At 69.9% G+C, this 417,360-nt stretch carries 397 protein-coding genes, 4 tRNA genes, 2 rRNA genes, 2 other RNA genes, 4 pseudogenes and 1 riboswitch (2 of these 410 only partly in view); of the genes and pseudogenes, 206 read left to right on the plus strand and 203 right to left on the minus strand.

Going from position 1 to position 417,360, the window contains the following annotated elements:
* Positions 1-185, plus strand: the 3' portion of a protein-coding gene (locus ACAZ03_RS14515) for a DUF1127 domain-containing protein (protein ID WP_373354699.1). It extends 25 nt beyond the left edge of the window; 185 of the gene's 210 nt are visible here — the last part of the coding sequence; its start codon lies off the left edge, out of view; it ends in the stop codon at positions 183-185.
* A gap of 234 nt (positions 186-419) precedes the next feature.
* Positions 420-1,085, plus strand: a complete 666-nt coding sequence (locus ACAZ03_RS14520; protein ID WP_373357088.1) for a Bax inhibitor-1 family protein — start codon at positions 420-422, stop codon at positions 1,083-1,085.
* 356 nt (positions 1,086-1,441) lie between these two features.
* Here ACAZ03_RS14520 and ACAZ03_RS14525 read toward each other — a convergent pair whose 3' ends face one another.
* The 8 genes from ACAZ03_RS14525 to ACAZ03_RS14560 all read right to left on the minus strand — a co-directional run bounded on the left by ACAZ03_RS14525 (position 1,442) and on the right by ACAZ03_RS14560 (position 6,754).
* Entirely contained in the window at positions 1,442-1,957 is a 516-nt protein-coding gene (locus ACAZ03_RS14525; protein WP_373354701.1) for a GNAT family N-acetyltransferase, read from the minus strand.
* 133 nt (positions 1,958-2,090) lie between these two features.
* Positions 2,091-2,258: a 50S ribosomal protein L33 gene (gene rpmG / locus ACAZ03_RS14530; protein ID WP_373354703.1), complete on the minus strand. Its 168-nt coding sequence runs from the start codon at positions 2,256-2,258 to the stop codon at positions 2,091-2,093.
* A gap of 150 nt (positions 2,259-2,408) precedes the next feature.
* An RNA gene (gene rnpB / locus ACAZ03_RS14535) (RNase P RNA component class A) lies at positions 2,409-2,786 on the minus strand.
* A 12-nt stretch (positions 2,787-2,798) separates the two neighbouring features.
* Positions 2,799-3,518, minus strand: a complete 720-nt coding sequence (locus tag ACAZ03_RS14540) for an N-acetylmuramoyl-L-alanine amidase (protein WP_373354705.1) — start codon at positions 3,516-3,518, stop codon at positions 2,799-2,801.
* Positions 3,476-4,258, minus strand: a complete 783-nt coding sequence (locus ACAZ03_RS14545; protein ID WP_373354706.1) for a hypothetical protein — start codon at positions 4,256-4,258, stop codon at positions 3,476-3,478. The genes ACAZ03_RS14540 and ACAZ03_RS14545 overlap by 43 nt, the downstream gene beginning before the upstream one ends.
* Before the next feature lie 34 nt (positions 4,259-4,292).
* Positions 4,293-5,774 (minus strand): Asp-tRNA(Asn)/Glu-tRNA(Gln) amidotransferase subunit GatA, encoded by a 1,482-nt coding sequence (gene gatA, locus ACAZ03_RS14550; RefSeq protein ID WP_373354708.1) that lies wholly within the window; start codon positions 5,772-5,774, stop codon positions 4,293-4,295.
* Positions 5,771-6,058: an Asp-tRNA(Asn)/Glu-tRNA(Gln) amidotransferase subunit GatC gene (gatC, locus tag ACAZ03_RS14555; RefSeq protein WP_373354710.1), complete on the minus strand. Its 288-nt coding sequence runs from the start codon at positions 6,056-6,058 to the stop codon at positions 5,771-5,773. Before gatC ends, gatA begins: the two co-directional genes overlap by 4 nt.
* A 30-nt stretch (positions 6,059-6,088) precedes the next feature.
* A complete protein-coding gene (locus ACAZ03_RS14560) occupies positions 6,089-6,754 on the minus strand; it encodes a ceramidase domain-containing protein (RefSeq protein ID WP_373354712.1) in 666 nt (221 codons plus the stop codon).
* A gap of 70 nt (positions 6,755-6,824) precedes the next feature.
* Between ACAZ03_RS14560 and ACAZ03_RS14565 the strand changes: the two genes are divergently transcribed.
* Complete coding sequence (locus ACAZ03_RS14565; RefSeq protein ID WP_373354713.1) at positions 6,825-7,517, plus strand: metal-dependent hydrolase; 693 nt, start codon at positions 6,825-6,827, stop codon at positions 7,515-7,517.
* Positions 7,518-7,711: 194 nt separating this feature from the next.
* Here the strand turns inward: ACAZ03_RS14565 and dacB are convergent, their stop codons facing one another.
* The 6 genes from dacB to ACAZ03_RS14595 form a co-directional block, all read right to left on the minus strand.
* Positions 7,712-9,286 carry a D-alanyl-D-alanine carboxypeptidase/D-alanyl-D-alanine-endopeptidase gene (dacB, locus tag ACAZ03_RS14570; protein WP_373354714.1) on the minus strand — a complete coding sequence of 525 codons (1,575 nt, stop codon included), beginning with the start codon at positions 9,284-9,286 and terminating at the stop codon, positions 7,712-7,714.
* A 138-nt stretch (positions 9,287-9,424) separates the two neighbouring features.
* Entirely contained in the window at positions 9,425-10,051 is a 627-nt protein-coding gene (locus ACAZ03_RS14575) for a nicotinate-nucleotide adenylyltransferase (RefSeq protein WP_373354715.1), read from the minus strand.
* Positions 10,052-10,441: 390 nt separating this feature from the next.
* Complete coding sequence (locus ACAZ03_RS14580; protein ID WP_373354717.1) at positions 10,442-12,049, minus strand: glycoside hydrolase family 43 protein; 1,608 nt, start codon at positions 12,047-12,049, stop codon at positions 10,442-10,444.
* Positions 12,050-12,193: 144 nt separating this feature from the next.
* Positions 12,194-12,766, minus strand: a complete 573-nt coding sequence (locus ACAZ03_RS14585) for a GNAT family N-acetyltransferase (RefSeq protein ID WP_373354719.1) — start codon at positions 12,764-12,766, stop codon at positions 12,194-12,196.
* Between the two features lie 4 nt (positions 12,767-12,770).
* Positions 12,771-13,802: an L-glyceraldehyde 3-phosphate reductase gene (gene mgrA / locus ACAZ03_RS14590; protein ID WP_373354721.1), complete on the minus strand. Its 1,032-nt coding sequence runs from the start codon at positions 13,800-13,802 to the stop codon at positions 12,771-12,773.
* A gap of 123 nt (positions 13,803-13,925) precedes the next feature.
* Positions 13,926-15,077, minus strand: coding sequence for a cobalamin-independent methionine synthase II family protein (locus ACAZ03_RS14595; RefSeq protein ID WP_373354723.1), 1,152 nt, complete (start codon positions 15,075-15,077; stop codon positions 13,926-13,928).
* Between the two features lie 108 nt (positions 15,078-15,185).
* Between ACAZ03_RS14595 and ACAZ03_RS14600 the strand changes: the two genes are divergently transcribed.
* A complete protein-coding gene (locus ACAZ03_RS14600) occupies positions 15,186-16,418 on the plus strand; it encodes a mandelate racemase/muconate lactonizing enzyme family protein (protein ID WP_373354724.1) in 1,233 nt (410 codons plus the stop codon).
* A 187-nt stretch (positions 16,419-16,605) separates the two neighbouring features.
* On the opposite strand, the gene ACAZ03_RS14605 is transcribed toward ACAZ03_RS14600, so the two are convergent.
* From ACAZ03_RS14605 to ACAZ03_RS14625, 5 genes are all read right to left on the minus strand, one after another.
* A complete protein-coding gene (locus tag ACAZ03_RS14605; protein ID WP_373354726.1) occupies positions 16,606-17,397 on the minus strand; it encodes an ATP-binding cassette domain-containing protein in 792 nt (263 codons plus the stop codon).
* 11 nt (positions 17,398-17,408) lie between these two features.
* Positions 17,409-18,404: an ABC transporter permease subunit gene (locus tag ACAZ03_RS14610; protein WP_373354728.1), complete on the minus strand. Its 996-nt coding sequence runs from the start codon at positions 18,402-18,404 to the stop codon at positions 17,409-17,411.
* 65 nt (positions 18,405-18,469) lie between these two features.
* Positions 18,470-19,948 carry an L-fuculokinase gene (locus ACAZ03_RS14615; protein WP_373354729.1) on the minus strand — a complete coding sequence of 493 codons (1,479 nt, stop codon included), beginning with the start codon at positions 19,946-19,948 and terminating at the stop codon, positions 18,470-18,472.
* A 4-nt stretch (positions 19,949-19,952) separates the two neighbouring features.
* Entirely contained in the window at positions 19,953-20,837 is an 885-nt protein-coding gene (locus tag ACAZ03_RS14620; protein WP_373354731.1) for a class II fructose-bisphosphate aldolase, read from the minus strand.
* Between the two features lie 164 nt (positions 20,838-21,001).
* A complete protein-coding gene (locus ACAZ03_RS14625) occupies positions 21,002-21,946 on the minus strand; it encodes an ABC transporter substrate-binding protein (protein WP_373354733.1) in 945 nt (314 codons plus the stop codon).
* 131 nt (positions 21,947-22,077) lie between these two features.
* Here ACAZ03_RS14625 and ACAZ03_RS14630 point away from each other — a divergent pair, with 131 nt between their 5' ends.
* Positions 22,078-22,962, plus strand: coding sequence for a MurR/RpiR family transcriptional regulator (locus ACAZ03_RS14630; protein WP_373354735.1), 885 nt, complete (start codon positions 22,078-22,080; stop codon positions 22,960-22,962).
* A gap of 231 nt (positions 22,963-23,193) precedes the next feature.
* On the opposite strand, the gene ACAZ03_RS14635 is transcribed toward ACAZ03_RS14630, so the two are convergent.
* From ACAZ03_RS14635 to ACAZ03_RS14655, 5 genes are all read right to left on the minus strand, one after another.
* A tRNA-Arg gene (locus ACAZ03_RS14635) sits at positions 23,194-23,270 on the minus strand.
* A 65-nt stretch (positions 23,271-23,335) separates the two neighbouring features.
* A complete protein-coding gene (locus ACAZ03_RS14640; protein ID WP_373354737.1) occupies positions 23,336-23,542 on the minus strand; it encodes a hypothetical protein in 207 nt (68 codons plus the stop codon).
* A 216-nt stretch (positions 23,543-23,758) separates the two neighbouring features.
* Positions 23,759-24,070 carry an ETC complex I subunit gene (locus tag ACAZ03_RS14645; RefSeq protein ID WP_373354739.1) on the minus strand — a complete coding sequence of 104 codons (312 nt, stop codon included), beginning with the start codon at positions 24,068-24,070 and terminating at the stop codon, positions 23,759-23,761.
* 102 nt (positions 24,071-24,172) lie between these two features.
* Complete coding sequence (locus ACAZ03_RS14650; RefSeq protein ID WP_373354741.1) at positions 24,173-24,646, minus strand: SRPBCC domain-containing protein; 474 nt, start codon at positions 24,644-24,646, stop codon at positions 24,173-24,175.
* Positions 24,643-24,990, minus strand: a complete 348-nt coding sequence (locus tag ACAZ03_RS14655; protein WP_373354743.1) for an ArsR/SmtB family transcription factor — start codon at positions 24,988-24,990, stop codon at positions 24,643-24,645. The genes ACAZ03_RS14650 and ACAZ03_RS14655 overlap by 4 nt, the downstream gene beginning before the upstream one ends.
* Before the next feature lie 119 nt (positions 24,991-25,109).
* On the opposite strand from ACAZ03_RS14655, the gene ACAZ03_RS14660 reads away from it, so the two are divergent.
* A complete protein-coding gene (locus tag ACAZ03_RS14660; protein WP_373354745.1) occupies positions 25,110-25,931 on the plus strand; it encodes a TolB family protein in 822 nt (273 codons plus the stop codon).
* Between the two features lie 155 nt (positions 25,932-26,086).
* Here ACAZ03_RS14660 and ACAZ03_RS14665 read toward each other — a convergent pair whose 3' ends face one another.
* The 8 genes from ACAZ03_RS14665 to ACAZ03_RS14700 all read right to left on the minus strand — a co-directional run bounded on the left by ACAZ03_RS14665 (position 26,087) and on the right by ACAZ03_RS14700 (position 35,110).
* The gene (locus ACAZ03_RS14665; protein WP_373354747.1) at positions 26,087-27,271 is read right to left on the minus strand and encodes an MFS transporter; all 1,185 of its coding nucleotides are present in this window, start codon (positions 27,269-27,271) and stop codon (positions 26,087-26,089) included.
* A gap of 16 nt (positions 27,272-27,287) precedes the next feature.
* Positions 27,288-28,319, minus strand: a complete 1,032-nt coding sequence (locus ACAZ03_RS14670) for an NAD(P)-dependent alcohol dehydrogenase (protein ID WP_373357089.1) — start codon at positions 28,317-28,319, stop codon at positions 27,288-27,290.
* An 11-nt stretch (positions 28,320-28,330) separates the two neighbouring features.
* Entirely contained in the window at positions 28,331-29,836 is a 1,506-nt protein-coding gene (locus tag ACAZ03_RS14675) for a UxaA family hydrolase (RefSeq protein WP_373354748.1), read from the minus strand.
* Between the two features lie 229 nt (positions 29,837-30,065).
* The gene (locus ACAZ03_RS14680) at positions 30,066-30,824 is read right to left on the minus strand and encodes a sugar phosphate isomerase/epimerase family protein (RefSeq protein WP_373354749.1); all 759 of its coding nucleotides are present in this window, start codon (positions 30,822-30,824) and stop codon (positions 30,066-30,068) included.
* 25 nt (positions 30,825-30,849) lie between these two features.
* Positions 30,850-31,665, minus strand: coding sequence for an aldo/keto reductase (locus tag ACAZ03_RS14685; RefSeq protein WP_373354751.1), 816 nt, complete (start codon positions 31,663-31,665; stop codon positions 30,850-30,852).
* A gap of 111 nt (positions 31,666-31,776) precedes the next feature.
* Positions 31,777-33,672, minus strand: coding sequence for a pyrroloquinoline quinone-dependent dehydrogenase (locus tag ACAZ03_RS14690; protein WP_373354753.1), 1,896 nt, complete (start codon positions 33,670-33,672; stop codon positions 31,777-31,779).
* Positions 33,669-34,022, minus strand: coding sequence for a hypothetical protein (locus tag ACAZ03_RS14695; RefSeq protein WP_373354754.1), 354 nt, complete (start codon positions 34,020-34,022; stop codon positions 33,669-33,671). The genes ACAZ03_RS14690 and ACAZ03_RS14695 overlap by 4 nt, the downstream gene beginning before the upstream one ends.
* Positions 34,023-34,141: 119 nt before the next feature.
* Entirely contained in the window at positions 34,142-35,110 is a 969-nt protein-coding gene (locus ACAZ03_RS14700; protein ID WP_373354756.1) for a DNA topoisomerase IB, read from the minus strand.
* 374 nt (positions 35,111-35,484) lie between these two features.
* Between ACAZ03_RS14700 and ACAZ03_RS14705 the strand changes: the two genes are divergently transcribed.
* The 3 genes from ACAZ03_RS14705 (at position 35,485) to ACAZ03_RS14715 (ending at position 39,652) form a co-directional block, all read left to right on the plus strand.
* Positions 35,485-36,888 (plus strand): hypothetical protein, encoded by a 1,404-nt coding sequence (locus ACAZ03_RS14705; protein ID WP_373354758.1) that lies wholly within the window; start codon positions 35,485-35,487, stop codon positions 36,886-36,888.
* A gap of 179 nt (positions 36,889-37,067) precedes the next feature.
* A complete protein-coding gene (locus ACAZ03_RS14710) occupies positions 37,068-38,426 on the plus strand; it encodes a hypothetical protein (protein WP_373354760.1) in 1,359 nt (452 codons plus the stop codon).
* Positions 38,427-38,602: 176 nt separating this feature from the next.
* A complete protein-coding gene (locus ACAZ03_RS14715) occupies positions 38,603-39,652 on the plus strand; it encodes an alpha/beta fold hydrolase (RefSeq protein ID WP_373354762.1) in 1,050 nt (349 codons plus the stop codon).
* Between the two features lie 380 nt (positions 39,653-40,032).
* On the opposite strand, the gene ACAZ03_RS14720 is transcribed toward ACAZ03_RS14715, so the two are convergent.
* Positions 40,033-40,980, minus strand: coding sequence for a LysR family transcriptional regulator (locus ACAZ03_RS14720; protein ID WP_373354764.1), 948 nt, complete (start codon positions 40,978-40,980; stop codon positions 40,033-40,035).
* 181 nt (positions 40,981-41,161) lie between these two features.
* On the opposite strand from ACAZ03_RS14720, the gene ACAZ03_RS14725 reads away from it, so the two are divergent.
* From ACAZ03_RS14725 to ACAZ03_RS14745, 5 genes are all read left to right on the plus strand, one after another.
* Positions 41,162-42,049 carry a dioxygenase gene (locus ACAZ03_RS14725; RefSeq protein ID WP_373354766.1) on the plus strand — a complete coding sequence of 296 codons (888 nt, stop codon included), beginning with the start codon at positions 41,162-41,164 and terminating at the stop codon, positions 42,047-42,049.
* On the plus strand, positions 42,046-43,008 hold the full coding sequence (locus ACAZ03_RS14730; protein WP_373354767.1) for a glyoxalase: 963 nt from the start codon (positions 42,046-42,048) through the stop codon (positions 43,006-43,008). The genes ACAZ03_RS14725 and ACAZ03_RS14730 overlap by 4 nt, the downstream gene beginning before the upstream one ends.
* Positions 43,009-43,018: 10 nt before the next feature.
* Complete coding sequence (locus tag ACAZ03_RS14735; protein ID WP_373354769.1) at positions 43,019-43,666, plus strand: alpha/beta hydrolase; 648 nt, start codon at positions 43,019-43,021, stop codon at positions 43,664-43,666.
* Positions 43,663-44,712 carry a maleylacetate reductase gene (locus tag ACAZ03_RS14740; protein WP_373354771.1) on the plus strand — a complete coding sequence of 350 codons (1,050 nt, stop codon included), beginning with the start codon at positions 43,663-43,665 and terminating at the stop codon, positions 44,710-44,712. Before ACAZ03_RS14735 ends, ACAZ03_RS14740 begins: the two co-directional genes overlap by 4 nt.
* Positions 44,713-44,984: 272 nt before the next feature.
* The gene (locus ACAZ03_RS14745; protein ID WP_373354773.1) at positions 44,985-46,463 is read left to right on the plus strand and encodes an NAD-dependent succinate-semialdehyde dehydrogenase; all 1,479 of its coding nucleotides are present in this window, start codon (positions 44,985-44,987) and stop codon (positions 46,461-46,463) included.
* 417 nt (positions 46,464-46,880) lie between these two features.
* Here ACAZ03_RS14745 and urtE read toward each other — a convergent pair whose 3' ends face one another.
* The 5 genes from urtE to urtA all read right to left on the minus strand — a co-directional run bounded on the left by urtE (position 46,881) and on the right by urtA (position 52,936).
* Positions 46,881-47,576 (minus strand): urea ABC transporter ATP-binding subunit UrtE, encoded by a 696-nt coding sequence (gene urtE, locus ACAZ03_RS14750; RefSeq protein WP_373354775.1) that lies wholly within the window; start codon positions 47,574-47,576, stop codon positions 46,881-46,883.
* 8 nt (positions 47,577-47,584) lie between these two features.
* Positions 47,585-48,325: an urea ABC transporter ATP-binding protein UrtD gene (gene urtD / locus ACAZ03_RS14755; RefSeq protein ID WP_373354776.1), complete on the minus strand. Its 741-nt coding sequence runs from the start codon at positions 48,323-48,325 to the stop codon at positions 47,585-47,587.
* Positions 48,322-49,572 carry an urea ABC transporter permease subunit UrtC gene (urtC, locus tag ACAZ03_RS14760; protein ID WP_373354777.1) on the minus strand — a complete coding sequence of 417 codons (1,251 nt, stop codon included), beginning with the start codon at positions 49,570-49,572 and terminating at the stop codon, positions 48,322-48,324. Before urtC ends, urtD begins: the two co-directional genes overlap by 4 nt.
* 75 nt (positions 49,573-49,647) lie before the next feature.
* On the minus strand, positions 49,648-51,573 hold the full coding sequence (gene urtB / locus ACAZ03_RS14765) for an urea ABC transporter permease subunit UrtB (RefSeq protein ID WP_373354779.1): 1,926 nt from the start codon (positions 51,571-51,573) through the stop codon (positions 49,648-49,650).
* A gap of 79 nt (positions 51,574-51,652) precedes the next feature.
* Positions 51,653-52,936 carry an urea ABC transporter substrate-binding protein gene (gene urtA, locus ACAZ03_RS14770; protein ID WP_373354781.1) on the minus strand — a complete coding sequence of 428 codons (1,284 nt, stop codon included), beginning with the start codon at positions 52,934-52,936 and terminating at the stop codon, positions 51,653-51,655.
* A 713-nt stretch (positions 52,937-53,649) separates the two neighbouring features.
* Here urtA and ACAZ03_RS14775 point away from each other — a divergent pair.
* Entirely contained in the window at positions 53,650-55,800 is a 2,151-nt protein-coding gene (locus ACAZ03_RS14775; RefSeq protein WP_373354783.1) for an esterase-like activity of phytase family protein, read from the plus strand.
* Positions 55,801-55,901: 101 nt separating this feature from the next.
* Here the strand turns inward: ACAZ03_RS14775 and ACAZ03_RS14780 are convergent, their stop codons facing one another.
* Positions 55,902-57,185 carry an EAL domain-containing protein gene (locus ACAZ03_RS14780; RefSeq protein WP_373354784.1) on the minus strand — a complete coding sequence of 428 codons (1,284 nt, stop codon included), beginning with the start codon at positions 57,183-57,185 and terminating at the stop codon, positions 55,902-55,904.
* 375 nt (positions 57,186-57,560) lie between these two features.
* Here ACAZ03_RS14780 and ACAZ03_RS14785 point away from each other — a divergent pair, with 375 nt between their 5' ends.
* The 3 genes from ACAZ03_RS14785 to ACAZ03_RS14795 all read left to right on the plus strand — a co-directional run bounded on the left by ACAZ03_RS14785 (position 57,561) and on the right by ACAZ03_RS14795 (position 61,266).
* Positions 57,561-58,547, plus strand: a complete 987-nt coding sequence (locus tag ACAZ03_RS14785; RefSeq protein WP_373354786.1) for a DMT family transporter — start codon at positions 57,561-57,563, stop codon at positions 58,545-58,547.
* A gap of 95 nt (positions 58,548-58,642) precedes the next feature.
* Positions 58,643-59,179 carry an RNA polymerase sigma factor gene (locus ACAZ03_RS14790; RefSeq protein ID WP_373354788.1) on the plus strand — a complete coding sequence of 179 codons (537 nt, stop codon included), beginning with the start codon at positions 58,643-58,645 and terminating at the stop codon, positions 59,177-59,179.
* A complete protein-coding gene (locus ACAZ03_RS14795) occupies positions 59,176-61,266 on the plus strand; it encodes a von Willebrand factor type A domain-containing protein (protein ID WP_373354789.1) in 2,091 nt (696 codons plus the stop codon). Before ACAZ03_RS14790 ends, ACAZ03_RS14795 begins: the two co-directional genes overlap by 4 nt.
* A gap of 279 nt (positions 61,267-61,545) precedes the next feature.
* Here the strand turns inward: ACAZ03_RS14795 and ACAZ03_RS14800 are convergent, their stop codons facing one another.
* A complete protein-coding gene (locus tag ACAZ03_RS14800) occupies positions 61,546-62,106 on the minus strand; it encodes a hemerythrin domain-containing protein (protein WP_373354791.1) in 561 nt (186 codons plus the stop codon).
* Positions 62,107-62,219: 113 nt separating this feature from the next.
* Between ACAZ03_RS14800 and ACAZ03_RS14805 the strand changes: the two genes are divergently transcribed.
* The 9 genes from ACAZ03_RS14805 (at position 62,220) to ACAZ03_RS14845 (ending at position 70,642) form a co-directional block, all read left to right on the plus strand.
* Positions 62,220-63,593 (plus strand): aspartate aminotransferase family protein, encoded by a 1,374-nt coding sequence (locus ACAZ03_RS14805; RefSeq protein ID WP_373354792.1) that lies wholly within the window; start codon positions 62,220-62,222, stop codon positions 63,591-63,593.
* A 38-nt stretch (positions 63,594-63,631) separates the two neighbouring features.
* Complete coding sequence (locus tag ACAZ03_RS14810; protein WP_373354794.1) at positions 63,632-63,787, plus strand: hypothetical protein; 156 nt, start codon at positions 63,632-63,634, stop codon at positions 63,785-63,787.
* A gap of 505 nt (positions 63,788-64,292) precedes the next feature.
* Positions 64,293-65,033 (plus strand): sulfite exporter TauE/SafE family protein, encoded by a 741-nt coding sequence (locus ACAZ03_RS14815; protein WP_373354795.1) that lies wholly within the window; start codon positions 64,293-64,295, stop codon positions 65,031-65,033.
* A 68-nt stretch (positions 65,034-65,101) separates the two neighbouring features.
* The gene (locus ACAZ03_RS14820) at positions 65,102-66,028 is read left to right on the plus strand and encodes a phosphate acyltransferase (protein ID WP_373354797.1); all 927 of its coding nucleotides are present in this window, start codon (positions 65,102-65,104) and stop codon (positions 66,026-66,028) included.
* Positions 66,025-67,074 carry an acetate/propionate family kinase gene (locus ACAZ03_RS14825; protein ID WP_373354799.1) on the plus strand — a complete coding sequence of 350 codons (1,050 nt, stop codon included), beginning with the start codon at positions 66,025-66,027 and terminating at the stop codon, positions 67,072-67,074. The genes ACAZ03_RS14820 and ACAZ03_RS14825 overlap by 4 nt, the downstream gene beginning before the upstream one ends.
* 96 nt (positions 67,075-67,170) lie before the next feature.
* The gene (locus ACAZ03_RS14830; protein ID WP_373354801.1) at positions 67,171-67,935 is read left to right on the plus strand and encodes an SDR family NAD(P)-dependent oxidoreductase; all 765 of its coding nucleotides are present in this window, start codon (positions 67,171-67,173) and stop codon (positions 67,933-67,935) included.
* A gap of 73 nt (positions 67,936-68,008) precedes the next feature.
* The gene (locus ACAZ03_RS14835) at positions 68,009-68,914 is read left to right on the plus strand and encodes a 2-dehydro-3-deoxygalactonokinase (protein ID WP_373354802.1); all 906 of its coding nucleotides are present in this window, start codon (positions 68,009-68,011) and stop codon (positions 68,912-68,914) included.
* Between the two features lie 289 nt (positions 68,915-69,203).
* Entirely contained in the window at positions 69,204-69,806 is a 603-nt protein-coding gene (locus tag ACAZ03_RS14840; protein WP_373354804.1) for a 2-dehydro-3-deoxy-6-phosphogalactonate aldolase, read from the plus strand.
* A complete protein-coding gene (locus ACAZ03_RS14845) occupies positions 69,803-70,642 on the plus strand; it encodes an SMP-30/gluconolactonase/LRE family protein (RefSeq protein WP_373354806.1) in 840 nt (279 codons plus the stop codon). The genes ACAZ03_RS14840 and ACAZ03_RS14845 overlap by 4 nt, the downstream gene beginning before the upstream one ends.
* Positions 70,643-70,709: 67 nt before the next feature.
* Here ACAZ03_RS14845 and ACAZ03_RS14850 read toward each other — a convergent pair whose 3' ends face one another.
* Positions 70,710-71,954 (minus strand): urate hydroxylase PuuD, encoded by a 1,245-nt coding sequence (locus tag ACAZ03_RS14850; RefSeq protein ID WP_373354808.1) that lies wholly within the window; start codon positions 71,952-71,954, stop codon positions 70,710-70,712.
* Positions 71,955-72,153: 199 nt separating this feature from the next.
* Entirely contained in the window at positions 72,154-72,795 is a 642-nt protein-coding gene (locus ACAZ03_RS14855; RefSeq protein ID WP_373354810.1) for a class I SAM-dependent methyltransferase, read from the minus strand.
* Between the two features lie 89 nt (positions 72,796-72,884).
* Here ACAZ03_RS14855 and ACAZ03_RS14860 point away from each other — a divergent pair, with 89 nt between their 5' ends.
* The gene (locus ACAZ03_RS14860) at positions 72,885-73,346 is read left to right on the plus strand and encodes an Rrf2 family transcriptional regulator (protein WP_373354812.1); all 462 of its coding nucleotides are present in this window, start codon (positions 72,885-72,887) and stop codon (positions 73,344-73,346) included.
* Between the two features lie 133 nt (positions 73,347-73,479).
* Here ACAZ03_RS14860 and uraH read toward each other — a convergent pair whose 3' ends face one another.
* On the minus strand, positions 73,480-73,833 hold the full coding sequence (gene uraH / locus ACAZ03_RS14865) for a hydroxyisourate hydrolase (protein ID WP_373354814.1): 354 nt from the start codon (positions 73,831-73,833) through the stop codon (positions 73,480-73,482).
* 100 nt (positions 73,834-73,933) lie between these two features.
* Between uraH and puuE the strand changes: the two genes are divergently transcribed.
* The 4 genes and pseudogenes from puuE to ACAZ03_RS14885 all read left to right on the plus strand — a co-directional run.
* Positions 73,934-75,349 (plus strand): allantoinase PuuE, encoded by a 1,416-nt coding sequence (gene puuE, locus ACAZ03_RS14870; RefSeq protein ID WP_373354816.1) that lies wholly within the window; start codon positions 73,934-73,936, stop codon positions 75,347-75,349.
* Positions 75,346-76,167: a bifunctional allantoicase/(S)-ureidoglycine aminohydrolase gene (locus tag ACAZ03_RS14875; RefSeq protein WP_373354818.1), complete on the plus strand. Its 822-nt coding sequence runs from the start codon at positions 75,346-75,348 to the stop codon at positions 76,165-76,167. Before puuE ends, ACAZ03_RS14875 begins: the two co-directional genes overlap by 4 nt.
* Complete coding sequence (locus ACAZ03_RS14880) at positions 76,164-76,643, plus strand: ureidoglycolate lyase (RefSeq protein WP_373354819.1); 480 nt, start codon at positions 76,164-76,166, stop codon at positions 76,641-76,643. Before ACAZ03_RS14875 ends, ACAZ03_RS14880 begins: the two co-directional genes overlap by 4 nt.
* 159 nt (positions 76,644-76,802) lie before the next feature.
* A pseudogene (locus ACAZ03_RS14885) lies at positions 76,803-77,096 on the plus strand (dihydrofolate reductase family protein); the annotation flags it as partial.
* A 140-nt stretch (positions 77,097-77,236) separates the two neighbouring features.
* Here the strand turns inward: ACAZ03_RS14885 and ACAZ03_RS14890 are convergent.
* Together ACAZ03_RS14890 and ACAZ03_RS14895 are read right to left on the minus strand one after the other, a co-directional pair.
* Positions 77,237-77,896, minus strand: coding sequence for an OmpA family protein (locus ACAZ03_RS14890; RefSeq protein ID WP_373354821.1), 660 nt, complete (start codon positions 77,894-77,896; stop codon positions 77,237-77,239).
* Positions 77,897-78,085: 189 nt separating this feature from the next.
* A complete protein-coding gene (locus ACAZ03_RS14895) occupies positions 78,086-78,937 on the minus strand; it encodes a methylated-DNA--[protein]-cysteine S-methyltransferase (protein ID WP_373354822.1) in 852 nt (283 codons plus the stop codon).
* 243 nt (positions 78,938-79,180) lie between these two features.
* Between ACAZ03_RS14895 and nth the strand changes: the two genes are divergently transcribed.
* Complete coding sequence (gene nth / locus ACAZ03_RS14900; protein WP_373354823.1) at positions 79,181-79,825, plus strand: endonuclease III; 645 nt, start codon at positions 79,181-79,183, stop codon at positions 79,823-79,825.
* Entirely contained in the window at positions 79,822-80,805 is a 984-nt protein-coding gene (locus ACAZ03_RS14905) for an adenosine kinase (protein ID WP_373354825.1), read from the plus strand. The genes nth and ACAZ03_RS14905 overlap by 4 nt, the downstream gene beginning before the upstream one ends.
* 50 nt (positions 80,806-80,855) lie before the next feature.
* Here the strand turns inward: ACAZ03_RS14905 and ACAZ03_RS14910 are convergent, their stop codons facing one another.
* Complete coding sequence (locus ACAZ03_RS14910; RefSeq protein ID WP_373354826.1) at positions 80,856-81,674, minus strand: sulfotransferase family protein; 819 nt, start codon at positions 81,672-81,674, stop codon at positions 80,856-80,858.
* Between the two features lie 103 nt (positions 81,675-81,777).
* On the opposite strand from ACAZ03_RS14910, the gene ACAZ03_RS14915 reads away from it, so the two are divergent.
* The 5 genes from ACAZ03_RS14915 (at position 81,778) to ACAZ03_RS14935 (ending at position 88,460) form a co-directional block, all read left to right on the plus strand.
* Complete coding sequence (locus ACAZ03_RS14915; RefSeq protein ID WP_373354827.1) at positions 81,778-83,352, plus strand: DUF5928 domain-containing protein; 1,575 nt, start codon at positions 81,778-81,780, stop codon at positions 83,350-83,352.
* Between the two features lie 24 nt (positions 83,353-83,376).
* Positions 83,377-83,745 carry an HIT domain-containing protein gene (locus ACAZ03_RS14920; protein ID WP_373354828.1) on the plus strand — a complete coding sequence of 123 codons (369 nt, stop codon included), beginning with the start codon at positions 83,377-83,379 and terminating at the stop codon, positions 83,743-83,745.
* 5 nt (positions 83,746-83,750) lie between these two features.
* Positions 83,751-83,948: a zinc-finger domain-containing protein gene (locus ACAZ03_RS14925; protein WP_373354829.1), complete on the plus strand. Its 198-nt coding sequence runs from the start codon at positions 83,751-83,753 to the stop codon at positions 83,946-83,948.
* Between the two features lie 503 nt (positions 83,949-84,451).
* Entirely contained in the window at positions 84,452-87,271 is a 2,820-nt protein-coding gene (gene polA / locus ACAZ03_RS14930; protein ID WP_373354831.1) for a DNA polymerase I, read from the plus strand.
* Between the two features lie 424 nt (positions 87,272-87,695).
* On the plus strand, positions 87,696-88,460 hold the full coding sequence (locus tag ACAZ03_RS14935) for a phytanoyl-CoA dioxygenase family protein (protein ID WP_373354833.1): 765 nt from the start codon (positions 87,696-87,698) through the stop codon (positions 88,458-88,460).
* 54 nt (positions 88,461-88,514) lie between these two features.
* Here ACAZ03_RS14935 and ACAZ03_RS14940 read toward each other — a convergent pair whose 3' ends face one another.
* From ACAZ03_RS14940 to ACAZ03_RS14950, 3 genes are all read right to left on the minus strand, one after another.
* Positions 88,515-88,973, minus strand: coding sequence for an Hsp20 family protein (locus tag ACAZ03_RS14940; protein WP_373354835.1), 459 nt, complete (start codon positions 88,971-88,973; stop codon positions 88,515-88,517).
* 135 nt (positions 88,974-89,108) lie between these two features.
* Positions 89,109-89,903: a serine protease gene (locus ACAZ03_RS14945; RefSeq protein ID WP_373354837.1), complete on the minus strand. Its 795-nt coding sequence runs from the start codon at positions 89,901-89,903 to the stop codon at positions 89,109-89,111.
* A 268-nt stretch (positions 89,904-90,171) separates the two neighbouring features.
* Positions 90,172-91,053: a glycosyltransferase family 2 protein gene (locus ACAZ03_RS14950; RefSeq protein WP_373354839.1), complete on the minus strand. Its 882-nt coding sequence runs from the start codon at positions 91,051-91,053 to the stop codon at positions 90,172-90,174.
* A gap of 158 nt (positions 91,054-91,211) precedes the next feature.
* On the opposite strand from ACAZ03_RS14950, the gene miaB reads away from it, so the two are divergent.
* The 3 genes from miaB (at position 91,212) to ACAZ03_RS14965 (ending at position 93,618) form a co-directional block, all read left to right on the plus strand.
* Positions 91,212-92,519 (plus strand): tRNA (N6-isopentenyl adenosine(37)-C2)-methylthiotransferase MiaB, encoded by a 1,308-nt coding sequence (gene miaB / locus ACAZ03_RS14955; protein ID WP_373354840.1) that lies wholly within the window; start codon positions 91,212-91,214, stop codon positions 92,517-92,519.
* Positions 92,520-92,745: 226 nt separating this feature from the next.
* On the plus strand, positions 92,746-93,300 hold the full coding sequence (locus ACAZ03_RS14960; RefSeq protein WP_373354842.1) for an OmpA family protein: 555 nt from the start codon (positions 92,746-92,748) through the stop codon (positions 93,298-93,300).
* A 21-nt stretch (positions 93,301-93,321) separates the two neighbouring features.
* Positions 93,322-93,618, plus strand: a complete 297-nt coding sequence (locus ACAZ03_RS14965; protein WP_373354844.1) for a hypothetical protein — start codon at positions 93,322-93,324, stop codon at positions 93,616-93,618.
* Positions 93,619-93,861: 243 nt separating this feature from the next.
* Here the strand turns inward: ACAZ03_RS14965 and ACAZ03_RS14970 are convergent, their stop codons facing one another.
* Positions 93,862-95,919, minus strand: a complete 2,058-nt coding sequence (locus ACAZ03_RS14970) for a transglycosylase SLT domain-containing protein (protein ID WP_373354845.1) — start codon at positions 95,917-95,919, stop codon at positions 93,862-93,864.
* Between the two features lie 150 nt (positions 95,920-96,069).
* On the opposite strand from ACAZ03_RS14970, the gene dapA reads away from it, so the two are divergent.
* On the plus strand, positions 96,070-96,942 hold the full coding sequence (gene dapA, locus ACAZ03_RS14975; RefSeq protein WP_373354847.1) for a 4-hydroxy-tetrahydrodipicolinate synthase: 873 nt from the start codon (positions 96,070-96,072) through the stop codon (positions 96,940-96,942).
* 332 nt (positions 96,943-97,274) lie between these two features.
* Here the strand turns inward: dapA and ACAZ03_RS14980 are convergent, their stop codons facing one another.
* Complete coding sequence (locus ACAZ03_RS14980; protein ID WP_373354848.1) at positions 97,275-98,522, minus strand: winged helix-turn-helix domain-containing protein; 1,248 nt, start codon at positions 98,520-98,522, stop codon at positions 97,275-97,277.
* Between the two features lie 238 nt (positions 98,523-98,760).
* Between ACAZ03_RS14980 and ACAZ03_RS14985 the strand changes: the two genes are divergently transcribed.
* From ACAZ03_RS14985 to ACAZ03_RS15010, 6 genes are all read left to right on the plus strand, one after another.
* Positions 98,761-99,711 (plus strand): fatty acid desaturase family protein, encoded by a 951-nt coding sequence (locus ACAZ03_RS14985; RefSeq protein WP_373354850.1) that lies wholly within the window; start codon positions 98,761-98,763, stop codon positions 99,709-99,711.
* A gap of 101 nt (positions 99,712-99,812) precedes the next feature.
* Positions 99,813-101,201: a matrixin family metalloprotease gene (locus ACAZ03_RS14990; RefSeq protein ID WP_373354852.1), complete on the plus strand. Its 1,389-nt coding sequence runs from the start codon at positions 99,813-99,815 to the stop codon at positions 101,199-101,201.
* 115 nt (positions 101,202-101,316) lie between these two features.
* Entirely contained in the window at positions 101,317-102,219 is a 903-nt protein-coding gene (locus ACAZ03_RS14995; RefSeq protein ID WP_373354854.1) for a CPBP family intramembrane glutamic endopeptidase, read from the plus strand.
* Positions 102,220-102,286: 67 nt separating this feature from the next.
* A complete protein-coding gene (gene accD, locus ACAZ03_RS15000; protein WP_373354856.1) occupies positions 102,287-103,240 on the plus strand; it encodes an acetyl-CoA carboxylase, carboxyltransferase subunit beta in 954 nt (317 codons plus the stop codon).
* On the plus strand, positions 103,237-104,532 hold the full coding sequence (locus tag ACAZ03_RS15005; protein ID WP_373354857.1) for a folylpolyglutamate synthase/dihydrofolate synthase family protein: 1,296 nt from the start codon (positions 103,237-103,239) through the stop codon (positions 104,530-104,532). The genes accD and ACAZ03_RS15005 overlap by 4 nt, the downstream gene beginning before the upstream one ends.
* 137 nt (positions 104,533-104,669) lie before the next feature.
* Positions 104,670-105,098 carry a hypothetical protein gene (locus ACAZ03_RS15010; protein ID WP_373354858.1) on the plus strand — a complete coding sequence of 143 codons (429 nt, stop codon included), beginning with the start codon at positions 104,670-104,672 and terminating at the stop codon, positions 105,096-105,098.
* 174 nt (positions 105,099-105,272) lie between these two features.
* Here ACAZ03_RS15010 and zapE read toward each other — a convergent pair whose 3' ends face one another.
* The gene (gene zapE / locus ACAZ03_RS15015; protein ID WP_373354860.1) at positions 105,273-106,355 is read right to left on the minus strand and encodes a cell division protein ZapE; all 1,083 of its coding nucleotides are present in this window, start codon (positions 106,353-106,355) and stop codon (positions 105,273-105,275) included.
* Between the two features lie 172 nt (positions 106,356-106,527).
* On the opposite strand from zapE, the gene ACAZ03_RS15020 reads away from it, so the two are divergent.
* The 7 genes from ACAZ03_RS15020 (at position 106,528) to ACAZ03_RS15050 (ending at position 115,444) form a co-directional block, all read left to right on the plus strand.
* On the plus strand, positions 106,528-107,772 hold the full coding sequence (locus ACAZ03_RS15020; protein ID WP_373354861.1) for an MFS transporter: 1,245 nt from the start codon (positions 106,528-106,530) through the stop codon (positions 107,770-107,772).
* Between the two features lie 44 nt (positions 107,773-107,816).
* A complete protein-coding gene (locus ACAZ03_RS15025; protein WP_373354863.1) occupies positions 107,817-109,316 on the plus strand; it encodes an AMP-binding protein in 1,500 nt (499 codons plus the stop codon).
* A 245-nt stretch (positions 109,317-109,561) separates the two neighbouring features.
* Positions 109,562-110,158: a ribosome maturation factor RimP gene (rimP, locus tag ACAZ03_RS15030; RefSeq protein WP_373354865.1), complete on the plus strand. Its 597-nt coding sequence runs from the start codon at positions 109,562-109,564 to the stop codon at positions 110,156-110,158.
* A gap of 6 nt (positions 110,159-110,164) precedes the next feature.
* Complete coding sequence (gene nusA, locus ACAZ03_RS15035) at positions 110,165-111,793, plus strand: transcription termination factor NusA (RefSeq protein WP_373354866.1); 1,629 nt, start codon at positions 110,165-110,167, stop codon at positions 111,791-111,793.
* An 8-nt stretch (positions 111,794-111,801) separates the two neighbouring features.
* Positions 111,802-112,428, plus strand: a complete 627-nt coding sequence (locus tag ACAZ03_RS15040; RefSeq protein ID WP_373354868.1) for an RNA-binding protein — start codon at positions 111,802-111,804, stop codon at positions 112,426-112,428.
* The gene (infB, locus tag ACAZ03_RS15045; RefSeq protein WP_373354869.1) at positions 112,428-114,968 is read left to right on the plus strand and encodes a translation initiation factor IF-2; all 2,541 of its coding nucleotides are present in this window, start codon (positions 112,428-112,430) and stop codon (positions 114,966-114,968) included. The genes ACAZ03_RS15040 and infB overlap by 1 nt, the downstream gene beginning before the upstream one ends.
* Positions 114,969-115,024: 56 nt before the next feature.
* Positions 115,025-115,444: a hypothetical protein gene (locus ACAZ03_RS15050; protein ID WP_373354871.1), complete on the plus strand. Its 420-nt coding sequence runs from the start codon at positions 115,025-115,027 to the stop codon at positions 115,442-115,444.
* Positions 115,445-115,528: 84 nt separating this feature from the next.
* Here ACAZ03_RS15050 and ACAZ03_RS15055 read toward each other — a convergent pair whose 3' ends face one another.
* The 4 genes from ACAZ03_RS15055 to ACAZ03_RS15070 all read right to left on the minus strand — a co-directional run bounded on the left by ACAZ03_RS15055 (position 115,529) and on the right by ACAZ03_RS15070 (position 118,382).
* Positions 115,529-115,678 (minus strand): hypothetical protein, encoded by a 150-nt coding sequence (locus tag ACAZ03_RS15055; RefSeq protein WP_373354873.1) that lies wholly within the window; start codon positions 115,676-115,678, stop codon positions 115,529-115,531.
* A gap of 103 nt (positions 115,679-115,781) precedes the next feature.
* On the minus strand, positions 115,782-116,180 hold the full coding sequence (locus ACAZ03_RS15060) for a (deoxy)nucleoside triphosphate pyrophosphohydrolase (protein ID WP_373354874.1): 399 nt from the start codon (positions 116,178-116,180) through the stop codon (positions 115,782-115,784).
* A gap of 70 nt (positions 116,181-116,250) precedes the next feature.
* On the minus strand, positions 116,251-117,471 hold the full coding sequence (argJ, locus tag ACAZ03_RS15065; protein ID WP_373354876.1) for a bifunctional glutamate N-acetyltransferase/amino-acid acetyltransferase ArgJ: 1,221 nt from the start codon (positions 117,469-117,471) through the stop codon (positions 116,251-116,253).
* Entirely contained in the window at positions 117,471-118,382 is a 912-nt protein-coding gene (locus ACAZ03_RS15070; protein WP_373354878.1) for a peptidylprolyl isomerase, read from the minus strand. The genes argJ and ACAZ03_RS15070 overlap by 1 nt, the downstream gene beginning before the upstream one ends.
* A 163-nt stretch (positions 118,383-118,545) precedes the next feature.
* On the opposite strand from ACAZ03_RS15070, the gene secA reads away from it, so the two are divergent.
* The 3 genes from secA to ACAZ03_RS15085 all read left to right on the plus strand — a co-directional run bounded on the left by secA (position 118,546) and on the right by ACAZ03_RS15085 (position 124,103).
* Positions 118,546-121,302, plus strand: a complete 2,757-nt coding sequence (gene secA / locus ACAZ03_RS15075) for a preprotein translocase subunit SecA (RefSeq protein WP_373354881.1) — start codon at positions 118,546-118,548, stop codon at positions 121,300-121,302.
* 141 nt (positions 121,303-121,443) lie between these two features.
* A complete protein-coding gene (locus ACAZ03_RS15080; protein WP_373354882.1) occupies positions 121,444-122,550 on the plus strand; it encodes a translocase in 1,107 nt (368 codons plus the stop codon).
* A complete protein-coding gene (locus ACAZ03_RS15085; protein WP_373354884.1) occupies positions 122,547-124,103 on the plus strand; it encodes a substrate-binding domain-containing protein in 1,557 nt (518 codons plus the stop codon). Before ACAZ03_RS15080 ends, ACAZ03_RS15085 begins: the two co-directional genes overlap by 4 nt.
* Here the strand turns inward: ACAZ03_RS15085 and ACAZ03_RS15090 are convergent.
* The 6 genes from ACAZ03_RS15090 to ACAZ03_RS15115 all read right to left on the minus strand — a co-directional run bounded on the left by ACAZ03_RS15090 (position 124,089) and on the right by ACAZ03_RS15115 (position 131,022).
* On the minus strand, positions 124,089-124,949 hold the full coding sequence (locus ACAZ03_RS15090) for an SDR family oxidoreductase (RefSeq protein WP_373354886.1): 861 nt from the start codon (positions 124,947-124,949) through the stop codon (positions 124,089-124,091). The genes ACAZ03_RS15085 and ACAZ03_RS15090 overlap by 15 nt on opposite strands.
* Before the next feature lie 206 nt (positions 124,950-125,155).
* Positions 125,156-125,656: a DUF3035 domain-containing protein gene (locus ACAZ03_RS15095; RefSeq protein ID WP_373354888.1), complete on the minus strand. Its 501-nt coding sequence runs from the start codon at positions 125,654-125,656 to the stop codon at positions 125,156-125,158.
* Positions 125,657-125,710: 54 nt separating this feature from the next.
* Positions 125,711-126,187: a signal peptidase II gene (gene lspA, locus ACAZ03_RS15100; protein WP_373354889.1), complete on the minus strand. Its 477-nt coding sequence runs from the start codon at positions 126,185-126,187 to the stop codon at positions 125,711-125,713.
* A 1-nt stretch (position 126,188) separates the two neighbouring features.
* Positions 126,189-127,769 carry a bifunctional phosphoribosylaminoimidazolecarboxamide formyltransferase/IMP cyclohydrolase gene (purH, locus tag ACAZ03_RS15105; RefSeq protein ID WP_373354891.1) on the minus strand — a complete coding sequence of 527 codons (1,581 nt, stop codon included), beginning with the start codon at positions 127,767-127,769 and terminating at the stop codon, positions 126,189-126,191.
* Between the two features lie 20 nt (positions 127,770-127,789).
* A complete protein-coding gene (locus ACAZ03_RS15110) occupies positions 127,790-129,538 on the minus strand; it encodes a heparinase II/III family protein (protein WP_373354893.1) in 1,749 nt (582 codons plus the stop codon).
* 134 nt (positions 129,539-129,672) lie between these two features.
* Complete coding sequence (locus ACAZ03_RS15115; RefSeq protein ID WP_373354895.1) at positions 129,673-131,022, minus strand: RsmB/NOP family class I SAM-dependent RNA methyltransferase; 1,350 nt, start codon at positions 131,020-131,022, stop codon at positions 129,673-129,675.
* A gap of 47 nt (positions 131,023-131,069) precedes the next feature.
* Between ACAZ03_RS15115 and ACAZ03_RS15120 the strand changes: the two genes are divergently transcribed.
* Positions 131,070-131,252, plus strand: a complete 183-nt coding sequence (locus ACAZ03_RS15120) for a DUF1674 domain-containing protein (RefSeq protein ID WP_373354897.1) — start codon at positions 131,070-131,072, stop codon at positions 131,250-131,252.
* Between the two features lie 104 nt (positions 131,253-131,356).
* Here the strand turns inward: ACAZ03_RS15120 and ACAZ03_RS15125 are convergent, their stop codons facing one another.
* The 7 genes from ACAZ03_RS15125 to ACAZ03_RS15155 all read right to left on the minus strand — a co-directional run bounded on the left by ACAZ03_RS15125 (position 131,357) and on the right by ACAZ03_RS15155 (position 138,780).
* Positions 131,357-132,727 carry an aminomethyl transferase family protein gene (locus ACAZ03_RS15125; protein WP_373354899.1) on the minus strand — a complete coding sequence of 457 codons (1,371 nt, stop codon included), beginning with the start codon at positions 132,725-132,727 and terminating at the stop codon, positions 131,357-131,359.
* On the minus strand, positions 132,724-133,557 hold the full coding sequence (locus ACAZ03_RS15130; RefSeq protein WP_373354900.1) for a DUF1932 domain-containing protein: 834 nt from the start codon (positions 133,555-133,557) through the stop codon (positions 132,724-132,726). The genes ACAZ03_RS15125 and ACAZ03_RS15130 overlap by 4 nt, the downstream gene beginning before the upstream one ends.
* Positions 133,554-134,858, minus strand: a complete 1,305-nt coding sequence (locus tag ACAZ03_RS15135; RefSeq protein ID WP_373354901.1) for a TRAP transporter large permease — start codon at positions 134,856-134,858, stop codon at positions 133,554-133,556. The genes ACAZ03_RS15130 and ACAZ03_RS15135 overlap by 4 nt, the downstream gene beginning before the upstream one ends.
* Complete coding sequence (locus ACAZ03_RS15140) at positions 134,855-135,406, minus strand: TRAP transporter small permease (protein ID WP_373354903.1); 552 nt, start codon at positions 135,404-135,406, stop codon at positions 134,855-134,857. Before ACAZ03_RS15140 ends, ACAZ03_RS15135 begins: the two co-directional genes overlap by 4 nt.
* Positions 135,407-135,413: 7 nt before the next feature.
* On the minus strand, positions 135,414-136,394 hold the full coding sequence (locus tag ACAZ03_RS15145) for a TRAP transporter substrate-binding protein (protein WP_373354905.1): 981 nt from the start codon (positions 136,392-136,394) through the stop codon (positions 135,414-135,416).
* Between the two features lie 103 nt (positions 136,395-136,497).
* Positions 136,498-137,934, minus strand: a complete 1,437-nt coding sequence (locus ACAZ03_RS15150) for an aminomethyl transferase family protein (protein WP_373354907.1) — start codon at positions 137,932-137,934, stop codon at positions 136,498-136,500.
* Between the two features lie 81 nt (positions 137,935-138,015).
* Positions 138,016-138,780 (minus strand): GntR family transcriptional regulator, encoded by a 765-nt coding sequence (locus ACAZ03_RS15155; protein WP_373354908.1) that lies wholly within the window; start codon positions 138,778-138,780, stop codon positions 138,016-138,018.
* A 396-nt stretch (positions 138,781-139,176) separates the two neighbouring features.
* Here ACAZ03_RS15155 and ACAZ03_RS15160 point away from each other — a divergent pair, with 396 nt between their 5' ends.
* From ACAZ03_RS15160 to ACAZ03_RS15185, 6 genes are all read left to right on the plus strand, one after another.
* A complete protein-coding gene (locus ACAZ03_RS15160) occupies positions 139,177-139,788 on the plus strand; it encodes a ribonuclease D (protein ID WP_373354909.1) in 612 nt (203 codons plus the stop codon).
* A 3-nt stretch (positions 139,789-139,791) separates the two neighbouring features.
* Complete coding sequence (locus ACAZ03_RS15165) at positions 139,792-140,415, plus strand: hypothetical protein (protein WP_373354910.1); 624 nt, start codon at positions 139,792-139,794, stop codon at positions 140,413-140,415.
* Positions 140,412-140,885: an LptA/OstA family protein gene (locus tag ACAZ03_RS15170; protein ID WP_373354911.1), complete on the plus strand. Its 474-nt coding sequence runs from the start codon at positions 140,412-140,414 to the stop codon at positions 140,883-140,885. The genes ACAZ03_RS15165 and ACAZ03_RS15170 overlap by 4 nt, the downstream gene beginning before the upstream one ends.
* On the plus strand, positions 140,885-141,637 hold the full coding sequence (lptB, locus tag ACAZ03_RS15175) for an LPS export ABC transporter ATP-binding protein (protein ID WP_373354913.1): 753 nt from the start codon (positions 140,885-140,887) through the stop codon (positions 141,635-141,637). The genes ACAZ03_RS15170 and lptB overlap by 1 nt, the downstream gene beginning before the upstream one ends.
* A gap of 223 nt (positions 141,638-141,860) precedes the next feature.
* Entirely contained in the window at positions 141,861-142,448 is a 588-nt protein-coding gene (gene hpf, locus ACAZ03_RS15180) for a ribosome hibernation-promoting factor, HPF/YfiA family (RefSeq protein ID WP_373354914.1), read from the plus strand.
* Positions 142,449-142,493: 45 nt separating this feature from the next.
* Positions 142,494-142,958 carry a PTS sugar transporter subunit IIA gene (locus ACAZ03_RS15185; protein WP_373354916.1) on the plus strand — a complete coding sequence of 155 codons (465 nt, stop codon included), beginning with the start codon at positions 142,494-142,496 and terminating at the stop codon, positions 142,956-142,958.
* A 2-nt stretch (positions 142,959-142,960) separates the two neighbouring features.
* Here ACAZ03_RS15185 and ACAZ03_RS15190 read toward each other — a convergent pair whose 3' ends face one another.
* The 7 genes from ACAZ03_RS15190 to cysQ all read right to left on the minus strand — a co-directional run bounded on the left by ACAZ03_RS15190 (position 142,961) and on the right by cysQ (position 151,309).
* Positions 142,961-144,367: a nodulation protein NodH gene (locus tag ACAZ03_RS15190; RefSeq protein WP_373354918.1), complete on the minus strand. Its 1,407-nt coding sequence runs from the start codon at positions 144,365-144,367 to the stop codon at positions 142,961-142,963.
* Positions 144,367-146,070, minus strand: coding sequence for a beta-1,6-N-acetylglucosaminyltransferase (locus tag ACAZ03_RS15195; protein WP_373354920.1), 1,704 nt, complete (start codon positions 146,068-146,070; stop codon positions 144,367-144,369). The genes ACAZ03_RS15190 and ACAZ03_RS15195 overlap by 1 nt, the downstream gene beginning before the upstream one ends.
* A gap of 10 nt (positions 146,071-146,080) precedes the next feature.
* The gene (locus ACAZ03_RS15200; protein ID WP_373354921.1) at positions 146,081-147,085 is read right to left on the minus strand and encodes a glycosyltransferase family 2 protein; all 1,005 of its coding nucleotides are present in this window, start codon (positions 147,083-147,085) and stop codon (positions 146,081-146,083) included.
* A gap of 39 nt (positions 147,086-147,124) precedes the next feature.
* Positions 147,125-148,291, minus strand: coding sequence for a glycosyltransferase family 4 protein (locus tag ACAZ03_RS15205; RefSeq protein WP_373354922.1), 1,167 nt, complete (start codon positions 148,289-148,291; stop codon positions 147,125-147,127).
* A gap of 7 nt (positions 148,292-148,298) precedes the next feature.
* Complete coding sequence (gene galU / locus ACAZ03_RS15210; RefSeq protein ID WP_373354923.1) at positions 148,299-149,192, minus strand: UTP--glucose-1-phosphate uridylyltransferase GalU; 894 nt, start codon at positions 149,190-149,192, stop codon at positions 148,299-148,301.
* A gap of 123 nt (positions 149,193-149,315) precedes the next feature.
* Positions 149,316-150,512, minus strand: coding sequence for a glycosyltransferase family 2 protein (locus tag ACAZ03_RS15215; RefSeq protein WP_373354925.1), 1,197 nt, complete (start codon positions 150,510-150,512; stop codon positions 149,316-149,318).
* Complete coding sequence (gene cysQ / locus ACAZ03_RS15220; protein WP_373354927.1) at positions 150,512-151,309, minus strand: 3'(2'),5'-bisphosphate nucleotidase CysQ; 798 nt, start codon at positions 151,307-151,309, stop codon at positions 150,512-150,514. The genes ACAZ03_RS15215 and cysQ overlap by 1 nt, the downstream gene beginning before the upstream one ends.
* Before the next feature lie 114 nt (positions 151,310-151,423).
* On the opposite strand from cysQ, the gene ACAZ03_RS15225 reads away from it, so the two are divergent.
* Entirely contained in the window at positions 151,424-152,254 is an 831-nt protein-coding gene (locus tag ACAZ03_RS15225) for an ABC transporter permease (RefSeq protein WP_373354929.1), read from the plus strand.
* Positions 152,251-152,859, plus strand: a complete 609-nt coding sequence (locus ACAZ03_RS15230; RefSeq protein ID WP_373354930.1) for an SH3 domain-containing protein — start codon at positions 152,251-152,253, stop codon at positions 152,857-152,859. The genes ACAZ03_RS15225 and ACAZ03_RS15230 overlap by 4 nt, the downstream gene beginning before the upstream one ends.
* 121 nt (positions 152,860-152,980) lie before the next feature.
* Here ACAZ03_RS15230 and ACAZ03_RS15235 read toward each other — a convergent pair whose 3' ends face one another.
* The gene (locus ACAZ03_RS15235) at positions 152,981-153,514 is read right to left on the minus strand and encodes an acyl-CoA thioesterase (protein WP_373354932.1); all 534 of its coding nucleotides are present in this window, start codon (positions 153,512-153,514) and stop codon (positions 152,981-152,983) included.
* A gap of 148 nt (positions 153,515-153,662) precedes the next feature.
* On the opposite strand from ACAZ03_RS15235, the gene ACAZ03_RS15240 reads away from it, so the two are divergent.
* From ACAZ03_RS15240 to mnmH, 3 genes are all read left to right on the plus strand, one after another.
* Positions 153,663-153,950: a YggT family protein gene (locus tag ACAZ03_RS15240; protein WP_373354933.1), complete on the plus strand. Its 288-nt coding sequence runs from the start codon at positions 153,663-153,665 to the stop codon at positions 153,948-153,950.
* Positions 153,951-154,047: 97 nt separating this feature from the next.
* The gene (gene recQ, locus ACAZ03_RS15245) at positions 154,048-156,105 is read left to right on the plus strand and encodes a DNA helicase RecQ (protein ID WP_373354935.1); all 2,058 of its coding nucleotides are present in this window, start codon (positions 154,048-154,050) and stop codon (positions 156,103-156,105) included.
* Positions 156,106-156,200: 95 nt separating this feature from the next.
* Positions 156,201-157,259 (plus strand): tRNA 2-selenouridine(34) synthase MnmH, encoded by a 1,059-nt coding sequence (gene mnmH / locus ACAZ03_RS15250; protein WP_373354936.1) that lies wholly within the window; start codon positions 156,201-156,203, stop codon positions 157,257-157,259.
* A gap of 61 nt (positions 157,260-157,320) precedes the next feature.
* Here the strand turns inward: mnmH and ACAZ03_RS15255 are convergent, their stop codons facing one another.
* Positions 157,321-157,773, minus strand: a complete 453-nt coding sequence (locus ACAZ03_RS15255; RefSeq protein ID WP_373354938.1) for a GNAT family N-acetyltransferase — start codon at positions 157,771-157,773, stop codon at positions 157,321-157,323.
* 201 nt (positions 157,774-157,974) lie between these two features.
* On the opposite strand from ACAZ03_RS15255, the gene ACAZ03_RS15260 reads away from it, so the two are divergent.
* Positions 157,975-158,523: an N-acetyltransferase family protein gene (locus tag ACAZ03_RS15260; protein WP_373354940.1), complete on the plus strand. Its 549-nt coding sequence runs from the start codon at positions 157,975-157,977 to the stop codon at positions 158,521-158,523.
* Between the two features lie 45 nt (positions 158,524-158,568).
* Here the strand turns inward: ACAZ03_RS15260 and selD are convergent, their stop codons facing one another.
* The 12 genes and pseudogenes from selD to ACAZ03_RS15320 all read right to left on the minus strand — a co-directional run bounded on the left by selD (position 158,569) and on the right by ACAZ03_RS15320 (position 172,078).
* Positions 158,569-160,713 (minus strand): selenide, water dikinase SelD, encoded by a 2,145-nt coding sequence (gene selD, locus ACAZ03_RS15265; RefSeq protein WP_373354941.1) that lies wholly within the window; start codon positions 160,711-160,713, stop codon positions 158,569-158,571.
* The gene (locus ACAZ03_RS15270) at positions 160,698-161,297 is read right to left on the minus strand and encodes a pyridoxamine 5'-phosphate oxidase family protein (RefSeq protein WP_373354943.1); all 600 of its coding nucleotides are present in this window, start codon (positions 161,295-161,297) and stop codon (positions 160,698-160,700) included. The genes selD and ACAZ03_RS15270 overlap by 16 nt, the downstream gene beginning before the upstream one ends.
* Before the next feature lie 37 nt (positions 161,298-161,334).
* Positions 161,335-162,351 (minus strand): annotated as a pseudogene (locus ACAZ03_RS15275) (lipocalin-like domain-containing protein).
* Complete coding sequence (locus ACAZ03_RS15280; RefSeq protein ID WP_373357090.1) at positions 162,341-164,647, minus strand: FtsX-like permease family protein; 2,307 nt, start codon at positions 164,645-164,647, stop codon at positions 162,341-162,343. The pseudogene ACAZ03_RS15275 and the gene ACAZ03_RS15280 overlap by 11 nt, the downstream one beginning before the upstream one ends.
* Before the next feature lie 158 nt (positions 164,648-164,805).
* Entirely contained in the window at positions 164,806-165,450 is a 645-nt protein-coding gene (locus tag ACAZ03_RS15285; protein ID WP_373354944.1) for an ABC transporter ATP-binding protein, read from the minus strand.
* Positions 165,437-165,703, minus strand: coding sequence for a hypothetical protein (locus ACAZ03_RS15290; RefSeq protein ID WP_373354945.1), 267 nt, complete (start codon positions 165,701-165,703; stop codon positions 165,437-165,439). The genes ACAZ03_RS15285 and ACAZ03_RS15290 overlap by 14 nt, the downstream gene beginning before the upstream one ends.
* Before the next feature lie 39 nt (positions 165,704-165,742).
* Entirely contained in the window at positions 165,743-166,327 is a 585-nt protein-coding gene (locus ACAZ03_RS15295) for a thermonuclease family protein (RefSeq protein WP_373354947.1), read from the minus strand.
* Between the two features lie 93 nt (positions 166,328-166,420).
* Positions 166,421-167,386, minus strand: coding sequence for a PLP-dependent cysteine synthase family protein (locus ACAZ03_RS15300; RefSeq protein WP_373354948.1), 966 nt, complete (start codon positions 167,384-167,386; stop codon positions 166,421-166,423).
* Between the two features lie 12 nt (positions 167,387-167,398).
* Entirely contained in the window at positions 167,399-168,532 is a 1,134-nt protein-coding gene (locus ACAZ03_RS15305; RefSeq protein ID WP_373354949.1) for a hypothetical protein, read from the minus strand.
* Between the two features lie 90 nt (positions 168,533-168,622).
* On the minus strand, positions 168,623-169,387 hold the full coding sequence (locus ACAZ03_RS15310; protein WP_373354950.1) for a sulfite exporter TauE/SafE family protein: 765 nt from the start codon (positions 169,385-169,387) through the stop codon (positions 168,623-168,625).
* Between the two features lie 317 nt (positions 169,388-169,704).
* Complete coding sequence (locus tag ACAZ03_RS15315) at positions 169,705-171,111, minus strand: mannitol dehydrogenase family protein (protein ID WP_373354951.1); 1,407 nt, start codon at positions 171,109-171,111, stop codon at positions 169,705-169,707.
* A 64-nt stretch (positions 171,112-171,175) separates the two neighbouring features.
* Positions 171,176-172,078, minus strand: a complete 903-nt coding sequence (locus ACAZ03_RS15320; protein ID WP_373354953.1) for a sugar kinase — start codon at positions 172,076-172,078, stop codon at positions 171,176-171,178.
* Positions 172,079-172,614: 536 nt separating this feature from the next.
* Here ACAZ03_RS15320 and ACAZ03_RS15325 point away from each other — a divergent pair.
* The 4 genes from ACAZ03_RS15325 to ACAZ03_RS15340 all read left to right on the plus strand — a co-directional run bounded on the left by ACAZ03_RS15325 (position 172,615) and on the right by ACAZ03_RS15340 (position 176,966).
* On the plus strand, positions 172,615-173,388 hold the full coding sequence (locus ACAZ03_RS15325) for a sulfite exporter TauE/SafE family protein (RefSeq protein WP_373354954.1): 774 nt from the start codon (positions 172,615-172,617) through the stop codon (positions 173,386-173,388).
* 85 nt (positions 173,389-173,473) lie between these two features.
* Positions 173,474-174,259, plus strand: a complete 786-nt coding sequence (locus ACAZ03_RS15330; RefSeq protein ID WP_373354955.1) for a ThuA domain-containing protein — start codon at positions 173,474-173,476, stop codon at positions 174,257-174,259.
* On the plus strand, positions 174,256-175,314 hold the full coding sequence (locus tag ACAZ03_RS15335; RefSeq protein WP_373354956.1) for a Gfo/Idh/MocA family protein: 1,059 nt from the start codon (positions 174,256-174,258) through the stop codon (positions 175,312-175,314). The genes ACAZ03_RS15330 and ACAZ03_RS15335 overlap by 4 nt, the downstream gene beginning before the upstream one ends.
* Positions 175,314-176,966, plus strand: a complete 1,653-nt coding sequence (locus tag ACAZ03_RS15340) for a glycosyltransferase family 4 protein (protein WP_373354957.1) — start codon at positions 175,314-175,316, stop codon at positions 176,964-176,966. Before ACAZ03_RS15335 ends, ACAZ03_RS15340 begins: the two co-directional genes overlap by 1 nt.
* A gap of 34 nt (positions 176,967-177,000) precedes the next feature.
* Here the strand turns inward: ACAZ03_RS15340 and ACAZ03_RS15345 are convergent, their stop codons facing one another.
* From ACAZ03_RS15345 to fliL, 5 genes are all read right to left on the minus strand, one after another.
* On the minus strand, positions 177,001-179,271 hold the full coding sequence (locus ACAZ03_RS15345; RefSeq protein ID WP_373354959.1) for a hypothetical protein: 2,271 nt from the start codon (positions 179,269-179,271) through the stop codon (positions 177,001-177,003).
* The gene (gene motA, locus ACAZ03_RS15350; protein ID WP_373354960.1) at positions 179,268-180,134 is read right to left on the minus strand and encodes a flagellar motor stator protein MotA; all 867 of its coding nucleotides are present in this window, start codon (positions 180,132-180,134) and stop codon (positions 179,268-179,270) included. The genes ACAZ03_RS15345 and motA overlap by 4 nt, the downstream gene beginning before the upstream one ends.
* Before the next feature lie 202 nt (positions 180,135-180,336).
* The gene (locus ACAZ03_RS15355) at positions 180,337-180,981 is read right to left on the minus strand and encodes a MotE family protein (RefSeq protein WP_373354962.1); all 645 of its coding nucleotides are present in this window, start codon (positions 180,979-180,981) and stop codon (positions 180,337-180,339) included.
* Positions 180,978-181,358 carry a hypothetical protein gene (locus ACAZ03_RS15360; RefSeq protein ID WP_373354963.1) on the minus strand — a complete coding sequence of 127 codons (381 nt, stop codon included), beginning with the start codon at positions 181,356-181,358 and terminating at the stop codon, positions 180,978-180,980. The genes ACAZ03_RS15355 and ACAZ03_RS15360 overlap by 4 nt, the downstream gene beginning before the upstream one ends.
* A gap of 21 nt (positions 181,359-181,379) precedes the next feature.
* Positions 181,380-181,892, minus strand: a complete 513-nt coding sequence (gene fliL / locus ACAZ03_RS15365; RefSeq protein WP_373354965.1) for a flagellar basal body-associated protein FliL — start codon at positions 181,890-181,892, stop codon at positions 181,380-181,382.
* 125 nt (positions 181,893-182,017) lie between these two features.
* On the opposite strand from fliL, the gene fliF reads away from it, so the two are divergent.
* From fliF to fliP, 4 genes are all read left to right on the plus strand, one after another.
* Positions 182,018-183,694, plus strand: coding sequence for a flagellar basal-body MS-ring/collar protein FliF (gene fliF / locus ACAZ03_RS15370; protein ID WP_373354967.1), 1,677 nt, complete (start codon positions 182,018-182,020; stop codon positions 183,692-183,694).
* A gap of 3 nt (positions 183,695-183,697) precedes the next feature.
* On the plus strand, positions 183,698-184,285 hold the full coding sequence (locus tag ACAZ03_RS15375) for a hypothetical protein (RefSeq protein WP_373354969.1): 588 nt from the start codon (positions 183,698-183,700) through the stop codon (positions 184,283-184,285).
* On the plus strand, positions 184,278-184,547 hold the full coding sequence (locus tag ACAZ03_RS15380) for a FliM/FliN family flagellar motor switch protein (protein ID WP_373357091.1): 270 nt from the start codon (positions 184,278-184,280) through the stop codon (positions 184,545-184,547). Before ACAZ03_RS15375 ends, ACAZ03_RS15380 begins: the two co-directional genes overlap by 8 nt.
* A 212-nt stretch (positions 184,548-184,759) precedes the next feature.
* Positions 184,760-185,548, plus strand: a complete 789-nt coding sequence (gene fliP / locus ACAZ03_RS15385) for a flagellar type III secretion system pore protein FliP (protein WP_373354971.1) — start codon at positions 184,760-184,762, stop codon at positions 185,546-185,548.
* A 173-nt stretch (positions 185,549-185,721) separates the two neighbouring features.
* Here the strand turns inward: fliP and ACAZ03_RS15390 are convergent, their stop codons facing one another.
* From ACAZ03_RS15390 to ACAZ03_RS15460, 15 genes and pseudogenes are all read right to left on the minus strand, one after another.
* Positions 185,722-186,849: a flagellar basal body P-ring protein FlgI gene (locus tag ACAZ03_RS15390; protein ID WP_373354973.1), complete on the minus strand. Its 1,128-nt coding sequence runs from the start codon at positions 186,847-186,849 to the stop codon at positions 185,722-185,724.
* A complete protein-coding gene (locus ACAZ03_RS15395; RefSeq protein ID WP_373354974.1) occupies positions 186,849-187,856 on the minus strand; it encodes a flagellin in 1,008 nt (335 codons plus the stop codon). Before ACAZ03_RS15395 ends, ACAZ03_RS15390 begins: the two co-directional genes overlap by 1 nt.
* Before the next feature lie 2 nt (positions 187,857-187,858).
* Positions 187,859-189,307, minus strand: coding sequence for a flagellar hook-associated protein FlgK (gene flgK / locus ACAZ03_RS15400; protein WP_373354976.1), 1,449 nt, complete (start codon positions 189,305-189,307; stop codon positions 187,859-187,861).
* Between the two features lie 30 nt (positions 189,308-189,337).
* Positions 189,338-190,648 carry a flagellar hook protein FlgE gene (locus ACAZ03_RS15405; RefSeq protein ID WP_373354978.1) on the minus strand — a complete coding sequence of 437 codons (1,311 nt, stop codon included), beginning with the start codon at positions 190,646-190,648 and terminating at the stop codon, positions 189,338-189,340.
* 107 nt (positions 190,649-190,755) lie between these two features.
* The gene (locus ACAZ03_RS15410) at positions 190,756-191,616 is read right to left on the minus strand and encodes a flagellar motor protein MotB (protein ID WP_373354980.1); all 861 of its coding nucleotides are present in this window, start codon (positions 191,614-191,616) and stop codon (positions 190,756-190,758) included.
* A gap of 76 nt (positions 191,617-191,692) precedes the next feature.
* Positions 191,693-192,460: an FkbM family methyltransferase gene (locus ACAZ03_RS15415; RefSeq protein WP_373354982.1), complete on the minus strand. Its 768-nt coding sequence runs from the start codon at positions 192,458-192,460 to the stop codon at positions 191,693-191,695.
* The gene (locus ACAZ03_RS15420; RefSeq protein WP_373354983.1) at positions 192,457-192,852 is read right to left on the minus strand and encodes a DUF6165 family protein; all 396 of its coding nucleotides are present in this window, start codon (positions 192,850-192,852) and stop codon (positions 192,457-192,459) included. The genes ACAZ03_RS15415 and ACAZ03_RS15420 overlap by 4 nt, the downstream gene beginning before the upstream one ends.
* A complete protein-coding gene (locus ACAZ03_RS15425; RefSeq protein WP_373354985.1) occupies positions 192,852-194,210 on the minus strand; it encodes a tetratricopeptide repeat protein in 1,359 nt (452 codons plus the stop codon). Before ACAZ03_RS15425 ends, ACAZ03_RS15420 begins: the two co-directional genes overlap by 1 nt.
* Positions 194,210-194,995: a hypothetical protein gene (locus tag ACAZ03_RS15430; RefSeq protein WP_373354987.1), complete on the minus strand. Its 786-nt coding sequence runs from the start codon at positions 194,993-194,995 to the stop codon at positions 194,210-194,212. Before ACAZ03_RS15430 ends, ACAZ03_RS15425 begins: the two co-directional genes overlap by 1 nt.
* Positions 194,996-195,254: 259 nt before the next feature.
* Positions 195,255-196,058, minus strand: coding sequence for a DUF1217 domain-containing protein (locus ACAZ03_RS15435; RefSeq protein ID WP_373354988.1), 804 nt, complete (start codon positions 196,056-196,058; stop codon positions 195,255-195,257).
* A gap of 83 nt (positions 196,059-196,141) precedes the next feature.
* Positions 196,142-196,537, minus strand: a pseudogene (flbT, locus tag ACAZ03_RS15440) (flagellar biosynthesis repressor FlbT); the annotation flags it as partial.
* Complete coding sequence (flaF, locus tag ACAZ03_RS15445) at positions 196,534-196,959, minus strand: flagellar biosynthesis regulator FlaF (RefSeq protein WP_373354990.1); 426 nt, start codon at positions 196,957-196,959, stop codon at positions 196,534-196,536. The gene flaF and the pseudogene flbT, both read right to left, overlap by 4 nt.
* 83 nt (positions 196,960-197,042) lie before the next feature.
* Positions 197,043-198,518, minus strand: a complete 1,476-nt coding sequence (locus ACAZ03_RS15450) for a flagellin (protein ID WP_373354992.1) — start codon at positions 198,516-198,518, stop codon at positions 197,043-197,045.
* 605 nt (positions 198,519-199,123) lie between these two features.
* A complete protein-coding gene (locus tag ACAZ03_RS15455) occupies positions 199,124-199,462 on the minus strand; it encodes a hypothetical protein (protein ID WP_373354993.1) in 339 nt (112 codons plus the stop codon).
* On the minus strand, positions 199,455-199,775 hold the full coding sequence (locus ACAZ03_RS15460; RefSeq protein WP_373354995.1) for a rod-binding protein: 321 nt from the start codon (positions 199,773-199,775) through the stop codon (positions 199,455-199,457). Before ACAZ03_RS15460 ends, ACAZ03_RS15455 begins: the two co-directional genes overlap by 8 nt.
* Before the next feature lie 112 nt (positions 199,776-199,887).
* Here ACAZ03_RS15460 and ACAZ03_RS15465 point away from each other — a divergent pair, with 112 nt between their 5' ends.
* Together ACAZ03_RS15465 and ACAZ03_RS15470 are read left to right on the plus strand one after the other, a co-directional pair.
* Entirely contained in the window at positions 199,888-201,522 is a 1,635-nt protein-coding gene (locus ACAZ03_RS15465; RefSeq protein WP_373354996.1) for a flagellar hook-length control protein FliK, read from the plus strand.
* A gap of 9 nt (positions 201,523-201,531) precedes the next feature.
* The gene (locus ACAZ03_RS15470; RefSeq protein ID WP_373354997.1) at positions 201,532-202,230 is read left to right on the plus strand and encodes a flagellar hook capping FlgD N-terminal domain-containing protein; all 699 of its coding nucleotides are present in this window, start codon (positions 201,532-201,534) and stop codon (positions 202,228-202,230) included.
* Positions 202,231-202,791: 561 nt separating this feature from the next.
* Here the strand turns inward: ACAZ03_RS15470 and ubiB are convergent.
* Both ubiB and ubiE read right to left on the minus strand, forming a co-directional pair.
* Entirely contained in the window at positions 202,792-204,321 is a 1,530-nt protein-coding gene (gene ubiB, locus ACAZ03_RS15475) for a 2-polyprenylphenol 6-hydroxylase (RefSeq protein ID WP_373354999.1), read from the minus strand.
* A gap of 2 nt (positions 204,322-204,323) precedes the next feature.
* Complete coding sequence (ubiE, locus tag ACAZ03_RS15480; RefSeq protein ID WP_373355001.1) at positions 204,324-205,067, minus strand: bifunctional demethylmenaquinone methyltransferase/2-methoxy-6-polyprenyl-1,4-benzoquinol methylase UbiE; 744 nt, start codon at positions 205,065-205,067, stop codon at positions 204,324-204,326.
* A gap of 61 nt (positions 205,068-205,128) precedes the next feature.
* Between ubiE and mutM the strand changes: the two genes are divergently transcribed.
* The 5 genes from mutM (at position 205,129) to dnaN (ending at position 210,509) form a co-directional block, all read left to right on the plus strand.
* Positions 205,129-205,986, plus strand: coding sequence for a bifunctional DNA-formamidopyrimidine glycosylase/DNA-(apurinic or apyrimidinic site) lyase (gene mutM, locus ACAZ03_RS15485; RefSeq protein WP_373355002.1), 858 nt, complete (start codon positions 205,129-205,131; stop codon positions 205,984-205,986).
* Positions 205,987-206,039: 53 nt separating this feature from the next.
* Positions 206,040-206,816 carry an enoyl-CoA hydratase-related protein gene (locus ACAZ03_RS15490; RefSeq protein ID WP_373355003.1) on the plus strand — a complete coding sequence of 259 codons (777 nt, stop codon included), beginning with the start codon at positions 206,040-206,042 and terminating at the stop codon, positions 206,814-206,816.
* 149 nt (positions 206,817-206,965) lie between these two features.
* Positions 206,966-207,229 carry a 30S ribosomal protein S20 gene (rpsT, locus tag ACAZ03_RS15495; RefSeq protein ID WP_373355004.1) on the plus strand — a complete coding sequence of 88 codons (264 nt, stop codon included), beginning with the start codon at positions 206,966-206,968 and terminating at the stop codon, positions 207,227-207,229.
* 685 nt (positions 207,230-207,914) lie between these two features.
* Entirely contained in the window at positions 207,915-209,279 is a 1,365-nt protein-coding gene (gene dnaA, locus ACAZ03_RS15500) for a chromosomal replication initiator protein DnaA (RefSeq protein WP_373355006.1), read from the plus strand.
* 111 nt (positions 209,280-209,390) lie between these two features.
* The gene (dnaN, locus tag ACAZ03_RS15505) at positions 209,391-210,509 is read left to right on the plus strand and encodes a DNA polymerase III subunit beta (RefSeq protein WP_373355007.1); all 1,119 of its coding nucleotides are present in this window, start codon (positions 209,391-209,393) and stop codon (positions 210,507-210,509) included.
* Here the strand turns inward: dnaN and ACAZ03_RS15510 are convergent.
* On the minus strand, positions 210,490-210,789 hold the full coding sequence (locus ACAZ03_RS15510) for a HigA family addiction module antitoxin (RefSeq protein ID WP_373355009.1): 300 nt from the start codon (positions 210,787-210,789) through the stop codon (positions 210,490-210,492). The two genes, dnaN and ACAZ03_RS15510, sit on opposite strands and share 20 nt — an antisense overlap.
* A 78-nt stretch (positions 210,790-210,867) precedes the next feature.
* Complete coding sequence (locus ACAZ03_RS15515) at positions 210,868-211,083, minus strand: type II toxin-antitoxin system RelE/ParE family toxin (RefSeq protein WP_373355011.1); 216 nt, start codon at positions 211,081-211,083, stop codon at positions 210,868-210,870.
* A 94-nt stretch (positions 211,084-211,177) separates the two neighbouring features.
* On the opposite strand from ACAZ03_RS15515, the gene recF reads away from it, so the two are divergent.
* The 8 genes from recF to ACAZ03_RS15555 all read left to right on the plus strand — a co-directional run bounded on the left by recF (position 211,178) and on the right by ACAZ03_RS15555 (position 219,407).
* A complete protein-coding gene (recF, locus tag ACAZ03_RS15520) occupies positions 211,178-212,263 on the plus strand; it encodes a DNA replication/repair protein RecF (RefSeq protein WP_373355013.1) in 1,086 nt (361 codons plus the stop codon).
* Complete coding sequence (locus ACAZ03_RS15525; protein WP_373355014.1) at positions 212,247-212,780, plus strand: GNAT family N-acetyltransferase; 534 nt, start codon at positions 212,247-212,249, stop codon at positions 212,778-212,780. The genes recF and ACAZ03_RS15525 overlap by 17 nt, the downstream gene beginning before the upstream one ends.
* A 182-nt stretch (positions 212,781-212,962) precedes the next feature.
* On the plus strand, positions 212,963-213,400 hold the full coding sequence (locus ACAZ03_RS15530) for a VOC family protein (RefSeq protein WP_373355015.1): 438 nt from the start codon (positions 212,963-212,965) through the stop codon (positions 213,398-213,400).
* Positions 213,401-213,418: 18 nt separating this feature from the next.
* The gene (locus tag ACAZ03_RS15535) at positions 213,419-214,039 is read left to right on the plus strand and encodes a LysE family translocator (RefSeq protein ID WP_373355017.1); all 621 of its coding nucleotides are present in this window, start codon (positions 213,419-213,421) and stop codon (positions 214,037-214,039) included.
* Positions 214,040-214,131: 92 nt separating this feature from the next.
* Positions 214,132-216,549: a DNA topoisomerase (ATP-hydrolyzing) subunit B gene (gene gyrB / locus ACAZ03_RS15540; protein ID WP_373355018.1), complete on the plus strand. Its 2,418-nt coding sequence runs from the start codon at positions 214,132-214,134 to the stop codon at positions 216,547-216,549.
* Positions 216,550-216,719: 170 nt separating this feature from the next.
* On the plus strand, positions 216,720-217,832 hold the full coding sequence (locus ACAZ03_RS15545; RefSeq protein WP_373355020.1) for a 12-oxophytodienoate reductase: 1,113 nt from the start codon (positions 216,720-216,722) through the stop codon (positions 217,830-217,832).
* 62 nt (positions 217,833-217,894) lie between these two features.
* Positions 217,895-218,605, plus strand: a complete 711-nt coding sequence (gene arsH, locus ACAZ03_RS15550) for an arsenical resistance protein ArsH (protein ID WP_373355021.1) — start codon at positions 217,895-217,897, stop codon at positions 218,603-218,605.
* Positions 218,606-218,789: 184 nt separating this feature from the next.
* On the plus strand, positions 218,790-219,407 hold the full coding sequence (locus ACAZ03_RS15555; protein WP_373355023.1) for an outer membrane lipoprotein carrier protein LolA: 618 nt from the start codon (positions 218,790-218,792) through the stop codon (positions 219,405-219,407).
* A gap of 96 nt (positions 219,408-219,503) precedes the next feature.
* On the opposite strand, the gene ACAZ03_RS15560 is transcribed toward ACAZ03_RS15555, so the two are convergent.
* Entirely contained in the window at positions 219,504-220,088 is a 585-nt protein-coding gene (locus ACAZ03_RS15560; protein WP_373355025.1) for a transglycosylase SLT domain-containing protein, read from the minus strand.
* A gap of 252 nt (positions 220,089-220,340) precedes the next feature.
* Between ACAZ03_RS15560 and hspQ the strand changes: the two genes are divergently transcribed.
* Entirely contained in the window at positions 220,341-220,667 is a 327-nt protein-coding gene (hspQ, locus tag ACAZ03_RS15565) for a heat shock protein HspQ (protein WP_373355027.1), read from the plus strand.
* A gap of 182 nt (positions 220,668-220,849) precedes the next feature.
* Here the strand turns inward: hspQ and ACAZ03_RS15570 are convergent, their stop codons facing one another.
* The gene (locus ACAZ03_RS15570) at positions 220,850-222,424 is read right to left on the minus strand and encodes a gamma-glutamyltransferase family protein (protein WP_373355028.1); all 1,575 of its coding nucleotides are present in this window, start codon (positions 222,422-222,424) and stop codon (positions 220,850-220,852) included.
* A 252-nt stretch (positions 222,425-222,676) separates the two neighbouring features.
* On the opposite strand from ACAZ03_RS15570, the gene ACAZ03_RS15575 reads away from it, so the two are divergent.
* Positions 222,677-223,153, plus strand: coding sequence for a GAF domain-containing protein (locus tag ACAZ03_RS15575; RefSeq protein WP_373355029.1), 477 nt, complete (start codon positions 222,677-222,679; stop codon positions 223,151-223,153).
* A gap of 284 nt (positions 223,154-223,437) precedes the next feature.
* Here ACAZ03_RS15575 and ACAZ03_RS15580 read toward each other — a convergent pair whose 3' ends face one another.
* Together ACAZ03_RS15580 and ACAZ03_RS15585 are read right to left on the minus strand one after the other, a co-directional pair.
* Positions 223,438-223,815, minus strand: a complete 378-nt coding sequence (locus tag ACAZ03_RS15580) for a GFA family protein (protein WP_373355031.1) — start codon at positions 223,813-223,815, stop codon at positions 223,438-223,440.
* Positions 223,812-224,168 carry a GFA family protein gene (locus tag ACAZ03_RS15585; RefSeq protein WP_373355032.1) on the minus strand — a complete coding sequence of 119 codons (357 nt, stop codon included), beginning with the start codon at positions 224,166-224,168 and terminating at the stop codon, positions 223,812-223,814. The genes ACAZ03_RS15580 and ACAZ03_RS15585 overlap by 4 nt, the downstream gene beginning before the upstream one ends.
* 130 nt (positions 224,169-224,298) lie before the next feature.
* Between ACAZ03_RS15585 and ACAZ03_RS15590 the strand changes: the two genes are divergently transcribed.
* From ACAZ03_RS15590 to metK, 7 genes are all read left to right on the plus strand, one after another.
* The gene (locus ACAZ03_RS15590) at positions 224,299-225,483 is read left to right on the plus strand and encodes a glycine C-acetyltransferase (protein WP_373355033.1); all 1,185 of its coding nucleotides are present in this window, start codon (positions 224,299-224,301) and stop codon (positions 225,481-225,483) included.
* Positions 225,484-225,491: 8 nt separating this feature from the next.
* On the plus strand, positions 225,492-226,517 hold the full coding sequence (gene tdh / locus ACAZ03_RS15595; protein ID WP_373357092.1) for an L-threonine 3-dehydrogenase: 1,026 nt from the start codon (positions 225,492-225,494) through the stop codon (positions 226,515-226,517).
* A 342-nt stretch (positions 226,518-226,859) separates the two neighbouring features.
* A complete protein-coding gene (locus tag ACAZ03_RS15600) occupies positions 226,860-227,897 on the plus strand; it encodes a PhoH family protein (RefSeq protein ID WP_373355034.1) in 1,038 nt (345 codons plus the stop codon).
* A gap of 153 nt (positions 227,898-228,050) precedes the next feature.
* The gene (gene ybeY / locus ACAZ03_RS15605; RefSeq protein WP_373355036.1) at positions 228,051-228,542 is read left to right on the plus strand and encodes an rRNA maturation RNase YbeY; all 492 of its coding nucleotides are present in this window, start codon (positions 228,051-228,053) and stop codon (positions 228,540-228,542) included.
* Positions 228,543-228,569: 27 nt separating this feature from the next.
* Positions 228,570-229,451: a transporter associated domain-containing protein gene (locus ACAZ03_RS15610; RefSeq protein WP_373355038.1), complete on the plus strand. Its 882-nt coding sequence runs from the start codon at positions 228,570-228,572 to the stop codon at positions 229,449-229,451.
* Positions 229,452-229,554: 103 nt separating this feature from the next.
* Positions 229,555-231,057, plus strand: coding sequence for an apolipoprotein N-acyltransferase (gene lnt, locus ACAZ03_RS15615; RefSeq protein ID WP_373357093.1), 1,503 nt, complete (start codon positions 229,555-229,557; stop codon positions 231,055-231,057).
* Between the two features lie 32 nt (positions 231,058-231,089).
* Positions 231,090-231,138: riboswitch (SAM-SAH riboswitch) on the plus strand.
* A gap of 7 nt (positions 231,139-231,145) precedes the next feature.
* On the plus strand, positions 231,146-232,327 hold the full coding sequence (gene metK, locus ACAZ03_RS15620) for a methionine adenosyltransferase (protein ID WP_373355040.1): 1,182 nt from the start codon (positions 231,146-231,148) through the stop codon (positions 232,325-232,327).
* Between the two features lie 312 nt (positions 232,328-232,639).
* Here the strand turns inward: metK and dapE are convergent, their stop codons facing one another.
* Positions 232,640-233,794 (minus strand): succinyl-diaminopimelate desuccinylase, encoded by a 1,155-nt coding sequence (gene dapE / locus ACAZ03_RS15625; protein ID WP_373355042.1) that lies wholly within the window; start codon positions 233,792-233,794, stop codon positions 232,640-232,642.
* On the minus strand, positions 233,787-234,134 hold the full coding sequence (locus ACAZ03_RS15630; protein WP_373355043.1) for a hypothetical protein: 348 nt from the start codon (positions 234,132-234,134) through the stop codon (positions 233,787-233,789). The genes dapE and ACAZ03_RS15630 overlap by 8 nt, the downstream gene beginning before the upstream one ends.
* A 95-nt stretch (positions 234,135-234,229) precedes the next feature.
* Between ACAZ03_RS15630 and ACAZ03_RS15635 the strand changes: the two genes are divergently transcribed.
* From ACAZ03_RS15635 to ACAZ03_RS15680, 10 genes are all read left to right on the plus strand, one after another.
* Positions 234,230-234,622: a rhodanese-like domain-containing protein gene (locus ACAZ03_RS15635; protein ID WP_373355044.1), complete on the plus strand. Its 393-nt coding sequence runs from the start codon at positions 234,230-234,232 to the stop codon at positions 234,620-234,622.
* Between the two features lie 86 nt (positions 234,623-234,708).
* Positions 234,709-234,963: a GlsB/YeaQ/YmgE family stress response membrane protein gene (locus ACAZ03_RS15640; RefSeq protein ID WP_373355045.1), complete on the plus strand. Its 255-nt coding sequence runs from the start codon at positions 234,709-234,711 to the stop codon at positions 234,961-234,963.
* Positions 234,964-235,134: 171 nt separating this feature from the next.
* On the plus strand, positions 235,135-236,307 hold the full coding sequence (locus ACAZ03_RS15645) for an NAD(P)/FAD-dependent oxidoreductase (RefSeq protein ID WP_373355046.1): 1,173 nt from the start codon (positions 235,135-235,137) through the stop codon (positions 236,305-236,307).
* Between the two features lie 16 nt (positions 236,308-236,323).
* The gene (locus ACAZ03_RS15650) at positions 236,324-237,160 is read left to right on the plus strand and encodes an NAD-dependent epimerase/dehydratase family protein (RefSeq protein WP_373355047.1); all 837 of its coding nucleotides are present in this window, start codon (positions 236,324-236,326) and stop codon (positions 237,158-237,160) included.
* 53 nt (positions 237,161-237,213) lie between these two features.
* On the plus strand, positions 237,214-238,080 hold the full coding sequence (locus ACAZ03_RS15655; RefSeq protein WP_373355048.1) for a uracil-DNA glycosylase family protein: 867 nt from the start codon (positions 237,214-237,216) through the stop codon (positions 238,078-238,080).
* The gene (locus ACAZ03_RS15660; RefSeq protein ID WP_373355049.1) at positions 238,077-238,661 is read left to right on the plus strand and encodes a metallophosphoesterase; all 585 of its coding nucleotides are present in this window, start codon (positions 238,077-238,079) and stop codon (positions 238,659-238,661) included. The genes ACAZ03_RS15655 and ACAZ03_RS15660 overlap by 4 nt, the downstream gene beginning before the upstream one ends.
* On the plus strand, positions 238,658-239,278 hold the full coding sequence (locus ACAZ03_RS15665; protein ID WP_373357094.1) for a LysE family translocator: 621 nt from the start codon (positions 238,658-238,660) through the stop codon (positions 239,276-239,278). Before ACAZ03_RS15660 ends, ACAZ03_RS15665 begins: the two co-directional genes overlap by 4 nt.
* The gene (gene moaB, locus ACAZ03_RS15670; protein ID WP_373355050.1) at positions 239,275-239,820 is read left to right on the plus strand and encodes a molybdenum cofactor biosynthesis protein B; all 546 of its coding nucleotides are present in this window, start codon (positions 239,275-239,277) and stop codon (positions 239,818-239,820) included. Before ACAZ03_RS15665 ends, moaB begins: the two co-directional genes overlap by 4 nt.
* A gap of 135 nt (positions 239,821-239,955) precedes the next feature.
* Positions 239,956-241,575 (plus strand): efflux RND transporter periplasmic adaptor subunit, encoded by a 1,620-nt coding sequence (locus ACAZ03_RS15675; protein ID WP_373355051.1) that lies wholly within the window; start codon positions 239,956-239,958, stop codon positions 241,573-241,575.
* A gap of 158 nt (positions 241,576-241,733) precedes the next feature.
* Positions 241,734-245,072, plus strand: a complete 3,339-nt coding sequence (locus tag ACAZ03_RS15680) for an efflux RND transporter permease subunit (protein ID WP_373355052.1) — start codon at positions 241,734-241,736, stop codon at positions 245,070-245,072.
* Position 245,073: 1 nt separating this feature from the next.
* Here ACAZ03_RS15680 and ACAZ03_RS15685 read toward each other — a convergent pair whose 3' ends face one another.
* Positions 245,074-245,865: a protein-disulfide reductase DsbD domain-containing protein gene (locus ACAZ03_RS15685; RefSeq protein ID WP_373355053.1), complete on the minus strand. Its 792-nt coding sequence runs from the start codon at positions 245,863-245,865 to the stop codon at positions 245,074-245,076.
* Between the two features lie 105 nt (positions 245,866-245,970).
* On the opposite strand from ACAZ03_RS15685, the gene ACAZ03_RS15690 reads away from it, so the two are divergent.
* The 3 genes from ACAZ03_RS15690 to ACAZ03_RS15700 all read left to right on the plus strand — a co-directional run bounded on the left by ACAZ03_RS15690 (position 245,971) and on the right by ACAZ03_RS15700 (position 248,611).
* The gene (locus ACAZ03_RS15690) at positions 245,971-246,540 is read left to right on the plus strand and encodes a YqgE/AlgH family protein (protein WP_373355054.1); all 570 of its coding nucleotides are present in this window, start codon (positions 245,971-245,973) and stop codon (positions 246,538-246,540) included.
* Positions 246,541-246,653: 113 nt separating this feature from the next.
* Positions 246,654-247,127 carry an NUDIX hydrolase gene (locus tag ACAZ03_RS15695; protein WP_373355055.1) on the plus strand — a complete coding sequence of 158 codons (474 nt, stop codon included), beginning with the start codon at positions 246,654-246,656 and terminating at the stop codon, positions 247,125-247,127.
* Complete coding sequence (locus ACAZ03_RS15700; RefSeq protein ID WP_373355056.1) at positions 247,124-248,611, plus strand: inorganic phosphate transporter; 1,488 nt, start codon at positions 247,124-247,126, stop codon at positions 248,609-248,611. The genes ACAZ03_RS15695 and ACAZ03_RS15700 overlap by 4 nt, the downstream gene beginning before the upstream one ends.
* Before the next feature lie 180 nt (positions 248,612-248,791).
* On the opposite strand, the gene ACAZ03_RS15705 is transcribed toward ACAZ03_RS15700, so the two are convergent.
* The gene (locus ACAZ03_RS15705; RefSeq protein ID WP_373355057.1) at positions 248,792-249,337 is read right to left on the minus strand and encodes a TlpA family protein disulfide reductase; all 546 of its coding nucleotides are present in this window, start codon (positions 249,335-249,337) and stop codon (positions 248,792-248,794) included.
* Positions 249,338-249,377: 40 nt separating this feature from the next.
* On the opposite strand from ACAZ03_RS15705, the gene argH reads away from it, so the two are divergent.
* The 9 genes from argH (at position 249,378) to uvrC (ending at position 258,352) form a co-directional block, all read left to right on the plus strand.
* On the plus strand, positions 249,378-250,769 hold the full coding sequence (gene argH, locus ACAZ03_RS15710; RefSeq protein WP_373355058.1) for an argininosuccinate lyase: 1,392 nt from the start codon (positions 249,378-249,380) through the stop codon (positions 250,767-250,769).
* Positions 250,770-250,991: 222 nt separating this feature from the next.
* Positions 250,992-251,201 (plus strand): hypothetical protein, encoded by a 210-nt coding sequence (locus tag ACAZ03_RS15715; RefSeq protein ID WP_373355059.1) that lies wholly within the window; start codon positions 250,992-250,994, stop codon positions 251,199-251,201.
* Between the two features lie 239 nt (positions 251,202-251,440).
* A complete protein-coding gene (locus ACAZ03_RS15720) occupies positions 251,441-252,385 on the plus strand; it encodes an ABC transporter ATP-binding protein (protein ID WP_373355060.1) in 945 nt (314 codons plus the stop codon).
* Complete coding sequence (locus tag ACAZ03_RS15725) at positions 252,382-253,143, plus strand: ABC transporter permease (RefSeq protein ID WP_373355061.1); 762 nt, start codon at positions 252,382-252,384, stop codon at positions 253,141-253,143. Before ACAZ03_RS15720 ends, ACAZ03_RS15725 begins: the two co-directional genes overlap by 4 nt.
* Positions 253,144-253,463: 320 nt before the next feature.
* The gene (locus tag ACAZ03_RS15730) at positions 253,464-254,258 is read left to right on the plus strand and encodes a S49 family peptidase (RefSeq protein ID WP_373355062.1); all 795 of its coding nucleotides are present in this window, start codon (positions 253,464-253,466) and stop codon (positions 254,256-254,258) included.
* A 7-nt stretch (positions 254,259-254,265) separates the two neighbouring features.
* Positions 254,266-254,439 carry a hypothetical protein gene (locus tag ACAZ03_RS15735; protein ID WP_373355063.1) on the plus strand — a complete coding sequence of 58 codons (174 nt, stop codon included), beginning with the start codon at positions 254,266-254,268 and terminating at the stop codon, positions 254,437-254,439.
* Positions 254,436-255,410, plus strand: a complete 975-nt coding sequence (locus ACAZ03_RS15740) for a calcium/sodium antiporter (protein ID WP_373355064.1) — start codon at positions 254,436-254,438, stop codon at positions 255,408-255,410. Before ACAZ03_RS15735 ends, ACAZ03_RS15740 begins: the two co-directional genes overlap by 4 nt.
* Before the next feature lie 2 nt (positions 255,411-255,412).
* Positions 255,413-256,195, plus strand: coding sequence for an SDR family oxidoreductase (locus ACAZ03_RS15745; protein WP_373357095.1), 783 nt, complete (start codon positions 255,413-255,415; stop codon positions 256,193-256,195).
* A gap of 276 nt (positions 256,196-256,471) precedes the next feature.
* Positions 256,472-258,352, plus strand: coding sequence for an excinuclease ABC subunit UvrC (gene uvrC, locus ACAZ03_RS15750; protein WP_373355065.1), 1,881 nt, complete (start codon positions 256,472-256,474; stop codon positions 258,350-258,352).
* A gap of 391 nt (positions 258,353-258,743) precedes the next feature.
* Here the strand turns inward: uvrC and ACAZ03_RS15755 are convergent.
* Positions 258,744-258,820 (minus strand) — tRNA-Met (locus ACAZ03_RS15755).
* Between the two features lie 94 nt (positions 258,821-258,914).
* Here ACAZ03_RS15755 and ACAZ03_RS15760 point away from each other — a divergent pair.
* The 14 genes from ACAZ03_RS15760 (at position 258,915) to ACAZ03_RS15825 (ending at position 275,707) form a co-directional block, all read left to right on the plus strand.
* Positions 258,915-260,324, plus strand: a complete 1,410-nt coding sequence (locus ACAZ03_RS15760; RefSeq protein WP_373355066.1) for an FAD-binding oxidoreductase — start codon at positions 258,915-258,917, stop codon at positions 260,322-260,324.
* 35 nt (positions 260,325-260,359) lie between these two features.
* Positions 260,360-261,094 carry a TVP38/TMEM64 family protein gene (locus ACAZ03_RS15765; RefSeq protein WP_373355067.1) on the plus strand — a complete coding sequence of 245 codons (735 nt, stop codon included), beginning with the start codon at positions 260,360-260,362 and terminating at the stop codon, positions 261,092-261,094.
* The gene (locus tag ACAZ03_RS15770) at positions 261,082-262,476 is read left to right on the plus strand and encodes an NAD(P)/FAD-dependent oxidoreductase (protein ID WP_373355068.1); all 1,395 of its coding nucleotides are present in this window, start codon (positions 261,082-261,084) and stop codon (positions 262,474-262,476) included. Before ACAZ03_RS15765 ends, ACAZ03_RS15770 begins: the two co-directional genes overlap by 13 nt.
* A gap of 12 nt (positions 262,477-262,488) precedes the next feature.
* Positions 262,489-263,886: a sensor histidine kinase gene (locus ACAZ03_RS15775; RefSeq protein ID WP_373355069.1), complete on the plus strand. Its 1,398-nt coding sequence runs from the start codon at positions 262,489-262,491 to the stop codon at positions 263,884-263,886.
* 78 nt (positions 263,887-263,964) lie between these two features.
* Positions 263,965-264,041 (plus strand) — tRNA-Arg (locus ACAZ03_RS15780).
* 815 nt (positions 264,042-264,856) lie between these two features.
* On the plus strand, positions 264,857-265,591 hold the full coding sequence (locus tag ACAZ03_RS15785) for a hypothetical protein (RefSeq protein ID WP_373355070.1): 735 nt from the start codon (positions 264,857-264,859) through the stop codon (positions 265,589-265,591).
* Positions 265,592-265,595: 4 nt separating this feature from the next.
* Complete coding sequence (bcsA, locus tag ACAZ03_RS15790) at positions 265,596-267,980, plus strand: UDP-forming cellulose synthase catalytic subunit (protein WP_373355071.1); 2,385 nt, start codon at positions 265,596-265,598, stop codon at positions 267,978-267,980.
* On the plus strand, positions 267,977-270,253 hold the full coding sequence (locus ACAZ03_RS15795) for a cellulose biosynthesis cyclic di-GMP-binding regulatory protein BcsB (protein ID WP_373355072.1): 2,277 nt from the start codon (positions 267,977-267,979) through the stop codon (positions 270,251-270,253). Before bcsA ends, ACAZ03_RS15795 begins: the two co-directional genes overlap by 4 nt.
* 13 nt (positions 270,254-270,266) lie before the next feature.
* Positions 270,267-271,367, plus strand: coding sequence for a glycosyl hydrolase family 8 (locus ACAZ03_RS15800; RefSeq protein WP_373355073.1), 1,101 nt, complete (start codon positions 270,267-270,269; stop codon positions 271,365-271,367).
* Positions 271,352-272,860 (plus strand): hypothetical protein, encoded by a 1,509-nt coding sequence (locus ACAZ03_RS15805; RefSeq protein ID WP_373355074.1) that lies wholly within the window; start codon positions 271,352-271,354, stop codon positions 272,858-272,860. The genes ACAZ03_RS15800 and ACAZ03_RS15805 overlap by 16 nt, the downstream gene beginning before the upstream one ends.
* 104 nt (positions 272,861-272,964) lie before the next feature.
* Positions 272,965-273,153, plus strand: coding sequence for a hypothetical protein (locus ACAZ03_RS15810; protein WP_373355075.1), 189 nt, complete (start codon positions 272,965-272,967; stop codon positions 273,151-273,153).
* Between the two features lie 278 nt (positions 273,154-273,431).
* On the plus strand, positions 273,432-274,304 hold the full coding sequence (locus tag ACAZ03_RS15815; RefSeq protein ID WP_373355076.1) for a LysR family transcriptional regulator: 873 nt from the start codon (positions 273,432-273,434) through the stop codon (positions 274,302-274,304).
* A gap of 139 nt (positions 274,305-274,443) precedes the next feature.
* Positions 274,444-275,211, plus strand: a complete 768-nt coding sequence (locus ACAZ03_RS15820; protein WP_373355077.1) for a hypothetical protein — start codon at positions 274,444-274,446, stop codon at positions 275,209-275,211.
* A 4-nt stretch (positions 275,212-275,215) separates the two neighbouring features.
* Positions 275,216-275,707 (plus strand): hypothetical protein, encoded by a 492-nt coding sequence (locus ACAZ03_RS15825; protein ID WP_373355078.1) that lies wholly within the window; start codon positions 275,216-275,218, stop codon positions 275,705-275,707.
* On the opposite strand, the gene ACAZ03_RS15830 is transcribed toward ACAZ03_RS15825, so the two are convergent.
* A complete protein-coding gene (locus ACAZ03_RS15830) occupies positions 275,704-276,513 on the minus strand; it encodes a division plane positioning ATPase MipZ (protein ID WP_373355079.1) in 810 nt (269 codons plus the stop codon). The genes ACAZ03_RS15825 and ACAZ03_RS15830 overlap by 4 nt on opposite strands.
* A 200-nt stretch (positions 276,514-276,713) precedes the next feature.
* On the opposite strand from ACAZ03_RS15830, the gene ACAZ03_RS15835 reads away from it, so the two are divergent.
* Positions 276,714-277,367: a hypothetical protein gene (locus ACAZ03_RS15835; RefSeq protein WP_373355080.1), complete on the plus strand. Its 654-nt coding sequence runs from the start codon at positions 276,714-276,716 to the stop codon at positions 277,365-277,367.
* A gap of 21 nt (positions 277,368-277,388) precedes the next feature.
* On the opposite strand, the gene ACAZ03_RS15840 is transcribed toward ACAZ03_RS15835, so the two are convergent.
* The 6 genes from ACAZ03_RS15840 to ubiA form a co-directional block, all read right to left on the minus strand.
* Positions 277,389-277,841 (minus strand): hypothetical protein, encoded by a 453-nt coding sequence (locus tag ACAZ03_RS15840; protein WP_373355081.1) that lies wholly within the window; start codon positions 277,839-277,841, stop codon positions 277,389-277,391.
* Positions 277,842-277,852: 11 nt separating this feature from the next.
* A complete protein-coding gene (rpmE, locus tag ACAZ03_RS15845; protein WP_373355082.1) occupies positions 277,853-278,074 on the minus strand; it encodes a 50S ribosomal protein L31 in 222 nt (73 codons plus the stop codon).
* An 11-nt stretch (positions 278,075-278,085) separates the two neighbouring features.
* A complete protein-coding gene (gene rplS, locus ACAZ03_RS15850; RefSeq protein ID WP_373355083.1) occupies positions 278,086-278,472 on the minus strand; it encodes a 50S ribosomal protein L19 in 387 nt (128 codons plus the stop codon).
* 334 nt (positions 278,473-278,806) lie between these two features.
* Positions 278,807-279,133 (minus strand): hypothetical protein, encoded by a 327-nt coding sequence (locus ACAZ03_RS15855; RefSeq protein WP_373355084.1) that lies wholly within the window; start codon positions 279,131-279,133, stop codon positions 278,807-278,809.
* Between the two features lie 30 nt (positions 279,134-279,163).
* Positions 279,164-281,215 carry an OmpA family protein gene (locus ACAZ03_RS15860; protein WP_373355085.1) on the minus strand — a complete coding sequence of 684 codons (2,052 nt, stop codon included), beginning with the start codon at positions 281,213-281,215 and terminating at the stop codon, positions 279,164-279,166.
* A 57-nt stretch (positions 281,216-281,272) separates the two neighbouring features.
* Positions 281,273-282,268 carry a 4-hydroxybenzoate octaprenyltransferase gene (ubiA, locus tag ACAZ03_RS15865; RefSeq protein WP_373355086.1) on the minus strand — a complete coding sequence of 332 codons (996 nt, stop codon included), beginning with the start codon at positions 282,266-282,268 and terminating at the stop codon, positions 281,273-281,275.
* A 29-nt stretch (positions 282,269-282,297) separates the two neighbouring features.
* Between ubiA and ACAZ03_RS15870 the strand changes: the two genes are divergently transcribed.
* The 5 genes from ACAZ03_RS15870 (at position 282,298) to ACAZ03_RS15890 (ending at position 286,301) form a co-directional block, all read left to right on the plus strand.
* Positions 282,298-283,017, plus strand: a complete 720-nt coding sequence (locus ACAZ03_RS15870) for a 16S rRNA (uracil(1498)-N(3))-methyltransferase (protein WP_373355087.1) — start codon at positions 282,298-282,300, stop codon at positions 283,015-283,017.
* Entirely contained in the window at positions 283,014-283,886 is an 873-nt protein-coding gene (locus ACAZ03_RS15875; RefSeq protein WP_373355088.1) for a GNAT family N-acetyltransferase, read from the plus strand. Before ACAZ03_RS15870 ends, ACAZ03_RS15875 begins: the two co-directional genes overlap by 4 nt.
* Entirely contained in the window at positions 283,879-284,403 is a 525-nt protein-coding gene (locus tag ACAZ03_RS15880; protein ID WP_373355089.1) for a hypothetical protein, read from the plus strand. Before ACAZ03_RS15875 ends, ACAZ03_RS15880 begins: the two co-directional genes overlap by 8 nt.
* A gap of 70 nt (positions 284,404-284,473) precedes the next feature.
* Positions 284,474-285,844, plus strand: a complete 1,371-nt coding sequence (locus ACAZ03_RS15885) for a glutamate--cysteine ligase (RefSeq protein ID WP_373355090.1) — start codon at positions 284,474-284,476, stop codon at positions 285,842-285,844.
* Positions 285,845-286,034: 190 nt separating this feature from the next.
* Positions 286,035-286,301, plus strand: a complete 267-nt coding sequence (locus tag ACAZ03_RS15890) for a hypothetical protein (RefSeq protein ID WP_373355091.1) — start codon at positions 286,035-286,037, stop codon at positions 286,299-286,301.
* Positions 286,302-286,333: 32 nt separating this feature from the next.
* Here the strand turns inward: ACAZ03_RS15890 and ACAZ03_RS15895 are convergent, their stop codons facing one another.
* Together ACAZ03_RS15895 and ACAZ03_RS15900 are read right to left on the minus strand one after the other, a co-directional pair.
* Positions 286,334-286,768 carry a DUF805 domain-containing protein gene (locus tag ACAZ03_RS15895; protein WP_373355092.1) on the minus strand — a complete coding sequence of 145 codons (435 nt, stop codon included), beginning with the start codon at positions 286,766-286,768 and terminating at the stop codon, positions 286,334-286,336.
* Complete coding sequence (locus tag ACAZ03_RS15900) at positions 286,768-287,769, minus strand: polyprenyl synthetase family protein (protein WP_373355093.1); 1,002 nt, start codon at positions 287,767-287,769, stop codon at positions 286,768-286,770. Before ACAZ03_RS15900 ends, ACAZ03_RS15895 begins: the two co-directional genes overlap by 1 nt.
* Before the next feature lie 69 nt (positions 287,770-287,838).
* Between ACAZ03_RS15900 and ACAZ03_RS15905 the strand changes: the two genes are divergently transcribed.
* From ACAZ03_RS15905 to ACAZ03_RS15915, 3 genes are all read left to right on the plus strand, one after another.
* Positions 287,839-288,048: a DUF2007 domain-containing protein gene (locus ACAZ03_RS15905; RefSeq protein WP_373355094.1), complete on the plus strand. Its 210-nt coding sequence runs from the start codon at positions 287,839-287,841 to the stop codon at positions 288,046-288,048.
* Positions 288,032-288,799 (plus strand): tRNA1(Val) (adenine(37)-N6)-methyltransferase, encoded by a 768-nt coding sequence (locus ACAZ03_RS15910; RefSeq protein WP_373355095.1) that lies wholly within the window; start codon positions 288,032-288,034, stop codon positions 288,797-288,799. The genes ACAZ03_RS15905 and ACAZ03_RS15910 overlap by 17 nt, the downstream gene beginning before the upstream one ends.
* A gap of 125 nt (positions 288,800-288,924) precedes the next feature.
* Positions 288,925-289,092, plus strand: coding sequence for a YdcH family protein (locus ACAZ03_RS15915; protein WP_373355096.1), 168 nt, complete (start codon positions 288,925-288,927; stop codon positions 289,090-289,092).
* 129 nt (positions 289,093-289,221) lie between these two features.
* Here the strand turns inward: ACAZ03_RS15915 and phbB are convergent, their stop codons facing one another.
* From phbB to ACAZ03_RS15930, 3 genes are all read right to left on the minus strand, one after another.
* Positions 289,222-289,950 carry an acetoacetyl-CoA reductase gene (gene phbB / locus ACAZ03_RS15920; protein ID WP_373355097.1) on the minus strand — a complete coding sequence of 243 codons (729 nt, stop codon included), beginning with the start codon at positions 289,948-289,950 and terminating at the stop codon, positions 289,222-289,224.
* Positions 289,951-290,043: 93 nt separating this feature from the next.
* A complete protein-coding gene (locus ACAZ03_RS15925; protein WP_373355098.1) occupies positions 290,044-291,216 on the minus strand; it encodes an acetyl-CoA C-acetyltransferase in 1,173 nt (390 codons plus the stop codon).
* 266 nt (positions 291,217-291,482) lie between these two features.
* Complete coding sequence (locus tag ACAZ03_RS15930; RefSeq protein WP_373355099.1) at positions 291,483-292,265, minus strand: EAL domain-containing protein; 783 nt, start codon at positions 292,263-292,265, stop codon at positions 291,483-291,485.
* Positions 292,266-292,359: 94 nt separating this feature from the next.
* Between ACAZ03_RS15930 and ACAZ03_RS15935 the strand changes: the two genes are divergently transcribed.
* A complete protein-coding gene (locus ACAZ03_RS15935) occupies positions 292,360-292,923 on the plus strand; it encodes a DNA-3-methyladenine glycosylase I (RefSeq protein ID WP_373355100.1) in 564 nt (187 codons plus the stop codon).
* A 298-nt stretch (positions 292,924-293,221) separates the two neighbouring features.
* On the opposite strand, the gene ACAZ03_RS15940 is transcribed toward ACAZ03_RS15935, so the two are convergent.
* The 3 genes from ACAZ03_RS15940 to pgsA are packed head-to-tail and all read right to left on the minus strand — an operon-like array spanning position 293,222 to position 294,569.
* Positions 293,222-293,665: a molybdenum cofactor biosynthesis protein MoaE gene (locus ACAZ03_RS15940; RefSeq protein WP_373355101.1), complete on the minus strand. Its 444-nt coding sequence runs from the start codon at positions 293,663-293,665 to the stop codon at positions 293,222-293,224.
* Positions 293,665-293,910, minus strand: a complete 246-nt coding sequence (moaD, locus tag ACAZ03_RS15945) for a molybdopterin converting factor subunit 1 (protein ID WP_373355102.1) — start codon at positions 293,908-293,910, stop codon at positions 293,665-293,667. The genes ACAZ03_RS15940 and moaD overlap by 1 nt, the downstream gene beginning before the upstream one ends.
* On the minus strand, positions 293,907-294,569 hold the full coding sequence (gene pgsA, locus ACAZ03_RS15950) for a CDP-diacylglycerol--glycerol-3-phosphate 3-phosphatidyltransferase (protein ID WP_373355103.1): 663 nt from the start codon (positions 294,567-294,569) through the stop codon (positions 293,907-293,909). The genes moaD and pgsA overlap by 4 nt, the downstream gene beginning before the upstream one ends.
* Positions 294,570-294,777: 208 nt before the next feature.
* Between pgsA and ACAZ03_RS15955 the strand changes: the two genes are divergently transcribed.
* Positions 294,778-296,115 (plus strand): hypothetical protein, encoded by a 1,338-nt coding sequence (locus ACAZ03_RS15955; RefSeq protein WP_373355104.1) that lies wholly within the window; start codon positions 294,778-294,780, stop codon positions 296,113-296,115.
* A 59-nt stretch (positions 296,116-296,174) separates the two neighbouring features.
* Here the strand turns inward: ACAZ03_RS15955 and ACAZ03_RS15960 are convergent, their stop codons facing one another.
* Entirely contained in the window at positions 296,175-296,327 is a 153-nt protein-coding gene (locus ACAZ03_RS15960) for a hypothetical protein (protein ID WP_373355105.1), read from the minus strand.
* 434 nt (positions 296,328-296,761) lie between these two features.
* Between ACAZ03_RS15960 and ACAZ03_RS15965 the strand changes: the two genes are divergently transcribed.
* The gene (locus ACAZ03_RS15965) at positions 296,762-297,247 is read left to right on the plus strand and encodes a hypothetical protein (protein WP_373355106.1); all 486 of its coding nucleotides are present in this window, start codon (positions 296,762-296,764) and stop codon (positions 297,245-297,247) included.
* A 21-nt stretch (positions 297,248-297,268) separates the two neighbouring features.
* Here ACAZ03_RS15965 and ACAZ03_RS15970 read toward each other — a convergent pair whose 3' ends face one another.
* On the minus strand, positions 297,269-298,453 hold the full coding sequence (locus ACAZ03_RS15970) for a WD40/YVTN/BNR-like repeat-containing protein (protein ID WP_373355107.1): 1,185 nt from the start codon (positions 298,451-298,453) through the stop codon (positions 297,269-297,271).
* Between the two features lie 91 nt (positions 298,454-298,544).
* On the opposite strand from ACAZ03_RS15970, the gene ACAZ03_RS15975 reads away from it, so the two are divergent.
* Positions 298,545-298,979 (plus strand): hypothetical protein, encoded by a 435-nt coding sequence (locus ACAZ03_RS15975; protein WP_373355108.1) that lies wholly within the window; start codon positions 298,545-298,547, stop codon positions 298,977-298,979.
* Positions 298,976-299,881: a cation diffusion facilitator family transporter gene (locus ACAZ03_RS15980; protein ID WP_373355109.1), complete on the plus strand. Its 906-nt coding sequence runs from the start codon at positions 298,976-298,978 to the stop codon at positions 299,879-299,881. Before ACAZ03_RS15975 ends, ACAZ03_RS15980 begins: the two co-directional genes overlap by 4 nt.
* Here ACAZ03_RS15980 and ACAZ03_RS15985 read toward each other — a convergent pair.
* Genes ACAZ03_RS15985 through ACAZ03_RS15995 form a run of 3 tightly spaced genes read right to left on the minus strand, consistent with a single transcriptional unit; the run spans position 299,875 to position 303,469 of the window.
* A complete protein-coding gene (locus ACAZ03_RS15985) occupies positions 299,875-300,765 on the minus strand; it encodes an ornithine cyclodeaminase family protein (RefSeq protein WP_373355110.1) in 891 nt (296 codons plus the stop codon). The two genes, ACAZ03_RS15980 and ACAZ03_RS15985, sit on opposite strands and share 7 nt — an antisense overlap.
* An 8-nt stretch (positions 300,766-300,773) precedes the next feature.
* Entirely contained in the window at positions 300,774-301,385 is a 612-nt protein-coding gene (locus tag ACAZ03_RS15990; protein ID WP_373355111.1) for a YjbF family lipoprotein, read from the minus strand.
* Positions 301,382-303,469, minus strand: coding sequence for a YjbH domain-containing protein (locus ACAZ03_RS15995; protein ID WP_373355112.1), 2,088 nt, complete (start codon positions 303,467-303,469; stop codon positions 301,382-301,384). The genes ACAZ03_RS15990 and ACAZ03_RS15995 overlap by 4 nt, the downstream gene beginning before the upstream one ends.
* Before the next feature lie 199 nt (positions 303,470-303,668).
* Between ACAZ03_RS15995 and ACAZ03_RS16000 the strand changes: the two genes are divergently transcribed.
* The gene (locus tag ACAZ03_RS16000) at positions 303,669-305,120 is read left to right on the plus strand and encodes a mannose-1-phosphate guanylyltransferase/mannose-6-phosphate isomerase (protein WP_373355113.1); all 1,452 of its coding nucleotides are present in this window, start codon (positions 303,669-303,671) and stop codon (positions 305,118-305,120) included.
* A 102-nt stretch (positions 305,121-305,222) separates the two neighbouring features.
* A complete protein-coding gene (locus tag ACAZ03_RS16005; RefSeq protein WP_373355114.1) occupies positions 305,223-305,480 on the plus strand; it encodes a hypothetical protein in 258 nt (85 codons plus the stop codon).
* Between the two features lie 41 nt (positions 305,481-305,521).
* Here the strand turns inward: ACAZ03_RS16005 and ACAZ03_RS16010 are convergent, their stop codons facing one another.
* The 7 genes from ACAZ03_RS16010 to rsfS all read right to left on the minus strand — a co-directional run bounded on the left by ACAZ03_RS16010 (position 305,522) and on the right by rsfS (position 312,219).
* Positions 305,522-306,019, minus strand: a complete 498-nt coding sequence (locus ACAZ03_RS16010; protein WP_373355115.1) for a hypothetical protein — start codon at positions 306,017-306,019, stop codon at positions 305,522-305,524.
* Positions 306,016-306,486 carry an RNA pyrophosphohydrolase gene (locus ACAZ03_RS16015; RefSeq protein WP_373355116.1) on the minus strand — a complete coding sequence of 157 codons (471 nt, stop codon included), beginning with the start codon at positions 306,484-306,486 and terminating at the stop codon, positions 306,016-306,018. Before ACAZ03_RS16015 ends, ACAZ03_RS16010 begins: the two co-directional genes overlap by 4 nt.
* A 17-nt stretch (positions 306,487-306,503) precedes the next feature.
* Entirely contained in the window at positions 306,504-307,871 is a 1,368-nt protein-coding gene (locus ACAZ03_RS16020) for a S41 family peptidase (protein ID WP_373355117.1), read from the minus strand.
* A 20-nt stretch (positions 307,872-307,891) separates the two neighbouring features.
* Positions 307,892-309,142 (minus strand): murein hydrolase activator EnvC, encoded by a 1,251-nt coding sequence (locus tag ACAZ03_RS16025; RefSeq protein WP_373355118.1) that lies wholly within the window; start codon positions 309,140-309,142, stop codon positions 307,892-307,894.
* Positions 309,139-310,779 carry a 2,3-bisphosphoglycerate-independent phosphoglycerate mutase gene (gpmI, locus tag ACAZ03_RS16030; protein ID WP_373355119.1) on the minus strand — a complete coding sequence of 547 codons (1,641 nt, stop codon included), beginning with the start codon at positions 310,777-310,779 and terminating at the stop codon, positions 309,139-309,141. The genes ACAZ03_RS16025 and gpmI overlap by 4 nt, the downstream gene beginning before the upstream one ends.
* Before the next feature lie 387 nt (positions 310,780-311,166).
* Positions 311,167-311,631 (minus strand): 23S rRNA (pseudouridine(1915)-N(3))-methyltransferase RlmH, encoded by a 465-nt coding sequence (gene rlmH, locus ACAZ03_RS16035; RefSeq protein ID WP_373355120.1) that lies wholly within the window; start codon positions 311,629-311,631, stop codon positions 311,167-311,169.
* A gap of 153 nt (positions 311,632-311,784) precedes the next feature.
* Positions 311,785-312,219, minus strand: coding sequence for a ribosome silencing factor (gene rsfS / locus ACAZ03_RS16040; protein ID WP_373357096.1), 435 nt, complete (start codon positions 312,217-312,219; stop codon positions 311,785-311,787).
* A 393-nt stretch (positions 312,220-312,612) separates the two neighbouring features.
* On the opposite strand from rsfS, the gene ACAZ03_RS16045 reads away from it, so the two are divergent.
* The 3 genes from ACAZ03_RS16045 (at position 312,613) to ACAZ03_RS16055 (ending at position 315,530) form a co-directional block, all read left to right on the plus strand.
* A complete protein-coding gene (locus ACAZ03_RS16045) occupies positions 312,613-314,118 on the plus strand; it encodes an ABC-F family ATP-binding cassette domain-containing protein (protein ID WP_373355121.1) in 1,506 nt (501 codons plus the stop codon).
* Between the two features lie 399 nt (positions 314,119-314,517).
* Positions 314,518-314,913 carry a cupin domain-containing protein gene (locus tag ACAZ03_RS16050; RefSeq protein WP_373355122.1) on the plus strand — a complete coding sequence of 132 codons (396 nt, stop codon included), beginning with the start codon at positions 314,518-314,520 and terminating at the stop codon, positions 314,911-314,913.
* On the plus strand, positions 314,910-315,530 hold the full coding sequence (locus ACAZ03_RS16055) for an HAD-IA family hydrolase (protein ID WP_373355123.1): 621 nt from the start codon (positions 314,910-314,912) through the stop codon (positions 315,528-315,530). The genes ACAZ03_RS16050 and ACAZ03_RS16055 overlap by 4 nt, the downstream gene beginning before the upstream one ends.
* Before the next feature lie 3 nt (positions 315,531-315,533).
* On the opposite strand, the gene ACAZ03_RS16060 is transcribed toward ACAZ03_RS16055, so the two are convergent.
* From ACAZ03_RS16060 to ACAZ03_RS16095, 8 genes are all read right to left on the minus strand, one after another.
* Positions 315,534-317,711, minus strand: coding sequence for a GumC family protein (locus tag ACAZ03_RS16060; RefSeq protein ID WP_373355124.1), 2,178 nt, complete (start codon positions 317,709-317,711; stop codon positions 315,534-315,536).
* Positions 317,712-317,851: 140 nt separating this feature from the next.
* A complete protein-coding gene (gene kdsA / locus ACAZ03_RS16065; RefSeq protein WP_373355125.1) occupies positions 317,852-318,673 on the minus strand; it encodes a 3-deoxy-8-phosphooctulonate synthase in 822 nt (273 codons plus the stop codon).
* Complete coding sequence (locus ACAZ03_RS16070) at positions 318,670-319,458, minus strand: 3-deoxy-manno-octulosonate cytidylyltransferase (protein ID WP_373355126.1); 789 nt, start codon at positions 319,456-319,458, stop codon at positions 318,670-318,672. Before ACAZ03_RS16070 ends, kdsA begins: the two co-directional genes overlap by 4 nt.
* On the minus strand, positions 319,455-320,435 hold the full coding sequence (locus tag ACAZ03_RS16075) for an SIS domain-containing protein (RefSeq protein WP_373355127.1): 981 nt from the start codon (positions 320,433-320,435) through the stop codon (positions 319,455-319,457). Before ACAZ03_RS16075 ends, ACAZ03_RS16070 begins: the two co-directional genes overlap by 4 nt.
* Before the next feature lie 340 nt (positions 320,436-320,775).
* A complete protein-coding gene (recR, locus tag ACAZ03_RS16080; RefSeq protein WP_373355128.1) occupies positions 320,776-321,369 on the minus strand; it encodes a recombination mediator RecR in 594 nt (197 codons plus the stop codon).
* 7 nt (positions 321,370-321,376) lie between these two features.
* Positions 321,377-321,721 (minus strand): YbaB/EbfC family nucleoid-associated protein, encoded by a 345-nt coding sequence (locus ACAZ03_RS16085; RefSeq protein ID WP_373355129.1) that lies wholly within the window; start codon positions 321,719-321,721, stop codon positions 321,377-321,379.
* Positions 321,722-321,893: 172 nt separating this feature from the next.
* Positions 321,894-322,367 carry a GNAT family N-acetyltransferase gene (locus ACAZ03_RS16090; protein WP_373355130.1) on the minus strand — a complete coding sequence of 158 codons (474 nt, stop codon included), beginning with the start codon at positions 322,365-322,367 and terminating at the stop codon, positions 321,894-321,896.
* The gene (locus ACAZ03_RS16095; RefSeq protein WP_373355131.1) at positions 322,367-324,130 is read right to left on the minus strand and encodes a DNA polymerase III subunit gamma/tau; all 1,764 of its coding nucleotides are present in this window, start codon (positions 324,128-324,130) and stop codon (positions 322,367-322,369) included. Before ACAZ03_RS16095 ends, ACAZ03_RS16090 begins: the two co-directional genes overlap by 1 nt.
* 71 nt (positions 324,131-324,201) lie before the next feature.
* Here ACAZ03_RS16095 and ACAZ03_RS16100 point away from each other — a divergent pair, with 71 nt between their 5' ends.
* Positions 324,202-324,678, plus strand: coding sequence for a protein-tyrosine phosphatase family protein (locus ACAZ03_RS16100; RefSeq protein WP_373355132.1), 477 nt, complete (start codon positions 324,202-324,204; stop codon positions 324,676-324,678).
* Positions 324,679-324,795: 117 nt separating this feature from the next.
* Here ACAZ03_RS16100 and rsgA read toward each other — a convergent pair whose 3' ends face one another.
* The 8 genes from rsgA to folK form a co-directional block, all read right to left on the minus strand.
* The gene (gene rsgA / locus ACAZ03_RS16105; RefSeq protein WP_373355133.1) at positions 324,796-325,824 is read right to left on the minus strand and encodes a ribosome small subunit-dependent GTPase A; all 1,029 of its coding nucleotides are present in this window, start codon (positions 325,822-325,824) and stop codon (positions 324,796-324,798) included.
* Between the two features lie 148 nt (positions 325,825-325,972).
* Positions 325,973-326,071, minus strand: an RNA gene (ffs, locus tag ACAZ03_RS16110) — signal recognition particle sRNA small type.
* Positions 326,072-326,126: 55 nt separating this feature from the next.
* On the minus strand, positions 326,127-326,921 hold the full coding sequence (gene trmD, locus ACAZ03_RS16115; protein ID WP_373355134.1) for a tRNA (guanosine(37)-N1)-methyltransferase TrmD: 795 nt from the start codon (positions 326,919-326,921) through the stop codon (positions 326,127-326,129).
* A gap of 136 nt (positions 326,922-327,057) precedes the next feature.
* The gene (locus ACAZ03_RS16120) at positions 327,058-327,816 is read right to left on the minus strand and encodes a pyridoxine 5'-phosphate synthase (protein WP_373355135.1); all 759 of its coding nucleotides are present in this window, start codon (positions 327,814-327,816) and stop codon (positions 327,058-327,060) included.
* Positions 327,817-327,829: 13 nt separating this feature from the next.
* Positions 327,830-328,450 (minus strand): DUF2062 domain-containing protein, encoded by a 621-nt coding sequence (locus ACAZ03_RS16125; protein WP_373355136.1) that lies wholly within the window; start codon positions 328,448-328,450, stop codon positions 327,830-327,832.
* A gap of 21 nt (positions 328,451-328,471) precedes the next feature.
* Entirely contained in the window at positions 328,472-330,778 is a 2,307-nt protein-coding gene (locus ACAZ03_RS16130) for a bifunctional (p)ppGpp synthetase/guanosine-3',5'-bis(diphosphate) 3'-pyrophosphohydrolase (protein WP_373355137.1), read from the minus strand.
* 18 nt (positions 330,779-330,796) lie between these two features.
* The gene (rpoZ, locus tag ACAZ03_RS16135) at positions 330,797-331,150 is read right to left on the minus strand and encodes a DNA-directed RNA polymerase subunit omega (RefSeq protein ID WP_373355138.1); all 354 of its coding nucleotides are present in this window, start codon (positions 331,148-331,150) and stop codon (positions 330,797-330,799) included.
* 300 nt (positions 331,151-331,450) lie between these two features.
* Positions 331,451-331,999 (minus strand): 2-amino-4-hydroxy-6-hydroxymethyldihydropteridine diphosphokinase, encoded by a 549-nt coding sequence (gene folK, locus ACAZ03_RS16140; protein WP_373357097.1) that lies wholly within the window; start codon positions 331,997-331,999, stop codon positions 331,451-331,453.
* A gap of 126 nt (positions 332,000-332,125) precedes the next feature.
* Here folK and ACAZ03_RS16145 point away from each other — a divergent pair, with 126 nt between their 5' ends.
* The 6 genes from ACAZ03_RS16145 to rnhA all read left to right on the plus strand — a co-directional run bounded on the left by ACAZ03_RS16145 (position 332,126) and on the right by rnhA (position 335,831).
* Positions 332,126-332,698: an NYN domain-containing protein gene (locus tag ACAZ03_RS16145; RefSeq protein ID WP_373355139.1), complete on the plus strand. Its 573-nt coding sequence runs from the start codon at positions 332,126-332,128 to the stop codon at positions 332,696-332,698.
* Positions 332,699-332,783: 85 nt separating this feature from the next.
* The gene (locus ACAZ03_RS16150) at positions 332,784-333,212 is read left to right on the plus strand and encodes a YqaA family protein (protein ID WP_373355140.1); all 429 of its coding nucleotides are present in this window, start codon (positions 332,784-332,786) and stop codon (positions 333,210-333,212) included.
* A gap of 39 nt (positions 333,213-333,251) precedes the next feature.
* Positions 333,252-334,202 (plus strand): 4-hydroxy-3-methylbut-2-enyl diphosphate reductase, encoded by a 951-nt coding sequence (ispH, locus tag ACAZ03_RS16155; RefSeq protein WP_373355141.1) that lies wholly within the window; start codon positions 333,252-333,254, stop codon positions 334,200-334,202.
* A gap of 13 nt (positions 334,203-334,215) precedes the next feature.
* Positions 334,216-334,818 carry a LysE family translocator gene (locus ACAZ03_RS16160; RefSeq protein ID WP_373355142.1) on the plus strand — a complete coding sequence of 201 codons (603 nt, stop codon included), beginning with the start codon at positions 334,216-334,218 and terminating at the stop codon, positions 334,816-334,818.
* A gap of 42 nt (positions 334,819-334,860) precedes the next feature.
* On the plus strand, positions 334,861-335,370 hold the full coding sequence (locus ACAZ03_RS16165) for a hypothetical protein (RefSeq protein WP_373355143.1): 510 nt from the start codon (positions 334,861-334,863) through the stop codon (positions 335,368-335,370).
* Entirely contained in the window at positions 335,367-335,831 is a 465-nt protein-coding gene (rnhA, locus tag ACAZ03_RS16170; protein ID WP_373355144.1) for a ribonuclease HI, read from the plus strand. Before ACAZ03_RS16165 ends, rnhA begins: the two co-directional genes overlap by 4 nt.
* Positions 335,832-335,898: 67 nt before the next feature.
* On the opposite strand, the gene ACAZ03_RS16175 is transcribed toward rnhA, so the two are convergent.
* Positions 335,899-336,816 (minus strand): LysR substrate-binding domain-containing protein, encoded by a 918-nt coding sequence (locus ACAZ03_RS16175; RefSeq protein ID WP_373355145.1) that lies wholly within the window; start codon positions 336,814-336,816, stop codon positions 335,899-335,901.
* A gap of 88 nt (positions 336,817-336,904) precedes the next feature.
* On the opposite strand from ACAZ03_RS16175, the gene ACAZ03_RS16180 reads away from it, so the two are divergent.
* From ACAZ03_RS16180 to rnc, 7 genes are all read left to right on the plus strand, one after another.
* The gene (locus ACAZ03_RS16180) at positions 336,905-337,072 is read left to right on the plus strand and encodes a hypothetical protein (RefSeq protein ID WP_373355146.1); all 168 of its coding nucleotides are present in this window, start codon (positions 336,905-336,907) and stop codon (positions 337,070-337,072) included.
* Between the two features lie 9 nt (positions 337,073-337,081).
* Positions 337,082-337,528 (plus strand): hypothetical protein, encoded by a 447-nt coding sequence (locus tag ACAZ03_RS16185; RefSeq protein ID WP_373355147.1) that lies wholly within the window; start codon positions 337,082-337,084, stop codon positions 337,526-337,528.
* Positions 337,525-337,839, plus strand: a complete 315-nt coding sequence (locus ACAZ03_RS16190) for a Dabb family protein (RefSeq protein WP_373355148.1) — start codon at positions 337,525-337,527, stop codon at positions 337,837-337,839. Before ACAZ03_RS16185 ends, ACAZ03_RS16190 begins: the two co-directional genes overlap by 4 nt.
* A gap of 59 nt (positions 337,840-337,898) precedes the next feature.
* The gene (gene acpS, locus ACAZ03_RS16195) at positions 337,899-338,315 is read left to right on the plus strand and encodes a holo-ACP synthase (protein WP_373355149.1); all 417 of its coding nucleotides are present in this window, start codon (positions 337,899-337,901) and stop codon (positions 338,313-338,315) included.
* Positions 338,312-338,947: a hypothetical protein gene (locus ACAZ03_RS16200; protein WP_373355150.1), complete on the plus strand. Its 636-nt coding sequence runs from the start codon at positions 338,312-338,314 to the stop codon at positions 338,945-338,947. Before acpS ends, ACAZ03_RS16200 begins: the two co-directional genes overlap by 4 nt.
* A gap of 82 nt (positions 338,948-339,029) precedes the next feature.
* Complete coding sequence (lepB, locus tag ACAZ03_RS16205) at positions 339,030-339,866, plus strand: signal peptidase I (RefSeq protein WP_373355151.1); 837 nt, start codon at positions 339,030-339,032, stop codon at positions 339,864-339,866.
* Positions 339,863-340,564, plus strand: a complete 702-nt coding sequence (gene rnc, locus ACAZ03_RS16210) for a ribonuclease III (RefSeq protein WP_373355152.1) — start codon at positions 339,863-339,865, stop codon at positions 340,562-340,564. The genes lepB and rnc overlap by 4 nt, the downstream gene beginning before the upstream one ends.
* Here rnc and ACAZ03_RS16215 read toward each other — a convergent pair whose 3' ends face one another.
* Entirely contained in the window at positions 340,565-340,864 is a 300-nt protein-coding gene (locus ACAZ03_RS16215; RefSeq protein WP_373355153.1) for a DUF1244 domain-containing protein, read from the minus strand.
* 30 nt (positions 340,865-340,894) lie between these two features.
* On the minus strand, positions 340,895-341,659 hold the full coding sequence (locus tag ACAZ03_RS16220; protein ID WP_373355154.1) for an N-formylglutamate amidohydrolase: 765 nt from the start codon (positions 341,657-341,659) through the stop codon (positions 340,895-340,897).
* Between the two features lie 133 nt (positions 341,660-341,792).
* Here ACAZ03_RS16220 and pyk point away from each other — a divergent pair, with 133 nt between their 5' ends.
* From pyk to ACAZ03_RS16290, 14 genes are all read left to right on the plus strand, one after another.
* Entirely contained in the window at positions 341,793-343,238 is a 1,446-nt protein-coding gene (gene pyk / locus ACAZ03_RS16225) for a pyruvate kinase (RefSeq protein ID WP_373355155.1), read from the plus strand.
* Positions 343,239-343,281: 43 nt separating this feature from the next.
* Positions 343,282-343,506, plus strand: a complete 225-nt coding sequence (locus tag ACAZ03_RS16230) for a hypothetical protein (protein WP_373355156.1) — start codon at positions 343,282-343,284, stop codon at positions 343,504-343,506.
* Between the two features lie 211 nt (positions 343,507-343,717).
* Positions 343,718-343,918: a 50S ribosomal protein L35 gene (gene rpmI / locus ACAZ03_RS16235; protein WP_373355157.1), complete on the plus strand. Its 201-nt coding sequence runs from the start codon at positions 343,718-343,720 to the stop codon at positions 343,916-343,918.
* 12 nt (positions 343,919-343,930) lie between these two features.
* Positions 343,931-344,293: a 50S ribosomal protein L20 gene (gene rplT, locus ACAZ03_RS16240; RefSeq protein ID WP_373355158.1), complete on the plus strand. Its 363-nt coding sequence runs from the start codon at positions 343,931-343,933 to the stop codon at positions 344,291-344,293.
* 282 nt (positions 344,294-344,575) lie between these two features.
* Complete coding sequence (pheS, locus tag ACAZ03_RS16245; RefSeq protein WP_373355159.1) at positions 344,576-345,646, plus strand: phenylalanine--tRNA ligase subunit alpha; 1,071 nt, start codon at positions 344,576-344,578, stop codon at positions 345,644-345,646.
* Positions 345,643-346,050, plus strand: coding sequence for a hypothetical protein (locus ACAZ03_RS16250; RefSeq protein ID WP_373355160.1), 408 nt, complete (start codon positions 345,643-345,645; stop codon positions 346,048-346,050). The genes pheS and ACAZ03_RS16250 overlap by 4 nt, the downstream gene beginning before the upstream one ends.
* A gap of 20 nt (positions 346,051-346,070) precedes the next feature.
* Complete coding sequence (locus ACAZ03_RS16255; protein ID WP_373355161.1) at positions 346,071-346,352, plus strand: YrhK family protein; 282 nt, start codon at positions 346,071-346,073, stop codon at positions 346,350-346,352.
* A gap of 91 nt (positions 346,353-346,443) precedes the next feature.
* Positions 346,444-348,837: a phenylalanine--tRNA ligase subunit beta gene (pheT, locus tag ACAZ03_RS16260; RefSeq protein ID WP_373355162.1), complete on the plus strand. Its 2,394-nt coding sequence runs from the start codon at positions 346,444-346,446 to the stop codon at positions 348,835-348,837.
* A 77-nt stretch (positions 348,838-348,914) separates the two neighbouring features.
* Positions 348,915-349,349 (plus strand): large conductance mechanosensitive channel protein MscL, encoded by a 435-nt coding sequence (mscL, locus tag ACAZ03_RS16265; RefSeq protein ID WP_373355163.1) that lies wholly within the window; start codon positions 348,915-348,917, stop codon positions 349,347-349,349.
* A gap of 350 nt (positions 349,350-349,699) precedes the next feature.
* Positions 349,700-350,656: an aspartate carbamoyltransferase catalytic subunit gene (locus ACAZ03_RS16270; protein ID WP_373355164.1), complete on the plus strand. Its 957-nt coding sequence runs from the start codon at positions 349,700-349,702 to the stop codon at positions 350,654-350,656.
* Between the two features lie 145 nt (positions 350,657-350,801).
* Positions 350,802-351,428 (plus strand): hypothetical protein, encoded by a 627-nt coding sequence (locus ACAZ03_RS16275; RefSeq protein WP_373355165.1) that lies wholly within the window; start codon positions 350,802-350,804, stop codon positions 351,426-351,428.
* Positions 351,425-352,708: a dihydroorotase gene (pyrC, locus tag ACAZ03_RS16280; RefSeq protein ID WP_373355166.1), complete on the plus strand. Its 1,284-nt coding sequence runs from the start codon at positions 351,425-351,427 to the stop codon at positions 352,706-352,708. Before ACAZ03_RS16275 ends, pyrC begins: the two co-directional genes overlap by 4 nt.
* On the plus strand, positions 352,705-353,319 hold the full coding sequence (gene plsY / locus ACAZ03_RS16285) for a glycerol-3-phosphate 1-O-acyltransferase PlsY (RefSeq protein ID WP_373355167.1): 615 nt from the start codon (positions 352,705-352,707) through the stop codon (positions 353,317-353,319). Before pyrC ends, plsY begins: the two co-directional genes overlap by 4 nt.
* The gene (locus tag ACAZ03_RS16290; RefSeq protein WP_373355168.1) at positions 353,319-353,819 is read left to right on the plus strand and encodes a hypothetical protein; all 501 of its coding nucleotides are present in this window, start codon (positions 353,319-353,321) and stop codon (positions 353,817-353,819) included. Before plsY ends, ACAZ03_RS16290 begins: the two co-directional genes overlap by 1 nt.
* Here the strand turns inward: ACAZ03_RS16290 and ACAZ03_RS16295 are convergent.
* Together ACAZ03_RS16295 and greA are read right to left on the minus strand one after the other, a co-directional pair.
* Positions 353,816-354,796 carry a hypothetical protein gene (locus ACAZ03_RS16295; protein ID WP_373355169.1) on the minus strand — a complete coding sequence of 327 codons (981 nt, stop codon included), beginning with the start codon at positions 354,794-354,796 and terminating at the stop codon, positions 353,816-353,818. The genes ACAZ03_RS16290 and ACAZ03_RS16295 overlap by 4 nt on opposite strands.
* A 16-nt stretch (positions 354,797-354,812) precedes the next feature.
* Positions 354,813-355,283 carry a transcription elongation factor GreA gene (gene greA, locus ACAZ03_RS16300; RefSeq protein WP_373355170.1) on the minus strand — a complete coding sequence of 157 codons (471 nt, stop codon included), beginning with the start codon at positions 355,281-355,283 and terminating at the stop codon, positions 354,813-354,815.
* 173 nt (positions 355,284-355,456) lie between these two features.
* Here greA and ACAZ03_RS16305 point away from each other — a divergent pair, with 173 nt between their 5' ends.
* The 3 genes from ACAZ03_RS16305 to ACAZ03_RS16315 all read left to right on the plus strand — a co-directional run bounded on the left by ACAZ03_RS16305 (position 355,457) and on the right by ACAZ03_RS16315 (position 360,048).
* On the plus strand, positions 355,457-357,106 hold the full coding sequence (locus ACAZ03_RS16305) for an electron transfer flavoprotein-ubiquinone oxidoreductase (RefSeq protein WP_373355171.1): 1,650 nt from the start codon (positions 355,457-355,459) through the stop codon (positions 357,104-357,106).
* Between the two features lie 161 nt (positions 357,107-357,267).
* A complete protein-coding gene (locus ACAZ03_RS16310; RefSeq protein WP_373355172.1) occupies positions 357,268-358,953 on the plus strand; it encodes a tetratricopeptide repeat protein in 1,686 nt (561 codons plus the stop codon).
* Positions 358,954-359,217: 264 nt separating this feature from the next.
* Positions 359,218-360,048: a 4-(cytidine 5'-diphospho)-2-C-methyl-D-erythritol kinase gene (locus tag ACAZ03_RS16315; protein ID WP_373355173.1), complete on the plus strand. Its 831-nt coding sequence runs from the start codon at positions 359,218-359,220 to the stop codon at positions 360,046-360,048.
* On the opposite strand, the gene ACAZ03_RS16320 is transcribed toward ACAZ03_RS16315, so the two are convergent.
* Positions 360,045-360,800: a WecB/TagA/CpsF family glycosyltransferase gene (locus ACAZ03_RS16320; protein ID WP_373355174.1), complete on the minus strand. Its 756-nt coding sequence runs from the start codon at positions 360,798-360,800 to the stop codon at positions 360,045-360,047. The two genes, ACAZ03_RS16315 and ACAZ03_RS16320, sit on opposite strands and share 4 nt — an antisense overlap.
* Before the next feature lie 103 nt (positions 360,801-360,903).
* On the opposite strand from ACAZ03_RS16320, the gene ACAZ03_RS16325 reads away from it, so the two are divergent.
* From ACAZ03_RS16325 to ACAZ03_RS16345, 5 genes are all read left to right on the plus strand, one after another.
* Positions 360,904-362,028 (plus strand): Gfo/Idh/MocA family protein, encoded by a 1,125-nt coding sequence (locus tag ACAZ03_RS16325; protein WP_373355175.1) that lies wholly within the window; start codon positions 360,904-360,906, stop codon positions 362,026-362,028.
* A 175-nt stretch (positions 362,029-362,203) separates the two neighbouring features.
* Positions 362,204-363,172, plus strand: coding sequence for an NAD-dependent epimerase/dehydratase family protein (locus ACAZ03_RS16330; RefSeq protein WP_373355176.1), 969 nt, complete (start codon positions 362,204-362,206; stop codon positions 363,170-363,172).
* Positions 363,169-364,350 carry a glycosyltransferase gene (locus ACAZ03_RS16335; protein ID WP_373355177.1) on the plus strand — a complete coding sequence of 394 codons (1,182 nt, stop codon included), beginning with the start codon at positions 363,169-363,171 and terminating at the stop codon, positions 364,348-364,350. The genes ACAZ03_RS16330 and ACAZ03_RS16335 overlap by 4 nt, the downstream gene beginning before the upstream one ends.
* The gene (locus ACAZ03_RS16340) at positions 364,347-365,309 is read left to right on the plus strand and encodes a glycosyltransferase family 2 protein (protein ID WP_373355178.1); all 963 of its coding nucleotides are present in this window, start codon (positions 364,347-364,349) and stop codon (positions 365,307-365,309) included. Before ACAZ03_RS16335 ends, ACAZ03_RS16340 begins: the two co-directional genes overlap by 4 nt.
* Positions 365,310-365,400: 91 nt before the next feature.
* Positions 365,401-366,735, plus strand: a complete 1,335-nt coding sequence (locus tag ACAZ03_RS16345; RefSeq protein ID WP_373355179.1) for a CpsD/CapB family tyrosine-protein kinase — start codon at positions 365,401-365,403, stop codon at positions 366,733-366,735.
* A gap of 99 nt (positions 366,736-366,834) precedes the next feature.
* Here the strand turns inward: ACAZ03_RS16345 and ACAZ03_RS16350 are convergent, their stop codons facing one another.
* The 13 genes and pseudogenes from ACAZ03_RS16350 to ACAZ03_RS16410 form a co-directional block, all read right to left on the minus strand.
* Positions 366,835-368,112 (minus strand): chain-length determining protein, encoded by a 1,278-nt coding sequence (locus ACAZ03_RS16350; protein ID WP_373355180.1) that lies wholly within the window; start codon positions 368,110-368,112, stop codon positions 366,835-366,837.
* On the minus strand, positions 368,112-369,104 hold the full coding sequence (locus tag ACAZ03_RS16355; RefSeq protein WP_373355181.1) for a glycosyltransferase family 2 protein: 993 nt from the start codon (positions 369,102-369,104) through the stop codon (positions 368,112-368,114). Before ACAZ03_RS16355 ends, ACAZ03_RS16350 begins: the two co-directional genes overlap by 1 nt.
* Positions 369,101-374,497 (minus strand): beta-ketoacyl synthase N-terminal-like domain-containing protein, encoded by a 5,397-nt coding sequence (locus tag ACAZ03_RS16360; RefSeq protein ID WP_373355182.1) that lies wholly within the window; start codon positions 374,495-374,497, stop codon positions 369,101-369,103. The genes ACAZ03_RS16355 and ACAZ03_RS16360 overlap by 4 nt, the downstream gene beginning before the upstream one ends.
* Before the next feature lie 72 nt (positions 374,498-374,569).
* The gene (locus ACAZ03_RS16365) at positions 374,570-375,940 is read right to left on the minus strand and encodes an oligosaccharide flippase family protein (protein WP_373355183.1); all 1,371 of its coding nucleotides are present in this window, start codon (positions 375,938-375,940) and stop codon (positions 374,570-374,572) included.
* Positions 375,937-376,761 (minus strand): glycosyltransferase, encoded by an 825-nt coding sequence (locus ACAZ03_RS16370; protein ID WP_373355184.1) that lies wholly within the window; start codon positions 376,759-376,761, stop codon positions 375,937-375,939. Before ACAZ03_RS16370 ends, ACAZ03_RS16365 begins: the two co-directional genes overlap by 4 nt.
* Positions 376,762-376,936: 175 nt before the next feature.
* Positions 376,937-378,820: a hypothetical protein gene (locus ACAZ03_RS16375; RefSeq protein WP_373355185.1), complete on the minus strand. Its 1,884-nt coding sequence runs from the start codon at positions 378,818-378,820 to the stop codon at positions 376,937-376,939.
* The gene (locus ACAZ03_RS16380) at positions 378,817-380,217 is read right to left on the minus strand and encodes a hypothetical protein (RefSeq protein WP_373355186.1); all 1,401 of its coding nucleotides are present in this window, start codon (positions 380,215-380,217) and stop codon (positions 378,817-378,819) included. The genes ACAZ03_RS16375 and ACAZ03_RS16380 overlap by 4 nt, the downstream gene beginning before the upstream one ends.
* A gap of 137 nt (positions 380,218-380,354) precedes the next feature.
* Positions 380,355-381,044: a sugar transferase gene (locus ACAZ03_RS16385; protein WP_373357098.1), complete on the minus strand. Its 690-nt coding sequence runs from the start codon at positions 381,042-381,044 to the stop codon at positions 380,355-380,357.
* A 542-nt stretch (positions 381,045-381,586) separates the two neighbouring features.
* Entirely contained in the window at positions 381,587-382,135 is a 549-nt protein-coding gene (locus ACAZ03_RS16390) for a dihydrofolate reductase family protein (protein WP_373355187.1), read from the minus strand.
* 74 nt (positions 382,136-382,209) lie between these two features.
* Positions 382,210-383,142 carry a metal ABC transporter permease gene (locus ACAZ03_RS16395; protein WP_373355188.1) on the minus strand — a complete coding sequence of 311 codons (933 nt, stop codon included), beginning with the start codon at positions 383,140-383,142 and terminating at the stop codon, positions 382,210-382,212.
* 14 nt (positions 383,143-383,156) lie between these two features.
* Positions 383,157-384,065: pseudogene (locus ACAZ03_RS16400) on the minus strand (metal ABC transporter permease); the annotation flags it as partial.
* Positions 384,062-384,817, minus strand: a complete 756-nt coding sequence (locus ACAZ03_RS16405) for a metal ABC transporter ATP-binding protein (protein ID WP_373355189.1) — start codon at positions 384,815-384,817, stop codon at positions 384,062-384,064. The gene ACAZ03_RS16405 and the pseudogene ACAZ03_RS16400, both read right to left, overlap by 4 nt.
* Complete coding sequence (locus ACAZ03_RS16410) at positions 384,814-385,773, minus strand: metal ABC transporter solute-binding protein, Zn/Mn family (RefSeq protein ID WP_373355190.1); 960 nt, start codon at positions 385,771-385,773, stop codon at positions 384,814-384,816. Before ACAZ03_RS16410 ends, ACAZ03_RS16405 begins: the two co-directional genes overlap by 4 nt.
* A 435-nt stretch (positions 385,774-386,208) precedes the next feature.
* Between ACAZ03_RS16410 and ACAZ03_RS16415 the strand changes: the two genes are divergently transcribed.
* The gene (locus ACAZ03_RS16415; protein ID WP_373355191.1) at positions 386,209-386,760 is read left to right on the plus strand and encodes a cobalamin biosynthesis protein CobQ; all 552 of its coding nucleotides are present in this window, start codon (positions 386,209-386,211) and stop codon (positions 386,758-386,760) included.
* Position 386,761: 1 nt separating this feature from the next.
* Here the strand turns inward: ACAZ03_RS16415 and ACAZ03_RS16420 are convergent, their stop codons facing one another.
* Complete coding sequence (locus ACAZ03_RS16420; protein ID WP_373355192.1) at positions 386,762-387,646, minus strand: LysR family transcriptional regulator; 885 nt, start codon at positions 387,644-387,646, stop codon at positions 386,762-386,764.
* A 172-nt stretch (positions 387,647-387,818) separates the two neighbouring features.
* On the opposite strand from ACAZ03_RS16420, the gene ACAZ03_RS16425 reads away from it, so the two are divergent.
* From ACAZ03_RS16425 to ACAZ03_RS16435, 3 genes are all read left to right on the plus strand, one after another.
* A complete protein-coding gene (locus ACAZ03_RS16425; protein WP_373355193.1) occupies positions 387,819-388,541 on the plus strand; it encodes a DUF4386 domain-containing protein in 723 nt (240 codons plus the stop codon).
* Positions 388,542-388,598: 57 nt separating this feature from the next.
* Complete coding sequence (locus tag ACAZ03_RS16430) at positions 388,599-389,588, plus strand: NAD(P)-dependent alcohol dehydrogenase (RefSeq protein ID WP_373355194.1); 990 nt, start codon at positions 388,599-388,601, stop codon at positions 389,586-389,588.
* Positions 389,589-389,666: 78 nt separating this feature from the next.
* Complete coding sequence (locus ACAZ03_RS16435; RefSeq protein WP_373355195.1) at positions 389,667-390,617, plus strand: levansucrase; 951 nt, start codon at positions 389,667-389,669, stop codon at positions 390,615-390,617.
* 207 nt (positions 390,618-390,824) lie between these two features.
* Here ACAZ03_RS16435 and ACAZ03_RS16440 read toward each other — a convergent pair whose 3' ends face one another.
* From ACAZ03_RS16440 to ACAZ03_RS16455, 4 genes are read right to left on the minus strand one after another with little or no spacing between them, the layout of a single operon-like run.
* Complete coding sequence (locus ACAZ03_RS16440; RefSeq protein ID WP_373355196.1) at positions 390,825-392,456, minus strand: alkaline phosphatase family protein; 1,632 nt, start codon at positions 392,454-392,456, stop codon at positions 390,825-390,827.
* A 29-nt stretch (positions 392,457-392,485) separates the two neighbouring features.
* On the minus strand, positions 392,486-393,514 hold the full coding sequence (locus tag ACAZ03_RS16445; protein WP_373355197.1) for a hypothetical protein: 1,029 nt from the start codon (positions 393,512-393,514) through the stop codon (positions 392,486-392,488).
* A 40-nt stretch (positions 393,515-393,554) separates the two neighbouring features.
* Positions 393,555-394,850, minus strand: a complete 1,296-nt coding sequence (locus tag ACAZ03_RS16450; RefSeq protein ID WP_373355198.1) for a TRAP transporter large permease — start codon at positions 394,848-394,850, stop codon at positions 393,555-393,557.
* The gene (locus ACAZ03_RS16455; RefSeq protein WP_373355199.1) at positions 394,847-395,317 is read right to left on the minus strand and encodes a TRAP transporter small permease; all 471 of its coding nucleotides are present in this window, start codon (positions 395,315-395,317) and stop codon (positions 394,847-394,849) included. Before ACAZ03_RS16455 ends, ACAZ03_RS16450 begins: the two co-directional genes overlap by 4 nt.
* A gap of 147 nt (positions 395,318-395,464) precedes the next feature.
* Between ACAZ03_RS16455 and ACAZ03_RS16460 the strand changes: the two genes are divergently transcribed.
* Positions 395,465-396,487 (plus strand): LysR family transcriptional regulator, encoded by a 1,023-nt coding sequence (locus ACAZ03_RS16460; protein ID WP_373355200.1) that lies wholly within the window; start codon positions 395,465-395,467, stop codon positions 396,485-396,487.
* Between the two features lie 17 nt (positions 396,488-396,504).
* Here the strand turns inward: ACAZ03_RS16460 and ACAZ03_RS16465 are convergent, their stop codons facing one another.
* The 3 genes from ACAZ03_RS16465 to ACAZ03_RS16475 all read right to left on the minus strand — a co-directional run bounded on the left by ACAZ03_RS16465 (position 396,505) and on the right by ACAZ03_RS16475 (position 397,901).
* Positions 396,505-397,023 carry a hypothetical protein gene (locus tag ACAZ03_RS16465; protein ID WP_373355201.1) on the minus strand — a complete coding sequence of 173 codons (519 nt, stop codon included), beginning with the start codon at positions 397,021-397,023 and terminating at the stop codon, positions 396,505-396,507.
* Positions 397,024-397,200: a hypothetical protein gene (locus tag ACAZ03_RS16470; RefSeq protein WP_373355202.1), complete on the minus strand. Its 177-nt coding sequence runs from the start codon at positions 397,198-397,200 to the stop codon at positions 397,024-397,026.
* Positions 397,201-397,724: 524 nt separating this feature from the next.
* Entirely contained in the window at positions 397,725-397,901 is a 177-nt protein-coding gene (locus tag ACAZ03_RS16475) for a hypothetical protein (RefSeq protein ID WP_373355203.1), read from the minus strand.
* A 964-nt stretch (positions 397,902-398,865) separates the two neighbouring features.
* Here ACAZ03_RS16475 and ACAZ03_RS16480 point away from each other — a divergent pair.
* Positions 398,866-399,636 (plus strand): sulfotransferase family 2 domain-containing protein, encoded by a 771-nt coding sequence (locus ACAZ03_RS16480; RefSeq protein ID WP_373355204.1) that lies wholly within the window; start codon positions 398,866-398,868, stop codon positions 399,634-399,636.
* Between the two features lie 1,376 nt (positions 399,637-401,012).
* Positions 401,013-402,278 carry an O-antigen polymerase gene (locus ACAZ03_RS16485; RefSeq protein WP_373355205.1) on the plus strand — a complete coding sequence of 422 codons (1,266 nt, stop codon included), beginning with the start codon at positions 401,013-401,015 and terminating at the stop codon, positions 402,276-402,278.
* Positions 402,279-402,305: 27 nt separating this feature from the next.
* On the opposite strand, the gene ACAZ03_RS16490 is transcribed toward ACAZ03_RS16485, so the two are convergent.
* The 3 genes from ACAZ03_RS16490 to ACAZ03_RS16500 all read right to left on the minus strand — a co-directional run bounded on the left by ACAZ03_RS16490 (position 402,306) and on the right by ACAZ03_RS16500 (position 405,530).
* Positions 402,306-403,355, minus strand: a complete 1,050-nt coding sequence (locus tag ACAZ03_RS16490) for a glycosyltransferase family 4 protein (RefSeq protein WP_373355206.1) — start codon at positions 403,353-403,355, stop codon at positions 402,306-402,308.
* Between the two features lie 50 nt (positions 403,356-403,405).
* Positions 403,406-404,497: a glycosyltransferase family 4 protein gene (locus tag ACAZ03_RS16495; protein WP_373355207.1), complete on the minus strand. Its 1,092-nt coding sequence runs from the start codon at positions 404,495-404,497 to the stop codon at positions 403,406-403,408.
* Between the two features lie 94 nt (positions 404,498-404,591).
* Entirely contained in the window at positions 404,592-405,530 is a 939-nt protein-coding gene (locus tag ACAZ03_RS16500) for a glycosyltransferase family 2 protein (RefSeq protein WP_373355208.1), read from the minus strand.
* Between the two features lie 577 nt (positions 405,531-406,107).
* Between ACAZ03_RS16500 and ACAZ03_RS16505 the strand changes: the two genes are divergently transcribed.
* Positions 406,108-407,910: an ABC transporter ATP-binding protein gene (locus ACAZ03_RS16505; RefSeq protein ID WP_373355209.1), complete on the plus strand. Its 1,803-nt coding sequence runs from the start codon at positions 406,108-406,110 to the stop codon at positions 407,908-407,910.
* A gap of 51 nt (positions 407,911-407,961) precedes the next feature.
* Positions 407,962-409,206, plus strand: a complete 1,245-nt coding sequence (locus ACAZ03_RS16510; RefSeq protein WP_373355210.1) for a hypothetical protein — start codon at positions 407,962-407,964, stop codon at positions 409,204-409,206.
* A 215-nt stretch (positions 409,207-409,421) separates the two neighbouring features.
* Here ACAZ03_RS16510 and ACAZ03_RS16515 read toward each other — a convergent pair whose 3' ends face one another.
* Positions 409,422-410,537: a glycosyltransferase gene (locus ACAZ03_RS16515; RefSeq protein WP_373355211.1), complete on the minus strand. Its 1,116-nt coding sequence runs from the start codon at positions 410,535-410,537 to the stop codon at positions 409,422-409,424.
* 36 nt (positions 410,538-410,573) lie between these two features.
* Here ACAZ03_RS16515 and ACAZ03_RS16520 point away from each other — a divergent pair, with 36 nt between their 5' ends.
* Entirely contained in the window at positions 410,574-411,530 is a 957-nt protein-coding gene (locus tag ACAZ03_RS16520) for a hypothetical protein (protein ID WP_373355212.1), read from the plus strand.
* 125 nt (positions 411,531-411,655) lie between these two features.
* Here ACAZ03_RS16520 and ACAZ03_RS16525 read toward each other — a convergent pair.
* From ACAZ03_RS16525 to ACAZ03_RS16535, 3 genes are all read right to left on the minus strand, one after another.
* Positions 411,656-411,732 (minus strand) — tRNA-Met (locus tag ACAZ03_RS16525).
* A gap of 140 nt (positions 411,733-411,872) precedes the next feature.
* Entirely contained in the window at positions 411,873-412,124 is a 252-nt protein-coding gene (locus ACAZ03_RS16530; RefSeq protein ID WP_373355213.1) for a hypothetical protein, read from the minus strand.
* Positions 412,125-412,615: 491 nt separating this feature from the next.
* On the minus strand, positions 412,616-414,808 hold the full coding sequence (locus ACAZ03_RS16535; protein ID WP_373355214.1) for a PKD domain-containing protein: 2,193 nt from the start codon (positions 414,806-414,808) through the stop codon (positions 412,616-412,618).
* Positions 414,809-415,155: 347 nt separating this feature from the next.
* Here ACAZ03_RS16535 and ACAZ03_RS16540 point away from each other — a divergent pair, with 347 nt between their 5' ends.
* Positions 415,156-416,016 carry a glycosyltransferase family 2 protein gene (locus ACAZ03_RS16540; protein ID WP_373355215.1) on the plus strand — a complete coding sequence of 287 codons (861 nt, stop codon included), beginning with the start codon at positions 415,156-415,158 and terminating at the stop codon, positions 416,014-416,016.
* On the opposite strand, the gene ACAZ03_RS16545 is transcribed toward ACAZ03_RS16540, so the two are convergent.
* From ACAZ03_RS16545 to ACAZ03_RS16555, 3 genes are all read right to left on the minus strand, one after another.
* A complete protein-coding gene (locus tag ACAZ03_RS16545) occupies positions 415,974-416,564 on the minus strand; it encodes a dTDP-4-dehydrorhamnose 3,5-epimerase family protein (RefSeq protein WP_373355216.1) in 591 nt (196 codons plus the stop codon). The genes ACAZ03_RS16540 and ACAZ03_RS16545 overlap by 43 nt on opposite strands.
* 59 nt (positions 416,565-416,623) lie before the next feature.
* Positions 416,624-416,738 (minus strand): 5S ribosomal RNA (rrf, locus tag ACAZ03_RS16550).
* A 70-nt stretch (positions 416,739-416,808) separates the two neighbouring features.
* Positions 416,809-417,360, minus strand: a 23S ribosomal RNA gene (locus ACAZ03_RS16555) (it continues 2,276 nt past the right edge of the window).

Here is a 417,360-nt window from a genome sequence, read left to right on the forward strand (position 1 = left end):
GCCCCCTGGCGCTCCGCCTGCCGGGCGCCTTTTCCCTCGCCTCGATGCACGGCGCCTGGCTGCAACGCCGGGCGCTCTCGAAGCTCGACGGGGCCCGTCTCAGCGACCTCGGCATCACCGAGCGCGAGGCCGCCCGCGAGGCCTCCCGCCCCTTCTGGGACGTGCCGGCCGGCTGGCGGCGCTGACGCCGCGCGCCCCATCAAAGCCATCTGACGAAAGCGTCAGGCCACAAAGGGCGCGATTGCGCGCGAAAGGCTTGAAACGAAGGCCCCGCTTCCTCATATCATGCGCAAAGCTTCGCCGATCATGTGGCGGGGCACGGGAAGCATGAGAAGGAGGTCTCGATGGCTCAACCGAGATACGCACGCCCCGTCACGGGCGTCCGCACCGCGGAGATCGACGAGGGTCTCCGCGCCCACATGAACAAGGTCTACGGCACCATGTCGATCGGCATGCTGCTGACCTTCGCCGTCGCCTGGGCGGTCGGCTCCTCGCCGGAGCTGCTCTCGATCTTCCGCGACCCGGCGACGATGCAGCCGAACATCCTCGGCTGGGTGATCATGTTTGCGCCGCTGATCATGGTCTTCGCCTTCTCCGCCGCGATCAACCGGCTCTCCGCCGCCGGCGCGCAGACGTTCTTCTACGCCTTCGCCGCCGTGATGGGCCTCAGCCTCTCCTGGATCTTCCAGGTGTTCACCGGCTTCTCGATCGCCCAGGTCTTCCTGGTCACCGCGATCTCCTTCGCCGGCCTGTCGCTCTGGGGCTACACCACGAAGCGGGACATCTCGGGCTGGGGGTCGTTCCTGATCATGGGCGTGATCGGCCTGGTCGTCGCCTCGATCATCAACATCTTCCTCGGCTCGCCGGCGATCATGTTCGCCATCTCGGTGCTGGGTGTGCTGATCTTCGCGGGGCTGACCGCCTATGACACGCAGAACATCAAGAACACCTATCTCGCCCATGCGACGCATGGCGACAGCGAGTGGCTGGGCAAGGCCGCCATCATGGGCGCGCTGAACCTCTACCTCGACTTCATCAACCTCTTCATGTTCCTGCTGCAGTTCCTCGGCGCCTCGCGCGAGTGAGCTGACGGGAGAGAGACTTCGGAAGGGCCGGCGGCAACGCCGGCCCTTTTCGTTTGGCGAGGAGCCGCGAGCCTGCTCGTCAGGGCGGGCCGAGCAAAGACCGACGGCGCCGCGCAGGGCGAGCGCCGGCCCGGGCGGTGGCGCTCCTGACCGCGCCGCATTGCGTTTTATGGTGCAACCCCGCCCCCGCTCACCGGCTGGGCCCTGACCCAACCGGAGCGCCAGCCCGCGGGACGGGCCGGCGCTCGCCCTGCGCCTGCGGCGCGTTACCCGGGCGGGGGCTCCGCACAACCGCCGGGCCATGGTGGGTTACAAACCCACCCTACCTCGCGGCACGGCCGGGCGTAGGCCGGGCTTCAGCCCGGCAACCCTCCCGGCCCCACCCGCACCCCCAAGGCCCGCCGCATCGTCCTGCAGGGCAGCGCCAGCGCCGGTCCGAGCCGCACCTGCGTCTCCCCCGTCACTGCGAACCCCAGGCGCTCGTAGAACCCCACCGCGTTCAACGTCGCGGTCGCCTGCATCTCCACCGCCCCCGCCTCACCCGCCGCGCTAAGGCTCTCGGCCATCAGCGCCCGGCCGATGCCCTGCCCAGCCGCGCCGGCATCCACCGCCAGATGGCGGACATCGGCGCCCCCCGCGCCGCGGAGGCTCCAGCCGCCGGCGCCGAGGATGCGGCCCTCGGCCTCCGCCACATAGTAGCGGCCAGAGGCCAGAAGCGCCGGCTGGGCGCGGGAGATGAAGGGAATCGCGAGGATGAGGAGCGACGGCGGATAGGCGCCCTGCATCTGGGCGCTCCAGGCGCGGGACATCATCGCGTCGATGCCGGCGATATCGGCAGGCATGGCGGGGCGTATCGTGACGGGCGCGCGCATCCCGCCGATGTGGGCTCACGCGCCCTCCCCCGCAAGCCCGCCCCCGCCGGCCTGCGCGCACGAAAAAGGCCGCGCCCGAAGGCACGGCCTCACTGTCCCCGAAAGGGCCCCCCGTTTTCCGGGGGCGGAAGGCTTACTTGATCTTGCCTTCCTTGTATTCGACGTGCTTGCGCGCGACCGGATCGTACTTCCGCACGCTCATCTTGTCGGTCATCGTCTTGGCGTTCTTCTTCGTCACGTAGAAGTGCCCGGTATCCGCCGTCGAGTTGAGGCGGACCTTGATGGTTGCCGGTTTGGCCATGTCACGCTCCTAAGCTGTGGCGGCAGCACCGTCGTGGGCGGCCCCTAGCTGAAATCCGTTGAAGCCCGCCTTTTACGCGCGCGAGGGGCCCTGTCAAGGCCGGGAGGGCATCGGGCCGCCGTCGAAAGGCGACTCGCAGGCGGGGCAAAGGCGCGCGGAGGGCCTGTAAGCCGGATTCTGTGCCGGGCCCCGACGGATCGGACCCCGGTAGCGGCCATTCATCTGCTGGCGACGGGTCACCCCGCCGCTCATGCTGCCAACCCGGACCGCTCGGGATCAGACGTCCCTACCTTTCGGCGCGCGGCCCCTATTCGGCATTGCTCCCGGTGGGGCTTGCCATGCGGGCGCTGTTGCCAGCCCCCCGGTGGGCTCTTGCCCCACCGTTTCACCCTTGCCGGAACGACATCCCGGCGGTCTGTTCTCTGTGGCGCTATCCCTCGGGTTGCCCCGGCCGGGCGTTACCCGGCACCGTTGCCTGATGGAGTCCGGACTTTCCTCGAGTTGCCCCGCGGCCGCCCGGCCCTCCGCGCATCGCGGGCTCTAGGGCTGCCGCCGCGGGGCGTCAACGGGAAAGCGCCGGGCCAGATCCACCGCCGCCCCGGCCTCGTCATTGCCCGGCGGCCCCTCGCGGCCGGGGAAGAACCGGCTGCGGAAGGCGGCGAGCCGCGCCTGCGGCGACAACGTCGGGTCGTAGCCGAAGACGACGAGCGAGCCGTGCAGCGCCCCCACCGGCGCCGTTGCCCCGTGCGTCGGCCAGACGGAGAGCTCCTGCAGCGCCAGCCGCCGCCAGTCGAATCGGGGGCCGGGGTCGCTCTTGCGGCCCGGCGCCATGTCGGAATGGCCGATGACGTTGGAGGGCAGGATCCTGTAGCGCGTCATGAGATCGGCGAGCAGCCGCTCCAGCGCCAGCATCTGCGGCGCGGCGAAGGGGGCGCGGCCGTCGTTGACCAGCTCGATGCCGATCGAATGGGAATTCACGTCGCGCACCAGCCCCCAGCGGCCGCTGCCCGCGTGCCAGGCGCGCATCCCCTCGTCGACAAGCTGCAGCACCTCGCCCTCCGGGGCGATGACGTAATGGGCCGAGACCTCGGCGGCCGGGTCGCAGAGCCGCTCCAGCGTCTCGGCAAGGTCGAGGACGGTGTAGTGGATCACCACCATATGAATGCGGCTGCCGGGGCGGCGCACGCCCGCATTGGGCGAGGGATAGGCGGTGGCGTTCAGCCCCGTCCCACGGCGGCCAGGAACGGCGCCGGGTCCCATCCGCAGGCGAAGCCGTCGCCATCGGGGTCGATGCCGCGCGGATCGCGGTTCGGCCCGCCCCGGGCGAGGAAGTCGCGTTGCGCCTCGTCGGGGGAATTGTAGCTCGAGCAATTGCGCTCGAACTGGCCCGGGATCTGGATGATCGAGCGGGAATACCATTCCTGCCCGCGCCGGTTCGGCGCCGAAAGCGCGTATTCCACCACGTTCGGCCCCGCCTCCTGCCGCGTCGGCAGGGCGGTCGGCTGGACGACCTGATATTGCGCGGCGTTCTCGGCGAGCCGGGCGGCGTCCGATTCGATGGTCTCGCGGCTGGCGACGGCGTCGAAATTCTGCTCGTCCGAGATGCCGGGATGGCTGATCGAGGGCGCGGCATTGCCGGGGCTCGCCTCCACCCCGGCGCGCACCTGATCGTTGTTCAGGTAGCTGGGCGTGGTGGTCGCGAGCGGCGCGGCCGGCGTGATCGCCGACAAAGGCGCGCCCGTGCCGCCGGAGGCGCCGATGCCCGCCGCGGCGAGGTCGTTCGTGCTGATGCCGTCGCCGGAGGGCAGCGCCGTCGTGCCTGTCGGCGTCGCCCAGATGGCGGCCGGGTCGGTGACGGGCGCAGTGCCCGCGGCCTCCGCCTCGGCCCGCTGCATCTCGTACTGCGAATAGTCCGACGACCATTCGCCGGCCGGCCTGTCGGAACAGGCGCCGAGCAGGAGCGGGAGCCCTGCCAGCAGATACAGCGAATGCACGTTCATCTTCACCCTCAACACAAGCGATTGGGGGCGGTGATTACCACCACTTCGCAGGCTTTGCCACAAATCCCGCCTCACGCTCCAGTGCGTAGGCGGTATTCAGCAACGCCCCCTCTTCCCAGGGCTTGCCGATGAGCTGCAGCCCCAGCGGCAGCCCCTGCCGGTCGGTCCCGGCGGGCACGGATATGCCCGGCAGGCCCGCGAGGTTCACCGTCACCGTGAAGACGTCGTTGAGATACATCTGCACCGGATCGGCCTCGGCCATCTCGCCGAGCCCGAAGGCGGCCGAGGGGGTGGCCGGCGTCAGGATTGCATCGACGCCATCGGCGAAGACCTGTTCGAAGTCGCGCTTGATGAGCGTGCGGACCTTGCGGGCGCGGTTGTAATAGGCGTCGTAGAAGCCGGCGGAGAGCACATAGGTGCCGATCATCACCCGCCGCTGCACCTCGTCGCCGAAGCCCTCGGCGCGGGTCCTCTCGTACATCTCGGTGATGCCGTCGCCCTGCCCGATCCGCGCCCGGCGCCCGTAGCGGACGCCATCGTAGCGGGCGAGGTTCGACGAGGCCTCGGCCGGGGCGATCACGTAATAGGCCGGCAGAGCGTATTTCGTGTGCGGCAGCGAGATATCGCGGAGCGTCGCGCCCGCCGCCTCCATCATCGCCCGCCCCTCGGCCCAGATCGCCTCGATCTCTTCGGGCATGCCGTCCATGTGGTATTCGCGCGGGATGCCGATGACCTTGCCGCGGATGTCGCCGTCGAGCATCGCCTCAAAATCCGGCACGTCCAGCTCGGCGGAGGTCGAATCCTTCGCGTCATGCCCGGCCATGGCCTGGAGCATGATGGCGCAGTCGCGCACGTCGCGCGCCATGGGCCCCGCCTGATCGAGCGAGGAGGCGAAGGCGATGATCCCCCAGCGCGAGACGCGGCCATAGGTCGGCTTCAGCCCGGTGATGCCGGTGAAGGCGGCCGGCTGGCGGATCGAGCCGCCGGTATCGGTGCCGAGCGCGCCGAGGCAGAGATCGGCCGAGACTGCTGCCGCCGAGCCGCCGGAAGAGCCGCCGGGCGTCAGCTTCGCCTCGTCATTGCCGCGCCGCCAGGGGTTCACCGCATCGCCGTAGGTGGAGGTCTCGGTCGAGCTCCCCATGGCGAATTCGTCCATGTTGAGCTTGCCGAGCATGACGGCACCCTCGGCGAAGAGCTTTTCGGTCACGGTACTCTCGTATTCGGGCCGGAAGCCCTCGAGGATCTTCGAGGCCGCCTGGCTCGGCACGCCGCGCGTGCAGAAGAGATCCTTCACACCGACGGGAATCCCGCACAGATCCGGCGCATCGCCGGATCTCAGCCGCTGGTCGGCGCGGGCCGCCTGCTCGCGGGCGATCTCTGGCGTCTTGTGCACGAAGGCGCCGAGCGCATCGGCGCCCTCGACGCGGGCGATGTAATCCTCGGCGAGTTCGACCGCCGTGACCTCGCCCCGGCGGAGCGCATCGCGGGCGGCGGCGATGGTACGGTATTCGGTCATTCCACCACCTTCGGCACGGCAAAGAAGCCCTCGCGGGCATCGGGCGCATTGGCGAGCACGGCCTGCGGCTGGTTGCCGTCGGTCACCACATCCTCGCGGCGCTTCAGCCGCATGGGCGTGACGGAGACCATGGGCTCCACGCCCTCCACATCCACCTCGTTGAGCTGCTCGATGAAGCCGAGAATGGCGGAGAATTCCTCCGCCAGCGCCGGCAGACGCTCCGGCGCGACCTGGATGCGGGCGAGCTTGGCGACGCGCGCCGCCGTACCTTCGTCGATGGCCATGGATGAGCCTCCTTCAGAACGAGCGCGGGTTTAGCCCGAGGCCCCTGCCGCCGCAAGGCGCCGCCCCTTCCAGCCGAGCCAGACATGGATCATCCAGCCGAGCATCACCCCGTTGAGGAGGTGCCAGAAGACATGCGTGCCGAAGGGCCAGACGTAGCAGAGCGTCATGTCGAGCGACCGCAGGGTGATGGACAGCGTCAGGATCCCCGCCCCGATGGCCATGCCCTCTGCCGTCGCCCGGTCCCGCCGCCAGAGCCCGGCGGCATAGACGAAGAGCAGGATCGGCACCGTCCAGTAGAAATCCGAGATGCGGAAGAACGGCAGCGCGTTCAGGAGCGGCACCATCAGCGCCGCATAGGGCGCGAAGCCCAGTGTCGAGAGCCCCGCCGCCCAGCGCGGCAGGCCGACGAAATGCCGGTGCACGAAATAGAGATAGACGAGGATGAAGATTCCGATCGGCGTCGAATCCGCCGTCGACGCCCACTGCGTGGCGAAGGTGTGGAACAGGAACGACCCCACCCCGATCACGAAGAGAATGGCGCAGAGAAGCGCCGAGGGCCTGTGGCGCCGCGCGCGGGGCCACAGGATCAGCGCCGCCGCGATGAAGGCGAGGTTGCTGATGGCATTCAACGGCTCCGCCCAGAAGCCCGGCCCGAGCCGTTCGCAATAGATGTCGATCTGCTCCGACCAGTTCACGTCACGTCCCCCGCTTTCCCCCGGCCGCCATCGGCCTATCCTGAGACAGGGCTAGCAGGAGGACAGGCTCATGAACATCATCTGGCTCGGACACGGGGCGTTTCGGATCGAGATCGCCGGCGAGGTGCTGCTGATCGACCCCTGGCTGACGGCCAACCCGAAATTCCCCGACGCGAGGCGGGCGGAGGCGCTGGCCGGGGTCACGCAGATCCTCCTCACCCATGGCCATGGCGATCACGCCTCGGAGGTGGAGGAGGTGTCGAAGGAGACCGGCGCACCGATCCATGCCATCCACGAGCTGGCGAGCTGGCTCGCCGCCCGGGGCGCGGCGGCGAAGGGCTTCGGCTGCGGCGGCACGGTGACCTTCGGCGAGGTCGCAGTGACCATGGTCCCCGCCAGCCATTCCTCCAGCATCGACTGGCTGGACGGCGGCCCCTTTCCGGCCGGCGATCCGGTGGGCTTCATCATCAAGGGGGAAGGCCATGTCATATACGCCTCGGGCGACACCGGCCTGATGGCCGACATGGGCTGGATCGGCGCCTATCACAAGCCGGACATCGGCATCCTCTCCTGCGGCGGCCATTACACGATGGACATGGCCCAGGCCGCCTGGGCGGCGGAAACATGGTTCGACTTCCGCCACATCATCCCCGGCCATTACGCGACGATGCCGGTCTTCGCGCAAGACGCCCATGCGCTCGCCGCCGCCCTCCCCGGCGTGACGGTCCACGAGCCGCAGGTGATGGAGCCGGTGACCATCTAGGCCCGCCTCCCCCATCTTTGCTCCCGGGGCATCCTCGGGGGGAGTCGCCAAAGGCGACGGGGGGCAGACAGCCCCCCAAAAACCCGGCCCGCCACAGGGACCCCGCACCGCATCGGCGCCCCCCGGGGATCGCCGGGCGGGCGGGCGATTGCCGCAGGCGAGGCCGCCGCCCGGCCACCCCTGCCCGCCCGGCCTCAGCCGTGGTCGAGCTCGGCCAGCGCCGCGCGTTCGGCCGGGGTGGCCGAGAAGCTCCGCCCCCAGAGCCGCAGTGCGCCTTCCTGCAGGCCCCGCGAGCGGGCCAGCCAGTCGCGGGCGCCGGGGGGCGTCTCCTCCTCCGAGCCGGCCGTCTCCGCCCGCCGCTCGTGACTGGCGGTGAGCGTCGCGAAGCTGAGGTCCGCCGCGCCGATGGTGCGCGCATAGCCCGCCAGCGCCGAGACGAAGTTCAGCGTGCCGGTCTTCGCCTGCACCACGGCCGGCGGCGGATCCATGAGATTGCCCTGCGCATCGAGCATCAGATGCGTCTTCAGAAGCGGGCGGAGGCTCTCGCGCGCCGCCGGATGCGCCAGGACCGCCGTCAGCGACAGGGCGCTGACCCGGCTCTCGTCGGAGAGGCCGGAATGATCGGCGAAGGCGACCCTTTCGCCGAACCGCTGCCGGACCCAGAGGTTCATCATCGCGGCCGAGACCTTCAGCGTCGCGGGCTCGAGGCTCCGCGCGGCCGAGGCGGCAAGGCCCAGCACCTCCGCCGTGAGGTTCGTCGAGTAATAGAGCATGTCGCGGGCGATCTCGGCGAGCTCGGCGCTCTCCAGCCGCGCCAGCTCCAGCGCCGTCTCGGGCTCCGCCGCCGCCCGCTCCGGCGCCGGCAGAACGATGCCCTGATAGGCGCAGATGGCCTGGAAGACTTCGCCGGCGTAGATCCAGGGATGGCGGATCGGCAGCCAGCGCGAGCCGCCGGTGCCCAGCGCGCCCCGCGCCACCGTCCACTCCTCCGAGGCCTCGCCCTCGGCATAGGTATAGACCGGCACCGAGCGGTCGATGACCTCCATGCCGATCGCGGGGACATCCGGCGAATAGCGGGCGGCGCGCGCCTGCATCGTCACGTCGTACTCCGAGCCGGCCCGCGCCCATTCGAAATGGACGCGGTTGTAATTGACGTTGAGCCCGCCGACGGCCGGGTTGTAGCTGACGTGCACCGGCTGGCTCGGCTCGATCTGGGGGAAGGTGGCGAGCGCCCCGTCCCAGACGAGAAACCGCCCCTCGACCCGCCGGATCCCCGCGGCGACGAGCTCGTCCACCAGCGCACCCAGCCCGTCGGTGTCGAGCCCCGGATCGCCGCCGCCGGCGAGGATCAGATCGCCGGTCAGCGTGTCGCCCGCCAGCGCCCCCGTCGCCAGCACGCGGGTGGCGAAGCGGTGGGCGGGCCCGAGCGTGTCGAGCGCATAGAGCGTGGTGACGGTCTTGGTGACCGAGGCGGGCGGCACCTCGACATCGCCCTGATACTGCCCCCGGACCTCGCCGGTCGCGGTATCGCGGAGCGCGATGGAGACATCGCCGCCGAGCCGGGCATTCCGCACGAGATCGTCGAGGCTCGGCCGGGGCACGGGCCGCTTGCCGGGCGCGAAGGGCTGCGGCGGGGCCGGGGGCGTCGCGGCGCTGCCGGGGCGAGCCTGGGGGCGGAGCGCGGTAAGGGGCGAATCGGCCAGGGCGAGGCCGCCAGCACTGGCGGCGGCGCCCGACAGGAAGGCGCGGCGGGTCAAACTCGGTCGCATCGGCGCGACATTACCCGATTCGGATGCGGCGGCAACGCACGACGATGTCAGGGGCGGACGGCCCGCCAAATGGCGATGGGAGGGGCCGGCGCGCGCCCGCCGGAGGGCTGCCGGCAGGCTGGGCAAGGGGCGGGCTTCTCAGCCCTGCAACGCCCGGCGCGCCCGGATGGCCGAGGAGCTCTCGGGGCTCATCGGCAGGTTGATGAAACACCAGGCCGGCGCCTCCGCCCGCCCGAGCCGCCGCGCCTCCGCAGCCGGGATCCGGGCGCTCCGGTAGACCCGCGCGGCGACGGAGAGCCGCGCCGAGATGCGCTGCCCCGGCCGCGCCAGAATGCCGACGGGCACCCGCTCCATGATCTCCCGCCAGTCCTGCCAGAGATGGAATTGCGCGAGGTTGTCCGCCCCCATCAGCCAGACGAATCGCGCCTCGGGATAGAGATGCTGCAGCTTTGCCAGCGTCTGCGCCGTGTAGCGCGTGCCGAGCCGCACCTCGATATCGGAGACGGTGACCTTCGGATGGTCCATCACCTGCCGCCCCCGCGCGATCCGCTCCGCCATCGGCGCGGGGCCGCGGGTCTTCAGCGGATTGCCGGGCGAGACGAGCCACCAGACGGCATCGAGCGAGAAACGCGTCAGCGCCGCCCGGGTGATGTTGGCATGGCCCTCATGCGCCGGGTCGAAGGACCCGCCCAGAAGGCCGATGACCTCGCCCGGCCGGGCATGGGGATATGCGTGACGCGCTCTCATCGGCGCGAGCAGGGCCATGAAGCGGGGCCGCTTGTCAAATGCTCATGGGGGGCGGGGGGCCGGCGGGGGCAGGGTTCGGTAGCTGGGAGCGAGCCGCAGGGCAGGCTTTCAGCGCACCTTTGGCGATCCGCTCGAGCGGTGCCCCGCCCGGTACGCGCCGCAGGCGCAGGGCGAGCGCCGGCCCGTCCCGCGGGCTGGCGCTCTGGTGGGGCTGGGCATGAGCTCAGGGCGGGGGATCGGCTGCGCCATAAAGCGCAATGCGGCACCGGCGGGAGCGCCATCCCCCGGGCCGGCGCTCGCCCTGCGCGGCTCCGTTGCGCCTCGGGAAGAGCGGGACGGTGGGTTGGAAATCCACCTTGCGAAAGCGGCCCCCCGCTCAAGGGAGCCGCACGAACATCGCCACCTCCCTCAGCCCGCTTCCCCCGGCACGTAGTCGAACCGCGAGAACACCGCCTCGGCCGCGCCGCCGGAGGTGTCCATCGCCACCATGCCCACGAAGGCGCCGGTGAAGGAGCCGTGCTCGCCCCGCCCGCCCTCGTCGGAGATGACGGCAGCGTTGAGCTCCGGCCCGAAGGCCTGCCACGCGCCGTCTCCCTGCCGCCACCAGAAGCGCTGGAGGGCGTGATCGACCGTCACCTTCAGCTCCACCGGGCCGGCGCCGACCGGCACCGGATCGGCCGGCCATTCGAGCTGCGCATCCGGCCAGTTGCCGGGGCAGGACATGAGCACCAGTGCGCGGCCGATCCCCGGCTCGTGGCTCACCAGCGCCGCGTGGAACTTGTGGCGGTTGTAATAGGTGATCAGACCGGCGGCCTGCTGGTAGCTCTCCGGCGCGTTCTCGACCGAGGTCTCCGCCGCATAGGTGAAATCCTCCTGCCGCCGGGCGACGAGCGCCTGCTCGAACCAGGAGCCGATGCTCTCGCGGCCGGTCAGCGTCAGCCCCTCTGCGTCGAGCCGGAAGAGCCGGTCCGGCTCCGGCGACCGCAGCCACTGGAAGTCCATCGGCAGCGGCCCCGGGCCGAAGACATGCCGCACCGCCTCGCGCGGGGCGGGCGCCACGTCCATCGGGCCGGGAAGCTCCACGCGCGGGACGAGCCCGCCCTCCTTCAGCCAGAGCCAGTCATCCTGCCAGACGACCTCCTCCAGCCCGGTCTCGCGGCCGAGCGGGCAATAGCGGCCCGTACCGTCCGGCCCGGCAATCGGCCGGCCCATCAGGAAGGAATGGTAGTGCCCGCCCCAATGCGTCTCGACATACTGGCCATGGCCCGTCCGCTGGATCGGGCCATCCGTGCCCTTGGTGGAGATGACATGCTTGGCCGGGTGATCCTCATAGGGCCCCCAGATGTCGCGGGAGCGGCTGAGCGTCACCGCATGGTCATAGCCCGTGCCGCCCTCGGCCGTCGTCAGGTAGTAATAGCCGTTCCGCTTGAAGAGATGCGGCGCCTCCGTCAGCCCCCGATCCGTGCCCTTGTAGATATTCTTCACCGGCCCGAAGAGCCCGCGCTCCGGCGACCATTCCTGCAGGAGGATCCCGTCGAAGCTGGCATGGGCCGGGTTGCCGCCGGTGCCGGGGCCCCGGTGGTTCCACACCATGTTGACGAACCACTTCCGGCCGTCGTCGTCATGGAAGAGCGAGGGGTCGAAGCCGGAGGAATTGACGTACCACGGGTCAGTCCACTCGCCATCGATGGTCTCGCAGGTGGTGATGTAGTTGTGGGCATCCTTGAAGGCGCCGTCGAGCCGCTTCACATCGGTGTAGACGAGCCAGAATTTGCCCTCGGCATGACTCAGACAGGGCGCCCAGATGCCGCAGGAATCCGGGTTGCCGCGCATGTCGAGCAGCGCCGCGCGGTTCAGCGGCCGCGCCACGAGCTCCCAGTTTGTGAGATCCCGCGAATGGTAGATCTGGACGCCCGGATACCATTCGAAGGTGGAGACGGCGAGGTAGTAATCCTCGCCGACGCGCAGGAACGAGGGGTCGGCATTGAAGCCGGGCAGGACGGGATTGCGGATCATCGGCGGGTCTTTCCTCGGAATTGTCAGACAATGAGTAACGCCGGGGCGGCCCGTGCGGAAGCCCCCCGTGGGCCGGCCCCTCGGGACAGGTGGGGGCGCTGCCCCCACACCCCCGAGGTATTTCCGGCCAGATGAAAGGGCGCTTCAGGCGGGGGCGACCTCGCGGTGGACGACCCATTTGTGCTTGCCGATCTTGCGCTCGCGGTGGAATCCGAGCGCCTCGTAGAGCTCCAGCGTGCCGTTCCACAGGAACGAGCCGGAGACCTTGCGCCCCGCCACCTCCTCCGGAAAGGCCTCGACCCGGCCGCCGCCCTCCGCCGCGATGAGGTCGAGCGCCCCTGTAATCGCGGCGCGCATGACGCCGCGGTGCCGGGCGCCCTTGCGGGTGTAGTGGCAGGCGAAGCGCCAGTCCGCCGGGGTGGGGGCGGCGTCATAGCCCCTCCGGTTCTTGATGTGCGGCAGCTCTGCCTGGCGCCCGTATTGGGCCCAGCCGAGGCAGGTCTCGCCGTCGAAGACCAGCGCCGCCTTCGCCTCGCCCGCCATCACCAGCGCCCGCTTCGCCTCGCGCCGCGCCTCGAACCCGCCAACCTCGTTGCGCTGGGGGTGAAAGCCCAGGCACCAGCAGCTCCCCCAGATGCCGCCATCCGCCGCGATGAGCTCGGCATAGGGCTCCCAGGTGTCGGGGCCGAGCGGGCGGATGGCGAAGGGCTCTGGCATCGTGTCAGACGTCTTCCGACGAGCGCGCCCAGAGGTTGATCTTCTCTTCGTCGGCATATTCGTCGATCTGGCGAAGCTCCTCGGCGGTGAACTCGAGATTGCCGACGGCGCCGACGCAATCCTCGACCTGGGAGGGCTTGCTGGCCCCGATGAGCGCCGTCGTGATGCCGCCCTCGCGCAGCACCCAGGCGAGCGCCATCTGCGCGAGCGTCTGGCCGCGCGCCTCGGCGATCTCGTTGAGCTTGTTGAGGTTCGCGATTGCCCGCTCGCTCAGCATGTTGGGGTCGAGGCTCTTGCCCTGCGTCGCCCGGCTGCCCTCCGGCACGCCGCCGAGGTACTTCCGCGTCAGCATCCCCTGCGCCAGCGGCGTGAAGGCGATGGAGCCGATGCCGAGCTCGGTCAGCGTGTCCTTCAGCCCGTCGCGCTCCACCCAGCGGTTGAGCATGTTGTAGGAGGGCTGGTGGATCAGGCAGGGCGTGCCGAGATCCTTCAGGATCGCCGCCGCCTCGCGCGTGCGCTCGGAATTGTAGGACGAGATGCCGACATAGAGCGCCCGGCCGGAGCGGACGATATGGTCGAGCGCGCCCATCGTCTCTTCCAGCGGCGTCTCGGGGTCGAAGCGGTGCGAATAGAAGATGTCGACGTAATCGACGCCCAGCCGCTTGAGGCTTTGGTCGCAGGACGAGATCAGGTATTTGCGGCTGCCCCATTCGCCATAGGGGCCGTCCCACATCAGGTAGCCGGCCTTCGACGAGATGACGAGCTCGTCGCGGTAGCCCTTGAGGTCGGCTTTCAGGATCTCGCCGAAGGCCGTCTCGGCCGAACCGGGGGGCGGCCCGTAATTGTTGGCGAGGTCGAAATGGGTGATGCCGTTGTCGAAGGCCGTCCGCACGATCTCCCGCCCCGTCTCGGGCGGGAAGTCATGGCCGAAATTGTGCCAGAGCCCGAGCGAGATCGCCGGCAGCTTGAGGCCCGAATTGCCGCAGCGGCGATAGACCATCCGCTCGTAGCGGTCTTCGGCGGGGGTATAGCTCATCGGGGCCTCCTTCGGTTGCGGCGCCAGTTAGAGCCGCTGCCGGGCGCGAGGTCCAGAGCATTGTCAGACAATCTTGGATCGGCGGGCGGAAAGGGGGCGGAGGCCCGCCCCCTTCCGGCCGGATCAGGCTGCCGCCTTGCCGAAGTACTTCTCCGAGGCGATGCGGGCGCCCTCGGCCATGGCCTTCAGCTTGGCATAGGGCAGCGCCAGATCGACATCGCCCATGCCGGCATGGACGGAGAAGCCGCAGTCGACCCCGGCGATGACATTCTCGCGGCCCACCTTGTCGGCGTAATGGCCGATGCGCTGCGCCACGAGTTCGGGATGCTCGATATAGGTCGATTGCGGCTCGATGACGCCGGGCACGATCACCTTGCCCTCGGGCAGCTTCACGTCGTCGAAGAGCGCCCATTCATGGGCGTGCCGCGGGTTGGCCGCCTCGATCAGCACCGCATGGGGCTTGGCCTTCCAGACGATGTCGATGATGTCCTGCAGCGGCACGTCGCAATGGTGCGGCCCCGGGTAGTTGCCCCAGCAGAGGTGCATCCTGAGCTGCTCGGCCGGGATATTGCGCACCGCGTGGTTCAGCGCCGCGATATGGATCTCGGAGACCTTGCGGAAGTCTTCGAGGCTGTCGTTCCGGTAATGCACATGCCGGCCCATGGCGAGGTCGGGGCAGTCGAGCTGCACCAGCGCGCCCGCGGCGGCGATGGTCTCGTACTCGTGCCGCATGCCCTCGGCGATGGCGAAGACATATTCCTCATGGTCCTTGTAATACTCGTTCTTGAAGAAGAGCGAGATGACCCCCGGCGAGGCGGCGGAGGTGAAGATGCCATGAGCGCCCTCGGCCTTGGCGGCGGCGGTCAGCCGCTCCATGTCGCGACCGGCGGCGTCGAAATCCTTGACCGAGATCGGCCCGTTGCAGCCCGGCGTCCGCCGGTGCTTGCGGCCGGGATCGTCGGCGATGCGCGCCTTGATCTTGGGGAAATCCTCGATATCGGCGAAGGGGTAGCTCTGCCCCGTGCCGCCGAAGCCGTTGAGGCGGTCCTTCACATAGGTCGCGTAGCTCGGCTTCGACATCTCGCCGTCATTGACGGAATCGACCCCGGCGGCGACCTGCTTGGCGACAGAGTCGTTGACGGCGGCGAGGATGCGCTCTTCGAGAAGAGCCTTGTCCACCTCGCCGTCCTGCGCCGCGAAGATCACCTCCAGAAGCTCGTCGGGCCGCGGCAGCGAGCCGGTATGGGTGGTCAGAAAACGATCGGTGCTGCGCATGGGGTCTCCTCCTCTGGCCTGGGCGGAGGGACAGAACCACGGAGGGCGGGCGATTGCAAACGCCTGCGCGGGGCCGATAGGCTCCGGGGCGAAAGCCCGGAGGACCTCATGAAGCTCGCCGACCTCGACGTCATCGTCACCGCGCCCCCGGCCCCCGGCTGGGGCGGGCGCTACTGGATCCTCGTGAAGGTCACGACCGATGACGGCATCACCGGCTGGGGCGAGGTCTATGCCGCCGCCGTCGGGCCGGCGGCGATGACGGCGGTGATCCGCGACGTCTTCGAGCGGCACATGGAGGGCGAGAGCCCCGAGAACATCGAGCTGATGTTCCGCCGCGCCTACTCCGCCGGCTTCACGCAGCGCCCCGACCCGACGGTGATCGGCGCCTTCTCGGGGCTGGAGATCGCCTGCTGGGACATTCTCGGCAAGGCGCGCGGGCGGCCGGTCCATGCGCTGATCGGCGGCAAGGTGCAGGAGCGCATCCGCGCCTATTCCTACCTCTACCCGAGCGCACCGCATCACGTGCTGCCCGGCTTCTGGGTGAACCCGGATCAGGCCGCCGAGAGCGCCCTGGCGCTGGTCGAGCGCGGCTATACGGCTGTGAAGTTCGACCCGGCGGGGCCCTACACGATCCGCGGCGGGCATATGCCGGCGCTCAGAGACCTCTCCCGCTCCGCCGCCTTCTGCAAGGCGATCCGCGAGGCGGTGGGCACCCGAGCCGACCTGCTCTTCGGCACGCATGGCCAGTTCTCGACCGGCGGCGCTCTGCGCATGGCCGCCGCCATCGCGCCTTATGACCCCCTGTGGTTCGAGGAGCCGGTGCCCCCCGATCAGCTCGCCGCCCTCGCCCGGGTCTCGGCCCGCTCGCCGGTGCCGGTGGCCGTCGGCGAGCGGCTGGCGACGCGGGCGGAATTCGCGCCGGCGCTCCGCGACGGCGGGGTCTCCATCGTGCAGCCGGCGCTCGGCCGTTGCGGCGGGCTCTGGGAGGCGCGGAAGATCGCCGTGCTGGCGGAGGCCTATGGCGCCGAGGTCGCCCCGCATCTCTATTGCGGCCCGGTGGAATGGGCGGCGAGCCTGCAGCTCTGCGCCGCGATCCCCAACCTCCTGATGGCCGAGACCATCGAGACCGACTTCCACGCCGGCCTCATCAAGGGCGCGATCACGGTGGAAGACGGCTATGTGCGCGTCCCCGACGCGCCCGGGCTCGGCATCGAGGTCGACGAGGCCCTCGCCCGCGCGCACCCCTACGAGGGCAAGGCGCTGCATCTCGAGATGTCGCAGGCGCCGGTCAGCTACCGGGAGGAGAACGTCTTCTCCGGCGGGGCGCCGCGGGAGGAGTGACAGACCGGTCTGTCTGCCCTGTTGGAGAGCGTGTCAGGGGGCGCGGCGGGCAAGACGTTGCCCGGTCCGCGCCCGTTCAATGGCCACCGTTCTCCGAGCCAGATAGCGAGATCGAGGGACGGCATCCCCGGGCAGATCAAGATCGGCGGGGCGCGGGCTCATTGAGGCAACCAGGTTTCCCAGGACCCTAGGCAATCCCCTCGACCGTGGCTCCAACTCGAGCCCCGGCAGACCCCTTCGCCGGAGACTTCCCGAGGATGATCATCTCCAGCAGGTCGTCCTCCGTCACATCGGCGGTGCGGACGGTGCCGACCAGCTTGCCGTTCTTCATCACGCTCGCCCGGTCGCACAGGCGCATGACCTGATGCACGTCGTGGTCGATGAGAAAGATGCCGATTCCGCGCGACTTCAGCTCCTCGATCAGCTCGCCGACCATGCGGGTCTCCTCGACGCCGAGGGCCGCTGTCGGCTCGTCCATGATGAGGACGCGGGCGTTGAAATAGACCGCGCGGGCGATGGCGACCGACTGGCGCTGGCCACCCGACAGGTGGGCGACGGGCGCGGAGAACTTGCGGAAGTTGGGGTTGAGGCGGTTCATGATCTTGCGCGTCTCTTCCTCCATCTCCGCCCGCCGCAGCGTGCCGAAGGGGGTGCGCAGCTCCCGCCCGAGGAAGAGGTTGGCGGCGGCGTTGAGATTGTCGGCCAGCGCCAGCGTCTGGTAGATCGTCTCGATGTTGTAGCTGCGCGCGTCGCGGGGATTGGCGATCTTCGCCTCTTCCCCGTCGACCCGGATCGTGCCTTCGTCCTTGTGCAGGGCGCCGGCGAGGATCTTCATCAGGCAGGACTTGCCGGCGCCGTTATGGCCGAGCACCCCGACAACCTCGCCGGGGTAGAGATCGACCGACACGCCGCGGACCGCATGGATGCCGCCGAAGGACAGCGAGATATCCTGCATCTCGACGAGGGGGGATCGGGTCATGGCGCGTCTCCTCAGCGGCTGCTGCGGAAGCGGTCGAGTGTCACCGCTCCGATGATGATCAGGCCCTTGGTGATGAACTGCCAGACGTCGGACACGCCCACGAGGATCAAGCCGTTCGTCAGCACGGCAATGATCAGCGCCCCCACGACGGTGCCCCAGACCGATCCGGCCCCGCCGAGCAGCGATGCCCCGCCGAGGATCACGGCCGCGACGGCATCGAGCTCGTACATCAGGCCGAGTTGCTGGCCATTCGCGGCGTAGAGCCGGGCAGAGGCCATGACCCCGCCGAGACCGGCGAGTAGGCCCGAGATGCCGTAGACGATCACCAGCATCAGCCCGACCTTGATCCCGGCGAGCCGCGCCGCCTCGGGATTGCCGCCGATCGCGTAGACGTAAAGGCCGAACACCGTGCGTCGCAGGATAAACCAGGACGCCAGCACGACGCCCAGCGCGATCACCACCAGCCAGGGGATGCCGAAGATATGCCCGTTGCCCACGACCGCGTAGGGCAGGTCGGAGTTGAACACGCTGCGGTCCTCGCCCATCAGCCGGGCGATGCCCCGGATGGCGGTCAGCCCGCCCAGCGTCACGATGAAGGGCGGCAGGTGCAGCCCGGCGATCATCGCGCCGTTCAGCAGCCCCAGACCGGCGCCGACGGCCAGCGCGGCGGGAATCGCCAGCATCGCGAGATTGGGGTCGAGCGAGACGATCAGCCCGGCCATCGCCGCCGCGGCAAGGATCGAGCCGACCGACAGGTCGATGCCAGCCGTCAGGATGACGAAAGTCATGCCGCAGGCCAGAACGAGGTTCACCGAGGCCTGTTGCAGGATGACGATGGCATTCTGCAGCGACGCGAAGCGGCCGTTGGCGATGGAGAAGGCGATGCAGAGCGCCACCAGCACCGGCAGCATCCCGGCAGCGGCCAGACTCGTGCGCAGGCGCAGTCCCGGCGAGGGGCGATCGTCCGCTGTCTGCGGCGGGGCCGAAGGGCCGGCATCGGTCGGCATGGTGTCTCCTCCTCATTTTGTGGCCGGGGCCACCCGTAACCGGGCAGATCCGCCCGGTCGTCCTCTCAGGGCGTCACGAAGGCGCGCAGGTTGTCCGCCAGCGGGGCATAGGCCGCGCGCAGATCCGGGTCCGGGGCGATCCGGCGGGTCTCCATGTCGGCGGTGACGGCGCGGGCGGCCTCTTCGGCGCTGTCCCAGACGCCCACGGCCAGGCCTCCCACCATGGCCGCGCCGATCCCGGCCGCCTCCGGCACGTCGCTCGCGACAAGGGTGCGGTCCAGCAGCGCGGCCTTGATCGCGGTGTAGGCGGCGTGACGCGAGCCGCCGCCGGTCAGCATCAGCTCGGCCGGGGCCTGTCCGGTCTGGGCCTCGAACCGGGCGAGGCTGATCGACAGCCACGCGGCAAGGCCCTCGTAGGTGGCGCGGATCAGCTCGGCCCCGCCGGTGCCGGCGTCGATCCCGTCCATCCGCAGCCGCGCGTCACGCCGGTTCCACGGCGAGCCGGAGCCCTGCAGATAGGGCGCGACGCGGACGCCGGACGCTCCGGGGGCCACCGCGGCGGCATCGGCATCCGCGGCGCCGCCGGCATGGGCCATCATCCAGTCGATGGCGGCTCCGGAGGTCGGGATATGGCCCGACAGCAGGAACCGCCCGGGCGCGGCATGGGGATAGCAGTCGTATTCGCCGCCGCCGGTCTCGGCGTGGCCGAGCGGCCGGTCGACGAGCGCAATCAGCGATTCCGCGGTCCCGGCGGAGTTCACGAAGGTGCCCGGCGCGATCATGCCGGAGCCGAGCCCGGCGCAGGGATGGTCGTGGCCGGCATTGACCAGCGCCACGCCCGCCCCCAGCCCCGTCGCGCGCGCGACACGCTCGGTCAGGTGCCCAGCGATGGTGCCTTGCAGCAGCAGGCGGGGCATCGCGTCCCGCTTCACCCCGGCAAGCGCGAGTTGGTCGTCCGACCAGTTGAGGCTGTGACGATCCGCCAGCCCGGTGCGGGCGGCGAGGCCGGGATGGGCGACATGCGCCCCGCCGAGCCGGTAGAGCGCGTAATCCGATACCGAGAACCAGCGTTTGGCGCGGGCCATCGCCTCGGGGCGCTCCTGCCGCCACCACATCATCCGCCAGATCGTGTAGATGTCGTCGTCCACCATGCCGGTGGTGTCGAACCAGGCCTCGGCACTGAGCCCGGTCCCTGTGCGATAGGCCGAGGTCCGGCGGTCGTACCATGTGGGGCACGGCAGGACCGGGCGGTCGTCGGCATCGAGACCGACGAAGCTCTCGCCGATGGCGGCGACCGAGATCGCGGCGACGCGCCCGGCGTCGTGGCCCTCCGCCTCCAACTGGGCGGCCGTGTCGGACAGCAGGCCGATCAGGGCCTCGTCGAGGGCGGAGAGGTCGAACTCCGTCGCCCCCGGCGCGGGCGTATGGATCACCATGCGCCTCCGCTGGACGCCCAGCACCCGTCCACCGGCCCCGACCGCCACCGCCTTGACGTTGGTCGTTCCGATGTCGATGCCGATGAGGATGGGGTCCGCGGAGCTCATGGGCTCAGCCTTGCGTCTTCTGCCAGTCAAGGAAAGCGCTCGCCTTCCCCTTGGACCCGAGGTCAGACATCTTCTCGGCGATCACCCTCTGGGCGGCGTGCTGCGCGGGGACCAGGGCGTCGATGATGGCGATGCCGTCGGAATTGGCGTCGTAGACCGCCTTCAGGCCGCGGTTGAAGGCGGTGATCATGTCCGAGAACAGGATCACCAGCGCGACGCCGGCCTGAACCGCCTCCTGCATCATCGCGGGCGGCGTGCCCGAGCCGCCGTGCAGGCAGATCGGCACGCCCGTCGCCTGGCGCAACTCGCGGATGCGGTCGATGGCCAGCGAGGGCGTCGCCTTCTCCTCGCCATGGGCGGAGCCATGGACGTTGCCGATGGCGGGCGAAAGGATCGTCGCGCCGCTCTCCTTCACCAGCCGGACGGCCTGCTCCACATTCGCGAGGTCGTCCTCGCCTTGCACGGCGCCGTGCTCCATGTGACCGATGGCGGCCTCGACCATGATGCCGAGCGGCTCGGCGACGCGGACCACCTCGCGCACGGCGGCGATGTTGTCGTCCAGCGGCTCCTCGGCGGCATCGAGCATCACGCTCGTGCAGCCGGCGCGCATCGCGTCCATCGTGTCGCCGATGGTCTCGCCATGGTCGAGCGACAGGCCGACCGGCACGCGGGACATGCCGGCAAGATGCTTGGCAATCGTCGTGAGCGTGTCGAACCGGGTGATCTGGCGGCTGTCGGGGTGGATCCGGATGACAACGGGGGAATCCTCCGCCTCCGCCGCCGCGATGGCGGCCTGAATCACCTCGAGGTTCATGCTGACGAAGGCTCCGACGGCGTAGCCGTTGTCGGAGGCATGGGTGAGCAGCTGGCGGAGCGGAACGATCGGCATGGGAATCCTTCAGGAGTATGGCGGTGCATTGGATGCGGTCGGCGGATGCCGGCGGCGGATGCGGGCGGCATCCGCCGACCCCCGGGGGGGGACCACCCGGGAGCCGCACGCGAGGCGCAGCCCGGGTCAGGGATCCCGGGCCGCACCGAGCGGGGGAGCGGGGCTTACTGCTCCGCGTCCCAACCCTGGTAGTCCGCGACGTTGTCGCGGGTGATCAGCTCGGGCGAGACGAGCGTCATCGGCTCGTCGATGGTCTCGCCGTTCACGAGCTGCAGCCCCGCCTCGACGGCGGCGCGGGCCAGATCGCGCGGGAGCTGGGCCGAGGAGGCCGCGATCATCGTGTCGCTTTCCAGCGCGTCCACGATGTCGGGCGAGCCGTCGACCGTGGTGATGATGATCCCCTCGCGGCCGAGCTGGCGCGCGGCGAGATCGGCGCCGATGGCCGAGGGGTCGTTGATGGTGAAGATCGCGTCGACATCCTCATGCGCGATCAGCAGGCCGGTCGTGACCTCGAGCCCACCATCGCGGGTGCCGATGCCGTTCTGGTTGTCGGACAGGATGGTGATGCCTTCATAGTTCGACAGGACGTCCTTGCAGCCCTCGACCCTGTCGATGACGCCAGAGACCTGCGGGCCGTTGACGATGATGACATTGCCCTCGCCGCCCAGCTCGTCGGCGATGTACTGGCAGGCCTGCTCGCCGGCGGTGACGTTATCCGTGGTGATCGTGGCCCCGGCGCCATCGGCGGTGTTGTCGACGGCGACGACCGGGATCCCGGCCTCCTGCGCGCGGCGGACGGCGGCGCCGATGGCCTGGCTGTCCACGGCAGAGACGATGATCATGTCGACGCCGGCCTGGATGAAGTTGTCGAACTGCGTCGACTGCTTGGCCAGGTCGTAATCGCCCGAGACGATCGTCGCCCGCGACCCTTCGCCGCCCAGCTCCGCGACGGCGCTGTCGATGCCGCTGGCGATGGCGCCGAAGAACGGGTTGCCCATGTCGACGACGGACACGCCGACGTTCAGCGGGGCATCCTGTGCCATGGCGGGGCCGGCGAACGGGGCCACGGCAATGATGGCGAGCGCACTGGTCAGTGCCTTGATTTTCATGTCGGTCTCCTCCTCCGTGTCCCAGGGCGGGCCGTGGCGCGGTTTTGCGCATTGCCTCCCTCGGGACGTAGTGGGACACTACACGATACAAAACGTCTCGCAACAGATAATTTTACTCAGGAGGGGTCATTTTGTCCCACAGGCAGAAGGCAGAGGACGGCGCCGCCATCGATCCTGACATGGGCCTGGCCGAGCGGGCGGACGCCGTGAACCTTTTCCCCGCCGAGCGCCGCATCCTGACCCAGCTTCTCGCCATCGACCCGTTCACGCTGGGGTCGATGACCTCCTCCGACCTGTCGGAGCGCTCCGGGGCAAGTCGCTCCAGCATCGACCGGCTGTCTCGCAAGCTGGGCTATGGCGGGCTCAAGGAAATGCGCCGCTCGCTTCTGGAAGAGGCCAAGGCCGGCGGCGGCGGGCTGCGCGCGGCCGATGTCGACGCCTCCTCCTCCATCGGTCTGGCCAAGTCCGTCCTGACCAATATCGGCGACCGGCTGGAGCCCTTCGCCCAGAGCCTGTCGCAGCCCGGCCTGCTCGACCGGCTGGTCGACTGGATGATCGGCGCCCGCAGCATCGGGTTCTTCGGGGCGGGGGAATCCGCGGCCGTCTGCTCCGCGCTCTACCTGAGGCTCATGCGGCTTGGCCTGCCCGTGCAGTTCAGCCAGGAGCATCACACCCAGGTCTCGGTCGCCGGCATGATGCGGGCCGGCGACGTCGCCATTATCGTCTCCTATTCCGGCCGGTCGAAGAGCGTCGTCTGGGCCGCCCAGACCGCCAAGGACGCCGGGGCGCACATCGTCGCCGTCTCCTCCGCCGCGCCGTCCCCCCTCAGCCGAATGTCCGACCTCCACATCGCCCTGCCCGGCGCCGAGGGATTCGACGGCAGCCCCGAGATCCACGACCGGATTCTCAGCGTCGCGCTCGGCCAGATTCTCTTCGAGTGCATTGCAGCCCGCCGGCCGGACCTGCTCGACTCGGCCGTCCATGTGGATGACCTTTTCGGCGAGGACAGGCTGTAGGAGCAGGATGGCGCGGGGCTGAATCAAGCTGAGGCTGAGGCTCCCTCAACCGACCTGACCATGGCGATCCAGGGTCGCCAACGGAGGAGGAGGCGGCGCATTTTCATGCGGCCCGCCGACACTAGCGAGATCAGATGGGGACCGGAAAAGGTCCAGCTTCTGGAACGAGCCTCCAGCCCACCAGAAAATCTCTCAGGGAAACAAGCCACTTGGGGCCCGCCCGCTGAAGAGTGGCGGCCCCTGAAGGACTCGAACCCTCAACCTGCCGATTAGAAGTCGGCTGCTCTATCCAGTTGAGCTAAGGGGCCGCACGGGCGACGGCATAGCTTGCCACCGCCCGTGGCGCCAGTCTCCAGTGACCGGCAGTCGGGCCCTATTCGGAGGGCGCCGGGTCCGTGCCGACCTCGGGGTCGACGGCGGGGTCGACCGCCGGGTCGACGACGGCGTCGTCGGTCACGACGATCCCCTCGGGCTCGAGCCCGAAGATCCCCGAGAAGCTGCCGTTGAACAGGGCAAACCAGTAATCCGCCGCGACGAGAATCACGAGGATGAGTACAATGATGGCGATCCAGCGTAGCATGTGACTGCTCCTTCCTTCCTGCCCCGTCTGATGCGGGGTAACGTGCGCGAGAGTTCATCAGGTGCGGGGCGCCGCCGCAAGCGGCTCCTGCGCGATGACCCGCGGGGCGTGGCGGATCGGCGCCACACCGGGGGGCGCAATCGGATCTGCGGGGGGTCGCGCGGCGGGCGCGGCGCGGCCGAGCGCGGTCAGCTGGACAGGCTCAGCAGGGCCGGATCAGTGCGTCCAGGGCCCGCGGCGGTTGGTGGCGAAGTTCTCGCCATAGCCGCCGGCGCGGATGTTCGCAGCGCGGCGCTGCGGCTCGCGGACGACGGCGTCGATGCCGTGGCGCTCCGCATAGGCGAGCGCCTCTTCCTTGCTGTCGAAGCGCAGCCGCACCTGGGAGTTCATGTCCGACGAGGAGGTCCAGCCCATCAGCGGGTCGACCGAGCGGGCCGAGGCGGGCACGTAATCCAGCACCCATTGCCGGGTTTTGGCCGTGCCGGATTGCATGGCGTTGCGGGCGGGCTGGTAGATTCGGGCGCGCATCGGGCTCTCCTTCGCGGATGGGCCGCTTATGCCAAGCCGGGCGCCGGCGGGCAAGGCGGAAGCGGGCGGGACGGCACCGCGCCCGCCCCGCCCGCGCCGGGGTCAGGCCCTCTGCAGAAGGCCCTCCAGCGCCTGATAGCTCGCCTCCATCCCCTCATCCATGCCGGTCGCCAGCATCGCCTCGCGCGCCTCGGCGGAGGGGAGCTGCATGTGCATCACCATCTTCGTCCCCGCGCCGTCGGGCTCGAAGCGCGTCTCGATCCGGTTGTCGGGCGTCACATCCGGCAGGTGCATCCGCTCGACATGGACGATCCGGTGCGGCCGCTCCAGCGCGATGAATTCGCCCGTGAGGTAGAAGCTGCCCTGCTCGGGATGCGCCCAGTCATAGCGGATGCGCCCGCCGGGCACGGGCTCGCAGATGCACTGCGGCATGGTCCAGCCCGGCGGCCCGAGCATCCATTGCTGGACGATGGCGGCCTCCGTATGGGCGCGGAAGAGCGCCTCGGGCGGGGCCTTGAAATGCCGCGTGATGACGACCTGGCTGTCGCCGACACGCTCGAGGGTCAGACCGCTCATGTCTTGTCTCCTGTTCCTGGGGGTGTGGGGTCTTCCGGCAGCGCCTCGAGCAGGCGGTCGAGGCGGCTGTAATTCGCCTCCAGCGCCGTGCGGAGCGTGGCGAGGAAGGCATCCATCTCGCCGACGGCCTCGGGCGCCAGCCGGCAGGGTCGGCGGGTGCCGTCCACCCGGCGGGTGATGAGCCCCGCGCCCTCCAGCACCTTCAGATGATGCGAGACGGCCGGCTGGCTCATGGCGAAAGGCTCGGCGATCTCCTTCACGCTCGCCTCCCCCGTGGCCAGCCGGGCGAGGATGGCGCGGCGGGTGGGGTCGGAGAGGGCAGCGAAGGCGGCGTCGAGGGGCATCGGGCGTGATTCCGTGATTCTTTATATAAAGAGTCATTTATTTAATTGCGCCGCCCGTCAATGACCTTGCTGCCGCCCCGGCGCAGGGCCAGAGTGCCGCCGGATTGAAGGAGCGGCAGATGACATCCTGGCTCGAGATCTACGACATCGGCAGGGGGACGGCGAAGACGCTGCTTCAGACCGACATGCTGATCGAGGCGCCCAACTGGGCGCCGGGGGGGCAGCATCTCGTCGTCAATGGTGACGGAGGGCTCTTCCGCGTGCCGCTGAGGGCACCGGCCCTGGCGCCGGTGGACACCGGGATCGCCACGAAGCTCAACAACGACCACGGCATCTCGCCGGACGGGGCGACGCTGGTCGTCTCCTCCCATGCGCCGGGCAAGAGCTGCATCTTCACGCTGCCGGCTGCCGGCGGCGCGGCGGTGCGGGTGACCGAGGCGATGCCCTCCTGGTGGCACGGCTGGTCGCCCGATGGCGCGATGCTGGCCTATACGGCCGTCCGCGACGAGCTCTTCTGGATCTGCACCTGCCCCGCCACGGGCGGCAAGGAGGTGCGGGTGACCGGCGGCACGGGCGATCACTACGACGGGCCGGATTACACGCCGGACGGCGGCTGGATCTGGTTCAACTCCAACCGCGCCGGCTCGATGGATCTCTGGCGCGTGCGGCCCGACGGGACGGGGCTCGAGCAGATGACCCGCGACGAGCGGGTCAACTGGTTCCCGCATCCGCGGCCGAAGGGCGGGCCCGAGGTGCTCTACCTCGCCTATGAGGCCGGCGTGGAGGGCCATCCGCGCGACCGCGACGTGGAGCTGCGGCTGCTGAACCCCGAGACCGGCGAGATCCGGGTGCTGATGGAGCTCTTCGGCGGCCAGGGCTCGATCAACGTGCCCTGCTGGAGCCCCGACGGGCAGCGGTTTGCGTTCGTGCGCTATGGGTGAGGGGGCCGGGGTGGCGGGCTGAAGCCCGCCCTACGGGCCGGACGGCGGCGGCAGGTCGGTGGGTTGAAAACCCACCCTACCCCTGTGGCCGCCGTTCGGGCGTAGGGTGGGTTTTCAACCCACCGCCCCCGCGCGCCCCGGGGAAGGCTCCCGCATCACTCCGCCGGGGCCTCCACCCTGTCCTCGCTGCCCTGCAGGCGCAGGCTCGCCCAGATCATCGGCACGACGAGGGCGCAGGCAAAGGCCGAGGCGAGGAAGGCGAGCGCGCCGATCTGGCCGTAGAGCAGGCCGAAGGCGGCGATGATGAGCACCGAGCCGCCCTGCTGCATGACGCCGAAGAGGCTCTGCGCCTCCGCCGCCACCCGCTCGTCGGTGCGGTTGGCGATGAAATAGAGGCACCCAAGCAGCGAGCCCGTGAAGGTCACGCCCTGCAGGAGCTGCAAGGGCACCAGCACCCAGACCGGCGGCGCGAAGGCCATGACGCCCCAGCGGAGGCACGCCGCCAGCGCCGCCATCAGCACCAGCGTCCGGGCCGAGAAGCGCGTCTCGACCTTGCCCCAGGCCAGCATGGACAGCGCCTCCGCCCCCGCACCGATGGCGATGAGGAGGCCGATGGTGCCCTCCGATATGCCCTGCCCCTTCCAGACCAGCGCCGAGAAGGCGTTCATGACCATGTGCGTCGCGAAGATCACCGCGCCGCCGATCAGCGGCAGAAGCACCCAGAGCGAGAGCTGCCCGAGGAGCTCCGCCGAGAGCACCCGCCCCTTGCCGGAGGGGCGCGCCGCCCCCGCCTCGCGCATCGGCGGCAGGCGGGCGGAATGCCAGAAGCGCAGGCCCGCCGCGACGACAAGGAGCCACAGGAACGCATCGTCCCCCCAGCGCGCCGCCGCCCAGCCGGTGACGAGGCAGATGGCAAGGAAGCCCACGGTGCCGAGCCCCCTCACCTGCCCGAAGGAAAAGCCCTTGCGGCGGGAGAGCCGCATCGAGGCGGCGTCCCCCACCGGGCCGACCAGCCCCGCCGGCACGCCCGAGAGCATCCAGAGCGCCAGGAGCGGCCAGTAGCCCCAGCCGGCGGCGAAGAAGAGCGGCATGGTGGCCAGGAAGGCGAGGCCGTGGCCGAGGGTGATCGCCTGCTTCCAGTCCTTCGCGCGGTCGGCGAGCCGGCCGAAGAAGACCGAGAAGAGCAGCATGGCGAGCAGCGGCAGCGAAGTGAAGCTGCCGATCTCGCCGCCGGTGAGCCCCCGGTTCTCCAGCCAGATCGGTAGGTAGGTGACCGTCACGGCGGGCACCATGTAGAGCGTGATGTAGAAGCGCGCGACGGCGCGGTGCTCGGGGCTCATGCGTCGGTCTTTCGTCTCACAGCCGGATCTGCAGCTTCACGTCGGTGGGCCGCCCCTCCGCCGCCCGCTCGAAGGCGGTGACGCTCTCGGCGAAGGGGAAGGTGGCGGAGATGAGGAGCTTCAGGTCGACCTTGCCGGCGGCGATCAGGTCGACGGCGCGGCCGAAGACATTGGCATAGCGGAAGACGGTGCGGATCGTCGCCTCCCGCGCGATGGCGGCATTGGTGTCGAAGGGCACCGGCGCCACCGGCAGGCCGACCAGCACCGCCGTGCCGCCGGGGCGGAGGGCCTCGAACATCGTGGCATAGGCCGGGGCAGCGCCGGAGCATTCGAAGACGATGTCGGCGCCCCAGCCGTCGGTCGCGCTGGAGACGGCCTCGGCAAGGGGGCGCGCCCTTATGTCCACCGCCTCGATCCCGTCATAGGCGGCGGCGATGGCGAGCTTGTCCGGCGCGAGATCGGCGATGAGCACGCGGGCGCAGCCCCCGGCCAGCGCGGCCAGCGCCACCATGATGCCGATGGGCCCGGCGCCGATGACGGCGGCGGTGTCACCCGGGCGAATGCCCGCCTGCGCCGCCGCCTGCATACCGATGGCGAAGGGCTCGACCATGGCGCCCTCGGCGAAGGACACATGGTCCGGCAGCCTGTAGCAGAAGCTCACCGGATGGGTGACGCGCGGGGTCAGCACACCGTGGACGGGCGGCGTCGCCCAGAAGCGCACGGCGGGGTCGACATTGTAGAGCCCGAGCCGGCTGGCGCGGCTTGTCGGATCGGGGATCCCCGGCTCCATGCAGACCCGGTCGCCGACCTTCAGGCTCGTGACGCCCTTCCCGAGGGCCGCCACGGTGCCCGCCGCCTCATGCCCCAGCACCATCGGCGCCTCGACCACGAAGGGGCCGATGCGGCCATGGGTGTAGTAATGCACGTCGCTGCCGCAGATTCCGACGGTGTCGATGTCGATCGCCACCTCGCCCGGGCCGGGCTCCGTCTTCAGCGCGATGTCGCGGAGCGCCAGGCGCCCCTTCTCTTCGAGCACCAGCGCCCGCACCATCTCTTCGCTCACATCACGGCTCCAATCTGCCAGGGGACGAATTCCGCCCCGCCGAAGCCCAGCGCCTCGCTCTTGGTCGGCCGGCCGGAGGCGGCGGCGATCAGCGCCTCGAAGATCTCGACGCCCTTCTCCTCGATGGAGACCCCCTCCAGCACGTCGCCGCAATTCACATCCATGTCGCCCTCCATCCGGGCATACATCTCGCTGTTCGTGGCGAGCTTCAGCCCCGGCGTCGGCATGAAGCCGGAAACGGAGCCCCGCCCGGTGGTGAAGGCGATGAGGGTGGAGCCGGCGGCGATCTGCCCGGTGACGGAAACCGGATCGTAGCCGGGCGAATCCATGAAGACGAAGCCGGGGACGGCGGGCCGCTCGGCGAAGAGGCAGACATCGGCGAGCGGCGCCGTGCCGCTCTTGGCCACCGCGCCGAGGCTCTTCTCGAGGATCGTCGTCAGCCCGCCCCGCTTGTTGCCGGGGGAGGGGTTGTTGTCCATCTGCCCGCCGTGGAGCGCCGCATAGCGCTCCCACCAGTGGATGCGCGCCATCAGCTTCTCCGCCACCTCGGGGGAGGCGGCGCGGGCGGTGAGCAGGTGCTCGGCCCCGTAGATCTCCGGCGTCTCGGAAAGGAGCGTCGTGGCGCCGTGGCGGACGAGGAGATCGGATGCGGCGCCGAGCGCCGGATTGGCGGTGATGCCGGAATAGCCGTCGGAGCCGCCACATTGCATGCCGAGCATCAGATGGCTGAGCGGCGCCGGGGCGCGGGTGGCGCGGTTTGCCACCTCGGCCATCTGGCGCACCTCCTTCACCCCGGCCTCGATGGTGGCGCGGGTGCCGCCGGTGTTCTGGATGGTCATGTAGCGGAAGTTCATGTCCGCCCGGAGCCGCCCCTTGCCGACGAGCGCCGGCACCTGCATCGCCTCACAGCCAAGGCCGACGAGCAGCACGCCCCCGAAGTTCGGATGGCGGATGTAACCCTGCAGGGTGCGGAAGAGCGTCTGGTAGCCCTCGCCCTCCATGTCCATCGCGCAGCCGGAGCCATGGGTGATGGGCACGACGCCGTCGACATTCGTCAGCTCGGCGAACCAGGGCTGGCGCTCAACCGCCTCGGCGATGAACCTGGCGACGGAGCCGGAGCAGTTCACCGTGGTGACGATGCCGATGTAATTGCGCGTGCCGACCGTGCCGTCGGCGCGGTGATAGCCCTCGAAGGTCCGGGGGGCATCGGGCGGCGGCAGGGCGCGGGCGGCGGCGCCGGGGGCCGTGCCCTCGCCATGGGCCGACATGCCGAGGTTGTGGCTGTGCACATGCGCGCCCGGCGCGATCTCCTCCGTCGCCCGGCCGATCACCTGACCGTAGCGACGCACCAGCTCCCCCGCCGCCCGGGGCCGGAGCGCGATCTTGTGGCCGCGCGCGACCGATTGGGAGAGCCGGATGCCCTCCACCTCCGCCCCGGCCGGCAGATCGGCGAGGGCGATGGCAACGTCGTCATCGGGATGAAGGAGCAGGGTTGAGGACATGGGGCGCCCGGATTGTCTGACAATCCCTCTTAGCCCCCTCGCGCGCCCGGCTCAATGGGAGGTCTCGGGGGGGAGGTACGGGGGTTGCACCCCCGGTCCCCCGCCTTTCCGGGGGCCTTTGGGCCCCCGGACCCCCTTTGCGGTGAAGGCGCTGCCTCCACACCTCCGAGGTATTTTTGGCCAGATGAAACAGGGCGGGGCGCTTGCGTCGGGCCGCCCGGCCCCGGGCTCAGAGGCTCTGGCCCGCCGCGATGGATAGCCGGGCGAAGCGGTCGTCGTCGGACGGGTTGTCATGCTCCATGACGAACCAGCGGGCCTTGGTCTGATCCTTGAGCGCGCCCATCAGCGCCGGCCATTGCAGCACGCCATGGCCGACGTCGGCCCAGCCGTCCTCGTCGGGCGCAGAGCCCGCCGGGGCGATGTCCTTCACATGGGCCGCGACGATCCGGTCGCCATACTTCGCGATCCAGGTCAACGGGTCCTCCTCGCCGACGGCCACCCAGGCCACGTCCAGCTCCAGCGCCAGACGGTCGTCGGCGGCGAGGATCAGGTCGAGCGGCTTGTCCGCCCCGCCGATATCGGCGAATTCGAACGCGTGGTTGTGCCAGCCGAAGGTCAGGCCCGCATCCCAGTAGGGCTTGCCGGCCTCGGCCAGCTCGCGCCCGAAGGCGGCCCAGCCGGCGGCATCCTTGACGCGCTCGTCGGCCGGGATGGCGGGGACGAAGACGCCCTCCATCCCCGTCCGCTTCACGATCTCCAGCACGCGGTCCGAATCGTCGCGGACCTGCGCGAAGCCGAAATGGCCCGTGGGCATGGTGAGCCCCGTCTCGCCGAGGAGGTCCATCAGCGTGTCGGTCTTGGCGGCATCGGCATAGAGGCCGCCGTAGCCCTCGACGCCCGTGTAGCCATAGCCGGCCAGCATCTTCAGCGTCTCGCTCAGCGGCCCGAAGTTGCGGGAGGAATAGAGCTGGTAGGAATAATCGGTCATCGGGGTCCTCCCGTTTGGGTCGAGATCAGTCGAAATCCGGCGCCCAGGCGCCATTCACGAGCCGGTGGCCGGCGTCGAGGGCGCGGATCGCCGCCAGCTCCTCCGCCGTCAGCGTCAGGTCCGCCGCGCCAAGATTGCTGGCAATGCGGCCGGGGTTGGAGGAGGTGGGGATGACCACATGCCCCTCCGCCATGAGGAAGGCGAGCGTCACCTGCGCCACGGTGGCGCCATGCGCCTCGGCGATGCCGGCGAGCACCGGCTCTTCCATCACCTGCCCGCGCGCGAGCGGGCAATAGGCGGTGAGCGGGATGCCGAGGGCCTGGCAATGATCGACGATCGGGCGGTTCTGCAGGAAGGGATGGATCTCCACCTGATTGGTGGCGATCTCGCCGGCGCCGAGAAGCGCCACCGCCCTGTCGATATGCCGCTTGGTGAAGTTGGAAACGCCGATGTGGCGCGCCAGCCCCGCCGCCTTCACCGCCGCCATCTGGGCGAGGTAGTCCGACATCTCGTATTCATCGCCAATGGACGGCCAGTGAACGAGGCAGAGGTCCACATGGTCCATCCCCAGCCGCTCGAGCGAGGCGGTGAGCGCCGGGCGCACCTGGCCGGGGCCTAGATGCTCGGGCTTCACCTTGGTGGTGACGAAGAGCTCGCCCCGGGCGAGGCCGCTCTCGGCGATGCCGCGGCCGACCTCGCTCTCGTTCTCGTAGCCCTCGGCTGTGTCGATATGGCGGTAGCCGGCCTCGAGGGCGGCGAGCGTCAGCGCGCGGGCGGCATCGCCGCGCTGCTGGAACGTGCCGTAGCCGATCTGTGGCAGGACGCCGGAATATGCGCTCATGTGCCCTCTCCCATCCTGGTCATTGTCTGACAATCTCTCGGGGCGGACCCTAGGCCCGCCCCGCGGCAGATGTCCAGCCGGGCCGGGGCGTGCCCGACCCTCGGGCGTCCCTCACTCCTCCGGCAGCGCGTAGACGACGAGCTGGTCGCCGACCTCTGGCGAGAGGATCGAGTTGCCGCCCGCCGTGAAGGCCACGTACTCCCGGCCCTGATATTCATAGACGGCGGGGTTCGATACGGCCGGCGCCTCAACGAAATCCGACCAGAGGACAGAGCCGTCCGCCGGGTCGATGGCGCGCACCTGCGCGTCCATCGCGGCGCCGATGAAGATCACGCCGCCGGCGGTCACCACCGGGGCGCCGATGTTCGGCGAGCCCCAGCGCGCCGGGCCGAAGAAGCCCCATTTGGTCGAGCGCCCGAAGGGCACCTGCCAGAGAAGCTCGCCGGTGTTGAGGTCATAGGCGAGAAGCGTGCCATAGGGCGGCACCCAGCAGGGCAGGCCCGAGGAGGTCATCCAGTTCTCGAGCTGGAAGCCGTAGGGCGCGCCGATCTGCGGATAGAGCCCCTGCTCGTTGCCCGAGCCACCCTCCATGTCGTCGTACTCCTCGCGCGGGATCAGCTTGAGCGTCTGCACGACCTTGGAGACGTTCACGTAGAAGCGGTTCGTTTCTGGGTCGAGCGCGCCGCCGCCCCATTGCATCCCGCCGGCCGTGCCGGGGTAGACGATGCTGCCTTCGAGCGAGGGCGGGGTGAAGAGCCCCTCGTACCGCATCCCCTCGATCATCTCGGCGCATTCGCCGAAGGAGACGAGGTTCGCGAGCTGCGACATTTCGGGATAGTTCTCGTAATCGTGGCTGGGCGGCGGAGCGGTGACATAGGGCTGCGTCGGCGAGAGTTCCTCGCCCGGCACGGCGCCCTCCTGCGGCACCTCCTGCTCCTCCATCCCGAAGACCGGCTCGCCGGTTTCGCGGTTGAGGACGTAGAGCATCGACTGCTTGGTGGTCTGCACCAGCGCCGGCACCGTCTCGCCGTTCACTTGGAGGTCAACGAGCGTCGGCGCGGCATTGGTGTCGTAATCCCAGACGTCATGATGGACGAGCTGGCGCGACCAGAGGATCTCTCCCGTTTCCGTATCCACCGCCGTCACCGAGGTGGCGAGGTCGATCGGGTCGGTCCGGTCGCCGCCGTAGTAATTGGGGCTGGGGGAGGAAACCGGCAGGTAGAGGATGCCCCGCTCCTCATCGACGCTCATCGAGGCCCATACATTGGCCGTACCCGTCCGCTCGCGCATCTCGCGGGGGATGAAATCCACCTGCCAGTTGAGCGCGCCCGTCCGGGCGTCGAGCGAGAAGACGGTGCCGGGGGAGGCGACGGAATACTCCCAGTCCTTTCCAGCCCAGCCGACGAAGAGCTGGTCGCCATAGGCGGTCGGCGGCTGGAGGAGAGACAGCGGCCACTCGGGGTTCTCGGTGTTCCACTGGTTGACGGTGACGATGCCGCCCTCGCCGAAATCCTCGCAGAGCGCGCCGGTATCGGCATCGACCGCATGAAGCTCGGCATCCATCGTGCCGATGTAGATGCGCTTCTGGCAGGGCGCGCCGGCGACGGGTTCGGCCGCCTCCCAATAGGTGACGCCGCGGTTCTTCAGCGCCGGCTGGGTCAGGGCTTCCAGCGTCGACTGGGTGTCGTAGCTCCAGCGCTCCTCGCCGGTGGCAGGGTCGAGCGCGATGATGCGGTAGAAAGGCGTGCCGATATAAAGCGTGTCGTTCGCGAAGATCGGCGTCGCCGACCAGACGGAGGCGGGCGTCTCGCCCGAGCCGTCGGAGACATCGCCGGTGTGATACTCCCAGACCTTCTCGAGATCGCCGACATTGGCGGGCGTGATCTGCGCGCTGGGGGAATATTTGGTGGCGGCGAGGTCGCCGTTGAACGTGGTCCAGTCCGCGTCCTGGGCGGCGAGCGGGGCCGCCAGCAGCGTGGCGGCGAGCGTACAAGCTACGGATCTCATGAGCGGGCTCCCTGCCGGTGCATCTGTTGATCCGCGAGGAGCCAGATCATCCCGGCCGCGGCGACGGCCATCGCGACGGAGATTTCGGGATGCAGCATCATCGCGCCCGCGAAGGCCGTCAGGAACAGCGCGAGCGCGGTGAGGACGATGAGGAGCACGCGGAAACCGCCATGGGTGCGCGGCAGGAGGAGGAAGGTGGCGACGAGGATCGCGAGGGATCCGAACCCGGTGAGAAGTGGCGCAGGCGCGCCGGTCGCCCCGGTCAGCGGCGTCACATAGACCCAGATCGACAGGGCGAGCGCCACGAGCGCTCCCCCGGCCATCGTCAGGACGGCTGCGTTGCGTGACATGAGATTGTCCCCTCAAGTTTATCGAACGAGGGCGGAACGGGCGGGAACCGGCGAGGTTCCGCCATTTTTGCTCACGACTTCGGGGTTGCGGCTGGCTCACGCAGGGGCAGTCTGGCCGCCTATTGCTCCTCCAGGAACGCCAGGAGCCGGCGTTCGGCGGCATGGAGGCCCGACAGCTCCACCCCCGGCGGCAGGGCCACGTCGCGCTCGGCGAGCCCGAGGACGGCGGGGTGGATATAGGAGTTGCGGGCAATGGTCGGCGTGTTGCCGAGCTCTTCCGAGGCGGCATCGGCCATGGCCTTGATCGTCAGCCGCTCCGCCGCCTCGGCCACCTCGAAGGCGGCGCGCGTGCCGGCCCAGGTGCGGAAGGTCTTGGCGGTGGTGCCGGGGATGTCGCCCGCCGCTTCGGCCAGATAGGCGTTGAGCTCGGCGGAGCCGACGCGGTGGCGGTTGCCCTCCGCGTCCACCCAGAGGAGCAGCTCGGCGCCCGGCAGGTCGCGCGCCCGCTCCAGCACCTTTTGCAGCCGCCGGTCGGTGACCTTCCGGCGGACCTTCTTGCCGCCCTTGGCGGTGAAGCTCAGGTGGAGCGTGTCGTCCTTCAGCCGCACATGGCGGCGCTTCAGCGTCAGCGCGCCATAGGAGCCGTTGGCCTTGAGATAGGCGTCGTTGCCGACGCGCAAGGCCAGCCGGTCGATCAGCAGTGCGGCGGCGGCGAGGGCGAAGGGGCGGTCCCCCGCATCGGAGGCGAGATCGCGCGAGATGCGGCGGCGGATGGCCGGCAGGGCGCGGCCGAAGCCGGCAAGGGCGGCGAACTTCGTCTCCGACCGGGCGGCGGCCCATTCGGGATGGTAGCGGTACTGCTTGCGGGCGCGGGTATCGAGACCGGTGGCCTGCAGATGGCCGTTGTGATGCGGGCTGATCCAGACGTCTTCATAGGCCGGCGGCACGGCCAGCTTCTGCAGCCGCTCCCGCTCCGGCCCGCGGTCTATGCGGGTGCCGTCGGCGGCGATGTAGGAAAAGCCCTTGCCCCGCCGCTGCCGGCGGATGCCCGGCTGGTCGTCGGGATAGTAGATCAGAGCGTCTGGCACGGTCTGGGGCATCATGGTGCCATCGAAACTCCGCGACGGCCCCCGAAGTTCCCGGCCCCGCCGCGCCTCTCCCAGCCCGCAAAGCTTTCGCCGAGCGAAAATTGCGCCCCTTTTTCAGGGGGTTGTCGCATGGTCGGCGATGCCCGGGGCCGTCTGCATCAACATTGGATATAAAGACCCCGCCGATGATTATACTCCCCCCCATCTTGCCCATGCATCCTCATCCGCGGGAGGAGCAGCACCGATGCCGTCGGATCAGCCGGCTCGGCCGGCCCCGAGGAGGGGGTCGTCTCGGCGGGATTGGTGCTGCCTGACAATTGACCAAAGCCGACCCGGGATCGCCGGGCGGCGGTTGCATTGTAAGGGAGGACAATATGCAACATCTCAGACCCCGCCTTGCGTCGTCGGCGCTGGCGCTCATCGGCGCCATGGCGGCCATGCCGGCCCTCGCGCAGGACAATCCGCAGATCGACTTCGAAAGCGTCGGCCGCGGCGCGCCGCTCGCCGCCGACATCCGCGACTACGAGATCACCGGTCCCGGCATGGGTTTCGTCACCAACCGGAACATCGAAGGCCAGTCGATGGAGATCGCGGCCTCCGCCCCCGGCGAAGGCGCACCCGAGGGCGTCGAGCCGCTCGAGACGGACATCTTCACCACGGCGAATTTCTACGAGGATGAAGAGCTCTGGGACGATCCGCGCTACTACCGCTGCAACTCCGGCCTGATGCTGGAAGCCTCGCGCGGCGCCTACGGCAACCCGATGATGATCGACGACGATCCCTCGACGGCGGCCTGGGGCTTCTGTGACCGCGACTATCCGCGCGAAGGCATCGTCAGCCCCTACGGCTTCACCACTGCCCAGGAGCATTACGAGGCCCTGCTCGCCGAGACCACCGAGCGCGGCGGCCCGACCGAGCAGACCTACGAGACGGTCCCCGGCGAATGGACGGGCTATTACGCCTCGCCGCTCGGCCAGGAGAACACCGACAGCTGGTTCTGGATGCGCGCCAACCAGATCCCGACGATCCTGTCGCTGCTCACCGATGAATACCGCACCCGCATGGTGCGCGAGCAGTTCCACCAGGCGAACACCAACGTGCCGCAATGGCAGTCGCAGTTCTGCTGGCCGGAAGGCTTCATGCGCCGGTTCCACCAGTATTCGGTCCGCGCCCATCAGGTCGTCGCCACGCCCGACGTCGTGCAGATCCTGACCGGCGTCGCCGACAACTTCCTGACGCAGGTGCATGTCGGCGCCGAGTTCAACATGGACGGCGTCGTGCCGCGGCTCGGCCAGGACGTGCCGCGCTGGTATGGCGAGACCATCGGCTTCTGGGATGGCGAGACGCTGATCACCTGGACCTCCAACGTCCAGGGCTGGAAGGTGCACAACGCCTTCGAGTTCTCGAACAAGATGCAGACGATCGAGATCTACTCCTCGCGCTACGACGACGAGGGCAATTTCGTGGGCATCGACCACGAGGCGATCTTCTACGACGAAGACGCCCTGGTGGAGCCGGTGCGCATCGTCCGCAACCTCGAGAAGCAGGCGGAGTTCAGCGAGGCCGGCGACGTGGTCGACCCGTATATCTTCATCGAGTGCATCCAGACGCTCTTCCCCGACGAGCGTGGGGCGGCCTCGCCCGTCTCGCCGGGCACCACCATCGAGTACACCGTGCCCGACATGTACGGCCGGCCCTGGGCCCAGACCTGGGACGAGGTGGAGCGCTCGATCGGGATCGAGCCCCCGGCGCAGGAAGGCCTCTTCGGCTTCGATTGATCGAAGACGGCTTGCAAGAAACCCGTGGGGCGGAGCGATCCGCCCCCGGGCGTGTCGCCCCGGGGCAGGGGGACCTGCCCCCGATGCGCCGGGGCTGAGACGGACGGCCGAGGAGGCGGTGGCACCCTGCTGCTGGGGCCACCGGGTCGTCCGTCACAAACCCGGAAGGAGAACCCACAATGCGACTTGCGATCACGACACGACGCGCTGCCATCGCTGCGCTGATCTGCACGACCGCCCTGCCCGCCCTGGCTCAGGACGGGCAAGAGAGTGTCGGCCGTGGCTGGGAGGTCCAGAAGACCTCCCCCGCCTTCGGTGCCGGCAATCGGCTGGGCCACCAGGTGCCGGGATCCCCCGGCGAGACGCCCGAGGGCATCGAACCGCTCGAGGTCGATCTCTTCACCACCGAGGATTACTACCAGGACCGCGAGCTCTGGAGCGATCCGCGCTACTTCCGCTGCAATCCGCCCCTCGTCATCGAGAACCTCTGGGGCGCCTATCCGAATACCTCGCCCGTCAACAACCAGAACCCCCCGGACACGCCCTGGGGCGACTGCGAGGCCGATTACCCGCGCGAGGAGATCGTCAGCCCCTACGGCTTCGCGACCGCGCAGGAGCATTACGAAGCGCTTCTCGCCGAGACCGAGGCGAACGGCGGGCCGACCGAATACAGCCGCGAGAACCCGCCGCCCGACTGGAACGGCCGCTACTCGCTCAACGACTACGCCACGCTTTTCGAGACGGGCGAGGGCTATGACGAGCGGGTGTTGTGGTACAACATGCACGTCAACCAGGTGCCGACGATCCTGTCGCTCCTGACCGAAGAGTACCAGACGCGCTACGTCCAGCAGCTCTACCACATCGGCGTGACCAACGCGCACCAATGGCCCGCCGCCTATTGCTGGCCGGAGGGCATGATGCGGCTCTGGCACTGGCCGGCGATGCGGGCGCATGACTTCATCATGACGCCCGAGCAGGTCAGCGTGCTCGGCGGCGTGGCCGACAACTACCTCTTCCAGGTGCAGATGGACCGCGAGTTCATCATCGACGAGAACGGCCCGCCGCGTCTCGGCGCCGCCGTGCCCCGCTGGTATGGCGAGACCATCGGCTTCTGGGACGGCGACGCGCTCATCTCGTGGACGTCGAACATCCAGGGGTATTCGGTGCACAGCGCGCCCGAATATTCCAACAGCCTGCAGATCATCAACATCTACTCCCCCTGGGAGGAAGACGGCGAGATGGTCGGCCTGATGCAGGAGACGATCCTCTACGACGAGGAAGCGCTGGTGGAGCCGGTGCGGCTCGTCCGCGCGATACAGAAGATCGGCGAGCTCAACGAGGTCGATCCCTACGTCTTCATCGAATGCGTGGCGACGATCTTCCCGGTCGACGGCTTCCAGCAGAACGTCCAGCCGGGCTCGACCTTCGAATACGACGTGCCCGACATCTTCGGCCGGCCCTGGTCCTACTACTGGGAGACCTACCACGAGGAGGGCATGGAGCCGCCGGAGGCCGAGGGCCTCTTCGGCTTCGACTGAGACAAAAGACCGCCGGGCCCCGCGCGTCGGGGCCCGGTAGACCCGCAGACGACGAATGACACCGCCCTGCCCGACCGCCCAGGCGTGCACCGGAAGGGCGCAACCCTTTAAACCCGCTGGCCCCGCTCTTCACGGGCCGGCACACTGCACCTGAACACCAAGGGAGGAGTTCACCAATGAAGACCAAACTCTTTGCCGGCCTGCTTGCCGGCGCATCCATGCTGGCCATGCCGGCGCTCGCGCAAGAGGACATGCAGGACGGCCCCGGCGGCGAAGCCGGCGCCATGCATCTGCGCGACATCGGCTTCATGGTCATGGGCGGCGACACGTCGGAACCCGACGAGAACGGCGCCGTGACCGTCGAGAACCAGATGTTCGTCGAGTTCTACCTGAACGCCGACCCGCAATACGACGTGCCGATCGTGCTCGTCCACGGCGGCGGCGGCCAGTCCTCCGACTGGTACGGCACCCCCGACGGGCGTGACGGCGTGCGCGATTACCTGATCGCCGCGGGCTTCGACGTCTATGCCGCCGACCGCCCCGGCCACGGCCGCTCGCCGGCCTCGCCGAACTACGGCTCGGGCCAGCTCGGCCAGGCCAATTCCGGGATCATCTCCTGGCTGGCGACCTCCGAGAACTGGCCGGGCGGCGAGCCGACCCCGGACAACGAGAACGTCATCAACTGGCTGAAGCTCTCGGCCACCACCCCCTACGGCGGTGACGTGCTCTCGGCCGAGAAGATCTCCGAACTGCTCGACGAGATCGGCCCGGCGATCCTGATGCCGCATTCGGCCGGTGGCCGGTCGGCCTTCCTCGCCGCGCAGATGAACCCCGAGAACGTGGTCGGCATCGTCGCCATCGAGGCGGCGGGCTCCAACCCGTTCCAGGACGAGGTCATGCGCACCAACCTGACCTGGGAGCCGGCGCTCGCCGAAGACGTCGCCGTCTCCGAGGACGCCTGCCCGATGCAGGCCGAAGGCGAGGCCAGCAGCCTGCCCGGTCTCAGCGACATCCCGATGATCATGATCGCGTCGGGCATCTTCCACACCTCCGAGCAGCTCGACTGCTTCGCGAGCGTCTGGGAGCAGGCGGGCGTGTCGGTCGAGAAGGTGCTTCTCGCCGATGACTTCCCGGGCGTCGGCCACTTCTTCACGGCCGAGACCAACAACGGCGAGACCGTTCAGGTCCTGATCGACGCCGCGGCCCAGCTCGCCGGCGGCAACTGACGACCGGGGGCCGGCCTTCGGGCCGGCCCTTCGGCAAAAAGAGGCTCCGCCCGCAAGGGCGGGGCCTTTTTGCTGCCGGCTGCCCGGCGCGGGCCAGGCACCGAGCAACGGCCGACCTATCCGTAGGGTGGGTTTCCAACCCACCTTCCCCCTCTCAACCACACGCCCCGTCGCCGCGCAGGGCGAGCGCTGGCCCGGGGGTTGGCGCTCCGACGATTCCGCATCGCACTTTATGGTGCCGCCACATCCTCCGCCCGAATGTCAGCGCTGCCCCACGAGAGCGCCGACCCGCGGGACGGGCCGGCGCTCGCCCTGCGCCTGCGGCGCGCACCGGGCGAGGACATCGAACAAGCGTTACGCCAACAGTAAGTTGGCCCCCCCTACCCCCAGACGATGGTCCGCTCGTGGCGCTCCACCGCCTCGGCGAGCGAGGCGAATTCCACCTGGATGTGATAGGCCATCCGCTTCACCGCCGGCGCCATCGGCGCCCCGGCGGCGGTCAGGATGCCGATCACCCGCTTCGGCTGCGGCACGTCCAATGGCACGACCGCCACGCGGTTCTCGTGGCGCATGGCGAAGACCACCGAATGCGGCAGGATCGCCAGCGCGTCCGTCTCGGAGATGTAGTTCACCACGCTCATGAGCGAGCCGCCCGAATAGCGGATCGCCAGCTCGTTGGAGCCGAGCGTCAGAAGAATCCAGTGCAGGTCGAGAAGAAGCGGCGAGCCCGGCAGCGGCGCCACCCAGGGATATTTCGTCACGTCGCTCGCCGAGAGCACGCTCTTCTGCACAAGCGGATGGTGCTTGCGCGCGGCGATGACGTTCCGCGCCCGCAGGAGCGGCACGAACTCGAATCCCTCCGGCGGCGTCGACTGGCCGAGCGGCGTGATGGCGAGGTCGAGGAAATCGGCCTCGAGCTGGCCCGTCAGCTCGCTGAGGTTGCCGTAGCTCTGGTCGACCCGCACATCAGGATGGCGGCTGTTGTAGGTGGCAATCGTGCGCGAGATGATCGCGTCGAGGAAGAAGGGCACGCCCCCCAGCCGCACCACCCCGGCATTGCCCTGCCGGTAGGAGGTCACGGCGTCGGAGACCTTGCGGCTCGCCGTCAGGATCGACAGCCCGTGCTGCGCGACGATCTCGCCGAGCGGAGTCGGCGTCAGGGGCCGCCGCCCCTTGACGAAGAGCGGCTCGCCCAGGCGCTGCTCCAGCTGCGCCACGGTGCGCGAAATCGAGGGCTGCGAGACGCCCAGCGCCTTCGCCGCCTCCGTCGCGGAGCCATGTTTCACGATGGCCGCGATCTGCACCAGCTGCCGCTCGTCGAACTTCATGCCGGAACCTGATGTAAGCCTCCCCTTATCTGTGTATGGCCGGATGTTATCCCGGTCCATCCTCTTCCGCTCCGGACAGGCGCCGCGGGCGCCTTCATGCCGATTTGTTATGTTGAGGCGCCACAAAATAATGTCGTGGCGGGGCTGAGCCGATATGGTGGGCTCGTCCGGGGGGAGAGTCATGGACCATCGACAGGTCGACACGCACAGCTTGATGCCAGCCAGCGCCTTTGCGGCCCGCGTTGCGGGCGCGCCCGACGCGCGCCTGGCGGAGCTGGTGTCCTCGCTCGTCGCCCATCTCTCCCACATGGCGCAGGAGCATCAACTCGGCCGTGACGATCTGCGGCGCGTCATCGGGTTTCTCTCCGAAGTCGGCGATGCCTGCTCCGACCAGCGGCAGGAATGGGTGCTGCTCGCCGATGCGCTGGGGCTCACGAGCACGGTCGAGCGGCTGGCCTCGCGGCGCCCCGAGGGCGCCACGCCGAACACGCTCATCGGCCCCTTCTACCGCAAGGGCGCCCCGCCCCGCGCCGACGGCGAGAGCATCTCGCTCGACGGCGCCGGCGCGCCCCTCGATTTCACCGCCCGCGTCACGGGCACGGATGGCGCGCCCGTCTCCGGCGCCATCGTCGAGATCTGGCATGCCAATGGCGAGGGGCTCTACGAGAACCAGTCCCCCGACTCGCAGCCCGAGCACAATCTGCGCGGCATCTACCGCACCGGGGCCGACGGGGTGGCGCGGATCCGCACCATCCGCCCCAAGGGCTACCGCATCCCCGATGACGGGCCGGTCGGCTGGCTGCTGGCGCGGCTGGGGCTCAGCCCCGAGCGCCCGGCGCATCTGCATTTCCGCATCTCGGCGCCCGGCTACCAGGTGCTGACGACGCATCTCTTCGACGGCAGCGACCCGGCCATCGGCGCCGACCCGCTTTTCGCCGAACATCCGGCCCTCATGGCCGAGATGATCCCCGATCCGGAGGGCGGCTTTGCCGCATCCTTCACTTTCGTCCTTGCCGGGGCTACGCCCCAGCCGGGACAGCCCAACCCCCCAGGAGGAGAATCCATATGAAAATCAACGGGTATCACCACCTCACCATGAGCACCGACGGTGCCCAGGAGGATTACGACTTCTTCACGAAGGACCTCGGTCTGTATTCGGTGAAGCGTACGGTGCTGTTCGACGGCGTGCTGCCGGTCTACCACCTCTACTACGGCTCGAAGAACGGCGATGAATCGACGATCATCACCACCTTCCCGTTCCGCAAGCCGGGCGTCTACGGCCGCCGCGGCACCAACCAGTCGAAGGTCGTGCAGCAGGCGATCCCCGTCGGCGCCGCCGATTTCTGGATCAACCGGCTGAACGAGCGCGGCCACAAGGCCGTCAAGACCAACCGCTTCGGCCTCGACCGCGTCGAGTTCGCGCATCCGTCGGGCATCGAGCTGCAGCTCGTCGAGAACCCCGAGGACCCGCGCAATCCGATCGTCAACGAAGAGATGGGCATCGGTGCCGAACATGCCATTAAGGGCATCTACGGCGGCGTCGTCGCCGTGACGGACCGCAACGCCATGGACGATTTCATGACCATCGCGCTGCCGCTCGAGAAGATGGCCGATGACGAGAACGGCATGGCCTACAAGGTGCCGACCAACAACGGCATGTCCTCCGTCGTCGAGATCACCGAGATCAAGGATCAGGCGCAGGGCACCTGGACGCTCTCCGGCGGCACGATCCACCACTTCGCGCTCAACACGGGCGACGAGGACAGCCAGCTGAAGCTGCGCGCCCATATCGAGGGCCTCGGCTTCACCGACATCTCGGAGCAGAAGGACCGCAACTACTTCAAGTCCTGCTACGTCCGCTCCCCGGGCGGCGCGCTCTTCGAACTGGCCTGGACCACTGCCGAAGGCTGGGCGAAGGACGAACCGGCCGACGCCATCGGCCAGACGCTCGTCTTCCCGCCGTGGTTCGAGGACCGCAAGGAAGAGCTCATCGCCGGGCTCGAGCCCGCCAGCTTCCAGGACGCCTGAGGAGCAACGCGTGCCGCAAGTCCAGACTTACGGCACGCCCGTCAGGGAGGCGCAGGCGATCTGCGTCTTCCTGCACGGGCGGGGCCAGGATCCCGAGGCGATGGTCGAGATGGTCTGTTCCCGTCTCGACGCCCCCGGGGTGCATTTCATTCTGCCGAAAAGCCCGCGTCCGGCCTGGTACGACGCCAAGGCCGTCGACCCGATCGCCGGCGACACGGCAGCCCAGCTCGACGAGGCGCTGGAGATCGTCCGCACCGAGGTTGCCCGCGCCCGCGAGATGGCGAACGGCCGGCCGGTGATCGTCGGCGGCTTCAGCCAGGGCGCATGCACCACGACCGAATATCTGCTGCGCGGCGGGGCCGGCGCGGATGCGGCCATCCTGCTGACCGGCTGCCGCGTGGGCGCCGTGCAGGACGACCTGCCGCGGGCGAGCCTTGACGGGCTGCCGATCTATGCCACCGACAGCGACGACGACCCCTGGATCCCGCTCTGGGCCTTCCAGAAGTCGATCCATGATTTCGCCAGGGCCGGCGCCCGGCTGCATATGGATATCGTCCCCGGCCGCGACCACGGCGTCGCCGATTGCGAGATCCGGGCGATCGACGCCATGCTGGCCGACATCGCTGCCGGGCGTCCGCCCTTCGGAGGCAACACGTGACCGGCTTCGTCTTCCCCGGCATCCAGAGCCGCGTCGTCTTCGGCTTCGGCACGCTGGGCAAGGTCGGCGAGGAGGTAGAGCGGCTCGGCCATGAGCGCGCGCTCGTCCTGTCGACGCCGGGCCAGGCGGAGGATGCCGAGGCGCTGGCAAAGCGGCTCGGCGCGCGGGCTGCTGGCACCTTCAGCGAGGCCGCGATGCACACGCCGGTGGAGGTCACCGAGCGCGCCATGGCGGCCTTCGAGAAGAGCGGGGCGGATTGCCTCGTCTCGATCGGCGGCGGCTCGACCATCGGGCTCGGCAAGGCCATCTCCACCCGCACGGGGGCCGACCACGTGGCCGTGCCGACGACCTATGCCGGCTCGGAGATGACCGACATCCTCGGCGAGACGGAGAACGGCGCCAAGACCACGCGCCGCGATGCCTCCATCCGGCCCGAGGTGGTCGTCTACGACGTCGACCTGACGCTCACCCTGCCGGCCGATCTCACGGTGACCTCCGCGCTCAACGCCATCGCCCACGGGGTGGAGGCGCTCTATGCGCCCGATGCCAACCCCGTCCTGTCGCTGATGTCGCTGGAGGCGATGCGCCGCTTCAAGGCCGGCCTGCCGGTGGTCGCCCGCGAGCCGGGCAACCGCGAGGCAAGGGCCCAGGTGCTCGAGGGCGCCTGGTATTGCTCGACGGCGCTCGGCTACATCACCATGGCGCTGCATCACAAGCTCGCCCATGTGCTCGGCGGCAGCTTCGGCACGCCCCATGCCGAAACCCATGCGATCCTCCTGCCCCATACCGCCGGCTTCAATGCCGAGGGCACGGATGCGCTGGACGGCGTCGCGGAGATCTTCGGCTCCGTCGGCGGGGGGCTTTGGGATTTCGCGAAGGATGCCGGCGCGCCGATGCGCCTCGCCGACCTCGGCATGAGCGAGGCCGATCTCGACCGCGCGTCCGAGATCGCGACGCAGAACGCCTATTCCAACCCCCGCCCCTTCGACCGGGAGGACATCCGCAAGCTCCTCCAGGCCGCCTGGGAAGGGCGCCGGCCGGAGTAACCTCCGCCCCCTTCCCCCGCCGGCGCCCCTACGGGAGGAGGGGCGCCGGCGCGTTCTTTCGGCGGGCCAGCTCGCCCGCTCCGCCGGGATCGGTTGCCCTCCACCTCATCCGACAGTCAGACCCGGTGCCGCCCCGCTAGCCCGCCCGTCAGGCCGGGCCCGGACGTTCCGTGCCCGCCGGACGGAACCTCCGCCCCCTCCTTGCCCTTCGTTCCCCATGGACCTCGGCCCCCGGCCGGTCCCATATGTCGCGAACCCGAAGGAGGACCCTCATGCTCGACACCGCCACCGACCTCGCCACCCTCCTCAGCAACAAGGCGCTCCTGAAGACCGACGCCTTCGTCGCCGGCGAATGGCGCCCCGCCGCCTCCGGCAAGCGCTTCGACGTCACCAACCCGGCCCGCGGCGATGTCATCGCCGAGGTCGCGGACCTCACCCGCGCCGAGATCGCCGAGGCCATCGACGCCGCCCATGAAGCCCAGCCCGCCTGGGCCGCGAAGACCGGCAAGGAGCGGGCGAAGATCCTGCACCGCTGGTACGAGCTGATGATGGAGAACCAGGAGGACCTCGCGATCCTCATGACCGCCGAGCAGGGCAAGCCGCTGACCGAAAGCCGCGGCGAGATCGCCTATGGTGCCGGCTTCGTCGAATGGTTCGCCGAGGAGGCGAAGCGCGTCTATGGCGAGATCATCCCCGCCCACCAGCCGAACCTGCGCATCCAGGTGATCCGCCAGCCGATCGGCGTCGCCGCCGGCATCACGCCCTGGAACTTCCCGAACGCCATGATCGCCCGCAAGGTCGCCCCGGCGCTGGCGGCGGGCTGCAGCTTCGTCTCGCGCCCCGCGTCCCTGACGCCCCTCTCCGCCCTTGCCATGGCGGTGCTGGCGGAAGAGGCGGGCGTGCCGCCGGGCGTCTTCTCGGTGGTGCCGACGACCTCCTCCTCCGATGCCGGCAAGGAATTCTGCGAGAATCCCAAGGTCCGCAAACTGACCTTCACCGGCTCGACGGAGGTGGGGCGGACGCTCCTCAAGCAGGCCGCCGACCAGGTGATGAAATGCTCGATGGAGCTCGGCGGCAACGCCCCCTTCATCGTCTTCGACGACGCCGATCTCGACGAGGCCGTGAAGGGCGCCATCGCCTGCAAGTTCCGCAACAACGGCCAGACCTGCGTCTGCGCCAACCGGATCTATGTGCAGGAGGGCGTCTACGATGCCTTCGCCGAAAAGCTCACCGCCGCCGTGAAGGCGCTCAAGGTCGGCGACGGGCTGACGGAGGGCACCGACCTCGGGCCGCTCATCGAGCCGAAGGCGATCGAGAAGGTCGAGGCGCATCTTGCGGATGCCACGTCGCAGGGCGCGACGCTGATGACCGGCGGCAAGCCCCATGCGCTCGGCGGACAGTTCTACGAGCCGACCGTCGTGCGCGATGCGACGCAAGGCATGACGGTCGCCAAGGAAGAGACCTTCGGCCCCTTCGCGCCGCTCTTCCGCTTCACCGACGAAGACCACGTCATCGAGATGGCCAATGACACGATCTTCGGGCTGGCCAGCTACTTCTACGCCAAGGACCTCAGCCGCGTGACCAAGGTGGCGGAGGCGCTGGAATACGGCATCGTCGGCGTGAACACCGGCATCATCTCGACCGAGGTGGCGCCGTTCGGGGGCGTCAAGCAATCCGGCCTCGGCCGCGAGGGCTCGCGGCACGGGATCGAGGATTATCTGGAGATGAAGTACATCTGCCTCGGGGTGTGAGGGGCGGCTTCCGCCTGCCGTTTGCGATGTTCATACCGACGTTTGAGCTTGGCCCCGCCCGGTGCGCGCCGCAGGCGCAGGGCGAGCGCCGGCCCGTCCCGCGGGCTGGCGCTCTCGTGGGGCAGCGCGCCGCTCTGAGCGGGGATGTGGCGGCACCATAAAGCGCGATGCGGCACCGGCAGGAGCGCCACCCCCCGGGCCGGCGCTCGCCCTGCGTGGCAATCGCGGGACGCTCGGCGCGCCCTGATGGGCGAGCTCGCGAGGCGGACGAGGGCCAATCGTCGGGCTGGCTGCGAGGGAGGGAGGGGGGGTCCTGCCCCCACACCCCCGGCGATATTTATGGCCAGATGAAGGGCCAGCGGGACGGCGGGCGGGGCGATTGCCGGAGGCGAGCGCCGACCGCCGCGACGGGCTCCGTCAGATCGTGACGCAGGCCAGGAGCCGCTCGCGGTCGACCTCGCTCCGCGGCTCGTTCAGCTCCACCGCGCCCCGCCTGATGGCCACGAAGCTGTCGGCGAGCTCATAGGCGAAGTCGAAGAACTGTTCCACCAGCACCACCGCCATCTCGCCCTCCTCGCGGAGCTGGCTGATCACCCGGCCGATCTGCTTGATGATGTTGGGCTGGATGCCCTCCGTCGGCTCGTCGAGCAACAGCACCTTCGGCCGCGTGATGAGCGCCCGGGCGATGGCGAGCTGCTGCTGCTGGCCGCCCGAGAGGTCGCCGCCGCGGCGGTTCGCCATCTCCTTCAGGACCGGGAAGAGCTCGTAGATCCGGTTGGGGATGCCGCGCTCGGTGCGGGGCAGGCAGGCGAAGGCCGTCTCCATGTTCTCCGTCACCGTCAGGAGCGGGAAGATCTGGCGGCCCTGCGGCACGAGGCCGATGCCCGCCTGGGCGCAGGTGGTCGCCGAGGCATGGACCAAGGGCACCCCATCCAGAGTGATCGTTCCCCGGTCGTAGGGATAGCGGCCCGAGATCGCCTTCAGGAGCGAGGTCTTGCCGACCCCGTTCATCCCCATCACCGCCGTGACCTGACCGGCCTCGGCCGTGAGGTCGATGTCGTAGAGGATCTGGCTCTGGCCGTATTTCAGCGTCAGGCCGCGTACGTCGAGCATCGCCATATCTACCGCCCCAGATACACGTCGATGACTTCCTGATCGGAGGTCACATGGTCGATGGAGCCCTCGGCGAGCACGCGGCCCTCGTGGAGCACGGTCACCTTGCACTCCAGCCGGCGCACGAATTCCATGTCGTGCTCCACCACGATCACCGCCCGCGTCCGCGCGGCGCGCTTGAGGAGGTCTGTGGTGTGCTCGCGCTCCGCCGGGGTCATCCCCGCCGCCGGCTCGTCGACGAGGAGGAGCCGCGGCTCCTGCGCCAGCAGCATCCCGATCTCCAGCCATTGCTTCTGCCCGTGGGAGAGCTCGCCCGAGACGCGGCCGAGCTCGGCCGTCAGCCCGATCTCGGCGGCCAGCTCACCGATGCGCCCCTCGTCCTCGGGCCGGCGGCCGCGGAGCCAGACGTCGAAGGGCCCGCGCCGGTTCTTCAGGGCGAGTGCGAGGTTCTCCCGCACAGTCTGCGCCTCGAAGACCGTCGGGCGCTGGAACTTGCGGCCGATCCCCTCCTGCGCGATGCGGCTCTCCGACATGCCAAGGAGGTTGCGGCTCATCTCGCCCCAGAGCACGCGGCCCTCGTCGGGCTTCGTCTTGCCGGTGATGATGTCCATCATCGTCGTCTTGCCGGCGCCGTTCGGGCCGATGATCGCCCGCATCTCGGGCTCGCCGATGGAGAGGCTGAGGTTGTTGATGGCGCGGAACCCGTCGAAGGTGACGGAGACGCCGGAGACCTCCAGAAGCGTGCTCATCTGTCCTCCTCCCCCTCTTCGCGCCCTTCGTCACGGCGCCAGGCGCCGGCGTCGGGGCCGTAGTCGCCCGTCCGGTCCTCGACCGGGCGGCGGATCATGACGAGGTCGAAGAGCCCGCCGATCCCCTTGGGGAAGAAGAGCGTCACCGCGACGAAGGCGAAGCCGAGCAGCACGAGCCACCAGTCCGTCCAGAGGATGCGGTAGAAGCCGAGGTCGATGGGCGGCGCGCCGCCGCCGGTGAACCACGAGGAGAGGAGCGACACCGCCGCCGCCCCGATCACGGCGCCGTAGAGCCGCCCCCGCCCGCCGATGGCCACCCAGACGGCGAGGTAGATCGAGGCGATGGGCGCGATTTCCGCCGGGTTGATGATCCCGGCCTGCGGATAATAGATCGCCCCGGCGATGCCGGCGACGATTGCGGTGATGGTGAAGACGAAGAGCTTGTAGCTCTCCACATGGTAGCCGAGGAAGCGCACCCGCGCCTCGTCGTCGCGGATGGCACGGATGACCGAGCCCATCTTGCCCGAGGTGACCCAGGCGAAGAGCACGTAGCCGAGGCCCAGCGCCAGCGCCGAGGCCCAGAAGAAGCGGATCGAGATGACATCCTGCCCGAGCTCCGCGGCGCCGGGGATGTTCTGCAGGCCCGAAAGGCCGTTGTTGCCGCGGAGGCCCGAGTCGTTCTGGAAGAGATAGAGCGACAGCGCCAGCGTCATCGCCTGGGTGAGGATCGACAGGTACACCCCCGTCACCCGGCTGCGGAAGGCGAGCCAGCCGAAGACCAGCGCCAGCAGCCCCGGCACCAGCACGACCGCCAGCAATTGCAGCGGCAGCGAATGCGCGAAGGCCCAGATGGCGGGGAAGTCGGAGGAGCCGACGACGCCGAAGATCTGCGTGCCGATCGCGTCCGTCAGCTCCTGCGGCGTCGGCGGCAGGGGGCGGGCGGCCATGGAGGCGGCGACGATCTCCTCGGTGCGGGCATACATCAGCCACATGCCGATGGCGTAGCCGCCGATGCCGAAGAAGGCGAAATGCCCGAGGCTGAGGATGCCGCAATAGCCCCAGACGACATCCATCGCGATGGCGACGAGGCAGAGGCAGAGAGTCCGCCCGAGGGTCTTCACGAAGGAGGTCGAGAGGGCGCCGGTGCCCGTCGCATCGGCGAGGAGCGTCACGGCGAGCGTGAAGAGCGCGAGGAAGCCAATGAAGATCAGGACGGAAGGGTGCCGGAGGAAGAAGCTACGCTGCATGGAGAGCCTCCGCCTGCGGCCGGGCAGTACCTGCGATTGCCATCTGGAGATCGCCGCTTGGGTGATGCGTCATGCTCAATCCCCCGCCGCGCGGCCCTTGAGGGCGACGATGCCCTTCGGCCGGAACTGGATGAAGAGGATGATGAAGAGGATCATGTAGGTCTGCGCCGCCAGCGTGTTCGAAGGGTTGAACCACTCGATCCCCTTCTGGAGGATGCCGATCAGCCCGGCGCCCGCCAGCGTGCCCCAGACATTCCCCACCCCGCCGACCACGACGGTCATGAAGCTCTGCACGATGTAGTTGGCCCCCATCTCGGAGGTCACCTGCGCATAGAGCCCGATGGCCACCCCGGCGATTCCGGCGATGCCGGAGCCGAGCCCGAAGGTCAGCATGTTGATCCGCCCCGGGTTGATCCCCATCGAGGCCGCCATGCCGGGATTCTGGGTGACGGCGCGCACCTCGAGCCCGATGCGGGTGCGGTTGAGGAGAAGGAGGATCAGCACGAGGAACACCGCCGCCAGCACGAAGATGGCGATGCGGATGTTCGAGATGGCGATGATGTCGTTGATCGAGAACTCGCCGCCGAGCCAGGCCGGGCTTGTCAGCGGCCGCGCCTGGGTGCCGAAGATGTTCTTGGCGATCTGTTGCAGCGCGATCGAGATGCCGAAGGTGGCGAGGAGAGTCTCCAGCGGGCGGTGGTAGAGCCAGCGGATCACCAGCCGCTCCATCAGCACGCCGGCGCCGAAGGTCACGGCGAAGGCCAAGGGCAGGGCGATGACGAGGCTGAGCGTGTAGTCGGGCACGATCTGCTGGACGACATAGCCCGTATAGGCGCCCATCATGATGAACTCGCCATGCGCCATGTTGATGACCCCCATCACGCCGAAGGTGATGGCGAGCCCGATGGCGGCGAGGAAGTAGATCGAGGCGAGCGACAGGGCGTCGAGCGCGATGTCGATGAACTGGTAGGCCGCGACGCGGAACTCGATGGCGGCAAGCGCGGCGCGGGCGGCGTCGGTCACCTCCTCGTCGGGCTCGTCATAGGCGGCGTAGAAGACATGGGCATCGAGCGCCGCGTCGACCTCCTCCTCCGCCACGAAGGGCGGCACGGTGCCGGTCTCGGCCAGCGCCTCGTAGGCGCGGATGCGCTCGTCCGGGTCGCCGAGGGTGGCGACGGGCAGGCCGCCGACCATGCCGTCCGCGATATTGGCCTCGAGCGCCCGGGCGATGTCGGCATCCGAGACGCGGGGCGGCGCGAGGCCCTCGGCCACCAGCACGGCATAGGCCTCCTCGCGGGTGAGGTCGCGCTCGCGGGCGATGTTCTCGCCCTCGGGCAGCGTCTCGGCCACCTCGTCGGAGGTGGTGAGGATCTGGCTGAGCGCGCCCCGCACGTCGAGCGTGGTGTCCCCGGCGAAACTCTCGATGGCGGCGATGCGCGCTTCGGTGTTCTCGCCGAAACGCGCCGTGAGGATGGCGGCCAGCCGCTCCTTGCGGGTGCGGATGGCGGGGCTCGGCTCCTCCTCGATGGAGCCGAGGAGCGGCTCCAGATGCTCCGGCTCGGGCGAGCGGGCGATGGCATCGAGCGCGGCGTTGCGCCGGGCGGCGTCGGGATCGGAGAGCTGGAACTGCACGAGCGCGGAGTTTATGACCCCGCGCACCCCGGCGTTCACCCTTATGTTGTTCATCTCGCGGCTGGTCGAGCTGCCGACCGGCTCGCCGGTGTCTATGTCGATCAGCGTGAGGCCGTCGTCGCTCTCTTCGGCATAGAAGAACAGCCCGTCCTCCGGGCGCTGCCAGAGCTCGCGGGCGGCGTATCTTTCAAGGAATTCCGTCACTTGCGGCAGGCCGCTGTCCACCACCGGCGCCAGAGCCTCGGCGATGGTGCGCCGCGAGGGGTCGCCGATCTCTTCGGCATTCTCCTGCAGAAGCGACTGCAGATCCTGCGCGGCGGCGGCGAGGCCGGTCAGGCAGAGGAGGCAGGCGAGAAGGATTGCGCGCATGAATTGGCCGCCCCCGGGATCTTCGCATTCGGGAAAGGGGGGGCGCGGCAGCCGCGCCCCCCCGTGATCCGGTGAGGGATCAGTAGTTCGAGGTGAGCTGCACGCAGGTCTCGGTCTCGGTGTTGTACATGCCGCATCCGAGGTCTTTCCAATCCGATTCCAGCACGGCGGATTCGGGCAGGAAGTCCGTCCAGGCATCGCCCGGGACTTCGGAGGTCTGCGAGATGATGTCGAACTGGCCGTCGGCCCGGATCTCGCCGATCAGCACCGGCTTGGAGAGGTGATGGTTCACGCCCATCACCGCCATGCCACCGGTGAGGTTCGGGAACTCCTGGCCCCACATCGCTTCGCGCACGGCGTCGACATCGGTGGTGCCGGCCTCGGTGACCGCGTTCACCCACATGTTGAAGCCGATGTAATGGGCTTCCATCGGGTCGTTGGTGACGCGGGCCTCGTCGCCGATGAATTCGTGCCAAGCGGCGATGAATTCCTCGTTCTCAGGCGTGTCGGCGGACATGAAGTAGTTCCAGGCGGCGAGGTGGCCGACCAGCTCGGAGGTGTCGAAGCCCGAAAGCTCTTCCTCACCCACGGAGAAGGCCACGACCGGGATGTCCTCGGCCGAGACGCCCTGCGCGGCCAGTTCCTTGTAGAAGCCGACGTTGGCATCGCCGTTGATCGTCGAGATCACGCCGACCTGGCTGCCGTCGGACGAGAGCTCGACCACGTCGGAGACGATGGTCGACCAGTCGGACTGGCCGAAGGGCGTGTAGTTGACGAAAATGTTCTCTTCCGGAATGCCCGCGTCGATCAGGTACTGGTGGAGAATGTTGTTCGTGGTGCGCGGGTAGACGTAGTCGGTGCCGAGAAGGGCGAACTTCTCGACGCCCAGCTCCTCGAGGAAATAGTCCACCGCCGGGATCGCCTGCTGGTTCGGCGCGGCGCCGGTGTAGAACACGTTGCGCGAGCTTTCCTCGCCCTCGTACTGCACCGGGTAGAACAGAAGGCCGTTCAGCTCCTCGATGACCGGCAGCACGGACTTCCGGCTGACGGAGGTCCAGTTGCCGAAGATCACGTCGACCTCGTGGACGGTCAGCAGCTCGCGGGCCTTCTCGGCGAAGAGCGGCCAGTCGGAGGCCGGGTCGACGACGACGGCCTCGAGCTCGCAGCCCAGAAGCCCGCCGGCCGCGTTCTGCTGCTCGACGAGCATCAGCATCGTGTCCTTCAGCGTCGTCTCGGAAATGGCCATCGTGCCGGACAGAGAGTGCAGGACGCCGACCTTGATCGGGCAGGACACGTCCTGCGCGGAGGCGGTGCCGGCCACCAGCGCAGAGACCGCAACCGCGGCATATTTCAACATCTTCATACTGGGCTTCCCCCGTTGATCGGCCGTCCCAGAGCGGGCCAGCCTGTTGTTTTTCTGCTGTCCGGCCGGCTCGGGGCCTCCTCCCCCTGTATCCGGGAGACCCGCCCGGAGCCTCTCGCGGGCTCCCGCCCGGCCAGGGCGCCATCGGATGTTTCCCCCGGGTCCGGACCCGCGCAACGCTGCGTCACGGCCTGAGGCGCCCATGGCGGACGCTGCAGCGCAGAAATTGTGCGGAAGCGGCCGCCGCGCCCGAAAATGCGGCGGAGGAGGAAGGGAATCGGCGGTCGGGAAGCGGCGGCGCAGGGACCCGCCGCCCGGCGTAGGGTGGGTTTGCAACCCACCGGTGGCGCGACGATGGTGCGACGCCCCCGCCCGGTACGCGCCGCAGGCGCAGGGCGAGCGCCGGCCCGTCCCGCGGGTCGGCGCTCCGGTGGGGCCGGGCGCAGCCAGTGAGCAGGGAGGTGGCGGCACCATAAAGCGCGCCGTTCAGCCGGCAGGAGCGCCAACCCACGGGCCGGCGCTCGCCCTGCGCGGCACCGTTGGGGTGGGAAGGAAGGGGAGTGGTGGGTTACAAACCCACCCTACGCTACACCGCTCTAGGCCCCTCCCCAAGCGGCACCTCCAACCGCTTTCATCCCCCTGTCACCGGCCCGTCACCCGCCTGTTACGGCAGCGCGCCATCCCCCGAGCGCCCGACAGGAAGGAACAGGCACATGACGCTCAAGACAGGGACGACGTCCCTTCTCGCCCTGGCCGCCGCGCTCGCCGCCGGCGCCGCCTCGGCCCAGGACATGCATTTCAACCGCATCGCCAGCTTCGCCACCACCGGCAACAGCCCCGATGCCGAAGAGACCTCCGCCGAGATCATCGCCGCCACGGCCGACGGCATGACGCTCATCTATACCGACAGCCCCGCCGGCGTCGTCGGGCTGATCGACATCACCGATCCCGCCGCCCCGGCCCCCCTCGGCGAGATCGCGATGGACGGCGGCGAGCCCACCTCCGTCGCCGTCTACGGCAGCACCGCCTATGTCGGCGTCAACACGTCCGAGAGCTACACCGCGCCCTCCGGCTTCCTTGTGGCGCTCGATATCGCCACCCAGGAAGAGCTCGGCCGCTGCGATCTCGGCGGCCAGCCGGATTCCGTCGCCATCGCCAAGGATGACAGCTTCGTCACCGTGGCCATCGAGAACGAGCGCGACGAGGATCTCGGCGACGGCCGCGTCGGCCAGATGCCGGGCGGCTTCCTCGCCATCGTGCCGCTGGCCGAAGGCGCGCTCGACTGCGCCGGGCTCATCCAGGCCGACGTCACCGGCCTCTCCGACATCGCCCCCGAGGACCCGGAGCCCGAATTCGTCGACGTGAACGGCCTCGGCGAGATCGTCCTGACGATGCAGGAGAATAACTGGCTCGTGGTCCTTTCCGCCACCGGCGAGGTGCTCGGCTCCTTCTCCGCCGGCACGGTGGATCTCGACGGCGTCGATGCCACCGAGGACGACGCGCTCGCCTTCACCGAGAGCCTGACGGCCATCCCCCGCGAGCCGGACGCGGTGAACTGGATCGATGACGATCACTTCGCCATCGCCAACGAGGGCGACATGGACGGCGGCTCGCGCGGCTGGTCGATCTTCGCCAAGGACGGCACGCTGGTCTACGACAGCGGCACCAGCTTCGAACATGCGCTGATCGAGATCGGCCACTACCCGGAGGGCCGCTCCGAGAACAAGGGCGTGGAGCCGGAATCGATCGAGTTCGGCACCTTCGGCGAGACGCCCTTCGTCTTCGTCGGCTCCGAGCGCGGCTCGGTCGTCGGCGTCTATGACGTGACCGACCCGGCGGCGCCGGTGCTCACCCAGCTCCTGCCCTCCGGCATCGGGCCGGAAGGCTATGTGGTGATCCCCGAGCGGAACCTCCTCGTCTCGGCCAACGAGACCGACCTCGGCCCGGACGGCGGCATCCGCGCCCATGTGATGATCTACGAATATCAGGAGGCGCCGGCCGCCTATCCGATGCTCACCTCCGCCGGGGCGGAGAGCCTGATCGGCTGGGGCGCGATCTCCGGCATGGTGGCGGACGGCTCCACCATCTACGCGGTGAACGACAGCTTCTACGCCGGCTCGCCGACCATCTACACGATCGACACGACGACGACCCCGGCCACCATCACGGATGCGCTGCCGATCGCCTTCGGCGAGACGCGGCTCGACCTAGAGGGCATCACGCTCGACGGCGAGGGCGGCTTCTGGGTAGCCTCCGAAGGCAAGCTGGAAGAGGGCTTCTACAACGCCTTCTACCACATCTCCGCCGAGGGCGAGATCCTCGAGGAGGTGCGCCTGCCCGAAGAGCTGGAAGCGGTTCAGACCAATTCCGGCTTTGAGGGCGTGACGCTGATCGACGGCGTGCTCTGGGGCGCGCAGCAGCGGCCCTGGTCCGACGATGCCGAGAACAGTGTGAAGCTCCTCGCCTATGACACCGCCACCGGCGAATGGGGCGCGGTCGCCTATCCGCTCGACGTGCCGGCGACCGGCTGGATCGGCCTTTCCGAGATCGTCGCCCACGGCGATCACGTCTACCTCATCGAGCGCGACAACCAGATCGGCGCCAATGTCGGCGTGAAGCAGGTCACCCGCGTGCCGCTCGCCGAAATGGTGCCGGTGGCGCTCGGCGGCGACTACCCGGTGGTGACGAAGGAGGTGGTCTACGACATCGCCCCCGACCTTCTGCAACTGAACGGCTATGCCCAGGACAAGGTCGAGGGCCTCGCCTTCACCGAGGACGGGATGATGTGGATCTCCACCGACAACGACGGGGTGGACGACCATTCGGGCGAGACGCTCTTCTGGTCGGTCGAACTGCCGATGTAATCCGCCCCTAAAAGGCACCGGCGCGGGCGGGGGCGAGAGCTTCCGCCCGTTTGCTTTGGGGGCGCCCCCAAACGGCCGCACTGGCGGGCCGCGCTTAAGGATCAGCCGTTCAGGGCCAGCCGGCCGAGCACCGCCGGTTCGCCGGCCACCTCTTCCCAGAGCGACATCCAGTCCCGCACGCGGGCCAGCGACATCGGCTTGCCGAGGTGGTAGCCCTGCCCCTGATGAACGCCGAGCGTGCGCAGCGCCTCGCGCTCCTCATCAGTCTCGATGCCCTCGGCGACGATTCTGGCGCCGATGTCGCGGGCGAAGTACATCATGCCCATCACCAGCGCCTGCTTGGCGGAATTGCTGTCGATGCCGCGCACCAGCTCGATGTCGAGCTTGATGACGTCGGGCCGCAGCCGAAGAAGCTGCGTCAGGCCCGAATGGCCGGCGCCCACGTCATCGGCCGCGACCCGCGCCCCGAGCTGGCGGAGCCGGTCGAGCTCCTGCGAGACCCTGTCGAAATTCTCCACGATGGCATGTTCGGTCAACTCGATGGTGATGCGCGACGGGTCGGAGGCGGCGGCGAGCCCGGCGAGAATGCCGGAGGCCACGGTCCCCGGCGACGCATTGACGGAGATCGAGGTGCCCTCCGGCAGCTCCGGCAGCAGCGACAGCGCCTTGGAGACGACATAGGCCTCCAGCTCGATCTGCCGGCCGATGGCGAGCGCATCGGCGAACCACTGGTCGGGCGAGCGATAGGGCTCGCCGGTGAAGCGGCTCAGCGCCTCGAAGCCCGAGATGCGCCGGGTCGACAGGTCGACGATCGGCTGCAGCACGATCTCGACGCCCTCGGGCCCCATCGCCTCGTCGAGCCGCTGCGACATCCGCGCCCGCTCGCTTCGGCGGCGCAGCGTGGCGTCGAGCTCGCGCGTGGCGATGGCCGCGAAGGTTTCCATGACATCGAGGTCACGGGTGTTCAGCGTCGGGTTCGGCTGGGGGCTGAGGCAGCAGAACATGCCGTAGACGCTGCCGTCGGCGCGATAGACCGGCACGGAGACATGGCTGCCGATCGGCACCTGCTGGGTGATCGGGATCTCGAGCGCCAGCGGATGGTCCGCCGTGTCGCTGATGAGCCGCGGCAGCCGCCCGGCAAGGATGTGCTGGCAATAGACCTCATCGAGCCCGACACTGTCCTCCGCCTTGATCAGCGCCTCCATCCCCGGGGCGCTGACGGCACGAAAGACGGAGCGGTCGCCCACGAATTCAGACAGATAGGCGACATCCATGCCAAGATGGGTGCGGACGGTTTCGAGAGCGATGTCGAGGATGTCCTTGTCCGTCTGTTCCGCTCCCTGGAGAGAGGAATCGAGCGTCAGGGGCAATCCGGTAAAGTTCATTCAGGCCACCCCATTGCGGCGGAGGGTCTGGGACGGCGGTCCGGGGGGCGGGAGCAGGCGGGACTACGCTGTCTCATTGCGGGGGTCTTTCCAGTTCCATGCAGGTCGACTCCGCCGAGCCGGAGCGTCAGATCGACGTCACACATCCTCTAAGGCCCGAGAAAGGCACGATTAAGGCGAACTGACCAAGGTTTTCTTTGCCCCGCGGCGATTGACCAAAGGTCACCTGGCATCTCGGGCCGGCTCGCCCCCAGGTTGCGGGCTGCCGGGCGGCATTCTCCTCGCCCTCTCGGGGCCCTGCGCCGGGCGCCCGCCCTCGCCGGCGCGCCGCGCCACGGCGCTTGATCCCGCCGCGGGGGGAGCGTAGCCCGGGGCATGTCCAGCCCCGCCGCGCGCCTCGACCGCCCCGCCCTCGGCATCGCCCTCATCCTGCTCGCGACGGCGGCGATCTCGATCAACGACATGCTGATCAAGGCGCTGTCCGGCGGCTATCCGCTGCACCAGATGGTCTTCGTCCGCTCGATCCTCGGGCTCTGCTTCACCGGGCCGCTCCTCATGATGGAGGGCGGTCTTCGCGCGCTCCGCACGGACCGGCCGGCGCTGCATCTGCTCCGCGGCTTCTGCCTCGTCATCTCCAACATGGCCTTCTTCGCCGCCCTCGCGGCCCTGCCGCTGGCGGAGGCGACGGCGCTCTTCTTCGTGGCGCCGCTCTTCATCACGCTCCTGTCCATCCCCGTCCTCGGCGAGAAGGTGGGGCCGCTGCGGCTCGGCGCCGTCATCGTCGGCTTTCTCGGCGTCCTCCTGATGCAGCGCCCCTGGGCCGGGGGCGAGGAGCTGGCGGCCTCGCGGCTGATCCTCGCCCTGCCCGTCCTCGCGGCCTTCACCTATGCCTCGACGATGGTTCTGACCCGGCGGCTCGGCGGCGACATGCCGCCCGCGGGGCTCGCGATCTACACGCAGGGCGTCTTCCTCGTCGTGGCCCTGGCCTTCTTCCTGGTGGCGGGGGACGGCCGCTTCGCAGAAGGGGTGCAGAACGAGAGCCTCGTCTTCCTCCTGCGCGCCTGGACCTGGCCGGAGGGGCGGGACCTCTGGCTCTTCCTCGGCCTCGGGCTCTGCTCGGGCCTCGTCGCCTACAGCCTCGCCGCCGCCTATCGCGCCGCCGATGCCGCCACGATCGCCCCCTTCGAATATGCCGGCCTGCCGCTGGCGCTCTTCTGGGGCTGGACGATCTTCGGCAGCCTGCCGGGCCCGGTGACCTGGGCCGGGATGGCGCTGATCCTCGGCTCGGGGCTCTTCGTCTACCTCCGCGAGCGGCGCCGTGGGCGGGAGGTAGCCACACGCCGGCCGGTGCGGCGGGTCTGAGCACCGGCGCGCCCGCAATTGCCCGCGGCCGCAATTTCTTTTGCCCTCGCGCCAAGGATTGACGCGCGGCCCGCGTCTACCCAAGCGTGATGCTGATGGAACCGAGCGACGAGACCCTGGCCCGGGCGGCGTCTGCGGGCGATGGCGCGGCCTTCGCCGCGCTGCTCGCCCGTCATTACGACAGGCTCTTCGCCCTCGCCTTCCGCCTCACAGGCGCGCGGGCGGAGGCGGAGGACCTGACGCAGGACATCTGCGCCGCCCTGCCCGCCAAGCTCGCCCGCTTCCGCGGCGAGGCGCGGGTGTCGACCTGGCTCTACCGGGTCGCCGTCAACGCCGCCCATGACCGCCGCCGCCGGCAGGCCACGCGGGTGAAGGCGGCCGAGGGCTGGGGCGACTGGGAGGTCTCGCGCCAGGCGGCGATGGAGGAAGATGCCCTGCGCGGCGACTGGCTGACCCATGCCATGCGCCGCCTGCCGGACGATTTGCGCGACACGCTGGCGCTGGTGCTCGACGAGGCCACCCATGCCGAGGCGGCGGAGGTGCTGGGCGTCAGCGAGGGCACGATCTCGTGGCGGGTCAGCGAAGCGAAGAAGCGGCTCCGCGCGATGAGGAAAGAGGAGGAGGACGCATGACCTCCAAGGACGACGACGACGATCTGTTCGACCTCGACGCGCTCCGTGCCGCGATGAAGGGCGCCACCCCGGCGCCCGACCCGGCGAAGCGCGATGCCGACCTGCGGCTCGCCCAGGAAAATTTCGCCGTGCTCCAAGGATCGCGCCCCGATGCCCGTCTCACCTCAGACCGCGAGCCCCGCGGCCTATTGAGAGGAATGAGACAGATGCTGAACACATTGACCGGCCGCACCGGCCTTGGCCTCACCACCGCGCTCGTTGCCTGCGGGATCTTCATCCTCAGCCCCATGGGCGAGGACCTGATGCAGCGCGCGCCCGGGCTCGGCCCGCAGGAACCTGCGCCCGGGCCGGTATCCCAGCCCGACCAGATGCCCGAGCCCATGGCCGACTCCCTCCCCGCGCCCGAGGCCGAGATGCAGGCCGCACCGCGCGCCGAAGAGACGCTGCCCCTCTCCGGCCCGGATGACAGGCTCCGCACCGGCCCCGCCGACGGCACGGTGGTCCTCGGCGAAATGGCTGAGATGGCCGAGGAGGCCCCCGCCTTCGTCGAGAGCGGCGACCTCAACGCCCCGGCGCCTCTCCAGCGCCTCGCCGCCCCGACCCCCTCCGCCGGCATCGCGCCGGGCGGCGAGGCCGGCTACATCGCCGCGGAGCCGCCGCTCGTCCTGCCCGGGCCCGACACCGAGACCTTCGCCAATGCCGAGGACAATCCCCTGCGCATCGCGGCGGAGGAGCCGGTCTCGACCTTCTCCATCGATGTCGACACCGCGTCGTGGTCGGTCATCCGCTCCTCGATCCTCGGCGGCTACCTGCCCCCGGCGGAGGCTGTGCGGATCGAGGAGATGATCAACTACTTCCCCTATGACTACGCGGCGCCGGAGCCGGGCGAGGCGCCCTTCCGCCCGACGATCAGCGTCTTCGAGACGCCGTGGAACGAGGGCACGGAGCTCGTGCACATCGCCCTTCAGGGCGAGATGCCGGCCCTCGCCGACCGGCCGCCGCTCAACCTCGTCTTCCTGATCGACACCTCCGGCTCGATGGCCGATGCCGACAAGCTGCCGCTCCTCAAGCAGAGCTTCCGCCTGATGCTGGCCGAGCTGCGCCCCGAGGATGAGGTGGCCATCGTCGAATATGCGGGCTCGGCGGGCGTGGCCCTGCCGCCCACCGCCGCCGGCGAGCGCTCCACGGTGCTGGCGGCGCTCGACGGCCTCGGCGCCGGCGGCTCGACCAATGGCCAGGGCGGGCTTGAGCAGGCCTATGCGCTGGCCGCCGAGATGGCGGAGGATGGCGAGGTCTCCCGCGTGCTCCTCGCGACGGATGGCGATTTCAACGTCGGCCTCTCCGACCCCTCCGCGCTCGAGGATTACATCGCGGACAAGCGCGAGACCGGCATCTACCTCTCCGTCCTCGGCTTCGGTCGGGGCAATCTCGACGATGCGACGATGCAGGCCCTCGCCCAGAACGGCAACGGCCAGGCCGCCTATATCGACACGCTCTCCGAGGCGCGGAAGGTGCTGGTCGACCAGCTCACCGGCGCGCTCTTCCCCATCGCGGGCGACGTGAAGGTGCAGGTGGAATGGAACCCCGCCGAGGTCGCCGAGTACCGCCTCATCGGCTACGAGACCCGCGCGCTCGCCCGCGAGGATTTCGCCAACGACCGCGTGGATGCAGGCGAGCTCGGCGCCGGCCATAGTGTCACCGCGATCTACGAGGTGACACCGGTCGGCTCCCCCGCCCGCCTGACGGAGGATCTGCGCTACGCCGCCGATTCCCCGCAGGCAGATGCCGCGCACGACGGCGAACTCGGCTTCCTGCGCCTGCGCTGGAAGGAACCGGGCGAGGACGTCTCGCAGCTCATGGAGACGCCCATCGCCCTGCCCGAGGGCGCGGCCCGCCCGGGGACGGAGGCCGCCTTCGCCGCCGCCATCGCCGGCTTCGGCCAGCTCCTGAAGGACAGCCCCTATCTCGGGAGCTGGGGCTATGACGAGGCGATCGCGCTCGCCACCGAGAGCCGGGGCGACGATCCCTTCGGCTACCGCAACGAGGCCCTGCAGCTCATGCGCCTCGCCCAGTCGCTGGCGGACTGACGCCCACCGGAAAACCCAAGGGGGGAGCGGCGCCGGAGGGCCTCGCTCCCCTTCTCGCTTTTCTTCAAATACACGCGGGGGTGTGAGGGCAGCGCCCCCAAGCAGCTCTCCAACCTGGACCACGCAGGCCAGGTCACCTTCCGATCCCTCTCCAACCAGACCGGCTGCCGGAGCGGCGCACCGTCCTCCCCCGGTCTTTGCTCCCAAAAATCCCGGGGGCGTGGGGGCAGCGCCCCCACAAACCTTCCCTCACACCCATGCGCGACACAGGCCGCCCGCTCAGATCCCGATCCGGAAGACCCCCAAAGCGTCGCCGATGCTGTCTTCCTCGTAGCCGAGGTGGGAGAGGAGGAACGCTTCCAGCTTCGCATTGGTGGCGGCCGCCTTCTCGAACTTCGCCTCGCTCGGGTCGGCGTTCAGCGCGTTCAGCTCGTCGATCAATTGCACCAGCAGGTGATGGACGGCCTCATGCTCCTCCGTGAGCCGCTTCACCACGGCGCGGAAGGCGACGGCCTTGTCCGACAGCGCCGGGAAGACATGCGCATCCTCGATGGAGTGATGCATGTGCACCATCTGGCAATGCTGCCCGCAGAGCGCCCCGAAGCGGCGGAGGTTGTGGACCCAGCCGGAGGCGTCGAGCGCCTCCGCGGCCCCGCCCTTCGGCAGCTTGCCGGCCCTCGCGCGCTCCACCGTCTTGCGCAGGATCTGCATGTTCTGCCGCTGGTGATCGTGGATCATGCGCAGATGCTCGCCGGGCTGCTTCTGCGCCTTCGTCACGCCCTCCAGCTTCGGCGCCACGGGGCGGGTCGCCGGGTCGGGCAGGGTGAAATCTTCAGCCATCTTCGGCCTCCTCTCGGTTCGGAGCGCCACGTCCGCCAACAAAACGGATGCAGAGCCTCCGGCGATCTGCCATCTCTTTTCGGGCAAGCCCGGTGAGAAAAGGACCCATCGCCATGGACGATCTGCGCAGCAACGACCCCGCCAGCGTGATCGCGGCGGACAGGGCTCATGTGTGGCATCACCTGATCCAGCACAAGCCCTTCGAGACGATCGATCCGCGCATCATCGTCGAGGGCAAAGGCATGCAGGTCTGGGACATCAAGGGCCGCGAATATCTCGATGCCGTCTCGGGCGGCGTCTGGACGGTCAACGTCGGCTACGGCCGCGAGCGCATCGCCGATGCCGTCCGCGACCAGCTGGTGAAGATGTGCTATTTCGCCGGCGCCTCCGGCACGATCGCCGGGGCGGAATTCGCCGAGCGGCTGGTCTCGAAGATGCCCGGCCTCAGCCGCGTCTACTACGCCAACTCCGGCAGCGAGGCGAACGAGAAGGCCTTCAAGATGGTCCGCGCCATCTCCGCCAAGCACCATGGCGGCAAGAAATCGAAGATCCTCTACCGCGACCGCGACTACCACGGCACCACCATCGGCGCCCTCTCCGCCGGCGGCCAGCAGGAGCGGAACGCCCGCTTCGGCCCCTTCGCGCCGGGCTTCATCGAGGTGCCGCATTGCCTTGAATACCGCGCCCAGTGGGAGGGCCCGGATTACGGGGTGAAGGCCGCCGATGCCATCGAGGAGGTGATCCTCCGCGAGGGGCCGGACGAGATCGGCGCGCTCTGCCTCGAGCCCGTCACCGCCGGCGGCGGCTGCATCGTCCCGCCCGCGGGCTATTGGGAGCGGGTGCAGGAGATCTGCCGGAAGTACGACATTCTCCTCCATATCGACGAGGTGGTCTGCGGGCTCGGCCGCACCGGCACCTGGTTCGGCTACCAGCAGTTCGGGGTGGAGCCCGATCTCGTGACCATGGCGAAGGGGGTCGCCTCCGGCTACGCCGCCATCTCCTGCTGCGTCACCACCGAGGCGGTGTTCGACGCCTTCAAGGATGCCGACGACCCGCTCGGCCACTTCCGCGACATTTCCACCTTCGGCGGCTGCGCGTCCGGGCCCGTCGCGGCGCTCGAGAACATGAAGATCATCGAGGAGGAGGGGCTCTGCGAGAATTCCGCCGCGATGGGCGAGTACCTCATGGAGCGCTTCCGCGAGCTCGAGGCGAAGCATCAGGTGATCGGCGAGGTCCGCGGCCTCGGCCTCTTCGCCGGCATCGAGCTTGTCGCCGACCGCGAGACCCGCGAGCCGCTGGCCGAGAAGCTGGTCGCGAAGGTGCAGGCCGAGGCGCTGGCGGAGGATGTGATGATCGGCGCCGCCAACCGCTCCGTCCCCGGCTTCAACAACGTGCTCCTCTTCGCGCCGGCGCTGATCGCGACGCGGGACGATATCGACAGGATCGTCGCGGCGGTGGACGCGGGGCTGACGCGCGCGGTGGCGTGAGGTGACGGGCCGGGGAGGGCCATGCTAGGAGGATCCCCATGACCGACACGCCCCGCCGCCGCGGCATCAACTATGATGCGCTCTACGAGCCACCCGATGGCTGGGAGCCGGTGAAGATCACCGAGCCCCGCCCGGCGCCCCTCTCGTTCGACGCGTTCTTCGCCGCCCCGCCGGAGAAGAAACCCGCCGACTAGGGCGCCGACGATGCAACACACGATCTTCGCGCGAAAATCGTTCACGGAAGTCGCGCGATTTCCTTGAGCCTGCCTCCGTAAGGTGGGGTTCTGCGCCGCATCCCCGGCTCTTGCCGAGGAGGCCTAAGCGCCCCGCAAATCCATAGGGCGAAGGTCCAACACATAGCCCTCCCCCGCGCAAAATCGTTGCGCACCATCGCCGCGCAGGGGGAGCGCCGGCCCGGGGGTTGGCGCTCCCGCCGGCTCCGCATCGCGGTTTATGGTGCAGCCACTCCCCCGCTCACCGTCGCGCCTGCCTTCACCAGAGCGCCGACCCGCGGGACGGGCCGGCGCTCGCCCTGCGCCGTTCCGGCGCGCACCGGGCGGGGCACCGCATCACCGTCACGCTAACGGTGGGTTGGACACCCACGCTACGCCCCCGCGAGCCCGCCCATCAGGGCGGCCCGGGCGCGAGCTCCCCACGATCCCGCTGGACCTCCCGCCCCGGCCCCGGCATGTCACTCCCATGCCCTTCGACCTCACCCTCCTCCCGGCGCTCTGGATCGCCTTCGTCGCCTTCGGGGCGGCGTTCGTGCGCGGCTATTCGGGCTTCGGCTTCGCGGCGCTCCTCATCTCGGGCGCCGGGCTGGTGACCGACCCCTTCGCCTTCACCACCATTGCCGTCCTCGCCGACATGGCGATGACCCTCGGCCAGCTTCCCGGCATCTGGCGGCACATCGCCTGGCGGCGCATCGCCGCGATGCTGGCCGGCGCCGCCTTCGGCGTGCCTCTGGGCACCTGGGCTCTGACCGGGCTCGGCGTCGATACCGGGCGGGCGGTGATCTCGCTCATCATCCTCGCGATGTGCGGGCTGCTCCTCGCCGGGGTGCAGTTGCGGCGCGACCCGGGCGCCCCGGCCCATGCCGGCGCCGGCTTCGCCTCGGGCCTCGCCAATGGCGTGGCCCTCGGCGGGCTGCCCATCGCCGCGTTCTTCGCAGCCCAGCCCATCGCCGCCGCCGCCTTCCGCGCCACGCTCATCGCCTATTTCACGCTGCTCGATATCTGGACCCTGCCCTTCTACATCGCCGCCGGCCGGCTGACGGAGGAGCATCTGCTCGCCACGGCCATCTACCTGCCGCCCATGGCGCTCGGGCTCTGGGTCGGATCGCGGCGCTTCCACGGCACCGCGCCGGCCTCGTTCCGCCGCTTCGCCATCTGGCTTCTGGCCGGGCTCGCGCTTCTCGGCCTCGTCCGCTCCGTCATCTGACCGCCGGGGGTGGAGCCCCGGCGCCCCGCCCCCTAGGCTTTCGCAACGCCCCGCCCCCGGAGATGCCGATGCCCTACCCTTTCCTGTCGCCCATCGCCCCTCAGGCGCCCGCCGCGCTTCTAGCCCGGGCCCGCGCCCGCGCCAGGGCGCCGCGCGTGGCGCTGGTCAATGCGGGCGCGCCGCATCCGCTGCAGGGCATCCGCGAGGCGGCGGATCAGGGGCTGGCGGAGCCGGTGCTGCTCGGCGACCGGGCGAAGATCCTCGCCACGGCGGAGGAGATCGGCTGGGACATCTCCGGCCTCCGCCTGATCGATGCGCCGCATGAGAGCGCCGCGCCCGAGGCGGCGCGGCTGGCCGGCCTGGGCGAGGTCGATGCGGTGATGAAGGGGCAGATCCACACCTCGACCTTCCTCAAGGCGCTGCTGCCCTCCGCCGCCGGGCTGCGCGAGCCGGGCACGCGGGCGGGGCATGTCTTTCACATCACCGCGCCGGGCTCCGACCGGCCGCTGCTGCTCACCGATGCCGCGCTCAACGTCGACCCCGATGTCGCGACCCGGCAGGCCTGCCTCGCGCAGGCCGTCGCGCTCGCCCAAAGGCTCGGCGTCGCGCATCCCAAGGCCGGCATCCTCGCCCCGACGGAGGACCCGATCCCCTCCGTCCCCAACACGATGGAAGCGCGCGCCATCGCCGACTGGGCGAGGGAGGCACTGCCGGATGCCATCGTCGAGGGCCCGCTGGCGCTCGACCTGATCTTTTCGGAGGCGGCGGCCAGCGCCAAGGGCGTGACCAGCCGCATCGCCGGCGATGCCGACATCATGGTCGTGCCCAACATCACCTCCGGCAATGCGCTTTTCAAACTGATGGTGCTGGGGATGGGCTGCTGCGCCGCGGGGATCGTCCTCGGCCTCAAGGTGCCGGTGCTGCTCACCTCGCGCGCCCAGACGGCGCCGGCGCGGCTCGCCTCGGCGGCGCTCGGCGCGATCATGGCGCCATGATCCTCGTCCTCAATGCCGGCTCGTCCTCCCTAAAGGCGGAGCTTTTCGGCGAGGGGCTCGCCTCGGTGCTCGCCCTCTCCGTCCGCGAGATCGGCGGGGCGGGCGAGCTGCGGATCGGCGCCGAGACGCGCCCCGCCGCGGCGCCCGATCATGAGGCCGCGCTCGCCATGGTGCTGAAGGCCCTCGCGGAAGCCGGCCACCCGCCGGAGCGGCTCACCGCCGCCGGCCACCGTGTCGTCCATGGCGGCGCGCGGCGGCAGGCCGCCCGCGTCACCCCCGATCTCGTCGAGGAGATCCGCGCCGCCATCCCGCTCGCGCCGCTCCACAACCCGGCCAACCTCGCCGGGATCGAGGCGCTCGGCCGCCTCGCACCGGGCCTCCCCCAGACCGCCAGCTTCGACACCGCCTTCCATGCCAGCCAATCCGACGTCGCCACCGCCTATGCCCTGCCGGAGCCGCTTCGCGCCCGAGGCCTGCGTCGCTACGGCTTTCACGGGCTCTCCTATGCCTCGATCGTGGCGCGGCTCGACCCGCTGCCCGAGCGGCTTCTCGCCTTCCACCTCGGCAATGGCGCCTCGCTCTGCGCCATCCGGGGCGGGCAGTCGGTCGCCAGCTCGATGGGCTATTCGCCGCTGAGCGGCCTCGTCATGGGCACCCGTGTCGGCGACATCGACGCCGCGCTCGTCCTTCGCCTGGCCGAGGAGGAGGGCATCGAGGCCGCCGGCGACATCCTGATGCGGCAAAGCGGCCTGCGCGGCCTCGCCGGCACCAGCGACATGGAGCGGCTCCTCGCCAGGGACGATGCCGAGGCGCGCTTCGCCGTCGCGCTCTTCTGCCACGCCGCCATCAGCCACGCCGGCGCCGCCATCGCCGCCATGGGCGGCGTCGATGCCCTGGTCTTCACCGGCGGCATCGGCGAGCATGCGGCCCCGGTGCGCGAGGCCATCACCGCCGGGCTGGCCTTCCTCGGGCCGCTGCCTGCCCATGTCCTTCCGGCGGAGGAAGAGCGCCAGATCGCCCGCGACACCGCGCGGCTGCTCGGCTGAGCGGCGCCCGGGGCCCAGACAGACCGGTCTGTCCGCCGCCGCCGCTTGCCTCCCGCCCCGCCCCCGCCCTAACGTGCCGCCCGAGGAGGAGCCGACATGTCCCCGAAATATCCCGATCTGGCGGGCGCCCCGGTCTTCATCACCGGCGGCGGCAGCGGCATCGGCGCGGCGCTGGTCGAGGGCTTCCTCCGCCAGGGCGCCCGCGTCGCCTTCTGCGATATCCTCCCGTCGGACGACTTCGCCGACCGGATGGGGGAAGAGACCGGCGCCCGGCCGCTGTTCCTGAAGGCCGATGTCACCGACAACACCGCCCTGACCGGCGCGCTGGCAGCGGCGGCCGAGGCACACGGGCCGCTCAAGGTGCTCGTCAACAACGCCGCCAACGACCAGCGCGCGGATCCCGACGCGGTGGACGAAGACTTCTGGGACTGGTCGCTCTCCATCAACCTCAAGGCGCAGTTCTTCGCCGCCCAGGCCGCGGCCCGGCAAATGCGGGAGGCCGGAGGCGGCCGGATCGTCAACTACGCCTCGATCGCCCATGCGCTCGGCGCGCCCGAGATCGCGCCCTATACCGCCGCCAAGGCCGGGGTGACCGGCATGACCCGCTCGCTCGCCCGCGCCTGGGGGCGGGACGGCATCCGCGTCAACGCCATCGCGCCGGGGCTCGTGGTGACCGAGCGCCAGAAAGAGCTCTGGCTGACGGAGGAGGGGATCGAGAACCACATCTCGCGCCAGGCGCTGCCGCTCCTGATCGAGGCGGAGCACCTCGTCGGCCCGACGCTCTTCCTCGCCTCCGAAGCGAGCGCCGCCATCGCCGGGCAGGTCCTGGTGGTCGACGGCGGCGTGGTGATCAACGCATGAGCGGGCGCCGCCTCCTTCGCGGGGCCGCACCCGGGCGGGGCCGCGCCAGGCGGCCCGGCCGGAGGGCCGCCGCATGAGCCCCTGGATCGCCGCCGACTGGGGCACCTCGCGCCTGCGCCTCTGGCACCTCTCCGCCGAGGATGAGCTCATCGAGGCCCGCAGCTCCGAGGACGGCATGGGGGGCCTCGCCCCAGCCGGTTTCGCGCCCGCCCTCGCCCGTCTTTCCGCCGGCTGGGAGGCGGCCCTGGTGCTCGCCTGCGGCATGGTCGGCGCCCGGCAGGGCTGGGTGGAGGCGCCCTATCGCCCGCTCCCCTGCCCGCCCCTCGGCCCCGGCCTCACCTCGGCCCCATCGGGCGGCCCCTCTGGCGGCCCGCCCGTCCGCATCATCCCCGGCCTCTCGCAGGCCAGCCCGCCCGACGTCATGCGCGGAGAGGAGACGAGCATCGCCGGCTGGCTCACCGCCAATCCGGGCTGGGACGGTGTCGTCTGCCTGCCCGGCAGCCACAGCAAATGGGTGGAGGTCAGCGCCGGCGAGGTCGTCTCCTTCCGCACCTTCCTGACGGGAGAGCTCTTCGCTGCCCTCGGCGCCCATACCGTGCTCCGCCACAGCCTCTCGCCCTCGCCCGGGCCCGACGGCTGGGACCAGCCCGCCTTCGCCGAGGCATTAGACGCCACGCTCTCGCGCCCCGAGCAGCTCGCCGCCCGGCTCTTCTCGATCCGCGCCGAGGGGCTCCTCACCGGCCTTGCGCCCGGCGCCGCCCGCGCCCGGCTCTCGGGCCTTCTCATCGGCGCCGAACTCGCCGCCGCCCGCCCCTGGTGGCTCGGCCGCGAGGTGGCGATCATCGGCGAGGGTCCCCTCGCCGGCCTCTATGCAGAGGCCCTTGCCGCCCAGGCCGTGCCCACCCGCCTCGCCGAGAGCGGGCCGATGACCCTCGCCGGCCTCGTCGCCGCCCGGCGGATGATGGAGGGCCGGACGTGAGTGCGGACGCCCACCTGTCGACCGGCGGCCCGGTCCGACGCGGGAGCCGGGGGGCTGTCTGCCCCCCGTCGGCCCCTCAGGGCCGACTCCCCCCGAGGATTTTTCCGGAGCAAAGACCAGGGAGGGACCCGCTCTCCTCAAGGCCCGGCCGCCCCTCGGGCCTAACGAGTGCCACCCGCCTCCTCGCCCCCCATGTCTTTGCTCCCGGGCATCCTCGGGGGGAGTCGCCAGAGGCGACGGGGGGCAGACAGCCCCCCGGATCCGCCCTCTCCGCCGGGCGCGCCCGCCCGTGAGAGAGATCATCGCCATCCTCCGCGGCCTCACGCCGCAAGAGGCCGAGCCCGTCGGCGCCGTGCTGATCGAGGCCGGCATCACCCGCATCGAGGTGCCGCTGAATTCGCCGGAGCCCCTCGCCTCCATCACCGCCCTTGCCCGTGCCTTCGGCGCCGAGGCGGAGATCGGCGCCGGCACCGTCCTCACCCCGGAGGAGGTGGCCCGCGTCGCCGAGGCCGGCGGAAAGCTCATCGTCTCGCCCAACACCGATCCGGCCGTCATCAAGGCCACGCGGGCGCTCGGCCTCGCCTCCTGGCCCGGCGCCTTCACCCCCACGGAGGCTTTCGCGGCCCTCGCCGCCGGCGCCTCCGGCCTCAAGCTCTTCCCCGCCGAGCTGGCCGGGCCGGCGGGGCTCAAGGCGCTCCGCGCCGTCCTGCCCCCGGCGACGCCGGTCTATGCGGTCGGCGGTGCCAGCCCCGCCAATTTCGCCGCCTGGGTGCAGGCGGGGGCCACCGGCTTCGGCATCGGCACGGCGCTCTATGCGCCCGGCCTCCCCGCCGCCGAGGTCGCCGCCCGCGCCCGCGCCATCACCCAAGCCTATGACGAGGTCCTCGCATGATCTTCAACAGCACCAACTGCCTCCTCGGCGAGGGCCCGCTCTGGCACCCGATCCGCGGCGAGCTCTTCTGGGTCGACATCCTCGCCCGCCGGCTCCATTCCGCCGTCCGCTCCTGGGATTTCGAGGATTTCATCTCCGCCGCCGGCTGGATCGACGAAGAGACGCTGCTCGTCGCCACCTCCCGCGCGCTCGTGCGCTTCCCGCTCGGCACCGGCGTGCCGGAGGATGTCGCGCCCCTCGAGGCCGACAATCCGGGCACCCGCAGCAACGACGGCCGCGCCGATCCGCAGGGCGGGTTCTGGATCGGCACGATGGGGCTCGGCGCCGAGCCTAGGGCCGGCGCGATCTACCGCTACTACCGAGGCGAGCTTCGCCAGCTCTTCCCCGGCATCACGATCCCCAATGCCACCTGCTTCAGCCCGGACGGCACCACCGCCTTCTTCGCCGACACGACGCAGAACAAGGTCTGGCGCGTCCGGCTGGACAGCGAGGGCTGGCCCGCCTCCGACCCCGAGGTCTTCATCGACTTCGCCAGCACCGGCCACAGCCCCGACGGCGCCGTGATCGCCGAGGACGGCACCTTCTGGACCGCCCAATGGGGCTCCGGGCGCGTGGCGGTGCACGGGGCGGATGGCGCCTTCCTGACCGCCCATGACTTCCCCGCCGCGCAGACCACCTGCCCGGCCTTCGGCGGGCCGGACTTCAAGACGCTCCACGTCACCTCCGCCGCCGCCGGGCTCAGCCAGGATGCCATCGCCGCGGCCCCGTCCTCCGGCCGCACCTTCGCCATCGAGGTGGAGACCCGCGGCCAGGCCGAGCACAGGGTGATCCTCTAGGCGCCGCGCCCGAAAAGTCTTCGCAGAAGACTTTTTGACAGAGAATTTTCGTAGAAAATTCTTTGGCTTACCCCGCGTCCGCCAGTTCCATCCCCCGAGCCGCGCGCACCCATCGCACGATCGCCGCCCGCTCCGCCTCCTCCATGTAGGAGAGGTTGGCGGGCGGCATCGCATGGGTGATTCCCGCCTGCAGGTAGATCTCCTCGGCATGGATGGCGATATCCGCCGCCGTCTCGAGCATCACGCCCTTCGGCGGCCACTGGAACGTGCCGAAGCTCGGCTCGGCCGCATGGCACATGGCGCAGCGCCCCATGACGATCTGGTGCACCTCGTCGAAACCCTCCGCCTCGGCATAGCGCAGCGCCCCTGCCGGGATCGCCGCCTCGTCCTCGCGCCATTCATAGGCGCGGGGGGAGGAGAGCCAGATGATCGCCACGAAGATCACCGCCGTCAGGCCGAGCGCCCAATGCGGATGGCCCTTCCGCGCGTGCATGGTGTTGAAGAAATGCCGGATGGTCACACCCATCAGGAACACCAGCGTCGCGATCAGCCAGTTGAGCTCGCTCGCGAAGGCCATCGGGTAATGGTTAGAGAGCATGAGGAAGATGACCGGCAGGGTCAGGTAATTGTTGTGCGTGCTCCGCTGCTTGGCGATCTTGCCGTATTTCGGGTCGGGCGTCCGCCCGGCGACGAGGTCGGCGGTCACCACCTTCTGGTTGGGGATGATCGTGAAGAACACGTTCCCCGACATGATGCTGGCCGTGAACGCCCCGAGGTGCAGAAGCGCCGCCCGCCCCGAGAAGACATTGGCGTAGAAGAGCGCCATCCCCACCAGCACGGCGAAGAGGAGCAGCATGACCAGCGTCTGGTTGGCCGTCACCAGCCGCTTGCAGATCTGGTCGTAGACCACCCAGCCGAAGCCGAGCGAAGCCATCGAGATCAGCGCGCCCACCCAGACGGGGATGTCCAGCACCTCGGGGTCGATGAGGAAGATCTCCCCCCCGATGTAATAGACGAGGAAGAGCATGGCGAAGCCCGAGAGCCAGGTCGCGTAGCTCTCCCATTTGAACCAGACGAGGTCGTCCGGCATGTTGGCCGGCGCCACCAGATATTTCTGGATGTGGTAGAAGCCGCCGCCATGCACCTGCCATTCCTCGCCATCGGCGCCGGAGGCGAGCTTGCGGTCGCGGTGCAGCCCGAGGTCGAGGGCGATGAAATAAAAGGACGAGCCGATCCAGGCGATGGCCGTGATGACATGCAGCCACCTGACGGCAAACTTGACCCACTCAAGGATCAGCACCCAGTCATACATATCCGTCCCCCTTTTTTCTCAAAGGGGCCCTGCCCGGCGCCCGCCGTCAAGCCGGATATGCCCGCCCGGTGCGCGCGGCCCCGCCGCGCCGGGCCTCCTGCCTCCTCAAGGGGCGCCGGCTTGGGCCGCGGCCCCCGCGGCTTCGCTCCCGAAAACCCCTCGGAGGGCCGGCGGGGGGCAGACAGCCCCCCGCTCCGCCTCAGGCCGAGCGCCGTTTGAGGAACAGGACCGTATCGAGAAGCTCGGCGGCCTCCCCCTCTGGCCCCGTCCCGGGCCTCGCCACCACGTCGGCCACGACCTCGTCCCAGAGCGCCGGATCGGCGGCGAGATCGGCCCGCTCGCTCTCCACCGTCGGAAAGTCTCCACCATGCTTGCCGGAGGCCCAGGGCGGCGGCGCCGCATGGGCGACGACGAGCAGATGCCCCCCCGGGGGCACGAGCGCGGCCGCAGCCCGCAGGATCTGCGCCCGGGGGAAGGGCGTGACGGGCGACTGGAAGTAGAGCGCCGTCACCAGATCGAACCTCCCCTCCGGCAGGCCCGCCTCGAGGTCGCGCGCCTCGAACCGGGCGCGGCCCGCGAGCCCGGCCTCCGCGGCCCGGGCCTCGGCCCGGCCCACGGCGGTGGGCGAGATGTCGAGGCCCAGCGCCTCCCACCCCCGCGCCGCCAGCCAGAGCACGTCATCGCCATGCGAGGCGCCGAGGTCGAGCGCCCGGCCGGGGGCGAGCCCGGTCGCGAAACGCAGCATCATGGCGCTCGGCCGGCCGGAGGTGCTGGTGCGGCGCGTGCGGTAGAAGTCTTCCCACCAGCCCTGCGGGTCGAGCGTCTGGTCTTCGGTCATCATCAGGCTCCATCTTATGTAACACCATAAGTATCTTGAAGCCGCACCCCAGTCAATGTCATGTAACCGGACGAATTACGAAAGGCCACCCCATGCGCCAGGACACCCGCCTCTCCCGCCTTCTGCACGTCCTCCTCCACATGGCGGAGACGGAGGCGCCGCTGACCTCGGAGCATATCGCCGGGATGCTCGGCTCCAATCCGGTGGTGGTCCGCCGGATCATGGCCGGGCTCCGCGATGCCGGCTATGTCGCCGCCGAGCGGGGCCATGGCGGCGGCTGGCGGCTGACCCGGCCGACGGCGGAGATCACGCTCCTCGATGTCTTCCGCTCGCTCGGCGAGGCGGAGCTCTTCGCCTTCGGCCTCTCCGACCCTTCGCCGCGCTGCCTCGTCGAGCAGAGCGTCAACGACACGATGCGCGAGGCGATCGGCACGGCCCGCGACGCGCTCCTCTCCCGCTTCGCCGAGATCCGGCTGAGCGACATCCAGGCCGATTTCAACGCCCGCCGCGCCACCCACGCCCCGACCCTGAAGCTTCCCCACGCGCCAGACTGAGCGCCCCGGTGCCCAAGAAGCGCCGCGCCCCCCGGTCTTTGCTCCAAAGAAATCCTCAGGGGGGCCTCGGGGGGCGCGAGCGCCCCCCGGGCCAGGGGGTTCGGGGGGCTGGCAAGCCCCCCGCGCGCCTCCCTCACGACCCCCGATAGGTCGAAAAGGCAAACGGCGAGAGCAGCAGCGGCACATGGTAATGGTCCGCCGCGCTCATTCCGAAGCGGATCGGGATCTCGTCGAGGAAGAGCGGCTCCTCCCCCGCCTGCCCCGTGGCGCGGAGGTAGTCCCCCGCCGCGAAGACCAGCTCGTACTGCCCCGGCGCGAACTCCACCTCCGGCAGGATCGGCGCATCCGTCCGCCCGTCGGCATTGGTCACCGTTCCGGCCAGCTTCACCCGCTCGCCGCCCTCGAGGCGCCAGAGCGTGATCCCCACGCCCTCCGCCGGCTTGCCCAGCGCGGTGTCGAGCACATGTGTCGTCAGATATCCCGGCATCCTGCCCTCCGTTTCCCGCCACCTTCACGCCCCGGCCCCGCCCTTGCAAGCCTGCCCTCCTTCGCCCTAGACACATCAGGCCCCGCCCGAGGAAGAAGTCATGGCACCCCGCTATCCGCGCGACCTGTCCGGCTACGGCCCGACGCCCCCCGAGGTCCACTGGCCGCATGACGCGCTGGTGGCCGTCAGCCTGGTGCTCAACTTCGAGGAGGGCGGCGAGAATTCCATCCTGCATGGCGATGCCGGCTCCGAGGCGTTCCTCTCCGACATCGCCGGCGCGCAGCCCTGGCCGGGGCAGCGGCACTGGAACATGGAATCGATCTACGATTACGGCGCCCGCGCCGGGTTCTGGCGGCTCCACCGGCTCTTCACCGAGCGCGGCCTGCCGGTGACGGTCTACGGCGTCGCCACCGCGCTCGCCCGCGCCCCCGAGCAGGTCGAGGCCATGAAGGCCGCCGGGTGGGAGATCGCCTCCCACGGGCTCAAATGGGTCGAGCACCGCGACATGGGCGAGGCGGAGGAGCGCCGCGCCATCGCCGAGGCCATCCGGCTCCATACGGAGGTCACCGGCGCGGCGCCGCGCGGCTGGTACACCGGCCGCTGTTCGGAAAACACCGTGCGGCTGACGGCGGAGACCGGTGCCTTCGACTGGATCTCCGACACCTATGACGACGACCTGCCCTATTGGCGCGAGGTCGGCGCGCGCGACCAGCTCGTCATTCCCTACACGCTCGAGGCGAACGACATGCGCTTCGCCACGGCGCCCGGCTACATCACCGGCCGGCAGTTCGGCGATTACCTGATCGACGCCTTCGAGGTGCTCCGCGCCGAGGGCGAGGCCGGGCGGCCGAGGATGATGTCGGTCGGGCTGCACAACCGGCTGATCGGCCGGCCGGGCAAGATCGCCGGGCTCATGCGCTTTCTCGACCATATCGCCGGGCGGGGCGGCTGGTGCTTCACCCGCGGCGAGATCGCCGAACACTGGGCGGCGCATCATCCCCATGAGCGCCGCGAGCGGCCCTCTGCCATGAAGAAAATGCGCTTCATGGAACTCTTCGGCGGCATCTACGAGCATTCGCCCTGGGTCGCCGAGCGCGCCTACAAGCTCGAGCTCGGCCCCGCGCATGACAGCGCCCCCGGACTTGCGAACGCCATGGCCCGCGCCTTCCGCTCTGCCTCGCCCGAGGAGCGGCTCGCCGTCCTCACCGCCCATCCCGACCTCGCAGGAAAGCTCGCCGCCGCCAAGGCGCTGACCGCCGACAGCACCGCCGAGCAGGCCTCCGCCGGGCTCGACGCGCTGACGGAGGAGGAGCGCGCCCGCTTCACCGAGCTCAACGAGGCCTATATGGCCCGCCACGGCATCCCCTTCATCATCGCGGTGCGCGACCACGACAAGGCCGGCATCCTCGCCGCCTTCGAGCGGCGGATCGGCAACGAGACGGAGGCGGAGATCACCGAAGCCTGCGCCCAGGTCGAGCGCATCGCCCTTCACCGACTGAAAGTCCTTCTGCCATGACGTCCTACTACGCCCCGCCCGGCGGCCTGCCCGGCCAGAAGAGCCGCGCCAAGGATCGCGCCATCTTCACCGAAGCCTATGCCGTCATCCCCCGGGGCGTGCTCACCGACATCACCGTCTCCTACCTGCCCGGCTGGACGCGCGCCCATGCCTGGGTGCTCGCCCGCCCGCTCACCGGCTTCGCCGAGACCTTCGCCGAGCTGATCGTCGAGCTCGCCCCCGGCGGCGGCGCCGAGCGGCCCGAGCCCGACCCGGAAGGCGAGGCGGTGCTCTTCATCCTGACCGGCGATCTCGCCGTCACCATCGCCGGGCAGCGCCACGAGATGGGCCCCGGCGGCTATGCCTATCTGCCCCCCGGCGCCGACTGGCAGGTGACGAACCCCGGCGACGCGCCGGTCAGCTTCGTCTGGATCCGCAAGGCCTATCAGCGGGTCGAGGGGATCGAGGCGCCGGAGGCCTTCGTGACGAACGATGCCGATGTCCCGGCGGTCGAGATGCCCGACATGCGCGCCCGCTGGTCGACAACGCGCTTCGTCGACCCGGCGGACCTCCGGCACGACATGCATGTCAACATCGTCTCCTTCCATCCCGGGGCGACGATCCCCTTCGCCGAGACGCATGTGATGGAGCACGGGCTCTACGTGCTGCAGGGCCGGGGCGTCTATCTGCTCAACGGCGACTGGGTGGAGGTGGAGGAGGGCGACTTCATGTGGCTCCGCGCCTTCTGCCCGCAGGCCTGCTACGCGGCGGGCACCGAGCCCTTCCGCTACCTGCTCTACAAGGACGTGAACCGCCACGCCGCGCTGACGCTCAGATGATCGTCCGGGCCGAGCCCCTGACGGCCGCCGCCTTCGCCCCCTTCGGCGACGTGCTGGAGGCCGCCGGCCCCCACGACAAGCTCATCAACGAGGGCCTCTGCGGCCGCTGGCACGACCGCGCGGCGCTCGACTTCGGCTCGGGCCGCGCGGGGATTTCCATCTTCCGCGCCGAGCCCCGGGCGCTGCCCTATGTCTGCGCCCTCCTCGAGCGCCATCCCGAGGGCAGCCAGGCCTTCCTGCCGCTCTTTGAGGCGCCCTTCCTCGTGATCGTCGCCCCCGATGCCGGCGGCGCCCCGGGCACCCCCCGCGCCTTCCTGACCGCCCCCGGGCAGGGCGTGAACCTCCACCGCGGCACATGGCACGGCGTCCTGACGCCGCTCTCGCCGCCGGGGCTCTTCGCCGTCGTTGACAGAATAGGCGAAGGCGCCAATCTCGAGGAGCACCGGCTGGATCAGCCCTTCACCGTGGAGCCCTGAGCCCCGATGGCCCGCTTCCTCACTGCCATGAACGTCTCGCTCGACGGCTATGTGGATCACGACGCGGATTTCCCGCCCGAGCCCGCGCTCTTCGCGCATTGGACGGATTTCGTCGGCGACCTCTCCGCCAGCCTCTACGGCCGCAAGACCTACGAGCTGATGCGGGTCTGGGACGGTGACAACCCGGATTGGACGCCGGAACACCGGGCCTTCGCAACGGCCTGGCAGGCCCAGCCGAAATTCGTCGCCTCCCGCGGGCAGCCCGAGCTCGGCCCGAACGCCGCGCGCCTCGGCCCCGACCTCGCGGCGGAGGCGCGGGCCCTCAAGGAGCGACTCAGCGGCGACGTGCAGGTCAGCGGCTCCGACCTAGCGGAGCAGCTCTCCGTCCTCGGCCTGATCGACGAGGTGCGGCTCTACCTCCACCCCGTGGCGTTCGGCTCCGGCCGGCCCTATTTCCGCGGGCCCGCGGCCGCCCATGCGCCTCACGGGCTCCGAGCGGATCGGGGAAAACGTCATCTGCCTGACCTATCAGCCGGAATGAGAAAGGGCGCCGCCAGCCGGCGACGCCCCTCCAGATCGTCCAGACAGAAAGGTCAGTTCGGGGTGATGACCACCTCGACCCGGCGGTTCTGCGCCTTGCCCGCGGCATCTAGGTTCGAAGCCACCGGCGCATCCTCGCCGCGGCCGACCGTCGAGAGCCGCGCCGGCGAGACGCCGGCGTTGATCAGCACCGAGGCCACGGCCTGGGCGCGCCGCTCGGACAGTCCCTGGTTGTAGGAGGCCTCGCCGTCGCTGTCGGTATGGCCGATCACCTGCACCCGCGAGTTCGGGTAGGAGTTGAGGCTCCCCGCCAGCGCGCGCAGGTCGCTCTGCAGCTGCCCGGTCAGCGTGGCGCTGTCCACCGGGAAGAGGATGTCGTTCGGCATGGTAACGATGAGGCTCGAGCCGGTGTTGGTGATGCCGACATTGGCGCCGAGCTGGTTGCGCAGCTCCGCTTCCTGCCGGTCGAGCGCCGTGCCGGCCGCCCCGCCGACAACCGCACCCGCGGCGCCGCCGATGACCGCATTGCGCAGACGCTCGCGGGAATTGTCGCCGGCAAGCGCGCCGCCGACGGCCCCGATGGCGCCGCCGATGAGCGCGCCCTGGCTGGCATTCTCGTCGGTCTGCCCCGGCACGGGGGCGCAGGCGGTGAGCCCGACGGCCAGCGCACTGGCGGAAAGGGTGAGGACGGCTTTGTTGAGATAGCTTTGCATCGTGACTTCCACTTCTTCTGGGCCTGTCGTGCGGCCATGTCCTGGGGCGACGCCTCGCGGCTCGCGCTTACTGCCCATATCGAGCAGGTTAACGCGGATATCCAATAGCGGTTTCCCTGACCCGCGGCTTTTCGCCGAACTCCGTGGGGTCAGACGCGCCCCGGGGCCCCCCGAGGCCCTTCACGCCCCTCAGTCCGCCTCCGCCCGCGCCGCCTCCCAGGCGAGGATGGCGCGCTTGACCGGCAGGCCCCAGTGATAGCCGCCGAGCCCGCCGGATTTCTTCAAGGCTCGGTGGCAGGGGATGAGATACGAGATCGGGTTCCGCCCCACCGCCGTCCCCACGGCCCGCACAGCCCTCGGCGCGCCGATGGCGGCGGCGATCTCCGAATAGGTGGTCACATGGCCGGAGGGGATGCGCATCAGCGCCTCCCAGACCTTAATCTGGAAGGGCGCGCCGCTGAGGAGAAGCGGCATCTCGCTCCGCCCCGCAAAGGCGGCGAGGGCCATCGGCCGGATGCGCTCCGGCGCCTCACGATAGCGTGCCGCCGGCCAGCGGCCGCGAAGCTCCGCCATCGCCGCCGCCTCGCCGCACTCGGCGGTGAAGGCGATGCCGCAGATGCCCCGCTCCGTCGCCATGAAGAGCGCCGGGCCAAAGGGGCTCTCCACCCGCGCCCAGTCGATTTCCAGCCCCTCGCCGCCCCGCGCATAATCGCCCGGGCTCATCGCCTCCCAGCGGAGGAAGAGGTCATGGAGCCGCCCCGTCCCCGACAGCCCGGCGCCATCCGCGGCCGCGAGCGTGGTGAACCTCGCCTCCAGCAGCGCCTTGGCATGGCCCAGGGCCAGATATTGCTGCAGCCGCTTGGGCGAGACCCCGGTCCAGGCGGTGAAGAGGCGCTGGAAATGCGCGGCCGACATATGCATCCGCCCGGCGAGCTCCTCGAGCGGCAGCGCCGCCCCTCCGGCGGCATCGATCTCCGCGATGGCCCGCGCCATGACGTGGTAATGATAGCCGCCTTCCTCGAAGCGCTGCGGTACGGACATGGCTCATCTCCTCTGCTCGCCCGACCAGTTAGCCCCTCGCTCCCGCCTCCCGCGACCCGAAACCTGCGCGAATCCGCACCCACCTGAACCTGCCTCGTCTTTGCTCCCGAAAAATCCTCAGGGGGGAGTCGCCCCTCGGGGCGACGGGGGGCGCGAGCGCCCCCCCTCACTCAAGGAATGCGCCGCAGGCGCTCATTTTGACAGCCCTTGCCCCCCGCGCCCCCGGAAGGCAATAAACCTCCCATGGCCCGCCCGCTCTCCTATGAAGAGATCCGCACCTGCTTTCAGCGCTTCGAGGCCGCCGACCCGGCGCCGGCGAGCGAACTGCACTACGTGAACCCCTATACGCTCGTCGTCGCCGTCGCGCTCTCCGCCCAGGCCACCGATGCCGGGGTCAACCGCGCCACCGGGCCGCTGTTCGAGAAGGTCACGACGCCGCACCAGATGCTGGATCTCGGCGAGGAGGCCCTCACCGAGCATATCAAGACCATCGGCCTCTTCCGCAACAAGGCGAAGAACGTCATGGCGCTCTCCCGCCTCCTCGTCGAGGAGCATGGCGGCGAGGTGCCCGCCTCGCGCGCGGCGCTGACCGCCCTGCCCGGCGTCGGGCGGAAGACGGCGAACGTCGTCCTCAACGTCGCCTTCAACTTTCCCGCCCAGGCGGTCGACACGCATATCTTCCGCGTCTCCAACCGCACCGGCCTCGCCCCCGGCAAGGACGTGCTGGCCGTCGAGCGCGCCATCGAGGATCGCGTGCCCGTTCCCTGGCAGCAGCATGCCCATCACTGGCTCATCCTGCACGGCCGCTACATCTGCATGGCCCGCAAACCCCGCTGCGCGGATTGCCTGATCCGCGACATCTGCACCTTCGAGGAGAAGACCTCATGACCCACGCCCAGGTTGTCGGTATCGGCAATGCCGTCGTCGACGTTCTGTCCGAATGCGACGACAATTTCCTCGCCAACATGGGGATCGACAAGGGCGTCATGCAGCTCGTCGAGCGCGAGCGCGGCGAGGTGCTCTACGGCGCCATGCGCGAGCGGCGGCAGGCGCCCGGCGGCTCGGTCGGCAACACCATCGCCGGTCTCGGCAATCTCGGCCTGACAACCGCCTTCATCGGAAGGGTGCGCGACGATGCGCTCGGGCGCTTCTACGCCTCGGCGCTGGAAGCGGCGGGGACGGCCTTCCCCAACCCGCCGGTCGCGGGCGGGGCGCTGCCGACCTCGCGCTCGATGATCTTCGTCACGCCCGACGGCGAGCGCTCGATGAACACCTATCTCGGCATCTCCTCCGAGCTCTCGCCCGCCGACGTGCCGGCTGAGGTCGCCCGCGGCGCCGACATCCTCTTCCTCGAGGGCTATCTCTACGATCGCCCCGAGGGCAAGAAGGCCTTCGAGGAGGCGGCGCGGCTCTGCCATGCCGGCGGCGGCCGGGCCGGCATCGCCCTCTCCGACCCGTTCTGCGTCGACCGCCACAGGGACGACTTCCGCCGGCTGGTGAAGGAGCTCGACTACGTGATCGGCAACGAGCACGAATGGGAATCGCTCTACCAGACGGATCTCTCCGCCGCCCTCGAACAGGCCTCGCAGGACGCCGGGCTCGTTGTCTGCACCCGCTCGGGCAGCGACGTGATCGTCACGGACGGCGACACTTTGGCCGAGGTGCCGGTGAAGCGCGTCGTGCCGGTCGATGCGACCGGCGCCGGCGATCTCTTCGCGGCCGGCTTCATTTACGGGATGGCCCATGGCGCGGACCTCGCCACCTCCGGCCGCATGGGCTGCGTGGCGGCGGCCGAGGTCATCAGCCATTTCGGCGCGCGGCCCGAGACGGATCTGCGCGCGCTCTTCCGCAAGGAAGGCCTGATCTGAGGGCAGCCGCCCCCGCGAGCCCGCCCGTTAGGGCGGGCCGAGCAGGCGCCCTACCCCGCCAGCTTTACATGCACCTCGTCGAGGTCGATCTCGCCCAAAGGCATCTTGTTGCCCGGGTTCTCGAAATCGTAGCGGAAGAGCTGGAAGTCGCGCTTGTAGATCTCGTAGACGAGATGCATCGACAGGTCGTCGAAATACTCCTCAACGGCATGCGCCCGCTTCGGCCCGTGGCCCTCGCTCTCGTTGAAGCGCGGGATCTCGTCCAGCTTCACCGGCACCGGGGTCTCGATGCGGGAGAGGACCTTCTCCATCCCCTCGTTGAACCGCTCCGTCCAGATGATCTCGTCATAGCGGCCGCCGTTGACGACGAACGTCGCGGCATGGCCCGACATCGCCGACCAGTGGATGTCCGGCGTCATCGGCTTCTTCCAGCGGATGGTGTCGCGGGCGAAGAGCAGGAACCGCCGGAAGCTCTTGATCTGGTCGAAGTCGAACCCGTCCTCGGGGCTGCCCACCTCGATCCCGTATTTCTGCACCAGAAGCGGCACGAGATTGCCGCGGTAGCGCCGCCCGTTGCGCTGGATGCCGCAGATCTTGTCGAAGAAACTCGACAGGATCCGCGTGTAGGGGTTCCGCACGCAGGTGAAGGCGAAGCTCTTGTGCGCCTCGACATTGGCGGTGATCTTCGCCTGGCTCGCCTCGATCCCCCATTTGTGCAGCCCTTCCTGCGCATCATGGATGTCGCCGTCGAAGAACCGCCCGTGATCGGAGAAATACATGATCTGGCCGATGGTCGAGCAGGCGCATTTCGGCACCACGCGGTAGACCATGCTCTCGCTCTCGGTCATCCATGTTCCCGGATAGCCCATGGCTCGCCTCTCCTCGCTGCCCCGGCGGCAAATGACCACAGGGAGGGTTGTCAATTCAACGGCTCTTCGCCTAACCCCGGGTCAGGAGCGGCAAAGGGATCTCATGGCGCGTATCGCCTTCATATTGCTCTGCCACAAGGACCCGGCCGCCGTCATCCAGAAGGCGCGGGCGCTGACGGCCGCGGGCGACGTCATGGCCATCCATGTCGACGCCAATGCCCCGGATGCCGCCTATGACGAGATCCATGCCGCCCTGAAGGACGACAGCTCCATCACCTTCGCCCCCCGCGTGCGCTGCGGATGGGGCGAATGGTCGCTGGTCGAGGCGACGCTCGGCGCCGCCCGCGCGGCGCTCAGGGCCTTTCCCGAGGCGAGCCATCTCTACCTTCTCTCCGGCGATTGCATGGCCATCAAATCCGCCGCCTGGGCGCATCAGATGCTCGATGCGGACGATGCCGATTACATCGAGAGCGTGGATTTCCACGACAGCGGCTGGATCAAGACGGGCATCCGCGAAGAGCGTCTGACGCTCCGCCACTGGTTCAACGAGCGCAGCCAGAAGCGGCTGTTCTACACCTCGCTGAACCTGCAGCGCCGTCTCGGCCTCACCCGCCGGCCGCCCGAAGACCTGACGATCATGATCGGCTCGCAATGGTGGTGCCTGCGCCGCCGCACGATGGAGGCGATCCTCGCCTTCCTCGCCGAGCGGCCGGACGTGCTGCGCTTCTTCCGCACCACCTGGATCCCCGACGAGACCTTCTTCCAGACCATGGTCCGTCATCTCGTCCCCGAGGCCGAGATCCGCAACCGGACGCTGACCTTCCTGATGTTCACCGACTACGGAATGCCGGTGACCTTCTACAACGATCATTACGAGATGCTGCTCGGGCAGGATTACCTCTTCGCCCGCAAGATCTCGCCCGAGGCGGATCAGCTCAAGGCGCGGCTCGGCGATCTCTATGCCTCGGGGCGCACGGATTTCCGCATCTCAGGCGAGGGGCGGCGGCTCTTTTCCTTCCTGACGGGCCGGGGCCGCCACGGCCGGCGCTTCGGCCCGCGCTTCTGGGAATCGGGCGTCTCGATGGGGCGCGAGCGGGTACTCTATGTCATCGCCTCGAAGAAATGGCATGTGGCCAAGCGGCTCGTCGGCGCCATCCGCGCGGCGACGGGCATCCCCTGCCTCGATTTCATCTTCAACGAAGAGGACGCGCCGCTCCCCGATCTCGGCGGCATCCAGTCCTCCATCGCCAAGCGCACCCGGCACCGGCGGGCGATGATGCGGATGCTCTTCGACCATGAGGACAGCGACCGGCTGCTGATCTGCCTCGATGTCTCCGGCATCGACCATCTGCAGGATTTCGCCTCTGACAGTTGCGAGCTTCGCGTGCTCGAGCTCGACTGCGCCTATTCAGACGAGTTCCTCGCCGGCCATGCCCGGCGGATGGGGCTTGCCGGGGACGAGACGAGCGCCGCCGGGCTGGCGCTGCTCCTGCCGACGCTCCGCAACGACATCGCCTGGGAGACGGAGCGGCTCCGCGCGCTCGGCCTGCCGCATCTTGGGCGGCTCCGCGAAGAGGCGAGCCCCACCGAATGGGCCGCCGCCATTGCGGATTTCCTCCAAGTCGGGCAGGAGGAAGCGGCAGAGATCGCCGCGACTCCGCAGCTCTTTGCCGACTGACGCCGAGCCCCGGGAAGAGGCCCCATGACCTTCGATTACGATCCCGAGAACATCTTCGCGAAGATCCTCCGCGGCGAGATTCCGAACAAGACGGTCCATGAGAGCGAGCATGCCCTCGCCTTCGAGGATATCTCTCCCCAGGCGCCCGTGCATGTCATGGTGATCCCGAAGGGGCCTTACGTCTCGCTCGATCACTTCGCGGCCGAGGCGAGCCCGGAGGAGCAGGTCGGCTTCTTCGCCGCCGTGGCGGAGGTCTGCCGGATCCTCGGGGTGGAGGAGGGCTTCCGCGCCATCGCCAATGCCCGGGGACATGCGCATCAGGAGGTGCCGCATTTCCACCTGCATATCCTCGGCGGCCGCCCGCTCGGCCCCATGCTGACAGCCACGGAGTGAGCCCGATGAGACCCCAAGCCTCCGCCTATCCGGCCCCCGAGACCCGCACGACCCACGCCCGCCGCTTTGCCTGCGACGGCGGCGAGGGCGCGCTCGGCCATCCCCGCGTCTGGCTGACGATCCCCCTCGGCGCGGCCTCCGTCGACTGCCCCTATTGCGACGCCCGCTGGGTGCTCGAGGGTGACGGGGCGGATCACCACTGACGGGGACGGTGTGCATGGTGGGTTGAAAACCCACCCTACGCCCGGCGCCGCTACCGCCCCCGGGCACCGGCGAGACGCACGGCCACCCCGTAGGGTGGGTTTGTAACCCACCGTGCCGCCCCTCACCCTATCGCACCGCTCAAACGGGCTCGCCCGCGAGCCCGCCCGTGATGGCGGGCCGAGCCTCTCCCCGGTCGCCGCGCAGGGCGAGCGCCGGCCCGGGGGGTTGGCGCTCCGACAGTCGAGCGGCGCGCTTTATGGTGCAACCCACCTCTCCGCTCACAGGCTGCGCCGAGCCCCACCAGAGCGCCAGCCCGCGGGACGGGCCGGCGCTCGCCCTGCGCCGTTCCGGCGCGTGCCGGGCGGGGGATGAGCGGGACCGTTGAACAAAGGCGTAGGGTGGGTTTGTAACCCACCACGCTCCTCGCCCCCCCCACCCCTCCCCTCTGGCCCTCCGCGCCCCCCTGTGGCACCTCTAGGCCCAACCTGAGGAGCGCCAGCACATGAGCACATTCGGCAAGGGCCACCATCTGATGCTGGTCGACGGCTCGGCCTTCATCTTCCGCGCCTACCACGCCCTGCCGCCGCTCACCCGCAAGTCCGACGGCCTGCCCGTCGGCGCCGTCTCGGGCTTCGTCAACATGCTCTTCAAGATGGTCGAGGACCAATCCGGCGACGATGCGCCCACCCATGTGGCCGTCATCTTCGACTATTCCGGCAAGAGCTTCCGCAACGAGATCTACGACCTCTACAAGGCCCACCGCCCCCCGGCGCCGGAGGACCTCGTCCCCCAGTTCCCGCTCACCCGCACCGCCACGCGGGCCTTCAACATCCCCGCCATCGAGATCGAGGGCTTCGAGGCCGATGACATCATCGGCGCCCTCTCCTGCCGGGCGCGGGATGCCGGCGGGCGGGTCACCATCGTCTCCTCCGACAAGGACCTGATGCAACTCGTCGGCGACGGGGTCGAGATGTTCGACCCGATGAAGAACAAGCGCATTGACCGCGAGGGCGTCTTCGAGAAGTTCGGCGTCTATCCCGACCGGGTGGTCGACGTGCAGTCGCTCGCCGGCGATTCCGTCGACAACGTGCCCGGCGCCCCCGGCATCGGCCTCAAGACCGCTGCGCTCCTCATCAACGAATTCGGCGACCTCGAGACGCTCCTCGCCCGCGCCGAGGAGATCAAGCAGCCCAAGCGCCGCCAGACGCTGGTCGACAATGCCGAGCAGATCCGCATCTCGCGCCGGCTGGTGGCGCTCGATTGCGAGATGGACTGCCCGATCACCCTCGAGGAGCTCGAGGTGAAGGACCCGGATCCCGAGGTGCTCCTGCCCTTCCTCGCCGAGATGGAATTCCGCTCGCTCTCCAAGCGCATCGCCGACAAGCTCGGCGTCGACACGCCGGTCATCGCCGACGCCCAGGGCGGCGCCTCCGGCGAGACCGCGCAGGAGATCGCCCGCGAGGAGCTGCCGCCCCCGCCCTTCCCCGAGAGCTACACCTGCATCCGCGACGCCGAGCTGCTCGGCCGCTGGATCGCCGCCATCTACGAGCGTGGCCATGTGGCCATCGACACCGAGACGACCTCGCTCTCCGAGATGCGGGCCGAGCTCGTCGGCATCTCGCTCTGCGTCACCCCGGGCGAGGCGGCCTATATCCCGGTCACGCACAAGGAATCGGGCGACGGCGAAGGGCTCTTCGACACCGGCGCGCTGGCCGAGGGGCAGATGGGGCTGGCCGAGGCCATCGACCTCCTGAAACCCGTCCTCGAGGATCCCTCGATCCTCAAGATCGGCCAGAACATGAAGTACGACGCGAAGATCTTCGCGCGCTACGGCATCGATGTCGCGCCGATCGACGACACGATGCTGATGAGCTACGCGCTGCACGCCGGGCTCCACAACCACGGCATGGACGAGCTCTCCGAGCGCTACCTCGCCCACCGCCCGATCCAGATCAAATCGCTCCTCGGCTCCGGCAAGGCGGCGATCACCTTCGACCGGGTGCCGGTGGACGATGCGGTTAGATACGCCGCCGAGGATGCCGACGTGACGATGCGGCTCTGGCAGCTCTTCAAGCCGCGCCTGCATGAAGCGCAGGTGACCCGGGTCTACGAGCGCATGGAGCGGCCGCTGGTCCCCGTTCTGGCACGGATGGAGATGGCGGGCATCAAGGTCGATCGCGACCACCTCTCCCGCATGTCCAACGCCTTCGCGCAGAAGATGGCGGGGCTGGAGGCGGAGATCCAGGAGAAGGCCGGCCGGCCCTTCAACGTGGGAAGCCCCAAGCAGCTCGGCGAAATCCTCTTCGACGAGCTCGCCCTCCCCGGCGGCAAGAAGGGCAAGACCGGCGCCTGGGGCACCGGGGCCGACGTGCTGGAGGATCTGGCCACCGAGCATGAGCTCCCCGGCCTGATCCTCGACTGGCGGCAGATCGCGAAACTGAAGAGCACCTATACGGATGCGCTGCAGGAGCACATCCATGTCGACACGGGCCGGGTGCATACGAGCTATTCTATCGCCGGCGCCAATACCGGCCGCCTCGCCTCCACCGACCCCAACCTGCAGAACATCCCCGTCCGCACCGAAGAGGGCCGCCGCATCCGCGAGGCCTTCATCGCCGAAGAGGGGAACGTGCTGGTCAGCCTCGACTATTCCCAGATCGAGCTGAGGATCCTCGCCCATATCGCCGGCATCGAGCAGCTCCGCGAGGCCTTCGCCGAGGGGCAGGACATTCACGCGGCCACGGCCTCGGAGATGTTCAACGTGCCCATGGAGGCGATGACCCCCGACATCCGCCGCCAGGCCAAGGCGATCAACTTCGGGGTGATCTACGGCATCTCCGGCTTCGGCCTCGCCCGCAACCTGCGCATCCCCCGCGCCGAGGCGCAGGGCTTCATCGACCGCTATTTCGAGCGCTTCCCCGGCATCCGCGCCTATATGGACGACAGCGTCGCCTTCGCGAAGGAGCACGGACGGGTCGAAACGCTCTTCGGCCGGCGCATCCACACGCCCGAGATCAACGCCTCCGGCCCCCATGCCGGCTTCGCCCGCCGCGCCGCGATCAACGCCCGCATTCAGGGCACGGCGGCCGACATCATCCGCCGCGCGATGACCCGGATGGAGGCCGCCATCGCCGGGCTGCCGGCGAAGATGCTCCTGCAGGTCCATGACGAACTGCTCTTCGAAGTGGAGGAGGACGCGGCCGAGACGCTGATCGCCCGCGCCCGCGAGGTGATGGAGGGCGCCGCCTACCCGGCGCTGGAGCTCGCGGTGCCTCTGGTCGTCGACGGCGGCACGGGGCGGAACTGGGCCGAGGCGCACTGACGCCGGCCCTTGGGGGGCGCCGGCTCCGGGGGCCCTTGGAGGGCCCCCGGAGCCGGGTGGAGGCGCTGCCTCCACACCTCCGGCATATTTCCGGCCAGATGAAAGGGGAAAGAGCCTCCTTGCCTCTGCCCCTTTTCAAATACCCTTCGGGGAGCGCGAGGGGCAGACGGCTCCTCGCTCCCAGACCATCGACCGGGCCGGACCTCGGAAGCGGAGGGTGCCCGCCGCCGGCATGGCACGATTTCCGATGCGGAAATCGTGCACGGACATCGATACGATTTCCGTGGCCAGGTGGCGCCGGCCGCGCTACTCTCCCCCCATGTGCATGACGATCATCCGAGCCTGAGGCCTGTCGCCGGCGCGCCCGCGCGCCACGGCCTCATACCGCCCCCGGCCCCGCCGGTGGGCTGCTCAAGGATATATCATGGACACCCCCTTCACCGCGGATGACCTCCGCCGTTTCGAGACCGATGGCTATCTCCGGCTGGAAGATGCCATCCCGCCCGAACTCGTCGCCGCCTGCGCCGACATCCTGTGGAAGGCCAGCGGCTGCGACCCCGACGACCGCAGCACCTGGACGCAGCCGGTCATCCGCCTGCCCCATCTCGCCCTAGCGCCCTTCCGCGAGGCAGCGAACACGCCGCGGCTCCACGCCGCCTATGACCAGCTCGCCGGAGCGGGCAACTGGCAGCCGCAGGGCGGGCTCGGCACCTTCCCGCTGCGCTTCCCCTCGCCGGAGGATCCGGGCGATGCCGGCTGGCATGTCGATGTGAGCTTCGACACCGAGGCGCCGAACTTCCTCGACTGGCGGGCCAACCATGCCTCGAAGGGGCGGGCGCTCCTGATGCTCTTCCTCTTCTCCGATGTCGGCGCGCTGGACGCGCCGACCCGCCTGCGGCTCGGCTCGCATCTGCAGATCGCCCGACAACTGGCGCCTGCGGGCGAGGCGGGGCTGACACTGGGCGAGCTCGCCGCGAACGGCTTCGCCGAGAGCGCAGATTGCGAGGAGGCAATCGCGACCGGCCCGGCGGGCACGGTCTTCCTCTGCCATCCCTTCCTCGTCCATGCGGCCCAGCCGCATCGGGGGAGGGTGCCGCGCTTCATGGCGCAGCCGCCGCTCCTGCCGGTGGCGGGGCACCTGCCGGGCGAAGCCGATACGCCCGTCGGCCGGGCGATCCGGGGCGCCTGAACGCAAAAGGGGCGGGCCATCAGGCCCGCCCCTCATTCCCTCAGTCCCGGGCGATCAGTTGACCGCTTCGGCCTCAAGCTGGCGGCTCGCGCCGCGGGCGATCTCGATCTGGCGGGGTTTCAGCGCCTCGGGCACCTCCTTCACCAGGTCGATATGCAGCATGCCGTTCTCATGGGCGGCACCGGAGACGCGCACATGGTCGGCGAGCGTGAAGCGCCGCTCGAAGGCGCGGGTGGCGATGCCGCGATGCAGGTAGACCCGCTCGCCGGCGGCCTCGTCCTTGCTGGCGGAGATCACGAGGGCGTTCTCGCGGGCCTCGACATTGAGGTCATCGGCAGAGAAGCCCGCCACGGCGATCGAGATGCGCCAGGCGTCATCGCCGGTCTTCTCGATGTTGTAGGGCGGGTAGTTGCTGGCCTGCGTCTCGCTGGCGAGCAGCCGGTCCATCATCTCGGCCATCTGATCGAAGCCGACGCTGGCGCGGTAGAGGGGGGAAAAATCGAACGTGCGCATAGGGGTATCCTCCAGTGAAGCGACACATGCGGGTCAGGCCCTTCCGTCACGGACAGGGCAGGGGTCTTGCGCGGGACCCGTCATCGGCATCCCGCATCGCTGATTTAGGGAAGGGTCGGGGCCGTTCAAGACCTCTCACGGCCGGATGAACTTCGCTCCCGTGTCATGCCGCTCGCCGACGATGACCCGCCCCGCGCCGCCCGCGGCGAGGGCGCCCTCGCCGGCCTCCATCCGCGCCAGAAGCTCGGGGAGCGCGGCGGCGAGGTCGGCGCCGAGCGCGATGCGCTCGCCCTCGAGCTCCGCCTTGGCGGAGACGATGGAGACGAGCTCCGGCCCGGCCGCCCCCGCGCGGAAGACCGGCGCGCCGGAGGAGCCGAAGTCGACGTCGCAGGCCATGACGAGCACGCCCCGCGCCGCGCCCATGAGCCCGCAGACCTCCTGCAGCGACGGCGCCTCCTCCCGCCCCATGGCGTAGGAGACGATGCCCACCTCGCCCCCCGCCGCCCCGGCGGGGGCGGTGGCGAAGGGGGTGATCTGCGTGGAGCGGATCGGCTGGGCGAGCTCCAGAAGCGCGAGATCATTGGCGGAGCGCAGGTTGCTCTCCGCCGCCGGCCCCTCATAGGCCGGATGCACCAGCGCGCGGCGCACCGGCCGCTCCGCCAGCGCCCGCCCGCCGCGGAAACCGGCGCGGAAGGTCAGCCGTTCGGGCGAGATAGGCGCACCGGCGGCGTCGAAGAGGCAATGCGCGGCGGTCAGCACCAGCCGTTCGCCGATGAGGGCGGAGGTGCAGAAGCCCTCGCCATCCATGTCGAGCCGGCCGACCGCCTCCCAGCCGCGCGCATCGTCCATGGTCTGCAGCGCCGTCAAAGCCGATTGCGCGGCGGCGGGCGGGGCGAGGCAGAGGAGGAGAAGAAGAAGCGCACGGATCATGGGCGGACGATAGCGGCGGGCCGGGGCGGGATTGAGGCGGCCGGATGGATAAATCCCGGATGTGGCGCAGGGGGCGCGGCGGGGAGTTCCACCCCCCCGAACCCCCCGCCTCGTGGGGGCCCCCGGCCCCCCACACCCCCGGCGGTATTTGAGGAGAAGCGAGCACAGGGGCGCGCCACGCCTCCTCCTCGATTTTCTCGAGATACCGCCAAGGAGCGCGAGGGGCAGGCGGCCCCACACCCCCGGCTCTCTCAGCCCGCGCCGGTGCTCAGAACCATTGCCCCGGCTCCATCAGCCCGAGGTCCATGAGCTGCCGCGAATGCCAGTCGAAGGGCACCGAGCTCTTCCAGCGGAAGTCGCCTATCGCGCCGCTGGAGCCGGGGTTGGTCTTCAGCGCCTTCGCGGTGCGGAACGAGGCGATCGCCGCCGTCAGCGAATGATGCCAGGGGCAGGCATAGGTGTTGAGCTCGGGCTCTGAGAGGAGGTGCCCGTCCAGGAGCCGCAGCCCCGGCCGGGCCCGGAAGAGCGCGATGCGGTCGATGCGGCGGGCGGCCTCGGGAACATGCTCCTCGAAGCGCCAGCGGAGCCCGCCGAAGAAGTCGAGCTGCCGCTCCATCGGGTGGTTGTGGCGGCCCGGGTCGGGGCGGGCGAGGGCGTAATAGCCCGTCCGGTCGAGATGCGCGTCTTCCAGCGAGACGGCGTCGGGGGCGGCGGCGAGGTTGGCGGCGTAGAGATCGACGACATAGGTGAGCACCGCCTCGCGCCGCTCCTCGGCGACGAAGCCCAGCATCTCGCCCACCGTCCGGCTCTCGCTATAGGGGTAGAAGAGGTATTCCGCCCCGTAGCAGTAATAGAGCCAGGTGCCCGGCGCCGCCGCCGCGATGACGGCATTGACGGCGCGGGGGGCGGCATGGCCCTCCGCCATGCCCATGTCGATGCGCTCGACGCGGGGGTCCGCCAGCTCCGGCAGGTCGCCGAGGGCGAGGCCGGGGTCGGCGAAGAGCAGCACGGCCGCGAAGCCACAGCCGAGGTGATGCGCCAGCGTCGAGCCGATCTCGACGGCATCCTCGGCGAGGATCACCGCCACAGGCCCGCGCGACAGGATCCCCGGGCGGGCGGCGAGGCAGGCGGTGAGGCTCTCGTGACGCATGGGCCGAGGTTTCCCCGCAAGGCGGGGGCAATGCAAGGGGCGGCATGGGAGGCGCCCCTAATCCGCAGCCGGCGTTCGGCGCCCGCGCCCGGGGCTCGCATTGCCAGGCCCGGCCGCAGGCTGTAGAGCCTCCGGTCAAGCCTGCAAGCCGAGAGCCGATGACCCGCAAACTGCACATCCGCACCTACGGGTGCCAGATGAACGTCTATGACAGCGAGCGCATGGCCGAGGCGCTGGCGGGCCAGGGCTATGAGACGACGGAGGAGGTGGCCGAGGCCGATCTCGTCCTCCTCAACACCTGCCATATCCGCGAGAAGGCGGCGGAGAAGGTCTATTCCGAACTCGGGCGCCTCAAGGAATTGAAAGCCGCCAACCCCGATATGCGTATCGGCGTCACCGGCTGCGTCGCCCAGGCGGAGGGGGAGGAGATCCTGACCCGCTCGCCGATGGTCGATCTCGTGCTCGGGCCGCAGAGCTATCACCGCCTGCCGGAGCTGACGGGCGCGCTGCAGGCCGGCGCCCGGCTGGTCGAGACGGATTTCCCCGCCGAGGACAAGTTCGACGAGCTGCCGGCGCGGCGGAAGGCCCGCCGCGCGCCCGCCGCCTTCCTGACCGTGCAGGAGGGCTGCGACAAGTTCTGCGCCTTCTGCGTGGTGCCCTATACGCGGGGGGCCGAGGTCTCGCGGCCCGCCGCCCGGATCCTCGCCGAGGCGCGCGATCTGGTCGAGGCGGGGGTGAGAGAGCTCACGCTCCTCGGCCAGAACGTCAACGCCTATCACGGCCATGAGGGCGGGCTCGCCGGGCTGATCCGGGCGCTGGCGGAGATCGACGGGCTGGCGCGCATCCGCTACACGACCTCGCACCCGAACGACATGGACGAGGCGCTGATCGCCGCCCATGGCGATGTCGAAAAGCTCATGCCTTACCTGCACTTGCCCGTGCAGTCCGGATCCGACCGGGTGCTGAAGGCGATGAACCGCAAGCACACGGCGGCGGAATATCTGGCGCTGGTGGAAAAGCTCCGCGCCGTGCGGCCCGACCTCCTCCTGACCTCCGACTTCATCACCGGCTTCCCCGGCGAGACGGAGGCGGAGTTCGAGGAGACGCTGGAGCTCGTCCGTGCCGTCGGCTACGGCACCGCCTTCTCCTTCGCCTATTCGCCGCGCCCCGGCACGCCCGCCGCCGAGCGGAAGGATCAGGTGCCGCGCGAGGTGTCGATGGACCGGCTACACCGGCTGCAGGCGCTTCTCGCCGGGCAGCAGAAGGCGGCGCTGGAGGCCATGGTCGGGCGGGAGACCACCGTGCTCTTCGAGAAGGCGGGGCGGCTCCCCGGGCAGATGGCCGGCAAGTCGGCGCATCTCCATGCCGTCCATGTTCCGGCGCCGGCTGAGTCGCGCGGTGAGGTGCGCCGGGTGCGCATCACCGAGGCCGGGCCGAACTCGCTGGCCGGCACACTCGTCGATTGAGGCGAAAGCGAGGCGAATCGTGGTTTGCGGGTGGCGGAGGCCACGGCATTCCCCCGACAATCGGCAGGCCAGGAATAGATTGTTGCTTTGCCGGGCACGGTATTTGTTAAAATTTCTTTCCAACTTGACCGTGCGGGTTAAAATCTTCCTTAACATTCCAAAGCCTGCGCTGCCGGGGATCGCTGCCGCCCCCCGAGGCCGCGCCATTCCGGAGGGGTTCGTCGCCATGAGAAGTATCGTCCGTCACCTGAGGACCGCGCTCGCCGGGCTTGTCGCGGCTGCGTTCGTCAGCGCCGGGTTCCTGCAGCCCGCCTTCGCCGACGAGCAATACCTGCCGGGCATCTGGGTCGACCCCGATGGCTGCGAGCATTGGGTCATGGACGACGGCGCCGAGGGCTACATGGACCCGGTGCTCGACCGTGAGGGCGACCCGGTCTGCCACCGCGCCGAGATCTGCGGCGTGATGTCGACCGACCAGCTCTTCGCCACCGACCGCTCCGAGATCAATGCCGAGAACCGCCAGCGTCTTGCGACCTTCTTCACCTCGGCGACGGCCTTCGGCTTCCTGATCTACGGCCATACCGACAGCCGCGCCTCCGACGAGTACAACATGGACCTGTCGCAGCGGCGGGCCGCCTCCGTCGCCGCCGTGGCGCAATCGGTCGGCGCCCGCGTGGTGGACGTGCGCGGCTTCGGCGAGCGCCGGCCGCGCGCCCCGAATGACACGCCCGAGGGCGGGATGCGGCAGAACCGCCGCGTCGAAGTCTACTGCCTGCGCTGACACCCGGTAAGGATGACGATCATGACCTATCTGAAAACCGCCGTCCTGCTCGCCGGGCTCGTGGGCCTCTCCGCCTGCGAATACGGCCCCGACAAGAGCATCGACCGCAACATCGACGCCCACTCGCTGACCGACCTCGTCGCCGGCATCTGGGTGGACCCCAATGGCTGTGACCACTGGATCATCGACGACGGCTTCGAGGGCTACCTGTCCTCGCGCCTGACGCCCGACGGGCGGCCCGTCTGCTCTGGCGTCGCCGCGCCGAGCACGGTGACGGGGCCCTTCCAGGATGGCTCGTTCGTCCCCGACCTGCTCTGAGGCCAAAGGACCGCGTATCGAAGGCGCCGGCGGGGAGACCCGCCGGCGCCTTTGCTTTGGGCGGGTGGGATTGGGGGGCAAAATTCTTCTGCGAAGAATTTTGGGCGCCGCACCGGGCGGCGGGCCCGGGTGAGGGCGGGGAGCCGGGGGGCTGTCTGCCCCCGTCGGCCCGAGGGCCGACTCCCCCTGAGGATGCCCGGGAGCAAAGACTGGGGGGGCGGGGCGCCCCCGGGAGGGCCGGGCTCAGGGGCGGCCGATGGGGCGGAGGGCGCGGACGGGGGCATGTTCCGTCGCCAGCGCCTCGATGCCTATCACGCGCAGCTCTTCCAGCTCCGTCGCGCTCGGGCGGGCGCGGGGGCGGACGAAGGGCTTCTCGCCCCGCAGGAGCGCGAGGAAATGGAGGGGCCCGGACGGCGGCGCCCCGAGCCGCGCCTGATAGACCGGCAGGGATTCCGCCACGCGCTGCACGTAGTTGCGCGTCTCGGTGAAGGGGATGTGCTCGATCCAGTCGACGACATCGACGCCGGCCTCGGGGTCGCGCGGGTCGCCCCGTGCCTCCATCCATTGCCAGGGGCGGGAGGGCCCGGCGTTGTAGCCGGCGGCGATCATCACCGGGGAGGGGCCGAACTCCTCCTGCAGGCCGGCGAGATAGGTGGAGCCCAGGGTCGCGTTGTAGCGCCAGTCGCTGGTTAGCCGGCCGAAATCGTAGCCGAGCCCCTGGCGCACGGCCACTTCGCGGGCCGTGCCGGGCATGAGCTGCATGAGCCCCTGCGCCCCCACCGGCGAGCCGACCCATTGGTTGAACTCCGATTCGCGCCGGGCGATCGAGAGCGCCAGCTCCGGCGCCACCGGCAGATCCATGCCGGTGAGCGGATGGAGCGGGAAATAGGCCTCGGGGATCAGGATGCCGCGATCCGCCGCCGCCTTGCCAAGGATGGTCATGAGGAACGGCCGCTCGTCTTCCTCCAGAAGCGCTGCGAGCTGGCGGAGCTCGCCCTCGCCGAGGTCGCTGGCAAGGCGGAGCGTGAAGAGCGCGCTCGTCACCCAATCCTCCCCCGGCAGGAGGAGTTCGAGCGCCTGCCCGACCTCGCCCTCGCGGAAGGCGGCACCTACGGGCGAGGGCAGGCCGGTGCCGCCGAGCGCCGCATCCAGCGGCAGGCCCAGCGCCTCGCTGGCGAGGAGCCCGTAATAGGCGGTCTGGTGCACGGCAGCCGCCCGATAGGCGGCCTCTGCCCCGGCCTCGTCGCCCTCGGCGGTCAGCGCCCGGGCCAGCCAGTAATTACCGCGGGAGAGCGAGATGGGGCCGGAGACGACCTCGAGGAAGGCGCGGAAATGCCGCTCGGCCCGCGCAGCGTCGCCGAGGTCGCTGAGCGCGATGAAGCCGGCGAGCCATTCGAGATCGGCATAGAGATCGCCCTCGGCATCCATCCGGTGGGTGGAGGCGAGTTCATAGGCCTCTTCCGCCCGCCCCTCGCGCATCAGCCAGCGGGTGAGCGTCGCGCGCCAGCTCGCCCAGCGGAAGGGCTGGCCGAGCGCCTCGGCGCTGCCCGAATGGGCGCGCATGATGGTGATGGCCTGCGTGTAATCTCCGTCATCGGCGGCGCGGTTCATCCGGTCGACGGCGAGGCCGGGGTGGTCGGCAAGGGCCTCCGGCACCGCCGCCACCTTCTCGTCGGCATCGCCGGCGCCGCGGATGAGGGCGATCCGCGCCTCCGCCAGAGCCCGGTCGCTGGTGGAGAGGAAGGGCAGCAGCCGTTCGGCCTCGCGCGTGCGCCAGCGCCAGAGCATCGCCTCGACCCGCGCGGGGTGGAGCGGCGTCAGCACGTCGCCGAACGCCTCCAGCATCGCCGCCTCGCCCTCCTCGTCCAGCCCGAGCTCGAGCCAGCCGGCGCGCAGCGCCGCTTCCGCCTCGGTGAGCCGGCCGAGCGCGATGAGGGCCTCGGCGAGCTTGGCGGCGCCCTCGCCGGTCTGCGGCGGGGCCCCGTCGAAATAGGCGACGATGGCCTCGGGGGCGGTATTGGCGCTGATCAGGGTCTCGCCCTCGGCGCGGAGCCGCTCGAGGCCGGGCCAGCCGGGATGCTCCTCGAGGAAGGCGGGATATTCGGGAAAGCTCGCCGTGCCCTGGCGGAGCCGCATCCAGGTGATGAGCGCCTCGGCCACGGGGCCATCGGGCCGGGCGAGGGCCGCGGCAATATCCCATTGCTCTTCCGCCACGGCGGGCATGGCGGACTGGAAGGCCGCCTGCGCCGGGGCGAGCCCGGGCAGAAGGCAGAGGGCGATCGTCAATCTGAGGCCGGTCATTCTGCTCCGCTCGGCTTTTGTTGCCAGAGGTAGCGCAGAAGGACCCCTCCGGCAAAGTCACGAACTTGTCGGGCTGCGGAAAGCCGCGTAGGGTCCGCGCGATTTTCGGGGGGCATCGGGCCCCCCTTTGCAGCAGATGAGGTGCGCGCCATGTTCCGAGGGTCCCTTCCCGCCCTGGTGACGCCGTTCAAGGACGGCGGTCTGGATCTGGATGCGCTGAAAAAGCTCGTTGCCTGGCACATCGCCGAGGGCAGCCACGGGCTGGTCCCGGTGGGAACGACGGGCGAGAGCCCGACGCTGACCCATGACGAGCACGATCTGGTCGTGAAGATCGTGGTGGAAGAGGCCGCGGGCCGCATTCCGGTGATCGCCGGCGCCGGCAGCAACAACACCGCCGAGACGGTGCGGCTCGTGAAGGCCGCGAAGTCCGCCGGCGCCGATGCGGCGCTGGTGGTGACGCCCTATTACAACAAGCCGACGCAGGCCGGGCTGATCGCCCATTTCACCGCGGCCGCCGATTGCGGCCTGCCGATCGTCATCTACAACATCCCGCCCCGCTCGGTGGTCGACATGACCCCGGCGACGATGGCGGAGCTGGCGAAGCACGAGATGATCATCGGCGTGAAGGACGCGACGGCCGACCTCGCCCGTGTGCCGAAGACGCGGCGGATGTGCGGGGAGGGCTTCGTGCAGCTCTCCGGCGAGGATCCGACGGCCATCGGTTTCAACGCGCAGGGCGGGGTGGGCTGCATCTCGGTGACGGCCAACGTCATCCCGAAGCTGCTGGCGGAGCTGCAGGAGAAGACACTGGCCGGCGATTACGCCGGGGCGCTGGCGATCCAGGACCGGGTGCAGCCGCTCCACGAGGCGGTCTTCGCTGAGCCGGGCGTCGCCGGGGCGAAATACGCGATGTCGCTTCTGGGGCTCTGCTCGGAGGAGGTGCGCTCCCCGCTGGTGCCGCCGAGCGAGCCGGTGAAGGCGCAGATCGCCGAGGCGCTGCGCGGGGTCGGGGCGATCAACTAGGGCTCGGCCCGCCCTGACGGGCGGGCTCGCGGGGGCGTGGTGGGCTGAAGCCCGCCCTACGGTCTGGCGTAGGGCGGGTTTGCAACCCACCTTCCCCCCCTCTCAACCAGCCCCAACCTCGCCGCGCGGGGCGAGCGCCGGCCCGGGGGTTGGCGCTCCTGACGGTGCCGCGGCGCACTTTATGGCGCCGCCACCTCCCCGCTCACCGGCACCGCCTGCCCTCACCAGAGCGCCAGCCCGCGGGACGGGCCGGCGCTCGCCCTGCGCCTGCGGCGCGCACCGGGCGGGGGCACAGCATGAGCGTTGCACCAAAGGTGGGTTGAAAACCCACCCTACCCTTCGTCGGCGGCCCCCGGCGCCGGCACCGGCACGCCCGGCTCCCGCAGCCAGCCTTCGGCCCAGGTCACGCCGTCCAGCCCGGCGAAGCGGCAGAGGCGGTCGAGCTCGGCCTCGAAGGCGCTCTGGCGGCCCTTGCCCCAGCGCGTGCCGGCCTCGGGCCAGAGGGCGCGGAGCTCCAGCCGGCCGGCCTCGCGATTGGCCTTCATGTCCACCCGCCCGACCAGCCGGTCGCCCTGCAGGAGCGGGAAGACGTAGTAGCCGTAGAGCCGCCTCGGTGCCGGCACGAAGATCTCGATCCGGTAGAAGAAGCCGAAAAGCCGCTCCGCCCGCGCTCGGTCGCGGAGCATCGGGTCGAAGGGAGAGAGGACGCGGAGCCGGTTGCCCGGTGCCGGCAGGGCCGAGGCCTCCGCCACCAGGCCGGGGAAGGCGACCGAGCGGCGGAGGCGGCCGTCCGCCTGTTCCACCGCCACCTCCTCGATGCGGCCCGCGGCGAGCGCCGCCGCCACCCAGGCCCGCGCGGCCTCCGGCGGGACCATGCGCTTGCCCCAGAAGCCGGAGAGCTCGCCGGAGGTGGCGAAGCCGAGCCGCGCCAGCGCCTCGCGGCAGGCCCAGTCGAGGCTTTCCTCCTCGCTGACCTCCTGCGAAAGCCAGGGTTCGGGGATCACCCGCTCCGTCAGGTCGTAGACCTTGCGGAAGCTGTCGCGCCGCAAGACCGTGATCTCGCCCGAATGCCAGAGCCATTCGAGCGCGGCCTTGGAGGGGTGCCAGTCCCACCAGCCGCCGGAGCCGCGGGGCTCCTCGGGCGCCAGCTCGCCGGAGCTGATCGGGCCCCTCGCCACATGGGCGCGGACGTCGTCCAGCTGCTCCACGAAGGCGCCGCCCTGCCACTCTGCCCATTTCTCCTTCATCCGCGCCTCGGTCCGGCGGAAGACATGGCGCCAATGCGGGAAATGCTCGACGGGGATGATCGAGGCGTCATGCGTCCAGTGCTCGAAGAGCGCGCGGTCGCGGGAAAGGAGCCGCCCGAGCGCCGCGGGCCGGTAGGCACCCATCCGCGAGAAGAGGATGAGGTCATGCGCCCGGGCCAGCGTGTTGACGCTGTCGAGCTGCACGAAACCGAGCCGCCCGATCAGCGCCCGGAGGTCCTGCCCACGGCCAGAGCCGGAGGGCGGGGCGAGGAGGGCGTGACGCTCCATGAAGAGCCGGCGGGCGAGCGGGTTGGGGAGGATGGGCGGGGTCATGGAGCGAGGCTAGCGGGGCGCGGGGCGGAAGGGAACAACCTGTGAACGTCCGGGCGGGGTGGCGGGGGGAGGAGTGGGGGCGCTGCCCCCACACCCCCGGCGATATTTATGGCCAGATGAAAGGGGGGACGGGGGGGATCCGGGGAGACTGCGCCCTGCGAGGGGCGGAAGGTGTGGGGCGGCGGCCGGGCCACTTGCCGCTACGACATCTTCAGCCGTTTCTGCTAGGCTGGGCGCCATGGCCGAGAGCTATCTCACCCGCGACGAGATCCGCGCCCTGTCCGAGCGGTCGGACCTCTGGGGCGCGCTCCTTCTTGCGCATTGCTACGGGATCATGGCGGCGGCGCTCGGGATATTCGCGCTCTGGCCCAATCCGCTCACCTTCCTTCTCGCCGTGATCCTCATCGGCTCGCGGCAGCTCGGCCTCGCCATCCTCATGCACGAGGCCGCCCATATGGCGCTCTTCCGCTCGCGGCGGCTGAACGAATGGGCGGGGGAGTGGCTCTGCGGGCGGCCGATCCTCGCGGACCTGCCGGCCTACCGGCGCTATCACCTGCAGCACCACCGTCATACGGCGACGGAGGCGGACCCGGATCTCGCCATGGCGCGGGCCTACCCGACGAGCCGTGCCTCGCTCCTCCGCAAGGTGCTGCGCGACCTGACCGGGCGCACGGGGCTGAGGCTCATGGCCATCCGGCTCGCCTTCCACTTCCGCATGGCGGGCGAGGTGGAGGAGGATCCGGCGGCGCTCGACCTCTCCATCGGCTATTTCGTCCACCAGCTCCACCGGGGCGCCCTCGCCCAACTGGCGCTCTTCGCGCTTCTCTGGGCGGTCGGCGCCTGGTGGTGGTATCTCGCCTTCTGGCTCCTGCCGCTTCTCACCTGGTTCCAGCTCGTCCTCAGGCTCCGCAACATCGCCGAGCACGGCGGCGCGGCGCTGACGGCGGATCCGTTGCGCAACACCCGCTCCACCCGGGCCTCGTGGATCGAGCGGCTGCTGCTGGCGCCCTATTGGGTGAACCACCACATCGAGCATCACCTCGTCATGCATATCCCCTGCCGGAACCTGCCGAAGGTGAGCGCGCTCCTCGCCGCGCGCGGCATCACCGAGCGGATGGAGATTGCGCCCGGCTACCTTTCCGTCATCCGGATGGCGGGCTCTCGCGGCGCCGCCCGGGGCCCCGCCTGACGCGCGGGTGAACTACCGGGGGCGCGGGCGAAAAACCTCTCGGCGATTGCGCCATTTGCGTCTATACGCCGGCCGATCGGGCCAGTTCGAGGGAGGGTTTCATGGCATCTGGGCGGGATATCCGGGCGTTGACCGGAGAGAATGCGGACAGCCGCTGGAACATCGGGACCGGCATCGGCACCCCCACCGTCATCACCTACAGCTTCGCCCGTGGCGATGCGCCCTATGACGATGGCGACGCCAGCGGCTTCCGCGGCTGGTCGAAGGGAGAGATGGCGCGTGCCCGCGCCGCGCTGGACCTCTGGGCGGACATCAGCGGTATCACCTTCGTCGAGGTGCCGGACCGCGTGGTCGGCGACCTTCGCTTCTCGCTCGCGGCCAACCTCGGCCCGGGGCAGGAATCGACCGCCGGCTATGCCTATTTCCCCGGGTCGGATTACCAGTACGACTGGGATACGGGCACCTGGGCGCCGACCTCGAACAGCCATGCCGACTACGGCGGAGACATATTCCTCGACGCGGCCTATGTCCGCTCGTCGGGCATGAATTCCGGCGAGGAGGGCTTCTCCGTCCTCATCCATGAAATCGGCCATGCGCTGGGGCTGAAGCACCCGTTCGAGGGCGATCCCGTCATCACCCCCGGCCATGACAACGGCCGCTACACCATCATGTCCTACGATACGCCCTGGGGTCAGAGCCAGCTCGGCAGCGTCGACATGGCCGCGATCCGCTACCTCTATGGCGAGGCGAGCGAGAGCATCGCGGCCCGCTGGCTCGGCAATGCGCTGCTGCAGCTCGGCGGGGCGAACGGCGACAAGCTCGGCGGCTCGCATCTGAACGACTGGATCTACGGCCGCGCCGGCAAGGACGCCATCGAGACAGGCGACGGCAAGGACAGGGCCTTCGGCGGCGCCGGGGCGGATGTGATCGACCTCGGCGACGGCGACGACAGCGCCTATGGCAGCAGCGGCGACGACGTCATCACCGCCGGCAACGGCAAGGATTTCGTGGCCGGCGGCGCCGACAACGACACGCTCGAGGGCGGCGGCCAGGACGATTCCGTGCAGGGCAACTTCGGCAATGACCTTTTGTCCGGCAACGGCGGCAACGATACGATGCACGGCGGCGGCGGCCATGACAGCCTTTTCGGCGGCTATGACGACGACCTTCTGCGCGGCGCCGACGGCAAGGACTGGCTCGAGGGCGGCAACGGCAACGACAAGCTCGACGGCGGCCGCGGGCTCGACGTGCTGACCGGCGGGCTCGGCGAGGACCGGTTCCTGTTCTTCGCCGATGGCGGCATCGACAGGGTGACGGATTACGCCTTCGGCGAGGACGCGCTCGTCTTCGTCGATTCGGCGGACGGCATGGCGGATCTCGACTTCTCGCAGCAGGGCGATGATGTGCTGATCACCGCCGACTCGCTCCGGGTGATCGTCGAGGACTATCTCGTCGAAACGCTGGTCACCGAGGGGACCTTCCTCTTCTGAGCATGGGCCGGCGGCCCCCGACCCGGGGCCGCCGGCGCGACACCGGCCCGCTGCCCTTGCGTCACTCCCGGCGCCGGCTGGCCTCGCCCCGGGAAATCCGCGAGACTCCGCCGCCATGGCCCGCCCCGATCCCTATGCGCCCCTTGCGGCCTTTGCCGCGCCGGCGGGCGGCTCGTCCCTCAGCGCCGTCCTGGGCGGGCTCCTGGCGGTGGCGGCGGCCTATATCGGCGGGCAGATCCTCGTCTTCGGCCTCCTCCTGCCGTTTCAGGGCCCGGAGCAAGGGGCGCCGCTCAGCCGGCTCGGGGTGCTCCTGTTCCTGCTGTCATATCTCGCGCCGCTGGCCATGGTGGTCACCTGGTGCCGTCGGGTGCTCGGCCGGCCGGCGGCGGGGCTCCTCGGCCCCGCGGTGAGGCTCTGGCAGCACTGGCTGCGCGCCTTTCTCTGGGTGTTCGGCCTCATGCTCGTCCTCCTCGCGCTGCCGTCCTGGACCCTGGAGCTCGTGCGCCTGAACCCGGTGGCCCCCTGGCTCCTCACCCTGCCCGTCATGCTGCCGGCGGTGCTTCTCCAGACGGCGACGGAAGAGGTGGTCTTCCGCGGCTATCTGCAGCAGGAGCTGGCGGCCCGCTCCAAGAGCCCGCTCGTCTGGATGGTGCTGCCCTCCGTCGCCTTCGGGGCGCTGCACTGGGGCAATGGCTCCAGCCCGGCCGACAGGCTGCTCTACGTGGGCGTCATCAGCATCTACGGGATGCTCTCGGCCGACCTCGTGGCGCGGACGGGCAGCCTCGGCGCCTCCATCGCCTTCCATTTCGCGGTCAACATCCAGTCGATCCTCCTCTTCGGCGAGGAAGGGCTGGGGCTCGAGCGGGCGGCGCTCGGCGTACTGCCCCCGCAGGACATCGAGCTCGGCGGGATGACGATGGGCGACATGCTCGGCCCGGCGGGGCTCGTCATCCTTGCCGTCAGCTCGGTGCCCTTCCTCCTTTACTGGCTCGCGGCACGGGTTGCCGTCCGCCGCTGAGGGGCCGAGAATTGCCAAACCGGCCCGATCGCCATATCTCCTCTCCCTCAAGGCTTCGGAGAACCTGATGAACTGGATCACCAACTACGTCCGCCCCACGATCGGCTCCCTCTTCGCCCGCCGCGAAGTGCCGGAGAACCTGTGGACCAAATGCGACGTCTGCGGGACCATGCTCTTCCACCGCGAGCTCGATGCGGCCCAGAGGGTCTGCACGAACTGCGGCCACCACATGACGATCACGCCGCGCGCCCGGTTCGAGAAATTCTTCGACGGCGGCGCGTTCAGCGAGATCGAGGTGCCGGAGCCCATCGCCGACCCGCTGCATTTCCGCGACCAGAAGCGCTATCCCGACCGGATGAAGGACGCCCGCAAGAAGACGGGCGAGACCGAGGCGATGCTGGTGGCCGAAGGCGAGATCTTCGGCCTGCCCATCGTCGCCGCCGCGCAGGATTTCTCGTTCATGGGCGGCTCCATGGGCATGTATGTCGGCAATGCGATCATCGCCGCCGCCGAACGGGCAGTGAAGCTGAAGCGGCCGCTGGTGCTCTTCTCCGCCGCCGGCGGGGCGCGGATGCAGGAGGGGATCCTCAGCCTCATGCAGATGCCGCGCACCACGGTCGCGGTCGACATGCTGCAGGAGGCCGGGCTGCCCTATATCGTCGTGCTCACGCATCCGACGACCGGGGGCGTTACCGCCTCTTACGCCATGCTGGGCGATGTGCAGATCGCCGAGCCGGGAGCGCTCATCTGCTTCGCCGGCCCGCGGGTCATCGAACAGACGATCCGCGAAAAGCTGCCCGAGGGCTTCCAACGCGCCGAATACCTGCTCGATCACGGCATGCTCGACCGGGTGACGGAGCGCGGCAAGCTGAAGGAAGAGATCGCGGGGATCCTCTCGATGCTCACCGGGCAGGAGCTTGTCACCCCCGCCGAGCCGCCGAAGGACGAGCCGCTGCCGGCACCGCCGCCGGAAGTGCCGGCGCCGAATGCCCCGGCAGCCCAGGCGAAGCCGAAGAAATGAGCGAGACCCTGGCGCCCCGGGCCGCCAGCCAGGAGGCGTCGGACGCGCTTCTGGCGCGGATGATGCAGCTTCACCCCAAGGTCATCGACCTGACGCTGGAGCGGCTGGAGCGGCTGATGCCAGCCCTCGGCAACCCCGAGGCCGCGCTGCCGCCGATCGTCCATATCGCCGGCACCAACGGCAAGGGCTCCACCCAGGCGATGATCCGCGCCGGGCTCGAGGCGGCGGGCCGGCGCGTCCACGCCTATACGAGCCCGCATCTCGCCCGGTTTCACGAGCGCATCCGCCTCGCCGGCGAGATCATCTCGGAAGAGGCGCTGGCCGGCGTCCTCGCCGAGGCGGAGGCCGCCAATGCCGGCGCCAACATCACCTATTTCGAGATCACGACGGCGGCCGCCTATCTGGCCATGAGCCGGGTCCCTGCCGATTACGCCCTGATCGAGGTCGGGCTCGGCGGGCGCTGGGATGCGACCAACATCTTCGCGGCGCCGCGGCTAACCGTGATCACCCCCGTCTCCATCGACCACCAGCAATATCTCGGCGAGACGCTGGCCGAGATCGCCTCCGCCAAGGCAGGGATCATCAAGCGCGGCGTGCCCTGCGTGGTCGGCCCGCAGGAGGAAGCGGCGCTGGAGGTGATCGAGGCCGAGGCGGCGCGGCTCGGCGCCCCGCTTCTCGTTCACGGCCAGCACTGGCGCGCCTATGAAGAGCGCGGCCGCCTCGTCTTCGAGGATGAGCGCGGGCTTCTCGACCTGCCGCTGCCGAACCTGCCCGGGCCCCACCAGATCCAGAACGCCGGCGCCGCGCTGGCGGCGCTGCGCACCCTCGGCGAGGGCGACCCAGAGGCCGCCGTCACGCGCGCCGACTGGCCGGCGCGGATGCAGCGGCTGAAGCGCGGCCCCCTCGTCGATGCGGCGGGCGATTGCGAGCTCTGGCTCGACGGCGGGCACAACCCGGCGGGCGGGATCGCCGTCGCGGCGAGCCTAAAGGCGATGGACGGCCGGCCCGTGCATCTCGTCTGCGGGATGCTGAACACCAAGGACATCGCCGGCTACCTCCGCCCCCTCGCCGATGTGGCGGAGAGCCTGACCGCCGTCTCCATCCCCGGCGAGCCGAATACGCTGCCGGCGGAGGAAACAGCGGCGGCGGCCGCCGCCGTCGGCCTGCCCGCGACCACCGCCGAGACGGCCGCGGATGCCGTCGCCCGCATCGCCAATGCCTATCCCGGCGCGCGGATCCTCATCTGCGGCTCGCTCTACCTTGCGGGGCAGGTCCTGCGGGACAACGGCTGATGCCGGGCGCGGCGCGGAGATCGTTCGATTTCCGCGCAGGAGTTCCTCATGGCATTCTGCTCCTGGCCCTGGCCCTCGCCCCGGCCGCCCAGGCGGCGGACTTTCCCTTCTGCTGGCAGGGCGCCGGCGGTTACACGATGACCGGCCATATCGCCTTCCCCGATGCGGCCCTGTCGCGCCCCCTCGTGACCGAGGACGATGTCACGCATTTCGAGATCACCGGCTTTCTCGACGGCGAGAAGATTGGCCATTGGTCGCTCGCCGAGCGCACCGAGGCGACCACCTGGCATCTCAACTTCGACCCCACCGCCCGCCGCTTCCTCACCGGGGGCAGCTTTCCCGGCCCCGAGAGCCAGGGCTGGAACGCCGCGGGGGACGTCACCGATTGCGGGCCGGGCGGCTTCGGCTCCAACTCCGGCAACTGGGCGCAGGACCTCTGCGTGGACGGCAGCTGGATCTCCGACAGCTCGATCTCGCCCGAAGAGCCCTTCTTCGCCGCGACCGGCCCGGTCACCCCGGATTGCCGGCAGGCGCAACTGCTTGGAAAGGCAGCAAAAGCGCCCTGAGCCTGACCTTGGCGGCGATATTTTTAGTTAACAGACTGTTGAGCCCCTTTGACACGCGAATCGCGATTCGGTTATCAAGGGTCGACCCCCTTCGGGGGAGCGATTTACCAGGCAGGTGATCGGGGGAGGAGCCGCTGAACGGCTCCCCCTTGCCACGCCCGGACCCCCGCCGGATCAGCCCGGATCGCGCTCCAAAGCCCCCCAATCGTCGCTCTGCATCTCCACCAGTCTGCTCGCCGTGCGCTCGAATTCGAAGGCGCCCTCGCCTTCCATGTAGAGCATGTCGGGCGGCGCGGCGGCGGAGCAGATGAGCTGCACGCGCGCCTCGTAGAGCGCGTCGATCAGGGTCACGAAGCGCCGGGCCTGATTGAAGTTCTCCGACGACAGCCGGGGGATGTTCTCGAGGATCAGCACCCGCGCTGCCGCCGCCAGCGCCAGGTAATCCGCCGCGCCCAGCGCCTTGGAGCAAAGGTCGTGAAACCCCGCCCGGGCGATGCCGTTGTGAAAGGCAGGGATCTCCACGTCCCGCCCATGGACGCGCAGCACCTCGGGCCGCCCCTCGCCGCCGGTCAGATCCTGCCAGACCTTCTCGATGGCCGCCTGCGCCTCGGCATCCGCCGGGGTGAAGTAGCGCCGCGTGCCGGAGAGCCGCCCCTGCCGGTGATCTTTCGCGGAAGCGAGCTCGATCACCTCCAGCCGCTCCTTTAGGAGCTCGATGAAGGGCACGAAGCGCTGGCGCTGCAGCCCGTCCTTGTAGAGATCATCCGGCGGGCGGTTCGAGGTGGTGACGACCGTCACCCCCGCCTCGAAGAGCCGCTGGAAGAGCCGGCCGACGATCATCGCATCGGCGATGTCGGTGATCTGCATCTCGTCAAAGGCGAGAAGCCGCGTCCGCTCCGCCAGCTCGTCAGCAACGGGGCGGATGGCGTCGTCGACGCCCTCCTTGCGGGCGGCGTTCATCCGGCCGTGGACCCATTGCATGAAGGCGTGGAAATGCTGGCGCTCCACGGGCGCCACGCCATCCGCCTTCACCGCCTCGGCGAGAAGGTCCATCAGCATCGACTTGCCCCGCCCGACGCCGCCCCAGAGATAGAGCCCCCGCACCGGCTCCGGCGGCTTGCGAAAGAGGCCCTTCTTCACGGGGACGGAGAGCTCGGCGCGGATGCGCTCCAGCTCCGGCAAGAGAGCCTCCTGCGCCGGATCGGCGGTGAGCTTTCCGGCCTCGGTGCGGGCCGTGTAGGCTTCGGCGATATCCATGGGGCTTGGGTAATCGGGGCGCGGCGCAAAGGGAAGGCTTGCGGTATGCCATGGTGTGCGGGGGCTTGAACGCGCCGAGCCGCCGGGTGTGGCGCCGAGGCAGGCGGGCGCTTATCGAAGCCATCACGCTTTCGCGATTGACACCGCCCGCGCTCCGGCGCTTCGTCCGCCTATGAGCACGCGCGCGCCCCTGATCACCCCCGTCCTCATCGGCGGATGCCTGGTCATCATGACCGGCTTCGCCATCCGTGCCGCCTTCGGGGTCTTCCAGATCCCCATCGCGGAGGAATTCGGCTGGCCGCGCGCGGAATTCTCGCTCGCCATTGCGCTGCAGAACCTCTTCTGGGGCATCGGCCAGCCGATCTTCGGCGCGATGGCCGAGAAAATCGGCGACCGGAAGGCGATCATCGCCGGGGCGCTCCTCTATGCGGCGGGCCTCCTTCTTTCGGCGGGGACGACCTCGGCCACCGCGATGCAGCTCTACGAGATCCTCGTCGGCTTCGGCATCGCCGGCACCGGCTTCGGCGTCATCCTCGCCGTCGTCGGCCGCGCCGCGTCGGACGACAACCGCTCCATGGCGCTCGCCATCGCCACCGCCGCCGGCTCCGCCGGGCAGGTCATCGGCGCGCCGATCGCCGAGGGGCTCCTGAGCCTCATGTCCTGGCAGGCGGTCTTCGTGATCTTCGCCTGCGCGATCATCGCCGTCCTCGCCATCCTGCCGATCATGAAGGTCCAGCCCATGGCCTCGAAGGCCGAGCTGGAGGAGAGCCTCGGCCAGATCCTGAAGCGCGCCGCGAAGGATCCCTCCTACGGCATGATCTTCCTCGGCTTCTTCTCCTGCGGCTATCAGCTCGCCTTCATCACCGCGCATTTCCCGGCGCTGGTGACGGAATATTGCGGCCCGATCCGCACGGGCGGCGTGCTGGCGGGCCTCGGCATCGAGACGACGAGCGCGCTCGGCGCCATCGCCATCTCGCTCATCGGGCTCTTCAACATCGCCGGCACTCTGACCGCCGGCTGGCTCGGCAAGCGCTTCCCGCGCAAATACCTGCTCGCCGCGATCTACACCGGGCGGACCATCGCCGCCGCCGCCTTCATCCTTCTGCCGATCACGCCGCTCTCGGTGCTGGTCTTCTCGGCCGTCATGGGGGCGCTCTGGCTGGCGACGGTGCCGCTCACCTCCGGCCTCGTCGCGCATCTCTGGGGGCTGCGCTACATGGGCACGCTCTACGGGATCGTCTTCTTCTCGCACCAGCTCGGCGGCTTCCTCGGCGTCTGGCTCGGCGGGCGGATGTACGACATCTACGGCAATTACGATCTCGTCTGGTGGGTCGGCGTCGGGGTCGGCGCCTTCTCGGCGATCATCCACCTGCCGATCCGCGAGCGCCCGGCGGCGCCGCGCCCCGCCGCGGCCTGACGGAGGCGCTTGACGGGGCCGCAGGTTCGGGGCCACCTCGCCCCATGAACCCGCTTTACGACAGGCTCTTTGCCCCGCACGAGGGCCAGGCCACGCCCTTCCTGATGCTGCCCGACGGCAGCGAGATCACGCATCAGGCCTTCCTCGCCCGCGCCGCCCGCTTCGCGCGGGTGCTGACGGGGCTCGGCCTCTCCCCCGGCGACCGGGTGGCCGTGCAGGTGGAGAAGTGCCCCGACGCGCTGGCGCTCTATGCCGCCGCCGTGCAGGCCGGGCTGGTCTTCCTGCCGCTCAACACCGCCTATACGGCCGCGGAGCTCGGCTATTTCCTCGCCGATTCCGGCGCCGCCCTCCTCATCGCCGACCCCGACCGCGCCGGGCTGGCGGAGGTCGCCGGCGAGGCGCGCGCCCTCTTCGAGACGCTGGGGCCGGAGGCGACCGGCACCCTGCCGCCCCTCGCCGCCCTCGCGCCCGAAGGCTTCGCGGCCCTGCCCCGCAAGGGCGACGACCTCGCGGCGATCCTCTACACCTCCGGCACGACCGGGCGGGCGAAGGGGGCGATGCTCACCCAGAGAAACCTCCTCTCCAACGCCGAGACGCTGGTGGAGGCCTGGGAGGTCACGGGCGAGGACGTGCTGCTCCACGCCCTACCGATCTTCCACACCCACGGGCTCTTCGTCGCCACCAACACCATGCTGGCGGCGGGCGGGGCGATGATCTTCCTGCCGAAGTTCCGCACCGATCAGGTGCTCGAATCCCTGCCCCGCGCCACGATGATGATGGGCGTGCCCACCTTCTACACGCGGCTCCTGGCGGAGGAGCGCTTCACCATGGAGCGCGCCGCCCATATGCGGCTCTTCATCTCCGGCTCCGCGCCACTTCTCGCCGAGACGCACCGCGCCTTCACCGAGCGGACGGGCCAGGCGATCCTCGAGCGCTACGGGATGACCGAGCTCAACATGGCGACCTCCAACCCGCTCGCGGGCGAGCGCCGCCCCGGCACGGTCGGCCCGCCCCTGCCCGGCATCGAGGCGAAGGTCTGCAATGACGCGGGCGAGGAACTGCCCCGCGGCGAGATCGGCATGGTGGAGGTGCGCGGCCCGAATGTCTTCGCGGGCTATTGGGGCATGCCGGAGAAGACGGCGGAGGAGAAGCGCGCGAGCGGCTTCTTCATCACCGGCGATCTCGGCCAGATGAGCGAGGACGGCTATCTGACCATCGTCGGGCGGGGGAAAGACCTCATCATCTCCGGCGGGCTCAACATCTATCCGAAGGAGGTCGAGGAGCTGCTCGACGCCGCCCCCGGCATCCTCGAGAGCGCCGTCATCGGCCTCCCCCATCCCGACCTCGGCGAGGCGCCCTTCGCGGTGCTCGCGGGCCCGCCCGACCTCGATACCGAAGCCGTGGCGGCCACCCTCGACGGCCGCCTCGCCCGCTTCAAGCAGCCCCGCGGCTGGGCCGTGGTGGACGAGCTGCCCCGCAACACCATGGGCAAGGTCCAGAAAGCCGCGCTCCGCGCCGAGTTCAAGGACGCCTTCTCAACCTGACCCCCCAGTCTTTGCTCCAGAAAAATCCTCAGGGGGGTTCTCGGGGGGCGCGAGCGCCCCCCGAGGCAGGGGGACCGGGGGGCGGCAGCCCCCCGCACCGCCCCCCTCACGGCCCTTGCCAACCCGCCCCATCCCTTCTATATCCCTCCCAACAGCGGCGCGCCGGCCTCCACCCCCGGCGCCCACCGGACGATACCGACGGGCCGCTGGCCCGTTTTTTTATGCCCGAAGCTCCGGGAGCCCCCATGTCCGATCTCGTCGCCAAAGCCGCCATCGACCAGCGCATCGCCGCCATCATCCGCCCCGTGGTGGAGGATCTCGGATTCGAGCTCGTGCGCGTGCGCCTGCAGGGCGGCAAGAGCCAGACGCTGCAGATCATGGCGCAGAAGCCCGATGGCTCCATCGAGGTCGACGATTGCGCGCAGATCTCGCTGGCGGTCGGCACCGTTCTCGACGTCGAGGACCCGATTCTCGATGCCTATGCGCTCGAGGTCTCCTCGCCCGGCATCGACCGGCCCCTGACCCGGCTCAAGGATTTCGAGCAATGGGAAGGCTACGAGGCCAAGATCGAGACGCATGAGCTGATCGACGGCCAGAAGCGCTTCCGCGGCACGCTGGCCGGGGTCGAGGGCTCCGAGGTGCTGCTCGAGATCGAGCAGGGCACCATCGGGCTCCAGTTCGACTGGCTGGCCGATGCCAAGCTCATCCTCACCGACGAGCTCATTCGCGAGGTCCTGCGCGGCCGCAAGGATGCCGGCCTCATCGACGAGGCCCAGTATGACGAGGTCGAGACCGTGCTCGATTCAGACGATGCGCCCGAAGACGGGCAGAACCAGGAGTAGCCGCACATGGCCATCACATCCGCCAACCAGCTCGAGCTTCTGCAGACGGCCGAGGCCGTTGCCCGCGAGAAGATGATCGACCCCGGCCTCGTGGTCGAGGCGATGGAGGAGAGCCTCGCCCGTGCCGCCAAGTCGCGCTACGGCGCCGAGATGGACATCCGCGTCTCCATCGACCGGAAGACCGGCCGGGCGACCTTCACGCGCGTGCGCACGGTGGTCGAGGATGACCTCCTCGAGAATTACCAGGCCGAGATGACCGTCGAGCAGGCGAAGCAGTATCTCGCCGAGCCGAAGGTGGGCGACACCTATGTCGAGGAGGTCCCGCCGGTGGAGCTCGGCCGCATCGCCGCGCAGAGCGCCAAGCAGGTGATCCTGCAGAAGGTCCGCGAGGCGGAGCGCGACAAGCAATACGAGGAATTCAAGGACCGCGCCGGCACGATCATCAACGCCGTCGTCAAGCGCGAGGAATACGGCAACCTCATCGTCGATGTGGGCGCCGGCGAAGCGATCCTGCGCCGCAACGACAAGATCGGCCGCGAGAGCTACCGCCCCGGCGACCGGATCCGCTGCTACATCAAGGATGTGCGCCGCGAGGTCCGTGGCCCGCAGATCTTCCTCAGCCGCACCGCGCCCGAGTTCATGGCCGCGCTCTTCAAGATGGAAGTGCCCGAGATCTACGAGGGCATCATCGAGATCAAGGCTGTCGCCCGTGACCCGGGCAGCCGCGCCAAGATCGCCGTCATCTCCTACGACGGCTCGATCGACCCGGTCGGCGCCTGCGTCGGCATGCGGGGCTCCCGCGTGCAGGCCGTGGTGAACGAGCTGCAGGGCGAGAAGATCGACATCATCCCGTGGAACGAGGACGTGCCCACCTTCCTCGTCAACGCGCTGCAGCCCGCCGAGGTGACCAAGGTCGTGCTCGACGAGGATGCCGAGCGCATCGAGGTCGTCGTGCCGGAAGAGCAGCTCAGCCTCGCCATCGGCCGGCGCGGCCAGAACGTGCGTCTGGCGTCGCAGCTCACCGGGCTCGACATCGACATCATGACCGAAGAGGAAGAATCGAAGCGCCGGCAGGCCGAGTTCGAGGAGCGCACCAAGCTCTTCATGGACACGCTCGACCTCGACGAGTTCTTCGCCCAGCTCCTCGTCGCCGAGGGCTTCACCAATCTCGAGGAGGTGGCTTACGTCGACCTCGACGAGCTGCTGGTGATCGACGGCGTCGACGAGGGCACGGCCGAGGAGCTGCAGGCCCGCGCCCGCGACCACCTTGACGCGCTCAACAAGGCCGCGCTCGACCGCGCCCGCGAGCTCGGCGCCGAGGAAAGCCTCATCGCCTTCCCGGGGCTCTCCCCCCAGATGATCGAGGCGCTGGCGAAGGACGACGTGAAGACGCTCGAAGACTTCGCGACCTGTGCCGACTGGGAGCTGGCCGGCGGCTGGACGACGGTCAACGGCGAGCGCGTGAAGGATGACGGCATCCTTGAGCCCTTCGACGTCAGCCTCGACGAGGCGCAGAACCTCGTCATGACCGCCCGCGTGGCGCTCGGCTGGGTCGACCCCGAAGAGCTGGCCCGCGCCGAGGCCGAGGCGGCCGAAGGCGAGGCTGCCGAGGGCGCCGAAGAGGCGGAGGCCTGAGAGCAGACATGAGTCGCGGCGGACAGTCGAAGACAAGGGACGAGCCCGAGCGGCGGTGCATCGTCACGGGCGAGACGGGGCCGAAAAGCGGCCTCGTCCGCTTCGTGGCCTCGCCCGAGGGCGTGATCGTGCCCGACATCCTCGGCCGCCTCCCCGGCCGCGGCATCTGGGTCACCGCCGAGCGCGCCGTGATCGAGAAGGCGAAGGCCGGCCAGTTCGCCCGCGGGGCGAAGGGGCCGGTCACTATTCCGGACGGATTGGCCGATGAAGTCGAACGGCAGCTTGCCAGACGCGTCTGCGAGCTTATATCTCTCGCCCGGAAGGCAGGCCTTGCGGTCTGCGGATTCGAGAAGGTGAAGGCCGCGCTGGAAAAGGGCGGCACCCGCGTTCTCCTTCAGGCGTCCGACGGGTCCGAGCGCGGCAAGACCAAGCTCTGGACCCCGACGGGCGCCCGTTATTTTGGCTGCCTGAGCGCGTCTGAATTGGGTTTGGCATTCGGGCGTCAATCTGTGATACATGGCGCGCTCGCATCTGGCGCGCTCAGCGACCGTGTTGTAGAGGAAGCCGCGAAACTCCGCGGCATGCGAGAGATCTCGGCGGCGCCGGTCGCTGCCGGAAAGGATAAAGAAGTTTGATGAGCGATACCGACGGCAAGAAGCCTCTTGGGCTGCGTGGTTCTGGCTCCCGGCCGGGCAATGTGAAGCAGAGCTTCAGCCATGGCCGCACGAAGAACGTCGTGGTGGAGACCAAGCGCAAGCGCGTGGTCGTTCCCAAGGCCAGCACCGGCTCCGGTGCAGGCGGCGGCGCAGCTGTGAGCGGCGACCCCAAGAAGCGCCCGGCGGGCATTTCCGAGGCCGAGCTTGAGCGCCGCATGAAGGCGCTCGCGATGGCCCGCGCCCGCGAGGCCGACGAGGCCGAGAAGCGCGCGACCGAGGAAAAGGAGCGCGCCGAAGAGCGCGACCGCCGCCGCGCCGAGGCCGAGGCCAAGGAGCGCGAGGAGAAAGAGCGCGAGGAGGCCCTGAAAGCCCGCGCCGAGGAAGAAGAGCGCCAGAAGCGCGAGGCCGAAGAGGCCAAGCGTGCCGGTGCCCGCAAGAAAGACGCGCCCGCCGCCACGGCGACCGCCGCGCCCTCCGCCTCGCCCGCCGATGCCCAGGCGGCCGCCCAGCAGGCCGAAGCCGGCCGTGCCGGCGGCCCGCGCAAGGCCGACCGCGACAACCGCGACAACCGCAGCGGCGACAAGACCGCCGGCCGGCCGAAGCCCGGCCGTGACGAAGACACGCGCCGCACCGGCCGCCTGACGCTGAACCAGGCGCTCGGCGAAGGCGGTGGCCGCCAGCGCAGCATGGCCGCCATGAAGCGCAAGCAGGAGCGTGCCCGCCAGAAGGCGATGGGCGGCTCGGTCGAGCGCGAGAAGGTCGTGCGCACGGTGCAGGTGCCCGAGGCGATCACGGTGCACGAACTGGCCAACCGCATGTCCGAACGCGTCGGCGATGTCGTCAAGGCGCTGATGAACAACGGCATGATGGTCACGCAGAACCAGTCGATCGACGCCGACACCGCCGAGCTCGTGGTCGAGGAATTCGGTCACAAGATCCAGCGTGTCTCGGATGCCGACGTCGAGCAGGTCATCGATTCGATCGAGGACAAGCCCGAGGATCTGGTCAACCGCGCCCCGATCATCACGATCATGGGCCACGTAGACCACGGCAAGACCTCGCTCCTCGACGCGATCCGCAAGGCGAATGTCACGGCCGGTGAGGCCGGCGGCATCACCCAGCATATCGGGGCCTATCAGGTCGCGGCGCCGAACGGCGACCTCCTGACCTTCCTCGACACGCCCGGCCACGCCGCCTTCACCTCCATGCGGGCCCGTGGCGCGCAGGTGACGGATATCGTCGTGCTCGTCGTGGCCGCCGATGACGCGGTCATGCCGCAGACGGTCGAGGCCATCAATCACGCCAAAGCGGCGAAGGTCCCGATGATCGTGGCGATCAACAAGATCGACAAGCCCGAGGCCAATGCCGAAAAGGTGCGCACCGCGCTTCTGATGCACGAAGTCGTCGTCGAGAAGATGTCGGGCGATGTCCAGGATGTCGAAGTCTCCGCCGTCACCGGCAAGGGTCTCGACGACCTGCTGGAATCGATCGCGCTGCAGGCCGAGGTTCTCGAGCTCAAGGCCAACCCGAAGCGGTCGGCCATGGGCGCGGTGATCGAGGCGCAGCTCGACGTCGGGCGCGGCCCGGTGGCGACGGTGCTCATCCAGAACGGCACGCTCAAGACCGGCGATATCTTCGTCGTCGGCGAGAAGTGGGGCAAGGTCCGCGCGCTGATCAACGATCAGGGCGAGCGGGTGAAGGAAGCCGGGCCGTCGGTGCCGGTCGAGGTGCTCGGCCTCAACGGCACGCCCGAGGCCGGTGACGTCCTGAACGTCGTCGAGACCGAGGCGCAGGCCCGCGAGATCGCCGAATACCGCGAGAACGTCGCCAAGGAGAAGCGCGCCGCCGTCGGCGCCGCGACGACCCTCGAGCAGCTCATGCAGAAGGCGAAGGACGACAAGGACGTCGCCGAGCTGCCGGTGCTGGTGAAGGCCGATGTGCAGGGCTCTGCCGAGGCCATCGTCCAGGCGCTGGAGAAGGTCGGCAACGACGAGGTGCGCGTACGCGTGCTCCATTCCGGCGTCGGTGCCATCACCGAATCGGACATCGGCCTCGCCGAAGCCTCCGGCATGCCGGTGATCGGCTTCAACGTCCGCGCCAATGCCCCGGCCCGCCAGGCGGCCAACCAGAAGGGCGTCGAGATCCGGTACTACTCGGTGATCTACGACCTGGTGGACGACGTGAAGGCGGCGGCCTCCGGCCTGCTCTCCGACGAGGTGCGCGAGCGCTTCATCGGCTATGCGGAGATCAAGGAGGTCTTCAAGGTCTCCAACGTCGGCAAGGTTGCCGGCTGTCTGGTCACCGAAGGCGTTGCCCGGCGCTCTGCCGGCGTCCGTCTGCTGCGCGACAACGTGGTGATCCACGAGGGCACGCTGAAGACGCTGAAGCGCTTCAAGGACGAGGTGTCCGAGGTGCAGTCCGGCCAGGAATGCGGCATGGCCTTCGAGAATTACGAAGACATCCGCGCCGGCGACGTCATCGAGATCTTCGAAAGAGAGACCGTCGAACGGTCGCTCTGACGATCAGAGACCAAGAGGGCGGCCTTCGGGCCGCCCTTTTTCGTCTGGGGGGACTGATGCGGACACCCTGGCATCTCTGGCCCGTCGGCCTCGCCTTCCTTGCCCTCTCCGCCCTCGGCGTCTGGGATCAGGCGATGCTGCTGGGCGCCGATACAGCCTATATGGACAGCCTGGGGCTGGGCCCGGCGGAGCGGGCCTATTACGCCGGCTATCCGCTCGCCACGGCGCTGCTCTGGGGGTTTGCCATCTGGGCGGCCGTGGCGGCGGCGCTGCTGCTTCTGGCGCGGCGGCGCCTGGCCTGGCCCGCCAGCCTCGTGGCGCTGGCGGCACAGGGGGCGCTGCTGGCGGTGACTTTCCTGGTGATGGACCGGGGGGCGATCTTCGGGCTCGGCTCCGCGCTCTTCGATGTCGGCCTGCTCGTCATGGTCGCGGTCTTCGCGGCCTATGTGCGGCTCGTCCGCCCCGTGCTGCGCTAGCACTGCCGCAGCGCAGCAAACCGGGGCCCGGACATGCGAAGAGGCGCCGCGGGTGCGACGCCTCTTTGCCCGGTGCGGCCGGGGTCAGTGCTCGGCGTTGCTCGCCTTGGCGAGAACGGGACGCCCGGCATAGAACTGGTCGTTCACCCGGACCACGGCCTTGCCGTCGGCCAGTTGCTTCACCAGCAGGCCCTGGACGGACACGCAGCTACCAATCGTGATTGTCGTCAGCATTTTTCTCTCTCCCGCCCCCAAACACGGTTTGCATAGAAATGCACATTTCGGCCGTATTTGCGATAGATTTTTGACAGATATGAAAAAAATCTGGGCCGAGTGCCTACAGCCAGTCCCGCAGGATCGGGATCAGCGGCAGATCGGCGGGAGGCATGGGAAAACCGCTCAACTCCCGCGCAAACGCCCATTTGAGCACCTGACCTTCACGCGGGCGCGGCACGCCCTGCCAGCGACGACACGCGTAAAGTGGCATCAAAAGATGAAAATCCGGATAAGCGTGCGAGGCGAAGGCGAGCGGCGCCAGGCACGAATCCCAGGTCTCGATGCCGAGTTCCTCGTGGAGTTCGCGAATCAGCGCGGCCTCCGGCGTCTCGCCCTCCTCGACCTTGCCGCCGGGAAATTCCCAGAGCCCGGCCATCGATTTGCCCTCCGGCCGCTGGGCCAGCAGCACCCGGCCGTCGCTGTCGATCAGCGCGACGGCGGAGACGAGCACGGTCTTCACCACAGGAGGTCGATCTCCGGAGAGGCGAAAGCCCCGCGCTTTCCGCCGCCAGCCCCGCCGCAGCGCAGCATCATGACCGGTAATCCGCGTTGATCTCGATGTAGCGCTTGGTGAGGTCGCAGGTCCAAACGGTGGCCGCGCCCTGCCCCAGGCCGAGGTCGGCGCCGATCACCAGCTCCTGCCCCTTCATGTAGCTGGCCCCCTGCTCCTCGCGGTACTCCGGCGAGACCCAGCCCTTCTCGGCGACGAGTATGTCACCGAAGGAGATGGAGAGGAGGTCGCGGTCGGCCTTGGCGCCCGACTTGCCGACGGCCATGACGATGCGGCCCCAGTTGGGGTCCTCCCCCGCCACCGCCGTCTTGACCAGAGGCGAATTGGCGATGGCGAGCGCCACCTTGCGGGCGTCGGCCTCGTCCGCCGCGCCCGTCACGCGGACCTCGACGAACTTCGTCGCCCCCTCGCCGTCGCGCACGACCTGCTTGGCGAGGTCGAGCATGACCGCCTCCAGCGCCTCCGCGAAGGCCTCCGAGCCCGCCACATCCACGCCCGACGCGCCGGTCGCGGCGCAGAGGAGCGTGTCGGAGGTGGAGGTGTCGCTGTCGACGGTGATGCAGTTGAACGTGCGGTCGGTGAGGCGCCCGAGCAGCGCCTGCAGCTCCGGCTGGGCGATCTTCGCATCGGTGAAGATATAGACCAGCATCGTCGCCATATCGGGCGCGATCATGCCGGAGCCCTTGGCGATGCCGGCGATCCTCACCGGCTTGCCACCGATCTCGACCTCGGCGGAGGCGCCCTTCGGGAAGGTGTCCGTCGTCATGATCGCCCGCGCGGCGGCCTCGAGCGCGCCTGCATCCAGGGCCTCGTTCAGCTCGCCGAGCTTGGCGGCGATGCGCTCATGCGGGAGCTTCTCGCCGATGACCCCGGTCGAGGCGGTGAAGACCCGCGCCGCCGGAATGCCCGTCGCCGCCTCGACGGCGGCGGTCAGCGCCTCCACCGCTTCGACACCGGCGCGGCCGGTGAAGGCGTTGGAATTGCCGGAATTGACGAGGAAGGCGGCGCGGCCCGCCGCCTCCCCCCCGGTCTTCGCCTGGCAGTCGAGCACCGGCGCCGAGCGGGTGGCGGAGCGGGTGTAGACCCCCGCCACCGCCGTGCCCTCGGCAAGCTCGGCCAGCATCACATCCGTCCGCCCCTTGTAGCGCACCCCCGCCTGGGCCGCCGCGAGGCGGACCCCGGCGATGGCCGGCAGGGCGGGAAAGGCGGCGGGCGCCAGCGGCGAGACCGGCCCTGCCATCACTCCTCCAGGAGCGTGAGGTCGTTCAGGACCTCGGCCGGATAGGTGCCCGGCTCCGGCTGGTCGACCTCGGCGCCTTCGGTCAGCTCGGTGAGGTAGGTGTTGATCGCCTCCTCCTGAAGCTGCGCCTCGATATCGCCCGCGACCTCTTCGAAGGCCGGCGGCTCCTGCTCGCGCGTCTCGTTGAGGAGAATGACGTGCCAGCCGAATTGCGACTCGACCGGGCCGGAGACCTCGCCGACCTCCAGCGTCTCGACGGCGGCCTGGAAGGGCTCGACCATCATTCCGGCGCCGAACCAGCCGAGGCCGCCGCCATTGGCGCCCGAGCCCGGATCCTCGCTCAGCTCCTGCGCGAGCGCGGCGAATTCCTCGCCGGCCTCGAGCCGGGCGATGACATCGGCAGCGTCCTCCTGCGTCGGCACGAGGATATGGCTGGCGTTGTATTCGAGCGCCCCGCCGGCTTCGGAGAAGGCCTCGTCATAGGCGGCGCGGATCGCCTCTTCGCTGACGGCATCCTCGAGGAAGGCGGTGAGCGCCTCGCCGGCCATCAGGCTGCGGCGCTGGTTCTCGAGCGCGATGGTCACGCGGGCGGGCTCGTCCGTCATCGTGGCGGCGAGCGCCTGCTGCTGGATGAGCTGGGTGAGCACGCCGTCGAAGAGCACGTCGGCCGGCAGCGACTGGTATTGCTGCGGAAGCTGGCTCTTGGCGATGATCATCTGGCCGAGCGTGATCTCGACGCCGTCGACCGTCGCGATGACGGTCTCGGCGGTCAGATCGCCGGCGGTTTCAATCTCTGCCGTGGTCTCTTCCGTCGTCTCTGCCGTCGCTTCAGGCTCGTCCTGGGCGATGGCCGGAGCGGCAAGGCCGAGGCCCAGAATCAGGCCGGCGAGCGCCGTGGATTGCTTCAACATAAGGTGTTCCTTCCCTGGCCGGGCTGGCCCCGGCGTTGACACTTCAGGGGCCGCCCCTTACATCGCCCGAAGGCCGGGGAAGCCGCGATTGCGGCCTGTTTATGCCGCCCCCCGGAGGGCGGCAACCAACCTCCTCGAAAGTTGAGACAGCAGGGATCAGGATATGCTGGGCATTTCTTCGCTGGCCAAGAAGGTCTTCGGTACACCCAACGACCGCCGGGTGAAGGCGACCCTGCCGCTGGTGGAGAAGATCAACGCGCTCGAGCCGGAGTTCGAGAAGCTCACCGACGACGGCCTGAAGGACAAGACCGCCGCGCTCGCCGAGCGGGCGAAGGCCGGCGAGAGCCTCGATGCGCTTCTGCCCGAGGCCTTCGCCAATTGCCGCGAGGCGGCGCGCCGGGCGCTCGGCCTCCGCGCCTTCGACACGCAGCTTCTTGGCGGCATCTTCCTGCATCAGGGCAATATCGCCGAGATGAAGACCGGCGAGGGCAAGACGCTGGTCGCCACCTTCCCGGCCTATCTGAACGCGCTGACCGGCAAGGGCGTGCATATCGTCACGGTCAACGACTACCTCGCCAAGCGCGACGCCGAGTGGATGGGCAAGGTCTATGCCCAGCTCGGCATGACCACGGGCGTCGTCTATCCGCAGCAGCCGCAGGCCGAGAAGCGCGAGGCCTACAAGGCCGACGTGACCTATGCCACGAACAACGAGCTCGGCTTCGACTACCTCCGCGACAACATGAAGGCCCAGCTTTCCGAGATGATGCAGCGCGGGCATAACTTCGCCATCGTCGACGAGGTCGATTCGATCCTCATCGACGAGGCGCGCACGCCGCTCATCATCTCCGGCCCCGCGCAGGACCGCTCGCAGCTCTACAAGGAGGTGGATGCCTTCATCCCCCGCCTCAGCGACGAGCATTACGAGCTCGACGAGAAGGCGCGGAACGTCACCTTCACCGACGAGGGCAACGAGGCGCTGGAAGAAATGCTGCTGGCCGAGGGGCTGCTGCCGGAGGGGCAGAGCCTCTATGACCCGCAGAGCACCACGCTCGTCCACCACGTCAACCAGGCGATCAAGGCGCACCGGCTCTTCATGCGCGACCAGCACTATATCGTGCGGGACGGCCAGGTGGTGCTGATCGACGAATTCACCGGCCGGATGATGGCGGGGCGCCGCCTCTCCGACGGGCTGCATCAGGCGATCGAGGCGAAGGAAGGCGTGGCCATCCAGCCGGAGAACACGACGCTCGCCTCCGTCACCTTCCAGAACTACTTCCGCCTCTACAACAAGCTCGCCGGCATGACCGGCACCGCCGCCACCGAGGCGGAGGAGTTCATGGAGATCTACCGGCTCGGCGTCGTCGAGGTGCCGACCAACCGGCCCGTCGCCCGCGCCGACGAGCACGATCAGGTCTACCGCACCGCCCGCGAGAAGTTCGAGGGCATCGTCGACGAGATCAAGGTCGCCCATGCCAAGGGCCAGCCGATCCTCGTCGGCACGACCTCCATCGAGAAATCCGACATGCTCTCGCAGCTCCTGCAGAAGGAAGGCGTGCCGCACAACGTGCTCAACGCCCGCGAGCACGAGCGCGAGGCGCATATCATCGCCGAGGCCGGCAAGCCGAACGCGGTGACCATCGCCACCAACATGGCCGGCCGCGGCACCGACATCCAGCTCGGCGGCAACACCGACATGAAGGTCATGCAGGCGCTGGAGGCCGATCCCGAGGCCGACCCCGAGGCGATCCGCGCCGCCGCCGAGGCGGAAACGCGGGCCGACAAGGAAACCGTGCTGGCCGCCGGCGGGCTCTTCGTTCTCGGCACCGAGCGGCACGAGAGCCGCCGGATCGACAACCAGCTCCGCGGCCGTTCCGGCCGGCAGGGCGACCCGGGGCGCTCGGTCTTCTTCCTCTCGCTCGAAGACGACCTGATGCGAATCTTCAACTCCGCCAATCTCGACAACATGCTCGGCAAGCTCGGCATGAAGGAGGGCGAGGCCATCGTGCACCCCTGGGTGAACAAGAGCCTCGAGCGGGCGCAGGCGAAGGTCGAGGCCCGCAACTTCGACATCCGCAAGCAGCTCCTCAAGTTCGACGACGTGATGAACGACCAGCGCAAGGCCATCTTCGGCCAGCGGCTAGAGATCATGGAGGCGGAGGACGTCGCCGAGATCACCCGCGACATGCGCCATCAGGTGATCGAGGATCTCGTCGCCACCGCCATGCCGCCCCGCGCCTATGCCGACCAGTGGAAGACCGAGGAGCTGCAGGAGCAGGTGAAGACCATCCTCGGGCTCGACCTGCCGGTGGTCGAGAAGGCCGCCGAGGAGGGGATCGACGACGTCGAGATCCGCGAATGGCTGGAGACGGAGAGCGACAAGCTCATCGCCGAGAAGGAGGCCGCCTTCGGCGAGGAGACCTTCCGCGACCTCCGCAAACAGGTGCTGCTGCAGACCATCGACGCCAAGTGGCGCGACCACCTGCTACAGCTCGAGCACCTGCGCGCCGTCGTCGGCTTCCGCGGCTATGCGCAGCGCGATCCGCTCAACGAATACAAGACCGAGGGCTTCCAGCTCTTCGGGGCGCTCCTTGAGTCGCTCCGCGCCGAGGTCACGCAGAAGCTCTGCGCCGTCCGCCCGATGACGGAGGACGAGCAGAAGGCGATGCTGGCCCAGGTGATGGAACAGCGCCGCCGCCTTGCCGCCGCCGGCGGGGCGCAGACGCCGACCACCCCGGGCGCCGCCGCGGCGGCCGCCCCGGCGATGGCGGGCGCCGCGGCCGGCGCTGGCGCCGCGGCTGCCGGCGAGGCCCGCCCGGGCTTCGACCCCGACGACCGCGCCACCTGGGGCGACCCGGGGCGGAACGACCCCTGCCCCTGCGGATCCGGGCAGAAGTTCAAGCACTGCCACGGAAAATTCTGACGCCTAGCGCCGCCTTGAATCTGGCGGGCGGCCCCGGCGCCGCCCGATTCCGGCCCTAAAGACTCCTTGGCCGGGCCTTAGCCGGGCCACCTTGGATCGGCAAAAATTGGCTCAAACCTCATGAACGAGGGGTGTGGGCCAGTGAAAAGTCTTCGCAAGATCACCATCGCCTTCGCGACCTTCGCGGCCGCGCTCGCCATCGGTTTCGTCATGCAGAATGACGACGCGCTCGCAGCCCGGATCGGGAGCGAGGGACCGGCCACGCCTGCCCCTGCGACCGACCCCGTCGCCGCACCCGTGCCGGAGCCCGTCGCCGCCCGCGCCGCCGAGCCCCTGCCCGCCCTCGAGGCCGATCCCCAGCCCCGCCTCGTCTCTGCCCCCCAGACGCCGGAGGCCACCGTGCCGCTCGCCGATGCGGCTGCGCCGCTTCTCATTGCGGGCGCCCTGCCCGAGACGGCGCTGCCGCGCCTGCCGGCCGGCGCTGACGCGCCGGCGCTGGCCCCTCCGGGGCCGCTCCTCATCGCCGCTCTGGGCGCCGCCCCTGCCGGGGCGGCCCTCCTCGCCCAGCCGAGCTGCGATTCGGCCCTCACGGCCACCGCCCTGCCCGGCGCTCTGGTGGCGCTCGACCTTCACGCGCCCTGCGCCGCGAACCGGGGCGTCACGATCCACCACCGGGGCATGATCTTCACCGCCCTCACCGACGCAGCCGGCCGGCTGGACGTAACCGTCCCCGCCCTCTCCGGCGAGGCGGCGTTCATCGCCGAGATCGCGGGCGGCGAGAGCCTCTCGGCCACCGCCGACGTGCCGGATATCGGCGCCTACGACCGCGCCGTCCTGCAGTGGGAGGGCACGACCGGCGTCGAGCTCCATGCGCTCGAATACGGCGCCGGCTATGACGACGCCGGCCATGTCTGGTGGGGCGCGCCGGGCGCGGCCGAGGCGGCGCTGACCGGCGCCGGCGGCTACATGACCGAGCTCGGCACCGAGACGCCCGAGCATGCCTATTTCGCCGAGATCTACACCTTCCCCACCGCCGCTGCGATGCCGGGCGAGGTGGCGCTGTCCGTCGAGGCGGTGATCACGCCCGACAATTGCGGCCAGCCGGTCGCGGCGCAATCGCTGCAGCTCCGCCCCGGCGCCCAGCCGCGGGCCGTGGACCTGACGGTCACCCTGCCCGATTGCAACTCGCTCGGCGAATATCTTGTATTGTCAAACATGCTGGAGGACCTGACACTCGCGGCGCCATGAAGCGCCAGCGACGTCAGATTTCCCTCGGGATGTGGATCCGGGGCGCGGCGCTGGCCGCGCTTCTGCCCTCTGTGGCCTCTGCCGAAGAGGTGACGCTCCGCGAGCCCAGCGGCGGGCTGGAGCTCACCGGAGAGTTCCTCGGCTTCGACGGGCAGAACATCCGCATCGCCGGGCCCTTTGGCGAGATGACGCTGGCCTATGAGGGGATGGAGTGCGAGGGCGCCTGCCCCGATCCAGATACCTGGCTGCCCACCTTGCGCATCTCCGGCCCCGCGCGGCTGGCCGGGCTGATCCTGCCCGCCCTGATCGAGGCCTATGCCCGCGGCCTCGGCGCGCCCCTCGAGCGGCAGGAGGCGGCGGGGCTCGTCACCTACCAGCTCGGCGGCGAGGCCGGGCTGACGCTGGCGCTCCGCGCCACGAGCACGGAGGACGGCTTCGCCGATCTCCTCGCCCATGAGGCCGACATGGCGCTGGCCGACCGGCCGCTGACGCCGATGGAGCTGTCGCTCGCCCGCGACGCCGGGCTCGGGCCCTTGGAGGACGGCGCGCAGCAGCAGGTGCTGGCGCTCGATGCGCTGGTGCCCGTCGTTTCGCCCGGCCGCCAGATGGCGCGGCTGGCGCTGCGCGATCTGGTGCGCATCTATGCGGGCGAGATCACCGAATGGGAGGCGCTCGGCCAGCCGCAGGGGCCGATCAACGCCTATCTGGCGGAGCCCTCCGACGGGCAGGCGCAGCATTTCGAGACGGCCTTCCTGCAGCGCTCCGGCCGGGCGCTTGCCCCGGCGGTGCGCCGGCTCCCCGCCGCCGAGCTCGCGGCGGCGGTGGCGGCCGATCCCTCCGGCCTCGGGCTCCTGCCCTTCGGCGCCACGGATCCGGCTTTGCCGCTCGCCGTCTCCGGCCCCTGCGGCCTGTCGCTGGCGCCGGATGCCGCGCCGATCCGCACCGAGGATTACCCGCTGACCCTGCCGCTGACGCTCACCATGCCGCGGCGGCTCCAGCATCCCCATGTCGCCGCCTTCCTCGCCTGGCTTGCCGAGCCCGAGGCGCAGCTCGTCCTCCGCCGCGCCGGGGTGATCGGGCAGGAGCCGGCGGAGATCCCGGTGGCGGAGCAGGGCGAGCGCTTCCTCGCCGCCATCGGCAATGCGGGGGCGGAGATCGTGCTGAGCGACCTGCGCGACATGGCCGACCTACTCGGCCCGCGCACCCGCCTGTCGCCGACCTTCCGCTTCGGCGAGGGCGGTGTGGCGCTCGACGGCCCGTCCCGCTCGTCGCTCGCCGTGCTGGCGCGGCGGCTGACGGATGGGCGCTATGCGGGGCGGGAGCTGATGTTCATCGGCTTTTCCGACCGGCTCGGCCCGGCCGCGCGCAACCTCGCCCTGTCGGAAGACCGGGCGGCGGCGGTGGAGGCGGCGCTGCTCGCCGCGCTCGGCGGCACGCTCCCCCCCGGCGTCACCCTCGCCCATGCGGGGCTCGGCGAGGCGCTGCCGGTCGCCTGCGACGACACGCTCTGGGGCCGCGAGCGCAACCGGCGGGTGGAGCTATGGCTCCGCTGACTCGTCCTTGAGGATCTGCGCGAGCCCGGCCCGGTAATCGGGGTAGAGCAGCCTGACGCCCAACTCCTCCTTGATCCGCGCGTTGCTGACGCGCTTCGATTCCGCATAGAAGCTCCGCGCCATCTCGCCCATCTCGGCCTCCTCGAACGGCACCGCCGGGGGCGGCTCCATCCCGAGGAGCGTCGCGGCATGGGCGATCACCTCCTGCGGCGGGGCGGGATCATCGTCGCAGACATTGTAGATGCGGCCCGGGGCGGGGGCGGCGATGGAGGCCGCGAGCACCTGGGCGATGTCGTCCACATGGATGCGGCTGAACACCTGGCCGGGCTTCACGATCCGCCGCGCCTTGCCGGAGCGGAGTTTCGCGAACGGCCCCCGCCCCGGCCCGTAGATGCCGGCGAGGCGGAAGATATGCGGCGCGAGGCCCGGCACCGCGGCCCAGGCGGCCTCGGCGGCGACGCGGGCCTCGCCGCGCGCCGTCGCCGGCTCGGCCGGCGTCTCTTCCGTCACCCAGCCGCCGCCGTGATCTCCGTAAACGCCGGTGGTGGAGAGGTAGCCGGCCCAGGCGAGCGCCGGCGCCTTGGCCGCGATCTCAGGCCCGATGGCGCGGAGCACAGGGTCGCCCTCGGCATCCGGCCCGGCGGAGATGAGCAGATGCGTGGCGGCGGCAAGGGCGGGGGCGATGTCCTCCCCCGGCCAGAGCAGCGGCTCGGCACCCGTCTCGGCCACGCGCGCGGCGCCCTCCTCCGACCGGGTCGTGCCGATGACCCGCCAGCCCTCGGGGACGAGCCGGCGGCTGAGCGCGGCGGCGGAATAGCCGTGGCCGAAGACGAGAAGCGTGGTCATGGGCAGGCCCCTTCGCGGAGGTCGGACAGGCTGCGAATCCGGGCACCAGACAGCGAAACGCCCCGCTCCAGAGGCAGGAGCGGGGCGCAATGCTCAACTAGACCGGCCAGAACGACAGCCCCCAAATCGCGGCATAGTCCTTGCGGCCACGCGTACAAAACCCGCCTGTAGCCTTCATTGTCAAGCATTTACTGACAATTTTTTGCTCACCCGCCCGCAGGTGGGGCGGAGGGGACACGCGCGCCGGCCGCGCGGAAGCGCTCCAGCTCGGCATAGGCGTCGAGCGCCTGCCGACGATAGGCGTTGAAATAGCGCCCGGCGCCGGAGTTGGACGCAGCAACGGCACCGCTGCGGAACGCGGCATCCTCCTCCGCCAAGGTGCGGCGGATCGAGGGGTCGCGGCCGCCGGCGGCGGCGACGAGCGCAGCGTCGGTGGCGGGCACACCGCCGGCGACGGCGGCACCCGCATTGCCGCCGAGCGCGGCGATGGCGGCGGCATTCGGCTGCGGATCGGCGCGGTTCTGCCCGCCGGGCGTCGGCGGCGGCAGGGTGGCGACGCGGGGGATGACGAGCGGCGCCGTCGGCAGAACGGAGAACTCGTCGGGCCCGGCGAGCCCGTGATCGAGCTGATGCAGCGTCCGCCCGCCACAGGCGGAGAGGGCCGTCAGCAGCCCCACGATCACAATTGCCCGTCCTGTCAGACGCATAGCCCGCCTATCCCTCGTATTGCCCGAGGGTTCTACCCGCCCCGGCCGCCGCCGTCACCTCGGTTTCTTCTTCGCGGGCGCGTTGCCGGTGAAGAGCACCAGCCCGACAGCGCCCAGGAAGACGCCTATGTCGGCGATATTGAAGGCGAAGGGGTTCTCGATCCCGCAGCAGGACATGTTGAGGAAATCGGCCACCGCGCCGTAGCGCAGCCGGTCGATCACATTGCCCAGCGCCCCGCCGACGAGGAGCCCGGCCGAGATGTTGACGCGCACCCGCGACGGGTCGCGCCAGACCCAGGAGAGGACGAGCGCCGAGATCACCACGGCGAGGCCGATGAGGATCCAGCGCATGTCGAGCCCCGAGAAGAGCCCGAAATTGACGCCCCGGTTCCACGCCATGTGGAAGCTGAGGAACGGCGGGATCACGTCGATCACCAGCGCGTCCTTGAGGCCCATCCATTCGACGACGAGGAATTTCACCGCCTGATCGAGGGCGATGACGAGGGCGGCGATGATCAGGGTCAGCCGCATGTCAGTGCCGGAAATGGCGCATGCCGGTGAAGACCATGGCGAGCCCGGCCTCGTCGGCCGCCGCGATGACCTCGTCGTCGCGCATGGCGCCGCCGGGCTGGATGACACAACTCGCGCCGGCCTCCGCCGCGGCCAGAAGCCCGTCGGCGAAGGGGAAGAACGCGTCGGAGGCGACGGCGGCGCCATGGGTCGGCAGCGCCGTCAGGCCCAGCGCCTCCGCCATGTCGGCGGCCTTGCGGGCGGCGATGCGCGATGAGTCCACGCGGCTCATCTGCCCGGCGCCGATGCCGACGGTCGCCTGCCCCTTGGCATAGACGATGGCGTTCGATTTCACATGCTTGGCGACCCGCCAGGCGAAGAGAAGATCCATCATCTGCTCCTCGGTGGGGGAGAGCTTCGTGACCACCTTCAGGTCCTCCAGCCCCACCGACCCGTTGTCGCGCCCCTGCACGAGGAAGCCGCCGGAGACCTGGCGGAAGGTCATACCCGGGGCCAACGGGTCCGGAAGGCCGCCGGTGGTCAGAAGGCGCAGGTTCTTCTTGGCCGCGAAGACCTCGCGGGCGGCCTCGCTGGCCGACGGCGCGATGACCACCTCGGTGAAGATCTCGGTGATCGCCTCGGCGGTCTCGGCATCGAGCGCGCCGTTCAGCGCCACGATGCCGCCGAAGGCCGAGGTGCGATCGCAGTCGAAGGCGCGGGCATAGGCCTCCTTGAGCGAGGCGCCCCGGGCGACGCCGCAGGGGTTGGCATGCTTGACGATGACGCAGGCGGGGGCATCGCCGCCGAACTCCGCCACCGCCTCGAAGGCGGCATCGGTGTCGTTGATGTTGTTGTAGCTGAGCTCCTTGCCCTGCCACTGTTTCGCGCTCGCCACCCCGGGGCGGGTCGAGCCATCGCGATAGAAGGACGCCGCCTGATGCGGGTTCTCGCCATAGCGGAGCGGCTGGGCCAGTGCGCCGGCGAAGGCGCGGCGGCGCGGGGTGTCCTCGCCGATGGCGCCGGCCATCCAGGTCGAGACGGCGGCGTCGTATTCGGCCGTGCGGGCATAGGCGGTCTGGGCGAGCCGCTTGCGGAAAGCCAGCGTGGTGCCGCCCTCCTCCAGCGCCTCGGTCAGCGCGGCATAATCGGCGAGGTCGGTGACCACCGCCACATCGGCATGGTTCTTCGCCGCGGCGCGGATCATCGCCGGGCCGCCGATGTCGATATTCTCGATCACCTCGTCATAGGCGGCGCCCCGGGCCACCGTCTCGGCGAAGGGGTAGAGATTGACGACGAGGAGGTCGATCATCGGGATGCCGTGCGCCTCCGCCGCCGCCATATGCGCCTCGTCGGAGCGCATCGCCAGAAGCCCGCCATGCACGCGCGGGTGCAGCGTCTTGACCCGGCCGTCCATCATCTCGGGAAAGTCCGTCACCTCGGCCACGTCGCGCACGTCGAGCCCCGCCTCGCGGAGCGCCGCCGCCGTGCCGCCGGTGGAGAGAAGCTCCACCCCCTTCGCGGCCAGCGCGCGGCCGAGCTCGATCAGGCCGGTCTTGTCGGAGACGGAAAGGAGGGCGCGGGTAACAGGACGGGTGTCGCTCAAGGGGGCCTCGGCTCGTTGGGTCAGTCGTCTTCGGGCGCCGCATCGCGGGCGAGGAGGTCGCGGAGCGAATCCGGCGTCTCCTGGGCCTTGGCGAGCGACCAGCGGATGCGCGTCGCATATGTCATCGCCCGGCCGGTTAAAACCACCTGCGAGGTGGCGCGGGGCCGCAGGCGCCCGGATTCGAGGTAGACCGAGGGCTCGAGCCGCAGTTCGGCATCGCCGGAATGGCGGAACAGCCAGACCTCGCCGGAGCGCAGCGTCAGCGACACCGCCGTGCCGCCCATGTCGAGCGCGGGCTCGACATCGGGATGCAGGTGAAAGCGGATCGCCACGGGGATGCCCTGCAACGCCTGGTCGTCCATCGCCCGGTCGAAGCGGCGCTTGTCGGCGTCGGAGAGCGTCGTCAGCAGATCCTCCCCGAAGAGCGAGCGGCCGTCGTAGCTGAGGTCGAGGATGCGGGCATGGGTCAGCCCATGCGTCATCTGCCAGCCGTTGTGGCCGGTATTGATGCGGCTGCGGTCGCCCATGTCCTCCAGCTCGGCCGGCACCTTGTCGGGCCCGTCCTCCAGCACCTCGCGGCCGGTGAGGGCTCCGGTGCCCTCGACGAGCCGCGCGGACGACCAGCCCTCGATGACCAAGGTGGAATGGCTGGGCGTGGCGCGGCCGGCGCGGCGCCAGTCGGGGCCGAAGCTGGTGCCCGGCCCGCAATTGACGATCAGCGGCCGGCGGCCGGAGGTGAGCTCGAGCGCGAGGGTCGAGGCATGGGCCTCCGCCCCCGCGGCGCCGGTGGGGGGCGGGGCGGCATCGACGATCAGCGTCGTGCGCCCCGCGGCGAGGCGGGCGTATCCCATGGCCAGCCCGTCCCGGCGCCCCCGTACCCCGGCCGTCGCCAGCGCCTGGTCGAGCCGCCCCTCGAGCCCCCGCCCGCCGCCGTGAAAGCGCGCCAGCCCCCCGTCGGCATGGCGGAGCGCGCGGAGCGTCGGCGCGATGCGGGCGATGGCCTCGGTGAGCTCGGCGGGGGCCGGCGTTTCCGCCTCCGCCAGCGCCTCGGTGGCCCAGACGAGCAGCGTGAAGAGCTCCAGAAGCTCCTCGGGATTGCGCGAGGGGATCTCGCCGCCCGCGCCGATCTCGGCCCGGCACTCCTTCGCGAGGGCGGCGATGGCCGGGCGGGCGAGCTCGGTCAGTCCCTCGAGCGACAGGGCGGCATGGATGAGCCCGGTCAGCGCCTCGATGCGCGGCAGTCCGGGGGCGGCGCTCTTCCAGCGGCGGGCGAGAAAGCGCGTCTGCCGCGAGAGCGAGGCATAGAAGAGCTCCGCCGCCGCCTTGTCCTGCCCGCGCAGGAGCAAGAGCGCATGGTTGATCCAGCGGATCAGCCGCCGCCCGGCGAGGTCGGGCCGCCAGCCGGGGCCGATCCCGTGGCCGTAGCGGGCGATCCATTCCCAGACCCAGGTCTGCGCCGCCGCGCGGGCCTTGCGGTCGCCGAGCGCCGCGAGGTCATCGAGCCAGGCGCTGCCGTGGATGTCGCTGGCGAAGGCGCCGTCGCCGCTCTCGGCCACATCCCAGATGGAGGCCTCGGGCGCGGTGCTGATCTGCCCGGCGAAGAGGAAATTGCCGGCGAGGAGCTGCCGCCCCCGCGCCACGAGCCCGATGGTGCGCGGCTCGGGGGAGGAGGTGAAGCCGGTGGCGGCGGCGCCCTGCCCGGCACGCCAGGCATGCGCCCGGTCGACGAGCCGCCTGCCCCGCCCTGCCGAATTCGGTCTCCGTGCCATCCCGCCGCTCACAAAATGGCGCCCCCTCGGGCCCCTTGCCCTCTTGGCCGCATCCTAGGCGCCCGCCCTGGCCAAGTCACGCCGCCGGGGCCGCGAGGGGCCGCAAAGGGGGCGCGAGGCGGGGCGCGGCTGCATCAATCGGCGGCGGCCGGGGCGAGAAGCGCCATGTAGAAGCCGTCCATCCCGCCTTCCGCCGCCCAGAGATCAGGCGCGAGGCGGAGGCCGCCCTCGGCGCTCCGCCAGCCCGGCTCGATCCAGGGCGCCTCGAGCGGCAGGGCTCTAAGGCCCGGGTGGCGCCTGAGCGCGGCGGAGACCTGCGCCTCCCCCTCCTCGGGCAGGAGCGAGCAGGTGCAGTAAAGAAGCCGCCCGCCGGGGGCGAGCATCCCGAGCGCCCGATCGAGCAGCGCCTCCTGAAGGGCGACGAGCGGCGCGAGGCTCGCGGCGCTCTTGGCATGGGGCAGGTCGGGGTGGCGGCGGATGGTGCCGGTGGCCGAACAGGGCGCGTCGAGGAGGATCGCCTCGAACGGCCCGCCCTCCCAGTCGAGCGCATCGGCAATGACCACCTCGGCGGCGAGCCCGATGCGGGCGAGGTTCTCCCGCAGGCGCCCCGCGCGCGCCTCCGAGATGTCGAGCGCCGTCACCTCCGCCCCCATCGCCGCCAGTTGCAGGGTCTTGCCCCCGGGCGCGGCGCAGAGGTCGAGCACCTTGGCGCCGGGCGCCGGGGCGAGGAGGCGCGCAGGCAGGGCGGCGGCGGCATCCTGCACCCAGAAGGCGCCGCCCTCATAGCCCGGCAGGGCGGAGACCTGCACCGGTCCGGCGAGCCGCACCGATCCGGTGGGCAAAAGCACCCCGCCCGTCGCCTCCGCCAGCGCCGCCGGGTCGCCCTTGGCGGTGAGGTCGATCGGCGCACCGGCCTCATGCGCGGCCTCCATCGCCGCCACGCGCGCGGCGCCGTAGCGCTTGACCAGCGGCTTCCTCAGCCAGCCGGGCAGGCGCGGCACGGGCTGGGCGGCCCAGGCCTCCGGCGCGCCCTCCGCCAGCTTGCGGAGGACGGCATTGACCATCCCCTTGAACCCGGCGGTCTTCTTGCCCGCCCCGGCGAGCGCCACGAGATCGCTGACGACCCCATGCGCGGCCCCGCCCGAGGCGAGCTCGACCGTGCCGAGCCGCAGGAGGTTGAGCACCGCCATCGGGGGCCGCTTTTCCATATGCGGCGCCAGCAGCCGGTCGGCGCGGGGCAGGCCGCGGAGCACCTCGCCCGCCAGCCGCGCCGCGCGGGCCCGGTCCTCGGGGGAGAGCGGCGCGAGGATGCGCTCCTCCACCTCGGCGATCAGCCGCCCCTCTCCGAGGACGGCCGAAAGCAGCGCCAGCGCCGCCCGCCGCGGCGCCTGGCTCTGGGCCTCCTGCGCGTCCGGCCGCCCGGCGCGCTGCCGGTGGTCCCGCTGCCCGTGGTCCCGCTGCCCTTGTCTCTGATGCCTGGCCATGAAACTCTCCTGACCGCGCCCCCTAGCACCGCCCGGAGCCGAAGCCCATGGCCGAGACGACGCCTTCCCGCGACCTTCCCCCCGCCGCTCAGCGCGCCCTCGCCGAGGCCGAGGCCCGCCGCAAGGCCGCCCCACAGGCGCCGCTCCCGAAGGAATACGGCGGCCGCGAGGGGCCGGAGCCGGTGCGCTACGGCGATTACGAGAAGAAGGGGCTGGCGGTCGATTTCTGACCGCCGGACGGTGGGTTACAACCCACCCCACCCCCTTCATCTGGCCATAAATATCGCCGGGGGTCCGGGGGGCTGGCCCCCCGGCCTCTCCACCAAGCCCGCCCTCAGCCCCTCTTCCGATAGCTCTCGCGGCTGGCCGCATGGATCGGCCAGGGCTGCACCTCTGCCCCGAGCCGCATCTGCCGGTGGCGCTCGACCACCGGCTTCTCCGACACCGGATCCTCGCCCCAGAGAAGCTCCACCCGGCTCCCCGGGCTCGCAAACTCCGGCTCCACCACGGCGAGGGAGATCCAGGCGCTCTCGTTGACCGTGTAGGTCGGATAGGTGGAGAAGCCGATGCGCCGGCCCTCGCCACCCAGCACCGCGTCGAAGGGATGGGCGGCGTAATGGCCCGTCGGCATCTCCATGAGCTTGGGCTTGGGGTCGGGGCCCATGAGGCCGGCGAAGATCTCCAGCACCCCGTCGCGGTCCCAGACCAGCGTGATTTTCTGCCTGTGGGGGCCTTCGGCCATCTTCTCCAGCGCCGCGCGGCCGATGAAGTCATGGTCGAACTTCACGACGCGGCCATAGTCGAAATCCCAGGGGGTGACGTAGTAATCGCGGATGTCGTCCGACTGGAAGGAGCCGCCGATCGACGCCACGCCCTCGAAGCTCGCCGCCGGCAGCCATTCCCGATAGGCGCGCGTCGCCTCGCCCTCGTAGATCGCCGGCACCGGCGAGGGGATCCAGCCCGATTCCGCCGCGACCGACGAATAGGCCCGCGCGCCCGCCTGCCGCAGCCCGTGGGAAGCGCCCGCCTTCAGGATTGCCGCCTTCACCGCCGGGCCGTCCTCGGCCGGGCCCCAGAACTCCAGCCCCTCGGCGCCGCCCATGCCGTGGCTGAGCGTCCGCGCCCGGCAGCCGGCGATGGTGATCTCGCCCATCTGGAAGAACTTGGTGACCAACGGCCCGCCCTCGTTCAGCTCTTCCAGCAGCGCCATCGCCTTCGGCCCCTGCAGCTCGTAGCGATAGGTCTTGCGCGGCGCGTCGGGCGCGTCGATCCGCCGCTCGTCGCGCTCGACGGTCACGTCGTAGCCGCCGGTTTCGGCATGGAACTGCACCCAGTTGGGCAGGTTCGGGCGGCCGACGATGTTCACCTCGTCCTCCCCCAGCCCGAAGAGGATGCAATCGCCGATGAGGAAGCCTTCCTCGTTGACGCAGACGATCTGCTTGGCCTTGTTCGGCCCGAAGCCCTTGAAGGAATTGACGGCGAGATCGGAGAGGAGCCGCATGACATCCGGCCCGCGGACGTAGAGATCCGTCATGTGGACCGACTGGTCGAAGAGCACGACGCCCTCGCGCCAGGCCCGCTGCTCCTCCATCCAGTTGGAGAACTCGGCCGGGATCGGGTAGACGTATTTCCCCACCGGGGAATTTTGCAGCATCCGCGCGGGGTTGCCGCCCCATTCGGCTATCTTGTCTTCCAGGCTCTTCACGTCGTCCTCCCTCTCAGTCTCGCCGCCAGCCGCTCGGCCAGCGGCGCCTCCGGCGCCACCTCCGCCGCGCCCTGCCGGGCCTGCACCTCGGCGATGGCCTGCGCCAGCGCGCCGGTCAGGCCGAGCTCGGCGATGGTCACAGCGCTCTCGCGCATCTCGGCGGCGCGGCGGGCGCCGTGGCGGAGCGTGCGCTCGAACTGGTAATCCGCGATCTCGGGGAAGCCGAGGCCGGGGTAGCTCTTGGCCAGCGAGGTCAGGATCTCGTCCGTGCAGCCGGAGGCCTCGGCGGCGAGCAGCGTCTCGACGGTGATCGCCTCCAGCCCTTTCACGAAGAGCGAGCGGACCATCTTGATGGCGGTGGCCTGCCCCGGCTCGGCCCCGGCGCTCCGCCACTCGAAGCCGAGCCGCGTCAGCTCCGCTTCCGGCGCATCACCCGCCACCAGCACCGGCGTGCGGTGGCCGCGCGGGTGAACGGGGGCCATGACCGCCATGTCGAGGTAGCCGGCGCCCCGCGCCTCGACCAGTGCCTGCGATGCGCGCTTGCGGCCGGGCGAGACGGAATTGATGTCGATGACGAGCTGGCCGGGGGCGAGGTGCCTGGCCTGCGCTTCGAGTGCCGCAAGACTCTGGTCCGCCGTCACGGCGGAGAAGAGCCACTCCGCCGCCGCCAGCCCCTCGCGGGTCACCGGGGTCACGCCCGCCGCCGCCATCGCCTCCGCCCGGTCCGCGACGTCGAACCCGAGGAACTCCGACCCCGGGTCGGCCGCCCTCAGGCTCTCGGCAAAGGCCCCGGCCGCCTCGCCGAAGCCGAGGAAGCCGAGCCGCGTCATTGGATCATCGTATCCGGCAGGATCAGCGCGATCTGGGGGAAGGCCACGATCAGCGCCGTGCAGACGAGCATGGCCAGCCAGAAGGGCATCACGCCGCGGAAGATCGTCCCCAATGGCACGGAGGGCGCGACCGACTTCACGATGAAGACGTTGACCCCCACCGGCGGCGAGATCAGCCCCATCTCCAGCACCAGCACCACCAGCACGCCGAAGAGGATCGGGTCGATCCCGAGCGCGGTGATGACGGGGAAGTAGATGGGCATCGTCAGCACCAGCATGGCAAAGCCTTCGAGGAAGCAGCCGAGGATCAGGTAGCTGAGGAGGATCAGCCCCAGCACCACCACCGGCGCCACCTGCAACCCTTCGAGGAAGGTCCCGACCAGCTCGGGGATGTGGCTGAGCGCGAGGAAGGGGTTGATGAGCGAGGCGGCGATGAGGATCAGCATGACCGTCGCCGTCGTCACCACGGAGTCGCGGCAGGCGCGCCAGAGCGCGGCGAGCGTGAGCTTTCGCTCGATGATGCCGCCGAGAATGACGAGGCCGGCGCCCACCGCCGCCGCCTCCACCGGCGAGAAGATGCCGCCGTAGATGCCGCCGATGGTCAGAAGGATGACGAGAAGGATCGGCCCGGCGCCGAGGAGCTTGCGGCCCTTCTCGCGCATCGACGTGCGCGGCCCCGCCGGCCCGAGCTTCGGCCAGATGTAGCAAAGGAGCGTGATCGTCACGACGAAGAGCGCCAGCAGCAGGAGCCCCGGCAGGACGCCGGCGAGGAAGAGCCGCCCGATGCTCTCCTGCGCGAGGATCGCGTAGATCACGAAGCCGGTGGAGGGCGGGATGAGGATGCCGAGCGTCCCCCCCGCCGCCACGGCCCCGGTCGAGAGCGAGGGCGCGTAATCGAAGCGGTCCATCTCCTTCAGGCTCACCTTGCCCATCGTCAGGGCCGAGGCGACGGAGGAGCCGGACAGCGCCGCGAAGCCGCCGCAGCCGAGGATCGTCGCCGAGGCGAGCCCGCCGCGGATCTGGCCGATCACCGCATAGGCGGCGTCGTAAAGCCGGCGCGACATGCCCGTCTCGCTCGCCACGTTCCCCATGAGGATGAAGAGCGGCACGACCACGAGCTCCGCCTTCGAGGCCATGGTGAAGGCCTCGGTCGACAGCGTCGAAAGCGCAGCGTTCCACGAGTTCAGGATCCAGACCCCGGCAAAGCCGACGACGGCCATGGCCACGGCCACCGGGATGCGCAGGATCAGAAGGACGAAGAGAAGGGCGATGCCGACAAGGCCGAGGAGTTCTGGGCTCATTCAGGCGCTCCGTTGGAAGGCGCTCCGCCGGAGGAGATTCCGTCAGTCGCGCCTTCATGGCCGGGCCGCGGCCCGCCGAGGCTGAGTTCGACCATCCGCAGAGCCATGCCGAAGGCGGTGATCGCCGAGAAGGCCATGATCGCCCATTGGAACCACCACTTGGGCAGGTCGATGATGTTGGTCTTGAGGTTCAGCATCTGGCTGAGCTGCGAGCTGTCCCACATCGTCCAGGCGATGCCTCCGAAGAAGAGGATGCCGAGCGCCGCCGCCACGATGTCTCCCCCCCGGTTCAGCCAGTCGGGGAAGTTGCGCTCGAAGATGTCGACGGAGACATGGCCGCCCAGCCGGTCGCAGAGCGCCATGCCGCCGAAGACGAGCACCGCAAGGCCCATCGTCGAGATGTCCTGCGCGCCGGTGAGGGGGGCGCCGAAATAGCGCCCCACCACGTCGATCAGAATGACCACCAGAAGCACGATGAGGGCGAGCGCCCCGATCATCGCGGCAAGGTGGATCAGCCCGTCCGCCAGTTTCCGCAAAGCGGCGAGCATGTCCGGCTCACTCGCCCTGCATCGCCGCGAGGATGTCATCGGCGCCGAGCTCGGCGACGACGGCATCCGTGACCGGCAGCGTCAGCTCGGCAAAGGCCGCGGCCTCTTCGTCGGTGAGCTCCACGATGGCGTTGTCGCCGGTCGCCGCGATGCTTTCCAGCACGCGGTCATTGGCGGCATACCAGCCGGTTTCGGCACTTTCGGAGAGGACGCGCCCGGAGTTGGCGTCGATGGCGGCCTGCATCTCGGCGGGGAGCCCGTCATAGACCCCCTGGTTCATGACGAGATAGAAGGTGATCCGCCCGAGCGGCGCGTTCAGCGTGTAGCTGTTCGCCACCTCGTCGAGCCGGAAGTCGCCCACGGCAGAGGCGCCGGTGACGATGCCGTCGATCAGCCCGGTGTCGAGCGCGTTGTACATCTCGCCGGCCGGCATCTGCACGGGAATGCCGCCCAGCGCCTCGATGATGTCACCCGCCACGGCGCCGGAGACGCGGATCTTCAGACCCTCGACATCGGCGGGCGAGCGGATCTCGTGATCCTTCATGATGAAGATGTTGGGCTCGGAGGTCCAAAGCGCCAGCGGCCGGGTCTGCGGATATTCCTCCATGAGGAAACCGGCGTCGATCGCGTCCCAGATCGCCTCGTAGCCGGGGCGGTCCTCGGTGACGACGCCGGGCAGCTCGGCGATCATCGTGCGGGGGAACTGGCTCGAGGTATAGCCCTGCAGGCCCCAGACAATATCGGCCACGCCCTGCACGACGCGGACATATTGCTCCAGCGGGCCGGCGCCGAGCTCGCCGCCCGGATAGACGTCGATGGTCAGCTCGCCGCCGGTGGCCTCCGACACGCCGTTGACCAGCGGCTCGACCGTCGAGGCGGTGAGCGTGTGCTGCGGCGGCACCCAATGGGCAAGTTTGAGAGTTTCGGCAGCGGCCGGGCCGGCCAGCGCCAGAGCAGCCGTGCCGGCCGCGAGGGTCTTCATCAGCATAGTTTCCTCCCTTGGTGTCCCGCGCGCTCCTCCACGCGAGTTCGGCCCATCATGGGCCTATTCGGGGCGAAGGCAATTCTCTGCCTCCGCCCCAAGTCTTCTCCTAGCTGCGGCTCCGCCAGCTATCGGCGTAGTTGGTGCGGGCCTCGCTCGAATAGGGCGTCGGCGAGACGCGGACGCGGATCTCCGTCTGCTCGTGCTTCTCGGTGGAGGTCTTGCCGGTGGTCTCCGGCTCGCCCCACTTCATCGTCAGCACGTCGCCGACCTCGACCGACTGGTCGACCACGCCGAGCGACAGAAGGCAGCGCTCGTTGTAGGAATAGCCGTTGAACATCGACATGCCGACCATCTTGCCGGCCTCGTTCAGCACCATGTCGGCGCTGGTGGAGGCGTAGTTCGGCTGCGGGAAGTCGATCCACTTGAAGGGCGTGCCCTTCTCGAAGGCCGAGGCGATGACCTTCAGCACATCGTCGCGGTTCCACTCGAAGGTGACCTTCTTGCGGTTGGAGGGCGAGCCCTTCATCGCGGTCAGGGCCTCCTTGCCGACGAAATCGTCCTTCTTCCAGCCGATGTAGAAGTCGTAGCCGAGCTCGAACGGGTTGACGTAGTAATCCTCGATATTGTCGGAGACGAAGCTGCCGCCGATGGCGCCGCCGGCCTCGTAGGCATCGGCGCCGAGCCACTGGCGATACTCGGCGAGCATGCCGTCGCCGGTGTAGATGCCGGGCAGCGGGCTCGGAATCCAACCCGATTCCAGCGTGTTGGTCGAATAGGCGCGGGAGCCGCAGCGCACGAGGTCGACCTTCGCCTCCTTCGCGGCCTCGAGGATGGCGTTGAGGACGTAGGACTTGTCCTCATAGGGCCCCCAGATCTCCAGCCCCGGCGCGCCCGACATGCCGTGACGCAGCGCCTGCACCTTGCGGGAGCCGACGTTGATCCAGTCGACATGGAAGAACTTGATGTCCGGGATCGGGCCGCCGTTCATCTTCTCGAAGATCTTCGGCGCGTCGGGGCCCTGGATCTGGTAGCGGTAATGGGTGCGCAGCACGCGCTCGCCCTCGGGGCGGCTGGGGCTGCGGGGGTCATGCTTGATGCGCACGTTCCACTTGCCGTAGGCGGCGCAGAATTGCAGCCAGTTGGAGGTCGGCGCGCGGCCGACGAGGATGTATTTCTGCTCGTGCTCGCGGAAGATGATGTGATCGCCGATCACATGGCCGGCCGGGGTGACGGGCACGAAGTGCTTGGCGCGGTTCAGGTCGAAATTCGCGAAGGAATTGATGCCGTGGTAGGAGAGGAACTCCGTCGCCTGCGGCCCCTCGACGATCAGCTCGTCCATGTGGTGCGACTGGTCGAAGAGCACGGCGGTCTCGCGCCAGGCGCGCTGCTCATCCCGCCAGTTGACGAATTCCGGCGCCACGACCGGATAGACATACATGCCGATCTTCGAGTTGCGGAGCACGTCGACGACGTTGCCCTTCTCGTCGATGACATCCTGAAGCGAGTTGGCGGCCATCTTGTCCTCCCTGGGAAATGTATACATTCGCCGTCATAGCTGGCGTGATTCCGGCCCTATGGCAAGCGTCTCCTCCGCCGCAGCGCAGCGACGGGACGGGCGGGGCGCTCAGTCGATGACCAGCGCGAGCGCGGGCGAGAGCGGCGCGCCGGGCGCCTTGTTGCGGATCAGGTGATCGAGGTTGCGCCGGGCGAGCCGGGCATGTTCGCGGGCGATGGCCTCGGCCCGGGCGCCCTCGCGGGCGGCGATGGCCTCGTGCAGGGCGCGGTGCTGCGCCTGGGCATGGGCGAGCGAGCGCTCGAAATCGGCATGGGCCGTCTCGTCGGGCAGGAAGGCGGAGGGGCTGGCGAAGGGCAGCGTCTTGGTCCGCTCCAGCTCGCGGGCGAGGATCTCGCTGCCGGGCAGGTGCTGGAGCGCCGCATGGAAGGCGCCGTTCAACGCCGAATAGCGTTCGAAATCGACGGTTGCGCCCTGAAAGCAGCCGTCGAGCTCGGCGGTCAGCACGGCAAGGCGGGCGAGCCGCTCCTCCGGTACGCCGCGCTCGGCGGCGAGCCGGGCGGCGGTGCCCTCGAGCACGCCGCGCAGCTCGATGGCGTCGATGACATCGGCCACGGTGAAGGCCCGCACGAGAAAGCCCCCGCCCCGGGCGCGCTCCAGGAGCCCCTCCTCCGCCAGACGCGACATGGCGGCGCGGAGCGGCGTGCGGGAGATGCGCATCTCCTCCGCCAGCGGCACCTCGAAGAGCCGCGTGCCCCCGGGCAGCACCCCGCCGAGGATCCTCTCGCGCAGCGCGATCAGCGCCCGCCCCTCCTGATTGTCCTTCGGCTGCGCGGCCATGGCTCTCCTCACGATCATGTATACAATATCGGCCATTCTCCGCCGGGCAAGCCCTCGGCGGATGGACGCGTAGGGTGGGTTTGCAACCCACCACCCGGCCGCCACACCTCCCGCCCTCGCCGCGCAGGGCGAGCGCCGGCCCGGGGGGTGGCGCTCCTGACCGCGCCGCATCGCGCTTTATGGTGCCGCAAGCCTCCCCGCTCATCGTCATGCCTGTCCTCACCGGAGCGCCGACCCGCGGGACGGGCCGGCGCTCGCCCTGCGCCGTTCCGGCGCGTACCGGGCGGGGGCACAGCAAAACCGTCGGCCTCCCCAGGCGACAGTCCGTAGGGCGGGCTTCAGCCCGCCACCCGCCCGCGCCCCCGCCGCCGGTAGACAGGCCCCCCGCGAGCCCTTACATCCCTCGCGAACCGCCAGCTCCCGCGAGGTCCCATGGCCAATCATCTTTACCAGGGCGACCTGCCGGACGGGCTCGACCTCGGCCCCGTCGTCGCCATCGATTGCGAGACCATGGGCCTCAACCCCCATCGCGACCGGCTCTGCCTCATCCAGATGTCGGGCGGCGACGGGGAATGCCACCTGATCCAGGTCGCCCCCGGCCAGACCTCTGCCCCGAACCTCGTGAAGCTGCTGCAGGACCCCCAAGTCCTCAAGCTCTTCCACTTCGGCCGGTTCGACATCGCGGCGCTCCAGCATGCCTTCGGCGCGCGGACGGCCCCCGTCTACTGCACCAAGATCGCCTCCAAGCTCGTGCGCACCTTCACGGATCGGCACGGGCTCAAGGTGCTCCTGCAGGAGATGCTCGGCATCGACATCTCCAAGCACCAGCAGCAGAGCGACTGGGGCGCGCCTGAGCTGACGCCCGCGCAGCTCGACTATGCCGCCTCCGACGTTCTCTACCTGCACCGGCTCAAGGAGGTGCTCGACGGGCTTCTCGCCCGCGAGGGCCGCACCGCGCTGGCCAAGGCCGCCTTCGACTTCCTGCCCGCCCGCGCCGAGCTCGACCTCGCCGGCTGGCCGGAGATCGACATCTTCGCGCACTAGCCGATGGCCCGCCGCGACATCCGCCCCGCGGCCGACAATCTCTACTCCATCTTCGTCTCCTGGTCGAAGATCGCCCTGCCGCTGATCGCGCTGGGGCTCCTGTCGACGCTCTTCCTCTTCACCCGCCACGAGGCGCCGGGGGAGGTGCCCTTCGCCGAGGTCGAGAAGATCGCCCGCGAGCAGCGGGTGGCGAGCCCCTCCTATGCCGGGGTGGCGCAGGATGGCTCGGCCATCGCCATCGCCGCAGACGAGATCCGCCCCGACACCGGGGGGGAGGAGGCCTTCACCATTCTCCGCCCCCGCGCCCAGGTGGACGCCGCCGACGGCACGGGGCTGACCATCACCGCCGGCACCGGGCGGCTCGACCTCACGGCCCGCCGCGCCGAGCTCACCGGCCTCGCCCGGCTGACCACCACCAACGGCTACCGGATGGAGACGGAGGGTGTCACCGCCGACCTCGCCACGGGGCAGATCGAGAGCCTCGGGCGGCTCGCCGTGCAGGCGCCCTTCGGCATGATCGAGGCGGGGGCGCTGAGCTGGGGCGGGCGCGGCGCCGGCAAACTTGTGTTCTCCGGCGGCGTCCGCCTGCTATATGATCCCGCCCAACAGGGAGCCTCCGACCCATGATCCGCCGCCTCGCCCTCCTCCTCGCCCTCGTCATCGCCGCACCCGCGGCCGCGCAATCCACCTTCGATCTCGGCCGGATCGAGGTGGACCCGGACGCCGAGGTCGAGGTCACCGCCGATGCGCTGGACATCAGCCAGGAGGACGGCGCCGCCGTCTTTTCCGGCAATGTCACCGTCACCCAGGGCGAGATGGCGATCACCGCCGGCGCGGTGCGCGTCACCTACAGCGAGGAGAGCGGCGAGATCACCGCCCTCTCCCTTTCCGGCGGCGTCACCTTCGTGACCCCGGAAGAGGCGGCGGAGGCCGATGCGGCGGAATATGACCTTGCGGCCCAGCGCCTGACGCTGACCGGCGGCGTGCTGATCCAGCAGGGGCCGAGCGCCATCGGCGCGGAAAGCGCCGTCATCGATCTCGCCGCCGGCACCGCCCGGCTCGAGGGCCGCGTGCGCACGGTGATCGGGGGCGACTGATGGCGGACCTTCAGCTCACCGAGGGCGAGGCCGGGCTCCGCGTCATCTCTCTCCGCAAGAGCTACCGCAAGCGGCCGGTGATCCGCGACGTCTCGCTCACGGTGCACCGGGGCGAGGTGGCGGCGCTCCTCGGCCCCAACGGCTCGGGCAAGACCACCTGCTTTTATGCCATCGCCGGCCTGGTGCTGCCGGAGGGCGGGCAGGTGATCCTCGACGGGCGCGACGTCTCGGCCCTGCCGATGTACCGCCGCGCCCAGCTCGGCATCGGCTACCTGCCGCAGGAGATGAGCATCTTCCGTGGCCTCTCCGTCGAGAACAACATCCTCGCGATTCTCGAAATCGCAGAGCCCGACCCCCATGCCCGCCGCGAGCGGCTGGAGGAGCTTCTGACCGAGTTCTCGATCACCCACCTGCGCCGCACCCCGGCGCTGGCGCTTTCCGGCGGCGAGCGGCGGCGGGCGGAGATCGCCCGCTGTCTCGCCGCCGATCCGGCCTATGTGCTGCTCGACGAGCCCTTCGCCGGGGTGGACCCGATCGCCGTCGGCGAGATTCGCGAGCTGGTCTCGCAGCTCAAGACCCGGGGGCTCGGCGTGCTCATCACCGACCATAACGTTCGCGAGACGCTCGAGATCGTCGACCGGGCCTACATACTCCACGACGGCCGCGTCCTGATGAGCGGCAGCCCGGCAGAGGTGGTGCGCGACGAGAACGTGCGCCGCGTTTACCTGGGGCAAACCTTCAAGGTCGGCTGACGGGGGCGTGGCATCGGCGCCGCTTGACATCCCCTGCCGAAATACGCGCAAGATGGGGGCTGATGACGCTCCCGATCCATCAGTTTCACGGGCGAGCGGCGCCGCTAGGGCGCGCCTCCCCCACGCGGGTCGGGTCGCCATCATCCCCCCCGACGGACCGGCGCCCGGCGCATCATGCGCCGCCTGCAGTCATGCCGGTCCCGGTGAACGGTAAGGAGAGACGATGCGCACTCAGATCAGTGGCAAGCAAATCGATATCGGCGAATCCCTGCAGTCGCATGTGAGCGCCCAACTGGACGAGACGGTCGGCAAGTATGCCGGCCGGCCGACCGACGCCAATGTCGTGTTCTCCAAGTCCGGCTTCGAATACACCTGCGAAGCCGTCGTGCATTTGTCGACCGGGCTCAACGTCTCCGCCAAGGCGGCGGCGCCCGAAATCTACGCCGCCTTCGATGCGGCGAACGAGAAGATGGACAAGCAGCTCAGGCGCTACAAACGCCGCCTGAAAGACCATCACAAGGAGCGCGTCACGCCTGTTGAACTTATGGCGGCAGGCTCTTATATCCTCGCCCCATCAGAAGACGACGAAGACGGGGCGGGTGAGACAGACGCAAATGGCTGGGCACCGGTCATCGTCGCCGAGATGGAGACGCATATCCCATCGCTTTCGGTCGGAGAGGCCGTGATGCAGATGGAGCTGGCACATGCGAGCGTGCTGGTCTTCCGCAACGAGAAACACGGGCAGATCAACGTCGTGCACAAGCGCGACGACGGCAATATCGGCTGGATCGACCCGCAAGTCACGCGCTGAAGGCCGACGGCAGAGCCCGGCCACTCAGCCAATTGGGACGGTGGAATGGATCTGAGCCAGATTCTCAAACCTGAGGCCGTGCGCGTTGTCAGCGCGGTCTCAAGCAAGAAGCGGCTGTTTCATGATCTCGGCGAAACCGCGCAGGCCTGTCATGGCCTGCCGGCGGGCGAGGTCACTGAAGCACTGCTCGAGCGCGAGGGGCTGGGGCCAACCGGCTTCGGCAATGGTGTGGCCCTGCCCCATGCGCGGCTCGATGACCTCAAGCATGTGGTCGGGCTGTTCATGCGGCTGGAAAAGCCGCTCGATTTCGACGCGGTGGACCGGCAGCCGGTCGACCTCGTCTTCGCGCTGATCGCCCCCGATTCGCCGGGGGTGGAGCATCTGAAGGCGCTGGCGCTGGTCTCGCGCACGCTGCGCGATGCCGGCACCTGCGCCAAGCTGCGGGCCAACAGCGACCCCGCGACGCTCTACGCGATCCTGACGGAAAGCCGCGCGCACCAGGCGGCCTGACCTTACGCCGGTGGCGCCCAGGCGCCGAACCCCAGTAGCTCGAAATCACGCGGATAGGCGGCGCGCGCAGCCGCCTGCAGGGGCTCGTCCGCAATGGCGGCGAGCCGCTGGCGATGCGGATCGGTTTCGCCAAGCGCCGGCGCCTCGCGGCCGAGCCGCGCGGCGAGGCGGGGCAGGTCGTCCGCCAGCTCGTCCTCGCGCAGCACCAGCCCGGGCATGGCCCAGGCCGAGAAGCCCTGCAGAACGGCGGTCTGGCTGGCCCATGCCGGATCGATCCGCTGCGCCGTCTGCCCGGCGATGTTCGAGCGCACGAACTTGAGGAAGGTCAGGAAATTGGCGCGATGCGCGGCCATGTCGGCCGGATCCGCCTCGGGCTGGAAGCCGAACTGGATGGCGAGCACGCGGCGGAGATCGTCGTAGCCCTCGGGCCCGCCGGGCGCCACCTTGTCGCAATAGGCGGCATGGGCGCGGGCGAGCGGATGGCGCAGCACCGTGAAGCTCCGCCGCTCGGGATGGGCGGCCAGCCAGGCTTTCAGCTCTTTGCCGGTGAAGCCCTTCTGCGGCGGCGCGCCATCGAGCTCGCGCAGCCATTTGCGCACCGCCGCCAGCGGCCCGGCCGGGATCGGCAGGTGGATCACGGGCGAGGCGGCCGCCGCCAGCCAGCTCGGCACGCCGGGGCCGCGGCGCGGCTCGAAATTCGGGGTCCGCGACAGGTCGAACCGGTCATAGCCGGCCAGCGCCGCCTGCATCTCGCCGAAATTCTCGACGCGCTCTTCCATGGGCTCGGGGTTCTGCTTCTTCAGCGTCCGGTCGAGCGAGCTCAGCCCCTCCACCCCCAGAAACTTCGCCAGCCCGTTCAGCGTGTCGAGCTCGAAGAGATCCTCGTAATCGAGGTAATAGGCCGTCTGGCCGGTGACCTGCAGGGCCTTCTGGATCTGGAGCTGGAAGCCCTGCACCCTCGCCAGATGCTGCTCGAAGGCCTCGGCATCGAAGACCGCCTTGGCGCGGTGCTGGGCCGATTTCGCGTCTGTCACCTTCCAGTAGCCGGTCGCATCGGCGATGCGGCGCGAGATGAAGCAATCGAGCGGGTTGCGCGTCAGCACCACCTTGGCGATCCGCGGATCCTCCAGCACCGGCAGCAGCACCCGCTGGTCGTGATTGTGGAAGTAGCGAAAGCCGTTGAGCCCCGGGGCGGTGCGGATCGCCTCCACCAGCCGCATCGGGTCGGCGTCGCGCTCTTCCCGGGAGATGCCGAGGATCTCGGTGCCCTTGAGGGTGCCGATGATGAAGGTGTTGAACGCCTCGCCATGGCAGGTGACGCCCTCCATGGCGTTGAGGTTCGCCTCGAGAAAGTTCGAGCCCGTGCGCATCTCGGCGAAGACGACGAAAGCATCGAACGGGCCAGCCATCAGCGCACCAGATAGGGTTTGCGCGCCGCGCGGCGGCGGCCGGCGGCACCCGGATCGACCGGGAAATCGCCCATCAGATGCGGATGCATCCCCTCGTTCTTGAGTTGCTGGAGGAACTGCCCGAAGCCGCCGAGGTCGACCATCTTCGGCACCTCCGTCAGCCGCCGCTCGCCGGGCGCGGCGCCGGTGGCGGCCTCGGCGGCGTGCTGGAGCACCTCCATCGGCGCCTCGATGAACTCCGCCATCGTCCAGACCTGCACGCGGGCCTTGGCATAGGGCGAGCGGAGCGCGGCGATGTGATCGGCCTCGAGCTTCTGCAGCCGCGCCGCCTCGGCGCGCACCGCGCCGAAATCTCCGCCGGCGCGGAAGAGCGCCACGGCCCAGGCGCCGGAGATGACGGAGATCGTGGCGTTCTGGTCCTTGGCGATGATCCAGGAGATCGCCTCGGTATCCGCCGGCCCGTAGGAGAAGCACTGCCGCTCGCCCCGGCCCGACCAGATGAGGTTGGTCAGGAACGCCCGCGGGTTGTAGTCGCGGAGCGCAGCAGAGGCAGAGAGCGCCCCCGCCACATGCGCCTGCCCGCCCTCGAACTCCGCCACATCGGGACCGAAGAGATGCCCGTGCACCCGGGCGCCGGAGAGCCGCGCGAGCCAGGGGGCGAAATCCTCGAAGAGCTCCTCGAACCCCTCGAAGACGGAATAGCGGGCGCTCGTGATCCCCCGCTCCCAGTTCTCGTTCGGGAAACGCGACTGCATGTAGAGCCCCGGCCGCCCCCGCGTCCGCCTCTCGGTGGCCTTGGCGAAGACACGGTCGATCTTGCCGGGGTTGGGCTCGGCGTCGCGCTTGGGCGCGATGGTGCCGAGGAAGGTGTCGTAGAGCAGATCCGCCTGCGGCCAGATCTTCCGCGCGACGAAGCAGTCGGAGCGGCGCAGGAGCTCGAGATGATCGTCGTAGAAGATATGCGGCTTGCCCTGGAAATCGAACTTCGAGAGCGTCAGCGACCGGCTTTCGACCTCCGTCGAATAGAGCCGCACCAGCGTCTGGAAATAGCTTTCGTCGGGGATCCAGACCCGGCGGAAGTAGCGGTCATGCGCCGGGCGCATCGGGTCCGTCAGGATGGCGGAAAGGGTGCGGCGCGTCAGGCACCACCACTGGCTGCCCATATGCGGCACGATCCCCGCCGGGATGCGCCGGCGGACGCCGAGCCGCCGCTGCAGCTTCACATAGCGGTCGAAGAGCTTGCGCTGGCGCTTCCACGAGAAGGGGAAGCGCAGCGTGAACCGCTCGTCGCTGAGGCCCCCGACCGTCCAGGGGACGTCAGCCGTGGTGGCGCTTTCGATGAAATCCGTCTCCGGCCGGGCGGCGAGCCAGGCCTTCAGCTCCTCGATGGGCCGCAGCGGCAGGCAGGAGCCGGAGGCGAGGAAGACATGGCCGACGTCGCGGTGCTTCAAGAGCATCTGCTCGGCGGCATCCTGCGTCGCCGCCACCAGCCCCCAGGTGCCCCATTCGCAGCGGTGGCGCCTGGCGAAGCTGACCATCGGGCCGAGGTCGGCCAGCGCCTCGGTGAAGCGGGCGTGATCCTCGCGCGAGACATTGCGGTCGACATGCACGACGACGGGGCAATCCGCCTCGACCCAGCGGCGGATCACCTCCTCGGCGCGGGTGAGCGCCGTGTGGACGAGCATGATGACGCCCAATCTCATGCGCCCGCCCTCACGCCCAGTTGCCCTTGGACATGAGCCCGAGGATCTCGAGCTGCCGCCAGTTGATGTATTTCTCGCTCCACTGGCACCAGAGGTCGGGCTCGCTCTGCGTGCCGCCGCCCGCATAGGCGCGGTATTCGCGGCTCGCCGCGTAATGCTGGCCGCGCGTCAGCTCCTCCGCCGCCTTCTCGGCGAAGGTGCCGAGGAACTTGGTGTGGAGGAGCAGCCCCGAGGCCTTCTCGCCCCCCCATTCGTCATAGGTCGCGTTGAGCCCCCGCGGCAGCAGGCAATGGGTCGAGCTGTCGTAGACGCAGGCGCGGTCCCATTTCACCAGCGGGATCTTGTTGAGCGCCGGCGCATGGGCCGGCGACTCGGCGAAGAAGGTGCGGGCGCGGGGGCCGCCCTGGATCCAGAGGTTGCCGAGCTTGGGGTTGCGCTGGATCATGTAATTGCCGCTGTCGAACCAGCAGGCGACCTCCAGCGGGTCCTCCCCCCGCCGGTATTCGGCGGCGCCCTTGGGATACATGTCGAGCAGCATGGCCGAGAAGCTCTTGATCGAACTGGCGTCGAGCCAGTCGGTCAGCGCGCGCAGCGGCCGCGTGTCGCAGAAGGGGAAGACGAAGAGCTCATCGGGGTCGACCGTCAGCGCCCAGTGGCCGGGGGCATGGCGCATGGCGAGCCAGTTCAGCCAGTCTGCCCCGAAGCGGGCGCGCTTGTAGCTGGCCTTGGTCGTCCAGAGAGAGACATCGGGCTGCTCGGCGAGGAATTCGCGGCCGCCGTCCGTCGAGCCGTTGTCGACCATCAGGAAATGGCCCACCCCCATCTGCCGGTAGTAATCGAGGAAATGCGGCAGGCGCAGATTCTCGTTCCGGAAGGTGGAGAAGACGAGCAGGTCGCTGCGGCGGATCTCGCCCGTCCGGTCGGTCACCGCGCTCAGCTCGCGGCGCTTGCGAAAGGCGCGGATGCGCCAGCGCTTGCGGCGCAGCCTCAGCCGGTATGCCTGCCTGAACCCCAAGGCTCACCCCTCATCTGCCGGCCCGCCCGCGAGCCGCTATCAGGTCATGCTTAACACGGCCCTGAAATGCGCCTCCCAGCTCGGCGGCTCATATGGCGGGGCGGCGGGCGCGTCCGCCACCATCGCGCCAATGCTTGCCCGCCAGTGATACGCATCCGATTCGCGCAGGTAAACGGGTCTGTCGCCGAGCGTTTCGCGCCAGACCGGCAGGTCGAGCGCGAGCACGGGGGTGCCGAGGGCGAGCGCCTCATGCGCGGGCAGGCCGAAGCCTTCGGCAAGCGACGGCATGAGCAGCGCCCGGGCGCCCTTGAGGAGCGTGACGAGCTGGCCGTCGGTCAGGCCCCGCCGCTCGATGACGGCGCGGGGGGCGGCATCGAGCCGGGCGAAGAAGGCCGGGCTTTCCCAGCCGCGATGCCCGCAGAGATAGAGCTGCGGCGGGTCCGGCAGCTCCTCCCAGACATCGAGAAGGAGCCCAAGATTCTTGCGCGGCTCCAGCGTGCCGATGGAGACGAAATAGGGCTCTTGCGGCACCAGGTCGTCCGGCAGCGGCTCGGGCGCCGCGATCTCGACGCCGAGGGGCACGACATGCACCGGCCGCGGCGCCGGCAGGCGGCGGCGGATCGAGGTGGCGACGGTGCCCGAGGAGGTGAGGATCAGATCGGCATGGGTGGCGGTGGCGGCGAGCTGCTCGGTGAAGCGCTGCGCCGTGCCGGGGCGGCAGAATTCAGGGTGATCGAGGGGGATCGTGTCGTGGATGAAGATGGCGAGCGTGGCGCCGGAGACGCTCTTCATCGCGATGAGCGCCTCCTCCGTCAGCCCGGTATGGCCGGTGACGAGGCAGGCGGTGCCCGCAGGCAGATGCCGGCGGAGGAGCCGCCCGAGCCTGGCATGGGGGGCCCGCCCCTTGGCGAGGGCACGCAGGGCCGTCTCTGCCCCCGCCCGCGCCGGGGCGCGGGGCCGCAGGAGCCGGGCGCGCAGATCCGGCTCGCCCCAGGGGGCCCGGCCCAGAAGCCGCTGGGCCGCGGCGGAGAGCCCCGCCTGATCGAGAAGAAGATAGCCCGCCCTCGTGCGGACGAGCCCGAAGGCCGGCTGCGGCGCGGCGAGGAGCGCGGCCAGATAGGCCGCCTCCACCCGGTCGACGCCCGTCAGAACGCGGCCGGCCCGTGAGACCAGCCGCGTGACATCGAGAAGCCGAGCCGGGGGCAAGGCGTGGTTATTCCGCGGCGCGCCGGAAGGCCGTCACGTCGTGCAGATAGGAGGCGAACTCGTCATGCAGCTCTTCGCGAGCGAGGCCGAAGGCCACGGTCGCCTGCAGGAAGCCCGCCTTGGAGCCGCAGTCGAAGCGCTGCCCCTGGAAGCGGAAGCCGTGAACGCCCGCCTCGGTGTCGATCTGCGCGGCGATGGCATCGGTGAGCTGCAGCTCGCCGCCGGCACCGGGCTTGGTGTGGCTGAGCGTCTCCATCACCTCGGGGGTGAGGATGTAGCGGCCGATGACGGCAAGGTTTGAGGGCGCCTCCTCGATCGGCGGCTTTTCCACCATGCCCTTCACGCGCATCGTCGAGCCGAGGTTCTTCTCGACATCGAGGAGGCCGTAGGCGCTGGCCTTCTCTTCCGGCACTTCCATCGCGGCGACCATGCAGCCGCCGGTTTCCTGATGGGCCTCGACCATCTGGGCGAGGCAGGGCTTGTCGGCGGCGATGACGTCGTCGGGCAGGATCACGGCGAAGGGCTCGTTGCCCACCAGCCGCTTGGCGCACCAGACGGCATGGCCGAGGCCGAGCGCCTTGTGCTGGCGGATATAGGCGATGGCGCCCGAATCCATGTTGGTGGTCTTGAGGACCTCCAGCAGCTTGGTCTTGCCGTCGCGCTCGAGCTTGGCTTCGAGCTCGGGGGCGAGGTCAAAGTAATCCTCCAGCGCGGACTTGCCGCGCGAGGTGACGAAGATGAACTCCTCGATGCCGGCGGCGCGGGCCTCGTCGATCGCGTATTGGATGAGCGGCCGGTCGACCAGCGTCATGATCTCTTTCGGCACCGCCTTCGTCGCCGGCAGGAAGCGCGTCCCAAGGCCTGCGACCGGGAAAATTGCCTTGGTGACTCGTTTACTCATCTGACCCATCCTTCTGTCATCGGCATCTCAACAATGCCGCCAGTTGCTAACGTTTGATTAACTCTTAGAGATAAAACGCTCGATTCGTTGGGCGGTTTCGTGGCGCGTTCGTGGCTTTGGCAGCTATTTGCACTGACGGAGCGGCGAAGAGCCTCGTTCTTCTGCCAGTCTACCAGAAAAACGGCGAAATTGCAGAAGCGGCATGGCGCGGTCGGAGCGACCGAAGAGTCCGCCCCTTTGCTCCCATATACCATCATTCGTGAAGCGGCGCCTGTGAAAGAGCGCCGTCGGCGAAAAGAGGTAGAGTTCCGCCCTCGCGCCCGCGGCGACAGCGGCGGCCGCGGCCCGGCGCAGGCGCGGCGCATCCCAGGGCCGGCCGGCGAAGCATTGCGGCGCGCCCTGCGCCTGCGGGCGGAACGGCAGGAAGGGCGGCGGCGCGCCGGTGAGCGGCACCAGCGGCGGCAGCGGGCGGGCCTTGCCCGCCTCCACCCCGTCGGCGAAGCTGCGCACGATCTCCCGCGCCGTCCGCCGCGAGATGCGCCGGGCGCGCAGGTGCCGGAAGACGCGAGACTGCTCTTCGGCGAGCTGGTCGTAGATGCGCCGCGCCATGGTCGCCGCATCCGCCCCGTGCCGGCGCAGGAACACCGCCAGCGAGGCGCCGACCTCCGTCAGGTCCAGCGGCACCCGGTCGTCCCGCCGCCGGGCGGAGGCCATGAAGCCGTGGTGGACGATGGCCTTGGGGATCACCGCGGTCGGCGCCATCATCCGCAGATTGAGGTCCCCCTCGTCCAGATAGAAGCGGTAGGCGGGGTCGAACCCGCCGGCCTCCACCAGCGCCGCGCGCCGGAAGGCCATGTTGGTCCCCTCCGTCTTGACCGGCGCGCCCGCCTCGGGCGCGATCACGGCGCCGCCCTCCGGCACCTCCAGCCGGCCATGGGTCGCATCCGCCCGGATGCGCCGCGCACGGTGCTGGAAGGAAAAGCCGTTCCGCCCGATGACATAGCCGGTGGCGGCGGGAGCCCGCCCCAGCCCCTCCACCAGACGGTCCAGCCAGTCCGGGCAGGGCACCGCGTCATCGTCGATGAAGGCGAGCGCCTCGCCGGCGGCTGCCATGATGCCGAGGTTGCGCGCGGCGGAGATATTGGCCTCCTCGAAGGCCACCCGCTTGATCCGCCCCTCGCGCCCCGCCGCCTCGAGCCCCGCCCGGTCGGCGACGACGACGACCTCGAACTCCGGCGTGTTGAGCTGCTCCAGCGCCATCAGGCAACGCGCCAGCGCCCGCGGGCGCCCGTGGCTGACGATGATGACGCTGGCGCGCATCAGGGCGCCTTGAGCTCGACCCCCGGCGCATGGGCGATGAAGAACGGGTTGGCGAAGCCGGGCTTGCCATAGGTGAAGGGCGCATGGCCCTCGAAGGTCACCATCCGCCCGCCGGCGCCGCGCAGCACGGCATCGGCGGCGGCCGTATCCCATTCCATCGTCCGCCCGAGGCGGGGGTAGAGATCGGCCTCACCGGCCGCGATCAGGCAGAACTTCAGCGAGGACCCGGCGGAGGTCATGTCCTTCACATGGTACTTCGCGATGTAATCGTCGGTCGCCTGGTCGCGGTGCGATTTCGAGGCGACGACCATCAGCGCGCCATTGTCGGGCTGCGAGACCCGGATCGGCGCGACCGGCCCGGGCGCCTCCTTGGCGAAATCGCCCGTTTCCTCGACGCTCGACCCGTCCGCCGCCGTGTAGAAGAGCCGCCCCTTGGCCGGCGCATAGACCACGCCGCGCAGCGGCACGCCGTCTTCGACATAGGCGATGTTGACGGTGAAATCCCCACGGCGGTTGACGAATTCCTTCGTGCCGTCGAGCGGGTCGACGATGAGGAAGGTCGACACCTCCTGCCCGTGGCTCGCCGCCTGCTCCTCCGTCACCAGCGCCACATCGGGAAAGGCCTCCCTGAGGCCGGCGGAGATGAGCGCGTCGGCCGTCTCGTCGGCCTCTGTCACCGGGCTCTGGTCGCTCTTGGACTTCACCTCGAAATCATCGGAGCCATAGACCTCCATGATCGCGTCACCGGCCTCGAGCGCCAGACGGCGCATCACCGACACAAGTTTGTCAAAGTCCAAGGGCTTTTCCTCTATATCATGATGGGGCCGCGCCCCTTATGCTGCCCATGGGCGGGTGCGGCAAGCCTGCCACCCGCGCCGCATCGCCCGCGCCACACCACCGGACCCGGAGTCATGTTCGAAGCCCCCCGCCAGCGCAGCACGATCGTGAGCATCTTTGCCCTGCTCGAACTGATCTATCATTCGACGGTGCGCAACGTGCGCAAGACCCATCGCTCGGCGCTGGGCGGCTTGCTGATGAACATCCTGCAATCCGTGCTCTTCATCGCCACCTTCTTTTTGATGTTCCAGTTCTTCGGGATGCGCCGCGGCTTCACCGCGTCGATCCGGGGGGATTTCCTGCTCTACATCATGTCGGGCGTCTTCATCTTCATGGTGCATGTGAAGGCGGTGGGCGCGGTGACCAAGGCCGAGGGGCCGACCTCGCCGCTGATGCAGCACGCGCCCCTCAACACGACGGTGACGATCAGCGCCGCGGCGCTCGCCTCGCTTTATCTGCAGGTGCTGTCGATGTTCGTGATCCTGTTCTTCTACCACGTGCTCTTCTCCCCCATCACCATCGACGACCCGTTCGGCGCGATGTGCATGGTGCTCCTCGCCTGGTTCTCCGGCGTGGCGGTGGGGATGCTGCTTCTGGCGGTGAAGCCCTGGGCGCCCAATTTCACCTCCGTCGCCGGCACGGTGTGGAGCCGCGCGAACATGGTCGCCTCCGGCAAAATGTTCGTCGCCAATTCGCTGCCGGGCTTCATGCTGTCGATGTTCGCCTGGAACCCGCTCTTCCACATCATCGACCAGGCGCGGGGCTTCATCTTTCTCAACTACACGCCGCACTTCACGAGCTGGGGCTACCCGCTGAAGCTGAGCTGCGCGCTGGTCATCATCGGCATGATGGGCGAGTTCTACACCCGCCAATATGCCTCGAAGAGCTGGAGTGCCGGGCAATGAAGATCATCGCCGCCATGATTTTGACCCTCTGGGCCGGCATGGCCTCCGCCACGACGGAGGAGCTGCTTCCCGCCCTCCACGACGTCACCGGCGTCGCGGCCGACGACGTTCTGAACATCCGCTCCGGCCCCGGCACGGGCAATCCGGTCATCGCCGCCCTGCCCCCCGATGCGCGCGGCGTCGAGGTCGTGGCGGCGAGCGAGGACGGCGCCTGGGGCCTCGTCAACACCGGCGAGGGCTCGGGCTGGGTCTCGATGGCCTTTCTCGCCCGCCAGCCGGGCCAGTTTGACGGCTACGCTCCCGCCATCGCCACCTGCTTCGGCACAGAGCCCTTCTGGGATCTGACCGAAGGCCCGGGCGGCTGGCAGGTCACCACCCCCGAGGGGCCGCAGGAGCGCTTCACCCCGCTCGTCCCCGCCGGCCCGAGCGGCTGGCCGCAGAGCTTCGCCTGGCTCGGCGACGGCGCCATCGGCGCGCTCGTCGTCACGCGCGAGCAATGCTCAGACGGCATGTCGGACCGCGCCTACGGCCTCTCCGCCGCGCTCGCCACCCCCTCCGAAGGGGGCGCCACGCTCCGCACCGGCTGCTGCGCCCTCACGCGCTGACCCGCCGCCCCCTCCCGGGATCCCCTTCATCTGGCCGAAAATACCTCGGAGGTGTGGAGGCAGCGCCTCCACCCGGCCCGGCACGGGCCGGCCCCCCGCGCCCTAAGCGGCGCCCGCCCCCTCAGCTCATCGGCGGCCAGGGCCGCTCGGCCTCTGCCGCCACCCAGGCCTTCACCCAGTCCGACAGCTCCGGCAGCGCCGGATCGAGGCCCATCGCCTCCACCACCCGCGCTGGCGGCAGGATGCCCTCACGGCTCGTCACCGCCATGCGGATCAGCGCGGCATTGGCCGCCTCGCCGGCGGCGTTCCACATGCTCTGCTCGACATAGAAGAACCGCGCATCCCAGCCCGCGTTCCGCGTCCGCATCTCCACCCGCTCGAAGGGCCGCACCCGGCGGCGGTAGCGGATGGTCGAGCCGGCCACCGTCATCCCCCAGCCGTTCTCCTTCAGCGCGGCCGAGAGGCCGATGCGATGCGCGAAGGGCAGCCGGCCGAGATCGTAGAGCGTGAAGGCGCGGCCGTTGTTCAGCTCCATCCAGAAGTCGATGTCCTGCGGCCAGATGCGGTGATGGGTGACCGAGGTCTCGCCCAGCTCCAGCGGCCCCAGCCGCTTCGCCTGCGCCAGCCCGCGCCACATGCGCACGAATGGATACATGCCCGACCCTCCAGGTTTGCTCTTCCCCGCGTCCCGCCCCGGCAGGCACAGGTCAAGTTTAACCCTGGGTCACGACAGGCGGCCCCGGCGGTTGCAAGCGCGGCAGCCAGCGCTTAGGTCATCCCCGGCCCCTTGAAGGACACCAAAGATGACCTCGCTCTTCCAGATCCTCATGCTGCTCCTCGGCATCGCCAAGGTGTTCATCTTCGCGCATTTCATCATGTCCTGGCTGATCAGCTTCCAGGTGCTGAACATCCGCCAGCCGCTCGTCAGCCAGATCTGGTACGGGCTCAACCGGCTGCTCGACCCGGTCTACAACCCGATCCGGCGCATCCTGCCGAGCATGGGCGGTCTCGACCTTGCGCCCCTCGTGGCGCTGGTCGTGATCTACATCCTCGAGATCATCCTGCGGAACAACGTCGCGCTCTTCTACTGACGCGAGCCCCTTGCGGGCCCGCCCGTCAGGACGGGCCGAGCCGCCCCCCCCATTTCCTGCCATTGAGCCCGGCCGCCCCCGGCGCTAAGCCCTCCCCATGGCAGACGGAACGGACCTCGCCGCCGCAGAGCGGCTCCTCCACGACATCTTCGGCTTCACCGCCTTCCGCCCCGGCCAGGCGGAGATCGTCTCCGCTGTGGCGGCCGGCGAGGATATCCTCGCCATCATGCCCACCGGCGGAGGCAAGTCGCTCTGCTACCAGCTCCCGGCGCTACTCCGCGGCGGCGTCACGCTCGTCATCTCTCCCCTCATCGCGCTGATGCGCGACCAGGTCCGCGCCCTTCGCGAGGCGGGGGTAGAGGCCGGGGCGCTCACCTCCGGCAACACGCCGGAAGAGACCGACGCCGTCTGGGCCGGGCTCGAGGCCGGCACGCTGCGGCTGCTCTACATGGCGCCCGAGCGGCTGGCGGCGGGCGGCGTGCCCCAGATGCTCCGCCGCGCCGGGGTCGGGCTCATCGCCGTCGACGAGGCGCATTGCGTCAGCCAGTGGGGCCATGACTTCCGCCCGGATTACCTGCGCATCGGCGAGCTCCGCCGGGCGCTTGCCGTCCCCCTCGCCGCCTTCACCGCCACGGCGGATGAAGAGACCCGGGCCGAGATCGGCGAGAAGCTCTTCGGCCAGCCGCCGCGCGTGTTCCTGCGCGGCTTCGACCGGCCGAACATCCATCTCGCCTTCGCCGCGAAGGACCAGCCCCGCCGCCAGATCCTCGCCTTCGCCGAGGCGCGGCGCGGCCAGTCGGGCATCGTCTATTGCGGCACCCGCGCGAAGACGGAGGGCCTCGCCGACGCGCTCAATGCCGCCGGCATTCCGGCGCTGGCCTATCACGGCGGCATGGAGGCGGAGGCGCGCCGCGAGGGCGAGCGGCGCTTCCAGCAGGAGGACGGGCTCGTCGTCGCCGCGACCATCGCCTTCGGCATGGGCGTCGACAAGCCCGACATCCGCTGGGTGGCCCATGCCGACCTGCCGAAGTCGATCGAAGGCTATTATCAGGAGATCGGCCGCGCCGGCCGCGACGGCGCCCCCGCCGAGACGCTCACCCTCTTCGGCCCCGACGACATCCGCTACCGCCGCCAGCAGATCGACGAGGGCCTCGCCCCGCCGGAGCGCAAGTCGGCCGACCACGGCCGCCTCAACGCCCTCCTCGGCCTCGCCGAGGCCCTGGGCTGCCGGCGGCAGGTGCTCCTCGCCTATTTCGGCGAGACCCTTGGCGACCCTTGCGGCAATTGCGACCTCTGCGACGCGCCGCCGGACGTCTTCGACGGCACCGAGCCGGTGCGCATGGCGCTGTCCGCCGCGCTCCGGACGGAGGAGCGCTTCGGCGGCGGGCATCTGATCGACATCCTGCGCGGCACGGCCACCGACAAGGTCACCCAGTGGCGGCATGACGATCTGCCGACCTTCGGCGTCGGCGCCAAATGGTCCAAGGCCGAATGGCAGGCGATCCTGCGGCAGATGCAGGCGAGAGACCTCATCCGCCCCGACCCCGCCCGCCACGGCGCTCTTCGCATGACCGAGGCGGCGCGGCCGGTCCTCCGCGGCGAGGAAAGCGTCACGCTCCGCCGCGACGCCATGACCCGCGCCGCCCGCCCCGTGCCGAAGGTCCACACGCTCGTCCGCGACGAGGATGCGCCGCTCCTCTCCGCCCTCAAGGCCAAGCGCCGGGCGCTGGCGGAGGCCCAGGGCCTGCCCGCCTACATGGTCTTCACCGACAAGACGCTGATCGAGATGGCCGAGGCGCGGCCCGGCACGATGGACGAGATCGCCCGGGTGAACGGCGTCGGCGGCAAGAAGCTGGAGAAATACGGGGCGGAGTTCTTGCAGGTCATCGCCGGCGAGGCCGAGGCGCTCCACCCCCGCCGCATGAAGCTGGCGGGCCGCCCGGCGGGCGACCTCTTCGACCGGCTGCAGGCCGCCCAGCTCGAACTCGCCCGGGGGCCGGAGGGGACGGACAAGCCGATGTCCTGCCCCCAGGCCGCGCTCGCCCGCGTCGCCGAGGCGCGGCCCGCCGACCTCCCCGCCCTCTCCCACCTCATCGGCGAGCGGGCAGCGGAGCGCTTCGGCCTCGCCTTCCTCCAGATCATCGCCGAGGGCTGACGCCGCTCCGGCGGGGCGCTCTGCGGCGGCGAGGCCCCGACGGCGCCGCGCTCCGCCCCTCTGGCGGCAGGCCCCCGGGGCGGCTAGGAACGCGCATGGCCCAGCGTTTCGACACCCTTTCCGACTTCCTCGCCCATGGCTTCGACGATGTCATCGACGTCCGCTCCCCGGCGGAATTCGCCGAGGATCATGTGCCGGGCGCGATCTCGCTGCCCGTCCTCTCCAACGAGGAGCGCGCGACGGTCGGCACGATCTATGCGCAGGAAAGCCCCTTCCGCGCCCGCAAGGTCGGCGCCGCGCTGGTGGCCCGCAATTCCGCCGACCATATCGCAGGGCCGCTCGCCGACCGCACCGGCGGCTGGCGGCCACTGGTCTATTGCTGGCGGGGCGGGCAGCGCAGCAATTCTTTCGCCTCGATCCTTTCCCAGATCGGCTGGCGGGCCGAAGTGGTGGAGGGCGGCTACCGGAGCTGGCGGCGGCTCGTCTCCGCCTTTCTCTACGAGGCGGAACTGCCGCTCCGGCTGGTCCTCCTCGACGGCGACACGGGCACGGCGAAGACCGAGCTCCTCCACCGCCTGAAGGCGCGGGGGCGGCCGGTGCTCGATCTGGAGGGCCTGGCGCATCACCGCGGCTCGCTCCTCGGCCCGATGCCGGGCGGCCAGCCCGCGCAGAAGGGCTTCGAGACGGCGCTCGCCATGGCGCTGGCGGCGCTGCCGCCGGGCGCGGTGGTGCTGGCGGAGGCCGAGAGCAGCAAGATCGGCAGCCTGACCCTGCCGCCGGCGCTCTGGAAGGCGATGGGCGCGGCGCCGCGCATCGTCCTCTCCGCGCCGCTCGACGCCCGCGCCCGCTACCTGGCGGAGGCCTATGCCGACATCGCGGCGGACCGGGCGGGGCTGGCGGAGAAGCTCCTCCCCCTCGCCCGCATCCGCGGCCATGAGGTGATCGAGCGCTGGCTCGAGCTCTCGGCGGCGGGCGCCGATGTCGCCCTCGCCGAGGCGCTGATGGTCGAGCATTACGACCCGGCCTATGCCAAGAGCCGCGCGGCGCGGGACTTCGTGACCTTGGGCGAGGTCGCCGCCGGCACGCTCGACGGGCCGGGCCTCGAGGCGGCGGCGGACGAGATCGAGCGGCTGCTGGACGGGGCGGCGGGCTGAGGGCGGCGGGTCGAAGGCCGCCCCGGTCGGCCGGGCGAGGAGGTCCACACCCGGCCCGCGCCTAGGCCCTCAGATGCAGGGTCGCATTCGCAAAGGGCAGCCCCTCGTCATCGACCTCGCGCCGGGAAAGCTGCCGGAACCCGAGCGCCTCATAGAAGCGCACCGCCTGCCGGTTGGCGGTATAGACCTCGAGCGTCAGCTCGCCCGTCCGCGCCAGCGCGTGAAAGATGAGCCGCCGCCCGATGCCCAGCCCCTGACGCTCCGGCGCGACGAAGATCCCGCCGACGAAGGTGCCAAGGAGGCTGATGAAGCCTGCGGGCTCGCCGCCGAGGCAGGCCACCGCGGTCTCGGCCTTCGGCAGATATTCCTGCTCGATGAGGCGCCGCTGCTCGATGAGCCGCGGCTCTCCGATGAAGGGATGCGCAAGCAGCGAGGCTGCGAACCAGATGTCGGACAGTCTTTCCAGATCCGTCGCCGCGACAAACGGCCGGATCACAAGGTCTTCGGTCTCCATGAGACCCTCCTGAAGATGATGTGCAAAAAGGATCGGCACCGCTGTGCCGAGCGACGCCGCTCCCTGCGGCCAGCCATGGCCTTCCGTGCATCGATCTCCTCTTGAGGCGGCCCCGTCCTAAGCGCCCTGCCCGCCCGGCACAATGGCCGCTCTGCCCGAAGGTCGCTGTCCTCCCGCAGCGCCCTGCGCTACTGCCGCCGCATGTCCGACAGGCAGGAGCGGGGAGAGATGCCGGAGCACGACGTGACCATTCGCCGGGGCCGGCCCGATGAGGCAGCGGCCCTCGCCCGCCTGCATGTCGATGTCTGGCGGGCGACATATGGTGGTCTCGCGCCGGAGGAGGCCCTCAGCCGCCTCGATGAGGCCAGGCGCATGCCCTATTGGTCCGGGGCGCTCGCCACCGTCCAGCCCGCGCGGGGCGTCTGGGTGGCGGAGGAGGCCGGCAAACTTCTCGGTGTCGTCAGCCTCGGCGCCGCCACCCATCCGACCTTCGCCGGACGGGCCGAGATCAAGCATCTCTATGTCGCGGCGGAGGCGCAGGGCCGCGGCCTCGGCAAGCGCCTGCTGCAGGCTGCCCTCGAGGATTGCCGCTCCGCCGGAGAGCACGGCGCCGCGCTCGCCGTCGTGCGGCAGAATGCGCGGGCGCGGGCGTTCTACAGGGCGATGGGGGGCGTGGAAGGGGCCGGCTTCCTCGACCCGGGGCCGCTCTGGCGGTCGGAGAACATCGTCGTCACCTGGGAGTTCGGCTAGGCGCTGCCCCGCGAGCCCGCCCGGTGGTGCGGGCCGAGCCCGGCCCTACCGGCAGACGATCCGCGGCGCGCCCTCGGTCACCCGGCCGATCTGCGCCGCCTCATAGCCCGCCGCCCGCAGCGCCTCGAGGAGCCCATCGGCCTCCTCCGCCGCCACCGCCGCCAGCATCCCGCCGCAGGTCTGCGGATCGAAGAGGAGCTCCCCCCTCGCCCCCGACGCGCCGCTCACCGGCCCGGCGCCGGCGCGGTTGTCGGCCCAGATCGTCGAGCGGAGGCCCGCCGCCGCCAGCGCCTCCGCCCCCGGCAGCACCGGCACCGCCGCCAGATCCAGCTCCGCCGCCACGCCCGAGGCCTCCACCATCCCCGCCAGATGCCCGGCGAGGCCGAAGCCCGTCACATCCGTCATCGCATGGGCGCCGGAGAGGATCGCCGCCACCTCGCCCTGCCCCCGGCCCATCGCCGCGAGGCAGCCGGCCACCACCGGCCCCGGCGCCCGGCCCGCCATCTCGGCGGCGAGGATCACCCCGGTGCCGATCGGCGCCGTCAGGAGCAGCGCATCGCCCGGCCGCGCCCCGGCGAGGGTGATCGGCTCCCGCTCAAGTAGGCCCGTCAGCGTCAGCCCGATCTGCATCTCGGCGCCCATCGTCGTGTGGCCGCCGGCGATCTCCGCCCCCGCTTCCGCCAGCGCCTCCCCGGCGCCGGCCATGACCTCCGCCAGCGTCCGCCGCTGCAGGGCCTCGCTCATCCGCGGCAGCGTCAGCGACAAAAGCGCCGCCTGCGGCCGGGCGCCCATGGCCCAGATGTCGCCGAGCGCATGGAGCGTCGTCAGCCGCGCCATCGCATAGGGGTCCTCCGTGAAGTCGCGGAGGTGGTCCGTCGTCACCACCTGTCGGGCGCCGCCGGTGTGGAGCACCGCCGCATCGTCGCCCTTCAGCCGCTCGAGCCCCGGCCCCGGCGCCGGCAACCCGGCCAGAGCCTCCCCCAGCGCTCCCCGCCCGACCTTAGCACCGCAGCCGCCGCAGAGCGCCGCCTCGCCGAACGCGTCCGCCCCGGCGGCGCGGTGGCGCGGCGGGTCCAGCCGCATCGGCGCCACGTCCGACAGGCGCTCCATGAAGCGCCGGTCGATCCGGTCCTTCCAGTGCCAGATGAGGGCGCCCTTGAGGATCAGCCCGTTCCGCGCCCCCACCGCTCGTTTCCCGCCTAGGGACACCAGCTTCAGATAATCGCGCTGCGGCCGGAAGCGCTGCATCCGCCCCCGCCCCTCGAGCGCCACCTTGAGGTTGTGCGTCAGCACCGGCGCCGCCCGCACCGCGAAGACGCCGGCCTTCGGCCGCGGGTCCCAGGCGTAATGGGCGCAGTCGCCGGCGGCGAAGATGGCGGGGTCGGAGGATTGGAGCGTCTGGCCAACGCTCACGAAACCCTCGTGGAGCGTCAGCCCCGTCTCCGCCAGCCAGCCCTGCGGCGCCGTCGCCGCCGTGCCGATGGTGAAGGCCGAGGGCAGCGTGCGACCGTCCGAGAGCATCACCGTCTCCGGCCCCACGGCCACCGGGTCCACCCCCTCGATCAGCTCGACCCGGCCCTCGAGTTCGGCGCGGATTACCGCCGCGCTCCGCTCCGGCAAGCGGGAGAGGAGCGCCCCCCGCTCCACCAGCCGCACGCGGGCGCCCTTGCAGCCCTCCGCCACGGCGAGCGCCAGTTCGACCCCGGCGATGCCGCCGCCGATGACCACGACATCGCCGCCTCTGGCCCTGAACGCCTCCCACCGCGCGAGGAAGCCCCCGAGCGGCTTGGCCGGCACGCCATGCTCCGCGAAGCCCGGCAGGCCCGGCATGGCGGAGCTGATGCCGATGTCGAGCGACAGGATGTCGTAGCCGACGGGCGGCCGGCCAGTGACATGGACCTCCTGCCGCGCCCGGTCGATCCCCTCGGCCCGGCCCGGCACCAGCCGCGCCCGGGCGGCGCGGGCGAGCTTCACGAGGTCGATCGAGAGGGCCTCGGGCGGGTAATGCCCGGCGACGACGCCCGGCAGCATCCCGGAATAGGCGGTGACAGGCCCGGGGTCGACCAGCGTCAGCCGCGCCCCGGTCAGCGGCCGCATCGCCCAGCGCTTGAGGAGCAGCGCATGCGCATGCCCGCCGCCGACGAGCACCAGATCGCGGGTGAGCGGATGCGCCATCATGGGACGAGCCACGCCCCGCCCCAGCCCGGCGCCTCGAACCGCGCCCGACGGTGCGCCGCGCCGAGGTGGAGCACCTCCAGCGCTGCCACGTCGAGCGTCACCGTCGCGAAGGCCTCCGGCGCGGGCCGCAGCTCCCAGGCGCCGCCCTCGGCGATCACCATCCCGGGCGCCGGCTGCTTGCCGTAGTTCTCCTGCCGCGCCGCCGCCCAGTCCGCCGCCGAGGCGCCGGTCTCGACCCGCGCCCGCCCGGTCAGCCGGAGCTGCAGCGCCGCCGCCTCGTCCCAGATCAGCAGCGCCGCCCTCGGATCGGCCTTGAGCTCCGCCACCTTCGCCGTCGCCGCATCGGTATGGACCACCGCCTCCAAAGCCCCCCCGTCTTTGCTCCCGAAAAATCCTCGGGGGGATCCGGGGGGCAGACGGCCCCCCGGGGCGGGGGGTTCGGGGGGCTGCCAAGCCCCCCGCGCCTCGCCCCGCGCCTCGCGCAGCATCACCACCCGCATCTCCGGCCCGTCGCCGACCGTGCCCAGCACCGCCACCCGCGGCAGCGCGCCCAGCACGGCCTCGGCCGCGGCCCATATCTCGTCCAGCGTCTCCATCGCCCGCTTGTCGCATGGCCCCGCGCGGGCCACCACCTCACTCGTAGCCGGTCATCTCCAGATAGCCGCGCCCCTCGTGGCTGCCGGTGACGCGCACCGGGCCTTCCCAATAGGGCGGCACCACGCCCATCCAGGCGTCCGGGTTCAGCGGTTCCAGCTCCACGTCGAGCCTCTTCGCCGGCAGCTCCAGCCGCCAGCGGAGGGGGATCTGCCGCCCCGCGACCTCGCCGAAGGCCAGGGGCGTCGCGCGGAGCGCGCCGTCGGGGAAGGGTTCGGCCGCCCCGTCCGGCGCGATCCAGGTGGCCTGGGTGAAATCCTCCTCCCCCCGGAGGACGAAGCCCATCAGCCGCGCGCCATCCGCGAAGGAGAGCCCGACCCAGTCCCAGCCCTCCTGCCCCGGCCCGAGAAAGCGGGAGGAGAACTCCCGGTCGAGCCAGGCCGTGCCGGTGACGGGCACCTCGCCTTCGGGCAGCGTCAGCACGCCCTCCGCCCGGTAGAAGGGCTGCGAATAGTAATGGCTCGCCTGCCCCCCGGCGCTCTTCACCGAATAGCCCTCGGTGCCTTAAAGGACGAGCGGCCCCTCTGCCTCCAGCGCCAGCTCATAGGCAAAGTCGGGGCCGGCGGCGGTGAGGGTCACGGCCTCCAGCCCCTCCCCCGCCATCCGCCATTCATCGATCCAGGCCTCGAAGGGCGCGGCGGTGACACCGGCCTGCCCGGTGTCGCCCCTCGCGTAGCGGGCGGTGGCGAGGTGGTCCTCCGCCGAGGTGACGGCGGCATGGGCGAACCAGACCTGTTCTGCCCCGGGCCGGAGGGCGGAGCGGAAGAGCGTCCATTGCGCGCCGTATTCCGTGCCGTCCGGGCCGGTGAGGTTGGCGGTGACATACCACCATTCGGTGCGGAAGGCCGGATGGGCGCCGTGATCCTCCGGGAAGGCGAAGGCGCGGCCCGGGGTCACCTCCGCGAAGCCCTCCGCCCCCTCGCCGAGCCCGGCAAAGCCCTGCCCGAGCGCCGGGGAGGCGAGGCAGATTGCGACCAGCAGGGCCTTAACGTTCATGCGCGAAGACCTTCAGAAGCTCGGCCGGGGCGATGCGCCAGAGCCGCCAGGCCGGCCAGAGCGCCGCCAGCGCCGCCGCCAGCAGGCAAAGCCCGAAGAGCCGCGCGTAATCCCAGGGGAAGAGCGCCATCGGCAGCGCCCAGCCGAAGGCGGCGGTGTTGACCTTGGCGAGGAGCGCCAGCGCGAGGGCGAGGCCGAGGGGCAGCGCCGCGAGCGCGGTGAGGGCGGCCAGCATCATCGCCCGCCCCATCTCCAGCCCAGCAAGCCGGCCCCGCGTCAGCCCCATGGCCCAGACGGGCGCGAGCTGCGGCAGCCGCCGCCCGGCCATGGTGAGGAGCGAGAAGAGCATCGCCAGCGCCGCCGTCGCCAGCGTCGCGGCGTTGAGCGCGGCGGTGACCGTGAAGGTCCGCTCGAAGATCTCGAGCGCCGCCGCCTTCATCGCCGCCTGATCCGTCACCCGTCCCGGCGGGATGCCGGCGGCGGCGAGGACGGGGCGGAGCGCCGCGGGCTCGCCGATGAGGCCGAAGCGGGTCGGCTGCACCTCCGGATGCAGGCGGCGGAAGAGCGCTTCGCCGACGATCACCTGCCAGTCCGGATTGCCGTAGTCGCCATAGATGCCGAGGATCGGCAGACTCTCCGGCCCGAGGCTGAGGGCATCGCCCGGGGCCAGCCCCTCGGCTCGGGCGAATTGCTCGTTGACGAGCGCGCCCTCGCCGGCATCGAGCCTCTCCCAGACCTCCGGCAGCGCATCGAGAAAGCCCCAGGCCTCTCGGTAGGCCGGATCGGGGCGCATGCCGAGCAGCTCGCCCGGATGGCCGCGGAGCACCAGCTCCGCGCCGAGGAGCGGCAGGACGCGGGCGTCGAGCCCGGCGAGGGCCTCCGCCTCCTCCGGCGCGGCGAGGTCGACATAGAGGTCGGCGATCAGCCGCTGGTCGAGAAAGCCGGTGAAGGTGGCGCGGAAGGACGAAACCATCGTCGAGACCCCCACATTCGCGGCCATGGCGAGGAGGAGCGCCATCAGTGCCAGCGACAGGCCGGGGAGCTGCTGGCGGCTGTCGGCCCAGACCCATTGGGCGAGCGGCCGCCGCGCGGCGGCCTCGCCGAGCTTCAGGATCAGCGCGAGGACCGCGGGCAGGATCAGCGCCGCCCCGAGGAGCAGCCCTGCGAGCAGCGCGAAGGCGGCGGGCAGGCTCTCGGCGCGGGTCAGCGCGGCGGCCCCGGCGAGCAGCAGCGCCCCGCCCGCCGCCTGAATGGCCCGCCCCCGCCCGGCGCGCATCGCCCAGGCACGGCCCCCGGCCGAGGCGAGCAGCGGCATCCGCGCGATCTGCCAGAGCCCCGAGCCCCCGGCGAGCCCGGCGCCGATCAGGCTCATGCCGAGCGCCGCCGCCACCGCCGCGGGGCGCAGCGAGAGCTGCCCGGGCACCTCGGCGCGATAGAGGCTCGCGAGCGAGGCGGAGACGTCGGGCAGGAGAAGCGCCGCGAGGGCGAGCCCCAGCGCGAGACCGAGCAATGCGGCGGCGAGCGCGAAGAGGAGGAGCTCAAAAGCGAGGAGCCTCAGGATCGTCGAGAGCGGCAGGCCAAGCGCGCGGAGCGTCCGCACGAGGCCGCGCCGCTGCTCGATCGCCAGCCCGACGGCGCCATGGGCGATGAAGATCCCGGTCGCGAAGGCGAGAAAACCGAAGGCGGTGAGGTTGAGGTGGAACGAGCGGGTGAGCCGCGAGACATCCGCCGCACCGCTGGCGGGTTGCAGGACGAGCCCGGGGGCAACTTCCTCCAGCGGCGGCCGGCCGAGGGGCTGGCCCGGGAGGAGGATCAGCCGGCTGAGCTGGCCGGGGCGCGCGAGGAGCTCCTGCGCGACGGCGAGATCGGTGACGAGCGTGCCGGGGGCGGCGGAGGGGTCCTCGATGCGGGCGGCGGCGACGCCCGGCGGCAGGGCGGCGAGGGAATCCCCCCGGCCGATGATCTGACCCGGCGGGGTCAGGAAAGCGGCAAGGTCGGTGCCGGCGCCCTCCCCCGGGAGCGTGGGGGCCGACAGCGGGTCGAGCCCGACGAGCCGCTGGCCATTCAGCCGCCCCTCCACCACCGGCGAGACCAGCCAGCCCGCGCGGCGGAGCGCGGTGTAGGTGGCGAGCGGGATCGGCCCGCCATCGGCCGCGGTGAGCTGGGGATGGTCCGCCTCGCCGAGGAGCGCGGCGGCGCTGTCATAGGCGGCGCGCGCCTCGGCGTTGATCGCCTGCACCGCCGTCCAGAGCGCGGTTGCGAGCGCAAGCCCGGCGAGGAGCGCGAGGGCCTGCAGGGGCGCGCGGCGCCAGTGGGAGAGGAGGGCGGTGAGGGCGGGGCCGGTTCGGGGGGGCGTGCGGGGGGCTGCCGCCCCCCGGCCCCCCCGCCCGGGGGGCTGTCTGCCCCCCGGAGCCCCCCGAGGATTTTTCGGGAGCAAAGACCGGGGGGCGCCGGTCACGTGATCTGCCCGTGCGACAGGTTGAGCCGGCGAGACATGGCGGAGGCCACCTTGGGCGAATGGGTGACGGTCAGGAGCGCGGCGCCGGTCTCGCTCGCGAGTTCGAGGAGGAGGGTGAGCACCTCCCCCGCGCTCGCCTCGTCGAGATTGCCGGTGGGCTCGTCGGCGAGGATCAGGGCGGGGCGGGCGGCGAGCGTGCGGGCGATGGCGGCGCGCTGCTGCTGGCCGCCCGAGAGCTCTTCGGGATATTTCGCCAGATGCGGGGTCAGGCCGAGCCGGGCGGCGAGCGCGGCGGTGAAGGCGGGATCCTCCCGCCCCGCGAGGCGGGCGTGGAAGGCGATGTTGGCGCCGGCCGTCAGCGAGGGGATCAGGTTGAACTGCTGGAAGACCAGCCCGACCGTACCGCGGCGGAGCGCGGCGCGGCCGGCCTCGCCGAGCGCCGTCGTCTCCTCCCCCCCGATGGTGACGCGGCCCTCGTCCGGCAGGTCGAGCCCGGCGGCCAGATGCATCAGCGTCGACTTGCCGGAGCCGGATTCGCCGGTGAGCGCCAGCGTCTCCCCCGGGGCGAGGGTCAGGGAGATGCCGCGCAAGACCTCGCCGCCGCCCGGAAAGCCCTTCCGGACGCCCTCAAGCGCGAGCAAGGAGGCCGCCGACGGCGATAAGCGCGAAGAGGAGGAGCGTCAGCCCGACGAGCCGCATCTTCAGCCCGCGCTCCGCCGGATCGTCGGCCCAGGCGGCAAGCGCCCGGCCGACGGCGAAGGGGCCGGGCCAGAGCTGGCCAGTCTGCTCCACCGCGAGAGCCCGCAGGCGGAACACCCATTGGAACATCGTCACCGTCCAGAGGAGGAAGACGAGACCCAGGGCGGCCATGAGAGCGATCTGGAGGGGCGTCATGGGTGGAAGGTCGCGCCTGGGGGGGCGGATTACAAGGGGCTAGGGGCGCATTTGCCGGCCGGCCTCGTAGGCGGCCCAGACATCCATCCGCCCGCGCTGCCGGGCATCGGCGAGCCAGAGCCGCTGGCGGGTGCCGGGGGGCTCGAGCGCGCTGTAGCGGCCGCCGGAGTGCTTCGGCCAGTCGATGGCCATGCCGCAGCGGACCATCTCGGCGGAGAGGTCGCGGCCGTCGGGCAGGTGGCATTGCGCGACGGCCCGGCCATGGCGATCGGTGTGGAGCACCTCGGCCGTCACATGCCGCCCCCGCACCAGCTGGATGAGCGCGCTCTTGGCGTCAGGGCCAAGGGGGTGGCTCATCTCGGGCGCGTCGATGCCGAAGAGGCGGATATGCGTGCCGCGGATCACCAGCCCGTCGCCATCGACGACATGGGCCCGGCCCTGCAGGATCGGCCGCCAGGGCGCATCCGGCGGGCGGCCGCGGGGGATCGTGGGCCGCCAGGGCCGCGTCGGCGGCGGCGACACCTCGGGCACGGGGGGATGAGAGCGCCGGCGGGGGCGCAACAGTCGGAGGGCGGCGAAGGCCACCAGGGTCAGGAGCAGATAGGGCATGGTTTCCACGGCCATGCGCCCATCTCGGCGCCCGATTCGGGCCATTCTGCGGCCGGGGAGCGGATTTTCCTGACGCTGGGGCAGGCGGAGGGGCAAGCGCCGGGGCCGTCACTCCTCCCAGAGGTCGGTCGAGAGATATTTCAGCCCGCTGTCGCAGATGACGATGCCGATGCGGCCGCCCTTCTCGGGGCCGGCCAGCAGCTTCAGCGCCGCCGCGAGATTTGCGCCGGCGGAATAGCCGCCGAAGATGCCCTCCTCTCGGGCGAGCGCGCGGGCGGCGGCCTTGGCCTCGGCGCCGGTCACCGCAAGATAGCCATCGACCGGCACGTCCTTGAGAAATGTCAGATCCGCCCGCGCATAGCCGCCGCCCTGGATCGGGTGGTTCGGCGCGGTGACCTCGGCGCCGGAGAGCGCCGCCGCGCCCTCGGGCTCCACCACATAGCCGCGCACGCCGCCCATCGCCTTCAGCGTGCGGATGGCGCCGGCATAGGTGCCGCCCGAGCCGGCGAAATCGGCGAAGGCGGTGAGCGTGCCGCCGGAATTCTGCCAGAGCTCCGAGCCCGTCCCCGCCGCATGGGCCGTGGGGTTGCCCGTCCGCTCGAACTGGTCGGCGCGGAAGGCGCCGCGGGCCTCCGTGACCCGCTTCGCCTCCTCCTCCACCAGCGCCAGATCGGCGCCGGAGACCTGGCCGGGCGGGCTGCCCTCCGCCTGCGGCACGAGGATCACCTCGGCGCCCAATGCCCGCATCATCTTCGCCCGCTCCGGCGAATTGCCCTCGCTCATCACCGCGACGAAGGGATGGCCGCGCACCGCGCAGACGATGGCGAGCCCGGTGCCCATGTTGCCGGAGGTGAGCTCCACCACCGGCTGGCCGGGCACCAGATCGCCTCGCGCCTCCGCCTCCTCGATGATGCCGAGCGCGGCGCGGTCCTGCTTGGAATGGCCGGGGTTCAGGTAGTCGAGCTTCGCCATGATCCGCCCCTCGAGCCCCCGCGCGCGGGTCAGCCGGTCGAGCCAGACGGCGGGGGTGCGGCCGATGACGCCGAGGATGGAGCGGTGGGCTTTCAGGTCCATTCCCGCATCTGGTCAGGCAGCGGGGCGCTTGTCCAGCGGGCCGGCGGCGATCGCGCCGATCCGGCGGGAGGTCGCGAGAAGCGCCAGCCCAGCGAGAAGCGAGAGCCCAGCGAGCAGCGGGAAGAGCACCGGCCCGCCGGCGGCGGCCAGCACCGGCGCCAGGGCCAGCGGGCCGATGGTGGCGCCGGCGAGGCCGCCGAGGAGCGGCGCGGAGCTCATCCGCTCGTCACCGCCAAGCACATGCATCGCCCAGACGTAGAAGGCGGGGAACTGGATGCCGACGCCGGCGCCGGCGGCGATGAACCCCGCCTCCGGCTGGCCCGCCGCGGCGAGGCCGAGCGCGAAGGCGGTGATGAGAAAGCCGGCGGCCATCAGATGCTCGGGGCGCAGATGATGCGCCACCCAGTAGAGCATCAGCCGCGCCGCGAGGAAGGCGACGAAGAAGCCGGAGGTCAGGAGCGCCACCCGCTCGGCGCCGAGGCCGAGCCCGAGCAGCGCCGTGGGCCCGTAGCCGGAAAGGCCCGTCTCGAGCACGGCGGAGACGAAGATGAAGGCGAGGATCGACATGCGCCCGGCATGGAGCGGCGGCAGCCCGGGCCGGACGGTGGCGGCGCGGCGGAGCGCCGGGCGCACGAAGGGCAGCGTCACGAGCGCGAGCACGGCGAGGCCGAGGTAGACGGGCGCCGGGCGCCCTCCGGCGAGCAGAAGCGCCGGCGGCGCGGCGATGGCGCCGATGCCGTAGATGGCATTGACGAGCCCGACCATGCCGGGGCCGCGCGCGCCGAATTCCGTCAGGAACCGCCTGTTCACGACGACGGAGATCGCCCCGTAGCCGAGCCCGGTCACCAGCGCCGCCGGCAGGATGCCGCCCCAGCCCGGCGCGAGCCCGAGCCCGAGCGCCCCCGCGAGGATCAGCGCGAAAGAGAGCCGCAGCGTCAGGCGCACGATCCCGAAGAGGCCGGAGACGACGGCGATGGTGCAGCCGAGCCCGTGGATGCCGATGACCAGCCCGGCGCCACCGGCACCATGCGCCTCGGTCCAGACCGGCAGGGCGAGCCCGTAGAGCCCGGGCAGCGCGCCGATCAGGATGAAGCCGAGCCCGCCGGTGACCAGCAGCCTCAGCGGCGTCGATTCGAATGATGTCATGTCGGAAGGGCCTTCGGCGTTTTGCTAGAGGTGCGATGCCGGGGCGGCATTGTCAAAGGTGAAGGGGGCCACGCGGAGCTCGGCCGCGCCTCAGCCGGTCAGCGCCCGGCGGACGAGGTTGAGCCCCGCGACGAGCAGGACGAACAGGATCACGCGCCGGAAGGTCTTCTGGTCGATCCTGTCCTGGACCGCCTGGCCGATCTGCATGGCGAGCACGGCGGGCAGGACGAGCGCCAGCCCGAAGCTCAGCGTCGCGAGCGTGAGGACGCCGGAGGTCAGATGCGCGAAGAAGAGCATCACGGCGCCGAGCCCATAGATCACCCCCTGGACCTGCACATGGTCGCGCTTCGGCAGGTCGATGGCGGTGAGGTAGAGCACCGTCGGCGGCCCCCAGACGCCGGAGAGCCCGCCGACGAAGCCGGAGAAGCCGCCGACGAGCAGCGCCGGGGGCTTCGAGGCCTCGGAGAGGCGCGGCGACCAGCCGGAGAGCATCAGGAGCGCGAACCCCACCACCGGCGCGCCGATCATGAGGAACAGCCAGCGCGGCTCGAGGAACGACACGAGCTGCGCCGAGATGACGAGCATGACGAGCAGCGCCGCGAGATAGAGCCGGAAGCGCTTGAGGTTCGTCCATGCCGCCTTCGGCCCCAGGCGCATGGCCTGCAGCCCGTTGCTGACCAGCGTGGAGGGGATCAGCCCCGCCAGCGCCAGCTCCGGCGGCAGGAAGAGCGACAGGCCCGAAATCATCACCATCGGCATCGCGAAGCCCGAGAGGCCCTTGATGACCCCGGCGAGCATCGCGACGAGGCAGGCAAGGACGAAGAGATGCGGGGTGAGCTCGGCGGGCCAGGACATGCAGGAGCTTTAGGGGAGCGTGGCGGCGGGGGCCAGAGGGGGGCGATGGAGGGGGGCCGGCCCGTGCCGGGCCGGGTGGAGGCTCTGCCTCCACACCTCCGAGGTATTTTTGGCCAGATGAAAGGGGCCGGGGAGACCGGGAGTGGGGCTCGGGGGAGGAGGGACGCTTGGGAAGCAACCTGGGCGGCTGTCCCGTTGGCCGGTCAGGGCTGTGCCCATCGCCCAGAGGTTATTCGGGCCAGATGACCGGGAGGGGCCGGGCGGGCGGTCCACCCGAGGCCGGGCCGGTCCGGGAATTGGGCGCCAGCGCGGGCGGGTCAGATGACCTGCTGGGCGGCGGTCTCTGGGCCGGAGGTGAGGAGGGCGGTGAGGGCGGCGGTCAGCCCCTCGGCGAGGGCCGGATCGGGGGCGGGGCCGAAGACTTCCTCGATCGCCAGATAGCGGGCGGTGACTTCCGCGGGCGCGCCGGGCCAGCAGGCGCCGAGGCGGTCGGCGAGCGGGTCACGGACGTCGATGGCGGCGCCGTGGAGGTCGCGGCCGGAGGTGTAGATCATCCAGGCGGCGACGGCGAGGAAGAGGCCGCGGGGGCTGCGGCCGGCGGAGAAATTCTCGCCGATCGTACCGAGCAGGCGCTGCGGCAGCTTCTGGCTGCCGTCCATCGCGATCTGCCAGGTGCGGTGGCGGATCGCCGGGTTGGCATAGCGCCGGAAGAGCGCGTCGGCATAATCCGGCAGCGAGGTGCCGGGGGGCGCGGTGAGGACGGGCAGGATCTCCTCCGCCCAGAGGTGCCTCACATAGGCCGCGAGCGCGGGGTGCGCGACGGCGTCTGAGATCGTCTCCGCCCCTGATAGATAACCCAGATAGGCGAGCGCTGAATGCGTGCCGTTCAGGCACCGCAGCTTCATGTGCTCGAAGGGCGTCACGTCCTCCACCAGCTCGGCGCCGGCGGCGGCCAGGTCGGGGCGGGGGCCGGCGAAATGATCCTCGATCACCCATTGGCGGAAGGGCTCGTGCATCACCGGGGCGGCGTCATGGAGGCCGGTAAGGGCCTCGGTGCGGGCGATGTCGGCCTCCGTCGTCGCGGGGACGATGCGGTCGACCATCGAGGAGGGAAAGGCGCCCTCCGCCGCGATCCAGGCGGCGAGGGCGGGGTCGATCTCGCCCGCCAGCTCCAGGACGAGACCGCGCAGGAGCGCGCCGTTGCCGGGGATGTTGTCGCAGGAGAGCACCGTGAAGGGCGGCTCGCCGGCATCGCGGCGGGCAGCGAGCGCCCGGGTCAGGTAGCCGATGGCGGAGGCGGGGGCCTCGGGATTCGCCAGATCGGCGCGGATGACGGGATGGGCGAGGTCGAGCCGGCCCGTGGCCGGGATGTGGCAATAGCCTTTTTCGGTGATCGTCAGGGTCACGAGCCGGGCCGTGCGGAGCGCGGCGAGGACGGCGGCGGGATCCTCCGGCGCCACGAGGACCTCGCGGATGACCGAGACATGGCGGGCCGTCTCGCCCTCCGGCCCGAGCTCGACGGCGGTATAGGTGCCGCACTGAGGCGCCAGCCGGTCGCGCTGGCCGGGCGACTTGAGCGAGACGCCGGTGATGCCCCAGTCGCCCCCCGAGGCCGCCATCGCCTCTTCGACATAGAGCGCGCCATGGGCGCGGAAGAAGGCGCCGAGGCCGAGATGGACGATGCCTTGCGCGGGGGCGGGGGTGGTGCGGGTCAGGCGGGTCATGGGGCTCCTGCGGTGGGGCTCGGGGCGAAGGCACGACGTTGTTTAGGGGTCGGCGCCCGGCGGATCAAAGGACGGGGGCGGCGATCTCGGTAAGGGCGCCGCGGGCCAAGACGACCTGGGCGGCGACGTGATGGCCGGCGGCGATGGCGGCCTCGGGGCCGGCGCCGGTGAGGCGGGCGGCGAGGTAGCCGGCGTTGAAACTGTCCCCCGCGCCGGTGGTGTCGACGGGGGCGACGGGCGCATGGGCGGCAGCGACGCCGGCGGTGCCCTCCGCCTGCCAGTGGATCGGGCCGCCGCCGGCCTTCACGGCGATCTCGGGCACGCCGAGGGCGGCGTAGCGGGCGAGGGTCGCCTCGGCGGAGGCATCGCCGAAGGCCGCGGCCTCGTCATCGGCCGAAGGCAGGAGGATCGCGGCCGCGGAGGCGGCCCGCGTGACCCAGTCGCGCGCGGCCTCGGGGCTCTCCCAGAGGCGGGGCCGGACGTTGGGATCGAAGGCGAAGGGCACGGCGGAGGCCTTGAGCGTGGCGAGGAGCGCCTCGCGCCGGTCGGGCGCGAGGATCGCCAGCGTGATGCCGGAGAGATAGGCGAGGCGCGCGCCGGAGAGGGCCTCTGCCAGTACCTCGGGCTCGTCGGCCAGATGCCGGGCGGCGGACTGGCCGCGCCAGTAGGTGAAGCTGCGCTCGCCGTCCTTCAGCGAGATGGCATAGAGCCCGGGGCCGCGGGCGGGATCCCGCTGGACGAAGGCGGTGTCGAGCCCGGCGGCGGCCAGAAAGCCGAGGATCCGGGCGGAGAACTCGTCGGTGCCGAGGCGGGTCGCATAGGCGACCTCGAAATCCTCGGGCAGGAGACGGCGGAGATACCAGGCGGTGTTGAGCGTGTCGCCCGCCACGCCCATGCGCCAGAGATCGGGGCCGGCGGCGGCCTCGCTCAGCTCGATCATGCATTCGCCTATCGACAGGATGCGCATGGGCCCTTCCCCTTGGGTCGCGGGATCAATGCGGGCTCGGCGGCGGAGTTGCAAGCGGGGGGGGGTGGGGCGGCTCGTGAGGTGGCCCGGGCCGATGGCAGGGGGCGCGGTGGAACGGTGGGTTGAAAACCCACCCTAGGAGGGGCGCGTTGCGCAACGTCGGAGCGGTGCCCCCGCCCGGTGCGCGCCGAAGGCGCAGGGCGAGCGCCGGCCCGTCCCGCGGGCTGGCGCTCTGGTTGGGCTGGGCATGAGCTCCGGGCGGGGGATTGGTTGCACCATAAAGCGCGCCGCTCAGCCGTAAGAGCGCCACCCCCCGGGCCGGCGCTCGCCCTGCGCGGCACTGTGGCTCAAGGTGGAGGGGGGTTCGGGGCACAGTCCAGCCGTCGGTGCGGGCTTCCCCGGGCGGTGGCTCGCCCCTTTCGGGAGAGTAGCTCGTGGGTGAGGGGGAGCGGAGGGCTGCTGCCCCCGCCCCGCCTCCGGGCTTCGCCCCACCTGCCCCTCTGGCGCCCACCTGGCCCGAGGGGTAACAGCACGGGATGGAAGGCTTTCTCCTCCTCGATACGCATGTGCTCGCCGCCGCCCTGCTCGCGGTGTTCCTCGTCGGGCTCGCCAAGGGCGGGCTCGGGGGGGCGCTCGGGATTCTCGGCGTGCCGATCCTCTCGCTCGTCATGAGCCCCGTGCAGGCCGCCGGCATCATGCTGCCGATCCTCATCGTGATGGACTGGGTCAGCCTCTGGTCGTGGTGGGGCGAGTGGGACCGCAAGACGCTTCTGATGCTGCTGCCCGGCGGGCTTGTCGGCATCGCCATCGGCTGGGCGACGGCCGCCTTCGTCTCCGAACCCGCCGTCAAGCTGATCGTGGGGGGCATCGCCCTCCTCTTCGCGCTCAACTGGTTCCGGGGGAAGCTCCGCAAGGCCGAGCTGCCGCCCCATGAGCAGAACCGCGCGCGCGGCGCCTTCTGGGGGACGGTCGCCGGCTACACCTCCTTCGTGGCCCATGCCGGCGGGCCGCCCTACCAGGTCTATGCCCTGCCGCTGCAGCATCCGCCGCGGATCTACACCTCGACCTCGGTGCTCTTCTTCGCCGTCGTCAATGCGGTGAAGCTGATCCCCTATTTCGCGCTGGGGCAGATCGACGTGACCAACCTCAAGATCTCGGCCGCGCTCCTGCCCGTCGGCGCGCTCGCCACCTTCGTCGGCGCCTTCGTCGTCAAGCGGCTGAAGGCCGAGGTCTTCTATCCGATCATGTACGCCATGGTGGTGCTCGTCGCTCTGAAGCTGCTCTGGGACGGGTCAACCGAGCTCTTCTGACCCCCCATTGCGCCCGCTGGCCGACGGGGCCAATGTCCCACGACATTGCCGGGCCCGCCCGGCGCGACCAGCCATGGAGAGACCCATGCCCACCAGAATCACCGTCTGGGGCGAGAACGTACACGAGCAGAAGAACGCCGTGGTCGCAAAGCTCTACCCCGAAGGCATGCATGCCACCATCGCCGCCGCGCTCAACGAGGCCGAGGGCCTCAGCGCCACCACCGCCACCCTGCAGGAGCCCGAGCACGGGCTGACCGCCGAGCGGCTGGCCGAGACCGACGTCCTCTTCTGGTGGGGCCATGCCGCGCATGGCGAGGTCTCCGATACCGTCGCCGAGCGGGTGCAGGAGGCGGTCTGGTCCGGCATGGGGCTGATCGTCCTCCATTCCGGGCATTTCTCGAAGCCCTTCAAGCGGCTGATGGGCACGCCCTGCAACCTCACCTGGCGCGAGGCCGGCGAGCGGGAGCGCATCTGGCTGACCGCCCGCAACCACCCGATCGCCGCGGGCCTGCCCGATCATTTCGAGCTGGAAAACGAAGAGATGTACGGCGAGCCCTTCGGCATCCCCGAGCCCGAGCAGACGGTCTTCGTGAGCTGGTTCCAGGGGGGCGAGGTCTTCCGCTCCGGCGCCTGCTGGACGCGTGGCGCCGGCCGCGTCTTCTACTTCCGCCCCGGGCACGAGACCTACCCGACCTATCACGACGGCAACGTCCAGAAGGTGCTGGTTAACGCCGCCCGCTGGGCCCACAACCCGGCGCCGCGCGTGGCTGACCCGAACGCCGCCCCCAACGTCCCGGTGGACAAGGCGCTCGAGCCGATCGAGCAGCGCGGCGAGACCCTGCACGAGGCGGGTGAGGAGGGCTTCCGTTGAAGAAGCACCGGCTGCTGGTCCTCGGCACCGGCGGGATGGCGGGCGCGCATGTGCTCGGCTTCCGCTCCTGTCCGAATATCGAAGTGGTGGCCGGCGTCGACCGCGACCCGGCCCGCCTCGCCGCCTTCTGCGCCGAGCACCATATCCCGAAGGCCTTCACCTCGCTGGAGGAGGCGCTCGACTGGGGCCAGTTCGACGCCGCCACCAACGTGACGCCCGACAGCGCCCATTACGCGACGACCCTACCGCTCCTCGCCGCCGGCAAGCATGTCATGTGCGAAAAGCCTCTGGCCCCCCGCCATGCCGATGCCCGCGAGATGGCGGAGGCGGCGGCGGAGGCCGGCGTCGTCAACATGGTCAACCTCACCTACCGCCGCTCCGCCGAGCTGGCGGAGGCGGCCAAGATGGTCGCCGACGGCGCCATCGGCGAGCTCCGCCATTTCGAGGCGAGCTACCTGCAGAGCTGGCTGACGCAAGACACATGGGGCGACTGGCGGACCGATCCGAAATGGCTCTGGCGGCTCAGCCAGAGCCATGGCTCCACCGGCTGCCTCGGTGACATCGGCGTGCATATCCTCGACTTCGCGAGCCATGCCGCCGGCCAGCCGATCACCCATATCTCCTGCCGGCTCGCCACCTTCGAGAAGGCCGAGGGCGACCGGATCGGCGAATATGTGCTCGACGCCAACGACAGCTTCACGATGCAGGCGCGGATGGAAAACGGCGCGCTCGGCGTGATCCACGGCTCGCGCTTCGCCAGCGGCTATCACAACGACCTGTTCCTGAAGCTCTACGGCACCGAGGGGGCCATCGAGCTCTCCTTCGACTTCCAGCGCTGCTGGATGCGCACCTGCATCGGGGTGGACGCGCTGCGCAGCAAGACCTGGCACGAGGTCAGCCCGACGCCGGTGCCGACCAATTACGAACGCTTCGCCCAGGCGCTCGACAGGGGCGTGGGCGAGGATCCCGACTTCGCCCGTGGCGCGGAGTTGCAGAAAGTGCTCGACAGCGCCACCGCCAGCCATGTCGCCGGCGGGGCCGAGCTGGCGATCTGATGGGCTCCGGGGTCGCGCTCTACTTCCACCCCGACCAGATCGAGGGGGAGGGGCGCGACCTCGTCGGCCGCCGCTCGGCCGGCGAGAGCTTCCTCAAGGGCTGGCTGGAGCACGGGCCCGAGGGGCCGCTCGGCGCGCTGACGGAAACGGAGGCCCATGCCGCTGCGCTCGCCAAGGCGCTTGAGGCACGGGGAGCGCAGCGGGCCCTGAGCGCCCGCAGCCTCGCATCGGGCCGGGATTTCACCGATCTCGGGACGATCTTCTTCCCGACGCCCGGCTTCTCCTCCGCCCCCTGGGCGCGGCTGCGGCACGGGGCGGCGCGCGCCTCTTTCGTGGGGCTGACGCATACGATCTCGACCCGGCGGATCGTCGAGAGCTTCCACGGCCTCGTCACCCAGCCGGTCGAGCCCTGGGACGCGATCATCTGCACGAGCCGCGCCGTGCGCTCGGTGATGGTCCAGCATCTGGAGGCGGAGGCCCGCTACCTGCGCCAGCGCTTCGGGGCGAGCCGGGTGCCGCTGCCGGAGCTGCCGGTGATCCCCCTCGGGATCCAGACCGCCGATTTCGCCCCCCGCCCAGGGGCGCGGCAGGCGATGCGCGCCCGGTTCGGGGCGCCCGAGGGGGCCTTCGTCGTCATGACCATGGGCCGGCTCTCCATCGCCGAGAAGGCCAACCCACTGCCGCTCTTCCTTGCGTTGCAACGCCTCGCGGAGGCGGGGCACGAGGTGCATCTGTGGCTCACCGGCTGGACGGAGCGGCCGCAACAGGAGGCGCTGCACCGCGACGGCGCCGCCGCCCTCGCGCCGGGGGTGACGACCACGCTGATCGACGGGCGCGAGCCGGCGGTGCGGCGCGACCTCTGGGCCGGGGCGGATGTCTTCACCCTGCCGGCCGACTCGATCCAGGAGACCTTCGGGCTGGTCCCGGTGGAGGCGATGGCCGCCGGCCTGCCCGTCGTCATGCCCGATTGGGACGGCTTCCGCGACACGGTGGTGCACGGGGAGACCGGTTTCCTCATCCCCACCCGCATGGCGCCCCCCGGCGCCGGCGCCGGACTCGGGCGGCGCTTCGCGGCGGGGACGGATCAGTACCTCCAGCACCTCACATTGGTGCAATCCCAGGTGCAGATCGACGTGCCCGCCTATGCGGAGGCGCTGACGGCGCTGGCCGAAAGCCCCGAGCTCCGCGCCCGGCTCGGCGCCGCCGCCAGCAGACATGCGGCGGCGGAGCTCGACTGGCAGGCCGTGGTGCCGCGCTACCTGGAGCTGGCGGACGAACTGGCGGCCCGCCGCGCGGCCGCCGGGGAGGCGCCGAAGATCGCCTCGCCGCGCGAGGCCGACCCCTTCACGCTCTACGCCGGCTACCCCTCGGCGGCACTTTCAGGCGATACTCTGGTGGAGGCGAAGGGCGCGGCGCCGGAACAGCTTCTGACCGAGATCGACCGCCTCTCCGCCCGCCAGCTCTACCGCCGCTCGGTGCTCTCGCCCGCGCAGCTCGCGGCGGTGGCTGAGGTGCTGGCCGAGCGGGGGCCGATGAGCGTCGCCGCGCTGGCGGAGGCCTCGGGCCTCGCGCTCGCGCCCTGCATGGCGGCGGTGCTGCAACTGGCAAAGGTCGACCTCGTCGCCCTGCCCAAGGTACCGCTCCGCCCCTGAGCCCCTGAGCCCCTGAGCCCCTGAGCCCCTGAGCCTAGTCGCCGTCGACCGGGAAGCGGGCGAGCAGATCCTCGACCATGGTCCGCGTCGCCTCCGCCTCGCCGATCAGGTCGGCGCGGCCGGCGAGTGGCGTCGCCTCCGGCGCGATCTCCGTCGGGCGGAGCACATCCGCCGCTGCGCCGGAGAGGAGCGGATCGTCCTCCTGCGCGGCCAGCGCGTCCCAAGCGCCGGCGCGCCACATGGTTTCCGCCTGCGGCTCCGCCTCGGCGGCGAGCGCGGCGGCGTAATCGCCGTCGACCTCGGCAGCACGGGCGATGAGGCTGCGGGCTCGCGGGTCGCTGAACCCGTCGAGCGCCGCCACCACCGCCGCGCCATCACCGCGCAGGAGCGCCGCCTCGGCGCGAAGGTATTGCCGTTCGCGCCCGTCCGCCCCCTCCGCCCGGCCCGCCATCAGCACCTCCGCCTGCTCGGGGAAGCCGAGGGCGAGGAGCCGCGCCGCCATGGCATTCTCGGTGTCCGCGCCGAGGCCGCGCGGCAGCGGGCCCATGGCGTGATCGAGGAAGCGCAGGTCGTCCGCCTTCTCCGTCAGCGCCGCGAGGGCGGCATCGGCCAGCACGGCGCGGCGCCCGGCGGGCATCGGATGGCGGCTGTCGGCGATGAGGTCCAGCGCCTCCTCGAAGCGGGTGGCGGCGGTGAGCGCGCGGATCTCGGCATCGGCGAGCCGCGCATCGTCCGCCGTGCCCCGCTGCTCGAAACGCAGCGAGCCGGCCAGCGCGATCTGCCGGTCGCTCGGCACCTGGCCGAGCTCGAGCGCCCGGTCGATGGCGCGGATCAGCACCTCGGGCGAGAGCGTGGCGCTGTCGTCGACGAGCGCATTGAGGTCCTCGAGCTCCGCCTCCGGGCCCTCGAGCGCGCCCGTCACCTCCGCCTCCGTCAGCTGCGCCTCGGGCGAATCGCCGGTGACGGCGGGGCGGGCGAGGTCGAGGAGCGATTCCGCCGTGAAGCTGTCGCCCGACTGGATGAATATCTGTGCGAGCCGCGCGCCGATATGGCCCTGCAGCGGCGGCGGCAGGGTGCGATAGGCGAGCATGATGGCGGCGCGCTGCTCCTCCGCGATGCCCTCGACGCTGCCCCCCGCCAGCGCCGCCCAGAGCGCCACCTTCTGGCCGCAGCCGATCTGCCCGTCGAGGATGCCGGACGGCGCCGGCCGCCCGTCGACCAGCGCGGCGAGCGCGATGAGTACCCGATGCGCGACGGAAGGGTCGGTATCGAGCGCCAGCACCTCGCGCGCCTCGGCGCCGAAGCCGAAATAGAGATAGGCCTTGGCCAGATCCTCCGCGGCGCCGGCGTTGGGCCGGTCGAATTCGCCGGTCAGCGCGATGCGCAGGGGGCCGATGGCGGAGGGGAAGTCCGCCTCCTCCGGCACCCATGTGGCCATGTCGAAGAGCGCCTCCGGCAGGCAGGAATTGTGTGCCGGTGCAATGGCCCGGTCGCGGTCGAGCGAGGTGCGGAAGCTCAGCCCCGGCTCGCCGGGCGTGCCGCCCTCCGGCCCCTCGGGCGGGGCATCCGCCGGGGCGAGGAGCGGCGGCACCGGCTCCGGCATGCCGGGCATCTGCGGCTGCAGCTCGATGAGCCCGAGCGTGGCGGCACGGGAGAGGCTCTGCAGGATGTCCGCCTCCATCTGCGCGACGCGGAGCGATTCGGGGATGGTGACGGCGGGGCCGAAGGGCAGGAGCGTCTCCGCCGGGCCCGGCGGGGCCAGCACCACGGGAAGCGAGGGCCGCGCGACCTCGGTCGGGCCGGGGCCGGGCGTGGCGGCGGGGGTGGAGGCGGGCGCTGCCGGTGCGGGGCGCGGGTCGGGCGGCGCTGCGTCAATGTCGGCAGCCATGTCGGTGGTCAAGTCGGCGGCCGGCGGGAGCGGCGCCTCGTTGGGGCTGTCCGCCGGGGCGGCGCCGTCGCGGATGTCGAGTACCAGCCGGTCGGGCTGCCAGCGGAAGATCGTTGCGTGGCAGGGCTCGCAGGCGAGCCCCAGCTCCAGGACGCCCTCGCCCCGGTCCTCCAGCGACAGGAGCCGGTCGCGCGGCACCCGGGCGAAGACACCGCCGGGGTCGAAGTCGATCCCCTCGCCGAGGTCGAGGAGGTAGCCGGCGCCGCCGCGCCCCAGTCGCCAGTCCTGCCCCTCCGGCACGGCGAGGACGAGCCGCGTGAAGGTCGGATGCTGGCCGGAGCGCATGGTGACGGTCTGGGCCGCCGCGGGGGCAGCCGCGAAAAGGAGCGCGGCGAGGAGGAGCCCTGCCGCCCTCATGCCGCCCCCTTGGTGGCCTTCAGCGCCTCTTCGAGCTCGGCGAAGCTCGGGCGACAATGCCCGGGCGTGTTCTGCCGGCCGACCTCGATGCAGATGTTCGGTGCGTGGCGGTGCAGGTTGGCGACCAGCACCTCGCGGATCAGCTTGTAGAAATGCATCTCCTCCGCCAGCACGGTGCCCATCTTGGCGGCGAAGGGGCCGATGAAGCCATAGGCGAGGAACACGCCGAGGAAGGTGCCGACGAGCGCGCCGCCGATCATCTTGCCGAGGATCTCCGGCGGCTGGTCGATCGAGGCCATGGTCTTGATGACCCCGAGCACGGCGGCGACGATGCCGAGCGCCGGCATGGCATCGGCCACTGCCTGCATGGCGTGGGGCGAGTGCTGCATATGCGCCGCCTGCTCCTCGAGCCGCTTTTCCAGCACCTCCTCGACCTGGTGGGGGTCGTCGTAGTTCATCGTGCCGGTGCGCAGCGTGTCGCAGATCAGCGCCACGGCGGTGCTGTCGGCCTGGATCTTGGGATATTTCGAGAAGATGTCGCTCTCGCCGGGGTTCTCGATATGCTCCTCCAGCGTCACCGGGTTGGAGCGGGCGATGCGGATCAGCTCGAAGAGCAGGCACAGCAGGTCGCGGTAATCGTCGTGCTTCCACTTCGGGCCCTTGAAGACCTTGCCGATGTCCTTGAGCGTGTGCTTGACCGCCGCCCCGTCGTTTGACAGCGCGAAGGCGCCGGCGGCGGCGCCGCCGATCATCATCATCTCGAAGGGCAGCGACTTCAGGATGATGCCGAGCTTGCCGCCGGCCAGGATGTAGCCGCCGAAGACCATCACGAAGATGATCACGATGCCGATGATTCCGATCATGCCCGCCCCCGTCCGGCGTTGGTTCAGGGGCAGAGGATAGGGGGAGAAGGGTTAACATCGTCTCGACGGCGGCGCGGGAGGCGGGCGCCGGAGGGGGGCTGTCTGCCCCCCGTCGCCCTGAAGGGCGTCTCCCCCCGAGGATTTTTGGGGAGCAAAGACATGGGGAGAGGGGCAGCCGGCCGCGGCCCTCCGCCGGCGCCGGCTACTCCCGCGGGGCGGCGGCGTTGCGGCCGGCGATGACGACCGAGAGCGCATGGGCCGTCTCGGGCGGCAGGTTGGTCATGACCGCCGCAGCCGCCGGGGCGTTCATCCGGGCGAGGAAGCCGGCGGCGAAATCCGGCGCCATCTGCTCGAAGAGCGCGGCCGCATCCTCGGGCTTCATGTTCTCGTAGACGGCGGTCAGGCGGGTGATGTCGTCCTCCGCCGCGGTGGCGGCGAGGGCGAGCGTGGCCTCGAGCGAGCTCTGCGCCTCCTGCAGGGCGGCGAGCTTCTCGGCCACCTCGGCCTCGGCGAGGCGGAGCGCCTGCATCCGGTCGGCGAGCTGCGATTCGCGGGCCTCGATCCGCTCCTCCCGTTGGCGGAAGGCCTCGAGGAGGGCCTCGGGCGTGTCGGCGGGGGTGCAGGAATCCTCCCCCTCCGCCGTGACGGCGAGCGTGTCGAACGCCGGAGCGACGGCGGCGATGGCGCCCTCGGCCCCCGAGGCCAGCCGCAGGCCGCCCGAGGCGAGGAGGAGCGCCGCGAGCACGGCGAGTGTTCCCCGGCCGACGCGGCGGCGGGGGGCGACCTTAGCGGGCGGGCGGGCCGGGCCGAATGGCCGGAAGGAGGGCCGGGAGCCGGGCGCGCTCATGAAGACGCCTCTTCCCTGCGGCGCTGGAAGAAGGGGTTGGAGGGCGGGCGGGCCGGCTCCTCTTCCTCCTCCGGCTCCTCCTCCGCCGCCGGGTCGGGGAGGTCGTGGAGCGCGGCGACGAGGAGCTCAAGCTGGCGGGCCGCCGCCTCGGCCCGCTCGGTGGCGGCGCCGAGCCGGGCGACCGAGCCGCCGGCGGAGCCCTGCGCCTTGGCCAGCGCCCGGCCGAGATCGTCGACCTGGGCGGAGAGCACGGCGACGGCGCCGCCGACCCCGCGCTCGAGATCGGTGAAGCGGCGCAAGCGCGAGGCCAGCACGAAGCAGTAAAATCCGGCACCGATGGCTCCGGCGGCCAGCAATATGTCGGCGATCATCGCCATAGGTCCCCCTTCCGGCCGGGATCAATCCAGCACGAATTCCATGATCAACAGGTCGCGCACCCGGCCCTCGCCGGTGATGACCTGCACGCGCCGCAGAAGCTGGGCGCGCAAAGTGGTGAGCGCGTTGCTCTCGGCGAGCGCGGCGAGGTCGACGGCGCGCAGATAGGTGTTCAGCACATCGGTGATGCGCGGCATGACATCGGTGACCTCGCGCTCGCGCCCCGGCACCACCTCGAGCTGCGCCGAGAACCGCAGGTGCTGATGGCCGCTGTCGGCCGGCAGGTTCACCACGATCGGCTCCATGGGCAGGAAGACGGCGGGCGCCAGCACGGGCAGGTCGGCGAGGCTCTCGGCCTCGGCGCCGGTGGCGGCCTCGTCATGACTGCCGCCGATCAGCCCCATGCGCACGGCGAAGAAGCCGCCCGCCCCGCCGGCGATGGCGAGCACCAGCCCCAGGATGAGCGGCAGCTTGGACTTCTTCTTCGGTGGCGCCTCTTCGGCGGCCTCCGCCTCGCTGGCTGTGGCGTCGGACATGGCCTTCCTCGTCGCGGCAGGGTCGGCCCCGTTGATAAGCTCATATTGGCTAACCGAACTTTAAGTCTGGTGAGGCATCTCTTGTGCGGTCGGGCAGAAGCCCCGCCGAAGAGGGAGAAACCGTCTTGCAGAGCCTCGCGTCCATCTGGTCCGGTCTCGATTCGCGCCGCCGCATCATCGCCGTCGGCGCCGCGCTCGCCGTCTTCGCCGCCGTCCTCGGCCTCGCCCGCGGCGCCGGTTCGCCGCAGATGGCGCTGCTCTACGGCGGGCTCGAGCCGCAGGCGGCCGGCGATGTGCTCGCGGCGCTCGAGGGCCAGGGCGTCGGCTACGAGGTGCGCGCCGGGGCGATCTATGTGCCGGTGGCGGAGCGGGACGCGCTGCGCATGAGCCTCGCCGCCGAGGGGCTGCCGGCCAATTCGGCGCAGGGCTACGAGCTGCTCGATTCGCTCTCGGGATTCGGCACGACAAGCCAGATGTTCGACGCCGCCTACTGGCGCGCGAAGGAGGGCGAGCTGGCGCGGACCATCCTCGCCTCGCCGCATATCCGCGCCGCGCGCGTCCATATCTCCGCCCCCTCCTCCCGCCCCTTCGCTCGCGAGGCGCGGGCCACGGCGGCGGTGACGGTGACGACCGCCGACGGCGCGCTGGCCCCGGCCTTCGCCAAGGCGCTGCGCTACCTCGTCGCCTCCGCCGTGCCGGGCCTCTCGCCCGAGGACGTGGCCGTGATCGACGGCGAGACCGGCCTCGTTTCGGCGGAAGACGAGACCGCCCCCGAGGGCAGCCGCGCCGAGGCGCTGCGCGCCCGGGCCGAGCGGCTGCTCGAGGCGCGGGTCGGTTACGGCAATGCCATCGTCGAGGTCTCCGTCGAGACGGTCACCGAGAGCGAGCAGATCGTCGAGCGGCGCATCGACCCCGACAGCCGCGTGGCGATCTCGGAGGAGGTCACCAGCTCCTCCGGCGCCGCGCAGAATGCCGGCGACGGCCAGGTGACCGTGGCCTCCAACGTGCCGAACGGCGCGGCGGCGAACGGCGGCTCCGGCGCGGCGGGCGGCGGCTCGTCGGAGAGCTCCGAATCGCGGGAGCTGACGAATTACGACTTCTCCGAAACCTCGCGGGAGGTGCTGCGGGCGCCCGGCGCGATCCGCCGGCTCTCCGTCGCGGTGCTGGTGAACGAGATCACCGCCATAGACCCGGCGACGGGCGATCCGGTGACCACGGCCCGCAGCCCCGAGGAGCTGGAGGCGCTGGGCGCGCTCGTCGCCTCGGCCGTCGGCATCGACGAGGATCGGGGCGACGTGCTGACCGTGCGCTCGATGGCCTTCGAGCCGGCGCTGCCGATGGAGGGCGGCTCCGACGGGCTGCCGTCGAGGCTGGCGCTCGACACGATGATGCTGATCCAGCTCGGCGTCCTCGCGCTGGTGGCGCTGGTGCTCGGCCTCTTCGTCGTCCGCCCGATCCTCGCCGGCCGCGCCGCCGCCGCAGAGGGCTCCGCCGGGGCCTTGCCGGCACCGGACGATGCCGGCGGCTTCACCCCCGGCGGGTTCCCGACCATGGCCAATGCGCTCGCCCCGCCGGGCGGCGCGGAGCCGGTCGGCATGGGCATGGGCGGCGGCTTCCCGGCCATGGGTAACGGCTTCGGCGACGATGGCGGCCTACCGGCGCTCGGCGGCACGGGCGGCATGGGCGGCGGCGGCGATTCCGGCGACCCGGTGACGCGCCTCCGCAAGCTCATCGAGGAGCGCCAGGACGAGACGATCCAGATCCTGCAGAGCTGGATCGAAGACCCAGAACCCGGAGTGTAACCGATGGCCCGACCTGCCCTGTTGGAAGATTTCGACGCCCCCCGTTTCGCCCCGCCCGAACCGGAGGAGCCGACCGGCCCCAGCCCCGACTGGCTGGAAGGCCATGCCGCCGGCCGCGCCGAGGCGGAAGCGGAGGCATCCGGCCGCCGCGACGCCGCCGCGGCCGAGCTGGCGCAGGTGCTCGAGACGATGGAATTCTCCTTCATCGAGGCCCGCGCCCATGTGCTCTCGGCGCTCCGCCCGCTGGTCTCGGCCCTGACCGACGGGCTGCTGCCCGGCCTCGCCGAGGCGGCGCGGCTGCCGGTGCTCATCGACCTCGTCATGGAGGCCGCCGAGGCCGACAGCCGCAGCCCTCTGCGCCTCTCACTGCCGCCGGCACTCCACGCCGCGCTCGCCCCGCACCTGCCGCTCGCCGGCGGGCCGCCGCTCGAGCTGGTGCCGGATGCCACGCTGCCGGAGGGCCGGGCGCTGCTGATGAGCCCGGAGGGCACCGGCACGGCGCTCGATTTCGACGATTACCTGGCCGGCCTGCGCGAGGCGCTGTCGGCCCTGCATGACGAACCGGAGGTGAGAATAGACAATGATGGATGAGAGCGCGAGCAATCCGCTGCACGCCCTGCCGCTGGAGATCACCGTCTCCGTCGGCCGCGCCCGCCCGCTGGTGCGCGACCTCCTGGAGATGGGGGAGAATGCCGTCCTGCCGCTCGACAAGCGGGTGGACGACCCGGTGGAGCTCTATATCGGCGACCGCCTGATCGCCCGCGGCGAGCTCCAGGAGATGGAGGGCGACGAGACCGGCCAGCTCGCCGTGCGCCTGACGGAGGTGGTCTCGATCCACGGGGCGGAGGATTGAGGGCGCGCACCGAGGCGCGGGGGGCCGCGGCCCCCCGATCCCCCCGCTCCTCCGGGGGCCCGAGGGCCCCCGGCCCCCCGCCGGGTGGGGGCCACTCGACCCGGTGGCGCCTAGGTGGCGACCCAAGGAGCATCTGGACGAAAGCGAGGCACCCGGAGAGCGCGCCCGGCCCTCGGCTGCACGCCGCCCCGGGGCTCGCGTCGCATCTGCTGATGCGGCGGGCACAGGCAACGGGGCGAGAGGGGCCGGCGCCCTGGCGAGGCCCTCTGCGGAGGGCCGGGCGGCTGCTCCTGCCGGTGCTGGTCCTCCTCCTGCTCGCGGCCCCGGCCGAGGCCCAGAGCCTGACGGTCGATCTCGGCGAGGGCGGCTCGCTCTCCTCCACCACCATCCAGATCTTCCTGCTCCTGACGGTGCTGAGCCTCGCGCCCGGCCTCGCGATCATGCTGACCTGCTTCCCCTTCGTGGTGACGGTGCTGTCGATCCTCCGGCAGGGAATCGGCCTGCAGCAATCGCCTCCGAACATGCTGATCGTCAGCCTCGCGATGTTCCTCACCTGGTTCGTCATGGCGCCGGTTTTCACCGCCGCCTGGGAGGGCGGCGTCGCCCCCTTCCTCGACGGCGCCACCGAACCGCCGGAGGCGATCGAGGCCACGCTCGCCCCCTTTCGCGGCTTCATGGCCGCGCGGATGGATGGCGAGACCTATGCCTCGCTCGCCGCGCTCCGCCCCGATGTGGCGGTGGCGCCGCCGACGCCCGACTCGCCTCTGTCCGTCCTCATCCCGTCGTTCATGCTCTCGGAAGTCAGCCGCGCCTTTCAGGTCGGCTTCCTGATCTTCCTGCCCTTCCTCATCATCGACCTCGTCGTCGCCGCGGTCCTGATGTCGATGGGCATGATGATGGTGCCGCCGGCCGTCGTCTCCCTTCCCTTCAAGCTGGCCTTCTTTGTGATCGCCGACGGCTGGACGCTGCTCGCCGAAAGCCTCGTGCGCTCCTACCTCTAACCCGCCCGCCGCCGCGCCAGCGGCGGCCCCGGCGCCGCGGCGGGCCCGCGTCAGCGGGGTCGGGCGCGGCGCAATCCACGCCCCAGGCAAGCCGCAAAGGGGGCGCCGGCGTCAGCCGGCGCCCCCCGGCGACGTGACGGGCCCCGCGAAGCGGGGTCCCGGGCCCGGCGCAATCAGCGGACGATGAACTCGGCGTGGAGCGCGCCGGCGGCGCGGATGCTCTTCAGGATGTCGATCATGTCGTTCGGCGCGACGCCGAGGGCGTTCAGCCCGGCCACGACCTCCGACAGCGAGGTGCCGCCCGGCAGCTCGACGAGCCCCGTTCCCGGATCCTCCTGGATCGCCGCATTGGTGCGCGGCACCACCACCACCTCTCCGGGAGAGAAGGGGTTCGGCTGCACCACGATCGGTGCCTCCTCGATGCGGAGCGTCAGGTTACCCTGGCTCACCGCGACGCGGCTGATGCGCACATCCTCGCCCATCACGATCGTGCCCGAGCGCTGGTCGACCACCACGCGGGCGCGGATTTCCGGCTCCACGAGGATGTTCTCGATCCGGCCGACCGCATGGGCCGGCGAGGCGGCGCCGGTGCCGGTGATGTCGATCTCGACGGTGCCGGCATCGAGCATCAGCGCCACCGGCCGGCCGAAGCTGCCGTTGATCGCCGCCTCGATGCGCGCCGCCGTCGTGAAATCGGGCGTGCGGAGCGCGAGGCGCATGGAGTCGAGCTGGCTGAACTCGAAGGCCACCTCGCGCTCGACCGTGGCGCCGGCGGGGATCACCCCGGCGGTCGGCACGCCCTGCGTCACCCGCGCCGCCTCGCCCTCGGCCGAGATGCCGCCGGCGATGATCGTGCCCTGCGCGACCGCGTAGATCTGCCCGTCCGCCGCGTTGAGGGGCGTCATCACCAGCGTCCCGCCGAGGAGCGAGGAGGCATCGCCGATGGCGGAGACGGTGACGTCGATCGGCGCGCCGGCCCGCGCGAAGGGCGGCAGCTGCGCCGTCACCAGCACGGCCGCGACGTTCCGGGGGCGGAACTGCTCGCCCGTGACGTTGACGCCCAGCCGCTCGAGGATGTTCGTCATGATCTCTTCGGTGAAGGGCGCATTGCGCAGCCCGTCGCCGGTGCCGTTGAGGCCCACGACCAGCCCGTAGCCGAGAAGGTCGTTCGAGCGGACGCCGTCGAACTCCACGAGGTCCTTCAGCCGCACCGGCGCCGCCTCGGCCGGGGCGAGCCCGACGGGGCTCAACGCCAGGCTGAGGGCCGCGGTGGAGACGAACGCGCGCAGGAAAGCCCGCATCAGATATACCTCGTCAGCGTCATTTCGGACATGCGGGCGGTCAGCAGGTAATGCGTCTCGAGCTGCACCTGCACCTCCTGCAGGGCGGAGGCCGTCGAGAACGGGTCGGCATTGACCATGTCGTTCCTCAGGATGCTGAGCGAGGTGCGCTCGGCGCCGAGCCGGACGGTGGCCTCCTCCAGCCGCTCCTCGCCGACGCCGAGCTGCCCTTGCAGCGCCGCCAGCGCCGTGCCGGCGGAAAGGAGCGTCTCGCCGGCGCGGTGCATGACATCGGCGGCCTCGGGATTGGTCAGCGCCGGCACGCCGTCCATGGCGACGGCGGCGAGCGCGGCGCCGGCGAGGGCGCGGCGGATCGCCGGATCGTCGGCCCGCGCCTCCATCGTGATGGTCGGGCCGGTGCCGACGCGGCGGGCCGCGAGCGCGCCGGTGTCGCCGAGATAACCGGCCGTGTCATAGCCGCCGCCCGCGTCGAAATAGGCGAGCACCTCGGCCACCAGCGCATCGCCGTCGGCGGGCGCCGCGGCGGTGATCGTGGCGCGGAGGTCGGCGAGGATGTCATCGGCCGGCGCCAGCGCCACCCCGTCGGTATCGGTACCGGCGAAGAGCGCCTGGCCGCCGTAGCGGGTGCCGAGCGCCGAGACCATGTCGCCGAAGGTCAGGGCGCCGTTGCCGGCGCCGGCCGTCAGCTCGGCCTGGCCCGGCTCGGGCGAGATGCTCATGAGGTTGCCGGCGAGGAGCCCACGCACGTCATCGGCCCGCGACAGGGCGAATTGTGTGGCGGAGAGCATATTGGCGAGGTCGCGGCCGCCCTCCATCTCCGTCTTGATCATCGACAGGCGCGCATTCACCTCCACCAGCCGGCCCTGGCCGATGCCCAGCGTCTTCGGCAGATCCTTGTGCTGGCCGGAGGAGAGCTCTTCCGCATAGCGGTTCATCTTCTCCTTGAGGGCGAGATTGGTGGTGCGCAGGAAGAAGTTCTGCGCCCCGTCACCGAGGGTCATGGGCATGGTCAGATCTCCAGAAGCCGGCGCATCATCTGGTCGATCGTCTGCACGACACGGGCATTGGCCGCGTAGGATTGCTCGATGATCAGAAGCTGCTGCATTTCGAAATCGGTATCGACGCCGCCTTCGTATTCGGCGGCCTTCATCGTGTCGTAGCGGGCGCTCGCAAAGCCCAGCGCCTCTTCGGCATTGACGCGGCCGAGGCTGACATCGCCGACCCAGCCGCCCGCATGGGTGGCGACGGAGGCGACGAGCCCGCCGGTCACCGGCAGCGAACGCTTGTCGGCCAGCGCATCGGCATAAAGCGTGAGCTGCGCCGAATCGCCGGCATTGACGGGGGCGGCGGCGCCGATCCCGGAGCGCAGGCGCCAGAGCGCGCCGCCCTCCTCGGGATTGACGAGGTCGTTGACGGCGATCCGCCCGGCGAGGCCGGTGAGCTCGCTCATATCCATCTCCGCCCCGGCATCGGTGAAGAGCCCGGGCAGCCCGGCGGCCCGGGTGGCATCGAAGCCGGCATCCTCGAAGCGGCCGATGAGGTCGGCGGCGATCTCGTCGAGCGCGTCGGCCGCGGCGGGCATGGCCTGGTCGCGGAGCTTGAAAGCGGCCTCGAGCGAACCGCCGGCGAGGCGGCTGTAGCCGTCGTCGCCGAGGGGATTGCCGCGCTTGGTGATGCCGCCGAGCCCGCCGCCCGAGAGCGACATCTCGGGCGTCACCATGGGCCGGGCGAGGAAGGCATATTCCGAGGGCGGCCCGTCGAGCAGCACCTCGCCCGAGGGCGTGATGAGCGCGACCTTGCCCTGCTGGCGGTCGACCTCGCGCACCGGCACGATGCCGGAGATCGTGTCGATCACCCTCTGGCGCTCATCGACGAGCGCATTGGCGTCGCCGCCGGAATTCATCAGTTCCTGGATGGAATTGTTGAGCTGATAGACCTTCTGCAGCGAGCCGTTCAGCGTCTCGACCTGGGCGGCGATCCGGTGCTCCGCCTCCGTCCGCGTCGCCTGGATGGCCTCGGCATCCTCGCGGATGGCCTGGGTCAGCGCCTGGGCGCTGGCGAGCACCGTGGCGAGCCGCTGGTTGCTGGAGGGGTCGGCGGCGCTGGCGTTCAGCGCCGCCTCGAAGGTGTTGATCCGCGCCGAGATCGAATGGGCATCGTCCACCGTGCCCGTCTCGAATTCAAGCATGCGGAAGCCGTCGGCAATCGCCTCCTGATAGGCGCGGGCCGAGCCGGCGTCGCGCCGGTCGGAGAGGATGCCGCGGTCGACCAGCCGGGACACCTCGTCGACCTTCACTCCGCCGCCCTGTCCGCCGAGGCTGGTGGAAGACAGGCGGATCTCCCGCCGGCCGAAGCCCTCGGTCAGCGCATTGGAGATATTGTCCGCCGTCACCTCCGCCATGCGGGAGGAGGCGGTGAGCCCGGAAAGGGCGTTGTTCAACGCATGGGAAAAGCTCATCTCATCACCTCCGCCCGGCTACTGGCCGGCCTAGCGCTTCATGTTCGTGGTTTCCTGGAGCATCTCGTCGACGGTCTGGATCACCTTGGCGTTCGAGGAATAGGCGCGCTGCGTCTGGATCAGGTTGGTGAGCTCGCCGGCCACGTCGACCGTCGCCTCCTCCTGCGCGAAGCCGAGGATCTCGCCCACCGGGCCGGAGCCCGCGCTCCACAGGTAGAAGGCGCCGCTGTCGTCGCTGACCGTGTAGCGCTGGTTGTCGCCGACGTTCAGCTCGTTGGGATTGGCCACGTCGACGAGCGGCACCTGATAGACGACCCGCGTCAGACCGGTGTCGAAATAGGCGTGGACATAGCCGTTGGCATCCACCTCGACGCTGGTCAGCGTGCCGGGAGGGGCGCCGTCCTTGTTGATGGAATTGGGCGCGAAGACGTTCGACAGCTGCGACATGCCCGAGAAGTCGTTGATCTGGCCGATGTCCATCGTGATGTCCTGCGTGCCATTGGCCGCAGAGAGCGTGAAGGTGCCGGTGGCCGCGTCATAGGCCGGGCTGCCGGCCGTCGGGTTGACGGAGGCGAGCGTGCCGCCGAAGCCGGAGCTGTCATCGAAGGTCAGCGTGTATTCGCCGAGCACCGCCCCGCCCGAGCCGTCGTCGGTGATGGTCATCGTCCATTCGTTGGAGGCATCGGTGGCCGGCACGGTCGGCGTGAAGGTGACGGTCAGCGTCTGCGGCTTGCCGAGATTGTCGTAATATTCGATCGTCACCTGCTCTTCATCGCCGTCGGCGCCCGCCTCGGTCGAGGTCGCGGGCAGGTTGACGCCCATGCGGATCTCGCTGGTCGGAGAGGCGGCAAATTGCGAGGCGCTGATCTGGATCGCCTCCAGCCCGTTCTGCGAATCGCGCGGGAAGTCGGGGATCGAGCCGTCGGCCTCGGCCGGCCAGCCCATAAGGACGGCGCCGTCATAGGTGGTGAGATAGCCATCGGCATCGAGCCGGAAGGAGCCGGTCGTCACCAGCTCCATCTGCAGGGCGTCGCCGGCGGTGACGAGATCGGGGTGCGAGACGACGGGCAGGAAGCCGCGGCCGCGCACGGCAAGGTCGGTAGGGTTCGACGTCGACAGGAGCGGCCCCCGCTCGTCGATCAGCCGGTGGGCGGAGACGCGGACGCCGCCGGCGGCATAGGTGCCCGAGCCGCCGTCAATGACCATCGAGTGGAACTCGGTCATGGCCCGCTTGTAGCCCGTGGTCTCGGAATTCGCGATGTTGTCGGAAATCGTCGACAGGTTGCTCGCATTGGCCGAAAGCCCGGCCACCGAGGCGTTGAGGGAGGACGAGAGCGTCATGGACGACCTTTCTGGTTTGCAGGACGTCGCATGGTCTACCCTCGCGGGGCTAATGTTTGGCTAATGGCGGCCTGCGCGACCGCGGTGCGGCGGCCCTCCCTCCCCGCTCACCTCTGACGGCGCAGAAGCACGATCTCCACCCGGTCATTCCTAGCCGCCGCCGGTTCCGGCACCGCATGGTCGCGGTCGGCATGGCCGGTCAGCCGCTCGATACGCGCCGGGTCGAGTCCGCCGGACTCCAGCCCCTGGCGCACCGCACCGGCGCGGGCGGTCGACAGCTCCCAGACCGGATTGTCGGCAAGGACGAGCGAGCGCGTCGCCAGATGCCCGTCGATGGCCACGTCGTTGGTGACGAGCCCCGCGAGGCGCGAGACCATGGCGACGATCTCGGCGGTGACGGGCAGCATCTCAGCCGTGCCGTCGGCGAAGATCGGCGCGCCGGGCAGCGCGAAGATCTCGATCACCAGCCCCTCGTCGGTCAGGCGCGTCACCACATGGCGCCGGGCGAGGTCGGTGAGGTCGCTTTCGCCCGAGGCGGCGTTCAGCATCTCCTCGATGGATCGCAGCGCCTCCGTTTCCGACGGATCGGGGGCAGCGGAGCTTTCGGAGGGCGGCGCCGTCGTCTGCGCGCCGAGGCCCTGGGTCTCTGCGTCCGGATCGGGCGGCCCCTTGATGACGCCGCTGCCGTTCTCGGCGAAGGTATCCTCGGCGAACATGGAATCGCCGGCGAAGATCCCGTCGCCGCCGCCCGAGACGCGGCTGAGCGGGATCGAGGGCGAGAAGTAATCCGCGATGCCCTTGCGCTGCTGCTCGGTGGTGGCGTTGAGCAGCCACATGAGCAGGAAGAAGGCCATCATCGCTGTCACGAAGTCCGCATAGGCGACCTTCCAGGCGCCGCCATGGTGGCCGCCGCCGGCGATGACCTTCTTGCGCTTGATGATGATCGGCGCATTCGCTTGAGCCGTCATGGCACTCACCCCTTGTTCACCCGAGACAGGGATTAACCGGGGCTTGTTGAGGTGGGGTTACCTGATCAAATGCGAGTCAAAGGTCGCCGCGGCGCCATATTTCGTCAGGACCGCAGAATTCGGCGAGGCTGTAGCCGGCGCCCCGCATGATGCGCCCGATCTCGGGCGAGGCGGTGTTGTTCTCGATCGACCAGAGCCCGACCCGGTGCTCGGCGAAGGGAAAGGCCTCCAGCGCCGCCACCTCGCCGCCCTCGATGTCGAGCGAGACGAAATCGGGATGGAGGATCCCGGTCTCGTGCATGATGCCCGAGAGCGTGCACGTCTCGACGCGGATCACCGCCTCCTCATGGCGCGGATCGGCGCGAACGGTCTTCAGAAGCTCCGAATCGTAGCTGCCGGAGAGGCCGGACATCTGCGTGTAACCGGCTGAAATCTCGATGAACTCCGCCTGCCCCTCCTCGGCCGCCACGGCATAGGGCAGGCAGGGGCAGCGGCGGAGCTTGCGCGCCTTCTCGAGTTGGGCCGGCACCGGCTCGACCAGAGCGCCGGTCCAGCCGCGGATGCGCTCGAAGAAGATCGTGTTGGAGCCGGTCATGCCGTCGTAGCCGCCGATATCCAGATAGGTGCCGCCGCGCTTCCGGCGGAGGATGGCGTCGACCACGGCATCCTGCCCGGCCTGGCTGAAATAGGGATAATCCCGCTCCAGCATCCCGCGCGCCTCGTGGATCACCCGCATGAGCCCGCCGCGGCGCCGGCCGCGCTCGTCGTTCAGCGCCTCGGCGGCCTCGCGCATGGCGCGGCGCGCCTCGGCGCGGGCGGCCTGGATGCGGGCGTCGGGCGTCATCGGGCCCTCCCCGGATCGGTGTAGGATTTCTCCTCGACGATGGCGGAGCCGAGCGCGAGGTTGATGCGCTTCTTCACCTCGGCGCGGCGGTCGTTCGTCCGGTAGACGGCCCGCGCGAGGGCGATGAAGGGCGCGCCGAAATCGCCGGCCGCCTCGCAGGCGCGAATATCGTCCTCGATCTGCCAGAGGCTCGCATTGATCTCTGCGAGCTCGGCCTTGAGCGCGGGGAGCTCGGCATGGGCCGGCAGCCCCGCCTCGAGCTCGTCCAGCCGCGCCGCCTCGAAGCGGATGTTGGCGAGCTTGGCCGCGTCGGTGATCTTCGCCGCCTTGAGCGCGAGGATGGTGATCTTGTCGATCAACTCGCCGGCGGAGGTGGGGACGAGCAGCTCCATCAGCGCCCCCTCGCAGCGAGCGCCGCCAGCTCGGGCCTGATCCGCGCGAAGACCTCGCCCCAGTCGCCCGGCTTGGCCTGACGGATGAGGCGCATGGTCGGATACCAGGGCGTCCCCTCCCCTTCCGGCCGCCAGAGCCAGAACGGGTCGCTGTGCAGCAGCGTCCAGACCGGCACGCCGAGCGAGCCGGCGACATGGGCGGTGGCGGTGTCGGAGGTGAGGATCAGATCCATCTCCTTCATCATGGCGGCATTGTCGGCGAAGTCGCGTTCCGAGCCGCCGAAATCGGGGATGAAGGCGGCGGTGCCGTCGGCGCGGAAGGGCGCGAGGCGCGGCCCCTTGTAGAGCGAGATCAGCTGCAGGCCGGGCACGTCGAGCAGCGGGTGGAACTCGGTATGCGAGAAGGACCGGAAGGCATTGCCGCGATAGGTGAGCGAGCCGGTCCAGACCACGCCGACGCGGAAACGCTCGCGGAAGGGCTGGGTCAGCGCCCGGGCGCGGCGGCGGGATTCCTCGGGGATGGCGAGGGCGACGGGCTCCGGCACCTCGCCGGTGAGGGCGAAATGCAGGGCCGGCAGGTCCATGATGTTCGTCCAGAGATCGACGCCCTCCTCCGGCACCCCCTCGACGATCCGGTCGGCGCCCTCGATGCCTTGCAGGAGCCTGAGGACCGGCCGCTCGGCGGAGAGCACCACCTCCGCCGGCCCGTATTGCTGCAGGACCGGCAGGAAGCGCAGGAAGGCCACCGCATCGCCGAAGCCCTGCTCAGGCAGGACGAGGATGCGCTTGCCGGCGAGGCTCTCGCCCTGCCACTCGGGCAGCGCGATCCGCCGTGCCGTCAGCTCCCCCGTCTGCCACCGGGCGCGGTAATTGGCGAAGCCGCGGGCATAATCGCCGGCGGCGAGCTGGGTGAGCGAGAGCTGCAGGCGCATCTCGGGCTCGTCTGGGAAGCGGCGGGCGGCCTCCTCCAGATGGGCGATGCCCTCCTCGAGCCGGCCCATGGCGCGAAGCGTCTTGCCGACCATCGCCGCGGGCTCCGCCTCCTCCGGCCGGGCGGCGGCGAGCGCCCGCCGCAGCTCCAGCGCCTCCTCTAGCGCGCCGGTGTCGTGGAGGATGTTGGCGAGGTTGTTGCGGATGCCGGGGCCGTCGGGTGCGAGCGCATAGGCGCGGCGCTGGGCGGCGACGGCCAGATCGTGCTGCCCCTCGGCCCTGAGGAGCGCGCCGAGGTTCGACCAGAAGCCGGCATCGCCGGGGGCGCGGGTCAGATAGGCCGTATAGGCCTCCAGCGCCTCCTCGCGCCGGCCGGCCCTATGGGCCTCGACGGCGCGGGTGCGCAGGCTCGCCCCGTCCTCCGCCATCAGCCGCGGCCCTTGCGGGGCACGGGCTTGACCAGCACCTCCGGCCGCCGCGCCTCGGCGGCCTCGAAGAGCGAGAAGGTCTGGTTGACGTAGTTCACCGCGCCGGAGATCAGCTCCATGTAATCCTTGAGGTCCTGCGTCGCCTCGGCCTCGACCATCTGTACCGAGCGCTCGGGGCCGAGCGTCTCGAAGCCGGCATAGAAGAGCGGCTCGCCGCGCTGGAGGCGGATCGGCTTCTCCGGCTCGTGCCATTCGAAGGCCCACATGAGCGGCCGCGGCCAGACGTTGATCGGAAAGCGCCCGCCGAAGATCGTGCCGGGCAGCGGCTCCTTGCGGTAATGCATGAAGGGCGAGACCTGGCTCATGTAGACCGGCTCGTCGGAGATGAAGACGTAAGGCAGCGAGAGCTGGATCGTCGGCACGCCCGGCCGGCGCCATTCCGCCTCGTTGGTCAGATGCAGCTTCTCGCCGAGCTTGGAGGCGCGGATGCTGCTGGCCTCGCCCGCGAGGTTGCGCAGCGCCGCCTTGCCATTGTCGTCGCGCGTGAAGCCGATGTGGATGTCGAAGGGGCAGGGAATGACGAAATAGCGGCTTTCGAGGTTGATGACCGCCGGGCAGCGCGAGGCACTCTTGGCATGGCGGCGATCGACATCGACGGAGCGGACGCGCTCGGGCGGGGCATAGATGATGCCGCCCTTCTGCTCGGTCAGCAGCCAGCCGACGGTGACCGGCCCGGAGCCGCGCGGCCGGCCCTCGGTGTTCTCGAAACTGACGCTGAGCTGCATGACAGGCCCCCTCATGGGTTCGTCCGGCCATAGAAGGCGGAAGGCGGGGTGCTGTCAAACAGGCCCCGCTCGGCCCGCCCTGCCGGGCGGGCTCGCAGGTCGCGCGGGGGCGGAAAGGGGCATGACCCAGACCCCTCCTGCCTCTGCCCCTTTCCAAATACCCTTCGGGGGGGTCGCCATTGAGTGCGCCATTGGTTCGAGCACCAATGGCGACGGGGCAGACAGCCCCCCCGGACCGCGCTCTCGACCGGCGCGCCGGTCAGGCGTAGAGCCGCGGGGCGCTCTGCAGCAGCGACAGCGCCGCCGAGGCGCTCGAATAGCCGGTGAAGCCGGCGTTGATCTCGCTGCGCACGAGGAAGAGCCGGACGATCTTCTCGCGCATTTCCGGCTCGGCGAGCTCGGCCACGTCGGAGGTGCCGAAGACGCTCTCGGCCCGCGCCTCGAAATTCGTGAGCTGCTTGTCGATGTCGAGCGCGCCGAAACCCTGGCCGAAGCCCAGCGCCGTCTCGAAGACGGAGCGGAGCGGCGGGTTGCCCATGATCGAGAACCAGCGGGCATTGTTGCTCTCGGAGCCCTTGAGCACATCCTGCAGGCCGCGCTCGAGGTTCATCGCCTGGCGGAGGGAATCGTTCTGTTCCCCCACCGCCTTTTCGAAGCTGCGCTCCTCGTAGCGGGCGATGATCTTGTCGGCGAAGCCCGGGACGCCGGTCAGCCCGCCCAGATCGGCGAAGCCGAAGGTGCGCGAGAAGGCCTGATAGGTCTTGTCCGCCAGCCGGTTGGCGAGGGCATCCTCCTTCAGCGTGCCCTCAGCGAGGATCTCCTTGATGAAGGCCTTGTGGTTGATGTCGTCCTCGAGCCCAAAGGCGCCGAGGGCGATGGTGAGCAGCCGGCGGTCGTTCACCAGATCCTCGGCGCTCTTCACCTTGGCGATGTTCTCGCGGAAGTAATCCGTCTCGCGCTGCAGGACCGGCGAGGAGGTGAAGGCCTCCATCTGGGTCTCGCGCGTGCGCTCCAGATAGGTCCAGCCGAGATAGCCGCCTGCGGGGACGACGGGCTGGAACATCAGACCGTCCCCACCTTCAGCCGCGGCCGCGCCTCGAGCGCCCCGCCGCCGGCGGTATCCGGCGCGATGGGCGCCAGCGGGCCGGCGGTGCCGAGGAGCCGCTCCTCCCGCGGCAGGAGCGAGCGCAGCCGCTTCAGCGCCCGGTAGGTGTCGCCGGCGGAGATCGCCTCCGTCGCCTCCGAGAGGAGCCGGCGGCTGTCGGCATCCGTCAGCGCCTGGCTGAGCTGCTCGATGCCGCGCAGGAGCTGGATGTTCGCCTCGGCCGGCTCGGCATCGCCCGACAGGACGAGCTGAGCGATGTAGCAGACCCGCCGGACGGGCGTGTTCACCTCGCCGGGGCGGATCGCGTCGCGCAGGCGCAGAATGTTGGCATTGGGCGTCAGGATGGCGAGCCGTGCCCGGCGGTCGCCGTTCTCGATCACCGCGCCGTTGACGAGCACCCGCTCCTTCGGCCCGAGCTTGAGGACGAGTCCGCTCATCTCACACCTTCCTGGGCCGGGCTGGCGGTGGCCGCCGGCTGGGCGGCAGCGCCCTCGCGGGCCCCGTTGCCGGACAGGCCGCGCATGACGGCGGTGTTGATATCGACCAAGGCGGCGATATCCGCCTCGCCCTTCAGCACGGCGCGGGTGTGATGTTCAGTGAATTCGGCGAGGTAGAAGATCTGCGCCCGGAGCGTCGCGGGCAGCGCATTGGCGGGGTCGGCGACCTCGCCGGCCAGATGGGTCCAGACCCGGCGGTTCTGGAAGAGCGCCTCGGCGATGGCGGCGAAGTTGCCGCTCTGCATGGCGGTCTTGAGGCGGGCGGTGGTCTGGGAGAAGAGCTGGAGTTCGGTGGCCCGGCCCGTCATCACGGGGGAGTTCACCGGCGCATAGGCTCTTTGAGCCTGTTGGATGGCATTCACGTCGGAATCCTCTCGGAGCGTTTTGCTTCGGCCTTCTGGGAGGGAGAACGGGGGGCCTCAGGGGCCCCCCGCCCGGGTTCCGCTTAGCGGAACAGCGACAGGATCGACTGCGGAGCCTGGTTCGCCATGGAGAGCGACTGGACGCCGAGCTGCTGCTGGACCTGGAGGGCCTGCAGACGGGCGGAGGTCTCTTCCATGTTGGCGTCGACCATGGAGCCGATGCCGGACTTGAGCGAGTCGGAGAGCTTGGAGATGAACTCCGACTGGATGGAGATGCGACCCTCGACGGAACCGAAGGCAGCGGAGGCGTCGATGGCGGTGCCGATGAACGTCTCGATGTTGGCGAGCGCGGCGGAGGCACCTTCGTCCGTCGTCACGTCGATGCTGTCGAGACCGGCGAGGCCACCCGTGGCGGTGCCGTCGGAGCGACCGGCAGCCGAGAAGGCCAGCGTGGTGCTGTTGTTGTCGACCTGGAGCTGCCAGGCGCCGTTGGCATCCTGGGTCACGTTGGTCGAGATGTTGCTCAGGCCGGCGGAGTCCACGGCGATCTTCAGGCCGCGGGCCACGTCTTCCATCGTCTCGCCCTGACCGGCGACATAGTCGAAGTCGGTGGAGCCGATGGTGACCCGGTAGCCGTCGCCCTCGTTGACGCCGGCGGTGGCCGAGAAGGTCACGGTCTCGGCGCGCGCCTCGAGGGCGGCGTCGGTGCCGTAGGTGCCGGTCGTCGAGCCGGTGGCGGTGAAGGTCAGCGCCGTGTCCTCGAAGGCGACGGTGGAGGTCAGCGTGATCGTGTCGGTGGCGACGGTGGCGGTGATGCCCTCGATGCCGGCCGCGTTGATCGCCGCCGTCAGGCCGGCCGCGGCGTCGTCGAGCGTCGTGGTGGCCGCGGTGAAGCTCACCGAGGTCTCGCCGATCTGCAGGCGCACGACGTCATCCACGGCGACGGTGCCGCCGAGCTGAAGCGTCTCGGTGATGCCGGTGTTGACCACGGCGGTGTCCGAGGCGGTGGCGTTGACCGACAGATCTGTGCCCGAGGCGTTGTAGACGCCGGCGTCGGTCGTCAGGTCCTGCCGCGACACGGAGATCGAGGAGGAGGCGACGGAGCCGTCCGAGGCGCGGTCGAGCGACGAGAGCACGTCGACCGAGTCGGAGCCGGAGACGAGGTTCAGGCCGTTGAACTGCGCGGCGCCGATGACCGACTGCACCTGCTGGGTGTAGGCATCGATATCCGCCTGGATCTTGGAGCGGTCGACGTTCTGCTCCTGGGCGGCGGTGATCTTGCCCTTCATCTCGGTGAGAAGGTCGGCGACCGTTTCCGAGGCCTGGCGGGCGACGGCGACGGTGGACTGGCCGAGGGCGAGCGAGTCGGAGATCGACTTGAAGCCCTTGACGTCGGATTCCATCACTTTCGAGATGGCCCAGACGGCCGAGTTGTCCTTGGAATTGCCGACGGCCTTGCCGGTGGAGATCTGGTTCTGGACGTTGCCCAGGTTCTTGTTGATGGAGGACAGCGTCTGCAGCGCGACCATCGCGCCGTTGTTCGTCAGAATGCTCGACATGAGAGAGTATTCCTATGGTTTCGGCGCTTTTGCGCCATGCGTTCATGATCCACAGCCCCGGTGCGGAGCGGCGGGACGAAAGGTCATTCTGACGTCTGCGGGGTCGGCCCGGTCGGGCCAGTCGCGCCATCCTCCTGGATGCGAAGGACGGTATCGCCGGTCAGGCTTAACGCCGCTCTAAGGCCGGGGGGCGGAGATACCGCCAATTCAATTCAACTCGGGGGATGAGGGCTTTGGACGATGAGAGGCCGCCTGCCGGAGCCGGGCTTGCGCCGGGCCGAATGCAAACCTCGCCGCTGAGCCGCCCGCTTGGGACGCACCGACAGGCTCCGACCTGGCCCGGGCTCTGACCTCGCCGCTGTTCCCCCCCGGTGCGCGCCGCAGGCTTGAGGGCGAGCGTCGTCCCGTCCCGCGGGCTGGCGCTTCCGAGGGGCTGCGCAACGCTTCAAGCGAGGATGTGGCGGCACCCTAAAGCGCGATGCGGTGGCGGTAGGAGCGCCAACCCAAGGGCCGGCGCTCACCCTGCGCGGCACCGGGGGACGAGCTCGGCCCGCCCAGACGGGCGGAATCGCCTGGGGCGGTGGGCCAAAACCCACCCTGCCCGCTCAGGCCCTGCCGTCGAGGGCGCGGCGCGCCTTGCCGGTGGGGGCCTGCCGTCCCCTGGCATCGTAGGTGGTGAACTCCGCCGCCGCGCCGGTCAGCAAGGACACCCGCCGCTCGGCCTCGCGCACGCCCGAAATGGCGGCGGAAAGCAGCCGCTGGTTGCGCTTCAGCCCCGTGCCGATCCGCCGGAGCGCGCCGGCATCGGCGCTTTGCCGCAGCTCCTCGAACAGCGCCGCCTTGCGGGAGCCGAGCGGTTCCAGCCCGCCGAAATCCCCGGCGAGGATGCATTGCCGCTCTTCCGAGAGCAGCGCTTCGAATCGGGTGACGAGCGGCTCAGCCATCGGCGCGACTCACGAGCGAGGCGAAGAGCTGCTCGGCAAGGCCGATGCCGCCGGCGGCGACCATGGCGCGGGCCTGCTCCTCGCGCAGGAAGGAGGCGAACTGCTCCTCCCCCGCGCCGCCGCCGAACTCGGAGGGCATCTCGCCGAGGCCGGTCGACTTGAGCATTTCGGCGAGAAAGCTCGCCTCCAGAGCCTTTGCGGCCTCCATCAGGGCGGTCTCGTCCGCCGGCGCGGCGCCGGGGCGCGGGCCGGCAGCAGCCTCCGGTCGGGGCGCCGGCAGGCCGGCCATGGGCAGAAGGGGATCAGGTCGCATCCGGAGCTCCGTTCGCGGCGAATTTTCCTGACACTCCCCGATCGCGGTTAAAAAGCCGGTAAGGCTGATCGGTCTATGGAGGAGGCCAGTTTCAGTCCCAACCGGTGAGCCGATGACCTTCCTCCTCGTCCAGAACGGACCAGCGATCGCCCCCGAGGCGCCCCCGTCCAAGCCCGCCCAGCGCCGCGATGCGGGCGGCAGCCCGCCCGACCGCCGGCAGGACCGGCGCGACAGCCCGTTCGCCGATGTCTATGACCGCGGCGCGGCCGGCCGGACCGGGCGCGAGACCGGAAGCGCGGGCGAAAGCCGCGGGCAGGCGGGGCGGGCCGAAGGCCCCGCGGGCGACACCGGGGCGGGCTCCGGCGCCGGGTCCAGGCGCGAGGCGGGGGAGGCCGGCCAGACCGGCACGTCCGGCAAGGGCGGCGCGGCCGAGGCGGAGGGCAGCGGCAAGGAGGGCGCCACCCTGCCCGCGCCCGAGCCCCTGCAGGTCTTCGCGCTGCCCGGCGCCACGCCCGCCTTGTCCGAGGCCGAATCGGCCGAGGCCGCGCTCCTCCTCCGTGCGGCGGGCGCCGCCGCGGGCGCGGGCGCTTCCCGCGCCGGGGCGAGCGGCGAACGGGCTCTCCTTTCGGCGGCCAGTACGCCCCTGCCGGGCGAGGCCGGCGAGGGCGACATGCCCGCCCCCGCCCCTGGGGCCGACGGTGCGGGCCGGAGCGGCCGCGCCGCGGCGATTCTCGGCACGCTCGCGGCCGGGGGCGCGGCGCAGCCGGGCACCGTGGCGGCCGCCGCCGGCGCGGCGGCGCCTCGGGCCACCAGCCCGCTGGCGACGGGCGCTGCGGGCCCAACCGGCACAGCCCTGCCGCTGGGCGATCCCTCCGCCGTGGCGGACGAGGCGCTACCCGGCACCGCGCTGGGCCAAGCCCAGGGCGCCCCCGGCGCGGGGCTGACGGCCGCCGCGGCCGCCAGTTCGGCCACGGGTGCCGCTAGCGGCGCCGCGAATGCCGCAGCCTCCGGGCGGAGCGGCCCGGGCGCGGAAGAGGAGGGCGGGCCCCGGCTCCGGCGCTCCACCGCTGATCCCGCCCGCGCCGAGGCGCGGATGGGTCCCGGCACCGACAGGGCCGGCGCCGAGCCCATGGCCGCCCCGCCCGCGGCCCAGCCCTCCGGCGCGGCGCTGCCGGCGCAGCCGATCCCGCTCGCCGGGCAGGAGGGGAGCGCGCTGCCCGGCCAGACCGGCGGCGACACCCCCGAGGGCCAGACGCGGCTCGACGCCGCCGTCGCGGTGCAGGGGAGCGGCACGAGCGCCGCCTCCATCGCCGCCTCCGGCACCAATGCCATGCCCGCCGCCGCGCGGGAGACGATCGTGCAGGTCACCGCCGCCCTGCCGCAGACCCCGGGCGAACGGGTGGAGATTCGCCTGTCACCCGAGGAGCTCGGCCATCTGCGGATGGTGCTGCACAGCCATGACGGCACGATGGTGCTGCAGATCAGCGCCGAGCGTCAGGACACGGCGGATCTCCTCCGCCGCCACGCCGCCGAGCTGGCCCGCGAGATGCAGGAACTCGGCTACGAGGATGTGCAGCTCGACTTCACCTCCGGCGAGGGCGCGGCGGAGGGGCGGGACCCGTCTTCCGATTCCGGCCCGGCCAGCCCTCGCGCGTCGGGCAGCGAGACGCCCTTCGCCCAGATTCCGCCCGAGGCCGCCCCCGGCCCGGGCAATGCCGCCGCCTCCGGGCTCGACCTTCGACTTTGAGGAGCCAGCATGGATACCTCCCCCACCACCGCAGCCGCCGCCGCCGGCCCCGGTTCTGCCGCGCCGCCGCCGGCCTATGGCAGCCCCGGCCAGTCCGAGGGGCAGGCGGTCATCACCTCGGATTTCAACACGTTCCTGCGGATGCTCACGGTGCAGCTGCAGAACCAGGACCCGCTGGACCCGGTGGATGCCGATGACTTCGCCATGCAGCTCGCCACCTTCTCGGGCGTCGAGCAGCAGGTGCTGACCAACGACCTCCTCTCGGCGATGTCGGGGCAGCTCGGGCTGTCCTCCATGGCCGATATGGCCGCCTGGGTGGGCCGCGAGGTGCGCGTCGCCGCGCCGGCCTGGTTCGACGGCGCGCCGATCACGCTCGCCCCCAATCCGGCCGCCGGGTCGGACCGGGTGGAGATCGTCGTGAAGAACGCCGCCGGGGCGACCGTCGCTCGCTTCGAGGCGCCCGTCTCGGCCGACCCCATCGAATGGGACGGGCTCGATGCCGACGGAAACCCGCTGCCCGAGGGGCTCTACAGCTTCGTCACCGTCTCCTACGCGGCCGGCGAGGAGCTGCTCCGCGAGAAGACCGAGCTCTATGCCGAGGTCAACGAGGTGCGGGCCGAGAATGGCGAGGTGGTGCTGGTGCTCGAAGGCGGCACGGCGCTGCCGGCGACGGCGGTCAGCGGCATCCGGGGCGTGGATCAGGGCTGAGGGCCGGGGCGGACGGAGGCGGTCGGGGGATTGCATCCCCCGAACCCCCTGCCCTCCCGGGGGCCCTCAGGCCCCCGGACCCCCGGTTCGGGTGGGGGCCAGCCCCCACACCCCTGAGGTATTTGGAAAGGGGCATGGGCAAGAGGGTCCCTCGGGGGGCCGGGTGCCCCATGGGAGGGCGGGGGGTGCCGCTGAGGCGGGGCATCGAGCGGGCCACTGGGGCCTTTGCGTTGACGGTGGCTGCGTGGGACGGCACTTAACCGGGGATCATTGCCATCACGCAGATCAGCACGGTGGCTGAGACGGCCGGGCGGACGCGGCACGGGCGGCTGGGTTCGTCCGCAACGGCCATGGAGGAGGCGGAGGCGGAAGGGGCCCCCTTCCGATCAAGATCGCCATCCAGATGAGTATGGCAGCGGGCGACAGAGGGGACAGCGACGAAGGCGCTGGAGATCCGCCCCGCTCAGATCTGGGCTGGCGGAGGAAACAGCTCGGCGGGGCCGGAGCGGTGCGGCTGAAGAGGCGGCGGCCAGGCGGACGCCGACCCAGTGGCCCCGCCCCTCAGATCAGCGCCACCACCCAGATCAGCACCGCCGCGCCCGCGGCGCCGATGGCGGCCCAGGCCACCCGCTGGCCGGCGTCGAGGCGCTCGGCCTCGTCTTCCGCCCGGGCCGTGCGCTGCAGCGCCTCTTCGGCGAGGGCCGGCAGGCGGGGGCCGAAGCGGGCGAGGACGCGGGCGGTGGCGGCGAGGTCGCGGAGCATGGCCTTCGGGCCGAGCTCTTCCTTGATGTAATCCTCCACCACCGGCCGGGCGACCTGCCAGATGTTGATATGCGGATCGAGCGAGCGGGCCACGCCCTCGACCACCACCATGGTCCGCTGCAGGAGGATCAGCTCCGTCCGCGTCTGCATCCCGAAGCGCTCCGTCACCTCGAAGAGATAGGACAGGAGCCGCCCCATGGAGATATGCGTCGCGTCCATGCCGAAAATCGGCTCGCCGACGGCCCGCAGGGCGCGGGCGAATTCGTCGACCTCCCGGTCGGCGGGCACATAGCCGGCCTCGAAATGCACCTCCGCCACGCGGCGATAGTCGCGGCGGATGAAGCCGAAGAGGATCTCGGCATAGACGCGCCGCGTGTAATCGTCGATCCGGCCCATGATGCCGAAATCGAAGGCGATGAGCGTGCCGTCGGGGGCGACCTTGAGGTTGCCCTGATGCATGTCGCCGTGGAAGTAGCCGTCCCGCAGCGCATGCATGAGGAAGAGCTGCAGCACCCGCTCGGCCAGCGCCTTGCGGTCGATCCCGGCGGCGTCGATGGCGGCGAGATCGGCGAGGCCGATGCCCTCCGCCCAGCCGAGCGTCATGACGCGGCGGCCCGAGGCGTTCCACTTCACACGCGGCACGCGGAAGAGCGGATCGTCCTCGGTATTGGCGGCGAATTCCGAGGCCGCGGCGCTCTCGAGCCTGAGGTCGAGCTCGGCGAAGAGCACGCTTTCGAAATGCTCCACCACGTCAATGGGGCGAAGGCGGCGGACGCCGGGCATCAGCCCCTCGATCATCCGGGCGGCAAAGCGGAAGGCGTCGGTATCGCGGCGGCAGGCGCGCTCGATGCCGGGGCGGAGCACCTTGACCGCCACCTCCTCGCCCGTCTCGGCCAGCCGCGCATGGTGGACCTGGGCGAGCGAGGCCGCCGCCACGGGGCCGGAGAACTCCGAGAAGACCTCCTCCACCGGCCGGCCGAGCTCGCGCGCCACCTCGGCGCGGGCGACCTCGGTCGGGAAGGGCGGCAGCTTGTCCTGCAGGACCTGAAGCTGGCGGGCGAGATCCTCGCCCACCACATCGGGGCGGGTCGAGAGGATCTGGCCGAACTTGATATAGGCCGGCCCCAGCTCGGTCAGCGCCCGGGTGACGGGCGGCAGCGAGGGGTCGCCCCGGTAGCCGAGCCAGCGGAAGGGCCAGCCGAGCACCCGCGTCACGGCGGCGACGAGCGGCGGCGCCTCCATCGCGCGCAGCACCTCGCCCATCGCCCCCGATCGCTCGAAGGTGGCGCCGGTGCGGATGAGGCGAAGGAGGTTGTGGGGGCCCCGCACTCTCAGATCTTCCAGCCGGAATGGAGCGCGGCGATGCCCATCGAGAGGTTCCGGTAGCTCGCCCGCTCGAAGCCGGCGGTGCGGAGCATCCCGAGGAAGGTCTCCTGATCCGGGAAGCGTCGGATCGACTCGACCAGATACTGGTAGCTGTCGCGGTCGCCCGTCACCATCTGGCCCATGGGCGGGATGACGTTGAAGGAATAAGCGTCGTAGAGCTTCTGGGCCATCGGAACGGGAAGCTGCGAGAACTCCAGCACCATCAGCCGCCCGCCGGGCCGGAGCACGCGGAAGGCCTCGTGCAGCGACTGCTGCGGGTCGGTGACGTTCCTTATGCCGAAGGAGATCGTGTAGACGTCGAAGGAGCTGTCTTCGAAGGGCAGCGCCATGGCGTCGCCCACCACCCAGTCGAGCTTGCCGGAGAGCGCCTCGGCCTCGGCCCGGCGCTTGCCGGCCTCGAGCATGCCCTCGGTCATGTCGCAGACGACGGCGGAAGCCTCGGGCGCCCGGGCGAGGAAGCGGAAGGCGATGTCGCCGGTGCCGCCGGCCACGTCGAGCAGGCGCTGGCCATTGCGCGGCGCCAGCCAGTCCATCATCGCGGCCTTCCAGACGCGGTGGATGCCGGCGCTCATCAGATCGTTCATCAGGTCGTAGCGCGAGGCGACGCTTTCGAAGACGCCGCGCACCCGGCCGGCCTTCTCGGCCTCCGGTATGTCCTCAAACCCGAAATGCGTTCGCTTCTCGTCCATTCCCGGCCCTTCCTCTTCAACGAGATGGGGCTTACACCCGGGGGTTCCAAGGAGAAACCCCATGCCCGAACTGCCGGAAGTCGAGACGGTGCGCCGCGGCCTCGCCCCGGCGATGGAAGGACAGGTGATCGCCGCCGCCGAAGTGCGGCGCGAGGGGCTGCGCTGGCCCTTCCCGGAGCGGCTCGCCGAACGGCTGACCGGGCGGCGGGTCGAGATGCTGGGGCGGCGGTCGAAATACATCCTCGCGGGGCTGGATGGCGGCGAGACGATGATCCTGCATCTGGGGATGTCGGGGCGGATGACGATCTCTGGCGAGGCGCCCGGGAGCTTCCGCCATGAGCGCGCGACGCCCGAGAAACACGATCACGTGGTGCTCGACATGGAAAACGGCGCGCGGATCGCGCTGAACGATGCACGGCGCTTCGGGGCGCTCGACCTCTGGCCGACGGCGCTGATCGAGACGCACAAGCTGCTGGCGGGCCTCGGGCCGGAGCCGCTCGGCAACAGCTTCGACGCCGCCTATCTGGCGGAGCGGCTCAAGGGGCGCGCCCTGCCGCTGAAGGCGGCGCTGATGGATCAGAAGATCGTCGCCGGGCTCGGCAATATCTATGTCTGCGAGGCGCTGCACCGGGCGCAGCTCTCGCCGCTCATGCCCTCCGGCGCGCTCGCGGACCCCGAGCCACTTGTCGCCGCTATCCGCGAGGTGCTGACCGAGGCCATCGCCGCCGGCGGCTCGTCCATCTCCGATCACCGGCAGGCGACGGGGGAGCTCGGCTATTTCCAGCACACCTTCCGCGTCTACGGGCGCGAGGGCGCGCCCTGCCCCCGCTGCGGCACGCCGGTCGAGCGGATCGCCCAGTCCGGCCGCTCCACCTTCCTCTGCCCGACCTGCCAGTCAGGACTGACCCCGCGGCATTGACATGCCGGGCAGGGCAGCGTTGCCTCCCGCCACCCAGAAAACCGGAGCCCCCGATGGCCTATGCCCTCCTCAAGGTCGAGATTGCCGACGACGTCGCGACCATCACGCTCAATCGCCCCGAGGCGATGAACGCCCTCAACCGGGCGCTCCTGAAGGAGCTCGGCACGGCGCTCGAGGCCGCCGATGCCTCGCCCGATGTGCGCGTCGTGATCGTCACCGGCTCGGAGAAGGCCTTCGCCGCCGGCGCCGATGTGGCGGAGATGGCGGAGTTCGACTTCGCCGACGCCTATCTCGCCGATCTCTACGGGCCCGAGGCGCGGCGGCTCGCGAATATCCGCAAGCCGGTCATCGCCGCGGTGGCAGGCTATTGCCTCGGCGGCGGCTGCGAGCTGGCGATGATGTGCGACACGATCATCGCCGCCGACACCGCCAAGTTCGGCCAGCCCGAGATCAACCTCGGCATCATCGCCGGCATGGGCGGCACCCAGCGCATGGCCCGCGCCATCGGCAAGGCCAAGACGATGGACCTGCACCTGACCGGCCGCATGATGGAGGCGGAGGAGGCAGAGCGCGCCGGGCTCGTCGCCCGCATCGTGCCGGCGCGCGAGCTGCTTTCGGAGGCGCGGACCATGGCGCGCAAGATCGCCGCCAAGTCGATGCCCGCCATGCTCGCCGCCAAGGAGGCGGTGAACGCCGCCTTCGAGACGCCGCTGGCCGAGGGGCTCCGCTCCGAGCGGCGGCTCTTCCTCGCGCTCTTCGCGACCCATGACCAGGCGGAGGGGATGGAGGCGTTCCGCGAGAAGCGCACGCCCCAGTTCCGCGACCGCTGAGCGGGGCCTTTCCTTTTGCGGCGGGCTCCTCTATAGGCGCCCCCATATGCGTGTGAGGCCCGCTTGGCCGGATGTCGCCGGTAGGGAACCCGACCCGGGTCGTTTCGACACGCTGCCATTATGTGAACGACGATCCGAGGACAAAGCCCATGGCCAATTCGCCGCAATCCAAGAAGCGCGCCAAGCAGAACGCGACCCGCTACGCGATCAACAAGGCGCGCCGCTCGCGCATGCGCAGCTATCTCCGTAAGGTCGAGGAGGCCATCGCCTCCGGCGACCAGGCCGCCGCCGCCGAGGCGCTCAAGACCGCCCAGCCCGAGCTGATGCGCTCCGTCTCGAAGGGCATCCTTCACAAGAACACCGCCTCGCGGAAGATGTCGCGCCTTGCCTCGCGCGTGAAGTCGCTGGCCTGACAGCCAGGCATCGAGATCGAATGAGGGCGCCCCCGGGGCGCCCTTTTTCATTTCGGAAGGATGAGCGGAAAATGAGCGCTTTCCGCGGCCCCGTCCGGCGCCGTCGCAGGGGCGATCACCGGCTTAACCTTTTTCAACCGATTCGGGCACTTGTCCCGTCAAGCTCTGCCGCAGCACCGCCGCCGCCGGCCACATCGCCGCTGCGGCTTTTCGGCCACCGGCCCGGCTAAGTCCCCCGAATTTCACGCGGCGCGGGATTCGGGCTCGGCAATCTCCTGAGTCAAGCGAGTTGTGGAGTTGTTTGTGCCGCGATCGGCGGGCTAGCTTGCCCGAGCGATTCACATCGTTCCTGGGGGGACATGGCCGAATCCGAAAGACTGGCTCGCCTGCGTGACACGGTGATGAACCGTGACCCGTTTGCGGTCATGACGGAGTTCGAGTGCGCGGCCGACATCACTGGCCGAGTTTGATCCGTTTGCATCCGGCGGCAGGGCCGGGGCGGGCGGCCATGATCCTGTTGCCTGCGGCAAGGCGCCGACTGCGCCCGGCCGCCCCGGCAAGTTGTTGCCCGCGTGCACCAAGCTCGCGGCCCCCAGATCGAGGTAAGGCGCGCAGCCGGTGGCAGTCCGGCGCGGGACGGCGCATGTCGCCGCCCCCGGGGCAAACGAACGAGGGTCAAAAGGGCATGACGAACGAAAAATGGGCAAGCCTGCGCGAAGACATGAAGGGCGCCATCGGGGCAGGGATCTGGAAGACCTGGATCGAACCGCTGGAATTCGCTGACCTGAAGGACGGCGTGGCCGCCTTCACCGCGCCGAGCCCGTTCTTCGGCAAATATGTTTCCGAGAATTTCGGCGAGCACATCCTCTACCAGCTCCGCCGCTCCGGCGAGAGCGTCGAGCGGCTGAGCTTCGGCGCCGCCAACCTCAAGGCCGAGCCGGGCGGCAAGCCCGGCGCCCCGGCCGCCGCCGCGACCGCCGCCCCCGCGGGCACGCCCCCTGCCCCGCCCGCCTCCAACGCCGGGCTCGATTCGCGCTTCACCTTCGAGCGCTTCGTCGTCGGCAAGCCGAACGAGCTGGCCCATGCCGCCGCCCGCCGCGTCGCCGAGGGCGGCGAGGTGACCTTCAACCCGCTTTTCCTCTATGGCGGCAACGGGCTCGGCAAGACGCACCTGATGCATGCCATCGCCCATGAGCTCCGCGCCCGCAGCCCCGAGAAGGTGGTCATCTACCTCTCCGCCGAGCAGTTCATGTACCGCTTCATCGCGGCGCTGCGCGAAAAGCGCATGTTCGACTTCAAGCAGATGTTCCGAGCCGTGGACGTGCTGATGGTCGACGACGTGCAGTTCATCGCCGGCAAGGATTCCACGCAGGAGGAATTCTTCCACACGTTCAATGCCCTGGTCGATGCCCGCAAGCAGATCGTCATCTCCGGCGACCGCCTGCCCGGCGACATGAAGGACATGGAGGAGCGCATCCGCTCGCGCCTGCAATGCGGTCTGGTGGTGGACCTCCACCCCACCGATTTCGAGCTCCGCATCGGCATCCTGCAATCGAAGGTCGAGACCTATCGCGCGCAATATCCGGGGCTGGAGATCCGCGAGGGCGTGCTCGAATTCCTCGCCCACCGCATCTCGACCAACGTCCGCGTGCTCGAGGGCGCGCTGACGCGGCTCTTCGCCTTCGCCTCGCTCGTCGGCCAGCCGATCACGCTCGATCTGGCGCAGGATTGCCTCGCCGACATCCTGCGCGCCTCCGACAAGAAGATCTCGATCGACGAGATCCAGCGGAAGGTCTCCGACCATTATTCCATCCGCCTTTCCGACCTCATCGGCCCCAAACGCGTGCGCCATTACGCGCGGCCGCGGCAGGTGGCGATGTTCCTCGCCAAGACCATGACCAACCGCTCGCTGCCCGAGATCGGCCGCCGCTTCGGCGGGCGCGACCACACCACGGTCATCCATGCCGTCAAGCGCATCGAGGAGCTCAAGGGCAAGGATGCGCAGATCGCCGAGGATCTCGAGCTCCTGCGCCGCGCGCTGGAGGCCTGACCGGGCTCCCGCGGCGGCGCAATCCGCCACAAAGGCCTTGTGCCATGGGGGCAAGGCGCTAGTCTGCCGATCCCGGCCCGGAACGGCCGGGGTCAGAACGAGCGAGGGGTCATGAAACTCAGCATCGAACGCGGCGCGCTCCTGAAGGCCGTGGCGCAGGCGCAATCGGTCGTCGAGCGGCGCAACACCATTCCGATCCTCGCCAATGTGCACATCGAGGCGGAGGGCGACACCGTGCGCTTCCGCGCCACCGATCTCGATGTCGAGGTGGTGGACAGGGCCCCCGCCCAGGTCGAGCGCGCCGGCGCCACGACCGTGCCGGCGGTGCTTCTGAACGAGATCGTCCGCAAGCTGCCCGATGGGGCGCTGGTGACGCTCTCCGACCAGTCTCATGCCGGGCGGCTCTCCATCGAGGCGGGGCGGTCGAGCTTCCAGCTCTCGACCCTGCCGAAGGAAGACTTCCCGGTGATGGCGAGCGCCGATTACGCCGCGAATTTCGCGGCGCCGGCGGCGGTCTTGAAGCGGCTCTTCGACAAGTCGAAATTCGCGATCTCGACGGAAGAGACGCGCTACTACCTCAACGGCGTCTATATGCATGTGGCAGAGACGCCCGACGGCCGGCGCCTGCGCTGCGTCGCCACCGACGGCCACCGCCTCGCCCGCATAGACGCCGCGCTCCCGCCGGGGGCCGAAGACATGCCGGGCGTGATCGTGCCGCGGAAGACCGTCGGCGAGCTCAGGAAGCTCCTCGAGGATGACGAGGCGGAGATCGCGGTCTCGGTCAGCGAGACCAAGGTGCGCTTCGCGACGCCGGATATCACGCTGACCTCCAAGGTCATCGACGGCACCTTCCCGGATTACAGCCGGGTGATCCCGCAAAACAACACCAAGCGGCTGGAGGTCGACGCCGCCGAATTCGCCCGCGCGGTGGACCGCGTCGCCACCGTCAGCTCCGAGCGCAGCCGCGCCGTGAAGCTGGCGCTCGACGAGGACCGGCTGATGCTCTCCGTCAACGCCCCCGACTCGGGCGCGGCGGAAGAGGAGCTGGCCGTGGCCTATGGCGACGACAAGCTGGAGATAGGCTTCAACGCCAAGTACCTCCTCGAGATCGCGAGCCAGGTCGACCGCGAGAACGCCGTCTTCCTCTTCAACTCCTCGGGCGACCCGACGCTGATGCGCGAGGGCAACGACGAGAGCGCCATCTACGTGGTCATGCCGATGCGGGTGTGACGGGGCGGGTGGGCAGCCGGCGCACGGCCTCGCCCACCGCCCGATCGGCCTCCGCCAGCTCGAACTGGGCCTGAAGGTTCAGCCAGAATTGCGGCTCCATGCCGAACCAGTGGCCGATGCGCAGCGCGGTATCGCCGGTGACGGCGCGCTTTCCTGCGATAATCTGGCTGATGCGATTGGGCGGCACCTCGATCGCGCGTGCGAAGGCGGTGGGTGTGATACCCATCTCCTCCAGCTCTTCCTTCAGGACGGCGCCGGGGTGAATGGCTCTGGCGAACATGCAGGTCTCCTAGTGGTAGTCGGTGATCTCCACCTCCGACGGCCGGGATTGCCCCTCGGGCCAGCGGAAGCAGAGCCGCTATTGTGCGTTGATCCGGATCGAGAATTGCCCCGCCCGGTCACCGCGGAGCGCCTCTAGCCGATTGCTCGGCAGGGCACGCAGCGCAGCAAGGTCGGGTGCGGCATTGAGGATCGACAGACGCCGCGCCGCCTGCGCCTCGATGGAAGAGAACGCGCGGACCCGCTCGCCGAACGCGAAACTGGCTGTCCTCCGGTCTCGATAGCTCAAGATCATTGATGGAAGATTATGACGCTGTACGTCACTCGTCAATGCTGCCGTCACCGCTCCCCGCTTGCCCCCCCGCGCGAACCCCCCGATAGTCGCGCCGATGCCCCGCCTCGCCAGCCTCACCCTGTCGCATTTCCGCTCCTGGCGCCGCGCGCGCCTGGCGTTCGACGGGCGGATCGTGGCGATCCATGGGGCGAACGGCGCCGGCAAGACCAATCTCATCGAGGCGATCTCGCTCCTCTCCCCCGGCCGCGGCCTCCGGCGGGGCACGGCGGAGGAGTTCTCGCGCCGCCCGGAGGGGCTCGGCTGGAAGATCGCGGCAGAGCTGGAGGGCGGGCAGGAGGTCGAGACCTCCGCCGAGCCCGGCCAGACCCGCTCCGTCCGCATCGGCGGCAAGGCGGCGGCGCAGGTGGCGCTGGCGGAGGAGCTGCGGCTCCTCTGGCTGGTGCCGAGCATGGACAGGCTCTTCATCGAGGGCGCCGAGGGGCGGCGGCGCTTTCTCGACCGGGCGGCGATGAGCTTCGCCCCGGCCCATGCCGAGGCGACGCTGGCCTATGACAAGGCGATGCGCGAGCGGAACCGGCTCCTGAAGGACATGATCCGCGACGCGCATTGGTACGAGGCGCTGGAGGGGCAGATGGCCGCTGCCGGCGCCCGCATCCAGGCGGGGCGGCAGGCGGCGATCGGGGCGCTGATGGCGGCGCAGAACGCCGCGGCCACGGCCTTCCCCGCCGCGACGCTGGCGCTCACGCATCCCGAGGCGGGCCCGCAAGGGTCCGATGAGGGGCTGCGCGGGCTCTATGCCGAGGGGCGGCGCCGCGACATGGCGGCGGGGCGCACGCTCGACGGGCCGCACCGCGCCGATCTGACGGCGCTCTGGGCCGAGAAGGGCATGCCGGCCGCCGATTGCTCCACCGGCGAGCAGAAGGCGCTGCTGATCTCGCTGATCCTCGCCAATGCGCGGGCGCTGGCGGCCGAGGGGCCGCCGCCGATCCTCCTCCTCGACGAGGTCGCCGCCCATCTCGACGCCGCCCGCCGCGCGGCGCTTTATGACGAGATCCATGCCCTCGGCGCCCAGGCCTTCCTGACCGGCACCGGCCCGGAGCTCTTCGAGGAGCTGGGGGAGCGGGCGGAGCGCATCGAGATTCGCGAGGAAGAGGGAGAGAGCCATGTCCATCGAGATTGAGCGCCATGAGGAGATGCGGCTGACCGCCGGTCTCGAGGCAGAGATCGCCGCGCTGATCGCCACCGCCTGGGACGATTTCGAGGGCCGCAGCTTCTACAAGCAGCGCCACCACCTGCGCCTTCTGGCGCGGGAGGAGGGGCGGCTCCTCGGCCATATGGCGCTGGGCCTCCGCGCCGTGCGGCTGGGGCCCCACCTCGTCGATGTCGCGACGATAGGCGAGGTCTGCACCCATCCTGAGGCGCGGGGCCGCGGCATCGCCTCGGCCCTGCTTCAGGAGGCCATCGGGGAGGCGAAAGCCTCGCCCGCCCGCTTCGCCCTCCTCTTCGGCGAGGCGGCGCTCTACGCCGCTGCCGGCTTCCGGCCGGTGGGGCAGAACATCCGCCTTCTCGGGCTCGACGGCGCGCGGTCGCACCGGATGGTGCATCTGCGCAGCCATGACCTCCTCATGGTCCTGCCGCTCGGGGAGGAGGCGTGGGACGAGGACCTGCCGCTCGACCTGATGGGCGGGAGCTTCTGATCTTTCGGGGGGGCCGGCCCGTTGGGCCGGGTGGAGGCTCTGCCTCCACACCTCCGAGGTATTTTTGGCCAGATGAAAGGGGATCCGGGATGGAAGGAGGCCGGGCGGGAGACGCCGTCGGGCGGATCGACAAGGGGGCGCGGCTCGCCTACCAGAGTCGGACTGGATCCGAAGGACAGGCCATGACCCCGCAGCGCGTCACGCTCATCACCCTCGGTGTCGCCGATCCGGCGGCGGCGGAGGATTTTTACGCCGCGCTCGGCTGGGAGCCGCATCCGCGCTCGGGCGGCGGGGTGACGGTCTATCAGATGAACGGCATGGCGCTGGCGCTCTTCGGCCGCGAGGCGCTGGCCGCCGATCAGGGGCGGCCGGGAGCGGCGCTGGGCACCGGGGCGATGGCTCTGGCGCAATATCATGGCTCCCGCGATGCGGTCGATGCCGCTTTCGAGACCGCCGTCTCGGCCGGAGCCACGGCGCTGAAGGCACCGGCGGAGACGGCATGGGGCGGCTATCTGGGCTATTTCGCCGATCCCGACGGGCATGTCTGGGAGTTGGCGCATAACCCCTTCTGGCCGCTCGCCGGGGACGGCGCGCTCTGGCTGCCCGATCCCGGCAGCTGAGCCCGGAGCCACCCGCCGATGAGTATCACCCCCGCCGAACTCGGGCTTTATGCCTTCGCGATCCTGCTTCTGTTCCTGACCCCCGGGCCGGTCTGGGTGGCGCTTCTGGCGCGCGCCCTTTCGGGCGGCTTCTCCGCCGCCTGGCCGCTCGCGGTCGGCGTGACATTGGGCGACATCCTCTGGCCGCTCCTCGCCATTCTCGGCGTCTCCTGGGTGCTGTCGGTCTGGGGGGACTTCCTGCATGCGCTGAGGCTCCTCGCCTCGCTGATCTTCCTCACCATGGGGGTGCTGATCATCCGCCATGCGGGCAAGCCGCTCGGGGCCAATTCTCGGCTGACGCGGCCCGGCCGCTGGGCCGGCTTCGCCGCCGGGGTGGCCGTGATCATCGGCAATCCCAAGGCGATCCTCTTCTACATGGGCATCCTGCCGGGCTTCTTCGATCTGGGCGCCCTGACCTGGCCCGATGTCGCCGCGATCTGCACGGTGAGCTTTCTCATCCCCCTCCTCGGCAACCTCTGCCTCGCGCTTTTCATCGACCGGGCGCGGCGTCTCCTGACGTCCCCCGCGGCGCTCGCCACGACCAACCGGGTCGCCGGGGCGCTGCTCATCCTCGTCGGGCTCGTCCTGCCGTTCATCTGACGGCGGCAGAGCCCACGAAATATGGGGGCAAAGGCGTGACATCCCCCGGCGAAATGACTATATTTTGCGCCGGGCAGACAGGAATACCTTACATGGCAGAATCCGCAGACAACGTGCCGGAGTACGGCGCCGATTCCATCAAGGTTTTGAGGGGCCTGGACGCTGTCCGGAAGCGCCCGGGGATGTATATCGGCGACACCGACGACGGCTCGGGCCTGCACCACATGGTCTACGAGGTCGTCGACAACGGCATCGACGAGGCGCTGGGCGGTTATGCCGACTATGTGCATGTGAAAATACATGCCGACAATTCGGTCTCGGTGCGCGACAACGGCCGCGGCATCCCGACCGACATCCATGCCGAGGAGGGCGTCTCCGCCGCCGAGGTCATCATGACCCAGCTCCATGCCGGCGGGAAGTTCGACCAGAATTCCTATAAGGTCTCCGGCGGCCTCCACGGCGTCGGCGTCTCGGTCGTCAACGCGCTCAGCGACTGGCTGGAGCTGACGATCTGGGGCCGCGACGGCAACATCCACTTCGCCCGGTTCGAGACGGGCGACACGGTCGAGCACCTCCGCCAGATCGGCAAGACCAATGGCGAGACGGGCACCGAGGTGCGCTTTCTCGCCTCGCTCAACACCTTCTCCAACCTCGACTACAGCTTCGAGATGCTGGAGAAGCGGCTGCGCGAGCTGGCCTTCCTCAACTCCGGCGTGAAGATCATCCTCGAGGACGAGCGCCCCGCCGTGCCGCTGAAATCCGAGCTCAGCTACGAGGGCGGCGTGCGCGAGTTCGTGCGCTATCTCGACCGGTCGAAGACGCCGCTCATGCCCGAGCCGATCCATGTGACCGGCGAGCGCGACGGGATCACCGTCGAGGTCGCCATGTGGTGGAACGACAGCTATCACGAGACCGTCCTGCCCTTCACGAACAACATCCCCCAGCGGGATGGCGGCACGCATATGGCGGGCTTCCGCGGCGCGCTGACGCGTGCGATCCAGAAATACGTGGCCGAGAGCGGCATCGCGAAGAAGGAGAAGGTCTCCCTCACCGGCGACGATGCGCGCGAGGGGCTGACCTGCGTGCTCTCGGTCAAGGTGCCGGACCCGAAGTTCTCCTCCCAGACCAAGGACAAGCTCGTCTCGTCCGAGGTGCGGCCGGCGGTGGAGAACCTGGTGAACGAGAAGCTCGGCGAGTGGTTCGAGGAGAACCCGGCCGAGGCCAAGGGCATCATAACCAAGATCGTCGAGGCGGCCGCGGCCCGGGAGGCCGCCCGCAAGGCCCGGGAAATCCGCCGCAAATCGGCGATGGACGTCAGCTACAACGCCTCCAAGCTCAAGGATTGCTCGGAGAAGGACCCATCTAAGACCGAGGTCTTCCTCGTCGAGGGCGACTCTGCCGGCGGATCCGCCCAGACGGGCCGCGACCGGCGGACGCAGGCGATCCTCCCCTTGCGGGGCAAGATCCTGAACGTCGAGCGGGCGCGGTTCGACCGGATGCTCTCTTCCCAGGAGATCGGCAATCTGGTGATGGCGCTTGGCACCGGCATCGGGCGCGACGAGTTCAACATCAACAAGCTGCGCTACCACAAGATCGTCATCATGACGGATGCCGATGTCGACGGCGCGCATATCCGCACGCTCCTGCTCACGTTCTTCTTCCGCCAGATGCCGGAGCTGATCGAGGGGGGCTATCTCTATATCGCCCAGCCGCCGCTCTACAAGGTCGCGCGCGGGCGGTCGGAGGTCTACCTCAAGGATCAGCCGGCGCTCGATGACTACCTGATCCAGCAGGGGGTCGACGGCGCGATCCTCAAGCTCGGCTCGGGGATGGAGATCACGGGCCGCGACCTCGCCCGCGTGGTCGAGGAGGCGCGGCAGCTTCGCCGGGTGCTCGACGCCTTCCCGACGCATTACCAGCGCCACATCCTCGAACAGGCGGCCATCGCCGGTGCCTTCGTGCCCGGGGCGGTGGATGCCGACCTCCAAGGGGTGGCCGACAAGGTGGCGGCGCGGCTCGACCTCATCGCGCTCGAATACGAGAAGGGCTGGTCGGGCCGGATCACCCAGGACAAGGGCATCCGGCTCTCGCGGATTCTCCGCGGCGTCGAGGAGCTTCGCACGCTCGACGGCCTGATGCTCCGCTCCGGCGAGGCCCGGCGGACGGGCAGCTTCACCGAGAGCCTGAAGGAGGTCTACGAGCGCCCGGCGACGCTGGTGCGCAAGGACCGCAACCAGACGATCTACGGGCCGCTCGACCTGCTCGAGGCGATCCTCGAGGAAGGCCAGCGCGGGCTGACGCTCCAGCGCTACAAGGGGCTCGGCGAGATGAACCCCAGCCAGCTCTGGGAAACGACGCTCGACCCCGATGCGCGGACGCTCCTGCAGGTGCGGATCGACGATGCGACGGAGGCGGACGATTTGTTCACCAAGCTGATGGGCGACGTGGTGGAGCCGCGCCGCGAGTTCATCCAGCAGAATGCGCTCAACGTGGAGCATCTGGACTTCTGAGGCCGGCTCGGCCCGCCCTGCCGGGTGGGCTCGCGAGGCGCCGTAGCACGGATGGTGCGGCGGCTCGCGCCGTCACGTCAGCCGGTATGAAATCCGAACCGGTTGCATTGCAGACCGGTTTGGCGGTCCCTACCTCCCTCCGCGACACCCCATCGCAGAGGACTCCCCCCGTGCCGCAGACCGACAGCCTGTTCCGCCCCTTCGCCCTGAAATCGCTCAGGCTCCGCAACCGCATCGTCATGGCGCCCATGACGCGCGGCATGGCGCCGGAGGGCATCCCGGGCGCGCCGAACGCCGCCTATTACCGGCGGCGGGCCGAGGGGGAGGTCGGGCTGATCCTCTCCGAAGGCACGGTCATCGACCGGCCCGCCTCGCGCAACCTGCCGGGGATCCCCTTCTTCCACGGCGACGCGGCGCTCGGCGGCTGGAAGGCCGTGATCGACGGCGTGCATGCCGCCGGCGGCGCCATGGGGCCGCAGATCTGGCACACCGGCTCCACCCGCGGCGGCGACTGGGAGCCGGAGGCGCCGGTGGAGAGCCCCTCCGCCCTTCTCGGCCCCGACACGCCGCGCGGGCGCGAGATGAGCGAGGAGGACATCGCCGACACGATCGCCGCCTTCGCCCGCGCGGCCGCCGAGGCGAAGGCGCTCGGCTTCGACCTCGTCGAGCTGCACGGGGCCCATGGCTACCTGATCGACCAGTTCTTCTGGCCCGGCACCAACCTTCGGGAGGACCGCTGGGGCGGCGCCACGATCCGCGAGCGTTCGCGCTTCGCGGCCGAGGTCGTGGCCGCCGTGCGCGCGGCCGTGGGGCCGGAGCTGCCGCTGTCGCTCCGTGTCAGCCAGTGGAAGCAGCAGGATTACAAGGCCCGCCTCGCCGAGACGCCCGAGGAGATGACCGACTGGCTCCTGCCGCTCGTCGAGGCCGGTGTCGACATCCTCCATTGCTCGCAGCGCCGCTTCTGGGAGCCGGAATTCCCCGAGCTCGACGGCGAGGAGGGGCTGAACTTCGCCGGCTGGGCGAAGAAGCTCACCGGCGCGGCGACGATCAGCGTCGGCTCGGTCGGGCTGAGCGGCGCCGACTTCCTCGCCTCCTTCGGCGGGGCGGCGGCGCAGAAGACGGCGCTCGACGGGCTGGTGCGGCGGATGGAGGCCGAGGAGTTCGACCTCATCGCCGTCGGCCGGGCGCTGCTCGCCGACCCGGACTGGGCCGCCAAGGTGAAGGCCGGCAACGAGGCGGCGCTGGCGGACTTCAGCCCCGCGGCACTGGCCGAGCTGGCCTGAGGAACCGGTTGGGGGGGAGGCACCCGCCTTCCCTCCCCCGCCGCCGCGAGATAGGGAGCCCCATGAGCGATCCGGACGACATGCCCGCCCTCCACCCCGCGCATCTGCCGCCGCCCGACCTCGCTTCGCTGGCGGGACCCCGGCGCAGCGACCCGCCGCGCATCCTGCTGCTCTACGGCTCGCTCCGCAAACGCAGCTATTCGCGGCTGGCGGCGGAGGAGGCGGCGCGGATTCTCGCCCGTCTCGGGGCCGAGACGCGGCTCTACAACCCCTCCGGCCTGCCCCTGCCCGACGACGCGCCGGCCGATCACCCGAAGGTGGCGGAGCTGCGCGAGGCCGTCACCTGGAGCGAGGGGATGGTCTGGTCGAGCCCCGAGCGGCACGGCGCCATGACCGGCATCATGAAGGCGCAGATCGACTGGATTCCGCTGACATTGGGCGCCGTCCGGCCGACGCAGGGCAAGACGCTGGCGGTCATGCAGGTCTCCGGCGGCTCGCAGAGCTTCAACGCCGTCAACCAGATGCGCATCCTCGGCCGGTGGATGCGCTGCCTGACGATCCCCAACCAATCCTCCGTGCCGAAGGCCTTCCAGCAATTCGGCGAGGACGGGCGGATGAAGCCCTCCCCCTTCTACGACAGGATCGTCGACGTGATGGAGGAGCTGGTGAAGTTCACCCTCTTGACGCGCGACGCCAAGGACTACCTGACCGACCGCTATTCGGAGCGGGTGGAGGATGGCGCCGCGCTGATCGCCCGGGTGAATGCCACCTGAGGCCCTGCCGCGCGGCCCTCGCCCGGGCGCGCGCGGGCGGGCCGGAGGGCGGCTCCCGCCCCGCCGCGGCGTCATGCCGGCGCCGATGGATACCACGGCCCTGTTATTGGTTATCGCTTTGCTTTCGCCAAGGGTGGACCCATATCCCGGGCTACTCCCTCGCCCCGAAGTCATGAGGACCAAGATGGACAGAACCCGCCGTGCCCTTTTCGCCCTGCCGCTCGCCCTGGCCCTTGCGCCGGCCGTCCTGCCGGGCGCTGCCCAGGCCCAGGCCCTGGGCCTTGCGGAGATCTCCGCCTATCTCAACCAGCTTCAGACCGCGCAGGGCGGCTTCACGCAGGTGAATGCCGACGGCACGATCTCGACCGGGACGATCTACATCAAGCGGCCCGGACGGGTGCGGTTCGAATACGACCCGCCGGAGGACAGCCTCGTGATGGCCGGCGGCGGCTCGGTCGCGATCTTCGACCGGCGGTCGAACGAGAACCCCGAGCGCTACCCGCTGAACCAGACGCCCCTGTCGATCATCCTCGCCGCCAATGTGGATTTCACCCGGGCCAACATGGTCACGGGCCACACGAGCGACGGCTCCACGACCACGGTCACCGCGCAGGACCCGGATCACCCGGATTACGGCTCGATCCAGATGGTCTTCTCGGCGAATCCCGTCGAGCTGCGCCAATGGGTCGTGACCGACAATGCCGGCACGCAGACGACCGTGATCCTCAACAACCTCGCGACGGGGATGCAGATCGCCGAAGGGCTGTTCAACATCCGCGCCGAGACGTCCAACTGGAACTGAGCCGGCCGGGCGTGAGCCCGCCGGACGCGAAACTGCCGGACGTGAACCTGCCGCCCGCGCTAGGCGGGCGGCGGGCTTAACCCGACGCCGGCGGCGTCACAGCCGCCGGCAGGCCCCGAGCTGGGCGTGATACATCAGCGCCCGTGCCTCGAGCTGCCCCGCGATCCGCACCAGCCAGGATTTCGACCTGTAGGAGCCGCGGGCATAGCCCGAGCGGCCCTCGTGATAGGCGAGATACTGGTTGCGGGTGTCGTCGAGCGGAATGCCGAGCTCGCGGAAGGTCTGGGCCATGTACCAGCCCATGAAATCCGTGGCGTCGCGAATGTCGTCGCGCCGCGCCCGGAAGCCGCCCTCCGCCCTCTGGTATTCCTCCCAGGTCCCGTCGAGGGCCTGAGCATAGCCATAGGCGGAGCTCTGCCGTCCGACCGGGATGACGCCGAGCACGAACTGGTGCGGCGTGCGGGCATTCCCAATGAACTTGCTCTCCTGATAGATGATGGCCATCTGCACGGCCACCGGCACGCCCCACTCCCGCTGCGTCGCGCGGAAGGCCCTCAGGTAGGAGGGATGCTGCTGAACGATCGCGCAAGCGTCGTCCAGTTCACGAGGCGCCTCGTAATTGCGGCTGCCGCATGCTGCAACCAGCACCAGCAGCGCCAAAGCGCGTAAAACTCTGCTCATCTGCCTCTCGCTCTTTTCGGCGAATGGTGTTTTTCAGAAGAGGATAGCGCAAAGGGCCGCCGGAGGGAACTCCGAGAGTCCGGCTCCGCGCAAAAGTGCTGACGAGCCGGGGCGAGAGGCCCCGCACGGTGCCGCCGGTGGCCCTGCCAAGGGTCACTGTAGGATGCGCCGTCACACACTGTTTCCGGCCTTCCGCCGCCTCCCCCATGGACGCGCCGGGCCCGGCGGCCTATGGCTGGGGCAGGCTGGATCATGTTAGCAACGCGCGCCAAATATCACCTGGGACAGATCGTCCGGCACCGGAAGCACCCCTTCCGAGGGGTGGTGTTCGATGTCGATCCGGAATTCGCCAATACCGAGGAATGGTACGAGGCCATTCCCGAAGAGGCCCGCCCGGCGAAAGACCAGCCCTTCTATCACCTCCTCGCCGAGAACGATCAGAGCTATTACGTCGCATATGTCAGCGAGCAGAACCTGATCGCCGACTACTCCGGCGAGCCGGTGGACCATCCGGACCTGCCCGATCTCTTCGGCCCGTTCGAGGACGGCTCCTACCCGCTGCAGGTCCAGCTCAACTGACGCCTCGGGGCGCCGGGGCAGAAATTTTTCGAGAAGAATTTTGGGCCCGGTGGCGCGGGTGAGCGTCGATCCGGGCGTTCCGCGCGCGGCGAGGGCGCCCGGGGGGCTGCCTGCCCCCCGTCGGCCTTGAAGGCCGACTCCCCCCGAGGATGCCCGGGAGCAAAGACATTGGGGAAAGAGGGTCAGTAGCCGAGGGCGACGCCATCTTTCCTGGGGTCGGAGGCCGCCTCGAGAAGGCCGTCCTTGCCGAGGAGGATCATCTGGGCGCCGCCGAGCGGCTCGTCCGGCACCTCGACCTCATGGCCGAGATCGGCGAGGGCGGCGCGGACCTCTGGCGTATAGCCGCGCTCGACCTCGAGCACGTCCTTGCGCTGGAAGCTGCGGGGGGCGTCGAGCGCCTCCTGCGGCGACATGCCGAAATCCCTGAGGTTGGACAGGACGCGCGCATGGCCGACGGGCTGGTAGGCCCCGCCCATGACGCCGAAGCTGCCGGTGACCTCACCGCCCTCGGCGAGCATGCCGGGGATGATCGTGTGCATCGGGCGCTTGCCGCCGGCGGCCTCGTTCGGGTGGCCCTCTTCGAGCGTGAAACCGGCGCCGCGGTTCTGGAAGAGCACGCCGAACCTGTCGGAGGCGAGGCCGGAGCCGAAGCCGTGGTAGATCGAATAGATCAGCGAGACGGCCATGCGGCCCTCGTCGAAGACGGTCAGGTAGACCGTATCGCGGTGGATGGCCTCGGCGCCGGGAAGAGCCGGCGGCAGAACGGCCTGCGGAGAGATCAGCCCCGCCAGCCGCGCCGCCGTCTCGGGCGCCAGCATATGGGCGAGGCGGGCCGTGTGGTCGGGGTCGGCGACGATCCGGTCGCGGGCGTCATAGGCGAGCTTGGTGGCCTCGGCCTCCAGATGGACCCGCGCGGCGCCGAAGGGGTCGAGCGCGGCGATGTCGAACTGGCCGAGGATGTTCGCGAGGAGGATCGCCGTCGCGCCCTGGCCGTTCGGCGGATGCTCGATCAGCTCGGTGCCGCGGTAGCTGCCGCTGACGGGCGCCCCCCAGCTCGCCTCGGTGGCGGCGAAATCCGCCGCGGTATGCGTGCCGCCGAGGGCGCGGAGGGAGGCCACCATATCGGCCGCGACCTCGCCCTCGTAGAAGGCCGAGCGCCCCTCCGCGGCGATGCGGCGGAGGAGCTCGGCCTGCATGGGCGCGCGGAAGATCTGGCGGGCGCGCAAGGGCGCGCCGCCGTCGGAATAGAAGCCGAGGGCCGCGCCCTGGAGCCGCTCATGCGCGTCCGGCATGTCGAAGGCGACGCGGGGCGCGACGGGCACGCCGGTCTCGGCATAGTGGATCGCGGGGGCGAAGATCTCGGCGAGAGGCGTCCGGCCGTAGCGGCCCGAGAGGCGGCAGAAGCCGTCGACGGCGCCGGGCACGGTGACCGCCTCGACGCCGGCAACCGGCACCGTCTCGTGCCCCGCCGCACGCATGGCCGCGGCGGAGAGGCCGGCGGGCGCGCGGCCGGAGCCGTTGAGCGCCACGACGGGCTTTCCGGGCTCCGCCACCAGCGCGAACATGTCGCCGCCGAGCCCGCACATCTGCGGCTCGCAGATCCCCAGGATCGCCGCCATGGCCAGCGCCGCATCCACCGCATTGCCGCCGGCCTGCAGCCGGGCGAGGCCCACGGAGGCGGCGAGCGGGTGCGAGGTCGCGACGGCGCCGCCGGCGGCATAGACGGGCGACCGCCCGGGCAGGTGAAAATCACGCATCGACAGCCTCCTCAGCAACGCGGCGAGGATGGGTGGATTTCGCGGAAGGGGAAAGGGGGAAGCGGCTGGAAGATCCCGGCGCCACGCAACTGGGTGGGGGCTGTTCGCACGCGACGCCGGGAGAAGCCATGCAGCTACGAAACCTGTTCTGACCCTTGCGCCGGGCGCCCTCGTGGAACAAGCAAGGCATGTTCATGTCGCCTGGCGCCCTTGCCGCAACAATGCGGCCCTTGGCGCCGCAGGAGCCGCCATATGGAAACAATCGCCCCCGAGACCCGGGCCGATTTCGCAGAGCTCGCCCGCACGATCGCCGCCCTGACGGAGGGCGAGGACGATTCGGTGGCGCTGATGGCGACGCTCGCCTCGGAGTTGCACCATGCCGATTCGCGCTTCGACTGGACGGGCTTCTACCGGGTAGTGGCGCCGGAAATGATGAAGATCGGCCCCTATCAGGGCGGCCACGGCTGCCTCGTCATCCCCTTCGCCCGCGGCGTCTGCGGCGCGGCAGCGCGCGAGGGGCGCGTGCAGATCGTGGACGACGTGGATGCCTTCCCGGGGCATATCGCCTGCTCGTCGAGCACACGGTCGGAGATCGTGCTGCCGGTGTGGGACCAGGCGGGGGCGCTCATCGGCGTCCTCGACATCGACAGCAACCAGCCGGCGGCCTTCGACGAGGCCGATGCGGAGGGGCTGGCGGCGATCCTCGCTCAGGTGTTCGGGCGGCTCTGAGGGCGTAGGGTGGGTTTTCAACCCACCGCTGGCGCGACGGTGATGCGGCGCCCTCGCCCGGTGCGCGCCGGCACGGCGCAGGGCGAGCGCCGGCCCGTCCCGCGGGCTGGCGCTCTGGTGAAGCTGGGCCCGGCCTCAGGGCGGGGGAGTGGCTGCACCATAAAGCGCGCCGCACAGCCGGGGGAGCGCCAACCCCCGGGCCGGCGCTCGCCCTGCGCGGCGCGGTCTGGACTTGCTCGGCCCACTCTGACGGGCGGGCTCGCGGATCGTGGCGGGGAGGCCCCCTACGACTGCGGCACGCCGTCGTCGATCTCGTAGTAGTCGCCCTTGTCCGCCGTGAAGATATGGCGCGTGAGGGTGAGCCCGGTCGGAGCCTCCAAAGCGCCGGCGGAGACGGAGATCTCCGGATTGCCCGCCTCCTCCCAGAATAGGAACGCGCCGCAGCCCGGGCAGAAGCCGCGCCGTGCATGAGCGCTCGACTGGTACCAGCGCGGGCTGCCGGTGATCGTCAGCGCCTCCCGCGGGGCGTTGAACGAGGCCCAGACATGGCCCGATTGCTTGCGGCACTGGCCGCAATGGCAGGCGGCGGCGGCGGTGATCCCGGCCGCCACTTCCGGCGCCACCTCGAAGCCGACTGCACCGCAGAGACAGGCGCCCTTCATGCCGTCACCTCGTAGTAATCGCCCTTGTCCTCCAGATAGATATGCTCGCCCAGATGCCCCCCGGAGGCGCCGTCGATGAGGCCGGCCTCATAGCTCCACGCCCCGTCCGCGCTCCGAAACCAGATCTTCGAGCCGCAGGTGCCGCAGAAGCCGCGCGCGGCGCCGGAGGGCAGCTCGTGCGTGACGATGCCCTCCGCGCCGGTCCAGCGGATCTCCTCCGGCGCGGCATCGAAGCTGGCGGCGAAATGACCCGAGAGCTTGCGGCATTGCGTGCAATGGCAGGCGGTGATGGCGCCGGCGGGGCGGTCCATCTCGAAGCGGACGGCGCCGCATAGGCAGGAGGCTATGAGCATCGGCAGGTCCTTTTGCTGCATCGGGCGCGAGGAAACCATGGGCGCCGTGCCGGGTCCATCCGCTATGTCTGGGCGCCCGCCGCCCGAGACCCTACATTGGGCCTATTCCAATCCCGAGCCCGGAGGCCCCATGAGCCGTTTTCTCGATGACATCGACGCCCGCCTCGCCGACATCCGCGCCGAAGGGCTGTGGAAGGAAGAGCGGCCGCTCGCCTCGCCCCAGGGCGCGCGGGTGCAGGTGGCGGGGCGCGAGGTCATCAACCTCTGCGCCAACAATTATCTCGGGCTGGCCGATCATCCGGCCCTGAAGGCCGCGGCAAGGGACGCGCTGGAGCCGATGGGCTTCGGGATGGCGTCGGTGAGGTTCATCTGCGGCACGGCGGAGATTCACCGGACCCTTGAGGCGCGGCTGGCGAAATGGCTCGGCCATGACGACGCCATCCTCTTCGCCGCCTGCTTCGATGCCAACGGCGCGCTCTTCGAGCCGCTCCTTGGGCCGGAGGATGCGGTGATCTCCGACAGCCTCAACCACGCCTCGATCATCGACGGCATCCGGCTCTGCAAGGCGCAGCGCTACCGGTTCGCCAATTCCGACATGGAAGACCTCGAGGCCAAGCTGAAGGAGGCCCGCGCCGCCGGCGCCCGCCACATCATGATCGCCACCGACGGTGTGTTCTCGATGGATGGCTATTTCGCCGAGCTCGGCGCCATCCGGGCGCTGGCCGACAAATACGAGGCCCTCGTGATGGTCGACGATTGCCACGCGACCGGCTTCATCGGCGCGACCGGCGCCGGCACGCCGGAGCGGGCCGGCATCAGGGCCGACGTCATCACCGGCACGCTCGGCAAGGCCCTCGGCGGCGCCATCGGCGGTTATATCGCCGGGCCGCAGGCGGTGATCGACCTCCTGCGCCAGCGGGCGCGGCCCTACCTCTTCTCCAACGCCCTGCCGCCGGCGATCTGCGCCGCGGCGCTCGTGGCCATCGACATGGCGGAGAAGGGCGACGACCTCCGCGCCCAGCTCACCGAGAACACCGCCTACTGGCGGGCGGGGCTGGCGGAGGCGGGCTTCGACCTCCTGCCCGGCGAGCACCCGATCGTGCCAGTCATGCTCCACGAGGCGCCGAAGGCGCAGGCGATGGCGGCGAAGCTCGGCGAGCTCGGCGTCTATGTCTCGGGCTTCTTCTATCCGGTCGTGCCGAAGGGCAAGGCGCGGATCCGCACGCAGATGAACGCCGCGCTGACGAAAGGCGACCTCGACACGGCGCTCGGCGCCTTCCGCGAGGCGGGCCGGGCGGTGGGAGCCATCCGATGAGCAACGAGATGCAGGCGCTGGTGAAGGCGCGCCCCGAGCCCGGGCTCTGGATGGAGCGCCGCCCGGTGCCGGAGATCGGGCCGGACGATGTGCTGATCCGCATCAACAAGACCGGCATCTGCGGCACCGACGTGCATATCTGGAACTGGGACGAATGGGCCGCGAAGACCGTGCCGGTGCCGCTGGTCACCGGCCACGAATTCGCCGGCGAGATCGTCGAGCTGGGGCGGGATGTCGAGGGGCTGCAGCTGGGCCAAAGGGTCTCCGGCGAGGGGCATCTGATCGGCAAGACCTCCCGCCAGAGCCGGGCCGGCAAGTTCCACCTCGATCCCGCGACGCGGGGCATTGGGGTGAACGAGCAGGGCGCCTTCGCGGAATACCTGCGCCTGCCCGCCTTCAACGTCGTGCCGCTGCCCGACGCGGTGGATGACGAGATCGGCGCGATCCTCGATCCGCTCGGCAATGCCGTCCACACGGCTCTGAGCTTCGACCTCGTGGGCGAGGACGTGCTCGTCACCGGCGCCGGGCCGATCGGCATCATGGCGGCGGCGGTGGCGCGGCATGTGGGCGCCCGGCATGTGGTGGTGACGGATGTGAACCCGGCGCGGCTGGAGTTGGCCGCCAAGGTCGCCGATGTCGTGCCGGTCAACGTCGCCGAGGAGGACCTCGGCGAGGTGATCTCGCGCCTCAAGATGAAGCAGGGCTTCGACGTCGGGCTCGAGATGAGCGGCAACCAGCGGGCGCTCGACCAGATGGTCGAGAGCCTGGTGATGGGGGGCCGCATCGCGTTGCTCGGCATCCCGCCGGGCAAGAGCCCGGTCGACTGGAGCCGCATCGTCTTCAAGGCGATCACCATCAAGGGCGTCTACGGCCGCGAGATTTTCGAGACCTGGTACAAGATGCTGGCGATGCTGGAGAACGGGCTCGACGTGCGCGCGGTCATCACCCACCGCTTCAAGGCGGCGGAGTTCGAGGCGGGGTTTGCAGAGATGCGCGGCGGGGCCTCGGGCAAGGTGGTGCTCGACTGGAGGTGAGCGGCGGTGGGTTGAAAACCCACCCTACGCTTTGGCGGCGCTCGCCCCTTCCACCCGCGTAGGGTGGGTTTTCAACCCACCTCGGACGCACCGGTCGTGTTGTGCCCCCGCCCGGTACGCGCCGGCACGGCGCAGGGCGAGCGCCGGCCCGTCCCGCGGGCTGGCGCTCCGAGGTGTAGCGCGCCGCTGCGGGCTGGGAGGCTGGCTGCACCATAAAGCGCCCCGTCCAACCGGCAGGAGCGCCAACCCCCGGGCCGGCGCCCGCCCTGCGCGGCACCGTTCTGCCCCGCTCGCCCCCCTCACGGGAATGCGCGCTTGCGCCGGCCAGCGCTTCTTGCAAGCATGGGTCAGGGACCAGCCAGGGAGCCTTCGTTTTTGGTGTCGATTCTTCCCCCGCCCGCCATCCTTGAGTTTCCGGACAACTTTCTTCTGATCGACCTGTGCGGCGAGCATGACCGCAATCTCGCCGAGCTTGAGGAACGGCTCGAGGTGCAGATCCTGCGCCGCGGCAACCGGCTGGAGATCCATGGCGAGGAAGACGCCCAGCGCAGCGCCGAGCGCGTCCTTGCCGCGCTCTATCACCGGCTCGAGCAGGGCCGCGGCATCGCGCCCGGCGATCTCGACCGCGAGCTGCGCATGGGCGGGCCCGAAAGCGCCCCGCCCGCGCCCCGCAGCCAGCCGCTGCCCGGCCAGTCGGACCTCTTCGGCGAGAACGGCCAGCGGATCGAGATCAAGACGCGCCGCAAACTCGTCGAGCCGCGGACCGAAGCGCAGAAGGCCTATGTCCGCTCGCTCTTCCAGCACGAGCTGGCCTTCGGCATCGGCCCCGCCGGGACAGGCAAGACCTATCTGGCCGTCGCCGTGGGCGTGTCGATGTTCCTCACCGGCCATGTCGACCGCATCCTCCTCTCCCGCCCCGCCGTCGAGGCGGGCGAGAAGCTGGGCTACCTGCCCGGCGACATGAAGGAGAAGGTCGACCCCTACATGCAGCCGCTCTACGACGCGCTGAACGACTTCCTGCCCGGCAAGCAGGTGCAGAAGATGATGGAGGAGAAGGTGATCGAGATCGCCCCGCTCGCCTTCATGCGCGGCCGCACCCTTTCCCGCGCCTTCGTCGTGCTCGACGAGGCGCAGAACGCCACGACCATGCAGATGAAGATGTTCCTCACCCGGCTCGGCGAGGGCAGCCGCATGGTCATCACCGGCGACCGCACGCAGATCGACCTGCCGCGGGGCATGCCCTCGGGGCTGGCGGATGCCGAGCGGCTCCTGAAGGGCATCCCGGCGATCAGCTTCAACTACTTCACCTCGAAGGACGTGGTGCGCCACCCGCTCGTCGCGGCGATCATCGAGGCCTATGACGCAGATGCCGGCGGCTGACCCCTCCCCTCTCGCGCGCGCCCCCCTGTCTTTGCTCCCGGAAATCCTCGCGGAAATCCTAGGCGGGGCTGGCGGAGCCAGCGGGGAGCAGACAGCCCCCCTCCGCCGCCTGCCACAGCGCCGCCGCTCCGATCAGTGCCCGGAGCCCCGCCCGTGATCGTCGATTGCCTCATCGAGGACGACCGCTGGGAGCCCTTGGGCCTCGACGCCCTCGCCAAGGCCGCCACGCGCGCCGTCCGCGCCCGGCTCGGCCTGCCGAAGGGCTGCGAGGTGGCGCTTCTCGCCTGTTCCGACGTTCGCATCGCCGCCCTCAATGCCGATTTCCGCGGCAAGCCACGCCCGACCAACGTCCTCTCCTGGCCGTCGGAGGAAAGGGGCGCGGCGGCCCCCGGCGCCATGCCCGCCCTGCCCTCCGGCGCGAGCGAACTCGGCGATATCGCGCTGGCCTACGAGACCTGCGCGGGCGAGGCGGAGGCCGCGGGCCGCCCCTTTGCGGCCCATGTCAGCCATCTGATTGTCCACGGGACCCTGCATTTGCTGGGTTTCGACCATGAAAGCGACGCGGATGCCGCGCTCATGGAAGGTCTCGAGGTCGAGATACTGGACAAGATGGGGCTGCCGAACCCATATGAGCTGGAGGTGTGACGGGCGAGGCCCGCCAATTCTTGCGAGATGACAGTGACGCACGAGAGCCCCCAGCCCGGGGAAGAGGGCGAAGACGCGGAGCCTCCTCAACCGAGGCAGGGACTTTTCTCCCGGATCATCGAAGCCTTCGGCCCGCCGGAGGCTGGCGAGGATGACGGCCCGCCCGAGACCGCCCCGGCCCAGCCGGTGCCGGGGCTCGGCAACCTGAGGCGCCTGCGCGTCAACGATGTCTCCCTGCCCACGGCAGAGATCACGGCCGTGCCGGTGACCATCGCTCAGGACGAGCTGGTGCAGGTGTTCCGCGACAGCGGCCTGACCCGCCTGCCCGTCTTCGAGGGCACGCTGGACACGCCCATCGGTCTCGTGAACCTCAAGGATTTCGCGCTGAAGCACGGCTTCGGCGCCAATGGCTCCGCCGCGTTCGACCTGCGCGAGCTGGTGCGGCCCTTGCTTTTCGTGCCGCCCTCGATGCCGCTCGGGGTGCTTCTGACCAAGATGCAGGCCGAACGCATCCACATGGCGCTGGTCATAGACGAATACGGCGGCACCGACGGGCTCGTCACCATCGAGGACCTCATCGAGCAGGTCGTCGGCGAGATCGAGGACGAGCATGACGTCGACGAGGCCGACAGCTTCGTGCAGGAGCGGCCCGGCGTCTGGCTGGCGCAGGCCAAGACCGAGCTCGACGATTTCGAGGAGGCGACGGGCGTGTCGCTGACCGAGCACGAAGAGGTGGACGAGGAGGAGGTCGACACGCTCGGCGGCCTCGTCTTCATGCTCGCCGGTCATGTCCCGGCGCGGGGCGAGGTGGTGCGCCATCCCGACGGGCCGGAATTCGAGGTGATCGACGCCGACCCGCGGCGGATCAAGCGGCTGAGGGTGCGGCTGAGGCCGGTCCCCGCCGAATGAGCCCCTGCGAAAGGGTGGAGGGGGGCGTTGCCCCCCGTCGGCCCCTCGGGGCCGACTTCCCCCGCGGGTATCTGGAGAGAAGCGAGAGAGCGGCGTGAGGCGGATGGCCCGGCCGGCGGCGCTGATCGCGCTCGGGGCGCTCATGGCGCTCGGGCAGGCGCCCTGGGGGCTCTGGCCGCTGACGCTGGTGGCGCTGGCCCTGGCCTTCTGGCTGGGCGAGGCGGCGCCCAGCGGGCGGAGGGGCCTCTTCCGCGGGCGGGGCTTCGGCTGGGGGCTGGCGCTCGGCTTCGGCTATTTCGCCGTCGCGATGCACTGGATCGTGCATCCCTTCCTCGTCGAGCCCGAGATCTACGGCTGGATTGCGCCTTTCGGCCTCTTCTTCATGGCGCTCGGCGGGGCGCTCTTCTGGGCCGTCGGCATCTGGGCCGCCCGGCTCGCCGCCCCGGGGGCGGGGCGCTGGACGCGGCTCGGCGCCCTCGCCGGCGGGCTCGCGCTGGCCGAACTCGCGCGGTCTTTCCTTTTCACCGGCCTGCCCTGGGCGCTCCTCGGCCATATCTGGGCGGGCACGCCGCTTGCGCAGATTGCAGCGGTGGTCGGCCCGCATGCGCTGACGCTGCTGACGCTGGGCCTTGCCGCCCTGCTCGCCGGGCTCCTCCCCGGCCGGCGGCCCTGGCTCGCCGCCCTGCCGGCCCTCGCGCTCGGCATCGCCTGGCCGATCCTCGACCCGAGAAACCCGGCCCCCGCTGACGGCCCGCTCATCCGCATCGTTCAGCCCAACGCGCCCCAGGCCGAGAAGTGGCGGCAGCCGGAGGTCTTCTACCGCCGGCTCCTCGCGCTTTCCGCCGGCGGGGCGGACAGCCCCTCCCCCGCGCTCGTCGTCTGGCCGGAGACGGCCATGCCCTGGTGGCTGGAGGACAGCGCAAACCTTCTGCCCGAGATGGCGGAGGCGGCGCGCGGGGCGCCGCTCGTCACCGGGATCCTCCATGCCGACGGCAGGCGCTTCTACAATTCGCTGATCGCGCTGACGCCGGCCGGCGAGGTCACGAGCCTTTACGACAAGGCGCATCTGGTGCCCTTCGGCGAATACATGCCCTTCGGCGAGCTGCTCGGCCGCTTCGGGCTCCACGGGCTCGCGGCGGGCGAGGGCGGCGGCTTTTCCGCCGGGCCGGGCGCGCGGGCGATCACGCTGCCCGCCTTCGGAGAGGTGCTGCCGCTCATCTGCTACGAGGGGATCTTCGCCGAGGAGGTGCGCGCCGGGATCCGCGCCGCGCCGGAGCGGCCGCGGGCGCTCCTTCTCGTCACCAACGACGCCTGGTTCGGGCCGGGGGCGGGGCCGAAGCAGCATCTGGCCCAGGCGCGGCTGCGGGCCATCGAGACCGGCCTGCCGATGATCCGCGCCGCCAACACCGGCATCTCGGCGATGATCGACGCGCGCGGGCGGGTGACGGCGAGCCTGCCGCTCGGCGTGACCGGCGCGCTCGACGCCGCCCTGCCGGAGGCGCGGCCCTCCACCATCTACATGGCACTGGGCGATTTTCCGGCAGGTGCGCTGACGCTGCTCCTGCTCGTTATCCCCGCGCTCACCAGCCGCAGGTTTCGCGGTTGACGCTCCCCCGGGGCGGAGCTAGCCAGTAGCGATCGTCGCCACAACGGCTTCCTGGCGTGGCGGCAGGATTTCAATGGAGCGCTCCCCAATGGCCAGAAACAACTATATCTTCACCTCGGAATCCGTCTCCGAGGGGCATCCGGACAAGGTCTGCGACCGCATCTCCGATGCCGTGCTCGACGCCCTCCTGGCCGAGGAGCCCGAGGCGCGCGTCGCCTGCGAGACCTTCGCCACCACCAACCGCGTGGTGATCGGCGGCGAAATTGGCCTGCGCGATCAGGCCAAGCTGCACCGCTACATGGAGGCGATCCCCGACATCGCCCGCGCCTGCATCCGCGACATCGGCTACGAGCAGGACAAGTTTCACTGGGAGACGGTGGAGGTCACCAACCTCCTCCACGAGCAATCCGCGCATATCGCCCAAGGGGTGAACGCCGCCGGCGACAAGGCCGAGGGTGCGGGCGATCAGGGCATCATGTTCGGCTTCGCGACGAACGAAACGCCGGAGCTGATGCCGGCGCCGATCCTCTACGCCCATGCGATCCTGAGGCGGCTGGCCGAGGCGCGGAAGTCCGGCGAGGCGCCGACGCTCCGCCCCGATGCCAAGTCGCAGCTGTCGCTGCGCTACGAGGGCGGCAAGCCGGTGGGCGTGACCTCGATCGTGCTGTCGACCCAGCATGCCGACGAGAGCCAGACGAGCGCCGACATCCGCGCCATCGTCGAGCCCTACATCCGCGAGGTGCTCCCCGAGGGCTGGCTGACGGACAAGACCGAATGGTGGGTGAACCCGACGGGCACCTTCGTGATCGGCGGCCCCGACGGCGACGCCGGGCTCACGGGCCGCAAGATCATCGTCGACACCTATGGCGGCGCGGCGCCCCATGGCGGCGGCGCCTTCTCGGGCAAGGACCCGACCAAGGTCGACCGCTCGGCCGCCTATGCCGCCCGGTATCTGGCGAAGAACGTCGTGGCGGCGGGGCTAGCCGAGCGCTGCCTCATCCAGCTCTCCTACGCCATCGGCATCGCCAAGCCCCTGTCGATCTATGTCGACACGCAAGGCACGGCGGAGGTAGACCCCGCCGCCATCGAGCGCGCCATCGGCAAGGCGATGGACCTGACGCCGCAGGGCATCCGCACGCATCTGGAACTGAACAAGCCCATCTACCAGCGCACCGCCGCCTACGGGCATTTCGGCCGCGCGCCGGACGAGGATGGCGGGTTCTCCTGGGAGCGGACGGACCTCGGCGAGGCGCTGAAGGCGGCGCTCTAAAGGGGCGCCCGCTCCACGCTTGGCCCCAGGCGTAGGGTGGGTTTTCAACCCACCGCTGCGCAACGCCTCTGCTGAGCCCCGCCCGGTACGCGCCGGCACGGCCCAGGGCGAGCGCCGGCCCGTCCCGCGGGCTGGCGCTCTGGTTGGGCCGGGCGCAGCCTGAGAGCGAGGGCGGGGTTGCACCATAAAGTGCGCCGATCCGCCGGAGGGGCGCCAACCCCCGGGGCCGGCGCTCGCCCTGCGCGGCACCGTGGGGCCTCTTGGGCGAGGGGGTGGCGAGCTGAAACCCGCCCTACGGGGCCCGCTCCGCCGTCAGCCGAAGTAATCCTCCAGCACGCGCCGGTAGACCGCCTTCAGTCCCTCGATATCGGCCGTCTTCACCCGCTCGTCCGCCTGATGCATCGTCTGCCCGACGAGGCCGAATTCGACGACCGGGCAATGGGCGCGCATGAAGCGCGCATCGGACGTGCCGCCGGTGGTAGATAGCTCGGGGCGCACCCCGGTGACCGCCTCCACCGCGCCCGAGACGAGGTCGGAGAGCCGGCCGGGCGGGGTGATGAAGCTCTCGCCCGAGATCGTCAGCCGCAGGTCGACCCCTACGCCGAACTCCTCCGCCACCGCCGCTGCCTCGGCCCTCAGCCAATCGGAGAGGCTCGCGCCGCTGTGGTGGTCGTTGAAACGGATGTTCAAGACCAGCCGCGCCGCGCCGGGGATGACGTTGGTGGCCGTGTTGCCGGTGTCGATCGAGGTCAGCGCCAGCGTCGTCGCGTCGAAATGCTCCGAGCCCTGGTCCAGCTCCGCCGCCGCCAGCCGCGAGGCCAGCGCCGCCAGCGCCGGAAGCGGGTTCAGCGCCCGGTGGGGATAGGCAGAATGGCCCTGCCGGCCGGTCACCGTCACATGGGCGTTCATCGAGCCGCGGCGGCCGATCTTGATCGTGTCGCCGAGCCGCTCCGGGCAGGTCGGCTCGCCGACGAGGCAGAGGTCGAGCCGCTCGCCCTCCGCCGCCATCCAGTCGAGCAGCGCCGGGGTTCCGTCGCCGCCGTCGCCCTCCTCGTCGCCGGTGATCGCCAGCACCACGGCGCCGTCGGGCGGCGTGGCCCGCACGAAATCCACCGCCGCCGCGGCGAAGGCGGCGACGCCGCTCTTCATGTCCGCCGCGCCGCGGCCCCAGATCTCGCCGTCCTTCACCTCGCCGGAGAAGGGCGGCACCGACCAGAGCGCATCGTCGCCCGGCGGCACGACATCGGTATGGCCGTTGAAGCCGAAGGTCTTCGCGGCGCCCTTGGCGCCCCAGCGGGCATAGAGGTTCGGCGTCTCGCCCCGGTCGACCCGGTGGCATTCGAAGCCGGCACCCTCGAGAAGCTCATGCAGCAGCCGGATCGCCCCCGCCTCCACCGGCGTGACGGAGGGGCAGCGGATCAGCGCGGCGGTGAGGGCGACGGGGTCGACGGGGGCGGGCTCAGTCATCTTCATCCTCGAAGAAGGGGGTCATCTGGGCAACGATCACGGCATTCTCGGCAAGCGCCCGCTCCATCAGCGCCCGCTCCTCCTCCGGGATGTCATGGCCCTCGGCCAGCCGCTCCTCCAGCGTGCCGTAGCCGGAGACGTCAAGCGGCGCCATGTCGGCCTGCTTGAGGATCGCCACGCTCTCGCGCACCGCCTCGGCCTCGTCGATGCCGGAGGCATAGAGCATCAGCGCCGCGCCGGTCGCGCCCTCCGGCAGCCCGTCGCCGGCCTTGCGGCCGACCTCGACGAGCAGCGTGTAGACCTGCTGGCGCCGTGCGCCATCCTTCGCTTCCTTCGCCATCGCCTCGTCCTTTTGCTGCCGTCTAGGTGGCCGGGCCCCGGGGGCGTGTCAACCGGCGCGGGGGAGGCTATCGTTCTATCGAGGGAGGGCCAGTCATGAAGCGGGTGAGCGAGATGGTGGCGGCGGCGAACCGGGCGGTCGCCCATGCGCCGGCGGCGGAGATGTTGGCGCGGCATGGCGAGGCGGGGGTGACCTTCGTCGACCTCCGCGACATCCGCGAGTTGGAGCGCGAGGGGATGATCCCCGGCGCATTCCACTGCCCGCGGGGGATGCTGGAATTCTGGATCGACCTCGAAAGCCCCTATGCGAAGGAGGTCTTCCAGCAAGGCGGCGCCTTCGTCTTCTATTGCGCCTCCGGCTGGCGCTCGGCGCTGGCGGCCCAGACGGCGCAGGAGATGGGGCTGCCCGGCGTCAGCCATATCGAGGACGGCTTCACGGGCTGGAAGGCGGCCGGCGGGCCCCTCGCCGAAAAGGTTAGGAGATCCTGAAGCGGAACCCTATGCTCTCGAATTCGTTAACGCTTCAGGCACCGGAGGACCGGGGCCATGGAATCTAGACCCTTGGAGGGATCGACATGACCGGGATCGGTTGGTTCGCAGCCATCATCATCGGGGGCCTCGCCGGCTGGCTCGCTGAACAATTCATGAAGTCCGAGATGGGTGTTCTGATGAACATCATCCTCGGCATCGTCGGCGCACTGGTGCTGAACGCCATCCTGTTCGCGCTCGTCGATTCGACGCTCGGCGGCTGGATCGGCCAGCTGATCATCGGATTCGTCGGCGCCTGCATCCTCATCGCCGTCGGCCGTCTGTTCCGCCGCAAGGCCTGACGAGACGACATGAATGTGCAAAGCCGGGTGGAGGCAACTCCGCCCGGTTTTGCATGTCCGGCCCCTGCCTGATGCCGCGAGCCCGCCCGGCAGGGCGGGCCGAGCCGCCCCCCCCCTTCCCTCTCTCCCGACCCCGCCCTAGGCTCCCCCCGGTCCAGCCGCGGAGTCCCCATGCGCCCCTCCTACGATCTCGTCATCATCGGCGGCGGCATGATGGGCGCGGCCGCGGCCTTCTGGGCGATGAAGGCGCGGGCCGGGCTCTCCGTCCTCGTCCTCGAGCGCGACCCGAGCTACGCCTTCGCCTCCACCACGCATACGAATTCCTGCATCCGCCTGCAGTTCGGCACGGAGGTGAACATCCGCCTCTCGCAGGCCACCCTCGCCCTTCTCGCCAACTTCGCCGAGGTGATGGAGGAGGATGCCCCGCCCCCCGCGCTCGACCCGTTCGGCTATCTCTACCTCGCCTCCACCGAGGCGGGCGCCGAGCGCCTGCGCGCCCGCGCCGCGCTCCAGAATGGCCTCGGCGCAGCGACGGAGCTCCTCACCCCCGAGCAGATGGCGGAGCGCTTTCCCTGGATGGTGCTGGACGGGCTCGTCCTCGGCAGCCACGGCACGCGGGGCGAGGGCTATTTCGACGGCTCGGCGCTCTTTTCCAGCTTCCGCCGCCGCTCGCGCGAGATGGGGGCGGAGTGGCGCCAGGCGACCGCGACCGGCTTTCGCCAGACCGGCCCCCGCCTTACCGCCGTCACGCTCGCGGACGGGACGGAGATCGCCGCTGGCGCCGTTCTCAACGCCGCGGGGCCCCGTGCGGCGGAGGTCGCCGGCTGGGCGGGCATCGCCCTGCCCGTCGAGCCCCGGCGCCGCCACACCTTCACCTTCGCCGCCGCCCCGCTCGCCGCGAAGCTCCCCCTCACCATCGACCCCTCGGGCTTTCACGTCCGTCAGGACGGCCCGCATTTCATGATCGGCTGCGCGCCGGAGGATGACCTTCCCGCCGCGCCCGACGATTTCTCGATGGCCCCCGACCTCTGGGAAGAGCGGCTCTGGCCCGCCCTCGCCACGCGCATCCCCGCCTTCGAGAGCCTCCGTCCGCTCCGCCACTGGACGGGGCATTACGCCTATAACACGCATGACCAGAACGCCCTCGTCGGCCTGCATCCCGCCGTGGAAAACCTCTATTTCGCCAACGGCTTCTCCGGCCACGGGTTGCAGCAGGCCGCCGGGATCGGCCGGGGGATCGTCGAGCTTCTGACCACCGGAAGCTGGCAGACGCTTGACCTCTCGGCGCTCGACGTCTCGCGGCTGGTCACCGGCGCGCGGGTCGTGGAAGATGCGATCATCTGATCAAAGGACCCTATTGATGCGTAAGATCGTCCTCACCGGCGCCCGAGGCAATCTCGGCATGGAGCTGCGCGAGATGCTCGCCGGCCTCGCCGCCGAGCTCCTCTCCACCGATATCGCCGCGGCCCCCGACACCCTTCTTCCCAACGAGACCTGGGTGCAGGCCGACCTCGCGAAGATGGAGGAGGTGGCGCCGCTTCTCGAGGGCGCCGACCTCGTCGTCCATTTCGGCGCGGTGGTGGACGAAAAGCCCTTCGAGGAGCTGCTCGGCCCCAATTACCTCGGCGCCTACAACGTCTGGGAGGCGGCGCATCGTGCCGGGGTGCGGCGGGTGATCTACGCCTCCTCGATCCATGCCGTGGGCATGCATGACACCACGGCGACGATCGACTGCGCGACGCCCCACCGGCCCGACACGTTCTACGGTCTCGCCAAGTGCTTCGCCGAGGATCTGGGCCGGATGTACTGGGAAAAGCGCGGGCTCGAGGCCGTCGCCATCCGCATCTTCACCTGCACGCCGGAGCCGCAAAACATCCGCGCGCTCGGGTCCTGGCTCAGCTACGGCGACCTCCGCCGGGTGGTCATGGCCTCGATCAAGGCGCCGGTGGTGGGTTTCACGACGATCTTCGGCGTCTCGAACAACCGGCGCTGCCCGGTCTCGAACGCCCCCGCCGCCTTCCTCGGCTACCGGCCCGAGGACGATGCCGAGGCCTGGGCCGAGCGGCTGGAGGCCACGGCCGGGCCGGTCGACCCCCATGACATGGGGCTGACCAAGCTCGGCGGGCCCTTCGCCAAGGTGCCCCTCGGCGAAAGCGGCGTCGATGCCATCAAACGGATGACGGCGGGGGAGGAATAGGGGCCGCCGGCCCCGCATTTCCTCTGGCGCGCCGCCGCGCTACCTAAAGGCCAATGACCCGCACAGCCCCCGATTCCCTCAGCCCTGACGCCGCGCTCGCGGCGCTCGCCTGGCAGCTGGAGCTGGGCGCCGACGAGGCCATCGGCGAGGGGCCGGTCAACCGCTTCGAGCTCGCCGCGCGGGCGGAGCCGGCCGCGCCGCCGCCCGCACAGGCAGAGCGCGAGGCCCCCGGCTCCCCCGGCCGCACCCCCGCCCGGGCCGCCGCCGAGGCCGGCGAGGCCGGCGAGGCCGTGGCGCAAAAGCCCGAGGCGCTCGACCCCGTGGCCGAGGCCGCCCGCATCGCCGCCACCGCGAAGACGCTCCCCGAGCTCGCCGCGGCGATGGAGGCCTTCGAGCATTGCGCGCTCAAGCCCGCCGCCCGCTCCTTCGTCTTCGCCGATGGCGACCCGGCGGCGCGGGTGATGATCGTCGGCGAGGCGCCGGGCCGCGAGGAAGACCGCGAGGGCCGCCCCTTCGTCGGCCGCGCCGGGCAGCTCCTCGACCGGATGCTCGGGGCCATCGGCCTCTCGCGCCAGAGCCCCGACCCCGCAACGGCCGTCTACATCACCAATGTCCTGCCCTGGCGCCCGCCGGCCAACCGCACGCCGGAGCCGGCCGAGATCGCCATGCATCTGCCCTTCCTCGAGCGGCATATCGCCCTCGCGGAGCCGGAGATCCTGATCCTCATGGGCAATACGCCCTGCCAGGCGCTCATGGGCCGGGCCGGCATCACCCGCATCCGCGGCCAGTGGGCCAAGGTGGCGGGCCGCCCGGCCCTGCCGATGTTCCACCCCGCCTATCTCTTGCGCAATCCCGCCGCCAAGCGCGAGGCCTGGGCCGACCTTCTCGACCTCGCCGCCAGACTGGAGGAGACCCCATGAAAGTCCTCGCCACCTCCGACCTGCACGGAGACCTCGCCGCCGCCCGCAAGGTGGTGGAGGCCGCTGCCGCCGCCGATCTGGTGCTCGTCGCCGGCGACATCGCCCACCAGACGGACGGGCTCGGCCCGATCCTCGAGGTGCTGGCCCCCCTCGGCGACAAGGCGCTGCTCGTGCCCGGCAATGCCGAGAGCGTCGACGCACTCCGCCTCGCCACCGATCTGACGGTGCTGCATGGCGAGGAGGTCGAGCGCGCCGGGCTCATCACGGTCGGCCTCGGCGGCGCCGTTCCGCCGCTCGGGTCGGAGGGCTCGTGGGACATCACCGAGGAGGAGGCCGAGCGCCTCCTCGCCCCGTTCGACACCTGCGATATCCTCCTCACCCATTCCCCGCCGAAGGGCGTCGCCGATGTCTTCGGGCCGATGGGCTCCATCGGCTCCACGGCACTCCTCGAGGCGGTGGAACGGATGCAGCCGGGGCTCATGTGCTTCGGGCATGTCCATGATTGCTGGGGGCAGGAGGGGACGGTGGGCACCTCGCTCTGCCGCAACCTCGGCCCCGGCCTTTACTGGTGCGATCTGTGATCGACCCGCTTTTGCTCATCGCCTTCCTGCCGGCGGCGCTGGCGCTGAACCTGACGCCGGGGGCGGACATGATGCTCTGCATCGCGCTGGGGCTCCGCGCCGGGCCGCGGGCGGCGGTGGCGGCGTCGGCCGGGGTCTCCACCGGCGCCATGGTGCATGTGACGCTGGCGGGCCTCGGGCTCGGCGCCGCCATGGCCGCCCTGCCCGGGCTCTTCACGGCGATCCGCTGGATCGGCGCCGCCTACCTCCTCTACCTCGCCTGGTCGATGTTGAAGGCGCCCGCGCCCGAGCTCGCCGCCGTGCCCCGGCGCGAGAGGCCGTTCCGCACCGGGCTGGTGACGAACCTCAGCAACCCCAAGGTGATCCTCTTCATCCTGGCGTTCCTGCCGCAGTTCACCTCGCCGGAGCGCGGCCCGCTCCTGCCGCAGTTCCTGATCCTTGGCGCCGTCATCGCCGCCGGCGGCTTCGTCATTAACGCCGGGGCCGGCGCGCTGGCCGGGCGGCTCGGCACGCGGCTCGGTACCCGGCTCGGCGCGGGCCTCTGGCTCCGCCGCCTCTCGGCCACCATCTTCGCCGGGCTCGCGCTCCGGCTGATCCTGCAAAGGAGTGCCCCATGAGCGCCCAGACGAGCGATCGGGAGTTCATCCCCCTCAACATCGCCCTTCTCACCGTCTCCGACACGCGCAGCCTCGCGGAGGACCGCTCGGGCGACCTCCTCGCCGGGCGCATCGAGGAAGCCGGTCACCGGCTCGCCGACCGGGTGCTGGTCCCCGACGAATACGAGCGGCTGGTGGAGCGGCTGCAGCGCTGGGTCAACGATCCCGCAATCGACGTCATCATCTCCACCGGCGGCACGGGCCTCACCGGCCGCGACGTGACGGTGGAGGCGCACCGGGCCGTCTACGAGAAGGAGATCGACGCCTTCGCGACCGTGTTCGCGATGATCTCCTTCCAGAAGATCGGCACCTCGGCGGTGCAGTCGCGGGCCACGGGGGGCGTCGCCAACGGCACCTATCTCTTCGCCCTGCCCGGCTCTCCCGGCGCCTGCCGGGACGGATGGGACGAGATCCTGAAGGGCCAGCTCGACTACCGCCACGCGCCCTGCAACTTCGTCGAGATCCTGCCGCGGCTCGATGAGCACATGCGGCGGGGGAGCTGAGGCGACCCCCGGCACCCCCGGGCCAACCCGCGAGCAACTCGGCCGCCGGAGCCCTAAGATTTGCGCTTCCAGCGCGCGACGAATCGCCCCTCGCGAATCATTGAGATGCCCGAAGGTAGACAGCTGCCCCCGATCATGACCCTGATTTATCAGGCAAAGGGGACGTTGCAGATGCGATTCGTTGGACGGGCTTTCCTGGGGATCTTCCTGATGGCGCTGACACTGGCGCTGATCATTCAGGCCGGCTTCACGCTATGGGGTGCCGTCGACGAGCGGATGAATGCCGAGCCCCGCCGCTTTCCGCAGCAGGAGCGCGTCGTCGCCGCCAACGTCGTGCAGGTGGAGGGCGAGACCGTCCGCCCGTTGCTGGAGGTCTATGGCGAACTCCGCTCCCGGCGCACCTTGGCGCTTCGCCCCGATGCCGGCGGCACGGTCACCTGGGTCTCGGAGGCCTTCGCCGACGGCGGGCAGGTGGAGGCGGGCGAGCTCATCCTGAGGCTCGATCCGGTGGAGGCGGAGGCGGCGCTCGCCCGCGCCCGCGCCGATCTCGCCGATGCCGAGGCTGATGCACGCGATGCCGAGCGGGCGCTGACGCTGGCCGCCGACGAGCTGACCTCGGCCGAGAGCCAGTCGGAGCTGCGCGCCGCCGCCTTCGAGCGCCAGCAGGGCCTCGTCGACCGCGGCATCGTCACCCAGACGGAGCTGGAGACGGCCGAACTCGCCGCCTCCTCCGCCGCCGCGACCGTGTTGGCGCGCCGCCAGGCGCTGGCGCAGGCCGAGGCGCGGGTCGACACGACGGCGAACACCATCGCGCGGACGCAGCTCAGCGTGAACGAGGCCGAGCGGGCGCTGGCGGATACCGAATATACCGCGCCCTTCACCGGCACGCTGGCGAGCGTGACCATCGGCGAGGGCAGCCGCGTCTCCGCCAACGAGCAGATCGCCGAGCTCATCGACCCCACGGCGCTCGAGGCGGCCTTCCGGCTCAGCGCCGCGCAATATGCGAACCTCCTCGATGAGAACGGCGCGCTGATCGCGGCGCCGGTGACCGTGCGGCTCGATGTCTCCGGCCTGACGCTGGAGGCCGAGGGCCGCATCAGCCGCGAGAGCGCCGGGGGCGAGAGCCAGTCCGGCCGGCTCATCTATGCCGAGATCGACGCCGCCCATGGCCTCCGCCCCGGCGATTTCGTCACCATCGCCATCGCCGAGCCCGAACAGAGCGGCATCGCCCGCCTGCCCGCCCCGGCGCTGGCGGCGGATGGGACGGTGCTGGTGCTCGGGGCCGAGAACCGGCTGGAGGAGGTGCAGGTCGAGCTCGTCCGCCGCCAAGGCGACGACGTGCTGATCCGCGCGCCGGATCTGGAGGGCCGATGGGTCGTCCGCGCGCGCTCGCCGCTGATCGGCGAGGGCCTGCGCGTCCGGCCGCTGCTCGATTCGGGGGAGGAACTCATCACGGGTGAGGCGGTCTCCGAAGCTCCCGGTGGGTTTCCGGATGGGCCTCCCGACGGCGAGTTCGGCGGCCCTCCCGGTGACGCTCCGAGTGGCCCCCCCGGCGGCGCGCCGACCGCTGCACCCCCCCTCGGGGGCAGCGAGATGATCGCACTCGACGCCGACCGCCGCGCCCGGCTCATCGCCTTCATCGACGAAAGCGATGTCATGCCCGACGAAGCCAAGATGCGCATCCGCGAGACGCTGGCGCAGGACGAGGTCCCCGCCGAGATGGTGGCGCGGATCGAGAGCCGGATGGGAAGCTGATGCGAGGTCCGGGACGAGAGGTGAGCGCAGGAGCGGGGGCCAGCCCCGTCGCCATCGGGTCTCGAACCGATGGCACCCCGATGGCGATCCCCGCAGGTATTTGCAGAAAAGCGAGGGGCGCGGGAGTTTCCGGGGCCTTCCTGAGAGGGGGGCGCTAGATGTTCCGCTACTTCACACGGCACCGGACCGCCGCCAACCTCGTCATGGTGCTGATGATCGCGGCCGGGATCATCGCCTTCCCGCGGCTGCGCGCCCAGTTCTTCCCCGATGTCATCATCGATTCGATCTCGGTCAATGTCTCGTGGTCCGGCGCCGGGGCGGAGGATGTCGATGCCGCCGTCGTGCAGGCGCTGGAGCCGGCGCTGCGGGGCGTCTCCGGCGTCACGGGCTCGGATGCCCGCTCGTCGGAGGGGCGCGCCTCGATCCGGCTGGAGTTCGAGCCCGGCGCCGACATGGACGATGCCGAGAAGGAGGTGCAGGAGGCGGTGGACGGTGTCTCGATGCCCGAGGGCGCCGAGGACCCAGAGGTGCGCCGCGGCGGCTGGGCCGAGCGGGTCACCTCCGCCGTCATCACCGGGCCCATCGGCACCGCGCCGCTCGCCGAATTCGCCGACGAATATGTCTCGCGCCTCTTTGAGGCCGGGGTGACGCAGAGCTCCATCTCCGGCATCGCGGCGCCGTCGATCCTGGTCGAGGTGCCCTCGCTCAGCCTCATCCGTCACGACATCGGCATGTCCGACATCTCGGCGGCCATCGCGCGCGAGGTCAATGCCGACCCGGCCGGCGATGCCGGCACCCAGCGCCTGCGCACCGGCGAGACGCGGCGCACCGCCGCCGAGATCGCCGCCATCGTGCTCGAACAGAACGCCGACGGCACCACGCTGACGGTGGGCGACGTCGCCGATGTTCAGACGCTCGCCATCGACCGCGAGCGGGCGCTCTATGTGGGCGACAATCCGGCGATCCAGATCGATATCTCGCGCTCCGCCGAGGGCGACGCCATCGCCATCGAGGAATCCGCCCGCGAGGTGGCCCGCGAGATGCAGGCGACCCTGCCCGCCGGCACCTCGATCGACCTCGTGAACTCGACGGCGAAGGAGATCACGGCGCGGCTCTCGCTCCTTCTCGACAACGGCGCGATGGGGCTGGGGCTCGTCGTGGTGCTGCTCTTCCTCTTCCTCAACGCGCGGACGGCGCTCTGGGTGGCGCTGGGGTTGCCGGTCTCGATGCTGGCGGCCGTGGCGGTCATGTATGCCTTCGGGCTGACGCTCAACATCATGTCGCTCTTCGCGCTGATCCTGACCCTCGGCATCGTCGTCGATGACGCCATCGTCGTCGGCGAACATGCCGATTTCCGCGCCACGCGGCTCGGCGAGCCGCCGGAGGTGGCGGCGGAGAATGCGGCGCGGCGGATGTTCCTGCCGGTCTTCTCGGCGACGCTGACGACGATCATCGCCTTTTACGGCCTCATCCTCATCGGCGGCCAGTTCGGAGACCTGATCTCCGACATTCCCTTCACCGTTATCGCCGTCCTCGCCGCGAGCCTGGTCGAGTGCTTCGTCATCCTGCCGAACCACCTCGCGCATTCGCTGAAACATGTGCACGAGACGCCCTGGTACGACTGGCCCTCCCGGCAGGTCGACAAGGGCGTGCGCTGGCTGGTGGCGCATGTCTTCCGCCCCATCGTGCGGCTGGTGATCCTCGCCCGCTATCCGGTGGTGGCGCTGGCGCTGCTGCTTCTCGCCTGGCAGGGGGCGATGCTGATCCGGGGCGACGTGCAGTGGCGCTTCTTCTCCGCCCCCGAGCAGGGCACCGTCGGCGGCAATTTCGCCATGCTGCCCGGCGCCACGCGCGAGGACAGCCTCGAGCAGATGCAGGAGATGCAGCGCGCCGCCGAGGCGGTCGGCGAGGAATACGAGGCGACCTACGGGGTCAACCCGATCTCCTATGTCATCGCCCAGATCGGCGGCAACAACGGCCGGCCGCTCTCCGGCGCCGAGGACAAGGAGGGCTATCAGCTCGGGGCCATCACCATCGAGCTGGTCGATGCCGACCTCCGCCCCTTCTCGTCCGGGCAGTTCGTCACCGACCTGCAGGCGGCGACGCAGGCGCTGCCGATGGCCGAGACGGTCAGCTTCCGCTCCTGGGGCACCGGCCCCGGCGGGGAGGCCATCGACATCGAGCTCTCGGGCGGCACGCCGGAGATCCTGAAGGCGGCGGCGGAGGCGCTGAAGGCCGAGCTCGGGCAGTTCCCCGAGGTCTCGGGGCCGGAGGACAGCCTCGCCTATGACAAGGAGGAGCTGATCCTCGAGCTGACCGCGCAGGGCCGCGCGCTCGGCTTCACCATCGACGCCCTCGGCCGGACGCTCCGCGAGCGGCTCGGCGGCATCGAGGCGGCGAGCTTCCCCGACGGGCCGCGCTCGGCGACGATCCGCGTCGAGCTGCCGGATGACGAGCTGACGGCGGATTTCCTCGACCGGACCATGATGCGCGCCGCCGACGGCACCTATCTGCCGCTCGCCGACATCGTCACAGCGACGGAGCGGACGGGCTTCTCCTCCGTCCGCCGCGTGAACGGCACGATGCTCATCTCGGTGACCGCCGGGCTCGACGACGAGGATGCCGACCGCGCCTCCGAGATCATGACCCAGATCGAGGGCGACATCCTGCCCCGGCTGGAGGAGCGCTACCGGATCGCCACCGACTTGGGCGGCCTGTCCGAGCAGGAGCAGGAGTTCCTGAACGGCGCGCGGGTCGGCACGATGTTCTGCCTCCTCGCCATCTATCTGGTGCTGTCGTGGATATTCTCGTCCTGGGCGCGGCCCGTGATCGTGATGGCGATCATCCCCTTCGGGCTGATCGGCGCCGTCTTCGGCCACCACCAATGGGGCATTCCCCTTTCGATGTTCTCGCTCGTCGGGCTGATCGGGATGATCGGCATCATCATCAACGATTCCATCGTGCTGGTCTCGACCATCGACGAATATTCCGAGAAGCGCGGACTCCTGCCCGCCATCGTCGACGGCGTGGCGGACCGGCTCCGCCCGGTGTTCCTCACCACGGCGACGACAGTGCTCGGCCTCGCGCCGCTTCTGGCGGAGAGCTCGGCCCAGGCGGAGTTCCTCAAGCCCACCGTGGTCACACTGGTCTACGGGCTCGCCTTCGGAACGATGCTGGTGCTGCTGGTCGTGCCGGCGCTGCTCGCGATTCAGGCCGACATCAACCGGCTCGTCGCCTCGGCGCGGAAGGCCCTTCGCGCCCCCGACCCGGGCGCGCGGGTGCCGAGCTGGCTCGCCACGGCGCTGGCGCTGGCGCTGATCGGCCTCTTCATCCTGCCGGAGCTCTGGCCGGCAGCGCCCTGGGCGCTGACGCTGCCCGTCCCGCCGCTCGCCGCCTTCGCGGCGGCGCTCGCGGCCGGGCTGGTGCTCCTCTACCTCGCGAGCTGGGCGGTGTTGGCGCGGCGGGGGCGGCGGAGAGGGGGGCTGCCGGCGGAGTAGCCTACGGCGCCGGGCAGCCCTGCACCTCGGCCGCGCGGCCGCCGCCGAAGAGTGTCAGGCGGAGTGCGCCGCGGTCCACCGCGACCTGCCGGCCGGCGATGTCGACAAGATGCGCGGTCATCCGCAGCCGGTCGCCGGAGCGGGTCAGCTCGGGCTCCGAGACCCAGATCCCCGGCCCCGCCTCGATCACTGCCGCCTCGCCCGGCCCGAGCGGCGCCATGGTCAGCTCCGCCGTGATTTCCATCCCCTCTGCCCCGGGGCGGAGCGTGCAGCTCACGCCACCGACCCCCGCCGCCGCCGCGCTCATCGGCGCATCGACGAGCGCGCCGATGATGGCGCCGTCGCGGCTGCCGACGGCGGGCAGCAGGGCCTCGATCGGCAGGCGCACGGGCACGCAGATCTCCTCGCAGATGCCGAGCTCGATTTCGCCACTGAGCACGATGTCGCCGCCGCCCCGCGGCTGCAGCTCGATCGGCAGCACGAGCTCGCCGTGATAGCCGATGGAGCGCATGCCGCCCTGCTCGAAAATCTCCGGCACCGGCCAGTGCGGGCGGATGGCAGCGAGGTTGCCGGACCCGGCGAAATGGAACTCCGGCGGGATGCCGGCATCGCCCGGGGCGCGCCAGTAGGTCTTCCACCCCGGCGCCAGCGAGAGGCGGATCGCCGCCATATGCGTGCCGTCGGCCTGCCGCCAGCCGGGCAGCACCGTCAGCGACACGGCATCGTCCAGATCCCAGGCCTGGGCGGCGGGGGCGGCGAGACAGAGGGCGAGGGCAAGGGCTGGCAGGCGCATGAGGGAGGTCTCGGCAAGCCGGCGTGAAATGGGAAGTCACTTCGCCGCGACGGCGCCCGCGAGCCACCCTTGCGCGTGGCCCTCCGGCACCACATCATCTGGGGCATGCCCGATGACGACATCACCCTCGCCGGCCAGCTTCTCATCGCCATGCCGGAGATGGGCGACCCCAGGTTCGCCCGCTCCGTCATCTATCTCTGCGCGCATTCGGAGGAGGGCGCGCTCGGCCTCATCGTCAACAAGCCGACGCCGGAGATCCGCTTCGCGGAGCTGCTCCGCCAGCTCGGTATCGAGCCGGGCGCCGGGATGGGCGACATCCGCGTGCATTTCGGCGGGCCGGTGGAGCCGCAGCGCGGCTTCGTGCTTCATTCGGCCGATTACGAGAGCGCCGAGGCGACGCTCGACGTCGACGGAGAGGTGGCGATGAGCGCCACGACGGATGTCCTGCGCGACATCGCCGAAGGGCGCGGCCCGCAGCAGAGCATGATGGCGCTCGGCTATGCCGGCTGGGGGCCGGGGCAGCTCGAGGGCGAGATCGCCCGCAACGACTGGCTGACCGCGCCGCCCCGCAGCGACATCCTCTTCGGCCGGGCGGCCGAGCACAAATGGGCGGCGGCGCTCAAGCAGCTCGGCATCGACCCGGCGGGGCTGTCCTCCTCCTCCGGCCGCGCCTGAGCCCCGTTCCCTGGGCCGGAACCGCCCCCCCCCCCGGAGCCCACACCGGGCGCCTGACGGTTGGCCTTCGGCCTTTGACCCGCTAGACCCGCCCGAACGTTTCGGGAGGATCCATGCTCGGCCGATTCTGGAAAGACTACCTCGCGCCGATCCTCGGCCGCCCGCCGCGCTTCCAGGTGGCGGCACTCTGCTGGCGGCGCGGCACGACCGGGATCGAGGTGCTGCTCGTCACCTCGCTCGAGACCCGCCGCTGGATCCTGCCCAAGGGATGGCCGCATTCGGGGCTCGACGCCGCCGGCGGCGCCCTGGCGGAGGCCTGGGAGGAAGCCGGCGTGAAGCCCCAGGGCGGCCGGCCAGAGCTGATCGGCGCCTATCGCTACAACAAGCGCCTGACCGGCAACCTGCCCGTGGCGACGGTGGTGCATGTCCATGCCATCGAAGTGTCGAAGCTGCATGAGGAATACCCCGAGGCCGGCCGCCGCGAGCGCCGCTGGATGAGCCCCGCCGACGCGGCCGCCGCCGTGGACGAGCCGGAGCTCGCCCGGCTGCTCCTCCAGCTCCCGACGCTTCTGGGGCCGGGCACATGAGCGACGAGGAGGGCCTCCCGGACCGCGACTGGCCAACGCTCGACCGCGACCTCAACCGCCTCTCGCGGCTTGAGGCCGCCGGCCAGCACACCGCCCGGCCGCTGGTCGGCATCGGGCTCTCGATGGTCTTCGTGGCGCTGGCGGCGCTGGCCGCGGCGGTGCTGACGGGCGTCGGCGCCGGCTCGCTGCCGGTGATCGTCGCCGCCGCCTTCGGCGCCTACATGGCGCTCAACATCGGCGCCAACGACGTCGCCAACAACATGGGCCCGGCCGTCGGCGCCCGGGCCCTGTCGATGGCGGGCGCCATCGCCATCGCCGCCATCTGCGAAACCGCGGGCGCGCTTCTCGCCGGCGGCGACGTGGTGGCGACGATCTCGAAGAGCATCATCGACCCGGCGAGCCTCGACGGCGGCCCCGAGACCTTCGTCTTCGCCATGCTCGCCGCGCTCCTCTCCGCCGCCATCTGGGTCAACCTCGCCACCTGGATCGGGGCGCCGGTTTCGACGACCCATGCCGTGGTCGGCGGGGTGATGGGCGCCGGCGTGGCGGCGGCGGGCCTTGCCGCCGTCAACTGGCCGACCATGGGCTCCATCGCCGCGAGCTGGGTGATCTCGCCGGTGCTCGGCGGGGTGATCGCCGCCGCCATCCTCGCCTTCATCAAGGCGCGGATCATCTATGTGGACGACAAGATCGCCGCCGCCCGCACCTGGGTGCCGGTGCTCATCGGCCTGATGGCCGCCGCCTTCGCCGCCTATCTGGCGCTCAAGGGCCTCAAGCATGTGATGCATGTGAGCATGGGCACGGCGCTGGCCATCGGCGGCGCGGCCGGGCTCGTCTTCGGCGCCGTCTCGGTGCCGCTCGTCCGCCGCCAGTCGCGGGGAATGGAGAACCGCAACCGCTCGCTGAAGATGCTCTTCCGCCTGCCGCTGGTGATCTCGGCGGCGCTCCTGTCCTTCGCGCATGGGGCCAATGATGTCGCCAACGCCGTGGGGCCGCTGGCGGCGGTCGTCCATGCCGGCAGCGGCGGCGGGATCGCGGCCGAGGTGGCGATCCCGCTCTGGGTGATGGTGATCGGCGCGATGGGCATCTCCTTCGGGCTGGTGTTCTTCGGGCCGAAGCTGATCGGCATGGTCGGCAACCAGATCACCAAGCTGAACCCGATGCGCGCCTATTGCGTGGCGCTCTCCGCCGCGGTGACGGTCATCGCCGCCTCCTGGGCCGGCCTGCCGGTCAGCTCGACGCATATCGCCGTCGGCGGCGTCTTCGGCGTCGGCTTCTACCGCGAATGGGACACGGCCCGCCGCGCCCGGCAAAGCGCCACCGCCCGCCCCCCGGCGGAGCGCCTGGCGCCCGAGGAGCGCGGCCGCCGCCGGCTCGTCCGCCGCTCGCATTTCCTGACGATCATCGCCGCCTGGGTGGTGACGGTCCCCGCGGCCGCGCTCCTCTCGGCGCTCTGCTTCTGGGCGCTGACGCTGGTGGGGTAGGCCCGGGGCGGTAGGGCCGGTCGGGTGCAAACCCACCCTACGCCTCACGGCGCCCGGCCTGCCCCCTCTTTGCTCCCGGGCATCCTCGGGGGGAGTCGCCAAAGGCGACGGGGGGCAGACAGCCCCCCGGTCCCCGCTTTCATCCGGGCGCGACGCCGGAGCCGGGCTGTAGGCCGGGCTTCAGCCCGGCACCCCCGGCACCCCCTCGCCCATCACCGCCTCGATCAGAGCCACCGCCTCGTCGGAGGCCCAGTCCGCCCCGCCGATCAGCCGGCCGACCTCGCGGCCGTCGGCGCCGATGAGCACCGTCACCGGCAGGCCGAGCACGGCCATGTCGCGGGCGAGCCGCTGCTGGGGGTCGGTCGCCACTGGCAGGTCCGGCGTGCCGATCTCTTCGAGGAAGCGCGTCAGCGCCGGCGGCGGGTTGCGGCCGGTGGCCACGGTCAGCACCGTGAACTCCTCGCCGCCGAGTTCGTCCTGCAGGGCCGCCAGCGTCGGCATCTCCTCGCGGCAGGGGGCGCACCAGGTGGCCCAGAAGTTGACCAGCACCACCCGGCCCTCGTAATCGGCGAGGGTCTCCTCCGCCCCGTCCGGCCCGGTGAAGGCGACGCTCGACACCTCGCGCTCTGCCAGGGCGAAACTGCGCATCTCGCCGGTCACCAGCGCCTCAAGATCCGCCTCCTCTGCCGCCGCGCCCGCCGGAATTGCGGCAAGGCCGGCCAGCATGTAACAGGCAGCAAAGCCAAGGGAGCGAAGGGAAAGAGCCATGTCGAAAACCTCCAACGCCATGTGGGGCGGGCGTTTCGCCACCGGCCCCGATGCGATCATGGAGGCGATCAACGCCTCGATCTCCTTCGACAAGCGCCTCTATGCCGAGGATATCGAAGGCTCCCGCGCCCATGCCGCCATGCTCGCCGAGACCGGCATCGTGACGGATAGCGACGCGGCGGCCATCCGGGAAGGCCTCCTCACGATCAAGTCAGAGATCGAGGCGGGGGACTTTCCCTTCTCCGCCGCGCTCGAAGACATCCACATGAACATCGAGGCGCGCCTGAAAGAGCTCATCGGCGAGCCCGCCGGCCGGCTCCATACGGGGCGCAGCCGCAACGATCAGGTGGCGCTCGACTTCCGGCTCTGGGTCCGCGGGCAATGCGATGCCGCGGCCGAGGCTCTGACCGCGCTGATCCGGGCGCTCATTGCCCGGGCGGAGGAGACCGCCGACTTCGTCATGCCCGGCTTCACCCATCTGCAGGTCGCCCAGCCGGTGACCTTCGGCCATCACCTGATGGCCTATGTCGAGATGTTCGGCCGCGACCTCTCGCGCTTTCGCGACGCCCGCGCCCGGATGAACGAAAGCCCGCTCGGCGCCGCCGCGCTCGCCGGCTCGTCCTTCCCGCTCGACCGGGAGGCGACGGCGCAGGCGCTCGGCTTCGACCGGCCGATGGCCAATTCGATGGATGCGGTGGCGGATCGCGACTTCGCCCTCGAATACCTCTCCGCCGCCTCGATCTGCGCCATGCACCTGTCGCGCCTCGCGGAGGAGATGGTGATCTGGTCCACCGCGCAGTTTCGCTTCGTCGCCATGTCCGACGCCTGGTCGACCGGCTCCTCGATCATGCCGCAGAAGCGCAACCCGGACGCGGCGGAGCTGATCCGCGGCAAGATCGGCCGGGTGCTCGGCGCGCAGATCGCGCTCTTCACGGTGATGAAGGGCCTGCCGATGACCTATGGAAAGGACATGCAGGAGGACAAGGAGCAGACCTTCGACGCCGCCGACACGCTCCTTCTGTCGCTCGCCGCGATGGAGGGCATGGTCGCCTCGATGACGCCCGACCGCGCGGCGATGCGCGCCTCCGCCGCGCTCGGCTTCTCCACCGCGACCGACCTCGCCGACTGGCTGGTCCGCGAACTCGGCCTGCCGTTCCGCGATGCCCACCATGTCACCGGGGCGCTGGTGGCGAAGGCGGAGGGCAAGGGCTGCGACCTGCCCGAGCTGACGCTGGAGGACATGCAGGAGGCCCATGCCGGGATCACGGCGGGGATCTTCGACGTGCTCGGGGTGGAGAATTCGGTCGCCAGCCGGAAGATCTACGGCGGCACCGCGCCGGATCAGGTGCGCGCGCAGGTGGCGCGGTGGCGGGGGATGCTCGGGACGTGATTGGGGCCGAGGTGGCGGGCTGAAGCCCGCCCTACGGGGGCAGCCCTCGTGCCCTCGTTCGACCGTTGCCCCGCCCGGCACGCGTCGGCCAACGCAGCAAACTCCGCGCCAGGATCACCGCGCCCGTGAGCACCGTCACACTGGCGGCACCAATCGCGCTGCTTGCTGATCGGCCCCGCGAAGAGGATACTGGGAGCGCAACTAGCCCCCCGGGAGACCGCCATGCACCGCGCCGCCGCCCTCCTCCTCGCCCTTCTGGCCCTCGCGGCCTGCGACCCCGAGGCGCCGGCCTCCGCGTCGGCGGGGGTCGGCATCGGGCCGGGCGGGGTGTCGCCCGGGGTCAGCGTTGGCCAGGAAGGTTCGCCGGCGCGGGTCCGGCTCGGGCCGGGCGGGCTGGGCCTCGGGCTCGGGCCCATCGGTATCCCGCTGTGAGCCGCGCGCTCGCGCTCGCCGCGCTGCTGGCGCTGGCCGCCTGCGGGGCGGATGGGCCACCGGTGCCGCCCGATGCGCCACGCGATGGCCCGCCGGCCGCCGCGCAGGCGCAGGACCGGCCGTAGCTCCCGGCGGGAGGCTTTCCAGTCTGCCGAAAATAAAGGCGCCGCGCCCTTGGCCCGGCCCCTGCTCACCCCTATGTGAGCGCCAACAATCGTGAAACGAGGGAGGCAAGCCCGATGGCTGCCATGATCGAGGTCGAGAACCTCCGCAAAGTCTATGACGGCGGGTTCGAGGCGCTGAAGGGCGTCTCGCTCTCCATCGAGGAAGGCGAGATTCTCGCGCTCCTCGGGCCGAACGGCGCCGGCAAAACCACGTTGATATCAACGATCTGCGGCATCACCGAGCCGACCTCCGGCACCATCCGCGTCGGCGGCATCGATGCCGCGACCAACCCCAAGGGCGCCCGCCGGCAGATCGGCATCGTCCCGCAGGAGGTCAATATCGACATGTATGCGAAGGTCTGGGACAGCCTGGCCTTCACCCGCGGGCTCTGGGGCAAGCCCCGCAACGATGCGCATATCGAGAAGGTGCTCCGCCAGCTTTCGCTCTGGGACAAGAAGGACGGCAACGTCCTCTCCCTCTCCGGCGGCATGAAGCGGCGGGTGCTGATCGGCAAGGCGCTGGCGACCGAGCCGAAGGTGCTGTTCCTCGACGAGCCGACCGCCGGCGTCGATGTCGAGCTCCGCAAGGGGATGTGGGAGGTGGTGGAGGAGCTGCGCCAGGGCGGCACCACCATCATTCTCACCACCCATTACCTCGAGGAGGCGGAGGCGATGGCCGACCGCATCGCCGTCATCCAGGGCGGCGAGATCAAGCTCGTCGAGGACAAGGACACGCTGATGAAGCGCATGGGCCACAAGACGCTCATCATCGAGCTGGCCGAAGAGATCGGCAGCCTGCCGCCCTCGCTCGCCGAGAAGGGGGTGGAGATGGAGGGGCCGGGCCGGCTCAGCTACACCTACGACAGCCAGTCGGGCTCCACCGGCATCACCCGGCTCCTGACCGCGATCCGCGACGAGGGGCTGCAGCTCGCCGACCTCTCCACCACCCAATCGAGCCTCGAGGAGATCTTCGTCGGGCTCGTCCATGAAGAGCCGGCGGAAGAGGAGACGGCCCAATGAATGTCCATGCCGTCACAACCATCTACAAGCGCGAGATGATCCGCTTCCGGCGGACCATCGTGCAGTCGCTCGTGGCCCCCGTCATCTCGACCTCGCTCTATTTCGTCGTCTTCGGCGCCGCCATCGGCAGCCGCATCGACGAGGTGGAGGGGGTGAGCTACGGCAGCTACATCGTGCCCGGGCTCATCATGCTGACCGTCATGATGCAGGGCACGACCAACTCCGCCATCGCCATCTACTTCCCCAAATACATGGGCGCGATCTACGAGATCCTCGCGGCGCCGGTGAACTTCTTCGAGGTGACTTTGGGGCTTGTGGGCGCGGCGATGACCAAGGCGCTCATCATCGGCACGATCATCCTCGCCACCTCGTTCTTCTTCGTGGACATCTCCATCGCGCATCCCCTGGCGATGGTCGGGTTCCTTCTGCTGACCTGCCTGAGCTTCGCGCTTCTCGGCTTCATCATCGGCATCTGGGCGAAGACCTTCGAGCAGCTCAACCTCGTGCCGCAGCTCATCCTGACGCCGCTGATCTTCCTCGGCGGGTCGTTCTACTCGGCCTCGATGCTGCCGGGCTTCTGGCAGGGGGTGATCCACCTCAACCCGGTGTTCTACCTGATCTCGGGCTTCCGCTGGAGCTTCTTCGGCACCTCCGACGTGCCGGTCGGTCTGTCGCTCCTCGCCATCGCCATCTTCACGGCGATCTGCCTGGGGCTCATCGCCCGGATCTTCCAGACGGGGTGGCGACTCCGGGGGTGAGGGCGGCGCCGGAGGGCGGTGGGTTACAAACCCACCCTACGCCTCGGCGCGACGGTCCCGCGCTTCCCCCGCCCGGTAGGCGCCGCAGGCGCAGGGCGAGCGCCGGCCCGGCCCGCGGGCTGGCGCTCTGGTGGGGCCGGGAACGCGCTCGGAGCGTGGGCGGAGTTGCACCATAAACCGCCCCGCACCACCGGCGGGAGCGCCACCCCCCGGCCCGGCGCTCGCCCCGCGCGGCGCCGGCGGGCCCGGTTGCGACGGGATGGTGCGCCATCGCCGAACCCGCCTTGCCGGCCCCGCCTGTCGCACCTACATCAAGAGCCATGTTCAACCGTCTCTTCGGCTCCTCCCGCCCGACCGTCGCCGTGATCCGCCTCGAGGGCGCGATCAGCTCGAATGGCCCGCGCAGCGGGCTGAGCGACCATGCCCTCGCCCCGCAGATCGAAAAGGCCTTTCGGCGCGGCAAGCCCGCCGCCGTGGCGCTCGCCATCAACTGCCCGGGCGGCTCGGCGGCGCAATCCTCGCTGATCTCCGCCCGTATCCGGCGGCTGAGCGAGGAGAAGAAGGTCCCCGTCTTCGCCTTCTGCGAGGATGTCGCGGCCTCGGGCGGCTACTGGCTCGCCTGCTCGGCCGACGAGATCTTCGTCGACGACACCTCGATGGTCGGCTCCATCGGCGTCATCGCCGCCTCCTTCGGCCTCAATGAGTTCATCGCCAGGCACGGGATCGAGCGGCGGGTGCATACCGCCGGCGAATCCAAGAGCCTCCTCGACCCGTTCCGCCCCGAACAGCCCGAGGATGTCGCCCGGCTCGACACCTGGCTCCACCAGCTTCACGAGGCCTTCATCGCCCATGTGAAGGCGCGCCGCGGCACGAAACTCGCGGACGAGGACCTCTTCACCGGCAATATCTGGATCGGCCGCGCCGCCATCGAGAAGGGCCTCGCCGACGGCGTGGGCCATCTCGTCTCCGAGATGAAGCGCCGCTTCGGCGAGAAGACCCGCTTCCGCACCTATGGCCCCAAGCGCGGCCTGATGGCCCGGCTCGGCGTCGCCGCCGTGGACAGCGCGCTGGCGGGGATCGAGAACCGCCTCGCCTTCTCGCGTTTCGGATTGTGACGTCCAAGTGATCTTCAAGATCATCACGCTCTTCCTCGTCTTCATGGCCGTGCTCGCCATGTTCGGACGGCTGCGCATGCCGCGCCTCCCCGGGCTCGGCGGCAAGCGCCTGCAAAAGACCTGCCCGGACTGCGGCCGGCCGCGGATCGGCAAGGGGCCCTGCCCCTGCGGGGCGACATGATCGACTGGGTCTTCGTCGCCATCGGGATCGTGATCCTCCTCTTCGCCGGCGATGCGCTGGTGAAGGGCGCGGTGAACCTGTCGCTCAGGCTCGGCATCCCGGCGCTCGTCGTCTCGCTCACCGTCGTCGCCTTCGGCACCTCGGCGCCGGAGCTGCTCGTCTCCGTCGCCGCCGTGCTGGGCGGCTCGCCCGGGCTCGCGCTCGGCAACGTGGTGGGGAGCAACATCGCCAATGTGCTGCTGATCCTCGGCCTGCCGGCGCTGGTCGCCCCCATCGTCGCCGGCGGGCTCGACGTGAGGACCTCCTACATCCAGATGCTCGGCGCGACGCTGCTGGTCATCCTTCTCGCCGGCATCGGCGGGGCGCTCTTCCGCTTCGACGGGCTGATCCTCCTAGCGGCGCTCGGCGTCATCCTGTGGATGACCACGCGAGGCGCCCTCAAGGCGCGCCGCGAGAGCCGCGCCGCCGCCGACGCGGCGCCTGACGAGGCCCCGGAGGAAACGCCGGAGGGCGCCGACCCCTCGATGCGCGGCCTGACCATTGGGCTCCTCATCTGCGCCGGGCTCATCGGACTGCCGATCGGCGCGCATCTGCTGGTCACCGGCGCGACGGAGATCGCGCTGCGCTGGGGCGTGTCGGAGACGATCATCGGCCTGACGCTGGTGGCGGTCGGCACCTCGCTGCCCGAGCTCGCCACCTCCTTCGCCGCGGCGATGCGCCGGCAGACCGACGTGATCATCGGCAACGTCATCGGCTCGAACTTCTTCAACCTGCTGTGCATCCTCGGGATCTCCACCCTCTTCGGCCGCATCCCGATGACGGCCGAGACGTTCTGGGCGGACTTCCCGATGCTGCTCGTCTCTTCCCTGCTTCTCGTGCCGCTCGTCTTCTTCAAGCGCGACATCACCCGCCTCTGGGGGGTGGCTTTCATCGCCCTCTACGTCGGCTTCGTGCTCGTGGTGCTGCTGTGAGCGTGAGGCCGCGGGCCCTCGTCACCGGCGCCGGCGCCCGCATCGGCCGCGCCATGGCGCTGGCCCTCGGCGCGCGCGGCATCGACGTGGCGCTCCATTGCAACCGCAGCCGCGAGGGCGCCGAGGCGGCGGCCGACGAGATCCGCGCCATGGGCCGGACGGCCGCCGTGGTGCAGGCCGACCTGACGGATGCCGAGGCGGTCGCCGGGCTCGTCCCCGCCGCGGCCGAGGCGCTCGGCGGGCCGCTCACGCTCCTCGTCAACAACGCCTCGAGCTTCCATTTCGACCGGCTGGAGAGCGCGACCGCCGCCTCCTGGGACGAGAACATCGCCACCAACCTCCGCGCGCCGCTCTTCCTGCTGCAGGCCTTCGGCGCGCAGGCGCCGGAGCCCTTGACCGACGATCACGGCGAGGCCATCGCGCAGGCGCTCTGCATCAACATGCTCGACCAGCGCATCGCCAAGCCGGCGCCGGAGCTGATGACCTACACGATCGCCAAGATGGGCCTCTGGGCGCTGACGCGCACCGCCGCCCAGGCGCTGGGGCCGAAGGTGCGCGTGAACGGCATCGCGCCGGGCTCGACGCTGTCCGCCGAGAGCGAGCCCGAGGCCCGCTTCCGCGCCCGCCGAAAGGCCGGAGTGCTCTCGCGCGGCACCGACCCCGCGGATATCATCGCCGCCCTCGGCTACCTTCTCGAGGCGAAGACGGTGACCGGCCAGGCCATCATCGTCGACGGCGGCCAGCACCTCATCTGGGAAAAGCTCGACAGCGCCCAATGGAGCTGACCGGCCTGCCCCTCCGGCATCTTGTCCAGACCCGTCACCGAGCGTTTACAAATCCTTAACGATTCCAGCGTTTTAGAACTTGGAAAGTTTTTTCCGACATAGATACAATGACTTGCCGCGGTGACGTTTTTTTGAGCAATGCGAGGAAGTGCCATGAAGGCAAGGGAAAATCCCGCGCCGCGTGGAATTCCCCCCAGGATTATCCACAGGAACGGTGGATGCCTTCTCCCTTGCGCCCTCCGCGCCTAAATGGAATCGCATGAGGGGAATCACGCGATGAGTACCGAGCCCGACATCCCCGCCAGCCAGCGGGCCGCCAAGACCGGCCCCGCGGTGATCGGCGCCTATCTGAAGACGCTCGGCGCCGGCCCGGGCGTCTACCGTATGCTCGATGCCGAGGCGCGGGTGCTCTATGTCGGCAAGGCGAAGAACCTCAAGGCCCGCGTCAGCTCCTACGCCCGCTCCGGCCCGCATTCGCCGCGCATCGCCCGGATGATCGCCGACACCGCGTCGATGATGTTCCTCTCGACCCGGACAGAGACGGAGGCGCTGCTGCTCGAGCAGAACCTCATCAAGCAGCTCAAGCCGCGCTACAACGTGCTCCTGCGCGACGACAAGTCGTTCCCCAACATCCTCGTCAGCCACGAGCACGGCTATCCGCAGATCAAGCTGCACCGGGGCGCCAAGAGCGAGCGCGGCGACTACTACGGCCCCTTCGCCGGGGCCGGCGCCGTCCGCCGGGTGCTCAACCAGCTTCAAAAGGCGTTCCTGCTCCGCAACTGCTCCGACAGCACCTTCGAGAGCCGGACGCGCCCCTGCCTCCTCCACCAGATCCGCCGCTGTTCGGCGCCCTGCGTCGGGCTGATCTCGCAGGAGGATTACATGGAGAGCGTCAAGGATGCCGAGCGCTACCTGACCGGCAAGTCCACCGCCGTGCAGGCGCAGCTCGCGACCGAGATGCAGGCCGCCTCCGACGCCATGGAATTCGAGCGCGCCGCCGCGCTCCGCGACCGGATCCGGGCGCTGACGCTGGTGCAGACGAACCAGGGCATCAACCCCGCCGGCGTGACGGAGGCGGATGTCGTGGCGCTGCACCGCGATGGCGGGCAGGCCTGCGTGCAGGTCTTCTTCATCCGCGCCAACCAGAACTGGGGCAACCGCGATTTCTACCCGCGCCTCAACGGCGAGGAGGATGCCTCCGAGATCATGCAGGCCTTCCTCGGCCAGTTCTACCAGAGCCACGAGCCGCCGCGGCTGATCCTCACGAACACCGGCCTCGACGACCCGCAGCTGATGGCCGAGGCTTTGTCGGAGAAGCTGGGGAGGAAGGTCGAGATCGCCGTCCCCCAGCGCGGCGAGAAGGCCGAGCTGGTCGGCCATGCCGCCCAGAACGCCCGCGAGAGCCTGGCCCGGAAGATGAGCGAAAGCGCCACCCAGGCGCGGCTCCTCGACGGGCTGGCGGAGGCCTTCGGCCTCGAGGCGCCGCCGCGGCGGATCGAGGTCTATGACAACAGCCACATCATGGGCACCAACGCCATCGGCGCGATGATCGTGGCCGGCCCCGAGGGGTTCGAGAAGAGCCAGTACCGCAAGTTCAACATCAAGGACGAAACGCTGACCCCCGGCGACGACTTCGGCATGATGAAGGAGGTCCTGACCCGCCGATTCCAGCGCCTCCTGAAGGAGGACCCCAACCGCGAGAGCGCCGCCTGGCCGGACCTCCTGCTGATCGACGGTGGTCAGGGGCAGGTCAGCGCGGTGCACGAGGTGATGGCCGAGCTCGGGGTGGAGGACATCGCGATGATCGGCGTCGCCAAGGGCGTCGACCGCGATCTCGGCAAGGAGGAGTTCCACCGCCACGGCACGCGGCCGATGGCGCTCCGGCGGGGCGATCCGGTGCTCTATTTCGTGCAGCGGCTCCGCGACGAGGCGCACCGTTTCGCCATCGGCACCCACCGCGCCAAGCGCGCCAAGGCGGTGATGGCCAACCCTCTGGACGAGGTCCCCGGCGTCGGCGCCGCCCGCAAGCGCGCCCTCCTCGCCCATTTCGGCTCCGCCAAGGCGGTGAGCGGCGCGGCGTTGGCCGACCTCAAGGCGGTGGACGGGATTTCGGAGGCGATGGCCGAGAAGATCTACGCGCATTTCCACGCGGGGTGAGGGGGCCTTCGGGGCCACGGAATTCGCGCGAATTCCGTGCACGATTTTCGCGCGAAAATCGCTGTAGGGTGGGTTTCCAACCCAGCGCCCCCCTCGACCCCTCGCACACCGGTGCCGCGCGGGGCGAGTGCCGGCCCGTGGGTTGGCGCTCCTGCGTGTGATGCGGCGCGCTTTATGGTGCAACCCCGACCTCGCTCGCCGTAGTGCCTGACGTCGACAGAGCGCCAGCCCGCGGGACGGGCCGGCGCTCGCCCTGCGCCTGCGGCGCGTACCGGGCGGGGAAACCACACCGGCGTCGGAAAGGGGCGAACCCCGTAGGGCGGGCTTCAGCCCGCCACCCCCCGCAAGGGGCACCGGGCCACTCCGGGCTGCCGTCATAGAAGGAGGGAAATGGTAGCGGTGCAGGGACTCGAACCCCGGACACACGGATTATGATTCCGTTGCTCTAACCAACTGAGCTACACCGCCGAACCGCGCGCGTCTTACGGCAGCGCCCCTGCCCATGCAACCCTCTTTCGAAAGCCGCCCTTTCCCGGCAAGACGGAGGCAGGAGGAGACACGCATGACCTTTCTCGATGCCGCCGCCGCCCGGATCGGCGGGGCCCATATCCTCACCGGCGACGCCCTCGCGCCCTGGCAGCGCGACGCCACCGGCGGCTATGTCAGCGCGCCGGCCGCGCTCCTGCGGCCCGGCTCCACCGCCGAGGTCGCGGCGCTCCTCGCGCTCGCGACCGAGCACCGCCAGCCCGTCGTCCCCGTCTCCGGCCATACCGGGCTCACCGGCGGCACGCGGGCCGGGCCGGGCGAGGTGCTGATCTCCACCGAGCGCCTCGATGCCATCCGCCGCATCTCGGCGGAGGAGCGGCTGGCGGAGGTCGAGGCGGGGGTCGTCCTCGCCGCGCTCCATGAGAAAACCGAGGAGGCCGGCCTCCTCTTCCCGCTCACCTTCGGCGCCCGGGGCTCGGCGCAGATCGGCGGGATGCTCGCCACCAATGCCGGCGGCTCGAACGTGCTCGCCTTCGGCAACATGCGCGACAACGTGCTGGGGCTCGAGGCGGTGCTGGCGGACGGGCGGGTCCTGAACCTCATGTCTTCGCTCCACAAGGACAATTCGGGCTTCAACCTCCGCCATCTGATGATCGGCTCTGAGGGCCAGCTCGGGCTCCTGACGGCGGCGGTGCTCCGCCTCCAGCCGGCGCCGCGCATCCGCGCCACGGCCATGCTCGCCACCGCCTCGCTGCAAGCCGCCCTCACGCTCCTCAACCGCCTGCAGGAGGAGACGGGCGGCAAGGTGGTGGCCTGCGAATACATGCCCGCCGCGTTCATCGCCGCCCACCTCGCCCACCACCCGGGCGCCCGGCCGCCCTTCGCCGCCCCGGCGGAGCACAATGTGATGATCGAGATCGCCTCCCCCGCCGCCGAGGATGCCGCCCCGGGGCCGGACGGCCAGCCAGCGCTGACGGCGGCGCTGGAGGCGCTCCTCGCCGCGGCGCTGGAGGAGGGGCTGGTGCTCGACGCCCATATCGCCGCCTCGGAGGCCCAGCGCCACGAGATGTGGGCAAGGCGCGAGGCGGCGGCGGAGGTGACCTTCGCAAGGGCCCCCTTCGTCGATTGCGACATCGCCGTGCCGCTCGCCGCCGTCGCCCCTTTCCTCGCCGAGGTGCGCGCCCGACTGAAGGCGCGCCTGCCGAAGGCGGAGGACATGGTGGTCGCCCATCTCGGCGACGGCAATATCCATTACACGATCTATCCGGGCGAGGCCGGCATGGCCGATGCCGCCGCGCTTCGCGCCCTCGTCGACGAGACGGCGGTGGAGATGGGCGGCAGCTTCTCGGCCGAGCATGGCGTCGGCACCTCGAAGCTCGGCGCCATGCGGGCGCTGAAGGATCCCGTGGCGCTCGAGGTCATGCGCAGCATCAAGGCGGCGCTCGACCCGCTGGGGCTCCTCAACGGCGGCAAGCTGCTCCCCTGATTGCAGGCGCCGCCGCGCACAGGCAGAGTGGTCGCATGGCAGGTGGCGATCCTTCGAGTGACGACCAGCAGAGCCGCGCGCGGCTCATCCTGCCCGCAGGCATCGGCGGCGTGGCGCTCTGGGGCGCCTGGGCGCTCGGCGAGGCACTGAGCTTCGACACGCTCGCCGGCAACCGCGAGGCGCTTCTCGCCTATCGCGATGACAATTACCTGACCGCCGCCCTCCTCTTCATGGCCACCTATGCCGTGCTCGTCGCCCTGTCGCTGCCCGGCGCAACGGTCGCCACGCTGACCGGCGGGTTCCTTTTCGGGGTCTTTCCCGGGGCGCTCTTCAACGTGCTCGCCGCCGGCACCGGCGCCTGCCTCATCTTCCTCGCCGCCCGCTGGGGGCTGGGCGAGCGGCTGGCGCGGCGGCTGGAGTCGGGCGAGCGCACGCGGCGCCTCAAGGAGGGGATCGACGCCAACCGCTGGCCCGTCCTGTTCCTCATGCGCCTCATCCCCGTCGTGCCCTTCTTCGCCGCCAACCTCATCCCGGCCCTTCTGGCCGTGCCCCTTTCGATCTTCGCGGTGACGACCTATCTGGGGATCATCCCCGGCGCGGTGGTCTACACCTCCGTCGGCGCGGGGCTCGGCGAGGTCTTCGCCACAGGCGGGCGGCCGGATTTCTCGCTCCTGAGAGAGCCGCGCGTCTTCCTGCCGATCCTCGGCCTCGCCTGCCTCGCGGCGCTGCCGCTCTTTCGAAAGGCCCTGCTCGCAAGATGGACACGCTGACCCCCGATCTCTGCGTCATCGGCGCCGGTTCCGCCGGGCTGACGCTCGCCTCCGGCGCCGCCCAGATGGGGCTGCGCGTCGTGCTGATCGAGGCGGGGGAGATGGGCGGCGATTGCCTCAACTACGGCTGCGTGCCCTCGAAGGCGCTGATCAAGGCCGCGGCGGAGCGGCATGCGGGGGCGGAGGTCACCTATGAAGGCGCGCTCGCCCGCGCGAGCGCCGCCATCGCCGCCATCGCGCCGCATGACAGCCAGGAGCGCTTCGAGGGGCTCGGTGTCACCGTCATCCGCGCCCGCGCCCGCTTCCTCAGCCGCGAGGAGGTGGAGGCCGGCGGCCAGGTGATCCGCGCCCGCCGCTTCGCCGTCGCCACCGGCTCCTCCCCGATGGTGCCGCCCATCGAGGGGCTCGGCGACGTGCCCTATTTCACCAACGAGACGCTCTTCGCGAAGGAGCGGCTGGCGGGCGCTCCGCTGCCCCGGCATCTCCTCATCCTCGGCGGCGGGCCGATCGGGATGGAGATGGCGCAGGCGCACCGGCGCCTCGGCTCCGAGGTGACGGTCATCACCACCGGCAAGGCCCTCGCGAAGGAGGAGCCGGAGCTTGCCACCGTCGTGACAGACGCGCTCCGCGCCGAGGGGGTGACCATCGTCGAGGGCGCGCGGGCCACGAGGGTCAGCAAGAGCGGCGAGGGTATCACGCTGGAGACGGATGGCGGCAGCTATACCGGCAGCGACCTGCTCATCGCCACCGGCCGCACGCCGAACCTCGCCTCGCTCGATCTCGAGAAGGCCGGCGTCGAGGTCTCCAACGCCGGCATCACCGTGGATGACAGCCTCCGTTCCGTCACCCACCGCGGGCTCTTCGCCATCGGCGACGTGGCGGGCCGCGGGCAGTTCACCCATCTGGCCGGCTATCACGGCGGTGTGGCCCTTCGCCGCATCGCCTTCGGCCTGCCCTCGAAAGCGACCGCCCCCATCCCCCGCGCCACCTTCACCGCCCCCGAGCTTGCCCATGTCGGCCTGACCGAGGCGGAGGCGCGGGAGGTCCATGGCAGCCGGCTCACAATCCTCACCCTGCCCTTCGCCCGCAACGACAGGGCGCAGGCGGAGCGCGACACGGGCGGGCTCATCAAGCTGATGGTGGCCAGGGGCCGGCCCGTCGGCGCCGGCATCGTCGGGCCCGGCGCCGGCGACCAGATCGGCTATTGGCAGCTCGCGCTCGGGCAGAAACTCAAGCTTTCGGCCATCGCCGGCATGGTCGCCCCTTACCCCACGCGCTCGGAAATTCACAAATCCGTGGCCGGGAGCTATTTTAGCCCCAGATTGTTCGAGAGTGATCTGGTGAAACGGGCCGTCGGCGCTGTGCAGCGCCTTCTGCCCTGACGGGAGGGCGTCATGCTCAAGACATTGTCGGGCCGGTTTCTCGTCCTGACAATCATCTTCGTGATGCTGGCGGAGGTGCTGATCTTCGTGCCCTCCGTCGCGCGGTTCCGTGAGGATTACCTGACCGAACGGCTGGCCCGCGCGCAGATCGCCTCGCTGGCCCTCCTGTCGGACGACATGGTGACGCCGGAGCTCGAAGCCGAGCTCCTCGAGAATGCCGACGTCTTCAACGTTGTCCTCCGCCGCGACGAGGTACGGCAGCTCGCGCTCTCCTCGCCGATCCCCCAGCCGATCTTCGCCACGTTCGACATGCGCAGTTCCAGCGCGCCGATGCTCATCATTGATGCGCTCGCCGTGCTCATCGACCCCGAGGACCGGATCATCCGCGTCATCGGCCATCCGGTGCAGGATGGCGGGCTGCTGATCGAGGTGACGATGGCCACGGGGCCGCTCCGGGCCGCGATGTACGAATACGGGCTGCGCGTGCTCGTCCTCTCCGCCGTGATCTCGATCCTGACGGCGGCGCTGCTGTTCCTTGCCGTCCGCGCCCTGCTCCTGCGGCCCATCGCCGGGGTGGTGCGGCATATGCAGAGCTATGCGGCCGCCCCGGAGGACGCCCGCTCGATCATCACCCCCGCCGCCCGGGTCACCGAGCTCCGCGAGGCGGAGGAGGCTTTGCGGACGATGCAGACCCAGCTCACCGGCGCGCTCCGCCAGAAGGAGCGGCTGGCCCAGCTCGGCGGCGCCGTGGCGCGGGTGAGCCACGATCTGCGGAACATCCTAACCTCCGCCCAGCTCTTCGCCGACCGGATCGAGGGCTCCGACGACCCGATGGTCAAGCGGCTGATCCCCAAGCTGCTCGGCTCGATCTCCCGCGCCATCTCGCTGGCCGAGAGCACGCTGGCCTTCGGCCGGGCGGAGGAACCGCCGCCGACGCTGGCGCGCGTGCAGATCGCCGGGCTAATCGGCGATGTCATCGATGCCGAGCGGCTGGCTGCGGGGGCGGACGACCTCTCGTTCGGAGAGGACGTGCCGGCCGGGCTGACGCTCCGCGCCGATTCCGAGCAGATCTACCGCGTGATCTCGAACCTCGTGCGCAATGCCCGCCAGGCGATCGTCGCCACCGGCAAGCCCGGCGAGATCTGCGTGCGCGCCTGGGAGGACGAGGATTCCTGGTGGATTTCGGTCACCGATACGGGGCCGGGCCTGCCGCCCAAGGCGCGCGAGCACCTGTTCCAGCCCTTCCAGGGCGCGGTGAAGAAGGGCGGCTCCGGGCTTGGCCTCGCCATCGCGGCCGAGCTGGTGCGCGGCCATGGCGGCCGGCTGGACCTGCGCCGGTCGGACGATCGGGGCACGGAATTCGCCATCTGCCTGCCGAAAGCGGAAGCGGTGCTGCAGGCGGCGGAATAGGGCGGGAGCTGGCTGGGAGGCCGGGGGCTTTGCCCCTTGCAATGCCCCTCCCGCCCCGTTACATGCCGGGCACCCCGCGCGCTGGTAGCTCAGTTGGATAGAGTACTTGACTACGAATCAAGGGGTCGGGGGTTCGAATCCTCCCCAGCGCGCCACTTCCTCCTTCGTCCAGACCCTGTCGTGCCGGCACCGCCGGTTCGCACCGATGCTCGGCCGGGCCGCTGATTGCGGCCTGTCGGCCCGGCGGCCGAGCTGGTGACTCGGCGCCGTCGGCGCGGGGCGAGGCGGTGGGCGGAGTCGCGACGCCGGGGCGAGGCAGGATGACGTTGAGGAGCCCGAGCCAACTGTGGCAATTTCGTCCAATTGATTTCGAATTGTAGACAAAAGGTGCTGCCTCGGACGGCTCGATAGCTAGGATCGCAGTGATCAGAGCTTGAGCGGCGGTAAGGGTATATTTACCTTTCGATGCCGTCGGCCCGTGCACGGGCTCGGCGTCGCCCGCTGGGAGTGGCGGGCAGAAGGACGAGTATCAAGTGAGCCGGTTCGCTGACAGCGACGGAGATGCGGCAGCGACGGGCCTGTTATCCCGCACCCGACCGCCCCAAACGCAGAAGTCCCTGTTTTTATTAAAATTATATTCGGCCGCTCCGAGCGCCCCGGCGGAGCTTCCCTTGCGGCATATCCGGGACCGTCCTGCCCGGCGCCGCGCGCCCGCGCGTGCCGGCGCCTGCCCTGCCCACCTCCGCCCTGGCCCCGATGCCCTCCTCGCCCCGGCCCCGCCACCCCGGTTGGCCCGCCCTTGCCGGCCCCTCCAACCGCCGGGAATCGGCGCTCCGCGCGGAGCGCCGCCCCGACCCCGCACGATGATCGATAAAATTTGTATCGTCTTGAAAATGCCCCGTTCCCGAGCCGTTTTGCCCCAAGTCTGCGGGCAATCTCTTGGCAACGGCCCAGAAAAAGGACCAGCGGCATGAGCACCCGCACGACACATTTCGGCCAGACCCATGAGCCCGCCGCGCGCGGCCTGACGCGCCTCCTGCGCGCCGCCCGGCAGCATCGCCGCGCCCTTGCGCTCGGCCTCGGCATCGTCGTCGCCGGTTGCGGCGCCGCGCCCACGGTCGGCAACTACAGCCTCGCGGTGCTCGAGAAGACCGCCCAGTTCCGCAACATCGCCATGAGCACCGCCTGGGTCGCCCCCGCCGGCCGCATCATCGCGCTCGACCGGAACCTCGGCAGCGAATTCGAACAGAAGATCGCGCTGACGAACAACACCACGCTGCCCGGCGACAACTTCATGTGGCTGCGCGCCCGGGTGCCGAGCGGCTATCCGGCCGGCAGCTTCCGGCTCGTCGACTTCCTCGGGCGCGTCGGCCAGGTGCCGACGCCCTTCACGCGGGTTAGCGACGAGAACCTGAACTACGGCGACGACACGCTCGGCCGCTACTTCTACCTGACGAACCAGGCCAGCGGCGACACCAACTGCGTGCTCGCCTTCCGCCGGATCGACAATGCCGGCCGGCTCCTGCCCCGCAACACCTCCATCCTCGAGGTCCTCATCCGCAACTGCGTCCGCGGTTCCGTGGAAGAGGCCCTCCGCCCCATCACCGATGCCCAGATCGGCGTTTCCGCCGTGGCGGGCATCGGCCCCGTGGAAGGCGGCAACCGGATGCTATCTCCGCTCGCCGCCCCCCTGTTGAACGAGTAAAGCAATGCTTGCAGCCCTGCAGTCTCCCCAAGGCACCGTCACCGCCGCCCCCTCCCGGGGGGAGCGGCCCAAACGGCGCTGGTTCAATCCGGACCTCTGGCTCTGGATCCTGCTGCTGCTGCCCATCGTGACCCTCGTCAGCGTGCCCACCTCCGTCGGCGGGCAGGCCTTCCTCTCCATCGTCGCCGTGATCCTCGTGGCGCTCTTGAAGCCCTTCGCGCGGATGCTGGTGCCGCGCTTCTTCCTGATGGCCACGGCCAGCGTCATCGTCATGCGCTACGCCCTGTGGCGGGTCGTCGAGACGATGCCGGAGCCGGGGCTGACCCTGTCGTTCATCGCCGCCTGCACGCTTCTGCTGGCGGAGGTCTACGGCTTCTGCATCTTCTTCCTCAGCTCCTTCATCACCTCCGACCCGACCCGCCGGCCCTTCCCCAAGACGGTGGCGCCGGAGCGCCTGCCGACGGTGAACGTGCTCGTGCCCTCCTACAACGAGCCGACGGACATGCTGCGCATCACGCTCTCGGCGTGCAAGAACATGATCTATCCGCATGACAAGCTGACGGTCGTGCTGTGCGACGACGGCGGCACCGACCAGCGCTGCAACGACAAGGACAAGACCAAGGCCATGGCCGCCCGGGCCCGGCGCGCCGAGCTGAAGCAGCTCTGCGAGGAGCTCGGCATCCGCTACTCGACCCGCGCCAAGAACGAGCACGCCAAAGCCGGCAACATGTCCGCCGCGCTGGCCAATCTCGACGGCGAGCTGGTCGTGGTCTTCGACGCCGACCACGTGCCGACCCGCGACTTCCTGGCGCGGACGGTCGGCTATTTCGTCGAGGATCCCAAGCTCTTCCTCTGCCAGACGCCGCACTTCTTCATCAACAAGGACCCGATCCAGCGGAACCTGCAGCTCTCCGAGAAATGCCCGCCGGAAAACGAGATGTTCTATTCCTACATCCACCGCGGTCTCGACCGCTGGGACGGCGCCTTCTTCTGCGGCTCGGCCGCGGTGCTCCGCCGCTCGGCGCTCGACTCGGTCGGCGGCTTCTCGGGCGAGACGATCACCGAAGACGCCGAGACGGCGCTCGACATCCATGCCACCGGCTGGCGCTCGATGTATCTGAACCGCGCCATGATCGCCGGCCTGCAGCCGGAGACCTTCTCGTCCTTCATCCAGCAGCGCGGCCGCTGGGCGACCGGGATGATGCAGATCCTCCTGCTCAAGAACCCGATGTTCCGCCGCGGCCTGACCATGGCGCAGCGCCTTTGCTACCTGAACTCCATGTCGATCTGGCTCTTCCCGATCATCCGGCTGATCTTCCTCTGCGCGCCGCTGGCCTATCTCTACTTCGGCGCCGAGATCCTGGTCGCCACCTTCGGCGAGGCCATGGCCTACATGCTCGGCTATGTCGCCGTCTCCTTCATGGTGCAGAACGCCATCTATTCGCGCTTTCGCTGGCCGCTGATTTCGGAGATCTACGAGATCGCGCAGACGCCCTATCTGGCCATGGCCATCGTCAAGACGGTCATCAAGCCCCGCGGCGCCAAGTTCAACGTGACCGCCAAGGACGAGACGCTGCAGAACGACTTCATCTCGCCCGCCCACTGGCCGCTGACGATCCTCTGGGGGCTCATGGCTTCCGGCGTCGTCGCGCTGGTGATGCGCTGGATCGCCTTCCCCGGCGACCGGTCGGTGCTGGCCGTCGTCGGCGGCTGGGCGGTGTTCAACTTCCTGCTCGTCTCCATCGCCTGGCGGGCCGTGGCCGAGCGCAAGCAGCGCCGCGCCGCGCCCCGCGTCACGATGGACGTGCCGGCCGAGGTCTGGCTCGCCGAGGCGCCCGAGCGGCGCATCGAGGCCCGCATCCTCGACGCCTCGACCTCGGGCATGCGCGTCATGGTCACCGAGCCGCTCGAGGACGGCACCGGCCCCAAGCGCCGCAACGGCATGGAATACATGATCCGCCCGATGTTCGAGGATGCCCCGCATCTGGAAGCCGACATCGCCATGACGGCGATCTGCCTGCACCAGCGCCCGGACGGGATGCAGGTGGGCTCGGTCATCAATGCCGACCAGCCGACGAAGGCCCAAGTCGCCGTGGCCCAGCTCATCTTCGGTGACAGCGAGAACTGGCGGCGCGTCCGCTACAGCAGCCAGGGCCGCATCGGCCTGATCCCGGGGCTCGGCTATGCCCTCTACCTCTTCCTCAACGGCTTCCCCAAGCTTCTCGGCGCGCTGATCCGCGAACCCATGCGCCGCCGCATGGCGCCCGAAGAGCGCGATCCCGCCAAGGAAGCGCATCTGCTCGCCTTCGGCGTCGACATCGAGGAACGCGAACGGATGCTGGCGCGGGCGAATGCCAATATCGCCAAGCTGCAGGAACAGGCAGCTTGAGCCACCGCTGGGTTCATATCCTGGCCCTGACCGCCGGCCTTCTCGGGGCCGGCGGTTTCGCGACCGCCCAGCAGCTCAGCGGCGAAGGGGTCATCGACCTCACGCCGATGCTGAACGCCATGCCCGGCCAGAGCGGGCAAGGCGATCAGACCGCCGATCCCGAACCTGCAGAGCCGCCGGCGGCGGACGCGGCACCCGACAGCGACCCCGCACCGCAGGAGAGCGAGGACGAGGATAGCGCCGAGGGCGCCCCCCGGAGCCCCGCCAGCCTGCCCGATTACGGCCGCGCCCCGGCGCCGGGCGCCGAGGCCCCGCCCGCGCCGGTGGACACCGTTGAGGCCGCGCCGATCCTCCTGCCCTTCACGACGCGCCCCTTCTCGCAGATCCTGCGGATCTCGGGCGAAGGCGGCAGCGCCCGGATGACGGTCGTGATCGACGATCCGGGCCAGGCCAGCGAGCTCAGGCTCGCCGTCCGCTCCTCCGTCAACCTTCTGCCCGAGCAGTCGAGCCTCACCATCCTCCTCAACGGGGTGGAGATCGCCGAGCGCGTGCCCGATGCCTTCGAGGGCTTCGAGGTCATGACCCTGCCGACCGATGCGCTGCAGCCCGGCGAGAACGAGCTGATCGTCCAGGCGACCCATACCCACCGGATCTTCTGCGGCCCCGAGGCCAGCTTCCAGATCTGGACGGAGATCGACCTCGGCCAGAGCGGCCTCATCGTGCCGCGCACCGCCTTTTCCGCCAGCCCGCAGGGCATCCGCGAGGCGCTGGCGGCGCAGATCGTCTCCGGCGGCGGGGTGACCGTCGAAAGCGCCGGCCCGGTGGCGCCCGAGCTTCTGTCCGAACTCGGCCAGCGGCTCCGCGCGCTGATCCCCGGCGCCGCGCCGACGATCACCGTGCGCTCGCCCTATTCCGCCGCCACCTCCGGTTCCCAGCCAGAGCTCGCCCGTATCGCGCTCATCGGTGGCGAGGCGCCGGTCGAGGAGCTGCGGCGCGGCGGCGACGGCGCGATGGTGCTCGTCCTCGGCGGGCCGTTCGAGCCCGGGCGGCTCGATGCCTGGCTGCCCCAGCCCGTGCCCGCAAGCGACCTGCCGCATATGACGCCGGGCGAGCCGCTCAGCATCGAGGGAATGGAGGCCGGCACCGTCGCCTTCGAAAGCCGCTACGCGCGGGCCGACATCCGCTTCACGCTGCCCGAGGACTGGCTGCTCAGCGCCTCGCAGAAGGCCGAGATCGACCTCAGCTACAGCTATGCCGAGGGCCTGCCCGAGGGCTCGCTGATGCTGGTGAAGGTCAATGACACGACCGTCCGGCTCCTGCCGCTCTTCGGCCAGGGCGGCGAGGCCCTGCCGCGGCTGCCGGTCGGCCTACCGGCGCGGCTGCTCCATGCCGGCGCCAACGAGCTGAGTTTCGAGGCCATCGTCCCCGGCGATCCGCCCGATCTGCCCTGCGCCCGGCTGAACGGGCCCTATGTGCAGATCGACAGCTCGACAGCGCTGAGCGTGCCGCCCTCGCCGGCGATGGATTACCCGACCATCACCGATGCGCTGCGCCATCTGACGCCTGAGGCGGTGCAGACGCCGCCGGGCATCGATGCGCGCGGCCTCTCCGGCCGCACCGTCGCGGCCGTGCAGGCCGGGTTCCAGCCACTCGAGGGCTCCGCCGGCGGCACGCTCACGATCACCGGGCTGGCCGAGATGGAACGGGCGACGCTGTCGCGCATCGGCGTGACGCGCGGGGTGGTGGAGCAGCTGCTGGCGCCGATCGGCACGGCGGCGCCCGCCGCAGCCGAGCCGGCCGCCGGCGCCGGGTCGCGGATCCGCCGCGCCTTCGACAGGATCGGCGCCTGGGTCATCGAATTCGCGATGCCGGGCGATCCGCCGCTCGAGACCTGGCTCGCCGAACGGCAGGGCGCCGCGCTTCTCTATCTCGACGACCCCGCAGACCCCTTGTCGATGACGCTGGTCCTCGCCCCGGGCATCACCCCGCGCGACATCGCGGCGGCCCTGTCGGATGCGCGCTTCGACCCCTACGGGCCGAGCGGCGCCGCGGCCGTGCTCACCGATGGCGGCGCCTGGGAAAGCTGGCGCGCCGCGACGCAGCCCCCGCGCCTGCAGGAACCCCTGTCGCTGGCCAACTTCCGGACCGTCGCGGGCAATTACGCATCATGGTCTCCGGCGCTTTTCGTGGCGATCCTTGCGGGGCTGGTGGTGATGTCGGTATTGCTTGGGCTGTCCTTTGTCGTGAGGACGAGAGGACGCAACAAGCGATGAGCCGGACTGCCGAATGAACCGCAGACATGCCCTTGGAGCGCTTGCCTGCGCCGTCACCCTGCCGCGCCTGACAACGCCCCTGCCCGCCGCTGCCCAATCGGCGGAGACCCAGCCGGCCAGCAGTGCCGCGCAGGCGCTGACCGAGGCCTGGGGCCTCTGGAAAGGCTCCTATCTCGCCGATGACGGCCGCGTCGTCGACGAGCTGCAGGAGGGCGCCAGCCATTCGGAAAGCCAGAGCTACGGGCTGCTCCTCGCCGCCACCCTGCGCGACGAGGCCGCCTTCGACCTGATCGACAGCTGGACCCTGCGCAACCTCGGCATCCGCGACGACCGGCTTCTCGCCTGGCGCTGGCTGCCGGATGTGATGCCGCACGTGCCCGATCTCAACAACGCCAGCGACGGCGATCTCTTCTATGCCTGGGCGCTGATCCGCGGCGCCGAGGCCTTCGACCGTCCGCAGCTCAAGGAGCGGGCCGCCGCCATGGCCCGCGATCTCGCCGCGAGCTGCGTGCTGGAATCAGACGGCGCCGCGCGCCGGCTCGTCTTCGTTCCCGCCGCCGACGGCTTCGCGCGCGAGAGCGGCAACGTGATCAACCCCTCCTACTACATGCCCCGCGCCATGGAGGATATCGCCGAGGCCACCGGCATCTCGGCCTTCGCCGCGGCCGCCCGCGACGGCATGTCGATCATGAGCGAGCTTTCCGTCCAAGGGCTGATGCCCGACTGGATCACCCTCGGGCCGGAAGGCTTCTTCCCCGATCCCGAGCTGCCCGACCGCAACGGCTACGACGCCATGCGCGTGCCGCTCTTCCTCATCTGGTCGGGCCTCGGCAACCACCCGGCCGTCCGCCGCCAGGCCGAGGCGCTCGGCATGGCCGCCGCCGCGCAGGTGCCGACCCCGGTCGTGATGAACCGCATGACCTATGCCGTGCAGGAAACCAGCGAGAACCCGGGCTATGCCGCGCTCGGCGGGCTCGTCTCCTGCGTGGCATCGGGGCTGAACGGCGCTGCCATGCCCCGCTTCGCAGCCGACCAACCCTATTACCCGGCGACGCTGCACATGTTTGCAATGATCGCCCAGATCGAGGCCTCACCGTCATGCGTCCCCATCTGATCCTCCGCGCCGCTCTCACGGCCCTCGCCCTCACCGCCAGCCCGCTGGCCCTCGTGCCCGCGGCTCTCGCGCAGGAGGCGGCAGCCAGCCCGAGTTCGGAAGATCTTCGGGCGCTGCGCTACTACATCCAGAACAACGAGACCGCCGCGATCTCCGCCGAGATCCGCCGGCTGCAGATCGACTTCCCCGGCTGGACGCCGCCGTCGGATCTGCAATCGCTGCTCGTCACCGGCCCCTCGACGGAGGTCGACCAGATCTATGCCCGCATCGCCGCGGGCGATACCGAAGCCGCCCGCCGGCTCATCACCACGACGCAGGCCGCCTTCCCGAACTGGACGCCGCCCGCCGACATGATGACGCTGCTCAGCCTCGCCGAGGCGCAGGCCAATTTCGACCAGGCGGTGACGCAGCAGAACCTCTCGCGGGCGCTCGAGCTCGCGATCGACAATCCGCAGCTCCTGTCCTGCAACCGGATCAACAACACCTGGGAGCTGGCCGCCCTGCAGGCGCGCGGCGGCAACAATGCCGCGGCGCTCGCCGCCTACCGGCAGATCGTCCAGGCCTGTTCCGGCAGCCAGGAGATCGTGGCGACCATCGAAAAGGCGGATGCCGTCGCCTCCGTCGCCGAGCTCCGCCAGCTCATCGCCACCGCGCAGACCCGCCTGCCGGCGCTGTCCGGTACGCTCACGGCGCTCGAAAGCCGGCTCCTTGCCGGGCGCGGCGTCGCCGGCGGCGGCAGCGACAGTGCCGCGGCCGAGCCCGAGCCCGCAGCGGCGGAGGAAGCGCCGCGCCCGGAGCGCCCCGCCGCCGCGCCGCAGCCGGCGAGCCAGCCGCGCCCGGTGGTGGCGCCGCCCGTGGCCCTTCCCACGGCGCCCTCCAGCTCCTCGGCCCTGCCCTCGACCCTCGCCAGCAGCCCCTATGCGAGCCTGCCGCCCCGCGGCGACGGGCGGCTCGGCGCCGTCCGCGCCGCTGCGCAGGCGGAGAACTACCGGCAGTGCATCTTCGATTCGACGAACCCGCGCTCGCTCGAGGTCGCCTATGAGCGCGCCTGGTGCGCCTACAACATCGACCGGCCGATGGAGGCGCTGGCCCTCTTCACCGCCTCGGCGGACGGACGGCTCGGCGGCCTCGTGCAGCGCGACGCGCGCTACGGCATGGCGCTGTCGATGCTCGAGCTCGACATGACCGACGCCGCCTCGATGATCGCCGCCCGCACGGATTTCGACGCCGCGCAGCGCCGGACGATCGAGACGATCATCCTCGATCAGCGCGGTGTGCGCGCCTATGACCAGGGCAAGTATCGCGACGCGATCATATTCTTCGACGAGCTGGAGCGGGTGCAGGGCCAGCTCCGCCGGGATCTGGAGATCCTGCGCGGCTATGCCATGCTCAATTCCGGCGACCAGCGCGGCGCGCTGCAGGTCTTTAGCCGCCTGAATGCCGAACTCTCGACGGACGAGACCCGCCAGGCGCTCGCCGCCGCGCGGAACTAGGCGGGGCCGGGACGCGGCCCCCGGGGCTTGGCGGGGGCTTGGCGGAGCGCCGCCCCACGCCTACATTGAGGGTTCCACCTGAGCCAACTCTGGAGGACCCCACCATGAGCAAGCTTGATCTCGATCACAGCCGCGCCACCAGCGGCGCGCGCACCCGCGCCTATCTGCGCATCGACCGGGCGGAGGCCGCCGAAGGCAGCCATCCGGCCACCAAGGCCGCGCATCGCGGCCGCGGGGCGGCGGGCGGCCGGCTGAAGCCCTTCACCCGCATCGAACGCGGGCAGAAGGCGTAGGAGCCTGAGGCACCGGGGCGCCCGGTGCCTCCCCTTCGCCGCCGGGCCTGCGACGATGGAAGAGCCTCCGGAAAAGCGCAGGCAGCGGCTCGGCATGGGTCTCGTAGAAGCTTTGCTCGGCCGCGATGCGGGCCTTGCGGCCTTCCGGCGCGGTCTCGGCAGCGGATTTGGCGGGGGGAAGTACGAACATCAGGCTTCTCCTTTCTCTTTCACAAGTGATAATATTTCCCACGATTGGCCGCTGATAACTGGCCGAGATCGAAGAGGGTCTTTCACCCATGAAAGAGCTCATCGCCTGGGATGACCTCAGGATCTTCCACCACGTGGCCGAGGGCGGCGGGCTTTCCGCAGCGGCGCGCCGTCTCGGCATCTCCGTTCCCACCGCCGGGCGGCGGATGCTGGCGCTGGAGGAGGCGACGGGGCTCAAGCTCTTCGAGCGCTCCCGCGCCGGCTACCGGCTGACCCGCGAGGGCAGCCTCTTCGCCGCCAAGGTGAAGGCGATGGAGACCGCCGCCCGCCCTCTCGAGGAATGGCTCGAGAGCCGGGGGCGCACGCCCGTCGTCCGCGTTTCGGCCGGGACCTCGACGGCGGGTTTTCTCGCCGAGCAGTTTCCGGCGCTCTGGCGGCCGGGCGATCCGTTCCGCATCGCCTTCGTGACCACCGAGGCGCGGCTCGACATCGCGCACAGGGACATCGACATCGGCATCCGCAACCGCCCGGCGGAGGAAGGCAACCTCGCCTCCCGCCGCCTTCAGACCCTGCGCTTCGCCCCCTATCGCAGCCGCGCCCTGCCGAAGGACGAGCCGCTCGACTGGGTGGCCATCGGCCATGCCGATGCCCGCCACCCGGCGGCGCATTGGGTGCTGGCGCAGCCCGACCTGCAGATCACCGCCTGGGCCAATTCCGTGCCGACGCAGCGGGCGCTCGTCCGCGCCGGGGCCGGCATCGGTGTCTTTCCCTGCATGGACGGTGACCGCGACCCCGCCCTCACCCGCGCCGGGCCGCTGATCGAGGAGCTGACCGAGGTGCAATATCTCGTCGCCCATGACGACGACCGCCACCGGCCCGAGGTGCGCGAGGTGATCGAACGCATCGCCGCGCTCTGCGCCGCGCAGGCGCCGCTCCTCGCCGGCGAGCGGCCGCAGCCCTGACCGGGCGCGTGCCCACCGCCCCGTTCAAGACAATTCGAGCCTTTAAATTGCAGGGTTCTTTGGCCTGCCGCGGCGCCTCCCTGCCGCGAAATCGCCGGATTTCGGCGGCCTTCTGGCCCCTCACAACGGCAGGATACCCATGCGCCATCTGAAGGCCCCGCTCATCTGGCTTCTTCGCCTGATCGTCGCCGGGCTCGTTCTCGAGCTTGTCACACCGCATCTGGCGGCCACCGGCAGCGAGCAGATCCTGCGCGCCGGCATGGCGGTGGCGGCGCTGGCGATCCTCGGGGCTCTGCATTTCGTCCCCGACCCTCCGGGGGAGGCGCCCGCGGCGCCGGTCACGGCCTCCCGACCGGCCCGCGTCAGCGCCTCCCCGACGGCAGTGCGCCCTGTGCGCCCGGGGATGCCGGAGCTGCCCGATGCGGCCTACCTCGCCCGGGAAGAGCCGCGCCACGCCCAGAAACCGGCCCGCTACCAGTTCCAGGATGCGCTCGACGCGCGGCTGCGGGCGCAGGAGCAGGCGGAGGTCTCCGCCCACCGCGGCCGGCGCAGCGCGGCGATGGGCTACCTCGTGCTCGCCATCATCCTCGGTGGCCTGCTCTGCGACCCGGCGAGCGGCCGCATCTCGCTCGAGGCCGGGCTGATCGCCAACCTCTCCCGCGCCGGCGCGGGGCTGGCCGAGGTGGCCGGGGCGATCTTCTCGGCCGACTGGCCGGCGGCGATCGCCTGGGCGGAGGGCGAGATCCTGGCGCTGGCGGGCGGCGACCTGCGCGCGCTCTGGCAGCTCGTTCCCTTCGCCTCGCTCGCGGTGCTCCTGCCGAGCCTGGCGCTGACCTTCCTCGCCGGCACCGGCCGGCCGCGGAAGCGCCAGACCTCCGCCTTCGGCGAACCGCTCGCCTGGCGCTGACGCGATGGAGAGCGGCCCCCAGCAGACCTTCGCCTTCCAGGAGCGGCTCGCCGAGCGGCTGGCGGCCCGGGAGGCGGCTCAGGAGGCGGCGCAAGCGGCCCCGAAACTCGGGCGCGGCAATGGCGGCGGGCGGGCGATCCTCCTCCTCGGGCTCGTCGCCGCTGCCCTTGCGCTGTTCTATCTCTACGGGGGCGCGCTGCTCCCCGCGCCGTCGGCCCCTGACCTGACGGTGGAGGCCCCGGCCGCCGAGCTCCCCCCGGCGCCGGCCCCTGCGGAGCCCGAAGCCGCGGCAACGGATTTGCAAACGGCGCTCCACGTCTGGGTCGAGCGCCACCTCGGCCCGCTCGCCGAGGCGCTGGAGCCCGAGCAGCTTCTCATCGTCGCCGGCACGGCGCTGCTCTTCGTGGTGATCTTCGCGCTTCTGATGCTGAAGCTGGTGATGCGGCTGATCTTCGGCCGCAGTCACCGCTCGGTGCGCGACATGGGCTACAACTAGAAGTCCACTTTCACGCCCGGCAGCTTGAGCGCCTTCAGGGTTTCCCTGAGTTCCGCCCGCGCCGCGATGCCGGACAGCGACAGCCCCCGCACCCCCGCGTCCCGCAGATCAAGGAGCGTCAGCCCGCGCGGGAAGAGCTCGCGGAAGATCACGCGCTCGCCGAAGCCGGGGCCGACTCGGAAGCCGATGCGCTTCGCCAGCCGCTCCACCGCGCTCTCGATCTTCGCCTTGTTGATCATGTGCTGCGCCCCGATCCGGTTGCGCATGACGACCCAGTCGAGCGGCTTCATCCCGGCGCTCGCCCGGCTCTGCCGCGCCGCCCAGACCATCTCGGAATAGACGGAAGGCCCGAGGATCTCCTCCCCGTCCGGGTCCATCCGCGCCAGCATGTCGAAATCGACGAAGCTGTCGTTGAGCGGCGTCACCAGCGTATCCGCCAGCGCATGGGCCATCTGGCTGATGCGGCTATGCGCGCCGGGGCAGTCGATCACCGTGAAGGCGCAGCGGCCGTCGAGCCCGTCGATGGCCTCGGCGAAGCGGCGGTCGATGGCATGTTCGCCCGCGGCGACCTGATCCGCGCCGATCTTCGGCAGCTCCGCCACCTCCGGCATGGCGAGGGAAAGCCCCTCGCGGGCGATGGTGGCGCGGCGGTTTTCCAAATAGCGGGCCAGCGAGCGCTGGCGGAGATCGAGGTCGATCACGCCGGTCGCATGGCCCATCCGGGCGAGGGCCGTAGCGATATGCATGGCGGTGGTGGACTTGCCCGCCCCGCCCTTCTCGTTTCCCACGACGATGAGATGCGCCATCTTCCGCCCCTTCGACCGGCCGCCCGAACCCGGTGCATAGCGGCGCCCGGGAGCGAGGAAAAGCGGCCCGCCACAGGCGCGCCGGGCCGGTTGGCGGCGCGCAACACATGGCCCGGAAAAGATGTCATCCGACATATCTCTTGCCCGGCGATCACGGAGCCGTTACCAGCACCGGAGCCACCTCTGGAGGGAGAATACCCATGCTGTCCATCGACAGGGCCGGCAGCCTCGCCGCGTTGCTTTGTGCCGCGACCTATGTCTTCGGCTTTGCCTATCTGCTCGCCGTGCTCATGCCCGGCGGCTTCGATCCGGCCGGCACCGATGCGGTGGAGACGCTCGCCTCCCTCACCGCCGCGGCTGGCGGCGTGCGGCTCTGGTACTTCGTTATCTACATCGTCAACGCACTCGCCCTGGCGGTGCTCGCCACGGCCATCGCCGAGCGGATCACCCGGGCCTCGCCGGGGTTCGGGCGGCTGACCTTCGCCTTCGGGATCGTCTGGACGACGCTGATCCTCGGCGCCGGCATGGTGATGAGCGTCGGGCTCGCCCGCGTGCTGCCGATGGCCGAGGCGGGCGACCCCGCGGCGCTCCTCCTCTGGCAGGTGGTGGAGCTCGTCGAGAACGGGCTCGGCGGCGGCAACGAGCTGGCCGGCGGCGCTTGGGCGCTCGCCATCGGCTTTGCCACGATCCGCACGGGGGCGCTGCCCCGCCTCTTCGGCTGGGTGAGCGTGGTGATCGGCCTCGCCGGCTTCTCCACCCTGATCGCGCCGATCGCCGAGATCGGCGGCTCGATCTTCGGGCTCGGCTATATCCTCTGGTTCGTCTGGGTCGGCGTGGCGCTCCTGCGCCGCTGACCGCAGGACGGCGGCCCGGCGCTAGCTCAGGGAGGGGGGCGCCGGGCAGGCCATCGCCGGATGCGTGCAGGCGCCGAAGGGCTCCTCCGTCGTCCGCCAGCAATAGATGCCGGTCGGCAGCAGCTCGAGCACCCAGGTGACGGGCTGGCCGTCGGCGCCGAGCCGGCTCTCGCCCTCGAGCTTCAGCGTCAGGCTGGTCTCGCCCTCGCCGACGATCTCGTAGCCGCCCGAGCGGCGCCGCTGCCCCTCGTAATCCGTGATCTCGCTATCCCAGGTGACTACGAGCCGCCGGCCGCCGTCTTCAAGCGAGAAGCGGTGCGGGTTGAGGCAGGAGGCGTCGCTTGCCAGATCGTGCCCCCAGGCATTGGCCGTCAGCACGTCGAGCACATCCGCCCTCGCGGCGCCGGCCAGCCCGGCCAGCCCGAAAAGCAGAAGGCCCGCGGCGAGACGCGCGCGGGCCTTCCTCGTCGACATGCGCCGGGGCCTCAGAAGCCGAGACCGGCGTACTTGTTCTTGAACTTCGACACGCGACCGCCGGTGTCGAGCAGGCGGGTGGAGCCGCCCGTCCAGGCCGGGTGCGAATTGGGGTCGATGTCGAGCGACATGGTGTCGCCTTCCTTGCCCCAGGTCGTCTTCATCTGGATCATCGTGCCGTCGGTCATCTTGACGTCGATGAGGTGGTATTCGGGGTGGATGCCGTCTTTCATCGCGTCTCTCCTCAGGCCGAAGCGTCGTCGGACTTGGGCTTGTAGTTCTGCACCTCGGCGATCCGGGCGGATTTGCCGCGACGGTCGCGCAGGTAGTAGAGCTTGGCGCGGCGGACACGGCCGCGGCGCACCACCTCGATGGATTCGATGTTGGTCGAATAGAGGGGGAAGACCCGCTCCACGCCCTCACCGAAGGAAATCTTGCGGACGGTGAACGAGCCGGCGATGCCCTGGCCGTTCTTCCGGCTGATGCAGACGCCTTCGTAGTTCTGCACGCGGCTGCGCGTGCCTTCCGTCACCTTGTAGCCGACGCGGATGGTGTCGCCCGCCTTGAAGTCGGGAATGGTCTTCCCGAGTTCGGCGATCTGTTCCGCCTCGAGTTGTGCGATCAGGTCCATGCCTGTCACTCCTCTTGCCGCGGGTTGGCCCGCGTGATGGGGACGTCCGAGAGCTCCTGGTCTTCGCCCGGGTCCGCGCCGATTGCGCGCCCGCCGGAGGATCGGATGTCTTCATTCGGTTGCCGCTGCGCGGGGCTCGTCCGGCCGAAGACGCCGCACCCCATTGCAAACGGGTCCGCCGGCCGATTCCGGCCGCGGACGGCGCCGTATAGGCCGGCTGTGCCCGCCGATCAAGCCCCGTGGGTGCCGGGGCGGAGCGTCATGGGTGCCGGAGCGGCAGGGGATCCGCCGGGCGGGCGGGCGATTGCCGAAGGCGAGGCCGCCGCGGCCGGCCTCAGCTCGCGTTCTGCCGTTCGATGTAGACCCGCAGCTCTTCCGCCTCGTGGCGGGCATCGCGGAGCCCGTCCATGGCGGCGCGCAGCTCCGCCTCGGTCTGGGCGAGCTGGGCGCCGATCTCGGCCTCGCGCTGCTGCATGTAGGTGATCGCCTGATCGCGCGTCTCTTCGGCGTCGTGCAGGGCCTGGGCCATGCGGTCGAGCTCGGAGATATCGGCCTTGGTGACGCGCGTGAAGCGATTGACGAGCCAGGAGGCGAACCAGCCGAGGCAGAAGGCCACGAAGAGAATGACCGCCGTGGCGATGATGAATTCGGTCCTGTTCACGCGGCGGCCCCCTGTCGTCTCCCCTCGGCCTTACTCGTCCGTGCCCGGCGCTTCCAGCCCTTCGGGCCTCGGGCGCGGGCGTTTTTCCGGCGCTGTTTCCATGGCGTTGACGAAATCGGCACCCTCGTCGGTCGCCACTTCCTCCGCCGGCTCTTCCGCCTCGCCTTCGGGCGCGGCGACGTCCTCGCCCGCACCGGCCGCTGGCTCGCCCTCTTCGGCGCCCTCTGCCGAGGCCGGCACCGGCTCTTCCGAGCCGTCGGGCGGGGGCGGGGGCCCTTCGGGGGCCATCAGGCGGAACTCGATCCGCCGGTTGGCCTCGCGGCCCTCCTCGGTCTCGTTGTCGGCGATCGGGTCGAGCTCGCCGTAGCCCAGCGCATCGAAGGCGCTGACCGGCACGCGGCGGGCGCGCAGCGCCGACAGCACCGCCTCGGCGCGGTCCTGGCTGAGGCGGAGGTTCATCTCTTCCCGGCCCTGGCTGTCGGTATAGCCGGCGATCTCGAGCGGCAGGTCGGGGCAGGCGCGCAGGATCTCGGCGATCTGGTCGACGACCGGCCCCGTCTCCGCCGTCAGGTTGGCCGAGCCGGGCTCGAAGAGGATCTTCGCCGCCGCCGTCACGGTGCGGATGTGTTCGACGCATTCCTCCGGGCTCGGCAGGGCGGCAATCGGGTCGAGCGCCTCGTCGTATTCGACGGCGACGTCGATCTCCGCCGCGGGCCCGAGCTTGTCGATGAGAAGCCGCGTGATCGCCGCTTCGCCATCCTCGCGGCCGGTCTTGCCGCGCACCGAGATGCGATCGGGCTCCACCACGACAACGCCGCTGCCGAGCTCGGCCAGCGCCTCGATCCCGGCCAGCACCCGGTTGGACCAGCCGGGGGGCAGACCCTCGGCCACCCGCGTGCCCATCGTCACCTGGCCGCCGAGGAAGCGGGCGCGGGCGAAATCGCGGGCGATGTCGTTCATCAGGTCGCTCTCCACCCGGCCGCGGAGCTGCACGGCGCCTTCGGGGCTGAGCGTGCCGGTGAACTGCACGGGGCCGGTCAGCCCCTGCACCTCTTCCGGCAATTCGGCGGTGAGCGAGAAGACGTCCGGCAGGGCGTTTTCCAGCTCGCCGACCACATTGTCGAACGTCGTCTGCGCGAGGCCCGGCAGGGCGACGAGCGAGACATCCGCGTCGGAGAAGGTGATCGCCCCGCCGCCGAGCTCGCCGAGCGCGACGATGCCGCGGGCGACCGCCTCGCCCCAGTCACGGCTGGGCGTGCCGAGCCCGAGCGTGCAGTCGAACTCGCCCTCCGCCCCCGCGGCGCGGGCGGCGGCGAAGATGCGGGCGCGCGCGGCCTCGGTATCGGCGGCGCAGGTCTCGAAGCCCGTCCCCTCCTCGTCCATCACGAAGCGCACGGCGAAGGGCGTGATAACCGGCCGGGGCGCCGAGATCTTCACGTCGACCCTCAGCCCCTCCGGCAGGTTGCGGCGGAGCTCCGCTTCCAGCTCGGCCTTCTCTTCCGCACTGTCGGAGATCGCGGTGACCTGCACCTCGCCGGCAGAGACGGAGATCTTCGAGCGCTCCAGCAATTGCAGGGCGCGCGAGGCATAGGTGAGCGCGGCGCGCCAGCCGTCGGGCACCGGGTAATCGGCGACGTCAAGCAGGTCCGCCACCTCCGCCCCGCCCGAGGCCCGGCGGATCTGGGCGAGGAAGGCCTCGCGATCCGTCGCCGCCGGAATGAGGCCGATCAGCGAGACGCCGCTCTCGCCCTGCAGGATCTCGATGGCGAATTCCGGCGGGGTCATCCCCTCGCCGGCCACGACCTGCATGCTGTCGATGACGCGGCTGGCATCAACGATGCTGCCGGCGACGCTCTTGGCGCGGAAGCGCGCCGCCTCGCTCGGCGCCTGCCCCTCGATGATCACCTGCAGCCCGTCGCCGATGACGCTGGCCCAGTCGTAGCCCTCGTCATGCAGCTCGGCCTCCACCGCCTCGACGGAGTTCTCCTCGACCGCCTTGGCCGCCAGCTGGGCGGCGCCGAGCGAGATGAGGGCGGCGACCAGAAACGCGATGAGCGGAAGGAGCTGTCTAGAAAGGCGCATGAATCCCCGGCACTTGACCCTGCGGACCCTGATAGGCGGCCAAGGGCGGCCGATCAATCAGAGCAGGCAGGCGATGGCAAAAAACGGCAGGGGCAGCAAGCCGGCATCCCGGTTCGAGCGGAAGAGGCGAAGGCATATCGCCGCGTCATCGGCGTCAAACCGCCCAAGCTGCCAGGCCATATGCCAGCCGATGGCCCAGGGCCCGCCCAGCGCCACCACCAGCGCCAGCACGGATCTGTCGCCGCCGGCGAGGATCACGGCCAGCCCCATCAGCAGCACGGAAGCGACGAGAAAGCCCCGCAGCCAGTGGCGCGAGCGGCTGCCGAAGAGCCGCGCCGTGCTCTTCACGCCGATGAGCGCGTCGTCCTCCGCGTCCTGATGGGCGTAGATCGTGTCGTAGAACAGCGTCCAGGCGATGCCGGCGGCGTAGAGCGCGAGGGGCGCGAGGCCGAGCCGCCCGGCATGGGCGGCATAAAGGAGCAGGGCGCCCCAGTTGAACGCGAGGCCGAGAAACACCTGCGGCCACCAGGTGAAGCGCTTGGCGAAAGGGTAGATGGCGACCGGGATCAGCGAGATGGCCCCGAGAAGGATGGCGATCGGCGGGAAGGTCAGGAGGACCCCGAGCGCGACAAGCGCCTGCACTGCCATCCAGATGAGCGCGCCCCGCACGGTGACCTGCCCGGAGGGAATCGGCCGCGAGCGGGTGCGCGCGACGGAGCCGTCGATATGCCGGTCGGTGATGTCGTTCCAGGTGCAGCCGGCGCCGCGCATGAGGAAGGCGCCGATGGCCGCGCCGAGGGCGAGCCAGAGGTCGCCGGCGCGGATCTCGCCGGTGGCGAAGATCGCGAGCACGAGCCCCCACAGACAGGGGATGAGCAGCAGCCAGGTCCCCGCCGGGCGGTCGGCGCGCGACAGGCGCAGCCAGGGCCGCGACCAGGCCGGTGCCCAGAGGTCGACCCAGTTGCCGGTGCTGTCGGCCACCCGGCCGGCCACCGATTCGGCGCCGCTCGCCGGGGCCGCCCCCTCGGTCCGCTGGCTCTCCCCCTCTGGCATCGCGCCCCCTTTTGCCGCATCTAGGCGCCATGGCACAGCGCGTCCGGCTTTATGTAGACCAGCCCCTCGCCGCGGGGCAATCGCTCGATCTGACCGCCGATCAGGCGCATTACCTCTTCGGGGTGATGCGGCTCGGCGAGGGGCTCCAGCTCGGCGTCTTCAACGGCCGCGACGGCGGCGAGTGGGAGGCGGTCATCGCCGAGACCGGCAAGCGCAAGGGCCGGCTCAACGTGCTCTTCGAGGCGGCGGCGCCGCTGGTGCGGCCGGACCTCTGGCTGCTCTTCGCGCCCCTCAAGAAGGCGCGGACGGACATGCTGATCGAGAAGGCGACCGAGCTCGGGGTGGCCCGGCTGCAGCCGGTCGCCACCGACTACACCAATGCCGAGCGCATCCGCGAAGACCGGCTCGCCGCCATCGCCCGCGAGGCGGCCGAGCAATCGGGGGCGACCGATGTGCCGGAGGTGGCCGGGCTCGCCAGGCTCGGGGCGGTGCTCGACGGCTGGGACGAGAGGCGCACGCTCTGGTTCTGCGACGAGACGACGGCGGAGGAGCCCTCCGTTCCCACCCCCTCCCCCGGGCCGGCGGCGATCCTGATCGGGCCGGAGGGCGGCTTCTCGCCGGAGGAGCGCGCCCGGCTCCGCGCCCTGCCCTTCTGCCGCCCCGTTTCGCTCGGCCGGCGGATCCTGCGCGCCGAGACGGCGGCCATCGCGGCGCTGACACTCTGGCTCGCCGGGCGCGACTTCCCGTGATCCCCGCGGTGGAGGCCGACCGGCCGGAGATCGAGGCCTTTCTCGACGCCCGCCTGCCCCGCGCCATGTTCCCCCGCGCCAACCTCGCCCATTACGGCATGGTGTCGCCCGGCGGCGCCGGCGGCCACCGCCTAGCCATGCGCTTCTGGCTCCAGCGCGAGGGCGGCGCGGTCACCGACGTGCTCGGCGCGACGGCGGAGGGCTTTCTCCTTCCCGCCTGTCCGACCGGGCCCTGGGCCGCGGCGGCCGGGGCGCTGACCGGCGAGAGCGTCGGCGCCCTCATCGGCCCGGCGGAGGAGGTGGCCCCCCTCCGCGCCGCGCTCGGGCTGGGGCAGGCGCCGGGCGAGCTCGACGAGGTGCAGCCGCATTTCCTTCTCGACCTCGCGGCGCTGGAGGTGCCGGGCGGCCCCGGCAGGCTGGTGCCCTTCGCCGATGCGCCCGAGGCTCTGGTGACCGGCTGGCTCCGTGACTATTTCACCGAGACGCTGGGCACGCCGCTCGACCTCGCGGTGGTCGAGGCGGGCCGCGCCTTCCGCCAGGCGGCGGAGGCGGGGAGCCATGCGGTGCTGATGGAGGGGGACGAGGCGCTGGCGATGACGGGACAGAATGCGCGGCTGCCGTCCATCGTGCAGATCGGCGGCGTCTACACGCCGCCGGCGCTGCGCGGCCGCCACCATGCCCGCCGGGCGGTGGCACTGCATCTCGCCGAGGCGCAGGCGCGCGGCGTGACCCGGGCGACGCTCTTCGCCGCGGGCCCGCCGGCGATCCGCGCCTATGAGGCGCTCGGCTTCCGGCGCATCGGCGACTGGGCGCTCTGCCGCTTCGCCGCGCCGCAAAGGGTCAGGCCTGACGGGGCGGCGCATGGCTGAGCTCTTCCGCCCCGAAGCGCGGGCCGCGCTGGCGCGCTGGCGCGAGCTGATCGCCGGGCTGGCGCTCACCGCGCTGGCCGCGCTCTGGGCCTGGCAGAGCTGGGGGCTCCTGCGCTGGGTCGCCGTGGCGCTGGCGCTCGCCGGGCTCGCCATCGCGCTCACGGGCTTCCAGCGCGGCCGCTTCCGCAACCCCGGCGGCGGGCTCGGGGTCGTCGAGCTCGACGAGGGCCGACTGAGCTGGCTCGGGCCGCGCGGCGGCGGCGCCGTGGCGATGGGCGAGCTGGCAAGCCTCGACTACCACCCGGCGGAGGGGCTGGCGCCGGAGCACTGGCGCCTTCGCGACAAGACCGGCGCCGAGCTGACGATCCCCGCAGGGGCCGCCGGCATCGAGCGGCTCTTCGACGCCTGCGCGGCGCTACCCGGCCTCTCTCCGGCGCGGCTCGCCTCGGCCCAGCGTCGCGGCCTGCCCGTGCGGCTCTGGCCCGAGCCGGCGGCTCTGCCGCGGCGGCTGCACTAGGCTCCATTGACAAGCGCCCGCCCCCCCGCCACCTAGTCCGGACGGCACAGGCGAGAAGCGGAGCGGCCCCATGTCCATCCCCCAATCCGGCGGCGGCCCGATCGAGAGCTATGACGACCTCGCCGCATATCTCGAATCCGGCTGCAAGCCGAAGGACGACTGGCGGATCGGCACCGAACACGAGAAGTTCGGCTATTGCCGCGACACCCAGCGCCCCCTGCCTTATGCCGGCGAGCGCTCCATCGAGGCGGTGCTGACCGCGCTCAAGGACAGCTACGGCTGGAACCCGATCTCTGAAGGCAACCACCTGATCGGGCTGGAAAAGAACGGCGCCAATATCTCGCTGGAGCCGGGCGGCCAGCTCGAGCTTTCCGGTGCGCCGCTCGAGACGATCCACCAGACCTGCGACGAGGTGAATGCCCATCTCGCCGAGGTGAAGGCGGTGGCCGACCGCATCGGCGTCGGCTTCATCGGCCTCGGCGCCGCGCCCATCTGGTGGCACGAGGACATGCCGCTGATGCCCAAGGGCCGCTACAAGCTGATGGACGGCTACATGCGGCAGGTCGGCACGCTCGGCACCGCCATGATGCGGCGCACCTGCACGGTGCAGGTGAACCTCGACTTCGCCTCCGAAGCCGACATGGTGCAGAAGTTCCGCGTGGCGCTGGCGCTGCAGCCCGTCGCCACGGCGCTCTTCGCCAACTCGCCCTTCTGGGAGGGCGAGCCCAATGGCCACAAGTCCTGGCGCGCCCGCATCTGGCGCGATCTCGACGCGGCCCGCACCGGGATGCTGCCCTTCGTCTTCGAAGACGGCATGGGCTTCGAGCGCTATGTCGACTGGGTGCTCGATGTGCCGATGTATTTCGTCTACCGCGACGGGACGTACATCAACGCCCTCGGCCAGTCGTTCCGCGACTTCCTCAAGGGCGAGCTGCCGGCGCTGCCCGGCGAGAAGCCGACGCTCTCCGACTGGGCGGACCATCTGACGACGGTCTTCCCCGAGGCGCGGATCAAGAAATTCATGGAGATGCGGGGCGCCGACGGCGGGCCCTGGCGGCGGCTCTGCGCGCTGCCGGCTTTCTGGGTCGGGCTGCTCTACGACCAGACGGCGCTCGATGCCGCCTGGGACCTGGTGAAGGACCTTTCCGCCGAGACACGCGACGAGCTGCGGGTCGCAGCCTCCGTCCGCGGCCTGCAGGGCAAGGCGGGCGGCGTGTCGCTGCGCGTCCTCGCGGAAGAGGCGGTGACCATCGCCGAGATGGGCCTCAAGCGCCGCGCCCGCGTCGGGGCCGGCGGGCTGATCCCCGACGAGACGCATTTCCTCGCCGCGCTGAAGGAGAGCGTCGAGACCGGCAAGGCCCCGGCCGACGAGCTGCTCGAGCGCTACGAGGGCGAATGGGCGGGCGATCTGTCGCGCATCTACGGCGAATTCAGCTACTGATTGCGCGCGTCGGAGGGGGGCTGTCTGCCCCCCGCCGCCTGCGGCGGCCCCCCGAGGATTTCTTTGGAGCAAAGACGGGTGCGGCGTTTTTGTCGCGACCCCGCCACATTTCGCGGGCGGGGGAATTCTCACGGAGCCGTGAGTTCATCATGCTCCGCCGCAGGATTTTCATCGGACAAGGATTTGAACCATGCGTGATTTCTTCATTCGCAGCTTCGAGATGCTGGTCAACGTCATCGTCGTTCTGATGGTGGTCTTCTGGGTGATCGCCGTGATCGGCACGCTGATCGGCCCGGCGGGTGCCATGGGCGTGCCGAAGGGCGTGGCCTTCGTCGGCGCGCTGGTCGGCGGCGGCATCTATGTCGTGCTGATGGCCGGCCTGCTCTACATGGGGCTCGGCATCTACCAGAACACCAAGCGCACGGCCGACGCGCTGGAAGCCCGGACGGGCGTCTGACCTAGACCCCTGAGCCGCGGCACGCCCGCGGCTCAGCTCCCCACATGGGGGACGGTGCTGCCGCCCCTGGAGCGGCCTTTGGGATCAGGGCCAAAGCGGTTGGCCCCCCGCGTGCCTTCCGTCGCATAGAAGACGATCAGCACGATGAGCCCGACGAAGGGGATCACCCAGATCCACCACCACCAGCCGGAGCGGTTGGTGTCGTGCAGGCGCCGCACGCCGGCGGACACGCCGGGCAGGAAGGTCACCAGCCCGAAGATCGTCGAGAAGGGCGCGAAATCCGTGGCGCTGGCGATCCCGCCGGGTCGGATGACGGTCGTGCCGAAGAGCGCGAGGTCGAGGATCGTGAAGAGGATCCCGCCGATCAGGCAGAAGAGCACGAAATACCAGACCTCCGGGCGCGTCGCGCGACCCGAGAAGGTGACATAGGCGCTGAAGCAGCGGCGGACGGCGGCGGAAAAGCCCATCAGACCAGCCTCGCGACGACGTAATCGGCGAGCTCGCCGAGCATGTCGCGGATCGGACCCGCCGGCAGGCCGGTCAGCGCCGTCTTGGCCGTCTCTGCCCAGCGGAGCGCATCGGCGCGGGCGGTGGCAAGCGTCTGGTGCCGCTCGAAGAGCGCGAGCGCGGTGGCGAGGTCGCCCTCCTCCACCTTGCCGCGGCCGATGGTGCGCTGCCAGAAGGCGCGCTCGCCGTCATCGGCGGCGGCGACGGCGCGGATCACCGGCAGGGTCATCTTGCCCTCCCGGAAGTCGTCGCCGCGGTTCTTGCCGATGCCCTCGTCGCCCTCGTAATCGAGCAGATCGTCGGCGATCTGGAAGGCGAGCCCGAGCGCGTCGCCATAGGCGGCGAGCGCCTGTTCCTCCGCCTCGGAGGCGCCGGCGATCACGCCGCCGGCCCTTGCGGCGGCCGAGAAGAGCGCCGCAGTCTTGCCGCGGGCGATGGTCTCGTAGGTCTCGACGGTGGCGGCGAGGTTGCGGGCCGCGGTGAGCTGCAGCACCTCGCCCTCGGCGATGGTCGCGGCGGCATTGGCGAGGATGTCGAGCACCCGCATCGAGCCCGTCTCGACCATGAGCTGGAAGGAGCGGGCGAAGAGGTAATCGCCGACGAGCACCGAGGAGGTGTTGTCCCACAGGAGGTTGGCCGTCGGCCGGCCGCGTCGCTGCTCGCTTTCGTCGACCACGTCGTCATGCAGGAGCGTGGCGGTGTGGATGAACTCCACCGCCGCCGCGAGATTGAGATGGAAGCTGCCCTCGTAGCCCATGAGCCGGGCCGCCGCGAGCGTCAGCATCGGGCGGAGCCGCTTGCCGCCGGCCTCGACCAGATGCGCCGTCACCTCGGGGATGCGCGGCGCGTGGCGGCTGGCCATCCGGTCGCGGATGAGGGCGTTGACGCCGGTCAGGTCGTCGGCGAGCGCCGCCGCCAGGCGCTCGTGCGGGCGGGCCGAGGCCGGAGTGTCGAGGCTCATGACCATGACCCCCGCGCCACGGAAGCGGGCGGCTCGACAAAGGACAGGGCGGGCCCTACCTCGATTCCCATGAAAGAACTTCTGCGCACCAACGATCCCACGGTCATTGCCTTCGCCACCGCGTTGCTCGGCGGCGAGGGTATAGTCTGCTTTCCGATGGACAACAACATGAGCGTCCTCGAAGGGTCCATCGGCATTCTGCCCCGTCGGCTCATGGTGCGGCAGGAGGATCACGCCCGCGCCCTCGAGGTGTTGACGGACAATGGCATCGACATCTGACGAAGGGACGAGCCGCGACGCCTTCCTCGGCGGGCGGCTGATGCTCCGCCAGCCGCTGCGCGGCTATCGCGCGGGGACGGACCCGGTGCTTCTCGCCGCCGCGGTGCCGGCCCGGGCGGGCGAGAGCGTGCTCGAGCTCGGCTGCGGCGCGGGTGCGGCGCTTCTCTGCCTCGGCACGCGGGTTCCCGGGCTGCGGCTCGCGGGGCTGGAGCTGCAGCCCGATTATGCGGCGCTGGCACGGGCCAATGCGGCGGAGAACGGACTGGAGGCCGAGATCCACGAGGGCGACCTGACCGAGATGCCGGCGACGCTGAAGGCGCAGAGCTTCAATCACGTCATCGCCAACCCGCCCTTCTTCGCCGCCGGCAGCGGCAAGGCGGCGGAGGATCCCGGCCGCGAGACCGGCCGGCGCGAGGCGGCGCCCCTGGCGCTTTGGGTGGAGGCCGGCGCCCGCCGCCTCGCCCCCCGCGGCCGCATGACGCTGCTTCTGCCGGCCGAGCGCCTCGCGGCGGCGCTGGTGGCGGCCGAGGGGCGGCTCGGCGCACCCGAGGTGCTGCCGCTTGCGGCCCGCACCGGGCGCGCCGCAAGCCGCGTGATCCTGCGGTTCCGCAAGGGCGGCCGGGCGGGGCTGCGCCTGCTGGCGCCGGTGATTCTGCATGAGGGCGCCCGCCACGAACGGGACGAGGACAGTTTTACCGAGATCGTCGAAGCGGTGCTGCGCGGCGCGGCGGCCCTGCCGTTCAAGGATTAACCGACTATCAACACCTCGGCGAGACGATGCCGACCATCAGGCGCGGCCCGCTCGGTGCGTGACAGACGCCCGCAATCGTGCTGCACTTGGTGACACGTGAACCCATCATCTCCAGGGAGATCAGCATGAGCGTCACTTCACATCTCGCCGAACTGAGGAAGAAGCACGAGCACCTTTCCAACGAAGTGGAAGTTGCACAGCGAAATCCGGCCACCGATGGGCTGCAGATCGCGCGGATGAAGAAGCAGAAGCTGGCGCTGAAGGAGGAGATCACCCGGCTGACGGCGCACTGACGGTCGGCCTTGGCCGAGGGGGGGGGCGGGCCCGACGGGCTCTGCCCCGTCGCAGAATGGCGACACCTCGGTTTCTCCGGCCGGGTGAAAGGGGCGGCGTGCCGCCCCTCCTCCCGGGCCACGACCCGTCTACTGCAGGTATTGCCCGCCGTTGGCGCTGAGCGTCGAGCCGGTGATGAAACCGGCATCGTCGGAGGCAAGGAAGGTCACGCAGCGCGCGATCTCCTCCGCCTCGCCAAGCCGCCCGACGGGGATCTGCGGCAGGATCGTCTCGGTCATCACCTTCTCGGGGATGGTGCTCATCATCTCGGTGTTGATGTAGCCGGGGCAGATGGCGTTGACCGTGATGCCGGCCCGCGCGCCCTCCTGCGAGAGCGCCTTGGTGAAGCCGATGTCCCCCGCCTTGGCGGCGGCGTAATTCGCCTGGGCGAACTGGCCCTTCTGGCCGTTGATCGACGAGATGTTGATCACGCGCCCGAACTTCCGGCCCCGCATCCCGGGCCAGACGACATGCGTCATGTTGAAGAGCCCGGTGAGATTGGTGTCGATCACCTCGCGCCACTGGTCGGGCGTCATCCGGTGAAACGGCGCGTCGCGCGTGATGCCGGCGTTGTTGACGAGCACGTCGATGGGGCCGAGCGCCGCCTCGACCTCGGCGATGCCAGCCTGGCAGGCCTCGTAATCGCTGACGTCCCATTTGAAGCTGGCGATGCCCGTCTCTTCCGAAAAGGCGCGGGCCTTGTCGTCATTGCCGGCATAGGTGACGGCGACGGCATGGCCCTCGGCCTTCAGCGCCCGGGCGATGGCGGCACCGATGCCGCGGGTGCCGCCCGTGACCAACGCAACGCGTGTGGACATGGTACTCCTCCCTGGTCTTTCCGCCCGGGTTGATCCCGGGTCGGCCGGGGGCGGCGCACCGCCCCCGTCTCTCGAGTTAAGCCCCGAACGGGCTCAGCGTTCAACACACATGGCAACGCCCATGCCGCCGCCGATGCAGAGCGTCGCAAGGCCCTTCTTGGCGCCGCGGCGCTTCATCTCGAACAGGAGCGTGTTGAGCACCCGGGCGCCCGAGGCGCCGATCGGATGGCCGATGGCGATGGCGCCACCGTTGACGTTCACGATCGCCGGATCCCAGCCCATGTCCTTGTTGACGGCGCAGGCCTGGGCCGCGAAGGCCTCGTTGGCCTCGACGAGGTCGAGATCCTCGACCCGCCAGCCGGCCTTGTCGAGCGCGCGGCGCGAGGCCTGGATCGGCCCGACGCCCATGATCGACGGGTCCACCCCCGCGGTGGCGTAGGAGGCGATGCGGGCGAGCGGCTCGATCCCCCGCGTCTCCGCCGCCTCGGCGCTCATGAGCAGCACGCCGGCCGCGCCGTCGTTGATGCCCGAGGCATTGGCGGCGGTGACGGTGCCGTCCTTGGTGAAGGCGGGGCGCAGCTTCTGCATCCCCTCGATCGTGGCGCCGTGGCGGATGTATTCGTCCTTCTCGACCACCGTGTCGCCCTTGCGGCCCTTGATGGTGAAGGGCACGACCTCGTCATCGAAGCGCCCGGCGTTCTGCGCCGCCTCGGCCTTGTTCTGGCTGGCGAGGGCGAATTCGTCCTGCATCTCGCGGGTGATCTGCCATTGCTCGGCGACATTCTCGGCGGTCTGGCCCATGTGGTAGCCGTTGAAGGCATCCCAGAGCCCGTCCTTGATCATCGTGTCGATGAGCTTGGTGTCGCCCATCTTGATGCCCGAGCGCAGGTGCTGGGCATGGGGGGCGAGAGACATGTTCTCCTGCCCGCCGGCGACAACGATGCCGGCATCGCCGAGCATGATGTGCTGGGCGGCCAGCGCCACGGCGCGCAGACCCGAGCCGCAGACCTGGTTGATGCTCCAGGCGGCGCTCTCGGTCGGCAGGCCGGCGAGGATATGCGCCTGGCGGGCGGGGTTCTGGCCTTGGGCGGCGGTGAGAACCTGGCCGAGGATCGTCTCCGACACCTCCCCCTTCCCCACCCCGGCGCGGGCGATCAGCGCCTCGATGACGGCGGCGCCCAGCTCGTGAGCGGGGGTATTGGCGAAGGATCCGTTGAAGGATCCGACAGGCGTCCGCGCGGCGGAGGCGATAACGACGTTGGTCATGAGGCTCCTCTCCTCTTGCCCCGGGCAGTGGCAGGCCCGGTCTTTTCAGGGGGCAACTTAAGGAGGCGCGCCGGGCGCGGCAACGGGGGAGGGCGTCCGATAGCGCTGCCACCCCTCCCCCGTCTTTGCTCCCGGGCATCCTCGGGGGGGAGTCGCCAAAGGCGACGGGGGGCAGACAGCCCCCCGGGACCCGGCCGCACCGGGGCGCCCCGCTGCCGCAGGGTCAAAATTCTTCTCGAAGACTTTTTGGGGCGCCGGCCCCGGGGCTAGAGCCCCGGCTTCGGCACGCCGAAATGCCAGCCCTGCAGGCAATCCGCCCCGAGCCGGGTCATGTGCGCCGCTTCCTTCGCGGTCTCCACTCCCTCGGCGACGACATACATCTCGAACTGATGGGCCACCGTCACCAGCGCCTCGGCGATCACCTGGTTGTCGGGGGAATTCTCGATGCCCGAGACGAAGACGCGATCGACCTTGGCGAGGTCGAAGAGGAAATCCTTCAGATTGCTGAACGAGATCTGCCCGGCGCCGAAATCGTCGAGCGCGAAATGCACGCCCTTGGGCTGCAGCTCGGCCATGAAGCGGGTCACGACATCGGGGAGCATCATCGCCGATTCCTCGGTGATCTCGAGGATCAGCCGCTGGCCGAGCCCGTCGATTCGCGCGAGGCCGCGCATCAGCTCGTCGCGCCACTGCCCGTCGGCGATGGAGCGGGCGGACATGTTGATGGCGAGCCTGAGCTGCGGATGCTGGGCGAGCTTCATCATGCCGAGCTTCATCGACAGCGCGTCGATCTCGCGCCCGATGGTCGTGTCCTCGACATGGGGGAGGAACTTGGCGGCCGGCAGCACGCGGCCGGCCTCGTCCAGAAGCCGGATGAAGGCCTCGTGAAAGGCGATCTTGCCGGTATTGCTTGCGGCGACGACCGGCTGGAAGGCGAGCTGCGCCCGGCCCTCGGCCAGGGCGGCGCGCACCATCTGCGGCATGTCGCGGTCGCGGGACTGGATAGCGGCGTCGAGCGGCGAGGCCGGCTCGTGCCGTTCTGCTTCCATGGCGTACACCTCGGGGCTCCTTGCACCGTCTTCAACCTCCGTCGATTAAGTTACTGTCAGGTTGACGCAGGCAGGGCGAAACTGAGGTCGCAATATGGAACGATGCAGCTGGTGCGGCGAAGATCCGCTCTATGTCGCCTATCACGACGAGGAATGGGGCGTGCCGGAGCGCGACGGCCGGGCACTCTGGGAAAAACTGGTGCTCGACGGCTTTCAGGCCGGCCTCGCCTGGATCACGATCCTGAGGAAACGCGAGGCCTTCCGCGCCGCCTTCGACGGATTCGACCCCTCGCGCGTCGCCCGCTGGGGCGAGGCAGAGGTCGCCCGGGCGCTCGCCGATCCCGGCATCGTGCGCCATCGCGGCAAGATCGAGGCAGCGGTGAAGGGCGCCCGGGCCTGGGAGCGAATCGAGGCGCGCGAGGGATTCTCCGCCTTCCTCTGGCGCTATGTCGACGGCGCGCCGCTGCAGAATCGCTTCAAGCCCGGCGAGATTCCGACGGAGACGGATCTGTCGCGGCGGATCTCGAAGGCCCTGAAGAAAGAGGGCTTCACCTTCGTCGGGCCGACCATCGTCTATGCCTTCATGGAGGCGGTGGGCATGGTCAACGACCACGTCGTCGCCTGCCACCGCCACGAGGCCGTTAAGCGGCTGGGGTGAGGGAGGGCTCGATGGTCGCGGCGTAGGGTGGGTTTTCAACCCACCGCCCCGCTCTCAACCGGGCCTGACCTCGCACGCCGGCCCGTGGGGTGGCGCTCCTGCCGGTGCCGTAGGGCGCTTTATGGTGCCGCCACATCCTCGCTCGAAGCGAAGCGCTGCCCATCGAGAGCGCCAGCCCGCGGGACGGGCCGGCGCTCGCGCGGCGGCATGCGGCCTTGATTCCGCGCGGGGCACGGGCGGCAACGGTGCTCCTCGGCGTAGGCGTAGGGTGGGTTTCCAACCCACCGCCCCCGTCGCGCTACGCCCAGCGCCCCAGCGCCGTCTCATCTTCCTCCGTGGCCGCGACCCATGTCTCGCCGGCCTCCGTCACCTCCTTCTTCCAGAAGGGAGCGCGGCTCTTCAGCCAATCCATGAGGAATTCCGCCGCCGCGAAGGCGTCGCCGCGGTGGGGGGCGGCGGTGGCGACCATCATGATCTCCTCGCCCGGCGCGAGCCGGCCGTAGCGGTGGATCACCAGCGCCGCCGTCAGCGAGAAGCGCTCCAGCGCCTCCTGCCGCATGGCCTCCGCGGCGCTCTCGGTCATGCCGGGATAGTGTTCCAGCTCCATGAACCTCAGCCCGCCGGCCACGTCGCGCACCACGCCTGTGAAGCTCACCACGGCGCCGGCGCCGTCGGCCGCCGCCTGAAAGGCATTGAGCTCGGCGCCCGCGTCGAACGGCGCCTCCTGGATGCGGGTGGCCATCAGCCGCCCGTCATCGGCGGAAAGAAGGCGACCTCGCGCACCCCGGCGAGCGGCGCATCCATCGGCGCCAGCTCCTGATCCAGCGCCACGCGGAGCGCGCGGATATCGGCGAAGGCGGAGGCGTGCCCCTCGCTCCGGGCCCGGAGCTCGTCGATCAGGGCGGCGACGTCGGTCGCGCCGGTCTCCACCTCCTCGCGGGCCGTGCCGATCCGCTCCCGCAGCCAGGCGAAATAGCGGATGTTCATGCCGGCTCCCGCAGATAGGGTAGCGCCTTGCGGAAGTAATCCCAGCCGGTCACCACCGTCAGCACCGCCGCCACCCAAAGGAGCGCGGCCCCGGCCCACCAGCTTGCCCACATGGCGCGGTGCTTCCACAGAAGCCCCTCGTCCGGCACCGTCCCGGCGAGCATCCCGTCCACCGTCTCGGGCGCCATGCCGGCGACCTGGGTATCGTAGTAATGCTCGATCGCGCCGCTCGCGAAGAGCACGGCGATGGCCACCATCTGCGCCGTCGTCTTCCACTTGGCGAGCTTCGTCACCTTGAGGAGCCCCGCCGTCGCGCCGAGGAATTCCCTCAGCCCCGCGACGAAGGTCTCGCGGAAGAGGATCAGAACGGCGGGCAGGAGGATCCAGGGGTTCAGCCCCGAGAGCCCCGTGATGAACAGCAGCGCGATGATGACCATCGCCTTGTCGGCAATGGGGTCGATCATCGCGCCGAACCGGCTTTCCTGCCCCCAGAGCCGCGCGAGGTAGCCATCGAAGTAATCGGTGACCGCCGCGCCGATGAACAGCGCCAGCGCCACCCAATCCGCGATGGGGCGGGCGAAATAGAGAAAGAGGATGGCGAGTCCGGGCGCGGCGAAGAGGCGCAGCAGCGTCAGGATGTTGGGGATGCTCCATATCATGCCGGGATACGTAGCGCGGCCGGGGGGCTTCCGCCAGTTGCTCGCGACACTTGCCGCGTTCGGCAGTTGACTTGGTGTCAGGCACCTCGCCATCATCATCTGGATTCCAACGAGGAGTCACGGAGCGCCCCGACGAGGAGGAGACGGGTGGTCTGAACGATGCCGCGCCTTGGGCGCGGCAGGTCCATAGCCGAATGGGAGGAGACTCATGGACATCTCTCTGACGCGGTCACCGCTGGTGGCCGCCCTTTTCGTCGCGGCCTGCGCCGCGACCCCGCTTATCGCGCAGGAGGAGCAGGACAGCGTCGGCCGAGGCTGGCCGGTCGTGCCCTATGCGCCGCAGACGACGACGCCGCCGGGCCAGGAGTTCGGCTATGTCTTCGACCCCGCGAATGTCGGCCCGCCGGAGGGCGTCGAGCCGCTCGAGCGCGACATCTTCTCGTCGGACGATTACTACCTCGACACCGAGCTCTGGTCCGACCCGCGCTACTACCGCTGCAACGCGCCGGCGCCGCTCTCCTACATCTGGGGGGCCGCCGAGGGCACCAACCGCGGCGACCCGGCCGCCCGCGCCGAGACGGCGCATTGGGGCGACTGCTCGGTCGACTATCCGCGCGAGGGCATCGTCAGCCCCTATCCCTTCGCCACAGCGCAGGAGCACTACGAGGCCCTGATGGCCGAGGCCGAGGAAAACGGCACGCGGATGCATTACGAGAACGGCGAGCTGCCCGACTGGTCGGGCGTCTATACGCGCGCCGCGCCCTCCGAGGAGATGCCGCAATGGTACTTCGGCAATAACCTGCAGCCGCCGACGCAATTGTCGCTGCTGACCGAGGAATACCAGTACCGGCAGATGCAGCAATGGTATCACGCCGCCAATTCGGTGGTGACCCATTGGCCGGCGCAATATTGCTGGCCGGAAGGCTACATGCGCCGCTGGTCCGCGCCCTCGGTCGCCGACCATCATTTCTACATGACCCCCGAAGCCCTGCTGATCATGACCGGCCGGGCAGACAACTTCTTCACCGAGATCTTCTTCGACCGTGAGTTCGACATGTCGGGCGAAATTCCGCGGCTCGGGGCGGATGTGCCGCGCTGGTACGGCAATTCCATCGGCTTCTGGGACGGCGACACGCTCATCACCTGGACCTCGAACATCCAGGGCTGGATGGTCCACGACATGCCGGAATACTCGAACAAGATGCAGGGGATCGAGATCTACTCGCCCATCTACGAGGGCGAAGAGCAGGTCGGCCTGACGCATGAGACCATCTTCTACGACCCCGAGGCCTTCGTGGAGCCGCTGCGCATCGTGCGGCAATTCAACAAGGGCAGCGACCTGACCGAGGGCAACCCCTATGCCTTCATCGAATGCATCCAGACGATCTACCCGCTGGAGGGCGTGCCGACCCAGACCGCCCCGGGCCAGGTGATCGACTACGAGGTGCCCGACATGTACGGCCGCCCCTGGGCGCATATGTTCGACATGCTCGAAGAGGGCATGGAGGTGCGCGAGGCCGAAGGCGGGCTCTTCGGCTTCGATTGAGGCCGGGAAGGAAGAATGGCCGCGGCTGGCTAGAGCCGCGGCCACCAGAGCGCACATACTCACCCGTCTTTTTCGACCTCGACATCGATCTGAAAGCTCCCCGGACCGCCTCGAGCGCCGAACTTTCCGGCCTTTCTCTGCAAGACGAACAAGATCGCGCAAATCCCGGCGAGGATAACGCCTACCAACAACACAACGCTAACGTCAGACATGCCACCTCCTTTGGGCTGGCAGTTGCTCCAAAAGTCCGACGGTGTGCAAATTTTTGCCGAAGCGTTAGAACTCGCGGATTTCCTGTTGCGATCCCTATTAGATGAGCCTAACTCCAAGGTGAACTCAAAATACTTGTACACCGAACTCTGGCAGCCGGGACCTCCCGGCTGCCTTTGTTTTATCGCGGCTTCTTGCGCTACGAAAGTGCCCTCTGCTGTTCGTCCGGAAGTAGTGGCTTTAGCTATATTACTGATTTTTTGGGCTGAATTTCATGTATCTGACTGCTTCAGGTCGGTATGGCCGCCCATTATGAGCAAGCATCTGACTGTCACGAAGCATGGAGCGAATAGATGTCTAGTCGGGCATTTTGTTGGTGCTTATTGGAGAATGTGTGATAAAGGCCGTGAAACTCTGCTAGTCTGGATGTCTGCCAATGAACTGGGCGCAAAAACTTTACGCCGTCGCACTGCGCGTCGGCGGAGGGCCTGACCCCCTTAGCCCGCAAGACTTTATGGTCGGGGATGAAGCGATTCAGTCGTCAGACGACTATCAAACGCTCATTGCGGACATGCGAATCTTGTCTGATGACTATCATGACGAGCAGAGGGATCTGGACATTTGGCATACGCATCGCACAACCAGCACCCGAATCATGGAGGGGAAGGTTCGGTCGGACAAGGGCGTTATCTTTAAGCGACATGCTTCCACCTGGAAGTGCAAGCTCCCAAACCGAGGCTCGTTCGCGACTTGGTCCAAGTGCAAAACCACTTCTGCCAACAAGGATACGCAGCGCTTTGTTATGTTCTATCTAGCTTGGACCTTGCCAGTGCGGGAAAGCTACGACGATTTTCCATGGGACCAATTTTTTTCGATCAGTGACGAAACGAATCTGGCCGAGTTCCTCAACGAACTGAGATAGTTTGCAACGGATTTACGGAAGTCACACCCGCTCCAGCACCTCCACCGTCAGCACGGTCGGCAGGTGCTCGGCCACCTCGATCCAGCTCTCGCCCTCGTCGAGGCTGGCGAAGACCGAGCCGGAGTTGGTGCCGAAGTAGACGCCCGCCGGCTCCGCCGTGTCGCCGGCCATCGCCTGGCGGAGAACTGTGAAATAGCAGCCCTTCTGCGGCAGGCCGTCGCGCTTAGCCTCCCAGGTCTCGCCGCCGTCGGTGGAGCGCCAGACGGCCGCGGCGGCGTCCATCGGGACGCGGTTGTTCTCCTCGAGCGGCAGCACCCAGAGCATCTGGGGGTCGCGCGGATGCACCTGCACGGGGAAGCCGAAGGGCGAGGGCAGGCCCTCCGTCCGCTCCTCCCAGTTGCGGCCGCCATCGGCGGAGCGCCAGACGCCGTGGTGGTTCTGCTGGTAGAGCAGATCCCCCGCCCCCGGCGCGCGGCGCAGGTTGTGGACGCAGTGCCCCACCTCGCCGCCCGACGGGCCGGCCGGGTGGTCATGGCCCTCATGCGCCGCCGCATTGGTCATGCGGTTGCGCCGCTCCCAAGTCTCGCCGCCATCCTCGGTGGCGAAGATGCCGGCGGCGGAGATGCCGACCCACATCTTCTTCGGATCCTCCGGGTCGGAGATGATCGTGTGCAGCACCAGCCCGGCGCCGCCGGGGCTCCACTCCTCACGCGAGGGGTGGTTGGTCAGCCCCTCGACCAGCTCCCATGTCTTGCCGTCATCGGTGCTCTTGAGAAGCGAGGCCGGCTTGGTGCCGGCATAGAGCGTGTCGCCGGCCCGGTGGAGCGACCAGATTTGCTTGAAGTCGGTGCCGAACGGCAGCTTCTCGCCGGTGATCCCGAACATCGCGGCCATCTCGGGCTCTTCCTTGGCCCAGCCATCCATCTGGCCCTCGGTGAGGCGGGTCCGCTCCCAGCTCTTGCCGCCATCCTCCGAGCGGAACACGCCGGCGCCGTGGAAGTCGCCGCCGCCCCCGGCCCAGATCGTGCCGGTCTTCGGATCGCCTGCCAGATGGTTGATTGCCCAGCCGTCGCAATGCGGCCCGGTCACCTCCCAGCCGGAGCGGTCGGCCCCGCCGGAAATCAGGAAGGCGCCCTTGGTGGTGCCCACGAGAATCGTCAGTTCCGGCATGTCGCCCTCCTTCGGCTGATAAGCGTTGATATCCATCTATTTTCCGCGAGTCCAGATTTGGCTGGCCCGCGGGTGGAACCTCGCCCGCGGACCGGGCGTTGACCGGCGCCCCAAGAGCCAGGCCGCCATGCAAAGACCCCTCGCCCTCGCCCTGATCCTCGCGCTCCTCACCGGCTGCGACAGCTTTCCGAAGGACCCGGACGGGACGACCGAGCGCATCGCCGAGAGCGGCGTCATGCGCGCCGGCATCGTCGGCGACGCGGCCGGCGAGGCGGAGGAGCGGGCGCTGGCGACGGCGCTTGCCGCAGCCTCCGGCGCCGAAGCGGAGCTGCATCCCGGCAGCGCCGAGACGCTGCTTCTGGCGATGGAGGCGGGCGAGCTCGACATCGTCATCGGCGATTTCGCCGAGGCCAGCCCCTGGGCCGGCCGGCTCGCCCTCGCCCCCTCGCCCCTGACCGCACATCCGCCTAAGGAGGCGCCGGTCCTCCGCGCGCTGCTGCCGCCGGGGGAGAACCGCTGGCTCCTGCATGTGACCAAGACCATCGAGGACATGCGCCCATGATCGCCCGCGTTCCGAAGGAGCTGGAGCCCGAGCTGCGCCGCGCCGTGCGGCTCGGATGGTGGACCATCGGCTGGCAGCTCTCGATCGTCGCGCTGATGGCGCTCGTCCTCGGCTCCAGCCAGGCGATGAAGACGGCCTGGATCGAGGACCTGCTCGGCCTCGTCCCGGCCATCGTCTTCCTCATCGCGCTGCGCATCGAGCGGCTGCCGCCCGACCGGCGCTTCCCCTTCGGCTTCACGCGGGTGAACAGCCTCGCCTTTCTCGCCTCCGCCGTCGTGCTGACGGGCATGGGGCTCTACCTGATCTTCGATTCGGGGCAGAAGCTGCTCATGGCCGAGCATCCGACGCTCGGGGCCGAGCGGCTCTTCGGCCAAACGGTGTGGATCGGCTGGCTGATGATCGGCGCGCTGGCCTATTCGATCGTCCCGCCGGTGATCCTCGGCCGCCTGAAGCAGCCGGTGGCGGAGGCGCTGGCCGACAAGGTGCTGCACACCGACGCGCTGATGCAGAAGGCCGACTGGATGACCGGCGCGGCGGGGATCCTCGGCATTCTCGGCGTCGGCCTGGGCTTCTGGTGGGCCGACAGCGCCGCGGCGCTGATCATCGCCATCGACATCGTGCGCGACGGCAGCCGCGCCACCCGCGTCGCCATCGCCGAGCTGGTCGACGGCACGCCGCGCAGGCTCGGCGGCCCCGAGGTGTCCGACGATGCCAAGGCGCTGGAGGCGCGGCTCGAAGAGATGTTCCCCGGCGCCGATGTGCGGCTGCGCGAGACGGGCCGCTACATCTGGGCAGAGGTGCATGGCGTCACGCCGCCCGATGCCCCGCCCGACCTCAGCGCCTGCTGGGCCGGCGACCCGGAAAAAGCCTGGCGGCTCGCCGGGGTGTCGTTCTCCTACTGAACAGACGCGAGGATGTGGCGCGCGACCATGAGGTCGAGATGCGCGCCGCCGCCGTTCTTGAAGATGGTGATCTCGTCCGCGCTCTCGCGGCGGAAGGCCTCTGCCTCGTAGTAATCGGCAATCGGGCCGGAGATGGCGCCGGAGGCGAGGGGCGCGATGAGCTCGCCAATCTCGCCGGCCGTCTCGCGCGAATCGACGAAGAGCCGCCCGCGCGCCATGGCCGTGTCATCCGCCTCGCGCATGTCGGGGCGGTAGGCGCCGATCAGGTCGAGATGCTGGCCGGGGCGGAGCCAGTCGCCTTTAATGAGCGGCTCGGTGGCCATGGTCGCCGAGGCGACGATATCCGCCGCCCGCACCGCCGCCTCGAGCTCGCCTGCCACCTCGGCGCCGGCGCTCTCCGCCAGCGCCTCCGCCCGCGCGGGGCTGCGGTTCCACAGCGTGAACCGCGCCCCGGGGAAGGCGGCGCCATAGGCCTCGATCAGCGAGGCGGCGACGGTGCCGGCGCCGAGGATCAGCACCTCGCGCGACTCCGGCCGGGCCAGCCGCCGGGCCGCCAGCAGCGAATCGCCGGCGGTCTTCCACTTGGTCACGAGGTGGAAATCCACGAGGGCCTCGGGCTCGCCGGTGGCGTCGGAGAAGAGCGTCATCGCCCCGCCGACGCTCGGCAGGCCCTTGGCGCCATTGCCCGGGAAAACGGTCGCCGTCTTCACGCCGATGCCGAAGCCGTCGATCCAGGCGGCTCGGGAAAGAACGGTATCGCTCCCCCGGCGGAGGATGCTGTCCTTCACCTCGGCGCGCGGCGCCTTGTGGCCCTCGGCGATGGCCTCGGTGACGGCGATCCACTCGAGCCCGCGCTCGCCTTCTTCGAAGGATATGCTCCGCATGGCCAACTCTAGGGTATCAGCGCGACGAGCCCGATGCGCTCGCCAGCCCATTGGACGGATTGCACAATCCGCCCGCTGCCATCGACCCAGAAGGTATTGGCGAAGCTCGCGCTCGGGCTGCGGCAGAACTCCGTCACCCGCTGCGCGGTGACGGGGCCGCCCGGCCGCTGAAGCGCCTCCGCCCCGTTCCAGGTGAGCGTGCAGACGAAGGCGGTCAGTGCCACCTCCTCGCCCCGCGTATAGAAGCCATGGAAGCGCTCGACCGGCCCGGCGCTGCCCGTCGCGAGCGCCGCGGCGGTGGCGCTGGCATCGGTCGAGGCGAGATCGCCGCCGAAGCCGCGCGTGGCGATCAGCATGCCCGCGCGGAGCGTCAGCGAGATGTCATCGGAGCTCATGTAGGTGTCATAGCCGTCGCGGCTGGCGACGAGCGCCATGGTGCCGGCCGTCCCGGTCTCCAACAGCGACAGGTTGAGCACCGGCAGCCCGAGCTGGCCGGCGGTCAGCCCGACGGAGGGCGGCGCGATCTCGGGCGTGCCCGAGCCGGTGGGCAACACCCCGCAGGCGCTGCAGGCGAGGGCGAGCGCCAGCGCGGCGCCGCAGGTGCGCAGGCCGCGCGTCATCTCCAGAACCTCCCCCAGCTCTCGCCGAGTTGCGGCGTGCCGTATTCCGCCGTCAGGTCGTAGAGCCGGTTGCGGACGTTGAGCCGCGCCCCGCCATCGCGCAGCACGGGGCGGAAGACCTCGGTGATCCGGACCCGCGAGGGTGTGCCGGCGATGGCCTGGACGGGCAGCGAGATGACGATGCCCTTGTCGAAGGCGCCCTCGCCGAAATCGTCGAAGGAGACATCGGTCAGCGTGAAGAACGCACCGACGCTGGCCCCGTTGGCGAAGACCCGGTCGAGTGTGAAGGTGGCCCCCCAGTCGCCGGCCAGGTAGCGGCCGGCGTCGATCCGGGCGGTATAGCCGTTCTCCATGTCGTAATAGGCCGAGGCATGGCCGGTGATCACGTCGTAATCCCGAAAGCCGAGCCCGTCGAAATCGCGCTGTACGGCGTAGTTGACCTCCGCCCCGAGCGCGAGCCGCGAGCTGGCCGGCCGCCAGAGCAGCTCGGCCGAGGCGCCGCCGTACATCTGCTCGAGGATGCCCACCGTCATGCGGCCATAGAGGTTCGGCCCGGGCCGGAAGAACTGCTCGACGGTCGCCCAGGTGATCTCCGTCTCGGTCTCGACGGCATAAAGGGCGCTGTCGGAGCGCACATGCGGTAGGATGGAATTCGAGCGGCGGCGGATGCTGTCGAGATTGCCGAGGAGCGGCTGGTAGATCTGGCCGGAGAAGAAGAGCCCCGGCGTCGGGTTGTAGCTGGCCGAAAGGGCGAGCCCCGCTTCGAGCCGCAGCGGCGCATCGGGGTCGAAATACGAGCGGCGGAGGATCGGCGCGAGCGCCCAGCGGAAGCCCGTCCCCTCCAGCACCGGCTGGTCCGCCGCGTCGGAAATGTCGGCCCGCGCATAGCTGAGCCAGGCGCCGTCCAGATCGTATTCCAGCGCCTCGAGGTCGCTGCGGCGAAGGCGGATCTCGCTTGTCGGCATGCCGGCAACGACGGGGACGATGACGAGCGTCTCGACCGAGGCCGGCAGCGTGTTCGCCATGACCCGCGCCGCCCGGCCGATGGCCTGCGACGGCGGGAAATAGGTCGGGTTCTCGAGCCGCAGCACCGCCTCGCTGCCATTGACCGTCAGCCCTTGCGAGCCGAGCCCGAGTGTGCCGAGGCTGAGCTCCAGCAGGTCGGGCCCCCGGACGGGCGCGCTCGCCGGCAGCGTCCAGCCCAGCGCCTCGGCGCTCTGGCGCGGCACCAGCGGCGGCGGGGCGGCGGCGGTGCCGCCGGGGATCGCCGTGTTGCCGGGGAAGAAGGTCCGCCCGTAGCTGATTCCGATGGTATTGCCGTAGAGATACGCCGCCGTCAGCTCGCCGCCATTGGCGAAACGGTAGCTGGCAGAGACGTTGAGCGGGCTGTCCTGGGTGAAGCCGAGCCGCCGGCCCTCGAACGGATAGGTGTCAGAGGAATATTCGGCGGCGAAGGAAAGCTGGTCGGTCGGCGTCCATCGGACGCCGCCGAAGAGCGCCGCATCGCCGCGAAAGAACACGTCGGCACGGATGCGGCCGGTATCCTCGATGGTCCGGCCCTCGGGCCGGTCGGCGAAGTAATCGTCGATCCGCGCCAGCGGGTTCGCGAAGGCGCCGCGCCCGGCGAGCCGCCCCCAGCCGATGCCGCCGGTGAGCTCGAGCCCCGGGGCGATCTCCTTCGTGGCGGCCACATATTCGGAGCTGAAGAGCCCGGTGCCGCCGAAATCGACCAACCCGAGCCGGACTGCCGGCATGATCTCGCCCTCTTCGGCGAGGAGCACGTGCAGATCGAAGCTCCGGTCGAAGTAATCGGCCCCCGGCAGCGCGATGTAGCGGAAGACGCCGGTGATCCGCGGCGTGATCTGGTAGGCCAGCGTCGTGCGGTATTCGCCGTCGAAGCCGAAGAGCGTCAGCGACAGGCTGTCGGGCGGCAGGGGCTGGCCGTTCGGCATGTCGATCAGCCCCGGCAGGCCGAAGCTGTTCAGATGAGGCGCCTCCTCTGCCGAAAGCGCGCCGGCGCCGGCCGCGATCAGAGCCGCCATGCCGAAAAGCCGCCGCACCGGGCCTAAGAGAGCACCAGACATCCATCCCTCCGCACTGGTCCTGCCCATGGTAGCGAACCGGGGCCCCCGGGGGCCAGCGGCAGCGGGCCGAATTGTCTCACCCGCAGCCCGGGGCGGCTTTGTTGCCACAGAAGATAGGCGCCCCCCCTTGCCCCAGCAGCGCGAACCGGGGGATGCTGCAGCTATTGCCCGCAATCCCTTGTTCAGACGGAACCGCATCTTGACCGAGATTACCCCCGTTCTGCTTGCCGGCGGCTCCGGCACCCGGCTCTGGCCGCTGTCGCGCAAGTCCTATCCCAAGCAGTTCGCGCAGCTCGTGGGGGAGCAGACGCTCTTTCAGGCGACCGCCCGGCGCCTGTCCGGCCGCGATGCGGGGCTGAGCTTCGCGCGGCCGACGGTCGTCACGAATTCGGATTTCCGCTTCATCGTCACCGAGCAGCTCGCGGGGGCCGGGATCGACCCCGGCGCCGTCATCATCGAGCCTGAGGGGCGCAACACGGCGCCGGCTGTGCTGGCGGCGGCGCTCCATCTCGCGGCGGAGGATCCGGGCCGGATCATGCTCGTCGCGCCCTCCGACCACCATATCCCCGATGATGCCGCCTTCCGCGCCGCCGTGGCCAAGGGGCTCGCGGCCGTGGAGGCGGGCAAGCTCGTCACCTTCGGCATCACGCCCGAATGGGCCGAGACCGGCTATGGCTATCTCGAGCTCTCCGGCCCGCCCGCCGGCGACGGCAGCGCCCAGCCGCTGGCCCGCTTCGTCGAGAAGCCGGATGCGGCGCGGGCGGAGGAGATGCTCGCCGCCGGGACCTATCTCTGGAACGCCGGCATCTTCCTCTTCCGCGCCAGCGACATGATCGCCGCGGTCGAGGCCCATGCCCCCGGCCTGATGGAGCCCGTCGGCAACGCCGTCACGGAGGCCGAGCCCGACCTCGGGTTCCTCCGCCTCGCGCCGGCGCATTGGGCGGGGGCGGAGGACATCTCGATCGACTATGCGGTGATGGAGCGGGCCGCCAATCTCGCCGTCGTGCCCTTTTCGGGTCATTGGTCAGATCTCGGCGGCTGGGATGCCGTCTGGCGCGAGACGGGGCCGGATGTGCGGGGGGTCTCCACCTCCGGCGCCGCCACGGCCATCGATTGCGACGACACGCTCCTGCGGTCCGAAAGCGACCGGCTGGAGGTGGTGGGCATCGGGCTGAAGAACATCGTGGCGGTGGCGATGAACGATGCGGTGCTCGTCGCCGACATGTCCCGCGCGCAGGACGTGAAGGCCGCCGTGACGGCGCTGAAGGCCAAGGGCTCTGCCCAGGCCACGCATTTCCCCAAGGATCACCGGCCCTGGGGCTGGTTCGAGAGCCTCGTCATCGGCGGGCGCTTTCAGGTGAAGCGCATCATGGTGCATCCCGGCGCCGCGCTCAGCCTGCAAAGCCATGTCCACCGCTCCGAGCACTGGATCGTCGTGGAGGGGACGGCGAAGGTGACGGTCGATGGCAAGGTGACGCTCGTGACCGAGAACCAGTCCGTCTACATCCCGCTCGGCGCCCTCCACAGGCTGGAGAACCCCGGCAAGATGCCCATGATGCTGATCGAGGTGCAGACCGGCGCCTATGTCGGCGAGGATGACATCGTGCGCTACGAAGACGTCTACGCCCGGGGGCAAGGCGCGCGGGGCTGAGGCTGGCGGGGCGTAACCTCCCCGCGCGGTACGGTGGCCTCAGGCGGTCTTAACCCGCCGGCGCTTTCCTCCCGGCCGAAAACCGCCAGCCGGGAGCGCTTCATGGCCGACAACTTCGCCTCACATGCCCAGACCCTCACCTCGCCCGCCGGGCGGCATCGGGCCATCACGCCGAGCGATGCGGCCGATCTCGACCCGGTTCCCCGGGCGCTCTACGTCAACGCCTCCGGCAGCGCCGTGCTGCGGGATTCCGAAGGCACCAGCGTGACCTACCAGCTCACCGCCGGGCAGGTGCTGCCGATGCGGGCGGTCCGCGTCATGGCGACGGGCACCACCGCCGGGCTGATCGGCTGGGATTGAGGCCGGCGGGCGGGGGAAGGGCGCGAGAGAGCGCGCCGCCCCTAGCCCCCGCAGGTAGCGGCGCCGGTGAAGCAGGCGGTGACCTGCGCGAGGTCCTCATCGCGCGGGTGGCGGAAGAGCTTGCCCGGGCAGGGCGAGAGCTCGAAATGGGGCACGTCCCCCTCCATCCGGGCGAAGGCGAGCAGGTCCTCGCCCGGCGCGACGTCGCCGCAATAGGGGCCGGCGCAGCGCGGCTCGAGCACCACGGGCAGGCTCTCCATCGCGCCCGTGAACCGGCCGGTCGCCCCGAGATAGCTGCCGGTGAAGCGGGCCGCGACGGGGGCGGGCTGCACCGCCGTGTCAAGATCCGACGCATAGGCGCCGGGCAACTGGCCGGCATCGAAGGCGAGCGTGCCATGGAGGATCATGTAGCCCTCCTCGGCCGCCGCGGCCTCGGCATAGCTCCGCGTCACATCGGCCGGCATGCAGGAAAGCGCCGCCGCCGCGCCGCCGCTGAGGCAGAGCGCGAGGGAGGCGGCGACGGGCGTGAGGGCTGTCATAGATGGGGCTCCAGTTCGGCGAGGGCCTGCGCATAGACGGCGCGCTTGAAGGGCACGATGGCGGGGACGACCTCTTCCGGGGCGGCCCAGCGCCAGGCGGAGAATTCCTGCTCATGGGCATCGAGCCGCACGTCGGCATCCTCCCCGAGAAAGCGCAGCAGGAACCAGGTCTGTTCCTGCCCCTTCCACTTGCCCTTGGTGATTGCCCCGCGCAGCTCGGGCGGAAAGTCGTAGCGGAGCGGCTCGGCCGTCTGCGCCACGACCTTGACCATCTCGGCCGTCACGCCGGTTTCCTCCGCCAGCTCGCGGAGCGCCGCCGTTCGGGCATCTTCCCCCGGGTCGATGCCGCCCTGCGGCATCTGCCAGGCGGGCTCGTCCCTGTCGGCGCGCTGGCCGAGGAAGATGCGCCCCTCGCGATTGGCGAGCATGATGCCGACGCAGGGCCGGTAGCCGCGCGCGCCCTCCACCGCTTCGCCCCCCCGGCTCACGGCTGGACGCTGGCCTGCTCGAGCGCCCCCATCGCCGGGCCGAGCGCCCGGAGCCCGCGCAGGAGGTCGATCGCATAGGCGAGCTGGTAATCCTCCTCGCGGAGCGCGGCGGCCGCCTCGGCGCGGGCGCGGTCCTGCTCCAGAAGCGTCCGGTCCTCGTCGGAGATGCTGTCGTTCTGCAGCGCGCCGCGCAGGTTCGCCTCGCCGAAGCGGCGGGCCGGGGTCTCGTCCTCGACCTCCTCGCCCACGGGCGCGGGGCGCGGCTGCTCGACGATGATGTCGGGCGAGATGCCGAGCGCCTGGATCGAGCGGCCGGAGGGCGTGTAGTAGCGCGCCGTCGTCAGCCGCATGGCGCCGTTGCCCTGAAGCGGCATCACCGACTGGACGGAGCCCTTGCCGAAGCTCTGGGTGCCGACGACGATGGCGCGGTGATGGTCCTGCAGGGCGCCCGCCACGATCTCCGACGCGCTCGCCGTGCCGCCGTTCACCAGCACCACGATGGGCAGCCCGTCGATCAGGTCGCCGGGCGTGGCGTTGTAGCGGTCGCCGTCCTCGGGCTGACGGCCCCGGGTCGAGACGATCTCGCCCTCTTCGAGAAAGGCGTCGGAGACGTAGATAGCCTGGTTCAGCAGCCCGCCCGGGTTGTTGCGCAGATCGAGCACCACGCCGTTGATGTTGTCGATGCCGCCGGCGGCCTCGATCTCGGACTCGATGCCCTCCTCCAGATTGGGGAAGGTCTGGTCGTTGAACGTGGTCACGCGCAGCACCAGGGTGTCGCCCTCCGTCCGGTGGCGGACGGCGGTGAGGCGGATGGTGTCGCGGATCAGCGAGACGTCGAAGGGCTCGGCCTCGCCCTCGCGCACCACGGTGATGATGATCTCGGAGCCGACGGGCCCCCGCATCAGCTCCACCGCCTCGTCCAGCGTCAGGCCGAGCAGGTTCTCGCCGTTCACGGCGGTGATGAAATCGCCCGACATGATGCCGGCGGCATCCGCCGGCGTGCCGTCCATGGGAGAGACGACCTTCACCCAGCCCTCTTCCTGCGTGACCTCGATGCCGAGCCCGCCGAATTCGCCGCTGGTCTGCACGCGCATGTCGGCGGCATCCTCGGGGGAGAGGTAGCTCGAATGCGGGTCGAGCGAGGTGAGCATGCCGTTGATCGCGGCCTCGATCAGCTCGCGCTCGTCGACCTCCTCGACATATTGCGCGCGGATGCGCTCGAAGATGTCGCCGAAGAGGTCGAGCTGCTCGTAGACGGAGGCATTGCCCTCCGCCTCCTGCGCGAGGAGCGGGCCGGCGACCTGAGTCGTGACCAGAAGCCCGAGAGCGGTGCCGCCCAGCGCGGCCAGTGCGAAGTTTCTCATGCCTGCCTTCCTCTTGCCCGTCAGCCCGGGCCCAGCGCGAACCAGGCGGAAGGATCGACCGGTGTCTCGCCCTCCCGCACTTCCACATACAGCGTCTCGGGCCGCGTGGCGCCCAGACCTTGCGCAACGTCAGTCAAAATCGCGTCAGCCGCCGGGGGCGTGCCGCCCATGATGCCGACGGGCTCGCCCGCGGGGATGATCTGCCCGGCCTGGCCGAAGACCTCGCCGAGCCCGGCGAGCACGAAGAGCACGCCGGGGCTGGGCTCGAGGATGACGACATTGCCGTAGTCGAGCAAGGGCCCCCGGAAGCGCACGGTCGCCGCCGCCGGCGCGGTGACGAGGGCGCGGGGGGCGGTCGCGAGGATGATCCCCGGCCGGGCGATGCCGGCGGCGTCGGGATCGCCGAAGCGGCGGATGATCTGCCCCTCCACCGGCAGCGGCAGGGCGCCGGTCGCCGCCGTCTCGGGGGCGGGGGTGGACAGCTCGCTGTCGATCACCTGCCCGAGCCCGGCGGCGAAGCCGTCGAGCGTGTCGGTGGAGGCGATGAGCAGCGCCGTCGCCACTGGATCCTCGATGAAGCGGCGCGGCAGGTCCGTCCGCTCGGAGATGGCGGCGGAAAGGCCGGCCCGGGCCGCCTGCGCGCCTTGCAGCCCCTCCTCGAGCGTATGGGCGGCATTGGCCTGCAGGAGCCGCAGTTCCTCGACCTCGGCGAGGCGGGCCTTGAGGGCCTCGACCTCCCGCTGAAGCGCCGGGGTCAGCTCCGAGACCATCATGCCGGCCTGGGCGGTGCCGAGCGGGCCGGAGGGATGGAGGAGCAGAAGCGGCGCCGGAGCGCGGCCCATCCGCTCCAGCATGGCGAGAAGCTCGGTGATCTCGCCGGAGGAGGCATCGAGCTCCGCCTCCAGCGCCTGCTGGCGGATGGCGGCGCGGCGGAGCCCCTCGCGCAGCGCGCCCAGCCCCTCCTCATAGGCCTGCACCGTCTGGGTCAGGGCGGCGATCCGGTCCGTCGAGCCCTCGGCGGCGGCGAGCTGCGCCTCGGCCGCCCGCAGCGCCTCGGCTGCGGCGGAGGCGGCGGCGGCCGTGCCCTCCTGCGCCTGGGCGGGCGTCAGGAGGGCGAGGGAGAGGAGCGCGGCGAGGGTGATCGGGGGGCGCTGCCCCCCGTCGCCTGAACGGCGACTCCCCCCGGAGTATTTGGAAGAAAGCGAGGGGAAGCGGCGGCGCCCGCGGGCGCCGGGCGCTCGCCGCAGATCAGGGCGGGCCGGAGGCCTCATGCGGAATCCGTGCCGGACCCTTGATCCGCCTCGTGATGCGGCTCGGGCAGGTGGCCGGAGGCGGTGGTCGCGGCGGTCTCGTCCTCCGGCTCCTCGACGGTCTTCGGCGCGGGGGCGGCGGGGCGGAGGAGGCTGCGGCCCGTCATCTCCTCCGGCTGCGGCAGGCCCATCAGCTCCAGCACCGTCGGCGCGAGATCGCTCAGGCGGCCGTTGACGAGGCGCGCGCCCTCGGGGGCGCCGAAGACGGCGACGTTGACCGGGTTCACCGTATGCGCCGTATGGGCGCCGCCGGTCACCGGGTCGACCATGACCTCGCAATTGCCGTGATCGGCGGTGATGACCATGGCGCCGCCGGCGCGCGTCAGCGCCGCCACCACCTTGCCGATGCCCTCGTCCACCGCCTCGCAGGCGCGGATCGCCGCATTCAGGTCGCCGGTATGGCCGACCATGTCGGGGTTCGCGTAATTCGCGACGATGAGGTCGTAGCCCTTGTCGATGGCGGCGACGAAGGCCTCGGTGACCTCGGCGGCCGACATCTCGGGCTTGAGGTCATAGGTGGCGACATTGGGGCTCTTCGGCATGTAGCGGTCCTCCCCCTCCTCCGGCTCCTCCTTGCCGCCGTTGAGGAAGAAGGTGACATGCGGGTACTTCTCCGTCTCTGCCAGGCGGAACTGGGTGAGCCCCTGCGACGCGACCCAGGCGCCGAGCGTGTTGACGATCTTTCGCTTGGGGAAGACGGCCGGGTACCAGGCGCTGTGGCGGGTGGAATATTCCACCATGCCGAGCTTTGCGGCGAGCTCCGGCACCGGGCCGCGGTCGAAGCCGTCGAACTCCGGGTCAGCGAGGGCGGTGAGGATCTCGCGGGCGCGGTCGGCGCGGAAGTTGAGGCAGAAGAGCCCGTCTTCCGGGGCGAGGCCCTTGTAGTCGCCGATAACGGTCGCGGGGATGAACTCGTCGGTCTTGCCCGCGTCATAGGCGGCGGCAATGGCCTCCTCTGGGGTGGCAGCGGCGGCGCCCTTGCCCTCGGCGATGGCACGATAGGCGGTCTCGACCCGATCCCAGCGGTTGTCGCGATCCATCGCGAAGTAGCGGCCGATGACGGTGGCGATCCGCGTGCCCTCGGGGAGGCGGGGGAGGAGGTCCGCGAGGTAGCCCTCCGCCGAGGAGGGCGCCACGTCGCGCCCGTCGGTGATGGCATGGAGCGTCACGGGCACGCCCGCGGCGGCGATGGACTCGGCGGCGGCGACGATGTGATCCACATGCCCGTGCACCCCGCCGTCGGAGAGAACGCCGAAGAGATGCGCGGTGCCGCCGGAGCTCTTGAGGCTGGCGATGAAGGACTGGAGCGCCTCTTCCTTCGCGAAGCTGCCGTCTTCGATGGCCAGCTCGATCTGGCCGAGATCCATCGCCACCACGCGGCCGGCGCCGATATTGGTGTGGCCGACCTCGGAATTGCCCATCTGCCCCTTCGGCAGCCCTGCATCGGGCCCATGGGTGATGAGCTCGGCATGAGGGCCGTCCTTGAAGAGCGCATCCACATGCGGGGTGTGGGCGAGGACGGGAGCGTTCCCGTGCCGGTCGGCGCGCTTGCCCCAGCCATCGAGAATGCAAAGGACGACGGGGGACGTGCCGGGCATGGGCGAGCTCCTTGGCTGACCGCTCCTCCATAGCGCTGCCGGGGCGGAGGGTGAACCCCGGGTGAGGGGGGCGACGCATCGATGGCGGGGCGGTCGAGCGACGCCTCCACCCGGTACGCGCCGGAACGGCGCAGGGCGAGCGCCGGCCCGTCCCGCGGGCTGGCGCTCTCGTGAGGCCGGGCGCGACGGTGGGCGGGGGATCGGCTGCACCATAAAGCGCTCTGCGGGTCCGGCAGGAGCGCCAACCCCCAGGCCGGCGCTCGCCCCGCGCGGCATCGTCGGGCCTGGGGGAGAGCCGGTTTTCGCGGGAGAAACGTGGCCCGGGGCCGGCGCGGCGCCGGTCCCCATATGGAAACCTGACGCGGAAACCAGACGGTCTCCGCCCCTTCACATCCGGTGATACGGGCTCCCCGCGAGGATCGTCGCCGCCCGGTAGAGCTGCTCGGCCAGCATCACCCGGGCGAGGGCGTGGGGCCAGACCATCGGTCCGAAGGAGAGTAGGAGCTCGGCGCTGCCGCGCATCTCCTCCGTCACCCCGTCCGCCCCGCCGATCACGAAGGCGGCGTCCCGTGCGCCGTCGCGCCAGCCGGCCAGCCGCTCCGCCAACTCGGGGGAAGAGAGCATGCGCCCCCGCTCGTCGAGCACCACCCGGGCGGCGCCGGCGGGGAGGGCCTTCTCGAGCAGCCGGTGCTCCGCCTCCTGCCCGGCGCCCTTGGCGTCGACCTGGGCGAGCTCGATGCCGCCGAGCCCGAGCGCCCGGCCGGTCTTGGCGAAGCGGCCGAGGTAATCGTCGATAAGCGCCCGCTCCGGGCCGCTGCGCAGGCGCCCCACGGCGCAGATCGTCAGGCGCATCGGCCGCTCCTCGGGTGCCGGGCGGTCACCTCGGAGGCGCCGCCCCTCGGGTCAAGGGGGGAGAGGGCAGCCGGGCCGCCTCTCGGGCGCGCCGCGGCAGGCGGGTCGCCCCGCCTCGCGCGCGCCAATCGGGCCGCAAGGCCCGGGGTCTCGTCAGCGGAAGGCGGCTGCGGCGCCCGCGGCATCGCCGGCCGGGCGGGGCATCCACATCTTCTCCAGCTGGTAGAATTCCCGCACTTCGGGGCGGAACAGATGCACGACGACGTCGCCCGCATCGATCAGCACCCAGTCGCCGGTCTCCTTGCCTTCGGTCTTGCAGGGCGTGCCATGCGCCTGCTTCAGCCGGTCGGTGAGGTGGTCGGCGATGGCGGCAACCTGGCGCGAGGAGCGGCCCGTGGCGATCACCATGTAATCGCTCATGTCGGACCGGCCGCGCAGATCGATCTGCACGACATCTTCGGCCTTGTCGTCATCGAGGGAATGAAGCACCGCGGCGAGAAGCGCGTCGGCGCTGGCGGTATCGGCCGGGGCATCGAGCGCCGGTCGGCCGGTGGTGGCGGAGAGGCCCGCCTGTTGGGTCGGTGACAGGTGTACATCCTCCTGGACTTGCGCCGACAGGCCCCGGCGCCGGGCATGGTGCGAAAATAGCAACCGGGATGCGTCTTTTCAATGAATCTCCCGCCGAGCTCCTCCGACGCGCCAGGGATGCGGCTGCGGCACCACCCGGGCACCCCCCCCGCGGCACCCGACCGGACAGTGGACAGGGCCCTGCCGCGGCGGTATCAGGGGGCCGTCTTCCAACCTCTGGCAGAGGAGCTTCGGACGTGCTTCGTCCCGTGCATCATCGCACACGCGGCCCTGTCGTCGCCCTGTGGATCCGTCCGCAGGGCTGAGAGACCTTCCGCTCTTTCAGTCCCTGACCTTCCGGGGCCGCCGCCGCGCGGGCCCGCCCTTCAGTGACTTTTCCGAAAGACGTCTCTCATGCCCATTCTGACCCTCAAGGACCTTTCCTTCACCCGCGGCCTGCCGCTCTTCTCCGGCCTCGACCTCGCGCTCGAGCGGGGCGCCCGGCTCGGGCTCGTCGCCGCCAACGGCCATGGCAAGTCGACGCTCCTGCGGCTCATCGCCGGCGAGGAGGAGCCGACCTCCGGCGAGATCACCCGCGCCCGCGGCCTCAAGATCGCCCATCTGCGGCAGGAGATCCCCGCCGATCCCCGCCCGCTCCGCGAGCTCGTCGCCGACGGGCTCGGCCCCGAACTGGCGGAATACGAGAGCTGGCGGGCCGATGTCGCCCTCGCCGATCTCGGCTTCCCGGTGGCGGCGGCGGAGCAGCCGCTCTCCGCCCTCTCCGGCGGCTGGCAGGGGCTGGCCATGCTGGCGGCGGCGCTGGTGGGGGAGCCGGATCTCCTCCTCATGGACGAGCCGACCAACCATCTCGACCTCGCCCGCATCGGCGCGCTGGAGCGCTGGGTGGCCGGCGCCGCGCCCACGCTGATCATCGCCAGCCACGACCGCGCCTTCCTCGACGCCGTGACCGATCACACGCTGTTCCTGCGCCCCGAGCGGAGCCGCAGCTACGCCCTGCCCTATTCCCGCGCGCTGGAGGCCCTGGAAGAGGCGGATGCGGCGGAGGGGCGGCGCTTCGAGAACGAGATGCGCAAGGCCTCCGCGCTCCGCCGGCAGGCGGCGAAGCTGAAGAACATCGGCATCAACTCGGGCTCGGACCTCCTTCTCACCAAGACCAAGCAGCTCACCGAGCGCGCGGCTGCGCTGGAGGAAAGCGCCCGCCCGGCCCACAGGGAGCGCGGCGCCGGGGTGATCCGGCTCACCAATGCCGGCACCCATGCCAAGGCGCTGATCTCCTTCGACGAGACGGAGGTGACGGCGCCGGACGGGCGGCGGCTCTACCGCTTCGGCCCAGCCTGGATCGAGCGGGGCGACCGGGTGGTGCTGATGGGGCCGAACGGCGCCGGCAAGACGCAGCTCGTCAACCGCGTGCTCGCCGCCATCGGCGGGGAGGATCCGACGATCCGGGCGGCGGCGACGCTGGTGCTGGGGCATTCCGCGCAGGATCTGGACCAGATCGGCGGGTCGGGCCATGCGTTCGACCTCATCACGCACCGCTTCGACCTCGGCGACGACCGGGCCCGGTCGCTCCTTGCCGGCGCGGGGCTGACGCCCGAGCAGCAGAAGGCACCCCTCGCGGCGCTCTCCGGCGGGCAGCGGGCGCGGCTGGCGATGCTGGTGCTCCGGCTCATCCGGCCGAACTTCTACCTGCTCGACGAGCCGACCAACCATCTCGACATCGACGGGCAGAAGACGCTGCAGGAGGAGCTGATGGAGAAGGAGGCGACCTGCCTCATTGTCAGCCACGACCGCAGCTTCATCCGCACCATCGCGACCCGGCTCTGGGTGATCGAGGGGAGGCGCCTGAAGGAGGTGGACGACCCCGAGCCGGTCTTCGCGGGGCTCCTCGCCGAGGGGTGAGGGGCCGGTGGGAGGGTGGAAACCATATGGTTTCCGCCCCCGATTCCATGTGGAAATCGGCGCCCCCATGGCCGGACCTCGCCGCGCAGGGCGAGCGCCGGCCCGGGGGTTGGCGCTCCCGCCGGTTCCGCATCGCGCTTTATGGTGCAACCACTCCCCCGCCCAGAGGCCGGGGCCAGGCCCCACCTGAGCGCCGACCCGCGGGACGGGCCGGCGCTCGCCCTGCGCCTGCGGCGCGTACCGGGCGGGGGCACCGCACAAGTGTCGCGCCGACGGTGGGTTGGAAACCCACCTTACACCGGGCCCGGTGGGCCTGCCTTAAGGCGGGGTCGCGCCCCGCCCCCTCTGGACCTTCCCGCCTCGCCCCCTACCTTGCCTTGCAAACGAAGGAGCTCCCCCATGAAGATCATCCGCGCCGGCAGCGAGCCGGCCAAGTCCGGCCCGCCCGACTGGTTCACCGGCACCGTCTGGATGGAATGGCTGGCCGAGGCCGAAGGCCCCGCCCGCGCCACCTTCCTCAATGTCACCTTCGGCCCCGGCGCCCGCACCTTCTGGCATACGCATCCGCTCGGCCAGACGATCCTCATCACCGCCGGCATCGGCCGCGTCCAGCGCCGCGGCGGCCCGGTGGAGGAGATCCGCGCCGGCGACACCGTCTGGTTCCCGCCCGGCGAGGAGCATTGGCACGGCGCCGCCCCCGACCAGCCCATGACGCATATCGCCGTGCAGGAGGAGAAGGACGGCGAGACCGTCTTCTGGCTCGAAGAGGTCTCGAGCGCGGATTACGCGCCATGAGTCCGCAGGCCGTCGTCTTCGACATCGGCAATGTCCTCATCGAATGGCAGCCGGAGCGTTTCTTCGATGCCGAGATCGGCGAGGCCGACCGGCGGGCGCTGTTCGAGGCGGTGGACCTTCACGCGATGAACGATCGCGTCGACCGCGGCGAGCGTTTCCGCGCCGTGATCGAGGAAACCGCCGAGGCGAACCCGGACTTCGCCGCCGCCATCCGCATGTGGCACGACCGTTGGGCCGAGCTGGCCTCGCCGGTCATCGACCGTTCCGTCCGGCTCTTCCGGGCACTGAAGCGGCGGGGCGTGCCCTGCCACATCCTCAGCAACATCGGCGAGGAGACCTTCGCCATCGCCGCGAAGAACTATCCGTTCCTCGAGGAATTCGACGAGGTCTTCCTCTCCGGCGCCCTGCGGATGGCCAAGCCGGACGGCGCCATCTTCGCCCATGTGGAAAGCGCCCTCGCCCTGCCGCCCGAGGCGCTCTTCTTCACCGACGACCGGGCCGAGAACATCGACATGGCCGCCTCGCGCGGCTGGGCCACGCAGCTCTTCACCTCGCCCTCGGCGCTCGCGGGGCGGCTGGTCGAGGAGGGGCTCCTGACCGCCGAGGAGGTGGCCTGAGACTCAGTTCGTGTAGTACTTGTTGCCGTAGCCGCCGTAGCCGTAGCCGTAATTCGCCCCGTAGCCGTAGCGGCGCATGCCGCGCGGGTTGATCTGGGTGAGCACGGTGCCGGTGACCTGCTGGCCGACCGTCTCGAAGAGCCTGAGCGCGTCGCGCACCTGATGGCGGCTGGTGTGATCCCACCTCACCGCGAAGACGACGGCATCGGCATTGCCGGCGATGATCCGCGCGTCGGGCACGATCAGGACGGGCGGCGTGTCGATGATGATGTAGTCGTAGACCTTGCGCACGCGCTCGCAGAAGTCGCGGAACCGCTCGGAGGAGAAGACATCGGCGGCGTTCGAGCTGGTCTTCTCGCCCGGCAGCACGTCGGCGCCCAGAAGGTCGCTCTTGATGACGGCCTCTTCGAGCGGCGTGTCGCCGGTGAGGACGGAGACGAGCCCCCCCGTCTGCCTGTCGCCCTCGTCGCCGAAATACTGCGCCAAGGTCCGCCGGCGGATGTCGCCCTCGATCAGGAGCACGCGCTTGCCCATCGCCGCGAGGTTGTGGGCGAGCGCGATCGAGGTCGTGGTCTTGCCCTCGCCCTGCAGCGAGGAGGTGACCATGATGAGCTGCGGCGGGTTGTCGATGTTCGAGAACATGATCGAGGTGCGCAGGTTGCGCACCGCCTCGGCGGCGGCCGAATTCGGCTTGTCGTGCAGATAGGTCAGGATCGCCCTCCGCTTGCGGCTGGGGAAAACCGGGAGCTGGCCGAGCACCGTTCGCCCGGTGATCGCCTCGAGGTCGCTGCCGGTGCGGAAGCTGTTCGCCCGCATCTCGCGGATCAGCACGATGGCCACGCCAAGCATCAGGCCGAGTAGCACCGCCGCGGCTACGATGAGCTTCTTGTTCGGCGCGCTCGGCGCGCTGGGGACAACCGCCGCGGACAGGATCCGGCTGTCCGGCTGCAGGATGCCCTCCTGCGCCGCCGTCTCTTTCAGGCGGGTCAGGAAATACTCGTAGAGCAGCCGGCTCGCCTCGGCATCGCGGGTGAGCTGCTGCAGCTCGGTGAGCGCGCGGGTCTGGGCGAGGTAATCCGCCTCGATATCCGCCTCGGCCGTCTCGAAGGACGAAGCCTGCGAGCGGGCCCGCTCCAGCGCCAGCCGGTCGCGGGCGACGAGCTGGTCGAGCCGGGTCTCGAAGGCATCGGCTGCGCGGGTGTCGGTCCCGACCCGCCCCGCAAGCGCGGTGAGCTGGGAATCGCCGGTGATGGCGGCCTGTTCCTCGGGCGTGGCCCCCTCGAGCGCGGCGAGCCGCTCTTCCAGCGTGGTGATCTGCTCGCCTGAATCGGTGAGGCGGCTGCGCATCTCCTGCATCTGCCGCTCGAGAACGGCGATGGCCTCCGGCGAGACGAGCTCGTTCTCGGCGTTGAACTGGGTGACGCGGGCCTCCGCCGCCTCCAGCTCCGTCTCGAGCTCGGCGACCCGGTTCGACAGCCAGGTCGTGGCGCGCTCCGTCGCCTCGAATTTCACGGCCACCTGGTTCTGGATGTATTCATCGACGATGGTATCGGCGATCAGCGCCGACTTGCCCGGCGAGGTCGTCGTCACCGTCACCTTGAAGACGTAGGAATTGGTCGGCGCGTTCGTGACCTCGATATCTTCCAGAAGGTTCGAGATGACGACGTCCTGCACGCGCCCGGGCGTCCGTTCGACGGCCGCGAGCTGCGGGTCGGTCGGCGCGATGCCGAAGAGCGACTTCACCCAAAGCTTTACAGCCGCGACGCCGTTGTCGAGCCGGTTGGCGACCGTGTCTTCCTCCGGCACCTCGATATAGGGATTGAACTCCGGGTCTTCGGTCAGCTCGAGCCGTTCGACCACCCGGCCGATGAGGCTCCGGGCGCGGATGACCTCGATCTCGGAGGTCAGTTCGCTGGTGGTCCCGCCGAAGCCGCTGACCACGCTTTCCAGATCCACGACCATGCTCTGGTTCGGCTCGGTGATGACGGTGGCGGAGGCCGTGTATTTCGGCACGGCGACGAGATAGGCCTGCCAGATGCCGATCACCCCGGCGAGGAGGACGCAGGCCAGCACGATGATCTTGCCGCGCCAGATCGTCTGCAGGAGGGCACCGATGTCGATGAGGTCGTCGTCGGCCTGGGTTTCCGCGGCCTGGGGCGCGACTGAACTCATCTGAACCATGCTCTATACCTTTTCCACCGTTGCCCGGCAGAGCCCTCAATGACCCGGGCCACGCTGGCACTCTAGACAATTTGCGACTTTTGCAAAGGGGGTGGCGGGGTCCGCCCGGCGTGCCCCCCGCATGGCGCCGTCCTTGAGCGTCACCCCGCCTTCACCAGATCGTCGAGCGCCCGGAGCCGCGCCAGCAGCGCCGGCATCTCGGCGAGCGGCACCATGTTGGGCCCGTCGGAGGGCGAACGGGCCGGTTCCTCGTGAGTCTCGATGAAGAGCGCCGCGCAGCCGACGGCGATGGCGGCGCGGGCGAGCGGCGGCACGAACTCCGCCTGCCCGCCGGAAGAGCTGCCCTGCCCGCCCGGCAACTGCACCGAATGCGTCGCGTCGAAGACCACCGGCCAGCCGGTCTTCGCCATGATCGGCAGGGCGCGGAAGTCGCTCACCAGCATGTTGTAGCCGAAGCTCGCGCCGCGCTCGCAGAGCATGATCCGCTCGTTGCCGGTGCTCGCGATCTTGTCGGCGACATTGGCCATGTCCCAGGGCGCGAGGAACTGGCCCTTCTTGACGTTGATGGCGCAGCCCGTCTCGCCGGCCGCGAGCAGAAGGTCGGTCTGCCGCGACAGGAACGCCGGGATCTGCAGCACGTCGACCACCTCGGCGGCGCGGGCCACCTGCTCGGTGTCATGCACATCCGTCAGCACCGGCACGCCAAGCCGGGCCTTCACCTCGGCCAGCACCTCGAGCCCCCGCTCGATCCCGAGCCCCCGCACCCCGCCGAGCGAGGAGCGGTTGGCCTTGTCGTAGCTGGCCTTGAAGATGAAGGGCGTGCGGGCCGCCTCCGCCGCCTCGGCGAGCCGCTCGCCCAGCATCAGCGCATGGTCCAGCGATTCAAGCTGGCAGGGGCCTGAGATGAGGGTGAAAGGGCGGTCGTTGCCGACGCGGAGCCCCCCGATCTCGACGGTCTTCATTGGATCTCCCTCAGGGCGGCCTCGATGCGCGCCACATCGACGGGGTTGTTCAGCTCCCAGAACACCCGGCCCCGCGCCTCGACCTCGACGCAGCGCATCGCCGCGCCGTTCTCGAGGAAGCGCAGCTGCTCCAGCCCCTCGAGCGCCTCCAGCGGGCCGACGGGCCACGACAGATAGCGGGCGAGGGCCGCCGGGCGGTAGGCATAGACGCCCACATGGTGGAAGACCGGCACCGGCCCGTCCGGCCCCCGCGAGCCGGTGTAGGGGATGACTTCCTTCGAGAAATAGAGCGCCTGCATCTGCCGCCCGAAGACGGCCGTCGTGCCACCGACGAGCCCGGCCCGCCGGTCCTCGAGGAAATTCGCCAGCGTCGCCTCGTCGCAGCGCAGGACCGGCGTCGCCGCCTCGACCTCCGGCCAGGCGCGCATCGCGTCGATCAACGCCTCGAGGAACCAGACCGGCGTCAAAGGCGCGTCGCCCTGCAGGTTGACGATCACGTCGGCCTCGAGCCCCGCCGTCGCCACGGCCTCGGCGCAGCGCTCGGTGCCATTCCGGCAGGCGGAGGAGGTCATGAGGACGGAGGCGCCGAAGCCCTCTGCCGCCGCGCGGATGCGCTCGTCATCGGTGACGACATGGACGGCGGCGACCCCGGGCACGGCCATCGCCACCTCCCAGCTTCTCTGGATCAGGCTCTTGCGGCCGTCGGGCCCCTCCAGCTCCACCAGCGGCTTGCCGGGATAGCGGGTCGAGGCGTAACGGGCGGGGATCAGGATGATCGCGCTCATGCGACGCCCGCGCGCAGGCAATCGTGGATATGGATGAGCCCGACCACGGCCGCGCCCTCCACCACGAAGAGCGACGAGATCTTCCGGGCGTTCATGAGCGCCAGCGCCTCGGAGGCGAGCGCGCCGGGGGCGATGGTGAGGGGCGAGCCGGTGGCGATCTCCCCAGCGGTCCGGTCGAGGAGGCCGGCGAGGTGCCGCCGGAGGTCGCCGTCGGTGATGATGCCGGTCAGCCGGCCCTCCTCCACGACGGCGGCGACGCCGAAGCCCTTGGCGGTGATCTCGAGGATGCCGTCGCTCATCGGGGTCTGCGGGGTGACCACGGGCAGCGCCGCGCCCTCATGCATGAGCGCCGCAACGGTCAGAAGCTGCGCGCCCAGCCGCCCGCCGGGGTGATAGGCGTGAAACGTCTCCTCCGCGAAGCCGCGCGCCCCCATCAGCGCCACGGCCAGCGCATCGCCAAAGGCGAGGGAGGCGGTGGTGGAGGAGGTCGGCGCCCGCCCCATCGGGCAGGCCTCGGGCGCATCGGGGAGGGCGAGTACGATCTCCGCCTGCCGGCCGAGCGAGGATCCCGGCGCCTTGGTGACCGCGATGACGGGAATGTCGAAGCGGCCGGCATAGGTGAGCATGTCGGCGAGCTCGGCGGTCTCGCCGGAGTTGGAGATCGCGAGGATCACGTCGCCCGGCGCGATCATGCCGAGGTCGCCATGGCTCGCCTCGGCCGGATGCACGAATTGCGCCGGCGTGCCGGTGGAGGCGAAGGTCGCCGCCACCTTCCGCGCCACATGGCCCGACTTGCCCATGCCGGTGACGATGACGCGGCCCGGCGCCTCGCGGATGAGCCGCACCGCCTCCGCCGCCGGCGCGCCGAGGCCGCCGGCCAGCATCTGCAGCGCCTCCGCCTCGCAACGGATGACGCGGGACATCTCGGCGAGGATGTCCTGGGTCTCGGTCTCCGGCAGGGGGGCGGCGGCGGTCATCGGGACTCCTTGAGGCGCCGGGCGATCATGAGGCATCGGGCGGGGCGCCTCAAGAGCCGGCGGGGATGGGGGGCCCTGCCCCCCGTCGGCCTGAAGGGCCGACTCCCCCCGCGGGTATTTGAAGAAAAGCGAGCAACAAGAGCGGCTCCCCTTGCCCCTGCCCCTTTCCAAGTACCCTTCGGGGGTCGCCATTGGAGGCGCCATTGGTTCTAGCCCCGATGGCGACGAGGGGCAGACAGCCCCTCGCTCCTGCCCTTTCACCCCGTACCGACGCATGCGGCGGAGCGCCGCCCGGGCGCGCGGGGTGGGCGGGCGGGAGCGCGGCCGGGCGGCGCTCCGCTCAGAGCCGGCCGCGGGCGCGGAGGGCGGCGCTGATCGTGCCGTCGTCCAGATAGTCGAGCTCGCCGCCGACGGGGACGCCCTGGCCGAGCGAGGTGACGTTCACCTCCGGCAGCGCGTCGGCGATGTAATGCGCCGTCGTCTGGCCGTCGATCGTGGCGGGAAGCGCGAGGATCACCTCGGCGATTCCCTCCTCCGCCACGCGGCCGACCAGCTTCGGGATGCCCAGCTCCTCCGGCCCCACGGCATCGAGCGCAGAGAGGAGCCCGCCGAGCACATGGTAGCGGCCGGTGAAGGCGTGGCTGCGCTCCATCGCCCAGAGATCGGCGACGTCGGAGACGACGCAGAGCACCCCGGTCGCCCGCTTCTCGCTGAGGCAGATCGGGCAGAGATCGGCCGTGGCGAGATTGTTGCAGGCGACGCAGGGGCGGACGCTCTCGCCGACGCTCCGCATGGCCTCCGCCAGCGGCAGCAGCACCTGGCCGCGCTTGCGCACGAGGTGCAGCACCGCCCGGCGCGCCGAGCGCGGGCCCATGCCGGGCAGCCGCGCCATGAGGCCGATCAGGCGCTCGATCTCCTCCGGCCCCTCCGCCATTCCCGCCTCAGAACGGCATCTTGAAATCGGGGGGCAGGCCGAGCCCCTCGGTGATCTTCGCCATCTCCGCCTGGGCCCGCGCTGTCGCCTGGGCGAGCGCGTCCTTCACGGCGGCGAGGATGAGGTCTTCGGCGACCTCCTTCTCCTCGGCCTGGAAGATCGAGGGGTCGATGGAGAGCCCGGTGAGCTCACCCTTCGCCGTGGCGGTGACGGTCACCAGCCCGGCGCCGGCGCGGCCCTCGACGGTGATGTTCTCCATCTCCTCCTGAAGCTGGGCCATCTTGCCCTGCATCTCCTGCGCGGCCTTCATCATCTTGGTCATGTCGCCGAGGCCGCCGAGTCCCTTGAACATCTGGGGCTCCTTTCCGTTTGGGTGAGTTACCTGTGGAGATACGTGGCGGGGGGCGGGTTATCAAGCGAGCGGCTGTTCAGAGTAGCGCCCTGAAGGGCGCATTCTTTTTGGTGCGATGGGGGCTTTGCCCCCATGCCCCCAGGATTTTTTGGAGCAAAGACATGGGGGCTGACTAGAGGGGCGCGGCCCAGGTCTGCACGCAGCGGGAGAAGCCCATGGCGGCGAAGAGGGCGTGGGCGCCGGCGTTGCCCTCGTAGGTTGTGAGCACCGCCTCGGAGCAGCCGTGTTCGCGGCCGAAGGCGAGGGCGGCTTCGAAGAGCGCGCGGGCGGCGCCCTGGCGGCGGAGGGCGGGGGCGGTGACGATCTCGTCGATCCTGAGCAGCTTGCGTTCGGGGCTGAGGGCCGTCGCCTCCTGCAGCTCGGCATGGCCGAAGATCAGCGCTTCTGGCGGGTCGCCGATGGCGAAGGCGAAGCTCTCCGGCCCCTCGAGCCCGCCGGTCACGAAGGTCTTGAAGGCGCGCGGGTCGAGCTCCGCCGCGGGGCGGAAACGCTCGGGGAAGTGCTCGGCATGCCAGGCCTGGATATGGGGCGTGAGGGCGACGGCGGCATCGCCGGCCTCATCGGCGGAGAGGCGGCGGACCTGCATCACTCCTCCTCGAACGGATCCCATTCGTCCTCGACTTCGGCGAGCGCCTCGGCGGAGGCCGCCTCCTCGATCTCCGCCTGCGGCCGCACACGCGTGATCTTTGCGGCCGGGAAGGCGGCGAGGACGCTTTGCACCAGCGGATGCGCTTCCGCCTCGGCCCGGAGCTCCAACTCCTCGGCGTCGCGCGCCTCGGCGATGGTGGGGGCGCCAGGGCCATTGGTAACCACCACGGCCCAGCGGTTGCCGGTGTAGCTCTGCAGGCGGGCGCCGAGCTTCTGGGCGAGGTCGGGGGGCGCAAGATCCGAGGGTTCGAACTCGATGCGCCCGGGGCGGTAGGAGACGAGGCGGATGCCGCGCTCGACATCGATGAGGAGCTGCACGTCGCGGCGGGCGCGGATCAGGGCGACGACATTTTCGAACTGCGCGAAGCGGGCGAGGGCGTTCTCGTCGAGGGCAAGGGCGGTTTCAGCCCCGCCGGAACGCCCGCCCGAGGCGCCACCAGACGTGCCGCCGGAGGGCGCCGGGGAAGTCGACCGGGCCGTGGGCCCCGAGACGGGCGCCGAGGGCGCGCGGGGGGGTGGGGCGGCACTGCCGGGGGGCGCCGATTGCAGCTTGCGGACGAGGTCGTCCGGGCTCGGCAGATCGGCGACATGCGTCAGGCGGATCACCGCCATCTCGGCGGCCATCATGGCGTTGGGCGCCGCCGCCACCTCCTCCAGCGCCTTCAGCAGCATCTGCCACATCCGGGCGAGCGCCCGCATCGGCAGCGCCTCGGCCAGCGAGCGGCCGCGGTCGCGCTCGGCGGGGGGGACGGTCGGGTCCTCCGCCGCCTCGGGGGTGACCTTGATGACGGAGAGCCAGTGGGTGATCTCGGCGAGGTCGCGCAGCACCGCCACCGGATCGGCCCCGTCGGCATATTGGCCGCCGATCTCGGTCAGCGCCGCCGCCGCCTCGCCCTTCATGATGAGCTCGAAGAGATCCATCACCCGGCCGCGGTCGGCGAGGCCCAGCATGGCGCGGACCTCCTCGGCAGTGGTCTCGCCGGCGCCATGGGCAATGGCCTGGTCGAGGAGCGATTCGGCGTCGCGGGCGGAGCCCTCGGCGGCGCGGGTGATCAGCGCCAGCGCCTCGTCGGTGATCCCGGCGCCTTCCGCATCGGCGATGCGGCGCAGGAGCGCAATCATCACCTCCGGCTCGATACGGCGGAGGTCGAAGCGCTGGCAGCGGGAGAGGACCGTCACCGGCACCTTGCGGATCTCGGTCGTGGCGAAGATGAACTTCACATGCTCGGGCGGCTCCTCCAGCGTCTTCAGCAAAGCGTTGAAGGCGGAGGTGCTGAGCATGTGCACCTCGTCGATGATGTAGACCTTGTAGCGCGCCGAGGCGGCCCGGTAGTGCACGCTGTCGATGATCTCGCGGATGTCGCCGACGCCGGTGCGGCTGGCGGCATCCATCTCCATCACGTCGACATGGCGGCCCTCCATGATCGCCTTGCAATGCTCGCAGACCCCGCAGGGCTCGGTCGTGGGGCCGCCCTCGCCATCCGGCCCGATGCAGTTCATCCCCTTGGCGATGATGCGGGCCGTGGTGGTCTTCCCGGTGCCGCGGATGCCGGTCATGATGAAGGCTTGGGCGATGCGCCCCGAGGCGAAGGCGTTCTTCAGGGTGCGCACCATCGCATCCTGGCCGACGAGATCGGCAAAGGTCTCGGGCCGGTATTTCCGGGCGAGCACCTGATAGGCGGGTTTTGCGTCTTCGGTCATGCTTGGCAATGTCCCCCGGGGCCGGCCTAGGCTAGGGCGACCGGGGCCGGAGGTCCATGGGGGAGGGCACGATGCCGGAGTTCAACATCCATGCGCTGCCGGTGGCGGGGGGCGAATTGGCGCTGTCGCCGCTGCCGGGGCGGACGCGGCATTACGGCGCCGATCTGCCGCGCCTTCTGGACTGGAGGCCGGCGCTGGTGGTGACGCTCTGCGAGCCGCACGAGCTGGCGCGGATGGGCGCCGCGACGCTGGGGGAGGATCTGGCGGCGGCAGGGGTGGCCTGGGCCGCCTGGCCGATCCCCGACTATGGCGTGCCGGGCGAAGGCTGGGAGGCGGTGACAGAGGCGGCGCTCGGGCGGCTCCGGGCCGGCGGGCGGGTGCTGGTGCATTGTTTCGGCGGCTGCGGCCGGTCGGGCATGGTGGTGCTGCGGCTGATGATCGCGGCGGGCGAGACGCCGGAGGCCGCTCTGGCGCGGCTGAGGGCGGTGCGGCCCTGCGCCGTCGAGACGGAGGGGCAGATGGCCTGGGCGGTGGGTGACCGGGCGTAGGGTGGGTTTGTAACCCACCCTGGGCGGCCGCGAGGAGGGGCGGTGGGTTGAAAACCCACCCTACGGATCCGACGGTGGAGCCGCGTCCCGCCCGGTGCGCGGGGGGCTGCCCCCCCCTCACTCGTCGTCCCAGCCCGCTTCCTTGGCCGCCCGGCGCGCGCGGCCGTGGGCCGTCACTTTGCCGAAGCGGCGGAAGCGGGCCTTGGCCTCTGCGATGCTCTCGGAATTGTAGCGGTCCTCGCGGCGGAGCTTCTGCCAGCGGGCCAGCCGGTCGGGCTCCAGATCGCCCGCCTCTATCGCCGCCTTCACGGCGCAGCCCGGCTCGCTTTCGTGCCGGCAGTCGGAGAAGCGGCAGGCCTCCGCCAGCTCGGAGACGTCGGAGAAGACCGCGTCGATCCCCGCCGCCGCGCCCTCCATGCCGAGCTCGCGCATGCCCGGCGTGTCGATCAGCCAGCCGCCCGCCCGCGCCCGGCGGAGCGAACGATGGGTCGTGTGATGGCGCCCGCGGTCGTCCCCCCGAAGGCCGCCGGTCAGCTCCTCCGCCCCCGTCAGTGCGTTGAGGAGCGTCGTCTTGCCGGTGCCGGACGAGCCGGTGAGCGCCAGCGTCATGCCGGGCCGGAGCCAGGGCTCGAGCTTGGACGCCTCGTCCACGTCGCGGGCGTCGAGGGCGAGGGCGGTGACGAGCGGCGATAGCCGCTGCGCGTCGCGGAGGTAGGCGCCCACATCCTCCGCCAGATCCGCCTTGGTGAGGATGACGAGCGGCAGGCAGCCGGCGGATTCCGCCATCGCGATATAGCGCTCGAGCCGGGGCCCGGAGAAATCGGCATTGCACGAGGTGACGATGCCCAATGTGCCGACATTGGTGGCGATGAGCTGGCGCTCGGCGGCGATGCCGGCGGCGCGGCGGGCGATCTCGGTCTCCGGCGGCAGGCGCTCCAAGGGGCGCTGGCCGTCGTGAAGGACGAAATCGCCCACGGCATAGACCGAGGCGGCGCCCTTGGGGATCAGCTCGAGCGGGCCCTCGGGCGAGAGCGCCTCGAGCCGGCCGCGATGGATGGCAGAGATGCGCGCGGCGCGGGGGGATTCCCCGGCCGCACGGGCGAAATGATCCGACCAGCCAAGGTCGGCAAGAGTGAGGTTTTCCAAGGATACGTCCCGAAAAGGAGTGTCTCGAGCGCCCCCTTGACGGGAGCGCGGCACATCGGGCGCGAGGCCAGCCGTCAGCGGCGGGCGAAGGCCCGGAGAATGGCGACAGCGACAGTCATTGCATCCTCCTCTTTCCACGAGGGACATTGGGTGAGAGGCTGGACAACGACCCAAGCGGGGCTCGTTACGGCTGCTTCCTTCCGGACCTGACCGGGTTGGCGAGGCGCTCGCCCGCGCCAACCTCTCGACCGGCTATATAGGGGCCGGGCAGCCCTGAGTCCACCCGGCTCCACGCGACCCGGCTACTCCGTCCGGCCCCGCGCCTTGGCCCAGGCGGCCCAGAGGTCGGGGCGGCGCGCCTTGGTCACCTCCTCCGCCTGGCTCTGGCGCCATTGGGCGATGCGGCCGTGATGGCCGGAGAGGAGCACCTCGGGAATCGCCCGGCCCTGCCATTCGGCGGGCTTGGTATATTGCGGATGCTCGAGGAGGCCGGAGGAGAAGCTCTCGTCCACCGCGCTCTCGGCATTGCCGAGGATGCCGGGGCGGAGGCGGAGGGAGGCGTCGATCATCGCCTGCGCGGCGAGATCGCCGCCGGTGAGGACGAAATCGCCGAGCGAGACCTCGATCAGCCCGTAATGCTCGATGGCCCGCTCATCGACCCCCTCGAACCGCCCGCAGATGAAGAGCGCCCCGGGCCCGGCGGCCAGCCGTGCGGCCATGGCCTGATCGAAGCGGCGGCCGCGGGGCGAGAGGAGGAGGCGCGGCAGCGGCCGGCGCGGATCCTCCGCCGCCTCGATGGCAGCGCCGAGGATATCGGCCCGGATGACCATCCCCGCGCCGCCGCCGGCGGGGGTGTCGTCGACATTGCGGTGCCTGCCCTCACCATACTCCCGCAGGTCATGAGTGCGGAGCTGCCACTTGCCCTCCTGCAGGGCGCGGCCGGTGAGGCTTTCGCCAAGGACCCCGGGGAAGGCGCCGGGCAGGAGCGTGATGACCTCCGCCCGCCAGGCATGGGCCAGCGTTTCGTCGGCCATGAGGTCGGCGGGCCTCAGGGAGGCGCGGATGGACTTTCGGCCAAAGGAGCGGGGCTCGGTCATGGCGAAGGTCTTAGGCGAGAGCGCGGCGCGGGGGAAGGGCTCGGCCCGCCTTGCCGGGCGGGCTCGCGGTGGGCGGTGGGAGCGCTGCCCCCACATCCCCGGATGTATTTGGAAGAGAGCGAGGAGGAGGGGAGCGTCAGCCCTCGGCCTCGTCGTCGCCGCGCGCCTTGTCCATCAGGCGGCGCATCTCGGCGATGGCCGGCGCGAGGCCGCGGAAGATGGCCTCGCCGATGAGGAAATGGCCGATGTTGAGCTCGGCGACCTCGGGGATGGCGGCGACGGGGCAGACCGTGTCGTAGGTCAGCCCGTGTCCGGCATGGACCTCGAGCCCCAGCGAGGCGGCGAAGGCCGACATCTCCTGCAGGCGTTTGAGCTCGGCGTCGCGCTCCTCCATCCGGCCCTCGGCATGGAAGTCGCAATAGGCGCCGGTGTGGAGCTCCACCACGGCCGCGCCGATGCGGGCGGCGGCCTCGACCTGGGGTGCGTCGGCGCCGATGAAGAGCGACACGCGGGCGCCGGCCTCACGGAGGGGCGCGATGAAATGCGCGAGGCGGTTCTCCTCGCGGGCCACCTCGAGCCCGCCCTCGGTCGTCCGCTCCTCGCGCTTCTCGGGGACGATGCAGACGGCATGGGGTCGGTGGCGGAGCGCGATGGCCTGCATCTCTTCCGTCGCCGCCATCTCGAGGTTGAGGGGCGCAGTCAGCCCGCGCATCAGCGCCGTGATGTCATCGTCGGAGATATGGCGGCGGTCTTCGCGCAGATGCGCCGTGATGCCGTCGGCCCCCGCCTCCTCGGCGAGGAGCGCGGCGCGCAGGGGGTCGGGATAAGCGGAGCCGCGGGCGTTCCGCACCGTGGCCACATGGTCGATGTTCACGCCGAGCCGCAGATGCGCCATGGCCCCCTCCCCCTCACTTGCCGAGCTGGCTGAGCCGCTCCTTGAGGACCCGCTTGCGGCGGTTCTGATAGGCGCGGATCAGCGGCACGGCGAGGATGTATACCAGCGTCGAGGCGATGACACCCGGAATTATCCCCCCCACGAGATAGGGCAGGAAGACATCCTGCCAGAACTGCGCGAGCCGGCCCCATTCGGCTTTCTCCGGCGTGAAGACCGCCATGAGATTGTGCCAGAGGTCCTCCCCCGCCCCGAGGAACTTCGCGCCGAAGCTCTCGTGCGCCGCCCCCCTCGGCGGCCGCCGGCCGAGGAGGATATGCCCCGTCTGCAGCGAGATCACCCCGATCGGCACATAGGTGAGCGGATTGCCGAAGAACGTCCCCAGAAGGGCGGCGAGGATATTGCCGCGCATGACCGTGGCCGCCAGCGCGGCGACGATGAAATGCAGCCCGTAGAGCGGCGTCCAGGAGGCGAAGACCCCGGCCCAGAGGCCGCGGGCGATCTTCTCCGGCGTGTCGGGAAGGCGGCGGAGCCGGTGCCCGACATATTCGAAGGCGCGCCGCCAGCCGCCGCGCGGCCAGAGGCTTTCGCCCAGCGCCCGGTACCAGGGGCGTCTGTCGCGCCGCTTGAAGACCATCGGCCCGCTGCCCTTTCTCCGTTACGTGCCCGGCCCCTTGAGGGCCTCGCCGGCCCGCGACGGGTCGCGGTGCCGACGGAGCGCGGCCACGTCGCTTTCCGCCTCGAGCGCCGTCATCACCTGATGCAGATGCTGGGCGTCGCGCAGCTCCACATCCACCAGCAGGCGATAGTAATCCGACTTGCGGTCCTTGAACTCGAGGTTGGAGATATTGGCGGATTGCTCGCCGATCAATGTGCACAGCCGCCCCAGGACGCCGGCATCGTTGACGATGGTGAGATCGAGCGTGACGTCATGGATAGGTTTGTGCTGACCTTCCTGCCAGCGCAGGTCGAGCCAGCGGTCGGGCTGCTCCTCGAACTCGACGAGCGCCGGGCAGTCGATGGCATGGACGACGACGCCGCGGCCGCGCCAGGTGATGCCGACGATGCGCTCGCCCGGCACCGGCTGGCAGCATGGGGCGCGGGTGTGCACCTGATCGGGCGCGAGGCCGGCCACGGCGCGCGAGGCGTCGATCTCGTCGCCCGTCGCGGGGGCGAGATCGGGATAGAGCGCCCGCACCACCTGCCGGCCGGAGAGCTCGTTGGCCCCCACCCGGGCCAGAAGCTCGTCGGTGCTCTCGATGGCCAGCGCCTTGGCGGCGGTGCGCAAGGCCTTGTCGGTGGCCTTGCGGCGGTGGTTCTCGAAGGCGACGCGCACCAGCTCCTGCCCGAGGCGGATGAAGCGTTCGCGGTCGACCTCCTTCAGCGCCCGGCGGATGGCGGTCTTGGCGCGGCCGGTCACCGCGATGTCCACCCAGGTGGCCTGCGGGGTCTGGCCCTCGGCGGTGATGATCTCGACCGACTGGCCGTTCTTCAGCCGCGTCCAGAGCGGCACGCGCATCCCGTCGATCTTGGCGCCGACGCAGGCATGGCCGATCCTTGTGTGGATCGCATAGGCGAAGTCGATAGGCGTCGCATCGCGCGGCAGCTTGATGACCTCGCCCTTCGGCGTGAAGCAGAAGACCTGATCCTGGTACATCTCGAGCTTCACGGCCTCGAGGAAGGCGTCGTGATCCTCCTCCTCGTCGATGCGGGCGGTGAGCGAGGAGATCCAGCGGACGGGATCGACGGCGAAGCGGTTGGCGGCACGCTCGCCATCCTTGTAGGCCCAGTGGGCGGCCACGCCGCTTTCCGCCACCTCATGCATCTCGCGCGTGCGGATCTGCACCTCGACGCGCTTGCCGTCGCGGCCCGAGACGGTGGTGTGGATCGAGCGGTAACCGTTCGACTTGGGGTTCGAGATGTAATCCTTGAAGCGGCCGGGGACGCTCTTCCACCTTTGGTGGATGGCGCCGAGCGCGCGGTAGCAATCGGCCTCGTTCCCCGTGATGGCGCGGAAGCCGTAGATGTCGGAGAGGCGCGAGAAGCCCTGATCCTTCGCCTGCATCTTCCGCCAGATCGAATAGGGCATCTTGGCGCGGCCCGTGACCTCCGCCGGGATGCCGGCCTCGGCCAGCTCCTTGCGCATGTCCGCCGTGATCCGCTTGATGACGTCGCCGCTGTCGCGCCGGAGCCGGGCGAAATGTCGGATGATGGAGGTGCGGGCCTTGGGGTTGATGACCTTGAAGGCGAGGTCTTCCAGCTCCTCGCGCATCCACTGCATGCCCATGCGGCCGGCCAGCGGCGCGAAGATCTCCATCGTCTCGCGCGCCTTCTGCTGCTGCTTCTCGGGCGACATCGAGCCGATGGTGCGCATGTTGTGCAGCCGGTCGGCGAGCTTCACGAGCGTGACGCGAAGGTCGCGGCTGGTCGCCATGAAGAGCTTGCGGAAGTTCTCGGCCTGCTGGGTCTGCGCGGAGGAGAGCTGCAGGTTGGTCAGCTTGGTGACGCCGTCCACCAGCTCGGCCACCGCCTTGCCGAAGCGCGCCTCGACCTCGGCATAGGAGGCCTTGGTGTCCTCAATCGTGTCGTGGAGGAGCGCGGTGATGATGGTGGAATCGTCGAGCCGCTGCTCGGCGAGGATGGCGGCGACGGCGACGGGATGGGTGAAGTAGGGCTCGCCCGATCGGCGGGTCTGCCCCTCGTGCATCTCCCGCCCGAAGGCGAAGGCGGCGCGGAGCTTCGCTTCGTCGGTCTTGGGATTATAGGCGCGGACCTCGGCGATGAGAGCCTCGCCCGCCACCGCGATGGCGTCGGGCGCGATCTCGTCGAGAAGCGGGGAGGGCGAGGGCGGCGGCGCGGCCTTGAGCGTCGCTGCCCCTGCGGAGCCCGCGAGGGCCTTGCGGCGGCGGGGCTTTCGCCCCGGGGCCGGCACCTTCGGCCCGGAGCTGACCCCTGATTCCGCCATGCCCGTCGTGCCTCCGGCTCAGCGCTGGCGCTGAACTTCCATCAGTTCGCGCAGCAGGCGCTCTTCGCTCATGTCGTCGCGCGCCGGCTTGTCGACCTCCGCCTCCATGAGGCGGGCCATGGAATCTTCCTCGGGGCGGTCGACCTCGATCTGCGTCTGATGCGATTCGATCATCCGCTCGCGGAGGTCCTCGGCGCCCTGGGTCTCTTCCGCGATCTCGCGGAGGGCGACGACCGGGTTCTTGTCGTTGTCGCGCGGCACGGTCGGGGCGCCGCCGGCGGTGATTTCGCGGGCGCGGTGCGCGGCGAGCATCACGAGCTCGAAGCGGTTCGGAACCTTGTCAACGCAGTCTTCGACGGTCACGCGGGCCATGGATGTTCCTTCGTTTGCTGTCTCGCCGGCCCTTGCGGGCGGCGGGGGAGCTGGAGCGGGGAGGGGCTGGCCTTTGCCCATGAGGGCAAGGGGCCCGCCTTGCGGCCCCGCTTCGAAAGCCCGTCCATACGCCGCAGGGGCAGGAAAGGCAAGGGGCGGGGGCCGGCAGCCCGGCAGAGAGGGCCGGCCCGCGAGGAGAGGGCAGGAGCGAGGGGCTGTCTGCCCCTCGTCGCCATTGGGGCTCGAACCAATGGCGCCTCCAATGGCGACCCCCGAAGGGTATCTGGAAAGGGGCAGTGGTTAGAGGGGCGTGAGCGCGGCGACATCGGGCTCGGGGAGCGCCGCGAGCATGGCCTCCACCGTCTCGCCGGTCACCGGATGGCGCCACCCGGGCGATATCTCGGCGAGGGGGAGAAGGACGAAGGCGCGATCCTGCAGGCGCGGATGCGGCAGGATCAGCTCGCCGGGCGCCTCGGCCTTCTGCCGCTCGAGCGGCAGGCCCGCCCAGGCGGCCCAGCCCTCCCTGCCCGGCCGGATCGCCGCGGCGGCGGCGAGGAGGTCGAGATCGAGCGTGCGGGGGCCCCATCGGCGCTGCCGCTCGCGGCCGAACGCCGCCTCGATGGCATGGAGGGCCGCGAGGATGTCCTCGGGCGGCGCGGGCCAGTCCACCGCCAGAACGGCGTTCACATAGTCGGGCCCGGACCCGGCGGGGAAGGCCGGCGAGCGGTAGAGGCGGCTGATTCGCACCGGCGCGTCGGCCGCCTTGGCCACCGCCTCCGCCGCCGCGGGGAGCGCGGCGTCACGGTCATGTGACGCGCCGTCGAGGTTGGCGCCGAGGGCGATAAACACCAATTCCGCCGGGTCGCCTTGTCGGGCTGGTTGCGGCATGACACGTTTCCCTTACATTTCCGCGTCCCGCGCCCGGCACTCACCAAGACCACTCCCCCGGGCGCGAGAAGATTGAAAGGACTTTTGATGTTTTATCGTGACGAGCGCCTCGCGCTCTTCATCGATGGATCGAATCTCTATGCGGCCGCAAAGTCGCTGGGGTTCGACATCGACTACAAGCTCCTGCGGCAGGAATTCATGCGCCGCGGCAAGCTGCTTCGGGCGTTCTACTACACCGCCCTCCTCGAGAACGACGAATATTCGCCCATCCGCCCGCTGGTCGACTGGCTGCACTACAACGGCTTCACCATGGTGACCAAGCCGGCCAAGGAATACACCGACAGCCAGGGCCGCCGGAAGGTGAAGGGCAACATGGACATCGAGCTCACCGTCGATGCCATGGAGCTCGCGCCCCATGTCGATCACATCGTGCTCTTCTCCGGCGACGGCGATTTCCGCCCGCTGGTGGAGGCGCTGCAACGCAAGGGCGTGCGCGTCTCGGTCGTCTCGACCATCCGCTCGCAGCCGCCCATGGTGGCCGATGAACTGCGCCGCCAGGCCGACAATTTCATCGAGCTGGAAGACCTCAAGGACGCCATCGGCCGGCCGCCGCGCGAACGCGCGCCGCGGGACGACGCGGAGGCGATGGCCGACGACTGACCTTGGAGTGACCTTGGGGGGCGCGGCCTTGCCAATGGCGGAAACCCTGTGGTTTCCGCCTGCCCCGCCGGCCTAGGCTCGCCCCATGCTCGGCCTCGCCACGCTCTTTCTTGCCGCCTTCGGCGCCGCGACGATCCTGCCCTTCCAGTCGGAGGTGGTCTTCGCCGCGATGCAGATCGCCGGGCACCATCCCGTCTGGCTCCTCGCGGTGGTGGCGAGCGTCGGCAACACGCTCGGCTCGCTCGTCACCTATCTGATGGGCCTCGCGCTCGAGCGCTTCCGCCACCGTCGCTGGTTTCCCGTCTCCGACGCCGCGCTCGAGCGCGCCCAGCGCTGGTATCGCCGCTGGGGGCTGTGGACGCTGCTGCTCACCTGGGCGCCCTTCGGCGAGGCCATCGCGCTGGCCGCGGGAGTGCTGCGCACGCCCTGGCCGGTCTTTCTCGCGCTCGTGGCCCTCGCCAAGACCGCCCGCTACGCGGCCCTCGCCCTCATCACCGCCGGCGTGATCGGCTGACCCCTCGACGCGGGCGCCGCCATCGCCTACCTCTGGCGCATGCCGAAGCCAGCCCTCACGCTCCATCTCGCCGCCCCGCGCGGCTTCTGCGCCGGTGTCGACCGGGCGATCAAGATCGTCGAGATGGCGCTCGAGAAATGGGGGGCGCCGGTCTTCGTCCGCCACGAGATCGTCCACAACAAGTATGTGGTCGACGATCTGCGCGCCAAGGGCGCCGTCTTCGTGGAAGAGCTGGACGAATGCCCCGAGGACCGGCCGGTCATCTTCTCCGCCCATGGCGTGCCGAAGGCGGTGCCGGCCGAGGCGGAGCGGCGCGAGATGATCTTCGTCGATGCCACCTGCCCGCTGGTCTCGAAGGTCCATAACGAGGCTGCACGCCATGCGGAGAACGGCCTGCAGATGATCATGATCGGCCATGCCGGCCATCCGGAGACGATCGGCACCATGGGCCAGCTCCCCCCCGGCGAGGTGCTGCTGGTCGAGACGCCCGCCGATGTGGCGAGGGTCGAGGTGCGCGACCCCGAGCGGCTGGCGTTCGTGACGCAGACGACGCTCTCCATCGACGACACGGCAGAGATCGTGGCCGCCCTCAAGGCGCGCTTCCCCGCCATCGTCGGCCCCCACAAGGAAGACATCTGCTACGCCACCACCAACCGGCAGGCGGCGGTGAAGCAGATGGCCCCCGATTGCGACGCGCTCCTCGTCGTCGGCGCACCCAACAGCTCCAACTCCCGCCGGCTGGTCGAGGTCGCCTCCCGCGCCGGCTGCTCCTATGCGCAGCTCGTCCAGCGCGCGGCGGATATCGACTGGCGGGCGCTCGAGGGCATCCGCTCCGTCGGCATCACCGCCGGCGCCTCGGCGCCCGAGGTGCTGATCGACGAGGTCGTCGCCGCCTTTCGCAGCCGCTACGACGTGACGGTCCATCCCGTCGTGACGGCGGAGGAGAACATCGAGTTCAAGGTGCCGCGCGCCCTGCGCGAGCCTGCCTGAGGGAGGTGCCGCCATGGGCCCGGAGTTCCTGCTGACCGCCTTCGTCATCTGCCTCAGCCCCGGGATCGGCGTGGTCTACACGCTCTCCACCACGCTCGGCGGCGGCTTCCGCGCCGGGGTCTTCGCGGCACTGGGCTGCACGGTCGCGACGATGCTGCACCTTCTGGTGGCGATGGCGGGGCTGGCGGCGGTGCTCCTCTCCTCTGCGCTCCTCTTCCAGGCGCTGAAGATCGCCGGGGTGGCCTATCTCCTTTGGATGGCCTGGGGCGTGCTCCGCGAGCGCGGGGCGCTGGCGATCCGCGCGGCGGAGGCGGCCCCGGCGGGGCGGCTCGTCTGGCGCGGGATCCTGCTCAACATCCTCAACCCCAAGCTGCCGCTCTTCTTCCTCGCCTTCCTGCCGCAGTTCCTGACGCCGGGCGCCGGGGTGGACGAGATCGCCGAGCTCGGGCTCGCCTTCTCGGGCATCACCTTCGGCACGTTCCTGCTCTACGCCGCCCTCGCGGCCACCGGCCGCCACCTGATCCTCGGCTCCGAGCGGGCGATGCTCTGGATGCGCCGCGCCTTCGCGGCGAGCTTCGCCGGGCTCGGGCTGAAGCTGGCGCTGGAGCGCGCCTGAGGGCGCCCCCTTTCCGACGGCCCATCATTTGAGAGCATCATCATGACCCGCCTGTTCAGCCCCCTCCTCCTTCTCGCCCTCCTGCCCGCCTGCACCCTCGCCGAGGGCGAGGTCACGGCCCCCGCCGGCGAGGCGCTGGCTGTCCTCAGCGCCCGCTCCCCCTCCGTCGCGCCCTCCTACGCCTGGAGCTATGACGTGACGCTCGCCGCCAGCGCCGTCACCGCCCGCTATTGCCATGGCTACGAGACGGAGGGCCCGGCCTGCGGCACGGCGTCGGAGCCGCTCGGCCCCGAGGCTGGCGCCGCGCTCGAGGCGCGCATCGCCGCCTTCGCCGCCGACCTCACTGCTGCGCCCATCGCCGAGAGCCTCGATCCCCCCATCGGCGGCGGCGCCACGGCGGCGGTGCTCTACCCCGGCAGCTCTGCCCTCACGGTGCCCGGCTATCCCGCCGATACGGCGCGGGCCGAGGCGATCCTCGCCGGGCTCGAGGCGCTGATCCCCGCCGGGCTGGTCGAGGCGGCGGCCGCCGCTGGCGAGGCCCCGGCCGAATGACCGATTATTTCGCCTATACGGACGGCGCCTGTTCCGGCAATCCCGGCCCCGGCGGCTGGGGCGCCCTGCTCATCGCCCGGCAGGACGGCCGCGAGGTGAAGCGCCGCGAGCTGAACGGCGGCGCCCCCGCCACCACCAACAACCGGATGGAGCTCATGGCCGCCATCTCGGCGCTGGAGGCGCTCGGGCGCCCGACGGCGCTGACGCTCGTCACCGATTCCAGTTACGTCAAGGACGGGCTGACGAAGTGGATCCACGGCTGGAAGCGCAACGGCTGGAAGACCGCCGCGAAGAAAGACGTGAAGAACGCCGACCTCTGGCAGCGCCTCGACGCGGCGGCGGGGCGGCATCAGGTCTCGTGGGAATGGGTCAAGGGCCATGCGGGCCACCCCGAGAACGAGCGCGCCGACGAGCTCGCCCGCGAAGCCATGGCGCCGTTCAAGACGGCGCGGGCCGGCTGATCCCCCCTCCCGGATCCCCTTTCATCTGGCCAAAAATACCTCGGGGGTGTGGGGGCAGAGCCCCCACCTATCCCGGCATCGTCCTCCCCAGCCCCGCCTCCGCCACCTCCGCCTTCAACCAGCCGGTGAAGGCCCGCATTGCCCGGGTCGGCCGCGCCCCGGCGGCGGTGACCAGCCAATAGTGGTTCGCCGTCACGAAACGGCCCCGGAAGGGGGCGGTGAGCCGGCCCATCGCCAGCGCATCCGCCGCCAGCGTCTCGAAGGAGAGGAACACCCCCTCCCCCGAGATCGCCGCATCGAGGCAGAGCATGGAGTCGCTGTAGAGCGGCCCCTCGCCCGCCACCTCGCCGCCCGGCACCACCTCCGGCGCCCCCGCCGGGCCGAGCCAGTCGGCCCAGGTGAAATTGCCCGCCGTCTCGCGGATCACCGGCACGCGGGCGAGGTCCTCGATCCGCTGCAGCCGCGCCGCCATCTCCGGCGCGCAGACGGGGAAGATCACCTGCGGCCAGAGCCGTTCCACCGTCACGCCCCGGTAGCCGCCGGGGCCGTTGCGCAGGCAGATGTCCACCTCTCCCGCATTGGGGTCGGCGAGCCCCAGCGAGGCATCGAGCCGCACGGCGATCTCGGGATGGAGCGCCCGGAAGCGGGGCAGCCGCCAGATCAGCCAGCGCGCCGCGAAGACCGGCGCGACCGAGATGGTCAACGCGTCCTCCGCCCGCTCTGCCCGGGCCACGGCGGCGGAGAGCTCGGCGAAGCCCCGCTCCAGCCCCGCCACCACCGCCGCGCCCCGGGCGCTCGTCACCATGCCGGCGGGGCGCCGCTCGAAGAGCTGGAGGCCCAGCACCTTCTCCGCCCGGATCACCTGCTGGCTGACGGCGCCCGGGGTCACGCCGAGCTCTCCCGCGGCGGCGGCGAGGGAGCCGAGCCGGGCGACGGCCTCGACCGCGCGGAGCGCCGGCAGGGGGATGCGGTTGAGCGGGTTCATATAGGAACGCTATACCCCCATCGACCGATCCGGCAATGATTTCAGGGGTGCGGGCATGCGAAGACTCCAACCCGAAAGGAGTCTCCCCATGTTCTTCCGCCCCCGGCGTGCCGCGCCCCGGCCCCGCACCGATCCCCCCGGCCCGCTCGATCATCCCGCCATCGCCGCGATGAGCCAGCGGGACCTTGCCGATCTGCCCCTGCCCCGGCCCGATGACGCTGCGCCGCCTCTTCCCTGCGCGGCCGAGCGCGGCTAACCTGCCGGCATGAAACAGGTTCTCGCCCCCCTCCTCGCCCTCCTCCCGGGCGCCGCGTTTGCCCTCGGCACGGCCGATTGCGACATGGCGCGGCTCGATGTGATCCCCGAGCCGTGGGAGGATTACACGGCCACCTTCGCCAATGGCGATGTGCGCGTCGCCGCCATCGACTTCATGGAGCCGGTGACCGGCCCCATGCATCTGGTCATCGTCTCGCCGCCTCGCGACGAGCTCGGCTTCCGCCAGTGCCGCACGATCATGCGCGACGAGATCTACGGCTGGTCCTGGCTGGAATTCTCGACGCTGGACGCGAGCTACGACCCGGCGAAGGGTCTGGTCTTCACGATCGAGGGAGACGCGACGGCCGATGACGGCTTCACGGCGCTGCCCGTGCTCGTCACCATCACGCTCAACCAGTCCACCGGCGAGATCACCGTCGGCGAAACGCCCCGGTGAGCCCCGGCGGCGCGATCCTGCACGTCGTGCTATTGCGCCTGCCGGAGGGCCATGACGCCGCCGAGCTGGCGGAGGTGATGGCCGGCCTCGCCGCGCTGGATCTGCCCGGCATGTCCGGCTTCCACCACGGGCCGAACCTCGATCTAGAGGGGCTCTCCCCCGGCCTCAGCTACGGCTTCGCCGCCAGGTTCGAGAGCCGCGAGGCGCTGAAGCTCTATGCCGAAGACCCGGCGCATCGGGCCCTCGGCGCGCGGCTTCTCGCCCTCGTGGGCGGGCCCACGGGCCTTCTCGTCGCCGATATCGGCGGCTGATCGCGCTGGCCTTGGCACTCGGGGCGCGGCAGAGTGCGGGGCGGACAGGTGGAGCTCCCATGATCCTCGGCATCGGCACCGATCTTTGCAATATCGAGCGCATCGAGAAGACGCTCGAGCGCTTCGGCGACCGCTTCCGCGAGCGGGTGTTCACCGACCGCGAGCAGCACCGGGCCGAGCGCCGCGCCCATGCGACCGCGGCCACCTATGCCAAGCGCTGGGCCGCCAAGGAGGCCTGCTCCAAGGCGCTCGGCACGGGCCTCCGCATGGGCATCGCCTGGAAGGACATGAGCGTCACCAACCTCCGCAGCGGCCAGCCAGTGATGCATGTCACCGGCTGGGCGAAGGAGCGGCTGGCGAAGATGACGCCGCCGGGCCACCGCGCCGTCATCCATGTGACGCTGACCGACGACCATCCCTGGGCGCAGGCCATGGTGGTGATCGAGGCGCTGCCCGAAGCGGGGCCGGCGGCGTGACCGCGCGCGCGCTGCTGGCGGCGCTTCTCGCCGCTGGCCGCCCTCTCGGCTCCGCCGAGCTCGCAAGCCAGACGGCCATGGGCGCGGAGGAGGTCTTGGGCGCCGTCCGCAAGCTCCAGGGCCTCGGCCTGCCGGTCGAGGGCGGGCCGAAGACCGGCTGGATCCTCCGGCGGGAGGCGCGGCTCGCCCCCGTCTCCTTCACGGCGGAGGAGGCCGGCGCCCTCGTCGCCGCCCTTTCCACCATGGACGGATCGCCCGAATGGCGGGCGGCCGCCAGCCGCGGCGTGACGCGGCTCGCGGAGGCCTGGCCGGAGGTCCTGCCCTTCAAGGGCCCGCCCGCGCCCCTTCGCGCCTGGGGGCATCCGGCCGAGCCGGGCCTGCCCGAGCCCCTCGCCGCCCGCGCCGTGGCGGAGGGGCTCTGCCTCGCCGTGGCGCTCGAGGGGGAGGAGACGGTGCTCCGCCCGCTCGCGCTCTGCGGCGAGACCCTGACCGCCTGGTGCGAGGGCACCTCCACCCTCCGCGAGCTCTCCCTCGCCGAGGTCCGCGCCTCGGCCCTCACCGGCCGCAGCTTCGACGGCGCCGAACTCCGCAAGGCGCTCGGCCTGACCGTCCCGGACAGCACCGCCCCGTGACCCGCTCCGGCGCGATGTTGACTCCCCGGCCCCGCCCTTTCATGTAGCGCGGGCCGATTGACCCCCCAGAAGGCGTATCGAGATGACCGAGAAGACGGGCGCCCTTGCCGGGACCTGGGAAACCATCAAGACCATCGTCTATGCCCTGCTGATCGCAGGCATTTTCCGGACGCTGTTCTTCCAGCCCTTCTGGATCCCCTCCTCCTCGATGAAGGACACGCTGCTGGTCGGCGACTTCCTCTTCGTCAACAAGATGGCCTATGGCTACAGCTACGCCTCCTGCCCCTCGATCCGCATTCCGGCGCTCGGGGTCGATATCGGGGCGGATGACTTCTGCGGCTTCCTGCAGCGGGGCGAGGGGCGGCTATTCGGCGGCGAGCCGGAGCGGGGCGACATCGTCGTCTTCCGCCATCCGGTCGACGGGCGCGATTTCATCAAGCGGCTGATCGGCCTGCCGGGCGACCGGATCCAGGTGACGGACGGCGTTTTGCAGATCAACGGCGAGGCGGTGGAACTGCGGGCCGACGGTGTCTTCACCGAGACCTTCGAGCCGCAGGGGCCGCAGGGCTCGATGCCGCGCTGTTCCAACGGCGCGGTGGGGCTCGGCGGCGAATGCGTGAAGACCCGCTACCGCGAGACGCTGCCCAATGGCGTCGAGCATGACATCCTCGACATCGGCGATCTCGAGCTCGACAACACCGGCGTCTTCACGGTGCCCGAGGGCCACTACTTCTTCATGGGCGACAACCGCGACAATTCCACCGACAGCCGCGTGCCGCAGACCTCCCGCGGGGTCGGCTTCGTGCCGCTGGCCGATATCGTCGGCCGCGCCGACCGGGTGATCTTCTCCTCCGCCGGCCGTTCGATCCTGGCATTCTGGACCTGGCGGGGAGACAGGTTCTTCGAGAAGCTGGAGTGAGCCTCTCCGCCGCGCTTGCCGCCTTCTCGGAGCGGCTGGGGCACCGGTTTTCGGATGAAGACCTCCTCCGCCGCGCCGTGACCCATGGCTCCGCCTCGGGCATGAGCCCTGCGGGGGGCGGCGCGGGGCGCGAGGACAACCAGCGCCTCGAATTCCTTGGTGACCGGGTGCTCGGGCTGGTGATGGCCGAGGCGCTGCTCGCCGCCGACCGCGAAGCCCGCGAGGGCCAGATCGCCCCCCGCTTCAACACGCTCGTCCGCCGCGAGACCTGCGCGGAGGTCGCCCGCGATTCCGGCCTCGGCGAGGTCCTGCGCCTCGGGCGGAGCGAGGCGCTCTCCGGCGGCCGCCGGAAGGAGGCGCTCCTTGCCGATGCGATGGAGGCGGTGATCGCCGCCATCTATCTCGACGCCGGGCTCGAGGTGGCGCGCGAGGTGGTGCTGCGGCTCTGGGGGCCGCGCATCGCGGCGGCGCCCGACGATGCGCGCGACGCCAAGACGGCGCTGCAGGAATGGGCGCAGGCCCGCGGCCAGACGGTGCCCGCCTATGGGGTGATCGCCCGCGAGGGGCCGGACCACCAGCCGCTTTTCACCATCGAGGTGCGGCTCGAAAGCGGCCAGACCGCCCGGGCCGAGGCGCGCTCCAAGCGGCTCGCCGAACATGCGGCGGCGGCGAAGCTCCTGAAGGATATCGGCGGCTAATCAGCCCTCGGGCGGGCGGGCGGCGAAGGCGGCCTGCGCCTCGGGCGAGGCCTCGCTCTGGTGCTTCTCGCGCCAGACGTCATAGGGCTCGCCGTAGTAAACCTCGCGCGCCTCGTCCTTGCTGAGCGTGACGCCCCGCTCGGCGGCGGCCTCCTGATACCAGCGGCTGAGGCAGTTCCGGCAGAAGCCGGCGAGGTTCATCAGGTCGATGTTCTGCACATCGGGCCGCTCCTCGATCAGGTGCTGCCGAAGGCGCCGGAACGCGGCGGCCTCGATCTCTATGCGCGTCTGGTCGTCCATCTGGCTCTCCCTCGGAAGGTCGGGCCCAGCCTACAGCCCCGCGAGCGCGGCGGCCAGCAGGGGCGCCAGCCGCTCGGCCCAGGCCGCCTGCTGGGCCTCCGTCTCGATCAGGTCGTTCCTCAATTCGATCAGCACGTTCGGCCGGCCGGGGATCAGGCAGTGCCGGTCGATCGAATCGCCGGGCAGATGGCCGCCATAGGGCTCGTTGTCGCCGACGACGAGATCCTTCTCGGTCGCGAGCCGCGCCAGCAAGGGCGCGGAGAGCCGCCGGTCCTCGTCGGCTGAGAGGATGCCGATATGCCAGGGCCGGGGCGGCCGGCCGCGGAGCTGCGGCGTGTAGGAATGGATCGAGAGCACCGCCGTGTCCCGCCGCCGCGCCGCGAGATCGCCGAGCGCCCGGTGATAGGGCCGGTGCAGCCGCTCCAGCCGCTCCTCCCGCTCCGCCGGGCCCACCTTGGCATTGGCCGGAATGACGCTGCCGTCATAGAGCTTCATGACCAGCGTCGGATCGTCCTCGCCCCGGTTGGGGTCGATCACCAGCCGCGAGAAGCGACCCATGATCACCGGCGAGTCGAGCGCGGCGCCCAGCATGCGCGCCACGCCCTCGGCGCCCGGATCGAAGGCGATGTGCCGCGCCATGTCGGCGGCGGGCAGGCCGAGATCGCCGCCGTTCACCCAGTTCGGCACGCGGTTCGAGGCGTGATCGCAGGTCACCACCCAGCGGCCGGGGCGGTCCTCTCCGGCGATCTCGAAGGCAAGCGTGTCTTCGGAGCCCGTATCCCTCATGTTCTCCATGCACCTGTCATCTTGTCGAAAGGCGGCATAGGCTAGTTGTGAGCGAATGGAAATCGCGCGATAAGCGCCGCCGGGGCCGTTAGCGATAACGGTCCCCTCTGCCGACATGCGACCGAGGAAAGGGCAACCCGCCATGAAACGCCATCGCAACGTGAAGATCGTCGCCACGCTGGGGCCGTCCTCCTCCACCTACGAGGTGATCCGGGCGCTCGTCGAGGCCGGCGCCGATGTCTTCCGGCTCAACATGAGCCACGGCAGCCATGACGAGATCCGTGCCCGCCACGAGATCATCCGCCAGGTCGAGGCCGATCTCGGCTTCCCGATCGCCATTCTCGCCGACCTCCAGGGGCCGAAGCTGCGGGTCGGCACCTTCGCCAACGAGTCCGAAGAGCTCGAGGACGGCGCCGCCTTCCGGCTCGACCTCTCCGACGCGCCCGGCGACGCCAGCCGCGTGCAGCTCCCCCACAAGGAGATCTTCGACGCGCTCGAGCCCGGTGCCTCGCTTCTGGTCAACGACGGCAAGATCCGGCTGAAGGTCAGGGATTGCGGCGCCGATTTCGCCGATTGCGAAGTGATGGTCGGCGGCACGATCTCCAACCGCAAGGGCGTGAACGTGCCCGACGTGGTGCTGCCGCTGGCGGCCCTCTCGCCCAAGGACAAGAAGGATCTCGAGTTCGTCTGCGAGCTCGGGGTCGACTGGCTGGCGCTGTCCTTCGTTCAGCGCGCCGCCGACGTGGAAGAGGCCCGCGCCCTCGCCAAGGGCCGCGCCAGCGTGCTCTCGAAGATCGAGAAGCCGGCGGCCGTCCGCGCCTTCGAGGAGATCCTCGCCGTCTCCGACGGGATCATGGTGGCGCGGGGCGACCTTGGCGTCGAGATGCCCGTCCATGCCGTGCCGACGATCCAGAAGCGCCTGACCCGGCTCTGCCGCGCCGCCGCCAAGCCGGTGATCGTCGCCACCCAGATGCTGGAGAGCATGATCGAAAGCCCGATGCCGACCCGCGCCGAGGTCGGCGACGTGGCCGCGGCCATCTACGAGGGCGTCGATGCCATCATGCTCTCGGCCGAGAGCGCCGCGGGGCAATATCCGGTCGAGGCCGTGCAGACGATGGACAACGTCGCCGGCGAGGTCGAGAGCGACCCGACCTATACCGAGATCATCGAGGCCTCGCGCCGGGCCGACAGCTCCTCCGTCGCCGGGGCGATCACCGCCGCGGCGCGCGAGATCGCCGAGAAGACCCAGGTCAAGGCGATCTGCTGCTTCTCGGAGAGTGGCACGACGGCGCTGATGGTCGCTCGCGAGCGGCCGCGCGTGCCGATTGTCGCCATGACCAGCCTCGAGAAGACGGCCCGCCAGCTCTGCCTCGTCTGGGGCACGAACTGCGTCGTCGTGCCGCCGGTGATGCGCTTCAAGATGGCCGTGGTCGAGGCGGTGCGCGCCGCCAAGGCGCTGGGGCTCGCGGAGGAGAAGGACAACATCGTCGTCACCGCCGGCGTGCCCTTCAACACGCCGGGCTCGACGAACATCCTGCGGGTCGCACCCTGCGAGGAACGTTTGATTTTCGCCTCGGAGCCGGAATAGGCTCGGCAGACCCCGGGGCACCGCCCCGGGACAGGGAGTGGCCATGACCCCGGATCTCACCTTTCTCATCGGGCTCGTCATCGGCGTGCTTGCGATCCCGCCGGTCTTCGGCGCGGTGATCGAGCGGCGCTCGCCCCGCCTCGCGGCGCTGCTGCTGGTGGTGGCGGCGGTGCTGATCTTCCTCGCCGTGCGGCAGAACCCGGGCGCCTATTCCCTGGCCGCGATCCCCGATGTCATCGTCAGGGTCATCGGCGACTTCATGAACTGAGGGGGGCGTCGCGCTCGCACTTCGCCCCCGCCCGGTACGCGCCGGAACGGCGCAGGGCGAGCGCCGGCCCGTCCCGCGCGGCGCCGCCCGCGCAAACCCCGCGAAAGGCTTGCCACCTGCGCGCGCTGCCCCTATAGGGACGCTTCCTACCCGCGCGGCCGGCCTTTTGGCATTGCCGAGTCGCGCCTGAACGTCAGACGAGGAGATGGAAATGCCGAAGATGAAGACCAAGTCGAGCTGCAAGAAGCGGTTCAAGGTCTCTGCCTCGGGCCGCGTCATCGCGGGCCAGGCCGGGAAGCGCCATGGCATGATCAAGCGCAGCAACAAGTTCATCCGCAACGCGCGCGGCACGACGACCCTGTCGAAGGCCGACGAAGGTATCATCAAGCCGATGATGCCCTACGCCCGATAAGGAGGAGCTGACATGTCCCGCACCAAGACCGGCCCGATCACCCACCGTCGCCACAAGAAGATCCTCGATCAGGCGAAGGGCTATTACGACCGCCGCAGCCGCACCTTCAAGGTCGCCAAGCAGGCCGTCGACAAGGCGAACCAATACGCCACGCGCGACCGCAAGAACCGCAAGCGCAACTTCCGCGCCCTGTGGATCCAGCGGATCAACGCCGCCGTGCGCGCCCATGACGAGGCGCTGACCTACAGCCGCTTCATCAACGGCCTGTCGCTGGCCGGCATCGAGGTGGACCGCAAGGTCCTCGCCGATCTCGCCGTCCACGAGCCGGAGGCCTTCGGCGCCATCGTCGACCAGGCGAAAGCCGCGCTGGCCTGAGGTCAGACATCACGGAATTGCGGAAAGGCCGTCCCCCCGGAGGCGGCCTTTTCATTTGGGGCAGGCGCCTTCCCCACCGCCCGGCGCCGTGCTAAGAGGCGCCCCATGACGATGCGCGACCAAATCGGCCAGCTCTTTACCGGGCCCTCGGGGGCCCCGGCCGGTCGCGCGCTGCTCACGCTCCGCTAGATCGCCGCCCCCCGAGGGCCACCGCTTCCCCCGCTCGCTTGCGTGCGGGCGGGCGAGCCTTTAGCAGCAACGGCGAAGTGACGAGGGCCGATGATGGACGATCTCAAACAGAAATACCTCACCGCCATCGCGGAGGCCGCCGACGAGGGCGCCATCGAGGAGGTGCGCCTCGCCGCGCTCGGCAAGAAGGGCGAGGTCTCGCTGAAGATGCGCGAGCTCGGCAAGATGAGCCCGGAGGAGCGGCAGGTCGCCGGCCCGGCGCTCAACGCCCTGAAGGACGAGCTGAATTCGGCGCTCATCGCCCGCAAGACAGCCCTCGGCGATGCGGCGCTGGAGGAGCGGCTGCGCGGTGAATGGCTCGACGTGACGCTGCCGGCCCGCCGCCGCCCGGCGGGCTCGATCCACCCGATCAGCCAGGTGACCGAGGAGGTCACGGCGATCTTCGCCAGCCTCGGCTTCTCCGTCGCCGAGGGGCCGCGGATCGAAACGGACTGGTACAATTTCGACGCGCTCAACATCCCCGGCCACCACCCGGCCCGGGCGGAGATGGACACGTTCTACATGGCCCGCGCGGAGGGCGACAACCGCCCGCCGGCCGTCCTGCGCACCCACACCTCTCCCGTGCAGATCCGCACGATGGAGAAGGAGGGCGCGCCCATCCGCATCATCTGCCCGGGCGGCGTCTACCGCGCCGATTACGACCAGACGCACACGCCGATGTTCCACCAGGTCGAGGGGCTGGCCATCGACAAGGGCATCTCGATGGCGAACCTCAAATGGGTGCTGGAGGAGTTCTTCACCGCCTATTTCGGCACCGAGGTGAAGACCCGCTTCCGCGCCTCGCACTTCCCCTTCACCGAGCCCTCGGCCGAGGTCGACGTGCAATGCTCCTGGGACGGCGGCACCGTGAAGGTCGGCGAGGGAGACGACTGGCTGGAGGTCCTGGGCAGCGGCATGGTGCACCCCAACGTGCTGCGCAACGCCGGCATCGACCCGGCTGAGTACCAGGGCTTCGCCTTCGGCATGGGCATCGACCGGATCGCCATGCTGAAATACGGGATCCCGGATCTGCGGGCGTTCTTCGACAGCGACCTGCGGTGGCTGCGGCACTACGGGTTCTCGGCGCTGGACCAGCCGGGGTTGGCGGGGGGGTTGAGCAGGTGAAGCGAGACAAGAATCTTCAGATAGAAATCCTTAAGAAGTTGGAAGCGTCCGAAGATCAATCGCTCCGCTTTGAAGTCTACGCTAAAAACTTCGGTGGATATGACGATGCGGAGACGCCAGACTGGTCTAGGGAGGAGGCGTACAACGCTCGCCTTTTGATACGAGATGGCTTTGTTCGAACAGAGAAGGTGACCGACGCTCCATGGTTCGGGCCGGGACCAGAAGATACCTACGCCGAAACGTACGCGTTTCTGACATCTGCAGGTCATGACCGAATTGAAAACGCAAACTGGCTGAAGGCCGCTTGGAGCAACATATGGTCCAACATCCCGACATTCCTCGCCTCAGTGATCACCGCACTCATTATAGCGTGGGCTGTCAAAATATTTGGACCTCAGCTATAGCTGTTCGATTTTAGCGCAACATGCCCCTCTTCCACCCCGACCGCCGCCACCAAAACGAGGCGTCCCGGCGCCTCTGGGCGCGCTACGAGATCGCCTATACCGCCGTCGATTTCGGCGCGGCCTTCGCGTTTGTCGTCGGGTCGGTCATGTTCTTTTTCGCGGCGTGGCAGACGGCCGGCACGTGGTTCTTCCTGATCGGGTCGATCCTCTTCGCCGCCAAGCCGACGATCCGGCTGGTGCGGGAGCTGAAGCTCTACGAGATGGGCGACGAGGAAGACCTCGCCGAGAGATACAAAGGCTAGGATGCGCGCTCGCATGCACCGGCCCGAAGGTGCGTGACGAGCACGCACCCTACGAGAGACGAGGGGCCCCGCCCCGCAAAGGAGACACGACATGAAATTCACCCTCTCCTGGCTCAAAGACCACCTCGACACCTCCGCCTCCGTGGCGGAGATCGCAGAGGCGCTGACCGACCTCGGGCTAGAGGTCGAGGGCATCGAAGACCCCGCCGCCAAGCTGAAGGGCTTCACCATCGGCAAGGTCGCCTCCGCCGAGCCCCACCCCGATGCCGACCGGCTGCGGGTCTGCCAGGTGGAGACCGACGAGGGCCTCAAGCAGATCGTCTGCGGCGCGCCGAACGCGCGGGCGGGGATCACCGTCGTCGTCGCCAAGCCGGGCGCCTATGTGCCGGGGATCGACACGACCATCCAGGTCGGCACGATCCGCGGCGTCGAGAGCCACGGGATGATGGCCTCCGAGCGCGAGATGGAGCTCTCGGACGAGCATGACGGCATCATCGAATTGCCCTCCGGTGAGGTCGGGCAGGAGTTCGCGAGCTGGCTCGCCGAGCACCGCCCCGCCGCCGTCGACCCGGTGATCGAGATCGCCATCACGCCCAACCGGCCCGACGCGCTCGGCGTGCGCGGGATCGCCCGCGACCTCGCGGCGCGGGGGCTGGGGGTGCTGAAAGACAACCCGTTCGAGCCGGTGGCCCCGGCCTTCAAGGCCGACCTCCGGATCACCGTCGATGACGACACGCGCGACGGCTGCCCGCTCTTCTGCGCGACGCTCATTCGCGGCGTCACCAACGGCCCCTCCCCGGCCTGGCTGCAGGGGCGGCTGAAGGCGATCGGGCTCCGGCCGATCAATTTCCTCGTCGATGTGACCAACTTCTTCACCTATGACCTCAACCGGCCGCTGCACGTCTTCGACGCGGCGAAGGTGAAGGGCGCGATCCGGGTCTACCGGGCCGAGGGCGGCGAGGAGCTGCTGGCGCTCGACGGCAAGACCTACCGCTTCCAGCCCGGGCAGATGGTCATCGGCGACGAGAACGGCCCCGAGAGCATCGCCGGCATCATGGGCGGCGAGCATTCCGGCTCCGAGCTCGAGACGACCGACGTGATCGTCGAGAGCGCCTATTGGGACCCGGTGCAGATCGCCTATACCGGCCGGGCCCTGAAGGTGAATTCCGACGCCCGCTACCGCTTCGAGCGCGGGGTCGATCCGGCCTTCACGCCCGAGGGGCTGGAGCGCGCGGTGCGGATGATCGTGGACATCGCCGGCGGCGAGGCCTCCGAGATGATCCGCGTGGGCGAGGTGCCGGACACCTCCCGCGCCTACCGGCTGGATACCGACCGGGTGGTCAGCCTCGTCGGCATGGAGATCCCGGCCGAGACCCAGCGCGAGACGCTCACCGCGCTCGGCTTCCGGCTCGACGGCGACATGGCGCAAGTGCCCTCCTGGCGGCCCGATGTGCAGGGCGAGGCCGACCTCGTGGAGGAGGTCGCCCGCATCGCCTCGCTGACGAAGCTTGAGGGCAAGCCGATGACGCAGGTCCCCGGCGTGCCCAAGCCGATCCTGACGCCGATGCAGCGCCGGCTCGCGGCGGCGCGGCGGCAGGCGGCGGCGCTCGGCTACAACGAATGCGTCAGCTATTCCTTCATCGACGCCGCCTCTGCCGCGCTCTTCGGCGGCGGGTCGGAGGCGACGGCGCTGGAGAATCCGATCTCCACCGACATGTCCCACATGCGGCCCTCGCTGCTCCCTGGCCTGCTGGCGGCGGCGGCGCGCAACCAGGCTCGCGGCCAGACGGATTTCGGGCTCTTCGAGATCGGACATGCCTTCGCCGGCGGCGAGCCGGGCGAGGAGGCCTGGCAGATCGCCGGCATCTGGGTCGGCCGCACCGGACCGAAGGACCTGCACGGCGAGAGCCGCGCCGAGGATGTCTTCGACGCCAAGGCCGATGCCGAGGCCGTGCTCTCCGCCCTCGGCGCGCCGGCCAAGCTGCAGGTCATGCGCGGCGGCGAAGGCTGGTGGCATCCCGGCCGCCACGGGCGGCTCTGCCTCGGGCCCAAGAAGGTGCTCGGCACCTTCGGGGCGCTGCATCCGAAGGTGCTCGCGGCGATGGATGTGAAGGGCCCGGTGGTCGCCTTCACGCTCTCGCCGGAGGAGGTGCCGCTGCCGCGCGCCAAGTCCCCGGCGCGGCCGGCGCTCGCCACCTCCGATTTCCAGGCGGTGGAGCGCGACTTCGCCTTCGTCCTGCCGAAGGAGGTCGAGGCGCAGGTGCTGGTCAATGCCGCTCAAGGGGCCGACAAGGCGCTCATCGCCGAGGTGCGGATCTTCGACGAGTTCGAGGGCGGCTCGCTCGCCGCGGGCCAGAAATCCCTCGCCGTCACCGTGCGGCTGGAGCCGAAGGCGGGCACGCTGACGGAGGAAGAGATCGAGGCGGTCTCGTCGAAAGTGGTCGAAAAGGTCACGAAGGCGACGGGCGGCGCGCTTCGGCGCTGAGCCCTCTTCACCATGTCTCATGACATGCGCTAGCCTCGCCGCGTCAGCGGCGGGGCTGCCGCATGAGGGAGTGGGACATGATCAAGGAATTTCGCGACTTCATTGCCAAGGGCAATGTGATGGACCTCGCCGTCGGCATCATCATCGGTGCCGCCTTCACGGCGATCGTGCAGAGCCTCGTCAATGACATCATCAACCCGTTCATCGGGCTGATCCTGGGCGGCGTCGACTTCTCCGACATGTATGTCGTGATGTCGGGCGAGGTGCCGGAGGGCGCCGGCCTCGCCGCCGCCCGCGAGAGCGGCGCCGCGATCTTCGCCTACGGGTCCTTCATCACCGCGATCATCAACTTCGTGATCATCGCCTTCGTGGTGTTCCTGCTCGTGAAGGGCGTGAACCGGATCAAGGACCGCGCCGTGAAGCGCGGCGAGCCCGTGCCGGCGGCGCCGAGCGGGCCGACGCAGGAGCAGCTTCTGACGGATATTCGGGATCTCCTCGCCACCAAGGCGTAGCGCCTGGCGGAGGCGGGCGTGGCGGGCCGAAGCCCGCCCTGCGCCCGCCGCGCCTTCCGACGGGCGCCACGGTGCCGCGCGGGGCGAGCGCCGGCCCGGGGGGTGGCGCTCCTGACGGCCGGACGGCGCACTTTATGGTGCAGCCACTTCCCCGCTCAGAACGGCGCGCTGCCCAACGAGAGCGCCAGCCCGCGGGACGGGCCGGCGCTCGCCCTGCGCCGTTCCGGCGCGTACCGGGCGGGGGCATAGCACAGGCGTTGCGCCAAAGGTGGGTTGAGAAGCCCACCCACCCCTCGCCCGTTGCATCCGGCCCCGCCCCGGGGCAAACCCTCCCCAAGGGGGACCAGCCCATGACCTTCCGCGCCCGCCATCTCCTCGGCATCGAGCCGCTCGGCCAGGACGAGATCATCACGCTCCTCGATCTGGCGGAGGCCCATGCCGATGCCATGCGGGACGGCATCAAGCCCGAGCGCAAGCTCGAGGGGCTCACCCAGATCAACATGTTCTTCGAGGCCTCGACCCGCACCCAGGCCAGCTTCGAGCTGGCCGGCAAGCGGCTGGGGGCGGATGTCATGAACATGTCGATGGCCTCCTCCTCGCTCAAGAAGGGCGAGACGCTGATCGACACGGCGCTGACGCTCAACGCCATGCGCCCCGACCTGCTCGTCGTCCGCCATCCGCATTCCGGCGCCGTCGACCTCCTCGCGCAGAAGGTCAACTGCGCCGTCCTCAATGCCGGCGACGGGCGGCACGAGCATCCGACGCAGGCGCTGCTCGATGCCCTGACCATCCGCCGCAAGAAGGGCCGGCTACACCGGCTCTCCATCGCCATCTGCGGCGACATCGCCCACAGCCGGGTGGCGCGGTCGAACCTGCTCCTCCTCGGCAAGATGGAGAACCGACTCCGCCTCGTCGGCCCGCCGACGCTGATGCCGCCCGGGATCGGCGAGCTCGGCGTCGAGGTCTTCGACAGCATGGAGGAGGGGCTGAAGGGCGCCGATGTCGTCATGATGCTCCGGCTCCAGAAGGAGCGGATGGACGGCGGCTTCATCCCCTCCGAGCGCGAGTATTACCACCGCTACGGGCTCGACGCCGAGAAGCTGGCCCATGCCAAGGACGATGCCATCGTCATGCATCCCGGGCCGATGAACCGGGGGGTGGAGATCGACGGCACCATCGCCGACGACATCAACCGCTCCGTCATCCAGACGCAGGTCGAGATGGGCGTCGCCGTGCGCATGGCGGCCATGGAGCTTCTCGCCGCCAACCTCGCGAGCGCCAACGCTCGGGGCGCGCTGGCCGGCTAGCGCCCCCTTTCAGACCCCCTTTCCGGCTCCCCTCCCCCACCCTCCCTGTGGCGCCCGCGCGCATTCCCCCGAGGCGCGATGCCCCGATGGCGGCTTTCGGCTGGCCGACCGGCCGTTCAGGAGCTAGGGCTGAGGCAGAGGGGATATGACGGGGCCGAGAGAGATGAGCGCGGCGGAGTGGGCTGGCCGGATCGAACCGGGCGAGCGGCTTCTTTGGCAGGGCCGCCCCGACGGGCGTGTGCTCTGGTCGGAGGCGCTCTCGACCGAGGGGGCTATCGGCGCCCTGCTGTTCCTCTTTCCGGTCGTCCGCGGCGTCATCTGGCTGACGCGTGACGGCGGGCCGACGGGTCAGGTGCCGGTGGTCGAGGCCGTGGCGCTTCTCGCCGGGCTCTGGTTCACGGTCGGCCGCCTCGTCTTCGACGCTTGGCGCCGGCGCGGCACCGCCTATGCGCTGACCGACCGCGCCGCCTATGTCGCCGACCGTCTGCCCGCCCGCACCCCCGCTCGCTATCCGCTCCGCGCCGACAAGCTGGCGGTGGAAGAGGCGCCCTTCGGCCTCGGCGACGTCTGGTTCGCCGAGTCGCAGTATCGCGAGCGGGCCAGCCGCGACGTGCGCCGCGCCACCGGCTCGTCCATCGCCACGATCTCCGCCCCCGTCGGCTTCCGCCTGATCGGCGAGGCGCGCATGGTGCACCGGCTGGCGACCGAGGAGCTGGCCCGCCAGAAGGCCGAGGCGGAAGACGCCCTCCCCGACTTCCCGCCGGCAGAATGACGCAGACGCTTCTTCACAACGCCCGCCTCATCGACCCCGAGGCGGAGAGCGAGACGCCGGGCGCGCTCCTGCTCGAGGGCGGCACCATCGCCGAGGTGATCGCGGGGCCCCTGCCCGAGGGCGCCTTCCCGGGTGCCACCCGCATCGACTGCCGGGGCGCGGCCCTCGCGCCCGGCATCGTCGACCTCGGCGTCAAGGTCTCCGAGCCCGGCGAGCGCCACAAGGAGAGCTTCCGCTCCGCCGGCCGCGCCGCCGTGGCCGGAGGGGTGACCACCATGGTCACGCGGCCCGACACCTCGCCGCCCATCGACACGCCCGAAGTGCTCGAATTCGTCTCGCGCCGCGCGCGGGAGGACAGCCTCGCCCGCGTCCGCCCCATGGCGGCGCTGACCAAGGGGCGCGAGGGGCGCGAGATGACCGAGATCGGCTTCCTCATGGATGCCGGCGCCGTCGCCTTCACCGACGGGCTCCGCGTCGTCGAGAACACCAAGGTCTACTACCGCGCCCTCACCTATGCCCGCGCCCTCGGCGCGCTGGTCATCGGCCATGTGCAGGAGCCGGGCCTCTCGTCCGGCGGCGTCGCCACCGCCGGCAAGTTCGCCTCGCTTCGCGGCCTGCCGCATGTCAGCCCGATGGCGGAGCGCATGGCGCTCGACCGCGACATTGCCCTCATCGAGATGTCGGGCGCGCGTTACCATGCCGACCAGATCACCACCGCCCGCGCCCTGCCGGCGCTGGAGCGGGCCAAGGCCAACGGACTCGACGTGACCGCGGGCGTCTCCGTCCATCACCTGACGCTGAACGAGTTCGACGTCGCCGATTACCGGACCTTCTTCAAGCTGACGCCGCCGCTCCGCTCGGAAGACGACCGCATGGCGGCGGTGGAGGCCGTCGCCTCCGGCCTCATCGACGTCATCGGCTCGTTCCACACGCCGCAGGACGAGGAATCGAAGCGCCTGCCCTTCGAGGTCGCCGCCTCCGGCGCCGTCGGGCTGGAGACCCTTCTGCCCGCCGCGCTCCGGCTCGTTCATGACGGCCACCTCGGCCTGCCGCGGCTCTTCCGGGCGCTGTCGCTGAACCCGGCGCGGCGGCTGGGCCTGCCCTCCGGGCGGCTCGCCAGGGGCGCCCCGGCGGATCTCGTGCTCTTCGACCCCGGCGCGCCCTTCGTGCTCGACCGCGAGACGCTCAAGAGCAAATCGCGCAACACCCCCTTTGACGGCGCACGCCTTCAGGGCAAGGTCATCGGCACCTGGGTCGCGGGGGAGCGGGTGTTCGAATGATGTTTCTGCCTGAAATGGTGACGCCCCTGCCGCTGCTCGCGCTGCTGGCGCTCGGGGGATATCTGCTGGGGTCGATCCCCTCCGGCATCCTGCTGGCCCGCGCCATGGGCCTCGGCGATCTGCGCAAGATCGGCTCGGGGAACATCGGCGCCACCAATGTGCTGCGCACCGGCAACAAGCGTGCCGCCGCGCTGACGCTGATCTTCGATGCGCTCAAGGGCGCCGTCGCCGTGCTCCTCGCCCGCTGGATCGGCGGGGAGGATGCGGCGCAGCTGGCCGGGCTGGCGGCGCTTCTCGGCCATTGCTTCCCCGTCTGGCTGCGCTTTCACGGCGGCAAGGGAGTGGCGACGCTCCTCGGCATCCTTCTGGCGCTCTACTGGCCGCTCGGGCTCGCCGCCTGCCTCGTCTGGCTGCTGACGGCGCTGACCGCCCGCTATTCCTCGCTCTCGGCGCTGCTCGCCGCGGCCTTCTCGCCGATCCTAGCCCATGTGCTCGGGCGGCCGGATGCGGCGCTCCTTTGCCTCTGCCTCGCCGCCATCGTCTTCTGGCGGCACCGCGCCAACATCGCCCGGCTGCGCGCCGGGACGGAACCGAAGATCGGAGCGAAGTGATGCGCCGCCTGGCCCCCGCCCTTCTCTGCCTTCTGCCCCTCGCCGCCCAGGCCCAGGACGACGACACCGCCTGGATCGCCGAGACCTGGCCCGCCGGCGGCGCGATCCTCGAAGAGGCGGCCCAGCGCTGCGACACCGAAACCGAAGGCGGCACGCTCGTCATCGAGGGCGGCGCCTTTACGGAGGAGGATCTCGACGGCAGCGAAGGCGGCATGGGGCCCGACGATCTGGTGATCGACTTCAACCACATCTTCTGCTCGCGCGCGGCCTCGCTCTGGGCCGGCACCGGCGGCGCGCCGGTGCATTTCGTGCTCTCCTCCGGCGAGAGCGCGAGCTGGACGGGCTGGAACTGGGGCGTCGTCCGCCACGGGCCCTACACGCCCAATGTCATCCTCCTGCAGCGCCACGGCATCGTCTGCGACAGCTTCGGCGCCGCGCCCTGCGTCACCGCCATCGTGGCGGAGGACGGCGTGTTCTACACGCCGATCAGCGCCGACTAGTCGAAGGCGCCGGTCACCCGGCCGAGGAGCATGAAGGCCCGCGCGGTGCGCGTGTCGGTCAGGGCCGCGAGCTCCTCGTCGGTGAGCTCGGGCTCGATCTCGCCCATGATCCGGTCGAAGAGCCGCATGAAATGGTGGGCCGCATCGCGGAAGATCGTGTCCTCGCGCATCCGCCCGATGGTCAGGGCGAGGCAGGCGCGGTCGCGGATGCCGCCCAGCGCCGAGACCAGCCCGCCCCGCTCGCCGACGGCATAGCGGCGCCAGATCTCCGGCCGGGTCCGGTCGGGCCGCAGGTCGTCCATGTAGATCCCCTCCTGGGAGAGGAGCGTCAGCACGTCCTGGCTGGCCTGGATGAGCTGCCGGGCGCGCCGGTCCTTCAGAGCCTGGCGGAGCGCGGCGAAGCCGGCCTCGTCGCTCTCGTTGTCGGGGAAGTTCAGCGCGCGGATGAAATCCGGGAGCGGCAGCGGCGGCTCCAGATCCTCCGCCGGGGTGCCGAGCGCCAGCCGCGGCTGGCCGTCGGGCTCCGCCACCGGCGCCGGACGCGTGCCCCGGCGGGAGGAGAAGGTGAGCGGCGGCTCGGGCAGGGCCTCGGGCGGCGGCAGGGCGGGGGCCGCGGGCGCGGGGGCCGGCAGGGGCGCGACGCGCGACTGCCGCTCCTCGATATAGGAATGGCGGATGGCATCGATCGCCGCCTGCAGGCGCCGCGATTCCTCGCGGAACACCCGCGCCGAGCGCGCCGCCGTCGCCGCCACCCAGAGGACGGCCACCGGCAGGATCACCGCCATCACCGCGATGACGGAGGAGAGGAGCTGCATCTCGTCGGCGACCACCGCCTCGGGGCGCAGGAAGAACCACGCCCCGGCGCCGAGCACCCAGAGCACCGCGAGGATGATCGCGGCGAGGTCGGTGCCGCCCAAGGCCGGCGCCGGAGCCGGCGTCGGCAGGTCGAGCCCCGGATCGTGCGGCTGGGCGGACATCCGGAGCCCCCTCCCGTCAGACGTAGCTGATCTTCAGGATCTCGTAGGCCTTCTCGCCCCCGGGCGTGCGCACCTCGATGCTGTCGCCCTCCTCCTTGCCGATGAGGGCCCGGGCGAGCGGCGACTTCATGTTGAGCCGGCCGTTCTCGATATCCGCCTCGTATTCGCCGACGATCTGATAGGTCCGCTCCTCGTCGGTATCCTCGTCGACGAGCTCGACCGTGGCGCCGAACTTGATCGGGCCGGAGAGCTTCTTGGGGTCGATCACGTCGGCCAAAGACAGGACGCCCTCGAGCTCCTTGATGCGGCCCTCGATGAAGCTCTGCTTTTCCTTGGCCGAATGGTATTCGGCATTCTCGCTGAGGTCGCCATGCTCGCGCGCCTCGGAGATCGCCTGGATGATGGCGGGCCGCTCGACGCTCTTGAGCTGTTTGAGCTCGGCGTCGATCTTGTCGAAGCCGGCGCGCGTCAGGGGTATCTTTTCCATGGGTCCGTCATCCTTCCTGTCGCTCGTATCGGAGCCGGTTTTCTAACGTCGTTCAAGGGCCGAAAGTCAAGCGGCCGCCGCAGGCGGGCCGGGAGGTGTCGGCCCCGGCGATTGCCGCCTCGGCCCGAATTCGCTAACCCGGTGGGAGCTTAGCCCCTTGCCGGAGACTCCTGATGAGCCAACCTGAGCGCGAATCCATGGAATTCGACGTCGTGATCGTCGGCGCCGGCCCTGCGGGCCTCTCGGCCGCGATCCGCCTCAAACAGCTCGACCCCGAGTGCAACGTGGTGGTGCTGGAGAAGGGCTCCGAAGTGGGCGCGCATATCCTCTCGGGCGCCGTCCTCGACCCGTCGGGGCTCGACAGGCTCTTGCCGGACTGGCGCGAGATGGATGCGCCGATCACCGTGCCGGTGAAGAAGGACCGCTTCTACATGCTGGGCGAGGGCGGGGCGATCCGGATCCCCAACTGGATCATGCCGCCGCTCATGAACAACCACGGCAATTACATCGTCTCGATGGGCAATGTCTGCCGCTGGCTGGCCGAGCAGGCCGAGGCGCTCGGCGTCGAGGTCTTCCCCGGCTTCGCCTGTTCCCAGCTCATCTGGGGCGAGGACGGCGCGCTGAAAGGCGTCATCGCCGGCGAGTTCGGGCTGAACCCCGACGGCACGCCCGGCGACAGCTACGAGCCGGGGATGGAGCTCCTCGGCAAATACGTCTTCCTCTCCGAAGGCGCGCGGGGCTCGCTGTCGAAGGAGGTCATCGGCCGCCTCGGGCTCGCCGAGGGGCATGAGCCGCAGAAATACGGGCTCGGCATGAAGGAGATCTGGGAGGTCCCCGAGGATGTGCATGACGAGGGGCTCGTTTTGCACACGATGGGCTGGCCGCTCGGCTTTTCCGCCTCGGGCGGCAGCTTCATGTATCACCTTGATAACCGGCAGGTTTACGTCGGCTATATCGTCGACCTCAACTACAGAAACCCGCATCTCTACCCCTATGCCGAGTTCCAGCGGTTCAAGCATCACCCGATGATCAGGCGCGTGCTCGAGCGCGGCAAGCGCGTCGCCTATGGCGCGCGGGCGGTGACGAAGGGGGGCTGGCAGTCGATCCCGACCTCCGCCTTCCCGGGTGGTGCGCTTCTGGGCTGCTCCTCGGGGCTGGTGAACCTGCCGCGCATCAAGGGCAACCACAACGCCATGCATTCCGGCATCGCCGCCGCCGAGGCGGCCCATGCGGCGCTGGCGGCGGGGCGCTCGGGCGACACGCTGGTCGACTATGACGAGGCGCTCCGGAAGGGGCCGGTGGGCAAGGACCTCTCGAAGGTGCGCAACGTCGCGCCGCTCAACGCCAAGCTCGGGCCGCTCGGCGGGCTCCTCGTCGGCGGCGCCGACATGTGGTGCCGGACGCTCTTCGGCGGCTCGCCGCTCGGGACCCTCAAGCACGGCAAGACCGATGCCGAGGCGACGGAGCCGGCCGAGAAGCACAAGCCCATCGAGTACCCCAAGCCCGACGGCAAACTCTCCTTCGACCGCCTGACCAACGTCGCCTTCTCGGCGACCAACCACGAAGAGAGCCAGCCCTGCCATCTGCGGCTCGCGGACCCGAGCGTCCCCATCGCGCACAACCTGCCGATCTACGGCGAGCCGGCGCGGCTCTACTGCCCGGCGGGCGTCTACGAGGTGGTGGAGGACGAGGGCGGCCCGAAGTTCGTCATCAACTTCCAGAACTGCGTCCACTGCAAGACCTGTGACATCAAGGACCCGGCGCAGAACATCAAATGGACCGTCCCGCAGGGCGGCGACGGGCCGAATTACCCGAATATGTGAGCCCCGGGGCGGCGCATCTGGTCAATCGGGCGGCATCCTGCCGCCCAAGATCGCCCCGATCCGGCGAAGACCAGCCGATACATCTCCTGACAATCGACCGTTAAGGCCCGGCTGGTTAACCTCTCCCCCAGGGGAAACAGGCAGAAGATCGAGGGGAGCTCTTGAGGGGTATCATCAGCGTGCTGGCCGCAACCGCGGCGCTCGCCACGCCCGGTCACGCCGAGGATGTCGGCGCGTATCTGGCCGGGCGTTCCGCGGCGCAGAACGGCGATTTCGAAGCCGCCGCGAGCTATTACATCTCGGCCCTGGCGGAAGATCAGGGCCGGGCGGATCTGGCGACCGAGGCGCTGACGGCGTTCGTCCAGCTCGGCGCCTTCGACAGGGCCCTGCCGCTCGCCGAACGGGTGGAGCCCGGCACCGGCCTGCCGGCGCTGGTGCGCACCGTCGCGCTCGCCGAGACCGGGGACTGGGGCGAGATCCTGACCCGGCTCGACGCCGGCCTCACCATCGCCCCCCTGCCCGACGCGCTGACCCGCGCCTGGGCGCTGGTCGGCGCCGGGCGGATGCGAGAGGCGCTCGCCGCCTTCGATGCCATGGCCGCCGATAGGGCGGGCGATGAGGGCCGCGCCGGCTTCGCGCTCTACAACAAGGCTCTGGCGCTCGCGATGGCCGGCGATCTCGAAGGCGCGGAGGCGATCTTCACGCTCCCCCCCGCCGAGGGGCTGCCCCTCACGCGCCGCGGCGTCCTCGCCCATGCCGTGCTGCTCGGCCAGATGGGCCGGGGGGAGGAGGGCGCGGCGCTGATCCGGCGGATCTTCGGCGAGCGCGCCGACGCGGGGATGACGGCGCTGGCCGCCGACCTCGCCGCCGGGCGGATCACCCGGCCGCTGGTGCCGGATGCCGCCGCCGGGCTCGCCGAGGTCTATTACTCGCTCTCCGCTGCCATGAGCGGCCGGGAGGTGCCGGACCCCCGCCAGCTCATCTATGCCCGCGCCGCGCTCTGGCTGGCGCCCGAGCATTTCGAGGCGATGCTGCTTGCCGCCCGCGCCTGCGAGGCGCTCGGCCGGCCGGATCTCGCGACCGCGATCCTTCAAGGCGTGGCGGAGGGCTCGCCCGACCACCTCGCCGCCGAGATGACCCGCGCCGCCACGCTCCGCCGCACCGGAGCGCCGGACGAAGCGGCGCGCGTGCTCGCGGCGCTCGCCGCGGCCCACCCCGCCCGCGCCGACCTGCAGGCCTCCCTCGGCGACTCGCTGCGCGAGCTCGCCCGCTACCCAGAGGCGGTAGAGGCCTATGGCCGCGCCCTGCAGCTCTATGCCGACGGCGCGCCGATGACCTGGGTCATCCATTACACGCGCGGCATCTCGCGGCAGGAGGCCGGCAACTGGCCCGGCGCCGAGGCTGACTTCCGCCGCGCGCTGGAGCTGAACCCCGGGCAGCCGCGCGTGCTCAACCACCTCGGCTATGCGCTGGTCACCCGCGGCGAATCGCTCGACGAGGCGCTCGCCATGGTCCGCCTTGCCGTGGCGGCGGAGCCGGAGAACGCCGCCATCATCGACAGCCTCGGCTGGGCGCTCTACCGGCTCGGCCGGGTGGCGGAAGCGGTGCCGCATCTGGAGCGCGCGGTGGAGATCGAGGCCGGCAGCCCGGTGATCAACGAGCATCTGGGCGATGCCTACTGGCAGGTCGGCCGCCGCGAGGAGGCGCGCTTCCAATGGCGCCGGGCGCTGTCGTTCGAGCCGGAGGCAGCGATGGCGGCCCGGCTGGAGCAGAAGCTGGCCAGCGGGCTGGTGGAGATCCCGGGGGACTCGGCCGCGCTGGAGCCCGCCGTCGCGAACGGAGGCTGAGGGGCGGCCGGCGGAGCAAAGATCTTTCGAGAAAGATCTTTGGCAGTGCGAAGGGCGGCGGCAAAAATTCTTCCACGAAGAATTTTGGGGGGCTGTCTGCCCCCCCGTCGCCTTTGGCGACTCCCCCCGAGGATTTTTCGGGAGCAAAGACTGGGGCCCCCGAGCCGGCCGGGTGTTCGCGCGCCCGGGGTCTGGCCGGTTCGGGCAGAACGGGCGATAGAAAGGGGCGGGCCCCTGGAGCCCGCCCTCACCCCAGGGAGCCCCATGCGCCTCACCGCCCCCGCCAAGGTCAACCTCGCGCTCCGCGTCACCGGGCGGCGGGCGGACGGCTATCACGAGCTCTCCTCGCTGGTGATCTTCGCCGGTGTGGCCGACGTGCTGGAGATCGCCCCGGCGGACGGGCTGACCCTGAGCGTGGACGGGCCGAGGGCCGGCGGCGTTCCCGGAGACGGCCGCAACCTCGTGCTGGCTGCCGCCGGACGGCTGCGCGAGGCAAGGGGGGTGACGGCGGGCGCGGCGCTCCGCCTCACCAAGTATCTGCCCCACGGGGCCGGGATCGGCGGCGGCTCCTCCGATGCCGCGGCGGCGCTCACCGGGCTCGCCGAGCTCTGGGGGGTGGCGCCCCTCTCGGCCGAGGAGGCGCTGCCCCTCGGCGCCGACCTGCCCGTCTGCCTCGCCGCCCCCACCCCGCAGCTCATGGCGGGCATCGGCGAGCGGCTGAGCCCGGCGCCGCCGCTCCCCGCCTTCGGCCTCGTCCTTGCCAACCCGGGCGTGGCTGTGCCCACTGGCCCGGTCTTCGCCGGGCTGGAGGGGCGGGCCTCGCCGCCGCTCCCCCCGCTCGAGGCCGCGCCCTTCCCGGAGTTCTGCGCCTGGCTCCGCGCCGCCGGCAACGACCTGACGGACCCGGCCCGGGCGCTCTGCCCGGCCCTGCCACCCGTACTCGAGGCCCTGAGTGCGGCCCCCGCCTCCGGCATGTCCGGCTCCGGCGCCACCTGCTGGGCGCTGACGGAAACGCCGGCGGAGGCGGAGGAGATGGCCCGCACCCTCGCCCGCGCCCATCCCGGCTGGTGGGTCTGGGGCGGCGCGCCGCTCTAGCGGCGGCGCCACATGCGGAGCGCGAGCCCCGGCAGCACCAGCGCCGAGGCGAGGTAACGCCCGGCGAGCCGCCGCGGGTTCGACAGCATCCGCCAGAGCCATTCGAGCGCCAGCCGCCGGACCCATTCCGGCGCCCGCCGCTGCGTCCCCGCCAGAAAGTCGAGCCCCGCCCCGATGGAGACGAAGCCAACCCCCGGCGCCAGCCGCAGCCCGAGCGCGGCCAACTGCTCCTGCTTCGGCGCGCCGAGGGCGAGGAAGGCGATCCGCGCGCCGGAGGCCACGACCTCGGAGAGCAGCGCCTCCGCCGCCGGCCCGTCCGGATCGAAGCCCATCGGCGGCGCGATCTCGGCGGCGACCGCTAGCCCCGGCACCTCGGCCCTGAGCCGTGCCGCCGCCCCGGCGAGTGCCTGCCCCGTGGCGCCGACCAGCGCTACCGGCGCGCCATGCGCCGCGGCCAGCCGGCAGAGCGGCAGGATCAGGTCGGCCCCGGGGAGGAGCTCGACCTCCCTCCCGCCGAGCCGTGCCAGCCAGACGATGGGGTTCCCATCCGCCGTGATGAGCTCATGCGCCGCATAGGCGGCGCGGAAGGCCGCATCCCGCCGCAGCTTCACGATATGATCGAGATTCACCGTCGCCAGCGCGAAGCCCTGCCCCGCCGCCAGCCGCCGCCCGACCTCCGCCTCGAGGCCGGCCCGGCTCTGCACGGTGATCGCCACCTCGGCGGGGCCATAGGGGAGGAGTACGGCATCCATGCCGCCACAATCCCCGGCGAGGCCGCCGCCGCAATCCCCCTCTGGCAGAAGACACCGCAACCGGGCCAAAGTGTTGCCACGCTTGCATGGGAGCCCCCGGGGCATGAACGAGGCCAGCAGATCGACGCTCGGGGCGGTGAGCCTCATCGGCTGCGGCTACGTGGCCGATCTCTACATGCGCTCGCTCGCCCGCCATCCGGAGATCTCTGTCACCGGCGCCTGGGACCGCGACCCCGCCCGCCTCGCCGCCTTCTGCACGCATTGGGGCGTCGCGCCTTATCCCTCGGCGGCGGCACTCTTCGCCAGGGGCTCGCTGGTCCTCAACCTCACCAACCCCACGGAACATGCCACCGTGACCCGCGCGGCGCTGGAAGCCGGCGCGCATGTCTTCTCCGAAAAGCCCATGGTCACCGACCTCGCCGAGGCGCGCGCCCTCGCCGCCCTCGCCGAGGCGCGCGGCCTGCAGCTCGCCTCCGCCCCCTCCTCCGTACTTTCCCGCACCGCCCAGGGCCTCTTCCGCGCCCTCCGCCAGGGCGTCGCCGGCACGCCGCGGCTCGTCTATGCCGAGCTCGACGACGGCTTCATCCCCCAGGCGCCGCTGGAGGCCTGGGCGTCGGAGAGCGGCGCCCCCTGGCCCTTCGCCGACGAATTCGCCACGGGCTGCACGCTGGAACACGCCGGCTACTGGCTCTCCTGGCTGATCGCCGCCTTCGGCAGCGTCACCCGCGTCGATGCGGCGACCGCCGAGGTGATCCCCGACAAGCGGGGCCACTCCGGCACGCCCGACCTCTCGACGGCGCTGATCCACTTCGAGGCCGGCCCCGTCGCCCGCCTCACCTGCTCCATCGTCGCCCCGCATGATCACCGGTTGCGGGTCATCGGCGAGGCGGGCGTGCTCGAGGTCCCCCGCGCCTGGGACAATGCCGCCCCCGTCCGCTTCCGCCGCCGCATGACCCTCCGCCGGCGCCTCCTCGAATCGCCGCTGCCCCGCTCGGTCGGCCTCTCCGGCGCGCCGCATCCGATGCTCCCCCGCCAGGGCGCGGCCTCGATGAACTTCGCGCTCGGCCCGGCCGAGATGCTGGAGGCCATCGCCGCGGGCCGCCCCTCCCGCCTCTCCGGCGCCTATGCGCTGCACCTGACCGAGGTCACGCTCGCCATCGCCGCCGGCGCCCGCACCGAGATCGCCAGCCGCTGCCCGCCCATGGAGCCCATGCCATGGGCCGCCTGATCGCGCCCCCGCCCCTCCGTCTTTGCTCCCGGGGCATCCTCGGGGGGAGTCGCCGAAGGCGACGGGGGGCAGACGGCCCCCCGGGCCCGGCCGCAACCGGGCGCCCCCTCGGGGCCGTGCGCCCAAAAATTCTTCGCAGAAGAATTTTTGCCCCGCCGGCACGGGAGTGCCGGCCATGAAGCTCCTGCTCACCGGCGCCGGCGGCTTCCTCGGCCGGGCCACCCTTGCGGAGGCGGAGGCGCGCGGCCACGAGGTGCGCGCCCTGACCCGCGCCGATGGCGACCTCGCCGAGGGCCTGCCGCCCGGCGCGCTGGACGGCATCGACGCCGTGCTCCACTGCGCCGCCGCGCTCGACGGCTCCCGCGCCGCGCGCGACACCGTCCAGGCGACGCTCGCGCTCCTCCGCGCCCTCGACGGCCACCCGGCCCGGATGGTCCTGGCCGGATCCATCGCCGTCTACGCCCCGCCGCCGCCCCGCCCCGCCGCGCCGCCCGCGCCGGAGGCCGGCCCGCTCAGCGCCGAGGTCGCCGCCGCGCCGCGCGCCGCCTCCGCCCGCCTCGCCGCCCAGCGCCGCCGGGCGCTGCCCCTCATCGACGAGACCGCGCCGCTCGACCCCGCCCCCCGCAGCCGCGACGCCTATATGCGCGCCAAGCTCGCGCAGGAGGAGGTGGTGCGCGCCGAGGCGGAGGCCTCCGGCCGCGGCGCCACGATCCTGCGCATCGGCGCGCTGACCGGCCCCGGCCGCTCCTGGAATGCCCATCTCGGGCCGCGCCTCGGGCCCGTCTCGCTCACCCCCGCCTCCCCCGGCGAGGTGCCGCTCGTCCATGTGGAGGACGCCGCCCTAGCCCTCGTCCTCGCCGCCGAGCGGGCGGCGCCGGGCATCGAGACCTTCAATGTCGTCGCCGGCGACCTGCCGAGCCGTCGGCAACTCGCCCGCGCCCTCGGCGCCCTGCCCCTGCCGCTGCCCTGGCGGCTCCTCGCCGCGCTCGCGCCACCCCTCGGCCGCATCCCGAAGCTCGGGCCGCGCCTGCCCGGCCTCCTCCGCCGCGCCACGCTCCGTGCCCGCTTCGCGCCGGCGCGCTATCCGAACGACGCGCTCCGCGCGACCGGCTGGGCCCCCGCACATGGCTGGGAGCCGCAATGACCGTCGCCTATCTCACCGGGGAATATCCCCGCGCGACGGATACCTTCATCCAGCGCGAGGTCGCCGCCCTCCGCGCGCTCGGGATCGAGGTCGCCACCTGTACCGTGCGCCGCACCGGGCCGGAGCATCAAACCGGCCCCGAGCAGAGGGCGGAGGCGGGGCGGACCTTCGCGATCCTCCCCGCGCTCGCCTCGCCCCGAGGCCTCCTCCGCGCCGTCGCCACGGCGGCCCGCCACCCCGCGCGCTTCGCCCGCGCCGCCGCCCTCGCCTGGCGGACCTCCCCTGGCGGCCTCCGCGCACTCGCCTATCAGGCGATCTACCTCGCCGAGGCGCTGACCCTCGCCGGCCACCTCCGCACCATCGGCGCCAGCCACATCCACAACCACATCGCCCAGTCCGCCGGGACGGTCGCCCTCCTCGCCGCCGAGCTGACCGGGCTGCCCTTCTCCTTCACGCTCCACGGGCCCGACGATTTCTTCGCGACCGACCGCTGGGCGCTGCCCGAGAAGATCGCCCGCGCCCGCTTCGTCGCCTGCATCTCCGCCTTCGCGCGGAGCCAGGCGATGCTGCTCTCGCCCGAGGCGGCGTGGCCGAAGCTCCACATCGTCCATTGCGGGGTGGAGCCCGGGCGCTACCGCCCCGGCCCCCGCACCGGCACCCGGCTCCTTTTCGTCGGCCGCCTCGCCGCCGCCAAGGGCCTGCCGGTGCTGCTGGAGGCCTTCGAGCAGGCGCTCCGCACCCGCCCCGACCTCCACCTGACGCTCATCGGCGACGGGCCGGACCGCGCGGCGCTGGAGGCTCGGGCCCGGGGCCTCCCCGTCACCTTCACCGGCGCGCTCTCCCAGGGCGATGTCGCCGAGGCGCTCTCCACCGCCGATCTCTTCGTCCTCCCGAGCTTCGCCGAGGGCCTGCCCGTGGTGCTGATGGAGGCGCTGGCCGCCGAACTCCCCGCTGTCGCCACGCGCATCGCCGGCGTGGCCGAGCTGGTGGAGGACGGCACCTCCGGCCGGCTCGTCCCGCCCGGCGACGCCCCCGCGCTCACGGCGGCGATCCTCGAACTGATGGGGCGGAGCGACCGCCCCTCCATGGGCGCCGCGGGCCGCGCGAAGGTAGAGGCGGAGTTCACCGCCGCCACCGAGGCGGCCAGGCTCGCCGCCCTCTTCCGGGGCGCCCCATGAGCCTCGCGGTGATCGCCATCGGCCGCGACGAGGGCGCCCGGCTCGAGGCCTGCCTCACCGCCGCCCTTGCCGACCTCCCCCCCGGTGCCCGGCTCGTCTATGTCGATTCCGGCTCCACCGACGGCAGCCCGGCGCGCGCCGCGGCGCTCGGGGCGGAGGTCGTGGCCCTTGAGCCCCCCTTCACCGCCGCCCGCGCCCGCAACGCCGGGCTGGCGGCGCTGGGGGCGCCCCTGCCGGAGGCCGTCCAGTTCATCGACGGCGATTGCGCGCTGGAGCCGGGCTGGCTCGCCAAGGGTCAGACGGCGCTGGCGGCGGACGAGGGGCTGGCGATGGTGACCGGCTGGCGCCGCGAAAGGCACCCGGAGCGCAACATCTACCACGCCATGGCCGAGGCCGAATGGCACCGCCCGCCCGGCCCCGTGACCTCCAACCACGGCGACATGATGATCCGCGGCCGCGACCTCGCCAGCCTCGGCGGCTTCGACGGCGCGCTCATTGCCTCGGAGGACGAGGAGCTCTGCCTGCGGCTCCTGAAGGCCGGCCGCGGCCTCCTCCGCCTGCCCACGGACATGAGCTGGCACGACATCGACATGACGCGCTTCCCCCAGTGGTGGCGGCGGATGGTGCGCGGCGGGCATGGCCATGCCCAGATCGCCTCACGCCACCCCGGCGCCGCGGCCCGCGAGCGCCGGCGGGCCTGGCTCTGGGGGCTAGTGCTGCCGGTGCTGACCCTCGCGGGGCTCTTCGTCACCCCCTGGGCGCTCCTCCTCCTCTTCGCCTGGCCGGCGTCATGGGCGAAGACGGCGCTCGGCCTCCGCCGGGGCGGCATGGCCCCCCGCCGGGCGGCCGCGGTGGCGGCCTTCTACACGGCCTCGAAACCGGCGATGCTGCAGGGGATCCTCACCTATCACGCCCGCCGGCTGACCGGCCGCGCGCTGGCGCTGATCGAGTACAAGTGAGACACGGAATACCCTTTGCGAGGCGCATTGTTGCCACCTTTGCCCCGCATCTGAAGGCAAACGCGCGGCAGAAGGCTCGAGAAACGGCGCCATGAGCGGACCCGACGACACCAGCCCCAAGCGCCCGCCCCTCAGCCCGGAGGAGCGGCGGCGCCTCCTTGCCCGCATCAACGCCGCGCGCCGCCAGAAGGCGCTGCAGGCGAACGCGGAGGAGACGGCGCGCCCCGCGCCCGAGGCGGCCGAGGCGAAGCCGGCGCCCGCCGAGGCCCGCTCTCCCGACCCCGCCCCGGCGCCCGAACCCGCCCCAACGCCCGAACCCGAAGCGAGCGAACCCGAAGCGAGCGGGCAGGAGCGGCCGACCGAGCCGTCCGTCCCCGATACACCCGCGCCGGAACCCGACGTCGAGGCCCCCGAGCCCGAACCCGAGGTGCCCCCGGCCGAGGCGCCCCCACCCGACCCTGAGCCCGCCCCCGAACCCCCGGCGCCCGAGACGCGCGCGGAGGCGTCAGCCTCCGGAGCGGAGAGGGCGCCCCGCCCCGCGCCCCTGCGGCGCCAGCGGCGCGTCGACCCGGCGGCTCCCCGCCGTCTCGCCCCCTCCGAGCCTCCGCCGCCCGCCGATCCGCCCCCCGCGCGGGAGGCCCCGCTCCTTCTCGAGCCGGCCCCCACACCCGAGCCGGCGCCCGCCCCTGCCTACGATCCCACCGCAAGCTGGGAGGCCCTGCCCCGTTTCGAGGTCAAGGAACCGGCGCTCGTCCGCAATCTCGTCATCACCGCGCGGCGCGAGGAGCCGGCCCATGCCGCCTTCGACATCCTCCGCGCCCGCGTCGTGAAGGCGCTCCAAGAGAACGGCTGGCACCGGATCGGCGTGACCTCGCCAGGCCCCGGCGTCGGGAAGAGCTTCACCTCGATCAACCTCGCGATCACGCTGTCGCGCTACGACAATGCCCGTACGATGCTGATCGAGGCCGACCTGCGCCGGCCCGGGCTCGCGCGCTATCTCGGCCTCACGCCCGAGGCCTCGACCGGCGATTTCCTGCGCGGCGAGACGCCGGCGGAGGCATTCCTCCGCCGCCCCGGACCCAACCGGCTGAACATCGGCCGCAACCTCGCCGTCGGGCTCAACCGGAAGGTCGAGCCCTTCGCCTCCGAGCTTTTCCAGCAGCCGAAGACCGCCGACATCCTCGCGGGGATGGAGGCGACCTACCGGCCCGACGTGCTGCTCTACGACCTGCCGCCGGCGCTGGCGCAGGACGACGTGATCGCCCTCGCCCCGCATTTCGACTGCGTGCTCCTGGTCATTGGCGGCGACAGGACAGATGCGGCCGAGGTGCGCGAGACCGAGCGGCGGCTCGGCAAGGACATGCCCATCATCGGCATCGTCCTCAACAAGGGCGAAACCGCGCATACCCAGCACTACGGCTACTGAGGGCGCCCGGAGCGCGCCCACCCGCCGCGCGCGCGTTGCATAGGCCGCCCCGCCCCCCTCTCGCTTATCTCCAGATACCCGCGGGAGAAGTCGGCCCTCTCAACCGCGCCCGGGCACCAGGCTCGCGCCCGTCGTCCGCAGGAGCGCCCAGGCCCCGAGGGCCAGCCCCACGGCAACGGCCAGAACCCCGCCCCGCCGCAAGAGCCGGCCAGGCCCCTGGCGGGAGATGACGGGGATCACCACCACCGGCTGCACGCCAAGCTGGCGCTCGACCTGCTCGGCGCTGCGGAGCGCGGGGCTCATCAGCTCCAGCACGAACGCGAGCGCCAGGCCCGCGATCAGGCTCGCCGCCCCGCCGGCCAATGCGAGTTTCTTGCGGCTGGCGGTCACCGGCGCATAGGGCGGCACGGCGCGCTCGAGCACCTCGTAGCGGGCGGCATTGTCCTGCGCCTCGATCTCGTTGTTGAGCGCGGCGTCCGTCCGCCGCTGGGTGATGGCGGTGTATTCCGTCTGCAGTAGCTCCATCTCGCGGGTGATCGCGAGAAGCTGCCGCTCGACCTCCGGCGCCGCGGCGATGGCCTCCGCCACCTCGGCGATCGAGGCATCCACGAGGTCGCGCTGCTGTTCGAGCAGTGCCGTCTGCCGGGCGAGCTCTTCCTCGCGGAGCCGGTCGGAGCCGCTCTGCAGCTCGATGATCTGCGAATCGAAATCGCGCCGCGATTCCTCCAGCCGGTCGAGCCGGGCGCGCTGCGAGGCGAGCGCCTCGGGCAGGCTGTCGGACCAGGCCTCCTTGAAGCGGGCGAGCTCTTCTTCCTTGGCGGTGATGGCGGCGCCGACGCGCGCCTCCTCGCCGCGATAGAACTCCAGCGTCCGCGCCGCGCGGCCGAGGTTACGGCTCTGCGCCTCATCGATGATCTGCTCCAGAAGCGCATTGGCGATGTCGGCGGCGAGCTGCGGATCGGTCATCCGCACGCCGATTGTCAGGCCGGAAGGCTGGGCCAGTGGATTATAGGCCGCGGCCGGGTCGACGATCTTCGAGATCTGGATGCTGCTGCGCAGGATATCGGTCTGCTGCACGACCGGCACGGCCGGCCCGTAGAGCTCGAATTCCTCCGCGAGGGCCAGAAGCGAATCGCGGCTCATGAGCTTCTGCTCGATGAGGTCGAGCTGCCGGTCGGCGGCGCCGCCGCTCATGGTGCCGAGGCCTGTATCGTCGATCTGCGGCGCCTCGATCTGCACGACCGCCCAGGCCTCGTAGACGCGCTCGCGGCCGAGCGCGTACCAGATCGAGGCGGGCACGCCGATCGCCACCAGAAGGACGACGATCCAGCCGCGGCGGGCGAGGATGCGCAGGAGCCTGCGGAGCAGCTTGGCCATCAGATCTCTCCTTTCGCGGGGGTGCCCCGGGGGCCGGGCCGCCGGCTGCCGCGCCCGGGCAGGAGGCTGGCCATGTCATGGCGGATGAGCTGCCGCAGGAAGCCCGGTGGGTCCTCCGGCGGGCGGCCGGCCAGCCGGCAGCGCAGCCGGTGGATCAGCCCGCCGGCCACATGCGCGGCGGTGGCGGCGGCCGCATAGGCGGCGCCATGGGTCTTCACGAAGTAATGCAGGCGCGAGTCGAACCAGTAGGCCGGCACCCGCTCCCAATAGTCGCGCCCGGTCGAGACCGAGCCGGCATGGGTGACGACGGATGACTTCACGAAATGCACCTCCACCCCCGCGGCGACGGCCCGATGGCAGAGGTCGGTCTCTTCGAAATAGAGGAAGAACCGCTCGTCGAAGAGCCCGATGCCCGAGAGGATATCGGCGCGGATCATCAGCGAGGCGCCGGCGAGCCAGTCGACCGGGCGGCTGTCGGGCAGGATCGGATGCACCAGCGCATGGCGGCGGAGGAGCCGGCTGACGGGCCCGAGCCGAGCCGCGCCCTCGAATTCCGACAGGATCGAGGGGAAGCGGAACTGCGTCTGCTGCGGCAGGCCCCCCTCGTCCACCAGTTGCGAGCCGGCGAGCCCGGCGCGGGGATGGCTCTCCAGATGCTTCAAGAGCGCGCGGATCGCCCCGGCGCGCGGGAAGGCGTCGGAATTCTGGATGTAGATGTAATCCACCTTCGGCCGGCCGGGCAGCGGCGACAGGATGCCGTGGTTGTTCCCCGCCCCGAAGCCGCCGTTCCGCCCCGTCTGCACGACGCGGACGCGCGGCATGTCGAAGGTGGCGGTGAGCAGGTATTCGAAGGAGCCATCCTGCGAATCGTTGTCGAGAAGCGTGATGAGCCCCTCGATCCCCTCCATCTCCTTCAGGGTTGCCTCGCAGGCCTTCAGCGTCATCTCCGGCGTGCGCCAGTTGAGGATGAGAACATGGACGAAGGGGCTCATTCGGCGGCCTCCTCATGCGGCCAGCGGCGCGCGCGGGCGTCGGGAGCGGCGGGCTCTACGGCGGCGGCGGGCGCTTCGGCGGCGGCGATCACCCGGGCGAGCCGTGCGGCGAGGACGCGGACATTGGGCTCCAGCACCATCGAATCGTGATCTCCCGGCACTTCGAGCACCTCCAGTTGCGGCGCGAAGGCGCGCCAACCGTTGTCCTCGGTGACATAGGCGCGCTCGTGGTTGACGAGCCGGCCGGGCGCCACCTGCCAGCGGCCCGAGAGCGGCGGGCGGAAGAGCGTGGCCGGCCCCCGGCGCACCGGCACGCGGTAGGCGGCGGCGGCGCGCAGGAAGGCGGCCTCGATGGCGGCATTGTGGAAGCCCGGGCCGGGGTCGGCCCGCGGGCGGCGCTTCGCGATCTCCCAGGCGATCCGCCGGGCGGCCCAGCGCGCCGGGTAGAGCGCGCCGTGACGCTTCAGCTCGAGAAGCTGGATGCGGGCGCGGTCGGCTCTCGTCAGCGGCGCGCGCTGCGGCAGGGCGGTGTCGAGAAGGGCGAGCACGGCGACCTCCTCGCCCGCCGCCTCGAGCTGGGCGGCGATCTCCCAGGCGGTGATGCCGCCGCCGGAGAAGCCGCCGAGGAGGTAGGGCCCCCGAGGCTGCACGGCGCGGATCTCGGCGATCATCGCCGCCGCGGCTTCCTCAAAGGTCTCGTGCGGCGCCTCCTCGCCCATCAGCCCGCGCGCTTGAAGCCCGTGCACGGGCCGCTCGCTGCCGAGAAGCTGCGCGAGATGGCGCAGGTTGAGGAGGTTGCCGAACATGCCGGCAACGAGGAAGAGCGGCGCCTTCGGCCCCGTCACGCCCTCGCTCATCGGCACCAGATGCGTGAAGCGCGGGGCCGGGGCCACCACGGGTGCCCGCGCCGTCGGCGCGGCGGCGGCGATGGTGCGGGCGAGCGCCCGGATGGTCGGCGCCTCGAAGAGCGTCGAGAGCCCGAGCGCCGGGCCGAAGGTCTCGCGGATGCGGGCGAAGAGCTGCACGGCGAGCAGCGAATGGCCGCCCAGATCGAAGAAGCTGTCTTCCGCGCCCACGGTGTCGAGCCCCAGGATGTCGCGCCAGAGCCCGGCGAGCCGCTCCTCGACCGGCCCCTCGGGAGCGGCGAAGGGCTCCGCCAGTGCCGGACGGTCGAAACCGCTCAGCGGTGGCAGGGCGGGGGCCTCTGCGGGGGCGGCCATGGCGGCCGCGCGGAGCGCCGGCAGCGGCACCGAGGTGAGGGCGAGCTGCGCCTCGCCTCCCGCCAGCGCGCGAAGCGCCAGCGCGGCGGCCTCGGCGGCGGTCAGGCCCTGCGCCTGCAGATGCCGGCGGCGCGCCTCGCCCGGGGTCAGCGGGCCGGCAGGGGCCGGCGCCTCGGCGGCCAGCGGCCCCCAGTCGAGCGCGGTCACTTTCGTCTCCCCGAAGACGGCGGACTGGGCGAGGGCGTCGAGATAGGCATTGGCGGCGGCGGTATCCGCCGTGCCGGCCGGGCCGACGAGCCCGGCGGCGGCGCCGAAAAACACGAGCCGCTCCAGCCGCCCGGGCGGGAAGAGCGCCCGCAGCACCTCGCCGCCATGCAGCTTGGGCGCCAGCACCGCTTCGGCATGAAGCGGCGAGCGCGCGGCGGTTTCTGCCCCTTCGAGGCTGCCGGCAGCATGGATGAGCACCGTGACCGGGCCGAAGGCGGCCTCGGCCTTCGCCACCGCGGCGCGCATGTCTTCCAGATGCGCCACATCGGCGGAGAGGATCTGATGCGTCCCGCCCGCCTCCTCCAGCGCCAGCGCCGCCTTCAGACGCCCGGCGAGCGGATCGCCCGGGGGCAGCGTGCGGAGGATCTCGTCCCAGCGGGCGCGGGGCGGCAGGGGGCGGCGGGTGAGGAGCGTGACCTTGGCCTTGCCCTCCGCAACGAGCGCGGCCGCCAGCCCGCGCCCGGCACCGCCGAGCCCGCCGGTGACGAGGACATGGCCGGTGAGGGCCGCGCCCTCGGCGGGGAGCGGGGCGGGGCGCCAGTGACGCTCCCAGCGGTCAGTGCCGCGGCGGATCGCCTCGGCATTGCCGGGCTCGGCGAAGAGCTCTTCGAGGAGCTGCGTTTCGAGCGCCTCCCAGTTCCGGCGGCCGAAGCGGTCCCCGAAGCGGCGGCGCGGCAGGGCGATGTCGAGGGTCGTCGAGGTGACCGGCAGCTCGCGCGGCAGGGTGCGCGCGGGGCCGAAGATTGTCGCCTTCTCCGGCTCGGCCAGCGCCTCGCCGGGCGCCGCGGCGGCGCCGGTGGTGACGGTCAGGAGATGGGGCGTGCCGGCCGCCTCCGCCCCCGCTTCGGCCAACGCCTCGCCGAGGTGATAGAGGCTCCAGAACCCGTGCTCCTGCACGCGGTGGAAGAAGGACGAGCCGGGCCGCGCCCCGCGCCCCTCCGTCACCAGCCAGAAATGGCCGATCCGGCTCGGGCGCTCGCCGCGCGCCTTCAGGGCGGCGAGGAGCCGATCATAGCCCTCGCGGCCGCGCTCGGCAGGCAGCGTGAAGTCGCCGCTGTCCAGCGCGGCGAAGGTGTCGCCGGGATGGACGAGGCGGACGACATGGCCGGCGGGCCTGAGCCTCGCGGCTAGCCGTGCCGCCAGCCCGGCCTCGTCGGCGAAGAGAAGGAAGGTCTGGCGCGGCAGGGCGCCGAGGTCGGCGAGATCGGCCTCGCAGGGCGCATAGGCAAGCCGCCAGACGGGGCGCCAGGCATGGGACTCGGCGCCGGCACGGAGGGGCAGGAGCGGGTCGGCGCTGGTCGCGGGCAGCCCGGGGGCGATGAAGTGCCTTTGGTGCTGCCAGGCATAGCCGGGCAGCGGGATGCGCCGGCCGGGGGCGCCCGCGGTCAGGTCGACCGCGCCGCCCATGGCCCAGAGCCGCGCGAGCGCGGTGCGGAAGGCGACGGGCTCCGCCACCTCGCTGCCGGGGGCCGGCAGGCTTGGGGCGACGCGCCCTGGGCCGATGGCGGGATGGTGCAGCGCGAGCTGCGCCAGCGCCCGGCCGGGGCCGATCTGCAGGAAGACATGGGCCGGGTCCTCGGCGAGCACGCCCAGCGCCTCGTGGAAGCGCACCGGCGCGCGGAGCTGCCGCGCCCAATGGCCGGGGTCCGTCGCCTCGGCATCGCTCAGGGGGCGGCCGGTCGCGGTGGAGACGATGGGGATGGAGGGCGGGTTCAGCCTGACCCCTTCAAGGAGCGCCGCCACCTCCGCCTCCGCCCCGGCGAGGCGGCGGGAATGGGCGGCGCCGCGCATCGGCACGAGGCGGCTCGGGATGCCCTCCGCCTCCAGCTCTTCGGCGAGGGCGGCGATGACCTCCGCCGGGCCGGCGGCGACGGTCATCTCGGCGCCGTTGAGGGCGGCGATGTCGATCTGGGGATGCGCGGCCAGCCGCTCCTCCAGCGCCGGCGCGGAGAGGGCGACGGAGAGCATGGCCCCCGGCGCATCCCGCTCCATCGCCCGACCGTGGAGCAGCGTTAGCGCGAGCCCGGTCTCGAAGGGCATGACGTCGGCGAGGACGGCGGCGACATTCTCGCCGATGGAATGGCCGACGAGCGCGGCGGGCGTCACGCCCTCGGCCAGCCAGAGCTGCGCGAGGGCATGATCCACCACGAAGAGCAGCGGCAGTTGCAGCGCGGGGCGCTCGAGCTCGGCCTCGGGGCCGTCCGCCCAGACCGTGCGCGCCTCCTCCGGCAGGAGCGCGAGGCCGCGCTCCATCCACTCGGCGAAGACCGGCTCGGCGGCCATCAGCTCGCGGCCCATGGCGACGCGCTGCGAGCCGCCGCCGGGGAACAGGAAGACCGGCCGCGCGCCGCCCGGCCGGGCGACCTCGCTCGCCACCCGCTCGCGGTCGCCGGAGGCGAGGAGCGTGGCGGCTTCGGCGGTGCTGCCCGCCACCAGCACCCGGCGGTGCTCGAAGGCACGGCGGCCCCTGGCGAGGGTGAAGGAGACATCCGCCAGCGGCAGCCCGGGCTCGGCGGCGAGATGGCGGGCGAGCCGCGCCGCCGCCTCGCCCAGCGCCGCAGGGCTGCGGGCGGAGAGGACGATAGGCCGAAGGCCCGAAACCTCCGGCGCGGCCGGGCGGGCCGGCGCCTCTTCCAGCACCGCATGGGCATTGGTGCCGCCGACGCCGAGCGCGGTGACGCCGGCGCGGCGGCGGCCCTCGGGCCAGTCGGTCAGCGCTTCGGCAAGGCGGAAGGGCCCTTCGGCCAGCTCGTCCCGCGGCTCGGCGCCCGGAATTGGCGGGATCTTCCCGGCATGAAGCGCCAGCGCCGCCCGAACGAGCCCGACGGCCCCGGCGGCGGCATCGAGATGGCCGACATTCGGCTTGGCGGTGCCAAGCCAGACCGGCCCGGGCACGTCGCCGAAGGCGGCCGTCAGCCCTTCGAGCTCGATGCCGTCGCCGCGGAGCGTGCCGGATCCATGCGCTTCGACATAGCCGATGCTCTCCGCCGCCACGCGGGCGTCGGCGAGCGCGGCGCGGATCACCTCGGCCTGGCCGCGCGGCGAGGGCGCGAAGAAGCCGGGCTTGGCGCCGCCGTCATTGTTGATGGCGCTGCCCTTCAGCACCGCCCAGATGTGATCGCCCTCCGCCTCGGCATCCGCGAGCCGGCGGAGCGCCACCACGGCGGCGCCGGCGCCGTAGACGGTGCCCGAGGCGCGCCGGTCGAAGGAGCGGCAGGCGCCGTCGGGCGAGAGCACGTCGCCGTCGCGGTGCAGATAGCCCCGCCCCTGCGGCAGGGGGATCGACACCGCCCCGGCGAGCGCCAGGTCGCAATCGCCGGCCATCAGCGACCGCGCCGCGAAATGCGCCGCGACGAGGCCGGAGGAGCAGGCGGTCTGCAGGGCGACGCTCGGGCCGCGCAGATCGAGCACGTGGCTGAGCCTTGTCGCCAGCACGTCCTGCTCGTTGCCGGTGTGCTGCAGGTGGAACCGCCCCGATTCCGCCAGGAGCCCGGGGTTGGTCAGCACGTTCTCCCAGAAATAGACCGGCGCGCCGGAGCCGGCGAAGACGCCGACGGGGCCGCCGAGCCCCTCGGGCGGGTGGCCGGCGTTTTCCAGCGCCTCCCAGGCGACCTCGAGGAACAGCCGGTGCTGCGGGTCCATGATCGCCGCCTCGCGGGGCGAGAGGCCGAAAAAGCCTGCGTCGAAAAGGTCATAGCCCTCGAGCGGTGCGGCGAAGGGCACGTAGTCGGGGCGGGCGATGCGCTCCGGCGTCTCGCCATTGGCGAGCAGCTCCGCCTCCCCCAGCCGGCGGATGGCGCTTCGCCCCTCCGCCATGTTCGCCCAGAACGGCCCGAGCCCCGCCGCGCCCGGCAGGCGCAGGGCCATGCCGACAATGGCGATATCGCTGGAACTCTGACGGGTCATGGCACTCGAACGGCTCTTTCGCCCCTGTCCTGACATGGCATTGGGGCGAATTTGGGACGAATTCGACATAATTCAGCCGGGTCCCGCGAACCGCGCGAGCTCTGCGATCTCCGGCCAGCGCCAGATCAGGATGGCGGCACCGAGGCCGATCCAGGCCAGCGCGCCCAGCGCGTCATGCCGCGGATCCCACGTCTTGTAGCGGCGGGCGACGAGGATCGAGGCAGGCCAGGTGGCGGCCTGCGCGGCGGCATAGCCGAAGAGCGCGCCGATCACCCCGCCGGCCGAAAAGCCGAAGCCGAGCCCGGCGAGGCAGAGCACCGCCCGCACGATGGTGACGGAGGCGTAGGCGCGCGAGTCGCCCGCCGCCAGCGCCGCCTCGTCATAGCTCATGCACAGGATCGCCGGCACCTGCGCGAGGGCGATGAGCGTCGCCAGCTCGCCCACCGGCGCATAGCGCGGATCGTAGAGCACGCCGACGAGCGGGATGGCGACGGCCGCGAGCAGGAGCGCGCCCCCGGCCATGACAAGGCTCAGCGCCGCCCGGGCGCGGGCGAGGCGGGCGAAGTTCTCCGCCCCGGCCGCCGGCGGGCTCTCGCGGTAGAGCGGGATCATGATCCGCCGCGCCACCGCGAGCGACAGGAGCAGCGGGAAGGTCGCGAGGAAGGCGGCGATGTTGTAGAGGCCGAAGGTCTCGGCCGGCAGGCTGCGGCCGAGCACCAGCCGGTCGCCCTGCAGCACGAGATAGCCGGCGATGGTGGACAGGAAGATCCACTTGCCGAAGGAGATGAGTTCCCCGAGCGCCGCCCGTTCCAGCCCCGGCCGGTTGCGCCGCCCGGGGAGGAAGACGGTCAGGAATGCGAGGTTGACCGCGGAGGCGACGATGGGCGCCGCGACCAGCGCCCAGATCGAGCCGGTGGCGGCGGCGAGCGCCACGGTGAGGGCGATGCCGGTGGCCTGGCCGCCGATCTCGATCGCCGTCAGCCGGCCGATCCGCATGTGGCGCCCCGCCTGCTCGCGCCGCGTCGGCAAGAAGCCGTCGATCACCAGCGCCAGCCCCATGATCGGCATGTAGCGCGCCACCTCGGGCGTGTTGAAATAGGCCGCCGCCGGCAGGGCGAGCGCGCAGGCGACGAGCCAGAGGCCAACGCCGCGCAGCACATGCAGCGTCCAGGCGGTATCGAGGAAGGCGGCATCGTCGCCACGCTTCGACTGCATGATCGCGGCGCCCACGCCGAGGTCGGAGAATTGCTGAAGCCCGACGAGCACCACCATGACCATGCCCATGATGCCGAAGGCTTCGGGGAAGAGGAGCCGTGTGAGGATGAGGTTCGACGCGAGCCGCATCGCCTGCCCGGCGCCATAGGCGGTCATGGCCTGCACCGAGGTGCGGGCGGCGCGCTGCATGAGCCCCGAGCCGCGGAAGCGCCGTGCCAGCGCGCTCATCGCGCCCGGCTCCAGCCCCGCGCGCGGCGGGTGCGGGTGGCGAGGGCGACGCCGGCATAGACGGCCATCGAGGCGGGGTCGCGGAGCGCGAGGCGCAGGGCACCGGCCAGCCCGAGCGGCGCCTTGTCGTCATTGGCGAGGAGCGCGGGGTAGCGGGCCGCGATCTCGCGCACGCCGGAATCCTGCCGGCGCCGCACCCGCACCAGAGCCCGCCAGCCGGGGGCGACGGGCCAGTGATAGGGGGCGGCGGCGGCATGGCGCTCGGCCGGAGAGAAATGGAGCCGCGCGAAGGTATCGTCGGAGATCACCTCCGGCCAGGCGCCCCAGCGGGCGCGCCCGGCGGCATTGACGGCGAAGAGCCCGGCGCCCGGCACGCCCGCGGCCATGAAGGGCACCCGTGCCCAGGTGCGCGCATAGGCGCGGGAGACGGCGCCCTCGGCGGTCATCACCAGCCGGCCGGAGGCATAGGCGGGCTCGGGCCGGTCGATCAGCTCCGCGATCTCGGCGAGGAGCCCCGGCGAGAGCCGCACATCGGCGTCGAGATAGAGCCGCGCCGGCAGTCGGGCCTCGCCATCGCCGGCATTGAGCGCGCCGGGCTTGCCGGGCTCCGGCCGCTCGATGATGGCCAGCCGCCAGCCGCGCGCGGCCAGCGCGGGGCGGAGCGCGGCGGCCTCGTCGACGGTCGCATCGCGGCAGGCATTGGCGGAGAGGATGACCTCGACGGCGCAGTCAGGCGCCTCCGCCTCGGCCAGCGCGGCGAGGCAGGGGCCGATGTGCCCCGCCTCGTTGCTGGCCGGAATGATGATGCTGATGCCGTCCATGCCCCATCCGCCGGGCAGAGGCCCGCGTGTCAGTCTACGACGCCGGAGAAACCGGGAAAAGCGGGCCAAAATGCGACCCTGCGGCGGAGATGGTGAGGGGCGGCCCCGCGAAGATCGGGGCGGGGCCCGCTCCATCCCCTTATGGGAATCGAAGGCGGAGCCCTCGCCGCGTCCCTCACTCGCCGAAGGCCAGCTCCTCGATGCCGGAGGCGCGGATGCGACCGAAGGTCGCCGAGGTCAGGGTGAGCCCGGCGGGATCCTCCTCCACCTGCCAGTCGGCCTCCTGCCCGGGGAGGACGAGCACATCCGCCCCATCGCCGCCCACGACGTAATCGGTGGCGAAGCCCGATGTGCCGCCGGGCGCCAGCCGGTCGTCCCCCGGCCCGCCGAGCAGCGTGTCGGCGGCCGGCGTGCCGGTGAGCGTGCCGCCGCCCCTGAGGTAGAGCCCTGTGGCGAAGGTCCCCTCCGGCCGGCCGGGGGCGCCCCGGGCATTGGCGGCGGCAATCGCCTGCCAGCGCGGGTTGTCGTCGCCCTCCGCCCGCTGCGCCCCCCAGGAGCCCCATTGGTTCGGCATGGCGCGGTCGAAATAATGGACGAAGGGCCCGGCGCCGAGATCGGCCCAGGCCGCCAGCAGCTCGTCATAGAGCGCGCCCATCTCGGGCGAATAGTTGAAGCCGGTGAAGAACGCGGTCGCCACGGGATCGGCCACGACCTCCCCCTGCCCGGCGACATGCGTGCCGCCTTCGTAGGCAATGAGCCGGAGGCCGCGGGCGCGGGCGACCTCGGCATGATAGGGCCAGATCTCTTCGGTCAGCGCCCTCAGCGTGCCGGCCCGGATCGTCGCGGCAGCCTCGGCGAAGCCGTCCGGGCTCTCGGCCAGGCGGTGGACCTCTTCCAGCGCCTCCGGCCCGCCGAGCTCGTGGCCGATATAGCCCGAGACGGCATAGGCATCGAAGCTCTCCACCGGCGGCGCGCGGCCCTCGGCGACGGCGAGCGGCGCATCGAGAAGCGGCTCCTCCAGCCCCGGCCAGAAGCTGTGCACCGCCACGACACGGACGAGCCGGTCCGGATCGTCGGCGAAGGCCTCGGCCCAGATATCAGCCACCTCGGCGGCGCGCAGGCCCGCATATTGCATCCAGGCGTCGCCCTCGGCCCCCCAGCGCTCGCGCGCACGCTCGGCCGCCCAGCCCGCCTGCGCGAAAGAGAAGTTCCAGAGTTCGTTGGAATATTCGGCATAGACCTTCAGCCGCGGGTCGAGCGTCTCGGCGACGTAGGAGGCGATACCGGCCACGTAATCGTCTTCCGCCTGATGCGGGAGCGTCAGCCAGATGTCCGTGCCGGCGGCATTGCCGAGGGCCACGATCAGCTCCACCGGCACGCCGCGCGCCGCATAGGAGAAATCCGTGACCTTCGGCCGGTCCGCGAGGCTCTGCTGCCAGCTTCCGTTCGCCATCATCCAGTCGAGAAACCGCAGCACCCGGAAGCGGCCGATGCGCGCCACGAAATCGGGGGCGAACACCGCGCCGAGCGCGTGGAGCGGCGCCAGATCCTCGCGCATCACGGTGATGTTGCGGATCGGGTCGTCCGGGTCGATGCGGCTGAGCCGCAGGCTCACCGGCGGCCCGCCCGGCTCGAAGCGGAAGCGCCCCTCGCCGTCGCCCATGCGCACATCGCGCGCCCCGCCATCGAAGGAAATCCGCGCCTGCCCCTCCCAGGTCACCAGATAGGTGCCGGCAGTCGAGCGGGCCTCGGCGGGAATGTCGGTGAGCAGGAAGGTCTCCAGCCCCGTCACCCCCTCCGGCAGGCCGGTCGGCCAGCCCTCGGGGCTGATGAAGCCGGCAGCGTCCAGATCGGCCATGGTGGCGCCGCCCCATTGCCCCTCCAGATGGCCGATCCAGGGGCGGGCGGATTTCATCAGGTCGATGAAGGGCAGCTGCGTCGACCAGTCGCTGATGCCGGCGAGGTTGGTCCCGAGCGCCGGGTCGGAGGGGTCGGATGTGTCCTCCGCGGAGCCGAGCGCCGGCAGCACGAGAAGAAGCGCGAGCAGGAGCCGCCTCATAGCACCGTCCGGATCGGGGCGGGCCGCCGGGCGCCTTGCGGGGCGGAGACAGAGGCGGCGGCGGAGCCCTCGCTATAGCCCAGCATCCCGCCGGCGATCAGCCAGGTCACCGGGGTCAGCGTGGCATTGGGGATGAGGTCGACGAGATTGATGCCGTAAAGGAGCAGGATCGGCCCCACGAGCGGGGCGAGCGTCTCGGGCCCGAAACGGATCATCCTCCCCCAGATCGCCAGGATCGGCAGCACGAGGATGCCGAACTGGGCAATGAAGCCGAGCCAGCCCCAGGTGCCGAGCGTCACGATCCACTGCCCGTCCGAGACGGAGATCTGCTGCCCTGTCTGGCTGTCCCGCACCAGATGCCGCCCCCAGCCGCCCCAGCCGAGGAGCGGCCGCTCCTCCGCCCGCTGCAGCAGCAGCGCCTCGTTCTCGAAGCGGAAGCCGAGGCTCTGGGCGCGGTCGGGGCTGATGTCGGCCGCGGCGGCGAGCAGCGCCTGCTCGGGCACGAGGTTCACCGCCTTTGCGGCCGGATAGACGAGCGTCAGGCAGGCGAGGGCGGCGGCGATATGGATATGCCAGCGCTGCGGCAGCATCAGGATCAGCGGCACGCCGGCCAGCGCATAAAGGAGCGAGGCCAGCGATTTGCAGAGCACCAGCACCACAAGCATGTAGAACCCGGCGAAAAGCAGCGCGACGCGGCGTGAGCCCTCCTCCGCCCGCGCCAGCGCCACCGCGGCAAGGACGGAGCTCATCACGAGGAAGGCCGCCCAGAGCCCGTGCTGCAAGAAGACCAGCGGCCGGAAGCCGTCGCCTCTGACGCTCTGCGCGATCGCATGCTGGTAATAGCCGTAGAGGCGCAGGTTGAGGATCGGCGACAGCCGCACCTCGAGCAGCAGCGGCAGCGAATAGGCCAGCCCGGCGATGAGCGTCGCGAAGAGGAGATCGCGGTGATCCCCCGGCGAGGCCAGCAGGGCCCGCGCCATCAGGAAGGGCAGGAGCACGAGCGCCTGGTTCACCGTCCAGGCGATGGCGTCGTGAGACGTCAGGCCCGGCGTCACCCAGGAGCCGGCGATGATCGGCTGCGGATTGGCGATCACCGTCAGCACGGGCGAGAAGACGAAGACGAGGATCAGCCCTTGCGCCAGACGGTTCCGCGGCCAGAGCCGCAGCCCCTCGCGGTGCATGACGATGACGATCAGGAAGGCGACGAGCGCCGGAATTGTGTCTTTCGTCAGCGGCGGCAGGAGCGGCAGGTCCACCCCCGCCGGGGCCGGCGGCAGGACGAGATAGGCGATCAGCATGGAGGCGATGAGCGCTCGCCCCGGCGCCAGCGCCCGGAAGAGCGCGAGCGATGCGAAGGGCCAGGCCAGCAGCATGAGCTGCGCGAAGGCATTGGGCATCAGCCGCGCCTCCCGGGATATGCATCTGTCGCGATCATCATCGCCGCTATCCTATCACGGCGGGGCGAAAATCTGTCACGAGGGCAGCAGAGGCGGGGCAATCGGCCCGTTACGGGCCGTCCCGCCGGCTCCGCGCCTCAGACGCCGGTGCCGGAGAGCACGACGCGGACGGTGCGCAGGAGCAGCTTGATGTCCGTGACCAGCGACAGCGAGCGGAAGTAGGCGCCGTCCCAGTCGGCCCGCTCGCGGAAGCTCGTCTCGTTGCGGGGGCTGGTCTGCCAGAGCCCGGTGATGCCGGGCCGGAGCGCGTAATATTCGCGGCCCGGGTAGAGCTCCTTCTGCGCCGTCAGCATCGGGCGCGGGCCGACGAGCGACATGTCGCCCTTCAGCACGTTGAGGAACTGCGGCAGCTCGTCGAGCGAGGTCTTGCGGATCAGCCGGCCGAGCGGCGTGATGCGCGGATCATCGGTCAGCTTCTGGCGCTCTTCCCACTCGTCGCGGGCGGCGGCGCTGGTCGCCAGCAGTTCGACGAGCATCCGGTCGGCGTCGGGCGCCATGGAGCGGAGCTTGTACATGCGGAAGGTGCGGCCGTTCTTGCCGATGCGCTCCTGCGCATAGAAGACCGGCCCGCCGTCGCGGCGGATGGCCACGGCGAGAAGGGCGATGACGAGAAGGACGGGCGGCAGCGCAATGAGCGTCAGAACGATGTCGACCCCGCGCTTGAAGGCGTTGTGGTAGATGCGGCGATGAAGATCCCAGGCGAGGGCCTGCGGCGCGACGGGAAGGGTCTGGGGGGTCTGGGTGCCGGTGTACTCCGGCTGAAACACATCACTCAAGTCGATCCCTCCCAGGGACGCCCGCAGCGGGCACAGGTCTTCCGGGCGCCCGCGCCGGGGGGCGGCGGGCGGTGTCTTCGCATGTCGATCGGCTGTGGTGCCGCTCCCGATGCGACCGTCGCCCGAGGGGCTCCGGTTGTCGCAGATGGCGGCCGCGGGATTTGGCAGCTCGCGGCCACCGCCACGACCTCACCAAAGCACTTGTTCGGATTTGTCGTCAATTAGAGGAAAATTTTGAGAGGGGTTTAAGGAGCTTGCCCGAGCCCCCCTCCCGGCCCTGCCCTGCAAGGCTCCGTGGCGCCCATGCCACGCGTTATCGCCCGATGCGCGACAAACCGGCGCGGTCCGGCGAGATTTGGCGCCCCGAGGGCGACAATGGGGCCGGATTTCGCCCTTGGCGGGGCCTCGGCGGGGCTTGGCCGATCCTCTTAACTTTTTGCCGGCGGGACCGAATATTGCCCGCCCGGCGCGAACAATGCGAGGTCAAGCTGTGGATTGTTGGGGAAAAATCCGCGGCATTTGATTCGTGAGTCTCAGGGTTTCGCCTGCGGCCCCGCATCAAAGCTGTGGAGCAGCTCGACCACCCCGCCCGGCCAGAGCCGGTGACCGGAGAGCACCGCCGGGCGCGGCAGGCCCTCCATCGAGAAGAGCGGCACCCCGGCGCCGAGCACCACCGGCAGGACGAAGAGCCTGAGCTCGTCGAGCATCCCCGCCTGCAGCGCCGCCCCGAGCGTCTGCCCGCCGCCCACGACCCAGACCGTCCCGTAATCCTGCCGCCGGAGCTGCCGGCCGAGACCGGGGAAATCGGGCAGGACCGGCAGGATCATCTCGCGCTTGGGGTCGAGCATGCGGGAGGTGATCACATAGGCCGGCACGCCGCGCCAGGGCCAGGGGCCGGCCTCGCGAAGCCCGTCATGCGTGCGCCGCCCCATGACGACCGCATCGGCGGCGCCGTGAAAGGCCGCATAGCCGCGGTCGCCTTCCTCACCGCCGCCGTGATCGGCCAGCCAGGAGGTGCCGCCGTCCGCATCGGCAATGCGCCCGTCGAGCGACATGGAGATATAGGCGACGAAGCGCGTCATCGGGCCTCCCGGCTTGCGCCGCCGCTCCTAGAGCCTCTCGCGGGGGAATGCCAGACGTTGGGTCAAGCGGGGGCTCACCCCGCCTCCGGCGCCGCCCCCGCCCGGTGCCGGCGCGGCCCGAAGACCGCGGCGAGCGCCAGGGCGAGGCCCGAGAGCGTCGCGATCATCCCGGCGGCGGAGACGGCGTCGCTGCCGCCGAGCCAGATCGGCCCGTAACCGGCGACGACATAACCCAGAAGCGCCGAGGCCAGCGCGATGAGGGCGGAGAGACCCACCTGAACCGCCAGATTGTCGGTCAGGAGCCGCGCGGCGGCGGGCGGGCAGATGAACATGGCGATGACGATGATCGAGCCCACGGCATCGAAGGCCGCGACGGCGGCCATGGCGGCCACGGCGACAAGGCCGAGGCCGATCAGCGTCACCGGCAGGCCCAGCGTTCGCGCAAAGCCCTCGTCGAAGGTCGAAAGCTTCAGCGGCCGCCAGAAGACCAGCGTCAGCACGGTGACCAGCGCGGCGGCCAGCGCCATCCGCCCGAGCTCCGGCGGCAGGGCGGCGAGCGCGGCGGGATCGAGGAGTGAGCCCCAGCCATCCGCCGCGAACCAGATGAGGCTCTCCAGATTGCCCATCAGCGCGTGCTCGACGTCGAGATGCACCGACGAGGTGTCGGTGCGCTCGAGAAGGAGCACGCCCGCGGCGAAGAGCGTCGTGAAGACCACGCCCATCGCGGCGCCGGGCTCGATATTGCCGAGCCGCCGGATCGCCTCGATGAGCCCGGTGGCGAGTAGCGCCGCGCCGGCGGCGCCAAGCAGCATGGGGACGGCGGCAATGGTCCCCGTCAGCAGGAAGGCGACGACGATGCCGGGCAGCACGACATGGCTGATGGCATCGCCGATTAGCGCCTGGCGGCGGAGGATCAGGAAGTTGCCCGGCAGCGCGCAGGCCACGGCCGCGAGCGCGCCGATCAGCATTGGCGTCAGCGAGAGCTGCACGAATTCGGCGCCCATCATGCCGCCTCCTCCAGAAGCCGCGCCCGCATCCGCCGCCGCCGGACGAGCGCCGCCACGATCCCCCGCGCCGGGGCGCAGACGAGCGATACCGTGAAGGCCGCCGCCGCGACGAGCACGATCAGCGGCCCCGTCGGCAGGTCGGGGGCGGAGGCGGAGAGCGCCGCGCCGAGATAGCCCGAGGCGGCGCCGATCCCGGCGGAGGCCCAAAGGACGCCGCCCACCCGCTCGCTCCAGAGCCGGGCGGTGACGGCGGGCAGGATGAGAAGCGCCACGATCAGGATCAGCCCGACGAGCTTGAGGCCGGTGACGGTGACGACCAGCACGATGCCCATCAGCGCCCGGTCCACACGGGCGACATGCATGCCGCTGGCCGCGGCATAGCCCGGGTCGAACGCCACCAGCGCCAGCGGCCGGCGAAGGAGCCAGACCGCCGCCACCGCCAGCGCCCCGCCCGCCGCGATGACCAGCGCGTCGGAGCGCAGCATCCCGGCGGTGGAGCCGAGGAGGAAGCTCTCGAGCCCCGCCTGCCGGCCCCGCTCCATCGTCTGGATGACGGTGAGCAGCACCACGCCCAGCCCGAAGAAGGAGGAGAGGATCGCGCCGATCGCCGCATCCTCCCCCAGCCGCGTGTGGCGCGTCAGCCAGTCTGCCGCGAAGAGCCCGACCCCCGCCGACAGCGCCGCCCCGGCCATCAGCCCGGCGAGCGCCCGCCCGTCGCCGCCCAGCGCCACCATGGCCATGAAGGCCAGCGCGATGCCGGGCAGCGTCGCATGGGCCAGCGCGTCGGAGGACAGGCTCCGCCGGCGGAGGTAGAGGAAGGCGCCCGCCGCCCCGGCCGCGAAGCCGAGGAGCGCCGCGCCCAGCGCCACCAGCGCGGCATTGTAGCCGGCCTGAAGGGTCAGCGCGGCGAGAAGCGGGCTCACGATGCGGCCCTGAGGCCGAGCTGGCCGATATGGCCGCCCGCGAGCCTGCCGCCATAGGTCTCCTGCAGCGCGGTGCCGGTGAAGGCCTCCGCCACCGGCCCGGCGGCGATGACGCGGCCGGAAAGGAGGAGCACATCGTCGAAATAGACGGGCACGGTGGAAAGGTCGTGGTGCACGGCGACGACGGCGCGGCCCTCGGCCTTCAGCCCCTTCAGCACCTCGATGATCGCCCGCTCCGTCGCCGCATCAACGCCGGCGAAGGGCTCGTCGAGCAGGTAGAGCTCCGCCTCCTGCGCCAGTGCCCGGGCGAGGAACACCCGCTGCTGCTGCCCGCCGGAGAGCTGGCCGATTTGGCGCGAGGCCAGCGCCTCGATGCCGACCCGGGCGAGGCAGGCCTCCGCCCGGGCGCGCTCGGCGCGGGTGATCCGGCCGAGGAGCCCGAGCTGCCGGTAGCGGCCCATCAGCACCACGTCGCGCACGCTGGCGGGGAAGTCCCAGTCGACGCTGGCGCGCTGGGGGACATAGGCGATGCGGTGGCGGGAAGCCTTGAGCGGCGCGCCGAAGATCCGCACCTCGCCGGCGAGCGGCGGCACGATGCCGAGCGCCGCCTTCAGCAGCGTCGACTTGCCGGCACCGTTCGGCCCGACGATGGCGGCCATGGCGCCCTCGCGGAAGCTGGCGTTCACCCCGGTGATCGCCGGCGCAGCGCCATAGGCGACGGTGAGGCCCCGGATCTCCATCGCGGCGCTCATGCGAGCCGCCCCAGCCGGCCTTCCGCCGGCGCCGTGCCGCCGAGGGCGCGGGCGATGGTGGTGACGTTGTGGTCGATCATGCCGAGCCAGGAGCCCTCGTAGCTGCCCGCCGCCCCCATCGCGTCGGAATAGAGCTCGCCGCCGATCGCCACCTCATGCCCCCGCGCCGCCGCGCCCTCGATCAGGGCGCGGATGTTGCGGTCGGAGACGGAGCTCTCGACGAAGACCGCCGTGACGCGGCGGCTGACGATCAGCTCCACCAGCTCGGCGATCCGCGCGAGGCCGGCCTCGCTCTCGGTGGAGATGCCCTGGATGCCCTGCACCTCGATCCCGTAGGCCCGGCCGAAATAGCGGAAGGCGTCATGGGCGGTGACGAGGATGCGCCGGCCCTCGGGGATCGTGGCGATGGCCTCGGCCGCATAGGAATCGAGCGCCTGCGCCTCGGCGAGATAGGCCTCGCCTGCGGCGGCGATGGCGGGGGCAGCATCGGGGCGGGCCGCGGCGAGGGCCTCGGCGATGGCGGCGATGGGGATCTGCCAGAGGCCGGGATCCATCCAGACATGGGGGTCGAACTTGTCGGCATAGGTCTCGTGGGCAAGAAGCCGCTCCGCCGGGATCGCCTCGCCGACCCTGAGGAGCGGCGTGCGCGCGCCGACGGTGGCGAAGAACTCCTCCATCTGCGCCTCGAGATAGAGGCCGTGGATGAGCACCAGATCCGCCCGGCCGACGGCGACGATGTCGGTCCGCGTGGCGCGGTAGGAATGCGGGTCGACCCCCGGCCCCATCAGCGCATGGACGCTGGCCGCCCCGCCGCCGAGCACCGCCGCCGCATCGCCGATCATCCCGGTCGTGGCGACGACGGAGAGGGGGGATTGCGCGCGGGCGGGGAGCGGGAGGGTGGCGGCGGCGGCGGCGGCAGTTGAGGTGGCGAGGAACGAGCGGCGAGTGAGGGGCATGTGAGTCTCCGGGGGCTGAATGGCAAGCTAGCGGCGGCGCGGCCATTGTCAATGCACATGAGAACCATTTGCAAGTTTAGCGAAAGGACGAGGCCGGGGGGCCGGCCCGTGCCGGGCCGGGTGGAGGCTCTGCCTCCACACCTCTGAGGTATTTTTGGCCAGATGAAAGGGGGATCCGGGAGGTCGCTTCCGCGTTCTTCGCCGTCTTCCATTCGGCTGAGGGAGGACGGGACGGCTCCCCTCCCCCATCTTTGCTCCCGGGGCATCCTCGGGGGGAGTCGCGCCTTTGGCGCGACGGGGGGCAGACAGCCCCCCGGCTCCCCGCCCGCCGCCAGTCCCGCCGCCCCGGTGGGTCCCGAATTGCGAGGCGCCCCGGCAACGGGGCGATGAGTGGCAGCCGTTGACCCTGAGGGAGGCGCGGCCCTATGGAATGCCATGAACACCCCCGCGCATATGGCGCTCAGCCTCGCCGTTCTCGGCCGCTCCCGGCCGGGCCGGCTCTGGTGGGTGATCCTCGCGGGCGCGCTCCTGCCCGATCTCGCCTATTTCATCCGCCATCTGGCGCCGGGCTTCGACGGGCCGCTCGACCTCGCCGCGGACATCTTCAATTCCGCGCCGCTCTACGCGGCGCTCCTGGCGGTCGGGCTTCTCTCACGCCTCCCCTGGCTCACGCTCCTCACCGCCTCGGCGCTCCTGCACATCGCCTTCGACCTGCCGCTCCATGCCGGGGACGCCCACAGCCATTTCTGGCCGTTCACCGATTGGGCCTTCGAGAGCCCGTTCTCCTTCTGGGACGAGCGCCACTACGGGCGGCTCTTCGGCTCGCTCGAGGGCGTACTCTTCGCCCTCGCCTTCCTCGCCATCTGGCGGCGGCTGGAGACGGGGTGGCAACGGGCGCTCGCGCTCTTCGGGGCGCTGATCTACGTCGCCACCTTCGTGCATTTCGTCGGCCATGCCTGGGCCGGGGCTCATTGGGCGATCTGGTGAGTTAGCGCAAAGCCTCGGCGAAGAAGTCGTAGACGAAGCGCAGCCGGCGCGAGTTGTGGATGTCGCGATGCGCGACGAGCCAGACGGGGTAGGCGACGGGCTCCAGCGCCTCCAGTGCCCGCGCGACGCGCGGTTCGGCATCGCCGATGCCGCAATCGATGACGCCGAGGCCGAGCCCCTGCTTCACCATCTCCCACATCACCAGCATGTTGTCCGTCCGGTAGGGGAAGTTCGCCGGGCCGAGCCCGACGCCCTGCCGGTTGAGCAGCGAGGCCAGCAGCTCCGGCTCGCCGATGGCGACATAGGGCGCGCGGGCGAGGTCGTGCGGCGTGGCGACGGGGCCGAGGCTCTCCAGCAGCGCCCGCGCTCCGTAGAGCCGCGCCGTGGCATCGCGGATCTTGCGGGCGACAAGGTCGGGCTCCGTCGGGCGGACGTTGCGGATGGCGATATCCGCCTCGCGGCTGAGAAGGTCCGACACCCCCATCGTCGCCACCAGCTCGATCTCGATGCGCGGCTCGGCGGCGTGGAGCCGGGCGAGGATCGGCGGCAGCACCAGCCCCGCATAGACCTCGCTGACCGAGATCGTCACGCGCCCCTCCATGCCGGCGTTCTGGCCATAGGCCGCCATCGACAGGCGGCTCGCGGCGGCCCCCATCTCGCGCGCATGGGCGATGAGCGCATGGCCGGCGGGGGTGAGGCGGAGCCCCCGGCCCACCCGCTCGAAGAGCACGACGCCGAGCTCCTCCTCCAGCGCGTCGACCTGCCGGCCTAGGGTCGGCTGGGCGAGGCCGAGCGCCCGGGCGGCGGCGGAGAGGGACCCCTCCTCCGCCGTCACGAGGAAGGCGCGCACGCGCGTCCAGTCAAAGCCGATGTTCCGCCAATCCATGCGGATATGCATAGCACGGCAACGTAATGCGTCAATTTCATTGAGGTCCCGGCTCCGCTACACCCTCCACAGCGCCGGTAAGGCGCCCCAGTCACCAGAGAGCCGCCCCGCCCGGGGGACCGACCGGAGGCCCCTCCGGCGCCGCCCCCGGCTTGCCCGAAGGAGCCCACCCATGATCGCCCCCCTCTTCACCCTCGCCGAGGATCCGACCTCCCGCCCCTATGCCCGCCTGACCGGCGCACTCTACCTTTCCATCGCCGTCTTCGGCGCCTTCGCCATCGGCTATGTGCCCTCGGTTGTCGTGCAGCCGGACGCGGCGGAGACGCTCGCCGCGATCCGGGAGCGGAGCCTCCTCTTCCATCTCGGGATCGGCGCCGATGCGCTGGTCATGCTGATCGAGATCGTCACGACGGCGATGCTCTTCTTCATGTTCCGCCCGGTCTCGCCCGTCCTCTCCGCCGCGGCGGCGCTGGCGCGGCTGTCGATGGTCGCCGTCATGGCGACGATGCTCTTCTTCCAGGCCGGGCTGAAGGCGCTCGCCGCCAGCGGCGGCGCGCCGGAGCTCGCCGAACTCCTCCTCGGCATGCATCACGCCGGGGTCCTCATCTGGCAGCTCTTCTTCTGGCTGCATCTCGCGCTTCTCGGCCAGCTCGTCGCCCGGTCGGAACGCTTCCCGCGGCTCCTCGGCCATGCGCTGACCCTGGGCAGCTTCGGATACCTGCTGCACAGCCTCCATGCCTTCGCCTTCCCGGAGGCGGAGCTCCTGCAGATCACTCGCACGGCGCTGCTCGCCCTCGTCTCCTGCGCCGAGGTCGGCTTCGCGCTCTGGATGGCGATCCTCGGCCAGCGCCCTGCGCCTGCGCCCGCCGCCCGCCCGGCCGGGCTGGCCGCCTGACCTCCCCCGGGGCGCCCGCCCCCGGGCGCCCCTCCCCCTGCGCAAAGGACATCCCCCATGAAAGCCCTCACCGTTCCCGCCTATGGCGCCCCCGGCGTTCTCACCCTCACCGAGGCGCCTCGCCCTACCCCCGGCCCGACGGAGATCCTCGTCCGCGTCATCGCGGCGCCCGTGTCGCGTGCCGATGTGATGATGCGGGCCGGCACGCCGCGCTTCGCCCGGCTCGTCATCGGGCTCCGCCGCCCCAAGGCTCCGATCCCCGGCACCGGGCTCGCCGGCGTCGTCGAGGAGGTCGGCGCCGAGGTGACGCGCTTCGCCCCCGGCGATGCCGTCTTCGGCGAGCGGGCGCTCGGCTTCTCGACCCATGCGGAATTCGTCACCCTGCCCGAGGACGGGCTGGTGGTGCGCAAGCCGGCCAATGCCAGCTTCGACAGCGTCGCGCCGCTCGGAGACGGGGCGCTGACCGCCTGGAACTTCCTCTACCGGCTCGGCGGGTTGCGCGAGGGCATGGAGGTGCTGATCAACGGCGGCAGCGGCGGGCTCGGCACCATGGCCGTGCAGATCGCCCGCGACGCCGGGGCACGGGTCACCGCCATCTGCTCGGCCAAGAACGCCGCGCTCGTCCGCCGGCTCGGGGCGGAGCGGGTGATCGACTACCGGGACGAGGACGTGACCGAGGGCGACGCGCGCTTCGACATCATCTTCGACACGCTCGGCACGCTGAAGATCCGCCGCGCCAGGCGGCTGCTGACGCCGACGGGCCGCTACCTCTCGCCGGTTCTGGGGCTGCCGCTGCTTGTCGCCATGCTCACTTCCCGCGGCCGGGTGACGTTTCAGGCGACGGGGCTGCAGTCGCACGAGGTGCTGAGGCCGATGCTGGAGGAGCTGGCGGTGATGGTCCGCCAGGGGTCGCTGGTGACGGTGATCGACAGGATCTATCCGCTGGAGGAGGCGGCGGCCGCCCATGCCCATGTCGAGACCGGCCACAAGGTCGGCAACGTCATCCTCTCGGTCGCCGAGGCACCGGCCGGGGTTTCGGCGGCCTGAGGGCTCCCGGCCTTGCGGCCGTTGACACCGGCCGCAAAGCCGCCCCTATGGCGCCTGACGACAGAGGGGAGCGCCGCCATGAGCTTCGACAAGCCGGATCACTGGGTTTGGGACATGTGGTTCGCCGACGACGGCGAGACCTACCACATGTTCTATCTCCACGCCCCCCGGGCGCTCGGCAACCCGCATCTGCGCCACCGCCACGCCCGCATCGGCCATGCGACCTCCGCCGACCTCACCTCCTGGGAGGATCACGGGCGGATCTTCGACGCCGGGGGCCCCGGGGCCTTCGATGCCACCTGCACCTGGACGGGCAGCGTGGTGCGGGACGGCGGGCTCTGGCACCTCTTCTACACCGGCACGACCTTCGCGGAGCCGGACGAGCTGTCCAACAACGAGAATGTCGAGACCATCGGCCATGCTTTGTCGGAGGATCTCTTCACCTGGGCGAAGCGCCCCGGCCCGATCCTGCGCGCCGCGCCGCCCTACGAGGTGCTGGCCGACGGGACATGGCCGGAGGAGGCCTTCCGCGATCCCTTCGTCTTCCGGACCGCCGATGGCTGGGAGATGCTGATCACCGCCCGCACCGCCGCCGGAGAGGGCGATGACCGGGGGGTCATCGGCCGGGCGACCTCCGCCGACCTCGAGACCTGGGAGCTGCAGCCGCCGCTCAGCGCCCCCGGCGCCGGCTTCGGGCATCTGGAGGTTTTCCAGATCGCCGAGGTCGAGGGGCAGCGGTTCCTCCTCTTCTCCTGCGACGCCGCCAAGCTCGCCGGCGCCCGCGCCGGGCAGACGGGTGGCATCTGGGCGGTGGCGGGGGAGGCGGGGCGCTGGCCGGTCGAGGCGGCCGAGCTGGTGGTGAGCGAAGAGCTCTATGCCGGGCGGATCGTGTGGGACCGCGCCGGTCAGGCGATGCTCATGGCCTTCGACAACCGGGGCGGCATGGACTTCAAGGGCGGCATCGCGGACCCGATGCCGCTGACGGTGGACCGGAGCGGGGCGCGGCCGCGGCTGGTACGCAAGGGCTGAGCGGGGCCAAAATTTTTCGAGGAAAAATTTTTGGCCGCCGGGCGTGACGGTGGGGCGGGGGCGCCAAAAATTCTTCGAGAAGAATTTTGTGCCCGGTGTTCGGGCGGCCCGCCTGGTCGATAGCGCAGGAGTGGGGGCCAGCCCCCACACCCCCGAGGTATTTTTGGCCAGATGAATGGGGATCCGGGGCGCCCGGCAAGGACTGCGTCAGGGTCTCGCGGCGAAGGGCTTGCCGAATTCGGCCTCGTATTCCGCCTCGTCCCAGAAGCCGATGAGGATGCCGGGGGGCTCGCCGCCGGTCATGGCCTCGATCCGCTCTGGGCTGAGCGTGATGCGGTTGTGGTGGCGGCGCGACCAGCGGCCCAGCGCCACCATCATCCGGGCGCGGATCGCGGCATGTTCCGGCAGGGGGCTCGCACCGAGATCGCGGAGCTCCTGAGGGTCGACCTCCAGATCGAAGAGCATCGGGCGGAAGCCCTCGGCGTGGATGTACTTCCACCGCCTATCGCGGAGCATGACCAGCCGGGCATCCTCCTGCGCATTGCCGATGATCTGCCGCGCCTCGCGCGTCGCGTAATCGTATTCCGACACCGCGTAATCGCGCCAGCGGGCGGGGGCGGCGGGGAAATGGAGGAGCGGGTCCAGCGGCCGCCCCTCGAGGATATGCGGCTTCTCCGGCCCGCCGAAGAACTTCAGGAACGTCGGCGCGAGGTCGATCGCCTCGACCAGCTCGCCGCGGACGGTGCCGCGGGTGGAATCGGCCTCGGCGCGCGGGTCGTAGACGATCAGCGGCACCTTCACAGAGGGCTCGTGGAAGAGATCCTTCTCGCCCATCCAGTGATCGCCGAGATAGTCGCCGTGATCGGAGGTGAAGACCACCATGGTGTTCTCGAAGAGCCCGCGCTCCTCCATCCAGTCGAAGAGCACGCCCATCTGGTCGTCGATCTGTTTGATGAGGCCCATATAGGCCGGAATCACCCGCTCGCGGACCATGTCGCGGCTGAAGCTGCGGCAGATGCGGCTTTCGATATAGGCCTTGTAGACGGGGTGGTCCGTCTCCTTCTCGGCCTCGGAGCGGATGGGCGGCACGATATGCTCGGGCCCGTACATGTCGTGATAGGGCGCGGGGACGATATAGGGCCAGTGCGGCTTGATGAAGCTGAGGTGGCAGAGCCAGGGCTGATCGCCCGCCTCTTCCATGAAGTCCATCGCCCGCCGGGTCATGTAGGGCGTCTCCGACAGCTCCTCCGGCACGTCGGCGGGGAGGTTGGAGTACTTCAGGAGCCAGGCCGAGAGGCGCTCGCCGTCGTCGCCGAGGCCCGAATTCGCATGCTCCTCCCAAGGGTTGTCGCTGTCGATGCCGGCCGCCTGAAGGGCGCGGTTATAGGCCGGGTCGGGGTCGTAGGGGCCGTAGGGATGCATCCCGTCGTCGCGCTCATAGGGCTCGAAGCCGCATTCGGAGATCGAGATGCCGATGGTGGAGCCGGGGTCGATCCCCAGCCATTCCATGCCCTTGGTGTCGGCGACCATATGGGTCTTGCCGACGATCACGGGGCGCACCCCGATCTCGCGGAGATGGTCGCCGAGCGTCGGCTCGCCCACCCGGAGCGGGAAGCCGTTCCAGGTGGAGCCGTGCGAGCGCGTGTAGCGCCCGGTGTAGCTCGACATGCGGGAGGGCCCGCAGATCGGCGATTGCACATAGGCGTTGGAAAAGCGCACGCCGCGCGCGGCCAGGCGGTCGAGATTGGGGGTCTGCAGATGCGGGTGGCCGGTGCAGGAGAGGTAATCGAACCTCAACTGGTCGGCCATGATCCAGAGCACGTTCTTCGCTTCGCCCATATCGTCTGTCCTTCCGCCTGGCCGGCTGGTCATTCGGCCGAGAGCCGCTCGATTTCGGCCATGTAGAAGTCGAGCGCGGCCTGCGCGTCGATCCCCTTGGCGCTCGCCGCCTCGATCCAGGCGTCGACATAGGGCTGGGCCGCCTCGATGAGGGCCGCCTCGAACTCGGGCGAGGCCTCGTTCACCTCCATCATGCCCGCGATCTCTTCGTGCACCCGGGCTTCCGCCTCGGTGAAGCGGGTGCCGACCGTCTCTGCCCAGGCGGCGCCGGAAAGGGCGCGGATCGCCTCCTGATCCTCGGGGGAGATGGTGTCCCACACCTCGGAGTTGATGAAGAACGAGAAGGCGGGGGTGGAGATCTTGCGGTCGGTCATGGTGATCGACTGCGCCGGCGGCAGCACGTTGAAGACCTGCGCATCGGTCGCCGGGATGCCGACGAAGCCGTCGACGACGCCGCGCTGGATGAGCTCTGTCATCTGGACGGCGGGGCCCGAGACGACGGGCGAGCCGAGGTCCTTCAGCTCTTCGGCGACGAGCCCGGCGGCGGCCCACATCTTCTTGGCGGCGAGATCCTCGACCGAAAGGATCGGCGTGCCGTCGAGCGAGTAGAAATCGGCGCCCGGCGCGACATAGACGCTGAGGAGCTCGACGCCCTGATATTCATCGGCCTCGGCGAGGTACTGCTCGTAGGTGTTCCAGAGCGCCAGCGAATTGGCGCGGGAATCCGAGGTGCCCGTGAAGGGCAGCATGCCGAGCTGTATGCCCGTCACCTCGTTGGCGATGAACACGTTCATCTGCAGCGCCGCATCGAAGACGCCGTCGCGCGTCGAGGTCATCTGATCGGCCGGCGGCGCCATGCTCGAGGGCAGGATCGCCACGTCGACCCGCCCCTCCGTCGCCTCGCCGACATCGCGCGCCCAGGTGCCGAGCACATCGGTGCAGACGAAATGCTGCGGCGGAAAGAAGCAGTTCACCAGCACGCGGGTATCGGCGGATGCCGGGGCGGCGAGCGCGGTGAGCCCGAGAGCGGCCAGTGTGACCTTGGTCTTCAGTTCCATGTCGTTCCTCCCAAATAGGCCGGCCTCCCACCGGCCGCGATTACCCGGCGAGGCCGGGAAGCCATGTCGCGAGCTCGGGCAGCGCCAGCACCAGCGCCAGAACGGCGAGCATCGCCAGAGCGAAGGGCAGCACCCCCGCGAAGATGTCGGCCATGCGCACGTCTTCCACGACGGAGCGCACGACGAAGACGTTCATGCCGATGGGCGGGGTGATGAGCCCGAGCTCGGTCACCAGCACCACGACGATGCCGAACCAGATCAGATCCACCTGCGCCGCCAGAAGCGCCGGCATGAAGACCGGCACGAGGAGGAGGAGGATCCCGAGGGATTCGAAGATCATGCCGAGAAGGAGCGCGATGACGCAGATGCCGGTGACGAGCCCGAGCGGCGAGAGCTCCATGTCGTTCAGCCAGAACATCAGGTCGAAGGGCATCCCGGAGAGATTGATGTATTGCGCGAAGACCATGGTGCCGAAGACCACCATGAAGAGCCCCGCCGTGGTGACGGAGGCCTCGACCAGCGCGTCGATCCATTCCGACAGCTTCCACAGGTGCCCGCGGGTCAGCGCGATGAGCGCGGCGCCGGTGGCGCCGATGCCCGCCGCCTCGGTCGGGGTGAAGACGCTGCCGTAGATGCCGCCGAGGACGAGCAGGAAGAGCGCGAGGATCGGCAGCACGGCGCGCACCGCGGCGCGGCCGCCCTCACCTTCCAGCCGCTCGCCGGGCGGCGCATCCTCCGGCCGGAGCGAGGCCCAGATGGCGACGGCGATCATGAACGAGACGACGAGCAGGAGCCCCGGCACGATGCCGGCGATGAAGAGCCGGCCGATGTCCTGCTCGGCGATCAGCCCGTAGATCATGAGCGGCACCGAGGGCGGGATCATGATGCCGAGCGTGCCGCCGGCGGCGATGGTGCCCGTGGCCAGCCGGTCGGAATAGCGGTAGCGCCGCATCGGCGGCAGGGCGACGCGGGTCATCGTCGCCGCCGTCGCCAGCGACGAGCCGCAGACGGCCGAAAAGCCGGCGCAGGCGAGCACGGTGGAATGGGCGAGCCCGCCCTTCCTGTGCCCGAGCCGCGCATGGGCGGCCCGGTAGAGATCGCCCGAGATGTCGGCCCGGTAGATGAAGACGCCCATGAGCACGAAGAGCGGCACGACCGACAGCGAATAGCTGCTCGCCGTCTCCATCACCTGCCCGCCGAGAAGCGACATGCCCGGCCCGATGCCGCGCTCGAGCATGAAGCCGCCGAGACCGACGAAGAGCGTCGCGAAGCCGATGCGGATGCCGAAGAAGCAGAGCGCGATGACGAGGGCGAAGGCGATGAGCGCAGAAATCATGACCGCCGCAGGCTCCGGTTGAACTGCAGCACGGCGGCGATCAGGCAGAAGACTGCCCCCGGCAACGACAAAAGCGCCTGCGGCCAGTCGAGCACCAGCGTCGTCCGCTCCGTCTGCCAGGCATGGAGGCCGATCACGCCGAGCTGCCAGCCGATGACGAGCAGCCCCAGGGCGGAGACGATCCCGATGAGCGCCCGCCGCCCCTGCCCGAACGCCCGGGAGAGAGGCGCCTCGAACAGGTCGACGGTGATATGCGCATCCTGGTCGGAGACGAGGCCGAGGCCCGAAAAGATCGTCGCCGCCAGCAGGATCTGGATCATCTCCGCCGCGCCATAGACCGGCGCGCTGAGGAGGTAGCGCCCGATCACGTCGATGAAGGTCAGGGCCATCATGGCGAAGAGCAGAAGCGCCGTTATGCCCCGAAGGACCATCAGGTCCCCCGGCACCAGCGCCGTGCGGCGTTGCATGAAGATCCTCCCTGATCCTCCCGGTCCTCCGGCCCGTGCGAGCCTTGGACACGGCGGTGAGCTTGCCCGGCAGGCTTCTTTCTTGCAAATAATGAGTTGATACAATTCCATTCCCAAATGGAATGAAGGGAGGGACCCATGGCCCGGATGCCGAGCCTAGATCCGCGGGGCCTGATGCTCTTCTCGACCGTGGTCGAGACGGGCTCCTTCACCCGCGCGGCCGCGGCGCATGGCATGGCGCAGCCGGCGCTCAGCAAGGCGGTGGCGCAGCTGGAGGCACGGGTGGGGCAGAGCCTCCTCTCCCGCCGCCGCCAGCCGGTGGAGCCGACGGAGCTCGGCCGCGAGCTGGCGCTGCGCGGCACGCAGCTCCGTGCCATCCTCAGCGAGGCGGGCCAGACGGCGGAGCAGATGGCCGAGGGCCGCGTCGGCACCATCCGCCTCGGCGCGCCGCCGTTCTTCTGCGAGGATGTGCTGGCGCGGGTGGTGGCGGAATACCACCTGCAGCATCCCGGCGTGTCGTTCGAGCTGGTCTCGGCCTACGGCCCCGTGCTCCGCGAGCGCATCGCCGAGCGCCGGCTCGACGTGGCGCTGGTGCCGATGGAAAGCGCCGACCGCGACAAGGGCCTGATCCAGCGCCATGTCGCGGATGCCCATCACGCGATCTTCGCCCGCGCCGGCTATGTGCCCGACCCCGGCCTGCCGATCGGCGAGGTGCTGCAGGCGGGCCTCTGGATCGGCCATGCGCACAATTCGATCATGCACGGCTATGCCGAGCGGGTGCTGGCGCGGATGGGGATCATGCAGATGCGCAGCTTCGCCTCGAGCGAATCGGGCAAGGCGCTGCTGAACATGCTGAAGATGGTCGACAGTTTCGCGATCCTGCCCGTCCTGACGGCGCTGGGGGAGCTGCGGGCCGGCGAGGTGCGGATCGTCACCGGCCCGGGCGAGCTGCCCATCGTGGCGCTCGGCACGGTCACGCACCACGCCTCGCAGGGCAACCCGCTCCTCGGCAGCTTCGAGACGTTTGTCGGGAGGCGCTTCCGCGAGATGCAGGAAGAGGGTGCGGCGTTCCTGCGGCCGGGCGGGGGGGATGGCGGAGCTCAGGACGACACCACCGCCCGCGCCCGGCGTTCGCTGACCGCCAGCCAGGCGGCGGAGACCAGGAAGTAGAAGGCCCCGGAGGCGGCCTAGGGGAGGATGGCGGCGAGCTCCTCCCCCGGCACCAGCAGCGTCGCATCGAGAGTAGCTATGAGGCGCCGGTGCCGATGGCGATAAGCAACCACATGTTGGGCGAGCGGCTGCGGATCGAGGCCCGGCCGCGCCGGAAGAAGACCTGCGTGATCCACAGAACGGCGGTCGCCAGTACGGCCTGGAACCAGAAGAACGGCGCCTTTCCCAGCCAGTCGCGGATCGGCAGGCCGATTTGCTCGCTCATCCCGAGCGCGAAAACCGCCGCCGGCATCGGCGCGGCGATCCAGAGCCGGCGGCGGGAAGTCGATGAGTTCGGGATGCATCTGGCAGGTCCATTGCGCGCCCGCCGGCGCCTCGACCTTGGGCCGCGCGCCCTCGTCAGCGGCAAGATTGACCTCGAACTTCTCCTGGCGACGGCCGGAGCAGAAATAGACCCGCGTGCCCTCGTGCTTCGTCATGTGCGGGGCCGAGGCCCGGTCGATACTCATGCCGCAGACAGGATCGGTCGCGGTCATTCACGCCCTGGGATCGGCGGCGAATTTCGTCCTGCTTCCCTCGGAGCCGAAACGGAAGGACCGGCTGTGATGATAATGCGTGGCCTTCTCCTTCGCCGGGTCAACCGTCACGCCGCAGACGGGGTCGCGGATCACCTCGGCGGCTGCTTTGGCGGTGTCATGCACTGCGTCTTCCATGGGCATCTCCTAAAGGCGGATGAGCAGTTGGGGTGCGGATGCAGGCCATCCTGTCACTGGAAGGGCAAGGCCCCTACCGCACATGGGGCCCAAACGCAAAACGCCGCCCTGGAGGGCGCCCTGGGTCGATGATCAGGCGAAATCGCAGCGGCTCTTGCGGCTCGCAGAGGGTCTGCCCAGTTTAGGGTGAGCGAGGAACTCACCGAACTTTTGGGCGAGGGGGTCGACGCCATCGAGCGTGCCTATTTATTCATGCTGGAGAACTTGTTTGTACAGAGGTTGCGCAACTTCCGGTCTAAGGCATGCGAGCGCTGAGATCTGCTCTCCTCAGGGCACCCGAACGCACAGGTCGACCCGGGGCTCCTCGAGACGCGGGATGAGCGTATGACTCAGGCCATGTCCATACGCACGCACCAGGCATCCGCCCATTGCTTCTTCAGGGCATCGATCAAACCGTAGGCGACCAGCGGTCGATACGGGCAGGTTCGAGCGTGAGCGGATTGTACCCGTATTGATTAGCAGGATCAGCGGTCCAGAACAGAAATTGCGGAGCGGCATAGGAGAGCCGGCAGCTCATCAGCGAAATCGCCGTAGGAGTCGGTGACGCAGAAGCGGATTTTGGCCGCCGCATACTGGAGCGCCAACTTGGCGAAGAATGCGGATTTACCGGTGTGCCTCTGGCCAATGATGTGCTGTTGCATAAGTCGGCCAAGTAGCTTGATCCCGAAAGGCGCCCTGCCTTCGATCAAGCGCCAAGCCGGATGTGCAGATTCACTCAGGTTTGTGGGAGGCATCGGAGAAATGTCGCACAACGGGCAAGTTGGGTGCTCAGTGAACTGGGCGCAGAACTAACAGCTCGGGACCTTCACTGGCCCAACTAGCGAGAAGAGCTTCCAGTGCGTGCAGCAGAGGTCTAGAGTGGCTGGGATGCAGCCCTGCATGCATCCAATGACTAGACTTTTGATGAGTGTTTGAGCGCTGGTGGAGACGATGGCAGATGCTTAATGATGCGAGGGGTGTTGAGTTTCGCAGCGGAACGGCGATGGAGCTGGCGCTCGGCGCCAAAACCCATGCTGACTTTGTGGGAAGAGCATCACAACGGCTGTGATCGGTTTGGAAGACCTGGCCGGAAGCGTCGGCTTCCGCATCCCGCGGCTGCTCATCGGTTCCCACTTCCGGTCGCTGAAGGTTTTGCGCACAGTCGCGATGTTCCTGTTGGCGCGCGCGGGCGACCTCGAGAGAGCTGCGTAACCGGCGCTCCAGGAGCGCTGTGTCCATTGGAACCCAACGCGATCGGTAGAGACACGTGGAAGCAAAGGGAGTTACCGGCATTTCCAAGAACTCGACAACCCGCCGGCGAAACGGGTCATTACCATCGCATTTTTCTAACCGCGCGCCGACCAGGGGCCGAAGTATCGCCCTGGCACAGGATCATCATCACGATTGAACGCGTCAGCCACATCACAGAGATCATCTTATGCACGATGGGTACGCAAATCTCGCCGAATGGAAATCGACCCTCTTGCTCAAGAGGCGCGCCAATAATCGATTGTAGTACACTTCAATTCTGCGTTATATTGCAAGCGGTTGAATTCGGTACGAGATGCGCTCCCGATTACACCCAGACGAAACCCACGCTCATCAATTTTGACGTTTAGGTGCTTCATGTTCAATTCCGCCCCCGGACAAATGTTCAAGGCGATTGCCCGACGCCTGGGCTATCAGTCCCCGCACCCCTCGCCCGAGGCACAACGCCGAGATCTTGGAGCTTGGCGCGATGATCTCTATTTTCCGGAGTGGAAGACGGGATTTATTACTGTGCCCAAGGCGGCAAATACCTCGCTAAAGTACTTGATCCTAGATTCGCTCGAAGCGAAAAATCGCACCGCAATTTACGATGCTATTGATTCGGTGAAAGACAAGCAGAGAATTCACCGAGCCCTGCGAGAATCACCATATCGATGTGATCAAGCCAGACTGCTGAAGCCGGATGTACGCTACATATTGGTTCCTGTGCGTCACCCTGAAGCAAGATTAATTTCTTTCTACTTCGATAAGGTCGTAGGAACAGGCTGGCCCCAAACTAAACAGAGCGCCCTGGCTGAGTTGTACAGTTTTAGCGCATCAACGAGTTTCGAAGACTTTGTTTCGTTGATTGCAGAATTGCCCGATGCAGAGTGCGAGCCGCATTTTCGAAGCCAATTTGACTTAGTAGGATCGGAGGTCGTTTCTGACCCTCGCCTCAGAATCATTCACACCGAGAGTTTTGAGCGTGATTATAGAGCAGTATCTGAGGAAATCGGCCTGCCGCCCAGTGAAGGGCGCAAGGAAAACGCAGCGGACCGCACCGATTTCGAGATATCTCCTTCGGCAAGGGCGCAGATCCGGCGGCGCTACTCAGAGGATTTTGAACTGTTCTATCGCACGTCCGCCTGAATTTTGCGCGCCGATTCCCTTGGCTGATCCTTGCGTCGCATCTCCGCGCAGTGTCATTTCCTCGCGCAATCGCACTCGAAGATCGTAAATTGCCTCCGCATTTGATTCTGCTGGCCTTTAATTCCTTCGTTAGGGTCTCACCCGATGAATACGATTTGGTGAGATGACTGGCGATGCGCCCGGTCGTCCTTGGTCACAATACTGTCTTCGGCACCGCCTTTCCCAAAGTGATGTAAATCTAGCTCTTCTATGTGCCGGCATTTTTCCTGATGTCGGGCTATCTGGCGCGTGCTAGGTTCTCACCGCTACCGATTGCACGAAGAGTACTTCTACCCGGGTTGCTTGCAGCCACGGCGCTGGCGGCAGCAAATTGACATTGCGTGGCGGCGATGTCGCCGGTGCACGACGAGGCTTTTCTGGGGGACTGGCGAACTTTACCGTCGTCCCAACTGTGGTTCTTGCCGCTCCTGTTCCTTGTCCTCTCAACACTGCCTTTCCTTGTCGGGAGCGGTACGAGCGGCGTCGGCCAATTGGCGAAGCTGGGTGCACTTGTAGCTCTCGTCTGGATTGGGCTAAACTGACATTAGCGTCTCTGGTCGGAGAGCCTACGATGCCCAGGTGGACCTGGGCCGCTCGGCAGGCTCTGGAGCATTGATCTACTTCCTTAGGCGATGTTCATCGCTTTAGTAGGTCACTTAGTCGGAAAGGCTCGGGCGAAGGGCAACTGGCCGAACTGGGGTCCCCCATAGTGGCGGCCGTGACTATCCTGCTATGGCTTGTAGGGACTCGTACCGCCATGAACCTGCGCCTTATGGCGCCGCGGACCTCCCGCTTCTCGCGCGCACCATGGGCGGACTCGCGCTTGTCGTGGCATGGTATTGTCTCGCCGGAACATGGGTGGAAATCGGATTCCGGGCCATCGGTCGCGGTACAATGTCAATCCTCCACTTCCATGTCCTGCTGTAGATCGTCGTTCAATCCCTAGGCGAAACCGGCCGGTTTGCAGGGATAGCTGGCCTTGAGGCCGGGAATGGCGGGCCTGTAGTGCAGCCGATCCTCTGGCAGCGGATCAACGCGCGAGTCAGAGCATGTCGGATGCATGAGGGGCACGTGCCCAGACCATAGGGTTAAAAAATGGCCTCTCCGCCGCGTGACGTTGAGTAACTTCGCGGCGTCTCGGTAGTGGATGTCGACATAGAACCCTATTCGCATCTACAAACTTAGTTTGAAAGCACCAAACCAGGTCTACAAGCCACCACCAGCTTAGATCACAGTCGAAGACTCACTGTTGTCAAATATTTGAAAATGGTGCATGGCAACGTTTGCGCGGGGCCGCCTGCCCAAAGCAGGGCAAAGATTGAAGTGAGCAGCTTAAAGTGATTATCCCCGTCTGGCTCAACCCAGTTGCCTTGATATTGGTTTGGATCGGACTAGCCTTCGCCTCTTGGAGCGTGCCCGAAGATAGCTATTTAAGCATTATGCGGTCGTATAAGTATGTCGACGGCGCGCTAGTATTAAACTGCCTTATGATGCTATGCATTTTTGCCCTCGGCGCACTCTTGGCCATCTTTTCTTCGCGGCGCCGCCCGCGCTCTAGCATTGCACTAGAAAGAGCTTTTGAATTCTTGCTTCACAGGAGTGTCGTCAACTTTGCGGTCGGTGCTTATATCGTCACGATCGCCGCATATCTTCTGGCGTTCGGCTCAACGTTGAGTTTGGCCACCGTAGAATCGTTCAAGAATGGTAGTATCGGCTATGCAAACCTCGGAAATCAAGTTCCCGGAGTGACGACAGCAACCCAATTGGGCATATTTGTAGTAACTTATTGTTCGCTCGTACGTTTCTCCCGCGTCGAGATCTCACGCAGCCTAAATCGGTGGATGAAGCTAATGATCTGGTCGCTTATAGGCCTTTCTGCCTATAGAGCGCTCCTATGGCACGAACGGCTTGCCGTAATCGAGGTTGTGGTCCCGATCCTTGTTGTCTATTCAGTCTACACAGCTCGCAACCGCACGCTCTTGAACCTGGCGCCATTATTCGCTGTTGCGGGCGCGATTGCTCTGTTTGGTTTGTTCGAGTATTTCAGATCTTGGGAATTCTACCGAAGTCAATACAGTAACATCGTGGTGTTCTCGACTGTGCGCTTTGCGAGTTACTACTATACAGCATTTAATAATTTCGGCATGGCCATGGACTTTATTAAGCCTACTTGGCAGCCAATTTGGACGCTGGATTTTCTATATCGGTTCCCAATTCCTGGAAATCCGCTTCTTGAGAGCAAGGCTGAAGCTAACAGCTTGCTGTTTGGGCAAGCACTGAGGAGTTTTGCCAATCTTGAGTTCAACCTTTATGGCGGCATAGGTTTTCTCTATCTTGATTTCGGCGTGATTGGCGGATCACTGATTTCTGGACTTATCGGCTTTATTTCGGGGCGCCTCTTTAATGCCTTTAGGAGATTTGCTGTTTATGGCTTGATTATCTATCCGTTCTGGATGGTTGGCATTCTCGATTTCGGACGCATATTGTATTGGCCGAGCAGCCGCGCCTTTCCGGCGTGGTGCTGCATACTTATTCTGTTGTTCCTTCAAGCTAGGTACGTCAAGCTGCGCGCCAAAGTCGCGAGTCGCACTTTACAGAGCTAACCGCGTGTTTACCTTCGATCGGCTTCTTCAGCCCGTTGTTTGCAGACCCACAATCAGCGCTTCCGCAGCAGCCGACCAGGTATAGTTCCTTGCCTGCTTACGCCCGCGCGCCCTCAGGTCGTCGCGTAACGTGGAATCGGCAGCGATGCGCTCCATTGCGGCCGTCCAGCCGGGCCCATCGTGCGGATCCACAAATATGGCGGCATCTCGTAGGATTTCTGGAACAGCCCCGCCTGTAGTGGCGATCACTGGGCAGCCGCAGAACATCGCTTCGACCGGCGGCAGGCCGAACCCCTCCGTTATCGAGGGGAACACCAAGGCCTGGGCGCCTTCGCACAAAGCCCGCAGCTCACCGTCGGTGACTCGACCTATGAGCCGCAGTCCGGGTCGCGCTTGCAGGCCGGTATCGTTGAACACCCTCGCGAGGGAGCCACCGGCGATGATCAGTTCAGGCGCACCAGGTGTCCGGGCCGCCGCTGCTTCGGCGAGTAGCTTCAGGTTCTTGTGAGGGGCGAGATTGCCGATTGCCAGTAGATAGCCGCCCGCCTTAAGTCCGAGCCTCGGGAGAGCCTCGGAATCGGCGGCGTTCCGCAGGATGTGGTCGGCGCCATTTAGCACCACCAGAGCCTTGCCACGCGGCACAATTGACAGCGACTCAAGCCGGCCACGAGCGAACTGCGAGATTGTCATCACATGGTTCGCCCGCCGGGCCAGTATGGGTAACAGTATCCGGTAGGCTAGGCGGAATCTTCGGGTGAACGCCTCTGGCACATCCCAAGGCTGGGCATCATGGATCAGCACCGCTTGACTTCGGCGCATCACCGGCCCGGTAGTGCACAGGCTCAGAAGCATCTCCTGCGGCATGGCTCGCGAAAGTTCGATCTGTTCCCAAGCATAGCCACCGAACCGCCCGAGCGGCTGTAAACTGAACTTTGCACGCTGCTCAGGTGGCAATTGAGCAAGCCACTCGATATGCAGGTCTCCACTTTGCGGATGCAACAGAGTTAGTCGCTCGATGTCCGGGCGAGCTGACAGCGCCCTTAGCATCTCAATAGCCACCCGGTCGACACCGGTCATTCTTCGGGTTAGGAAGCGGGCGTTGACCGCAAAAGAGCGAAACGGGGCTCTCATGTCGTCTTCAATTCATCATACAACGCCGCGATCTCCCCACCAAACCTGGTGGCATCGAAACGCCGCTGAAAATGTTCGAGGCTGGACGATCTCATCGCCCGGAGGGTTGCTTTATCCAACTTTATCAACGCCGCCGCCAGGCTATCCGAGGTCAGAGGCACTACGAACCCGGTGACGCCATCGACGACCAGGTCGGGGAGTGCGCCCCTATCGCTCACCAAGGCTGGCGTCCCATTCCGATAGGCCTCGGCGACCACAAGTCCGAAGGCCTCCCAACGCGATGGGACAGCCACTAGATCGGCAGCGCTATAATAGCCGTCGATCCGCTCAGCATTGACCCAGCCCAGAAAATCCACACCCTCGACCGAGCGATCGGCGCCTTGCCTCTTGACGTTGGACACCACGGCCTCGCCGATCACGTGCAGACGCAAGCGCAAGTTCTTAAGGCGGGCTTTTGAATAGGCGTCGAGCAGCAGGTCTAATCCTTTTTGCCGGTCGAGCCGGCCAACAAAGAGAATGTGTATATTCTGGCCGACATCCTCGCCATCTGTCCAAGTCACGGTCTCAACCGGCTCCTGAACCGGCCGGACAGCGTTCTCGATGAGGACGAATTTCCCGAGATAGCCATTGCTAAGAGCATATTGCATATCTGCAACCGAAACGCAGATTGTCCTGTGCGCCATACCGGAGAGCAATCCCTCGATCCAGCGGACCAAGCGCGCGTTGAGAGCATTGTCCATCTCGCGCGACCCGGCCCAGCCATGGGCGCAATAAATGAACTTCACACCCGGCGAGAGTGACCGAAGCACTAATAGCACCATAAGCGTGAATGTCGAGTGGCAAATGACAATGTCGGGGCGATAACTAAAGCGGATACGGACTGCAGCAACGACCAAGTTTATCAGAGCGCCGATAGAACGCCCACGACGTCGATAGGTCCGCCGCGACGTTGCGGCATCGATAATCGACGCATGCTCCTCTGGCAGCAGGATCAGCGTGGAGATCCGTTCCCGCTCCAACGAAGTGAGCGTGTCGATGTAGGTTCCGACCCCACCACGCGCCGTTTCACAGACATGTAGGACCTTCACGTTCGATACCCGAGAAGTAATCGAAATTCTTTAGGGCGAAGTACCGGCCTCGACCCACAACCGGTACCTTGCGCCAGCATGCCTCCTTCCGACATCAAACCTTGCTCCAATACCCGCGCGCAATACCGGTCACCCATCGCCAGCGTCGACGAGCTTCGGCAATATCGACGCGCAATAGCGCCAGGATCAAAGCGCCAATATTTCGAAAGATCTTCCAAAGAACGAAGAACCTAGAATAGCCATGCAGCCGCAGGACTCTACCGTAGCCCTGAGCGTAAGTAGTGGCGCGCTGAAGAAACGCCTCCCCGTTCAATTTCTGCTGGACGGGGCTGATCTGGTCGTGGTGGACCATTAGCTCAGGCAGGAATAGACCCGACTCTCCAGCTTGCAACAATCGCAGCATCAGGTCAGTCTCTTCACCTGCACCGAAAGGCGTACCAGCCCCGACGCCAAGTGACTCATTGAAGCCGCCGACGGCCCGCATAGCTTCAATGCGCACAAATATCGCGTTAGAATTTCCCGATCTGAAAACGTTAGTTCGATCAATCTCGCTCTGTCGACCAAGGAATGTCCCGTTGGACAAATTGCCTGTGGCATCTCTGGTAACGCCGCAAATGAACGCGCATTGGGGACTAGATTCAAAGTGCGCGATGACATCGGCAACAAGAGTATTGGGAAGCCAAGCATCATCGTCCGGCAGCGCGATGATCGCTCCTCGCGCCACGCGCAGCCCAGCGTTTCGCCCTCTAGATAGGCCACGTGGTGTCCGGATACGACTGACCGTCAGCCAAAAGGGCAAATCGGCTACAAATTGATCAACTACACCGGGCTCCGCCTGATCAACTAGCACCAACTCAAAATCGCGCCAACTCTGCAGAGCCAACGAGTTAGCTAATCGAGAGAGCTTATCTGTGCGCCCGATACTACACACGATCAAAGAAAGTGCGAACGTGTTCCGCTCGCTTGACGGTTCAAACGCCGGACACGATGAAGCGACCGGCCGCGGCTCAAAGCAGATCGGCGGCTTTTTCATGCGACGCGCCTAACGTAGCTGCCATTTGCAATAGCTCCTCAGCCTTAAAGCGTAGAACACGACTCATCTGCTCACCAAAAATAGCACCATAGTGCGCTTCCGAAGTCATGTAGATGCACAAGGATCTACCCCTAACCAAGCCTAGACGACTTCCTAGGTTCCTAAGGGTAGTATCAGTCAGATACAACCAAGGCCTGTCCCCGCAGCCAACCGACGCGGAGCCGCTGACGTAAGTCGCGCCAAAACAACGCGTCTTGGCGCGCAAGTCGGCCGACCGACATTCTTCGGCATAACCAACACAAGCGGCCGAGACGTACCTCGCCTCTCTCCTTTGCGCATGCGGTCCTAACGCCCAATTTTTGCAACTTAGCCAGCAGCGGGCCGACACCTAAACTCTCCGAGAGGGCGGTGCGGTTGACAGCGAGTGGGGGCGCGCCTAGGTATCTCGCCGGAATGGCGCCACCGGGCGTGACGGCCGATAGATTTTTGGAAAGCACTTCCGATTAGACTCATGGATTTGAGTGAAACGCGGTCGTACTTTGGGCATTTCCGCTCGTGATCCGACGATAGGTGAAACTTGGAACTCAGTGACTTGCGCCGCCTGTGGAGTATTCTGTCCAGCAGCCACCGCCGCATGCTGGTCGGACAAATGCTCGGAATGATCGCGACTAGCTTTCTGGAATTCATTGCCATCGCCTCCATACCACTCTTCGTTACCGCAGTTGGGAATCCCGAAGCAATTCTGACCCAGCCTATCGTGAGCTCGATCATGGCTACCGCGGGCCTGAAAGGCCCTTCTGCATTCATTTACTTATTGGGCTGCCTCATCATTTTCATTTTTTGCCTCAAAGGGCTCGCTTTGGCGCTGGTCTTTCGTGGTCAGGCCACGATCTCTGCGCGAATTACTAGCGACGTTACCCGGGCGCTCTTCAGTAGTTACATTAATGCACCTTATTTCTATATTCACTCTCGCAATACAGCCCAGTGCATCAATATCGCTGCAGGAGAATCGGTCCGGCTAGTTCAATCATACATTCTTCCACTACTTATTATGATTATGAACATTTTCCTTCTGTTTTCTCTGTTGCTGATTGTGCTAGTGTCTGATCCTCTACTGGGTCTCTGCATCGGCATTTTTGCAGGTGGGGGCGGCTATCTCTTCAACTGGTTTAATCGCGCCCGACTTACGGCACTTGGATATGAACTCAGCGCCCATAACAAGAGCTTAATTCAGAAACTCAATGAGGGACTCGGCGGCTACAAGCATATTAAGTTGCGAGGGCTCGAGCGCGAAATTTTTTGCGACGCCGATGTTCACATCGCGAAGCGCGAAGAAGCATTTCGGATCACGCGCTTCATACAAATGTTACCCAAGCCGCTCTTCGAGACGATTGGTTTGTCACTACTGATCTTGATGGTATTGATGCTGCTGATGGCGGGCCGCCCCCTTGATACGATTGTGCCAACTTTGACCATGCTGGGCGCTGTTGCTGTGCGCGCACTACCGGCACTATTTGGGATAACTGGCTCGATTTCGAGCATGCGAGCCAATGTCGCGGCATTGCACAATGTCCTGAAGGAATTTGACGAATTGGGCATAGAGAACGTGATGCAAGCTCGACAACTTGCCGCTCCGGTCCGGGGCGACCATCCCGTGGGCGACATAGTTCTACGAGATGTCAACGTCCGCCACTTCGGAGCCGCAAGAAATGCTCTGAAGGATTTGTCTCTGGAAATTCCGGTCGGTAGTTCGGTTGCATTCGTCGGCCCAACGGGATCTGGCAAGAGCACGGCCGTCGACACGATCTTAGGATTTCTTGATATCGAGTCTGGGGATATTCAGGTCGGAGGGAGGTCCGTCGCAAACAATCTGCGCTCCTGGCAGTCCAAGGTCGGTTACATTCCCCAAGAAATCTTCCTGTCAGATGCTTCCATTCGACGCAACGTTGCTATGGGTGAAGCCATTGCCAATATTGACGATTATGCGGTCTGGAGCGCTCTAGAAGATGCACAGATGGCCGATGTCGTCGCCATGATGCCCGACGGGTTGAATACAATTGTCGGCGAGCGCGGCGCGAAGCTTTCCGGGGGGCAACGGCAAAGGATAGGTATCGCGCGCGCACTCTATCATGACCCGGAAGTTCTCGTGCTGGACGAAGCAACCTCAGCCTTGGACAATGAAACTGAACAGAAAGTCATCGACGCGATCGAAACCGCGAAACGTGGCCGCACTCTAATAATGGTTGCGCACCGGCTTTCTACAGTGCGCAACTGCGACAAGATATTCTTTTTGCAAGGTGGACGCATCATCGCGCAAGGCACCTACGATGAATTGATCGGCTCGAACAAGGAGTTCATAAAGATGGCTAACGGTACCTAAATGAGCAGAGGTGTGGCATGTGACCGATTTATCTTCGCACGGCATTAGAAGATGGCCATTCGTAGAATTCTGATAACCGGAGATATTTTTCGTCCCACTGGTTCTTTTGATAGTAGCCAAAAGCTCAACATTCGCTGGCTTGCCGGACTTGTTCAAGCTCAGATCGGCATCGCTAGCGGATTGGAAATCTCTAGTTTGTTGGTGGAAGATGTCTCATCCTCGCTGACTGCCCTCTATAGCGCCGCCAATTTGAGCCCATCCCTCGATACCTGGGCCCAAATCTACGAGCGATTACCGGACGCTATGGCAGACAGGTTACGGCCGCACTTTGCTGGAGCACTGGTCGTAGGTTTTGAGCTTCCTCCTGGGCTTCGGCGGCTCTTGGATGAGATTGGTACGCCCTATATAGACATCGTCTTGCATCCGGTTCGCTACATGCAGGATCTTTTGCTCGGTTTTGCAAGCAACAGTGACGAGATCCAAACAGTATTGGATGGCTTTTCCATGAGTGAAGGGCAAGCCCGCCTGGAGACAGCGCCGATCCGTGCCTTCGCGGGTCGCAGCCAGCACCCGGAGCTTTCACATGGGACGCTGCTCTTTATTGGTCAAATGTCTGAAGACCGAAGCATGATATCAAACGGGCGGTTCTTGCGGCCGAAAGAGTACATGAGATCCCTGATCCAGAAACTCGAAATCATGTCGGAAACACGCACTATCGCAGTCAAACTTCATCCAATGGAGCGCAACCAAACGGTCCTCCGAGAATTGCGACGGCTTGGCTTTGAAGTCCTTGAGACGTCAGTGTCGACCTATACGCTTCTGGCTTCCGACAGGATATCGTCTGTCTTTTCCGTGAGCTCGAGCGTTTGTGAAGAGGCTCGGCTTTTCGACAAGTCTGCAGATTACGGCTTAGGCCCCTCGACGCCAGTCCGCTATCGTGAAACTCTGCGGACAGGAATAGGTCACGTCAGCATCTACAATCACTATATGTCCACAGATTTTTGGCGCAAGTGCTTGGCGTCGCATTTGGAGGTGACTGAGTTTGACGGCTTCCCTCCGGTCTCGGCTCCCAATCTCCTCCGATCTACCTTGCGCTGCTATTGGGGGTACGAAGATTTTGCCTTCGAAGGAGGGCAGCGACTTGGGGCTAAATGGGCCGGCACAGGTTCAACTCGGGGGACTTTGGCAACGATCGGTATGCTCGAGCAACCGGTCGCCCAACTTGGACAGGCTTTGCGGAAGCAACTTCGCAAGTCAGAGACTTTGCGATCCGTGTGGCACCGACTGAAGCGATAGCGTCAATCAGTTAAGGACAGAGGGACAGATATTCCGAATCTGAAATGTTGCAGCCGCCCCGCCCCGGATGATCGAGTACATTCTCGTCAGAGAGCGGTTTTCATATAGGTTTGATCTTGCGCCGGGAGTTCGCGACGTTGGCTAACGTGCGGATATTTGGTAGTGGGTTGGCGACAGGACCCTCAAGAGCTCCGGAACTTCTTCAGGCTGGCCAATTAACTCAGATAAGCGGCGAGAAACGATGGCAGAAAGCGGTCGTGGATATAGGCACCATGGGCGTAGTGTGGAGCTTTAGGTCTGGCAGCAAGTTCGTCTGAAAGGCGCCTAGAAAAGCAATCGCTATTGGCCTCGATTAGCTGACCGGAAGCCAGGAGTGCTGCTCTGTCGGCCAACCCTTCGCACGCCTGGGGCGTTGCGACGACCTGGCATCCGGCGTGAATGGCCTCGACAAGTTTTACTTTGGTACCGGCACCCCGAAATATAGGAACGGCTACAATTCGCGCTTCGGAATAGAGCGCATCGAGATCATCGACGAACCCGAGAACCGTCACCTTGCCAGAGGAAACAAAGACTTCATCTAGCCCTCGCCCGGCGATTATCGTTGGCGCCGCAATGACCTCGGCGACATTCTCGATATACCACCTAAAGCCATGCTCGTTCGCGAAGAATTGACTGCCCACTAGCAGTACAAAGTCGCCGCTCTCATGTTTCTGCAACGATTCGCTCAGCGCTGGCCAACTTGGTGGCAGTACGGTGGCCCGGCTGCCCGTAACCTCCGATGGAGATATAAAGTAGTTGCGGTCAGCGAAAGCTGCGCCTACCCGCTGCTGAAACCAAGTAAGCGCAAGCTGAAACCGCCTTTTTGGTGTCAATGTACTTCCCATCTCGCGGTATTCATCGAGCAGATAGCGAAATTCATTATTGTGATGGAATAGATGGAGCCTTGGCCACCGCCGATGGTGAAAACGTGAGCACTGCCTGATCACCCATAGCAGTGGTATGACGAGGCCCAATGCGGCATGGTCGAGCCAGACATTGGCGAGGTCGCCGCGGCGGGCGGAGTGAAGGACGATTGCTAGCTGGCCCTTATCTATGCGGAACAAGAGGAATATCAGCCGATCCCATAGCCCGTGAGCCGAACCGCGTCGCGCCGCAGGCACAATTTGCTCGAAGCCGTGCCCCTGAAGCTTGGCAGCCTCTGATACAAAGAGGAGATTGCGATCCGTCACCACCTTTGCACCGCCAACATTGTATGTGGTTCGTGGAATGAATAGATCACGCATGTGTAGGCCTCGATTTCGCCTGCCTTTCGACGGCAGATTGATGGCCATCAGACTATCGGAATGCAAGCTCGGAGCACCTAAGACGTGACAGACTTGAAGAGCAAGCTCGACAGCCGCTCAGAACTGCGTAAATCAAAGCCTCGGTTCTTGATCGTGTCTCGCACGGGCACGCGAAGCCTACACCGCCACTGGATCGGTGGCGCAGGTCGCGGATTTGACGCGTTCCTGAGTTGCTTTGATCCCCGAGCGGCCCCCGAAGCGCAGCCAGGTGTTACGGTTGAATTCCGTCCCGGCAGCAAGGTTCAGGGCTATGCCGGCATCCTGCGCGACCACGCGGCTCTTGTGAATGAATATGACTATATCTGTTTCATGGACGAGGACCTGCAGGTTACGGCAGAGGTGATGTTGGCATGTTTCCGCCGTGTCGCTGAGTATGATCTTAAGATCGCACAGCCAGCATTGGCCTGGGGAAGCCACTTTTCCTACGCTGGCCTGCTGCAACAACCGCAATTTATTCTGCGCTATGTGAACTTTGTAGAAATGATGTGCCCAATATTCAGGAAAGACATACTGCAGGAGATTTCGCCGCTCTATTCGATGGGGTTCGAGAGTGGCATTGATCTCATCTGGTGCAATTCCGTCGTCGAAGGGCCGCGGGATTTTGGGGTAATCGATTCCTGTCCCATTCTGCATACCCAACCTGTCGGTTCGCGGGCCTCGGAGAACGGTTTTCGCGACGTGCACGCCTATGAAGATCACGTGGTAGAAGTTCTGCGACGTTACGACTTGCCACGGCATCGCCTTGCCACATATGAGGCCGTTACGAACAACGGTCGTCGAATCCGCGGCAGGCTTAACTTAGTGTTGGCCTCAGCCTCGCTCCTTGGCGCGTTGTGCCACCAGCCCAAGAAGCGGACGCTACTGAAATGCTGCGCCGATATGGTGATCGACCAGCTTTTTCGTGGCCCCCGCAACACGCCGCTCCGAGGTCTGGAAAACGGCGCGGTGCGGCCGAAGGCGGTGAAGCCGAGCTCGAACTAGTGTCAGCCACCGATTCTCATCGGCGAATCTGCCCACTTACGAGAGGTGGGCAAATTTCAAGGTGCACTAGCGCTCCTGCTCACCCATGAGCGGAAGGTAGCTATCTGTGTCTTAGGAGGTGGCCTTGGTTGCGGGGGTAGGATTTGAACCTACGACCTTCAGGTTATGAGCCTGACGAGCTACCGGGCTGCTCCACCCCGCGCCAAGTCCCGCTGATCTATGTCAGTTGAGCGACAGTCACAACCCCCACCCGCGGGATTTTCAGGCAGATTTCGAATGCGTGACGTGACGGCGCGGGGAGGGGAGCGGGCCCGCCGCGAAGGGCGAGGCGGGCCCGCGGAACTAGTTACTCAGCTCGACCGTCACCGAACCGCCGCAACCGCGGCCGTTCGTGCCAATGCCGCGGTCGAAGAGGCTGAGGCTGAGCGCGTTGGCCTCCGCCCATGTCAGCCGCAGCCGGATCTCGGTGCCGAGATTCGTCGCCTCGCTATCGCCCGTCGGGCCGCTGATGCGGTTGGCAATGCCGCTGATCCCGCCGGTCAGCGTCAGGTTCTCGGCAAAGGCCCGAGGCAGCTCGAAAACGAGCTCCGCCATCAGCTTTTCCACCACCGTCTCGCCGCCCGGGACCTGCGCTCCGCCGGTGGCGGTATAGCCGTCCCAGGCTCGGAGGGGCGCGCGTAATCCATCGTCGGGATCTCTCTGCTGGAACGGAATGCACAGTCCGATCGGGCCCGGAATGACGGGGTCGTGGAGGGATGGGATCTCAGATCGCGCTGACCGACATCGCCGGAGTGCCGCCGGAATCGGCGTGAGCCATGATAGGGCCGAGCGCCAGAAGACCGGCAATCAGCGTTGTCTTTGACTGATAAAAAATAGGTCACACGACGCCTCCCCCTCATTTCTCAGCGACTTATCCCCCAAGACCCGATGAGGGCGGGGAAAGTGCGACGCGAGCCGCGACGGCAGGCAAAGGCGCAGGTTTCGCGGTGGCACTGCGCCGGAAGTACCACAACTTCATAATCGTCCGGCAAGAAGAGGGGCCGGCCGCGTGTCGACAGCCGGCCCCCAGTCCCAGTTTCCCCGGGTCAGAACGTGAGTTCGAGCATCACCGAGCCGCCATAGCCGAAGCCGGCGTCGCCGAAGCCGGCGTCGCCGAGGCCACGCTCGAAGAGGTTGAGGCTGAGCGCGCTGCCGTTGGTCCAGGTCTTCCGTAGGCCGAGCTCGGCGCCTAGCTCGGCGCCCTCGCTGTCGCCGGCGGGAGAGGCTGTGCGGCTGGCGATGCCGCTAAGCCCGCCAGTCAGCGTCAGCTCTGCGGTGCCGAGCGGCATCTCGAAGGAGAAGCCGGCCGAGAGTTCCTCCACCACCACCTCGCCGCCCGAGACGGCGGCGCCGCCGGTGGAGGTGTAACCGTCCCAGGCCTCGCTGGAGCGGACGTAATCCACCGCCGGGAAGAGTGAGATCCGCGGATAGGCGAGCTCGCCCGTCGCCCCGAAGGTGACGAGCTGGCGGGTGCTGTCGTAGCTGCCCGCGGCGCCGCCGGTCACCTCCGTCTCCGCCTTGCCGGCGAGGTAGGAGCCGGTGAAGAGCAGCGGATGCGACGGCAGCTGGTAGACCGCGAAGGGGCCGGCCAGCCAGCCTTCGCCCGAGAGCTCGATGCCGCCGCTCACGCCCTCGAAGCTGTCCGCCTGGGCCATGAGGCCGAGGAGCAGATTGTCCGTCCGGTAGAGGTTGGCGCCGAGCGTGGCGTTTGCATAGCTCGTCTCGGCCCCGCCATTCTCCTGCCGGAAGCCCTCGGCCCGCAGCCAAAGAAGGCTGTTCGTGCCGGTGGCGAGGTCAAAGCTGAGCGCGCCCCGGGTGACGGAGGCATTGGCGCCGCCCGGCCCACCCCGGAAGACCGACGCGAGGTCGGGCTGCACGGCGATGAGAGCGCGCTGATGCATCTCCACCTCGGTGGCGATGGCGGCCTCTGTCTCATCAACCGACGTGTAGACGACCACGAGGGCAGTCGAGGCGATGTTGCCGTTGCCGGCCGCATCCTCGGCTGCATCCGCCGGGATGGCGAGGGTGACATCGCTGCCGCCCGCCGGCTTGACGCGGATCGCATAGCTGGCGCCCGCGCCGGTCAGCGCCGTGATCTGCCCGCCGCTAAGGGTGACGTCGCCTTCCGTGAAGCCGGTCACCGGCTCCGAGAAGGCAACGCGGACAGTGAAGGCCTCGCTGCCGTTCAGGCTCTCGGGCGCGCCGGAGAGGGTGACGGTCGGCGCATCGGTATCGGTCGGCGGGGGCGTGACGATGACGGCATCGCCCTGCACGACGATGGCGACGCGGTCGATCGCGCGGTCACGGCCGTCGCTGACGGTCAGCGCGAAGATCAGGCGCTCGCTCTCCGTGTCTTCGACCTCGGGCGCCGTGAAGACCGGCGTCGCGCTGCTGCTGTCGTCGAGCGTCACTTCGGGGCCGAGCTCCTGCACCCAGGCATAGGTGAGCGGATCGCCTTCGGCATCGGAGGAGCCACTGCCGTCGAGCTGCACCTCGACCCCGCTGTCCACCACCTGGTCGGGACCGGCATCCGCAGACGGGCCGTCGTTGACGGGCGCCGTGACGGTGATTGTCACCACATCGGGCTCCGACTCTTTCGAGCCATCCGAGGCGGTGAGGGTGAATTCAAGCTCTACGGGCTCGTCCTCGGGCAGGAGAACCGGGGCCACGAAACTCGCCTCCGGATCGCTGCTGTCGCGAAGCAGAACCACCGAAGGGCCGCCGGTCTGCACCCAGTCATAGGTGAGGTCGTCCCCGTCGGAATCACTCGTGCCGCTGCCGTCGAGCGTGACCGCGGCGCCGGACGTCACCACCTGATCCGGGCCGGCATAGGCGACGGGCGCCTGATTGACCAGGGGGATGGCAAAGGTCCAGGTTTGCCGGACCATGCTGTTGTGCGGGATGCCGGAGAAGGTGATGCTGAAGTCTGTGTCGGTCTCGATCGTCTTGTCGGCACCATCGTTGTGCGAGATGACCGCATTGCTGACGCCGCAGACCTCGAGGAAGAACTCCGAATCGACGGGGGGGCCGAGCGTATCCGGCATCCCGCTCTCGTAATCGTAATAGGTGCCGGCGCTGGCTCTGGCGTATTCGCCATCGCCGAAGAAGATGCCCACGAAGTAATCGCCGAGATTGCCGACGTTGATGGAGCAGGGCAGGCTGTCGTCTTCCACCAGCTCGTAATAGGTCGTGTCGAGCTCCGCCCGCGCCGCCGAGGGCAGGAGGGCCGCAAGGCCCATGAAAATGGCCGCCCCCGGCCCGGTGATCCTCACAAGCATCGCTCAATCTCCCATGCCAAGGAAATCCGCCCCTCGCGCCGCAAGCGGCGCGCCCGCGGTCGGAGGCTATGAGGCGTGTGGGCCGGTCCGCCACATTCCTTTGGGTAGAATTGGCGAAAAACCTGATCCTTGATGTAGCTTTACAACGATGAGCCGACAGATCACCGGGCGAACCCGGCCACTTGGTGCGCGCGGGCGGGCATGCGAGAAGGGGCCGAGCAGCGTCTTTCGCGGGAGCACAAAGCCATGACGGACCGCGATCCGCCGAGCCTCGGCACGCAGAAGTCATCCGCCGGGCTCGGTGCCTGATGCCGCTCTTCTCCGTCCTTTTGCCGACGCACAACCGGCCCGACGTGCTCGCGCTCGCGATCCGCTCGGTCCTGGCGCAGAGCCTGCAGGATTTCGAAGTGCTGGTCGTGGGGGACGGCTGCACGGACGAGACGGCGGAGGTGGTGTCGGGGTTCGGCGACCCACGCATCCGCTGGTTCGACCTGCCGAAGGCGCCCAGTTTCGGCTATGCCAACCGCAACATCGCGCTTCGCGAGGCGCGGGGCAAGCTCGTGGCCTTCCTCGGCCACGACAATCTCTATTTCCCCGACCATCTCGAGCGGATGGCGCGGGCCTTCCGGTCATCCGAGGTGCGGCTCGCCTATAGCCTGCCGCTTTTCCTCCGCGATGACGGGCTCGTGCTGCCTGTCTTCATCAATCTGCGGATCCGGCCGTGGCGGCAGCGATTCCTCAAGCAGATGAACGACATCCCCGCCACTTGCGTGGTGCATCGCCGTGAAGACCTGGCGGCCGCCGGCTTTTGGCCGGAGGAGGCGGAGCGGGACGGAGACTGGATCCTCTGGAAGGCGCTGATCGCCGATCGGCCCCCAGAAGCGGTGCTGCTCGAACGGCAGCCGACTTGCCTGCATTTCCGCGCCGACTGGCGGCAGAGGCTCTATCGCAAGCCGCCGCTCAACTATCTCGCCTCGCTCTATGACCAGGAGCGGTTCTGGCCCTTCCAGTTGCATCTGCATCTGGATGAGGGGGCCACGCCGCAACAACAGGTCTGGGAGAAGCTGTCGGCGGATCCGGATCGCTTTGTCGGTGGCATCCGGGCGGGCGTCCGCACGGCGGCGGATCACCTGGCGTTTTCGGCGGGGCTCGATCCGGCGTTTTCCTGACGCGCAAGCCCGCCGGAGACGGCCAGTCCGGTAATGGAAGCAAGTCTCGGCCAGAATCTGTCGGCATCCGAAAGGATCGGATCCTTCCCCGGCCAGTCGATGCGGAGGTCGGGGTCGTCCCAGGCCACGCCGCGCCGCCCGTCACGCGTGAATTCCCTCGAGACATCATTGAGATAGACGCAAGGCTCCAGCGCCCAGAAGGCATTGGCCAACCCTTCGGAGATCAGGAGCCGCTGGTCCCCCTCCCCCGAAAGCTCGAAACGTAGATGCTTGCCGAATGTCGGGCTGCCCGGCCGGGGATCGAGGATCACCACCAGCGCCCGCCCCGCGGCGACCTGCAGGAACTTGTCCCAGGGCTCGAGATGAAAGCCGCGAAGGACGCCGGCGGCCGAGCGCGAGACATTGCCCTGGGCAAAGTCATAGGGGCGCCCGCAGGCCTCGGCAATCAGCGATTGCCGATAGGTCTCGCGAAAGGCGCCGCGGCGATCTTCGATCCAGGGGGAGCGAACAACGAAAAGACCGCCGATCGCGGTGCGCTCGACGTTCATCATCTGGTCTCGATTTTGGGGAATGAGATCGGAAAGAGAGAAAACATGTTCCTTGCTAGATCTGGCAGTGACCTACTCTCCCACGTCTTAAGACGCAGTACCATCAGCGCAACGGTGCTTAACGGCCGAGTTCGGGATGGGATCGGGTGTTTCACTCGTGCTATGACCACCAGATCAAGTAAGGAACATTTCCAAGTCAAGTTATGTGTATGCTTCTGACCGTCCAGCCTTGCTGTTTCTGGATCAGATCAAGCCTATCGGACCATTAGTACCGGTCAACTGAACGCCTCACAGCGCTTACATCTCCGGCCTATCGACGTGGTGGTCTTCCACGGTCCTCAAGGGATACCTTGTTTTGAGGGGGGCTTCCCGCTTAGATGCCTTCAGCGGTTATCCTTTCCGATCATAGCTACCCTGCACTGCGGCTGGCGCCACAACAGGTCCACCAGTGGATCGTTCACCCCGGTCCTCTCGTACTAGGGGCAACTCCTCTCAAGTATCCTACACCCACGGCAGATAGGGACCGAACTGTCTCACGACGTTCTAAACCCAGCTCACGTACCTCTTTAAATGGCGAACAGCCATACCCTTGGGACCTGCTCCAGCCCCAGGATGAGATGAGCCGACATCGAGGTGCCAAACACTGCCGTCGATATGGACTCTTGGGCAGTATCAGCCTGTTATCCCCAGCGTACCTTTTATCCGTTGAGCGATGGCCCACCCACTCGGGACCACCGGATCACTATGGCCGTCTTTCGACTCTGCTCGACTTGTCAGTCTCGCAGTCAGGCTGGCT

This window comes from Pseudoroseicyclus sp. CXY001, assembly GCF_041714655.1.
Lineage (GTDB): Bacteria > Pseudomonadota > Alphaproteobacteria > Rhodobacterales > Rhodobacteraceae > Pseudoroseicyclus_A.

Bases quoted from the DNA above. Each gene is read 5' to 3' on its own strand.
- rlmH (WP_373355120.1), bottom strand. From the start codon at position 311,631: ATGCGCCTGACGATCTGCGCCGTGGGGCGCCTGCGCAGCGGCCCGGAG.
- ACAZ03_RS14645 (WP_373354739.1), bottom strand. From the start codon at position 24,070: ATGCGCGCCCGAATCTACCAGCCCGCCCGCAACGCCATGCAATCCGGC.
- recF (WP_373355013.1), top strand. From the start codon at position 211,178: ATGCCCCGCCTCGCCAGCCTCACCCTGTCGCATTTCCGCTCCTGGCGC.
- ACAZ03_RS16160 (WP_373355142.1), top strand. From the start codon at position 334,216: ATGGGCCCGGAGTTCCTGCTGACCGCCTTCGTCATCTGCCTCAGCCCC.
- ACAZ03_RS14685 (WP_373354751.1), bottom strand. From the start codon at position 31,665: ATGAGCGCATATTCCGGCGTCCTGCCACAGATCGGCTACGGCACGTTC.
- ACAZ03_RS15935 (WP_373355100.1), top strand. From the start codon at position 292,360: ATGGAACGATGCAGCTGGTGCGGCGAAGATCCGCTCTATGTCGCCTAT.
- ACAZ03_RS15165 (WP_373354910.1), top strand. From the start codon at position 139,792: ATGGCCCGCCGCGACATCCGCCCCGCGGCCGACAATCTCTACTCCATC.
- ACAZ03_RS14820 (WP_373354797.1), top strand. From the start codon at position 65,102: ATGCCCTACCCTTTCCTGTCGCCCATCGCCCCTCAGGCGCCCGCCGCG.
- ACAZ03_RS16440 (WP_373355196.1), bottom strand. From the start codon at position 392,456: ATGGGCGAAGCGAAGAACGTGCTCTGGATCATGGCCGACCAGTTGAGG.
- ACAZ03_RS16125 (WP_373355136.1), bottom strand. From the start codon at position 328,450: ATGGTCTTCAAGCGGCGCGACAGACGCCCCTGGTACCGGGCGCTGGGC.
- ACAZ03_RS15695 (WP_373355055.1), top strand. From the start codon at position 246,654: ATGCTCGGCCGATTCTGGAAAGACTACCTCGCGCCGATCCTCGGCCGC.
- ACAZ03_RS14780 (WP_373354784.1), bottom strand. From the start codon at position 57,185: ATGAACTTTACCGGATTGCCCCTGACGCTCGATTCCTCTCTCCAGGGA.
- ACAZ03_RS16475 (WP_373355203.1), bottom strand. From the start codon at position 397,901: ATGCAACAGCACATCATTGGCCAGAGGCACACCGGTAAATCCGCATTC.
- ACAZ03_RS14600 (WP_373354724.1), top strand. From the start codon at position 15,186: ATGAAGCTCGCCGACCTCGACGTCATCGTCACCGCGCCCCCGGCCCCC.
- mgrA (WP_373354721.1), bottom strand. From the start codon at position 13,802: ATGAGCTATACCCCCGCCGAAGACCGCTACGAGCGGATGGTCTATCGC.
- ACAZ03_RS15680 (WP_373355052.1), top strand. From the start codon at position 241,734: ATGTTCCGCTACTTCACACGGCACCGGACCGCCGCCAACCTCGTCATG.
- ACAZ03_RS14785 (WP_373354786.1), top strand. From the start codon at position 57,561: ATGTCCAGCCCCGCCGCGCGCCTCGACCGCCCCGCCCTCGGCATCGCC.
- ACAZ03_RS15085 (WP_373354884.1), top strand. From the start codon at position 122,547: ATGAAGCGCCAGCGACGTCAGATTTCCCTCGGGATGTGGATCCGGGGC.
- ACAZ03_RS16415 (WP_373355191.1), top strand. From the start codon at position 386,209: ATGAACACCCCCGCGCATATGGCGCTCAGCCTCGCCGTTCTCGGCCGC.
- ACAZ03_RS14795 (WP_373354789.1), top strand. From the start codon at position 59,176: ATGACCTCCAAGGACGACGACGACGATCTGTTCGACCTCGACGCGCTC.
- rimP (WP_373354865.1), top strand. From the start codon at position 109,562: ATGTCCGATCTCGTCGCCAAAGCCGCCATCGACCAGCGCATCGCCGCC.
- ACAZ03_RS15420 (WP_373354983.1), bottom strand. From the start codon at position 192,852: ATGGAGCTGCTCGTCCCCACCTCCGCCGGCGAGTTGATCGACAAGATC.
- ubiE (WP_373355001.1), bottom strand. From the start codon at position 205,067: ATGGACGAGAAGCGAACGCATTTCGGGTTTGAGGACATACCGGAGGCC.
- fliL (WP_373354965.1), bottom strand. From the start codon at position 181,892: ATGTCCGACGCCACAGCCAGCGAGGCGGAGGCCGCCGAAGAGGCGCCA.
- ACAZ03_RS15965 (WP_373355106.1), top strand. From the start codon at position 296,762: ATGAACTGGGCGCAAAAACTTTACGCCGTCGCACTGCGCGTCGGCGGA.
- ACAZ03_RS15090 (WP_373354886.1), bottom strand. From the start codon at position 124,949: ATGACCACGCTTCTCGTCTTCGGCCACGGCTATTCCGCCGCCGCGCTC.
- ACAZ03_RS16450 (WP_373355198.1), bottom strand. From the start codon at position 394,850: ATGATTTCTGCGCTCATCGCCTTCGCCCTCGTCATCGCGCTCTGCTTC.
- ACAZ03_RS15645 (WP_373355046.1), top strand. From the start codon at position 235,135: ATGCGCCCCTCCTACGATCTCGTCATCATCGGCGGCGGCATGATGGGC.
- rnhA (WP_373355144.1), top strand. From the start codon at position 335,367: ATGACCGATTATTTCGCCTATACGGACGGCGCCTGTTCCGGCAATCCC.
- ACAZ03_RS15115 (WP_373354895.1), bottom strand. From the start codon at position 131,022: ATGGCCAGGCATCAGAGACAAGGGCAGCGGGACCACGGGCAGCGGGAC.
- galU (WP_373354923.1), bottom strand. From the start codon at position 149,192: ATGAGTAAACGAGTCACCAAGGCAATTTTCCCGGTCGCAGGCCTTGGG.
- ACAZ03_RS15880 (WP_373355089.1), top strand. From the start codon at position 283,879: ATGGCTGAGCTCTTCCGCCCCGAAGCGCGGGCCGCGCTGGCGCGCTGG.
- ACAZ03_RS15600 (WP_373355034.1), top strand. From the start codon at position 226,860: ATGGGTCAGGGACCAGCCAGGGAGCCTTCGTTTTTGGTGTCGATTCTT.
- mnmH (WP_373354936.1), top strand. From the start codon at position 156,201: ATGGCCCAGCGTTTCGACACCCTTTCCGACTTCCTCGCCCATGGCTTC.
- ACAZ03_RS16100 (WP_373355132.1), top strand. From the start codon at position 324,202: ATGCCGGAGTTCAACATCCATGCGCTGCCGGTGGCGGGGGGCGAATTG.
- ACAZ03_RS14800 (WP_373354791.1), bottom strand. From the start codon at position 62,106: ATGGCTGAAGATTTCACCCTGCCCGACCCGGCGACCCGCCCCGTGGCG.
- ACAZ03_RS15130 (WP_373354900.1), bottom strand. From the start codon at position 133,557: ATGACGCGGCTCGGCTTCCTCGGCTTCGGCGAGGCGGCCGGGGCCTTT.
- ACAZ03_RS14605 (WP_373354726.1), bottom strand. From the start codon at position 17,397: ATGACCCGATCCCCCCTCGTCGAGATGCAGGATATCTCGCTGTCCTTC.
- ACAZ03_RS15510 (WP_373355009.1), bottom strand. From the start codon at position 210,789: ATGTTCGCCAGAGCCATTCACCCCGGCGCCGTCCTGAAGGAAGAGCTG.
- trmD (WP_373355134.1), bottom strand. From the start codon at position 326,921: ATGACCGAGCCCCGCTCCTTTGGCCGAAAGTCCATCCGCGCCTCCCTG.
- ACAZ03_RS15135 (WP_373354901.1), bottom strand. From the start codon at position 134,858: ATGAGCCCAGAACTCCTCGGCCTTGTCGGCATCGCCCTTCTCTTCGTC.
- ACAZ03_RS16445 (WP_373355197.1), bottom strand. From the start codon at position 393,514: ATGGAACTGAAGACCAAGGTCACACTGGCCGCTCTCGGGCTCACCGCG.
- ACAZ03_RS16215 (WP_373355153.1), bottom strand. From the start codon at position 340,864: ATGGACGACCAGACGCGCATAGAGATCGAGGCCGCCGCGTTCCGGCGC.
- ACAZ03_RS16315 (WP_373355173.1), top strand. From the start codon at position 359,218: ATGCGCCTCACCGCCCCCGCCAAGGTCAACCTCGCGCTCCGCGTCACC.
- ACAZ03_RS14655 (WP_373354743.1), bottom strand. From the start codon at position 24,990: ATGCCCCTCGACGCCGCCTTCGCTGCCCTCTCCGACCCCACCCGCCGC.
- ACAZ03_RS15195 (WP_373354920.1), bottom strand. From the start codon at position 146,070: ATGAGATTGGGCGTCATCATGCTCGTCCACACGGCGCTCACCCGCGCC.
- gatA (WP_373354708.1), bottom strand. From the start codon at position 5,774: ATGACCGAATACCGTACCATCGCCGCCGCCCGCGATGCGCTCCGCCGG.
- ACAZ03_RS14585 (WP_373354719.1), bottom strand. From the start codon at position 12,766: ATGCCAGAGCCCTTCGCCATCCGCCCGCTCGGCCCCGACACCTGGGAG.
- ACAZ03_RS15685 (WP_373355053.1), bottom strand. From the start codon at position 245,865: ATGCGCCTGCCAGCCCTTGCCCTCGCCCTCTGTCTCGCCGCCCCCGCC.
- ACAZ03_RS16375 (WP_373355185.1), bottom strand. From the start codon at position 378,820: ATGAGGCGGCTCCTGCTCGCGCTTCTTCTCGTGCTGCCGGCGCTCGGC.
- ACAZ03_RS16465 (WP_373355201.1), bottom strand. From the start codon at position 397,023: ATGACCGCGACCGATCCTGTCTGCGGCATGAGTATCGACCGGGCCTCG.
- uraH (WP_373354814.1), bottom strand. From the start codon at position 73,833: ATGCCGGGATATCTGACGACACATGTGCTCGACACCGCGCTGGGCAAG.
- moaB (WP_373355050.1), top strand. From the start codon at position 239,275: ATGAGCGCCCAGACGAGCGATCGGGAGTTCATCCCCCTCAACATCGCC.
- ACAZ03_RS16345 (WP_373355179.1), top strand. From the start codon at position 365,401: ATGAGCGGACCCGACGACACCAGCCCCAAGCGCCCGCCCCTCAGCCCG.
- ACAZ03_RS16055 (WP_373355123.1), top strand. From the start codon at position 314,910: ATGAGTCCGCAGGCCGTCGTCTTCGACATCGGCAATGTCCTCATCGAA.
- ACAZ03_RS16480 (WP_373355204.1), top strand. From the start codon at position 398,866: ATGTTCAATTCCGCCCCCGGACAAATGTTCAAGGCGATTGCCCGACGC.
- ACAZ03_RS14720 (WP_373354764.1), bottom strand. From the start codon at position 40,980: ATGAAGTTCGACGAGCGGCAGCTGGTGCAGATCGCGGCCATCGTGAAA.
- ACAZ03_RS16545 (WP_373355216.1), bottom strand. From the start codon at position 416,564: ATGAACGTCGAGCGCACCGCGATCGGCGGTCTTTTCGTTGTTCGCTCC.
- flgK (WP_373354976.1), bottom strand. From the start codon at position 189,307: ATGAGCTTTTCCCATGCGTTGAACAACGCCCTTTCCGGGCTCACCGCC.
- ACAZ03_RS14810 (WP_373354794.1), top strand. From the start codon at position 63,632: ATGACCGACACGCCCCGCCGCCGCGGCATCAACTATGATGCGCTCTAC.
- ACAZ03_RS15430 (WP_373354987.1), bottom strand. From the start codon at position 194,995: ATGCAGCTCAGCGTCAGTTTCGAGAACACCGAGGGCCGGCCGCGCGGC.
- ACAZ03_RS15460 (WP_373354995.1), bottom strand. From the start codon at position 199,775: ATGCGACCTGATCCCCTTCTGCCCATGGCCGGCCTGCCGGCGCCCCGA.
- ACAZ03_RS14525 (WP_373354701.1), bottom strand. From the start codon at position 1,957: ATGCGCGCGCCCGTCACGATACGCCCCGCCATGCCTGCCGATATCGCC.
- ACAZ03_RS15555 (WP_373355023.1), top strand. From the start codon at position 218,790: ATGGACAGAACCCGCCGTGCCCTTTTCGCCCTGCCGCTCGCCCTGGCC.
- rpsT (WP_373355004.1), top strand. From the start codon at position 206,966: ATGGCCAATTCGCCGCAATCCAAGAAGCGCGCCAAGCAGAACGCGACC.
- uvrC (WP_373355065.1), top strand. From the start codon at position 256,472: ATGAGTACCGAGCCCGACATCCCCGCCAGCCAGCGGGCCGCCAAGACC.
- ACAZ03_RS15740 (WP_373355064.1), top strand. From the start codon at position 254,436: ATGATCGACTGGGTCTTCGTCGCCATCGGGATCGTGATCCTCCTCTTC.
- ACAZ03_RS14745 (WP_373354773.1), top strand. From the start codon at position 44,985: ATGCTCGACACCGCCACCGACCTCGCCACCCTCCTCAGCAACAAGGCG.
- ACAZ03_RS15025 (WP_373354863.1), top strand. From the start codon at position 107,817: ATGAACCCGCTTTACGACAGGCTCTTTGCCCCGCACGAGGGCCAGGCC.
- urtD (WP_373354776.1), bottom strand. From the start codon at position 48,325: ATGAGCACGCTTCTGGAGGTCTCCGGCGTCTCCGTCACCTTCGACGGG.
- ACAZ03_RS15415 (WP_373354982.1), bottom strand. From the start codon at position 192,460: ATGACGCCCGACGCCCGCATCCAGGCCGCCCGCGCCGAGGCGCGCCGC.
- ACAZ03_RS15325 (WP_373354954.1), top strand. From the start codon at position 172,615: ATGGAAGGCTTTCTCCTCCTCGATACGCATGTGCTCGCCGCCGCCCTG.
- ACAZ03_RS16470 (WP_373355202.1), bottom strand. From the start codon at position 397,200: ATGGAAGACGCAGTGCATGACACCGCCAAAGCAGCCGCCGAGGTGATC.
- dapA (WP_373354847.1), top strand. From the start codon at position 96,070: ATGTTCCGAGGGTCCCTTCCCGCCCTGGTGACGCCGTTCAAGGACGGC.
- lspA (WP_373354889.1), bottom strand. From the start codon at position 126,187: ATGCGGCTGACCCTGATCATCGCCGCCCTCGTCATCGCCCTCGATCAG.
- ACAZ03_RS15930 (WP_373355099.1), bottom strand. From the start codon at position 292,265: ATGGAAGCAGAACGGCACGAGCCGGCCTCGCCGCTCGACGCCGCTATC.
- ACAZ03_RS14895 (WP_373354822.1), bottom strand. From the start codon at position 78,937: ATGTCCGTACCGCAGCGCTTCGAGGAAGGCGGCTATCATTACCACGTC.
- ACAZ03_RS16390 (WP_373355187.1), bottom strand. From the start codon at position 382,135: ATGACGCGCTTCGTCGCCTATATCTCCATGTCGCTCGACGGGCGCATT.
- lptB (WP_373354913.1), top strand. From the start codon at position 140,885: ATGGCGGACCTTCAGCTCACCGAGGGCGAGGCCGGGCTCCGCGTCATC.
- ACAZ03_RS15900 (WP_373355093.1), bottom strand. From the start codon at position 287,769: ATGAGCCTCGACACTCCGGCCTCGGCCCGCCCGCACGAGCGCCTGGCG.
- ACAZ03_RS15185 (WP_373354916.1), top strand. From the start codon at position 142,494: ATGGATCTGAGCCAGATTCTCAAACCTGAGGCCGTGCGCGTTGTCAGC.
- ACAZ03_RS15610 (WP_373355038.1), top strand. From the start codon at position 228,570: ATGACAGTGACGCACGAGAGCCCCCAGCCCGGGGAAGAGGGCGAAGAC.
- ACAZ03_RS15450 (WP_373354992.1), bottom strand. From the start codon at position 198,518: ATGTCGAGCATTCTGACGAACAACGGCGCGATGGTCGCGCTGCAGACG.
- ACAZ03_RS14665 (WP_373354747.1), bottom strand. From the start codon at position 27,271: ATGAGCCCCGAGCACCGCGCCGTCGCGCGCTTCTACATCACGCTCTAC.
- ACAZ03_RS15240 (WP_373354933.1), top strand. From the start codon at position 153,663: ATGACCTCGCTCTTCCAGATCCTCATGCTGCTCCTCGGCATCGCCAAG.
- ACAZ03_RS16430 (WP_373355194.1), top strand. From the start codon at position 388,599: ATGAAAGCCCTCACCGTTCCCGCCTATGGCGCCCCCGGCGTTCTCACC.
- ACAZ03_RS16320 (WP_373355174.1), bottom strand. From the start codon at position 360,800: ATGGATGCCGTACTCCTCCCCTATGGCCCCGCCGAGGTGGCGATCACC.
- ACAZ03_RS15835 (WP_373355080.1), top strand. From the start codon at position 276,714: ATGCTGTCCATCGACAGGGCCGGCAGCCTCGCCGCGTTGCTTTGTGCC.
- ACAZ03_RS14910 (WP_373354826.1), bottom strand. From the start codon at position 81,674: ATGGGCTATCCGGGAACATGGATGACCGAGAGCGAGAGCATGGTCTAC.
- ACAZ03_RS15815 (WP_373355076.1), top strand. From the start codon at position 273,432: ATGAAAGAGCTCATCGCCTGGGATGACCTCAGGATCTTCCACCACGTG.
- motA (WP_373354960.1), bottom strand. From the start codon at position 180,134: ATGATCGGAATCATCGGCATCGTGATCATCTTCGTGATGGTCTTCGGC.
- ACAZ03_RS15320 (WP_373354953.1), bottom strand. From the start codon at position 172,078: ATGCGCATCCTGTCGATAGGCGAATGCATGATCGAGCTGAGCGAGGCC.
- ACAZ03_RS15375 (WP_373354969.1), top strand. From the start codon at position 183,698: ATGGCCCGACCTGCCCTGTTGGAAGATTTCGACGCCCCCCGTTTCGCC.
- ACAZ03_RS15410 (WP_373354980.1), bottom strand. From the start codon at position 191,616: ATGACGGCTCAAGCGAATGCGCCGATCATCATCAAGCGCAAGAAGGTC.
- ACAZ03_RS16150 (WP_373355140.1), top strand. From the start codon at position 332,784: ATGCTCGGCCTCGCCACGCTCTTTCTTGCCGCCTTCGGCGCCGCGACG.
- ACAZ03_RS15960 (WP_373355105.1), bottom strand. From the start codon at position 296,327: ATGTCTGACGTTAGCGTTGTGTTGTTGGTAGGCGTTATCCTCGCCGGG.
- ACAZ03_RS15765 (WP_373355067.1), top strand. From the start codon at position 260,360: ATGGCAGGTGGCGATCCTTCGAGTGACGACCAGCAGAGCCGCGCGCGG.
- ACAZ03_RS16370 (WP_373355184.1), bottom strand. From the start codon at position 376,761: ATGGACGGCATCAGCATCATCATTCCGGCCAGCAACGAGGCGGGGCAC.
- ACAZ03_RS15215 (WP_373354925.1), bottom strand. From the start codon at position 150,512: ATGCGCGCCAGCGTCATCATCGTCAGCCACGGGCGCCCGCGGGCGCTG.
- ACAZ03_RS14945 (WP_373354837.1), bottom strand. From the start codon at position 89,903: ATGATCCGTGCGCTTCTTCTTCTCCTCCTCTGCCTCGCCCCGCCCGCC.
- infB (WP_373354869.1), top strand. From the start codon at position 112,428: ATGAGCGATACCGACGGCAAGAAGCCTCTTGGGCTGCGTGGTTCTGGC.
- recQ (WP_373354935.1), top strand. From the start codon at position 154,048: ATGGCAGACGGAACGGACCTCGCCGCCGCAGAGCGGCTCCTCCACGAC.
- dacB (WP_373354714.1), bottom strand. From the start codon at position 9,286: ATGCGACCGAGTTTGACCCGCCGCGCCTTCCTGTCGGGCGCCGCCGCC.
- urtE (WP_373354775.1), bottom strand. From the start codon at position 47,576: ATGCTCGACGTACGCGGCCTGACGCTGAAATACGGCCAGAGCCAGATC.
- ACAZ03_RS15315 (WP_373354951.1), bottom strand. From the start codon at position 171,111: ATGACCCGCCTGACCCGCACCACCCCCGCCCCCGCGCAAGGCATCGTC.
- ACAZ03_RS14875 (WP_373354818.1), top strand. From the start codon at position 75,346: ATGACGTCCTACTACGCCCCGCCCGGCGGCCTGCCCGGCCAGAAGAGC.
- urtB (WP_373354779.1), bottom strand. From the start codon at position 51,573: ATGCGCGCAATCCTTCTCGCCTGCCTCCTCTGCCTGACCGGCCTCGCC.
- ACAZ03_RS16070 (WP_373355126.1), bottom strand. From the start codon at position 319,458: ATGAGCGCGATCATCCTGATCCCCGCCCGTTACGCCTCGACCCGCTAT.
- ACAZ03_RS15290 (WP_373354945.1), bottom strand. From the start codon at position 165,703: ATGACGCCCCTCCAGATCGCTCTCATGGCCGCCCTGGGTCTCGTCTTC.
- kdsA (WP_373355125.1), bottom strand. From the start codon at position 318,673: ATGAAGACCGTCGAGATCGGGGGGCTCCGCGTCGGCAACGACCGCCCT.
- mutM (WP_373355002.1), top strand. From the start codon at position 205,129: ATGCCCGAACTGCCGGAAGTCGAGACGGTGCGCCGCGGCCTCGCCCCG.
- ACAZ03_RS15580 (WP_373355031.1), bottom strand. From the start codon at position 223,815: ATGAAGGGCGCCTGTCTCTGCGGTGCAGTCGGCTTCGAGGTGGCGCCG.
- ACAZ03_RS15840 (WP_373355081.1), bottom strand. From the start codon at position 277,841: ATGTCGACGAGGAAGGCCCGCGCGCGTCTCGCCGCGGGCCTTCTGCTT.
- ACAZ03_RS16460 (WP_373355200.1), top strand. From the start codon at position 395,465: ATGCCGAGCCTAGATCCGCGGGGCCTGATGCTCTTCTCGACCGTGGTC.
- ACAZ03_RS16535 (WP_373355214.1), bottom strand. From the start codon at position 414,808: ATGGGCCTTGCGGCCCTCCTGCCCTCGGCGGCGCGGGCGGAGCTCGAC.
- ACAZ03_RS15070 (WP_373354878.1), bottom strand. From the start codon at position 118,382: ATGTTGAAGCAATCCACGGCGCTCGCCGGCCTGATTCTGGGCCTCGGC.
- ACAZ03_RS14580 (WP_373354717.1), bottom strand. From the start codon at position 12,049: ATGATCCGCAATCCCGTCCTGCCCGGCTTCAATGCCGACCCCTCGTTC.
- ACAZ03_RS15915 (WP_373355096.1), top strand. From the start codon at position 288,925: ATGAGCGTCACTTCACATCTCGCCGAACTGAGGAAGAAGCACGAGCAC.
- ACAZ03_RS15820 (WP_373355077.1), top strand. From the start codon at position 274,444: ATGCGCCATCTGAAGGCCCCGCTCATCTGGCTTCTTCGCCTGATCGTC.
- rpmG (WP_373354703.1), bottom strand. From the start codon at position 2,258: ATGGCCAAACCGGCAACCATCAAGGTCCGCCTCAACTCGACGGCGGAT.
- ACAZ03_RS15585 (WP_373355032.1), bottom strand. From the start codon at position 224,168: ATGCTCATAGCCTCCTGCCTATGCGGCGCCGTCCGCTTCGAGATGGAC.
- argJ (WP_373354876.1), bottom strand. From the start codon at position 117,471: ATGGCAGGGCCGGTCTCGCCGCTGGCGCCCGCCGCCTTTCCCGCCCTG.
- ACAZ03_RS16355 (WP_373355181.1), bottom strand. From the start codon at position 369,104: ATGAGCCCCTTCGTCCATGTTCTCATCCTCAACTGGCGCACGCCGGAG.
- ACAZ03_RS16230 (WP_373355156.1), top strand. From the start codon at position 343,282: ATGACCCCGGATCTCACCTTTCTCATCGGGCTCGTCATCGGCGTGCTT.
- ACAZ03_RS15455 (WP_373354993.1), bottom strand. From the start codon at position 199,462: ATGGCTGAGCCGCTCGTCACCCGATTCGAAGCGCTGCTCTCGGAAGAG.
- ACAZ03_RS16290 (WP_373355168.1), top strand. From the start codon at position 353,319: ATGCGCCGCCTGGCCCCCGCCCTTCTCTGCCTTCTGCCCCTCGCCGCC.
- ACAZ03_RS16380 (WP_373355186.1), bottom strand. From the start codon at position 380,217: ATGCCCAATGCCTTCGCGCAGCTCATGCTGCTGGCCTGGCCCTTCGCA.
- ACAZ03_RS15985 (WP_373355110.1), bottom strand. From the start codon at position 300,765: ATGCGGAGCATATCCTTCGAAGAAGGCGAGCGCGGGCTCGAGTGGATC.
- ACAZ03_RS15655 (WP_373355048.1), top strand. From the start codon at position 237,214: ATGACCCGCACAGCCCCCGATTCCCTCAGCCCTGACGCCGCGCTCGCG.
- ACAZ03_RS14855 (WP_373354810.1), bottom strand. From the start codon at position 72,795: ATGATGACCGAAGACCAGACGCTCGACCCGCAGGGCTGGTGGGAAGAC.
- ACAZ03_RS16365 (WP_373355183.1), bottom strand. From the start codon at position 375,940: ATGAGCGCGCTGGCACGGCGCTTCCGCGGCTCGGGGCTCATGCAGCGC.
- ACAZ03_RS15590 (WP_373355033.1), top strand. From the start codon at position 224,299: ATGAGCCGTTTTCTCGATGACATCGACGCCCGCCTCGCCGACATCCGC.
- ACAZ03_RS16220 (WP_373355154.1), bottom strand. From the start codon at position 341,659: ATGGAGAACATGAGGGATACGGGCTCCGAAGACACGCTTGCCTTCGAG.
- ACAZ03_RS16255 (WP_373355161.1), top strand. From the start codon at position 346,071: ATGCCCCTCTTCCACCCCGACCGCCGCCACCAAAACGAGGCGTCCCGG.
- ACAZ03_RS16020 (WP_373355117.1), bottom strand. From the start codon at position 307,871: ATGAGAAACTTCGCACTGGCCGCGCTGGGCGGCACCGCTCTCGGGCTT.
- pheS (WP_373355159.1), top strand. From the start codon at position 344,576: ATGGACGATCTCAAACAGAAATACCTCACCGCCATCGCGGAGGCCGCC.
- ACAZ03_RS14610 (WP_373354728.1), bottom strand. From the start codon at position 18,404: ATGCCGACCGATGCCGGCCCTTCGGCCCCGCCGCAGACAGCGGACGAT.
- ACAZ03_RS14575 (WP_373354715.1), bottom strand. From the start codon at position 10,051: ATGGCCCTGCTCGCGCCGATGAGAGCGCGTCACGCATATCCCCATGCC.
- greA (WP_373355170.1), bottom strand. From the start codon at position 355,283: ATGGAAAAGATACCCCTGACGCGCGCCGGCTTCGACAAGATCGACGCC.
- ACAZ03_RS16330 (WP_373355176.1), top strand. From the start codon at position 362,204: ATGAAGCTCCTGCTCACCGGCGCCGGCGGCTTCCTCGGCCGGGCCACC.
- ACAZ03_RS16395 (WP_373355188.1), bottom strand. From the start codon at position 383,142: ATGATGGGCGCCGAATTCGTGCAGCTCTCGCTGACGCCAATGCTGATC.
- ACAZ03_RS16295 (WP_373355169.1), bottom strand. From the start codon at position 354,796: ATGTCCGCCCAGCCGCACGATCCGGGGCTCGACCTGCCGACGCCGGCT.
- ACAZ03_RS14540 (WP_373354705.1), bottom strand. From the start codon at position 3,518: ATGGGACCCGGCGCCGTTCCTGGCCGCCGTGGGACGGGGCTGAACGCC.
- ACAZ03_RS14835 (WP_373354802.1), top strand. From the start codon at position 68,009: ATGAGCCCCTGGATCGCCGCCGACTGGGGCACCTCGCGCCTGCGCCTC.
- pgsA (WP_373355103.1), bottom strand. From the start codon at position 294,569: ATGATATGGAGCATCCCCAACATCCTGACGCTGCTGCGCCTCTTCGCC.
- ACAZ03_RS15975 (WP_373355108.1), top strand. From the start codon at position 298,545: ATGCAAAGACCCCTCGCCCTCGCCCTGATCCTCGCGCTCCTCACCGGC.
- ACAZ03_RS14715 (WP_373354762.1), top strand. From the start codon at position 38,603: ATGAAGACCAAACTCTTTGCCGGCCTGCTTGCCGGCGCATCCATGCTG.
- dnaN (WP_373355007.1), top strand. From the start codon at position 209,391: ATGAAACTCAGCATCGAACGCGGCGCGCTCCTGAAGGCCGTGGCGCAG.
- ACAZ03_RS15530 (WP_373355015.1), top strand. From the start codon at position 212,963: ATGACCCCGCAGCGCGTCACGCTCATCACCCTCGGTGTCGCCGATCCG.
- ACAZ03_RS16095 (WP_373355131.1), bottom strand. From the start codon at position 324,130: ATGACCGAAGACGCAAAACCCGCCTATCAGGTGCTCGCCCGGAAATAC.
- ACAZ03_RS16515 (WP_373355211.1), bottom strand. From the start codon at position 410,537: ATGGCCATCAATCTGCCGTCGAAAGGCAGGCGAAATCGAGGCCTACAC.
- ACAZ03_RS16350 (WP_373355180.1), bottom strand. From the start codon at position 368,112: ATGGCCAAGCTGCTCCGCAGGCTCCTGCGCATCCTCGCCCGCCGCGGC.
- ACAZ03_RS14985 (WP_373354850.1), top strand. From the start codon at position 98,761: ATGGCCGAGAGCTATCTCACCCGCGACGAGATCCGCGCCCTGTCCGAG.
- dapE (WP_373355042.1), bottom strand. From the start codon at position 233,794: ATGACTGAGCCCGCCCCCGTCGACCCCGTCGCCCTCACCGCCGCGCTG.
- ubiA (WP_373355086.1), bottom strand. From the start codon at position 282,268: ATGCCAGAGGGGGAGAGCCAGCGGACCGAGGGGGCGGCCCCGGCGAGC.
- ACAZ03_RS14980 (WP_373354848.1), bottom strand. From the start codon at position 98,522: ATGACCCCGCCCATCCTCCCCAACCCGCTCGCCCGCCGGCTCTTCATG.
- ACAZ03_RS16510 (WP_373355210.1), top strand. From the start codon at position 407,962: ATGGCCATTCGTAGAATTCTGATAACCGGAGATATTTTTCGTCCCACT.
- ACAZ03_RS15705 (WP_373355057.1), bottom strand. From the start codon at position 249,337: ATGCTGGCCGGCCTTGCCGCAATTCCGGCGGGCGCGGCGGCAGAGGAG.
- ACAZ03_RS14815 (WP_373354795.1), top strand. From the start codon at position 64,293: ATGCCCTTCGACCTCACCCTCCTCCCGGCGCTCTGGATCGCCTTCGTC.
- ACAZ03_RS15145 (WP_373354905.1), bottom strand. From the start codon at position 136,394: ATGCTGATGAAGACCCTCGCGGCCGGCACGGCTGCTCTGGCGCTGGCC.
- hpf (WP_373354914.1), top strand. From the start codon at position 141,861: ATGCGCACTCAGATCAGTGGCAAGCAAATCGATATCGGCGAATCCCTG.
- ACAZ03_RS14705 (WP_373354758.1), top strand. From the start codon at position 35,485: ATGCAACATCTCAGACCCCGCCTTGCGTCGTCGGCGCTGGCGCTCATC.
- ACAZ03_RS14995 (WP_373354854.1), top strand. From the start codon at position 101,317: ATGGCCCGCCCCGATCCCTATGCGCCCCTTGCGGCCTTTGCCGCGCCG.
- ACAZ03_RS16500 (WP_373355208.1), bottom strand. From the start codon at position 405,530: ATGAAAAAGCCGCCGATCTGCTTTGAGCCGCGGCCGGTCGCTTCATCG.
- ACAZ03_RS14620 (WP_373354731.1), bottom strand. From the start codon at position 20,837: ATGCCGATCGTTCCGCTCCGCCAGCTGCTCACCCATGCCTCCGACAAC.
- ACAZ03_RS14990 (WP_373354852.1), top strand. From the start codon at position 99,813: ATGGCATCTGGGCGGGATATCCGGGCGTTGACCGGAGAGAATGCGGAC.
- ACAZ03_RS15870 (WP_373355087.1), top strand. From the start codon at position 282,298: ATGGCACAGCGCGTCCGGCTTTATGTAGACCAGCCCCTCGCCGCGGGG.
- ACAZ03_RS14825 (WP_373354799.1), top strand. From the start codon at position 66,025: ATGATCCTCGTCCTCAATGCCGGCTCGTCCTCCCTAAAGGCGGAGCTT.
- ACAZ03_RS15360 (WP_373354963.1), bottom strand. From the start codon at position 181,358: ATGGCGATGATCGCCGACATATTGCTGGCCGCCGGAGCCATCGGTGCC.
- ACAZ03_RS15050 (WP_373354871.1), top strand. From the start codon at position 115,025: ATGCGGACACCCTGGCATCTCTGGCCCGTCGGCCTCGCCTTCCTTGCC.
- ACAZ03_RS15170 (WP_373354911.1), top strand. From the start codon at position 140,412: ATGATCCGCCGCCTCGCCCTCCTCCTCGCCCTCGTCATCGCCGCACCC.
- ACAZ03_RS15355 (WP_373354962.1), bottom strand. From the start codon at position 180,981: ATGAGCGCGCCCGGCTCCCGGCCCTCCTTCCGGCCATTCGGCCCGGCC.
- ACAZ03_RS15660 (WP_373355049.1), top strand. From the start codon at position 238,077: ATGAAAGTCCTCGCCACCTCCGACCTGCACGGAGACCTCGCCGCCGCC.
- ACAZ03_RS15675 (WP_373355051.1), top strand. From the start codon at position 239,956: ATGACCCTGATTTATCAGGCAAAGGGGACGTTGCAGATGCGATTCGTT.
- ACAZ03_RS14920 (WP_373354828.1), top strand. From the start codon at position 83,377: ATGACCTTCGATTACGATCCCGAGAACATCTTCGCGAAGATCCTCCGC.
- ACAZ03_RS15330 (WP_373354955.1), top strand. From the start codon at position 173,474: ATGCCCACCAGAATCACCGTCTGGGGCGAGAACGTACACGAGCAGAAG.
- lnt (WP_373357093.1), top strand. From the start codon at position 229,555: ATGGCCCGGCCGGCGGCGCTGATCGCGCTCGGGGCGCTCATGGCGCTC.
- ACAZ03_RS15380 (WP_373357091.1), top strand. From the start codon at position 184,278: ATGGATGAGAGCGCGAGCAATCCGCTGCACGCCCTGCCGCTGGAGATC.
- ACAZ03_RS16435 (WP_373355195.1), top strand. From the start codon at position 389,667: ATGAGCTTCGACAAGCCGGATCACTGGGTTTGGGACATGTGGTTCGCC.
- ACAZ03_RS15535 (WP_373355017.1), top strand. From the start codon at position 213,419: ATGAGTATCACCCCCGCCGAACTCGGGCTTTATGCCTTCGCGATCCTG.
- ACAZ03_RS15725 (WP_373355061.1), top strand. From the start codon at position 252,382: ATGAATGTCCATGCCGTCACAACCATCTACAAGCGCGAGATGATCCGC.
- ACAZ03_RS16025 (WP_373355118.1), bottom strand. From the start codon at position 309,142: ATGAGGCCTCCGGCCCGCCCTGATCTGCGGCGAGCGCCCGGCGCCCGC.
- lepB (WP_373355151.1), top strand. From the start codon at position 339,030: ATGACCGAGAAGACGGGCGCCCTTGCCGGGACCTGGGAAACCATCAAG.
- recR (WP_373355128.1), bottom strand. From the start codon at position 321,369: ATGGCGGAGGGGCCGGAGGAGATCGAGCGCCTGATCGGCCTCATGGCG.
- ACAZ03_RS15775 (WP_373355069.1), top strand. From the start codon at position 262,489: ATGCTCAAGACATTGTCGGGCCGGTTTCTCGTCCTGACAATCATCTTC.
- ACAZ03_RS15260 (WP_373354940.1), top strand. From the start codon at position 157,975: ATGTCCGACAGGCAGGAGCGGGGAGAGATGCCGGAGCACGACGTGACC.
- ACAZ03_RS16090 (WP_373355130.1), bottom strand. From the start codon at position 322,367: ATGCAGGTCCGCCGCCTCTCCGCCGATGAGGCCGGCGATGCCGCCGTC.
- ACAZ03_RS16130 (WP_373355137.1), bottom strand. From the start codon at position 330,778: ATGGCGGAATCAGGGGTCAGCTCCGGGCCGAAGGTGCCGGCCCCGGGG.
- ACAZ03_RS16425 (WP_373355193.1), top strand. From the start codon at position 387,819: ATGATCGCCCCCCTCTTCACCCTCGCCGAGGATCCGACCTCCCGCCCC.
- ACAZ03_RS16305 (WP_373355171.1), top strand. From the start codon at position 355,457: ATGAGCCAACCTGAGCGCGAATCCATGGAATTCGACGTCGTGATCGTC.
- ACAZ03_RS15435 (WP_373354988.1), bottom strand. From the start codon at position 196,058: ATGTTCCAGCCCGTCGTCCCCGCAGGCGGCTATCTCGGCTGGACCTAT.
- fliP (WP_373354971.1), top strand. From the start codon at position 184,760: ATGCGGCGGGCACAGGCAACGGGGCGAGAGGGGCCGGCGCCCTGGCGA.
- ACAZ03_RS15575 (WP_373355029.1), top strand. From the start codon at position 222,677: ATGGAAACAATCGCCCCCGAGACCCGGGCCGATTTCGCAGAGCTCGCC.
- ACAZ03_RS16405 (WP_373355189.1), bottom strand. From the start codon at position 384,817: ATGAGCGCCGCGATGGAGATCCGGGGCCTCACCGTCGCCTATGGCGCT.
- ACAZ03_RS16180 (WP_373355146.1), top strand. From the start codon at position 336,905: ATGTTCTTCCGCCCCCGGCGTGCCGCGCCCCGGCCCCGCACCGATCCC.
- zapE (WP_373354860.1), bottom strand. From the start codon at position 106,355: ATGGATATCGCCGAAGCCTACACGGCCCGCACCGAGGCCGGAAAGCTC.
- miaB (WP_373354840.1), top strand. From the start codon at position 91,212: ATGACCCGCAAACTGCACATCCGCACCTACGGGTGCCAGATGAACGTC.
- ACAZ03_RS15150 (WP_373354907.1), bottom strand. From the start codon at position 137,934: ATGTATACATTTCCCAGGGAGGACAAGATGGCCGCCAACTCGCTTCAG.
- polA (WP_373354831.1), top strand. From the start codon at position 84,452: ATGAGCACATTCGGCAAGGGCCACCATCTGATGCTGGTCGACGGCTCG.
- ACAZ03_RS14860 (WP_373354812.1), top strand. From the start codon at position 72,885: ATGCGCCAGGACACCCGCCTCTCCCGCCTTCTGCACGTCCTCCTCCAC.
- urtA (WP_373354781.1), bottom strand. From the start codon at position 52,936: ATGAAGATGTTGAAATATGCCGCGGTTGCGGTCTCTGCGCTGGTGGCC.
- ACAZ03_RS15190 (WP_373354918.1), bottom strand. From the start codon at position 144,367: ATGGCTGGCCCGTTCGATGCTTTCGTCGTCTTCGCCGAGATGCGCACG.
- ACAZ03_RS15720 (WP_373355060.1), top strand. From the start codon at position 251,441: ATGGCTGCCATGATCGAGGTCGAGAACCTCCGCAAAGTCTATGACGGC.
- ACAZ03_RS15770 (WP_373355068.1), top strand. From the start codon at position 261,082: ATGGACACGCTGACCCCCGATCTCTGCGTCATCGGCGCCGGTTCCGCC.
- ACAZ03_RS15345 (WP_373354959.1), bottom strand. From the start codon at position 179,271: ATGAGGGCGGCAGGGCTCCTCCTCGCCGCGCTCCTTTTCGCGGCTGCC.
- ACAZ03_RS14520 (WP_373357088.1), top strand. From the start codon at position 420: ATGAACAAGGTCTACGGCACCATGTCGATCGGCATGCTGCTGACCTTC.
- ACAZ03_RS16185 (WP_373355147.1), top strand. From the start codon at position 337,082: ATGAAACAGGTTCTCGCCCCCCTCCTCGCCCTCCTCCCGGGCGCCGCG.
- ACAZ03_RS16165 (WP_373355143.1), top strand. From the start codon at position 334,861: ATGACCCGCCTGTTCAGCCCCCTCCTCCTTCTCGCCCTCCTGCCCGCC.
- ACAZ03_RS14950 (WP_373354839.1), bottom strand. From the start codon at position 91,053: ATGCGTCACGAGAGCCTCACCGCCTGCCTCGCCGCCCGCCCGGGGATC.
- tdh (WP_373357092.1), top strand. From the start codon at position 225,492: ATGCAGGCGCTGGTGAAGGCGCGCCCCGAGCCCGGGCTCTGGATGGAG.
- ACAZ03_RS15885 (WP_373355090.1), top strand. From the start codon at position 284,474: ATGTCCATCCCCCAATCCGGCGGCGGCCCGATCGAGAGCTATGACGAC.
- ACAZ03_RS16360 (WP_373355182.1), bottom strand. From the start codon at position 374,497: ATGACCCGTCAGAGTTCCAGCGATATCGCCATTGTCGGCATGGCCCTG.
- ACAZ03_RS15465 (WP_373354996.1), top strand. From the start codon at position 199,888: ATGACCTTCCTCCTCGTCCAGAACGGACCAGCGATCGCCCCCGAGGCG.
- ACAZ03_RS15155 (WP_373354908.1), bottom strand. From the start codon at position 138,780: ATGGCCGATATTGTATACATGATCGTGAGGAGAGCCATGGCCGCGCAG.
- ACAZ03_RS15405 (WP_373354978.1), bottom strand. From the start codon at position 190,648: ATGACGCTCTCGTCCTCCCTCAACGCCTCGGTGGCCGGGCTTTCGGCC.
- pheT (WP_373355162.1), top strand. From the start codon at position 346,444: ATGAAATTCACCCTCTCCTGGCTCAAAGACCACCTCGACACCTCCGCC.
- arsH (WP_373355021.1), top strand. From the start codon at position 217,895: ATGAGCGATCCGGACGACATGCCCGCCCTCCACCCCGCGCATCTGCCG.
- rpmE (WP_373355082.1), bottom strand. From the start codon at position 278,074: ATGAAAGACGGCATCCACCCCGAATACCACCTCATCGACGTCAAGATG.
- ACAZ03_RS15650 (WP_373355047.1), top strand. From the start codon at position 236,324: ATGCGTAAGATCGTCCTCACCGGCGCCCGAGGCAATCTCGGCATGGAG.
- puuE (WP_373354816.1), top strand. From the start codon at position 73,934: ATGGCACCCCGCTATCCGCGCGACCTGTCCGGCTACGGCCCGACGCCC.
- urtC (WP_373354777.1), bottom strand. From the start codon at position 49,572: ATGCAGCGTAGCTTCTTCCTCCGGCACCCTTCCGTCCTGATCTTCATT.
- gyrB (WP_373355018.1), top strand. From the start codon at position 214,132: ATGGCAGAATCCGCAGACAACGTGCCGGAGTACGGCGCCGATTCCATC.
- ACAZ03_RS14880 (WP_373354819.1), top strand. From the start codon at position 76,164: ATGATCGTCCGGGCCGAGCCCCTGACGGCCGCCGCCTTCGCCCCCTTC.
- ACAZ03_RS15230 (WP_373354930.1), top strand. From the start codon at position 152,251: ATGAAGATCATCGCCGCCATGATTTTGACCCTCTGGGCCGGCATGGCC.
- ACAZ03_RS16050 (WP_373355122.1), top strand. From the start codon at position 314,518: ATGAAGATCATCCGCGCCGGCAGCGAGCCGGCCAAGTCCGGCCCGCCC.
- ACAZ03_RS14565 (WP_373354713.1), top strand. From the start codon at position 6,825: ATGAACATCATCTGGCTCGGACACGGGGCGTTTCGGATCGAGATCGCC.
- ACAZ03_RS14905 (WP_373354825.1), top strand. From the start codon at position 79,822: ATGACCCACGCCCAGGTTGTCGGTATCGGCAATGCCGTCGTCGACGTT.
- ACAZ03_RS15830 (WP_373355079.1), bottom strand. From the start codon at position 276,513: ATGGCGCATCTCATCGTCGTGGGAAACGAGAAGGGCGGGGCGGGCAAG.
- bcsA (WP_373355071.1), top strand. From the start codon at position 265,596: ATGCTTGCAGCCCTGCAGTCTCCCCAAGGCACCGTCACCGCCGCCCCC.
- ACAZ03_RS14660 (WP_373354745.1), top strand. From the start codon at position 25,110: ATGACATCCTGGCTCGAGATCTACGACATCGGCAGGGGGACGGCGAAG.
- ACAZ03_RS15005 (WP_373354857.1), top strand. From the start codon at position 103,237: ATGAGCGAGACCCTGGCGCCCCGGGCCGCCAGCCAGGAGGCGTCGGAC.
- ACAZ03_RS16530 (WP_373355213.1), bottom strand. From the start codon at position 412,124: ATGGCGGAGCTCGTTTTCGAGCTGCCTCGGGCCTTTGCCGAGAACCTG.
- ACAZ03_RS16420 (WP_373355192.1), bottom strand. From the start codon at position 387,646: ATGGATTGGCGGAACATCGGCTTTGACTGGACGCGCGTGCGCGCCTTC.
- ACAZ03_RS15800 (WP_373355073.1), top strand. From the start codon at position 270,267: ATGAACCGCAGACATGCCCTTGGAGCGCTTGCCTGCGCCGTCACCCTG.
- ACAZ03_RS15160 (WP_373354909.1), top strand. From the start codon at position 139,177: ATGGCCAATCATCTTTACCAGGGCGACCTGCCGGACGGGCTCGACCTC.
- ACAZ03_RS15390 (WP_373354973.1), bottom strand. From the start codon at position 186,849: ATGCGGGCTTTCCTGCGCGCGTTCGTCTCCACCGCGGCCCTCAGCCTG.
- ACAZ03_RS15760 (WP_373355066.1), top strand. From the start codon at position 258,915: ATGACCTTTCTCGATGCCGCCGCCGCCCGGATCGGCGGGGCCCATATC.
- pyk (WP_373355155.1), top strand. From the start codon at position 341,793: ATGAAACGCCATCGCAACGTGAAGATCGTCGCCACGCTGGGGCCGTCC.
- ACAZ03_RS16325 (WP_373355175.1), top strand. From the start codon at position 360,904: ATGAACGAGGCCAGCAGATCGACGCTCGGGGCGGTGAGCCTCATCGGC.
- ACAZ03_RS15730 (WP_373355062.1), top strand. From the start codon at position 253,464: ATGTTCAACCGTCTCTTCGGCTCCTCCCGCCCGACCGTCGCCGTGATC.
- ACAZ03_RS15700 (WP_373355056.1), top strand. From the start codon at position 247,124: ATGAGCGACGAGGAGGGCCTCCCGGACCGCGACTGGCCAACGCTCGAC.
- hspQ (WP_373355027.1), top strand. From the start codon at position 220,341: ATGTTAGCAACGCGCGCCAAATATCACCTGGGACAGATCGTCCGGCAC.
- phbB (WP_373355097.1), bottom strand. From the start codon at position 289,950: ATGTCCACACGCGTTGCGTTGGTCACGGGCGGCACCCGCGGCATCGGT.
- ACAZ03_RS15955 (WP_373355104.1), top strand. From the start codon at position 294,778: ATGGACATCTCTCTGACGCGGTCACCGCTGGTGGCCGCCCTTTTCGTC.
- ACAZ03_RS16145 (WP_373355139.1), top strand. From the start codon at position 332,126: ATGTTTTATCGTGACGAGCGCCTCGCGCTCTTCATCGATGGATCGAAT.
- rpmI (WP_373355157.1), top strand. From the start codon at position 343,718: ATGCCGAAGATGAAGACCAAGTCGAGCTGCAAGAAGCGGTTCAAGGTC.
- ACAZ03_RS16335 (WP_373355177.1), top strand. From the start codon at position 363,169: ATGACCGTCGCCTATCTCACCGGGGAATATCCCCGCGCGACGGATACC.
- ACAZ03_RS16085 (WP_373355129.1), bottom strand. From the start codon at position 321,721: ATGTTCAAGGGACTCGGCGGCCTCGGCGACATGACCAAGATGATGAAG.
- ACAZ03_RS14935 (WP_373354833.1), top strand. From the start codon at position 87,696: ATGGACACCCCCTTCACCGCGGATGACCTCCGCCGTTTCGAGACCGAT.
- ACAZ03_RS15120 (WP_373354897.1), top strand. From the start codon at position 131,070: ATGGCCGAGACGACGCCTTCCCGCGACCTTCCCCCCGCCGCTCAGCGC.
- ACAZ03_RS15470 (WP_373354997.1), top strand. From the start codon at position 201,532: ATGGATACCTCCCCCACCACCGCAGCCGCCGCCGCCGGCCCCGGTTCT.
- ACAZ03_RS14615 (WP_373354729.1), bottom strand. From the start codon at position 19,948: ATGAGCTCCGCGGACCCCATCCTCATCGGCATCGACATCGGAACGACC.
- moaD (WP_373355102.1), bottom strand. From the start codon at position 293,910: ATGAACATCCGCTATTTCGCCTGGCTGCGGGAGCGGATCGGCACGGCC.
- pyrC (WP_373355166.1), top strand. From the start codon at position 351,425: ATGACGCAGACGCTTCTTCACAACGCCCGCCTCATCGACCCCGAGGCG.
- ACAZ03_RS15980 (WP_373355109.1), top strand. From the start codon at position 298,976: ATGATCGCCCGCGTTCCGAAGGAGCTGGAGCCCGAGCTGCGCCGCGCC.
- ACAZ03_RS15715 (WP_373355059.1), top strand. From the start codon at position 250,992: ATGCACCGCGCCGCCGCCCTCCTCCTCGCCCTTCTGGCCCTCGCGGCC.
- ACAZ03_RS16270 (WP_373355164.1), top strand. From the start codon at position 349,700: ATGACCTTCCGCGCCCGCCATCTCCTCGGCATCGAGCCGCTCGGCCAG.
- ACAZ03_RS15890 (WP_373355091.1), top strand. From the start codon at position 286,035: ATGCGTGATTTCTTCATTCGCAGCTTCGAGATGCTGGTCAACGTCATC.
- ACAZ03_RS15990 (WP_373355111.1), bottom strand. From the start codon at position 301,385: ATGACGCGCGGCCTGCGCACCTGCGGCGCCGCGCTGGCGCTCGCCCTC.
- ACAZ03_RS15905 (WP_373355094.1), top strand. From the start codon at position 287,839: ATGAAAGAACTTCTGCGCACCAACGATCCCACGGTCATTGCCTTCGCC.
- ACAZ03_RS14960 (WP_373354842.1), top strand. From the start codon at position 92,746: ATGAGAAGTATCGTCCGTCACCTGAGGACCGCGCTCGCCGGGCTTGTC.
- ACAZ03_RS15425 (WP_373354985.1), bottom strand. From the start codon at position 194,210: ATGGCGGAGGACGGGGCGAGCCTGCGCACCCGCGCCGTCGAGGCCCAT.
- ACAZ03_RS15970 (WP_373355107.1), bottom strand. From the start codon at position 298,453: ATGGATATCAACGCTTATCAGCCGAAGGAGGGCGACATGCCGGAACTG.
- argH (WP_373355058.1), top strand. From the start codon at position 249,378: ATGTCGAAAACCTCCAACGCCATGTGGGGCGGGCGTTTCGCCACCGGC.
- plsY (WP_373355167.1), top strand. From the start codon at position 352,705: ATGATGTTTCTGCCTGAAATGGTGACGCCCCTGCCGCTGCTCGCGCTG.
- ACAZ03_RS14725 (WP_373354766.1), top strand. From the start codon at position 41,162: ATGGACCATCGACAGGTCGACACGCACAGCTTGATGCCAGCCAGCGCC.
- ACAZ03_RS14845 (WP_373354806.1), top strand. From the start codon at position 69,803: ATGATCTTCAACAGCACCAACTGCCTCCTCGGCGAGGGCCCGCTCTGG.
- secA (WP_373354881.1), top strand. From the start codon at position 118,546: ATGCTGGGCATTTCTTCGCTGGCCAAGAAGGTCTTCGGTACACCCAAC.
- ACAZ03_RS14545 (WP_373354706.1), bottom strand. From the start codon at position 4,258: ATGAACGTGCATTCGCTGTATCTGCTGGCAGGGCTCCCGCTCCTGCTC.
- ACAZ03_RS15140 (WP_373354903.1), bottom strand. From the start codon at position 135,406: ATGCTCGCCGCTTTGCGGAAACTGGCGGACGGGCTGATCCACCTTGCC.
- ACAZ03_RS15570 (WP_373355028.1), bottom strand. From the start codon at position 222,424: ATGCGTGATTTTCACCTGCCCGGGCGGTCGCCCGTCTATGCCGCCGGC.
- ACAZ03_RS14940 (WP_373354835.1), bottom strand. From the start codon at position 88,973: ATGCGCACGTTCGATTTTTCCCCCCTCTACCGCGCCAGCGTCGGCTTC.
- ACAZ03_RS14965 (WP_373354844.1), top strand. From the start codon at position 93,322: ATGACCTATCTGAAAACCGCCGTCCTGCTCGCCGGGCTCGTGGGCCTC.
- ACAZ03_RS16075 (WP_373355127.1), bottom strand. From the start codon at position 320,435: ATGACCGCCGCCGCCCCCCTGCCGGAGACCGAGACCCAGGACATCCTC.
- ACAZ03_RS15055 (WP_373354873.1), bottom strand. From the start codon at position 115,678: ATGCTGACGACAATCACGATTGGTAGCTGCGTGTCCGTCCAGGGCCTG.
- rpoZ (WP_373355138.1), bottom strand. From the start codon at position 331,150: ATGGCCCGCGTGACCGTCGAAGACTGCGTTGACAAGGTTCCGAACCGC.
- ACAZ03_RS15270 (WP_373354943.1), bottom strand. From the start codon at position 161,297: ATGGAGACGCTGGACGAGATATGGGCCGCGGCCGAGGCCGTGCTGGGC.
- ACAZ03_RS15635 (WP_373355044.1), top strand. From the start codon at position 234,230: ATGAAGCGGGTGAGCGAGATGGTGGCGGCGGCGAACCGGGCGGTCGCC.
- ACAZ03_RS16275 (WP_373355165.1), top strand. From the start codon at position 350,802: ATGACGGGGCCGAGAGAGATGAGCGCGGCGGAGTGGGCTGGCCGGATC.
- rplT (WP_373355158.1), top strand. From the start codon at position 343,931: ATGTCCCGCACCAAGACCGGCCCGATCACCCACCGTCGCCACAAGAAG.
- ACAZ03_RS14730 (WP_373354767.1), top strand. From the start codon at position 42,046: ATGAAAATCAACGGGTATCACCACCTCACCATGAGCACCGACGGTGCC.
- ACAZ03_RS15810 (WP_373355075.1), top strand. From the start codon at position 272,965: ATGAGCAAGCTTGATCTCGATCACAGCCGCGCCACCAGCGGCGCGCGC.
- mscL (WP_373355163.1), top strand. From the start codon at position 348,915: ATGATCAAGGAATTTCGCGACTTCATTGCCAAGGGCAATGTGATGGAC.
- ACAZ03_RS14850 (WP_373354808.1), bottom strand. From the start codon at position 71,954: ATGTATGACTGGGTGCTGATCCTTGAGTGGGTCAAGTTTGCCGTCAGG.
- ACAZ03_RS16010 (WP_373355115.1), bottom strand. From the start codon at position 306,019: ATGACAGCCCTCACGCCCGTCGCCGCCTCCCTCGCGCTCTGCCTCAGC.
- ACAZ03_RS14690 (WP_373354753.1), bottom strand. From the start codon at position 33,672: ATGAGATCCGTAGCTTGTACGCTCGCCGCCACGCTGCTGGCGGCCCCG.
- ACAZ03_RS15340 (WP_373354957.1), top strand. From the start codon at position 175,314: ATGGGCTCCGGGGTCGCGCTCTACTTCCACCCCGACCAGATCGAGGGG.
- ACAZ03_RS15805 (WP_373355074.1), top strand. From the start codon at position 271,352: ATGCGTCCCCATCTGATCCTCCGCGCCGCTCTCACGGCCCTCGCCCTC.
- ACAZ03_RS15525 (WP_373355014.1), top strand. From the start codon at position 212,247: ATGTCCATCGAGATTGAGCGCCATGAGGAGATGCGGCTGACCGCCGGT.
- ACAZ03_RS15640 (WP_373355045.1), top strand. From the start codon at position 234,709: ATGACCGGGATCGGTTGGTTCGCAGCCATCATCATCGGGGGCCTCGCC.
- ACAZ03_RS16410 (WP_373355190.1), bottom strand. From the start codon at position 385,773: ATGCCCCTCACTCGCCGCTCGTTCCTCGCCACCTCAACTGCCGCCGCC.
- ACAZ03_RS15225 (WP_373354929.1), top strand. From the start codon at position 151,424: ATGTTCGAAGCCCCCCGCCAGCGCAGCACGATCGTGAGCATCTTTGCC.
- gpmI (WP_373355119.1), bottom strand. From the start codon at position 310,779: ATGCCCGGCACGTCCCCCGTCGTCCTTTGCATTCTCGATGGCTGGGGC.
- ACAZ03_RS16005 (WP_373355114.1), top strand. From the start codon at position 305,223: ATGGCCGACAACTTCGCCTCACATGCCCAGACCCTCACCTCGCCCGCC.
- ACAZ03_RS15785 (WP_373355070.1), top strand. From the start codon at position 264,857: ATGAGCACCCGCACGACACATTTCGGCCAGACCCATGAGCCCGCCGCG.
- ACAZ03_RS16045 (WP_373355121.1), top strand. From the start codon at position 312,613: ATGCCCATTCTGACCCTCAAGGACCTTTCCTTCACCCGCGGCCTGCCG.
- ACAZ03_RS14695 (WP_373354754.1), bottom strand. From the start codon at position 34,022: ATGTCACGCAACGCAGCCGTCCTGACGATGGCCGGGGGAGCGCTCGTG.
- metK (WP_373355040.1), top strand. From the start codon at position 231,146: ATGGCCAGAAACAACTATATCTTCACCTCGGAATCCGTCTCCGAGGGG.
- ACAZ03_RS16540 (WP_373355215.1), top strand. From the start codon at position 415,156: ATGCCGCTCTTCTCCGTCCTTTTGCCGACGCACAACCGGCCCGACGTG.
- ACAZ03_RS15515 (WP_373355011.1), bottom strand. From the start codon at position 211,083: ATGATCTTGAGCTATCGAGACCGGAGGACAGCCAGTTTCGCGTTCGGC.
- rplS (WP_373355083.1), bottom strand. From the start codon at position 278,472: ATGGACCTGATCGCACAACTCGAGGCGGAACAGATCGCCGAACTCGGG.
- ACAZ03_RS14625 (WP_373354733.1), bottom strand. From the start codon at position 21,946: ATGAAAATCAAGGCACTGACCAGTGCGCTCGCCATCATTGCCGTGGCC.
- ACAZ03_RS15560 (WP_373355025.1), bottom strand. From the start codon at position 220,088: ATGAGCAGAGTTTTACGCGCTTTGGCGCTGCTGGTGCTGGTTGCAGCA.
- ACAZ03_RS15300 (WP_373354948.1), bottom strand. From the start codon at position 167,386: ATGGACCTGAAAGCCCACCGCTCCATCCTCGGCGTCATCGGCCGCACC.
- ACAZ03_RS15305 (WP_373354949.1), bottom strand. From the start codon at position 168,532: ATGACATCATTCGAATCGACGCCGCTGAGGCTGCTGGTCACCGGCGGG.
- ACAZ03_RS14775 (WP_373354783.1), top strand. From the start codon at position 53,650: ATGACGCTCAAGACAGGGACGACGTCCCTTCTCGCCCTGGCCGCCGCG.
- ACAZ03_RS15895 (WP_373355092.1), bottom strand. From the start codon at position 286,768: ATGGGCTTTTCCGCCGCCGTCCGCCGCTGCTTCAGCGCCTATGTCACC.
- ACAZ03_RS16060 (WP_373355124.1), bottom strand. From the start codon at position 317,711: ATGGTTCAGATGAGTTCAGTCGCGCCCCAGGCCGCGGAAACCCAGGCC.
- ACAZ03_RS14915 (WP_373354827.1), top strand. From the start codon at position 81,778: ATGGCGCGTATCGCCTTCATATTGCTCTGCCACAAGGACCCGGCCGCC.
- ACAZ03_RS15395 (WP_373354974.1), bottom strand. From the start codon at position 187,856: ATGCCCATGACCCTCGGTGACGGGGCGCAGAACTTCTTCCTGCGCACC.
- ACAZ03_RS15010 (WP_373354858.1), top strand. From the start codon at position 104,670: ATGACCGGCCATATCGCCTTCCCCGATGCGGCCCTGTCGCGCCCCCTC.
- ACAZ03_RS16455 (WP_373355199.1), bottom strand. From the start codon at position 395,317: ATGCAACGCCGCACGGCGCTGGTGCCGGGGGACCTGATGGTCCTTCGG.
- dnaA (WP_373355006.1), top strand. From the start codon at position 207,915: ATGACGAACGAAAAATGGGCAAGCCTGCGCGAAGACATGAAGGGCGCC.
- ACAZ03_RS14790 (WP_373354788.1), top strand. From the start codon at position 58,643: ATGGAACCGAGCGACGAGACCCTGGCCCGGGCGGCGTCTGCGGGCGAT.
- ACAZ03_RS15860 (WP_373355085.1), bottom strand. From the start codon at position 281,215: ATGCGCCTTTCTAGACAGCTCCTTCCGCTCATCGCGTTTCTGGTCGCC.
- gatC (WP_373354710.1), bottom strand. From the start codon at position 6,058: ATGGCCATCGACGAAGGTACGGCGGCGCGCGTCGCCAAGCTCGCCCGC.
- ACAZ03_RS16120 (WP_373355135.1), bottom strand. From the start codon at position 327,816: ATGGCGCATCTGCGGCTCGGCGTGAACATCGACCATGTGGCCACGGTG.
- nth (WP_373354823.1), top strand. From the start codon at position 79,181: ATGGCCCGCCCGCTCTCCTATGAAGAGATCCGCACCTGCTTTCAGCGC.
- ACAZ03_RS15020 (WP_373354861.1), top strand. From the start codon at position 106,528: ATGAGCACGCGCGCGCCCCTGATCACCCCCGTCCTCATCGGCGGATGC.
- ACAZ03_RS15255 (WP_373354938.1), bottom strand. From the start codon at position 157,773: ATGGAGACCGAAGACCTTGTGATCCGGCCGTTTGTCGCGGCGACGGAT.
- nusA (WP_373354866.1), top strand. From the start codon at position 110,165: ATGGCCATCACATCCGCCAACCAGCTCGAGCTTCTGCAGACGGCCGAG.
- accD (WP_373354856.1), top strand. From the start codon at position 102,287: ATGAACTGGATCACCAACTACGTCCGCCCCACGATCGGCTCCCTCTTC.
- ACAZ03_RS15630 (WP_373355043.1), bottom strand. From the start codon at position 234,134: ATGGCGAAGGAAGCGAAGGATGGCGCACGGCGCCAGCAGGTCTACACG.
- ACAZ03_RS15295 (WP_373354947.1), bottom strand. From the start codon at position 166,327: ATGGCCGTGGAAACCATGCCCTATCTGCTCCTGACCCTGGTGGCCTTC.
- ACAZ03_RS14710 (WP_373354760.1), top strand. From the start codon at position 37,068: ATGCGACTTGCGATCACGACACGACGCGCTGCCATCGCTGCGCTGATC.
- ACAZ03_RS15235 (WP_373354932.1), bottom strand. From the start codon at position 153,514: ATGTATCCATTCGTGCGCATGTGGCGCGGGCTGGCGCAGGCGAAGCGG.
- ACAZ03_RS14650 (WP_373354741.1), bottom strand. From the start codon at position 24,646: ATGAGCGGTCTGACCCTCGAGCGTGTCGGCGACAGCCAGGTCGTCATC.
- ACAZ03_RS15995 (WP_373355112.1), bottom strand. From the start codon at position 303,469: ATGTCTGGTGCTCTCTTAGGCCCGGTGCGGCGGCTTTTCGGCATGGCG.
- ACAZ03_RS15095 (WP_373354888.1), bottom strand. From the start codon at position 125,656: ATGCGTCTGACAGGACGGGCAATTGTGATCGTGGGGCTGCTGACGGCC.
- ACAZ03_RS16340 (WP_373355178.1), top strand. From the start codon at position 364,347: ATGAGCCTCGCGGTGATCGCCATCGGCCGCGACGAGGGCGCCCGGCTC.
- ACAZ03_RS14805 (WP_373354792.1), top strand. From the start codon at position 62,220: ATGGACGATCTGCGCAGCAACGACCCCGCCAGCGTGATCGCGGCGGAC.
- ACAZ03_RS15825 (WP_373355078.1), top strand. From the start codon at position 275,216: ATGGAGAGCGGCCCCCAGCAGACCTTCGCCTTCCAGGAGCGGCTCGCC.
- ACAZ03_RS14680 (WP_373354749.1), bottom strand. From the start codon at position 30,824: ATGACCGATTATTCCTACCAGCTCTATTCCTCCCGCAACTTCGGGCCG.
- ACAZ03_RS15940 (WP_373355101.1), bottom strand. From the start codon at position 293,665: ATGGCCACCCGCATCCAGGAGGCGCCGTTCGACGCGGGCGCCGAGCTC.
- ACAZ03_RS14890 (WP_373354821.1), bottom strand. From the start codon at position 77,896: ATGCAAAGCTATCTCAACAAAGCCGTCCTCACCCTTTCCGCCAGTGCG.
- ACAZ03_RS15310 (WP_373354950.1), bottom strand. From the start codon at position 169,387: ATGTCCTGGCCCGCCGAGCTCACCCCGCATCTCTTCGTCCTTGCCTGC.
- ACAZ03_RS14595 (WP_373354723.1), bottom strand. From the start codon at position 15,077: ATGCGCAGCACCGATCGTTTTCTGACCACCCATACCGGCTCGCTGCCG.
- ACAZ03_RS15110 (WP_373354893.1), bottom strand. From the start codon at position 129,538: ATGGCACGGAGACCGAATTCGGCAGGGCGGGGCAGGCGGCTCGTCGAC.
- acpS (WP_373355149.1), top strand. From the start codon at position 337,899: ATGATCCTCGGCATCGGCACCGATCTTTGCAATATCGAGCGCATCGAG.
- ACAZ03_RS14675 (WP_373354748.1), bottom strand. From the start codon at position 29,836: ATGTCCTCAACCCTGCTCCTTCATCCCGATGACGACGTTGCCATCGCC.
- ACAZ03_RS15040 (WP_373354868.1), top strand. From the start codon at position 111,802: ATGAGTCGCGGCGGACAGTCGAAGACAAGGGACGAGCCCGAGCGGCGG.
- ACAZ03_RS14970 (WP_373354845.1), bottom strand. From the start codon at position 95,919: ATGACCGGCCTCAGATTGACGATCGCCCTCTGCCTTCTGCCCGGGCTC.
- ACAZ03_RS15925 (WP_373355098.1), bottom strand. From the start codon at position 291,216: ATGACCAACGTCGTTATCGCCTCCGCCGCGCGGACGCCTGTCGGATCC.
- ACAZ03_RS14925 (WP_373354829.1), top strand. From the start codon at position 83,751: ATGAGACCCCAAGCCTCCGCCTATCCGGCCCCCGAGACCCGCACGACC.
- ispH (WP_373355141.1), top strand. From the start codon at position 333,252: ATGCCGAAGCCAGCCCTCACGCTCCATCTCGCCGCCCCGCGCGGCTTC.
- ACAZ03_RS15490 (WP_373355003.1), top strand. From the start codon at position 206,040: ATGGCCTATGCCCTCCTCAAGGTCGAGATTGCCGACGACGTCGCGACC.
- ACAZ03_RS16490 (WP_373355206.1), bottom strand. From the start codon at position 403,355: ATGACCGGTGTCGACCGGGTGGCTATTGAGATGCTAAGGGCGCTGTCA.
- ACAZ03_RS16175 (WP_373355145.1), bottom strand. From the start codon at position 336,816: ATGAACCCGCTCAACCGCATCCCCCTGCCGGCGCTCCGCGCGGTCGAG.
- ACAZ03_RS14830 (WP_373354801.1), top strand. From the start codon at position 67,171: ATGTCCCCGAAATATCCCGATCTGGCGGGCGCCCCGGTCTTCATCACC.
- ACAZ03_RS15910 (WP_373355095.1), top strand. From the start codon at position 288,032: ATGGCATCGACATCTGACGAAGGGACGAGCCGCGACGCCTTCCTCGGC.
- ACAZ03_RS14640 (WP_373354737.1), bottom strand. From the start codon at position 23,542: ATGCTACGCTGGATCGCCATCATTGTACTCATCCTCGTGATTCTCGTC.
- ACAZ03_RS15690 (WP_373355054.1), top strand. From the start codon at position 245,971: ATGCCCGATGACGACATCACCCTCGCCGGCCAGCTTCTCATCGCCATG.